The 461,373-nt window shown below is 66.9% G+C and carries 379 protein-coding genes, 4 tRNA genes, 1 other RNA gene, 3 pseudogenes, 1 CRISPR repeat array and 3 riboswitches (2 of these 391 running past the window's edge); of the genes and pseudogenes, 241 read left to right on the top strand and 146 right to left on the bottom strand.

The window, feature by feature from the left end; all coding sequences use genetic code 11:
- The 6 genes from hflK to N4261_RS18790 form a co-directional block, all read left to right on the top strand.
- On the top strand, positions 1-709 hold the 3' portion of the coding sequence (gene hflK, locus N4261_RS18815) for an FtsH protease activity modulator HflK (RefSeq protein WP_435532077.1). The gene continues 485 nt to the left of window position 1, outside the view; only the last 709 of its 1,194 coding nucleotides appear in the window; its start codon lies beyond the left edge, outside the window; the stop codon is at positions 707-709.
- A 20-nt stretch (positions 710-729) separates the two neighbouring features.
- Positions 730-1,641 carry a protease modulator HflC gene (gene hflC, locus N4261_RS18810; protein ID WP_261756800.1) on the top strand — a complete coding sequence of 304 codons (912 nt, stop codon included), beginning with the start codon at positions 730-732 and terminating at the stop codon, positions 1,639-1,641.
- A gap of 123 nt (positions 1,642-1,764) precedes the next feature.
- Complete coding sequence (locus N4261_RS18805; protein ID WP_354005374.1) at positions 1,765-1,929, top strand: DUF2065 domain-containing protein; 165 nt, start codon at positions 1,765-1,767, stop codon at positions 1,927-1,929.
- A 209-nt stretch (positions 1,930-2,138) separates the two neighbouring features.
- Positions 2,139-3,302, top strand: a complete 1,164-nt coding sequence (locus N4261_RS18800; RefSeq protein WP_261756798.1) for an ATP phosphoribosyltransferase regulatory subunit — start codon at positions 2,139-2,141, stop codon at positions 3,300-3,302.
- A 32-nt stretch (positions 3,303-3,334) separates the two neighbouring features.
- Positions 3,335-4,681 carry an adenylosuccinate synthase gene (locus tag N4261_RS18795; RefSeq protein WP_435531952.1) on the top strand — a complete coding sequence of 449 codons (1,347 nt, stop codon included), beginning with the start codon at positions 3,335-3,337 and terminating at the stop codon, positions 4,679-4,681.
- Positions 4,682-4,739: 58 nt separating this feature from the next.
- Positions 4,740-5,261: a phosphoribosyltransferase gene (locus N4261_RS18790; protein ID WP_261756796.1), complete on the top strand. Its 522-nt coding sequence runs from the start codon at positions 4,740-4,742 to the stop codon at positions 5,259-5,261.
- Between the two features lie 550 nt (positions 5,262-5,811).
- Here the strand turns inward: N4261_RS18790 and N4261_RS18785 are convergent.
- Positions 5,812-5,896 (bottom strand) — tRNA-Leu (locus tag N4261_RS18785).
- A gap of 155 nt (positions 5,897-6,051) precedes the next feature.
- On the opposite strand from N4261_RS18785, the gene rnr reads away from it, so the two are divergent.
- Complete coding sequence (rnr, locus tag N4261_RS18780; RefSeq protein ID WP_261760771.1) at positions 6,052-8,463, top strand: ribonuclease R; 2,412 nt, start codon at positions 6,052-6,054, stop codon at positions 8,461-8,463.
- A gap of 195 nt (positions 8,464-8,658) precedes the next feature.
- On the opposite strand, the gene N4261_RS18775 is transcribed toward rnr, so the two are convergent.
- From N4261_RS18775 to N4261_RS18765, 3 genes are all read right to left on the bottom strand, one after another.
- Complete coding sequence (locus N4261_RS18775) at positions 8,659-10,257, bottom strand: NAD(P)H-hydrate epimerase (protein WP_261756795.1); 1,599 nt, start codon at positions 10,255-10,257, stop codon at positions 8,659-8,661.
- Positions 10,258-10,401: 144 nt separating this feature from the next.
- A complete protein-coding gene (locus N4261_RS18770) occupies positions 10,402-11,607 on the bottom strand; it encodes an FAD-dependent oxidoreductase (protein WP_261756794.1) in 1,206 nt (401 codons plus the stop codon).
- A 1-nt stretch (position 11,608) separates the two neighbouring features.
- Positions 11,609-12,970: an amidase gene (locus N4261_RS18765; protein ID WP_261756793.1), complete on the bottom strand. Its 1,362-nt coding sequence runs from the start codon at positions 12,968-12,970 to the stop codon at positions 11,609-11,611.
- Between the two features lie 262 nt (positions 12,971-13,232).
- On the opposite strand from N4261_RS18765, the gene rpsB reads away from it, so the two are divergent.
- The 16 genes from rpsB (at position 13,233) to N4261_RS18685 (ending at position 28,661) form a co-directional block, all read left to right on the top strand.
- A complete protein-coding gene (gene rpsB, locus N4261_RS18760; protein ID WP_261756792.1) occupies positions 13,233-13,979 on the top strand; it encodes a 30S ribosomal protein S2 in 747 nt (248 codons plus the stop codon).
- Between the two features lie 113 nt (positions 13,980-14,092).
- The gene (tsf, locus tag N4261_RS18755; protein ID WP_261756791.1) at positions 14,093-14,992 is read left to right on the top strand and encodes a translation elongation factor Ts; all 900 of its coding nucleotides are present in this window, start codon (positions 14,093-14,095) and stop codon (positions 14,990-14,992) included.
- A gap of 119 nt (positions 14,993-15,111) precedes the next feature.
- Positions 15,112-15,822, top strand: a complete 711-nt coding sequence (gene pyrH, locus N4261_RS18750; protein WP_261756790.1) for a UMP kinase — start codon at positions 15,112-15,114, stop codon at positions 15,820-15,822.
- Between the two features lie 77 nt (positions 15,823-15,899).
- Entirely contained in the window at positions 15,900-16,460 is a 561-nt protein-coding gene (gene frr / locus N4261_RS18745) for a ribosome recycling factor (protein WP_261756789.1), read from the top strand.
- Positions 16,461-16,473: 13 nt separating this feature from the next.
- Complete coding sequence (gene uppS / locus N4261_RS18740) at positions 16,474-17,214, top strand: polyprenyl diphosphate synthase (protein WP_261756788.1); 741 nt, start codon at positions 16,474-16,476, stop codon at positions 17,212-17,214.
- A gap of 1 nt (position 17,215) precedes the next feature.
- Complete coding sequence (locus tag N4261_RS18735; RefSeq protein ID WP_261756787.1) at positions 17,216-18,049, top strand: phosphatidate cytidylyltransferase; 834 nt, start codon at positions 17,216-17,218, stop codon at positions 18,047-18,049.
- A gap of 257 nt (positions 18,050-18,306) precedes the next feature.
- Positions 18,307-19,497 (top strand): 1-deoxy-D-xylulose-5-phosphate reductoisomerase, encoded by a 1,191-nt coding sequence (gene ispC / locus N4261_RS18730; protein ID WP_261760770.1) that lies wholly within the window; start codon positions 18,307-18,309, stop codon positions 19,495-19,497.
- Positions 19,498-19,549: 52 nt separating this feature from the next.
- Positions 19,550-20,923 carry an RIP metalloprotease RseP gene (gene rseP / locus N4261_RS18725; RefSeq protein WP_261756786.1) on the top strand — a complete coding sequence of 458 codons (1,374 nt, stop codon included), beginning with the start codon at positions 19,550-19,552 and terminating at the stop codon, positions 20,921-20,923.
- A 33-nt stretch (positions 20,924-20,956) separates the two neighbouring features.
- Positions 20,957-23,236, top strand: a complete 2,280-nt coding sequence (gene bamA / locus N4261_RS18720; protein WP_261760769.1) for an outer membrane protein assembly factor BamA — start codon at positions 20,957-20,959, stop codon at positions 23,234-23,236.
- Complete coding sequence (locus N4261_RS18715; protein ID WP_261756785.1) at positions 23,236-23,745, top strand: OmpH/Skp family outer membrane protein; 510 nt, start codon at positions 23,236-23,238, stop codon at positions 23,743-23,745. Before bamA ends, N4261_RS18715 begins: the two co-directional genes overlap by 1 nt.
- On the top strand, positions 23,746-24,807 hold the full coding sequence (gene lpxD / locus N4261_RS18710) for a UDP-3-O-(3-hydroxymyristoyl)glucosamine N-acyltransferase (protein ID WP_261756784.1): 1,062 nt from the start codon (positions 23,746-23,748) through the stop codon (positions 24,805-24,807). It abuts the gene before it with no gap.
- Complete coding sequence (gene fabZ, locus N4261_RS18705) at positions 24,804-25,259, top strand: 3-hydroxyacyl-ACP dehydratase FabZ (protein ID WP_261756783.1); 456 nt, start codon at positions 24,804-24,806, stop codon at positions 25,257-25,259. Before lpxD ends, fabZ begins: the two co-directional genes overlap by 4 nt.
- A gap of 23 nt (positions 25,260-25,282) precedes the next feature.
- Positions 25,283-26,074, top strand: coding sequence for an acyl-ACP--UDP-N-acetylglucosamine O-acyltransferase (lpxA, locus tag N4261_RS18700; RefSeq protein WP_261756782.1), 792 nt, complete (start codon positions 25,283-25,285; stop codon positions 26,072-26,074).
- Position 26,075: 1 nt separating this feature from the next.
- Positions 26,076-27,224: a lipid-A-disaccharide synthase gene (lpxB, locus tag N4261_RS18695; protein WP_261756781.1), complete on the top strand. Its 1,149-nt coding sequence runs from the start codon at positions 26,076-26,078 to the stop codon at positions 27,222-27,224.
- A complete protein-coding gene (rnhB, locus tag N4261_RS18690; protein ID WP_261756780.1) occupies positions 27,196-27,882 on the top strand; it encodes a ribonuclease HII in 687 nt (228 codons plus the stop codon). The genes lpxB and rnhB overlap by 29 nt, the downstream gene beginning before the upstream one ends.
- Positions 27,879-28,661 carry a TrmH family RNA methyltransferase gene (locus N4261_RS18685; protein ID WP_261756779.1) on the top strand — a complete coding sequence of 261 codons (783 nt, stop codon included), beginning with the start codon at positions 27,879-27,881 and terminating at the stop codon, positions 28,659-28,661. The genes rnhB and N4261_RS18685 overlap by 4 nt, the downstream gene beginning before the upstream one ends.
- Positions 28,662-28,850: 189 nt before the next feature.
- On the opposite strand, the gene ppsR is transcribed toward N4261_RS18685, so the two are convergent.
- Positions 28,851-29,684 carry a posphoenolpyruvate synthetase regulatory kinase/phosphorylase PpsR gene (gene ppsR / locus N4261_RS18680; protein ID WP_261756778.1) on the bottom strand — a complete coding sequence of 278 codons (834 nt, stop codon included), beginning with the start codon at positions 29,682-29,684 and terminating at the stop codon, positions 28,851-28,853.
- 377 nt (positions 29,685-30,061) lie between these two features.
- On the opposite strand from ppsR, the gene ppsA reads away from it, so the two are divergent.
- The 8 genes from ppsA (at position 30,062) to N4261_RS18640 (ending at position 40,044) form a co-directional block, all read left to right on the top strand.
- On the top strand, positions 30,062-32,473 hold the full coding sequence (gene ppsA, locus N4261_RS18675; protein WP_261756777.1) for a phosphoenolpyruvate synthase: 2,412 nt from the start codon (positions 30,062-30,064) through the stop codon (positions 32,471-32,473).
- 613 nt (positions 32,474-33,086) lie between these two features.
- Entirely contained in the window at positions 33,087-35,159 is a 2,073-nt protein-coding gene (locus tag N4261_RS18670) for a sodium:solute symporter family protein (RefSeq protein WP_261756776.1), read from the top strand.
- Positions 35,160-35,445: 286 nt separating this feature from the next.
- Entirely contained in the window at positions 35,446-35,808 is a 363-nt protein-coding gene (gene rpsF / locus N4261_RS18665; RefSeq protein WP_088382416.1) for a 30S ribosomal protein S6, read from the top strand.
- 72 nt (positions 35,809-35,880) lie between these two features.
- On the top strand, positions 35,881-36,165 hold the full coding sequence (gene priB, locus N4261_RS18660) for a primosomal replication protein N (protein ID WP_261756775.1): 285 nt from the start codon (positions 35,881-35,883) through the stop codon (positions 36,163-36,165).
- A 145-nt stretch (positions 36,166-36,310) separates the two neighbouring features.
- Complete coding sequence (gene rpsR / locus N4261_RS18655; RefSeq protein ID WP_261756774.1) at positions 36,311-36,601, top strand: 30S ribosomal protein S18; 291 nt, start codon at positions 36,311-36,313, stop codon at positions 36,599-36,601.
- A 10-nt stretch (positions 36,602-36,611) separates the two neighbouring features.
- Positions 36,612-37,064 (top strand): 50S ribosomal protein L9, encoded by a 453-nt coding sequence (rplI, locus tag N4261_RS18650; RefSeq protein ID WP_261756773.1) that lies wholly within the window; start codon positions 36,612-36,614, stop codon positions 37,062-37,064.
- A 206-nt stretch (positions 37,065-37,270) separates the two neighbouring features.
- Complete coding sequence (dnaB, locus tag N4261_RS18645; RefSeq protein ID WP_261756772.1) at positions 37,271-38,698, top strand: replicative DNA helicase; 1,428 nt, start codon at positions 37,271-37,273, stop codon at positions 38,696-38,698.
- A 227-nt stretch (positions 38,699-38,925) separates the two neighbouring features.
- Positions 38,926-40,044 carry a PA0069 family radical SAM protein gene (locus N4261_RS18640; RefSeq protein ID WP_261756771.1) on the top strand — a complete coding sequence of 373 codons (1,119 nt, stop codon included), beginning with the start codon at positions 38,926-38,928 and terminating at the stop codon, positions 40,042-40,044.
- Positions 40,045-40,104: 60 nt separating this feature from the next.
- Here N4261_RS18640 and N4261_RS18635 read toward each other — a convergent pair whose 3' ends face one another.
- The 8 genes from N4261_RS18635 to N4261_RS18600 form a co-directional block, all read right to left on the bottom strand.
- A complete protein-coding gene (locus N4261_RS18635; RefSeq protein WP_261756770.1) occupies positions 40,105-41,829 on the bottom strand; it encodes a phosphoethanolamine transferase in 1,725 nt (574 codons plus the stop codon).
- 138 nt (positions 41,830-41,967) lie between these two features.
- The gene (locus tag N4261_RS18630) at positions 41,968-43,587 is read right to left on the bottom strand and encodes a response regulator (RefSeq protein WP_261756769.1); all 1,620 of its coding nucleotides are present in this window, start codon (positions 43,585-43,587) and stop codon (positions 41,968-41,970) included.
- 249 nt (positions 43,588-43,836) lie between these two features.
- Positions 43,837-44,991: a molecular chaperone DnaJ gene (gene dnaJ, locus N4261_RS18625; RefSeq protein ID WP_261756768.1), complete on the bottom strand. Its 1,155-nt coding sequence runs from the start codon at positions 44,989-44,991 to the stop codon at positions 43,837-43,839.
- Between the two features lie 106 nt (positions 44,992-45,097).
- Positions 45,098-47,065: a molecular chaperone DnaK gene (gene dnaK, locus N4261_RS18620; protein ID WP_261756767.1), complete on the bottom strand. Its 1,968-nt coding sequence runs from the start codon at positions 47,063-47,065 to the stop codon at positions 45,098-45,100.
- A 186-nt stretch (positions 47,066-47,251) separates the two neighbouring features.
- Positions 47,252-47,767, bottom strand: coding sequence for a nucleotide exchange factor GrpE (gene grpE, locus N4261_RS18615; RefSeq protein ID WP_261756766.1), 516 nt, complete (start codon positions 47,765-47,767; stop codon positions 47,252-47,254).
- Between the two features lie 255 nt (positions 47,768-48,022).
- On the bottom strand, positions 48,023-48,475 hold the full coding sequence (locus N4261_RS18610) for an RNA-binding S4 domain-containing protein (RefSeq protein ID WP_261756765.1): 453 nt from the start codon (positions 48,473-48,475) through the stop codon (positions 48,023-48,025).
- 2 nt (positions 48,476-48,477) lie between these two features.
- Complete coding sequence (locus tag N4261_RS18605; protein WP_261760768.1) at positions 48,478-49,983, bottom strand: sensor histidine kinase; 1,506 nt, start codon at positions 49,981-49,983, stop codon at positions 48,478-48,480.
- A 34-nt stretch (positions 49,984-50,017) separates the two neighbouring features.
- Positions 50,018-50,698, bottom strand: coding sequence for a response regulator transcription factor (locus N4261_RS18600; protein WP_261760767.1), 681 nt, complete (start codon positions 50,696-50,698; stop codon positions 50,018-50,020).
- A 554-nt stretch (positions 50,699-51,252) separates the two neighbouring features.
- Here N4261_RS18600 and N4261_RS18595 point away from each other — a divergent pair.
- From N4261_RS18595 to N4261_RS18585, 3 genes are all read left to right on the top strand, one after another.
- Positions 51,253-52,212: a Bug family tripartite tricarboxylate transporter substrate binding protein gene (locus N4261_RS18595; protein ID WP_261756764.1), complete on the top strand. Its 960-nt coding sequence runs from the start codon at positions 51,253-51,255 to the stop codon at positions 52,210-52,212.
- Positions 52,213-52,295: 83 nt separating this feature from the next.
- Positions 52,296-52,850, top strand: a complete 555-nt coding sequence (locus N4261_RS18590) for a tripartite tricarboxylate transporter TctB family protein (protein ID WP_435532076.1) — start codon at positions 52,296-52,298, stop codon at positions 52,848-52,850.
- 10 nt (positions 52,851-52,860) lie between these two features.
- Positions 52,861-54,375, top strand: coding sequence for a tripartite tricarboxylate transporter permease (locus N4261_RS18585; protein WP_261756762.1), 1,515 nt, complete (start codon positions 52,861-52,863; stop codon positions 54,373-54,375).
- 305 nt (positions 54,376-54,680) lie between these two features.
- Here N4261_RS18585 and hemH read toward each other — a convergent pair whose 3' ends face one another.
- The 7 genes from hemH to argA form a co-directional block, all read right to left on the bottom strand.
- On the bottom strand, positions 54,681-55,772 hold the full coding sequence (hemH, locus tag N4261_RS18580) for a ferrochelatase (RefSeq protein WP_261756761.1): 1,092 nt from the start codon (positions 55,770-55,772) through the stop codon (positions 54,681-54,683).
- 5 nt (positions 55,773-55,777) lie between these two features.
- Positions 55,778-56,719 carry an adenylate/guanylate cyclase domain-containing protein gene (locus N4261_RS18575; protein WP_261756760.1) on the bottom strand — a complete coding sequence of 314 codons (942 nt, stop codon included), beginning with the start codon at positions 56,717-56,719 and terminating at the stop codon, positions 55,778-55,780.
- A 240-nt stretch (positions 56,720-56,959) separates the two neighbouring features.
- Positions 56,960-59,176, bottom strand: a complete 2,217-nt coding sequence (gene rpoD, locus N4261_RS18570) for an RNA polymerase sigma factor RpoD (protein WP_261756759.1) — start codon at positions 59,174-59,176, stop codon at positions 56,960-56,962.
- Between the two features lie 346 nt (positions 59,177-59,522).
- Positions 59,523-61,589, bottom strand: a complete 2,067-nt coding sequence (dnaG, locus tag N4261_RS18565; protein ID WP_261756758.1) for a DNA primase — start codon at positions 61,587-61,589, stop codon at positions 59,523-59,525.
- Positions 61,590-61,937: 348 nt separating this feature from the next.
- Complete coding sequence (locus N4261_RS18560; RefSeq protein ID WP_261756757.1) at positions 61,938-62,237, bottom strand: H-NS histone family protein; 300 nt, start codon at positions 62,235-62,237, stop codon at positions 61,938-61,940.
- A gap of 166 nt (positions 62,238-62,403) precedes the next feature.
- Positions 62,404-62,676 (bottom strand): oxidative damage protection protein, encoded by a 273-nt coding sequence (locus tag N4261_RS18555; RefSeq protein WP_261756756.1) that lies wholly within the window; start codon positions 62,674-62,676, stop codon positions 62,404-62,406.
- A 175-nt stretch (positions 62,677-62,851) separates the two neighbouring features.
- Complete coding sequence (gene argA, locus N4261_RS18550; RefSeq protein WP_261760766.1) at positions 62,852-64,192, bottom strand: amino-acid N-acetyltransferase; 1,341 nt, start codon at positions 64,190-64,192, stop codon at positions 62,852-62,854.
- A 522-nt stretch (positions 64,193-64,714) separates the two neighbouring features.
- Here argA and hrpA point away from each other — a divergent pair.
- From hrpA to N4261_RS18535, 3 genes are all read left to right on the top strand, one after another.
- Positions 64,715-68,497, top strand: a complete 3,783-nt coding sequence (hrpA, locus tag N4261_RS18545) for an ATP-dependent RNA helicase HrpA (RefSeq protein ID WP_261756755.1) — start codon at positions 64,715-64,717, stop codon at positions 68,495-68,497.
- Positions 68,498-68,642: 145 nt separating this feature from the next.
- Positions 68,643-70,517: a serine/threonine protein kinase gene (locus N4261_RS18540; protein WP_261756754.1), complete on the top strand. Its 1,875-nt coding sequence runs from the start codon at positions 68,643-68,645 to the stop codon at positions 70,515-70,517.
- Positions 70,514-73,000 carry a serine/threonine protein kinase gene (locus tag N4261_RS18535; protein ID WP_261756753.1) on the top strand — a complete coding sequence of 829 codons (2,487 nt, stop codon included), beginning with the start codon at positions 70,514-70,516 and terminating at the stop codon, positions 72,998-73,000. The genes N4261_RS18540 and N4261_RS18535 overlap by 4 nt, the downstream gene beginning before the upstream one ends.
- 268 nt (positions 73,001-73,268) lie before the next feature.
- On the opposite strand, the gene N4261_RS18530 is transcribed toward N4261_RS18535, so the two are convergent.
- Positions 73,269-73,508 (bottom strand): YXWGXW repeat-containing protein, encoded by a 240-nt coding sequence (locus N4261_RS18530; protein ID WP_261756752.1) that lies wholly within the window; start codon positions 73,506-73,508, stop codon positions 73,269-73,271.
- A gap of 222 nt (positions 73,509-73,730) precedes the next feature.
- Positions 73,731-74,333, bottom strand: coding sequence for a 2-hydroxychromene-2-carboxylate isomerase (locus N4261_RS18525; protein ID WP_261756751.1), 603 nt, complete (start codon positions 74,331-74,333; stop codon positions 73,731-73,733).
- Between the two features lie 858 nt (positions 74,334-75,191).
- Here N4261_RS18525 and N4261_RS18520 point away from each other — a divergent pair.
- Entirely contained in the window at positions 75,192-77,555 is a 2,364-nt protein-coding gene (locus N4261_RS18520; protein ID WP_261756750.1) for a DUF6055 domain-containing protein, read from the top strand.
- A 230-nt stretch (positions 77,556-77,785) separates the two neighbouring features.
- Here the strand turns inward: N4261_RS18520 and N4261_RS18515 are convergent, their stop codons facing one another.
- A complete protein-coding gene (locus N4261_RS18515; protein ID WP_261756749.1) occupies positions 77,786-77,995 on the bottom strand; it encodes a DUF4287 domain-containing protein in 210 nt (69 codons plus the stop codon).
- Between the two features lie 232 nt (positions 77,996-78,227).
- Positions 78,228-78,324, bottom strand: an RNA gene (ffs, locus tag N4261_RS18510) — signal recognition particle sRNA small type.
- Positions 78,325-78,568: 244 nt separating this feature from the next.
- On the opposite strand from ffs, the gene N4261_RS18505 reads away from it, so the two are divergent.
- Positions 78,569-78,994, top strand: a complete 426-nt coding sequence (locus tag N4261_RS18505) for a hypothetical protein (RefSeq protein ID WP_261756748.1) — start codon at positions 78,569-78,571, stop codon at positions 78,992-78,994.
- Positions 78,995-79,018: 24 nt separating this feature from the next.
- Here the strand turns inward: N4261_RS18505 and N4261_RS18500 are convergent, their stop codons facing one another.
- Together N4261_RS18500 and N4261_RS18495 are read right to left on the bottom strand one after the other, a co-directional pair.
- Positions 79,019-79,396 (bottom strand): SirB2 family protein, encoded by a 378-nt coding sequence (locus N4261_RS18500; protein ID WP_261756746.1) that lies wholly within the window; start codon positions 79,394-79,396, stop codon positions 79,019-79,021.
- A 168-nt stretch (positions 79,397-79,564) separates the two neighbouring features.
- Positions 79,565-80,695 (bottom strand): AIR synthase-related protein, encoded by a 1,131-nt coding sequence (locus tag N4261_RS18495; protein ID WP_261756745.1) that lies wholly within the window; start codon positions 80,693-80,695, stop codon positions 79,565-79,567.
- Positions 80,696-80,801: 106 nt separating this feature from the next.
- Between N4261_RS18495 and dnaX the strand changes: the two genes are divergently transcribed.
- The 4 genes from dnaX to N4261_RS18475 all read left to right on the top strand — a co-directional run bounded on the left by dnaX (position 80,802) and on the right by N4261_RS18475 (position 85,009).
- Entirely contained in the window at positions 80,802-83,438 is a 2,637-nt protein-coding gene (dnaX, locus tag N4261_RS18490) for a DNA polymerase III subunit gamma/tau (RefSeq protein WP_261756744.1), read from the top strand.
- Between the two features lie 31 nt (positions 83,439-83,469).
- Positions 83,470-83,796, top strand: coding sequence for a YbaB/EbfC family nucleoid-associated protein (locus N4261_RS18485; RefSeq protein ID WP_261756743.1), 327 nt, complete (start codon positions 83,470-83,472; stop codon positions 83,794-83,796).
- A 10-nt stretch (positions 83,797-83,806) separates the two neighbouring features.
- Positions 83,807-84,394, top strand: coding sequence for a recombination mediator RecR (recR, locus tag N4261_RS18480; protein WP_261756742.1), 588 nt, complete (start codon positions 83,807-83,809; stop codon positions 84,392-84,394).
- A gap of 225 nt (positions 84,395-84,619) precedes the next feature.
- Positions 84,620-85,009: an MAPEG family protein gene (locus tag N4261_RS18475; RefSeq protein WP_261756740.1), complete on the top strand. Its 390-nt coding sequence runs from the start codon at positions 84,620-84,622 to the stop codon at positions 85,007-85,009.
- A 154-nt stretch (positions 85,010-85,163) separates the two neighbouring features.
- On the opposite strand, the gene N4261_RS18470 is transcribed toward N4261_RS18475, so the two are convergent.
- Together N4261_RS18470 and gloB are read right to left on the bottom strand one after the other, a co-directional pair.
- Positions 85,164-86,960 (bottom strand): transglycosylase SLT domain-containing protein, encoded by a 1,797-nt coding sequence (locus N4261_RS18470; protein ID WP_261756739.1) that lies wholly within the window; start codon positions 86,958-86,960, stop codon positions 85,164-85,166.
- Positions 86,957-87,742 (bottom strand): hydroxyacylglutathione hydrolase, encoded by a 786-nt coding sequence (gene gloB / locus N4261_RS18465; RefSeq protein ID WP_261756738.1) that lies wholly within the window; start codon positions 87,740-87,742, stop codon positions 86,957-86,959. The genes N4261_RS18470 and gloB overlap by 4 nt, the downstream gene beginning before the upstream one ends.
- Positions 87,743-87,754: 12 nt before the next feature.
- Between gloB and N4261_RS18460 the strand changes: the two genes are divergently transcribed.
- The 5 genes from N4261_RS18460 (at position 87,755) to N4261_RS18440 (ending at position 91,446) form a co-directional block, all read left to right on the top strand.
- A complete protein-coding gene (locus tag N4261_RS18460; RefSeq protein ID WP_261756737.1) occupies positions 87,755-88,732 on the top strand; it encodes a class I SAM-dependent methyltransferase in 978 nt (325 codons plus the stop codon).
- 196 nt (positions 88,733-88,928) lie between these two features.
- Positions 88,929-89,405, top strand: a complete 477-nt coding sequence (gene rnhA, locus N4261_RS18455; RefSeq protein WP_261756736.1) for a ribonuclease HI — start codon at positions 88,929-88,931, stop codon at positions 89,403-89,405.
- Between the two features lie 101 nt (positions 89,406-89,506).
- Complete coding sequence (locus tag N4261_RS18450) at positions 89,507-90,028, top strand: deoxycytidylate deaminase (RefSeq protein WP_261756735.1); 522 nt, start codon at positions 89,507-89,509, stop codon at positions 90,026-90,028.
- A gap of 206 nt (positions 90,029-90,234) precedes the next feature.
- The gene (locus tag N4261_RS18445) at positions 90,235-90,558 is read left to right on the top strand and encodes a hypothetical protein (RefSeq protein ID WP_261756734.1); all 324 of its coding nucleotides are present in this window, start codon (positions 90,235-90,237) and stop codon (positions 90,556-90,558) included.
- Between the two features lie 144 nt (positions 90,559-90,702).
- On the top strand, positions 90,703-91,446 hold the full coding sequence (locus N4261_RS18440; protein WP_261756733.1) for a tetratricopeptide repeat protein: 744 nt from the start codon (positions 90,703-90,705) through the stop codon (positions 91,444-91,446).
- A 59-nt stretch (positions 91,447-91,505) separates the two neighbouring features.
- Here the strand turns inward: N4261_RS18440 and N4261_RS18435 are convergent, their stop codons facing one another.
- Entirely contained in the window at positions 91,506-91,769 is a 264-nt protein-coding gene (locus N4261_RS18435) for a hypothetical protein (RefSeq protein WP_261756732.1), read from the bottom strand.
- 227 nt (positions 91,770-91,996) lie between these two features.
- On the opposite strand from N4261_RS18435, the gene N4261_RS18430 reads away from it, so the two are divergent.
- Positions 91,997-94,153 (top strand): S46 family peptidase, encoded by a 2,157-nt coding sequence (locus N4261_RS18430; protein WP_261756731.1) that lies wholly within the window; start codon positions 91,997-91,999, stop codon positions 94,151-94,153.
- A 202-nt stretch (positions 94,154-94,355) separates the two neighbouring features.
- On the opposite strand, the gene N4261_RS18425 is transcribed toward N4261_RS18430, so the two are convergent.
- Positions 94,356-95,507: an alpha-hydroxy acid oxidase gene (locus N4261_RS18425; protein ID WP_261756730.1), complete on the bottom strand. Its 1,152-nt coding sequence runs from the start codon at positions 95,505-95,507 to the stop codon at positions 94,356-94,358.
- A 366-nt stretch (positions 95,508-95,873) separates the two neighbouring features.
- On the opposite strand from N4261_RS18425, the gene N4261_RS18420 reads away from it, so the two are divergent.
- Positions 95,874-96,362 carry a YbaN family protein gene (locus tag N4261_RS18420; RefSeq protein WP_261756729.1) on the top strand — a complete coding sequence of 163 codons (489 nt, stop codon included), beginning with the start codon at positions 95,874-95,876 and terminating at the stop codon, positions 96,360-96,362.
- A 314-nt stretch (positions 96,363-96,676) separates the two neighbouring features.
- On the opposite strand, the gene N4261_RS18415 is transcribed toward N4261_RS18420, so the two are convergent.
- The 4 genes from N4261_RS18415 to argH all read right to left on the bottom strand — a co-directional run bounded on the left by N4261_RS18415 (position 96,677) and on the right by argH (position 100,486).
- Complete coding sequence (locus N4261_RS18415) at positions 96,677-96,970, bottom strand: hypothetical protein (RefSeq protein ID WP_261756728.1); 294 nt, start codon at positions 96,968-96,970, stop codon at positions 96,677-96,679.
- Between the two features lie 203 nt (positions 96,971-97,173).
- The gene (dinB, locus tag N4261_RS18410; RefSeq protein ID WP_261756727.1) at positions 97,174-98,412 is read right to left on the bottom strand and encodes a DNA polymerase IV; all 1,239 of its coding nucleotides are present in this window, start codon (positions 98,410-98,412) and stop codon (positions 97,174-97,176) included.
- Positions 98,413-98,552: 140 nt separating this feature from the next.
- Positions 98,553-99,074 carry a hemerythrin domain-containing protein gene (locus N4261_RS18405; protein ID WP_261756726.1) on the bottom strand — a complete coding sequence of 174 codons (522 nt, stop codon included), beginning with the start codon at positions 99,072-99,074 and terminating at the stop codon, positions 98,553-98,555.
- Positions 99,071-100,486 (bottom strand): argininosuccinate lyase, encoded by a 1,416-nt coding sequence (argH, locus tag N4261_RS18400; protein ID WP_261756725.1) that lies wholly within the window; start codon positions 100,484-100,486, stop codon positions 99,071-99,073. Before argH ends, N4261_RS18405 begins: the two co-directional genes overlap by 4 nt.
- Before the next feature lie 161 nt (positions 100,487-100,647).
- Here argH and N4261_RS18395 point away from each other — a divergent pair, with 161 nt between their 5' ends.
- From N4261_RS18395 to N4261_RS18385, 3 genes are all read left to right on the top strand, one after another.
- On the top strand, positions 100,648-101,727 hold the full coding sequence (locus tag N4261_RS18395) for a sensor histidine kinase (protein ID WP_261756724.1): 1,080 nt from the start codon (positions 100,648-100,650) through the stop codon (positions 101,725-101,727).
- 187 nt (positions 101,728-101,914) lie between these two features.
- The gene (locus tag N4261_RS18390) at positions 101,915-102,727 is read left to right on the top strand and encodes a LytR/AlgR family response regulator transcription factor (RefSeq protein ID WP_261756723.1); all 813 of its coding nucleotides are present in this window, start codon (positions 101,915-101,917) and stop codon (positions 102,725-102,727) included.
- A 1-nt stretch (position 102,728) separates the two neighbouring features.
- Positions 102,729-103,955, top strand: coding sequence for a hypothetical protein (locus tag N4261_RS18385; RefSeq protein WP_261756722.1), 1,227 nt, complete (start codon positions 102,729-102,731; stop codon positions 103,953-103,955).
- A 98-nt stretch (positions 103,956-104,053) separates the two neighbouring features.
- Here the strand turns inward: N4261_RS18385 and ppc are convergent, their stop codons facing one another.
- Complete coding sequence (ppc, locus tag N4261_RS18380; protein ID WP_435531951.1) at positions 104,054-107,026, bottom strand: phosphoenolpyruvate carboxylase; 2,973 nt, start codon at positions 107,024-107,026, stop codon at positions 104,054-104,056.
- Between the two features lie 168 nt (positions 107,027-107,194).
- Here ppc and hemC point away from each other — a divergent pair, with 168 nt between their 5' ends.
- The 8 genes from hemC (at position 107,195) to greB (ending at position 113,432) form a co-directional block, all read left to right on the top strand.
- The gene (hemC, locus tag N4261_RS18375; RefSeq protein ID WP_435531950.1) at positions 107,195-108,130 is read left to right on the top strand and encodes a hydroxymethylbilane synthase; all 936 of its coding nucleotides are present in this window, start codon (positions 107,195-107,197) and stop codon (positions 108,128-108,130) included.
- A gap of 8 nt (positions 108,131-108,138) precedes the next feature.
- Entirely contained in the window at positions 108,139-109,035 is an 897-nt protein-coding gene (locus tag N4261_RS18370) for a uroporphyrinogen-III synthase (RefSeq protein WP_261756720.1), read from the top strand.
- Positions 109,032-110,168: a uroporphyrinogen-III C-methyltransferase gene (locus tag N4261_RS18365; RefSeq protein ID WP_261756719.1), complete on the top strand. Its 1,137-nt coding sequence runs from the start codon at positions 109,032-109,034 to the stop codon at positions 110,166-110,168. Before N4261_RS18370 ends, N4261_RS18365 begins: the two co-directional genes overlap by 4 nt.
- A 10-nt stretch (positions 110,169-110,178) precedes the next feature.
- Positions 110,179-111,426: a heme biosynthesis HemY N-terminal domain-containing protein gene (locus N4261_RS18360; RefSeq protein WP_261756718.1), complete on the top strand. Its 1,248-nt coding sequence runs from the start codon at positions 110,179-110,181 to the stop codon at positions 111,424-111,426.
- A gap of 73 nt (positions 111,427-111,499) precedes the next feature.
- A tRNA-Arg gene (locus N4261_RS18355) sits at positions 111,500-111,576 on the top strand.
- Positions 111,577-111,696: 120 nt separating this feature from the next.
- Positions 111,697-111,773, top strand: a tRNA-Arg gene (locus N4261_RS18350).
- A 213-nt stretch (positions 111,774-111,986) separates the two neighbouring features.
- Positions 111,987-112,655 (top strand): DUF4114 domain-containing protein, encoded by a 669-nt coding sequence (locus tag N4261_RS18345; protein WP_261756717.1) that lies wholly within the window; start codon positions 111,987-111,989, stop codon positions 112,653-112,655.
- Between the two features lie 210 nt (positions 112,656-112,865).
- Positions 112,866-113,432: a transcription elongation factor GreB gene (greB, locus tag N4261_RS18340; RefSeq protein WP_261756716.1), complete on the top strand. Its 567-nt coding sequence runs from the start codon at positions 112,866-112,868 to the stop codon at positions 113,430-113,432.
- A gap of 335 nt (positions 113,433-113,767) precedes the next feature.
- Here the strand turns inward: greB and N4261_RS18335 are convergent, their stop codons facing one another.
- From N4261_RS18335 to N4261_RS18320, 4 genes are all read right to left on the bottom strand, one after another.
- Positions 113,768-116,032, bottom strand: a complete 2,265-nt coding sequence (locus N4261_RS18335; RefSeq protein WP_261756715.1) for a RelA/SpoT family protein — start codon at positions 116,030-116,032, stop codon at positions 113,768-113,770.
- Positions 116,033-116,260: 228 nt separating this feature from the next.
- A complete protein-coding gene (rpoZ, locus tag N4261_RS18330) occupies positions 116,261-116,464 on the bottom strand; it encodes a DNA-directed RNA polymerase subunit omega (protein WP_261756714.1) in 204 nt (67 codons plus the stop codon).
- A 16-nt stretch (positions 116,465-116,480) separates the two neighbouring features.
- Positions 116,481-117,104, bottom strand: coding sequence for a guanylate kinase (gene gmk / locus N4261_RS18325; protein WP_261756713.1), 624 nt, complete (start codon positions 117,102-117,104; stop codon positions 116,481-116,483).
- Between the two features lie 112 nt (positions 117,105-117,216).
- Positions 117,217-118,134: a YicC/YloC family endoribonuclease gene (locus N4261_RS18320; protein WP_261756712.1), complete on the bottom strand. Its 918-nt coding sequence runs from the start codon at positions 118,132-118,134 to the stop codon at positions 117,217-117,219.
- Between the two features lie 31 nt (positions 118,135-118,165).
- On the opposite strand from N4261_RS18320, the gene N4261_RS18315 reads away from it, so the two are divergent.
- The 5 genes from N4261_RS18315 to hemW all read left to right on the top strand — a co-directional run bounded on the left by N4261_RS18315 (position 118,166) and on the right by hemW (position 122,794).
- Positions 118,166-119,134, top strand: a complete 969-nt coding sequence (locus N4261_RS18315; protein ID WP_058936168.1) for a serine/threonine protein kinase — start codon at positions 118,166-118,168, stop codon at positions 119,132-119,134.
- On the top strand, positions 119,131-120,030 hold the full coding sequence (locus N4261_RS18310; RefSeq protein ID WP_261756711.1) for a PP2C family protein-serine/threonine phosphatase: 900 nt from the start codon (positions 119,131-119,133) through the stop codon (positions 120,028-120,030). The genes N4261_RS18315 and N4261_RS18310 overlap by 4 nt, the downstream gene beginning before the upstream one ends.
- A 13-nt stretch (positions 120,031-120,043) precedes the next feature.
- Positions 120,044-120,775 (top strand): ribonuclease PH, encoded by a 732-nt coding sequence (rph, locus tag N4261_RS18305; protein WP_261756710.1) that lies wholly within the window; start codon positions 120,044-120,046, stop codon positions 120,773-120,775.
- A 218-nt stretch (positions 120,776-120,993) separates the two neighbouring features.
- Entirely contained in the window at positions 120,994-121,599 is a 606-nt protein-coding gene (gene rdgB, locus N4261_RS18300) for an RdgB/HAM1 family non-canonical purine NTP pyrophosphatase (RefSeq protein ID WP_261756709.1), read from the top strand.
- A gap of 10 nt (positions 121,600-121,609) precedes the next feature.
- Positions 121,610-122,794, top strand: coding sequence for a radical SAM family heme chaperone HemW (gene hemW, locus N4261_RS18295; RefSeq protein ID WP_261760764.1), 1,185 nt, complete (start codon positions 121,610-121,612; stop codon positions 122,792-122,794).
- On the opposite strand, the gene N4261_RS18290 is transcribed toward hemW, so the two are convergent.
- On the bottom strand, positions 122,760-123,749 hold the full coding sequence (locus tag N4261_RS18290; RefSeq protein ID WP_261756708.1) for a LysR substrate-binding domain-containing protein: 990 nt from the start codon (positions 123,747-123,749) through the stop codon (positions 122,760-122,762). The genes hemW and N4261_RS18290 overlap by 35 nt on opposite strands.
- 15 nt (positions 123,750-123,764) lie before the next feature.
- Here N4261_RS18290 and N4261_RS18285 point away from each other — a divergent pair, with 15 nt between their 5' ends.
- The 3 genes from N4261_RS18285 to N4261_RS18275 all read left to right on the top strand — a co-directional run bounded on the left by N4261_RS18285 (position 123,765) and on the right by N4261_RS18275 (position 125,272).
- Positions 123,765-124,019, top strand: a complete 255-nt coding sequence (locus N4261_RS18285) for a hypothetical protein (protein WP_261756707.1) — start codon at positions 123,765-123,767, stop codon at positions 124,017-124,019.
- A 147-nt stretch (positions 124,020-124,166) separates the two neighbouring features.
- A complete protein-coding gene (locus N4261_RS18280) occupies positions 124,167-124,655 on the top strand; it encodes a hypothetical protein (RefSeq protein ID WP_261756706.1) in 489 nt (162 codons plus the stop codon).
- On the top strand, positions 124,652-125,272 hold the full coding sequence (locus N4261_RS18275; protein ID WP_261756705.1) for a nuclear transport factor 2 family protein: 621 nt from the start codon (positions 124,652-124,654) through the stop codon (positions 125,270-125,272). Before N4261_RS18280 ends, N4261_RS18275 begins: the two co-directional genes overlap by 4 nt.
- Positions 125,273-125,288: 16 nt before the next feature.
- On the opposite strand, the gene N4261_RS18270 is transcribed toward N4261_RS18275, so the two are convergent.
- The 3 genes from N4261_RS18270 to N4261_RS18260 are packed head-to-tail and all read right to left on the bottom strand — an operon-like array spanning position 125,289 to position 127,994.
- Positions 125,289-126,395 (bottom strand): protein-glutamate methylesterase/protein-glutamine glutaminase, encoded by a 1,107-nt coding sequence (locus tag N4261_RS18270; protein ID WP_261756704.1) that lies wholly within the window; start codon positions 126,393-126,395, stop codon positions 125,289-125,291.
- Between the two features lie 28 nt (positions 126,396-126,423).
- The gene (cheD, locus tag N4261_RS18265; RefSeq protein WP_435531949.1) at positions 126,424-127,095 is read right to left on the bottom strand and encodes a chemoreceptor glutamine deamidase CheD; all 672 of its coding nucleotides are present in this window, start codon (positions 127,093-127,095) and stop codon (positions 126,424-126,426) included.
- Positions 127,096-127,136: 41 nt separating this feature from the next.
- Positions 127,137-127,994: a CheR family methyltransferase gene (locus N4261_RS18260; protein WP_261756703.1), complete on the bottom strand. Its 858-nt coding sequence runs from the start codon at positions 127,992-127,994 to the stop codon at positions 127,137-127,139.
- A 181-nt stretch (positions 127,995-128,175) separates the two neighbouring features.
- Between N4261_RS18260 and N4261_RS18255 the strand changes: the two genes are divergently transcribed.
- The 11 genes from N4261_RS18255 (at position 128,176) to N4261_RS18205 (ending at position 139,649) form a co-directional block, all read left to right on the top strand.
- Entirely contained in the window at positions 128,176-128,892 is a 717-nt protein-coding gene (locus N4261_RS18255) for a GGDEF domain-containing protein (RefSeq protein WP_261756702.1), read from the top strand.
- Between the two features lie 2 nt (positions 128,893-128,894).
- Entirely contained in the window at positions 128,895-129,701 is an 807-nt protein-coding gene (locus N4261_RS18250) for a MinD/ParA family protein (RefSeq protein WP_435532075.1), read from the top strand.
- Positions 129,702-129,801: 100 nt separating this feature from the next.
- Positions 129,802-130,290, top strand: a complete 489-nt coding sequence (locus N4261_RS18245) for a group II truncated hemoglobin (protein ID WP_261756700.1) — start codon at positions 129,802-129,804, stop codon at positions 130,288-130,290.
- Positions 130,291-130,457: 167 nt separating this feature from the next.
- A complete protein-coding gene (locus N4261_RS18240) occupies positions 130,458-130,838 on the top strand; it encodes a DUF2946 family protein (RefSeq protein WP_261756699.1) in 381 nt (126 codons plus the stop codon).
- 69 nt (positions 130,839-130,907) lie between these two features.
- Positions 130,908-131,054 carry a hypothetical protein gene (locus tag N4261_RS18235; RefSeq protein ID WP_261756698.1) on the top strand — a complete coding sequence of 49 codons (147 nt, stop codon included), beginning with the start codon at positions 130,908-130,910 and terminating at the stop codon, positions 131,052-131,054.
- A gap of 369 nt (positions 131,055-131,423) precedes the next feature.
- Positions 131,424-133,529 (top strand): TonB-dependent siderophore receptor, encoded by a 2,106-nt coding sequence (locus N4261_RS18230; RefSeq protein WP_261756697.1) that lies wholly within the window; start codon positions 131,424-131,426, stop codon positions 133,527-133,529.
- 89 nt (positions 133,530-133,618) lie between these two features.
- The gene (locus N4261_RS18225; RefSeq protein WP_261756696.1) at positions 133,619-135,388 is read left to right on the top strand and encodes an ABC transporter substrate-binding protein; all 1,770 of its coding nucleotides are present in this window, start codon (positions 133,619-133,621) and stop codon (positions 135,386-135,388) included.
- An 8-nt stretch (positions 135,389-135,396) separates the two neighbouring features.
- Positions 135,397-136,389 carry an ABC transporter permease gene (locus tag N4261_RS18220; RefSeq protein WP_261756695.1) on the top strand — a complete coding sequence of 331 codons (993 nt, stop codon included), beginning with the start codon at positions 135,397-135,399 and terminating at the stop codon, positions 136,387-136,389.
- Positions 136,389-137,369, top strand: coding sequence for an ABC transporter permease (locus N4261_RS18215; RefSeq protein ID WP_261756694.1), 981 nt, complete (start codon positions 136,389-136,391; stop codon positions 137,367-137,369). Before N4261_RS18220 ends, N4261_RS18215 begins: the two co-directional genes overlap by 1 nt.
- On the top strand, positions 137,366-138,877 hold the full coding sequence (locus N4261_RS18210) for an ABC transporter ATP-binding protein (RefSeq protein ID WP_261756693.1): 1,512 nt from the start codon (positions 137,366-137,368) through the stop codon (positions 138,875-138,877). Before N4261_RS18215 ends, N4261_RS18210 begins: the two co-directional genes overlap by 4 nt.
- A 385-nt stretch (positions 138,878-139,262) precedes the next feature.
- Positions 139,263-139,649 carry a hypothetical protein gene (locus N4261_RS18205; protein WP_261756692.1) on the top strand — a complete coding sequence of 129 codons (387 nt, stop codon included), beginning with the start codon at positions 139,263-139,265 and terminating at the stop codon, positions 139,647-139,649.
- 171 nt (positions 139,650-139,820) lie between these two features.
- Here N4261_RS18205 and N4261_RS18200 read toward each other — a convergent pair whose 3' ends face one another.
- From N4261_RS18200 to radC, 3 genes are all read right to left on the bottom strand, one after another.
- The gene (locus N4261_RS18200) at positions 139,821-140,570 is read right to left on the bottom strand and encodes a hypothetical protein (protein WP_261756691.1); all 750 of its coding nucleotides are present in this window, start codon (positions 140,568-140,570) and stop codon (positions 139,821-139,823) included.
- 457 nt (positions 140,571-141,027) lie between these two features.
- On the bottom strand, positions 141,028-141,669 hold the full coding sequence (locus N4261_RS18195) for a Smr/MutS family protein (RefSeq protein ID WP_261756690.1): 642 nt from the start codon (positions 141,667-141,669) through the stop codon (positions 141,028-141,030).
- Positions 141,666-142,343 (bottom strand): RadC family protein, encoded by a 678-nt coding sequence (gene radC / locus N4261_RS18190; protein ID WP_261760762.1) that lies wholly within the window; start codon positions 142,341-142,343, stop codon positions 141,666-141,668. Before radC ends, N4261_RS18195 begins: the two co-directional genes overlap by 4 nt.
- 342 nt (positions 142,344-142,685) lie before the next feature.
- Between radC and N4261_RS18185 the strand changes: the two genes are divergently transcribed.
- The 8 genes from N4261_RS18185 to N4261_RS18150 all read left to right on the top strand — a co-directional run bounded on the left by N4261_RS18185 (position 142,686) and on the right by N4261_RS18150 (position 149,534).
- Positions 142,686-143,129 carry an FKBP-type peptidyl-prolyl cis-trans isomerase gene (locus N4261_RS18185; protein WP_261756689.1) on the top strand — a complete coding sequence of 148 codons (444 nt, stop codon included), beginning with the start codon at positions 142,686-142,688 and terminating at the stop codon, positions 143,127-143,129.
- Positions 143,130-143,212: 83 nt separating this feature from the next.
- The gene (ispH, locus tag N4261_RS18180) at positions 143,213-144,181 is read left to right on the top strand and encodes a 4-hydroxy-3-methylbut-2-enyl diphosphate reductase (protein WP_261756688.1); all 969 of its coding nucleotides are present in this window, start codon (positions 143,213-143,215) and stop codon (positions 144,179-144,181) included.
- A gap of 101 nt (positions 144,182-144,282) precedes the next feature.
- Positions 144,283-145,578 (top strand): serine--tRNA ligase, encoded by a 1,296-nt coding sequence (gene serS, locus N4261_RS18175; protein ID WP_261756687.1) that lies wholly within the window; start codon positions 144,283-144,285, stop codon positions 145,576-145,578.
- 119 nt (positions 145,579-145,697) lie between these two features.
- Positions 145,698-145,785: transfer RNA gene (locus N4261_RS18170), tRNA-Ser, on the top strand.
- 423 nt (positions 145,786-146,208) lie between these two features.
- Positions 146,209-146,766 (top strand): hypothetical protein, encoded by a 558-nt coding sequence (locus tag N4261_RS18165; RefSeq protein ID WP_261756686.1) that lies wholly within the window; start codon positions 146,209-146,211, stop codon positions 146,764-146,766.
- Positions 146,767-146,954: 188 nt separating this feature from the next.
- The gene (locus N4261_RS18160; protein WP_261756685.1) at positions 146,955-147,227 is read left to right on the top strand and encodes a hypothetical protein; all 273 of its coding nucleotides are present in this window, start codon (positions 146,955-146,957) and stop codon (positions 147,225-147,227) included.
- Positions 147,228-147,350: 123 nt separating this feature from the next.
- A complete protein-coding gene (locus tag N4261_RS18155; RefSeq protein WP_261756684.1) occupies positions 147,351-148,430 on the top strand; it encodes a sensor histidine kinase in 1,080 nt (359 codons plus the stop codon).
- Between the two features lie 231 nt (positions 148,431-148,661).
- Positions 148,662-149,534 carry a LytR/AlgR family response regulator transcription factor gene (locus N4261_RS18150; protein WP_261756683.1) on the top strand — a complete coding sequence of 291 codons (873 nt, stop codon included), beginning with the start codon at positions 148,662-148,664 and terminating at the stop codon, positions 149,532-149,534.
- A gap of 248 nt (positions 149,535-149,782) precedes the next feature.
- Here N4261_RS18150 and N4261_RS18145 read toward each other — a convergent pair whose 3' ends face one another.
- From N4261_RS18145 to kynB, 5 genes are all read right to left on the bottom strand, one after another.
- Entirely contained in the window at positions 149,783-150,052 is a 270-nt protein-coding gene (locus N4261_RS18145) for a hypothetical protein (protein WP_261756682.1), read from the bottom strand.
- A gap of 285 nt (positions 150,053-150,337) precedes the next feature.
- A complete protein-coding gene (locus N4261_RS18140; protein ID WP_261756681.1) occupies positions 150,338-152,155 on the bottom strand; it encodes an aminopeptidase P family protein in 1,818 nt (605 codons plus the stop codon).
- A gap of 281 nt (positions 152,156-152,436) precedes the next feature.
- Positions 152,437-153,378, bottom strand: coding sequence for a tryptophan 2,3-dioxygenase (kynA, locus tag N4261_RS18135; RefSeq protein ID WP_261756680.1), 942 nt, complete (start codon positions 153,376-153,378; stop codon positions 152,437-152,439).
- 8 nt (positions 153,379-153,386) lie between these two features.
- Positions 153,387-154,685, bottom strand: a complete 1,299-nt coding sequence (gene kynU / locus N4261_RS18130) for a kynureninase (RefSeq protein ID WP_261756679.1) — start codon at positions 154,683-154,685, stop codon at positions 153,387-153,389.
- A gap of 154 nt (positions 154,686-154,839) precedes the next feature.
- Positions 154,840-155,469 (bottom strand): arylformamidase, encoded by a 630-nt coding sequence (gene kynB / locus N4261_RS18125; RefSeq protein ID WP_261756678.1) that lies wholly within the window; start codon positions 155,467-155,469, stop codon positions 154,840-154,842.
- 216 nt (positions 155,470-155,685) lie between these two features.
- Here kynB and N4261_RS18120 point away from each other — a divergent pair, with 216 nt between their 5' ends.
- From N4261_RS18120 to N4261_RS18110, 3 genes are all read left to right on the top strand, one after another.
- Positions 155,686-156,126: an acyl-CoA thioesterase gene (locus tag N4261_RS18120; protein WP_261756677.1), complete on the top strand. Its 441-nt coding sequence runs from the start codon at positions 155,686-155,688 to the stop codon at positions 156,124-156,126.
- Positions 156,127-156,396: 270 nt separating this feature from the next.
- A complete protein-coding gene (locus tag N4261_RS18115; RefSeq protein WP_261756676.1) occupies positions 156,397-157,581 on the top strand; it encodes an acyl-CoA dehydrogenase in 1,185 nt (394 codons plus the stop codon).
- 264 nt (positions 157,582-157,845) lie between these two features.
- A complete protein-coding gene (locus N4261_RS18110) occupies positions 157,846-159,849 on the top strand; it encodes an ATP-binding protein (RefSeq protein ID WP_261756675.1) in 2,004 nt (667 codons plus the stop codon).
- Between the two features lie 64 nt (positions 159,850-159,913).
- Here the strand turns inward: N4261_RS18110 and N4261_RS18105 are convergent, their stop codons facing one another.
- From N4261_RS18105 to cysC, 5 genes are all read right to left on the bottom strand, one after another.
- Positions 159,914-160,327 carry a carboxymuconolactone decarboxylase family protein gene (locus N4261_RS18105; RefSeq protein ID WP_261756674.1) on the bottom strand — a complete coding sequence of 138 codons (414 nt, stop codon included), beginning with the start codon at positions 160,325-160,327 and terminating at the stop codon, positions 159,914-159,916.
- 56 nt (positions 160,328-160,383) lie between these two features.
- Positions 160,384-161,310 (bottom strand): DMT family transporter, encoded by a 927-nt coding sequence (locus N4261_RS18100; protein WP_261756673.1) that lies wholly within the window; start codon positions 161,308-161,310, stop codon positions 160,384-160,386.
- 142 nt (positions 161,311-161,452) lie between these two features.
- Positions 161,453-162,997: a methyl-accepting chemotaxis protein gene (locus tag N4261_RS18095; RefSeq protein ID WP_261756672.1), complete on the bottom strand. Its 1,545-nt coding sequence runs from the start codon at positions 162,995-162,997 to the stop codon at positions 161,453-161,455.
- A gap of 177 nt (positions 162,998-163,174) precedes the next feature.
- Positions 163,175-164,245 (bottom strand): sulfotransferase family protein, encoded by a 1,071-nt coding sequence (locus tag N4261_RS18090; protein WP_261756671.1) that lies wholly within the window; start codon positions 164,243-164,245, stop codon positions 163,175-163,177.
- A gap of 38 nt (positions 164,246-164,283) precedes the next feature.
- Entirely contained in the window at positions 164,284-164,991 is a 708-nt protein-coding gene (cysC, locus tag N4261_RS18085; protein WP_261756670.1) for an adenylyl-sulfate kinase, read from the bottom strand.
- 33 nt (positions 164,992-165,024) lie between these two features.
- Here cysC and N4261_RS18080 point away from each other — a divergent pair, with 33 nt between their 5' ends.
- The gene (locus N4261_RS18080; protein WP_261756669.1) at positions 165,025-165,759 is read left to right on the top strand and encodes a sulfite exporter TauE/SafE family protein; all 735 of its coding nucleotides are present in this window, start codon (positions 165,025-165,027) and stop codon (positions 165,757-165,759) included.
- 78 nt (positions 165,760-165,837) lie between these two features.
- Here N4261_RS18080 and N4261_RS18075 read toward each other — a convergent pair whose 3' ends face one another.
- Positions 165,838-166,074, bottom strand: a complete 237-nt coding sequence (locus N4261_RS18075; protein ID WP_261756668.1) for a hypothetical protein — start codon at positions 166,072-166,074, stop codon at positions 165,838-165,840.
- 269 nt (positions 166,075-166,343) lie between these two features.
- Here N4261_RS18075 and N4261_RS18070 point away from each other — a divergent pair, with 269 nt between their 5' ends.
- Positions 166,344-167,753, top strand: coding sequence for an aminotransferase-like domain-containing protein (locus N4261_RS18070; RefSeq protein ID WP_261756667.1), 1,410 nt, complete (start codon positions 166,344-166,346; stop codon positions 167,751-167,753).
- Between the two features lie 38 nt (positions 167,754-167,791).
- Here the strand turns inward: N4261_RS18070 and N4261_RS18065 are convergent, their stop codons facing one another.
- From N4261_RS18065 to N4261_RS18040, 6 genes are all read right to left on the bottom strand, one after another.
- Positions 167,792-168,013, bottom strand: a complete 222-nt coding sequence (locus N4261_RS18065) for a hypothetical protein (protein WP_261756666.1) — start codon at positions 168,011-168,013, stop codon at positions 167,792-167,794.
- A gap of 316 nt (positions 168,014-168,329) precedes the next feature.
- A complete protein-coding gene (locus N4261_RS18060; RefSeq protein WP_261756665.1) occupies positions 168,330-169,277 on the bottom strand; it encodes a CsgG/HfaB family protein in 948 nt (315 codons plus the stop codon).
- A 74-nt stretch (positions 169,278-169,351) separates the two neighbouring features.
- Positions 169,352-169,750 carry a hypothetical protein gene (locus N4261_RS18055; protein ID WP_261756664.1) on the bottom strand — a complete coding sequence of 133 codons (399 nt, stop codon included), beginning with the start codon at positions 169,748-169,750 and terminating at the stop codon, positions 169,352-169,354.
- A 301-nt stretch (positions 169,751-170,051) separates the two neighbouring features.
- Entirely contained in the window at positions 170,052-170,318 is a 267-nt protein-coding gene (locus N4261_RS18050; protein WP_261756663.1) for a hypothetical protein, read from the bottom strand.
- 156 nt (positions 170,319-170,474) lie between these two features.
- Entirely contained in the window at positions 170,475-171,449 is a 975-nt protein-coding gene (locus tag N4261_RS18045; RefSeq protein ID WP_261756662.1) for a DUF2145 domain-containing protein, read from the bottom strand.
- Positions 171,446-171,922 (bottom strand): hypothetical protein, encoded by a 477-nt coding sequence (locus tag N4261_RS18040; RefSeq protein WP_261756661.1) that lies wholly within the window; start codon positions 171,920-171,922, stop codon positions 171,446-171,448. The genes N4261_RS18045 and N4261_RS18040 overlap by 4 nt, the downstream gene beginning before the upstream one ends.
- Positions 171,923-172,256: 334 nt before the next feature.
- Between N4261_RS18040 and N4261_RS18035 the strand changes: the two genes are divergently transcribed.
- The gene (locus N4261_RS18035; RefSeq protein ID WP_290428830.1) at positions 172,257-173,858 is read left to right on the top strand and encodes a methyl-accepting chemotaxis protein; all 1,602 of its coding nucleotides are present in this window, start codon (positions 172,257-172,259) and stop codon (positions 173,856-173,858) included.
- A gap of 43 nt (positions 173,859-173,901) precedes the next feature.
- Here N4261_RS18035 and N4261_RS18030 read toward each other — a convergent pair whose 3' ends face one another.
- Positions 173,902-174,855 (bottom strand): hypothetical protein, encoded by a 954-nt coding sequence (locus N4261_RS18030; protein ID WP_261756660.1) that lies wholly within the window; start codon positions 174,853-174,855, stop codon positions 173,902-173,904.
- Positions 174,856-174,883: 28 nt separating this feature from the next.
- Between N4261_RS18030 and N4261_RS18025 the strand changes: the two genes are divergently transcribed.
- The 5 genes from N4261_RS18025 to N4261_RS18005 all read left to right on the top strand — a co-directional run bounded on the left by N4261_RS18025 (position 174,884) and on the right by N4261_RS18005 (position 178,599).
- Positions 174,884-175,051, top strand: coding sequence for a hypothetical protein (locus N4261_RS18025; RefSeq protein ID WP_261756659.1), 168 nt, complete (start codon positions 174,884-174,886; stop codon positions 175,049-175,051).
- Between the two features lie 77 nt (positions 175,052-175,128).
- A complete protein-coding gene (locus tag N4261_RS18020; RefSeq protein ID WP_261756658.1) occupies positions 175,129-176,073 on the top strand; it encodes a MipA/OmpV family protein in 945 nt (314 codons plus the stop codon).
- A 10-nt stretch (positions 176,074-176,083) separates the two neighbouring features.
- Complete coding sequence (locus N4261_RS18015; RefSeq protein ID WP_261756657.1) at positions 176,084-176,770, top strand: response regulator transcription factor; 687 nt, start codon at positions 176,084-176,086, stop codon at positions 176,768-176,770.
- A 22-nt stretch (positions 176,771-176,792) separates the two neighbouring features.
- Positions 176,793-178,268 carry a sensor histidine kinase gene (locus N4261_RS18010; RefSeq protein WP_261760760.1) on the top strand — a complete coding sequence of 492 codons (1,476 nt, stop codon included), beginning with the start codon at positions 176,793-176,795 and terminating at the stop codon, positions 178,266-178,268.
- Between the two features lie 190 nt (positions 178,269-178,458).
- Entirely contained in the window at positions 178,459-178,599 is a 141-nt protein-coding gene (locus tag N4261_RS18005) for an RES family NAD+ phosphorylase (protein WP_261756656.1), read from the top strand.
- Between the two features lie 146 nt (positions 178,600-178,745).
- Here the strand turns inward: N4261_RS18005 and N4261_RS18000 are convergent, their stop codons facing one another.
- Positions 178,746-180,662, bottom strand: a complete 1,917-nt coding sequence (locus tag N4261_RS18000; RefSeq protein ID WP_261756655.1) for a glucokinase — start codon at positions 180,660-180,662, stop codon at positions 178,746-178,748.
- A gap of 377 nt (positions 180,663-181,039) precedes the next feature.
- Here N4261_RS18000 and glk point away from each other — a divergent pair, with 377 nt between their 5' ends.
- On the top strand, positions 181,040-182,128 hold the full coding sequence (glk, locus tag N4261_RS17995) for a glucokinase (RefSeq protein WP_261756654.1): 1,089 nt from the start codon (positions 181,040-181,042) through the stop codon (positions 182,126-182,128).
- A gap of 888 nt (positions 182,129-183,016) precedes the next feature.
- Positions 183,017-185,821 (top strand): TonB-dependent receptor, encoded by a 2,805-nt coding sequence (locus tag N4261_RS17990; protein ID WP_261756653.1) that lies wholly within the window; start codon positions 183,017-183,019, stop codon positions 185,819-185,821.
- A gap of 234 nt (positions 185,822-186,055) precedes the next feature.
- Here the strand turns inward: N4261_RS17990 and N4261_RS17985 are convergent, their stop codons facing one another.
- The 7 genes from N4261_RS17985 to N4261_RS17955 are packed head-to-tail and all read right to left on the bottom strand — an operon-like array spanning position 186,056 to position 192,718.
- The gene (locus N4261_RS17985) at positions 186,056-188,152 is read right to left on the bottom strand and encodes a flagellar biosynthesis protein FlhA (RefSeq protein ID WP_261756652.1); all 2,097 of its coding nucleotides are present in this window, start codon (positions 188,150-188,152) and stop codon (positions 186,056-186,058) included.
- Positions 188,149-189,468, bottom strand: coding sequence for a flagellar type III secretion system protein FlhB (flhB, locus tag N4261_RS17980; RefSeq protein WP_261756651.1), 1,320 nt, complete (start codon positions 189,466-189,468; stop codon positions 188,149-188,151). The genes N4261_RS17985 and flhB overlap by 4 nt, the downstream gene beginning before the upstream one ends.
- The gene (locus N4261_RS17975) at positions 189,461-190,258 is read right to left on the bottom strand and encodes a flagellar biosynthetic protein FliR (RefSeq protein WP_435532074.1); all 798 of its coding nucleotides are present in this window, start codon (positions 190,256-190,258) and stop codon (positions 189,461-189,463) included. The genes flhB and N4261_RS17975 overlap by 8 nt, the downstream gene beginning before the upstream one ends.
- A 31-nt stretch (positions 190,259-190,289) precedes the next feature.
- A complete protein-coding gene (fliQ, locus tag N4261_RS17970; protein WP_261756649.1) occupies positions 190,290-190,559 on the bottom strand; it encodes a flagellar biosynthesis protein FliQ in 270 nt (89 codons plus the stop codon).
- Positions 190,560-190,581: 22 nt separating this feature from the next.
- Positions 190,582-191,403: a flagellar type III secretion system pore protein FliP gene (gene fliP, locus N4261_RS17965; protein WP_261756648.1), complete on the bottom strand. Its 822-nt coding sequence runs from the start codon at positions 191,401-191,403 to the stop codon at positions 190,582-190,584.
- Positions 191,400-191,756 (bottom strand): FliM/FliN family flagellar motor switch protein, encoded by a 357-nt coding sequence (locus N4261_RS17960; protein ID WP_261760759.1) that lies wholly within the window; start codon positions 191,754-191,756, stop codon positions 191,400-191,402. Before N4261_RS17960 ends, fliP begins: the two co-directional genes overlap by 4 nt.
- 2 nt (positions 191,757-191,758) lie before the next feature.
- Positions 191,759-192,718 carry a FliM/FliN family flagellar motor C-terminal domain-containing protein gene (locus tag N4261_RS17955; RefSeq protein ID WP_261756647.1) on the bottom strand — a complete coding sequence of 320 codons (960 nt, stop codon included), beginning with the start codon at positions 192,716-192,718 and terminating at the stop codon, positions 191,759-191,761.
- 463 nt (positions 192,719-193,181) lie between these two features.
- A riboswitch (cyclic di-GMP riboswitch) is annotated at positions 193,182-193,289 on the top strand.
- Positions 193,290-193,811: 522 nt separating this feature from the next.
- Between N4261_RS17955 and fliE the strand changes: the two genes are divergently transcribed.
- The 17 genes from fliE to N4261_RS17870 are packed head-to-tail and all read left to right on the top strand — an operon-like array spanning position 193,812 to position 208,275.
- Positions 193,812-194,165, top strand: a complete 354-nt coding sequence (gene fliE, locus N4261_RS17950) for a flagellar hook-basal body complex protein FliE (RefSeq protein ID WP_261756646.1) — start codon at positions 193,812-193,814, stop codon at positions 194,163-194,165.
- A 19-nt stretch (positions 194,166-194,184) separates the two neighbouring features.
- Positions 194,185-196,002 carry a flagellar basal-body MS-ring/collar protein FliF gene (gene fliF / locus N4261_RS17945; protein ID WP_261756645.1) on the top strand — a complete coding sequence of 606 codons (1,818 nt, stop codon included), beginning with the start codon at positions 194,185-194,187 and terminating at the stop codon, positions 196,000-196,002.
- On the top strand, positions 195,986-197,023 hold the full coding sequence (locus N4261_RS17940; RefSeq protein WP_261756644.1) for a flagellar motor switch protein FliG: 1,038 nt from the start codon (positions 195,986-195,988) through the stop codon (positions 197,021-197,023). Before fliF ends, N4261_RS17940 begins: the two co-directional genes overlap by 17 nt.
- On the top strand, positions 197,020-197,853 hold the full coding sequence (gene fliH / locus N4261_RS17935) for a flagellar assembly protein FliH (protein ID WP_261756643.1): 834 nt from the start codon (positions 197,020-197,022) through the stop codon (positions 197,851-197,853). The genes N4261_RS17940 and fliH overlap by 4 nt, the downstream gene beginning before the upstream one ends.
- Positions 197,850-199,172: a flagellar protein export ATPase FliI gene (gene fliI / locus N4261_RS17930; RefSeq protein WP_261756642.1), complete on the top strand. Its 1,323-nt coding sequence runs from the start codon at positions 197,850-197,852 to the stop codon at positions 199,170-199,172. Before fliH ends, fliI begins: the two co-directional genes overlap by 4 nt.
- The gene (locus N4261_RS17925) at positions 199,169-199,888 is read left to right on the top strand and encodes a flagellar FliJ family protein (RefSeq protein ID WP_261756641.1); all 720 of its coding nucleotides are present in this window, start codon (positions 199,169-199,171) and stop codon (positions 199,886-199,888) included. The genes fliI and N4261_RS17925 overlap by 4 nt, the downstream gene beginning before the upstream one ends.
- Positions 199,878-201,242 (top strand): flagellar filament capping protein FliD, encoded by a 1,365-nt coding sequence (fliD, locus tag N4261_RS17920; protein WP_261756640.1) that lies wholly within the window; start codon positions 199,878-199,880, stop codon positions 201,240-201,242. The genes N4261_RS17925 and fliD overlap by 11 nt, the downstream gene beginning before the upstream one ends.
- A 5-nt stretch (positions 201,243-201,247) precedes the next feature.
- Positions 201,248-201,634 (top strand): flagellar export chaperone FliS, encoded by a 387-nt coding sequence (gene fliS / locus N4261_RS17915; RefSeq protein ID WP_261756639.1) that lies wholly within the window; start codon positions 201,248-201,250, stop codon positions 201,632-201,634.
- Positions 201,635-201,644: 10 nt separating this feature from the next.
- Complete coding sequence (gene fliT, locus N4261_RS17910; RefSeq protein ID WP_261756638.1) at positions 201,645-202,013, top strand: flagellar protein FliT; 369 nt, start codon at positions 201,645-201,647, stop codon at positions 202,011-202,013.
- The gene (locus N4261_RS17905; protein ID WP_261756637.1) at positions 202,010-203,473 is read left to right on the top strand and encodes a flagellar hook-length control protein FliK; all 1,464 of its coding nucleotides are present in this window, start codon (positions 202,010-202,012) and stop codon (positions 203,471-203,473) included. The genes fliT and N4261_RS17905 overlap by 4 nt, the downstream gene beginning before the upstream one ends.
- 35 nt (positions 203,474-203,508) lie before the next feature.
- Complete coding sequence (locus N4261_RS17900; RefSeq protein WP_261756636.1) at positions 203,509-204,018, top strand: flagellar basal body protein; 510 nt, start codon at positions 203,509-203,511, stop codon at positions 204,016-204,018.
- A gap of 21 nt (positions 204,019-204,039) precedes the next feature.
- Positions 204,040-204,753 carry a FliA/WhiG family RNA polymerase sigma factor gene (locus N4261_RS17895; RefSeq protein ID WP_261756635.1) on the top strand — a complete coding sequence of 238 codons (714 nt, stop codon included), beginning with the start codon at positions 204,040-204,042 and terminating at the stop codon, positions 204,751-204,753.
- A 25-nt stretch (positions 204,754-204,778) separates the two neighbouring features.
- The gene (motA, locus tag N4261_RS17890; RefSeq protein WP_261756634.1) at positions 204,779-205,711 is read left to right on the top strand and encodes a flagellar motor stator protein MotA; all 933 of its coding nucleotides are present in this window, start codon (positions 204,779-204,781) and stop codon (positions 205,709-205,711) included.
- Positions 205,701-206,660: a flagellar motor protein MotB gene (locus N4261_RS17885; RefSeq protein WP_261756633.1), complete on the top strand. Its 960-nt coding sequence runs from the start codon at positions 205,701-205,703 to the stop codon at positions 206,658-206,660. Before motA ends, N4261_RS17885 begins: the two co-directional genes overlap by 11 nt.
- Before the next feature lie 37 nt (positions 206,661-206,697).
- Positions 206,698-207,033, top strand: a complete 336-nt coding sequence (gene flgM / locus N4261_RS17880; protein WP_261756631.1) for a flagellar biosynthesis anti-sigma factor FlgM — start codon at positions 206,698-206,700, stop codon at positions 207,031-207,033.
- A complete protein-coding gene (gene flgN / locus N4261_RS17875) occupies positions 207,030-207,494 on the top strand; it encodes a flagellar protein FlgN (RefSeq protein ID WP_261756630.1) in 465 nt (154 codons plus the stop codon). Before flgM ends, flgN begins: the two co-directional genes overlap by 4 nt.
- Positions 207,481-208,275, top strand: coding sequence for a glucosaminidase domain-containing protein (locus tag N4261_RS17870; protein ID WP_261756629.1), 795 nt, complete (start codon positions 207,481-207,483; stop codon positions 208,273-208,275). Before flgN ends, N4261_RS17870 begins: the two co-directional genes overlap by 14 nt.
- Positions 208,276-208,448: 173 nt before the next feature.
- On the opposite strand, the gene flgA is transcribed toward N4261_RS17870, so the two are convergent.
- A complete protein-coding gene (flgA, locus tag N4261_RS17865; protein ID WP_261756628.1) occupies positions 208,449-209,159 on the bottom strand; it encodes a flagellar basal body P-ring formation chaperone FlgA in 711 nt (236 codons plus the stop codon).
- Positions 209,160-209,292: 133 nt separating this feature from the next.
- Between flgA and flgB the strand changes: the two genes are divergently transcribed.
- The 12 genes from flgB (at position 209,293) to N4261_RS17805 (ending at position 219,741) form a co-directional block, all read left to right on the top strand.
- The gene (gene flgB, locus N4261_RS17860) at positions 209,293-209,667 is read left to right on the top strand and encodes a flagellar basal body rod protein FlgB (protein ID WP_261756627.1); all 375 of its coding nucleotides are present in this window, start codon (positions 209,293-209,295) and stop codon (positions 209,665-209,667) included.
- A gap of 89 nt (positions 209,668-209,756) precedes the next feature.
- Positions 209,757-210,182, top strand: coding sequence for a flagellar basal body rod protein FlgC (flgC, locus tag N4261_RS17855; RefSeq protein WP_261756626.1), 426 nt, complete (start codon positions 209,757-209,759; stop codon positions 210,180-210,182).
- Between the two features lie 85 nt (positions 210,183-210,267).
- Positions 210,268-210,927, top strand: a complete 660-nt coding sequence (locus N4261_RS17850) for a flagellar hook capping FlgD N-terminal domain-containing protein (RefSeq protein ID WP_261756625.1) — start codon at positions 210,268-210,270, stop codon at positions 210,925-210,927.
- Between the two features lie 108 nt (positions 210,928-211,035).
- A complete protein-coding gene (locus N4261_RS17845) occupies positions 211,036-212,244 on the top strand; it encodes a flagellar hook protein FlgE (RefSeq protein WP_261756624.1) in 1,209 nt (402 codons plus the stop codon).
- A gap of 94 nt (positions 212,245-212,338) precedes the next feature.
- Positions 212,339-213,073, top strand: coding sequence for a flagellar basal body rod protein FlgF (locus N4261_RS17840; protein ID WP_261756623.1), 735 nt, complete (start codon positions 212,339-212,341; stop codon positions 213,071-213,073).
- 50 nt (positions 213,074-213,123) lie between these two features.
- A complete protein-coding gene (gene flgG / locus N4261_RS17835) occupies positions 213,124-213,912 on the top strand; it encodes a flagellar basal-body rod protein FlgG (protein WP_261756622.1) in 789 nt (262 codons plus the stop codon).
- A 2-nt stretch (positions 213,913-213,914) separates the two neighbouring features.
- The gene (gene flgH / locus N4261_RS17830) at positions 213,915-214,583 is read left to right on the top strand and encodes a flagellar basal body L-ring protein FlgH (RefSeq protein ID WP_261756621.1); all 669 of its coding nucleotides are present in this window, start codon (positions 213,915-213,917) and stop codon (positions 214,581-214,583) included.
- Positions 214,584-214,636: 53 nt separating this feature from the next.
- Positions 214,637-215,698 (top strand): flagellar basal body P-ring protein FlgI, encoded by a 1,062-nt coding sequence (locus tag N4261_RS17825; RefSeq protein ID WP_290428865.1) that lies wholly within the window; start codon positions 214,637-214,639, stop codon positions 215,696-215,698.
- 16 nt (positions 215,699-215,714) lie between these two features.
- Positions 215,715-216,083: a flagellar biosynthesis protein FlgJ gene (locus N4261_RS17820; protein WP_261756620.1), complete on the top strand. Its 369-nt coding sequence runs from the start codon at positions 215,715-215,717 to the stop codon at positions 216,081-216,083.
- A 49-nt stretch (positions 216,084-216,132) separates the two neighbouring features.
- Positions 216,133-217,500, top strand: coding sequence for a flagellar hook-associated protein FlgK (flgK, locus tag N4261_RS17815; RefSeq protein ID WP_261756619.1), 1,368 nt, complete (start codon positions 216,133-216,135; stop codon positions 217,498-217,500).
- An 87-nt stretch (positions 217,501-217,587) separates the two neighbouring features.
- Positions 217,588-218,469, top strand: coding sequence for a flagellar hook-associated protein FlgL (flgL, locus tag N4261_RS17810; RefSeq protein WP_261756618.1), 882 nt, complete (start codon positions 217,588-217,590; stop codon positions 218,467-218,469).
- A gap of 42 nt (positions 218,470-218,511) precedes the next feature.
- Positions 218,512-219,741 carry a hypothetical protein gene (locus tag N4261_RS17805; RefSeq protein ID WP_261756617.1) on the top strand — a complete coding sequence of 410 codons (1,230 nt, stop codon included), beginning with the start codon at positions 218,512-218,514 and terminating at the stop codon, positions 219,739-219,741.
- Between the two features lie 124 nt (positions 219,742-219,865).
- On the opposite strand, the gene N4261_RS26090 is transcribed toward N4261_RS17805, so the two are convergent.
- Together N4261_RS26090 and N4261_RS17790 are read right to left on the bottom strand one after the other, a co-directional pair.
- Positions 219,866-220,795, bottom strand: coding sequence for a response regulator (locus N4261_RS26090; protein ID WP_435531946.1), 930 nt, complete (start codon positions 220,793-220,795; stop codon positions 219,866-219,868).
- Between the two features lies 1 nt (position 220,796).
- Entirely contained in the window at positions 220,797-222,188 is a 1,392-nt protein-coding gene (locus tag N4261_RS17790) for an ATP-binding protein (RefSeq protein WP_261756616.1), read from the bottom strand.
- 117 nt (positions 222,189-222,305) lie between these two features.
- Between N4261_RS17790 and N4261_RS17785 the strand changes: the two genes are divergently transcribed.
- From N4261_RS17785 to N4261_RS17775, 3 genes are read left to right on the top strand one after another with little or no spacing between them, the layout of a single operon-like run.
- The gene (locus tag N4261_RS17785; RefSeq protein ID WP_261756615.1) at positions 222,306-223,580 is read left to right on the top strand and encodes an efflux RND transporter periplasmic adaptor subunit; all 1,275 of its coding nucleotides are present in this window, start codon (positions 222,306-222,308) and stop codon (positions 223,578-223,580) included.
- A complete protein-coding gene (locus N4261_RS17780) occupies positions 223,580-226,744 on the top strand; it encodes an efflux RND transporter permease subunit (protein WP_261756614.1) in 3,165 nt (1,054 codons plus the stop codon). Before N4261_RS17785 ends, N4261_RS17780 begins: the two co-directional genes overlap by 1 nt.
- 29 nt (positions 226,745-226,773) lie before the next feature.
- Positions 226,774-228,459: an efflux transporter outer membrane subunit gene (locus N4261_RS17775; RefSeq protein WP_261756613.1), complete on the top strand. Its 1,686-nt coding sequence runs from the start codon at positions 226,774-226,776 to the stop codon at positions 228,457-228,459.
- 182 nt (positions 228,460-228,641) lie between these two features.
- Here N4261_RS17775 and N4261_RS17770 read toward each other — a convergent pair whose 3' ends face one another.
- Entirely contained in the window at positions 228,642-230,315 is a 1,674-nt protein-coding gene (locus tag N4261_RS17770) for a hypothetical protein (RefSeq protein WP_261756612.1), read from the bottom strand.
- Between the two features lie 306 nt (positions 230,316-230,621).
- On the opposite strand from N4261_RS17770, the gene N4261_RS17765 reads away from it, so the two are divergent.
- The 3 genes from N4261_RS17765 (at position 230,622) to upp (ending at position 232,901) form a co-directional block, all read left to right on the top strand.
- Positions 230,622-231,386 (top strand): acetyltransferase domain-containing protein, encoded by a 765-nt coding sequence (locus tag N4261_RS17765; protein ID WP_261756611.1) that lies wholly within the window; start codon positions 230,622-230,624, stop codon positions 231,384-231,386.
- Positions 231,387-231,402: 16 nt separating this feature from the next.
- Positions 231,403-232,203 (top strand): 23S rRNA (guanosine(2251)-2'-O)-methyltransferase RlmB, encoded by an 801-nt coding sequence (gene rlmB, locus N4261_RS17760; RefSeq protein ID WP_261756610.1) that lies wholly within the window; start codon positions 231,403-231,405, stop codon positions 232,201-232,203.
- 65 nt (positions 232,204-232,268) lie between these two features.
- The gene (gene upp, locus N4261_RS17755; RefSeq protein WP_261756609.1) at positions 232,269-232,901 is read left to right on the top strand and encodes a uracil phosphoribosyltransferase; all 633 of its coding nucleotides are present in this window, start codon (positions 232,269-232,271) and stop codon (positions 232,899-232,901) included.
- 221 nt (positions 232,902-233,122) lie between these two features.
- Here upp and N4261_RS17750 read toward each other — a convergent pair whose 3' ends face one another.
- Genes N4261_RS17750 through N4261_RS17740 form a run of 3 tightly spaced genes read right to left on the bottom strand, consistent with a single transcriptional unit; the run spans position 233,123 to position 235,349 of the window.
- Positions 233,123-233,683: a chromate transporter gene (locus N4261_RS17750; protein ID WP_261756608.1), complete on the bottom strand. Its 561-nt coding sequence runs from the start codon at positions 233,681-233,683 to the stop codon at positions 233,123-233,125.
- Positions 233,680-234,339 carry a chromate transporter gene (locus N4261_RS17745; RefSeq protein WP_435532073.1) on the bottom strand — a complete coding sequence of 220 codons (660 nt, stop codon included), beginning with the start codon at positions 234,337-234,339 and terminating at the stop codon, positions 233,680-233,682. The genes N4261_RS17750 and N4261_RS17745 overlap by 4 nt, the downstream gene beginning before the upstream one ends.
- Positions 234,340-234,341: 2 nt before the next feature.
- On the bottom strand, positions 234,342-235,349 hold the full coding sequence (locus N4261_RS17740; protein WP_261756607.1) for a D-2-hydroxyacid dehydrogenase family protein: 1,008 nt from the start codon (positions 235,347-235,349) through the stop codon (positions 234,342-234,344).
- A 135-nt stretch (positions 235,350-235,484) separates the two neighbouring features.
- Here N4261_RS17740 and N4261_RS17735 point away from each other — a divergent pair, with 135 nt between their 5' ends.
- On the top strand, positions 235,485-235,985 hold the full coding sequence (locus N4261_RS17735) for a DUF1993 domain-containing protein (protein WP_261756606.1): 501 nt from the start codon (positions 235,485-235,487) through the stop codon (positions 235,983-235,985).
- Positions 235,986-236,263: 278 nt separating this feature from the next.
- Here the strand turns inward: N4261_RS17735 and N4261_RS17730 are convergent, their stop codons facing one another.
- Positions 236,264-236,893, bottom strand: coding sequence for a hypothetical protein (locus N4261_RS17730; protein ID WP_261756605.1), 630 nt, complete (start codon positions 236,891-236,893; stop codon positions 236,264-236,266).
- 479 nt (positions 236,894-237,372) lie between these two features.
- Here N4261_RS17730 and N4261_RS17725 point away from each other — a divergent pair, with 479 nt between their 5' ends.
- From N4261_RS17725 to N4261_RS17685, 9 genes are all read left to right on the top strand, one after another.
- Positions 237,373-239,331 (top strand): O-linked N-acetylglucosamine transferase, SPINDLY family protein, encoded by a 1,959-nt coding sequence (locus N4261_RS17725; protein WP_261756604.1) that lies wholly within the window; start codon positions 237,373-237,375, stop codon positions 239,329-239,331.
- 19 nt (positions 239,332-239,350) lie between these two features.
- Positions 239,351-241,726, top strand: a complete 2,376-nt coding sequence (locus N4261_RS17720) for a type I secretion system permease/ATPase (RefSeq protein WP_261756603.1) — start codon at positions 239,351-239,353, stop codon at positions 241,724-241,726.
- Between the two features lie 30 nt (positions 241,727-241,756).
- Positions 241,757-242,965 (top strand): HlyD family type I secretion periplasmic adaptor subunit, encoded by a 1,209-nt coding sequence (locus N4261_RS17715; RefSeq protein ID WP_261756602.1) that lies wholly within the window; start codon positions 241,757-241,759, stop codon positions 242,963-242,965.
- 174 nt (positions 242,966-243,139) lie between these two features.
- Positions 243,140-244,537 (top strand): TolC family protein, encoded by a 1,398-nt coding sequence (locus N4261_RS17710; protein WP_261756601.1) that lies wholly within the window; start codon positions 243,140-243,142, stop codon positions 244,535-244,537.
- Positions 244,538-244,989: 452 nt separating this feature from the next.
- Positions 244,990-246,092 (top strand): IS3 family transposase gene (locus N4261_RS17705; RefSeq protein WP_261756600.1). Its coding sequence is split into 2 segments (ribosomal slippage): positions 244,990-245,248 and positions 245,248-246,092, totalling 1,104 coding nucleotides; the frame shifts between segments, so codons are not numbered across the junction.
- A gap of 6 nt (positions 246,093-246,098) precedes the next feature.
- On the top strand, positions 246,099-246,506 hold the full coding sequence (locus N4261_RS17700) for an RHS repeat-associated core domain-containing protein (protein ID WP_354005414.1): 408 nt from the start codon (positions 246,099-246,101) through the stop codon (positions 246,504-246,506).
- A 307-nt stretch (positions 246,507-246,813) separates the two neighbouring features.
- Positions 246,814-247,428 (top strand): hypothetical protein, encoded by a 615-nt coding sequence (locus tag N4261_RS17695; protein WP_261756599.1) that lies wholly within the window; start codon positions 246,814-246,816, stop codon positions 247,426-247,428.
- Positions 247,429-247,430: 2 nt separating this feature from the next.
- Positions 247,431-248,222, top strand: a complete 792-nt coding sequence (locus tag N4261_RS17690; RefSeq protein WP_261756598.1) for an RHS repeat domain-containing protein — start codon at positions 247,431-247,433, stop codon at positions 248,220-248,222.
- Positions 248,209-248,550 (top strand): hypothetical protein, encoded by a 342-nt coding sequence (locus N4261_RS17685; protein ID WP_261756597.1) that lies wholly within the window; start codon positions 248,209-248,211, stop codon positions 248,548-248,550. The genes N4261_RS17690 and N4261_RS17685 overlap by 14 nt, the downstream gene beginning before the upstream one ends.
- A 232-nt stretch (positions 248,551-248,782) precedes the next feature.
- Here the strand turns inward: N4261_RS17685 and N4261_RS26160 are convergent.
- From N4261_RS26160 to N4261_RS17670, 4 genes and pseudogenes are all read right to left on the bottom strand, one after another.
- A pseudogene (locus N4261_RS26160) lies at positions 248,783-248,920 on the bottom strand (antitoxin VbhA family protein); the annotation flags it as partial.
- Between the two features lie 6 nt (positions 248,921-248,926).
- Positions 248,927-249,776 (bottom strand): annotated as a pseudogene (gene istB / locus N4261_RS17680) (IS21-like element helper ATPase IstB).
- Positions 249,773-251,128 (bottom strand): IS21 family transposase, encoded by a 1,356-nt coding sequence (gene istA / locus N4261_RS17675; RefSeq protein ID WP_261756596.1) that lies wholly within the window; start codon positions 251,126-251,128, stop codon positions 249,773-249,775. Before istA ends, istB begins: the two are co-directional and overlap by 4 nt.
- 148 nt (positions 251,129-251,276) lie before the next feature.
- Positions 251,277-251,594, bottom strand: coding sequence for a hypothetical protein (locus N4261_RS17670; protein ID WP_261756595.1), 318 nt, complete (start codon positions 251,592-251,594; stop codon positions 251,277-251,279).
- A 321-nt stretch (positions 251,595-251,915) separates the two neighbouring features.
- Between N4261_RS17670 and N4261_RS17665 the strand changes: the two genes are divergently transcribed.
- The 10 genes from N4261_RS17665 to N4261_RS17620 all read left to right on the top strand — a co-directional run bounded on the left by N4261_RS17665 (position 251,916) and on the right by N4261_RS17620 (position 264,399).
- Positions 251,916-252,746, top strand: coding sequence for an RHS repeat-associated core domain-containing protein (locus tag N4261_RS17665; protein ID WP_261756593.1), 831 nt, complete (start codon positions 251,916-251,918; stop codon positions 252,744-252,746).
- A 412-nt stretch (positions 252,747-253,158) separates the two neighbouring features.
- Complete coding sequence (locus N4261_RS17660) at positions 253,159-253,512, top strand: RHS repeat-associated core domain-containing protein (RefSeq protein ID WP_261760754.1); 354 nt, start codon at positions 253,159-253,161, stop codon at positions 253,510-253,512.
- Between the two features lie 127 nt (positions 253,513-253,639).
- A protein-coding gene (locus N4261_RS17655) for an IS3 family transposase (RefSeq protein WP_261760753.1) occupies positions 253,640-254,900 on the top strand; the annotation gives its coding sequence in 2 pieces (ribosomal slippage) (positions 253,640-253,974 and positions 253,973-254,900; 1,263 coding nt in all).
- A 1,089-nt stretch (positions 254,901-255,989) separates the two neighbouring features.
- Positions 255,990-257,960, top strand: coding sequence for an RHS repeat domain-containing protein (locus N4261_RS17650; RefSeq protein WP_261756592.1), 1,971 nt, complete (start codon positions 255,990-255,992; stop codon positions 257,958-257,960).
- 4 nt (positions 257,961-257,964) lie between these two features.
- A complete protein-coding gene (locus tag N4261_RS17645) occupies positions 257,965-260,523 on the top strand; it encodes an RHS repeat domain-containing protein (RefSeq protein ID WP_261756591.1) in 2,559 nt (852 codons plus the stop codon).
- Between the two features lie 2 nt (positions 260,524-260,525).
- Positions 260,526-262,907, top strand: coding sequence for an RHS repeat domain-containing protein (locus N4261_RS17640; protein ID WP_261756590.1), 2,382 nt, complete (start codon positions 260,526-260,528; stop codon positions 262,905-262,907).
- The gene (locus N4261_RS17635; RefSeq protein ID WP_261756589.1) at positions 262,892-263,269 is read left to right on the top strand and encodes a hypothetical protein; all 378 of its coding nucleotides are present in this window, start codon (positions 262,892-262,894) and stop codon (positions 263,267-263,269) included. The genes N4261_RS17640 and N4261_RS17635 overlap by 16 nt, the downstream gene beginning before the upstream one ends.
- Positions 263,270-263,393: 124 nt before the next feature.
- Complete coding sequence (locus tag N4261_RS17630) at positions 263,394-263,921, top strand: RHS repeat-associated core domain-containing protein (RefSeq protein WP_261756588.1); 528 nt, start codon at positions 263,394-263,396, stop codon at positions 263,919-263,921.
- Positions 263,914-264,204 carry a hypothetical protein gene (locus N4261_RS17625; RefSeq protein WP_261756587.1) on the top strand — a complete coding sequence of 97 codons (291 nt, stop codon included), beginning with the start codon at positions 263,914-263,916 and terminating at the stop codon, positions 264,202-264,204. The genes N4261_RS17630 and N4261_RS17625 overlap by 8 nt, the downstream gene beginning before the upstream one ends.
- 63 nt (positions 264,205-264,267) lie before the next feature.
- Positions 264,268-264,399, top strand: a complete 132-nt coding sequence (locus N4261_RS17620) for a hypothetical protein (protein WP_261756586.1) — start codon at positions 264,268-264,270, stop codon at positions 264,397-264,399.
- 839 nt (positions 264,400-265,238) lie between these two features.
- Here N4261_RS17620 and N4261_RS17615 read toward each other — a convergent pair.
- Both N4261_RS17615 and N4261_RS17610 read right to left on the bottom strand, forming a co-directional pair.
- Complete coding sequence (locus N4261_RS17615; RefSeq protein ID WP_261756585.1) at positions 265,239-266,057, bottom strand: alpha/beta fold hydrolase; 819 nt, start codon at positions 266,055-266,057, stop codon at positions 265,239-265,241.
- Positions 266,054-267,427 (bottom strand): O-acetylhomoserine aminocarboxypropyltransferase, encoded by a 1,374-nt coding sequence (locus N4261_RS17610; protein WP_261756584.1) that lies wholly within the window; start codon positions 267,425-267,427, stop codon positions 266,054-266,056. Before N4261_RS17610 ends, N4261_RS17615 begins: the two co-directional genes overlap by 4 nt.
- Before the next feature lie 393 nt (positions 267,428-267,820).
- Here N4261_RS17610 and N4261_RS17605 point away from each other — a divergent pair, with 393 nt between their 5' ends.
- The 3 genes and pseudogenes from N4261_RS17605 (at position 267,821) to N4261_RS17595 (ending at position 270,887) form a co-directional block, all read left to right on the top strand.
- Positions 267,821-268,279 carry a CBS domain-containing protein gene (locus N4261_RS17605; protein ID WP_261756583.1) on the top strand — a complete coding sequence of 153 codons (459 nt, stop codon included), beginning with the start codon at positions 267,821-267,823 and terminating at the stop codon, positions 268,277-268,279.
- 198 nt (positions 268,280-268,477) lie between these two features.
- A pseudogene (aroC, locus tag N4261_RS17600) lies at positions 268,478-269,575 on the top strand (chorismate synthase); the annotation flags it as partial.
- A gap of 118 nt (positions 269,576-269,693) precedes the next feature.
- Positions 269,694-270,887, top strand: a complete 1,194-nt coding sequence (locus N4261_RS17595; protein WP_261756581.1) for an MFS transporter — start codon at positions 269,694-269,696, stop codon at positions 270,885-270,887.
- 292 nt (positions 270,888-271,179) lie between these two features.
- Here the strand turns inward: N4261_RS17595 and N4261_RS17590 are convergent, their stop codons facing one another.
- A complete protein-coding gene (locus N4261_RS17590) occupies positions 271,180-272,334 on the bottom strand; it encodes an MFS transporter (RefSeq protein ID WP_261756580.1) in 1,155 nt (384 codons plus the stop codon).
- A gap of 114 nt (positions 272,335-272,448) precedes the next feature.
- Positions 272,449-273,225, bottom strand: a complete 777-nt coding sequence (locus tag N4261_RS17585) for a DeoR/GlpR family DNA-binding transcription regulator (RefSeq protein ID WP_261756579.1) — start codon at positions 273,223-273,225, stop codon at positions 272,449-272,451.
- 508 nt (positions 273,226-273,733) lie between these two features.
- On the opposite strand from N4261_RS17585, the gene N4261_RS17580 reads away from it, so the two are divergent.
- Together N4261_RS17580 and N4261_RS17575 are read left to right on the top strand one after the other, a co-directional pair.
- The gene (locus N4261_RS17580) at positions 273,734-274,894 is read left to right on the top strand and encodes an efflux RND transporter periplasmic adaptor subunit (protein WP_261756578.1); all 1,161 of its coding nucleotides are present in this window, start codon (positions 273,734-273,736) and stop codon (positions 274,892-274,894) included.
- A 243-nt stretch (positions 274,895-275,137) separates the two neighbouring features.
- Complete coding sequence (locus N4261_RS17575; protein WP_261756577.1) at positions 275,138-278,422, top strand: efflux RND transporter permease subunit; 3,285 nt, start codon at positions 275,138-275,140, stop codon at positions 278,420-278,422.
- 1,344 nt (positions 278,423-279,766) lie between these two features.
- Here N4261_RS17575 and gntR read toward each other — a convergent pair.
- Positions 279,767-280,792: an HTH-type transcriptional regulator GntR gene (gene gntR / locus N4261_RS17570; RefSeq protein WP_261756576.1), complete on the bottom strand. Its 1,026-nt coding sequence runs from the start codon at positions 280,790-280,792 to the stop codon at positions 279,767-279,769.
- A 384-nt stretch (positions 280,793-281,176) separates the two neighbouring features.
- On the opposite strand from gntR, the gene N4261_RS17565 reads away from it, so the two are divergent.
- The 8 genes from N4261_RS17565 to N4261_RS17530 all read left to right on the top strand — a co-directional run bounded on the left by N4261_RS17565 (position 281,177) and on the right by N4261_RS17530 (position 292,730).
- On the top strand, positions 281,177-281,704 hold the full coding sequence (locus tag N4261_RS17565) for a gluconokinase (protein ID WP_261756575.1): 528 nt from the start codon (positions 281,177-281,179) through the stop codon (positions 281,702-281,704).
- A gap of 116 nt (positions 281,705-281,820) precedes the next feature.
- The gene (locus N4261_RS17560) at positions 281,821-282,270 is read left to right on the top strand and encodes a TRAP transporter small permease subunit (protein WP_261760752.1); all 450 of its coding nucleotides are present in this window, start codon (positions 281,821-281,823) and stop codon (positions 282,268-282,270) included.
- 19 nt (positions 282,271-282,289) lie between these two features.
- A complete protein-coding gene (locus N4261_RS17555; RefSeq protein WP_261756574.1) occupies positions 282,290-283,582 on the top strand; it encodes a TRAP transporter large permease in 1,293 nt (430 codons plus the stop codon).
- A 207-nt stretch (positions 283,583-283,789) separates the two neighbouring features.
- On the top strand, positions 283,790-284,836 hold the full coding sequence (locus N4261_RS17550) for a TRAP transporter substrate-binding protein (protein ID WP_261756573.1): 1,047 nt from the start codon (positions 283,790-283,792) through the stop codon (positions 284,834-284,836).
- Between the two features lie 409 nt (positions 284,837-285,245).
- Positions 285,246-286,940: a hypothetical protein gene (locus N4261_RS17545; RefSeq protein WP_261756572.1), complete on the top strand. Its 1,695-nt coding sequence runs from the start codon at positions 285,246-285,248 to the stop codon at positions 286,938-286,940.
- Between the two features lie 168 nt (positions 286,941-287,108).
- The gene (locus tag N4261_RS17540) at positions 287,109-288,335 is read left to right on the top strand and encodes a patatin-like phospholipase family protein (RefSeq protein WP_261756571.1); all 1,227 of its coding nucleotides are present in this window, start codon (positions 287,109-287,111) and stop codon (positions 288,333-288,335) included.
- Positions 288,336-288,961: 626 nt separating this feature from the next.
- A complete protein-coding gene (locus tag N4261_RS17535; RefSeq protein WP_261756570.1) occupies positions 288,962-290,560 on the top strand; it encodes a hypothetical protein in 1,599 nt (532 codons plus the stop codon).
- A gap of 364 nt (positions 290,561-290,924) precedes the next feature.
- A complete protein-coding gene (locus N4261_RS17530; protein WP_261756569.1) occupies positions 290,925-292,730 on the top strand; it encodes a hypothetical protein in 1,806 nt (601 codons plus the stop codon).
- Here N4261_RS17530 and N4261_RS17525 read toward each other — a convergent pair.
- Positions 292,631-294,595 (bottom strand): sensor domain-containing diguanylate cyclase, encoded by a 1,965-nt coding sequence (locus N4261_RS17525; RefSeq protein WP_261756568.1) that lies wholly within the window; start codon positions 294,593-294,595, stop codon positions 292,631-292,633. The two genes, N4261_RS17530 and N4261_RS17525, sit on opposite strands and share 100 nt — an antisense overlap.
- Before the next feature lie 417 nt (positions 294,596-295,012).
- Here N4261_RS17525 and N4261_RS17520 point away from each other — a divergent pair, with 417 nt between their 5' ends.
- Positions 295,013-295,600 carry a Csu type fimbrial protein gene (locus N4261_RS17520; RefSeq protein WP_261756567.1) on the top strand — a complete coding sequence of 196 codons (588 nt, stop codon included), beginning with the start codon at positions 295,013-295,015 and terminating at the stop codon, positions 295,598-295,600.
- 188 nt (positions 295,601-295,788) lie between these two features.
- Positions 295,789-297,258 (top strand): hypothetical protein, encoded by a 1,470-nt coding sequence (locus N4261_RS17515; protein WP_261756566.1) that lies wholly within the window; start codon positions 295,789-295,791, stop codon positions 297,256-297,258.
- Positions 297,259-297,264: 6 nt separating this feature from the next.
- On the opposite strand, the gene N4261_RS17510 is transcribed toward N4261_RS17515, so the two are convergent.
- From N4261_RS17510 to gcvT, 4 genes are all read right to left on the bottom strand, one after another.
- Positions 297,265-298,731, bottom strand: coding sequence for an L-serine ammonia-lyase (locus N4261_RS17510; protein WP_261756565.1), 1,467 nt, complete (start codon positions 298,729-298,731; stop codon positions 297,265-297,267).
- 198 nt (positions 298,732-298,929) lie between these two features.
- Positions 298,930-301,866 carry an aminomethyl-transferring glycine dehydrogenase gene (gene gcvP / locus N4261_RS17505; protein ID WP_261756564.1) on the bottom strand — a complete coding sequence of 979 codons (2,937 nt, stop codon included), beginning with the start codon at positions 301,864-301,866 and terminating at the stop codon, positions 298,930-298,932.
- A gap of 174 nt (positions 301,867-302,040) precedes the next feature.
- On the bottom strand, positions 302,041-302,415 hold the full coding sequence (gcvH, locus tag N4261_RS17500) for a glycine cleavage system protein GcvH (RefSeq protein WP_261756563.1): 375 nt from the start codon (positions 302,413-302,415) through the stop codon (positions 302,041-302,043).
- 118 nt (positions 302,416-302,533) lie between these two features.
- The gene (gcvT, locus tag N4261_RS17495) at positions 302,534-303,658 is read right to left on the bottom strand and encodes a glycine cleavage system aminomethyltransferase GcvT (RefSeq protein WP_261756562.1); all 1,125 of its coding nucleotides are present in this window, start codon (positions 303,656-303,658) and stop codon (positions 302,534-302,536) included.
- A 67-nt stretch (positions 303,659-303,725) separates the two neighbouring features.
- Positions 303,726-303,844, bottom strand: a riboswitch (glycine riboswitch).
- A gap of 11 nt (positions 303,845-303,855) precedes the next feature.
- Positions 303,856-303,959: riboswitch (glycine riboswitch) on the bottom strand.
- Between the two features lie 102 nt (positions 303,960-304,061).
- Here gcvT and N4261_RS17490 point away from each other — a divergent pair.
- The 7 genes from N4261_RS17490 to N4261_RS17460 all read left to right on the top strand — a co-directional run bounded on the left by N4261_RS17490 (position 304,062) and on the right by N4261_RS17460 (position 316,611).
- Positions 304,062-306,167 carry a hypothetical protein gene (locus N4261_RS17490; protein WP_261756561.1) on the top strand — a complete coding sequence of 702 codons (2,106 nt, stop codon included), beginning with the start codon at positions 304,062-304,064 and terminating at the stop codon, positions 306,165-306,167.
- Positions 306,168-306,361: 194 nt separating this feature from the next.
- Positions 306,362-308,101 (top strand): hypothetical protein, encoded by a 1,740-nt coding sequence (locus tag N4261_RS17485; protein ID WP_261756560.1) that lies wholly within the window; start codon positions 306,362-306,364, stop codon positions 308,099-308,101.
- Between the two features lie 168 nt (positions 308,102-308,269).
- Entirely contained in the window at positions 308,270-308,929 is a 660-nt protein-coding gene (locus N4261_RS17480; protein ID WP_261756559.1) for a response regulator, read from the top strand.
- 257 nt (positions 308,930-309,186) lie between these two features.
- Complete coding sequence (locus N4261_RS17475) at positions 309,187-310,500, top strand: ATP-binding protein (RefSeq protein ID WP_435531945.1); 1,314 nt, start codon at positions 309,187-309,189, stop codon at positions 310,498-310,500.
- A gap of 150 nt (positions 310,501-310,650) precedes the next feature.
- Positions 310,651-312,210, top strand: a complete 1,560-nt coding sequence (locus tag N4261_RS17470) for a Do family serine endopeptidase (protein ID WP_435532072.1) — start codon at positions 310,651-310,653, stop codon at positions 312,208-312,210.
- 233 nt (positions 312,211-312,443) lie between these two features.
- Positions 312,444-313,463, top strand: a complete 1,020-nt coding sequence (gene xerD / locus N4261_RS17465; protein WP_261756557.1) for a site-specific tyrosine recombinase XerD — start codon at positions 312,444-312,446, stop codon at positions 313,461-313,463.
- Positions 313,464-313,590: 127 nt separating this feature from the next.
- Positions 313,591-316,611: a hypothetical protein gene (locus N4261_RS17460; protein WP_261756555.1), complete on the top strand. Its 3,021-nt coding sequence runs from the start codon at positions 313,591-313,593 to the stop codon at positions 316,609-316,611.
- Positions 316,612-316,800: 189 nt separating this feature from the next.
- Here the strand turns inward: N4261_RS17460 and N4261_RS17455 are convergent, their stop codons facing one another.
- The gene (locus tag N4261_RS17455; protein ID WP_261756554.1) at positions 316,801-317,274 is read right to left on the bottom strand and encodes an Lrp/AsnC family transcriptional regulator; all 474 of its coding nucleotides are present in this window, start codon (positions 317,272-317,274) and stop codon (positions 316,801-316,803) included.
- A gap of 114 nt (positions 317,275-317,388) precedes the next feature.
- Between N4261_RS17455 and N4261_RS17450 the strand changes: the two genes are divergently transcribed.
- Positions 317,389-317,991 carry a MarC family protein gene (locus N4261_RS17450; protein WP_261756553.1) on the top strand — a complete coding sequence of 201 codons (603 nt, stop codon included), beginning with the start codon at positions 317,389-317,391 and terminating at the stop codon, positions 317,989-317,991.
- A gap of 246 nt (positions 317,992-318,237) precedes the next feature.
- Here N4261_RS17450 and N4261_RS17445 read toward each other — a convergent pair whose 3' ends face one another.
- Both N4261_RS17445 and N4261_RS17440 read right to left on the bottom strand, forming a co-directional pair.
- Positions 318,238-318,825, bottom strand: a complete 588-nt coding sequence (locus N4261_RS17445; protein ID WP_261756552.1) for a GNAT family N-acetyltransferase — start codon at positions 318,823-318,825, stop codon at positions 318,238-318,240.
- A 39-nt stretch (positions 318,826-318,864) separates the two neighbouring features.
- Positions 318,865-320,955 carry a CHASE domain-containing protein gene (locus tag N4261_RS17440; protein WP_261756551.1) on the bottom strand — a complete coding sequence of 697 codons (2,091 nt, stop codon included), beginning with the start codon at positions 320,953-320,955 and terminating at the stop codon, positions 318,865-318,867.
- Positions 320,956-321,293: 338 nt separating this feature from the next.
- Here N4261_RS17440 and N4261_RS17435 point away from each other — a divergent pair, with 338 nt between their 5' ends.
- Positions 321,294-321,797 carry a GGDEF domain-containing protein gene (locus N4261_RS17435; protein WP_261756550.1) on the top strand — a complete coding sequence of 168 codons (504 nt, stop codon included), beginning with the start codon at positions 321,294-321,296 and terminating at the stop codon, positions 321,795-321,797.
- On the opposite strand, the gene N4261_RS17430 is transcribed toward N4261_RS17435, so the two are convergent.
- From N4261_RS17430 to N4261_RS17395, 8 genes are all read right to left on the bottom strand, one after another.
- On the bottom strand, positions 321,773-322,819 hold the full coding sequence (locus N4261_RS17430; RefSeq protein ID WP_261756549.1) for a lipocalin-like domain-containing protein: 1,047 nt from the start codon (positions 322,817-322,819) through the stop codon (positions 321,773-321,775). The two genes, N4261_RS17435 and N4261_RS17430, sit on opposite strands and share 25 nt — an antisense overlap.
- A 197-nt stretch (positions 322,820-323,016) precedes the next feature.
- The gene (locus tag N4261_RS17425; RefSeq protein ID WP_261756548.1) at positions 323,017-325,803 is read right to left on the bottom strand and encodes an ABC transporter permease; all 2,787 of its coding nucleotides are present in this window, start codon (positions 325,801-325,803) and stop codon (positions 323,017-323,019) included.
- A gap of 1 nt (position 325,804) precedes the next feature.
- A complete protein-coding gene (locus tag N4261_RS17420; protein ID WP_261756547.1) occupies positions 325,805-326,464 on the bottom strand; it encodes an ABC transporter ATP-binding protein in 660 nt (219 codons plus the stop codon).
- A 345-nt stretch (positions 326,465-326,809) separates the two neighbouring features.
- The gene (gene miaA, locus N4261_RS17415) at positions 326,810-327,748 is read right to left on the bottom strand and encodes a tRNA (adenosine(37)-N6)-dimethylallyltransferase MiaA (protein ID WP_261756546.1); all 939 of its coding nucleotides are present in this window, start codon (positions 327,746-327,748) and stop codon (positions 326,810-326,812) included.
- 44 nt (positions 327,749-327,792) lie between these two features.
- On the bottom strand, positions 327,793-329,766 hold the full coding sequence (locus tag N4261_RS17410) for a pseudouridine synthase (protein WP_261756544.1): 1,974 nt from the start codon (positions 329,764-329,766) through the stop codon (positions 327,793-327,795).
- Between the two features lie 194 nt (positions 329,767-329,960).
- On the bottom strand, positions 329,961-331,982 hold the full coding sequence (mutL, locus tag N4261_RS17405; RefSeq protein ID WP_261756543.1) for a DNA mismatch repair endonuclease MutL: 2,022 nt from the start codon (positions 331,980-331,982) through the stop codon (positions 329,961-329,963).
- Positions 331,886-332,785, bottom strand: a complete 900-nt coding sequence (locus tag N4261_RS17400; protein ID WP_261756542.1) for a CPBP family intramembrane glutamic endopeptidase — start codon at positions 332,783-332,785, stop codon at positions 331,886-331,888. Before N4261_RS17400 ends, mutL begins: the two co-directional genes overlap by 97 nt.
- A gap of 174 nt (positions 332,786-332,959) precedes the next feature.
- Complete coding sequence (locus N4261_RS17395; protein WP_261756541.1) at positions 332,960-333,361, bottom strand: hypothetical protein; 402 nt, start codon at positions 333,359-333,361, stop codon at positions 332,960-332,962.
- Between the two features lie 59 nt (positions 333,362-333,420).
- On the opposite strand from N4261_RS17395, the gene N4261_RS17390 reads away from it, so the two are divergent.
- Positions 333,421-334,077, top strand: coding sequence for a DedA family protein (locus N4261_RS17390; RefSeq protein WP_261756540.1), 657 nt, complete (start codon positions 333,421-333,423; stop codon positions 334,075-334,077).
- 212 nt (positions 334,078-334,289) lie between these two features.
- Entirely contained in the window at positions 334,290-337,739 is a 3,450-nt protein-coding gene (locus N4261_RS17385; RefSeq protein WP_261756539.1) for a S41 family peptidase, read from the top strand.
- 766 nt (positions 337,740-338,505) lie between these two features.
- Here N4261_RS17385 and N4261_RS17380 read toward each other — a convergent pair.
- Both N4261_RS17380 and tsaE read right to left on the bottom strand, forming a co-directional pair.
- The gene (locus N4261_RS17380; protein ID WP_435532071.1) at positions 338,506-339,906 is read right to left on the bottom strand and encodes an N-acetylmuramoyl-L-alanine amidase; all 1,401 of its coding nucleotides are present in this window, start codon (positions 339,904-339,906) and stop codon (positions 338,506-338,508) included.
- Between the two features lie 98 nt (positions 339,907-340,004).
- Positions 340,005-340,502, bottom strand: a complete 498-nt coding sequence (tsaE, locus tag N4261_RS17375; protein ID WP_261756537.1) for a tRNA (adenosine(37)-N6)-threonylcarbamoyltransferase complex ATPase subunit type 1 TsaE — start codon at positions 340,500-340,502, stop codon at positions 340,005-340,007.
- 83 nt (positions 340,503-340,585) lie between these two features.
- On the opposite strand from tsaE, the gene queG reads away from it, so the two are divergent.
- On the top strand, positions 340,586-341,659 hold the full coding sequence (gene queG, locus N4261_RS17370; protein ID WP_261760750.1) for a tRNA epoxyqueuosine(34) reductase QueG: 1,074 nt from the start codon (positions 340,586-340,588) through the stop codon (positions 341,657-341,659).
- On the opposite strand, the gene N4261_RS17365 is transcribed toward queG, so the two are convergent.
- On the bottom strand, positions 341,656-342,546 hold the full coding sequence (locus N4261_RS17365; protein WP_261756536.1) for an AEC family transporter: 891 nt from the start codon (positions 342,544-342,546) through the stop codon (positions 341,656-341,658). The two genes, queG and N4261_RS17365, sit on opposite strands and share 4 nt — an antisense overlap.
- Before the next feature lie 156 nt (positions 342,547-342,702).
- Here N4261_RS17365 and N4261_RS17360 point away from each other — a divergent pair, with 156 nt between their 5' ends.
- Positions 342,703-343,680, top strand: coding sequence for a tripartite tricarboxylate transporter substrate binding protein BugE (locus tag N4261_RS17360; RefSeq protein WP_261756535.1), 978 nt, complete (start codon positions 342,703-342,705; stop codon positions 343,678-343,680).
- A gap of 213 nt (positions 343,681-343,893) precedes the next feature.
- On the opposite strand, the gene N4261_RS17355 is transcribed toward N4261_RS17360, so the two are convergent.
- Entirely contained in the window at positions 343,894-344,067 is a 174-nt protein-coding gene (locus N4261_RS17355) for a hypothetical protein (protein ID WP_261756534.1), read from the bottom strand.
- 504 nt (positions 344,068-344,571) lie between these two features.
- On the opposite strand from N4261_RS17355, the gene aceA reads away from it, so the two are divergent.
- The 14 genes from aceA to N4261_RS17285 all read left to right on the top strand — a co-directional run bounded on the left by aceA (position 344,572) and on the right by N4261_RS17285 (position 363,694).
- On the top strand, positions 344,572-345,879 hold the full coding sequence (gene aceA, locus N4261_RS17350) for an isocitrate lyase (RefSeq protein WP_261756533.1): 1,308 nt from the start codon (positions 344,572-344,574) through the stop codon (positions 345,877-345,879).
- A 280-nt stretch (positions 345,880-346,159) separates the two neighbouring features.
- The gene (cas3, locus tag N4261_RS17345) at positions 346,160-348,931 is read left to right on the top strand and encodes a CRISPR-associated helicase Cas3' (RefSeq protein ID WP_261756532.1); all 2,772 of its coding nucleotides are present in this window, start codon (positions 346,160-346,162) and stop codon (positions 348,929-348,931) included.
- Positions 348,928-350,496 (top strand): type I-E CRISPR-associated protein Cse1/CasA, encoded by a 1,569-nt coding sequence (casA, locus tag N4261_RS17340; protein ID WP_261756531.1) that lies wholly within the window; start codon positions 348,928-348,930, stop codon positions 350,494-350,496. The genes cas3 and casA overlap by 4 nt, the downstream gene beginning before the upstream one ends.
- Before the next feature lie 3 nt (positions 350,497-350,499).
- The gene (gene casB / locus N4261_RS17335) at positions 350,500-351,084 is read left to right on the top strand and encodes a type I-E CRISPR-associated protein Cse2/CasB (protein ID WP_261756530.1); all 585 of its coding nucleotides are present in this window, start codon (positions 350,500-350,502) and stop codon (positions 351,082-351,084) included.
- 19 nt (positions 351,085-351,103) lie between these two features.
- On the top strand, positions 351,104-352,246 hold the full coding sequence (gene cas7e / locus N4261_RS17330; RefSeq protein WP_261756529.1) for a type I-E CRISPR-associated protein Cas7/Cse4/CasC: 1,143 nt from the start codon (positions 351,104-351,106) through the stop codon (positions 352,244-352,246).
- A gap of 3 nt (positions 352,247-352,249) precedes the next feature.
- Complete coding sequence (gene cas5e, locus N4261_RS17325) at positions 352,250-352,918, top strand: type I-E CRISPR-associated protein Cas5/CasD (RefSeq protein ID WP_261756528.1); 669 nt, start codon at positions 352,250-352,252, stop codon at positions 352,916-352,918.
- The gene (gene cas6e / locus N4261_RS17320) at positions 352,893-353,513 is read left to right on the top strand and encodes a type I-E CRISPR-associated protein Cas6/Cse3/CasE (protein ID WP_261756527.1); all 621 of its coding nucleotides are present in this window, start codon (positions 352,893-352,895) and stop codon (positions 353,511-353,513) included. Before cas5e ends, cas6e begins: the two co-directional genes overlap by 26 nt.
- A 2-nt stretch (positions 353,514-353,515) precedes the next feature.
- Entirely contained in the window at positions 353,516-354,430 is a 915-nt protein-coding gene (gene cas1e / locus N4261_RS17315) for a type I-E CRISPR-associated endonuclease Cas1e (protein ID WP_354005413.1), read from the top strand.
- A 5-nt stretch (positions 354,431-354,435) separates the two neighbouring features.
- The gene (gene cas2e, locus N4261_RS17310; RefSeq protein WP_261756525.1) at positions 354,436-354,735 is read left to right on the top strand and encodes a type I-E CRISPR-associated endoribonuclease Cas2e; all 300 of its coding nucleotides are present in this window, start codon (positions 354,436-354,438) and stop codon (positions 354,733-354,735) included.
- A gap of 68 nt (positions 354,736-354,803) precedes the next feature.
- Positions 354,804-360,759: direct repeats of the CRISPR family, unit length 29 nt; unit sequence GTGTTCCCCGCGTGAGCGGGGATGGACCG.
- Positions 360,760-360,848: 89 nt separating this feature from the next.
- Positions 360,849-361,424, top strand: coding sequence for a hypothetical protein (locus tag N4261_RS17305; protein WP_261756524.1), 576 nt, complete (start codon positions 360,849-360,851; stop codon positions 361,422-361,424).
- A 222-nt stretch (positions 361,425-361,646) separates the two neighbouring features.
- Positions 361,647-362,354 (top strand): hypothetical protein, encoded by a 708-nt coding sequence (locus tag N4261_RS17300; RefSeq protein ID WP_261756523.1) that lies wholly within the window; start codon positions 361,647-361,649, stop codon positions 362,352-362,354.
- Positions 362,355-362,362: 8 nt separating this feature from the next.
- Positions 362,363-362,716, top strand: coding sequence for an immunity 8 family protein (locus N4261_RS17295; protein WP_261756522.1), 354 nt, complete (start codon positions 362,363-362,365; stop codon positions 362,714-362,716).
- Positions 362,700-363,356, top strand: coding sequence for a hypothetical protein (locus N4261_RS17290; protein WP_261756521.1), 657 nt, complete (start codon positions 362,700-362,702; stop codon positions 363,354-363,356). Before N4261_RS17295 ends, N4261_RS17290 begins: the two co-directional genes overlap by 17 nt.
- 11 nt (positions 363,357-363,367) lie before the next feature.
- The gene (locus tag N4261_RS17285; RefSeq protein ID WP_261756520.1) at positions 363,368-363,694 is read left to right on the top strand and encodes a hypothetical protein; all 327 of its coding nucleotides are present in this window, start codon (positions 363,368-363,370) and stop codon (positions 363,692-363,694) included.
- Between the two features lie 193 nt (positions 363,695-363,887).
- Here the strand turns inward: N4261_RS17285 and N4261_RS17280 are convergent, their stop codons facing one another.
- Entirely contained in the window at positions 363,888-366,947 is a 3,060-nt protein-coding gene (locus tag N4261_RS17280) for a sensor histidine kinase (RefSeq protein WP_261756518.1), read from the bottom strand.
- A 172-nt stretch (positions 366,948-367,119) separates the two neighbouring features.
- Here N4261_RS17280 and N4261_RS17275 point away from each other — a divergent pair, with 172 nt between their 5' ends.
- Complete coding sequence (locus N4261_RS17275; protein ID WP_261756517.1) at positions 367,120-367,506, top strand: hypothetical protein; 387 nt, start codon at positions 367,120-367,122, stop codon at positions 367,504-367,506.
- 1 nt (position 367,507) lies between these two features.
- Here N4261_RS17275 and N4261_RS17270 read toward each other — a convergent pair whose 3' ends face one another.
- Together N4261_RS17270 and N4261_RS17265 are read right to left on the bottom strand one after the other, a co-directional pair.
- A complete protein-coding gene (locus N4261_RS17270; protein WP_354005373.1) occupies positions 367,508-367,975 on the bottom strand; it encodes an alpha/beta fold hydrolase in 468 nt (155 codons plus the stop codon).
- Positions 367,976-368,278: 303 nt separating this feature from the next.
- Positions 368,279-368,908, bottom strand: a complete 630-nt coding sequence (locus N4261_RS17265; protein WP_261756515.1) for a response regulator — start codon at positions 368,906-368,908, stop codon at positions 368,279-368,281.
- A 266-nt stretch (positions 368,909-369,174) separates the two neighbouring features.
- On the opposite strand from N4261_RS17265, the gene N4261_RS17260 reads away from it, so the two are divergent.
- The 3 genes from N4261_RS17260 (at position 369,175) to N4261_RS17250 (ending at position 372,783) form a co-directional block, all read left to right on the top strand.
- On the top strand, positions 369,175-370,803 hold the full coding sequence (locus tag N4261_RS17260; protein ID WP_261756514.1) for an ATP-binding protein: 1,629 nt from the start codon (positions 369,175-369,177) through the stop codon (positions 370,801-370,803).
- Positions 370,804-370,854: 51 nt separating this feature from the next.
- Positions 370,855-371,463, top strand: a complete 609-nt coding sequence (locus tag N4261_RS17255; RefSeq protein WP_261756513.1) for a LuxR C-terminal-related transcriptional regulator — start codon at positions 370,855-370,857, stop codon at positions 371,461-371,463.
- Between the two features lie 237 nt (positions 371,464-371,700).
- Positions 371,701-372,783 carry an alpha/beta fold hydrolase gene (locus tag N4261_RS17250; RefSeq protein ID WP_435531943.1) on the top strand — a complete coding sequence of 361 codons (1,083 nt, stop codon included), beginning with the start codon at positions 371,701-371,703 and terminating at the stop codon, positions 372,781-372,783.
- 202 nt (positions 372,784-372,985) lie between these two features.
- Here the strand turns inward: N4261_RS17250 and N4261_RS17245 are convergent, their stop codons facing one another.
- The 13 genes from N4261_RS17245 to N4261_RS17185 form a co-directional block, all read right to left on the bottom strand.
- Positions 372,986-374,755, bottom strand: coding sequence for a PAS domain-containing sensor histidine kinase (locus N4261_RS17245; protein ID WP_261756512.1), 1,770 nt, complete (start codon positions 374,753-374,755; stop codon positions 372,986-372,988).
- A gap of 60 nt (positions 374,756-374,815) precedes the next feature.
- The gene (locus tag N4261_RS17240; RefSeq protein WP_261756511.1) at positions 374,816-375,529 is read right to left on the bottom strand and encodes a response regulator; all 714 of its coding nucleotides are present in this window, start codon (positions 375,527-375,529) and stop codon (positions 374,816-374,818) included.
- Positions 375,530-375,642: 113 nt separating this feature from the next.
- Entirely contained in the window at positions 375,643-376,968 is a 1,326-nt protein-coding gene (locus N4261_RS26080) for a methyl-accepting chemotaxis protein (RefSeq protein WP_290428827.1), read from the bottom strand.
- Between the two features lie 12 nt (positions 376,969-376,980).
- Positions 376,981-377,355, bottom strand: a complete 375-nt coding sequence (locus tag N4261_RS17230) for a response regulator (protein ID WP_261756510.1) — start codon at positions 377,353-377,355, stop codon at positions 376,981-376,983.
- A gap of 55 nt (positions 377,356-377,410) precedes the next feature.
- Positions 377,411-377,659 (bottom strand): hypothetical protein, encoded by a 249-nt coding sequence (locus tag N4261_RS17225; RefSeq protein ID WP_261756509.1) that lies wholly within the window; start codon positions 377,657-377,659, stop codon positions 377,411-377,413.
- Positions 377,656-380,049, bottom strand: a complete 2,394-nt coding sequence (locus N4261_RS17220; RefSeq protein ID WP_261756508.1) for a chemotaxis protein CheA — start codon at positions 380,047-380,049, stop codon at positions 377,656-377,658. Before N4261_RS17220 ends, N4261_RS17225 begins: the two co-directional genes overlap by 4 nt.
- Positions 380,046-380,417 carry a response regulator gene (locus N4261_RS17215; protein WP_261756507.1) on the bottom strand — a complete coding sequence of 124 codons (372 nt, stop codon included), beginning with the start codon at positions 380,415-380,417 and terminating at the stop codon, positions 380,046-380,048. Before N4261_RS17215 ends, N4261_RS17220 begins: the two co-directional genes overlap by 4 nt.
- A 4-nt stretch (positions 380,418-380,421) precedes the next feature.
- The gene (locus N4261_RS17210) at positions 380,422-381,261 is read right to left on the bottom strand and encodes a CheR family methyltransferase (RefSeq protein ID WP_261756506.1); all 840 of its coding nucleotides are present in this window, start codon (positions 381,259-381,261) and stop codon (positions 380,422-380,424) included.
- Positions 381,258-381,902 (bottom strand): HEAT repeat domain-containing protein, encoded by a 645-nt coding sequence (locus tag N4261_RS17205; RefSeq protein WP_261756505.1) that lies wholly within the window; start codon positions 381,900-381,902, stop codon positions 381,258-381,260. The genes N4261_RS17210 and N4261_RS17205 overlap by 4 nt, the downstream gene beginning before the upstream one ends.
- An 11-nt stretch (positions 381,903-381,913) precedes the next feature.
- On the bottom strand, positions 381,914-383,008 hold the full coding sequence (gene cheB / locus N4261_RS17200; RefSeq protein ID WP_261756504.1) for a chemotaxis-specific protein-glutamate methyltransferase CheB: 1,095 nt from the start codon (positions 383,006-383,008) through the stop codon (positions 381,914-381,916).
- A 116-nt stretch (positions 383,009-383,124) separates the two neighbouring features.
- Positions 383,125-384,726, bottom strand: coding sequence for a chemotaxis protein CheW (locus N4261_RS17195; RefSeq protein ID WP_261756503.1), 1,602 nt, complete (start codon positions 384,724-384,726; stop codon positions 383,125-383,127).
- Positions 384,727-384,742: 16 nt separating this feature from the next.
- Complete coding sequence (locus tag N4261_RS17190; RefSeq protein WP_261756502.1) at positions 384,743-386,674, bottom strand: methyl-accepting chemotaxis protein; 1,932 nt, start codon at positions 386,672-386,674, stop codon at positions 384,743-384,745.
- A gap of 92 nt (positions 386,675-386,766) precedes the next feature.
- A complete protein-coding gene (locus tag N4261_RS17185; protein ID WP_261756501.1) occupies positions 386,767-387,156 on the bottom strand; it encodes a response regulator in 390 nt (129 codons plus the stop codon).
- 411 nt (positions 387,157-387,567) lie between these two features.
- Here N4261_RS17185 and N4261_RS17180 point away from each other — a divergent pair, with 411 nt between their 5' ends.
- Entirely contained in the window at positions 387,568-388,365 is a 798-nt protein-coding gene (locus tag N4261_RS17180) for a hypothetical protein (RefSeq protein ID WP_261756500.1), read from the top strand.
- Between the two features lie 65 nt (positions 388,366-388,430).
- On the opposite strand, the gene N4261_RS17175 is transcribed toward N4261_RS17180, so the two are convergent.
- Positions 388,431-390,713, bottom strand: a complete 2,283-nt coding sequence (locus N4261_RS17175) for a response regulator (RefSeq protein WP_261756499.1) — start codon at positions 390,711-390,713, stop codon at positions 388,431-388,433.
- Positions 390,704-396,598, bottom strand: a complete 5,895-nt coding sequence (locus tag N4261_RS17170) for a HAMP domain-containing protein (protein ID WP_261756498.1) — start codon at positions 396,596-396,598, stop codon at positions 390,704-390,706. Before N4261_RS17170 ends, N4261_RS17175 begins: the two co-directional genes overlap by 10 nt.
- A gap of 171 nt (positions 396,599-396,769) precedes the next feature.
- Here N4261_RS17170 and N4261_RS17165 point away from each other — a divergent pair, with 171 nt between their 5' ends.
- Positions 396,770-397,237 carry a response regulator gene (locus tag N4261_RS17165; RefSeq protein WP_261756497.1) on the top strand — a complete coding sequence of 156 codons (468 nt, stop codon included), beginning with the start codon at positions 396,770-396,772 and terminating at the stop codon, positions 397,235-397,237.
- 72 nt (positions 397,238-397,309) lie between these two features.
- Here the strand turns inward: N4261_RS17165 and gbd are convergent, their stop codons facing one another.
- From gbd to N4261_RS17150, 3 genes are all read right to left on the bottom strand, one after another.
- Entirely contained in the window at positions 397,310-398,455 is a 1,146-nt protein-coding gene (gene gbd, locus N4261_RS17160; RefSeq protein WP_261756496.1) for a 4-hydroxybutyrate dehydrogenase, read from the bottom strand.
- 225 nt (positions 398,456-398,680) lie between these two features.
- Positions 398,681-399,175: a hypothetical protein gene (locus N4261_RS17155; protein WP_261756495.1), complete on the bottom strand. Its 495-nt coding sequence runs from the start codon at positions 399,173-399,175 to the stop codon at positions 398,681-398,683.
- Positions 399,176-399,263: 88 nt separating this feature from the next.
- A complete protein-coding gene (locus N4261_RS17150; RefSeq protein ID WP_261756494.1) occupies positions 399,264-399,851 on the bottom strand; it encodes a TetR/AcrR family transcriptional regulator in 588 nt (195 codons plus the stop codon).
- Positions 399,852-400,092: 241 nt separating this feature from the next.
- Here N4261_RS17150 and N4261_RS17145 point away from each other — a divergent pair, with 241 nt between their 5' ends.
- The 3 genes from N4261_RS17145 to N4261_RS17135 all read left to right on the top strand — a co-directional run bounded on the left by N4261_RS17145 (position 400,093) and on the right by N4261_RS17135 (position 405,235).
- Complete coding sequence (locus tag N4261_RS17145; RefSeq protein WP_261760747.1) at positions 400,093-401,040, top strand: alpha/beta hydrolase; 948 nt, start codon at positions 400,093-400,095, stop codon at positions 401,038-401,040.
- Positions 401,037-401,915 (top strand): YbgC/FadM family acyl-CoA thioesterase, encoded by an 879-nt coding sequence (locus N4261_RS17140; protein WP_261756492.1) that lies wholly within the window; start codon positions 401,037-401,039, stop codon positions 401,913-401,915. The genes N4261_RS17145 and N4261_RS17140 overlap by 4 nt, the downstream gene beginning before the upstream one ends.
- 122 nt (positions 401,916-402,037) lie before the next feature.
- Positions 402,038-405,235: a PAS domain S-box protein gene (locus N4261_RS17135; RefSeq protein ID WP_261756491.1), complete on the top strand. Its 3,198-nt coding sequence runs from the start codon at positions 402,038-402,040 to the stop codon at positions 405,233-405,235.
- Between the two features lie 62 nt (positions 405,236-405,297).
- On the opposite strand, the gene N4261_RS17130 is transcribed toward N4261_RS17135, so the two are convergent.
- Positions 405,298-405,987: a glutathione S-transferase gene (locus N4261_RS17130; RefSeq protein WP_261756490.1), complete on the bottom strand. Its 690-nt coding sequence runs from the start codon at positions 405,985-405,987 to the stop codon at positions 405,298-405,300.
- Positions 405,988-406,179: 192 nt separating this feature from the next.
- On the opposite strand from N4261_RS17130, the gene N4261_RS17125 reads away from it, so the two are divergent.
- Positions 406,180-406,932 (top strand): hypothetical protein, encoded by a 753-nt coding sequence (locus N4261_RS17125; RefSeq protein WP_261756489.1) that lies wholly within the window; start codon positions 406,180-406,182, stop codon positions 406,930-406,932.
- 497 nt (positions 406,933-407,429) lie between these two features.
- Positions 407,430-409,766, top strand: coding sequence for an nSTAND3 domain-containing NTPase (locus N4261_RS17120; RefSeq protein WP_261756488.1), 2,337 nt, complete (start codon positions 407,430-407,432; stop codon positions 409,764-409,766).
- 131 nt (positions 409,767-409,897) lie between these two features.
- Here N4261_RS17120 and N4261_RS17115 read toward each other — a convergent pair whose 3' ends face one another.
- Positions 409,898-410,848: an IS481 family transposase gene (locus N4261_RS17115; RefSeq protein WP_261756487.1), complete on the bottom strand. Its 951-nt coding sequence runs from the start codon at positions 410,846-410,848 to the stop codon at positions 409,898-409,900.
- Between the two features lie 364 nt (positions 410,849-411,212).
- On the opposite strand from N4261_RS17115, the gene N4261_RS17110 reads away from it, so the two are divergent.
- Both N4261_RS17110 and N4261_RS17105 read left to right on the top strand, forming a co-directional pair.
- Positions 411,213-411,728: an SLOG cluster 4 domain-containing protein gene (locus N4261_RS17110; protein ID WP_261756486.1), complete on the top strand. Its 516-nt coding sequence runs from the start codon at positions 411,213-411,215 to the stop codon at positions 411,726-411,728.
- Positions 411,729-411,795: 67 nt separating this feature from the next.
- Positions 411,796-412,269, top strand: coding sequence for an STY0301 family protein (locus N4261_RS17105; RefSeq protein ID WP_261756485.1), 474 nt, complete (start codon positions 411,796-411,798; stop codon positions 412,267-412,269).
- Positions 412,270-412,356: 87 nt separating this feature from the next.
- On the opposite strand, the gene N4261_RS17100 is transcribed toward N4261_RS17105, so the two are convergent.
- Positions 412,357-412,839, bottom strand: coding sequence for a GreA/GreB family elongation factor (locus tag N4261_RS17100; RefSeq protein WP_261756484.1), 483 nt, complete (start codon positions 412,837-412,839; stop codon positions 412,357-412,359).
- Between the two features lie 548 nt (positions 412,840-413,387).
- Between N4261_RS17100 and N4261_RS17095 the strand changes: the two genes are divergently transcribed.
- On the top strand, positions 413,388-413,780 hold the full coding sequence (locus N4261_RS17095; protein WP_261756483.1) for a hypothetical protein: 393 nt from the start codon (positions 413,388-413,390) through the stop codon (positions 413,778-413,780).
- 139 nt (positions 413,781-413,919) lie between these two features.
- Here the strand turns inward: N4261_RS17095 and N4261_RS17090 are convergent, their stop codons facing one another.
- Positions 413,920-417,243: a di-heme oxidoredictase family protein gene (locus N4261_RS17090; RefSeq protein ID WP_261756482.1), complete on the bottom strand. Its 3,324-nt coding sequence runs from the start codon at positions 417,241-417,243 to the stop codon at positions 413,920-413,922.
- 20 nt (positions 417,244-417,263) lie between these two features.
- Between N4261_RS17090 and N4261_RS17085 the strand changes: the two genes are divergently transcribed.
- The gene (locus N4261_RS17085; protein ID WP_261756481.1) at positions 417,264-418,247 is read left to right on the top strand and encodes a TetR/AcrR family transcriptional regulator; all 984 of its coding nucleotides are present in this window, start codon (positions 417,264-417,266) and stop codon (positions 418,245-418,247) included.
- Between the two features lie 156 nt (positions 418,248-418,403).
- Here the strand turns inward: N4261_RS17085 and rbp are convergent, their stop codons facing one another.
- The 3 genes from rbp to N4261_RS17070 form a co-directional block, all read right to left on the bottom strand.
- Positions 418,404-418,754 (bottom strand): RNA-binding regulator, encoded by a 351-nt coding sequence (rbp, locus tag N4261_RS17080; protein WP_261756480.1) that lies wholly within the window; start codon positions 418,752-418,754, stop codon positions 418,404-418,406.
- A gap of 111 nt (positions 418,755-418,865) precedes the next feature.
- Positions 418,866-419,078 (bottom strand): hypothetical protein, encoded by a 213-nt coding sequence (locus tag N4261_RS17075; protein ID WP_261756479.1) that lies wholly within the window; start codon positions 419,076-419,078, stop codon positions 418,866-418,868.
- A 410-nt stretch (positions 419,079-419,488) separates the two neighbouring features.
- Positions 419,489-420,853: a S41 family peptidase gene (locus N4261_RS17070; protein ID WP_261756478.1), complete on the bottom strand. Its 1,365-nt coding sequence runs from the start codon at positions 420,851-420,853 to the stop codon at positions 419,489-419,491.
- Between the two features lie 59 nt (positions 420,854-420,912).
- Here N4261_RS17070 and N4261_RS17065 point away from each other — a divergent pair, with 59 nt between their 5' ends.
- Positions 420,913-421,530 (top strand): winged helix-turn-helix domain-containing protein, encoded by a 618-nt coding sequence (locus tag N4261_RS17065; protein ID WP_261756477.1) that lies wholly within the window; start codon positions 420,913-420,915, stop codon positions 421,528-421,530.
- A 60-nt stretch (positions 421,531-421,590) separates the two neighbouring features.
- Here the strand turns inward: N4261_RS17065 and N4261_RS17060 are convergent, their stop codons facing one another.
- Positions 421,591-422,517 carry a LysR family transcriptional regulator gene (locus N4261_RS17060; protein ID WP_261756476.1) on the bottom strand — a complete coding sequence of 309 codons (927 nt, stop codon included), beginning with the start codon at positions 422,515-422,517 and terminating at the stop codon, positions 421,591-421,593.
- Positions 422,518-422,670: 153 nt separating this feature from the next.
- Here N4261_RS17060 and N4261_RS17055 point away from each other — a divergent pair, with 153 nt between their 5' ends.
- Positions 422,671-423,306 (top strand): FMN-dependent NADH-azoreductase, encoded by a 636-nt coding sequence (locus N4261_RS17055; RefSeq protein ID WP_261756475.1) that lies wholly within the window; start codon positions 422,671-422,673, stop codon positions 423,304-423,306.
- 92 nt (positions 423,307-423,398) lie between these two features.
- On the opposite strand, the gene N4261_RS17050 is transcribed toward N4261_RS17055, so the two are convergent.
- The 7 genes from N4261_RS17050 to ygfZ form a co-directional block, all read right to left on the bottom strand.
- Positions 423,399-424,130 (bottom strand): SDR family NAD(P)-dependent oxidoreductase, encoded by a 732-nt coding sequence (locus N4261_RS17050; RefSeq protein ID WP_261756474.1) that lies wholly within the window; start codon positions 424,128-424,130, stop codon positions 423,399-423,401.
- 205 nt (positions 424,131-424,335) lie between these two features.
- Entirely contained in the window at positions 424,336-424,905 is a 570-nt protein-coding gene (locus tag N4261_RS17045) for a DUF3885 domain-containing protein (protein ID WP_261756473.1), read from the bottom strand.
- Positions 424,906-425,001: 96 nt separating this feature from the next.
- Complete coding sequence (locus tag N4261_RS17040; protein WP_261756472.1) at positions 425,002-425,256, bottom strand: DUF8617 domain-containing protein; 255 nt, start codon at positions 425,254-425,256, stop codon at positions 425,002-425,004.
- Between the two features lie 193 nt (positions 425,257-425,449).
- The gene (locus tag N4261_RS17035) at positions 425,450-426,676 is read right to left on the bottom strand and encodes an alpha/beta hydrolase family protein (protein ID WP_261756471.1); all 1,227 of its coding nucleotides are present in this window, start codon (positions 426,674-426,676) and stop codon (positions 425,450-425,452) included.
- Between the two features lie 143 nt (positions 426,677-426,819).
- Positions 426,820-428,556, bottom strand: a complete 1,737-nt coding sequence (locus tag N4261_RS17030; RefSeq protein WP_261756470.1) for a cation:proton antiporter domain-containing protein — start codon at positions 428,554-428,556, stop codon at positions 426,820-426,822.
- A complete protein-coding gene (locus tag N4261_RS17025; protein ID WP_261756469.1) occupies positions 428,556-428,846 on the bottom strand; it encodes a DUF4936 family protein in 291 nt (96 codons plus the stop codon). Before N4261_RS17025 ends, N4261_RS17030 begins: the two co-directional genes overlap by 1 nt.
- Positions 428,843-429,838 (bottom strand): CAF17-like 4Fe-4S cluster assembly/insertion protein YgfZ, encoded by a 996-nt coding sequence (gene ygfZ, locus N4261_RS17020; RefSeq protein ID WP_261756468.1) that lies wholly within the window; start codon positions 429,836-429,838, stop codon positions 428,843-428,845. The genes N4261_RS17025 and ygfZ overlap by 4 nt, the downstream gene beginning before the upstream one ends.
- 117 nt (positions 429,839-429,955) lie before the next feature.
- Between ygfZ and mltG the strand changes: the two genes are divergently transcribed.
- The 9 genes from mltG to N4261_RS16975 all read left to right on the top strand — a co-directional run bounded on the left by mltG (position 429,956) and on the right by N4261_RS16975 (position 437,766).
- Positions 429,956-430,936: an endolytic transglycosylase MltG gene (mltG, locus tag N4261_RS17015; protein WP_261760746.1), complete on the top strand. Its 981-nt coding sequence runs from the start codon at positions 429,956-429,958 to the stop codon at positions 430,934-430,936.
- A gap of 28 nt (positions 430,937-430,964) precedes the next feature.
- Positions 430,965-431,576 (top strand): dTMP kinase, encoded by a 612-nt coding sequence (gene tmk / locus N4261_RS17010; protein WP_261756466.1) that lies wholly within the window; start codon positions 430,965-430,967, stop codon positions 431,574-431,576.
- On the top strand, positions 431,570-432,643 hold the full coding sequence (gene holB, locus N4261_RS17005) for a DNA polymerase III subunit delta' (protein WP_261756465.1): 1,074 nt from the start codon (positions 431,570-431,572) through the stop codon (positions 432,641-432,643). Before tmk ends, holB begins: the two co-directional genes overlap by 7 nt.
- Positions 432,644-432,712: 69 nt before the next feature.
- The gene (locus N4261_RS17000) at positions 432,713-433,108 is read left to right on the top strand and encodes a PilZ domain-containing protein (protein WP_261760745.1); all 396 of its coding nucleotides are present in this window, start codon (positions 432,713-432,715) and stop codon (positions 433,106-433,108) included.
- A gap of 408 nt (positions 433,109-433,516) precedes the next feature.
- Positions 433,517-434,299: a TatD family hydrolase gene (locus tag N4261_RS16995; protein WP_261760744.1), complete on the top strand. Its 783-nt coding sequence runs from the start codon at positions 433,517-433,519 to the stop codon at positions 434,297-434,299.
- Positions 434,300-434,503: 204 nt separating this feature from the next.
- Positions 434,504-435,271, top strand: a complete 768-nt coding sequence (locus N4261_RS16990; RefSeq protein ID WP_261756464.1) for an ankyrin repeat domain-containing protein — start codon at positions 434,504-434,506, stop codon at positions 435,269-435,271.
- A gap of 539 nt (positions 435,272-435,810) precedes the next feature.
- Complete coding sequence (locus N4261_RS16985; RefSeq protein WP_261756463.1) at positions 435,811-436,080, top strand: hypothetical protein; 270 nt, start codon at positions 435,811-435,813, stop codon at positions 436,078-436,080.
- A 167-nt stretch (positions 436,081-436,247) separates the two neighbouring features.
- Entirely contained in the window at positions 436,248-437,003 is a 756-nt protein-coding gene (locus N4261_RS16980) for a YiaD family glycine zipper/OmpA-like lipoprotein (protein WP_261756462.1), read from the top strand.
- Between the two features lie 25 nt (positions 437,004-437,028).
- A complete protein-coding gene (locus N4261_RS16975; RefSeq protein WP_261756461.1) occupies positions 437,029-437,766 on the top strand; it encodes a hypothetical protein in 738 nt (245 codons plus the stop codon).
- A gap of 361 nt (positions 437,767-438,127) precedes the next feature.
- Here N4261_RS16975 and N4261_RS16970 read toward each other — a convergent pair whose 3' ends face one another.
- Positions 438,128-439,081 carry a PEP-CTERM sorting domain-containing protein gene (locus tag N4261_RS16970; protein ID WP_261756460.1) on the bottom strand — a complete coding sequence of 318 codons (954 nt, stop codon included), beginning with the start codon at positions 439,079-439,081 and terminating at the stop codon, positions 438,128-438,130.
- Between the two features lie 344 nt (positions 439,082-439,425).
- Between N4261_RS16970 and N4261_RS16965 the strand changes: the two genes are divergently transcribed.
- From N4261_RS16965 to N4261_RS16885, 17 genes are all read left to right on the top strand, one after another.
- Entirely contained in the window at positions 439,426-440,343 is a 918-nt protein-coding gene (locus tag N4261_RS16965) for a ThiF family adenylyltransferase (protein ID WP_261756459.1), read from the top strand.
- 398 nt (positions 440,344-440,741) lie between these two features.
- Positions 440,742-441,320: an XrtA/PEP-CTERM system exopolysaccharide export protein gene (locus N4261_RS16960; RefSeq protein WP_261760743.1), complete on the top strand. Its 579-nt coding sequence runs from the start codon at positions 440,742-440,744 to the stop codon at positions 441,318-441,320.
- Between the two features lie 115 nt (positions 441,321-441,435).
- Positions 441,436-443,028, top strand: a complete 1,593-nt coding sequence (locus tag N4261_RS16955; RefSeq protein WP_261756458.1) for an XrtA system polysaccharide chain length determinant — start codon at positions 441,436-441,438, stop codon at positions 443,026-443,028.
- Positions 443,029-443,032: 4 nt separating this feature from the next.
- The gene (locus N4261_RS16950) at positions 443,033-444,082 is read left to right on the top strand and encodes an XrtA-associated tyrosine autokinase (RefSeq protein ID WP_261756457.1); all 1,050 of its coding nucleotides are present in this window, start codon (positions 443,033-443,035) and stop codon (positions 444,080-444,082) included.
- 4 nt (positions 444,083-444,086) lie between these two features.
- Complete coding sequence (locus N4261_RS16945) at positions 444,087-445,640, top strand: TIGR03016 family PEP-CTERM system-associated outer membrane protein (RefSeq protein WP_261756456.1); 1,554 nt, start codon at positions 444,087-444,089, stop codon at positions 445,638-445,640.
- Positions 445,641-445,652: 12 nt separating this feature from the next.
- Positions 445,653-446,780 (top strand): XrtA/PEP-CTERM system-associated ATPase, encoded by a 1,128-nt coding sequence (locus tag N4261_RS16940; RefSeq protein WP_261756455.1) that lies wholly within the window; start codon positions 445,653-445,655, stop codon positions 446,778-446,780.
- Between the two features lie 155 nt (positions 446,781-446,935).
- Positions 446,936-447,823 (top strand): XrtA system polysaccharide deacetylase, encoded by an 888-nt coding sequence (locus N4261_RS16935; protein WP_261756454.1) that lies wholly within the window; start codon positions 446,936-446,938, stop codon positions 447,821-447,823.
- Positions 447,820-449,016, top strand: a complete 1,197-nt coding sequence (locus tag N4261_RS16930; RefSeq protein WP_261756453.1) for a FemAB family XrtA/PEP-CTERM system-associated protein — start codon at positions 447,820-447,822, stop codon at positions 449,014-449,016. The genes N4261_RS16935 and N4261_RS16930 overlap by 4 nt, the downstream gene beginning before the upstream one ends.
- Before the next feature lie 45 nt (positions 449,017-449,061).
- Complete coding sequence (locus N4261_RS16925) at positions 449,062-450,336, top strand: TIGR03087 family PEP-CTERM/XrtA system glycosyltransferase (RefSeq protein WP_261756452.1); 1,275 nt, start codon at positions 449,062-449,064, stop codon at positions 450,334-450,336.
- 8 nt (positions 450,337-450,344) lie between these two features.
- Positions 450,345-452,102 carry an exosortase A gene (xrtA, locus tag N4261_RS16920; RefSeq protein ID WP_261756451.1) on the top strand — a complete coding sequence of 586 codons (1,758 nt, stop codon included), beginning with the start codon at positions 450,345-450,347 and terminating at the stop codon, positions 452,100-452,102.
- Complete coding sequence (locus N4261_RS16915; RefSeq protein ID WP_261756450.1) at positions 452,099-453,346, top strand: TIGR03088 family PEP-CTERM/XrtA system glycosyltransferase; 1,248 nt, start codon at positions 452,099-452,101, stop codon at positions 453,344-453,346. The genes xrtA and N4261_RS16915 overlap by 4 nt, the downstream gene beginning before the upstream one ends.
- A 48-nt stretch (positions 453,347-453,394) precedes the next feature.
- On the top strand, positions 453,395-455,311 hold the full coding sequence (locus N4261_RS16910; RefSeq protein WP_261756449.1) for an XrtA/PEP-CTERM system amidotransferase: 1,917 nt from the start codon (positions 453,395-453,397) through the stop codon (positions 455,309-455,311).
- A gap of 28 nt (positions 455,312-455,339) precedes the next feature.
- Entirely contained in the window at positions 455,340-456,536 is a 1,197-nt protein-coding gene (locus N4261_RS16905; protein ID WP_261756448.1) for a glycosyltransferase family 4 protein, read from the top strand.
- 6 nt (positions 456,537-456,542) lie between these two features.
- Entirely contained in the window at positions 456,543-457,745 is a 1,203-nt protein-coding gene (locus N4261_RS16900) for a glycosyltransferase family 4 protein (RefSeq protein ID WP_261760742.1), read from the top strand.
- On the top strand, positions 457,738-459,078 hold the full coding sequence (locus tag N4261_RS16895) for a putative O-glycosylation ligase, exosortase A system-associated (RefSeq protein WP_261756447.1): 1,341 nt from the start codon (positions 457,738-457,740) through the stop codon (positions 459,076-459,078). The genes N4261_RS16900 and N4261_RS16895 overlap by 8 nt, the downstream gene beginning before the upstream one ends.
- On the top strand, positions 459,078-460,040 hold the full coding sequence (locus N4261_RS16890) for a polysaccharide deacetylase family protein (RefSeq protein WP_261756446.1): 963 nt from the start codon (positions 459,078-459,080) through the stop codon (positions 460,038-460,040). The genes N4261_RS16895 and N4261_RS16890 overlap by 1 nt, the downstream gene beginning before the upstream one ends.
- A gap of 147 nt (positions 460,041-460,187) precedes the next feature.
- On the top strand, positions 460,188-461,373 hold the 5' portion of the coding sequence (locus N4261_RS16885) for a S9 family peptidase (protein WP_261756445.1). It continues 1,106 nt past the right edge of the window; only the first 1,186 of its 2,292 coding nucleotides appear in the window; its start codon is at positions 460,188-460,190; its stop codon lies beyond the right edge, outside the window.

Below are 461,373 nucleotides of genomic sequence, written 5' to 3'. Positions count from 1 at the left end.
GCGCGACTATCTGTTCGAGAACGTCAACACCGATGAAGCCGTCTCCCAGGCAGCGGAATCGGCGGTGCGCGAGATCGTCGGTCGCAGCAACATGGATTCGGTGCTCTATGAGCAGCGTGACGCCATCGCCGTCGATCTGGCGAAGTCGATCCAGGTCCAGCTCGACCGGTTGAAGACCGGCATCCAGGTCGTCAACGTCAACGTCGGCAGCGTGCAGGCACCGGAGCAGGTTCAGGCCGCCTTCGATGATGCCTTCCGCGCCAACGCCGACCGCGAACGCCTGAAGAACGAGGGCGAGGCCTATGCCAACGACGTCATTCCCCGTGCGCAAGGCCAGGCGGCCCGGTTGCGCGAGGAGGCCGAAGGCTACCGCGCCAAGGTCGTCGCCACCGCCGAGGGTGAGGCCGATCGCTTCCGCAGCGTGCTCACCGAGTACCAGCGTGCGCCGGCCGTGACCCGTGATCGCCTCTACATCGACACGATGCAGCAGGTCTATTCGCGCGTGTCCAAGGTGATGGTCGACAGCCGCTCCAACTCCAACCTGCTGTACCTGCCGCTGGACAAGCTGATGCAGCAAAGCACGGGCACCGTCACCACCTCGGTGCCGACGCCCGCCGTGCCGCAGGAGCCGACCACCGGTTCCAGCGTGCTGAACTCTGATGTCCGCTCTCGCGACAACCTGCGTGGTCGCGACCGCGACGGCCGCTGATCGCCAGGGAGAACACAACAATGAATCGCATCGTTTCCGTTGTCCTGGGCCTGTTGATCCTGTTCGTCCTCCTGAGCTCGACGCTGTTTGTGGTCGACCAGCGCCAGGCCGCCGTGGTCTATTCGCTGGGTGAGATCAAGGAAGTCATCACCGAGCCGGGTCTGAAGTTCAAGCTGCCCCCGCCGCTGCAGAACGTGGTGTTCGTGGACCGTCGCGTGCAGACGCTGGACAGCCCCGATTCGCGCCCGATCTTCACCGCCGAGAAGAAGAGCCTGGTGATCGACTGGCTGGTGAAGTGGCGCATCGTCGATGCCCGCCAGTTCATTCGCAACAGCGGCACCAGCATGCGCAACCTCGACACCCGGCTCAGCCCGATCGTGCAGGCCGCGCTGAACGAAGAGGTGACCCGTCGAACCGTGCGTGCCGTGCTGGCCACCGAGCGCGAAAAGGTCATGCAGGATGTGCGCCGGCGTCTGGAAGAGGAAGCCAAGCAGTTCGGCATCGAGATCGTCGATGTGCGGGTCAAGCGGGTGGACTTCTCGTCCAACATCACCGAGGCGGTCTACAACCGCATGAAGTCGGAGCGTGTGCGCGTGGCCAACGAGCTGCGTTCGACCGGCTCGGCCGAAGGCGAGAAGATCAAGGCCGATGCCGACAAGCAACGCGAGATCATCATTGCCGAAGCCTATCGTGATGCTCAGAAGGTGATGGGTGAGGGTGATGCCAAGGCCTCCGCCCTGTACGCGGAAGCCTTCAGCCGCGATCCGGCCTTCGCGCAGTTCTATCGCTCCTTGGACGCCTATCGTTCGACCTGGCGCAGCAAGAACGATGTGATTGTGGTCGATCCGTCGAGCAGTGAGTTCTTCAAGGCACTGCGCAACGGTGCGCCGAGCGGGCAGGGCGGTGGCGCCGCCCCTTCGCCGCGCAAGTAAGCGCGTGCTGCAGTCGGCGCAGGCGTTTTGACCATGAGCGGCGCGGCTTGGTCGATGAGCGGCGCTGCGTCGTCAATGAGCGGCGCTGCCTGATCAATGAGCGGCGCAGCCTGGTGGGTCGCCGTGGCGCTGATGCTGATGGCCGAAGGGCTGATGCCATTGCTGAACCCGTCAGCGCGGCGGCGGCTCTTCGGACAACTCATGGCGATGAGCGACGGCCAACTCCGTTTTCTCGGATTGGCCAGCATGCTCTGCGGCGGACTGTTGTTGTGGATCGTCATCGGCTGATCGCTTGATCCGCTGATCGCCTGGATCTGCAGATCTCCCGATCGCACGAGCGGCGAGCGTCCTGCCTCTGGCTGCGGCGTGGATCCGTGCTGAATTGCCGTGCTGGCCGTCGCCGGAATGCGCGACGGACGATCGAGTGCGTGCGCAGTACGCCGGGGTTCGCCTCGACCCCGGTACAATGCCGTTTTTAACCCCTCCCCTGAACGTCCATGGCCTCTGCTTGGCTGCTGCCCGAGCACATTGCTGACGTCCTGCCCTCCCAGGCCCGCCGCATCGAAGAACTGCGCCGTGAGTTGCTGGACATGGCGCGGACCTACGGTTGCGAGCTGGTGATGCCTCCTATGCTGGAGCATCTCGACTCGCTGCTTTCCGGAACCGGTCAGGCACTGGATCTCAAGACCTTCAAGCTGGTGGACCAACTGTCCGGCCGCAGCTTGGGCTTGCGTGCGGACACCACACCCCAGGTGGCTCGGATCGATGCCCACCTGCTCAACCGCGACGGCGTCACCCGGCTCTGCTATTGCGGCCCGGTGCTGCATACGCGCGCCGAAGGCCTCACGGCCACCCGTGAACCGTTGCAGTTCGGCGTGGAGATCTACGGTCATCAAGGCCTGGAAGCCGACCTCGAAGCGCAGGAACTCGCCCTCGATGCGATGCAGCGCGCGGGCCTGACCGGCCTGACGTTGGATCTCGGCGATGCGCGTCTCGTGCGTGGCGTGCTCGGCGACCACACGCTGGGTGAGGACCGACTTCAAGCCCTCGTGGCCGCCATGGCCGCCAAGGATGCGGCGGGTGTGGCCGCCTTCTCCGACGAGCTCCCTCCCTCGGCCATCGACGGCCTGCAGGCGCTGCTGGGCCTGTACGGCGGCGTCGAGGTGCTGGCGCAGGCGCGTGAGCGTCTGCCCGCGCATCCGTTGATCGCCGCGGCACTGGACGACCTGGACTGGCTCATCCGCCACCTGAGGGCCTCCTACCCGGAGGTGCGCATCGGGGTGGATCTCGCCGATCTGCCGGGCTTCGGCTATTACAGCGGCGCGCGCTTTGCGCTCTACGCCGATGGCTGCAATGACGCCGTGCTGCGCGGTGGACGCTACGACGAAGTGGGTGCCGTCTTCGGTCGGCGCCGTCCGGCCGTGGGCTTCAGTCTGGATCTCAAGACCGTGGTGGGCCTGATCCCCGCCACGTCGCTGCGGGCCGCCGTGCGCGCGCCGTGGGGTGAGGATCCCGATCTCCGCGCGGCGGTGCGCCGCCTGCGGGAGCAGGGTGAAACCGTGGTCTGTGTCCTCCCAGGCCATGACCAAGAGAACGACGAATTCGAATGCGACCGCGAACTGGCCCAGGCCGGCGGTCAATGGGTGGTGCGCGCGCTCTGAGCCGCGCCCCCATCAACCAACCTCTTCATTGGATGAACAACATGCAAAGCAGTGAGATCGCGCGCGGCCGCAACGTGGTGGTGGTCGGCACCCAATGGGGTGACGAAGGCAAGGGCAAGGTCGTCGACTGGCTGACCGATCATGCCGAAGGCGTGGTCCGCTTCCAAGGCGGCCACAACGCCGGCCACACGCTGGTGATCAAGGGCGTCAAGACGGCGCTGCAATTGATCCCCTCGGGCATCATGCGCGACGGCGTGGCCTGCTACATCGGCAACGGCGTGGTGCTGGACCCCACCCATCTGATGACCGAGATCGAACGCCTGGAAAAGGCGGGCGTCGAAGTCCGCTCGCGGCTGTTCATCAGCGAGTCCTGCCCGCTGATTCTCCCGTTCCACGTCGAGGTCGACCGCGCTCGCGAATTGCTGCGCGAAAGCAGCGGCAGCGGCAAGATCGGCACCACCGGCAAGGGCATCGGCCCGGCCTATGAGGACAAGGTGGCTCGCCGCGCCCTGCGTGTGCAGGACCTGAAGCATCCGGAGCGCTTCGCCAAGAAGCTCAAGGAGCTGGTCGAACTGCACAACGTCTCGCTGTCGGGCTACCTGAAGTCCAAGCCGCTTGAATTCCAGCCGATCTACGACCACGCCATGTCGCTGGCTGAGCAGATCAAGCCGATGATGGCCGACGTGGGCTACATGCTGCACAAGGCACACCTGGCCGGCCAGAACATCCTGTTCGAAGGCGCCCAGGGAACGCTGCTGGACATCGACCACGGCACCTATCCTTACGTCACCTCCAGCAATTGCGTCGCCGGCAATGCCGCGGCGGGTGCGGGCGTGGGTCCGCAGATGCTGCACTACATGCTGGGCATCACCAAGGCCTATGCCACCCGAGTGGGTTCGGGCCCGTTCCCCACCGAGCTGGACTGGGAAACCCCCGGCACCGTCGGTCACCATCTGTCGACCGTCGGCCAGGAGCGTGGCACCGTGACCGGTCGCGCGCGTCGCTGCGGCTGGCTGGATGCGGCGGCCCTGAAGCGCTCCATCATCATCAACGGCATCAGCGGCCTGTGCCTGACCAAGCTCGATGTGCTGGATGGCCTCGCTGAAATCAACATGTGCGTGGGCTACGAGCTGCACGGCAAGCGCATCGACATCCTCCCGCTGGATGCGGACGACATCGTGGCCTGCCAGCCCATCTATGAAGTGTTCCCCGGCTGGACCGAAAGCACCTTTGGCATCACCCGCTGGGATGCGCTGCCGACCAATGCGCGCGCCTACCTGAAGCGCGTGGAAGAGGTGATCGGTGCGCCGATCGCCATGGTGTCGACCGGTCCTGACCGGGATCACACCATCTTGCTGCAGCACCCGTTCCAGGCCTGAGTTGTCCACCAGGCCGAGTTTCCTGATCTGACCCATCCATCCCTGAGGAGCCCTCCCCATGTTGACCGACGACGGCAAGCACTTGTACGTGTCCTGGGACGAATACCACTTGCTGATCGAACGCCTGGCGCTGAAGGTGCATGCCTCGGGTTGGGAGTTCGACCAGATCCTGTGCCTGGCCCGCGGCGGCATGCGGCCGGGCGACGTGCTGTCGCGCGTTTTCGACAAGCCGTTGGGCATCATGTCCACCAGCTCCTACCGCGCTGAGGCGGGCACCATCCAGGGTCGCCTGGACATTGCCAAGTACATCACCATGCCCAAGGGCGAACTGGCAGGCCGCGTGCTGCTGGTGGACGACCTGGCCGACTCGGGCGTCACGCTCAAGGCGGTGGTGGAGCGGCTGCGCGGCATGCCCTCGATCCAGGAACTGCGCTCGGCAGTCATCTGGACCAAGAGCGTCTCGACCTACACGCCGGACTATTACGTCGATCTGCTGACCACCAGCCCATGGATCCATCAGCCGTTCGAGGACTACGACGCGCTGCGGCCTGATGCGCTGGCGAAGAAGTTTGCGATCTGAGGTCTGAGATCTGAGATCTTGGGCGTACTCGCTCTGATGGAGAAAAGGGCCGGCAGTGATGCTGGCCCTTTTCTTTTGCGCGACGGATTTGCGGGGGTGGCAGAGGTTTGGGGCGGTGCGTCGCCCCTTCTCCAAGCGGGGTCGCGGGTCGGTGATGGCGTCCTGCGCTCGACCGAGCAGGAAGCGGCGCAAGCTGCGGGCTCGGTCCGCTCAGACGCTGCCGCATTCGCTCCCCGAGCCCGCAGCTTGCGCCGCTTCGATCGACCGAGCCGATCGACCAAGCCGATCGACCGAGCCGAGCCGAGCGACGAATCACGAATGACGGCGAGTCTCCCGTTCGAGTTGCTGCGATCCGCTGAGGCAATGAGACGTGCCCCTGAGTCGCAGAGCCGCCGGACCGATACCCAGCGCGAAGTGTGAGGACCACACAGTCGCTCGAAGCGATGGCCCTCGTGGGGAGGGGGCGGCGTCATCCGGTACGGGTGGGGCGCGGCATCGCTGCGGGCACAAAAAAAGCAACCGGCGCGAGGCCGGTTGCTTTATTGGAATTTGGTGCCCAGGAGAGGACTCGAACCTCCACGGAGTTACCCGCTAGTACCTGAAACTAGTGCGTCTACCAATTCCGCCACCTGGGCAAGGTCCAAAAGAAGTACTAAGAAACTGTGCTCAAGAACCTCAATGGAAGTTATCCTTGAACCTTCAATCTCTAGAACCGCTTTGGCGTTTCAGGAAAGACTTGGATTCTACTAGCAAAAACTTCAAGGGCGCAAGCGCCTCATCCGGGCAACTGATGGGTGAGGTCGAAGGCACTGTTCAAGGTCATCGCGACGGGCACGGATTTCTGATGCCCGACGACGGTCAGGCGGACGTCTACCTGTCGTCGCAAGAGATGCACGCCGTGATGCACGGCGACCGTCTACGGGTGAGAGTCGTTCGACTCGATAAACGCGGTCGTCCCGAAGGGCGCGTGCTCGAAATCCTGAATCGCCGCAAAAAGCCCATCATCGGCCGGCTGCTGCTGGAGTCAGGCATCTGGCTCGTGGCGCCCGAAGACAAGCGCTACGGCCAGGACATCCTGATCCCGAAGAACGCCATCGCCAATGCCACCGCCGGCCAGATCGTCGCGGTGGAACTGACCGAACCGCCCTCGCTGTATTCGCAGCCGGTGGGCCGCGTCACGGAAGTGCTGGGCGAGATCGATGATCCCGGCATGGAGATCGAGATCGCGGTGCGCAAGTACGAGGTGCCGCACGCCTTCAGTCCCGACACGCTGGCCCAGGCCGCGAAACTGCCGGACAAGGTCCGCGCGGTGGACATGAAGAACCGCATCGACCTGCGCGATGTCGCGCTGGTCACGATCGACGGCGAAGACGCACGCGACTTCGACGACGCGGTGTATTGCGAGCCGCACAAGCAAGGTCGCGGCAAGACCGCTTTCAAGGGCTGGCGCCTGCTGGTGGCCATCGCCGACGTCAGCCATTACGTCAAGCCCGGCGAGGCGCTGGACCACGATGCCTATGAGCGCGCCACCTCGGTCTACTTCCCGCGTCGCGTCATCCCGATGCTGCCGGAGAAGCTGTCCAACGGCTTGTGCTCGCTGAATCCGGATCAGGACCGTCTCTCGATGGTCTGCGACATGCTGGTGGACGAGGCCGGCGAAGTGCAGGCCTATCAGTTCTATCCGGCGGTCATCAACTCGCATGCGCGCCTGACCTACACCGAAGTCGCTGCGATCCTGGGCAACACCCATGGTCCGGAAGCCGCGAAGCGGCGCACGCTGGTGCCGCATCTGCTGCATCTGCATGAGGTCTACCGTGCGCTGCTGTCGCAACGCGCCAAGCGGGGTGCGGTCGACTTCGAGACCACCGAGACGCAGATCATCTGCGACGACAACGGCCGTATCGAGAAGATCGTCCCACGCACCCGCAACGAAGCCCATCGCCTGATCGAAGAGGCCATGCTCGCGGCGAACGTCTGCGCGGCGGACTTCATCGCCGGTGGCAAGCATGCGTCGCTCTACCGTGTCCACGAAGGCCCGACGCCGGAAAAGCGCACCTCGCTGCAGGCCTACCTGCGCGCGCTGGGCATCGGCATGGGCATCAGCGACGATCCGACGCCGGGCGAGTTCCAGGCGATCGCGCAGTCCACCAAGGACCGCCCGGACGCCACGCAGATCCACGCCATGTTGCTGCGCTCGATGCAGCAGGCGATCTATACGCCGATGAATGCGGGCCACTTCGGCTTGGCCTACCAGGCGTATACCCACTTCACCAGCCCGATCCGTCGCTATCCCGACCTGTTGGTGCATCGCGTCATCAAGTCGCTGCTGGGGAACAAGAAGTACACCCTGGACGCGCACAAGATGGACGCGGCCAACCCGATGCCCAAGCGGCCCGGGCGCCCCACCAAGACCCTGACGCCGGCGACGGCCTCCACCGAGGTCGAACGCTGGGAAATCGTCGGCGCGCATTGCAGCGCCAATGAACGCCGTGCTGACGAGGCCTCACGCGATGTCGAGGCCTGGCTCAAGTGCCGCTTCATGCGCGACCACCTGGGTGAGGAGTTCTCCGGCACGGTCAGCGCCGTCACCAGCTTCGGTTTGTTCGTGCAGCTCGATGCGCTCTATGTCGAGGGCCTGATCCACATCACCGAGCTCGGTGGCGAGTACTTCCGTTTCGACGATGTCCGCCAGGAGCTCCGCGGCGAACGCACCGGCATCCGCTATGCCACCGGCGCGCGGGTGCAGGTGCAGGTCAGTCGCGTGGATCTGGACGGTCGCAAGATCGACTTCCGACTGGTCCGCGAGCAGGATGAAGCCCGCCAGCTGCAGCGCGCCATGCGCGATAAACACGGCGATTCCCGCCGGCACGACAAGCGCGGCGACAAGCGCGTGCGCCGCGAAGCCGCGGCCGCGCCTGCTGCCACCGTCGAGCCGATGCCGATGCCGCCCCCGGATCCGCCGACCGCTGTCGACGCCCTGGAGCGCATTGAGCAAGCGGACCGCGCCCTGAAGGTGGAGCGCCGCAAGGCGGCTCGAGCCACGAAGAGTGCGTCGACCCATCCGGTCAAGGCCGTGAAGCAGACGGCGCGCACCGCCGTCAAGTCGGTGGCGGGCAAGGCCAGCGGCGCTGTGGGTGGAGGTGGCAAGGGCGCCGGCGCGACCAAGTCCGCCACGCGACGCAAACGCGGCGGCGGGGGCTGACCCCGGGTCTGCGCTCGACGCAGGCACCGTCGAATCGCCACACTGAAAGGGCGCTCGAAACCTCGAGCGCCCTTTGTCCATCTGTTCCCGCTGACGGCCCTCTGTGGATGGGTCAACGAGCCCGGAAGGCGGTGTTCGATCGTGTGTCCACGTCGCACGTCACACGTCGGCCGGATCAGTGACGGCGTCTGGCCTTCATGGGGCGCGTTCATGGAGCCGGGCCATGGCGGCCACGAGATCCGCCGCCAGCAGCGGGCCGTGATGGGACTCGGCCGCTGCGCCGTGCCAGGCCACGGCCGCGCATGCCAATTCAAATGGCGATATGTCGAGCGCCTGAGCCCAAAGGCCGCCAATCCAGCCCGCCAGCACATCGCCGGTGCCTGCGGTGGACAGTGCGGAAGAGCCAGTGCTGTTGATGGCGAGTTGGGGGCTGCCGTCTCGCGTCTCTCCGAGTGTCATCGCGCCAGCGTGTCCGTGGGACCGGTCGCCGAGCGAGGAGGTGATGTCCAGGCCATCCGCTGCGATCACGGATCCGGAGCCCTTGACCACCACGCAACACTGGAAACGTCGCGCCAATGCCTGCGCGGCAGCGATGCGATCCGCCTGCACCTCGGCAGCACCGGGCAACCCCAGCAATCGAGCCGCTTCCAGCGGATGAGGCGTCATCACTGTGCGAAGTCCGAGTCGCGCTCGGCCCACCACGGCGGCTTGCAGCGCCGGATCGGCGGCCACCAGGTTGAGCGCGTCTGCATCCAGCACCAGTCGTGCGACGTGCGGCAGCAGTCGACTGAGCGGCGGGGCGATCGCGGTCCCGCCACCGCATCCGCAGACGGCGACCCCATCTCGCCAGGAGGTCGCCGGTTCGTCCCACCGCTTGGGATCCCAATGCATCAGTTCTGGACGAGGTGGCCAGGGTTGCCCGTCATCTTCGGGCAGCGCGGCATACACCCGGCCGGCGCCGGCGGTCAGTGCGGCGGAAGCCGCGAGCCAGGCCGCCCCGCGCATGTGAGGGGCGCCGCCCAGGACCACGACATCGCCGTGTCGTCCCTTGTGGCTGGTGGCGGCGCGTGCGTACGCCTGCTGCCAATCGAGGATCCGCGACCGTCCGATGAGCTGAGCGGATGCTGGCTCCGTCGAGCGCTCGCCGAGGTCGTCAAACCACAGTTGTCCGCAGCGATCCCGTCCTTCGCCGGTCAGCAGTCCCGGCTTGAGCGTCAGCAGCGAGAGTGTGTGGTCGGCGTGCACCGTGTCGTGGCCGAGCGGGCGACCCGTGTTGGCATGCAGTCCGCTGGGCAGGTCCACAGCCAGCACCAGCGCGCCGTCGGCACGCATGGCACGCAGCAGGCGGATCGCCGCGGCGATGTCGCCCTCCGCCGGACGGCTGGCGCCAAGCCCCAGCAGCGCATCGATGACCAGGTCGGCACGTGTCGGTGGGGCGGATGGCAAGGCTGAGCACTGAATCCCCGCACCCACTTGCAGGCGCTTGAGTGCGTGGTCTGCGTCGGATCCATCCGTGGCGGATGGCCCGACGTGAATGACGTCCACCGTCCAGCCCTGCAGGGCCAGGTGTCGTGCAGCGATCAAGCCATCGCCGCCGTTGTTCCCGGGGCCCGCAAACACCACCGCGCGCTGCGCGTGGGGCGCCAGCGCCAAGGCCAGCCGGGCCACGGCCAAGCCCGCCCGTTCGATCAGGGTGTGGGCGGGATGGCGCCCGAGCGCGGCGGCCTCTTGGCGTCGGCTGGCAGCGGCGTCGTGAAGGGGCCAATCGCGCGTGGTCGGAAGCAGCGGATGCATGCGGCTGACTCTACCTGTGAAGCCGCGCGTTGGCGGTCCGGATGGCTGCTGCCTTGCCCTTCATTGCCCGGCGTCAAGCCTCAGGGCAGGGGACTCACTGCCATCAGCGGCTCCGGGCGGCCTTTCGCGGTCACGAGGTGCGGGTCACTTCAACCGTGCGGGCTCGAGCATCGACACGTCGATCTCCGGATCCCGCTTGACGAGCCGGCCCGCCAGCAGTTGTGCCGCGCCGGCCGCCAGCGCCCAGCCCCATTCGCCATGACCGATGTTCAGCCAGACGCCCGGCAGTCCGCTGTCGCCGATCAGGGGCAGCTCATCGGGCAGCATCGGCCGTGCGGCCTTCCATCGCTGCTGTCCGCTGGCCAACAACGCGCCGGGGAACCAGTCATGCGAGGCCTGATGGAGTGCGCCCATGGACTTGCCGTCCGGCTGGTTGCCGGATCCGCCCAGTTCGTGCGCGCCGCCGACCCGCACCCGCTGTCCCAGGCGAGTCAGGGTGACCGACAGGCTCATGTCGACCACCGTCGCACGCGGTCCGAGGTCGGGATGCGCCTCCAGCAAGCGCAGCGGTGCGGTCAGACTGTGGGCGTGGACGGTGGCCCAGGGCAGGCGCAGACCGATGGGCGAGAGCAGCGAGGCTGCGCCCTTGCCGGCGCAGACGATCACGGCGTCGACACGCGGGGGCTGTCCGGTGGCCAGATGCAAGGCCGGCTGGGTGCCCGGTTCAATGCGCAGCACCTCGGCATTGAAGTGCCACTGCACGCCCAGGCGTTGGGCCTCCTGCTTCAGCGCCTGGCTGAACTGACGGGCATTGGCGGCTTCGTCCTGGGGCAGATGAAGGCCGCCTGCCAGCGGCGTGTCGGGATTGAGGCCGGGCTCGACCTCGCGGCATCCGTCGGGATCCAGCGCGCGATGGGGGACCTGTCGCTCCTGCAGGCGCGCCAGCAGTGGTGCCGCGGCCTTGTGGTCCTTGGCATGGCGCCACAGCAGCAGGATGCCGGCCTCGCGTTCGACCTCCAGCTGAAGTTCGCGGCGCCACACGGCCGTCAGCGCCTGGCCGCGCAGGGCGAGGGCATGAACGCCCGCCGCCACGGGCTGGGAGGCGCTGGCGCGACGGGCCCGCCAATGGGCCCAGCGCCAGCCCAGTTGACGAGGCGCGCCCCGCCAGCTCAATGGCCAGGCGGGGCGGGCGGCCATCAGTCCGGGGGCGATCAAACCGGGGGGCGCAAAGCTCGCGCCAGTGGCCACACTGGTGTCCCGCTCGAAGACATGGACCTCGTGGCCCTGCAATGCCAGTTCGTAGGCGCTGGTGACGCCGGCCAGGCCGGCGCCGATCACGGCAACTCGCATGTCAGTGCGCCTCCGCGATCGGGGTCAGCGCGGCTTCCACGTCGGCCGCGGTGCTGAGCAGCGTCGCGTCCTGCAGACCGGGCGCCCAGAGCATCAGCCCCATCGGCAATTCATCGGGCCGATGGCAGGGCAGTGACAGGGCGCACCCGTCCAGCAGATTCACCACCGAGGGATTGCGCAGCAAGCGGGCGTTGGTGGCGAAGAACAGGCCGTCGCTGAGCAGCAAAGGGGCGATCTCCGGGGCTTGCGTCGGCACGGTGGGACTGAGCACGGCGTCATAGCCGTTCAGGGCGAGGGTCATGTCGTGGATCCAGCGACGTCGGGCGTCGAGCAGGGCGTGATAGTGATCGGGGAGGATGGTTTCGCCGCGCCGGATGCGCAGCGCCACACGGGGGTCGTACAGGGCACCCCGCGTGGCCAAGCGGTCGCGATGCCACTGCCAGCTCTCGAAGGCTGGCAAGCCGCCACCGGCCTGCAGCTCGGCGACGCGGGTCAGCGCAGGAATCGAGCACACCTCGATCTGGGCACCCGCCGCGCGCAGCACGGACAGCGCGCGCTCGAACGCCTGCGCCACGGCGGGTTCCAGATCGTCCTGCATCAGTTCCTGGACCACTGCCAGGCGCCGCTGCGCCAGGGGCCGGCGATCGGGCTTCACGGTCTGGCCGGACAGCAGCCCATGCAGCAGCGCCGCGTCGCGCACCGAGCGCGTGATCGCGCCGGCCGTGTCCAGTGAGGGCGACAGCGGAATGCACCGATCCAGCGGAATGCAGCGCGCCGTGCTCTTGAAGCCGACCAGTCCCTGCAGCGCGGCAGGAATGCGCAGCGAGCCACCGGTGTCGGTGCCCAGTGCGGCCCAGGCGGCGCCGGTCGACACGCTGACCGCACCGCCGGAGGTGGAGCCGCCCGGGATCCGGTCGAGTCCATCGAGCAATCGGGTGACCGGGTTGACCGGCGTCCCATGGTGCGGGTTCAGTCCCACGCCCGAAAAGGCGAACTCGCTCAGGTTGGTGTGCCCGATCAGCGCCGCCCCAGCAGCGCGGAGGCGGGCCACGGCGGGTGCATCGTCGTCAGCAGGCACCGCATCGGCCAGGCTGGCGGATGCGGCGGTAGTGGGGTGGCCAGCCACATCGAACAGATCCTTCACCGAGAGCGACAGCCCGCCTAGCGCCGGCAGCGCTTCCCCGCGGGCGAGGCGGGCGTCGACATGGGCCGCCACGGCGGTGGCTTCGTCGAAGAAGGTGCGGATGAACACCCGCTCGCAGGCGGGGCTGCGGGCGCGTTCCAGGCTGTGCGAGAGAAGGGTGCGAGCGTCACAGCGGCCCTCGCGCAATTGCGTCAGGGCCTCGGTCAGATCGATCGGCATGCAGAAGTTGGTTATACTCTTCGGGTTTTTGCCGGATAAGCCAACCAAGGCGGTTGGACACCGGCATCAACGCGGGGTGCGAAGCACAGGGGTTCAGGTTCAGGTCCAGTGGGGCGTTCGCAAGAACGTTCACACGCTGATTCGGGACCGAAGTCCTTGAAACACCTCGCAAATTCGCGGATCCGGCGATCAAAGGTGTTGCAGCGGTTAATAGACGTTGCAATTCGTGCCGGATTCTAGAACCAACCTTCGGAGTGAAGATATGTCCGTCACGATGCGTGAGATGCTGGAAGCCGGCGTCCATTTTGGTCACCAAACCCGCTTCTGGAACCCCAAGATGGCCCCGTATATCTACGGCCATCGCAACAAGATCCACATCATCAACCTCGAGAAGACGCTGCCCGCGTTCGAGGAAGCCCTCAAGTTCGTGCGCCAGCTGTCTGCCAAGCGCGGCACGATCCTGATGGTCGGCACCAAGCGCCAGGCCCGCGACATCGTCGCCGCTGAAGCCGAGCGCGCTGGCGTGCCCAGCGTGAACCAGCGTTGGCTGGGCGGCACGCTGACCAACTTCAAGACGGTCAAGACCTCGCTGAAGAAGCTCAAGGACATGCAGACGCAAGTCGACGCCGGCACGCAGCCTTCCATCAAGAAGGAAGCCCTGATGTTCCAGCGTGACATTTCCAAGCTGGAAAAGAACATCGGCGGCATCCAGGACATGGCTGCCCTGCCGGACGCGCTGTTCGTGATCGACGTCGGCTATCACAAGATTGCCGTGGCCGAAGCCAAGAAGCTGGGCATTCCGGTCATCGGCGTGGTGGACACCAACCATTCGCCCATCGGCATCGACTATGTGATCCCGGGCAACGACGACTCCGCCAAGGCCGTCGCCCTGTACGCCAAGGCTGTGGCCGACGCGGTCCTGGAAGGTCGCGCCAATTCGTCGCACGAGCAAGTCCAGCCCGTGGCCGCCGAAGGCGACGAATTCGTGGAAGTCAACGAAGGCGCGTAAGCCTTCTGACTGCCCGTCAGGGTTCCACAAGGGGGCTGATTCAGCCCCTTTTTTCCAATCAGATTTCAGCAGGCCCGGCGTTGTTCGCGGGCCTGTGACCCACGGAGATTGAAATGGCTGCAATTACCGCAAGCATGGTTGCCGAGCTGCGCGCCCGCACGGACTCGCCGATGATGGAGTGCAAGAAGGCGCTGACCGAAGCCGACGGCGACATGGTTCGCGCGGAAGAGATCCTGCGCGTCAAGCTGGGCAACAAGGCCGGCAAGGCCGCGTCGCGCATCACCGCTGAAGGCGTGGTCGCCGCCGCTGTGGTCGGCAACGCCGGCGCGCTGGTCGAAGTGAACTGCGAAACCGACTTCGTGTCGAAGAACGACGCGTTCCTGGCCTTCGTCAACGCCGTCGCCGGCCTGATCGCCGAGCACAACCCGGCCGACGTCGACGCGCTGGTTGCGCTGCCGCTGTCCCAGGAAAGCTTCGGCCCGACGGTCGAAGACGTTCGCAAGGGCCTGATCGGCAAGATCGGCGAGAACATGACGATCCGCCGCTTCAAGCGCTACGCCTCGGGCGCCAAGCTGGCCTCCTACCTGCACGGCACCCGCATCGGCGTGCTGGTCGAGTTCGACGGTGACGAAGTCGCCGCCAAGGACGTCGCCATGCACGTGGCCGCCATGAAGCCGGCGGCGCTGTCGTCTGCCGAAGTGCCGGCCGAGCTGGTGGAGAAGGAACGCAAGATCGCCGCCGAGAAGGCTGCCGAATCCGGCAAGCCGGCCGAAATCGTCGCCAAGATGGTCGACGGCTCGGTGCAGAAGTTCCTGAAGGAAGTCTCGCTGCTGGACCAGGTCTTCGTGAAGGCCGCCGACGGCAAGCAGACCGTCGCCCAGATGCTGAAGGACAAGGCCACCACGGTGAAGTCCTTCACCCTGTACGTGGTCGGCGAAGGCATCGAGAAGAAGGTGGACGACTTCGCAGCGGAAGTGGCTGCGCAAGTGGCCGCCGCCAGCAAGGGGCAATAAGCTCCCTGACTCAAAAGGGCGCCTCTGGCGCCCTTTACACTTGTGCCTGCGCCTGCCCCTGAGCGCTGCCCACAAGGGCTCGTGCAGGCGCATCCCATCGCTGTAATGAAGAGGTAACAATGCCCGCGCACAAACGCATCCTGCTCAAGCTCTCTGGCGAAGCCCTGATGGGCGATGATGCCTACGGTATCAACCGCGCGACCATCGTTCGCATGGTCCAGGAGATCCAGGAAGTCACGCGTCTCGGCGTGGAAGTCGCCGTCGTGATCGGTGGCGGCAACATCTTCCGCGGCGTGGCGGGCGGTTCGGTGGGCATGGACCGCGCGACAGCGGACTACATGGGCATGCTGGCCACGGTGATGAACTCGCTGGCCCTGGCCGACACCATGCGCCAGGAAGGCATGACCGCCCGCGTGATGTCCGCCATCGCGATCGAGCAGGTGGTCGAGCCCTACGTGCGCCCCAAGGCCTTGCAGTACCTCGAAGAGGGCAAGGTCGTTGTCTTCGCTGCCGGAACCGGCAACCCCTTCTTCACCACCGATACCGCCGCTGCGCTGCGCGGCGCCGAGATCGGTGCGGAAATCGTGCTGAAGGCCACCAAGGTGGACGGCGTGTACAGCGCCGATCCGAAGAAGGATCCCAACGCCACGCGTTACTCGCGGATCAGCTTCGACGAAGCCATCAGCAAGAACCTGCAAGTCCTGGACGCCACCGCCTTCGCGCTGTGCCGCGACCAGAAACTGCCGATCAAGGTGTTCTCGATCTTCAAGGCCGGCGCGCTCAAGCGCGTGGTGATGGGTGAAGACGAAGGCACCTTGGTGCACGTCTGACCGGACTGGCGCGTTAGAGACTGTCACGGGCATCGCAGTGCCCGTGAGCGTGCCGTCCCCTGATCGAGGAAAAGAACATGACCACTGCCGACATCAAGAAGAACGCTGAAACCAAGATGGCCAAGTCCATCGAGGCGTTCAAGTCCGAACTGCAGAAGATCCGCACCGGCCGTGCCCACCCCGGCATCCTGGACCAGGTGCAGGTCGATTACTACGGCTCGCCGGTGCCGATCTCCCAGGTTGCCAACGTCAGCCTGCTCGATGCCCGCACCCTGAGCGTGCAGCCCTGGGAAAAGGGCATGGGCGCGAAGATCGAGAAGGCCATCCGCGAATCTGATCTGGGCCTGAACCCCGCGTCGCAAGGCGACCTGATCCGCGTGCCGATGCCGCCGCTGTCGGAAGAGCGTCGCCGCGATCTGATCAAGGTGGTGAAGAACACCGCCGAGGATGCCAAGGTCGCCGTGCGCAACCTGCGCCGTGACGCCAACGAGCAGGCCAAGAAGCTCGCCAAGGACAAGCAGATCACCGAAGACGACGAGCGCCGCAGCCAGGACGAAGTCCAGAAGCTGACCGACCGCGTGGTCTCCGACATCGACAAACTGGTCTCGGCAAAGGAAGCCGAGATCATGGCCGTCTGAGCGCGCGGATTTCGTGAGTGCCGACAACAAGGCGGGCGTGCCCCGCCATGTCGCCATCGTCATGGATGGCAACGGACGCTGGGCCAAGAAGCGATTTCTCCCCCGGTTCTTCGGACACAAGCAAGGCGTCGATGCGCTGGTGCGGGTGGTCCAGGCCTGCATCGACCGCGAGATCGAGTACCTGACCGTCTTCGCCTTCTCCAGCGAGAACTGGAAGCGTCCGAGCGACGAGGTCTCCGGCCTGATGGGCCTGGTGCTGGCGGCGGTCTCCCGCTACCTCGCCCGCATGGGCGCGATGGGTGTGCGCATCCGCATCGTCGGGGACCGCGAAGCGGTGTCCGACAAGCTGCGCGCTGCCTGGGCCGAGGCGGAGGGCTCCACGGCCCACAACTCGAAGCTGACGCTCAATGTGGCGTTCAACTACGGCGGCCGCTGGGACATCGTCCAGGCTTGTCGCCGTGCCATCGAGGCCGGCGTGCCCGCCGCGGACCTGACCGAAGCCAAGCTCTCCGAGTACATGGCCATGAGCTATGCGCCCGATCCCGATCTGTTCATCCGGACTGGCGGCGAACTGCGCATCAGCAACTTCATGCTCTGGCAGACGGCCTACACCGAGTTCGTGTTCTCCGACTGCCTGTGGCCGGAGTTCGGCGAAGCGCAACTGGACGAGGCCATCGCCGCGTTCCGGGCCCGCGATCGTCGCTTCGGCGGTGTGAACCTGCCCGGCCAAGCCGCGGCCACCCAGGAAGCCTGACATGCTGCTGCAACGAGTCATCACCGCCATCGTCCTGCTGGCGCTGCTGTTGCCCGCGCTGTTCGCCGCGAGCCCATGGCCCTTCGGGCTGCTGACGCTGGTGATGATCGCTGCGGCCGGCTGGGAATGGTCCCGGCTGAACGGCCTTCCCGGGGTGCCCGCACTGGCCTTTGGTGCGGCGTTGGCGGCGGCGTGCGCTGCCACGGTGTACGCCGTGGGCTTCCAGGTGCCGGCGTGGTGTTGGTGGCTGGTGGGCGGCGTGTGGGTGCTGGGCGGGGTCCATGCGCTGCGCGTCGGCGTGGCGGGCTGGCCCAAGCTGCCGGTCGGTCTGCGATTGGTGCTGGGGGCGGTGCTGCTGTGGGCCGCCTGGCTCGCGTTGGTCGTGGCGCGTGCACGCGGCATCAACTTCCTGCTGTCGGCGATGTGTCTGGTCTGGATGGCCGACATTGCCGCCTATTTCGCAGGCAAGGCCTTCGGCAAGCGTAAGCTGGCGCCGGCGATCAGCCCCGGCAAGAGCTGGGAAGGTGCCATCGGCGGTCTCTTGGGCGTGATCGTGCTGGGCTTTGTCTGGGTGCATGTGATTGATGTGCGGGTCGCGGTCGATTCGGCCAGCCTTTACAGCGTGCTGGTGGGGCGCATCGGCGTGGTGGCGATCCTGGCTCTCGTGTTCCTGTCGGCGATGAGCGTCGTCGGCGATCTGTTTGAATCGCTGGTCAAGCGGGCCGCGGGTGCCAAGGACAGCAGCCAGTTGCTGCCGGGTCACGGCGGCGTGCTGGACCGTGTGGATGCGCTGTTGCCGGTGCTGCCGCTGGCCTTGGCCTTGAGTTCGCTCTGATCGTTTCCAACGAATCGATCGAATCGATCGATTCGATCCTTCCGACTGTTCGACAGCTCTTGCCGCGAGGCGCATCCGATCGCAGTGAGGTCCAGCGACCGAACGCCTGATCGGCTTGCGGCTTGCAACGGGAGCGTCACGCAGCCGGAGGTTGTTCGTGGACGTGGCGAGGGCCTGCTGCTGACTGCGTCCTGATGTTCCTGTGCTCCTCTTCTTGATCCGACTGTGACGACCTTGTGATGACAGCTTCTTCCCGTCTGCCCCAACAGGTCTGCGTGCTGGGATCGACCGGATCGATCGGCACCAACACGCTGGATGTGATGGCCCGTCATCCGGACCGCTACCGCGTGTTCGCGCTGTCGGCGATGAGCCGCGTCGACGAACTGCTGGCGCAATGCTTGGCCCATCAGCCGCGTTATGCGGTGCTGCCGGATGCCGCGTTGGCCGCTCGGCTGCGAGACGGCCTGCGCGCCGCCGGTGTGCGCACCGAGGTGCTGGAAGGCCCGGAGGCGTTGTCGCAGGTTGCGGCCCATGAGGACGTCGATGCGGTGATGGCGGCGATCGTCGGCGCCGCCGGCCTGGCCCCCGCCATGGCCGCCGCGCGTGCGGGCAAGCGGTTGCTGCTGGCCAACAAGGAGGCCATCGTGCTGGGCGGTGCGCTCTTCATGCGCGCGGTGGAGCAGGGCGGCGCCACGCTGCTGCCGATCGATTCGGAACACTCCGCCATCTTCCAGTGCCTGCCCGAAGACCGCGACACCTGGCATCAACGCATCGATCACATCGTGTTGACCGCGTCCGGCGGGCCGTTCCGGCAACGCGATCCGGCGACCCTGGCCGACGTCACGCCCGAGCAGGCCTGCGCTCATCCGAACTGGGTGATGGGGCGCAAGATCTCGGTGGACTCGGCCACGATGATGAACAAGGCCCTGGAGGTCATCGAGGCGCGTTGGCTCTTCAACCTGCGACCCGAGCAGGTCAAGGTGGTGATCCATCCGCAGAGCATCGTGCATTCGATGGTGGTGTGCCGCGACCACTCGGTGCTGGCGCAACTCGGCACGCCCGACATGCGGGTGCCGATCGCCTACGGACTGTCCTTCCCGGAGCGGATCGAATCCGGCGCCAGCATGCTCAATTTGCTGACCACGCCCAACCTCAGCTTCGAAGAGGCCGACGCCCATCGCTTCCCTGGCTTGCACCTGTCCTGGCAGGCGCTGCGTGCGGCCGAGGGCAGCACGGCGGTGCTGAATGCGGCCAATGAAGAGGCGGTGGCCGCCTTCCTTGAGCGGCGTTTGCGTTTCGATCAGATCTGCCGCGTCAACCGCGAGACACTCGAGACCGTTGCGCCTGAGGCCGGCGAGGTCGACAGCGTCGAGGGTCTGCTGACGCTGGATGCGCGGGCCCGACGCCATGCGCAGGATTTGATTTCGTCACGCAGCGCGACCGTCTGATTTCGCGCACTCACCCTGCCCAACGGCCGCCCACCGCCACCGGACTTCCATCGTGACCCTTTCACAGATCCTTTATTTCCTCATCACGCTGGGCATCCTGATCGTGGTGCACGAGTGGGGCCACTACCGTGTTGCACGGGCCTGCGGCGTGAAGGTGCTGCGCTTTTCGGTGGGCTTCGGCCGTGTGCTGCTGCGTCGACGCAAGCACCCCGATGCGACCGAATTCACCCTCAGCGCCATTCCGCTGGGCGGCTACGTCCGGATGCTCGACGAGGGCGACGGCAATGTCCCGCCCGAACTGCGCTCGCAAGCCTTCAATCGCAAGACCCTGTGGCAGCGCGCGGCCATCGTGTCGGCCGGCCCGGCCGCGAATCTGATCCTGGCGGTGCTGCTGTTCGCGGCAGTCGGCTGGATCGGGCGCGAGGAACCGAAAGCGGTGCTCGGCACACCGGTGGCGGGTGGCCTGGCGGATCGCGCCGGTCTGCGCGCCGGCGATTGGGTGCAAGCCTGGTCCGATGACGGTCGTGAATGGGAGGATGTGCGCTCGCTGCCCGATCTGGGCTGGCAACTGGCGCAGGCGGTGGCGGACAAGCGCCCACTGTTCCTGAGCGTCACCAACGCGCAAGGTCACGGCCATCGCAATGTGAAGCTGGAGACCGACTCGCTGCCCAGCCGCGACCTGGACGACCGCACCATGCGGGCCATCGGTCTGGGGGGCGCGTATGTGGAACCGGTCGTGGGTGAAGTCCGCGCCGGCGAGCCAGCGGATACGGCCGGCCTGCATGTGGGCGACCGGCTGCTGCGCGTCAACGGCGAAGCGGTGCCGGACATGGCCTGGTTTGTCCAGCGCGTGCGTCGCGCAGTGGTGGACGGTCAGGCACAGCCGCTGCGCATCGACGTGCGGCGCGACGGGCAGGAGCTCTCGCGTGAGATCACGCCCCGCCTGGACGGCCAGGGCGAGGCCCGCGTGGCCCGCATTGGCGCGGGTTTCCAGGACAACGCCGAACGGGTGACGGTGCATTACGGGCCACTGGAATCGGTGACGCAAGGCGTGACCCGCACCTGGGAACTGAGCGCGCTGACCGTCAAGACGCTGGGCCGCATGCTGATCGGTGAAGCTTCGGTAAAGAACCTCAGCGGCCCCATCACCATTGCCAAGGCGGCGGATCAGTCGGCACACCTCGGTGTGACGGCGTTTCTGAGCTTTCTGGCGGCCATCAGCGTGAGCCTTGGCGTGCTGAACCTGCTGCCGTTGCCGATGCTCGATGGCGGACACCTGATGTATTATCTTTTCGAGGGTCTGAGCGGCCGCCCTGTCTCCGAGTGGTGGCACAAGCAGCTGCAACGTGCAGGTATCGCCGTCGTGCTGCTGATGATGAGTTTGGCCCTTTTCAACGATCTGACCCGCACGTTGGGTCTGCACTGAAGCTTCCGCATGTCCCGATTCCTGCCTGAGCCTATGCGCCCCCATGTCATTCAACTGGCGGTGCTGGCCACCGCGATGCATGCGAGCGCCGCATGGGCCGTTGATCCCTTCGTTCTCAAGGACATCCGCGTCGAAGGACTGCAGCGGACCGATCCCGGAACGGTGTTCGCCGCCCTGCCGTTCCGCATCGGCGATACCTACAACGACGAGAAGGGCGCCGCCTCCCTGCGTGCGCTATTCGCGACCGGCCTGTTCAAGGACGTCCGCATCAACATCGACACCGATGCGGTGGTGGTGGTCATCGAAGAACGGCCGATCATCGCCAACGTCGGCTTCGTCGGCCTCAAGGAGTTCGACACCGATGCGTTGACCAAGTCGCTGAAGGACGTCGGCATCGGCGAAGGCAAGCCCTTCGACAAGGCCCTGGCCGACCGCGCCGAGCAGGAACTCAAGCGTCAATACCTGACCCGTTCGCTGTACGGCGCCGAGGTCACGACCACGATCACCCCGATCGAGCGCAACCGCGTCAACGTCAGCTTCTCGGTCACCGAGGGCGAGCCCGCCAAGATCGGTGAGATCCGCATCCTGGGCTCCAAGGTGTTCAGCGAAAGCACGCTGCTGGGCCTGCTGGAGCAGACCACCACCGGCTGGCTGACCTGGTACACCAAGACCGACCGCTACTCGCGCGCCAAGCTCAATGCGGACCTGGAGACGATCCGTTCGTACTACCTGAACCGCGGCTACCTCGAGTTCAACGTCGAGTCCACGCAAGTCACGATCTCGCCGGACAAGCAGAGCATCAGCATCGCCATCACGGTGAACGAGGGCCAGCCCTACACCGTCAGCGCGGTGAAGATCGAAGGCGAGTTCCTGGGCCGCGAGGAAGAGTTCAAGCGCCTGATCGCGCTCAAAGCGGGTCAGCCGTACAACGGCGAAGCCGTCGCACAGACCACCCGCAACTTCCAGGATCTGTACGGCACCTTCGGCTATGCGTTCGCGCGGGTCGAGAGCCGTCCGGAAATCGATCGCGCCACCGGACAGGTGGTGGTGACCCTGGTCGGTGAACCGCAGCGCCGCGTCTATGTGCGCCGTGTCCTGCTCTCCGGCAACACCCGCACCCGTGACGAAGTCATCCGACGCGAGTTCCGCCAGTTCGAATCCGCCTGGTACGACGGCGCCCGGATCAAGGCCTCACGCGACCGCGTCGAGCGTCTGGGCTACTTCAAGGACGTCACCATCGATACCACCGAAGTGCCGGGCTCGCCCGACCAGGTGGATGTGACCTTGACGGTGACCGAGCGTCCCACCGGCAACATCCAGATCGGCGCGGGCTACTCCAGCGCCAGCAAGCTGTCGCTGTCGGGCTCCGTCTCGCAGGAAAACGTCTTCGGTTCCGGCAACTACCTCGGCATCCAGGTCAACACCGCCAGCACCGGCCGGTCGCTGGGCGTGTCGACGGTGGACCCGTATTTCACCGTGGACGGCATCTCCCGCGCGGTCGACGTGTTCTACCGGACCGTCAAGCCGATCAACACGCTGGGCGAAGAGTACGAACTGGCCTCGGTCGGGGGCTCGGTGAAGTTCGGCGTGCCGTTCTCCGAGGAAGACACTGTGTTCTTCGGCGTCGGCTACGAGAACACCCGCATCACCACCTCCACCGGTCTGCCGAACAGCTACTTCCTGTTCCGCAACCAGTTCGGTGCCTCGGCCAACGCGATTCCGCTGACCATCGGCTGGAAGAACGACAACCGCGACAGCGTGATCACCCCGACCGCCGGGTCGATGAAGCGGGTCAACCTGGAGTTGAGCCCGTTCGGTGATTCGCGTTATTCGATCGCGAACTTCCAGTACCAACAGTTCCTGCAACTGGGCCGCAAGTTCTCGTTGATGTTCAACGGCGAAGTGGCCTGGGGTTCGGGACTGGGCGGCCGCCCGTATCCGATCTTCAAGAACTTCTACGGCGGTGGCCTGGGTTCGGTGCGGGTGTTCGAGCCCGGCACGCTGGGTCCGGTCGACGTGACCGGCTCCTACACCGGCGGCAACCGCAAGTTCAACCTGAACACCGAGCTGTATGTGCCGGTTCCGGGTTCCGGCAACGACAAGAGCTTCCGCCTGTTCGGTTTTGTCGACATCGGCAATGTCTGGGGCACCGACGAAAAGCTGCAGTTCAAGGACACCCGGGCCTCGGCCGGTGTCGGTATCAGCTGGCTGTCTCCCATGGGTCCGCTGCGCTTGAGCTATGGCTCGCCGGTGCGCAAGAAGCCGACGGATAGAATCGAGCGATTCCAATTCCAGATCGGGACTGCATTCTGATGAAGAGCACGCTGTTGAAGACGGTTGCCGCTGTCGCCCTTGCCGCGATGGCGCCCTTGGCTGTGCAAGCCCAGGAATTCAAGATCGGCTACGTCAACAGTGAGCGGATCCTGCGCGAGACCAACCTGGCCAAGGCCTCCGAAGCGAAGCTGCAGGCGGAGTTCGGTCGCCGCGAAAAGGCGCTGCTCGAACTGGAGACCAAGCTGCGTGGCGCGGCCGAGAAGCTCGACAAGGACAGCCCCGCGCTGACCGAAGCTGAGCGTTCGCGCCGTCAGCGCGAACTGATCGAACAGGACCGGGACCTTCAGCGCAAGCGCCGCGAGTTCAATGAGGACGTGGCCCAGCGCAAGAACGAGGAACTGTCGGCCGTGGTCGAGAAGGCCAACAAGGTCATCAAGCAGATCTTCGAGCAGGAAAAGTACGACCTGATCGTTCAGGATGCGGTGCACGCCAGCCCGCGGGTCGACATCACCAAGAAGGTGATCGACGCGCTCAACGGGCAGAAGTAAGTGAAACAGGTCCAGGTTTCGGAACTGATCGCCGCCTTGGGCGGCGATCTTGTTGGTGCTCCCGACACCCTCATCAGCGCCATCGCGCCGCTGGACGAGGCCGGACCGGACGCGATCGCGTTCCTGTCCAATCCCAAGTATCAACCCCAGCTCGCCACCACCCAGGCCGCGTGCGTGATCGTCTCGCCGGCCTCGGCCGACGCGGCGTCCGCCCGCCGCGGCAACGGCCAGGTCGCCTGCTGCATCGTGGCGCGCGATCCCTATCTCTACTTTGCCGAGCTCACCCAGTGGTGGGTGAAGCACATGCGCGCGCCGCGTCCGGCGCCCACGGTGCATCCAACGGCCAGCGTCGCGGCAGATGCGCACATCGGCCGCGAGGTCGAGATCGGCCCGTTCGCAGTGATCGAATCCGGTGCCCGCATCGGTGACGGCGCCCGCATCGGCGCGCATTGCATCGTCGAGCATGATGCGGTGATCGGCGCCGGCACGCGGCTGGCCCCTCATGTCGTCTTCGGCTTCAACTGCGAGATCGGCGAGCGCGGCCTGGTGCACAGCGGCGTCGTCATCGGTGCCGACGGTTTCGGCTTTGCGCCGACCCCGGGCGAGGCGGGCGTGAAGTGGGTCAAGATCGAGCAGCTCGGTGCGGTCCGCATCGGCCATGATGTCGAGATCGGCGCGAACACCTGTATCGACCGCGGTGCCCTGGGCGACACTTGGATTGCCGACGACGTCATCATCGACAATCTGGTCCAGATCGCGCACAACGTGAAGATCGGTCGCGGCACGGCGATCGCCGGCGCGGTGGCGATCGCCGGCAGTGCCGAGATCGGCGCCAACTGCATCCTGGCGGGTGCGGCCCGGATCAACGGCCACATCAAGATCACCGACAACGTGCAGATCGGACCCACCGCGCCGATCAGCAGCAGCATCACCAAGCCGGGCGCCTACGCCGGCATGTATCCATTCGACGAAGCAGGAAACTGGGAAAAGAGCGCGGCCACGCTGCGCAAGCTTTATGACCTGCGACAGCGCGTCCGTGCGCTGGAAAAGAAGACGACATGAACGAGACCCGCATCGACATCCACGGCATCCTCGAGAAGCTGCCGCATCGCTATCCCATCCTCCTGGTCGACCGCGTCCTGGAAGTGGAGAAGGGCGTGCGCATCCGCGCTCTGAAGAACGTCAGCATCAACGAGCCCTTCTTCCAAGGGCACTTCCCGCACCGTCCGGTCATGCCGGGTGTGCTGATCCTGGAAGCGCTGGCCCAGGCCGCGACGCTGCTGGCGGTCGAGAGCTATGACTTCACGCTGGATGAAAACCATGTCGTGTATTTCGCCGGCATCGATGGTGCCCGCTTCAAGCGGCCGGTCGAGCCCGGCGATCAACTGATCCTGGACGTGACGCTGGAACGCGCCAAGGCCGGCATCTACAAGTTCGGTGCCAAGGCCTTCGTCGGCCAGGACATCGTGGCCGAAGCCGGCCTGATGTGCACCATGCGCAAGCTGGACTGCTGAACCCCGCCCGTCAACGCGCGAACATGGCCAAGATCCATCCCACCGCCCTCATCGATCCGCAGGCGCAGCTCGATGATTCTGTCGAGGTCGGCCCCTATGCGGTGATCGGCGCCGAGGTCCGCATCGGAGCGGGCACGACCATCGGCCCGCACACCGTGATCCAGGGCAAGACCACGATCGGCCGCGACAACCGCATCTTCCAGTTCGCCTCCATCGGCGCGATGCCGCAGGACATGAGCCACGGCGGCGAAGTGACCGAGCTGGTGATCGGCGACCGCAACACCATTCGCGAGTTCTGCACCTTCAACACCGGCACCTTCAAGGAGCAGGGGGTCACCCGGGTCGGCTCGGACAACTGGATCATGGCCTATGTGCATGTGGCCCATGACGTGGTGATCGGCGATCACTGCGTGCTGGCCAACAATGCCACCTTGGCCGGCCATGTGCATGTGGGCGATTGGGCCACCATCGGCGGCCTGACTGGCGTGCATCAGTTCGTGCATGTCGGTGCGCACGCGATGATCGGTTTCCAGGGTCATGTGGCCCAGGACGTCGCGCCCTACATGACGGTGGATGGCAATCCACTGTCGGTACGCGCGGTCAACCTGACCGGCCTGCGCCGGCGCGGCTTCAGCAATGAGCGCATCGGCGTGATCCGCCAGATCCACAAGCTGCTGTTCCGCGATGGGCTGACACTGGAGCAATCGGTGCAGGCCATCGACGCGCTCAAGGCCGAGCAGGACGCCGCCACGGTGGCGGACATCCAGTTGATGCTGGACTTCCTCGCGGCCGCCAAGCGCGGGCTCGTGCGCTGACATGACCTCCACCACGGATCCTCGTCTGGGCCTGGTGGCCGGCGAGGCCTCCGGGGACCTGCTGGCCAGCCTGCTGCTTCAGGGCCTGAAGGCCCGCTGGCCCGGTCTGACCTCCGCCGGCATTGGCGGCCCGCGCATGCAGACCCAGGGCTTTGACGCCTGGTGGCCCAGCCACAAGCTGTCGATCTTCGGCTACTGGGATGCCATCAAGAACATTCGCGAGCTGCTGTCGATTCGCCGTCAACTGGGCGATCGCTTGCTGCAGGAGCGCCCGTCGGTGTTTGTCGGCGTGGACGCGCCGGACTTCAATTTCGGACTGGAACAACGGCTGCGCGAGGCCGGCATCAAGACGGTCCATTTCGTCTGCCCGTCGATCTGGGCATGGCGTGCCGAGCGTGTGCACACCATCCGGCGCAGCGCTGACCATGTCTTGTGCCTGTTCCCCTTCGAGCCCGCCCTGCTGCACCAGCATGGCATTGCCGCCACCTATGTCGGCCATCCGCTGGCCGACCAGATCCCGCTGGAGCCTCCCCGTGCCGAAGCCCGGCGCGCGCTGGACCTGGGTGACGACGACACCGTGATTGCGCTGCTGCCCGGCAGTCGTCGCAGTGAACTGACCTACATCGGCCCGGCGCTTCTGGATGCGGCGCAGCGGATGCGGCGTGCGCGTCCGGGGCTGCGTTTCGTGATCCCGGTCGCCCCGGGTCTGCGTCCGATGGCCGAAGCGCTGGTGCGAGAACACGGACACGGGCTGCCGCTCACGCTGCTGGACGGCCGAGCCCAGGACGCCCTGGCCGCCTGCGACCTGACCCTGGTCGCCAGCGGCACCGCCACGCTGGAAGCGGCGCTGTACAAGCGGCCGATGGTCATCGCCTACAAGCTGCACTGGTTCAATGCCTGGCGCATGAAGGGCAAGGCGCTGATGCCGTGGGTCGGGCTGCCGAATGTGCTGGCCGGCGAGTCCCTGGTGCCGGAATGCTTGCAGGACGACTGCACTGGCGAGAAGATCGCTGCCGAGGGTCTGGCTTGGCTGGATGATGCGCCGCGTCGTGCGCGCGTTCAGCAGCGCTTTCTCGAGATTCACCACACGCTGCGCTGCAATACCGCGCAAAGGGCCGGCGATGCGATCGCGCAAATCCTTGGCGCCTGAGCAACTCGGTCTCGCCTGGGACCGCGAAGGCCTGCTGGCCGGTGTGGACGAGGCGGGCCGCGGGCCGCTGGCCGGACCCGTCGTGGCCGCTGCGGTGATCCTGGATGAACTTCAGCCCATCGTCGGGCTCAACGATTCAAAGGTGCTCAGCGAGAAGAAGCGCGACCATCTCTTCGAAGAGATCCGCGCCAAGGCGCTGTGCTTCTGCATCGCCGAAGCCACCGTCGAGGAGATCGACCGCATCAACATTCTGCAAGCCACGATGCTGGCGATGCGTCGAGCGGTCGAAGGCCTGCGGCTCAAGCCTGGCAAGGTGCAGGTGGACGGCAATCGGCTGCCGGTGCTGCGCGTGCCGGCGGAAGCCATCATCAAGGGCGATGCGCTGGTGCCGTCGATCTCGGCGGCCTCCATCCTGGCCAAAGTGCACCGCGACCGGCTGTGCGTGCAGATGCATGAGCAGCATCCGCAATACGGCTTTGCGACCCACAAGGGCTACGGCACGCGCGAGCACCTGGAAGCGCTGCGGCTGCATGGCGCCAGCGCCTGGCATCGGCAGAGCTTCGCGCCGGTGCGATCGACCCTGTCGGACCTGGTCGCGGCCACCGAGAACGCCAAGCGTGAGCGCTCGGCCGAGCGTGTGCCGGCGGAGCGTCGATGAGCTGGCTCCCTATTTCCTCGCGTGACAACCCCCATCTGCAACGGCTGCGCAAGCTGGCGCAGGACGGCAGCGCCTATCGCAAGCTGGACGGCGTCTGGCTGGAGGGCGATCACCTCGCGCGCGCGGCGGTGCAGCGGGGCCTTCGCCCGGCGCTGGCGCTGATCACCGATGTGGCGGCGCAGGATGATGCCTTGCACGCGCTCGCCGATCAGGCGCCGCGGGTGCTGGTGGTGCCGGCCGCGCTGTTCAAGACGGTGTCCGGCCTGGAGTCGCCGGCGCAGATCGGCTTTGAGCTGGGTCTGCCGTCGATGCCGACGATCGATCCGTTGGCCGACAGCGTCGTGCTGGATCGGCTTCAGGATGCGGGCAATGTCGGCACGATCCTGCGCAGTGCCGCAGCATTGGGCTTCCGCCAAGTGCTGGCCCTCAAGGGCACGGCGGCTTTGTGGTCGCCCAAGGTGCTGCGCGCCGGCATGGGGGCGCACTTCGGGCTGCGGTTGATCGAGGGTCTGCAGGAGAGCGACCTGGCCGCGCTGCGGGTGCCTTTGCTGGCGACCAGCTCGCATGCGGACGCCCTGCTGCATGAGGCGGACCTGCCGCAGCCGTGTGCCTGGGTGCTGGGCCACGAAGGGCAGGGCGTGTCCGAGGCGCTGATGCGCCGCTGTGCCCTGCGTGTCGGCATCCCGCAGCCGGGCGGCGAGGAATCGCTGAACGTGGCGAGCGCGGCATCGATCTGCCTGTACGAGTCGGCGCGACGTCGCCTGGCCGGGGCGCGCTGAGCGTCCGCCCGGCCGGCGAGGGCGCAGCCCTCGTGCCGTTCGTCATTTGCGATGAGTGCCCCGCCGCTCGCTGTGAAGCGTGGTGCGCCATGCGCCTCCCGCTTCCCGCTTCCCGCTTCCCGCCGCCCGTTGAGTGCACCATCCGCTCGCCCGACCGCCGCGACGGCTCGGGGCGGGCCATCAATACCATCAATACATCAGCCGATCCGGCCGGATGTCCCGCAGGATGGTGGTGGCGATTTCCTCGATCGACTTGTGGGTCGACGACAGCCAAGAGATGCCGGCCTTCTTCATCATCGTCTCGGCTTCCCGGACTTCGTAGTGGCAGTTCATCAGGTCGGCGTACTTGCTGCCCGGGCGGCGCTCGTTGCGCACCTGCGCCAACCGTTCGGGATCGATGGTCAGGCCGAAGCACTTCTTCTTGTGCGGCACCAGCAGCGAGGGCATGGCGCCGCGGTCGAAGTCTTCCGGAATCAGCGGATAGTTGGCGGCCTTGATTCCGTGCTGCATGGCCAGGTAGAGCGAGGTCGGCGTCTTGCCGCAGCGGCTCACGCCCACCAGGATCACATCCGCAGAGTCCAGGTTCTTGGCGGATTGACCGTCGTCATGGGCCAGCGAGTAATTGATGGCCTCGATGCGGTCGTGATATTCCTGGCTCTTGGCGATGTCGGAGAAGCGACCGACCCGGTGGTTGGACTTGATGTTGAGCTCGTCTTCCAGCGGGGCGATGAAGGTGCCGAACATGTCCAGCACCAGGCCCTGGCACTCCTGGCGCACCACATTGAGCACCTCCCGGTTCACCAGGGTCGCGAACACGATGGGCCGCAGGCCTTCGCGCTGACCGGTCTCATTGATCTCGCGCACCAGCTGCCTGGCCTTCTCGCCGTTGTCGACGAAAGGGCGCCGGACATGACGGGCCTTGACCGAGAACTGGGCCAGGATCGAGTTACCGAAGGTTTCGGCGGTGATGCCGGTACCGTCCGAGACAAAGAACACGGTGTGCTGGGCGGTGGGCTGGTTCATGGCGGGCCTTGGAAGGGTGGGGCGGCGCAGTGGGCCGGAGGCAGCGTGGCGGGTGCGGGGCTTGTTGGGGGCGGTTGGCGGGCGCCGATCAACGTCCGGGCACGTGGCGTGCCGCAGCCCTCTCGGCTCCCCGCCGGTCCCCGAATCAGGGTTTACATCATAGAGGCGTGAACCCGTAGAATCGGCCGCAGTTTGCCCCTGTCCATCATGAACGCCCCGCCGCGACGCCCACAAGAATCGACAACATCTGTCGCGCGGCCCGTCATGTCCGTTCGTCTCCGCCGTGCCGCTGGAGGCGGCCTGGCGCAGAGGCCGAACGGCGTCGCCCACGGCGTCGGACGAGGAGCCCCGGTTTTCCAACATCACGGAGTTTTCCCATGTCTGATGCACGCTTCGAGGCGACCGCCCTGGTTGTACCCTTCGAGAAACTGAGGATGACCGACGTCGAGTCGGTGGGCGGCAAGAACGCCTCCCTCGGCGAGATGATTTCCCAGCTGGCCGATGCCGGTGTGCGCGTGCCCGGCGGCTTCGCCACCACGGCCCATGCCTTCCGCAACTTCCTCAAGCATGAGGGCCTGGATGCGCGCATCCAGAAGCGCCTGGCCGATCTCAACACCGATGACGTGCGTGCGCTGGCGCAGGCCGGCGCGGAAATCCGCGGCTGGCTCGAAGCGCAACCCTTCCCGGCCGATCTGGAGGCCGCGATCCGGGCCGAGTTCGCCCGCCTGACCGAAGGCAATCCGGAGGCGTCCTTTGCGGTGCGCTCCTCCGCCACGGCGGAAGACCTGCCGGACGCGTCGTTCGCCGGTCAGCAGGAGACCTTCCTCAACGTCGTCGGCATCGAGGACGTGCTGCACAAGATGAAGGAAGTGTTCGCGTCGCTCTACAACGACCGTGCGATCAGCTACCGGGTGCACAAGGGCTTCGCCCACAGCGACGTCGCGCTCTCCGCCGGCGTGCAGCGCATGGTGCGTTCCGACCTCGGCGCGGCCGGCGTGATGTTCACCATCGACACCGAATCGGGCTTCAAGGATGTGGTGTTCATCACCTCCAGCTACGGCTTGGGCGAGACGGTGGTGCAGGGCGCGGTCAACCCGGACGAGTTCTATGTCCACAAGCCGGCGCTGCAACGCGAGAAGTTCGCGCTGATCCGCCGCAACCTGGGATCCAAGCTGATCCAGATGACCTTCGCGACCCCGGAAGAGAAGGCGGCTTCCGGCAAGCTGGTGAAGACGGTGGATGTCGAGGTCGAGCAGCGCAACCGCTACTCGCTCAACGATGACGATGTCATCCAGCTGGCGCGGTACGCCATGATCATCGAGCAGCATTACGGCCGCCCGATGGACATCGAATGGGGCAAGGACGGCAACGACGGCCTGCTCTACATCCTGCAGGCTCGCCCGGAAACGGTGAAGAGCCAGGCCGAAGGCCAGGTCGAGCAACGCTTCAAGCTGAAGGGCCAGGGCACGGTGCTGGCCGAAGGCCGTGCGATCGGTCAGAAGATCGGAACCGGTCCGGTCCGGCTGGTCGACAGCGTGGCGGAAATGGAGCGGGTGCAGCCTGGCGATGTGTTGGTCACCGACATGACCGATCCCAACTGGGAGCCAGTGATGAAGCGCGCCAGCGCCATCGTCACCAACCGTGGTGGCCGCACCTGCCACGCGGCCATCATCGCGCGTGAACTGGGCATCCCCGCGGTCGTCGGCTGCGGCGATGCGACCGACAAGCTCAAGGACGGCCAACTGGTGACGGTGGTCTGTTCCGAGGGCGACACCGGCTACATCTACGACGGCCTGCTGGAAACCGAGGTCAGCGAAGTGCATCGCGGCGAGATGCCTTACTGCCAGGTGAAGATCATGATGAACGTCGGCAATCCGCAGCTGGCCTTCAACTTCGCGCAGATGCCCAACAACGGCGTGGGCCTGGCGCGGCTCGAATTCATCATCAACAACAACATCGGCGTCCATCCGAAGGCCATCCTCGACTATCCGAATGTCGACACCGATCTGAAGAAGGCGGTCGAATCGGTGGCCCGCGGCCATGCGTCGCCGCGCGCCTTCTATGTCGACAAGCTCGCGGAAGGCATCGCCACCATCGCCGCCGCCTTCTGGCCGCAGCCGGTCATCGTTCGACTGTCCGACTTCAAGAGCAACGAGTACCGCAAGCTGATCGGCGGCTCGCGCTACGAGCCGGACGAAGAGAATCCGATGCTGGGCTTCCGCGGTGCGTCGCGCTACATCAGCGGTGAGTTCTCCGACGCTTTCGCCATGGAATGCGAGGCGCTCAAGCGCGTGCGCAATGACATGGGGCTGACCAACGTCGAGATCATGGTGCCCTTCGTGCGCACCGTGCGCCAAGCCGAGAAGGTCGTGGCCATGCTGGCCGAGCGCGGACTCAAGCGCGCGGCAGCGGGGGGACAGGACGGCCTGCGCGTCATCATGATGTGCGAGGTGCCGAGCAATGCGATCCTGGCGGAACAGTTCCTGGAACATTTCGACGGCATGTCGATCGGCTCCAACGACCTGACCCAGCTCACCCTGGGCCTGGATCGCGACTCCGGCCTGGAACTGCTGTCCGGCGACTTCGACGAACGCGACCCGGCGGTCAAGGCATTGATCTCGCGTGCCATCGCCGCCTGCCGCGCCACCGGCAAGTACGTCGGCATCTGCGGCCAAGGCCCCAGCGACCATCCCGACTTTGCCGACTGGTTGGCTGGTGAAGGCATCGTGTCCATCTCGTTGAACCCGGACTCGGTGATCGAGACTTGGCAACGTCTGGCCAAGCGCTGATCGACGCTTGCGCCTTCTGTTGCAGTCCACCGCTGCATTGCTGACAGCCTGAGCGAAGGCCGTCTGGCTTCTTGATGAGACCGCTCCATGTGTCTGCATGGAGCGGTCTTTTGCTTTGTGGGCAATGCTCGGTGAGTCGAGCCGGAGAGACCGTCGGCCATGAGGGCGAATGCGCAGCGTCTGAGCCAGCGTGGTCAACGGTCTCTGCGGCTGCCGCTCGTTGGGGGTCTTTCGAGCGGCGAGAGAGGCCGCCTACCTGCGCCGTTCAGCGCGTTGGGCCGCGAGGGCATGGGGCCTTGGCAGGGCCAAAACCCCAAGCCCTCCCGTCCTCGAACCACGGAGGACTGAGGGGTGTAGGGACCGAGGCTTTTGAGGGGCGAGGCATCGCACGTGGGGTGGCGTGGCCTGTCTGTCGAAGGGCGCCGTGCGCTTGGGGCCAACCTCGGTGGTTCGAGCCGGAGAGACCGTCGGCCACGAGGGCGAATGCGCAGCGTCTGAGCCCGCGTGGTCGACGGTCTCTGCGGCTGCGCTCGTTGGGGCGGGGGGGCTTGCGCGTACTACCGGGGAAGATCGGGATGCGCAGCCGAGCTTGGCCGGTGGATGATCAGCCGCCATGTCCCAAACCCCTGATGCAGCCTTTCGACATCGTTTGAACCGCAACTACGCGGCCTACACCGTGGGCTTCGTGCTGCTGGTCGTGGTGCTGGGCGTGCTGGAGCGCTGGGGCATGTCCAAGCAATGGCTGGGCTTCTCGTTCCTGCTGCTGACAGTGCTGGTCTATGCCTGCATCGGTGTGTTCAGTCGAACGACGGATCCGGTCGAGTACTACGTCGCGGGGCGGCGCGTGCCGGCGTTCTACAACGGCATGGCCGCCGGGGCAGACTGGATGAGCGCCGCGTCCTTCCTCGGCATGGCGGGCAGCCTCTACCTGGCCGGCTACGGCGGTCTGGCGTTCATATTGGGATGGACCGGCGGCTTCTGTCTCGTGGCCCTGTTGCTGGCGCCCTATCTGCGTCGCTTCGGTCAGTTCACCGTGCCGGACTTTCTCGGCGAGCGCTTCGACAGCCGTGGCCTGCGCGTCATGGGTGCCGCCGCCGCCGTGCTGGTGTCGTTCATCTATGTGGTCGCCCAGATCTATGCGATCGGCCTGATCACCACGCGGTTGACCGGGCTCACCTTCGAGATCGGCGTGTTCGTCGGACTCGGCGGCGTGCTGGTGTGCTCGTTCCTGGGCGGGATGCGGGCGGTCACCTGGACCCAGGTGGCGCAATACATCATCATGATCCTGGCCTACGTGCTGCCGGTGATGTGGTTGTCGATGCAGCAGACCGGCTGGCCGCTGCCGCAGTTGACGGCGGGTCGGCAACTGCATCAGATCACCGCGCGCGAGCAGGTCCTGCTGCAGGATCCCGCCGAGCGCCAGGTGATGGCCCTGCATGAACAGCGTGCGCGAGACTACGAACGCCTGGTGGCGGAGCTGCCCCAGTCACTGGATCTGGAGCGGCAACGCGCCTCCCAGCACATCGCGCAGCTCAAGTCGGAGGACGCACCGCTGGCGCAGATCCAGGCGGCGGAGAAGCAGCGGGCAAGCCTGCCGCGCACCGAGGTCGAAGCCCGTGAGCAGTGGCTACGCGCCGCCCGTCAGCAGCATCAGCGTTCCGAGCCCTTGGCCGGGATGCCGCCGCATGCCCGGCCTTTCGCCGGTGATCCGGCAGGAACGCCCCAGGAGCGCGAGGCCTTCGATCTGTCGCGGCGCAATTTTCTGGCGCTGGTGTTCGTGCTGATGGTGGGCACCGCCGGCCTGCCGCACATCCTCACCCGCTACTACACGACCCCCAGCGTGGCCGAGGCCCGCACCTCGGTGGCCTGGTCGCTGTTCTTCATTGCGCTGCTCTATCTCAGCGCGCCGGCGCTGGCGGTGCTGTTGAAGTACGAGGTGTTCAATCACCTGGTGGGCATGCCGATCGCGGAGCTGCCAAGCTGGGTGCGGCAGTGGATGCGGGTGGATCCGGGGCTGCTCAGCATCCAGGACATCAACCATGACGGCCTGTTGCAGCTCGGCGAACTTCGATTGGGCGGCGACGTGGTCATGCTGCTCACGCCCGAGCTGGCGGGCCTGCCCTATGTGCTGGCGGCGATGGTGGCTGCCGGGGCCCTGGCCGCCGCGCTGTCGACGGCGGACGGGCTGCTGTTGACCATCTCCAGCGCACTTTCCCATGACATCTACTACCGCGTCATCAACCCTCGGGCCAGCATGACGCAGCGGGTGATGGTGTCCAAGGCGCTGTTGCTGGCCACTGCGTTGACCGCTGCGGCAGTGGCGGCACAGAAGCCTGCGGACATCCTGCTGCTGGTGTCGGCGGCGTTCTCGCTCGCCGGCGCCAGCCTGGTGCCGGTGCTGGTGGGCGGCATCTTCTGGCCACGAGCCAACAAGCAGGGGGCAGGGGCCGCGATGTTGGTGGGATTGGGCGTCACGCTGTACTACATGATCACCGCGCATCCCGGGTTGCGTCAGGCGATCGGGCTGCCCGGCGAGCCGCAACTCTGGTGGGGCATCCAGCCGGTGTCCGCCGCCCTCTTCGGCGTGCCGGCCGGGGTGGTCACGCTGGTGATCGTGAGTCTCATGACGCCACCGCCGTCGGTGGCTGCACGTGCGGTGCAGGCGCAAGTGGTGCGGCCGGGTTGAACGCGGGCCCGCTGAATGACGCGGATGAACGCGTGGCTGAAGAGGGGACGGAAGGGGCGGCTGCATGAGCGGTTGCATGAGCGGCTGCATGAGCGGCTGACGGCGTGGTCGAGCGGCGATTCGGCACGTCCGTGACCGTCTTCTGCAGCTTTGCTGGACGGCAACTGCACGAATCCACTAGAATCGCGGGCTTCCCTTGCCGGACCCACGACTTGACGCTGGGGTTCGGCTTTCAGGTCGGCAGGGAACTCTTCCCGACGATCGTTGAAACCCACAAGGAGTGTGTATGCGTCACTACGAGATCGTTCTGCTGATCCATCCGGATCAAAGCGAACAAGTTCCGGCCATGCTGGAACGCTACAAGGGCCTGGTCACCAACGGTGGTGGCAAGGTGCACCGCGTGGAAGATTGGGGCCGCCGTCAACTGGCCTACATGATCCAGAAGCTGGCCAAGGCGCATTACCTGTGCCTGAACATCGAGTGCTCCAAGGAAATCCTGGTCGAGCTCGAAACCGGCTTCCGCTTCAATGACGCCGTGCTGCGTCACCTGACCGTCGCCAAGGACAAGGCTGAAACCGCCCCGTCCGTGATGATGAAGGCTGTCGAGCGCGAAGAAGCCCGCAAGGCTCCCCAAGAAGCGTCCGCCTGAGCTGGCAGGCGCGAGTCTGAAGTTCTCGTTCAACCCATTCGCTGAACAACGATTCCAGGAGCGACCGCCCGCATGAACCAACTGGTCCTGCAGGCACAGATTCTGGAACTGGCGGCGATCCGCTACACCCCCGCCGGCCTTCCCGCGCTGGACCTCATGCTCCGGCATGAATCCCAGGCCGATGAAGCCGGGACCCGCCGCAAGGTAGTCCTGGAAATCAAGGCGGTGGCGATCGGTGAGATCGTCAAGCGGCTGCAGTCGATGAGCCTGACCCAAAACGCGGTGTTCACCGGGTTTTTGTCAGCGCAACGACAAGGTCGCGGCACGGTGTTTCACATCACCGGCATCGAGCACTGACCCACCGGTCGGCGCTCCGGTCCGGAGAGAAGCACGGTGACTCACTGTGACGCAGGGTTAGAGGGTTAGAAGTGGCTGAACGGCACGCTTCGCAAGAGATTCGCGCACATCGTTTTATCTGGATAGATTCGTAAAGAGGTCAACTATGCCCCCGCCACGTGGTAAAGGTCGGTTCTCCAAGGACCGCAAGCCCAAGCGCAACCAACAATCGCTGCTGTTCCGCCGCAAGCGTTTCTGCCGCTTCACCGTCGCCGGTGTCGAGCAGATCGACTACAAGGACGTGGACACGCTGCGCGACTTCGTCAGCGAAAACGGCAAGATCGTTCCCGCACGCCTGACCGGCACGCGCGCGTTCTTCCAGCGTCAGCTGTCGGTGTGCATCAAGCGCGCCCGCTACCTGGCTCTGCTGCCGTACAGCGACCAGCACAAGGTCTGAGGAGAACACCATGCAAGTGATCCTGCTTGAAAAGGTGGCCAACCTCGGCAACCTCGGCGACGTCGTCAAGGTCAAGGACGGCTACGCCCGCAACTTCCTGATCCCCACCCGCCAAGCCCGTCGTGCGACGGAATCGGCGATCAAGGAATTCGAAGCCAAGCGCGCCGAACTGGAAAAGGTCGCCGCTGAGAAGCTGGCCACCGCCCAAGCCCTGGGCGAGAAGCTGGCCGGCAAGTCCGTCACCATCAGCCAGAAGGCCGGCGTTGACGGTCGTCTGTTCGGTTCGGTGACCAATGCCGACATCGCTGAGGCGCTGACCAAGGCTGGCCACGCCATCGCCAAGTCGCAAGTGCGTCTGCCCAACGGCCCGCTGAAGACTGTCGGTGAGTTCACCGTGTCGGTCGCCCCCCACACCGATGTGGTGGTCGACGTGACGATCCAGGTCGTCGCCGAAGCCGAGTAAGACTCGACAGCCCCGCGGGCGCTCTGCAGCGCTCCTGGGGCATACCCCCACCACGCCGTCTCGTTCGAGGCGGCAAGATGGGGCAAGATGAAGAAAGCCGACTGCTGCGAAGCGGTCGGCTTTCGGCTTTCTGGGGGGCGGAGTTGTCCACCTGATGTCCCGCCCCATCCAGAGCTTTTCCAACGCTTTCCCACAGAGTTGTCCACATGTCAGCGATCCTCTCCGCCACGCCCTCCGGTTCCGGCGCCGGTGACGATGAGGTGGCCCGCCTGCGCGTGCCGCCGCACTCGACCGAGGCCGAGCAAAGCGTGCTGGGCGGCCTGCTGATCGACAACACCGCCTGGGACAAAGCGGCCGACACCCTCAGCGACACCGACTTCTATCGTTACGAGCACAAGCAGATCTACGCCTCGATCGGCAAACTGATCAACTCCGGCAAGCCGGCGGACGTGGTGACCGTGTTCGAAGAGCTGACCTCGGTCGGCAAGGCCGAGGAGTGCGGCGGGCTGGCCTACCTGAACGCGTTGGCGCAGGGCGTGCCAAGTGCCGCCAACCTTCGCCGCTATGCGGAAATCGTTCATGAGCGCGCGATCCTGCGCAAGCTGGTCTCCACCTCCGACGAAATCGCCACTGCCGCGCTGAACCCGCAGGGTCGTGCGGTCAACGAGATCCTGGACGAAGCCGAAGGCAAGATCTTCCGGATCAACGAAGAGGGCTCGCGCGGTGGCCAGGGCTTCCAGAGCATGGACCGCCTGATGGTCGAGCTGATGGACCGGGTCAACGAACTGGCGGAGCAGGGCGCCGAGGACGTCACCGGCGTGCGCACCGGCTTCTACGACCTGGACCGCATGACCGCCGGCCTGCAGCGCGGTGACCTGATCATCCTGGCCGCCCGCCCGTCCATGGGCAAGACCGCCTTCGCGATCAACATCGGCGAAGCGGTGGCGATCAATGAAGGCCTGCCGGTCATCATCTACTCGATGGAAATGGGCGCGGCGCAGCTGGCGTTGCGGATGGTCGGCTCGATCGGTCGCATCGATCAGAGCAACCTGCGCACGGGGCGCCTCAAGGACGATGAATGGGGCCGCCTGGCCGAAGCGGTGGACAAGCTCGGCAATGCGCCGATCTACATCGACGAGAGTCCCGGCCTGTCCCCCAGCGAAGTGCGGGCGCGGGCGCGGCGGCAGGCGCGCATTTCGGGCCAGATCGGGCTGATCATCATCGACTACCTGCAGCTGATGAGCGGCAACGGCGGTGGCAGCGAAGAGAACCGCGCGACCGTCGTGGGCGAAATTTCCCGCGGATTGAAGGCGCTGGCCAAGGAGCTGCGCTGCCCGGTGATTGCGCTGTCGCAGCTCAACCGCTCGGTCGAAACCCGTCCGGACAAGCGCCCGATGATGTCCGACCTGCGCGAGTCCGGTGCCATCGAACAGGATGCGGACATCATCATGTTCATCTACCGTGACGAGTACTACACCAAGGACGAGTGCAAGGAGCCGGGTGTGGCGGAGATCATCATCGCCAAGCAGCGTAACGGCCCGGTAGGCACGGTGAAGCTGGCCTTCGCGCGGCACAACACCAAGTTCGAAAACCTCGCACCCGGCTACGTCAGCCCGGGCGGCGACGAGTACTGATCCGCGTCGGCTGCCACAGCCCGCAGCTGCAGCTGCAGCCGCATACGCATACGCATACGCAGCTGCTGCTGCAGCCGTGTGACTGCGGTTATCTGCCTCTGCGGAGGCGCCAATGAGCGGTGCTCCAGACGGCGGATCTCTGTTCCGACGTCCCGCGCACCGCACTGGCAGATCGGCGCGCGCAAAAAGCACTGGCGGTTCGATGCAATGCTGTATAAATTCACAGCATGCCTCGCGACACCCGCATTGCCACCTCCCCGCTGTACCTTCAGGCTGAGGCCCTCAAGGGGCGCGGCAGCGCATGGGCCATTCCTCACCGATTCGATACCCAGGAACGCGAGCAATACGACGACGGCTGGGGCACGCTGGACCAGCAGGCCAGCGAGCAGCATCTCCCGCCGCAGACGGAGATCATCGAGGAACAGGCCAAGCGCATCGTCAGCGGCAACCAGTCGCCCGACATCGGTTTTGACTTTTCGATCAATCCGTATCGGGGCTGCGAGCATGGCTGCATCTACTGCTTCGCCCGGCCGACCCACAGCTACCTCAACATGTCGCCCGGGCTGGATTTCGAGACCCGCATCATCGCCAAGGTGAATGCGGCCGAGCGGCTGCGCGAAACGCTGGCCTCACCGGCCTACCAACCGAGCTATCTGGTGCTGGGCACCGCCACCGACGCCTACCAGCCGATCGAGCGCAAGCTCGGCATCACCCGCGCGGTGGTGGAAGTGTTGACCGAGGCCCGGCATCCGTTCTCGCTGGTCACCAAATCCAGTGGCGTGGAGCGCGACCTGGATCTGATCGTGCCGATGGCGCAGCGCCATCAGGTCTCGGTCTATCTGTCGGTGACCTCGCTCGATCCGGAACTGTCCCGTCGGCTCGAGCCGCGGGCGGCCTCACCGCAGCGGCGTCTGCGGACCATCCGCACCCTGGCGGAGGCCGGTGTGCCGGTCGGCGTGAGCGTCTCGCCCATCATCCCGTTCCTCAACGAACCCGAGCTCGAACGCATTCTCGAAGCTGCCGCAGAAGCCGGCGCGACGCGCGCCTTCAGCATCCCGCTGCGCCTGCCGTGGGAGGTGGCTCCGCTGTTCAAGGACTGGTTGGCCCAGCATGAGCCCGCCAAAGCGGCTCGCATCATGGCCCGGCTGCACGACATGCGTGGCGGCAAGGACAACGACCCGCGTTTCGGCTCGCGCTTCACCGGTGAGGGCATCTGGGCCGAACTGCTGCAGCAGCGCATGCGCAAGGCGACCCAGCGGCTGGGCTTGGGCCGGCAGCGGCATGAGTTCGACTTCAGCGAGTTCCGCCGGCCGTCGAAGGTGGTGGGGCAGCAGTCGCTGTTCTGATCCGGTCCGCGTTGTGGAGCGCATGGCCCAATCGCCGGGCAGGGCGGTGAGGCGCGTGGCTCACTGAGGCGTTGCCGGCGCAGCGGCCTCGATGCGTGACTGCCGGCAGGCGGCCACCCAGTCCCAGTCCTTGCGATAGAGCGCGGTCTGCACACCGCTCAGGCTCAGGACCGTGTGGTACAGGCCATCGTGCGAGAGCGGCATGTCCAGGCGCTTCTTGAGGCAAGCCTCATCCAGACGCTGGGATTGGCGGGTGGCGGGCGGCAGCCACATCACCAGCGGCACATGCTTCTGGAACTTCGGCGCCAGGGCGTAGGGCATGCCGTGGAGGAACAGGTTGTTCTCACCCAGCGATTCCCCATGGTCCGACACATACAGCAAGCTGGGATCGAACTGCCCCTCCTGCCGGCCCAGCCATTGGATGGCCTGGGACAGGACATGGTCGGTGTAGGCAATGGTGTTGTCGTAGGCATTGCGGACCTGGTCGATCGGGCACTGCTGCAAGGCGCTGCTCCGGCATTCGGGCTTGAACGGCTTGCGTTCGTCGGGCGTGCGCTTGAAGTAGGCCGGCCCGTGACTGCCCATCTGGTGCATCACCAGCACCACACCGCGTGCCGCCCGTTGCGGGTCCAGGCCCGCGATGCGGGCGTCCAGGTCGTGCAGCATCGCCTCATCGAAGCATTCGCCATCGCTGCCGCACAGGCCGGCCGGCAGGGGATGGTCCGGGCGTGCCGGGTTGATCGCCTGCGCATTCGGCACGCGGTCGCACACGCCCTTGCAACCGGACTGGTTGTCCAGCCACAGCACCGCCAGGCCGGCGCGCTGCAGCACGTCAAGCAAGGTTTCCTGGTTGCCGGGATGATCGACGAAAACCTCGCGGCCCAGGTGCGAGAACATGCAGGGCAGCGAGGCCGCCGTGCTGGTGCCGCAGGACGCGACTTCGCGATAGCTGAGCACCGGCAATTGGCTCAGCTCGGGATTGGTCGGGCGGTCGTAGCCGTTGAGCGCGAAGTTGGCCGAGCGTGCGGTCTCGCCCACCACCAGCAGCACCAGCGGTGGCTTGGTGCCTGCTGCGCGCGGCGCCAGATGCGCATCCGCGCCGACGACCTGCGGCGGTCCCTTCGGGGTGCGGGTCTTCTGCACCGCCAGCGCGCCGGTGGCCCACAGCGCATTGACCGGGCTGACCATCTTGGTCAGCACCTTGTGGTTGCGCAGGGTCGAGGCCATGTCGGCGGTGCGGGTCGCCGCCAGACCCACGCCCGCCAGCAGCGCGAGCGCGACGCTCGCCAGATTCCATCCCAATCGCTTGAACCAGCGGGTGTCTCGCACCCGTTGGCGCCACAGCCACAGCAGCGGCAGCAGGGCGATCACGACCAGATGCACCACCAGCCCCCAGCCCAGCAGATCGCGGGTCTCCCGGACGTCGGTCTGCAGCGCGTTGGTGATCATGGTGCTGTCGATCACCACGCCATAGCTGCCGATGAAATAGGCCAGCGGCGCCGTCATCAGCAACAGGATGGCGATCAGCGGCTTCACCGCCACGCGCCAGGCCAGCAGGCTGAAGAGGGCGCCCAGGACCATGATCACGATGCCGGCGAACACCGCAATGAAGATCGTGCCGCGAGCGCCATCGAAATCAGGCATCCCGGCCATGCGCTGCCACAGCGGCCAATTGCCGAACAACCCAATCCACAGGGCGGCCCACCAGGTCAAGATCAGGGGAGAGCGTCCCTGGTCAGGACCGGCAACGGCTGCGGCGAGAGGGCGGGAATCGTGCAAGGACATCTTGAAGAAAGCAGGTGGGGTCAGGTCAACCAGCCTTTGTAGTTGTCCCACCTGAAGTGGCGCTGAAAAAGGGCGATCATCGCACCCACGCTGCACGGTTTTCGCGAGGGAAATCGCGCAGTTTCCAGGTGAGGTCCGCTAGCTGCGCAAGGCCATGCCGCCGGCGGCGCGTGCCGCCTTCAATCCCTGCCCACTGCTCTGCACATAGCGCTTTTGCAGCGCCTCGATCCGTGGTTCCAAGGTTTCCGGATCGGCAATCCGGTCCCGGTAGCGCTTGAGCACCAGCGCCGCCATGTCGATCAGCTTGGCGTTCAGCGAGGTGCTGCCTTGTTCCAGCAGCAGCAGCACGCCAGTGCGGGCGTCGCCGCGCATCGCATGGCGCATCGCCGTCTCCGACACGGCAAAGATGCGGGAATGCGCATCCCGAAGCAACTGCGTGGTCGGCTCATGGGCCTCCGCCATGCACACCATCACCTCGGTGGCGGACTTGGAACTGCAAAAGCGCAGGCCGATCCGGTTGGCCAGGGTCTCCATTTCGGAGAGCTGGATGTCCTGCCGCGCCATCCGCACCCACAGCGCCAGCAAGAGGCTGGCGCCCTCCAGATCGAAGTCCTCATGATCGACCATGCGGGCGAATTCGCGCGCGTTCTGCAAGGCGTCGGCCAGGCGGCGGTCCATCAGCAGGCGCAGGCCGCGCAGCAGCAGGTCAAAGCGCTGCAGGCGCGGGTCGCGTGGGGCGCGTTCCATGCCCTGCATCAAGGCGTCCTGGGCGTACTTCAGGCCCTTGTTGTCCTTGGCGTCAAAGCGCATCAGGCCGATGAGCGCCAGGCTGTGCCAGTCGAAGAGCTTGGAGCGCAGACCCTGGGCGACGCTGCGTTCCAGCATCTTGAGCGATTCCTCCCGCTCGCCGGCATAGAAGGCCAGTGCGCCAAAGTGCTGTTGGCGTGACAGGCAACCGGGGGTGAGCGTCGCGGCGGTGCGGTAGGTCGCCAGGGCGGCACCGATCTCGCCTTGCTCCATCTGCACCCGGCCCATCAGGTCGTAGGAGTCGGCCTGATCGGGCATCTCGCCGATCAGCGTTTCCAGGGTGCGGCGGGCCGCGCTCAGGTTGCCGCTGGCCACTTCGGTGCGGGCCACGCCCAGGCGGGCCCACGGCACGGTGCGCGCCGCGATGATCGCCTCATACAACTGACGCGCCTGGTCATGGCGCTCCAATCGAAGCATCAGCTCGGCGCCGATGCGCGCGGCATAGAGCCAGTAGGCACCGCGTGATTCGAAACGGGCCAGGCAGAGGTCGGCGGCCTCGGCGAACTCCTTGGCGTCGATCGCCTCGAAGATCGCCTTGAGTTCATGCTTGCGATGACGGGCACTGGCCAGCCGCTCGGCCAGCGCGGCGCTGGTGTAGGGCTTGACCAGGTAGGCATCGAGCGCGGCTTCCGCTGCCTCGGCCACCTTCGCATAGGAGGCTTCACCGGTGACCATCACGAAGACGGTGGCATAGGGCAGCAGCTGTTCGCGGCGAAGCTCGTCCAGCAAGTCCTGCCCCGACAGCTCGGAGCCGTCGAAGTAGTAGTCGCACAGGACGATGTCGTAGGGTTGCGTCTCCAGGATCACGCGAGCGTCCCGGATCCGCGTGGCCTGACGCACATGGCCGACGCCCAGTTCGCGCAACTGGGCTGTCATCAGGCTGCGCGAGTTCGCATTGCTGTCGATCACCAGCGCCTGGGTACGGGCGAAGGCGCCGCTGCCGATGTTCATGATGGACGCCCCGGCGCGGGACCGGACAGCAAAACGCCCGCGCCGCTCCCGAGGGAGCGAGGCGGGCGGTTCGGCTGCAGGGTCGACGTCCGCGTCGCGATCAGCGTGGACGTCGGGGGGCTGCCGTACTGCCGGTCGGTGCGTAGGGTGGGACTCACTCACGCATTGTCGACCTCGCCCCCGGGCTGGCTATCCCGGGTTTGCGTGGGGAGCCCCTCGATTCGATAACTGCGACGCAAACTGCGCGATTTACTTGAACAGATCCTTGACCCGATCGGTCCAGCTCTTGGCGTTGGGCGAGTGCCGGTCGCCGCCGTCGCGGAAGCTCTTGTCCAGTTCCTTGAGCAGCTTGCGCTGGTGCTCGGTCAGCTTCACCGGCGTCTCCACGCTGATGTGGCAGTACAGGTCGCCCGGATAGCTGGAGCGCACACCCTTGATGCCCTTGCCGCGCAACCGGAAGGTCTTGCCATGCTGGGTGCCTTCGGGCAGTTCGATCTCGGCCTTGCCCCCCAGGGTCGGGACTTCGATGGTGCCGCCGATGGCGGCGGTGGTCATCGACACCGGCATGGTGCAGTGCAGATCGTCGCCATCACGCTCGAAGATGTCGTGCTGCTTGATGCGGATCTCGATGTAGAGATCGCCCGACGGGCCGCCGTTCACCCCCGGCTCGCCATTGCCGGCGGACCGGATGCGCATGCCTTCGTTGATGCCGGCCGGAATCTTGACCTCCAGCGTCTTGGTCTTCTTGATCTTGCCAGCGCCGTTGCAGGTGGTGCAGGGCTCGGGAATGATCTTGCCGGTGCCGTGGCAATGCGGGCAGGTCTGCTGGATGCTGAAAAAGCCCTGGCGCATGTGGACCGTGCCGGTGCCGCCGCAGGAGCCGCAGCTCTTGGCGCTGGTGCCGGGCTTGGCGCCCGAGCCGCTGCAGGTCTCGCAGCCTTCCCAGGACGGGATGCGGATCTGGGTTTCCTTGCCGCGGGCGGCTTCCTCCAGCGTGATCTCCATCGCGTAGCTGAGGTCGCTGCCGCGGTAGACCTGCTGGCCACCGCCGCCCGCACGGCGTCCGCCCGCACCGCCGCCGCCGCCGAACAGGTCGCCGAAGATGTCGCCGAAGGCCTCGGCGAAGCCGCCGTAGCCCTCCGCGCCAGCGCCGCCGCGGAAGCCCTGGTTCGGGTCCACGCCCGCATGGCCGTACTGATCGTAGGCAGCACGCTTCTGGCCATCGGTGAGCATCTCGTAGGCCTCCTTGGCCTCCTTGAACTTCTCTTCCGCTTCCTTGGCGCCTTCCCCCTGATTGCGGTCAGGGTGGTACTTCATCGCGAGCTTGCGATAAGCCTTCTTGATCTCGTCCTCGCCGGCGTTCTTGGCGACGCCTAGGACCTCGTAATAGTCACGCTTTGCCATGGGGTTTCCTGGGCCTGCTCACAACCTTCAAACCAAAAACGCCGCGCGAGGCTTGCAGCGCTCGCGCGGCGGCTGTCGCGCCGACAGCGAGGTCGGCACGAAAGGCTTACTTCGTTTCCTTGACTTCCTTGAATTCGGCGTCGACGACGTTGTCGTCCGCCGGCTTCGCGGAAGCATGCGCCTGCTGGGCCGCTTCGGCCGCACCGGCGGCATCGCCAGCGGCGCCGCCTGCGCCTTGAGCCGCCTGGGCTTCGGCGTACATCTTCTCGCCAAGCTTCTGGCTGGACGTCATCAGCGCTTCGGTCTTGGCTTCGATGTCGGCCTGGTCGTCGCCCTTGATGGCTTCTTCCAGGTCCTTGATCGCGGCTTCGATCTTTTCCTTCTCGGCCGCATCCAGCTTGTCACCGTGCTCGGTCAGCGACTTCTGCACCGAATGCACCAGACCGTCGGCCTGGTTCTTGGCTTGCACCAGCTCGACCTTCTTCTTGTCCTCGGCGGCATTGGCCTCGGCGTCCTTCACCATCTTTTCGATCTCGGCCTCGGACAGGCCGGAGTTCGCCTTGATGGTGATCTTGTTTTCCTTGCCGGTGCCCTTGTCCTTGGCGCCGACGTGCAGGATGCCGTTGGCATCGATGTCGAAGCTCACCTCGATCTGCGGAATGCCGCGCGGTGCCGGCGGGATGCCTTCCAGGTTGAACTCGCCCAGGCTCTTGTTGCCTTGCGCCAGTTCACGCTCGCCCTGGTAGACCTTGATGGTCACGGCCGGCTGGCTGTCCTCGGCGGTCGAGAAGGTCTGGCTGAACTTGGTCGGGATGGTCGTGTTCTTCTTGATCATCTTCGTCATCACGCCGCCCAGGGTCTCGATGCCCAGGCTCAGCGGGGTGACGTCCAGCAGCAGCACGTCGGTCCGCTCGCCGCCCAGCACCTGGCCTTGAATCGCGGCGCCGACGGCCACGGCTTCATCCGGGTTGACGTCCTTGCGGGGATCCTTGCCGAAGAACTCCTTGACCTTCTCCTGCACCTTGGGCATGCGCGACATACCGCCGACCAGGATGACGTCGTCGATCTCGCCCACCGACACGCCGGCATCCTTGATCGCGGTGCGGCAAGGGGCCATGGTGCGCTCGATCAGCTCGTCCACCAGCGACTCCAGCTTGGCGCGGGTCAGCTTGATGTTCAGATGCTTCGGGCCCGAGGCGTCTGCGGTGATGTAGGGCAGGTTGATGTCGGTCTGCGAGCTGTTGGAGAGCTCGATCTTGGCCTTTTCAGCGGCTTCCTTCAGGCGCTGCAGGGCCAGCACGTCCTTGGTCAGGTCAACGCCTTGTTCCTTCTTGAACTCGGCAATGATGTAGTCAATGATGCGCTGGTCGAAGTCTTCGCCGCCCAGGAAGGTGTCGCCGTTGGTGGACAGCACCTCGAACTGCTTCTCGCCGTCGACGTCCGCGATCTCGATGATCGAGATGTCGAAGGTGCCGCCGCCCAGGTCGAACACCGCAATCTTGCGGTCGCCGGCGCCGTGCTTGTCCAGGCCGAAGGCCAGGGCCGCGGCGGTGGGCTCGTTGATGATGCGCTTGACGTCCAGGCCGGCGATGCGGCCGGCGTCCTTGGTCGCCTGACGCTGGGCGTCATTGAAGTAAGCCGGAACCGTGATCACGGCCTCGGTGACTTCTTCACCGAGGTAGTCCTCGGCGGTCTTCTTCATCTTGCGCAGCACTTCGGCCGAGACTTGCGGCGGGGCCAGCTTCTTGCCGCGCACTTCCACCCAGGCGTCGCCGTTGTCGGCGGCGGCGATGGTGTAGGGCATCAGGCTGATGTCCTTCTGGACTTCCTTTTCCTGGAACTTGCGACCGATCAGGCGCTTGACCGCATACAGCGTGTTGCGCGGATTGGTCACGGCCTGGCGCTTGGCGGAGGCGCCGACCAGCACTTCACCGTCTTCCTGGTAGGCAATGATGGACGGCGTGGTGCGCGCGCCTTCGGCGTTCTCGATGACGCGGGTGGTGTTGCCTTCCATGACCGCGACGCACGAGTTGGTCGTGCCGAGGTCAATGCCGATGATCTTCTTCTTTGCCATGGTGAGCTCCTGAATTCGTTTGGATGCGCAGTCGGATCACGCGACCCGGATGCTGTCTGATCTGTGGATAACTTGACCGGTTTCAAGGGGCCGCTGGCGTCGAAACGCGCAAGGCGCCCTGTTTTCAGCGGTTTTGACCCTGGAATCTGCCGATTTCTGCGGGTTCCGGTCGATGACGGACGCGGCTTACTTGGGAGCGGCCACGGTCACCAGCGCGGGGCGCAGCACCCGTTCGGCGATCGAGTAGCCCTTTTGCAGCACGGCCACGACGGTGTTGGCGTCCTGGTCGGCCGGGACCATCGAGATGGCCTGGTGCTGATGGGGATCGAACTTCGTGCCGGCGGCCGGATTGATTTCCAGCACCTTGTTGCGCTCCAGGGCCGCGCCGAGCTGGCGGCGGGTGGCGTGCACGCCTTCGAGCACGGTCTCGACCGAGGCGTCCGGTCGACCGATGGCCGCTTCCATGCTGTCCATCACCGGCAGCATGGCTTCGGCGAAGGCTTCCACCGCGAACTTGCGGGCCTTGGTCACCTCGTCTTCGCCGCGGCGACGGGTGTTCTCGACTTCCGCCTTGGCGCGGAGATAGGCATCCGACATTTCTGCCAGGCGTGCCTCGGTCTCGGCCAGTTTGGCTTCCAGGGCCTCGGGCGCCGGTTGGAAATCGGGTTGCTGAGAGTCAGCGTTGTGGTTGTCGGTGGTCATGGTTGGAATGCCCCAAAGCGAATGCCCGGGCTGCGACTGGAATCAATCGCGTCGGGCGACCCGCCGCATCTGGGGTGGATGTCCGGAAGTTCAAGAGGGAGATTTTCGCATCCCCGATCGGACCCGCCCGGGACCTGTTACCCGTCCACGCGTCTTTCACACGTTTGGCGAACAACGGTCGTCTGAAATCGCCGATCAGACAGCGGCGCCATGGGCGCCGCGGGGGGCATCGTGTCCCCCGCGACAGCGTTCCGATCAGTCGATGCTGGCGCTCCATCGGTCCCACTCGGCCAGGCGGCGGCGGTCCTGCTTGGTCGGACGGCCTTGTTCGATGGTGTCGGCCGGCTCCGGCGCCAGGCGCCGCGCTTCGGCCGCCCGTTCACGGGCGGTCACGCTGTCGGGGGTCTCCTCGTACAGCGTCTGCGCCACCGGTGCCGGTCCGCGGATCGCGCTCACGCCCAGAACCCGCACTTCGCGCTCCACCGGCCCCTGGCGCAGGCGCACCAGGTCGCCCGGGCGGAGGTCTCGCGAGGCCTTGGCCAACTGGCCGTTGACCGTGACCCGGCCCTTGGTGATCTCATCGACCGCCAGCGAGCGGGTCTTGTAGAAGCGCGCCGCCCAGAGCCATTTGTCCAGGCGCAGGCTGTCGAGGCTGGCACCGCGGGCGCCGGCGGGGGAAGGGCGGGAAGTGTCTTTGGAAGCGGCCATCGTCACGGATTCTCCGGCATCCGCGGCGACTCAGCGGTCGACGGCGGGGGGAACGGGGAGGAAACTGAAGAGAGAACTGGGTCGGAAACAGCTGAGGGCGCGGGTGAGGCTGCGAACAGCGGCACCGATGCTGCCGCCGGCAGCCGCACGATGGCGTCCAGTCCGTCGATGACCCCATGCGCCATGCGGTTGTCCAGGGCAAGTTCGCCTCCCAGCGACCGCACGATCTCCTGGCAGATCGCCAAGCCAAGTCCGGCACCGCCATGCCCGCCGGCGGCGGCGAAGGGCTGCATGAGCCGGGGCCGCAGGCTGTCCGGAATGCCCGGGCCGCTGTCGCGCACCCGCAGTTCGAGGCGGTCGCCCTCGCGGTGCAGCAACACATCCAGCCGTCCGCCGCGTGGGCTGTGCTTGAGGGCGTTGTGCAGCAGATTGCGCACCAGCTCGCGCAGCGCCCAGGCATGGCCGCGCACCGGGGCGGGCACGGCCTCCAGCTCGAAATCCAGCGCGGCATCGGCGATCAGCGGGGCGAGGTCCAGGGCCACATCGCGCACCGTGTCGGCCAGATCCAGCACCGGCGGATCGCCCTGCTGGCGCAACTGCTCCACCTTGGCCAGCGCCAGCATCTGATTGGCCAGCAGCGTGGCCCCGTCGACGGTCTGACCGATCTCGTCGATGGCCTGAGACAGCGGCACGTCGCCTCGCTGTGCCGACTGCACCTGCGCCTTCAGAACCGCCAGCGGCGTGCGCAACTGATGGGAGGTGTCGCGAACGAAGCGCTTCTGGTGCGCCAGCAGGCCGGCCTGACGGCCCCAGGCCTCGTTGATGGCGGCCACCAGCGGCGCGAGTTCAGCCGGCGCGCGGGCGAGTTCGAGGGGGCGGACATCCGCATCGTCGCGGGCCGCAATGATGCGGCTGAGTTCCCGCACCGGCCGCGTCGCCAACTGCACCACCAGCCAGACCACCGCTGCGATCACCGCCAGCAGCGCCGCTTGACGCCACAGCGTGGCCAGCAGCACCTGGCGGGCCAGTTTGCTGCGCAGCTCCAGCGTCTCGGCCACCTGGATCGTGGCCACGCCCAGGCCAGCCTGACCGGCCACCGGCTGGATCAGCACGGCGACCCGCACCGGCTCGCCGTGATAGGTGTCGTCATAGAAATCGACCAGCGCGGCGTAGGCGCCGCGATCGGGCAGGCGGCCGTGCCAGGCGGGCAGGTCCTCGAAGCCCGAGACCCAACGCCCGTCGAAACCCGTCACCCGATAGAACATGCGGCTGCGGTTGTCGGCCTCGAAGGCCTCCAGGGCGGCATAGGGCACATCGGCGACCAGCACCGGCGCATCCGGCGAGCCCGCCACGTCCAGTTGCTCGCCGATGGCCTTGGCCGACGCCAGCAAGGTGCGGTCATAGGCGGTGTCGATGGCGCGCAGGGCATCTTCATGCAGGCGGTAGGCGTTGATCGCGATCAGCACCGCCACCGGCAGCAGGATGCCCAACAGCAGCCGGCTGCGCATGGACGACAGCCCGCGGAGCACAAGCGTCTTCAACTCAGTCCGTCGCCTTCAGCAAATAGCCCAGGCCCCGCAAGGTGACCAGCTTGGCGCTCATCGGCGGCAGCTTCTTGCGCAGGCGGTAGGCCACGACCTCGACCGCATCGGGTTGCACCTCGGCGCTGTCGGCAAACACCAGCTCGGTCAGGCGGTCCTTGCCGACGGCCTGACCCGGGCGTGCCAGCAGGGCCCGCAGCAGCGCCGCTTCGCGCGGTGGCAGTTCGAGCGGCACACCGAGGTGATAGATCGCGCCGCTCTGCTCGTCGACCCGCAGGCCGCAGAAGGATTCGGTCTCCGGCGGCCCTTGATCGGCGGCGCGGCGGTGACGTCGTGCCAGGGCGCGCACCCGCGCCTCCAGCTCGTCCAGGTCGAAGGGCTTGGGCAGGTAGTCGTCGGCGCCGATGTTCAGCCCGAGGATGCGGTCGCCCACGGTGCCGCGGGCGGTGAGGATGATCACCGGCGTGGCCAGGCGCGCCGCGCGCGCGCTGGAGAGTACTTCCAGCCCGTCGATGTCGGGCAGGGAGAGGTCCAGCAGGACCACGTCCGGCGGCTGGGCCTGCCAGCGGGTGAGGGCGGCGCGGCCTTCGCCGCAGCCCACCACCTGGATGCCACGCCGCTCGAACGAGCGTGACACGGTGGTCTGGAGCGCCAGGTTGTCCTCGACAAACAGCAGGGTCATGGCATGCATGCCGCCAGTGTCCGGCAGGGCCGCAGGGGGCGGGAGTCGGGGTGAACCCTGAGATCGTCGACAGCGGTTTGACAGCGTCGGTGCGCAGCATCCGCACCATGGCTGCCCGCCCTGCAGGGTGAGCCATCCTCGACTGACAAGAAAACAAGAAGCGCTGGAGACAACATGACCCTCGCGATCACCTCGCGACGGCGCCTCGTGCGCCGTGCCGCCGCCCGATGCACCGGACAGCGCGCTGCCCAATGCACCGCGCAGCGCGGCGCCACAAGCGCCCCGACAGGCGCCCCCACCAGCGGCGCCCCCACCAGCGGCGCCCCCACCAGCGGCGCCCGGCCGAATGACGTCGCCCCAGCGGCTGCCCCCGCCGCGCGAGCCGCCGCCGCATCCTGGCGACCGGCGGTGCAGGTCTGTGGGCCTACGATGCGCGCGGATCGGCGATTGCCCTGGTGCGCCCATCCCGCCTAGTCCTGCCGCCGAGCGACCCTGCGCGCCGCGAGTCCGGCGACGCGCCACCCCGACACCCACAACATCAAACGGAGACTTTCATGCGACGAGACCAGTTCCTCAAATCCCTGGCGGCCCTGGCGGCCACCGGTGCACTGCCGATGTCGGCCCATGCCGCCGGCAACCTCAAGATCATGGTGCCGGCCAACCCCGGCGGCGGCTGGGACACCACCGGCCGTGCGCTGGGCAAGGCGCTGCAGGATGCCGGCGCCGCCACCTCGGTCACCTACGACAACAAGGGCGGCGCGGCCGGCGCGATCGGGCTGGCGCAGTTCGTCAATGCCAGCAAGGGCGATCCGAATGCCTTGATGGTCATGGGCGCGGTGATGCTGGGCGGACTGATCACCGGCAAGCCGCCGGTCAGCCTCAGCCAGGCCACGCCGATTGCACGCCTGACCAGCGAATACAACGTGTTCGTGCTGCCGTCGAGCTCGCCGCTCAAGACCATGAAGGATGTGGTCGAGCAACTGAAGAAGGATCCGGCCAGTGTGAAGTGGGGCGGCGGTTCGCGCGGCGCGACCGAGCACATCGCTGCGGCCATGCTGGCCCGCGAGGTGGGCGTGGATGCGGCCAAGATCAACTATGTGCCGTTCCGCGGCGGCGGTGAGGCGACGGCGGCCATCCTGGGCGGCAATGTGACCATCGGCGGCAGCGGCTACAGCGAGTTCCAGCAGTACATCGAGAGCGGCAAGATGCGCCCGATCGCGGTGACCGCGCCGCAGCGCCTCAAGGGCCTGGACATTCCGACCATGAAGGAGCTGGGCTACAACGTCGAAATCGGCAACTGGCGCGGCGTCTATGCGCCCCCCGGCATCACGCCGGCCCAGCGTCAGGCGCTGACCGACATGGTCGTCAAGGCGACCAGCTCCAAGGCCTGGGTCGAATCGCTGGAGAAGAACGGTTGGACGCCGGCGGTGTTGACCGGCAAGGCCTTCGACGAATTCGTCGACCGTGAGTTCGCCTCGCTGCGCGCGATCATGGCCAAGTCCGGAATGATCTGAGGCACCCCATGACCCAGTCCCTCCCGACCGGCGACAACGCCGCGCCCGTGTCGCCTGTGCGGCCTGTTTCGCCTGTCCCGCCCATGGCGGCGACCGGCGGCTCGCTGCCGACCGATCCGTCCCCCTCCGACGACGATGGCCCCGGCCCCCTGCATCAGACGCTCGTGGGCATCGGCGCGTTCGTCCTCGGTGCGGTGATGGCCTTTGGTGCCGCGGCGATTCCCTCCGACGCCGGTTATGCCGGCATCGGTCCGAATGCCTTGCCCTGGGGCGTGTCGATCGCGCTCATGGTCTGCGGCCTGTGGCTGGTCTGGGAGGCCCGCACTGGCGGGTTCCGGCAGATGGAGCCGCCGTCCGGCGCCCCGCGCGCGGACTGGGTGTCCGCGGCCTGGGTGGTGGCCGCGATCGTGGCCAATGCCTCGCTGATCACGGTGATCGGCTTCGTCTTCGCTTGCACGCTGTGCTTCATGCTGGCGGTGCGCGGCCTGCGCCGGGCCGAGGGCCGGGTCGGCGGCGGGGCGCGACAGGTGCTGCTGGACGGCATCACCGGCATGCTGATCGCCGCACCGGTGTTCTGGCTGTTCAACAAGCTGCTGGCGCTCAATCTGCCGGCCATCACCGCCAGCGGCTGGCTCTGAGGGGATCGAGATGACTGAACTCTGGACCCAGTTGATGGGCGGTTTTGCCACCGCCGGCACGCCGGTCAACCTGATGTGGGCCTTCGTGGGCTGCGCGCTGGGCACGGCGATCGGCGTGCTGCCGGGCCTGGGCCCGGCGGTGACGGTGGCCATGCTGTTGCCGATCACCGCGCAGGTGGATCCGACCGCATCGATGATCTTCTTCGCGGGCATCTACTACGGCGCGATGTACGGCGGATCGACCACCTCCATCCTGCTTAACACGCCGGGTGAAACCGGCACCATGGTGACCGCGCTGGAAGGCTTCAAGATGGCCAAGCACGGCCGTGCGGGTGCAGCGCTGGCCACCGCGGCCATCGGCTCCTTTGTCGCCGGCACGATCGCGACGGTGCTGGTCACGCTGTTCGCACCGGTGCTGGCGGACTTCGCCGTCACGCTGGGCCCGCCGGAATACTTCTGCCTGATGCTGCTGGCCTTCACCACGGTCAGCGCCGTGCTGGGGCAAAGCACGTTGCGCGGGCTGACGGCGCTGTTCATCGGCCTGGCGATGGGCCTGGTGGGCCTGGACCAGATCACCGGTCAGGTCCGCTACACCGCGGGCGTGCCCGAGTTCATGGACGGCATCGAGACGGTGCTGGTGGCGGTGGGCCTGTTTGCGGTGGGCGAGACGCTGTATGTGGCGCTCTACGAGGGCCGCAGCAACCAGCAGCTCAACACGATGGGCCGGGTGCACATGACCCGTCTGGAATGGCGGCGCTCGATCCCGGCCTGGCTGCGTGGCACCGGGCTCGGCTTCCCGTTCGGCATCATCCCGGCCGGTGGCACCGAGATCCCGACCTTCCTCAGCTATGCCACCGAGCGCAAGCTCTCCAAGCACAAGGCCGAGTTCGGCACCACTGGCGCCATTGAAGGCGTCGCGGGTCCGGAAGCGGCCAACAATGCGGCCGTGACCGGCACGCTGGTGCCGCTGCTGACCCTGGGCATCCCGACCTCGGTGACCGCGGCGATCCTGCTGTCGGCGCTGCAGAACTACGGCATTCAGGCCGGTCCGCAGCTGTTCCAGACTTCGTCGGCCCTGGTGTGGGCGCTGATTGCGTCGCTCTACATCGGCAACGTGATGCTGCTGGTGCTCAACCTGCCGATGGTCGGCCTGTGGGTGAAGCTGCTCAAGATCCCGAAGGCACCGCTCTATGCGGGCATCCTGATCTTCGCCACGGTCGGTGTCTACGGCATGCGCCAGAGCGCTTTCGATCTCTATGTGATGCTGGCCATCGGCGCTCTGGGAGTGGTGATGCGGCGCTTTGACTTCCCGACCGCGCCGGTGGTGGTGGGCATGATCCTCGGGCCTCTGGCCGAGGCGCATCTGCGCAATGGCGTCTCGATCGGCGGCGGCCAGTGGACGGTGTTCCTCGAGCGGCCGCTGTCGGCGGCGCTGCTGGCCATCGTGGTGCTGGTGCTGGTGTTGCCGCGCCTGTGGAAATGGTGGGGCGCCCGTCGGGAGGCGAGCGCGCTGACAGCGGCGTGACCGAACGCCGCCGCTTCGGCGATCGCGCTGCGGCGGCGTCACCAATCTGATCGATCTGATCGATCTGCGTTGCTTGCCTGTTGGAAGGATGACCGCGGTAGTTCAGCCGCCGCAGTCATCCAGCGCTGCTGCGGTTCGCGGCGCCGCGATGTCCGGGCCCTCTGGCGCCAATGACCGGGAGGTCGTGCGCCGAGCCTGCGGCGCGGGCGGACATGGAGCGAGGCGACGCCCCAACAAGCAAACCCGGCCGTCCCACCTTGGCGCCGGGACCCGCCTGAACGGGACCCGCCTTGTCGGGACGCGCTTTATCGGGACGCGCCGGTGATCAAGGCCGCTTCACGCTGGCGGGCCAGTTCGGCGGGCTGAGGCGGGGTCTGGGTCGGCCATCCCTGCAGGTGGCGCTCGGCCAGGCTGGCGAGTGCCCGCACATGGGCCGGGCTGTCGTTCAGGCAGGGGATGTAGCTGAACTGCTGTCCGCCGCTGTGCAGGAAGGCCTCACGGGCCTCCATGTCGATTTCTTCCAGGGTCTCGATGCAGTCGGCCGCGAAGCCGGGGCAGATCAGGTCGACCGACTTGAGGCCCTCGCTGGCCAGCTTGCGCAGCGTCGGCTCGGTGTAGGGTTCCAGCCAGCGGGCCTTGCCGAACCGGCTCTGGAAGGTCACCTTGTACTGCGCGGGCGACAGGCCCAGCGCCTCGGCCAGCAGGCGGCCAGTCTTGAGGCATTCGCAGTGGTAGGGGTCGCCCATGGCCAGGGTCCGCGCCGGCATGCCGTGGAAGCTCATCACCAGCATGTCGGACCGGCCTTCGCGCTGCCAGTGGGCGCGCACGCTCTCGGCCAGCGCGGCGATGTAGCCCGCGTCGTCGTGGTAGCGGTTGATGATGCGCAGCTCCGGCAGGTTGCGATGGCTCTGCATCCAGTGGGAGACGTCGTCGATCACGCTGGCCGTGGTGGCCGCGCAGTACTGTGGATACGCCGGCAGCACCAGCAGCCGGGTGGCGCCCGCCTCACGCAGCGCATCGAGCTGCGAGGCGATGGACGGATTGCCGTAGCGCATCGCATGGCGCACGATCAGCCGATGGCCGCGTTCGCCCAGATAGCCTTGCAGCATCTTGGCCTGACGCTCGGTCCAGACCGCCAGCGGCGATCCTTCCTTCATCCAGATGCTGGCGTATTTCTTGGCGGACTTCGCCGGGCGGGTGCGCAGGATGATGCCGTGCAGGATGGGCAGCCAGGCCAGCTTCGGGATCTCGATGACGCGCGGGTCGGCGAGGAACTGCGCCAGATAGCGCCGGGTGGCGGCGGGGGTGGGGGCGTCCGGTGTGCCGAGGTTGCAAAGCAGCAGGCCGGTGGTGGGGGCGCTGCCGTGGTTGTAGGTGGGTTCTGGGCGAAAGCTCATGGGGGTCAGGGGCCGCGGCGCAGCAGCGCGGGGGCTCGCTCGGCTTCGGCCACATGCAGGATCTCAAAGCGCACGGTCGGGGAGACGGTGTCGGACGGCGGGCCGCCCAGACCGATCACCCCCGCGCCGTGCAGCGTGCAGGCGCCCCGGCGCAGGCTGAGCGTCTGCCCCCCGGCGCCGAAGCGGACGAAGGTGCCGTTGTAGCTCAGATCGGTCAGGCTGAAGCTGCTGCCTTGCCAGTCGATGCGGGCATGCGAGCGCGAGACCCGCACGTCGGTGATGCAGTAGGTGGCCTGGGTGCTGCGGCCGAGCACGATCGGCATGCTGTCGAGGTCGAAGACCCGGTCCAGGTCTTGCCACACCAGCCGGATGCCTTCGGGTGCGGCGGCACGCACCACGTCCCCGAATTGAGTGGCGGCCGCGTCGCCGCGACCCTGGTCCAGCACATAGATGTGGACCGGCTCGCCACGGCCGCGCACGCTGATGTGGTCCAGGCTGCGAAACCGTGCGCGCTGGGCGTGGGTCAGGCCGTGCACGACTTCGGCGGTGACCACGGTCTCGCCATCGCCGGCATGGTCGAGCAGCCGGGCGGCCACGTTGACCGCGTCGCCGAAGCAGTCGCCGTGGATTTCCACCACCTCACCGCGTGCCAGTGCGATCTGCAGGAACATGTTGCGCATGCGGTCGGCGCGCAGCGACGACGCCAGCAGCAGTTCCTGCATCCGCATGGCCGACTTGATGCCGTCGCGCGGATTGTCGAAGGCGGCCATCAGGCCGTCGCCCAGGGTCTTGATGAGATTGCCGTGACATTCGTTCACCGCCTGACCGAGCAGGCTGACGGTCTGGGTGACCAGTCCGGATGCCTCGGCATTGCCCAGGGTCTCGAACAACCCCGTGCTGCCGCGAAGGTCGGCAAACAAGACGGTGCGTTCGCGGATCTGGGTCATCGGGATCTGGGCGTGAAGAGATGTGACGGAAGTCTCAGTGTAGCTGCCTGAAACCGACCGTCACCTTGTGAGAAGCCCTCGGCTTGGGGACGTGTTGATGCGCGCGCGACACCCGAGACCCACGCTGGTGCGATTTGCGCGCTGCAGCAATGAAAAAGGCCGGCTCGCGCGGGTGGCGCGGGCCGGCCGATGGGGCCAGTCTGGCGGCAGGTGGCGCCCGTGTGGACGGGCGCCGGCTGCTTACAGGTTGTCCAGGTAGGTGCGCAGCTTGTCCGAGCGGCTCGGGTGCTTGAGCTTGCGAATGGCCTTGGCCTCGATCTGGCGGATGCGCTCGCGGGTGACGTCGAACTGCTTGCCGACTTCTTCCAGCGTGTGGTCCGTGCTCATCTCGATGCCGAAGCGCATGCGCAGCACCTTGGCTTCGCGGGGGGTCAGGCTGTCGAGGATGTCCTTCACCACTTCGCGCAGACCGGCCTGCATGGCGGCTTCGATCGGCGCGGTGTTGTTGGTGTCCTCGATGAAGTCGCCCAGATGCGAGTCGTCGTCGTCGCCGATCGGCGTCTCCATGGAGATCGGCTCCTTGGCGATCTTCATGATCTTGCGGATCTTGTCTTCCGGCATCTCCATCTTCTCGGCCAGCGTCGGGGCATCCGGCTCGAAGCCGAATTCCTGCAGATGCTGGCGCGAGATGCGGTTCATCTTGTTGATCGTCTCGATCATGTGAACCGGGATGCGGATGGTGCGGGCCTGGTCCGCGATCGACCGCGTGATGGCCTGACGGATCCACCAGGTCGCGTAGGTCGAGAACTTGTAGCCGCGACGGTATTCGAACTTGTCGACCGCCTTCATCAGGCCGATGTTGCCTTCCTGGATCAGATCCAGGAATTGCAGACCGCGGTTGGTGTACTTCTTGGCGATCGAGATGACCAGGCGCAGGTTGGCCTCGATCATTTCCTTCTTGGCATCGCGCGAGGCCTTTTCGCCCTCGTTCATCCGCTTGTTGATGCCCTTGAGATCGTCCAGCGGCACCACGGCCTTGGCCTGGATGTCGATCAGCTTTTGCTGCAGCTCCTGGATGGCGGGCAGGTTGCGCGACATCACGTTGCTGTAGGCCTTGCCCGACGCCACTTCCTTTTCCGCCCAGCTCAGGTTGAGCACGTTGGGCGGGAAGGTCTTGATGAAGTGCTCCTGCGGCATGCCGCACTTGTCGACGACGATCTTGCGGATCTCGCGTTCGAAGCGGCGCACGTCATCGACCTGCGATCGCAGGATGTCGCACAGCTTCTCGATGGTCTTGACGGTGAAGCGGATCGTCATCAGCTCGGCGCTGATGGCCGACTGGGCCTTGTTGTAGTTGGCCGACTTGTAGCCGTCCTTCTCGAAGGCCTTGCGCATCTTGTCGAAGTTGATCGCCAGCGAGTCCAGCTTGACCAGCGCGGCGTTCTTCAGTTCTTCGAGCTTCTTGGTCAGGGCCTTGGAGCCGCCCGCGCCATCGTCGTCGTCTTCTTCGTCGAATTCGTCGAAGTCTTCTTCCGCGACATAGTCGTCGGCCTCGTCATCGGAGACGAAACCGTCCACCGCTTCGGAGATCTGCATCTCGCCGGCGCGCATCTTGGTGGCCATCGCCAGGATCTCGGCGATGGTGGTGGGCGAGGCGGAGATGGCCAGCATCATGGCCTGCAGACCGCCTTCGATGCGCTTGGCGATCTCGATTTCGCCTTCGCGGGTCAGCAGTTCGACCGTGCCCATTTCCCGCATGTACATGCGGACCGGGTCGGTGGTGCGGCCGAATTCGGAGTCGACGGTCGACAGCGCGGCTTCGGCGGCTTCTTCCGCTTCTTCCTCGGTGGCGGTCGGCGAGGTGCTGCCCTGGATCAGCAGGGTGGCGGCGTCCGGCGCCTGCTCGTAGACGGCAATGCCCATGTCGTTCAACATGGACACGATCGCCTCGAGGATTTCCTCGTTGATCAGCTTCTCGGGCAAGTGGTCGTTGATTTCCTGATGGGTCAGGAAACCACGGGTCTTGCCCATCTTGATGAGGGTCTTGAGCTCCTGGCGGCGCTTGGCGACTTCCTCTTCGGTCAGGGCGGTCTCGTCCAGGCCGAATTCGCGCATCAGCGCGCGCTCCTTGGCGCGGCTGACCTTCATGCGCAGCGGCTTGGCCTTGGGCTTGTCTTCGCCCACTTCCTCGACCTCGGCCTCGACTTCGGCTTCGACCTCGGTCTCGCCTTCGATTTCGGCTTCCACGTCGCCGAAGTCCTCTTCTTCCTCCTCGGCCTTGGCCTTGGCGGGTTTCTTGGACTCGGTCTCAGCCTTCGGCTTGCGGCCGCGCTTGGGCTTGGCGTCGTCGCTCACGGCGGCAGCGGCCTTGGTGGTCTTGGCGGCGGCCTTGGCCGGCTTCTTGGTCTCATCAGCCTCAGCGGCGGCAACCTTGGACGCGGTCTTTTTGGCGGTCATGCAGTTCCTCGGGTGGCTCGTGGAATCGAAATTCAGGGGATTCGGTACGGGCGTGCAACGCAAACGGCCACCTGGATCGTCGGCAGCCGCAAGAGGCGGTGCGGACGAGCCCAGGCGGCTCGAACTCGGGCCTTGAGATCAGTTGGGGTGATTCCCGACCTACTCAAGGCTTTGCGCGTGAAGGCTAGCGTGTACGTTTGGAATTGCAGCCCAAGCGGTTATAGGTTGGCCACTTGATATGCCCAGGGTCAGTGGGGGGCCGGGGACCGGTTGGCGCTGCCGTCACTCTTGACGCGCGAAAACCCTTGATTATCTGCCAAATTCTTGCAAGCGTCAAAACAGACGTTCATCCGGCCTTCAGTTCCCGGATTTGCTGCAGCACTGCTTGATATTTGCGCATATCCGGCGCCTTGCTCTGGGCGATGGCGGCGGCCTCCTGCTCCAGGCGCTGGACCCAAAGCCGGCGCATGACGATGCGGAATTCGTCGTCGACCTGTTCGTCGGGCGGCGGGGCGCTGAGCGGGCCGCCGCAGACCCGCTGGGCCAACTCGATCTGGTCGGCCTCCTGCAGGGCCACCTGCAGCACCGCCCAGGGACTCGGGCCGTGATCCACCATGAAGCGTTCAAGCCAGGCGATCAGTTGACCGTGTTCTCCCGGAAGTTCATGGAGCAGTTGAAGGTCCTGGTCGCCGACTGCATTCCACAGTTCTGCATGCAGCAGCAGCATGCGCACCGCATGGTCCATCGGTGCGGGCGGTGCCTTTCGGGGCATGCCCATGGTGGGGTCCTGATCGCGCTTGCGCCAGTCGCCCCATTTACCGCCTTTGCCTTTGAAATCGCCCTTGCCCTTGAAGTCGCCGCGAGGCTCCCACTTCTTGCGTGCGGGCGGCTGCTCCTGCGGGGCCTGGGCGCCAGCGCCGTAAGCCTCCTGCGGCAGATGGACATCGCCGGGCTCATAGCCGCCGTCGTCGGCATAGGCGGAGGCGGGGATGTCCTCGAAATAGGGCATGTCCGCGCCAAATGAGGCTGCATCGGCGGTGCGGACCGCACGCGCGGGCCGCTCCTGGCGCTCGGCGCGACCACGGTGCGCATTCGGCGCCATCGCGCCTTGCCAGAGCGACTGAAGCTCCTGATCCTGCAATTGCGCCCGCCGGGCGAGTTCGCCCAGCATCTGGCGCTTGAGCAGGCCGTCCGGCAGCGCCGCCCACAGCGGCTTGGCGTGGGTCAGCATGCGGGCGCGGCCCTCGGGGCTGCCCAGGTCGCAGCCTTCGGCCGCGCTTTCCATCAGTTGCCGCGACAGCGGAACCGCCTGCTCCACACAGCGCTCGAAGGCATCGGCGCCGAGTTCGCGGACATAGGAATCGGGGTCGTGCTCGGTCGGCAGGAAGAGGAACTTGATGCTGCGGGTGTCGGTGGCGTGGGGCAGGGCAGCTTCCAGGGCGCGACCGGCGGCGCGTCGACCGGCGGCATCGCCATCGAAGCTGAACACCACCGATTCGGTGAAGCGGAAGAGCTTTTGCACATGCTCCGCCGTGCAGGCCGTGCCCAGCGTGGCCACGGCATTTCCGAAGCCGCTCTGGGCCAGGGCCACCACATCCATGTAGCCCTCGACCACCAGCGCATAGCCGCGCTTGCGCATGTCGGTGCGGGCTTCGTAGAGGCCGTAGAGTTCCTTGCCCTTGCTGAAGACGGGGGTTTCCGGTGAATTCAGGTATTTGGGCTCGCCCTTGTCCAACACCCGGCCGCCGAAGCCGATCACATCGCCCTGGACATTGCGGATCGGGAACATCACCCGATCGCGGAAGCGGTCGTAGCGGCGCTGCTCGGCGTCGCTCTTGCCGGGGTCGTCCTGCAGGATGACCAGCCCGGTTTCGACCAGCATCGGATCGTCATAGGCCGGGAAGGCGCTGGCGAGCGACCGCCAGCCATCCGGTGCGAAACCAAGTCCGAAATGGGCGGCGATCTGACCGGTCAGGCCACGGCCCTTCAGGTAGTCGATGGCGCGGGGACTGGCTTTGAGTTGCTGGCGGTAGTGTTGGCCGGCGCGGGCCAGGATCTCGGTGAGTGAGGCCTGGCGCTGCTTGACGGCCTTCTCGCGCTCGCGCTCCTGGGGGCTGCGGTCGTCCTCCGGCACCTGCATCCCGGTTTGCTGGGCGAGGTCCCGGACCGCGTCCACGAAGCCGATGCCCAGGTGTTCCATCAGAAATCCGACCGCATTGCCGTGCACGCCGCAGCCGAAGCAGTGATAGGTCTGGCGCGAGGGGCTGACGATGAAGCTGGGACTCTTCTCGCCATGGAAGGGGCACAGGCCCTTGTGGTTGATGCCGGCCTTCTTCAGATCGACGTGACGGGACACGACGTCCACGATGTCAACGCGAGAAAGCAGGTCTTGAATAAAGCCGGGTGGGATCACGGCGGCAGTTTACGTGAAGGGGGTCGGCGGGCCGGTGCGCGCAGGGATGCGGCCGCCGAATACGGATGGCGGTACGGACGACGGTACGGACGACCGTGCGGGTGACGCTTGGCTGCTGCGACGCGGGGTGATCCGAGGCCTGCGAATCGCTGCGCTGGCTCGCTGCGAGGTGCTTGGATTTTCCCCCGGGATGTGAATGCGAATATCGGGGGCGTGGCGCCCAGGGGGTAGTCGGAGAGCCGGGTGCTGGGACGGGGCTCAAATGAAAAAAGCCACCTTGCGGTGGCTTTCTGGCTCTCAGCAGAACACCCGCCTGAGCGTTTGTGTTCTTGCCCTGGTTTGGGGCATTTAAATCACGAAATCATCGAGCTTGGCGCCGCCGGCAATCGCTGCCTTCAGCCATTTGGGCTGCAGACCGCGGCCGCTCCAGGTTTCGCCGGTGGCTTGGTTGCGATACTTCGCCGCCACTTTGGACGCCTTGCCGGCCACCTTGGCCGAGCGTGCCGTCAGATCAGCCACCGACAGTCCATATTCGGACATCAGCGTCTTGACCTTCGCGATGGCGTCGGAACGCTCCCGCTCCTGGGTTTCTGCGATTTGCTGTTCAAGTGCGGCCCGCTGGGCCAACAAGTCTTTGAGCGATGCCATTTATGCAATTCCTCGCTAGGTTCAACGGCCAGAGCCCGAATAGGGCATGGCGCGATTATAGGCAGGGAATTGAATTTCGCGGCAACCGGGTTTTGCCGGTAATTGTCAGCATTCACAACTCGTCACGTTCCGCTGACCCATCGAAGTCAACAGAAAGTGACTGTTATCACGCGGTGGGGGGCACATATCCCGCTGGCTGCTCGGCACCGTCGCCGAAGAAGAACTGTTCCATCTGGCGAGACAGGTATTGGCGGGCGCGCTGGTCGGCCAGATTCAACCGGTTTTCGTTCACCAGCATGGTCTGGTGCTTCATCCAGGCTGCCCAGGCTTCCTTGGAGACGTTCTCATAGATGCGTTTGCCAAGTTCCCCGGGATAGGTGGGAAAGTCCAGGCCTTCGGCTTCTTTTTTCAGATAAACGCACTGCACATTGCGGGCCATATCAAACCTCGGTGATCAACTGTTGGGGGGTGTGAAGGTCGCTGCGCGGGGTGGGCGCCTGTCGGAACCTGCGGCGCGCAGCGGCGAAAGTGGGAAGGCGTGAAGGCAGGATGGCCATTGAGAGTTGTTGATGGCCCCTGATGGCCGTTGAAGGCGGCCCCGCCTCGGACGTCGCTCAGGGCAATTTCTTGACCAGCACCTGGGAGCGGCGATCCCAGTTGTATTTGCGTTTGCGTTCTTCGGGCAACCAGTCGGGATCCACCGGTTGAAAGCCGCGTTTGATGAACCAATGCATGGTGCGGGTGGTCAGCACAAAAATGCTGGTCAGCCCCATGGCGCGGGCGCGCTGTTCGATCCGCTTCAGAATGCGTTCACCATCGCCCTGACCCTGCACCGCGCTGGACACGGTCAACGCCGCCATTTCAGCGGTGCGCGCTTCCTGATAGGGATGCAGCGCGGCGCAGCCGAAGATCACGCCGTCATGTTCGATGACGGTGTAGGCCTCGATATCGCGTTCGATTTCACTGCGGTCGCGTTTGACCAAGGTGCCGTCTCGTTCAAAGGGTTCGATCAACGCAATCAGGCTGCCGATATCGTCATGGGTGGCCTCGCGCAGGCTTTCCAGTTTTTCATCGACCACCATGGTGCCAATACCATCGTGGGTATAGACCTCCTGCAGCAGCGCACCGTCGACCGCGAAGGGCAGGATGTGTGAGCGCTCCACCCCGGCTTCGCAGGCGCGTACGCAGTACTGCAGATAAAACCCGACGTCGGTGGGCTGCGTGGGCGGCGGCAGTTTGCCCATCAAGCGCTTGGCGTCCGCCAGGGCGAGTTCGGTGTCGATGTTGCTGTCCGGATCCTCGGGGTTTTCTCGCACCCCCGGGACCTCGGTCATGAAGAGCAGCTTGTCGGCTTGCAGCGCGATGGCGGTGGCGGTGGCCACATCCTCCATCATCAGATTGAAGGCGTCGCCAGTGGGGGAGAAACCGAAGGGCGACATCAGGACGATGGCACCAATATCGATGGCCCGTTGAATCGCCGCCGCATCCACACGGCGAACAATACCGCTGTGCTTGAAATCCACGCCGTCGACGATCCCCACCGGGCGGGCGGTCAGGAAATTGCCGGACACCACCCGAACGGTGGAATTGGCCATCGGCGTGTTGGGCAGGCCCTGCGAAAACGCGGCTTCGATTTCAAATCGCAGTTGCCCGGCGGCTTCCTGGGCGCAATCCAGGGTGATGCCGTCGGTGATGCGCATGCCGTGGCTGTATTTGGGCGGGTGGCCCTTGGCAGCCAGCTGTTCATTCACCTGGGGTCGGAAACCGTGTACCAGCACGATCTTGATGCCCATCGCATGCATGATGGCCAGATCCTGGACAAAGCTGTTGAGCTTGCCGGCCTCGATCAATTCCCCGGTCATGCCGACGACGAATGTTTCGCCGCGATACGCATGGATATAGGGGGCCACCGCGCGAAACCACGGCACGAAGGTATGGGGGAAGACCAGGCTCATGGGGCCGGATTGTGCCGCACGCTGTCCGTTCCAAGGGGGCCAGGGGACACTGCCGTTGTGCGATGACCGCGTGAAGCCGCACGCTGCGGCCGGGCGCTTCTGACGAGCCCGCGCGCCTGGCCGCCCGGCGCTCAATCCCTGACCCACGACGGGCCGCGCGCGGCGCGAGATAATCCGCGCCCCGTGAGTCAGAACAACAACACCCCCGCCCAGCCGCCCGAAGACCCGCCGCGCCCTGCACGCCGCGACGCCTCTCCGGCCCGCTCCGCCCCCGCCGATTCGTCTCGTGCCCCCGGAACGCCCCGCGCGCCGGCTGTTGGTGCGTCCGCGCCGGTGTCGCCCGAGCGCCCCGCGACCGGCCACGGGGGGAATGCCGCCACCCCCCGCGCGCCACGGCCGCCCCCGGAGCGTCGTCCCGACGGTGGTCGCCGCCCGGAAGCCGGCGCCCGCACGCCGCCCACGCCGATCCCGCCGATCGAGTTCCCCGAGTCGCTGCCGGTCTCCGGCCGGCGCGAGGAAATCATGCGGGCGCTGCAGCAGCATCAGGTGGTGATCGTGTGCGGCGAGACGGGCTCGGGCAAGACCACGCAGTTGCCCAAGATCGCGCTGGCGATGGGCCGCGGTCGCGGCAATGGGGGGGGCTTGATCGGCCACACCCAGCCGCGCCGGATCGCCGCCTCCAGCGTTGCCAAGCGCATCGCCGAGGAGCTGAAATCCCCGCTGGGCGATGTGGTCGGCTACAAGGTCCGGTTCCAGGATCGCCTGTCCGCCGGTGCCTCGGTCAAGTTGATGACCGACGGCATCCTGCTGGCCGAAACCCAGACCGATCCGCTGCTCAAGGCCTACGACACCTTGATCATCGACGAGGCGCATGAACGCAGCCTCAACATCGATTTCCTGCTCGGCTACCTGCGCGAGATCCTGCCCCGGCGGCCCGATCTGAAGGTGATCGTGACCTCCGCGACGATCGATGCCGATCGCTTCGCCCAGCATTTCGCCTCGGCCCAGGGCCCCGCGCCGACCATCATGGTGTCCGGCCGGTTGTTCCCGGTCGAGCAGCGCTATCGCCCGTTCGAGGAATCCCGCGAGTACGACGTCAACAACGCGATCTGCGACGCGGTGGACGAGCTCTGGCGTGCCGGCTCCGGCGATGTGCTGGTCTTCCTGCCCGGCGAGCGCGAGATCCGCGAGGCCGCCGAGGCCCTGCGCAAGCACCATCCGCCCGGCGTCGAGGTGCTGCCGCTGTTTGCGCGGCTGTCCGAGCAGGAACAGAACCGCATCTTCCAGCCGCACGGCCAGCCGCGCATCGTGCTGGCGACCAACGTGGCCGAGACCTCACTGACGGTGCCCGGCATCCGTTATGTGATCGATCCCGGCCAGGCGCGGGTCAAGCGCTACAGCTACCGCAACAAGGTCGAGCAGCTGCAGATCGAGTCGATCAGCCAGGCCGCAGCCAACCAGCGGGCCGGTCGATGCGGCCGGGTCAGCAACGGCATCTGCATCCGGCTGTATGAGGAGAAGGACTTCCTCGCGCGCCCGCGCTTCACCGATCCGGAAATCCTGCGCAGCTCGCTCGCCGGCGTGATCCTGCGGATGAAGGCGTTGCATCTGGGCCAGGTCGAAGACTTCCCCTTCATCGAGCCGCCGCCGCGCAAGGCCGTGGCCGATGGCTATCAGCTGCTGGCCGAACTCGGCGCCGTGGATGAGCGCAACGAGCTGACGCCGATGGGCCACGAGCTGTCCAAGTTGCCGCTGGATCCCCGCGTGGGCCGCATGATCCTGGAGGCCCGCCAGCGGGATGCGCTGACCGAGGTGCTGATCATCGCCAGCGCGCTGTCCGGCCAGGATGTGCGCGATCGCCCGATGGAGCAGCAACAGCAGGCCGACGAGAAGCACAAGAAGTTCGACGACGAACGCTCCGAGTTCATGGGCTATCTGAAGCTCTGGAAGTGGATCGGCGAGAGTCGGGGCGGGGAAGGCGAGCACAAGCTCTCCAACCGCCGCCAGGAACAGCTGCTGCGCGACAATTTCGTCAGCCCGCGCCGGGTGCGGGAATGGCGCGACATCTATTCGCAGCTGCACACCGTCGTCGCCGAACATGGCTGGCGGATGAACGGCGCACCGGCGACCTATGAGCAGGTGCATCTGTCGATGCTGTCGGGCCTGCTGGGCAACATCGGCTGCAAGGCGGATGACGATGACTGGTACCTCGGCGCCCGCGGCATCAAGTTCTGGCGCCATCCCGGCGCGCACCTGAGCAAGAAGCCGGGCCGCTGGATCGTTGCGGCCGAGCTGGTGGACACCACCCGGCTGTTCGGTCGCGGCATCGCGGCCATCGAGCCGCAGTGGCTGCCGGGCATTGCCGGCCACCTGATCAAGACCCAACTGCTGGAGCCGCACTGGGAGAAGAAGGCCGCCGAGGTCATCGCCCTGGAGCGGGCCACGCTCTACGGCATCGTCATCTACAACAACCGTCGGGTGAACTTCGGCCGCGTCGATGCGGCGGCGGCGCGGGAGATCTTCATCCGCGAGGCGCTGGTCAACGGCGACTGGGACACCCGGCTGCCCTTCCTGGCGCACAACCAGAAGCAGATCGCCAAGATCGAGGAGCTGGAGCACAAGTCCCGCCGCCAGGATGTGCTGGTGGACGACGAACTGATCCATGCCTTCTACGACCAGCACCTGCCGGCGGACGTCTGTTCCGGCGCCAGCCTGGAGAAGTGGTTCCGCGAGGCCAGCAAGGCCAATCCGCGCCTGCTGCAGCTCAGCCGGGACGAGCTGATGCGGCATGAGGCGGCGGGCGTCACCAGCAATGCCTTCCCGAAGACCATCCGGTTGGGCGGCGTGGACTGCGCGGCCACCTACCTGCATGAGCCGGGTGACGTGCGAGATGGCCTGACGGTCACCGTGCCGATCTATGCGCTCAACCAGGTCAATGACGAGCGCGTCGACTGGCTGGTGCCCGGCATGCTGGAGCCCAAGGTCACCGCGCTGCTCAAGAGCCTGCACCAGCGCCCGCGCTCGCGGCTGACGCCGCTGCCGGACTTCGTGGCCGAATTCGTCGCGCTGAACCCGTTCTCGCAGGGCAGCCTGCTGGAGGTGCTGCTCAAGGCGGTCCGGGACCGCACGCAACTGGCCATCCAGCGCAATGACTTCAAGCTCGAACAGGTGCCGGCCCATCTGTTCATGAACATCCGGGTGGTCGACGAGCATGGCCGGCAGCTTGGCCAGGGGCGCAACCTCGCGACCTTGAAGGCCGAGCTCGGCGGCCAGGCCCGGTCCGCCTTCCAGGCGCTGGCCGCATTGAAGCTGCAGGGCGGCGAGGTCGCGGCGTCGCACCCGCCATCTCCGTCGCCATCGCCATCGACCGCACCCTCGGCTGCGGCGGATGGTCGCCAGGGCGCGCCACGGGTCGTCAAGGCGACGGTGGCGCCGCCGCCGGCCACCGATGCGGCCAAGACCTACACCGCCTGGACCTTCGGCGAGTTGCCCGAGCTGATGGAGATACGCCGCGGCCACCAGACGCTGATCGGCTTCCCGGCGCTGATCGACAAGGTCTCGCATGTGGAGATCGAGGTGTTCGATGAGCCGGACGTGGCCGCCGCCAAGCATCGCGCGGGCCTGCGTCGGCTGATCGCGCTTCAGCTCAAGGAGCCGCTGAAGTACCTGGAGAAGAACATCCCCGACCTGACCCAGATGGCGGTGTCCTACATGAGCCTGGGCACGGCCGAGGAACTGCGTGATCAGATCGTCGCGGTGGCGCTGGAGCGCGCCTTCCTGGCGGATCCGCTGCCGGTGGATGAATTCAGCTTCAAGGCGCGGCTCGAGGAGGGTCGGGCGCGGCTCAACCTGATCGCGCAGGAGGTCGCGCGTCTGGCTTTCAGCGTCTTGCTGGAATACCAGGGCGCGCTGCGCAAGCTCAAGGACACGCGCTCGGCCGCCAAGGAGGTGGTCGACGACATCCAGGCGCAATTGCAGCGCCTGATGCCCAAGCGATTTGTCCTGCAGACGCCGTGGGCGCAGCTCCAGCACTATCCGCGCTACCTGAAGGGCATCACCCTGCGCCTGGACAAGCTGCGCGCCGACGCCGCCCGGGACGCCAAGTTGCTGGCGGAACTGCGGCCGCTGGAGCAGCGCTGGCAGCGGCGGGTGGTGGAGCGCAAGGGGTCGCCGGATGCGCGGCTGGACGATTTCCGCTGGCAACTGGAGGAGCTTCGAGTGAGCCTTTTCGCACAAGAGTTGCGGACTCCGCAGCCGGTCAGTGTCAAGCGACTGGACAAGGTCTGGGCACAGTTACAAAACTGAGGGGAAAATCCCCCGCAGTTTGACCGGCGAGGACAACGGGTTTTCGGTCCAATCGACAAGTCTGAAAAGGTCCGTCGCTCCGATCCAGGCGGAGCGCCATGCAACTCTCGTGTCTGAAACCAACTCCAACCCCCACGCGTCGCCCATGAAGCGGTTCGGTCGTTTCGAGCTGCGCGCGCTGCTGCACAAGAGTCAGCGGAGCATGCTGTGGTTGGTGTTCGACACCCACCACCGCCAGGAGATGCTGCTGATGATGCCGCGGGAGAAGCCCGTCGGCGAAGCAGCGATGCTGCATTGGCTCAAGACGATGGACACCGCGTCCCGCATCCATCATCCCAACCTGGCGCATGTGGTGGAGACCGGCCGGGTCGATCCCTGGCCGTATGTGGCCTATGACCGCGCGTTGGGCGAGACCCTGGAAGAGCGCCTCGCCCGCACCGGCGATCCGCTGCCGCTGGATGCCGCCGGCTGGGCGGCGCAGGCGCTGGAGGGCCTGGCCTTTGCCCATGAGGCCGGCCACGCGCACCGCGATCTCCAGTTGGCGCATCTGGTCATCGACGCCGGTCACCATGTGCGGATCCTGGGCCTGGAAGTCGCCCAGGACCTGCTGCCGCCGGATGCCGATTTCAATGCCACCCGCCGCGCCGCGCGCGAGGCCGCCGAAGACGATGTGGCGAGCATCGGTCTGGTGCTGCACCGCCTGCTGACCGGCAAGCCGGTGCTGGACGAGGCCGATCTGCAGCTGGCGATGCGCCGGATGCAGCCCCAAGGCCAGGAACTGGTCCGTCTGGGCTGGGAGACGCCCTATCAGATTCCCGACCCGCTGCGGGCCATCGTCAACCGGGCAACCGACCGGCAGACCCGCCAGCGTTATCACCTGGCGCGCAGTTTCTGGCGCGCACTGGATGGCTGGCGCCTGGCGGCCGAGCAGGACGACGGCGGCCCGATCGCCTTGCTCAAGGACAAGATGCAGCGCTTCGGCCATCTGCCGAGCACGACGACCCGGCTGGTCAGCACGGCGATGTCCAGTGCCATGGCGTCTCAGCATGCCAGCGAACTGGCGGCCCTGGCGCTCAAGGACATGGCGCTGACCCTGGAGTTGCTGCGCCGCGTCAACAACGCCATGCGCCAGCAGGGCCACCCGAACAGTGGCGGCACGGTGCTGAACATGCAGCGCGCCATTGCCATGATGGGCCTGAACGGGCTGGAGGACGCGGCCCGCGCGCTCAAGCCCTGGCCGGGGCCGATGAACGAGGCCCAGGCCAATTTCATGCAGAGCCTGATGCGGCGGGTGCAGCGTGCCGGTCAGGTGGCGCAGGCACTGCGTCCGGCCGGTTACGACGCCGAAGTGGTCTACCTGATCACGCTGATGCAGAACCTCGGCCGGCTCCTGGTGCAGTACCACTTCCCGGACGATGCGCAGCAGATCCGACAACTGATGCTGGCGCCGGAGCCCACCGAAGACCAGCCCAATCCGCGCGGCATGACCGAGCAGTCCGCCGCCTATGCGGTGCTGGGCTGTGACCTGGAGAGCCTGGGCCTGGCGGTGGCCCGCTATTGGGGGCTGGGCGATGAACTGCAGCACATGATGCATCGCCCTTCGCAGGAGGCGCCGGTGCGCCATGCCGATGGGGACGCCGAGATCCTGCGGCTGACCTGCGGCCTGGCCAATGAACTGATCGAAGCGCTGGGAGCGCCCGAGCGCAAGCGCCAGACAGCGATCGAGCTGGCCACCCGGCGCTATGCGCGGGCGCTGAGTCTCGGTCTGCGGGAGATCTACGATGCGCTGGGCACTCTGCAGGCGCAGGCGGGCAGCGAGCGCGGCACGGCGGATGAGGAGAACAGCGGCAGCGAGCGCCGCCCGCCCGGACCGGGCCGTGTCAACGATCCCCGCGTGGGCGCCGCGGCGACCGCTGCGCCGCGTTCGCGGCTGCGCGAGCGTGCGGAGCAGCAGGGCGGGGCGCCTTCGGAGCCCGCGCGTCGCGGCAGTGGTACGGCGCCCGGCAAGGATTCGACATGAACGCCATGCCGCCGGCTGTCGGGCGCTTCCGGCCGCTGCGCAGTCTGGGGCAGGGCGCCCAGGCCCAGGTGTGGCTGGCCCACGATCCGAGGCTGGACCGCGAGGTGGCGCTGAAGGTCCTGACCAAGGCAGCGGACCGGGCCAGTGTCGACGCCTGGCTGCATGAGGCGAGGGCGGTCAGCCGTCTGACCCATCCCAACATCGTGCCGGTCTTCGAGGCCGACATGGAGGGCGGACAGGCCTACATGGTCTTCGAATTCGTGGCCGGCGGCACCCTGGCGGAACGCATGCGCCAGCGTGGGCGGCTGCCGGCGCGCGAAGCCGTGGGGATGATGCTGGGCATCCTGGATGGGCTGCATGCGGCGCATCAGGCCGGCGTGGTCCACCGCGACCTCAAGCCGACCAATGTGATGCTGGATGCGCAAGGCCGTCCCCGGGTGATGGACTTCGGCATCGCCGGCCGGCTGAGCGCGTCTGGATCGGGCGGGGCGGGCAGTGTGGGCGGTGTGGGCGGCGCCACCTCAGCCGGCGCGACCGCTGCGATCACCGAGGGCAGCGCCAGCCGTCCCAATCGCATCGTCGGCACGCCGGGCTACATCTCGCCGGAAGCGGCGCGCGGGGAGCCGGCCTCACCGGTGATGGATGTCTTCGCGGCGGCGGTGATGCTGACCGAGATGCTCTCCGGTCAGCGCCTGAATTACGACCCCGATCCCTGGCGGGCGGTGCGCCGGGTGTTGCAGCAGAACCTCGATCCTCCGGCGGACCTGGGCGCGGACAGCGACGATGCCCTGCGTGCGGTGCTGCTGCGCGGCCTGTCGCGGGATGCCGCGCACCGCTGGCCCGACGCGAAGGCCTTCCACGATGCGCTGGCCGCCTGGCTTCATCCGGCCGCGCAGGTGCCGGCGGTGGGCGACGGCGGCAATGCCACGCTGGAGTTCCTGTTGCGGCGCATGCGGCACCGCACCGACTTCCCGGCCATGGCGGATTCGGTGACCCGGATCCAGCGCATGACCCAATCGGAGAACGAGAGCCTGACCACGCTCTCCAATGAAATCCTCAAGGACGTGGCGCTGACCAACAAGCTGCTGCGCCTGGTCAACACGGTGCAGTTCAGCCATGCCGGGGGCGGGCACATCAGCACGGTGTCGCGCGCTGTGGCGCTGGTGGGCTTTGGCGGCATCCGCAACCTCGCCTTGTCGCTGGTGTTGCTGGAGCGGATGGAGAACAAGCAGCATGCGCAGCGGCTCAAAGAGGAGTTCCTGCGCTCGCTGATGGCGGGCTCGCTGTCCCGGGAGTTGTGCCTGGTCCCGCGTGAGAACGAGGAATCCTTCCTCGCCACCATGTTCCAGGGACTGGGCCGCCTGCTGTCGGAGTTCTATCTGCCGGAAGAAGCGCAGCAGGTGCGCCGGCTGGTGCGGCCGGAGCGCGGCATGGGCGAACAGGCCGCTCCGCCGGTCAACGAGGCGGCCGCCTCTGCCCAGGTGCTGGGCCTGAGCTATGAGGATCTGGCGCTGGGCGTGGCGCGGCAATGGGGCTTTCCGGACAGCCTGCAACGCAGCATGCGTCGGCCGGACGGCGATGCGCCCATCCGTCTGATCGAACACGCCACCGACCGCATGCGCTGGCTTGGCCGGGCGAGCAACGATGTGGCCGACCTGATCCTGCACAGCGATCCTGCCGAGGCGCATGCCAAGGTCAGGGCCATGGCGCAGCGCTATGCCCGGGCGCTGGGGGTGGAGGCCAAGGCCTTCGAGAACGCGGCCGATCAGGCCCGTCAGCGGCTCACCCAACTGGCGCAGGCCATGGACATCCAGCTGCCGAAGAATTCACCGGCCCAGCGGCTGCTGGCACCGCTTGCGCCGTCGCCGGAGGACAGCCTGGCGCCGCATCAGTTGCAGGCGACGGTCGTGGTGGCGAACGAGGGCGTGGCTGGCTTGGCCGCGAATGCCATCTCGCCGGAACAAGCAGCGGCCACGCTGGCCGCCGGCATCCAGGACATCACCAATGCGATGGTGGAGAGCTTCAAGCTCAACGAGATTCTCCGGATGATCCTGGAGACCATGTACCGCGGTCTCGGATTCCGTCGGGTCATCTTCTGCCTGCGGGATCCGAAGACCGAAATGCTGACGGGCCGCTTCGGCCTGGGTGATGGGGTGGAGGCGGTGGTGCCCTTGTTCAAGGTGCCGTTGCGGGTGATGCCGGGGGTGGCGGCCGATCTGTTCACGGCGGTCTGCACCAAGGGTGTGGACACGCTGATCGCGGATGCATCGCAGCCGCGGATTGCGGAGCGGCTGCCGCAGTGGTTTCTCAGCAGCGCGAAGGCGCACAGCTTTCTGGTGCTGCCGATGGCGCTGAGGGGCGCGCCGTTTGCAATGATCTATGCCGACAAGGCGGAGCCCGGCAGCGTGGTGCTGGATGAAAAGCAGCTGTCCCTGCTGCGCACCCTGCGCAACCAGGCCGTCATGGCATTCAAACAAATCTAGATTTGGCCCTGTGTCGCCTGGGGGCGGCCCCCCCCTACCGCCTGACGGCGGCCCCCCAGGGGGCGAGCCGTGAGCCCGGCGGAGCCGGATCTCATGGCTCCGCTTGATCTCTCGGCCTGGTGGCTTTGGCCCCCCCTACCGCCTGACGGCGGCCCCCCAGGGGGGCGAGCCGTGAGCCCGGCGGAGCCGGATCTCATGGCTCCGCTTGATCTCTCGGCCTGCTGGCCTCGCTGGGGTGGGGGCAGTGGCGCGTTGCCACGGCGCTCGCTCAGCGTCGCGGGCCCCAGTGGCCATCCACCCAGTTGCGGCGGCCGCCGCGGTTGTCCCAGTAACCCTCGATCCAGACATAGCCCGAGACCGGCGGCGGACCGTAGGACTCGCCGTAACCACGGCCGTGGCCACCACCATCACCGTGATAGTGACGCGGTGGAACGACGATGCAACCGCTCAGCGCAGACGCCAATACCGGCGCCGCCAGCGCAAGAACCGAAAATCGAAGGGCTCGCATAGGGCCTCCTTGGTGACCTGCTGCTCCAACGCGCCCCGCCACCCGCGCGATGACGTCATCGACCCCACATTACCCAGCCGACATGGAGTAACGGCCGGTAAACACCGGCCGTCAGGGAGCACATCGGTCGCCGTGTCGGTCTCGACATCGGCTGTGGCATCGAACCCTCGGCCCGCCCTCACGGCGGCCATAGGCCTGGCCATCGCCGGTCGGCCCAGAGGCTCAGTACGGGCCGCGTTCCAGCCAGCGTTCGAGTTGCGGCAGGCGGTCGTTGCCCCAGAAGCGTTCGCCCTCCACGATGAAGAACGGCGAGCCAAAGACGCCGCGGGCCTCCGCCAGATCGATCTCGGCCTTCAGTCGGGCTCGCGCGGCGCTGTCGTTCACCAGGGACTGCAGCTCCGCCGGCGGCATCTGCTGGGTCGAGCACAGGTCCTGCAGCACCTCCAACTGCGCAATGTTGCGGTCCTCGAGGAAATAGGCGCGGTAGACGCATTGCGCAAACGCACGGCCCTGCGCCGGGTCACGGTCATTGAACCAATGGAACAGCCGGGCGGCCATCTCGGTGTGCAGCCCCAGCGACGAGGGGGTCTTGAACGGCACCCCCATGAACGCCGCCAGACGCTCGACATCACGCCGGATGTAGTCGCTGCGCATGACGCTGGTCGGAATGCGGATCCGCTCCAGCGATTGGAAATTGGCATCCAGCACGATCGCATGCCAGTTCACCGTGCGGCCATGGCGCTCCGCCAGGGCATCGATGGTTTGCGCGGCGATGTAGCCGTACGGCGAAGCAAAGTCGAAATAGAAGTCGATCGGGGCGGGCATGCAGGAGCTCCTGGGTTGGGGCGCGGCCCATGGGGGAGGCGCGGGCGCGCGGATTGTAGGAGCCTGCCCGTTCAGCGACGCCCGCACATCGGCCAGAGGAGGGGGCGACGCCTGTCACCATGCCCCCTTTGGCAGCCTCTGCAATCTGGCCACGGTGCGCGCGCAGACGACCGCATGCAACGGCCCTTTGGCCACCTCACGCAGATCGCCTCCATGCCGCTGCCGCTGCCGATACCGCTGCCGATACCGCCACCTGCAAAGCCCATGCGTTCCTGACTCTGTAGGGGCTCTCCCATTCGGGGGCCATTGGTGCTGTTCGCGATTCCACCGGTCAGATCGGAACGGTCCTATTGGTTACGACAGGTAGTCGGGCACGACACATCTGCAGGAATGTCGAGCGTTGTCATCGACGTTTCTTCCCAGCAGCAACGCAGGTCTGGACCGCTTCCAAAGCAACCGGTCGGTCGGCATCGCGATTACGGATTCTCACCATCGGAATGGCAAGGCCCGACCCCGAACGGTGAACATGCGCCCGGCTCGATGGCCACGCCCCGCGTCGACGACACCTACCCAGGTGTTCCGGCGTCATGACCCCGCCCCGGCAGTAGACATCAGCAAAAAGACCAAGACGACCGAAAGAAGCGCTTCAGCGCGCTGCGACGTTCGACGGCGTTGGGCCCAGGACGCGATGGCGCGCTGGCCATTCGACGCATGGCATGAGCAGGCCGGGGCACGGTCGACCGTTTGAAAGATCCGCCGCCACCACAGCCGAAGGGCATTCAGTGGCGGCGGGCGCGGCGACCCGGGGGCTCGGGTGAAGGCGATCGACGTCATTGTGTTCAACAGTGGAGGTACAACATGCATCGATTGACATCCCTGGCTGCAGGGTTGGTGCTCGCCGGGCTTTGCGCGACGGCAGCCCAGGCCGCTCAACCAGCCGAGCTGAGCTATGTGGTCAACAACAAGTGGAGCGGTGGCTACTGCGCCACGGTGAAGGTCAAGAACCCGAACGCCACGCCCCTGGTCTGGAGCGGCACCCTGACGGTGGCCGGCAACGTGTCCAACGTCTGGAACGCGCAATGGAAGCGCGCCGGCACGTCGCTGGTGCTGTCGGGCTTCGCCTGGAATCGCACGATCCCGGCGAACGCGACCAACCAGTCCGTCGGCTTCTGCGCGACAACCACCGCGGCACCTGCGCCAGCACCTGCCCCTGCACCCGCACCTGCACCCGCACCTGCACCCGCACCTGCACCTGCACCTGCACCTGCACCTGCACCTGCACCAGCACCTGCACCAGCACCAGCACCTGCACCTGCACCTGCACCTGCACCTGCACCTGCACCAGCACCAGCACCAGCACCAGCACCAGCGCCAGCGCCAGCGCCAGCGCCTGCGCCTGCACCCGCACCCGCACCCGCACCCGCACCTGCACCCGCACCTGCACCCGCACCTGCACCCGCACCCGCGGCGGTTGACCAGGGCACCACGCTGACCCAATGGTTCACGGGGACGCCGCAGAAGCCGGCCGTCACGGCGGGCACCTGGCGCGCGGGCGGTCCCAATCCAGAGCAGGCGGCCTTCAAGCTGGTCAAGGAGACGGCGCACTTCGCCTTCTATTCGGACGAGACCCTGTCAGCGGCCGATCTGACCTTGGCGGCGGACACGCTGGAGAACACGGTCTGGAAGTACCTGTTCGATTCCAACCTCTACATGCCGGAGCCGTACTTCAACAAGGCGGACAAGATCAAGCCGGCCATCCACATTCATTCTGGATGGGGACTCACCGGCGGCGCCTGGGTGGATGCACAGCGCAACCTGCACATGGGCATGTGGATCGCACCGGCCGCGCTGCGTGACCACTGGGGCCTGACCCATGAGTTCACTCACGGCTGGCAGTCCTGGGCGACCAACAACGGCGGCATGGCCTGCAACCAGTCCAATACCTGCGGCTGGATCCATGAGAGCCATGCCAACTTCACGCCACACCAGTTGCCCGAGTACCGGAGCGATGTGCATTGCTCCGAAATGCTGCCCAATGCGCCGCATCTCTACCTGGGCTCCACCCGCGACCGCTATTGCAATTGGCAGTTCATGGAGTTCCTGAAGGACAAGTACGGTCCGGAAGCCGTGACGCAGATCTGGACCACCGCCGGTGCGGATCCGTTCACCAACATCCAGAAGTCCCGCGGCTGGACGCTGTCGCAGCTCAATGACTTCATCGGTGATTGGGCGATGCACAACGTAGTGTGGGATTACAAGGCCACGCCCGACGCCTTCCGCAGCAGCTACGGCAACATCACGCTGACCGACAAGGCCGAGCGCATGCGTCGCCTGATGCCGCTGGAAGCACTGGATGCCAACTGGGCGACCAACCGCCGCTTCACCGCGCCGTTCTACGGGGCGCCGCAGCGCTTCGGCTACAACGTCGTCCGTCTGTATCCGGTGGCGGGTGCGACCTCGGTGACGGTGAAGTTCCGCGGCATCAACCAGACCGGTTCGGACGCTGATTTCCGCTGGGGCCTGGTGGCGACCAACTCGCAGTTCACCTCCGCCCGGTACAGCGCGCTGCAAAAGGGCCTGGACGCGGACCTGACCTTCCGTGTCAGCGCCGGCGAGCCGGTGTTCCTGGTGGTGAGCGCGACGCCGTCGGTCTTCAAGACGGTGACCTGGGACCAGTCCTACGGCACGATCTGGCGCTATCCCTACATGATCGAGCTGGCCAATGCCTGGCCGCAGGGCTTCCAGAACGGTCAGCGTGACCTCTGCCCGACCGGCACCGTGCGCCACAGCAACGGCGGCGGCTGCGCGCCGTCCAGCACGCCGGCCACCGTCTACGTGGGCCCCTACGCCTCGATCTTGACCGGCGGACGAGCGACCGGCAATGCGCGCATCGAGGACCAGGCCATCGTGGCCAACGGTACGGTCTCGGACAGCGCGGTCGTCGGCGGCCTGAGCGTCATCGGCGTGACCGGCAGCCCGTGGGGCAACAACACGTTCAACGTGTCGGGTTCGGCGCAGGTCCGCACGACGTTCTACCCGCTCGGCTTCTTCGAAGCGAGCCAGGGTGCGTCAGGCACGCTGAATCTCCATGGCGACGTGGAGTACCGTGGCACCGGTCTGAACCTGTCCGCCGGCTATCGCTCGGGCTTTGTCGACGCCACCTCCACCGTGGGCTCGACCACCGACGTCAACAAGAAGACGACGCTGACCTGGCGGCCGTGAGCCGGTCGATCCGGGCGCCTGATGTCGGCGCCTGATTGAAATGAGAAGGGCCCACGTGAGAGCGTGGGCCCTTGTTGTTTGCGACGTCGCCATCGGCCGTGGCGCACCGACTGGTGCGGGTGCTGGGGGCATGGATGGCGACGCCCGCGGCGATGGCTGTGTCCGCGACTTGGCGGTCACAGCCCGCGCGGGTGACGCGCCCTCACCATCGCCAGCGCCATCGCCTCCGGTCATTGATCGGCGAGAAAGGCCGCCACCAGCGCATTCGCATGGCCGTGTCCCATCGCGTGGTCATTCTTCAGCAGATTGACCAGCGCCATGTGCTTCATCGGCCCCGCTTGCTTGAGCAGGGTCATCCAGTGGCTGATGGGTTGCCCATACTGCTTCTCGATGGACGGGAAGTAGGACGCGGGTCCTTTGACTTTGGCGTCGTTGGCCATGGTGTCGCTCCTGAGTTGTCCGTGTGGGGTGAGTCAACCCCATGACGTTCGAGGCGAGCGGAAATCGACAGCGGCGCCGGGCAGAACGCGACCCCCGCGTCCAGTCAAGCAGCGGGCGGGGTCATGAACGATTCCTGGCGCCGCACATGCATCCCCGATCGAGATCACCGAAAAAGCGACCCCACAAACACAAAGACCGCCCACAGGGGCGGTCTTGCGCAAAACGAATGAGGTTGACGAGCCTGATCTCGGCACTGGTCACAACGGTTAGGGCTGCTTGGTTCCCCATCTGACCCGGTTGGCCGCGCTTCCATGCGAGGAGGCCCGTCAGCGATGCATTCTACGCGAGGTTTCAGGCGGCTCCTGGCGAGTGCAGCCATGACATGCGTCACGAAGCGCCCGCAGCATGCTGTGGTTAAATGTCATCCGGACGTCGCGCTCACGCGCAGCGTCCACCGCCGATTTACCAACTACTTGCGGGCGGTCAACAAGTACGGCTAAAGCGTTGCGGCTCCGATGATGCCCCCGGGCCGGCAAACGCCGGTGATGTCTGTGGGCTCTCGGAGTTTTTTCATGTCTGCTTGCCTCGCTCAGTTCGATTCGCTGCTGGCCCGCCGCCGCTTCGCGCGCAACGCCGCACCGGTGGCGCGATCCTCCTCCCACCAGTTGCGCGACCCCTGGGGCGAACCGGTGGCGACCTTCTCTCGGTTCCCCTCTGACGCCGAACTGCTCAAGGCCGCTCACCGTCTTCAGTCCGACGACTGGCTGGGCGTGCTGGCCGATGAATCCCAGACCCAAGGCCTGCGCACCGCGTGGCGACTCGCCTTGCTGCGTGCCGATCGGCATGGCCGGGCGCGTGTCTCACGGGAGGTCGGCCCCCAATGGCTCAGCCCGGTCGTCACCGAACGGCCCGGCGCACGACCGTCCGAGTTGCGTCGTGCCTTGTGCGCCACCGCGGTGGCGCAACTCTGGCAGACAGGCTGGAAGCTGGTCGGCTGAGGCCGACGCGGTCGGCGCGGCGGCTCACAGCCCCAGCAAGGCCTGCCGCGTCACCGACACGCCCATCACATACGCCAGGGCGATCAAGGCGATCAGGTAGCCGATGACCTTGAACTCGCCGCGTCCGACCGCCCAGTGGCCGGTTGCGAAGTAGATGCCCAGCGCGATGAATTTCGCGGTCATCCAGGGCTCGTAGCGCGGGTCGTGGTGCATGGCGCCCCAAAGGCTGAGGCCGGACACCACGATCAGCACATGGCTGCTGAACACCAGCGTGCGCAGACGCGCATCCATGACCCAGACCGCGCCGAATTGATGGGCCAGGCCACGCACCAGGAACAACAACACGCTGCACCACGCCAGCAGGGTATGCAGTTTGACCATGGGCAGATAGAACCAGTCCATGGCCGATGAGCTTGGCGCATCGCCACCGGCAGTGTCAAGCGGCCGGCCACGCCTGCTGCGGACACGCGCCAGGCGTGGCCGGCTCTGCATTGAGTCCGCCGCTCCCGGAGATCCGGACATCCGGACATGAAAAAAGGCGCCGGAGCGCCTTGGTGAGGGAGCGGGCGATCAGCGCAGTTGCAGATCGTCGTCGCCGAAGCGGATGTTCAATGGCTCGATCAGCAGTTGCTTCTCACCCGCTTCCACCCGACCCGCGTCCCAGGCGTCGATGCCGCAGGACTTGGCGATCTCCACCACCTTCGCCGCCTGATCAGCCGGGACGAAGATCGCAAAGCCGGCGCCCATGTTGAGCGTGGAATAGGCCTCGCGGTCATCCTGCTGCGCATGCTGCTGCATGAACTTCAGCACCGGGGTGACCGGCGGCACGGTGTGGATGCGGTAGGTGAACTGCCCGGGATGACGCAGCAGCTTGCGCCAGCCGTGGCCGGTGATGTTGGCGCAGTAGTGCGGCGTGATGCCGGACTTGTAGAGCGCCTCGGTGACCGGGGAGTACAGCGTGGTCGGGGCGAGCAGGGCGTCGCCGTAGGTGAGGCCGGGCTGCACTTCGGTGAGGTAGCCGTGGGGCAGGCGCTCGGTCAGCTTGCGGGCGAGGCTCAGGCCGTTGGCATGGATGCCGCTGGAGGCCAGCAGCACGATCGCATCGCCCGCGCCGAGCTTGTCGCCGACCGACAGGCGCTCTTTCGGATTGATCAGACCGGTGCAGGAGGCGGCCAGGTCGATGCGGCCGGCCTCCACGATGCCCGCCAGCGCCGGCGTCTCGCCGCCGCCCCAGGCGACCTGGCAGACGTCGCAGGCCTTCTTCCAGCCCGCGACCAGCGCCTGGGCGCGTTGCGCATCGCCGAACCAGTCGGAACCACCCGCAGCCCAGTAGGCCTGGACCACCAGCGGCGTGGCGCCCACGGTGATCAGGTCGTTGACGGCCATGGCGATGGTGTCTTGCGCGATGCCGTCGTAATAGCTCTTGCCGGTGAGCTTGCCCATTTCATCGGCCACCAGGGCCTTGGAGCCCAGGCATTCGACGATGGAGGCGATGTAGAACGGCCCCACGTCCACGACATACGCCGACTCGCCGCGCGAGGCCTTGACCTCGGTGAAGCCGTGGGCGCTCAGGTGGCCGGCAGTGGCGGCGGCGGCGCGTTGAGCGCTGACCTTGAGCGGGTCGATCAGGTCGTAATTGACGCCGGCCTGTTCATAGCTCAGCGTGCCGGAGGAGGAATCGTGCGGGGCGTTCGTGCTCATGGGCGCGGATTATCCTTCAGCGCCGCGCTCCTCTCCTGACAAACCCCGACGCTGCCGAGCCCACCGGTCGCCGGACGGTGCAAGCGGACCCGTAGAATGCCGCGCCATGAGTTACCAGGTCCTCGCACGCAAGTACCGCTCCCGCACATTCGAGGAGCTGATGGGTCAAGAGCATGTCGTGCAGGCCCTGGCCAATGCGCTGACACAGCAGCGCCTGCACCACGCTTATCTCTTCACCGGCACCCGCGGCGTGGGCAAGACCTCGGTCTCCCGCATCCTGGCCAAGAGCCTGAACTGCCTGGGTGCGGACGGCCAGGGCGGCATCACCGCGCATCCGTGCGGCGTGTGCGACGCCTGCCGCGACATCGATGCCGGCCGCTTCGTCGACTATGTCGAGCTGGATGCGGCCTCTAACCGCGGCGTCGAAGAAATCTCCCAGTTGCTGGACCAGGCGGTCTACAAGCCGGTCGTCGGGCGCTTCAAGGTCTACATGATCGACGAAGTGCACATGCTCTCGAACACCGCCTTCAACGCCATGTTGAAGACGCTGGAGGAGCCGCCGGAGTACCTGAAGTTCGTCCTCGCCACCACCGATCCGCAGAAGGTGCCGGTCACCGTGCTGTCGCGCTGTCTGCAGTTCAATCTGCGGCCAATGGCGCCCCAGACGGTGCTGGAGCACCTGACCCGCGTGCTCGCCAACGAACACGTGCCGAATGAGGCCGGGGCCCTGCGCCTGCTGGCCCGGGCTGCGCGCGGCTCGATGCGCGATGCGCTGTCGCTGACCGACCAGGCCATCGCCTTCGGCTCCGGCGAGCTCAAGGAGGCCGGGGTCCGCCAGATGCTGGGCAGCGTGGACCGCGGCCATGTGCTGGGCATCCTGCAGGCGCTGATTGCCGGCGACGGTGCGGCGCTGGTGGCGGCGGCGGACCGGCTGCGCAACATGGGCCTGTCGGCCGGCGGAACGCTGGAGGACCTGGCCGGTGCGCTGCAGCATCTGGCGGTCGCCCAGGCGGCACCGGGCGCGCTCGACGCCAGCGATCCCGATCTGGCCGAACTGATCCCGCTGGCCCATCAGTTGCCGGCCGATGAGATCCAGCTGATGTACAGCATGGCGCTGCACGGCCGCCAGGAGCTGCCGTTGGCGCCCGATGAATATGCCGGTTTGACCATGGTGCTGCTGCGCATGCTGGCCTTCCGTCCGGACGGCCAGCCGAGTCGCCCTGCAGGCGCACCCGCCGCGGCCCCCGCAGGCGCAGGTCGCCCTGGCGGCGCGCCGGCCCCGCATGCGGCGCTTTCGGCCTCCGGCAGCGCCGCATCGGCCTCGGCCGCAACGAGGCCGGTCTCGCCGACGGCCGCTAGCTCGTCGGCCACCGCGTCCGCACCCGTGTCGGCCGCGCCCGCAGTGCCTCGGATTGCCGAGGCGGCCTCTGCGCCCGACTCCGACCCAGAGCCTGCACCTGCACCTGCACCTGCACCTGCACCTGCACCTGCACCTGCACCTGCGCCTGCGCCTGCAGCTGCAGTTGCAGTTGCACCAACGTCTACGCCACAGGCCTCTACCGTCGCTGCGCCGCCTGCGATGGAGGGGCCCATGACCCCGGCGACGTCCGCGTCTGTGCCAGCTGAACCGGCGCAGGCCATGCCCCCGGTTCACGCGCTTGAGGCCCCGTCGTCTCCGGCGGTGAAAGCTGAGTCCACCGCCGAGATCGACGCCCTCGCCGATTCCCACTCGGCGCCTGCAGCGCAGTCAGATCCTCGTCCCGAGCCCTGGTCCGATGGTCCATCGGAGCCAGAGGAGGAGGGGGCTGAGACCGCCTCGCCATCGACCGCTTCGGTCGCCAGTGAAGGGGCTGTTGACCACGACGCCAACACCAACGCCAACGCCAGCCTCGATGGGCGCGAAGCCGCTGACGACCTGCCGCCCTGGGCTGACGATCTGCCTGCAGCGACCGCTCCGTCTCCGACGAGCCCCGTCGTTGCATCAGCACCGACGCCGGTCTCTGCCGCAGCGCAGCCTCCGGCACCAGCACCAGCACCAGCGGCCGTTGCGCCCCGCCCGGCGCCAGCCGCCAGCCTGCGGGCCGCGCCTGCGGGTGCGCCGGCCACACGGTTCAGCGACCGGTTGCGCCCCCGTGCGGCGCCGCCGCCATCGGTCCAGGCCGAGGCCGATGACCTGGATGACATCTCCCCGCCGCATGACGACGACGGTCCGCCGCCCTGGCTGGACGTGCCGCCGCCGGGGGATGAGGAGATGGGTGACGGCCCCACGCTGCTGGACGATCCGTCTGCGGACGATGCCGCCACCCAGGGCATCTACCTGTCCACCGCCGTGGACGAGGTGGCCCTGGTCGCCACCCCGCTGGGTGAGCGCTGGTATGCCACCGTGCCGCAACTCGGCCTGACCGCGCTGACCCGTGAGCTGGCGCTGCAATCCGAATGCCTGGAGATCGCCGAGCAGGAGCAGCCGCAGCGCTGGCGGCTGCGGGTGGAGCGCGAGTCGCTGCGCCAGCCCGGCCTGCAGGACAAGCTGCAGGCGGCGCTGTCGAGCTGGGTCCAGGCGCCGGTGCGTCTGGAGATCGAAGCCGGCCGTGCCACCGATTCACCGGCCCTGCGCGATACCATGGCAGCCCGCGCACGGCAGCGCCGTGCCGAAACCATCATCCTCGAAGACCCCGAGGTCCAGCAGTTGCTGACGCAGTTCAAGACCGCGCGCATCCTGCCCGGGTCCATCAAACCTCTCTGAACTCTCTCCCCGAACGACAAGGATCACCATCATGATGAAGGGTCAACTCGCAGGCCTGATGAAGCAGGCCCAGGCGATGCAGGACAACCTGAAGAAGGCGCAGGACGAGCTGGGCAACATCGAGGTCGAGGGCCAGTCCGGCGCCGGCCTGGTGAAGGTCACCATGACCTGCAAGCACGACGTCAAGCGCGTGGCCATCGATCCCAGCCTGCTGGCCGATGACAAGGACATGCTGGAAGACCTGGTGGCGGCCGCGTTCAACGACGCCGTCCGCCGCGCCGAGGAAGTCAGCCAGGAGAAGATGTCCAAGCTGACCGCCGGCATGCCGATGCCCCCCGGCATGAAGTTCCCGTTCTGATCGGGCCACGGTGACCGCACTCGAACAGCTGATCGAGGCTCTGCGGCGCCTGCCCGGCGTGGGCCAGAAGTCGGCCCAGCGCATGGCCTATCACCTGCTGCAGCATGACCGCCCCGGCGCCGACGCGCTGGCGCACGCGCTGCAGCAGGCCACCCACAGCGTCCGGCATTGCGAACGCTGCTACACCTTCAGCGAATCGCCGCTGTGCCCCATCTGCCAGGACAGCCGCCGGGATGCGCGTCTGCTGTGCGTCGTCGAGACGCCAGCCGACCAGGCGGCGATGGAGCGCACCGCCTCCTACCACGGCTATTACTTCGTGCTGCAGGGCCGCATCAGCCCGCTGGACGGGGTGGGCACGCGTGAGATTGGCGTCGAGCCGCTGCTGGCGCGGGCGGCGGATGGTCAGGTGGAAGAGGTCATCCTTGCCACCAGCTTCACCGCCGAAGGCGAAGCGACCGCCCATGTGCTGGCCGAAGCGCTGCGGGTGCGCGGCCTGCGCAGTACCCGGCTGGCGCGCGGCGTGCCGGTGGGCAGCGAGCTCGAGTATGTGGATCTGGGCACCATCGCGCATGCATTGGTGGATCGACGCGCCACCTGACCGCGGCCGGTGGTGCTGCGACGCAGGGGCGTTGCCGGTTCGATCGACTGGTGCGCTGCCGGCTCAACCGCTGCCAATTCAAGCGCTGAGTCAAGCGTTGCCGAGTCAAGCGCTGCCGATGAGCGCGCTGGCGGCTGTATTGTCGACGTTGTCTGTGCCGACTCCGTTTCTGCCCGCGCCTTCGGCGCTGCCACTGCCTTTGCCTTTTTACTTGCTGGAATCACCATGACCCTGGCCAACTACTGCCTGATCATCGCGGGCGTGCTGCCCATCCTCTGTGCGGGACTGGCGAAGTCCAAGGGCTTCGGCAAGCACCGTCGCGATGGGGGCTACGACAACCACGATCCCCGCGGCTGGCTGAACCGCCAGTCCGGTTGGCAGGCGCGGGCCAATGCGGCCCAGGCGAACAGCTTCGAAGCCTTGCCGCTGTTTGTCGCCGGGGTGCTGGCGGCACAGCAGATGCAGCATGATCAGTCGCGCATCGACCTGCTGGCGGTGAGCTTCATCGTGCTGCGTCTGCTGTATGTCGCGTTTTATGTAGCGAATGTGGCGGGACTGCGAAGCGCGGCCTGGATTGCCGGCATGGGCGTGTCGATCGCGCTGTTCTTCGTCTGATCGACGGGCCGGCCGAAGCACTCGGCCACGCATGAAAAATGGGCGCTCCGGGAGCGCCCATTTTTTCGCCGGTATCGTCACCAGCAGGTCACCACCAGTAGGTCACCAGCAGGTCACCGGTACATCGCCGTCACGGCGGGCCCTGGGGCCCCGTTCAGCGGATCGACGCCTTGGTCGACACCGTGCTGCCACCGCCGCCGGTCACCCGGCTGCCGGCCACCTTGGCGCTGCGGGTTTTGCCGGAAGAGGCCTTCGTCGTGGGCTTGGCGTTGGACTTGGAGGAGGCGACGCGGGTGGCGCGGGTCGGCGTCTTGCGCGTAGCGGACGGGGTTTCGGCCGCAATGGCCTGACCCTCGCGCAGGTAGACGACGACCTGCTGACCATGCTTGAAGGTCGCCTTGGTGCTGACCTTGTTCCACTGCGCCACCTGGGTCGGGCCCAGCCGGTAGCGACGGGCCACCGTGGCCACGGTGTCGCCCTTGCCGGCCTTGAGCGTGACGCGACGCATCGGCGGCACGTCCGGTGCGAACATGATGCTGGCGTTGTCGGCCAGGTGTTCGGAGACGTCCTTGTCGCGGGCGGCGCTGCGCGGCACCAGCAGCGTCGAGCCTTGCTTGACCAGCATGCGCGCCGGAATGCGGTTGATCTCGCGCAGGCCGGTCTCGCTCATGCCGACCTGCTTGGCGGCGTCCGCCGGCTTCATCGTCTTGGGCACGACCCAGGCGGTCCAACTGGCCAGCGGGCCCTTGTAGCGCTCCAGGTTGCCGACGAAGGTGCTCGCGTTGTCGTAAGGCAGCAGGATCTGGCCGCTGCTGGCGGCCAGGATCACCGGCTTGTTCATCGACGGATTGAACTGTCGGAAGGTGTCCTCGTCCAGCTCGGCCAGCTGCGCGGCGCGGGTCACGTCGATGTCACGGTCGATGTTGACCGACAGGAAATACGGATGGTTGGCCACCGCCGGCAGTTCGAGGCCAAAGGCCTGCGGCCGCATGATGATGTTCTTCACCGCCTGCAGCTTGGGCAGGTAGTAGCGGGTTTCGTCTGGCATGCGCAGGCTGTCGTAGTCGATCGGCAGGCCGGCCTTCTGGTTGCGCAGGACCGCCTTGGACACATTGCCCTGGCCCCAGTTGTAGGCGGCCAGCGCGAGTTGCCAGTCGCCGTTGAACATCTTGTTCAGGCGCTGCAGGTAATCCAGCGCGGCACGGGTCGACGCCAGCACATCGCGACGGTCATCCCGGAAGATGTTTTGCTTCAGGTCGAAATCCCGGCCTGTGGCGGGCATGAACTGCCACATGCCCACCGCCTTGGCGCTGGACTGCGCATCGTTGCGGAATGCGCTTTCCACGAAGGGCAGCAGCGCCAGTTCAGCGGGCATGCCGCGCTTTTCCACCTCTTCCACCACATGGAAGAGGTAGAGGCTGCCGCGGCCGGTCATGCGGGCAACGTAGTCCGGGCGGCTGCTGTAGTAGTCCTCGGCCTTGCGGACGAGCTCGTTGTCCAGCTCCGGCATGGCCATGCCGGCACGGATGCGGGCCCACAGGTCGACATGGGTCTTGGGCGCATCCAGGTCCACTTTCTCGCCGGGATTGAGGTTGTCCTCCAGCAGGACGTCGAGCTTTTCTTGCGGCGCCGCACCGGCGGCCATCGGCTGGGTGTTGGCCGGCGCGACGGCCGAGGCCGCTGCTTCGACCGCCATCACCGTCTGCTGCGCCACGGCCTGGGATTCGGCGTTCGCTGCGATTGGGTTGTCTGCCGGCGCCGGACCACGGGTGGCGCAGGCGGCCAGTGCCAGCGGGATCAGCGCGGCCAGCAGCTTGAGGGCGGGGCGAGCCCGACCCGAAGGGGCGGCCGAGGGTTCCGTCACGCCGGTGGCGGAGGAGGGCGACGAAGTCGGCGACGAATGCATCGTTGAATGGCGAGAAGACGGGGACGAGGCGGTGAATCGATTCATCGGAATTCGTTCTTCCATTGGCGCAGCCCGGCAAGCACCGAGACCGGCTGATCAGTGACCCGCGGATCTTGGCGCTGCGCGGCCTGCCGGACCGATGCATGCCCGCAACGCAGGAAGGGGTTGATCTCGAGCTCCAGGGCAAGCGTGGAGGGCAAGGTGGGCTGTTGCTGGTCGCGCCGGGCCTGACACCAAGCCTCGTGGCGCGCGACCGCCTCGTTGTGGGGCTCGACTGTCCGCGCAAAACGCAGATTCGACAAGGTGTACTCGTGGGCGCAGCAGACCCGGGTCTCGCCGGGCAGGGCCGCCAGGCGCGCCAGCGACTCATGCATCTGCGCCGGCGTGCCTTCGAACAATCGGCCGCAGCCGGCGGAGAAGAGGGTGTCTCCGCAGAAGAGCAAGGGCGCGCTGCCGTCGCTCGGTTGGCGGATCACAAAGGCGATGTGGCCGGCGGTGTGGCCGGGGACATCCAGGACGTCGACCGACTGCCCCAGCAGCGCGAAGCGATCGCCACCGTTCAACGGATGCACCGGGATTGGCAGCTTTTCGTGGGCGGGCCCCCAGACCTGGGTAGGGTCGGCCAGCAGCGGCATCAACTCGGCGACGCCACCGACATGATCACCGTGATGGTGCGTCACTAGAATGCCTCGCAGACCCAGGCCATGTGCGCGCAGCGCATCGGCCACCGGCGCGGCTTCGCCTGGATCGACGACGATCGCCTCGCGGCCATCGTGCAGCATCCAGATGTAGTTGTCGGTGAAGGCGGGAAGCGCAACCAGTTCCATGCGGTCCAAGCAATGACAAGAGCGAGCCAGGACGATGACCCGGCGCCGATTGTAGAGGCGCCCCCCGCGAACGGACTCGCGTCCGCCGAGCTCTCGCGGTGGCTGGGTACGCCCCCCGGGCGCTATCTGCTGGACTGGGAGCAGCGGTTCATCGATGAGGCGGTGGTGGATCTCTTCGGCTTTCACGCCGTGCAACTGGGCCTGCCGCAACTCAACGGCCTGCGCGCCAACCGCATGCCGCAGCGCTGGCTGGCGCTGGAGCATGTGCCGCATTCGGTCGCGGCGACCGGCCTGGATGCGAGCGCCACGGCCGCCCAAGACCTCGCCGCTGGAAGGGCGGTCGATCCGTCCAGCGCCCGGGCGAGTCGGCCGCTGAACGCGCTGGATACCCAGCCCGAGCCCCGCACCGCTTTCGCCGACCCGCCGCGCGCCGCCGTCTACTGCGAGTTCGATGCCCTGCCGTTCCCCGCCAGCAGCCTGGACCTGGTGGTGCTGCCTCACACCCTGGAGCTGGCGGCCGATCCCCACCGCTGCCTGCGCGAGGTGGAGCGGGTGCTGCGTCCCGAAGGCCGGGTCGTCATCCTGGGCCTGAACCCGGCCAGCCTGTGGGCGGTGAGGCAGAATCTGGCCCGCGTCAACGGTCGGCTGATGGGGCGTGCACCCAGGTTGTATCTGCCCGAGGAGGGCGAGTACATCGGCTACTGGCGGCTGCGGGATTGGTTGCGGCTGCTGTCGTTCGAGGTGGAACGGGCGAAGTTCGGCTGCTATCGCCCACCGCTGCTGAGTGAGGTCTGGCTGGACCGCTGGCACTGGCTGGAGCGGCCCGGCAGCAAGTGGTGGACGGTGCTGGGCGCGCTGTACGGTGTGGTGGCGATCAAGCGGGTGCATGGCATGCGGCTGGTCGGGCTGGCGCGCAAGCGGGCGCGTGGCGCCAAGGCGGCGCCGGCGGTGGCGATCCATCAGCAGTCGCATCGACGCGGTCCCGACTGACCCTTCGGCAGCGCGGCGGACACGTGATCGGTCCAGGTTTTCAAGGCGAGGTGCCGCAAGCGCAGGCTTCGAGCGCGCAGGCTTGTGTAGCGTGGGCTGCGGACGCGCCTGCCACGACGGCGCCATGTTCTTCGACGTCATCGGCGTCCGCATGGGCGGCGCTGTTTTCAAGTTCTCGACAGGTATTCGGATTCTCATGAGCGACATTCCCGCGGCGGCCCCGGCCAAGATCAGCAAACCCAGCGTGGTCATCTACACCGACGGCGCCTGCAAGGGCAATCCGGGCCCCGGAGGCTGGGGCGCCTGGCTGAGCAGCGGCGGGCATGAAAAAGAGCTGTTCGGTGGCGAGTCCAACACCACCAACAACCGGATGGAGCTGACCGCGGTGATCGAGGCGCTGACCTCGCTCAAGCGCAGCTGCAACATCGTCATCTACACCGACAGCGAATATGTCCGCAAGGGCATGACCGAGTGGATCAGCGGCTGGCAGCGCCGCGGCTGGAAGACGGCCGACGGCAAGCCGGTGAAGAATGCGGATCTCTGGCAGCGGCTGGACGCGCTGCGCAAGCTGCACCAGGTCGAGTGGCGTTGGGTGAAGGGACATGCCGGCGATCCGGGCAATGAGCGTGCCGATGCCCTGGCCAACAAGGGCGTGATCGCCGGCGGACGCTGAACCTGCCACCGGGCCATGGGCCCGGTGGCCGGCCATCGTCGATGCGTCCCACTACACTGTGGGCCCTTCGCACAAAGGGCCGACCCAGGCCCGACGAAGTCATGGACAACCAACCGCTGATCGACTGGCATTCCATGTTCATGGGCGTGGCACTGCTGGCCGGTGCACGTTCCAAGGACAGTCGCAAACGCAACGGCGCCTGCATCGCCAGTGCAGACAACAAGATCGTGGGCGTCGGCTACAACGGCCTGCCGCGAGGCTGCGACGACAACGATCCGGCCTATTGGTCGGACGACGATCACGACCCGCTGAACTCCCGTCACAGCTACATCGTGCATGCCGAGGTCAATGCGATCCTCAACTGCGTGGTGTTGCCGCTGACCGGCAGCACCATCTACACCACCCAGTACCCGTGCCCGCGCTGCGTGCAGTCCATCATCCAGGTGGGCATACAGCGGGTGGTGTATCTGGAAAAGAAAAGCCATCAGATCGCGCTGAACGAGGCCTCGGCCAAGATGCTGCGCGATGCCCGCATCGATGTGCAGGCGCTGAACGACCTGGAACTGCGTGCGGCCGTCTGGTGCAATGACCTGTCAGGATTCATTGCCAAGCCTCGGGGCTGAGCGGCTTCGCGGCCGCCTTTGTTCGGGTAGCGCTCGACGTCGGGCGATCGATGGCAGCCTCGAGTGGGACGGGCGGGGCGCGGAGGCGGCGAGTCAAACCGGAGCGTCATGCCGGTGACCTCAAAGCCTGGAACAGCACCTGATTCACCGCGCTTTTCCCGCTCAAGTTTGCCGAAGACGCGGCGCATGATTCGACCCACGCCGACATGAAACGTCCCGAGGTCGCCATGCTGAACGCCATCCCACCGCATCTGATGCCCGAATCCGCTCAAGCCCCTTGGGGCGTGATGCCGGAACTCGGCCTGACGGTGGGCGGCCCGGCCGAAATGGGCGAGTTGCTCCGGTTGCAGGACCTGATGGCCGACTGCGGCCTCGCGTTGCAGCCCACCCGCATGTTGTATGACCGTCATTACGCCCTGGATCGCTTGATGCAGGCGCATGCACGGGGTGACGAGCGGCTGCAGTCGCTGGCGCAGTCTCTGTTCGACGCCTATCAGCGTCGGGGCGAATGGATCGGCCTGGTGCATTGACGGCACGGGGAACGCGGGAGGCGTTCCTGACGACGGTCTGCACGGACACCGGCCACGACAGGCTGCGTGGCAATCCCATCACCGAGAGGGCGGACGCTCGTGCAGAATCTCGCCCATTCAAAAAATGTGTGAGGGAGTCGGGCAATGCCTTTCGTCGGAATTGGCCTGCATGTGCTGTTGGCGATCTTCTGCGCCGTGCATGTGTTGCGCAACCAGCAGCAGCTCTATTGGCTGTTCATCCTGTTTTCATTCCCTTTGCTGGGCAGCATCGTCTATTTGGTGGCGATCGTGCTGCCGCATTCGCGGCTGGAGCGTGGCGCTCGGCGCGCGGTGCGGTCAGCGGCCCAGGCAATGGATCCCGGACGCGCGCTGCGTGAGGCGCGTACCGAGTTCGAGGAGACGCCCACCGCCCAGAACCAGATGCGTCTTGCCGCCGCTCTGATGGAGGCGGGCGAGGGCGCGCAGGCCGCTGAGCACTATCAGGCCTGTCTGAAGGGCCCGTTTGCGAAAGATCTGGAGATCCGGCTGGGCGCTGCCCGTGCCCTCGAGGCCTGCGGTCAGCCAGCCGCCGCGCTGGCGCATCTGGCGTCGATTCGCAAGGAGCAGCCGGCGTTTCGTCCTGAGGCGGTCTCGCTGCTGACCGCGCGCTGCCTGGCGGCGTTGGACCGTCAAGCGGATGCGAAGGCCGAGTTCGAGTCGGCGTCGGAGCGTTTTGGCAGCGTCGAGGCGTGGGCGGAGCATGCGATCTGGGCGATCGGCCGCGGCGACGAGGCCACGGCGCAACCCTTGCTCGCGCGGATCGACAAGGTCAGTGCCAAATGGAATGCCCTCACTCGCGCGCTCAATGAGCCGGTGATGCGCCGGCTTCAAGTGGCGCGAAAGCGATGAGCGTGGGCGCTTGGCGTCGCCGCTGAGAACTCGGGCGCCAAAGCGGGATCAAAGCGGCATCAAAGCGCGGTCAGCCAGTCGCAACGCAGGCGTCCGGCGCGGTGCAGTTGGCGTCGTCCACCGGCATAGGCCATCGGCAGCAGCCAGGCGATCAGGCAGAGCGGGAGCGCCATCCAGGCATGCGTGAGCAAGGCACCCGGCACACCCATGAAGCCGAGCATCCACACCGTCAGGATCAGGTTCCAGACCGCCAGTTCGACGGGATGGCGGGCGCTGTGCATCACCATCCAGCGCTTGACTTGGCTGAGCTGCTTGAGGGTCATGACGGTACTCCTGGACGAGGGCGATGCGGGCGCTGGACCGGCGCATCAGGCGGGTGGTGGCAAATGAGCGGCGATTGTAAGTTTCGCGTCAGCGCCTGGCATCCCCCCAGTTCGTGGATTCCGTCTCGCAATCCCGGGATTACCCGGGTGCCGGACAGCACGGGTCAGGGCGTCCTGACGGGTGTATGGTTCGCCCCTTCTCTTTGGATAGGACAGGAGTCCTGCGCATGAAACGTTTGATGTGGGCCGCGCTGGCCCTCGGCACGGTGGCCGCACAGGCCCACGAAGGCATGTGGATGCCGCAGCAATTGCCCCAGGTCGCGAAGGATCTGAAGGCCGCCGGCCTGGCGATGGATTCGTCCCGGCTGTCGCAGCCCATCGGCTATCCGATGGGGGCAGTGATCAGCCTGGGCAACTGCACCGCGTCGTTCGTCTCGCCGCAAGGCCTGGTGGTGACCAATCACCATTGCGCCTACGGCAGCATCCAGTACAACGCCACCCCGCAGCGCGACCTGCTGAAGAACGGTTTCCTGGCCGCCACGCTGGCTGACGAATTGCCCGCCGCGCCGGGCAGCCGCGTCTATGTGACGGTGGCGCTGACCGATGTCACCCCTCGCGTGCTGGATGCCAAGACCTCGGCGTTGAAGGGCAAGGCCCGCATCGAAGCGATCGAATCAAGCGAGAAGGCCCTGGTCGCGGAGTGCGAGAAGGACGCCGGCCACCGCTGCAACGTGGCGGCTTTCTACGGCGGCTTGCAATACCAGTTGATCAAGCAACTGGAGATTCGCGACGTCCGCCTAGTGCATGCGCCGGCCCAAGGCGTCGGTCTGTTCGGCGGTGATACCGACAACTGGATGTGGCCGCGCCACACCGGCGACTACAGCTTCTATCGTGCCTATGTCGGCCCGGATGGCAAGCCGGCGGACTTCAGTCCCAACAACAAGCCCTATCAGCCCCAGCATGTGCTGAAGCTGGCCAGCGTGCCGCTCAACGAGGGCGACTTCGTCATGGTGGCCGGCTATCCGGGCCGCACCAATCGTCACCGCCTGCCCGAGGAAGTGGGCTTCGCGTTCGGCTGGGAAATGCCGGAGCGCGTGAAGGTGATGGGCGAGCAACTCGCTGAAATCCGCGAGGCGACCGCCGGACGACGGGAGGCCGAAATCAAGTTGGCCAATCTCGTGGCCAGCGTCGGCAACTACTACAAGAACTACCAGGGCCAACTGGCGAGTTTCGCCGGCAGCGACATCCTGGCGCGCAAGCAGGCAGCGCATGCGGAACTGAAGGCCTGGGTCGAGGCCGATCCCAAGCGGCGCGAGCAGTACGGCGCCTCGCTCAGCGAGATCGACCGACTGCTGGGTGAGCGCGAAGCCATCACCCGCCGCGAACTGCTGCTGAACTATGCGACGCCGACCCTGCTGGCGCAGGCCCGCGATCTCTATCAACAGGCACTGCAACGTCGCAAGCCCGATGCCGAGCGCAAGTCCGGCTATCAGGAGCGGGATCAGCTCCGTCGTCGACAGTCGCTGGAGGCGGTCGAGCGCCGTTTCGACGAAGCCACGGACAAGCGGGTGGTGGGCCACTTCCTGACGCAATACCTGGCGCAGCCGGCGGATCAACTCAATGCCGCCTTCCTGAGTGCCCTGGGCCTTCGCCAGGGCATGGATGCCGCCGCCGTCGCCGCCCGCGTGGACCAGCTCTACGCCGGCACTCGCCTGACAGACAAGGCCGAGCGCATGGCCTGGCTGGGCCGCGACTCAACTGAGTTCGAGGCCAGCGGCGACACGCTGGTCAAGGCGGCTGTCGCTCTGCGGGCTGATGACGACGCGCGCGAGACACGCGACAAGGAGCTGGCCGGCCGCATCCAGCAGGCCTATGCCGACACGATGAAGGCGATGATCGCTTTCAAGGCCAGCCGCGGCCAGGCGGTCTATCCGGATGCCAACAACACGCTGCGCGTGGCCTTCGGTCAGGTGCGAGGGCGCCAGCCCGGCGTGGATGGCGCCGACTGGACGGCCTTCACCACGCTGCGCGGCATTGTGGCCAAGCACACCGGCACCGGCGAGTTCGATGCGCCGGCCGAGCAGTTGGCCGCGATCAAGGCACGCCAGTTCGGCAAGTACGGTGTGAAGGCGCTGGACTCGGTGCCGGTCAACTTCCTGGCGACGCTGGACACGACCGGTGGCAACAGCGGCTCGCCGGTGCTCAACAGCAAGGGTGAGCTGGTGGGCCTGCTGTTCGACGGCACCTTGGATGCGGTGATCTCGGATTGGGATTTCAATCCAAAGACCACGCGCAGCATCTGCCTGGATGCGCGCTACATGCTGTGGCAGATGACGGTCGTGGACAAGGCGGATCGTCTGTTGAAAGAGATGGGCGCGCTGTGATCGGCGCGCTGTGATGGGCGCGTGAGCCTGTCCCTGCCTTGACGCTGCGGAACCAGATTTCCGCGGCCTTTGACGCCCCGCATTGCGGGGCGTTTTGTTTGGCCATGTGCTTAGCTATCTGCCTGGCGTTCGCCGGAACGCGTGGAGGCCCGCCCGCCGGGTGGCCCCGTCAGATCCATCGGGGCGGTTCCCGCCAGACGCCTCAAAGGCGGGCGGTGTCCTTCAGCAAGATGCTTCGATCGACATCGACGAGGCGTCGATGGCCGCAAAACGCCATCGTCAAATCCAGTTCCCGGTGGATGATCTCCAGCGCTTTTGCGACGCCGGGTCGGCCCATCGCCCCCAATCCGTAGAGGAAGGCCCGGCCGATGTAGGTGCCACGCGCGCCCAGGGCCCAAGCCTTGAGCACATCCTGTCCTGAACGGATGCCGCCGTCCATGTGCACCTCGATGCGGTCTCCCACCGCCTCCACGATGCGCGGGAGTGCGCGGATGCTGGATTCCGCGCCATCCAATTGGCGCCCGCCGTGGTTGCTCACGATCAGCGCATCCGCGCCGGACGCCGCCGCGAGCTTGGCATCCTCCTCGTCGATGATGCCCTTGATGATCAGCTTGCCGCCCCAGCGCTCGCGGATCCACTGCACATCGTTCCAGCTGAGTTGCGGATCGAATTGCTTGGCCGTCCATTCAGACAGCGAGCCCATGTCGCCCACGCCCTTCACATGGCCGACGATATTGCCGAACTGGCGTCGCGGCGTCCCCAGCATGCCCAGGCACCAGCGGGGTTTGGTCGCCATGTTGATCAGGTTGGGCAGGGTGAGTTTGGGTGGAGCGGACAGCCCATTCCTGAGGTCCTTGTGCCGCTGGCCCAGGATCTGCAGATCCAGCGTCAGCACCAGCGCCTCGCATTTGGCGGCCTTTGCGCGGTCGATCAGGCTGTGGATGAAGCCCCGGTCCTTCATCACGTAGAGCTGAAACCAGAACGGTGTGGCGGTGCGCGCTGCAACATCCTCGATCGAGCAGATGCTCATGGTGGACAGCGTGAACGGCACGCCGAAGGCTTCGGCCGCCTGGGCTGCGAGGATCTCGCCGTCCGCATGCTGCATGCCCGTCAGCCCGGTCGGGGCGATCGCCACCGGCATGCGCACCGGCCGGCCGATCATCTCGGTGGCCGTGGTGCGGCCCTCGATGTCGACGGCCACCCGCTGTCGCAGCTTGATGGACTGAAAATCCGCTTCGTTCGCCCGGTAGGTGCTCTCGGTCCAGGAACCGGAGTCGGCATAGTCGTAGAACATGCGGGGCACGCGCTTTTGCGCAAGCACGCGCAGGTCTTCAATGCAGGTGATGACGCTCATGGGATGGATGCTAGGCCAGGCCAGCTTGACGTGGTGGGAAAGTTGCCCCAGGGTTTTCCGGAGGGGATTCACAGGCGTGGGGCTCGACGGGATGCGATCGAGACGGGCGTGGAGAACACAAGGGAATCGGCGCTGCAGGTCATGCGGTGCAGGTCGCTCGATGCCGGTGACTCGCTGCGAGGCCCCAGCGGTTCGCGTTCCAGCGGCTGGTCGTCCTGAGGCGTCCAGGGCGCTCAGGGAGATCAAGGCGATCGGCGATCACCGCGCTACAGTGGCGCGATGAATGCGCCGCGCCCGCCAGAGTCTCAGCCCACGCACGGGCTCCATCACGGGCTCCATCACGCGCCTCAGGCCGAGTCTTCATCGATGTCGACGCATGCGCAGCCGCAGCCGCAGCCGCAGATGGCGCCCTCCACCAGCGACGGTGAACCCGCGCTTCTGACCGCCACCCCCGAGCAGCCCGCGCCGGGCCAGGCCACCGTGCCCCAGCATCGCGCACTCTGGCGCCGACTGCCGTGGATGCTGGGCGGGGCATCATGCGTGGCGCTCGGGGTTCTGGGCATCTTCCTGCCGCTGCTGCCCACGACGCCGTTTGTGCTTCTCGCGGCGTTCTGTTTTGCGCGCGGTTCGCAGCGTTGCGAGACCTGGCTGGTGCAGCATCCCCGGTTCGGTCCGATGATCGTCCAGTGGCGCGCCAACCGCGCCGTGCCGCTCCGGGCCAAGCAGGCGGCCTGGACCATGATGGCGGTCAGCTCGCTCATCGCTGCCTGCTTGATGCCGGTCATGCCCTGGTTGCCCGCACTCTGCTGCCTGGCGGTCGGGCTCTGGCTGTGGCGCTTGCCGACGGCGGGCTAGTTTCCGATCTCTTTTCTTCACCATCGTGAGCGTGGAGAACAGGGCAAAGCACCCGGCCAGGGTGACCAAACCTCGGTTGGTCGACATCAACGCGGTCACTGACGCCGAGGAGAAGACCGCGAGGCACATCAAGAAGTTGGGGTATAGCGCCATGCCAATGCCCAGATCCTCAGGAAACTCCTGCAGCGGTGTGGCGCCATGGCGCCATCGGAGCGCGGCGGCGTAGCCCATGGCGATGACCACCGAGACCATGTCGTGGAGGTTGCCGTCGATGAGCTCGCGCATGTCCTGCCGCCGTCATCGCTGGCCCGCTGTCAGATCGAGCCGTTTCGGCGTGCAATCCACAGCATGAATGCAGCCCCGATCAGCATCGAGGGCACATCGCGGGCCACGCTCTGCGGAAAGATGAATCCGCTCAAGGCCACGCCGAGCATGGCACCGCCCGTGGCCCGAAGTCCGGCGGCGAGGAACCAGTCCATCCAGTCTTGATCGTCCAGGTCCGAGTCGGGTGGGACGGATGACGATGGGGGTTGCCGCGTTGGCTTGCCGCGCTGATTGCTGCGCTGATTGCCAGCGCGAGCGGAACGGCGGCTGATCGGAATGGACATGATGGCGAACTCCTGCGGTGGGCTGCTGGCCGAGGGCTTCACTCTGCCAGTACAGCCCTTTGGCGTGAAGGTCGCGGGAGGCGTTTCGTGTGGTGGCGTGCGCTCGTCTGGCGCTAGATCAAGGATTGCGTGTGATCACAAACGCGTTGGGTTTTCGCGCGTCACCCGAAACGTGGTGCAGGACGAACAACCCTGCTGACGACTCAACTGAACAGGCGCAGGTTCTCGGGCTTCGGACCGTTCGGAGCCGCGTTGGCGGCACTGCGGCTGCGACGGGTCGAGTCCACATCGCCGGGCCGGCTCAGCTTGCCCACACGCACGCCGAGCAAGCGCAAGCGCTGGCTCAGGTCCACGCGTTTCAGGCACAGACCCGCAGCCCTTCGGATGGCCGCGGCGTCCTGCACTGGCAGCTCGAGGGTCAGGTCTCGGGTGACGGTGCGGAAGCCCTCGAAACGCAGCTTGATGCCGATGGTGCGGCCCTGGTAGCCCTTGCGTTGCAGGTCCGATGCCAGTTGCTCGCACAGGGCGGTGAAGATGCGAGACAGCTCCGGCCGGTCCCGCTTCGCATGCAGGTCGCGCTCAAAGGTGGTTTCCCGGCTGATCGAGACCGGCTCGCTGTAGGTCACCACCGGTCGATCATCCTGGCCCAGGGCCGCCTCATGCAGCCAGAGGCTGTAGCCCGGTCCGAAGTGCTGGGCCAGCAGAGCCGGTGGGGCCGCCGCCAAGTCGCCGATGGTGTGGATGTCCAGGCTGTCCAGCTTGGCGCCCGCCTTCGGACCGATGCCGTTGATGCGGCGCACCGGTAGCGGCCAGATGCGGGTCGGCAGGTCGTCCATGGTCAGCACGGTGAGGCCGTCGGGCTTCTCCAGTTCGGAGCCGATCTTGGAGAGCAGCTTGTTCGGTGTCACGCCGATCGAGCAGGTCAGTCCGGTCGCCCGCCACACCGAGTTCTTGATCTCGCGCGCGAGGGCGCGGGCCCCGCCCAGCGGGTCATGGCCGACCGGATCCCGCGCGCCGGGCACGTCGGTCAGGTCGATGTAGATCTCGTCGATGCCGCGGTCCTCGATCACCGGCGCCAGTTCGCGAACCGCGTCCTTGAACAGCCGTGAATAGTGGCGGTAGGCATCGAAGTCGGCCGGCAGCAGGATGGCCTGCGGCGCGAGCAGAGCCGCCTTCATCAGCCCCATGGCCGAGAACACACCGAAGGCGCGCGCGGCGTAGGTGGAGGTGGTGACCACGCCGCGGCCGGTGTAGTCGGCCAACTTGAAAAACTCGCGCGTGCCGTCGGGCCGCAGTTGCGGCGCATGGGCGCGCCGACCGCCCACCACCACCGGCAGCCCCTTGAGCTCCGGATAACGCAGCAGCTCCACAGACGCGTAGAACGCGTCCATGTCCAGATGGGCGATCAGGCGATCGGGCAGCGCTGGCGTCGGCTCGGCCATGCGGCATTGTGGGGGTGAGGGCTGACAGTCGCTGTCAGCATCGCAGTGACGGGCGCCGGCGTGATGAACAAGCCATCAAGGCAAGCGGCGCTGACCGCCGCTGATCGTTCCTGATCGACGCTGATCGCCGCAGACCGAGCTCAGTGACCGCAAGCGGTCGAGCCGCAACCGGCGCCCGCCTTCTCACCCTCGGGCAGTTGCGTCGTTGGCTGCGCCTGACCGGTGGCGGGATCGAAGCCGCGTTGCTGCATCGTGTAGACCAGCGCCGCATCCATCATCTCGGCATGAGACGGGAACCATTGCACCAGCTCCTGCCGGACGATGGCCAGCGGCTCGCGGTCGCCCAGCTCATCGGCATAGCGGACCACTTCGCGCATCACATTGAGCACCATCGCATGCTGGCTGCTGTGGCAGTTCTGCGGCTCGAAGCCGGTGGCCGCCATCCAGCGCTCTTCCATCGCGAAGTGGTCCTCGGTGTGGGCGAGCAGCTCGCGGAAAGCGGGCAGGGCATCTTCGCCGCGGTCCAGCGCCTCGCCGTAGCGGTTCAGCAGTTCGACGAACTCCTGATGGGTATGGTCCAGCTCCGGCTGGTTCAGCACCAGGTTGTCGGTCCAGGCCAGGCTGGGCGTCGCGAGATCTTGCAGGTCGTGCAGGTCGCTCATCGGGCGGCTCCCAGACGTTGCTGATGACGAGCCACCTGGGCGCGCACCTGGGCGGGCGCGGTGCCGCCGAGGATGTTGCGGGCGTTCAGGGAGCCCTGCAGCGACAGGACGTCGTAGACGTCCGAGTCGATGCGGCTGTCGAATTGGCGCAGCGCTTCCAGCGACAGGGCCGACAGGTCGATGCCCTGCGCCTGCGCGGTTTTCACCGCATGGGCGACCACTTCATGGGCATCACGGAAGGCCAGGCCCTTCTTGACCAGGTAGTCCGCCAGATCGGTGGCGGTGGCATAGCCCTTGAGCGCGGCGCGCTCCATCGCGTCCGCCTTGACCGTCAGGCCGTCCATCATCTCGGCGAAGATCCGCAGCGTGTCGTTGAGCGTGTCGACGGTGTCGAACAGCGGCTCCTTGTCTTCCTGGTTGTCCTTGTTGTAGGCCAGCGGCTGGCCCTTCATCAAGGTGATCAGGCCCATCAGATTGCCCACCACCCGGCCGCTCTTGCCGCGCGCGAGTTCAGGCACGTCCGGATTCTTCTTCTGCGGCATGATGCTCGAGCCGGTGCAGAACCGGTCCGGCAGCGCGATGAAGCCGAAGGACTGGCTCATCCACAGGATCAGCTCTTCCGACAGCCGCGAGATGTGCACCATGATCAGCGCCGCCGCGGCGCTGAATTCGATGGCGAAGTCGCGGTCGCTGACCGCGTCCAGGCTGTTCTGGGCCACACCTTCCATCTCCAGCGTGCGGGCGACCCGTTCCCGGTCCAGCGGATAGCTGGTGCCGGCCAGTGCGGCGGCGCCCAGGGGCAGGCGGTTCACCCGCTTGCGGGTGTCCTGCAGCCGTTCGGCATCCCGGGCAAACATCTCGACATACGCCAGCATGTGGTGGCCGAAGCTCACCGGCTGGGCGACCTGCAGATGGGTGAACCCCGGCAGGATCACGTCGGCATGCCGCTCGGCCTGGCCGACCAGCACCCGCTGCAGCGCCTCCAGCAGACCGATCAGGGTGTCGATTTCGCCGCGCAGCCACAGGCGCACATCGGTGGCGACCTGGTCGTTGCGGCTGCGGCCGGTGTGCAGGCGCTTGCCGGCCAGGCCAACCAGCTCGGTCAGCCGGGCCTCGATGTTGAGGTGCACGTCCTCCAGGTCCAGCTTCCATTCGAAGCGGCCGGATTCGATTTCTTCGCGGATCTGCGCCATGCCGCGCTGGATCGCGGCCAGGTCGTCCGCGCCGATGATGCCTTGGGTCGCCAACATGTCCGCATGGGCCAGGGAGCCCTGGATATCGGCGGCCCACAGGCGTTTGTCGAAGTCCACGCTCGCGGTGTAGCGCTTGACCAGGTCGCTCATCGGCTCGGAGAACAGGGCGGACCAGGCCTGGGATTTGTTGGCCAGTTGGTTGTCGGCGGGATTGGACATCGCGGGGCTCGGGAGGATGGAACGAGGGCAGGAAGCGGAACGCGGCACACGACATGCTGCAGGCCACGGCGCCGACAGCCCCGGGCGTTTCCGCATGGTGCGCGGGCACTGGCCTGGGAGAGAATCGGCGATCAATTCTAAAGGGCAGGGACGGAGATCCGATGGCCGACCGGGCGCAGCACCCACACACCACGCAACAGGCCTGGGAGGAAACCCGCCTCGAGACCCGGCTGATGACCAGTGCGCCGCTGATCGATGCCCAACGGCGTTTCGATGTCTGCCATGTCGGGCTGGTGCTGCGTGCCGTCCTCGGCGTGCAACTGGTGCAGGCCCTCGGTCTGGCCATGGCGCAGGAAACCCTGTCCCAGTGGATGTGGGCGATGGGCACCGCCACCGTGGCGTCGATGTCCGGCCTGCTGAGCTGGCTGCTGCTGGTCTGCGCGGCCAAGCGACTGCTGGCGAGATTGCCGGAATGGGCGCAATGGACGCTGCCCATCGTGCTGGGTGCGACGTGCGCCCACGGCGGCGGGCGTCTGTTGGAATGGGTCGGACTCCAGCCGGTGAGCCCGCTGCAACACGGGGCGCTGGCCTGCATCGGCGCGCTGGCCGCGGCGATGCTGCTGGGCTGGCTGAAGCTGCGCGAACGCGCCCAGGCGCCGGCGGATGCGCTGGCGCGCCTGGTCGAACTGCAATCGCGGATTCGTCCGCACTTCCTCTTCAATACGCTGAACACCGCGATTGCGCTGGTGCGGGTCGATCCGGCCCGTGCGGAGGAAGTGCTGGAGGACCTGAGCGAGCTGTTCCGGGTCGCGCTGTCCGACACCGGGGCCCGCAGCGAAGGCGTGCCGCTGGCGCAGGAGGTCGAACTCGCGCGGCGCTACCTGGCGATCGAGCAACTGCGCTTCGGGGACCGGCTGCGGGTCACCTGGCAGCTCGACCCGCATTGCAGCGAGACCCGCGTGCCGCCCTTGCTGCTGCAGCCGTTGGTGGAAAACGCGGTCCGTCACGGCGTCGAGCCCAACGATCAGGGCGGCGACGTCACCATCACCACCCGCTCCCGGGGCTCTGAGGTGGAGATCCGGGTGATCAATTCCGTGGGCGCGCCGTCTCGCACACAGGGTCATGGCCTGGCCCTGCGCAACGTGCGTCAGCGTCTGCGGCTCATGCATGATGTGGCCGCGAAGCTGGAGGCGGCGCCCAGTCCCGGACGATTTGCGGTCCGGATCGTGTTGCCTCGTTGAAGCATCGGGGCGATGAGCGGCAGTTGGCTGGGGGATGACCGGTGAATGTTGCGACTGTTACGACCGCTGACGGCCAAGACGCCACGGAATACGCAGACTTCCGCTCCGGCACGCCTTCACCGAAGCCACCGCCTCTGCCCCCGGACCCGTGCGGCACCCCCGGCTTCCTTTCTCCGAGTTGATCGACATGCTGACGCATCCTCCGCTGAAGATCCTGATCGTCGATGACGAGCCCCTGGCGCGTCTGCGACTGCGCGGGCTGGTCGAGGCCAACGACGAGCCGCGGGCGGAGGTGATCGCCGAAGCCAGCAGCGGGGAACAGGCCCTGAACTGGCTGAGGGACCACGGCTGCGACCTGGTGCTGCTGGATGTCCAGATGCCCGGACTGGACGGCCTGGGACTGGCGCAACTGCTGCGCGGTCGGCCGTTTGCGCCCTCGATCGTGTTCGTGACCGCCCATGCGCAGCATGCATTGGAGGCCTTCGAGCTGGAGGCGCTGGACTACCTCACCAAGCCCGTGCGACGCGAGCGGCTGCAGGCCAGCCTGGCCCGCGCCGCGCTCCGACAGGAAGAGCGTGCTGCCGCCAAGGCCCGCGACCAACAGGCCCAGCCCGCCGGCGACGAAGGCCCGGTGATCAACATCACCGAGCGGGGCCGGCTGCTGCGGGTGCCGCTGTCGGAGGTGCTGTATTTCAAGGCGGAACTCAAGTATTTGACGCTGCGCACGGCGACCCACAGCCATGTGATGGACGGCTCGCTGAGCGACCTGGAGCAGCGCCTCGGTGAGCGCTTCCTGCGGGTGCACCGCAATGCGCTGGTGGCCAAGTCGGCGGTCCGTGAGCTCGAGCGGCATGTGCCGACCGATGGCTCCGCCGAGGGCGATGGCGACCTCGGCGGCGAAATGGGTTGGGCGGTGCGCATCGCCCATGTGAATGAATGGCTGGCGGTGTCGCGCCGCCAGGTGGCGGCTGTGCGCGAGGCGCTGGCCGGGCAGCGCTGAGATGAGGTTCCGCACTGGTGCCGCCTTGGCGGGTGTGACCGTGCTCGCCCTGGTCGGAGCGGGCGCCTGGTGGATGGTCCATCTCGCCTCGGGCGACGGTCTGGTGCCGGCGACGGACGGGGTGTCCCTGCACACGGTGGCACTCGCCGCCGAGGTGACGCCCGAGGAAGGCCAGGCACCCGATGACGCCGCCTCGCCGAACAACGCGGTGCAGTGGTTGCTGCTGGACGGTGCGCGCAACACCGCTGATGCGGCCGTGGCCGCCGCATCGGCCGCCGCCGCGCGCGACCGCTACTGCGGCGCGGATTTCCCGCATGCCTTCAGCGCCGGTGTCGGCATGGACGATCCGCGCAATGCGCAGTTGGCAGCGCATGAGAAGGCGGTGCTGGCGGAGCAGTCACGCAAGCTGGCGCTGGCCGGCGACGAGCTGGCCCGGATGACGGCGGCGGTGCTGCAGTTCGATGTCGGACGCATCGCCGACATCGCCGAACAGACGACCGATCCCTTGATCTACGGCCTGGCGCTGCGCACCTGCAGCAAGGTCGATGTGCCGGCCTGCCAGTCACTCACGCCGAGCCGTTGGCTGCAGCTCGACCCAGGCAATGCGACGGCGATGTGGCTGCTGGCGTCCAAGGCGCCCACGATCGCGGAGGCGCGCCAATGGCTGGCCCGCGCGCATGACGCGTCCTACGTCATCGTGATGAAGGGGCGCATGCTCAAGCGGGTGGTAGACAGCGGCGTCACTGATCCCAAGCTGCTGCTGCCGATTGCCAACCGGACGATGGGCGCCGACGCCTCGGAGACGGCACATTTCCTGAGCGCCGCCAGCCGCGTCTGCGGCTACTCGGCGCCTGCGGATCCCGTGCTGCGCAGTGCCTGCCAGGGCTATGCGAAGGATGCGATCCGCCTGGAGACTTCGATCGAGGAGCGCGGCTTCGCCGGGCTGTTTGCGGACCACATGAAGCTGCCCGCCGATGACCTGCCGGTCACGCCTGCGCAGTTGGTGGAGACGATGCGCCGCTATACCGTCCTGCGTGCGGGACCGGCGGCGCGCAGCGATGACGGCATGAACTGCGCCCGTACCCAGTACAGCGTGGCCTTCGATGTCGAGGCCGCGACGACCGGCGACATCGCCACCTTCCAGCGTCGCGGCGGCGAATTGCCGACGCCCGAGGCCGCCGAGGCGACGATGAAACGCAAGGGCCCGCCCGCGCCGACGGGCTCTTGAGCTGACCGGCTCCTGTCCGGTCCGGTCTGATCCGGACAGATCCGGAAAGATCCGGATAGATGGCCGCCCACCCGGCCAGCGTCATCTGCTGTGTGGCGTCAGCCCGTGTTGCGCAGCCCCGCCGCGATCCCGTTGATCGACAGATGAATGCCGCGCTGCACCCGCTCCATCCGCGGATCCTGGTCCCGCTTGTCGGCGGGAATGGCGCGGTAGCGCCGCATCAGTTCCACTTGCAGGTGGTTGAGCGGATCGATGTAGGGGAAGCGGTGCTCGATCGAACGCGCCAGGGCCGGATTGGCCGACAGGCGATGGCCATCCCCGGTGATCAATTCCAGCGCCTCTTCGGTGCGGGCGAATTCGGCCTGGATGGCCGCAAAGATCTTCTTGCCCAACCGCTTGTCTTCCACCAGATCCAGATAGCGCTGCGCGATGTCCAGATCGGCCTTGGCCAGCACCATGTCCAGGTTGGACAGCAAGGTCTTGAAGAACGGCCACTGCTTGAACATGCGCTTGAGCAGGGCCAGGTTCTGTTCGCGGCCGGCCTTGTCCTTGCCCAGGAAGGTCTGCACGCCCGAGCCGAAACCGCACCAGCCCGGCAGCGTGATGCGGGACTGGCCCCAGCTGAAGCCCCACGGAATGGCCCGCAGGTCCTCGATGGCGCGGGTGGCCTTGCGTGAGGCCGGGCGCGAGCCGATGTTGAGCTCGGCGATCTCGCGGATCGGCGTGGTGGCGAAGAAGAAGTCGGCGAAACCGGGGGTGTCGTAGACCAGGCCGCGGTAGGCGGCGAAGCTGGCATCGGACAGCACCTGGGCCGCATCCATGAAGGACTTCGGCGCGGACTTGGTCGGATGCAGCAGGGTGGCTTCCAGCGTGGCGGCCACCAGGGTTTCCAGGTTGCGCCGGCCGATCTCCGGATTGGCGTACTTGGAGTTGATCACCTCGCCTTGTTCGGTCAGCCGGATCTGGCCATTCACCGTGCCCGGTGGCTGGGCCAGGATGGCCTGGTAGCTCGGGCCGCCGCCGCGACCCACGGTGCCGCCGCGGCCATGGAACAGGCGCAGGGTGAGTGGACCTTGCTGCCGCAGCTCGTCGAACAGACGCACCAGCGCGATTTCCGCGCGGTAGAGCTCCCAGCTGCTGGTGAAGACGCCGCCATCCTTGTTGGAGTCGGAGTAGCCCAGCATGATGTCCTGCTCGCCACCGGAGCGGCGCACCAGGGCCGCCATACCTGGCAGCTCATAGAAGCCGCCCATGATCGCGGGCGCATTGCGCAGGTCGGCAATCGTCTCGAACAGCGGCACCACGATCAGGTCGCTGACGGCCTGACCGTCCAGCGTGCCGCGCAGCAGTCCCACTTCCTTCATCAGCAGTTGGACTTCCAGCAGGTCGCTGACATCCTCGGTATGGGAAATGATGTAGTGGCGCAGGGCCTCGCGCCCATAGCGACGCAGGGATTCGCGGGCGGTCTCGAAGATCGCCAGCTCGCTCTGCGTGCGCTCGCTGTAGTCCACGCCCAGCACGCGCAGCGGCCGGGTTTCGTTGAGCAGGCCGACCAGCAGGTTGCGGCGCTGCGCTTCGTCCAGCGCGCTGTAGTCGTCGCAAACCCGTGCGGTGCGCAGCAGCTCGGCCACCACCGCCTCGTGTTGGTCGGAGCTCTGGCGAAGGTCCAGCGTGGCGAGGTGAAAGCCGAAGACCTGCAACGCGCGGATCAGCGGCTTGAGTCGAGGCGCGATCAGCGCCTGCGCATGATTCGCTTCGAGCGAGGACTGGATCACCCGCAGGTCGGCCAGCAGTTCGTCGGGCGACACATACGGATCCTGGGGCGCGACCGCGTGCCGCAGGGCTTCGGTGCCGGTCAGCGCCTGCAGCGTTGCCGCGAGCCGGGCGTACATGCCGGTGAGGGCGCGCCGATAGGGCTCGTCCATGCGATGTTCATTGCGGTCCGGACTGCGCTCGGCCAGTTGCTGCATCGCCGGGGAGACACCGGTCAGCCGCAGCGAAATGGACAGCTCCGCCCCCAGCGCATGCAGCTCCGTCAGGTAGTGGCGCAGGGCGACCTCGCTCTGGCGCTTCAGGGCCTGTTGCATCGTCGCCGCGGTCACGTTCGGGTTGCCGTCCCGATCGCCTCCGATCCATTGACCCATGCGCAGGAACGACGCGATCTGCTCGCCGGGCAGCGCCTCTTCCAGCTCGGCATAGAGCTTGGGAATCTCCCGAAGGAAGGTGGCGTGGTAGTAGCTGAGCGAGTTCTCGATCTCGTCGGAGACCGTCAACTTGGAATAGCGCAGCATTCGGGTCTGCCACAGCTGCGTGACGCGGGCGCGGATCAGTTTTTCGTTGGCTGCCTTTTCCCGTTCGGTGTGCAGGCCATCGCGCTGCGTCACCAGCTCCGCCACGGCGCGCTCCGCATCCAGAATGCTCTTGCGCTGCACTTCGGTCGGGTGGGCGGTGAGGACAGGGGAGACGAAACCATTCGCCAGCGTCTTCACCACTTCGACGGGACGCACACCCGCTTCGAACAGCTTCTCCAGCGCATAGGCCAGCGAGCCCGGTTGCAGGCTGCCGTCGCGGTCATGGATTTCGCGGCGGCGCACATGGTGGCGGTCCTCCGCGATGTTGGCCAGGTGGGAGAAATAGCTGAAGGCCCGGATGACGCTCACCGTCTGTTCGCCCGAGAGGCTCTTCAACAGCTTGTCCATCTGCTTGCCGGCCTGGGCATCGCGCTTGAGCCGGAAGGCGACAGACAGCTGCCGCACCCGTTCCACCAGCTCATAGGCCTCGCGGCCTTCCTGCTCCCGAATCACCTCGCCGAGGATGCGTCCCAGCAGCCGGATGTCGTCCATCAGCGGCTGGTTCTTGTCCTTGGCCGCCCGACTGAGGGCGGGGGAGGGCCGGGAGGAAGACCCACCGGACGAAGCGCTGCTGCGCGAGGTGCCGGCCTTGGCGTTGCGCTTGGCAGCGGCCTGATCGGACGCCTTGGCGGACGTTTTTGCGGAGGTCTTGGAGGCCTTTCCGGCCGTGTCTGCAGAGCGGGCGGATCGGCTGGAACGGGAGGAGGAACTGGTGGGCATGGCGTCGTCGTCGTGGTGAGGCGGATGAACGGATGATGTAACCAAGTTACCTTCGTCTGACTTTAGCAGTTTCTTCGTGCGGCGTTCGCCCGTCCCAGGCTTTGGCATCTTTCAAGCCTTGCTTCGCGCGGCGTGGTGCTGGGCTGCGGGTCGGCTAGCATGCGGGCCATGATTCAATCCGAAGAATTCGTGATCGCCACCCGCGAGAGCCGGCTCGCGCTGTGGCAGGCCGAGCATGTGCAGTCGCTGCTGCAAGCTCGCGGCTTGGCGGTGGGGCTGCTGGGCATGACCACCCGGGGCGACCAGATCCTGGATCGCACGTTGTCCAAGGTCGGTGGCAAGGGCCTGTTCGTCAAGGAACTGGAGACCGCGCTGGAAGAGGGGCGCGCCCACCTGGCGGTTCATTCGCTCAAGGATGTGCCGATGGAGTTGCCCGAGGGCTTTTGCCTCGCAGCGGTGCTGGAGCGGGAGGACCCGCGCGACGCGCTGGTGTGTCCCCGCTATGACAGCCTGGCTTCGCTGCCGCAGGGGGCCTGCGTGGGCACGTCCAGCCTGCGCCGGGTGACGCAATTGCTCAACGCCCGGCCGGATCTGCGGATCGAGCCGCTGCGCGGCAACCTGGACACGCGGTTGCGCAAGCTCGATGAAGGCCAGTACGACGCGATCGTGCTGGCCGCTGCGGGCTTGAAGCGACTCGGGCTGGCGCCCCGGATCCGGCAGTATTTCAGCGAAGACGAGATGATCCCCTGCGCGGGCCAGGGCGCCTTGGGTTTGGAGATCCGCACGGATCACCAGGCCCTGCGACCTCATCTGGATGCGCTGGCGCACGGCGCCACGTGGCTGGCGGTGGCGGCCGAGCGGGCGGTCTCGCGTGAGCTGGGCGGCAGTTGTTCGATGCCGCTGGCCGCGCATGCGCGCTGGACCGATGCCGACACGCTGACCCTTGATGCCGCGCTGGGCCATCCGACCGATCCGGCCCGTCCGTTGCTGCGGGTGCGCCAGATCCGCGTGGCGGCCGATCTGGCGGCGGCAGAGTCTCTCGGTCGAGAGACGGCGCATGCGCTTCAGGCGCTGGGTGCGGCCGACTATCTGCACACCCCCTGAGCGCGACGATGACAGCCCCCGTCCGTCTGCTGCTCACCCGACCGGAGGCGCAGTCGGGCGACTGGGCACAGCGGATGGAAGCGCTGGGGGTGCCCACCGCCTCCCTGCCGCTGATCGAGATCGCGCCCGCCGAGGATCCCGAACCGGCTCGACAGGCCTGGGCCGGGCTGTCGCGCCAGCGGCTGGTGATGTTTGTCAGTCCGAACGCGGTGGACGCCTTCTTTGCGCAGCGGCCGCCATCGAACGGACGTCCGATGGCTTGGCCCGAAGGGACGCTGGCGGCGACCGTCGGTCCCGGAAGTGCCGCTGCCCTTGCGGCGCAAGGCGTACCCGCCGCACTGATCGTGCAGCCGCCCGCCGACGCGCCCTCCCTGGATTCGGAGCATCTGTGGCCGGAGTTGCAGCGCGTGGCCGGCACGGATTGGCATGATGCCCGTGTGCTGCTGGTGCGCGGCGACGGCGGGCGTGAATGGCTGGCCGATCGCTTGCGCGAAGGCGGCGCTCAGGTGGGGGCGATCAGCGTCTACCGTCGCCGTTGCCCCACGCTCGATGCCCGGGGGCAGTCCTTGCTGCGCAGGGCGCTCGGCCAGCCGGACCGCCATGTGTGGCTCTTCAGCAGCGCCGAGGCGATCGGTCATCTCGAAGCGCTGACCGCGGGCCTGGCATCGGCGCCCTCGGAGGCGGTGTCGCCAGAGTCCGGGACGCAACCCGAGGCGTCGCAGCCCCTCATCGACGCCGTCACGCCGCGCTGGGCCGCAGTGCGCGCCATCGCCACCCATGAGCGGATTGCCGCGCGCGCACGGTCGCTCGGGCTGTTGCATGTGGTTTTGGTGCGACCCGACGCGCCGGCTGTCGCCTCGGCATTCCGGGGGCTGTCGGGGGCGACCCTAGAATCGCCGTCGTGAGCGAGACCAACACCCCCGTGGCCGACGTTTCGTCGCCCCCACCGACCCCTGTCCCGAAATCCGGCGGCGCCACCTTGACGCAGGCGGTGATCGTCTGCGTCGGCCTTGTCGCTCTGCTGGCGCTGGGCCTGGCCTGGCAGAGTCAACAACGGTTGAGGCAGACTGAGCAGGAGCTGGTGCGCCGTCAGGAGACCAGCCAGAGCGAGGCCAACATCGCCCGAGACCAGGCCCGGCAGGCGCAGGATCAGAGCCGTGACACGGCCGCCAAGGTCGCGCTGCTGGATGCGCGCCTGGCGGAAGTGGCGCTGCAGCGGGAACAGCTCGAAGTGCTGATGCAGTCGATGACGCGTTCTCGCGATGAAAACGTGGTCGGCGACATCGAGGCCTCGCTGCGGGTGGCCATGCAGCAGAGCAGCATCACCGGCAGCGCCGAACCCTTGGTCGCGGCGCTCAGCCAGGCTGACGAGCGGCTGGCCCGCTACAAGCAACCACGACTCGAAGGGGTCCGCCGCGCCGTCTCGCGGGACCTGGACCGGGTCAAGGCGGTCGGCGTGGTCGACATCTCGTCCCTGACGATCAAGCTGGACGAGATCTCGCGTCAGATCGATGAACTGCCGCTGCTGGCGGTGGCTCAAGCCGCGCGGGATCCGAATCCACCGCAGTCGTCCACCACCCGGGCCGCCAAGCGCGGCACCGTGGCCGCCATCGGGGCGGCGCCCGCCGCATCGGCGGCGTCGGAGGCCAGCTGGTGGTCGCGCGCCTGGGACGACGCGGGCGACAAATGGGATCAACTGTCCGCCGATGTCTGGCGTGAGGCGCGCGGACTGCTGCGGGTGACCCGCATTGACCATCCCGAAGCCGCGCTGATCGCGCCGGAGCAGGGGTTCTTTCTTCGGGAGAACCTCAAGCTTCGACTGCTGAATGCCCGCTTGGCCTTGCTGAGCCGCCAGTTCGACACCGCTCAGGGCGACCTGCGGGAAGCCCAGGCCATGCTGGACCGCTACTTTGATGGACGGTCCCGCAAGCTCGCCATCACCGCGGAATTGCTGCGGCAGGTGCAGGGGCAGTCGCGCCAGGTCACGGTGCCTCGTCCGGACGACACGCTCGCCGCGCTCAGCGCGGTCGCGCGTTGAAGGGGTCGCCATGCGGATGGTGATCTGGCTGGTGCTGCTGTTCGTCGCTGCGGTGGTGGCGGCCCTCACGCTCGGCAACAACGACGGTCTGGCGAGTTTCTACTGGCGCGGCTGGCGCATGGACCTGTCGCTCAATCTGTTCCTGCTGCTGCTGTTTGCCGGCTGTTTTGCGCTGATGACGCTGATGCAGACGCTGGACGCGCTGCTGACCTTGCCGCGTCGGGCGCGCCTGTGGCGCATGGCCCAACGCGAAAGAAGCGCCCAGATCGCCCTGCGCGATGCCTTGGCCGAGTTCTTTGGTGCGCGCTACAGCCGCGCTCAGAAGGCGGCACAGCGCGCGCTCAACATCCAGGCCATGACACCGGATCTGGCGCAGGACGGCGCCTTCATGGCACTGGCGCATCTGGTGGCGGCTCAGAGTGCGCACCGGCTGCAGGATCGACGCGGTCGCGACGAGCACCTGCGGCAGGCGCTGCAACTGGCTCAAAGCAGCGCGGGAGGGCGTGCGCAGGAAGAGGGTGCCCGCCTGCTGGCTGCCGAATGGGCGTTGGATGATCGGGATGCCCAGCGCGCGCTGGCGCTGCTCGGCGAGCTGACCCCGGGTGTGGCGCGTCGTACGCAGGCGCTGCGCCTCAAGCTGCAGGGCAGCCGACTGGCGATGCAACCGCTGGAGGCCCTGCGGACCGCTCGGCTGCTGGCCAAGCATCAGGGCTTCTCCAAGGCAGCTGCCCAGGGGCTCTTGCGGTCCCTGGCCAGCGAGGCGCTGGACACGGCCCGTGACATCGATCAACTGCGCAGCACCTGGCAGCAGCTGGATGCGGCGGACCGGCGCGATGTGTTCGTCGCATCGCGTGCGGCGCATTGCGCGGCGTCGCTCGGTGCACCGGAGGATGGCCGCGGCTGGCTGCGTCCCTTCTGGGAGTCGATCGGCGAGCAGGGCGACGATGAGCGCCAGGCCCTGGCCGAAGCGCTGGTGCCTTGCGTGCCGGGCCTGGGGCCTGAATGGCTGCAGCGGCTGGAGGGTGCGGTGCAGCGCTTTCCGCGTGATGTGTCCTTGGCCTACGCGCTGGGCCATGCGCTGGCGGAGCGTCAACTGTGGGGCAAGGCTCGGTTGATGCTCGAGCAGGCAGGGGCCGACCGCGAGCTGTCGACCGCCGCACGCCGTCGCAGCTGGCTGCGACTGGCGGAAATGGCAGAGAACGACGGTGATGCCGAACGCCGCGCGCGGTGTTTCGAGGCAGCCGCGACCCTCGGATAAATGAACTTGATGATGAAAAACGCCGAGGTTCTTGCTTCACTCTAAAAATGCATGCTATAGTCGCAGTCTTTCAGCGGCTGTAGCTCAGTTGGATAGAGTACTTGGCTACGAACCAAGGGGTCGTGGGTTCGAATCCTGCCAGCCGCACCAGAAAAACGTTGAAAGGTCTGAACTTGTTCAAATCTTTCGGCAAAGTAAAAAGAAGAACCAAGAAGAATAAAAACCAGATGCCGCTTGCCACGACGGCGGTATCTGATCAGTAAAAGTCGCGCGGCTGTAGCTCAGTTGGATAGAGTACTTGGCTACGAACCAAGGGGTCGTGGGTTCGAATCCTGCCAGCCGCACCAAATCAAAAGGTCAGCATCGAAAGATGCTGACCTTTTTTCTTTTGGGTCTCTGCAATTCCTGATGAACCTGAGGTGTTGCGTCGGCATCCCGGTGAACAGGAGGCGACCTTTGATGCACTGGAGTTCGCGTACCCGCCTGCCTGAGCGGGCGGTGCGCACCAGCGACGGCCATGCCGATCGCTGCACAAGATCAACTTCAAAGGAATCGAAGGCGTGAACTTCTTCAAAATGAACAGCAACCCCTGGATGCAACCGTTTCACGGCTGCGCAATGGGTTCGATGGGTGGCGGCCATGGCTGCTTTCAGGGCGGTCGCGCGTTGGGAGGGCCACTGGCCCGCTCGATGATGGGGTACTCCGCAGGTGGCCTGTGGGGCGGCGGCTGGGGCCGCTCGCAGCACGGCTCGTCCGCCTACGGCCAGCACGGCGCGTTTGGTCACCATGGCGCATACGGTCGCCATGGGGGGCATGGCGCGTGCTCGACGCAGCGTGAGGGTGGCTGGGACAGCAGCAAGGGTGGCTATGTGGTCGGCAAGGGCGGCCAGTTGGATGTGAACATCAAGGGTTCCGAATCCAGCAACAACAACCTGATCCAGTACCGCGTCGGCAACGGTGAGTGGAAGGATGTGGGCTATTCCAAGAATGACGGTGGCGGCACATCGATCAAGGCCCAGCCGGGCTCCACGGTCCAGTTCCGCATTAACAACGGCACCGATAAACTCCGTGCCGGCACCACCAAGAACGTGGACGGCATGGACCACGGACAGGTCTCCTCCACTAAAAATGGCGCGATGCTGTCCTTCGAAGACCAGCGCGGAGGGGGCGACCGTGACTTCAACGATGCGCGCATTGAGATCGTGAATGCAAAACGGCGTCGTCATTGAGCTGAAATGATCGCCCGGGCTGCTTCTCCATTGTGCTGAGGCGAAGCAACTGCCCAAGCATTCGGTCGACCCATCGAAAGGCCAGCGTTTCAGGACGCTGGCCTTTTTGCTTGCCGTCGCGGCGGGTGGCGTCGCCCGGCCGGCGCGGGTCTGCGCACTTCATGGTCTTGCGCCGCGATGTGCGCGCGGGCTCGCGACACAATACGCGCCATGAGCAAGGCCTTCACGAAAGAATCCGACAGCGACGGCGATGACGACGACAGCCCCTCGCTGCCCGCGTTGCCGCAAGGCGCGCGCAACTACATGACGCCCGCGGGCTACGCCCGCCTGCGCGCGGAATTCATGCAGTTGCTCGATGTCGAGCGTCCCAAGATTGTGGAGATCGTGTCCTGGGCCGCCAAGAATGGGGATCGGTCGGAAAACGGCGACTACCTCTATGGCAAGAAACGGCTGCGCGAAATCGATCGCCGCCTGCGCTTTCTCACCAAACGATTGGACATCGCAGAGGTGGTCGACCCGAGTGCCCATCACGGCAGCGATCAGATCTTCTTCGGCGCGACTGTCACCTACGCCAATGCGAAGGGAGAGGAACGCACGATCACCATCAAGGGCATCGATGAGTCGGACAGCCTCGCCGGTGAGGTCAGTTGGGTCTCACCCATCGCCCGCACGCTGCTGAAAGCCCGTGAGGGGGATGAATTGCAGTTGGTCACGCCCGTGGGGGTGGAGCGGATCGAGGTGGTTGAAGTGACGTATCCAAGGCCCGCGGATGTTTGATGCGTTGGGCTGTTGTTCGGCTCGGATTGGCTTGCCTGGCGCGGCAGTTAAGACGTGCCTGGCCCTGCGTGCCTAGTCCTGCGTGCCGCCGAGCGCGAGGCAGAGGGCCGGGGGGCCATTGGCTCCATGTCCTCCTTCAACTGCCTCCCGGCAGTTGAATTCCCCCTAATACTTCCGCCAATGGCCCCCCGGCCCTCCGCCTCCGAGCCACCCAGCAACCTCGTCAATCTCGCACATCCCATCCGTTCAACTTATCCAGTCAGGCGCCATGCGTGACAGGCTGAATGTGAGGTGCGAGGTGCGAGGGGTGAGGTAAGCGCTGAGCGGGTCGGTGGTCAGGGCTTGACGCGCCAGACCCGCATCACCGCACTGGACCGCTTCAGGGTGCGCAGGGTGTCCGCCAGGTGCAGTCGGTCGCGGACCGCCAGCAGCAACGTCATCTCGGCGGTCTCGCGTTCCTGGGAGTCGTCACTCATCGCGATGTGAGTGATGTCAGCTTCGGCGCTGCTGACGGCCGTGGCAATCTGGGCCAGCACGCCCTTGCCGTTGCGCATCAGCACGCCCACCTCCGCCTCGAAGCTGCGGGAGAGTTCTTCTGCCCAGCCGACCGAGATCCAGTGCTCGCTGTCGCGCTGGAACAGGCGGCGGCCCACCGCACATTCGGTGGTGTGGACCAGCAAGCCCTCGCCGCGTCCGAGGTAGCCCTTGATGTCGTCGCCGGGAATCGGGCGGCAGCAGGTGGCCAGGCGCACCGAGGCGCCTTCGCTGCCATCCAGCAGCACCAGGCCCTGCGCGGGCGCATCGTCGGTGGCAAAGCGTCCCATGGTGAGCAGCACCGCGTCCGGACGTTGCCCTTGCTCCGACAGCGATCGCGCCAGCTTCTTCGCCACGATCCCCGCAATCTTGCGGCCCAGGCCGATCTCCACCAGCAGCTCGTCGACGTGGCGATTGCCCGCCCAGCGGGCCAGGTCTTGCCAGAGCTGTGCGGCCGTTTCGTCGTCCTCGCTGAGGCTGGGCAGCGCCAGTCCTTCGGCTCGCAGGGCCTGCGCCAGCATCTTGTGTCCGAGCTCGCGCGACTCCTCCTGCTCCAGGTTCTTCAGGAAGTGACGAATCTTCGAGCGTGCACGCCCGGTGCGCACAAAGCTCAGCCAGGCCGGATTGGGTCGCGCGCCCGCAGCGGTGACGATTTCGATCACATCGCCACTGCGCAACTCGGTGCGCAGTGGGACCGGCTCGCCGTTGACCTTCGCAGCCACGCAGTGGTCGCCCACGTCCGAGTGGATGGCATAGGCGAAATCCACCGGCGTCGCGCCCTTGGGCAGCGCCATGATCTTGGACTTCGGTGTGAAGACGTAGACCGCATCCGGGAACAGGTCGATCTTGACGTGCTCCAGGAACTCGGTCGCGTCCCGGGTCTCGTCCTGGATGTCCAGCAGCGACTGCAGCCAGCGTGATCCCAGTTGCTGCGCGCCCTTGGCGTCGCTCTTGCTCTTGTAGAGCCAGTGGGCCGCCACGCCCTTCTCGGCGACCATGTGCATTGCCTCGGTCCGCATCTGGAATTCGACCGGCGTCCCCAGCGGGCTCACCAGCGTCGTGTGCAGCGATTGATAGCCGTTGGGCTTGGGGATCGCGATGTAGTCCTTGAAGCGCCCCGGCTGCGGCTTGTACAGCTGGTGCAGCACGCCCAGCGACCAGTAGCACTGCGGCAGGTCCTGCACGATCACGCGGAAGCCGAAGATGTCGCTCACCTGGGCGAAGCTCAGGTGTTTTTCCCGCATCTTCTTGTAGATCGAGAACAGCGTTTTTTCGCGGCCTTGCACTTCCACCCGAAGGTTGGCCTCGGAGAAGGCTTTAAGCACATCACGCTCGATTCGCGCCACGAGATCGCGTCGATGGCCGCGCGCCTTGGTGACCGCCTTGGCCAACGCCCCGTGGCGCCATGGATGGATGTACTGGAACGACAACTCCTGCAGTTCGCGGTAGATCTCGTTGAGCCCGAGCCGATGGGCGATCGGCGCGTAGATGTCCAAGGTCTCGCGGGCAATGCGGCGGCGTTTGTCGAACGCCATGTGCTGCATGGTGCGCATGTTGTGCAGTCGATCCGCCAGCTTGATCAGGATCACTCGCACATCGCGGGCCATCGCCAGCAGCATCTTCCGAAAGCTCTCGGCCTGGGATTCCTCCCGCGTCGAGAACTGGAGCTTGTCCAGCTTGGTGAGCCCATCGACCAGTTCAGCCGTCGGCGCTTCGAAGCGCTCGATCAGTTCGGTCTTGGTGACGCCGCAGTCCTCCATCGCGTCATGCATCAACGCGGCCATGATGGCCTGCGCATCCAGACGCCAGTCGGCACACAGCCCGGCCACCGCGATCGGATGGGTGATGTAGGGCTCGCCACTGGCGCGGAATTGGCCGAGATGGGCCTCATCCGCGAACTTGTAGGCCTCGCGGATGCGCTTGACGTCCGCTTTCGGAAGGTAATGCAGGCGCGCGACCAGCGAATCGAAGGACGAGGCTTCGGTGGACGTCTCTGACGCGACCTTGGGCCCGGCGAGGCCCGTCAGGCCGGGAATGTGAGCAGTGGCAAAGGAGCGGAGACCCATGCGCCGAATTTACCGCATGGGCCCGGCGCTTTTCGGCATGGGGTCACTATCGGTCACGATCGGAGAGCAACTGTGCAGCGCTGCTTGACGGATGCGCAGTGGCATGCAGGCATCCCATCGGACGGTTTGGGGGTGGGCAAAGAAAAAGGCGCCCGAGGGCGCCTTGATCGTGGCGGGCCGGAGTGGCCGGCCGCTTGGGGGCGGATGGATGCGGGTCTTGCGCCGTTCTTAGACGGGCACGCGACGCAGCATTTCCAAGCCCACGTCGCCGTTGGCGACTTCGCGCAGGGCGGTCACGCCGGGCTTGTTCTTCGATTCCAGCTTGGGCGAGTGGCCCTGGCTCAGCATGCGTGCGCGGTAGGTCGCGGCGAGCACCAGCTGGAAACGATTCGGGATCTTGGTCATGCAGTCTTCGACAGTGATGCGGGCCATGCTGATGTCCTGGGTGTTAGGGAATGAGGTCGAGCGCGCGGAACACGGCGGACCGGTTGCGGCTCTGGGTCGCGTATTTTAGCCGTTGTGCTTGCACAATGGCTTTCAGGTCGAACAAGGCGGTGTCGAACAGGGCATTGATGACCACGAAATCGAAATGCCGCGCCTGCGCCACCTCGTGCCGGGCATTCTCCATGCGCTTGGCGATGACCGCCGGTTCGGTGTCGCCGCGGCGGATCAGCCGGTCTCGCAGCTCATCCCAGCTCGGCGGCAGGATGAAGATCAGCACCGCATGCGGGAACAGTTTCTTGATCTGCAGCGCGCCCTGGTAGTCGATCTCCAGCACCACATCCTCGCCATTGGAGATGCGTTGCTCGATCGCGGCCCGCGAAGTGCCGTAGAGGTTGCCATGCACCTCGGCCCATTCGAAGAAATCGCCGTGGGCGATCTTCGCGCGGAACTCATCCGGGCTGATGAACAGGTACTCACGGCCATGCTGCTCCTGGCCGCGGGGCGCGCGAGAGGTGTGGGAGATGGAGACGCTGAGCTTCGCATCCACCTCCAGCAGGGCCTTGACCAGGCTGGACTTGCCCGCCCCGCTGGGGGCGGCCACTACGAAAAGATTGCCGGGGTATTCCATCGCGTGATTTTATGGGGATGGCCGACCAGCCCCGAAGGACGGTCGGCGCATAAGTTCACACGCTCGCGGTCCGAGGCCGCCCAGGCCCCCCCCCGGGAGGGACGCGCGCGCCTCACTCGATGTTTTGGACCTGCTCGCGCAACTGCTCGATCGCCACTTTCATCTCCACCGAGATGTTGGTCAGCTCGATCGCGACCGCCTTGGAGCCCAAAGTGTTGGCTTCGCGATGTAACTCCTGCATCAAGAAGTCCAGGCGCTTGCCAATTTCGCCACCCTTTTTCAGCAGCCGATCGACCTCGTCCAGATGGGAGCGAAGCCGGGTGAGTTCTTCCGCCACGTCGATGCGCAAGGCATAGGCTGCCGCCTCGTTCACCGCCCGCTCTTGCAGCGATTGTTCGGAGATGGACTGCGACGCGCCGGTGGCCGTCAGCGCTTCCTGCCAACGCTCCAGAAACCGCTCGCGTTGGCGCTGCACCGCAGCCGGAATCAGCGGCTCGGCTTGCTGGGCCAGATCACGCAAAGTGGTGACCCGCTGCTTGAGCATCGTCACCAGTTTGGCGCCCTCCCGCGCACGCGCTTCGAGGAAGCCCTCAATGCAGCGGCGAGCAGCATCCATCACGGTTTCGTCCGCCGCGGACGCGCCGCCGGAGCCGCTCTTGCACCACTGCAGCGCCTCCTGAACGGTAAGCCCTTGGGCCTTCGGCAACCACGCCTGAACCTGCGATTCCAGTCGCGACAGCCGGTTCAGCAATTCCGGTTGCGGGTTGGGCAGCGAGCTGTCGGTGTCACGCTGCGTGTTGATCCGCAGTTCCATCTTGCCGCGCTTGACTTGGCCTGAGATGAGTTCGCGCAGCGCGGGCTCCAACGACCTCAGCTCATCCGGCATGCGGAAGCTGAGGTCGAGGAAGCGTCCGTTCACCGAACGCGCTTCGACGGTGACGCCAACGGCGCTACCCAAGTTAGGGGTTTCGCCTGTGTTCGTAGGTAGTGCCGTGGCGCTGGCATAACCTGTCATGCTGTAAACTGGCATCAGCTATCGGTAGAGAAATCGAACCGCGATTATGTCAAAGCCGAAACCGGCGCCCCTGCCCGCAGGCACGGTGGTGGGTGGATATCAGATCATCAAGAAGTTGGCTGCGGGCGGATTCGGCGTTGTGTATTTGGCCGAAGACCCCGACCATCACTTGGTGGCGCTGAAGGAATATCTCCCGTCATCACTGGCCGAAAGATCCCCTGGCGAGCTCACGCCTCGCGTGAAGCCCGAGAAACAGCCCCTCTATCGACTGGGGCTGCGCAGCTTTTTCGAAGAAGGCCGCTCTCTCGCGCAGATTTCGCATCCGAGCGTCGTCTCGGTGCTGAATTTCCTCAGGGAAAACGAGACCGTCTATATGGTCATGAATTACCTGCAAGGGGACACCTTGCAGGATTTCATCGTGACCGCACGAGACTTGAAGCGAGACAAGGTCTTCCGGGAATCGACCATCCGGTCGCTCTTCGACGAGATCCTGAAGGGCTTGCGCATCGTCCATCAGCACAAGATGCTGCACCTGGACATCAAGCCCGCCAACATCTTCATCACCAACGACAACAAGGCCGTGTTGCTGGACTTCGGTGCCGCGCGTGAAGTGCTGTCCAAGGAAGGCAATTTCATCCGCCCGATGTACACGCCGGGCTTTGCCGCGCCGGAGATGTACCGCCGCGACGGATCGCTGGGTCCGTGGACTGACATCTACGCCATCGGCGCCTGCATCTACGCCTGCATGCAGGGCTATCCGCCCAACGATGCACCGCAGCGGCTGGAAAAGGACCGCCTGGGCCTGAGTCTGTCGCGACTGCGCAATGTCTACTCCGACAACCTGCTCGAGGTGACCGAGTGGTGCATGTCGCTCGATCCGCTGACCCGTCCGCAGAGCGTGTTCGCGCTGCAGAAGGAACTCTCGCGTGAGACCGAGCGCCGCTACACGAAGCTGAGCTTCAGTGAGCGCCTGAAGCTGCAGCTGGAGAACCTGAAGACCGGAGCCAAGGCGTGAGGTTTTCCGTTTACCAGGTGAGCCGCCGTGGTGGGCGCGAGAAGAACGAAGACCGCATGGGGTATTGCTACACCCGTGAGGCCGGTCTGTTCGCGTTGGCCGACGGCATGGGCGGACACCCCGACGGCGAAGTCGCCGCCCAGATGGCGCTGCAGAACGTTGCCGCGCTGTTCCAGCGTGATGCGGAGCCGGTGCTACCGCATCCGCAGCAATTCCTTGAAACCGCGGTGCTGCTGGCGCATCAGCAGTTGCTGGCCTATGCGGCCGAGCGCGGCATGAGCGACACCCCGCGCACGACCATCGTCGTGGCGGTGATGCAGCAGGGCCAGCTGTGGTGGGCCCACTGCGGTGATTCGCGCATGTACCTGACGCGTGATACCGAGCTCATCGCCCGTACCCGCGACCATTCCTACAGCGAGCTGCAGGAGGCCCTCGGGCGCCATGCCGCCGGGGCGGAGCGCTTCAATCGCCATGTGCTGTTCACCTGCCTGGGCAGTCCCGGCAAGCCGATGATCGACGTCAACGGCCCGCTGCTGCTGCAGAACGGCGACCGGCTGCTGCTGTGCTCCGACGGCCTGTGGAGTTCGGTCAGCGACGCCGACATCGTGCGTCATCTGACCGAAAGCCGCACCGTCGGCGACGCGGTGCCGGAATTGGTGGAGCAGGCCCTGCGCCAGGCCGGCGCGCGCAGCGACAATGTCACTGCGCTGGCCGCCGAATGGGAAGGCGAGGGCGATGCTCCGGATTCCATCTCGACGCAGAACCTGGAAGACCAGGGTTTCGCCTCCACCATCCAGGGGGCCGGCCAGGAACAGCTCGACGACGCCGAGATCGACAGCGCCGTGCGCGAGATCCAGGAAGCGATTCGTCGCGCCGGCAAGAACCCTCCCCGCTGAAGGACCCTCTCTCATGACAGCCATCGCCAGCCGCCCCTCCGGGCGCGCGGCGGACGCCTTGCGTCCGGTGCGTATCACCCGCCACTACACCCGTCACGCCGAAGGTGCGGTCCTGATCGAATTCGGCGACACCAAGGTGCTGTGCACCGCGTCGGTCGAAGAGAAGGTGCCACCACACAAGAAAGGCAGCGGCGAAGGCTGGGTCACCGCCGAGTACGGCATGCTGCCCCGCGCCACCCACACCCGCAGCGACCGCGAGGCCGCCCGCGGCAAGCAGAACGGCCGCACCCAGGAAATCCAACGCCTGATCGGCCGCTCCATGCGCGCCGTCTTTGACCTGAGCAAGCTGGGCGAACGCACCATCCAGCTTGATTGCGACGTGATCCAGGCCGATGGCGGCACCCGGACCGCGGCCATCACCGGCGCCTATGTCGCCGCGCAGGACGCGGTGAACTGGCTGCTCGCCCAAGGCAAGATCGCCGAATCGCCGCTGATCGATGCGGTGGCCGCGATCTCCGTGGGCATCAAGGACGGCGTGGCCCTGCTGGATCTGGAGTATGTCGAAGACTCCGCCTGCGACACCGACATGAATGTGGTGATGACCGGCGCCGGCCACTTCGTCGAGCTGCAGGGCACGGCCGAGGGCGTGGCGTTCACCCGCGCCGAGGTTGACGTGCTGCTCAATCTCGCGGAGAAGGGCATTCGCGAGCTGCAGGTCGCGCAGCGCCAGGCGCTGGGCATCTGATCAAACCGGAGCGCCCGCTTCGGCTTGGTGTCGCCCCAGACGGCAGGTCTTTCGACCGATCCGCAGACCTCGCACTGGGAGCCACCGGAGGATGGCGGATGATGGCGGCACGGTTGCCGTGCTGATGCCGTGGGCCTGTCATGCGCCACGAGGGCTCGCTCGCACGAAGCGATCGCAGCCCCCGGCGCCATCAATCGTTCAATGGATTGGAGCAAGCGATGAAATTGGTCCTGGCCTCCAACAACGCCAAGAAACTCAAGGAACTGCAGGCGCTCTTCCAGCCAATCGGGCTGGAACTGGTGACCCAAGGCAGCCTGGGCATTCCGGAGGCGGAAGAGCCCTTCCATACGTTTGTGGAGAACGCGCTGACCAAGGCGCGTCACGCCGCACGTGAGAGCGGTCTGCCGGCGCTGGCCGACGATTCCGGCCTGGCGGTGGATGCGCTGGGCGGCGCGCCGGGCGTGCTGTCTGCGCGCTACGCCACGCTGTTCGGACGCGAGAAGAGCGACGCAGAGAACAACCGCGTGCTGCTCGAAAAACTGACCGGCGTGGCGGATCGGCGCGCGCGCTTCGTGTGTGCGCTGGTGGCCGTGCGCGCCGCCGACGATCCCGAGCCGCTGGTCGCCATGGGCCGCTGGCACGGCGAGATCCTGGGCTCGGCGAGCGGGGAGGGCGGCTTCGGCTATGACCCGCTGCTGTTCATTCCATCGCTGGAACGCAGCGTCGCCGCGCTGAGCGCCGAGGAGAAGAATCGCCTGAGTCATCGGGCGCTGGCGTCGCAGGACCTCCTGCGTCAGATGCGCGAGAGCTGGCATCTTGGCTGACATCATCCGCATGATGCGGCCCGGCACGCTGAGCCTGTCGGCGCTGCCGCCGCTGTCGCTCTATGTGCATCTGCCGTGGTGCCTGCAGAAGTGCCCGTACTGCGATTTCAATTCGCATGAGTTCCGCGCCGGCCGCGAGCTGGACCTGGACACCGGCCGTGCCTACCTCGCCGCCTTGCGCGCTGATCTGGAAGCGTCGCTGCCGCTGATCTGGGGACGTCCGATCGTCTCGGTGTTCATCGGCGGCGGCACGCCCAGCCTGTTCCCGCCAGAGCAGATCGCTGAACTCATCTCCGACCTGCGGGCGCGCCTGCCGCTGGAGCCGGGCTGCGAAATCACGATGGAAGCCAACCCCGGCACCTTCGAGCGCGAGCGCTTCGCCGGCTTTGCCCAGGCGGGCGTGACCCGGCTGTCCATCGGTGTTCAGAGCTTCGACGATGCGCAGCTGAAGCGGCTGGGCCGGGTGCACAACAGCGACCAGGCGCGCGCCGCGATCCAGGAAGCTGCGCAGGCGTTCTCCACCTTCAACATCGATCTGATGTATGCCCTGCCGGACCAGACCCTGGAGGCGCTGGCCAGCGACATCGAGCAGGCGCTGTCGTTCCAGCCGCCGCATCTGTCGGTCTATCACCTCACCATCGAGCCCAACACCCGCTTCGCCAATGATCCGCCCGAGCACCTGCCGGATCCGGACCTGGCCAGCGAGATGCTGGACCTGATCACCGAACGCACCGGTGCGCAGGGCATGTCGCGTTACGAGGTCTCCGCCTATGCGCGGGACGGTCATCGCTGTGCCCACAACCTGAACTACTGGCAGTTCGGCGACTACCTCGGCATCGGAGCCGGGGCGCACACCAAGCTCAGCTTTGCCCACCGGGTGCTGCGCCAGGTGCGTTGGCGCGATCCGGCCACCTTCATGGCCAAGGCGGCCGAAGGCCAGGCCGTGTCCAATGAGAACGAGGTCGCCCGCAGCGAGCTGCCGTTCGAGTTCATGCTCAATGCCCTGCGGCTGCGCGAAGGCGTGCCGCTGCAGAGCTTCCTCGAACGCACCGGGCTGCCGCCGTCGTCGATCGCCCAGGCGATGGAGAAGGGACGTGCGAAGGGCCTGCTGGAAGCGGATCCCGCCGTCATCCGGGCGACGCCGCTGGGCTTCGATTTCCTCAGCGACTTGCAGGCCTTGTTCCTGGCGGCGTGAGGGGCGCGAAGGGCGTGATCTGCGCGAGCGGGGCGCTCAGGCAGGTGTGAGCGCCGTCCAGCTCCGCGCGTGAGCAGGCCATTTCGTCCCGCAGCCAGGCAATGAAGTCGACCAACGCCGGCTGCTCCCGCAGCGCGGGCGGGTAGACGATCTGGTAGCGCTGCGGTTCCTGCAGCACGGCCTGGCGTGGGGCCACCCGCACCAGACGGCCATCCATCAGCGCATCGGCCGCCAGCAATTCACGGGTCAAGCCGATGCCCATGCCTTGCTCGGCCGCCTGCAGCAGCAGGCCGGCGTCGTTGAAGGTGGCCATCGGGACCACCTGGCACCGCAGGCCGGCGCCTTCGAACCAGGCCGCCCACTGCCCGGCATCGCCCAGCAGCGGATGTTGCGTCAGCGCGGCCAGCGGCTGCCCGATCAACTGATGCGCCAGCGCGGGTGCCGCGACCGGCAACATCGTGGAGTCGAACAGCGGCTCTGCAATCAAACCAGGCCAGGGCCCTTGACCTTGGCGCAAGGCCAGGTCGAAGCCCTCTCGTTCCAGATCCACCAGTCGCTGTGAGGCGTCGATCTCCAGCGCCACTTCCGGATGCAGCGCGTGCCAGCGCCCCAGTCTCGGCATCAGCCAGCGCTGTGCAAACGAGGGCAGCACGGTGATGCGCAGACTTCGTTGCTCCGAGCCGTGGGCAGCCGTCGCGGTGCGCAAGGCCTGGTCCAGTTCCACATAGGCCCGCTCGACACCCCGCAGCAACGCCTGTCCGGCTGCATTCAGCACCACGCGCCGCCCCTGTCGGGCGAACACCGGAAAGCCCAGTTGGCCCTCCAACGCGCGGATCTGCTGGCTGACCGCGCTGTGGGTCAGGTTGAGCTGCTCGGCTGCGGCGCGCAGGTTTTCGGCGACGGCCGCAGCGCGGAAAGCCGCCAGGTATTGGAGGGGCAGGCGAGGCAGGCGCATGGACACCCGTGGTGGTTGAGGTCGAGGGCGACGGACATCGACGCCGACTGTCTCGGTCGTGATCGCGATCGCGACCTCGGCATCGGCATCGGCATCGGCATCGGCATCGGCATCGGCATCGGCATCGGTATCGGTATCGGTATCGGTATCGGTGACGATGACGATGACGATGACGATGACGATGACGATGACGATGACGGTAACCGGGGCGGTACAAGCAGCTTGAATCGTGCCGCTGGAAAGATTGGCTACACGATAGAGCGAGGATAAAGCGTTTGGAGGCCGCTTGCTGGCTATCTAGTATGACCAGCATGTTGACACCTCGCACGTTTTGCCTCGCGGCTCCTTGGGGCTGTGGTGCATCCGTCCCCAAACGCCTCGGTTGCCGTTCTGCGGCGCCTCACAGGAGGATCGGCCATGAATGAGCCTGACCTTTCACCGTCGTCCTTGACCTCGCCCACCTGCCATCTGCCGCGACCGGTGTTGAGCGGCCGCGTGGTGCTGATCTTGCTGATCCTCATGGCCACACTCGCGCTGGGCAGCTCGGCATTCGCATTCAGCGACCACAACGCGGAGCAGCGTGAAGCGGCGCTCCAGCGTCGCGAGCCGCTGAGTGGGTCATCCACCGTTGCCGCCCCATCGGCACGCGCGTTCCGAAGTCCCGCCGCCGGCGCGGTGGCAGCGGCTGATCCGCCCGCCGACGCGACGACCTCGGCTGCCGCGTCTCCCATCGCCCGCAACGACCTGGCGTTGAGGGTGGCGGGCCTTGATGCCACCCGGCGTGATGCCGCGAGGCGCTACGCGGCGCTCCGGGACAGCCCAGAAGCCCGCCCGACCGAAGCCGCCGCGTTGCCGGCATCCCGCCGTATTCCGCCGTATCCCACCGAAAGAAGCACCACGCCATGACTGATGCCACGCCCCTCTCCGCCGGCCCCGTGCAAGACCAGGGGGACCGTCCACCGACCGTTTCCGAAGTCGCCCTTGCCGCTGCGAGCGCTGCGACCCGTCGAGGCGCCGTCCGCGCGACCGCACTGACCGATGCCGATGCCACCGAAGCATCGACCGGAGCGACCGGAGCGACCGGCGCCACGCCCCCGCCTCATCCGCAGATTGTTCAGGACCAGCGATCCGTCGCCGAGGTGGTCCAGGCTCAACTGGAGGCCTACAACGCCCATGACGTCGAGGGCTTGCTCGCCTGCTATGCGCCTTCGGCCGCCCAGTACGAGTACCCCGATCGCTTGCTGGCGCAGGGCCATTCGGCGTTGCGCGCGCGCATGGCGCCGCGTTTTGTCGAGCTGCGACCGCAGGCCACGCTGCTGAGCCGCATCGTCGTCGGCTCGGTCGTGATCGACCATGAGCGCATCCTGAACCAGTCGCCGGACGGCGCCAGCGTTCGCGAGTTGATCGCGATCTACGAGGTCGATCCCGCCGGCACGACGATCGACACGGCGTCCGGCTCCCCCAATGAAAACGGGCGCATTCGAAGCGCCCGTTTCGTGTTTGGCGAGTCTAGGCCCGCTTGAGATCGAGGTCTTGTGGTCAGACGCGGTTGAGCGACATGCCGGCGGTGCTGCGCAGCCGCTCGACCAGCTTTGTCGCAATCTGATGCAGCGGCAGCACTTCGTCGGCCGCTCCGGCGTTGATGGCTTCGCGCGGCATGCCGAAGACGACGCAGGTCGCCTCGTCCTGCACCAGGTTGTAGGCGCCGGCATCCTTCATGAGCTTCATCGCCTTGGCGCCGTCCGCGCCCATGCCGGTCAGCATGATGCCCAGCGCATTGGGACCGACCACCCGCGCCGCCGAGGTGAACAGCACCTCGACCGACGGCTTGTGGCGGTTGACCGGCTCGCCGTCCTGCACGCGCGCGATGTAGTTCGCGCCGGAGCGCTCCACGCTGAAATGCATGCCGCCCGGGGCGATGTAGCCGTGGCCGGGCAGGATCCGTTCGCCGTCCTGGGCTTCCTTGACGCGGATCTTGCACAAGCCGTCCAGGCGTGCGGCATAGCTCCGGGTGAAGCCCGGCGGCATGTGCTGGGTGATACAGACGGCGGGGCAGTCGGCGGGCAGATTCACCAGCACGTCCTTGGTGGCTTCGGTGCCGCCGGTGGATGCGCCGATGAAGATGATCTTTTCAGTCGAGAGCCGACCCAGGCTGGCAATCGGTGCTGCCGGCTTGTGGGCCGGAGCCGCACTGCCCGCGGCGCCGCCGGCCGGGGCGGGTGTGGCCGCATGCAGGCGGCGGATCTGCGCCTTGGAGGCGATGCGGATCTTGTCGGTGATGTCCTGCGCCAGCGCACGGATGCCGTCGGCCACGCCGATCTTGGGCTTGGCCACGAAGTCCACCGCGCCCAGCTCCAGGGCCTTGAGGGTGACCTCGGCGCCGCGCTCGGTCAGGGTGGAGACCATCACCACCGGCATCGGCCGCAGCCGCATGAGCCGCTGCAGGAAATCGAGGCCGTCCATCTTCGGCATCTCGACGTCCAGGGTGATCACGTCCGGATTCAGGTTGCGGATCATCTCGCGCGCGGCGAGCGGGTCGCTGGCCGCGCCGATGCATTGCATGTCGGGCTGGCGGTTGATGATTTCGGTCAGGATGCTGCGCACCAGTGCGGAATCATCCACCACGACGACTCTGGTCTTGGCCATGTTGTTTTCTCCTCGATACCGCAGGCGGTTAGAACAGATCGATCGATCCGCCGACGCTCGCCACCGGCTGCGCCTTCTGCGCAGCGACGCGATCCTGTTGCACCAGGGCGTCGGCGTTGGTCGGCGCCAGGCGCTTGACCATGGCCTTGCCGCTCTTGGGCAGGAAGCACACCTTGCGCGGATAGATGTCCATCACGTCCTTGGACACGATCGGGATGCGCTCGATCTTCAGGAAGTCGATCACGAAGTTGGTGTTGCGCTCGCCGACGTTGATCGTGTTCATGCCGGAGATCACCGCGCCGCCGCCGAAGATCTTCGCTTCCATGCGGCTCTTGGAGGCGCCGCGCTTCATCATCTCGTTGATCAGCAGTTCCATCGCGAACGAGCCATAGCGGCCGGAATCGCCATTGCCTTCCGGCAGCATGAAATGGTTCATGCCGCCGATCTGCGCATGGCGGTCCCACAGGCAGGCGGCAATGCAGGAGCCCAGCGTCGTCATGACCAGCAGTTCTTCGTTGTCGACGAAGTACTCGCCGGGCAACACCTTGACCGCCGGACTCTTGAAGTGCGCTTCGTAGAAGAAGAACGATGCTTCGCCCTGCTTGCGCGACATCGTCTTGAGCTGGGCCACGCGCGCCGCACCGGCGCTGGCCAACGCCGTGCTGTTGAGCAGGGCGGAAGAGGCTTGGGGCATGCTCATGAGGCGTGGAGGTTGGCTGAGATGAAGGGATGCACCGGCAATCAACCGACGCGTTCGTAGACGGTCTTGCCGCGCAACTTGAACAGGTCTCGCGACTCGGTGAAGTTTTCGGAGTGGCCGACAAACAGCAAGCCACCGGGGCGCATCACCTTGTGGATGCGCTCCAGAACCTTGCGCTGTGTCGGTGCGTCGAAATAGATCATCACGTTGCGGCAGAACACGATGTGGAAGGGCTCGCCGAGCGACCACTGCGCATTCATCAGGTTGAGCGTGCGGAACTCGATCATGCGCGCGAGTTCGGGCTTGATGCGGATACGCCCCTCGTTCGCGCCGGTCCCTTTCAGGAAAAACTGCCGAAGACGCTGAGGAGATAGCCCCCGCGACTCGGTGGAATACACACCGCGACGGGCGGTGTTGAGCACATTGGTGTCAATGTCGCTGGAAATGATCTGCACGCCGCTGCTCGCGCCCAGCGCTTCCTGGCAGGTCATCGCGATGGAGTAGGGCTCCTCGCCGGTGGAGGCGGCACAGCACCAGATGCGGATCGGCTTGCCGGTGAGGGTCTTGAGGTCGTCGGCCAGCGCGTGGAAGTGATGGTCTTCGCGGAAGAAGGAGGTCAGGTTGGTGGTCAGGCAGTTCACGAACTCCTGCCACTCCTGGTCACCCTGCGGGCCGGTGACGCTCTCCAACCACTGCAGGTAGTTGGCAAAGCTCTTGTGGCCGGTGTCGCGCAGTCGTCGCGACAGGCGGCTGTAGACCATGGCGTGTTTGCCGTCGTGCAGGCTGATGCCGGCGTGCTGGTAGATCAGCTGGCGGACTCGGTCGAAGTCAGCCTTGCTGAAGCTGAATTCATGGTCGATCGCCTCAACCGGCGCGGGGGCCTGTGGACCTGGTCGCATGGTGCGGGTGATTTCTTTGTTGTTGGATGCCGGAGCACCGATGTCCGCCATTGTCGGCATTCGGTAGTTTGAGGGCTAGTCGCCGAAAGGATGTGTGAAAGAGGTGGTAGAGACCCGTCATTTTTGGGCAGTTGTACCGAAGGCGCGCTGCTAGACTGCATTGAAATCTCGTCCGACCCCCTTGAACCACCCGACCAGCCTCATTGCCGCGCATGCCCTGCGCCTGGACCTCGCCCTGCAGCTGTTGCAGCAGGCCGGTGCAATGCTGCCAGACGCGGAGCCCTACAGCGAAGCATGGTTGCAGGGCATCCTGGATGCGCTTTGCGATTTGTCGAGCAAGGATGCGCTGACCGGACTGGTCAACCGCCGCAGCTTCGAGATGGCACTGGGCCGTGAGGTGGACCGGGTCGCGCGGTCCGGCGAGCCCGCATTGCTGCTGGTGCTGGACATCGATCATTTCAAGGCGATCAACGACAACCATGGCCATCTGGCCGGTGATCAGGTGATTCGCGAGGTGGCCCGGGCGATCGGCCAGGCGGTGCGTCCCATGGACACGGTGGCGCGGGTGGGTGGCGAGGAATTCGCCATCATCCTGCCCAACTGTCCGACCTCCGTGGGTGTGATCGTGGCCGAGCGCATTCGCGAGCGGGTGGCCGCATTGACCGTCGACGTGGGTGAGCCGGCGCCGCTCACCACCACGATCAGCATTGGAGGGGCATTCGCGCCGCAATGGGTGCGTTCGTCGTCCCTGTTGTGGACCGAACGGGCGGATCGCCAGCTCTACCGTGCCAAGGCCGAGGGCCGCAACCGGGCCTGCCTGGAAAGTCACATCGACTCGCTGGTCAGCGCCGAAGAAAAAGGCATGTTGTTCGCCGTAACGCAACAGGATAGTGAATGAGCATGACAACAGCTCCTGCTGCAACCTCGACCCGCGCAGGCGCGCGCACCTTGGCCATCACCAGTGGCAAGGGCGGCGTGGGCAAGACCTTCGTGACCGCCAATCTGGCGGCGGCCCTGGCCGCGCGCGGCGAGCGTGTGCTGGTGCTGGATGCCGACCTCGGCCTGGCCAATCTTGACGTGGTGCTGAACCTGCATCCCAAGCTGACGCTGCATGACGTCTTCACCGAGCGCGCGACGCTGGAGCAGGCCATCCTGCCCGCGCCGGGCGGCTTTCATGTGCTGCTGGCCGGATCCGGCATGGTGGAGTACTCCCGACTGACGCCGGATGTGCGCGACAAGCTGCTGCACATCCTGGAAGTGGTGAGGCCGCGCTTCGACTATGTGCTGCTGGACACCGGCGCCGGCATTTCCGACGTGGTGCTGTTCGCCGTGTCGATGGCGCATGACGTGGTGGTGGTCGCCACACCCGAGCCCACCTCGCTCACCGATGCCTACGCCACCATCAAGGTGCTGGCCACCCAGCAGGATCGCCGGCATGTCTACCTGGTGGTCAACCAGGCCAACCGGCCCGGCGAGGGCAAGCTGATCTGCGGCCAGTTGCAGCAGGTGCTGCAGCGCTTCGTCGGTCCGACGCCCGGCCACACCTTCAAACTGGAGCTGCTGGGCGAGGTCAAGAATGACCAGATGGTCCGGCAGGCGGTGCTCAAGCGGCAGCTGCTGCTGGAACACTATCCCGGCTGCGACGCGGCGCAATCCATCCGGGGCCTGGCTTCCAAGCTGCTGGAGCAGCACGCCGCGCACCACTGAGCGCCGGGTGCTTGCGCGTCCCCTTGCCCATTGATTCATGTCCCAGCCTTCTGAGTCTTCCCAGTCCTCGCGGTCTTCCGATTCCTCCACGTCCTCGTCCGTGCCCTCTGTCGACCCGTCCGCCGCCCCTGCCGCCGAGGCCGCTCAGCCGGCCGTTCAACCCGAAGGCAGCCCGACCGCGCCCGCCGCGGCGCCGGCCACGCCTTATGAATGGGTCGGTGGCGAAGCGGCGGTGCGCCGACTGGTGGACCGCTTCTATGACCTGATGGACCTGGAGGCGCGTTATGCGCAGCTCCGGTCGATCCATCCGTCCACGCTCGAGGGATCGCGCGACAAGCTGTTCTGGTTCCTCTGCGGCTGGCTGGGCGGACCGGATTACTTCGTCGAGCGCTTTGGCCATCCGCGCCTGCGTGCCCGGCATCTGCCCTATGCGGTCGGTCCGGTCGAGCGCGACCAGTGGATGGCCTGCATGGTGCAGGCGATGACCGAGTGCGAGCTGGACGAGACGCTGCGCCTGCGTCTGACCGAGTCCTTCGCCAACACGGCCGACTGGATGGTCAACCAGCCGCACACTCGCAAGCTGCCCTGACGGGTCCGCTCGGTGGTCGAGCGCCGCGGAACCGCGGGCTCCGCCGCCCTTAGCCGACAGGACGGGAGGGCATCCCGGCCGGGCGGCGCGAACTGCGCTTGGCCTGAGGGGCCACCGCCATCGTGCAGAATGTCGGCCGTCGTCGATCGACTGTCTTCCCCCGCTCCATGCACGTCTCGCGCAAACTGACTCGGTACTGGCTCATCGCCTTGGCTCTGGCCATGGCGAGCCTGCTGATCGCGCGTCCCTTGCACGAGGCGCGGCACCTGGCCGAGCCGCTGGTGGCCAGCCTGACTCAGGCAGCCGATGGACTGGCGGCGGATGGCGGGTCGGAGGCGGACGACCCGGCGGGCGACCCGGAACAGCGGCTGGGCGGCTGCGTCTGGTGCCTGATTCACGCCCAGGCTGCACACACGGCCTTCGTCGCCCCGGATCTGCCGGCGGCGCTGGACGTCACCCATGTGCCGCCGCGCCCACCGCTGACCCTGGCACCGGTGCCTCGCCGGCTGCCTGTTCCACCTTCTCGAGGACCTCCTCACTTCGCCTGAGCCGACGCTGCATGCGTCGGCACCGGATTCGCTCCCCGTTTCTGCGCCGATGCGCGGCAGAACGGCGGAATGGATCCGTCGGTGTTCGCGCCTGACGCGAACACCGGTCGGGAAGCCAAGCCATTCAGCCCAGCCAGCCCAACCCTGCAGCACCCGCCGCAGGGATTGCGGCTGCGTGCTGTCGTCACTTCGCTGCTGTTGAACCACGCGCTGTGATCGCCGCGACGCCCTGGGCGGTGTCCGCTGGCGCAGTGTGACGTTGACGGCGCGGATGACCTGCGGCTTCCTGACGGGTACGCCTGACCACGACTGCGTTCGTGCCCAGGCGCCGGTGCTCCCTGATGAGGTCCCTCCATGTTTTCCAGATTCCACTCGCGTCATCGTCTCCCCCATCGCGCGCGCCATCCTGCCCCGTCCTCGCTTTCACCTCTTCCACCTCTTTCCCCTCTTTCCCCGGCGTCCTTGAGAGGCGCTTCGCCGTCGACTGCGGCGCCTCACGTTCCGTGCATCACGGCCGCCTGCAGACCCGCCTTCAATTCGCGGCCATTGAGGATCTCCGCACCCGCGTGCCGCGCTGCATGGGCCATGCCGATGCTGGCCCTGCTCAGCCTGTCGCCGGCTCGCGCCGAGACCGCCGAGCCCGCTCAGCCCGAGGCGCTGCCCAGCGTCGAGGTGGTGGGCCGCTCGTCCTCCGGGCGCTATCACGCGGCCGACGCTGTGGGTGCCAAGACCGAGCTGCCGTTGCGGGAGCTGCCGCAGTCGGTGCGGGTGATGACGCGCCAGGCGATGGACGACCTGGGGGCGACGCGGCTCGACGACTTGCTGGACTATGTCGGCGGGGTGTCGAGGCAGAACAATTTCGGCGGGCTGTGGGACAACATCGCCATCCGCGGTCTGGCCGGCAACGAAAACACCGGCATGGCGACCCTGCTCAACGGCTTTGGCTCCAACCGCGGCTTCAATGCGCCGCGCGACCTGGCCGGTGTCGAGCGCATCGAGTTCCTCAAGGGCCCGGCCGCCGCGCTGTACGGCAGCAGTGAGCCGGGCGGCACGCTCAATGTGGTCAGCAAGGCGCCCCTGTGGTCGGCGGGACATTCACTGGAAGCCTACGGTGGCAGCCAGGGATTGCGGCGATTCGCCCTCGACAGCACCGGCCCGCTGGGTGAGCGGGTGGCTTTCCGCCTCAACCTGGCCAGCGAGGACCGGGATGGCTTTCGCGACCATGTCGGCTCACAGCGACGGGTGGTGGCGCCGGCATTGACCTGGCGGCTGAGCCCGTCGACCGAGGTCGATTACCGCGGGGAGTGGCTGCGTCATGCCACGCCGCTTGACCGCGGCGTCGTGGCCGTCGACGGTCGGCTTGGGGCGATTCCGCGCGACCGCTTCCTGGGCGAGCCTGCCGATGGCGACGTGACCGTGCGCAACAGCAATCACCAGTTGGCGCTGCAACATGAGTGGACGCCTGATTGGCGCAGCCGGGTGGCGGTGTCCTATCGCACCACCGGGATCGAAGGCTTCTCGACCGAGGCGTCTGCCTTGCGGGCCGACGGCAGCTTGACCCGTCAGCGGCGCTACCGGGACTATGACTCCGAGGACGTGGCGCTGCAGGCCGAACTGCAGGGACGGCTGCGCACCGGCGCCGTGTCCCATGAACTGTTGGCCGGCATGGAGACCTTCCGCTTCCGGATGGACAGTCGCATGCTGCGCGCCAATCCGACGGCGACCGCGCCGTACGCGATCGACATCCATCGTCCGGTTTACGGCCAACCGCAGCCTACGCCGCTTCCCAATACCGACACCCTGGAACGCCAGCGGGACACGGCCTTCTATCTGCAGGATGCCGTCAGCCTGGGCCGGCATTGGCGGGTGGTCGGCGGGCTGCGCTGGGACCGGTACGAGCAATCCCTGATGAATCGGCGGACCCGCATCGAGACGCGGCAGACCCCGTCGGAGGTGGCGCCGCGCCTGGGCGTGTCCTGGCTGCCCGCCGATGGATGGACCGTCTATGCCAGCGCCGGGCGGTCCTTCCGTCCGAACACCGGAAGCGACGCTGCCGGCCAGGCGTTCGAGCCTGAACACGGCCGAGCCCTGGAGCTGGGCGGCAAGTGGGAATCGGCGCATGGCCGGGCCGGCGCCACGGTGGCGCTGTTCGACATCCGCAAGTCCGGTGTCCTGACGGCCGATCCGATCAACAGTGGCTTCTCGATGGCCGCCGGCGAAGTGCGCAGCCGAGGTCTGGAGCTCGATGGCGCAGGCTGGGTCAGCGCCCACTGGCGGATCAATGCCAGCCTGGTGCTGAATGACGCGGAAGTGCGTCGCGACCGGACCCTGGAGGTCGGCAGCCGCCTGCTCAACGTGCCGCGGGTGAACGGGAGTCTGCTGGCGGTCTATGAAAACAGCCTGACGAACGGGCAGGGCTATGGTGTGGGCGGCGGCGTTACCCACACCGGACGCCGCCTGGGACAGGCGCGCACCCAGGCGGAGGTGGACGCCGGCACCCGGGCGTTCGACCTCCCGGCCTACACCACGGCCAAGCTGGTGGCGTTCTGGCGGGTGACGCCGAAGCTGCGCGTCAGCCTGGACGTGGACAACCTGTTCGACACCACCTATTACGCCAGCAGCTACAGCCGGGTGTGGGTGGCGCCCGGCGCATCGCGCAGCATCAGCCTCGGTCTGCAGGTCAAGCTGTGAGGACGCCCCCGATGAAAGCGCTCATCGACATCACGCGCGATCGGGTCAGGCGGCGTCGGCAGCGTCGACCGCTTGCCGCGATGGCTCAGATGCCTGCGAACCCAGCCGTCACGTCGGCCAGCGACGCCGGTCGCGCCACGGCCGACGCCCATCGCGACGCGGACGCCTTGCGCGACGCGGACGCCTTGCCATCGAGCGCAACCGTGGGCGTGTCCCGCATCTCGCGGCGTCAATGGATCGGTGCTTCGCTGAGCTCGACCGCAGCAGCGCTGGCCGCGTTGGCCTCGCTGACGACGTTCGGCGGTGCGCGGACGGCCCGGGCCCACACGCCGCCTTCGGTCCGCGCTGAGCGGCATGAGGGCGCATCCGGCCGGCTGGATCCCGGCGTCCTGGAACTGGCGGGTCCCTGGGAGATCGGCGGCCTCTCGCCTGCGCAGTCCGGACATTTCTATCTGCGGCTGCAAGTGGCGGAGACCTTGCTGGACGCGGCACCGGATGCCTCGCCTCGGCCGGGCCTGGCCTCCGCCTGGTCGGTCAGCGATGACGGTCTGACCTGGCGCTTCGACCTGCGGCCAGGCGCGCGCTTTCATGATGGCAGCGCGGTGACGGCCGATGCGGCGCTGATCAGCCTGCGTGCGGCGCAGATCGCGCCGTCGCTGCTGAGTCAGGCGCCGATCGCGTCAATCGAGGCGGCCGGCGCCCGCACGGTGGTCATTCAGCTGGCGCGACCGTTTGCGGCCCTGTCCAGCCTGCTGGCGCATGCGAGCACCGTGGTCCTGGCCCCTTCGAGCTTTGAGGCGGACGGACGCACGGTGCGACGGGTCCTCGGCAGCGGCCCGTATCGCATCTCGGACCTGCAGCCGCCGCAGCGCCTGGAGACCGTCTGGCACGACGGCCACGACGGTCCGCGGCCCGCCATCACGGCGGTGCGCTACCTCAGCGTCGGCCGTGCGGAGACCCGCGCCTTGATGGCGGCGGCGGGCCAGGCCGATCTGGTCTTCACGCTCGACCCCGCGAGCGTGGCGCGCCTGCGCCGTTCACCCGGCCGCAGCCGGCTGATGAGCGTGATGTTGCCGCGGGTCATGATGCTCAAGCTCAATGCCGGACATCCCTGGCTGCGCGACCGGCGGGTCAGGCAGGCCTTGAGTCTGTCGATCGATCGCACCGGCATCGCCCAAGCGATCCTGCGCGAGCCAGCGCTCGCGGCCACCGAACTGTTCCCGCCGACGGCCCCGGCCTGGCACATGGCCACGCGCGATCCGCTGCACCGCGACCTGGCCCTCGCCCGGCAACTGCTGTCCGACGCGGGCTGGCGCCGGCATGAGGGCCGATGGCTCGATGCGGCGGGCCAGCCGGTGTCGTTGACGGTGCGGACCTTTCCGGACCGGCCGGAGCTGCCGATCGTGGCGACGGCGCTTCAGGCGCAGTGGCGCGAGCTGGGCATCCCGGTCCGGGTCGCCGTCGGCAACTCGGGGGACATCCCGCTGGGACATCGGGACGGCAGTCTTCAACTCGGTCTGCTGGCCCGCAACTACGCCACCGCGCCCGACCCCACGCCGACGCTGGCCGCCGACTTCAGCCCCCAGGGGGCGGACTGGGGCGCGATGGGCTGGCATGACCCGCGCGCGGGCGATGCCCTGGCGGCGCTGTCCCGTGGTGGCTTGAGCGACGAGCACGCGGCCCAGGCCAGGCGTCAGGCGATGGCGGTGATCCAGACCGAGATGCCGGTCATTCCCGTGGCCTGGTACCGGCTGCACGTGGCGGTAAGTGCGCGGGTGGAGGGGGTGCAGCTCGACCCTTTCGAACGCAACTACCGCATTGACCAGATGCGCTGGGCTCGATCCAGCCCGACGCTGTGAGGACCTTCATGAGCATTGATTCCGTACAAGGCGCGCCGCTGCGCCGACGCGGCCGATGGGGACCGATGTTGCTGCGCCGTGCCGGCCAGATCCTGGCGCTCGCGCTGATGGTGGGCACCCTGAGCTTCGCCATGGCCCGTTCGCTGCCGGGCGACATGGCGACCCGCATCGCGGCGGGCCGCTACGGTTACGACCTGGTCAGTCAGGCCGCGGCCGATCAGGTGCGCGACGAACTGGCGCTCGATCGCGCCTGGCCGCTGGCCTTGCTGGATTGGTGGCGCCAGACGGCGTCGCTGGACCTGGGGGTGTCGCTGGTCTCTGGCGAGCCGGTCTGGCATGAACTCTCCTCGCACCTGGGGGCGACGCTGACCCTCACCGGGGCGGCGCTGGGCATGGGATTGATGGTCGGACTGCCGCTTGGCGTGATGAGCGCACGGCGTCCCGGCGGGTTGCTGGATCGCCTGCTGACGGCCGCCACGTTGCTGGTGCGATCGACGCCGCCTTTCCTGATCGCGGTGCTGCTGATGATGGCGATGGCCGTCCATCTGGGCATGCTGCCGGTGGCCGGCGCGCACCAGCGCGGCGGCTGGCTGCTGCCGTCGCTGACGCTGGCCTTGCCGCTGGCCGCTGGCATTGCGCGGGTCACCGCTCAGGCGTTGCGATCGGCCATGGCAATGCCCTCGCACCAGTTTGCGCGCACCAAGGGACTGAGTGACCGGCAAGCGCTGCTTCGCCATGCGGCGCGTCATGCCGGTCTGCCCCTGCTGGCCTATGTCGGCGTGCAGGCGGTGGTGCTGGCGGAAGGCGCGGTGGTCGTCGAATCGCTGTTTGCGTGGCCGGGGATCGGCCATGCCCTGGTGCATGCGGTGTTCGGCCGCGATGTGCCGATGATCCAGGGTGCGGCCCTGTGCATGGGGGTGCTGTTCATCGTGTTCAACCTGTGCGTGGACAGCCTGCAACTCATGCTCGATCCGCGTCGGACCGATGGGGAGGCTCGGTGATGTCGAAGCCTCTCAATCCGCCGTCGTCTGGCATGACCCCGGAGGTGCCCGCCTCGGTCGGTGCCTCGGCGTCGGCCGCCGCGGTGGCCGATCCCCACATCCGGGAGGAACGGGTCCCGCCCACCGTGCCGGCTGCAGATGGACCGGCCCGTCGCCGGACAGGTCCTTCCGGTCGATGGCTGCTGGGCTTGGCGCTGTTGGGCGGGCTGGCCCTGTTCGCTGTGCTGGGCCCCTGGTGGACGGGCATCGATCCGGCCGCGCAGGATCTGCGCCAAAGCCTCGCGCCGCCGTCTTGGGCGCATCCGCTGGGCACCGACCTGCTGGGGCGCAGCGTGCTCTCAAGGCTGACCCATGCCGCCCGCCTGTCGTTGCTCGTGGCGGTGATGGCGACGCTCAGTGCTGCGCTGCCCGGCGTGTTGCTGGGCCTGTGGGCGGCCTGGCGAGGCGGCACCACCGAGCGCGCGGTGGTCATGCTGGCGGACGCGATGCTGGCATTGCCGGCACTGCTGCTGGTGCTGCTGTTCGCCGCGCTCGCGCCTGGCGAGCTGTGGGCGCTGTATGCGGGGCTGTCGCTGGGCTTGTGGGTCGAGTACTTCCGTGTCTCGCGGGCGCAGGCTCGGCCGGTGCTGCACGGACCGGGCGTGGAAGCCGCGCGGCTGTTGGGGCTGTCTCGATGGACGGTGTGGCGACACCATCTTCTGCCGGCCGTATGGCCGGTGGTGGCACGGCTGCTGCCGCTGAGCGTGGGGCAGTCGGTGCTGTCGCTGTCCGCGCTGGGATTCATCGGTGTCGGCATGCCGCCGCCGACCGCCGAACTGGGACTGATGATGACCGAATATCTGCCGCATTACGAAGAGGCGCCGTGGCTGTTGCCCGCGCCGATTGCCCTGCTCCTGCTGCTGGTGCTCGGGCTGTGGCTTGTCACTTCGTCCGACGCCGCCGGCGCGGATCCATCCCATGATGCGGAGGCTCGGCCATGACGCGGGCGACGGAGGTGCGTGTGGCCTGGGACGGGCTGACCGTGACGCAAGGACAGCAGGTGCTGTTGAGGCCGATGTCGCTGAGCCTGTCGGCGGGAGATCGCCTGGTGATACTGGGTGAAAGCGGCGCCGGCAAGTCGCTGCTGCTCAAGGCCCTGATGGGGGCCTTGCCGGACGGACTGGAGGCCCGGGGCCAGGTGACGATCGGCAGCGTGGTGCATGAGGCTCGGGCAACACGGGCGCGCCGGTCCCTCTGGGGCCGGTCGCTGGCGCTGCTGCCGCAGGAGCCCAGTGTGGCGCTCGATCCGCTGCGGTCGGTCCGGGCTCAACTGGCGGAGGTGCATCGACGGGTGCTCGGACGGTCGTCGGACGAGGCCCGGCACCATTCGCAGGCCACGCTGCACCAACTGGGACTGGGGGCGTACGGCGATCTGCGTCCCTGGCAGATCTCCGGCGGCATGGCGCAGCGCGCCTGTGCCGCCATGGCGCTGGCCGGCGGGGCCCAACTGGTGCTGGCAGACGAGCCGACCAAGGGCCTGGATGCGCCTTGGCGCGACAGCGCGGTCGACGGTCTGCGTCGGGTGGCAGACGACGGCGGTGTGGTGATCCTGGTGACGCACGATCTGGCCGTTGCCCGGCGCATGGGCGGCCAGCTGCTGATCATGCGGGACGGCGAGGTGCTGGAGTCCGGCGCGTCGGAGCAGGTGCTGAGCCGACCGGCCCACGCTTTTACCCAGGCCCTGCTGGCATCGGACCCGACCCAATGGGCGACGACCCGGGGCGTACCGGCGCGGGCCGCATCGACCGCCGACGATGCCGCCGCCCTCGCGGCAGTCTCGTGCAGCCATCGCGCCACCTCCCACGGGGAGGATGCCCTGCTGCGCGCAGAAGGTGTCGGCCATCACTGGGACGGACGCTGGCTGTTTCGTGACGTGAGCCTTGCGGTGCGCCGCGGCGAGCGGGTCGCGTTGTTGGGCGGCAGCGGCAGCGGCAAGAGCACGCTGGGCAATCTGTTGCTGGGATTGCGGCCGCCGGTGCAGGGGCGCCTGGTGCGGGCGGCCGGACTGGGACCCTTGGCATTCCAGAAGCTCTATCAGGATCCGGTGTCGACCTTTGCGCCGCACCAGCCCCTGGGCGATGCGCTGGAGGATGTGCGGCAGCGCCATCGCCAGGCGCCCGCCGTGCTGCGGCACTGGTTGGATGGCTTGCGTCTGGGCCCCGAGCTGTTGCGTCGCCCGCCGAATGCGCTGTCGGGCGGGCAATTGCAGCGCATGGCCATCGCCCGCGCGCTGCTGGCGCGACCGGTGATGCTGTTCGCGGATGAGCCGACCTCGCGGCTGGATCTGGTCACGCAACGCCAGACCGCGGAGTTGCTGTCCCAGTCGGTCGAGCAGAGCGGCACCGCACTGCTGCTGGTGACGCATGACGAAGCCCTGGCCGCCGCTCTGACCGACCGCGCTTGGCGCATGGACGACTGGCGCTCGGACCCGGTGCCTCAGGGGACGTGATGCTCGATGCGCCGGCGCGGACCGGATGGCGTTTCTGCCACGAGCGCGCCGGCGACCCGGCGACCCGGCGACCCGGCGATCGTCGGCGTCGGGGCTTCGGCGCGCTGCTTCGCCGGCGACCCCGCACCGTCGCGGTCCACCGTCAGTTCGGACGCTGATTTGTGAGGGATTCCACGCCTGGTGAGGCTGTCATCGGCCGGGTCCATGGCATGTCGACGGGGGCGGGCGATGGCGGGTCGGTTCTGTGTCCGCGCCATGTCGGATTGGGGGGAGGCCTGGTGTCCGCGTGTAAAGGCATCGCATCGCGTGCATCTTTAACAACCGTTCGGCCTGTGGGGCGGGGTCGGCGAACACGACGGCGGTCGCTTCGTCTACCGTCACGGCCATGATGTTCACGCCGTATGAAGACGATGTGGTCGGCATCGAATCCAATCCCGACCTGCAGCATGTCCACATTGTGGAGGGCCGCCTCTGGTTGTCGGAGGATGCCCGCCATGACATCGAGATCTGCGCCGGTCATTGCCCCAGCACCGAAAGCCCTCGGCTGATGCTGGAGTTCCTGCGTTCCGCCTGCCTGCGGCTGCAGATGGTGGACATGGACACCGACGAGGCGGAAGGCGCCTTCATGTCGTTCTGCGTCCTCAAGGGGCTGGAGCATGCGATCGACACGCATTGGCAAGGCGCCGAGGCGGTCGGCGTGTTTCGCCCGGAACGGCTGCTGATGGACTTCACCACCGGCGTGTCGGCGATGTCGAGCATGACACTGCACTGAGGCGGCAGCACCGATTCACCGGCTGCACGCTGCGGCCTCCGAGGTACCGGGCGCGGGATGCGCGCCGGTCCCTTTCAGTTTGCGGGCAGGGTCGCCTTCGACCCGTTCGATCGACCCGCTCAATCGGGCCGCTCAATCGGTCCGCTCAATCGATCCGCTCAATCGGTCCGCTCAATCGACCCGGAAGCTGAACTCCTGCTGGAAGCGGTGATTGCCCGGGCAGAGGTAGCCTTCCTTCAGCGTGGTTTCAATGGCACCGGTGAAGGCACGCCTGGTACGGGCGTCCAACTGACCCTGCAGGGTCTGGATCTGCACCGCGACCACCCGTCCGGCCTGCACATCGGCCACGGCGCGGAACAGGGCCTCGCCCGTCCAGTTGACGGACGGCAGGGTGGGGGACGCCATGGCGGTGCACACCACGCCGGGCGACACGATCTCCGGCTTTGTCAGTGTGGTCGAACCCGTCCCCGATCCGGCGCCGGCCCCGTGGTCCACGGCGGTGGCCACGGTGGCGGTGTTGACGCTGGTCTCGGTCGGCGTGACGGCGGGGATGACGGCGGGCGATTCCGGGGTCAATGGCGAGTCGATGAGGATCGGTGGCGCGTCGATGATCCGCGGCGTCACCGTGGGCGAGGTTGGCGGCGGCTGCGGCGTGAGTGGATCGAGTTTCAGCGCTGGGGGCTTGGGCTGATCGACCACGTGCAACTGAATCGGCGGCGGTGGCGGTGTGGCGTGTCGACGCATGCCGTGCACCAGCGCGCTCACAATCAGCACATGGATCAGCGCGACGAGCAGCAGGCCCGTCGCCCGTGAGTCCGGCGCATGCATGCGGCCGTAGGCGCGGTGGAATGCGCCGGCGAAGGATGGTGAGCGGGCGGCTCTGAGGATGAAGGCGTGCGTCGAGGCGTTCGTAGAGGACATGCGTGTTCCCTCCCATCGCGAACGATGGTTCAAAGTTGCGAATACTTCTCAACGCCGGCGTGACTTCACACTAATGGAGCGCATGCTGCGACGCAACACGCTGTTCCGCAAAACAACGCGCAGCCAGGGGAGGGAAAGCCCAGCTGTGCCGGACTTGCCGAGGAACAGATAGTGAGCGGTTGGGCGGCGCTGCTTGTCAGCGAGCCAATGTGGTCGGGCGGCGGTCACGCTGGGCCGCACATCCGGCCGGTCCGCACAAGGTTTCGTCTCCGCCGAGCGGGCGGCTCCGGTCGCTTGGGAAAGGCGCGACAAGGACGTCGGGATGACGCCGCAGTTGCGCCGCGATGGCGCCGTGTTTGGGCTGCGTTTGCTCCGCATTTGCGCCGCGTTTGAGCCGCTTCTGGACGCCGATGGCGCGCCGCTCAGGGCGCCTAGCGCAGCCCGATCCGTGCGCTGCTCAGGGCGCCTGCAGCAGCACGATCAGCGCGCCGCTGCCGCCATCGCTGGCGCGGGCCTGGACGAAGGCCAGCACCTCTTGCTTCTGCACCAGCCAGCGCCTGACGCGCGCTTTGAGCACCGGCTCGCGACCGGGCGATCCGTTGCCCTTGCCGTGAACCACGCGTACACAGCGCAGGCCGCGCCGGGCGCTGTCATGGATGAACTGGCCCAGGGCCTCCCGGGCCTGGTCACGTCGCAGGCCGTGCAGGTCGATCTGCCCTTGCAGCGCCCAGTGACCGCGGCGCAGCTTGCGCACCGACTCCTGGGCAATCTCGGGGCGGCGGAAGGACAGGGTCTCATCGGTTTCCAACAGCGAATCGACGTCGAAATCATCCGACAGCGCCTGCCGCCAGGCCATCTGCTCATCCAGCTCCCGCTGGCGAGGCTCCGGCTCCGGCCGTCCGGTGTGCAGCAGCACCCGGTTGGCCGCCGGCAGCACGGTGACCGGGCCGACGGTCAATTCGAACAGCCGCGCCTCCCGGTCGCGCAGGCGAGCCAACGCCGCCTCGCGCTCGCGGCGTTCTTCCTCCGCCTGTTGGCGGAGTTTCAGTTCTCGTTGCAGCGCTTGCAGATCCTGCAGGCTGCGCAGTCGATCGGTCACAGACAACCCAGTTCGGCCATGGAAACCACACGGTCCGCGCCAACAATGAAGTGATCCAGCATCCGCACCTCCACCAGTCCGAGCGCTGCGGTCATCGTCCGGGTCAGCTCGATGTCCTGGGTCGACGGCTCCGCGTGGCCGGAGGGATGGTTGTGCGCCAGGATCGCGGCGCCGGCATTGAGCGCCAGCGCCCGCTTCACCACTTCGCGCGGGTAGGCAATGGTATGGGATAGGGTGCCATGCGAAAGCGTCTCCAGACTGATCAGACGGTGTCGGGTGTCCAGAAACATCACGGCGAAGCACTCGTTCTGAAGGCCGCCGAGCTGCAGCGCGAGGTAGTCCCGCACCGTGTCGACGGCGTCGAACACCGGCGCCTGGCTCAAGGGCTGGCGCAGGGCCCGGCGTGCGATCTCCAGCACAGCCGAGAGTGCCGCCCCCTTTGCGGGACCGAGGCCGTGCACCTGCCTCAGGGATTTCGGATCGGCCCGCAGCAGGCCGGCCAGGCCACCAAACTGATCGAGCACCTGTTGGGCGAAGGCAATGACCGAACGACCGGGCAGGCCGGTGCGCAGCAGGACGGCCAGCAATTCCGCATCCGCCAGCGCACTGGCGCCGTGAGCGATCAGCTTTTCACGTGGGCGGGCATCGGGGGGGAGACCGTGGAAGGCGGACAACGCCTGTGGCGGCGCAGCGTCGGCATGCGGCAAGTCGCCCTCCGAAGCAAGAACCTGACGTGCCGCAGCAGGTGGCGTGGTGGGGAGCCTTCCGACGGGCGCGACCGAGGGCACACCGGAGGAACGGGCCGCCGCGGTGGCGTTCTCGGCCTGCGGCGAGGGCTCGGGTGGGCGGTCGTGACGGTGGTCGGTCGGCGCGAGGAAGGTCGCAAGGAGCCCGGGCTTCGGTGCGGGGGCAGGGCGGTTGGGAAGGGCGATGGCAAGGGACATGGTGGACTCCGGCGTCAGGGTGCGGCTGGCAAGCCTAAAATCCGATTTCGTTTTCCAAAATCACTTCGACTTGTGAACCTCGTCCAACCTGGATCATTCCTGACCCTGCACTACCGCCTGACCGGGCCGGATGGCCAGGACCTGATCAACACCTTCGACGACAAGCCGGCGACCCTGTCGCTGGGCACCGGCGAACTGGCGCCCGCGATCGAGGCCCGGCTGGTTGGCCTGTCGGAGGGCACTCGCACCCGCTTCGAGCTGGCGCCCGGCGAGGCCTTTGGTGAGCGCAATCCGGAGATGCTGCAGCGGGTCAAGCTCAGCCTGATGCGTCAGCTGGGGAATCCGGATGAGCAATACCACGTGGGCGACGTGGTGCAGTTCCCCACGCCGGATGGCCAGAGCCAGTACGCCGGCGTGGTGCGGGAGCTGGGCGACGACTGGTTGCTGTTCGACTTCAATCACCCGTTGGCAGGCCAGCCGGTGAGCTTCGAAGTCCAGTTGATCGGCGTGTTGTGAAATCAGCGGCTCCAACAGCAGATCAGACAGCGGCGCAAACAGCGGCCCAAACAGCGACGAGAACAGCGACGAGAACAGCCACCATGCAGGTAGACAAAGACATCATCCTGGCTGAGCCACGCGGCTTTTGCGCAGGCGTGGACCGTGCCATCGAGATCGTCGAGCGCGCGCTGAAGAAATTCGGTGCCCCGATCTACGTGCGACATGAAATCGTCCACAACACCTACGTCGTCAACGACCTGAAGGGCAAGGGCGCCATCTTCATCGAGGACCTGGCCGATGTGCCGCCGGGCGCCACGCTGGTGTTTTCGGCCCACGGTGTGAGTCAGGCTGTCCGCCAGGAGGCGGCGGAGCGCGGGTTCCAGATCTTCGACGCCACCTGCCCGTTGGTGACCAAAGTGCATGTCGAGGTGGCCAAGCTGCATCGTGAGGGCTATGAGTTCATCATGATCGGCCACAAGGGGCATCCGGAGGTCGAGGGCACGATGGGCCAACTGACCGACGGCATCTACCTGGTCGAGGAAAGTGCGGACGTTCCGCATGTGCGGGTCAAGGATCCGTCGCGGGTGGCGGTGGTGACCCAGACCACGCTCAGCGTCGACGATGCGGCCGAGATCCTCAACGCGGTGAAGCAGCACTTTCCGCTGGTGCGCGAGCCCAAGAAGCAGGACATCTGCTACGCGACGCAGAACCGCCAGGATGCGGTCAAGGTGCTGGCGCCGCAGGTGGACGTGGTCGTCGTGGTGGGCAGCCCCACCAGCTCCAACAGCAACCGTCTGCGCGAGCTGGCCGAACGCCTGGGCACGCCGGCCTACATGGTGGACGCGGCGGAGGACCTGCAGCCGGAGTGGCTGGATGGTCGCTCCCGCGTGGGCCTGACCGCAGGCGCCTCCGCGCCGGACGTGCTGGTCCAGGCGGTGATCACCCGCTTGCGGGCCATGGGGGCCACCACGGTGCGCACGCTGCCGGGCGTCGAGGAACATGTGCGCTTCCCGTTGCCCATCGGCTTGGGTGACAAGTCCATGGCCGAGGTCACCAGCGAACGATCGTGACGCGTTGACGCCGTCCCTCGTCGCGCCCCTGTGGCGGCCCGCCAGCGCGCGGCCGCCCTGCGGCGCCAAGAACATCGAAGACCAGACATCAAAGACAAGCCATGCTAGATATCACCCTGCTGCGCAAGGACCTGGACGCCGTGATCGAGCGTCTGCAACGCCGCAAGCATCCCCAGTCGTTCCTGGATGTGGAGCGTTTCAAGACGCTCGAGACCGATCGCAAACAGGTGCAGGTTCGCACCGAGGAGCTGCAAGCCAGGCGCAATGCGCTGTCCAAGCAGGTTGGCCAGCTCAAGAGCAAGGGCGAGGATGCCAGCGCGGTGATGGCCGAAGTGGCCGGCATCGCCGACGAACTCAAGGCCGGCGCCGAGAAGCTCGATGCCATCCAGATCGAGCTCAACCACATGCTGATGAGCGTGCCCAACCTGCCGCATGACAGCGTGCCTGTCGGCGCCGACGAGGCCGGCAACGTGGAGTTGCGCCGCTGGGGCACGCCACGCACGCTGGACTTTTCGCCGCGTGACCATGTCGACCTGGGCGCGCCGCTGGGCCTGGACTTCGAGACCGGCGCCAAGCTGTCGGGTTCCCGGTTCACCTTCATGAAGGGCCCCATCGCTCGTCTGCATCGTGCACTGGCCCAGTTCATGCTGGACATGCAGACCCAGGAGCACGGCTACACCGAGTGCTACACCCCCTACATCGTCAACCGCGAAGTGCTGGAAGGCACCGGCCAACTGCCCAAGTTCAAGGAAGACATGTTCTGGGTGTTGCGCGGTGGCGATGATGACGTGCCGGAGCAGTACCTGATCTCCACCTCCGAGATCTCGTTGACCAACAGCGTGCGCGAGCAGGTGCTGGACGCTTCGGCGCTGCCGATCAAGCTGACGGCCCACAGCCCGTGCTTCCGTTCCGAGGCGGGCAGTGCCGGCCGTGACACCCGCGGCATGATTCGCCAGCACCAGTTCGACAAGGTCGAGATGGTGCAGATCGTCCATCCCGACAAGAGCTACGAAGCCCTGGACGAGATGCTCGGCCACGCCGAGGCGGTGCTGCAGAAGCTGGGCCTGCCTTACCGCGTGGTCACCCTGTGCACCGGCGACATGGGTTTCGGCTCGACCAAGACCTATGACCTGGAGGTGTGGCTGCCGGCGCAGGACACCTATCGGGAGATCAGCTCGGTGTCCAACTGCGAGGCCTTCCAGGCGCGCCGCATGCAGGCGCGCTTCAAGAATGCGCAGGGCAAGAACGAATGGGTGCACACGCTCAACGGCTCTGGCCTGGCGGTGGGGCGCACCCTGGTGGCGGTGCTGGAGAACTATCAGCAGGCGGATGGCAGCATCACCGTGCCGGAGGCGCTGCGGCCCTATCTGGGCGGGTTGGACGTCCTGAAAGGCTGAGCTGAAAAAGGGCGCTGAAAAATTTTGCGCCGGCAGGGCGTCAGGTCTTGCTGAACTACAAAAAGCACGGCTATACTCTTAGGCTTACTCGCTGACAACCACGCGAGACACCGAATTCAGGAGAGGTGGCAGAGTGGTTGAATGTACCTGACTCGAAATCAGGCGGACGGAAACGTCTCGGGGGTTCGAATCCCCCCCTCTCCTCCAGAAGAAAAGCGTTGGTGATCAACGCACTAAGCCGACCCCAGGGTCGGCTTTTTTATTTCCGAAACTCTCTCCCCCGACCCTCCACCCGTAAACGTCGGAGCCTCCAGACGTTCCGCAACCACACAGGTCCGTGTGGGTCCTCGGAGCATCACCAGTCCGTGGGACTGGCAGGCCCCTCCGCCACCGGGTGATCTGATGCCTCAGCATGTCCTGCCGACGGGCACGACCGAGGCAAATGCAACGCCTTCGCCGCACCCGCGATCCTGGCGATTCACAAAATTTCCACTTGCGTTCACAATTCGCCCTAAAGTCCCGCTGGGTTTGGCCGAAGAACCGAATATGCCCGTATGGGCCACTGGCTGGGTTGATGCCCGGTCCGGTCTCCGCTGGCCGAATCGGCGGATCCCTTGTGGAGGCATCATCATGATCTCTACCCTCGTCAACACCGCTACCAGCACGTCCTCGACGGCTGCGCCGCAGCGCAGCCGAGAGTCGGAATCCGCCTTCGCACCGCTCGGCACCTCGTCGTCGGCGTCCAACGAACCGGTGGAAGCGTCCGCCGTGGTCACGCTGTCCGCCCAAGGCACTTCGCTGGCGAGCGCCGCATCGAGCGCCACCACCTCTGCCGCGACCCAGTCCGTCAGCCCTCGCGTCGCCCCCTCCACACCGACACCGACACCGACACCGGCGCCCGCAGCTTCCAGCACCGCCTCCGCATCTGCGTCCACCGCGGCTGCCCCCGTAGCCAGCACCGCCACTCCCGCCGCCGCATCGACCCAGTCACCCGAGGTCATCACCCTGGTGCCCAATCTGGTCTATGCCGTGGCCGACACCGATCAGAACGGGGTGATCTCCGCCACCGAGCGTCGCTCCTATGAGCTGACACACCCCGAGCTGGGCAAGCGTCCCGAACCTCCGCCCAATCGCATCGTTGACGCCGAGCTGCGCGAATACACGACCATCGCGCAAGCGCGCGGCTGAATCGCTTTTGGCGCGCCTCTCCGGCGCCCATGTTGACAGCCCAAACGCTCCGGCCCCCCGAATGACCTTTAACCCCCCGAAAGGTCAGCCAGCGAACCTCCCCCATCCTGATACCCCCTTTGGAGGGCCCACCTCAGGTGGGTATGAGCGGGCGCGGGAAGCGCGCACAGTTCGTCCCATCGCGGTCAATGTCGACCGCCGAGGAGCGGACGATGCATTTCGCCGAAATCGATACCGGGGACTACCGCATTTACGCCGGTGCCATCGAACGCCCGCGGCAGTTCGGCTATGTGGCCGCCGTGGTGGTGATGAGCACCGATCAGGCCATCGCCAAGCGCGAAGCCTTTCGCGACGAAAACCTGGCCGGGGGATACGGCTGGGCCACGCCTGCTGAAGCCCTTCGTTTTGCGATCAACGCCGGCAAGGAAGCCGTGATGTGCCGGATCGGCATGCGCGCCTGATATCGGCCGGCGGCACCCGGCCGCCGCTGAAGCGCTCGTAGTTCAAGTGGCCCATTCCGTCATTCATCGCGCCGCAGTGCGTCGGCGCTTGGCCTCGAGACGAGCGGCCGCTATCGTGCGGGCATGTCCACGACGCACGCCGCCAACACCTCCAGCCAGGCTTGGCAGGGTTTTGTCTCCTATCTGACGCCCCACCGGGTGCTGCTGTCCCTGGCGCTCGCCACGGTGGCAGCGCTGGTGCTGGCCCCGATCTTCATCACTCCGTTTCCGGTCCTGCTCGGCCGCACGATGTTCGTCGGCATGCTGGCCTTGCTGGCGTTTTCCGCCGCCGGACAGTGGCCCCGCCGCCTGCCGCGCTGGTGGGCGCGCTGGTTGTTCCAGGTGGTGGTGGTGGCGGCGGCCGTCCCGATCGCGACCCTGCTGGTCTATGTGGTGGCCGTCGGCGGCGATCTGACCAGCCTGATGGAGTCCGAGGCCCGCATCATGGGCTTCATTTGGATTGCCGGCTCCGGACTGGTGGTCGGGCCGTTGCTGGCGATGGGCGCGCTGTATCGCCAACGGGATGCCGAGGCCCGCAACCAGGCCTTGAGCTTCGAGCTGGAGCGCAGTGAACTGGAGCGCCAGGCCCTCGACGCCCGACTCCGCTTGCTGCAGGCCCAGGTCGAGCCGCACTTTCTGTTCAATACCCTGGCCAATGTCCGCGCACTGGTGGAGACCGGCTCGCCGCAGGCCGCCCCGGTGTTGCGCAGCCTCATTGCCTACCTGCGCGCCGCGATGCCGCGGCTGCAAGGGGAGTCCACCAGTCTGTCCGACGAAGTCGCCTTGGTGCAGGCCTATCTGGAGCTGATGCATCTGCGCATGCCGGACCGCCTGCATTTCCATGTCGATCTGCCGCCGGAACTGAGCGGCCTGCGCTTCCCGCCGATGGCGTTGCTCACGCTGGTCGAGAACGCGGTGCGCCATGGCATTGATCCCAGCGAGGAGGGCGGCGCAATCGAGGTGGGCGGTCAACTGCTGGACGGGCAGGTCCGGCTGTGGGTGAACGACACCGGCGTCGGCATGGTGCAGGAGATGGGCGCCGGCACCGGGCTGCGCAACCTCCGTGAACGGTTGACGCTGTTCTATGGCCGCAGCGCCAGCCTCACCCTCACCGAAAATCAACCGCATGGATTGCGCGCGGAAATCGGATTCACGCCCCATTGACCGCCACCTTGGCCGCGCCTCCTTGACCGCCCCATCGACCGCCTCATCGACCGTCCCATCGACCGCCACTTCGACCGCCACTCCGACATCGCCGCGGACCGCGTCCCCAAGCTGCGCCGTGAACACCGCCTGGCGGAGACTATCGCCTGCTGCCGACGAGTCAGTCCGCTTCGTCGCCGATGGATCCGCACTTCCGCCCCCGCCAACTGACTGCTCTCCTCCTGCTCTGCCATGATTTCGCCGACCGCCCTCATTGCCGACGACGAACCGCTGCTGCGCGACAGCCTGGAACGCAGCCTGGCCCGCGCCTGGCCGCAACTGCAGATCGTGGCGCAGGCCCGCAACGGACGGGAGGCGGTCGAGATGTTCCAGGTCCACCGCCCGGACATCGTGTTCCTGGATGTCCACATGCCGGGCTTGAACGGGGTGGAGGCGGCGCGGCAGATCGCGCGCCAGGCGCAGGTGGTGTTCGTCACCGCCTACGAGGAATACGCCCTGCAGGCCTTCGAGCGCGGCGCGGTGGACTATCTGGTCAAGCCCGTGGAAGACGCCCGCCTGAGCGACACCGTGCAGCGCCTGCAGGAGCGTCTGGCCGCGCAGCAGCCGCTGCCCGGCAGCAGCGCGGCCCTGGAGGCGGTCATTGACGAACTCGCGCGGCGCATGGCACGGCCGCCGGCGGGCGCGCTCGGCGGTCATGGGGCGCAGCAGTCCGGCCTGGGCAGCAGCGCCGGATCCTCCGCCTTCAGTGCGATGGCCGGGGGGCTGGCATCGGACTCGGGACCGCTGCAATGGATTCGCGCCTCGGTCGGCTCCACGCTGAAGCTGATCCCGGTGGACGAGATCCAGTTCCTTCGCTCCGACGAAAAATACACCCTGGTCGTCACCGCCGACGGCGAAGCCCTGATCCGCACCCCCATCCGCGAATTGATCGAGCGGCTGGATCCTCAACGATTCGTCCAGGTCCACCGCTCGGTGGTGGTGAACCTGCATGCGATCAGCCATGTCACCCGCGGTCCGAATGAAACGGCGGATCTGCATCTCAAGGCGCGACCGGAGGTCCTGCCGGTCAGCCGCAGCTATCTGCATTTGTTCAGACAGATGTGATCTCCGAGCTGACCGCCGACGTGACCGCTGAGCTGACCGCTGAGCTGACCGCTGACGTGACCGTTAACCCGTGAGGGGCAACGCCTCAGCGTCTTCACCGGTCGCAATGACCCGCCGACGCACGCCCGCGCCCATTCGCGCAGGTCGAGTCCTCGCGCATGCGGGGCAGGGCGACGCGGATCATCCATCGTCCGAAAGCGGCCGACGGTGGCCAGCGGTGATGGGAGGGGGAGGGCCGTCGGTGACGCTCAGCGTTTGGTCGCGCTCGGATCGGCCGGAAGCGGCGTGGTTTGCTGCGCCTTGCCGGTGACCACCACCGGGTCCAGGCGCCACATCAGCACGCCGACGTTGAAGGCCTGCACCACCGCCAGCGCGGCGACGGCAAGCACGGCCACCATCAGCGAACTGTGGAGGGCACTGTCAGAAAAATGATGGGGAACGTGAAGCGATCTGCGCGGGGGCGAGCTGTCGTGATGAGGGCTCGATCGCTGCATGACGTGGGGAAAGCGGGTATCCATGTCCCTGTCTCCTCGGGTCTTCTGATCCTCTGGCTCACTGCGGCGTCTTCCCTCGGAACGCGCGATGTCTGGAGTTCGGCGTGCACACGCCGGTGCCCGATCCGCTCCCGCGTCGGACGATCCGAAGAAGGACTCGCTTCAAGTCTAGGCGTCGCCTCCCGGCGGTTCCAGCGCGGATGCAGACGAAAAAGCGGGGCTCAGCCCCGCTTTCGTGCAGTTCGTCGCAGGAAGTGCCGCGACGAGCTGGGTGTGGCGTGTGTGGCGCCGTCGGTGCGTCGCGGCGGTTCAGCGCGCCAGCGCTGCCGTACGCGTCTGCAGCCAGGCCAGGGCCTCCCCCTCCACCAGCGGCGACAGGCGACGCCGCACCTCCTCGTGATAGGCGTTCAGCCAGGCGAGTTCGTCATCGCTGAGCAGCTCGACCGCGATGCAGCGGGTGTCGATCGGGCACAGCGTCAAGGTTTCGAAGGCCAGCATCTCGCCGAACTGATGGTTCTCCGGCGTGTCGCGCTGCACGTTCAGCACCAGGTTTTCGATGCGCACGCCCCATTGGCCGGGGCGGTACAGACCGGGCTCGATCGAGGTGATCATGCCCGGCTCCATGGCCATGTTGGCGTCCGGTACGGCCTTGGAGATGCTCTGCGGACCCTCATGCACATTCATGAAATAGCCCACGCCGTGGCCGGTGCCGTGGCCATAGTCCAGGCCATGGGCCCACAGCGGCGCGCGGGCGATGGCATCCAGCATCGGGCTCAGCGTGCCGCGCGGGAAGACGGTGCGGGACAGCGCGATCGTGCCCTTGAGCACCAGCGTGTAGTCGCGTCGCTGCGCGTCGCTGACCTGCCCGATCGGCCAGACGCGGGTGATGTCGGTGGTGCCGCCCAGGTACTGGCCGCCGGAGTCGATCAGCAGCAGGCCATCGCCCTCGATGGCGGAGAACGAATCCGGCATGGCGCGGTAGTGCGGCTGCGCGCCGTTGGCATTGAAGCCCGCGATGGTCGAGAAGGACAGGCCCACAAAGCCCGGACGCTTGGCCCGCTCGGCGCTCAGTCGCTCATCCACGGTGAGTTCGGTCAGCGCGTCACCGCGAGCCAGGGCGGCCTCGAACCAGGCGTAGAAGGCGCACATCGCGGCGCCATCCTGCTCCATGGCCTGGCGCACGAATTGCGCTTCGGCGGCATTCTTGCGGCTCTTCAGCAGGGTGCTCGGATTGATGGCCTCGATCACCGCGGCGCCTGCGGGCAGGGCTTCGCGCAGGCCCAGGGTCACCCGGCGCGGATCGATCAGCACAGCGGCGGTCGGAGACAACGCAGCCAGCGCCGCGCGGGCCTGGTCGTAATCGGCCAGTGCGACACCGTCGGCCGCCAGGCGCTGCGCCAGTGCCGCATCCACCTTGCCACCGCGCACGAACAGGGTCACCCCCTTGGCATCCAGCAGGGCATGGGCCAGGAACACCGGGTTGTAGGTGACGTCCGATCCGCGCAGGTTCAGCAGCCAGGCCACGTCGTCCACGCTGGAGATCAGGTGATGGGTCGCGCCCTTGTCGGCCATCGCGGCGCGCACCTGGGCGAGCTTGTCGGCCCGGCTGACGGTGGCCTGCGGCGCGGCATGCTCATAGATGGGGGCGTCCGGCAGATCGGGTCGGTCTTCCCAGGCCTTGTCGATCAGGTCCAGTTGCGTGTTCATCTGGATGCGACGCGCACCCAGCACCGCGCGCAGTTGCTGCGCCAGCGCCAGGCCCAGCACCTGGCCGTCGACCGCCAGGGTCTGGCCGGGCTGGAGATGTTCGGCAATCCAGCCGATGTGATGGGTGGCGGCGCCGGTGGGGATCTTGAACAGCGCAATGCCGCTGCCTTCGAGCTCGCGCTCCGCCTGGGTCCAGTAGCGGCTGTCGGCGAAGAGCACCGCCTCGTCCCGCGTCACCACCAGCGTGGCCATCGAGCCGGTGAAGCCCGACAGCCATTCGCGACCCTGCCAGCGGCGCGGCAGGTATTCGGACAGATGGGGATCGGCCGAAGGCACGAGCACGGCGTGGGCGTCAGCCTCGCGCAGCGCGTCCCGCAGTCGGGAAATGCGCAGCTTGATCTGGGAAATGCGGGTGTCCATGGGGGAGCCTCGGAGAGTTGGCAGGCGGCGGCAGGATCGGCCGGGCCCACGGGGACGACGGTGCGCCGATTGTAGAAGCGCGCGCCCACCGGCATTCGGCCGGTCGGTCGCCGGTGTTCGCCGTCCGTCGCCTTCCGCTCTGGCCGGCTCGTCCGCCCCATCCGCCCCATCCGCCCGATCGGCCATTCGGGCGTACGGTCATCGCCCGCTCGCCCGCTCGCCCGCTCGCCCGCTCGCCCGCCGGCCTGCACGCACGCACGCACCCCTGCCGATCTCCCGGCTCAGAGCTCGGTGCGCAGCGCCCAGAGCTCGGGGAACAGCACCACGTCCAGCATCTTGCGCAGGTAGCTCACGCCGCCGGTGCCGCCGGTGCCGCGCTTGAAGCCGATCACCCGCTCCACCGTGGTCACATGCCGGAAGCGCCACAGCCGGAAGGCATCCTCCAGGTCGACCAGTTCCTCGCCCATTTGATAGAGGTCCCAATGCGCCTTGGGATCGCGGTAGACCTGCAGCCAGGCGGCGGTGACGCCGTCGTTGGCGACATAGGGCTGGGTCCAGTCGCGCTCGCGGTGGCTGGGGGGGACCTCGATGCCGCGGCGCTGCATCAAGCGCAGCACCTCGTCATACAGCGAGGGCGCTTCATACGCCGCCTGCACCGCCGCCAGCAGGGCGGGGCGGTGCGCATGGGGCTTGAGCATGGCCGCGTTCTTGTTGCCGAGCATGAACTCGATCTGCCGATACTGCGCGCTCTGGAAGCCGCTGCTGTTGGACAGGTAGGGCCGGATGGCGGAGTACTCGGGCGGCGTCATCGTCGCCAGCACATCCCAGGCATGCACCAGCTGCTCCATGATCCGCGAGACCCGCGCCAGCATCTTGAAGGCCTCCGGCAACTGATCCGCCGCGACCTGCGCCACCGCGCCATGCAGCTCATGCAGCATCAGCTTCATCCACAGCTCCGAGGTCTGGTGCTGGACGATGAACAGCATCTCGTTGTGATCCGGCGAGAGCGGATGCTGCGCACTCAGCACCTGGTCCAGGTGCAGATAGTCGCCATAGCTCATGTCCTTGGAGAAATCGAGCTGGGCGCCTTCCTCCTTGACGATGGCCTCGCCCGCGCCGCCAGAGGAAGGGCTCTGGGCCTGCGCCTGCGCCAGAGCCGTTGGCGACGGGTCGGCGGATTCGGTCTGCGCCGGGCGATCGGTGCCGCCGGTGGATCCGTGCATCGGGCAGCTCATGTCACTGCCGCCTTCTGGTTGAAGCGCGCTTGACGCCATTGCTCGGTGGAGAGCACCTGATGCAGATGCTCGACCGCATCCCACACATCGGCAAAGCCCACATACAGCGGCGTGAAGCCGAAGCGGAGAATGTGCGGCACCTGGTCCAACCGCGCGGGGTCGCCGGCTCGGAAGTCGCCGATCACGCCACGCTCGATCAGCGCCTGAATGACGGCGTAGCCGGCCTCCGTCAACGGGTCGTTCAGCGCGAGGCACACCTGGCTGCCGCGCGATGCGGCGTCCCGCGGTGAGACCACCGTCACGCCGAGCGTGCCGCAGCGTTCCTCGGCCAGCCGCGCGAACAGGTCGGTGAGCGCCAGGGACTTCTCCCGCAGCGCGGTCATGCCGCCCAGCGGTTCTGCGGCGAGCAGGGTGTCCACGCCGCATTCCAGGGCGGCGGTCGACAAGATGGCCGGCGTACCGCAGATGTAGCGCTTGATGCCGGCGGCCGGCTGGTAGCGGGCGCTGAACTGGAACGGCGCGGCATGGCCCAGCCAGCCCGACAGCGGCTGCCAGAAGCGATCCGCATGCCGCGGATGGGCCCAGACAAACGCGGGCGCGCCGGGGCCGCCGTTGAGGTACTTGTAGCCGCAGCCGATGGCGAAGTCGGCGTTGGCGCCGTTCAGGTCCACGGGGACGGCGCCGGCGGAATGGGCCAGATCCCACACGGTCAGCGCGCCGGCAGCCTGCGCGGCGGCGGTGACCGCCCGCATGTCGTGCCGGGCGCCGGTGCGGTAGTTGACCTCGGTGAGCATCAGCACCGCCAGCGAGTCATTCAGATGCGCGGGGATCTCCGCCGCGCTGTCGACCAGGGTGAGGGTCGCGCCGTACTGTTCGGCCAGGCTTTCGGCGATGTAGAGGTCGGTGGGGAAGTTGCTGCGCTCCGACACGATCACCGTGCGCCCGGGCCGATCGGCCTTGACGATCCGCAGCGCCGCGCTCAGCACCTTGAACAGGTTGAGCGAGGTCGAATCCGCCACGATCACCTCACCGGGCCGTGCGCCGATCAGCCGACCGATCTTGTCGCCGATGCGGCTGGGCAGGTCCATCCAGCCGGCGGTGTTCCAGCTCTTGATCAGGTCCTGGCCCCATTCCTGGGCGATGACCTGCTGCACCCGTGCGGCGGTCGCCTTGGGCATGGCGCCCAGGGAATTGCCATCCAGGTAGATCACGCCGTCAGGCAGGGAGAACTGGTCCTTGAGGCGGGCCAGGGGATCGGCCGCATCCAGGGCGAGGCAGTCGTTGCGTGTGGTCATGCGATGTCCAGACGGAAGAGGAGAAAGAGGAGAAAGAGGAGAAAGGAGAGGCAGAGGACGAAGAAAGGGCAGGGCGCCGGGGGCACGAGGAGGCCCCGCGCATCGAAGTCATCGGCCGCGGCGAGGCTGGGTCAAGACGCGGCGTGGCTGTCCCTCACAGCGATCGCAGCACCGCGCGCACCGGTGAGGCGCAGGCGCCGGCCAACTTGAGCGGCAGCGCAATCAACTCATAGTCGCCTTCGGGAACCTCGTCCAGCACCAGGTTCTCCAGCACGCGCAGGTTCAGGCGCAGCAACTGCTGATGGCTGTCCAGGGTCTTGCTGGTCGCGGGATCGACCGAGGGCGTATCCAGGCCGATCAGCCGGACGCCGCGCTCGGCCAGCCAGGCCACTGTCTCGGGGGCATAGGCGCTGAAGTCGGGATTCCACACCGTGTCCGCGCGCCGGTTGCAGCGCACCAGGACGCGCGGCGGCAGGTTCTTTTCCGCGTGGCGAAGATGGTCGATGCGAATCAGCGGTCCGCAGTTGATCGCATGGATGACGCGGCAGGGACCGAGGTAGGCGTCCAGATCGACCTCCGCGGCGCTGGCTACGCCGTCGGCGTAATGCAGCGGCGCATCGGCATGGGCGCCGACATGCGGCGACAGGGTGATCGCGCTCAGGTTCACCGGACAGTCCGGTGAGAGCCGGGCGGTCCAGCGCAGCGAATAGGGCTCGTCGCCTGGGAAGATGGGGGCATCGGGCGCCACGATTGGCGAGATGTCCCAAAGGGTCTTTTGGCTCATAGATTCCGTCCGGTCTGTCGCGGGATTCGGTCCAGCGCCGCGCACCTTATCGCGGCGTTCCGGGGCGTGGTGTCGGTTAATTCCAACAAGGCATGTTCGCTTTGGCAAGCCGTTCGGCGGCGGCGTGGACCCGCCATTGCGGCTGGCGATATGGTCGGTCCCTGCATCCTGGATGCGGACGTGTCGATGCTCGGAACCCCAAGCCCGGAGGTCGCGATGGAGCCTGTGTTCGAACGTGAGGTGCTGGTGCGCTTTGGTCACTGCGACCCGGGCGGGATCGTGTTCTTCCCCCGGTACTTCGAAATGCTGCAGGTGTTCGTCGAGGACTGGTTCAACGATGGCCTGGGGGTGGACTATGCGACGCTGGTCGGCACGCGGCGCATCGGGCTGCCCACCGTGCAATTGCAGACGCGCTTCGAGCGCATCAGCCGGCTGGGCGAGCGGCTCACCCAGCGCCTGTGGATCGAGCGGGTCGGCCGCAGCTCCCTGACGCTGCGCCTCAGCATCGACGGCCCGGATGGCCCTCGTGCTGCCTTCGGCCAGGTCCTGGTGTGTACGTCGCTGGATACCCATCACTCGCAGCCTTTCCCTGAGGATGTGCGTGCCGCGTTGGTGCGCGCGGTGCAGGCGCATGGCAAGCCGACCTCAACGGGCTGAGGTCGCGGCGAACGCCGCCGGCACGGCAGCGGCGGAGGTCCGAGGCCTTCACCGCAACCTGAGCGGCGTGCCGCGCCGTCATCGCGATCCGCAGGCCGGGCCGTCGTCGCCGCCTCCGGACGTGCGATGCCTGACATCGAGGTGACTGCAGCCAGGTCTCGCCGGCGTTAGCATCATCTGCCCGCGGCCATTCCGCGTCGTCATTCCACCGCACATGCCCATTGCGCCGCAGTCGCTCGCGCGACCCCGGCGCCTTACGAGAGAGACATCATGAGCAAGACCTCCAAGGCACAGTTCCACTGGGACGATCCCCTGCTGCTGGACCACCAGTTGACCGACGACGAACGCGCGGTGCGAGACGCGGCGCAGGCCTACTGCCAAGACCGGCTGGCGCCGCGGGTGCTGGACGCTTTCCGCCATGAGAAGACCGATGCGGCCATCTTCCGGGAGATGGGCGAACTGGGCCTGCTGGGCGCCACCATCCCCGAGGAATACGGCGGTGCGGGCCTGAACTACGTGTGCTACGGACTGATTGCGCGCGAGGTGGAACGGGTGGACAGCGGCTACCGCTCGATGATGAGCGTGCAGAGTTCGCTGGTGATGGTGCCCATCCATGAGTTCGGCAATGAGGCCACGCGGCGCAAGTACCTGCCCCGGCTCGCCAGTGGCGAATGGATCGGCTGCTTCGGCCTGACCGAGCCCGACCACGGTTCGGATCCGGGGTCCATGGTCACCCGTGCCCGCAAGGTCGAGGGCGGCTATGCATTGAGCGGCAGCAAGATGTGGATCACCAACAGCCCCATCGCCGATGTGTTCGTGGTGTGGGCCAAGGACGACGAGGGCCAGATCCGCGGCTTCGTGCTGGAGAAGGGCTGGAAGGGCCTGTCGGCGCCGGCGATTCATGGCAAGGTGGGATTGCGGGCCTCGATCACCGGCGAGATCGTCATGGACCAGGTCTTCTGCCCGGAGGAGAACGCCTTCCCCGAGGTGCGTGGCCTCAAGGGGCCGTTCACCTGTCTGAACAGCGCGCGCTACGGCATTGCCTGGGGGGCGCTGGGGGCGGCCGAGTCCTGCTGGCACACCGCGCGGCAGTACACGCTGGACCGTCAGCAATTCGGCAAGCCGCTGGCCGCCAATCAGTTGGTGCAGAAGAAGCTGGCGGACATGCAGACCGAGATCACGCTGGGCCTGCAAGGTTGCCTGCGTCTGGGCCGGATGAAGGACGACGGCACCGCCGCGGTGGAGATCACCTCCATCATGAAGCGCAACAGCTGCGGCAAAGCGTTGGACATCGCCCGTACCGCGCGCGACATGTTGGGCGGCAATGGCATCAGCGACGAATTCGGCATTGCCCGCCATCTGGTCAACCTGGAGGTGGTCAACACCTACGAGGGCACCCACGACATCCACGCGCTGATCCTGGGACGGGCGCAGACGGGCATCGCGGCGTTCTGACCGGGCTGACGCGCGCCGCCCTCGCAGGGCGCCCGGGCGTCGCAACGACCGCAATGAGTGGCCCGTTGATCAGCGCTGGTGGGCCCATCCCAATGTTTTGCTCCCCCTGTGGTGGGGTTGACGGGGGATGTGCCCTGAAGTGACCTCTTTCCCGCTGCCCTGACCTTCAGAATGCATTCATCGAACCCGCGGCCGCGCTCGGCGGCGGGATCTGTTGGATGGTTCATGCGGTCGGAAGATTCGCAGTGGGAAGGATGGGAAGAGATGACGCAAGGCATGAATGAGGCGGCCGATCAGACCGCCTCGCTCTTCGAAGAGCACTATCTGATCCGGACTCTGGGCCGCATTGCTCATGATCCGGAAGTCGCGCTGACGGAACTGGTGGCCAATGCGTGGGATGCGGGTGCATCACGCGTGGACCTGACCATCCCTTCATCGCCAGATCGTTCAATGATCATTGAGGACGACGGCCATGGCATGTCTTCGGCCCAGTTCAAGTCACGATGGATGAAGCTGGGTTATGACCGAACGCGTCATCAAGGTCCGGAAGTGGAGTTCCCGCTGGCGCGCCGGGCCTGGCAGCGGCGTGCTTATGGACGCAATGGCGTCGGGCGTCACGGCCTGCTGTGTTTCTCCGATCACTACTGGGTGGAGACCTGGCGAGATCAATGCGGCGCTCGTTTCGAGATTGGCACACAGAACCAGGAAGCCCCGGACGCCCAGGACGCTCCCTTTCGAATCCTGACCGAAGGCCGATTCGAGGCGCAGGGCAGCGGGACCCGCCTGTCCGTGTTGGTGAACCGCCACCTGCCCGATGCCGAACGCATCAGCCACATGCTTTCAGCAAGGTTTTTGCACGACCCGCAATTCGTGGTTCGGGTGAATGGTCGCCCCGTGGCGCTGGCCGATCGCACTGGCCTGATCGAACGGACCGAACTGGCGGTCGAGGATGCGCCGCCCGTGCAGGCGTATGTGGTGGATGCAGCCAAGGCAGTCCAGCCCGCGCTCGCTCAAGGGATTGCCTTCTGGGTCAACGGCCGGCTGGTGGGAATACCCAGTTGGCTGATCGGCGCCAATCCAGTGATCGACAGCCGCGCGCGCATCGCGCAGCGCTATGCCATCGCGGTGTACGCCAACCATGGCTGGCTGCGCGACGTCGAGTCCGACTGGTTGAAGTTCAAATCGAGTCCGCGCGTCGCCGCGTTGTTCGACGCGGTCCGCCACTACGTCCAGCGAGTCTTTGCAACGCTGGCCTCCAGCCTGATGGATGAGAGTTCGGAGGAAGCACTCATGCGTCACAGAGAGCAGTTCAAGGGGCTGTCGCTTCTCGGGCGCGCGGAGGTCGCCAGTTTTGCCAGAGATCTGGCGAAGTCTTCGCCTGCGGTTTCGCCCGACGTTCTCTCGGCAGCGGTGCAGGCCCTGATCAATCTGGAACGGGCGCGAGGCGGCGCGGCCTTGCTGGAGAAGCTCACTCAATTGGGCGAATCAGACATCGACGGTCTCGATCGGCTACTGGGGCAATGGTCTGTCAGGGATGCGCTGTCCGTGCTGGATGAGATCGATCACCGTCTGGCGGTGTTGGCGGCCATCGACAAACTGTGTGGCGACGAGGCCTCCGACGAATTGCAGACCCTCCATCCCCTGGTGACCCAGGCGCGCTGGCTGTTCGGTCCTGAATTCGACAGCAGCGAATACGCCTCCAACGTCAGTCTCAAATCGGCGGCGGAGAAGATCTTCAAGCGACGCCTGTCCGGCGACGAGTTTGCGCAGCCTCGGCAACGGCCTGACCTCCTGGTCCTTGGGGACGCCACCTGTTCCATTGTTGGAACCGAAGGGTTCGACGCGGCGGATCCGATGCTGACCCGCATTCAGAACGTCCTGATCATCGAGCTGAAGAAAGGAAAGTCGGTCATTGGCCGCGAGGCCATGAATCAGGCGGACGGGTATGTGCAGGACTTTCTCGGCAGTGGCGCCATCGACGGTACCCCGATGTTCCGGGCGTTTGTCGTGGGTCATGAGATCGCGGCCAGAACCACGCGGGAGAAAGATCTCAAGGAGGATGGTGTGCTGCGCGGCAAAGTGCACGCCGTGACCTATGGGCAACTCACGCGTTCCGCACACCAACGGCTGTTCAGACTGCGAGAGCGACTGCCCTCGCGCTACGAGGAGGTGTCGGGATCCGACCTGTCGACAAAGGTGATGCAGACCCCGTCGCCCGGCGGCATCCACTCCTCGTTGCACGCTCATGCAGGCGCAGGCCTGCAGTAGGCACAGCCGCGAGCCCTGGCGAGTTGCCGGCGCTGTGCAGCGCACGACATGCGTGCGCGCTCCTTCAGGCTGCCGACGGCTGCGGCGGTGGCGTCTCATTGATCACCTCCAGCGCCACCTTGAAACTGTCCAAGGCCGCCGGCACGCCGCAGTAGACGCCCGCCTGCAGCAGCACCTCCTGGATCTCCGCCACCGTCACGCCGTTGTTCAGCGCGCCGCGCACATGCAGGCGCACCTCGTTCGGTCGGTTCAGGGCGGTCAGCATGGCCAGCACCAGCATGCTGCGGGTCTTGCGATCCAGGCCGGGACGAGACCAGACCTCGCCCCAGGCCCATTCGGTGGTCAGCTTCTGCATCGGCTTCATGAAGTCCTCGACCTCATGGACCGATTTGTCGACATACGCCGCCCCCAGCACCTCGCGGCGGATCGCCAGCCCTTTGGCGAATTGCGGCGTATCGAACTCTTCTGGCAGTGACATGTGGCTCTCCTGGTGAAGCCAGGCATTGTGCGACCCGCCTGTGGGCAACCGTTCGCTCAGCGTTTCGGTTGCCGCGCCAGCCACACGCCGATCGCGGTCAGCCCCATGCCGATGAGCGCCACCGCGTGCAGGGTCTCGTCGAACAAGGCCCAGGCGATCAACGCGGTGGTCGGCGGTGTGAGGTAGAACAGACTGGCCACATGCACCGCGCTGCCGCGTCGGATCAGCAGGTTCAACAGGCTGACCGCACCGAGGGACAGCACCAGCACCAGCCACGACAGCGCAAACACGAAATGCCCGGTCCAGCGCACCTGCATCTGTTCGGTCAGCGCGGCAGCGACGGTGGTGAGCACCAGGCAGGGGACGAACTGGATGATGGCGCCGGTCCGCAGGTCAAAGGACGGACAGAAGCGCTTCTGGTAGAGCGTGCCCGCAGTGATGCCCAGCAGGGCGATCACCGCCGGCAGCAGCATGGTGAGCAGCGCGCCGGTTTGCACCGATGCCATCTTCTGCGCCACCACCAGCCCCACGCCGATCAGCCCCAGCGCCAGGCCCGCCCACTGCACCGGCCGGATCTGTTCGCTGAGAAAGGCCCGCGCACCGAGCGCGGTCACCAGCGGCTGCAGGCCCACCACCAACGCCGTGATGCCCGCCGGCAAGCCATGGCTGATGGCGGTGAACACACCGCCGAGGTAGACGCCGTGCACCAGCAGGCCGGACACCGCGATGTGTCCCCAGGCCTTGCGGTCGCTGGGCCAGGGTGCCCGAAGCGCAGCGACCACCGCGCCCATCAACACCAGCACGGCGGCATACCGCCATGCCAGGAAGGTCAGCGGTTCGGCATCGGGCAATCCGAACTTCGCGCCGATGAAGCCGGTGCTCCAGAGCGCCACAAACAGCAAGGGGTAGAGCGTGTCGGCCGCGCTGGACGGCGGCGCCTGCGGCACAGGGGCCGAGGGGCTTCGGAGGCTGGAAGGGCGCATGGGCAGGTCGACGGCCGGCGATCGCCGCCGCGCGATGCGGAGGCGTGCGTCGAGGGGTCAAGGGTGGGCGGCGATCGTGGGCGGGGACTGCGGACGGTGACTGCGCCCCGCAGGGCGCCCGCGATCGGTGAGGCCCCGAGTGTCACACCTTGAACGAGGCGACCGCCGTCGCCAGCAATTTCGCCTGGTTTTCCAGGCTGCCGGCCGCTGCGGCGCTTTCCTCCACCAGGGCCGCGTTCTGCTGGGTCACCTGGTCCATCTGGGCGATGGCTTGATTGATCTGCTCGATGCCGCGGCTCTGCTCGACCGAGGCCCCGGAGATCTCGGTCACCAACTCATTGACGCGGCCGATCTGCACCACGATCTCTCGCATCGTGTCGCCGGCGGCGGACACTTCCTGGCCGCCGGATTCCACCGATGCCGCCGAGGCCGCGATCAGTGCCTTGATCTCACGGGCTGCCGTGGCGCTGCGTTGCGCCAGGCTGCGCACCTCGCTGGCGACCACGGCAAAGCCTCGACCGTTCTCTCCCGCCCGGGCCGCCTCCACGGCGGCATTCAGCGCGAGGATGTTGGTCTGGAAGGCAATGCCGTCGATCGTGCCGATGATGTCGCCGATGCGGCGGCTGCTTTCGGTGATCGCACCCATCGTGCCGACCACGCGGCCAACCACCTCGCCGCCACGCCGCGCGGTCTCGGCGGCGTCCGCAGCCAGCGAGGTGGCCATGCGGGCGCTGTCGGCAGTCTGGCGCACGGTGCCGGTGATCTCCTCCATCGAACTGGCGGTCTCTTCCAGGCTGCTGGCCTGTTCCTCGGTCCGGCTGGACAGGTCCAGATTGCCCGCGGCGATCTGGGTGGAGGCGGTGGTCACCGAGTCCACCCCGGTCCGCACATTCGTCACCAACCCGCGCAGGCTGTGCACCATGCGTTGCAGGCTGCGCTGCAGATCGCCGAGTTCATCGGTGCGGTCGGCCACCACGTCCTGGCTCAGGTCGCCGGAGGCCACGGCCTCCATGGATTGAAGTACTTCGCGGAGCGGATGGGTCACGGAACGCGTGGCGAGCACGCCGAAGGCGATGCCCGCCACGGCCCCGATGACGACCGCAGCAAGCAGCAGCTTCGTCGTGCGATCCACTGCCGCGGCAGCCTCCTCGCCGGAGGTCGTCATCAACTTCTCCTGCTGCTCGACCAATTTCTGCAGCGCGTCTGTGTAGGCCAGTTGGTGGGGGCGCAGCCGATTCAGCAGGTGTGCCTTCGCGCCGTCCATGTCCTCGCCGTTGATCAGCCGCGTGAACGTGTCCAGGCTTTCGCCATACGCCTTGCGGGCTTCGAGTGCTTGCGCCAGAAGCTTCTGCGCATCGGGATCTCGAATCGTGGGAACAAGCTCGTCGTAGAGCGTGGCGGCCTTCTGGCGTGACGTGGTGATGGTCGCCAATTGCTTCTGTCGCTCGGGACCGGTGTCGACCAGCAGCGCGTTGCGTGTATTGCGAGCCTGTTGATTCAGCTCGTCGAAGATTCGGCTGATGGATCGAACCTTGACATAGCGGTCATCCAGAATGTTGCCCAGCCGGTCGTCGATGCGGGTCAGACCGCTGTGCGAGACGGCCGCCATCAGCAGCATCAGCAACACCATCAAGCCAAACGCCGCGGCCAGTCGCCCGCCGATGCGGAGTTTCAGCAAACCGTTCATGAGTTCCTCCCTGGATTTTTCCGAACCGAACGGTTTTAGCAGCGCAGGCGCATGGCTGCATGCCTTGGGTTGCGGAGGCACGGGAAAAAGTCGCAGGGCAGGTGCAGACGCGGCATGAGCGTCTCGCGGGTCAGACGGGCGTGTCCCCCGAACCGAGTTCAGATCGGGACAGACCGATCACAGCAAGCCAGCCTCCAGCGATTGCCGGGTATGAGACAGATAGTCCGCGCGGAACCGGCGCAGCACATAGTCCCGGGGGTTGGTCTCTGACAGCTTGGCCCAGGCTTGTCGCCGTCCCCGCTCGGAGGTCTCGGCGCAGCGCGCGAGCGTCTGCGCGTCGGGCGCGGGCTTGGAGGCCGGCGTCATGCATTCGTAGCCATAGAAGGCCATGAGCGCCTGGGTCAGCGACTCGATGGTCTCGATCTCCTCCATGGACAGCTGCGCCTTGAACTTGTCGGTCATCGCGGGGAGCGGCGCATAGCAATTCGATTGCCAGAGATCGGACAGTTTCGAGAGTTGGCGTGCCTCGCTGGAGGCCGCCACGTCGAGCATCTCGGGCAGGAATTCGATGTCGATGAAGCTGCACACCCGACGCAGGACCTGCTCCTGGTTGGTGATGAAGTCCTCGAAGCGGATGGTGAGCACCCGATCCGGATGCGCCTGTGCGAGTGCCCGGCCCGCCTGATGGGCATTCAGCCAGCTGAGGGCGTTCAGCGTGGTGTCGAAATCGTGAATGATGGCCCGATTCATCGAGGCCACCTGAGCCCGCGGATCTCGCACCACATTGAGAAACCGCATCTGCGGAAACAGCGCCAATTGCTCCTCGGCATAGTGGATGCTGTCCAGCGACTTGTCCATGACCACGGTCGCGCCATGCCGCTGACCCGCCCGCAGCAGCAGCTCCCAGGCAATGCGGTGCACGCTGCGGGGTTGGTCCTTCAAGGCGTCGAAGATCTCCACCGGGTCGAACGCCATGTCCGCCCACTTCACCACCCCGGCGGCCTGCAAGCCCACCACATCCACCACCATTCGGAAATAGCGTCGGTCGTCGGTCAAGTCGCCATACAACGGGACCAACGGCATGAAGTCGACGATGTGCAGCGGATACGGCGAATAGAAATGCGGGTTGAGGTTGAGCCGCAGTCTCAGGGCATGGCTGCCGCAGCGTCTCAATGGCGTCATCAGCAACGGCAAAGGCATCGCCGACGGCAGTCGGTTGGAGACACCGTCATGTGGGGTCAGCGCCATCACACACCTCCCTTGATGTGTTGAACGACTTGGCAGGGTTATTGCAGGACGCCCGAGGTCCGAAGCAATGTCATCAATTCGTCTGCGGCCTGATCCAGGGTCATTCGCCCGGTGTCGATGCGCAAGGTGGGCGCTTCCGGTTCGTCATAAGGCGAGGTGATGCCGGTGAATTGCGGAATCAGGCCTGCTCGCGCTTTCAGATAGAGCCCTTTCGGGTCGCGTGATTCGCAGACCCCCACATCCGCGCTCATGTGCACTTCCAGAAAGCGGGAGTCGCCGATGATGGCGCGCGCCATGCACCGGTCTTCGCGGCTCGGCGAGATCAGGGCACTGAAGACAATCAGCCCCGCTTCATTCATCAATGAGGCGACTTCGGCGGTGCGGCGAATGTTCTCTCGCCGCTCGTGGGCGCTGAATCCGAGGTCACTGTTGAGGTGGTGCCGCAGGTTGTCGCCATCGAGCACATAGCTCAGGTGTCTCTGCGCCAGTAGGCGGCGCTCCATTTCATAGGCCAGGGTGGATTTGCCGGCGCCGCTCAGGCCGGTGAACCAGATCGTCGAGGGGCGCTGTCCCAGGAGGTGCGCTCGGTCGGGGGCTGCGACGCAGCCTCGGTGTTTGAAGATGTCTCTGCCGAACGAGACAGACGCTTCAAGCGCTGCGCGACTTTCACTGCCGTTTGGATGACCCATGACATCTGCCCCCCAGCCGTTATGAGTAAATTGTTGCGCGATATGAGGAAAGCGCAATACCCTGCCGCAGAGGGATGGCTGTGAAACGCGATGGATTACCTCTTATTCGGCCTTTGCGCCGGCGTGGCGGCCTATGTGCAGACGCTCACCGGCTTTGCCTTTGCGCTGGTGCTGCTCGGGCTGACGGCCTCGCTGCAGCTCGGGCCTGTGGGCTGCTCAGCGGATGCGGCCAGCTTGCTGGTGCTGTTGAATGTCGCGGCCTACCTGCGGCATCACCCGGTGACGCCCGCGTGGCGCGTGGTGCTGCCGGCGCTGCCCAGCAGTGCCATCGGCGTGGCCGCCGGCCTGCTGTTGTTGCACTGGTTGAGTGCACAGGCCGGTCGTCATCTGGCGGCGGCGCTGGGGGTGACCATCATGGTGTGTGCCGGCCTGATGCTGATTCCGCGCCGAGCGAAGGAAACGCCGTCTGGTCCGTTGGGCTATGCGGTGGCCGGCGCCTGTTCGGGGCTGCTGGGCGGGCTCTTCTCGGCGGCCGGGCCGCCGCTGGTGCTGCACATGTATCGACAGCCCTTGCCCGTGCAGGTGGTTCAGCAGTGCCTGATGCTGGCCACTGCCTTCAACAGCGCGTTGAGGCTGCTGATGGTGGCGGGCACCGGGCATCTGTCCACCGAGGCACTCTGGCTGGCTCTCGCGGCGGCGCCGATGGTGCTGATCGTCCATGCGGTGCATCGGCGCTATCCGCCGCCCCTGAATGCGCAGCATATTCGTCGATTGGCCGCGCTGCTGCTCGGCGGTGCGGGCCTCTTGCTGGCGCTGCGCGCCTGATGCCGGCATCGGCGAGCGGCTCGGCGCGTCGGCGCATCGGCACATCGACGATCTGCGCGGCGCCGTGCCTTCACCGCATCAGAAATTCAAGTCCAAGCCCAGCATCCTGCCCAGGCTGAAGGTCAAGAACAGCAGGCCCGCGAGCAACAGCACGAAGACGACGACCGCGACGCCCCCGGCGCGCAGGACCGCGCGCTGCTTCGCCGCCCCCTTGTGCTTTTTGCCTTGGTCGTAGTGCCACTTGACGGCGACGAACATGCCAATGCCCAGCACCAGTACCTTGAACACAATGAAGACTGCAGGAATCCATTCCATGATTTTCGACGCCTCTTGGCGATGACTTGACACGATCCATCGGGCGGGGCGAGACCCCCAGATTCCAGGCCCAGACGATCGCGTGGTCAACGGCTCGGCGCGCTCTCTTTCAGGTCAGCACTGTGCGCTCGGGGATGGAAGAAAAACAGATTCAGATCCTGGAAAAAACACCGGATCAGATGCGGAACAGAGCGGGCATTCTCCCTCGGCAGGCGGTTGCCCGTACAGTGCGCTCGGTCCACGCAACAGGGCCGATCAGCCGCCCCCTCATGAAGCGCTACGAAGTCCTTGCCGATGATCTGGCGGCGTCCATCGCCGCCGGCCAACTGCGCCCGGGAGACCGCCTGCCCTCGGTCCGCGAAGCGAGCAAGGACCGGGGTGTGAGCGCCTCGACCGTCTTCCAGGCCTACTACCTTCTGGAAGCGCGCGGCTTGATCGAGGCGCGGCCGCGATCGGGTTACTTCGTCAGCCAGGCGGCGGTGCCGCACCCCGAGCCTCACGCGTCGCAGCCGTTGGCCGAGGAAAGAAGCGTCGAGGTGTCCGAGTTGGTGTTCCAGGTGCTCGGCCTGTCGCGCAACCGGGCCGTCGTGCCGCTGGGTTCGGCATTCCCGAGTCCGACCCTGTTCCCGCTGGACAAACTGGCATTGGCGCTGGGCAAGGCGGCGCGCGGGCTCGACCCGTGGCGCACCGTCGAGGACCTCTCGCCGGGCAGCGCCGAACTGCGCCGCCAGATCGGTCTGCGCTACCTCGGTGCGGGATGCAAGGTCGACGCGGATGAGGTCGTCGTGACCAACGGCGCGATGGAAGCCCTGAACCTGTGCCTGGAGGCGGTCACCCAACCGGGAGACCTCGTCGCCATCGAGTCACCGACCTTCTATGGCGCGTTGCAGGCTCTGGAGCGGCGCGGGCTCAGGGCGGTCGAGGTCGCGACGCACGCGCGCACCGGCGTGGATGTGGCGGCGCTGGCGTCCATCGTCGAACGCCATCCCGTCAAGGCGTGCTGGCTGATGCCGAATTTTCAGAACCCGCTGGGCAGCCTCATGCCCGATGCGGCCAAGGCGGCGTTGGTGGCGCTGCTCGCCGAGCACCAGATTCCGCTGATCGAGGACGATGTCTACGGTGAGCTGTATTTCGGTCCCCGCCCGCGGCCGGCGAAGACCTGGGACCAAGCCGGCCTGGTGCTGCACTGCAGTTCCTTCTCGAAATCGCTGGCGCCGGGATTTCGCGTCGGCTGGGCTGCTGCGGGCCGCTTCGCGAGGGACGTCAGCCGTCGCAAGCTCATGAGTTCCCTGGCGACCCCGGTGCCGATGCAGGAGGGCTTGAGCGAGTACCTCCGACGGGGCGGCTACGACCGGCATCTGCGGCAGCTTCGGCAAGCACTGGTCACGAATCGTCAACTCGTGCTGAGGACCATTGCCAAGCGCTTTCCGCCAGGCACCCGTGTCACTCAGCCAGAGGGCGGCTATTTCGTCTGGGTCGAATTGCCCGCCGAGATCGACGCGCTGGAGCTGCACCGGGTGGCCCTGTCGCATGACATCGGCATTGCGCCGGGGCATCTGTTCTCAGCCGATCAACGCTTCACCCATCACCTGCGGCTCAATTTCGGGCATCCCGACCACACCCAGGTGGTGGAGGCGCTGGCGACCTTGGGCCAGATCGCCAAGGCGCTGGTGCGATAGGCCGGTGCTGGCCTCCGGCACGCTGAGCGTCGGGTCGATCAACGCTTGCGACCGCCCACCAACAGGAGCACCACGCCCACCGCGATCGCGCCTGCGCTGGCCCAGACGGGCACCTTCACCGTCTCCTTGTCCTTGACGGTGAACTCCAACGGTCCGAGCTTCACCTCGGAGCTGTCCTTGGTGTAGCTGAAGCTGGGATAGATCAAACCCGCGACACCGGCCGCAATGATCAGGACAGCAAGGAAGCGAAGGCCGGTCATCAGGATCTCCATGGCGCAACGGCCCCGGGACAGGGCCTGAACGATCGCGATTGAATCACAGCGTCGAACCGCCTGGCATCGGTGGCGGTCCGCATGTGCAAGGCGAGGAAACAGCGGCGATCAGGTTGTGGCGTCGGCTTCACCCGCCGCTGCGCCGCGCCCATCAGGGCGTTGCGATCCTCTGGACGACGCGGCGATGCGGGCTCGGAAAGCGCCGACATCGCCGGACCCGCCTCATCCCGCTGAGGCGCATCGGGCGATGTCGGTGATCCATCATGCGAGGGCCTGCGCGTTCGCAGCGGCCCCGCCGGCGCAATTACTTCGTGCCGGTCCCGGTGGCCGGCGTCGACTTGGTGGTCGTCTTCGGCTTGGCGGCGGCGGCCGGCTTCTTGGTGGGGGTGGCGGCCGGAGCGGCTTGCTGGTCGGCTTCCTTGGACGCTGCGGTCGATCCGCCGGACACGCCCAGGCGGCCACCGGTGCCCAGGCCACCCTTGACCTGTTGCGCCTTGTAGTTGCGCAGGGCCTTCACCATCTGGTTGAAGGAGTCCGCAAACGCCGCAGTGACGACCTTGCCCGCTGGGGTCTTGGCATAGGCACCGCCCGCGACCGCGCTGTTGCCGAACAGGCTGCCACCGAAGAAGCCGAAGTCGAAGTTCTTGCCGGTGCCTTCGGCGGCAGCGATCTGCACGCCCGAACGGTTGTCCACCAGCAGCAGCGTGGTCGAGGCTTCGTTCTGGCTCATGTTGGCCGCCACCGCCGTGATCAGGCCGATGGCGCCGGTCCCGATGCCGCCGCCCGCGCCGCCGGTCTTGCCGGCGAACTGGATCTCGGGGCTCATGGTGTAGTCCGCTGCCACGATCTGGCCCTGGCCGAAGTTGCTGCCCGCGCGGGTCTCACCAGACTGCATCAGCGCGCGCTCGCGCTCCATGTTGGCGAAGGCCTTGCCGCGTTCCACGATCACGAAGCAATTGCTTTGCTGAACCATCAGGCGCAGCACGGGCAGGGTCGAGCCGAGCTGGCGTTCGCGCATCTGCGACCACCACGGGGCTTGCGGATCCTCGAACATGGCCAGCGTGCCCAGCGTCTCGTCGCAGTGCTCGAGCTTGCTGTTCTGGTTTTCCGCCTGCGCACCGCCGGCCGCGCCGGACACGGTGCCCTTGTTCTCGCCCATGGTGGGCGCGGTGGCCAGGCAGCCGGCCAGCAGCAGCGGCGACAGCACCAGGGCGGACTTCAGCACGGAACGTGCGAGGGTAGTAGCAGGCATGGATTCCTCCGAAATTGTTCTGATGAACAGGCAAAGACGGCCCGGCTGCGCCGCAGTCGAACCGGAATTCAGGGTTAGGGTGCGGGAGTGGCCGGCGCAATGCCGTAATAGCCGCCGACGACTTGGGGATAGGGATTGCCGATCCAGACGCTGGTGCCGAAGACATCGGCACAGCCACCCCAGGCGACCTCCGACGACTGCACCGGGCCATTGCCCGATTGCGCATACACGGTGACCGTGCTGTCGGACGGGCCGATGCTGTAGCAGATCCGCGCCCACACCGGGCGGGGTGCGCCATTCAGCACCGAGGCGGACGACTCCACCGCACCATCGGACACCTTGGCCATCCACTTGGTGCCGTACGAGGGCCCCGGGTTGTAGGTGAACACATAGGGCACCTGGGCCACCGCATGCATGGACACGCTCATCGCTGCCATCCACAGACCCGAAGCCAACAGCCATTTGGCCTTCATCTCGTTTCCCTCTACGCGCTGCGTTGTGTTCCCAACCTGAAGAAGATCTTAGCGACGAGATACACACGCGAATAACGGAAGATACCGATCCCTACAGCGTGATGCGCCAACAATCACACGCAGATGCTGTTCCCGAAGATCGGTCGCCCGAAGGTCGATGCCGAGGTGCCCGTCCTGTGCGCCCGCTCTTTGAATGGCGCGCGTCACAAGTCCCGAAGGCTCCTCATGCATCCCTGGACGATGCCTGACCCGCCACGACTTCCGCGAGCCGCCGGCAGTGTGGTGTCGGCGCGTGGCCCGGTCAAATGACGTAAGCCACATTGCGGGGCGAATGTCGCGCCGCCCAGCCGACGCTGTCGCCGCCATCGGCGACGTACGCCGTGCGCTGAGGACAGTGTCCGCGGCGCTGTCCAACGCCATCGGCGCAGCGCAGGAGGTGCAGTGCAGGGCAGGGCAGGGCCGTGCGATGCGACACGATGCGATGCGACACGATGCGTTGCGACACGACACGATGCGACAAGGCGCAGTCCGCGTCATCGGTGCGGCAGGTCGTCGCGGCTTTTGCCACGCTGGCTGTGCGGGTCGTCGTCCTGTTGTTGTCCCCGTGCTTGTTTGTTGCTTCGCAGGTTGCCACCGAAGCGCCGCGGGCGCGCTCCCACCAACGGGGGAGGGGCCGCATGGTGGTGCCACCCCGCGAGGTCGTGGCGTCGAAGGCGCGGCGCGATCAGTCGCGCAGGGCGATGATCTGGTCCATTGCCCCGGGCATGCAGGAGGCGTCCAGCGGCTGCCACCCGCGGCGCACCACCAGGCGGTCGGCAGTGGCGCAAAGCTCCACCCGCTCGGCCTCGGGCGCGAGACGGTGTGCGAAGGCCTCGAGCGATGCGGGCGTCGACACCCGCATGCGCAGTGCGTAGAGGTCGTCGATCGGGTGATCGTCCAGATGCACCAGCGGCACGAACTGGGCCGCGAACATCAGGCTGTGCGAGGGGATGCGCACCGCCTCGGGTTCATAGCCCAAGGCCGACAGGCGCTGCTGCGCCGCGGGCCGGTCGTCGGGGGGCTCACCGCTCCAGGCGCTGGCCATGAGTTCGGCCACCCATTGGTTGCAGTTCTGGTAGCGGGTGCTGAAGGCATACGCGTTGGCGCTGTACTGCGGCGCCAGCAGTGCGAGCGCTCGGCGGTTGTCCAACGCCAAGGTGGCCAGTCGCTGCGCGGGCTCCGGCGGGAGCAACACCATCGACAGCCGAGTCGGCTCGATCTTGCCGGCGCTCATGAGGAAGCCGGTGAGGCCCTGGTCGAACAGACGGGGCCGTGACTCGTCACAGGCGTAGTAGAGCTGGCGCACCGACCACGCGCCATTGGCACTGTCGCGCAGTGCCAGTCCGGCATGGGAGTACCGGATGTTGAAGCGATCCAGGTCGGTGCCGGAGCGGGACACCAGCGCGGCTGCCGGTCCCGCCTGCTGCAACACCCGCTTGACCTCGGCCACCAGCCGCAGCTGGCGATCCTGGTCGATGGCGTTGAGGTCGGACGGGCGGTCGCAGAAGACCGCAGCGCCGGCATTCAGGCCGCTGAGCATGAGCCCGACGCCCACGAGCAGACCCAGCGCCCGCCGGCCCTGTCGGCGCTTTCCCTCGGTCGATCGGCGACGCGGTTCGTCGATGCAGGACGCGGCAGCGGCGTCCGCTCGCAGGCTCACAAGGTCACCGGATGCGACTGCAGTTCGCGGTGCCAGTCGTCGTTCAGCACCAGGAAGAAGGGCTCGCGGTTTTCCGCGCGGGCGAACTCGAAGCCGTAGTCGCGCTGCGCGGCCATCACCTTGTCGCCGGCATGAAGCGGACGGCCACCCATCGCGCGGCTGGGCACCAGCAGATAGAACTCGGCTGCGACCATCGGGTCGGTCGACCGCAGTTGCAGCCGCGTGGTGTCCGGGCGGCCCTGGGCGGGCGCGGCAGCGATCACCTGGTATTCGCCCTGGGCGACCTTCTTGTCCTTGCTGGAGCTGTTGCTGGAGTTCTCCAACGAATCGGACACGCTCCCCGACGAGGCCGATCCGGCGCTGGAGGCTGAAGAGGCAATGCTCTCGGCACCTGCCGGCAGGCACAGTGCGGCGAGCGACGTCGCGAGGGAAGCGGAGAGCAGCAGCGAGGCGAAGCGAGGGGTGTTGCGCATGAAGGCACCAGGGCGGAGGTGATCGAAGGACATTGGTGTCGAAAGAAGTTCAGGCGGCGGGTCACCGACCGCCCCGTCAACGGGATCCCGTGGAGGGTCGATGTCGCCGGGAGCAAGCGTATATCAGCCGGATGGCGCCTGTCGGGAACAAAGTGTGAAGCGGTCGGTGGTCGAGGCCTGCCACGGGGCCGGATCGCCGCAATGCCAGGCCATGGATTCGAATTTCTGCGCACTTTGACCGGTCCGTCGCTGCATGCAGTGATGGCGCGGTTCACACCCCCGTGCCAAGATGACCGTACGCCGCCCGTTAGGGCGAACGCAAAAGGAGCATCGCATGTCGGGTCCATCCGCCTTCACCGCTTCAATGTCTGGCGCGTCGCTGTCGCCTCCCGCCGCCTCCGGGGGGCAGTCCATCGCCAGGCGACTGCTCCTGGTGCAGGCGTTGGTGCTGTTGATCGCCTTGATCGGTTCGGCGCTCGGGTACTGGGGATTGCGTCGGGTGGCGGCCGAGACCGAGGACATGTATCGCAGTTCGCTGGTGACCGAACGCACGGCCGCCGACTGGTATCGCAACGTCTTCAATGGCGCCACACGCACGACCGCCATCGCGGCGAGCAATGATCCCACCCTGGCGACCTTCTTCAGTGCGCAGGCCACCGAGGCCACCCGCATCTCCACCGAGTTGCAGCAAAGGCTCGACAAGCTGCTCACCACACCGCAGGAGCGTGCCAGCTACGACAAGGTCGTCGAGCTGCGAAAGACCTTCATCAACCTGCGCGACACCATCACGGCGCTCAAGAAGAGTGGCGAGACCGACAAGGCCAAGCAACTGTTCGAGCAGCAGTTCCAAGCCGCCTCCACGGCTTACCTGGACGGCATCCGCGACATCGTCCAGCAGCAACGCGACCAGTTGGATGCGGCCATGCTGGCGGTGGTGGAGACCAACAGCCGGGCCCGCATCGCCCTGGTGGTGTTCGGCGTGTTCTCGCTGCTGACCGGCGGGGCGCTGGCCGTGTGGCTGAGCCGGTCCATCACCCGACCGCTGCATGAAGCCGCACTGGTGGCCGATGCGATTGCGAACTTCGACCTGAGCCGTCAGATCCGGGTGGTCGGCAATGATGAGACCGGCCAACTGCTGCGCGCGCTGCAGAAGATGCAGGCCTCCTTGCAGCGCCTGATCGGCGAGGTCCGGGGCTCCACCGACAGCATCACCACCGCCAGCGCCGAGATCGCCTCGGGCAACATGGACCTCTCGGCCCGCACCGAGCAGACCGCCTCCAACCTGGAGGAAGCCGCCGCCTCGCTGACCGAGCTCACCGGCACCGTGCGGCAGACCGCAGACGCGGCCACCACCGCCAACCAGCTGGTCAGCTCGGCCGCCACCAACGCGCAGCGCGGCGGTGAGGTGATGGGTCAAGTGGTATCGACCATGGGTGACATCAGCGACAGTTCGCGCAAGATCGGCGACATCATCGGTGTGATCGACGGCATTGCCTTCCAGACCAACATCCTGGCGCTGAATGCGGCGGTGGAGGCTGCACGGGCGGGCGAGCAGGGCCGAGGGTTCGCGGTGGTGGCCAGCGAGGTGCGCTCGCTCGCGCAGCGAAGCGCCGAGGCGGCCAAGCAGATCAAGACGCTGATTGCCGCCAGCGTGGAGCGGGTGGAGTCCGGCTCCCGGCTGGTGCAGGACGCCGGCACCACGATGACCGACATCGTCACCAGTGTGCAGCGGGTCACCGACATCATTGCCGAGATCAGTGCCGCCTCCCGCGAGCAGAGCGAGGGCATCGACCAGGTGAATGCGGCCGTCGGGCACCTCGATCAGATGACGCAGCAGAACGCCGCGCTGGTGGAGGAGGCTGCTTCCGCGGCGGAGAGCCTCAAGGATCAGTCCAAGCGGCTGTCGACCGCGATCGCCATCTTCCGACTGGGATGAGCGGTCCGCGTCGACAGTGGGAGGCGGGCCTCCGCGACCTCCGTCAAGGTTCCTGCAGCGTGAACAGTGAGAACACGGTTTCAGGAAGCAGGTCGAAGTTCCATGACTCCCGCAATTGCGGATCCTCGATCACGATCACGTGGCCCTGAGCGACCTCCCGCGTTCTGGCCACGACAAAATGAGCGGGAAAGTGCACGATGGCTGTCGAGAAGCCTTCTTGGCAAGCGACGACCAGTTGGTTGCGCAAGCCCCCGTTGTCGAGTCCGTTCATGATGTTGGACATCGGGACGCCGACCTGGCTGAGGGCGACCTGCATCTTTTCGAGGTCCAGGCCGTCGGCGAGCCTGCCCGAGCTGAGACCGGCTTCGGTCAGCCATTCAAAGATCTGGTTCGCGTTGCCGAGATGCAGGACGCTCGCCAGGACGCAATAGCCGCAGTTGTTCGTGTATGCGGAAGGATTCAGATCGTCTTCGCCCTCATCCCGCATGTGGGTTTTCGCAGTCAGGGCGCGCCCTCCCTGCGTGCGTCCGTTGATCTGTTCGCGCATCGCGGCGATCTCGCTGGCCGTGACCTGGACCTGCCGGCTGAACCCGGCCACGCTGTAGCTCATGGGCACCTCCAGGGTTTCCGGCTGGTCGCCGGTGAAGGTGATGCCCTCCTGATCCACGAAATTGACGACGGCCATGGAGAACACGAGAGGGAAGTCGGTGACGGGCTGTTGCTCAGCCTCGAAATCGTTCCAACGGCTCGACGTCGAGAGCCGCATCCGCTGCACCGGCGCCGCAGATCCTGCTGATGCCTCGGCATGCTGGTCGGCCAGGTCCTGCATCCGCCGCAGCTGCCGTGCCTGGTTGCTGTGGTCCGCCAGGGCCTGTGCGACGAGTTGGGCCGGGCGGCCCGGCTGGCTGGCCGCATCCGAGCCCGGCCTGAGGGGAGAACGGGTGCCGACGTGATCTGGCTGGCGTTGGCGTGGTGCGCGCGCGCGGGGACGGGTCATGTGAGCTTGAGCCCGTTGGACGGTGGACATGAGCGTCGGCACGGACGGCGCGGCGCTGCCGCGCCTCACGTTCGGCTTCGGCCCCGCAGCGCGGTCATCCGTCCGGAGGCAGGTCGATTCGAAGCGCGCAATCTATCGACCGCCCGGCCTGCGCGCCATCCGCCCACGGCGGATTCTGGTGCTTCCAAAAATCTGAGAAGCCGGCCTGACGGGTAAGACTTCGGTAAGACCGGCGGCTCGACCATGCGGCTCCCATCCACTGCCGGAATCACCGTGACTGCGACCTCTCCTTCTTCCCTGCGGGCTTCGCCCTTGGTTTCACCCTTGGTGCCCGCCGACTGCCGTGCCGTCTCTGCGCCTTCCGGCCAAGGGGCGCTGCCGTCCCGGCGTTCAGCGCCTGCGTCTGCATCGCCGCTGGGCGCGCTGACGCCCTGGTTCGCCACGGCGGCCCTGGTGGCCGGTGCGGCGTTCTCCGGCGTGGCGCATGCGCAAGGCCAGCCGCGCGAAGCCGCCCAGGCCGCTGACGAGGGCGGATCGGGCTGGGCGCTCGGACTGGGCGTGGGCCTGCGCCAGCAGCCCTATGCCGGCGCCGAGCGCAAAACCAATGTGCTGCCGCTGGTGTATTACGAGAACCGCTGGGTGCGGGTGGCGGGCGGCACGGCCGATCTCAAGCTCTTGCGCCATGCCTTCACCCCGACGCAGCAGCTCAGCGCGGGCCTGCGCCTGAAGTACGACATGGACGGCTACGAGGCCAGCGACTCCCCGCGTCTGGCCGGCATGGACGAGCGCAAGGGCGGCTTCTGGGGTGGCGCGGGTGCGACCTGGCGCAACCCGATCGCGCAGGTCAGTGCGGACTGGATGGCCGACCTGTCGGGCAACAGCAAGGGCCAGAAGCTGCAGTTGCAGGTCGAGCGACGCTTTGCGCTGGGCGGCGTGGGCGTGACGCCGCGCGTGGCCGCGCAATGGCTGGACAAGAAGTATGTCGACTACTACTTCGGCGTGCGCGCGCATGAGGCGCTGGCCGATCGACCGGTCTACCTCGGCAAGGCCGCCACCACGCTGGAAGGCGGCCTGCGCATGGACTACGCGCTCAGCGGCCGCCATCAGGTGTTCCTGGACCTGAGCGTCACCGGCCTGCCCAACGAGATCAAGGACAGCCCCCTGGTCGATCGCAGCAGCCTCTCGCGCGTGGCGGTGGGCTATCTCTACCGCTTCTAAACTCGCGGCCATGAACCGCATCGCCCTGGTCGAGGACCATGCGCGGCTGGCCGAACTCGTTCGCCAGGCGCTGCAGGCCGCCGGCATCCCCACGGATGTCTTTCCGTCACTGGAGGCGGCCTGGCGGGCGCTGCGGGACATGGACTATGCGGCCATGGTCGTCGACCGAGGCCTGCCCGATGGCGACGGCCTGGCCCTGGTCAAGCGGCTGCGCGCCGCCGGCCTGGCCACGCCCTGCCTGATGCTGACCGCCCGCGATGCTCTGCATGACCGGGTGGAAGGCCTGGAGGCCGGCGCCGACGACTACCTCACCAAGCCCTTTCCGATGGAGGAACTGGTGGCGCGGGTGCGGGCGCTGATGCGCCGGCCCGCCGGCCTGCGGGCCGAGTCGCCCGGCTACGGCGACATTCGGCTGCATCCGGATCAGGGCCTGCTCGCCTGCCAGACCGACACCGTCACCCTGGCGCCCGCCGAACTGCAGATCCTGCTGAGCCTGGTTCGCCACGAGGGCCGCACCGTGCGCCGCGGTGCGTTGGAGGCGGCCGCCTGGGGTTTGTCGGAGGCGGTGACGCCCAATGCCCTGGATGTGGCGCTGCACCGGCTGCGGCGCAAGCTGCTGGCGGTGGGCTCGGTCCTTCAGATCGTCAACATCAGGAGCCATGGTTATGCGCTGCGTGAAGACCCGGTGGCCCTGTAGCCTGCGAGCCCGCTTGCTGACCATGTTCGTGGCCGGCATGGCGCTGAGCGTGGGCATTGTCTCGGTGGCGGTGCTGATGCTGGCCCAGAGCTTCAGCCAGCGTCTGCTGCACAGCGGCATCGAGGACTACACCGAAGCGATTGCCGAGCACCTGCGCTTCGATGCGCACGGCGTGCCGGTCGGCGTGGATGAATCGAAGATCGAGCCGTGGCTGTTCAGCAGCCTGGCCGAGGAACTCTCCATGCGCATCCTCGACGGTGCGGGCCGGGTGATCCACAGCAGCGAGCCGATGGCGCAGTCCCTTGCGCTGGCTCCTGAAGGCGAAGCCTTCGACCCCGAGCGCCGCTCCTTCGCCTTTCACCGCAACGGAATCGCCATGCATGGCGCCACTGTGCGCTTCACCCATGCGGGTCGCCCGTGGATGTTCCAGTTCGCGACCAGCGACCGACTGGTGCTGCGGATGCGCGATTCCATCGGCCTTCCCGCAGTGGGCCGCGGCATTGCGGCGACCTGCGGCGTGTTCTTGATCATCTTTTTCGTCACCATCCACCTCACGCTCAAGCGCGCGCTGCAGCCGCTGCGCGATGCCTCGGCCGACGCGCAGCGCATCACGCCGCGCACGCTGGACGAGCGCATCCAGGTCGAGGCGCAACCGGCCGAGATCCGGCCACTGGTGACCGCGTTCAACCAGGCGCTGGACCGCCTGCAGAACGGCTTCCGAACCCAGCAGGAATTTCTCGCCAGCGCGGCGCATGAGCTGAAGACGCCGCTCGCCTTGATCCGCGCGCAGGTGGAGTTGGGGCCGCAGGATGCGCATCGCCGGCTGCTGCTGGACGATGTCGACCGCATGGCGCGTCAGGTGCAGCAACTGCTGATGCTGGCGGAGGTCAGCGAGCCGCAGAACTACCGCATCGAGACGCTGGATCCGCGGGCGACGTTGCAGGAGGTGTTCGATTACATGAGCCGGGTCGGCGAGCGTCGGGAGGTGCACCTCGGCTTGCGGATCGACGACGACCTGCGGCACTGGCGCGCGGACCGCGGCGCGCTGTTCACCCTGCTCAAGAACCTGCTGGAGAACGCCATCCAGCACAGCCCGCCGGGGTCGGTGGTGTCGCTCACCGTCGGGCGGCTCGGGTTCAGCGTGGTCGACCAGGGCCCGGGCGTGACGGCTGACCAACTGCCGCGGCTCTTCGAGCGCTTCTGGCGCGGGCCGGACCGGCGGGAGGAGGGCGCGGGTCTGGGGCTGTCCATCTGCACCGAAATTGCCACCGCCCACGGCTGGCGCCTGACGCCCCATTGCGCGGCACCCGGCCAGGGCCTGACGATGCGCGCGGAGATGCCGGGATCCGCCGCCTTGAAGCTGGAGCAGGGGAGCCGCGGAAAGGCGGGGTCTCGCCCGCCGGAGCCCGCCCCCCGAGGGGCTGCGGCGCGGCCACGCGAGGGGGCCGCGTCGCTGCGGCAATCGGCGGGGCGTGCGGTGAGCGAAGCGCTGTTTTAACGCCGGCAGGTGGCTCCTGCGGCGCAGATGGTGAATTGGGTGGCGTAGGCCAACGGCCGTTGGCCGACTTCGGGCCCCACCTCGACGATCTGAAGCGCTGCTTCGACCACTGCCGCGCGTTCCCGAACGAAACGCCGCAGTGCCCGCCGTGAGCTGACAACGTCGACCGTGCGGGCCGAGGCTGCGGTCGATGGACAGCGCGCTGCTGGTCGTGCCCTCGGTGATCGTGCCGGAAGAGTGCAACGTGCTGGTCAACCCCCGGCATGCTCAGGCGCAGCAGATTTCCGCCACCAAGCTTCGCCCCTGGTTCTACGACCAACGCTTCAAGTAGGCGGCCGTTGTGGGGCCCCGTCCGCCCTCGGTGAAGTGGGTCCGGTTGGGGTCGACGGACGCGTCCCCAAAGGCCGGATGCGCTGGATGCGCTGCATCGCAGCGCAGTCGCGACTCAGCGACTCAGCGACTCAGCGACTCAGCGACTCAGCGACTGTGCGCCGTCAACTTGGACAGCGGCGAGGCCAGGCTCACGCCGGGCGCGGCGCGGCGTGCAGCAGCGCGCGCTTCCTCGGTGGTGAGCGATTCATCCAGCTCCTCCTTCACCGGTGCGCCCCGCAGGGCCTGGCCGGCCGGATCGCGCCGCATGGCCACGCCCACGGCCAGCATGTCGATCACCAGCAGATGAAGAATCCGGCTGATCATCGGCAGGTGGGTGGCCACGTCCTCGACGTGATCGACGATCAAGCTCGCATCCGCCTTCTTGGCCAGCGGTGACTGGCTGGCCGTGATCGCCAGCACATGGGCGCCGCGCTCGCGCGCCGCGTCCGCGACCGCAATCAGCTCCGGCAATTTGCCGCTGCTGCTGATGATGACCGCCACGTCGCCGCGCTTGAGCGTCTGGGCCGCCAGCAGTTGCAGCCGCGGTTCGGTGTAGGCATTGCAGGCCACCCCCAGGCGCAGGAACTTGAACTGCGCATCCTGTGCCACCACACCGTAATGGCCGATGGCAAAGAACTCGATGCGCGAGGCGCCGAGCAGCAGCTCGATGCTGCGGTCGATCATGTCCCGGTTGAGCTGGCTGCGGACCTGCAGGATGGCGGAGGCGGTGTTGCCCAGCACCTTCTCGCCCAGCTCGACCATCGAGTCGTCCTGCTTGACTTGGCTGTGACTGACCGGCACCGTGCCGGTGAGGCCGGAGGCGAGTCGGAGCTTGAAGTCGGACAGCCCCTCGCAGCCCAGAGAGCGGCAGAAGCGAATCACCGTGGGCTGGCTGACGTTGGCGGCCTTGGCGATCTCGGCGATCGGGTCGTTCAGCACCTTGCGCGAATGCGCCAGCACATGGTCGGCCACCCGTTGCTCCGCCGGCGACAAGCCGTCCCGCGCGCGCCGGATCTGGCCCACGATGGCCGACGCGCCGCCACTGTTCTGCAGGCTGCGCAACTGCGCTTCCAGAATGGCCGATGCGCCCTTGAACGTCGCGTGCTCCGCGGTGATGACGAAGGTTGGAATGCCGGCGACGTAATCGGAGAAGCGGCCCTTGTCCTCGAAGCGGGCGCGGAACCGGGAGCGGTCGAAATACTCGCCCAGTCGCGGCACGATGCCGCCGCCGATGTAGATCCCGCCCAGCGCTCCCAGCGTCACCGCCAGGTTGGCGGCGGCGGTGCCCAGCAGGGTGCAGAACAGCTCCAGCGTTTCCTCGCTGACCGGATCGGCCGCCTCCAGCGCCCGGGCGGTGATCTCCGGCGCGGTCAGCGCTTCCGCGGGGCGTTTCAGGTAGTCGGCCATCGCGCGGTACATCAGCTCCAGGCCGGGACCGGAGAGCAATCGCTCGAAGGACACATGCTCGTACTCGCCCCAGGCAAATCGCAGCAGCGCGATCTCACGCTCGTCGCGCGGGGCGAAGTTGGTGTGGCCGCCCTCGGAGCCCAGCGAGATCCAGCCGTCGCCCGCCGGAATCAGTCCCGACACGCCCAGCCCCGAGCCCGACCCCAGCAGGCCGATCACGCTGTGCGGCCGGCTCTCGCCGCCGCCGATCTGGCGGATCTCGCTGCCGCGCAGCCGCGGCAGGGCCATCGCCAGGGCGGTGAAGTCGTTGACCACCACCAGCGTCTCCAGCCCCAGCCGTTGGCGGGCTTCCTCGATCGAGAACTGCCAGTGGTAGTTGGTCATGCGCACCAGATCGCCTTCCACCGGATTGGCAATCGCGATGGCGGCATGGGCGATGTGCAGGCGTGATGGCAGGCGATCCATGTAGGACCGCACGGCAGCGTGGAAGTCCGCATGTTCCGCGCATCGCAGCAAGGCGATGTGCTCGAACTCTCCCGAGCTGGTTTCCAGGGCGAAGCGGGCAAACGTGCCGCCAATGTCGGCGATCAACCGGGGGCTGTCGAAATCACGCATGAACAAGACGTCGGACGGGAGGGCCCGAAGGTGAGACCAACTCGGGGCGGCGGCGGCTGGGAGGCCAAGCGCAAACGCCGAGGGAAGGTCGATTATGGCGCCCCGTCCTGGGGCCGCCGGAAGGGTTCGCCCTAGCTGATCCGGCGAGGGCATGATCTTGAATTTGTAGTGTGGCTACAGCACGTTTCTTGAGGAAAAATCCCCTAAAATTTCTCAATAAATCCCTCTAAAACATAGAGTTAGAGAAGATATTGAGAGTTGATTGTCACCATCACTTTTGCGTCTCTAATTTTCTGGGGTCGTCGCTATTGTGCATTCTATGTAGTTTTGCTACCTTATAGGCTTGCGCATCAAGCGAAGACCGCAGGACCACAAGCGTGCAGATCAATCAGGGTGAAAGACCGGTGACCGTTGAGAAACTCGGCCCGGCGAGCGTCGGCAAACCAGTTCAACCGCAGGCGGTGGCCGCCAATGCGGCTGCGGGCTATCCGTGGCTGGTGGCGGACATCGGCGGCAGCAATGCCCGTTTCGGATGGGTCTCCGGCCCCGGCCAGACGGTGGCGCATGTGCGCACCCTGCCGGTGGCCCGGCACGAGTCGCTGAGCGCGGCAGCCCAGTCCTATCTGAAGGACCTGGCGGAGCTGGGCATCACCGCCCAGCCGCATCGCGCCTCGCTGGCGTTGGCGACGGCGCTGGAAGGCGACCGGGTCGAGCTGACCAACAGCCACTGGACCTTCTCCCGCAGCCAATTGGCGTCGGACCTTGGGCTCGACGAACTGGTGCTGCTCAATGACTTCGAAGCCCTGGCGCTCTCGCTGCCGGGCTTGCGGGCCGATCAGGTCACGCCGATCACCGGCCCGTCGCTGGCCGCACCCAAGGGCACTCTGGCCGTTATCGGCCCTGGCACCGGCCTGGGGGTGGGCGGCGTGGTGAAGACCGGTCTGGGTTGGGTGGCCCTGCCGGGCGAGGGCGGCCATGTGACGCTGTCGCCGGCGAATGATTTCGAGGGCGAATTGCTGGCGGTCGCCCGTCGCGAATTGCCGCATGTGTCCGCCGAGCGCTTTCTCTCCGGCATCGGCCTGCCGACCCTGCATGCCGCAGTGGCCACGGTGCTGGGCCAGTCGCCGGCGCAGCGGCTCACCGCCGAGCAGATCCTGGAACGTGCCCAATCCGGCGACGAGGTCTGCGCCCGCACGCTGGACCAGTTTTGTGCCTTCCTCGGCGGCTTTGCCGGCAACGTGGCGCTCACGCTGGGTGCGCGGGGCGGCGTCTACATCGGCGGCGGCATCGTGCCTCGCTTGGGTGAGCGCTTCTTCCGCTCGGAGTTCCGGGCTCGCTTCGAGGCCAAGGGGCGGTTCGCGTCCTACCTCTCGGCCGTGCCGTGTGTGCTGATCACCGACACGCTGGTGGCGCTCGGCGGTGCCGCCTTCGCGCTGGAGCAGGGCACCCTGCAACGTCAGTCCTGACCCTCTGGCGGTCTCCGATTGGCGAGACCGCCCCGCGCGCTGAGCCGCGCGGCTGCTGACGGCGTCGACGCCTGGGAAGGCGTCACGCCCGTTTCCTGTCTCTGAGATTGCGCCCTGCTTGGGCAGCCGTCGCTGTTCATGGCGCTGGCGCGACTTCTACGCCATCGTCGGTGCTCGGTGCTCGGTGCTCGGTGCTTGCGGGCGCGCCTGACGTGTGGCTCTTCAGCTATCTATGCCGCGCCCCACGCTGGCGGGCGTGACGGGCGCGGCTTGATCCGCCTCCGTGGTACCCCGCGCTTCACTGAGCGCCTCCGCCATCGGGCGCATGCTGACTTGCGTGCCTCGTCTTGCCTTGCCGGCGGTGCCCGGTGTGCCGTCGCACGCGAGCCTTCGACGACACCCCCGTTGATGCGCGTTGCTCGCTGATCCCCCCAACGCTTCTCGCGCCGGCCTGGCGGTTGCCCGGTGCCGGCGATGCGCTGCTGCGCCATTGGCTGTAGTTGCCTCAAGCCTTGTCGCGTCGCGTCGCAGACAGCGCTGCCAGAGATCGCGCCCGTGAATGGGGTTGGCATCTGTAGTCGAGCTACATCGACGCCTTCCTGTGCTCATCCGATCGTCGGTAATCTGCCGTTAATCTATCGAAAGATCAGTATTAACCCTTGGTGATTGCCCGTAACTTCGTGGTTTTCACGCCAATCGAGAGCGATTCAAGCCTCTCAAGGGTTTGCGAGAGCTTTGTTGAGAATCTAGTTTTAGTACAGAATTCTTTCGAATGTTGGGCGCCGAGGGTCTGCGACGTGGCGGTCGGGCCGCAGCGTCAGGCGATCTGGCCCGACAAAGACGCGGACACCTCGAACCGCGAATGCACAGAGCGACAGGAGACAAACCATGAAGACTTCGCACGCCTCGCGCGAGCTGTTCCGTGTCCAGCCGGTGGCTGCCGGCTGCATGTTGCTGGCCTTGATGGCCGGCGCCGCCCAGGCCCAGGTGCAAGCGCCAGCGCCAGCGCCTTCCGCCGCTGCGGCGACGCCCGCCCCGCGCGAGGCCGAGCAGAAGGCCGCCGCCGACAAGACCCTGGACACCGTCACCGTGACCGGCATCCGTCGCGGTATCGAAGCGGCGATCTCGGTCAAGAAGAATTCCGACTCCATCGTCGAGGCTGTGTCTGCCGAGGACATCGGCAAGCTGCCGGATGTGTCGATCGCCGAATCGATCGCGCGGCTGCCGGGCGTGTCGGCGCAGCGCGCCGCGGGTCGTGCGCAGGTGATCTCGGTGCGCGGCCTGTCGCCCGACTTCGCCACCACGCTGCTCAATGGCCGCGAACTGGTCAGCACCGGCGACAACCGCAGCGTCGAGTTCGACCAATACCCCTCCGAACTGCTCAGCGGCGTCACCATCTACAAGACGCCCGACGCCGGCCTGATCGGCCAGGGCCTGTCCGGCACCATCGACATGCTGACCGTCCGCCCGCTGGACTTCGGCAGCCGGGTGGTCTCGCTCAATGCCCGCGGCCAGCGCAACTCGCTGGGCGGCGCCGGCGGCAAGAGCGGCAACGGCAACCGCGTCAGCGCCAGCTACATCGACCAGTTTGCGAACCGCACCATCGGCGTGTCGATCGGCTTTGCGCATCAGGAAACACCGGTGCAGGAGGAGCAGGTCGGCCTGTACGAGCCCTGGAAGACGCTGGGCACCAGCGGTCTGCCCGCCAACCTCTACACCAGCGAAGGCATCAAGGCCCTGCGTCGCACCGGCCGCACCGAGCGCGACGGCGTGATGGCCACGGTCGAGTTCCGTCCCAACACGATGTGGACCAGCGTGGTCGATGGCTTCTGGTCGCGGGCCAAGCAGGAAGACACCGCCAACCAGTTCGAAATGAGCATGACCTGGAACGGCAACGGCCGTCCGCCGATTGCCTGGAGCGGTGTGGGCGTCAACGGCAACAACAGCCAGACCGGCGGCAGCGTCACCAACATCTATCCGCTGATCCGCGGCATGTACAACAAGCGCGACGACAAGATCGTCGCCGCCGGCTGGAACAACAAGCTGCGCTTCGAGAGCGGCGTGCAACTGACCGCTGACGTCAACTACTCCCGCGCCACCCGCAACGAGGTCATCCTGGAGAACAACACCCAGCTGGCCACCTCGGTCCCGCTGGACACGGTCAACCTGGCATTCAAGTCGGGCGACTTCTCCCAGATCAAGGCCGGCCTGAACTACGCCGATCCCAGCCAGCTGTTCCTGCAGGACACCATCTACGGCTCGGGTTATGGCAAGACGCCCAGCGTCAAGGATGACCTCACCGGCTTCAAGCTGGTGGCCAAGCTGCCGACCAGCGGCATGGTGTCGAACTGGTTCTCTGATGTCGATGTCGGCCTGAACTACGCCGACCGCTCCAAGAAGAAGCGCCAGCCCGAAGGCAACATCAACCTCGGCCCCCAGGGGGTGACCGCGATCGGTTCGGACCTGCAATACGGTCTGGTCGACCTCGGGTTCGCGGGTCTGGGATCGATCCCGGCCTGGAATGTGCCCGCGGCCGTCGCCCGCTACATGAGCTTCCTGCCGACCGAATCGCTGAGCTACCTGATTCCCAAGGCTTGGCAGGTCAAGGAAAAGGCCACCACCGCCTTCCTGAAGGGCAACATCGATGCGACCACCTTCGGCCTGCCGATGCGCGGCAACATCGGCCTGCAGGTGATCCGCACCGACCAGTCCTCGCAGTCCAACTATTTCGACGGCACCGCCAACGGCGGCCAGGGCGCGGTCAAGCCGATCGAGGGCGGCAAGACCTACACCGACTACCTGCCGGCCATGAACCTGGCCTGGACACTGCCCGGTGACCAGACGGTGCGCTTCGCGCTGGCCAAGCAGATGGCCCGTCCGCGGGTGGAGCAGCTCAACGCCGGCATCGAGTTCGGCGTGAACAGCAGCACCGGCGAGCCGGGTGCCTCGGGCGGCAATCCGGCGCTCAAGCCCTGGCGTGCCAATGCGGTGGATCTGTCCTGGGAGAAGTACTTCGGCTCCAAGGCCTATGTCGCCGCAGCGGCCTACTACAAGGACCTGCGCAGCTACATCTACAAGCAGACCGTCGACAACTACGATTTCTCCAGCTTCGTCGCCGGCTATGTGCCTCAGCCGGGCCAGCCCGATGCCCAGCTCACCGGCAACTTCACCGCGCCCTACAACGGTGAGGGCGGAAAGCTCAAGGGCCTGGAGCTGAGCGCCTCGCTGCCGTTCAACCTGATCAGCAAGTCGCTCAACGGCTTCGGCCTGACCGCCAGCGCCAGCTTCAACAGCAGCAGCATCCGCATCGTGGATCCGGACAGCGCCAACAGCGTCGGCTCGGGTCCGATCGCGCTGCCCGGCCTGTCCAAGCGGGTCTACAACCTGACGGCCTATTACGAGATCGATGGCTTCGAGTTCCGCATCAGCCAGCGCAAGCGGTCCGACTTCATCGGCGAGATCGGCAACTTCAACGGCGCGCGCTCGCTGCGCTATGTGGTGGGCGAGAGCATCGTGGATGCGCAGATCGGCTACAACTTCACCGACGGTCCGCTGAAGGGGCTGGGCCTGCTGGCTCAGGTCAACAACCTGACCGACGAGGCGTATCGCACCTACGCCATCACCAAGGATCGCCCGCTGGAGTACGTCAAGTGGGGCCGCACCTTCCTGGTGGGCGCGAACTACAAGTTCTGATCTCGGTGACCCGGGCGATCGCATTCGGTGCGATCACCCGGCGATGTCCGTCTTCGCCATGCCGCCGCGCGTCAGCCCGGCGGCATGTTCGTTTCAAGGCTCGCGGCCTGCTGACTGCGGCTCGCGGCCTGCTGACTGCGGCCCGCGGCCTGTGGCTGAACGTGCAGCGGTCAGCTCACAGGTCATCGCCCGCAGCGGGTGATGGGCCTGCCGGATCGCGCGTCAGTCCGGGACTCAACCGAGGGTGCCCAGCACCGCGATCTCCTTGTGCTCCGGCACCTCGTTGTACGACAGCACCGACAACCCCGGCGCAAAGAGCCGCGCATAGCGGGCCAGCAGCGGCCGCACCTGCGGCATGACCAGCAGGGCCGGCGAGGCGCCCTGGGCCTTCATCTGATCGCGTGCCGACGGCATGTGCTGCTGCAGCTGCGACAGCAACTGCGGGTCCACCGGGAAGCTGTCCAGCTGCACCTTCGCACCACCGCCGCGCGCCTGGTTGAGCGCATTCAGCAGATGGTTCTCCAGATCGGCGCCCAGGTTGAACACCCGCAAGGCGCCGAGCGCGCCCTGCGGCCCGAGCAACTGCGCCACGATCTGGCGCTTCAAGGCGCAGCGGACTTCCGCGGCCAGCAGGATCGGGTCCTTGGTGGCTTCGGCGTTCTCGACCAGCGTCGAGGCGATGCTCTGGATGTCCTTCACCGCCACGCCCTCGGCCAGCAGCAGCCGCATCACCTTCAACAGCTGTGCATGGGTGAAGGCCTTGTCCAATGCCACGCCCAGCTTGGGGGCGATCGCATTCAGGCGCTCCAGCAGCGCGGCGATGTCGTCAAACCGCAGCAGCTCCGGCAACTGCTCGCGCAAGATCTTGCTGACATGGGTCGCTACCACGCTGGCCACATCCACCACCTGATAGCCCAGCCCCAGCGCATGGGCCTTGGCCTCGCTGCTGATCCAGGTGACCGGCATGCCGTAGGCCGGATCGAAGCCGGGCACGCCGTCCAGGTCGCCGTAGACCTGGCCGGAGGCGATCGCCATCAGTCGATCGGGATAGAGCTCCGCCTGTGCCACCACCGCGCCGCTGAGCGAGATCGCATACTGGTTGGGCTTGAGCGACAGGTCATCCCGCACCGACAGCGTCGGCAACAGCACGCCCAGCGATTCGCTCATCGATTGCCGCATGCCGCGCACCCGCGCCTGCAGCGGCGCGCCCTGCGCCGGGTCGATCAGGTTCACCAGCTTGTAGCCCAGGCTGACGGCCACCGGCTCCACTACCGGCAGGGCCTGCCAATCGATCTCCGGCGGCGTGCCGGCCATCAGGGCGGCCTCCACCGGCGCAGCCGGCTGCACCGCCTCGGCACTGCGCCCGGCCATGCGCCAGCCGGCATACGCCAGCGCCAGGCCGAAGGCGCTGAAAGCCATCCACGGCATGCCCGGGATCATCGCCAGCACCAGCATCACCCCTGCGGCGCTGTAGAGCACCTGCGGTGAGGCCAGCATCTGCTCGCTGACCTGCTGCTCGAACTCGCCCGAATCGCTCACCCGGGTGACGATGATCGCCGCGGCGGCGGACAGCAGCAGCGCGGGAATCTGCGCGACCAGGCCGTCACCGATCGTCAGCAGGCCGTATTGGCGCACCGCCTCCGCCAGGCTCAGTCCATGCATGAGGGCGCCGATGGCCACGCCGCCCACCAGGTTGATCAGCAGGATCAGGATGGAGGCGATCGCATCGCCCCGCACGAACTTGCTGGCGCCGTCCATCGCGCCGTAGAAATCCGCCTCGGTGCCGACGTCCTTGCGGCGCCGCTGCGCCTGTTCCTGGTTGATCAGGCCGGCATTCAGATCGGCATCGATGGCCATCTGCTTGCCGGGCAGCGCGTCCAGCGTGAAGCGCGCCGAGACTTCAGAGATCCGCTCCGCGCCCTTGGTGACGACGATGAAGTTCACCACCATCAGGATCACGAACACCACCAGACCGACGATGAAATTGCCGCCGATGACCACGTTGCCGAAGGACTCGATCACTCGGCCCGCGGCATGGGTGCCTTCATGACCGTGCAGCAGCACCACGCGGGTGGAGGCCACGTTCAGTGACAGCCGCATCAGCGTGGTCGCCAGGATCACGCTGGGGAAGATCGAGAAGTCCAGCGGCCGCTTGCTGTTCACGCTCACCAGGATCACCACCAGTGACAGCACGATGTTGAAGGTGAACAGCACATCCAGCAGCACCGGCGGCAGCGGCAGGATGACCATGCCGAGGATGGCGAGCAGGAACAGCGGTGCGGCGATGCGCAGGTCACGCAGCTGCAGGCGGAGGGTGGAGAGCAGGTTCATGCGCGGTACTCGGGGGAGGGCGGTGCGGTGGGGGCCGGGCTCACGGCCGGGTCGGCCGCCTGTCGAGCGCGAGGGGCCTCGGTGGGGCGCCCTGCGGTGGCGGTGTTGCGCCGCGGTTCATGCGAGGCGGCCGCAGCAGCAGACGCCTGGCTGTCGGCCTCGGACGGCGCCTGCGGCGCTGGATCGGACAGATGGCGCGGCACGGGCAGGTCGGGCGACAGTCGCGGCTCGGTGCGGCGCTGACCGGCGCGGAAGGCTCTGAGCTGCATCACATGGCTGAGCACCTGCGCCACCGCCTGGTAGAGCGAGGCGGGGATCTGCTGCCGCACCTGCGAGCTGTTGTAGAGCGCGCGCGCCAGCGGCGGCAGTTCCAGCAGATGCACCTGATGGTCGAGCGCCAGGCGGCGGATGTAGAGCGCCATTTCGTCCACGCCCTTGGCCACCACATAGGGGGCTTCGGCCTTGGCGCTGTCATAGCGCAGCGCGACCGCATAGTGCTCGGGATTGACGATCACCACATCCGCCTGCGGCACCTCCTTGCGCACGCTGCGTCGGGCGATCTGCTGCTGCAGCTGGCGGATGCGCTGGCGGACTTCGGGCCGTCCTTCGTTCTGCTTGTATTCGTCCTTCACTTCCTGCTTGCTCATGCGCTGACCGCGCAGGAAGAACAGGCGCTGCAGCGGCAGGTCGATCACCGCATACAAGGCCAGCACCGACGCCAGCGTCAACAGCGCATCCATCACCAGATCGGCCGCGCGCGCCAGGGCCGCCGGCAGCGGCAGGGCCTGCAGCCGCACATACTCGCCGGCCAGGCTGGTGGTCAGCCACACCAGCACGCCCAGCACGCCAGCGACCTTCATCAAGGTCGCGGCCAGATCGCTGTAATGCTTGCCGCTGAACAGCCGGCCCAGATTGCCCAGAGGATTCAAGCGCGAGAAGCGCGGCGCCCAGAGCGACGCGGAGAAGATCACGCCGCCGCTCAACTGCGCCGCCACGATCACCGCCGCCGGCAGCACGAGCAGCGGCAGCAACAGCTGCGTCATCAGCCACAGCGCTTCGTGGGCTGTCTCGCCCCACATCGTCTGCAGGCCCTGCAGGGGATCCTGTCCATCCAGCGGCGCGAGCGCCAGACGGAACAATCGGCCGAACTGGTCGAGATAGTGCGGCGCCATCCAGACCAGCAGCTTCAGGCCCAGCAGCAGTCCGACCGCGGCCGCGATGTCCTTGCTGCGGGCGACCTGGCCCTGCTCGCGGGCCTTGCGGAGCTTCTGCTCCGACGGCTTCTCGGTCTTGTCGGCGCTGGAAGACTCAGCCATGGCCGCCGCCCCCCGTGCCCAGCAGGCTGACGGCACCGCCGGTCCGCATGCCTTGCTCGATCATGCGAAGCAACTGTTCGGTCATGCGCAGGTAGTGGGCGGGCACCTGGGCGAGCATCTGCGTCAGCATGAACAGGCCGAACAGCGTGACCAGCGAATAGCCCAGCGAAAACAGGTTGAGCGCCGGGGCCACCCGGTTCAGGAAGCCCATGCCCAGCTGCACCACGAGCGTCGCGGCCACCACCGGCAGGGCCAGCAGCAAGGCCGCGGAGAACACCCAGGCCAGGTTGTAGACCAGGTTCTGCAGGGTGATCAGCGACAGTCCGGCGCCCACCGGCCAGGCCCGGAAACTCTCGCCCAGCACGGCGGTGAACAGCAGATGGCCGTCCATGCTGAAGAAGGCCAGCACGCACAGCACATTCAACAAGGCGGTGACCACGTCCGACGAGCTGCCGTTGATCGGATCATTCAACACCGCCATCGCCAGCCCCAGCTGCGACGAGAGCAGGAAGCCCAGCACGCCGATCACCGCCATCGCCAGATGGAAGCTCAGCCCGATTGCCAGCCCCAGCACCGCCTGCTCGGCCGCCGCGAGGATGCCTTGCATCGAGAAGATCGGAATGGCCACCGCCGTCGATTGCGAGACCGGCATCAGCACCACCGCCAGCACCAGCGCCAACAGCGCCCGCACCGCCATCGGGATGCCGGCGTCCCCGATCGTGGGGGCGGCCGTCAGCAACGCCATGGCGCGGCAGAACGGCCACCACAACGCGGAAAGCCAAGGCAGCAGTTGGCTGATCTCGAGTTCCACGGTGCGGCCCTCAGCTGACCAGATGCGCCGCGCGCTCGAAGATCGACACGCAGAAGTCCATCAGCAGGCTCACCATCCAGCGGCCCGCCACGCCCAGCACCAGCAGCGTCACCAGCAACCGCGGCAGGAAGGCCAGGGTCTGCTCGTTGATCTGGGTGGCGGCCTGGAACAGCGCCACCACCAGGCCGATCAACAGCCCCGGCAGGATCAGCACCAACACCAGCAGCAGGGTGAGGTTGAGGCTTTCACCGATCAGATCGATCGCGATGTCAGGCGTCATCGGCAGCTCCCGGCGCACATCGTCATCCGCCCATGCCGCGCACGCTGGCGACCAGCGTGTTGACCGTCAGCGTCCAGCCGTCGACCAGCACGAACAGCAGCAGCTTCAGCGGCAGCGAGATCACCAGCGGCGACAGCATCATCATGCCCATCGCCATCAGCACCGAGGACACCACCAGATCGATCACCAGGAACGGGATGAACAGCATGCAGCCGATCTGGAAGGCGGTCTTGAGCTCCGACAGCGTGAACGCCGCCAGCTTGACCGGGAAGCTGTGGTCCTCCGGCCGGGCCACGGCGGTCTCGCCCGAGAGCTGCGCAATCTGCGCCAGTGCGGCCTTGCTGGTCTGGGCCAGCATGAAGCGCGAGATCGGCGCCTCGGCGATGCGCAGCGCCTGGGTGAGGGTGATCTTTTCGTCGTCGTAGGGCTTGAGGGCCTGGTCGTAGACCTGCTGGCCCACCGGTCGCATGACCAGGATGGTGAGGATCAGCGCCACACCGGTCACCAGCCGATTGGGCAGCCCCTGCTGCAAACCGAGCGCCTGGCGCAGCAGCGACAGCACGATCACGAACCGGGTGAAGCAGGTCATCATCAGCACCAGCACGGGCAGCAGCCCGAGCAGCGTCATGATGACCAGGACCTGGGTCTTCAGCGTGAAGTCGCCGATCGCGCCGCCCGCGCCGGCCACTTTGAGCGTGGCTGCCGCCGCAGGATGGGAGGCCGCCCACAGCAGCGCGACGACCCCTGCGGCCCGCAGCCCCGTGGCCGCCTGCCTGAGTCGCCCGCCGGTCAGGCCTCGCCCTCCCTGGTGCGGAAGGTGGCTGAGGTCGGTGAGGCGGTTCATGCGCCGGGCGCGTCCAGGGCGTCCAGATTCAGGCCATCGATGTCCAGCACCCGCAGCGCATGGCTGTCGCCGCTGACCACCACCTCCGCATGCCCGATCGCGGTGCCGTTCACCTTGATGACCAGCGGCGCGCCGGCCAGCGTGTCCAGCTCCACGACGCTGTCGGGACGCAACTGCGCCAGGTCATGCAGCGAGAGCCGGGCCTCGCCGACTTCCAGCGTCAGCGTGACCGCGATCTTGCGCATCAGTGCGGGCAGGTCGCGGCCCGCGGGGCGCGGCTCGACCGGGGCCGGACTGGCCGACTGCGGCTGGTCCAGCAGGCCGGCGATCAGGTCGTCGTCGCTCATCATCATCATCACTCCAGATCTTCGAAAGAGGTCAGGCACAACTTGCCCTGGTGTTCCGCGACGGCGGCCCGCATCAGCGCGGCGCCTTCGACGATCACCGTGGCATCCGTCAGCCGGATCGGGATCAGCGCACCGGGCTGGAGATCCAGCACCGTGCCCAGCGCCATTTCCCGCTCCAGCAGACGCGCCTGCAGGGACAAGGTCAGCCGTCGCGCAAGCGGTGGCTTGGCGGGCGGCTTCGGTCGCGCACGGTGGGCCTCGGCGCTGAGTTGTCGCAGCAGCGGCTGCACATAGGCGCCGCTCAGCGCCAGGCGCAGCGGCATGTCGCGCGCGGGGTCGGCGGCGTCGCGGATCAGCACCCGCATTTCCCAGGCGTCGGCGCCCAGGTCCGGCAGGCTGCCCAGTTGCATCGACGGGAGGTCGTCGGTGGGGGACAGGTCTTGCAGATCGTGGGTTCCGTCCGGCTGCGCGGCCTGCGCCAGCAGCTGCAGCGAGAGGCCGCAGAACTGGCGTGCCAACGACTGCAGCAGGCGATCCTCGGTGGCCGTCGGCAGCTTGGCGGGCGCCGGGCTGGCGGGCGAGTCCGGTGCAGCGGGCGCATCGGTGCCCAATCCCAGGCGTCGCGCCAGCAGGGCCAGCACCAGACTGCGGTCGATCCGGCAGGCCAGCAGGCCGGCGGGGCCCGGGGTTCGCAGCCAGCGCAGCGCGTCGGGATCCAGGGTGTCGGCCTCGCGCGTGGCGCGATCAAGCGGCTGCAGGCTCAGCGCATGCAGGTCATAGCGGGCGTGGTAGCGGCGATTCCAGGGCAGGCACAGCTTGCGCTGCAACGCCTCCTGAAGTCGCAGGGCCACGCGGGGCAGCAGATGCACCGGGCGCCCCAGGCAACGGGGATCGAGCGCGGCTGGCCGTGGCGAAGGGGCTTGGCTGGGCATGGCAACAGGGCGTGAGCCGGTGACGGTGGAGGGCATGAGGTCAGGCTGCGTGGGCCATGGATGCCGCACCGTCATTTCCTGGCGCAGATCCGGACCGATGGCAGATGGGACGGATGATTGGAATTCCAAACAATTCGTCCCATAACCACTTCATTCTAGGAAGCGTCCTTCCAGAATGGCGAATGGACGGATATTTGATCCAAGAGGTTGTCGGCAATAAATCACGCTGCCGGATCCGGCGGATCTACGGATCCCATTCACCGATTTAAGCGATGGAAGGAATCCGTCGGCTTACCACTTTGGCCAGCACGGGCATTGTGGTTTCATATTTATCAATCGTTATCACTGTTGTTTCAGATTCGGGGTTGGAGCGGTGCGATGATCGCGCCGTGGTATGCGCTGTATGTCAAAGTTCGTGAACAAATTCACGGTTCGAAATATTGAGTGGCAGCGTTTGAAAACATTCGCTTGTTGCGTCTGGATGCCGCCACTACAGTCCGACACATCAGGGCACACCCGAGCGAAAGCCGGGGTCGCAAAGCCTCCGGTCTACCATTTGACGGGTCTCTATAGAGGGCCGCCGAATCACGATAGCGGGGTTGCCAGACCTGAGTCTGTGAGGCGCGTGACGCGTGCCTCTGGGCACTTGCCTGCCGGGCCCTCACGGGCCTGTTGTGACCTGCTTGGCGTTCGCCTGGGCGTTGCCCGTCCTGACACTTGATGTGACCTCGGACGGTTGACCCATGCAGCAGCAATTCTTCCTCTCTGACGCTCGATTGCGTTAACGCACGTCCATCGGCCCCCGGGCGGTGGCGGGTTTTGGCTTGTCTGCGCAACAGGCCATCCCCCGGTGCCGTCAACCCTCGAATCTCTGAATCACGGCATGGGTCCGGTGAGGGATTTCTTCGTCCCGAGCGAATCATCCTGAAACTTTTTGTAATACCGCTCGAAACTGTGGTGGGAAACCTGTTTCGTGATGGGTTTTGTCTTGAATCTCGTGCAGTCTTGATAATGCGGCGGGATTGAATAGGGTCGATGGCTGAATCATCGACAGGGTTCCGCCTGCAACCTCTGGAATATCTCCGGCAGCTCACCCCATGGTGGCGTGTCTTATAGACGGGAGAATGGAATGTCGGTCTCGACAATCAATGCCGCGATGGCGGTATCGGCGATGGATTCGCTGTTGCTGCAGGATGCTTCGCGCCTGCAGCAGGACGCTCAAAACCTCATTTCGCCTTCCAGCGATAACCTCGGTTCCGGTTCCGAGGCGACGTCCATGGGCTTCGAGCAGATGCTGCGCCGGGTGGACGATCGTCAGCAGGCGGCCAACGACCGCATGGAGGCGGTGGAGCGCGGCGAGAGCGACGACCTGGTCGGCGCGATGCTGTCGAGCCAGCAGGCCAGCCTGTCGTTCTCCATGCTGATGCAGGTGCGGAACAAGGTGGTCGGCGCGGTCGACGAGCTGATCAAGCTGCAGCTCTGAACCCCACAGGACCCGCCGCATGAACGACATCCAAACCTTGCCGGCCGCGCCGACGTGGCGCCAGCGGCTGACAGCCGTGCTCGGCGGCTTGTCCGGAGGCTGGGCCAAGGCCGGCCCGGCGGCGGGCGCCGGCCTGCGCGGCCTGGCACCGCTGCTGGCCCTGGCCGCCGTGGTGACCGCCTTGGTGCTCACCCTGCTCTGGCGCGATCAGGCGGGCTACAAGCCGGTCTTCGGACAACGCGAACGCGTGGCGACGGCCGATGTGCTGGCGGTGCTGGACGCGGAGCACATCGCCTACCGGCTCCATCCCGACAGCGGCCAGGTGCTGGTGCCGGAATCGGAGCTGGGCCGTGCCCGCATGCTGCTCGCCGCCAAGGGCGTCGTTGCCAAGCTGCCGGCCGGGCTGGAGCTGATGGACCGCAGCGATCCGCTGGGCGTGAGCCAGTTCGTGCAGGACATCCGCTTCCGCCGCGGCCTGGAAGGCGAGCTGGCGCAAAGCATGATGGCGCTGGATGCGGTCGAATCGGCGCGGGTCCACCTGTCCATCGCCAAGAGCAGTTCCTTTGTGCTGAACGATGGGCAGAAGAGCGCGGCCTCGGTGATGGTCACGCTCAAGGCCGGTCGCACCCTCAGCCACGAACAGATCGCCGCGGCCATCAACCTGATCGCGGGCTCGGTGGCCAATCTGGAGCCGTCGCGGGTGAGCCTGGTGGACCAGGCGGGTCATCTGCTGTCCGCGCGGGTGGACCTGAGCGAAGGCTTCGAGGGCGGCACCCAGGGCGACGAAGCCCAACGCCGCGTGCAGGACGAAGTGCGGCGCAATGTGCATGAGCTGCTGGCCCCGGTCCTGGGGGATCAGAACTACCGGCTCAGCGTCACCGCCGAGGTCAACAACGACCGGGTGCAGGAAACCCGCGAGCAGTTCGGCGATGCGCCCAAGCTCACCAATGAAGCGATGCGCGAAGAGCAGGAACGCGAACGCATCGCCTTGGGCGTGCCCGGCTCGCTGAGCAACCGGCCGCCGGCAGCGATGGCCGCGGCCGCTGCCTCGGCCGCTCAGGTGGGCCCGGACGACACCGCCGGCAACAACAACAGCAACACCGCACGCAAGAACGCGTCGACCCGCCAATACGCCTACGACCGCAGCATCACCCAGGTGAAGAAGAGCCGCGGTCGGCTGGAGCGGTTGAGCGTGGCCGTGCTGCTCAACACCGCCGCAGCGCCCGGCGGTGCAACGACCTGGTCGACGGACGACATCGCGAAGGTCGAGCGTCTGCTCAGCGGCGGCCTGGGCTTGGACACCACCCGCGGCGACAAGCTCAGCGTGTCCACGCTGGCCTTCCCGGTCGCCCCGATCGCCGAGCCCTGGTATCAGCAGCGCGACACGCTGGTGGAGTTCGGCGGTTGGGCGGCCTATGCGCTGGCCGCCTTGCTGGGCTACCTGCTGATTGCCCGGCCGCTGTTGCGCATGGGCCAGCACGCGCTCGGCATGGAGCGCCGCAGCGGCGACCGTGCCACCGCCGGCCGCGGTGACGCCGGCAACGAGCGGCGCGGCCAGGGACCGGAGCTCACACCCCTGGAGCCGATCGGTGGCGCCGCTGCCGGTCACGTCGCAGCGGGCGCGTCGCTGGACGGCGCCTCCGCGCGGCCGACCTTGGCCGGGCCGGCTGCGGGCTCGGCGGTGTCGACGCTGCTGGAGAACTTTGAACTGCCGCCGCCGGGCTCTCCGGTCGACGTGCTGGTGGACCACCTGAAGGTGCTCGCGGCCAAGGAGCCGGAGCGGGTGGCGGAAGTCGTCAAGCAATGGGTGCAAAAGAAAAATGGCCGAAGCGAGTGAGTTCATTCCGCCCGGCAGCGCCTCGTCGCTGAGCCCGGTCGAGCGTGCCGCCATCGTGCTGCTGAGCATGGGCGAAGAGCCGGCCGCGGCGGTGCTGCGCTGCCTGTCGCGCGAGGAACTGCTGGATGTCACCCAGGTGATGTCGCGGCTGTCCGGCATCAAGGTCGACTGGGTGAAGACCGCGCTGCAGACCTTCTTCGATGACTACCGCGAACAAAGCGGCGTCCACGGCGCCTCGCGCAGCTACCTGAAGCGCTCGCTGGACCTGGCGCTGGGCGGCCAGATCGCCTCCAGCGTGCTCAACAGCATCTATGGCGATGCGATCCGTCCCAAGATGCAGCGGCTGCAATGGGCTTCGCCCAAGTGGTTGGCGGAGCAGATCAGCCATGAGCATCCCCGCATGCAGGCGGTGTTCCTGGCCTTCCTGCCCAGTGCGCTGGCCAGCGAGGTGATTGCCGCCTTGCCCGAAGGCCCCGCCGGCGGCCGCGATCAGGTGCTGCTGCAGATGGCCCGCCTGTCCGAAGTGGATGCGGACCTGCTGGCCGAGCTCGACGAGTTGGTCGAGCGTTGCCTGGGCGGATTGGGTCAACAGGGCGCGACCGTCGAAGGCGTCAAGCAGGTCGCCGAGATCCTCAACCGGCTGCCCGGCCAGCGCCAGCAGATGGTCGAGCTGCTGCGGGCGCACGACCCGCAGGTGGTGGGCGAGATCGAGACCAGCCTGTACGAGTTCTTCATGCTGTCGCGTCAGAGCGAGGCCACGCTCACCCGCCTCATCGAAGAGGTGCCGCTGGAGCTGTGGGCGGTGGCGCTCAAGGGCGCCGAGCCGGCCGTGCGCGATGCCATCTTGGCCGCCATGCCGCGCCGTCAGGCCCAGAGCTTCGAGGACCTGATCCGCCGCGGCGGGCCGATGCCGATGAGCCGGGTGGAACAGGCGCGCGCCGAGATCATGACCCAGGTGAAGGCCCTGGTGGATGCGGGCGAGATCCAGGTGCAACTGTTTGCCGAGGCGGTCGTCGAATGAAGACGGTGCGGCCGCATCGCTTTCCGCCGCTGGCGCAGTTGAGCCACGGCGGACCGGACGCGCTGGTGCGCGCGGTGGCGCTCAGTGGCGCGCAGGCCGCCCAGGCCAGTGCGCAGCTGCAGGCCAGCCTGGCCCAGGGCTTTCAGGAAGGCCTGACCAAGGGCTATGAAGAAGGCTATGCGAGCGGTCTGCAGACCGGACAGTCCGATGCGCGCTCGGCCGCCCAGGCCGCCGGCCATGCGCAGGGGCTGGTCGCCGGACGAGAGGATGCGCGCGCGCTGTTGTCCAGCCCGATCGCCGCCGTCGACACCTTGTTGACCCATCTCTGCCAACTGCAGCAGGACTACCAGGTCGCGATGCGCCGCGAGGTGGTCGAGCTGGTCGAACGCGTGGCCCGTCAGGTCATCCGCGCCGAGCTGACCTTGCGTCCGGCGCAACTGATGGCCCTGGTCGACGAGACCCTGTCCGCCATGCCACCGGCCCGTGACGGGGTCGAGGTCTTCCTGAATCCGGAGGACCGCGAGCGCCTGCTGGAGCTTGCCCCTGAGCGGACCAAGGACTGGATCCTGCATGCCGACGCCTCGTTGGATGCGGGCGAATGCCGGGTCATCGCCGGCGGACGCGAGGCCGATGCCGGCTGCCGCCAGCGCCTGGCGGCCTGCATGACCCAGGTGCGCGGCCAACTGATTCCCGAAAGCGCCCGCGAGGACGGCACCGAGCCGGGTGACCTGATCGCCGACGCAGATCCCGCGTCTCACGACACGTCGTCGTTCGATTCGCTGGCGACCCTGTCGACGGGCGCGGCCGATCTGCAGGGGGAACGCCCATGATCAGCAATGCGCTGCGGCGGGTGTCCTTGGGCGATGTGCCGGTGGCCACGCCGACGGGCCGACTGGTCGGTGCGTCCGGGCTGTTGCTGGAAGCCACCGGCTGCACCTTGCGCACCGGTCAACGCTGCCTCATCGAGACCGGTGGCGGCGAGGGCGGACCGGCCGAATGGATGGCGGCCCAGGTGGTCGGCTTTCGCGATCAGATCGCCTACCTGATGCCGTTCAAGAAGCCAGACGGCCTGGCCAGCGGCGCGCGAGTGCTGCCGGCGCCGGAGCGCTCCACGCTGATGATCGGACCGCAATGGCTGGGTCGCATCGTCAACGGTCTCGGGGAGCCGATCGACGGTCTGGGCCGCCTGAGCGGCGACCTGCCGCTGCAGCTGGTGCCGCCCAAGGTCAATCCGCTGCGCAAGAAGCCGGTGCAGCAGCCCCTGGATGTGGGCGTGCGCGCGATCAACGGGCTGCTGACCCTCGGACGCGGGCAGCGCGTGGGTTTGATGGCGGGATCGGGCGTGGGCAAGAGCGTGCTGCTGGGGCTGATCACCCGCAACACGGTGGCGGATGTCGTGGTCGTCGGCCTGATCGGCGAGCGCGGCCGCGAGGTGCGTGAATTCATCGACCTGTCGCTGGGCGCCGAGGGCCTGGCCCGCGCGGTCGTGGTGGTGGCGCCGGCGGATGAATCGCCGTTGATGCGGCTGCGGGCGACCGAGTTGTGCCACAGCATTGCCGCCCACTACCGGGACCAGGGCCAGCATGTGCTGCTGCTGGTGGATTCGCTGACCCGCTATGCGATGGCGCGCCGCGAGGTGGCGCTGGCGCTCGGCGAGCCGCCGGCCACGCGCGGCTATCCGCCGTCGGTCTTCAGCCTGTTGCCCGAACTGGTGGAAAGCGCGGGCAATGGGGAAGGCGAGGGCAGCATGAGCGCCATCTACACCGTGCTGGCCGAAGGCGATGACCAGCAGGATCCGGTGGTCGACACCGCACGCGCCATCCTGGACGGGCACATCGTGCTGTCCCGCGCGCTGGCCGAGCGCGGCCACTATCCGGCGATCGACGTGGCCCAGTCCATCAGCCGCTGCATGGCCCTGGTGGCCGATCGTCCGCAGCAGGACCTGGCCCGTGCGCTCAAGCAACTGATGGCGCGTTATGAACAGGTGAGGGAATTGATGCCTTTGGGTGCCTATGTCCCGGGCGCCGACCCGGCCACCGATCGGGCCGTGGCCTTGTGGCCGCGGATCGAAGCCTTCCTGCACCAGGGGACGCATGAAGGCGCGCCGCTGGCCCAGACGCAGGCGCGGCTGAGGGAGTTGCTGGCATGAGCACGACAAAGGGGCCGAAGGACGTCCACGGATACGGCGGCTCTGGCGGCTCGGGCGGCTCGGGCGCCTCGCTGCGCCAGCCGCTGGGTCGGCTGGTGGAGCTGCAGCAGCTCCAGCTTGATCGCCGCCAGGCGCAACTGGTGGCCCAGCAGCAGTTGTGCCAACGGGTGCAGGGCACGGTCGACCGCCTGGAGGCCTTGGGCGCGCATGCCACCTTGTCGGGGACGCAACTGCCCGGGCTCGCGCAGAACAGCGCGGCCTACAAGCAGGCGATACTGGCCTGGGCGGATCAGCAGCGTCAGGAGCTGGTCCGACGTCAGGCGGAGCTGGCCCAGGCCCGTGCCGAGACCCTGGCGGCCGCACGCCGGCAGGAATCGCTTCGACTGGTGCTCGATCGGGCCGAGGCGGGTGCCCGGCGCGAGGCGCAGCGCCAGGAGCAGAAACGTCAGGACGAGATCGCCTCGCGCTGCACCGGCCTGCCGGGGCTGTGGAACGCGCGGGTCGCTTCGACATCGGTGGCCTCATCCGCTGGGGCGTCGACCTCGGGCGCCGCAGCCGCATCAGCATCAGCATCAGCCGCCGCCGGGTCTCCCGTGACCCGATCGGCCGAGGCCACGCCGGTCTCGGTGACCGGGTTTAAGCCGCAGCCGGTTTGGGTCGCCTTGGTCCAGGGAAGTCTCATCGACACCCTTGGAGGAGCCCGACATGGCGACTAGCTTCGACCCGAACACCATGGCCAGCAACCTGGCCACCGCCTACACGCAGCCCACGCAGACCCTGCTGGATGCACAGTCGCGCTCGGCCCAGGCCACGGCCACCGGCCTGACCAAGCTGCAGAGCGCGCTGTCGGCCTTCAACTCCGCCTTGACAGCCCTGTCTGGCAAGGCCGGAACCGGTCAGACCCTGGCCCAGTACAGCGCCACGCCCAGCGACAGCACGGTGCTGACCGCCACCGCGACCGGCAAGGCGCAGCCGACCAGCACGCCGCTGTTCGTCGAGCAACTGGCCACCAGCCATCAGGTCGCCTTCCAGGACCTGCCGGCGGTGCCGGCCGGCCCGGGCAGCATGTCGGTGCAACTGGCCAACGGCAGCGGTTTCAATGTGGACCTGGCCAGCGCCGACTCCGACGGCGACGGCACGCTTTCCCAGTCCGAGATCGCGCGGGCGATCAACACCGCCGCCAACGGACAGGCCACCGCCATGGTGGTGACGGTGGGGGGCGCCACCCAACTGGTGCTCAGCGCGGGCGTCAGCGGCGCGGGCGGTCAGCTCACCCTGGACACCAGCGGCCTCAGCGGCCCGCTCAAGACAGCCCTGGACGACATCACCAAGCGCAAGGAGCTGGTGCCCGCGCAGGACGCGGTGGTCTGGCTCGGCGCGCAGGGCGCCGGCGTGCGCCTGCAGCAGGCCAGCAACACGCTCACCGCGATCGAAGGTGTCACCGTGACCCTGAAGAAGGCGCAGGCCACGGGTGCCGCGCCGGTCAGCCTGACGGTGGCCCGCGACGACAGCGCCACCAGCGCCAAGCTGCAGAGCTTCATCGATGCCTACAACACGCTCGAGAAGACGCTGGACGATCTGACCGCCGTGGGCGGCGGCACTGCCACCGCCGGCGCATTCGCCAGCGATGCCGGCGTGCGTTCACTGCGTGATCGCCTCAGCACGATGCTGCGGGCCGACTACGGCGGCAGCAACCTGCGCAGCCTGGGCGTCAACATCGATCGTTACGGCCAGTTGAGCCTGGACAGCGCCAAGCTGACCAAGACCCTCAGCGCCAAGCCCACCGCCTTGGACGACGTGCTGGGATCGAGTGCCCTGTCCGCGCCCAGCGGCGTGCTGGGGGCCTTCGACAAGTTGGTGGACAGCTGGACCGACAGCGCCAGCGGCCAGATCAAGACCCGCCAGGCCACGGTGCAAGCCCAGCAGAAAAGCATCGGGGCGCGCCAGACGCGTCTGGACACCCAGTACAGCCAAGCCTACGAACGCTACCTCAAGCAGTTCACCCAATTGCAGAACCTGCAATCGCAGCTGTCCGACACCGGCAGCCTGTTCGACTCCATCGCCGCCTGAATCCGATGAGCCACGACGCCTACCAAAGCTACCAAACCGTCCATCTGCATGCGCAGACCGCGCAGGCCTCGCCGCTCCAACTGGTGCTGGTGCTGATGGACGGGCTGCTGGACGAACTCGCCCGCGCCCGCGCCCACATCGAGGCCCGGCGCTATGAGCTCAAGGCGGTGAGCCTGGACAAATGCGTCAGCATCATCAACGGCCTGTCCAGCGCGCTGGATCTGGAGAGCGGCGGCGAGGTGGTGCGCAACCTGGCGCAGCTCTACGACTACTGCGCCGAGCGTCTCTATCGCGCCGGTGTGGAGCTGGATACGGGCATCGTCGACGAAGTGCGTCGCCTGCTCGGCCAGATCCGCGGCGGTTGGCAGGGCGTGCTGTCGCGGCACGGTTGAGGACACCACGATGCCGGTCTCGTCCCCTCGGAATCCGTCGCCCACCGCCGCGAGCCGCGTGCCCGCGCCGCGCTTTCTGGTGCGGCTGCAGGCCCTGTCTGACCGCTTGCGCCATGCCGGCGCCGCGCACGACTGGTCGGCCCTGGCGCAGACGGATGCCGAGCTGGCGCAGTGGCTGGGCACGCTGGATCCGGTCACGCTGAGCGAGGCCGACCGTGCCGCGCTCCAGCCCTTGCGCCGCCTGCATGCGCAGGTCCGGACGGAATGCGAGCGCGAGCTCGATCGACTGCGCCAGACCCTGGCGCAGATGCAGCAACAACGCCATGGCTGGCTCGCCTATGCGGAGAGCCACGCCTGGGGACCGGAGTCGCCACCATGAGCATGACGGTGAACAGCAGGGCCGGGTCGCTGGCCGATGCGACGAATCCGATCGATCGCGCGAGCGCTGCAGGCCCGGCTCGGGCGGCGTCGACATCCCTGCCTGAGGCCGGCGACCGCCCACGGGCCGCACGCGGCGCCGGAACCTTCTCGCAGCACCTGCGGGACGATGCGGATCGGTCGCGCGCCGCGGACCGCGCCGATGCACGCGATGCACGCGATGCACGCGAGGCAAGTCAAGCGCGACAGGCCGACGGCGCGCAGCGCGCGTCCGACGGGCCTGACGTGACGGCCACAGAAGGCACAAATGCCAAGCCGGTGAAAGCGGAGGGCGCCGCCGCGCTGGCCGCCTCGCCTGCGAACGGCGTGCATGGCCCGGAGGCCCAGGAGGCTTCGGCGCCCCTCGTGATCGAGGCGTTGCCGATCGACGCGCTGAAGCAGGCGTTGGCCGCCGGTCAGGGGCAGGGCGCAAGCCCCGCCGCCACGGGCTCTGCCCACGAGGCGTCGCCCAGCGGTCAGGGAGAGGGCGAGCCGACCGATCCGCCGTCCGATGGGGCCCATCCATCGGCGATCGCTCAATCGCTGCTGGCGCAGTGGCTGCCGCCGCAGTTGCCGGTGGTGATGCCCGTCGCGTCGCTGGTTCAATGGATGGCCTATGGCGCCGACGCTGGGGCCCATGGCAATGGCGCCGAGTCGGAGGCGGACCTGTCCCGCAACGGCGCCCGTGGCGCGATGTCGGCGCTGAGCGGCGCGTTGGTGGTGTCCGCGGCATCCGGAACCTCGGCCTTGTCCGTTTCTGCCGTCTCTGCCGCTTCCTCGCTGTCGAGCGCCGCAGGCGCGACGGGCGCGGGCGGTGGCGCGTTGGCGATCGATGCGCGTCCTGCCGCCCCGACCGACCCTTCCGCCTGGATGGGCCTGCCGCGCTGGAGTGCCGAGTGGATGGCCGCCGCCGCATCGGCCGGCGCCGGCAGCGACGCGGCACCCACCCTGGCCCTGCCAGCGGATCGCAGCGCCTGGCAGCAGCCGCTGCTGCAGGCCCTGGGCGAGCGGCTGCAGCTGCAGTTGGTCCAGCGCAGCGATCAGGCGCGGCTGCATCTGGCGCCGCCGCAGCTCGGGCGCATCGAGATCGACATCCGCCAGCAGGGCGGCACCCTGCAGATCCAGTTTCACGCCACCCACGAGGAGGTGCGCCAGCAACTTCGCCATATCGCGGAGCCGCTGCGGCATGAGCTGGTGCAGCGCCACAGCGGCGAGGTGTCGGTGCAGGTGGCTTCCGGCGGATCGGCCTCGGCCGATGGCCGTGGCCGGGAGGGCTTTGGGGGGCAGTCGTCCGCAGGCGGTCAATCGCGCGATGCGCAGCGTCAGCCCGGCCGCGCCCTCGGCGACGACGAGACCGCCACGGGCGCCTCCGCCGCCTTCTCCCACTTCGGCGATGCGCTGGCGGGCCACGGCCCCGCCTGATGCCGGTCACGGCCACAGAACCCGAGGACACCCAGATGAAGAACAAAACCAAGCTGATCGCGCTGACGGCCGCCGTGGCCCTGTTGGCGGCCGGTGGCGCCGGTGCATCGGTGTGGTGGTGGCAGTCGGCCAAGATCAAGGCCGGCGCCCGCGCGGCGGGCCAGGACGGCAAGGCGGATGCCGCTGCTGCTGCCGCCGAGACCGAGGCGAAGACCGAGCCCGCGCCCGACTACAAGTACATCACTCTGGACAAGGTGCTGGTGATGCTGCGCGGCCCCAATGGGTCGGCGGTGTCGCACTACCTGGCGGTGGACATCGTGTTCAAGGCCCTGCCGGAGCAGGAGAAGCGCACCAAGGAGCATCTGGCGCTGCTGCGCACCATCGCCGTCAAGGCGCTGTCGGTGCACACGGTGGAGAGCGCCCAGGCGATGAGCGTCGAGGACTTCGCCCGGCTGCTCAACAAGGCCTATGCCGACAGCTATGCCGCCGATCGGCGCGATCCGCCCTTCGCCGAAGCGCTGATCGGCAAGCTGATCATCGAGTGACCGGACGTCAGGAGCGCACACGTGCAACACGCCTACGCCGAATGGGGAGCCGCCGCCACCGCGGGCCTGAGCGCCGACCTCGAGCAGCGCACGCTGCGCGAGTACGCGCCGCTGGTCAAGCGCGTGGTGCGGCAGCTCTCGGCGCAGGCCAGTGCGGTGATGGACCGCGAGGACATGGAGCAGATCGGCCTGATGGGCCTGCTGGAAGCCCTGCGTCGCTATGGCCAGCCGGATGGGGGCTTCGGTCCGTTCGCTGCGCTGCGGGTGCGCGGTGCCATCCTGGACGAACTGCGCCGCCAGGACTGGCGTCCGCGCACCGTGCGTCAAGGCAGCCACAAGTTGCGCGATGCGCTGCGGGCGCTGACCCGGCTGCTGGGCCGCGAGCCGACCGAAGCCGAGATCCTGCAGCGCCTGCAGCTCACACCCCAGGCCTACCAGGACTTCCTGCAGGCCGAGGTGGCCGAGGAACTGGCCAGCTTCGACGAGCTGGTGGAGGAACTGGCCCAACTGCCCAGCGACCACCGCAGCCCGGAGGCGCAGTTGATGGTCACCCGCTCGATCGCGCAGGCCTTGTCGGCCCTCAACGAACGCGAGCAGCGGGTCATCCAGCTCTATTACGAATTCGACGCCAGCCTCAAGGAGATCGCCGCGGTGCTGGATCTCACCGAGGCGCGGGTCTCGCAGATCAACAAGGCGGCGCTGGCCAAGATGCGCGCCTTCCTGCAACAGGGCTGAACGGCCGGGACATCAGGACCAACACATGCAACCCCTCATCGGAATTCTGATCATCCTCGGCTGTGTCTTCGGCGGCTTCATGCTGCACGGCGGCAGCTTCAAGGTCATCTGGCAGCCGGTGGAACTGCTGATCATCATGGGTGCCGGCCTGGGCGCGATCGTGCTGGGCAATCCGCGCCATGTGCTGTCGGAGATGCTGTTGCAGCTCAAGAAGCTGGTCAAGCGTGACCACCACGGCCAGGAATTCCAGCGCCAGCTGCTGCTGCTGATGTACGAGCTGCTGCAGGCCGCAGCCGGCGGCCTCAAGGCGCTGGACGCTCATGTGGAAGCACCGCAGCAGAGCGTGCTTTTTCAGCGCTATCCCTTGATCCTGAACGAGCCCAAGCTGCTGGCCTTCATCGTGGACAACTTCCGCCTGATGGCCATGGGCAAGATCAGCGCGCATGAGCTCGAAGGGGTGCTGGAGCAGGAGCTGGAGGCGATCCAGGACGAGCTGACCCAGCCTTCGCGCTCGCTGCACAAGATCGCCGAGGCGATGCCGGGATTCGGCATCCTGGCGGCGGTGCTGGGCATCGTGATGGCGATGAACCAGGTCGCCGACGGTGCCGGCACCGGCGAGATCGCCATCATGGTCGCCGCGGCGATGGTGGGCACCTTCATCGGCATCTTCTTCTGCTACGGCGTGCTGGACCCGCTGTCCAACATGATGAAGCAGTTGGTGCATGAGGAACTGGCCTCGCTGGAATCGGTCAAGGTGGTGCTGGTGACCCATGTCGCGGGCAAGCCGCCGCTGCTGGCCATCGATGCCGGCCGTCGCCTGGTGCAGCTCAACATCAAGCCCAGCTTCGCGCAGCTGGAGTCGTGGATCGAGGCGCTCAGCGGCAAGAGTGAACAGACCACGCCGCGCCGCCGCGCCACCGACCGGGTGCCGGGCGAAGGAGATCGTCGTGCAGCCTGAACTGGTCGGCGGCAAGGCGGTCCGCGGTGGGGATCACCCCACCGTGGTCAAGCGCGTGTCGCGCAAGCATGAGGACGAGGCCCATGGCGGCGCCTGGAAGGTCGCATTCGCCGACTTCTGCCTGGCCCTGCTGTGCCTGTTCCTGGTGCTGTGGCTGCTGGCCGCGCGCAATGCCGAACGCTTGCAGGTGGTGCTGCAGAACGCCGGCGCCAACCTGATCGACGACGGCCAGGGCCTGACCAATTCCATGGCGGCCGGCTCCCGCGGCAGCATGATCGAGCGCCATCCGGTGCCCGCCCGCAGCGAGGCCCTGGACCCCGGCGATCCGACCCGGGGCATCGCCGAGTCCCGCGTCGGCAAGCCCAGTCTCGATTCCCCGGAACAACTCCAGGCCTTGGCCAAGCGCATTGCCGGACTCGCCGCGGAGGAGGGCCTGGAAGGCCACCTGCGCACCGCGGTCACGCCGCAGGGCCTGCGCCTGCAGTTGCATGACACCGAGGTCAGCGGCATGTTCGAGCGCGGCAGCGCCCAGCCCAGCGCACGCCTGCGGGCCCTGTTGCGCAAGCTTGGACCGCTGCTGGCGGAGGTGCGCAACCAACTGCTGATCGTGGGCCACACCGATGCCACGGCCTATCAGGACAAGTCGCCGGGCGCGTTCTCGAACTGGGCGCTGTCCAGCCACCGCGCCATGGCCGCCCGGCATGAGCTGCTGATGGGCGGCATGCCGGAGAGCAGCGTGCTGCAGGTCAGCGGCATGGCCGAGGCCGCGCCGCTGGATGCGCAGGTGCCGACCGCGCCGATCAACCGCCGCATCGAATTGATGCTGCTCACGGCCTCGCAGTCCCGCGCCATGGCCCGCATGTACGGCGCCGGCGACTGGCGCGACCCCCAAGAACCCACCGAACAGCTGCGGGGTTTCCACCGCGCAGCCGCGTCGGCCCCGCAGTGAGGGCGGTGCGATGCGAACCCGATCCAAAGGTGAACGTATGAAGATGTCTGGCCAAGGACCGTTGACTCCGATCAATGGCAGCACTGCCGGTGCGGCAGCGCCCGTTGCCGCTGCTGCGCCCGTTTCCGGCACGGCCTCCGCCGCAGGCGCCGATGGCGTCAGCACGCCGACGACGACCGGCGGCCCGGCGTTGCAGGCGGGGCCGCTGACCACCGACTTGATGAAGCCGGCCCAGGCGGCGATGGCGGACATGCCCGAGGTGGATCCGGTGCGGGTGGCCGCCTTGCGCGAGGCGCTGGCCAACGGCGAAATCCGCTTCGATGCGAACCGCCTGGCCCAACTGATCCAGCGTTTTCACGGAGGCCACTCGTGAGCTTGGTGGGCACCGCCATGCGCCGCGGACCGGAGAGCACCGTCGCCGTGCTGCTGCAGCATCTGCGTGAAGGCCTTCGGCTCGACCTGCGTCGCTACGGCGAACTGCGTGCGCTGCTGGAGGGCCAGTTCGGTGCCGCGCTGGCCCATGACCCGGTGCGGATGGGCGAGCTGTCGGCGGCCATCCTGGCGCTGTCGGACGAATTCGAAGTCACCCGGCTGCGCCGCCACGAACTGCTGGTGGCGCTGCTGGGCCGTGGCACACCGACGCATCTGCGCGCCCTGGTCGAGCGGCTGCCCGATGCAGCGGCCGAGCCCCTGCTGACCCTGTGGCGTCAGCTGGAGACGGCCCTGAGCGAATGCAAGGCGCTCAACCTGCGCAACTGCGAACTGATCAGTGAGCAACAGGCCTTGATGCAGCAATTGCTGGGCCGCGAGGAGCATGTCTATGCGCAACCCTGACTGGCGAGCCGCCGACCTGTCCGGGCTGCCGAGCTTCGGCCCGGCCACGCAGGCCAGCGCGGTGCGCAGCAGCACCGGGGCGGCCAGCGCTGCGCCGTTCGGCGGCCTGTATCGGGAACTGAACCGGGAGGTCACCCGCTACATCGAGCAAGGCGACACCGCCTCTGCGGCGGCACCCGTGTCCGCGTCCCTCAGCCCGGAAGGTCTGTGGAGCCGGCAGCGGGCGCAGGTGGCGCTGCTGGGCGCTGCGGGGTCGACGCCCGGCGGCCTGGGGGCCGTGACTGCGGCGACGGGCCAGGAGCCCGCCGTGAGCGAAGCCCAGCGGCAAGCATTTGTGGATGAGCTCATGCCGATCGCCCGCCAGGCCGCCAGCCGGCTGGGCGTCGCGCCTGAGGTGCTGACCGCGCAGGCCGCGCTGGAGACCGGATGGGGCCAATCGCCGATTCGCAGAGCGGGTGGCGAGAGCAGCCACAACCTGTTCGGCATCAAGGCGTCCGCCCAGTGGACTGGAAGCGTCACGTCGGCCGCGACCACCGAGATCGAGCAGGGCCTGGCGGTGCGGCGCGAGCAGCGCTTTCGCGCCTACGACTCGCCGGCGCAGTCGTTCGACGACCTGGCCCAGCTGATTCAAGGCAACACCCGCTATCAGGCGGCGATCGGCACCGGTGCAGATGCACGGGCCTATGGCCAGGCGCTGCAGCGCGGCGGTTATGCGACCGATCCGGCCTATGCCGACAAACTGGCGCGGGTGGCGGCACGGATCCAGGGAGGCGCACGATGACTCCCCGCCTCGCCAGGTCGATCACGCCAGCGGCCCGCTTGCGGGTCTGCGCGACAACGGGCCGCCGGGCCGCCGCCTTGAGCGGCGTTGCCCGCCGCTCGACGACGCCTCGGAACCCGAATGCCGCGCCAGAATCGGCGCTGCCGGGTCGCGCCCGCGGGGCCGGTCTTGGCTCAGCGCAGCTCGGCGGGTTCGACCAGGCCGGCTTCCAGCACGCGCGCCTGGATCACGCGGCCGCTGGCGGCGTTGCGCACCCGGATCACGCCCTGTCGGGCGCCGTGTTCCAGCGCTTCGCCGCGGCCTTCCACGGTGATGCCGTCACGGCGGGCCTGGATGCGCACGGTGTCGCCGCGCCGCACCACGATCGCGGCGGCCAGCAGGCGCTTTTGCAGCAGCTGGCCGGGCTTGAGACCGGTGCGTGCCGCCAGTCCCGCTTCCAGGCTGGAGATCGCGTCCGGCGTCTGGCTGATGTCGCGCCGTTGCAGTTGCACCTCTGCTTCGCCGACCGGCTGGCCGCTGGCCACCGGCTGAGCCATCACCAGCACCTCGGCGCTGAGGCTGGCGCGCAGCAGGAAGTCCTGCGGCGGCACGCGGGCGGCGTCATCGGCGCAGCGGGCCACCAGGCGCAGCCGCATCAGGCTGCGGGTGTCTTGCACCGTGATGTCCCAGTCGCCGGGGCAGGTCGGGCGGCGGCGCGGCGCGGGCTGCGTCAGTTGCACCTCGGGCGCGATCAGACCGGCCTGCTGGGCCTGGTCGAGCAGCGCCTGACGGGCCACGTCCTGCACCTGCTGATCGAGGTCGGCAGCGGCCCAGGCCGCACCGGTGGCCAGCATCAGCCCGGCGAGCAGGGCGCTGCGGCGGACGCGGCCATCAATCATCTTCATCGTGCGACCGCGGCCCGGACTGCGGGCAGGCAAATGACCGGACGAGGCGAATCCGCGCGTCGCACATCGGAATGTCGACCCGCGGGTCATCCAACCACGGGTCATCGAGCAACAGGCCAACAGGGGAACAGGCATGAGCATTGATTTCAGCAAGGCGACCGGCATTCATGACGACGCCCTGCGCCTGCGCGCGGAGCGGACCAAGGTGCTGGCGTCCAACGTGGCGAATGTCAGCACGCCGGGCTACCAGGCACGGGACATCGATTTTGCAGCCTCCCTGCGCTCGGCGCTGGGCAGCGGCGATGGATTTGTCGACGACCTGCCGCTGGACACCGGTGGGCAGGACCTGATGTACCGCGTGCCCTACCACCCCGCGCAGGACGGCAACACCGTCGAGCTGGGCGTGGAGCAGGCGGCCTTTGCGCAGAACGCGATGGAGTTCCAGACCAGCCTGACCTTCGTGAACATGAAGCTCAAGGGCCTGGCCAAGGCCATCAGCGGGCAGTGACGCGGCGCTGCTGCAGCGATCCGCATCCTCACCGCTCTCCAGAACCGCCCATCCCGACCGCCCATCTAGACCGTCCACCGAGAACCGCCATGTCCTTCAAACAGATCAGCCAGATCGCCGGTTCGGCGATGTCCGCCCAGACGGTGCGTCTGAACACCATCGCCAGCAACCTGGCCAACGCGCAGTCCGCCGCCGGAACGCCGGACAGCACCTATCACGCCCGCAAGCCGGTGTTCGCCGCGCTGGCGGCGCGTGAAGGCCTGGGCGAGCAGCAACTGCCGGGCGCCCGGGTGCAGGTGCTGGATGTGGTCGAGAGCCAGGAGCCGCTGCGCAAGGCCTATGAGCCGGAGAACCCGCTGGCCAACGAGAACGGCGAGGTTTTCTATCCCAACGTCAACCCGGTGGCCGAGATGACCGACATGCTCTCCGCCTCCCGCGCCTTCGAGACCAATGTGGAGGTGCTGTCGCGGGTGAAGTCGATGCAGCAGTCGCTGCTGCGGCTGGGCGACGCCTGAGCACCGCCGTCGACATGTCCGCCAACGTCCTTTCCGTCGACCGATTTCCATCCGTCGTTCCCCCATCCGCCTCACGGAGCCCCGCATGAGCAACGCCGTCCAGACGACCAGCAGCACCGGCCACACCGCCGCCAAAGCCAGCGACAGCGTGGCCGGCAACGGCGAGCTGAGCAGCATGTTCACCACCTTGCTGGTGGCGCAGATCAAGAACCAGGATCCGCTGTCGCCGCAGGATCCGGCCCAGTTCGTGAGCCAGCTGACCCAGCTCAGCCAGGTCGAATCGATGCAGCAACTGGCGTCGCAGGGCCAGACCAACGCCGGCATGCTGGCCAGCCTGCAACTGATGACGCTGGGGGCGCAGGTTGGCTCGTCGCTGCAGGCGGCGGTGTCGTCGGTGCAGCTCTCGGGCGCGCCGGTGAACCTGCGCTTCACCCTCGATTCGTCCAGCCCCGGCAATGTGCTGGTGCTCACCGGCAGCGATGGTCGCGAGCAGCGGGTGGCGCTGGGGTCGCTGGGCATGGGCGAGCAGGCCTACACCCTGGATCCCGCCAAGCTCGGCCTGGCCAACGGCCGCTACAGCGTGCGGGTGGAGGCCGAGAACAAGCAGGCGGTCACCGTCGAAACCCTGGCCCGCCTGGACGGCGTGCGCCTTGCCGCCGACGGCAACGTGATGCTGCAGCTCGCCGGCATCGGCGAAGTCACCAGCCAGGCCATCACCCAGTTCAAGGGCCGCGCGTCGTCCTGACGCGGTTCCTGTTTGCCATCGGCGCGCCGCTGACCCTGCACGCTCCGTCTTCGAAGTTCCACGTCACACGCTTCACGGCTCACGCCACCCAGCTTTCCGGAGATCACCATGAGTTTCGAAATCGCACGCTCGGGCATCAATGCGGTCAACGCCAGCCTGGACACCATCAGCAACAACATCGCCAACTCCGGCACCTACGGCTACAAGGCCAGCCGGACCAACTTCTCGGCGATGGTGGCGGACAACAACGCCATCGGCGTGGAGGCCAGCTCCACCTCGCAGAGCATCCAGATCGGCGGCGGTCTGTTCAGCACCGGTCGCGGCATGGATGCGATGGTCCAGGGGCGCGGCTTCTTCGCGGTGCGCAATGATGCCGGGCAGACCGTCTTCAGCCGGGTGGGCATCTTCAATGTCGACAAGGACGGCTTCGTGGTGGACACGCTGGGTCGCAAGGCGCAGGGTTATGCCGCGGTGCTGGATGCCAACGGCCGTCCGGTGCCCGGTGCCGGCCTGGGCGCCTTCGGTGATCTGAAGGTCGCCACCGGCCAGATCTCGGCACAGCCCAGCTCCACCCTGGCCTTCAACGGCAACCTCAGTGCCGACTGGACCGTGCCGGCCATCGCCCCGTTCGACAAGGACGACTCCCGCAGCTACAGCAGCTCGGCGACCTCGGTCATCTACGACTCGCTGGGCACCAAGCACAGCGTGACCCAGTACTTCGTCAAGACCGGCGTCGGCACGGTGGATGCGTACTACAGCTTTGACGGCGCCGCGCCCGCCGGTGTCGGCGCGACGCTGAACTTCAATGCGCAGGGCCAGTTGACCGCCGTCCCGACGGTGACCCTCAATGCCGCACCGGCCAACGGCGCTGCGCCGCTGGTGCTGGACATCAACTACACCGGCACCACCCAGTTCGCCGGCGACACCACCACCCTGACCAACGAGACCAACGGCTATGCCGCCGGCACCCTGACCGGCACCAGCATCAGCGAGGACGGCTCGGTGGTGGCGGCCTACAGCAACGGCGAGAAGCAGGTGGTGGGCACGCTGGCGCTGGCGACCTTCGCCAACGAGGGCGGGCTCAAGCCGATCAGCGACACCAGCTGGGAGAGCAGCGTCGAGAGCGGCGTGGCGCTGTATTCGCGACCCGGTGCCGGTGCGGCGGCCAAGCTCTCGGGCGGCGCATTGGAGCAATCGAACGTGGACATCACCGGTGAGCTGGTCAGCCTGATGAGCGCCCAGCGCAACTACCAGGCCAACACCAAGGTGTTGTCCACCGAGAACGATGTGATGCAGGCCCTGATGCAGGCGATCTGAGCGCACGACCTGACCCCACGGCGCTTGGCCGTGGCGCCACCGCGTTGGCCCAGTCTCCCGCCCTTCCTTCAGTCACCCCTACAGCAAGGTAACCATGGACGCCCTGATCTACACCGTCATGAGCGGCGCCGAGCGCATCCAGCGCGCCCAGGCCGTGCATGCCAACAACCTGGCCAACCTGGAGACGGCGGGCTTTCGCGCCAACCTGGAGCAGGCCAGCGCCGCGCAGGTCAAGGGCTACGGCTACGACGGCCGGCACCTGGCCCAGGCCCGGTCCGATGTCGTCAGCGCCAGGGCCGGCGGCCAGCGCGATACCGGCCGTGACCTGGACCTGGCGATCCAGGGCGAGGGCCTCTTCGCAGTCGCCCAGGACGGACCGGACGGTCCCGAGGCCTACACCCGCTCCGGCAACTTCACCGTCGACGCTCAGGGCCAGTTGCGCCTGGGTCGTCATGCGGTGCTGGGGGAGGGCGGCCCGATCGTGCTGCCGCCGCATGACAAGCTGGAAATCCTGGCCGACGGCACGGTGGCCATCCTCACCGGCAACCAGGCGGAGCTGCAGGCGGTCGACCGGCTCAAGCGCGTGCGGCCCGACTTTGCCGAGATGACCAAGAACGAAGCCGGCCTGCTGGTGACCCGCGACGGCAGTGCCCCGGCCAGCGATCCGTCGGTGCAGGTCGCCGGCGGCAAGCTGGAGGCGAGCAATGTGTCTGCGGTGGAGGAGATGGTCTCCACGATGAACCTGGCCCGTGACTTCGAACTGCAGATGCGTCTGTTCAAGGCCGCCGACGGCATGGCCGACAGCGGCAACCGGCTGATGCGCGAGTAAGCCTCGCCCACGGCCACCCATCCCAACGACATCAAACCAAGGAGTTGCCCATGAACCCCGCCATGTGGATCAGCAAGACCGGTGTGCAGGCGCAAGACGCCAAGCTGCAGGCCATCGCCAACAACCTGGCCAATGTGAACACCGTCGGTTTCAAGCGTGACCGCGTCATGTTCGAGGACCTGTTCTATCAGGTCGAGCGCCAGCCCGGCGCGCAGGCGGAGGACGGCACCTCGGCGCCCACCGGCGTGCAGATGGGCAACGGCACCCGGCTGGTGGGCACCCAGAAGGTGTTCACCAACGGCAATCTGCAGGCCACCGGGCAGAGCCTGGATGTGGCGATCGTGGGCAACGGCTTCCTGCAGATCGAAGGGCCGAATGGTCGTCCCGCCTACACCCGTGCGGGCCAGCTTCAGATCAATGCGGAAGGACGCCTGGTGACGGTGCAGGGCCAGCGCGTGCAACCGGAGATCACCATCCCGGCCAATGCGACGGCCGTGACCATCGGCGAAAACGGCCTGATCAGTGCCACCGTCGCCGGCACCGCCACGCCCAGTGAACTGGGTCAACTGCGACTGTCCCAGTTCCTCAACCCTGCCGGTCTGCAGGCCCTGGGTGACAGCATCTTCCAGGAGACGGGCGCCAGCGGCGCGCCGACCGAGGGCGTGCCCGGCGAGAACGGCCTGGGCAAGCTCAAGCAGGGATCGCTGGAGGGCTCCAATGTGCAGGTGGTCGAAGAGATGGTGGACATGATCGCGGCCCAGCGCACCTATGAAATGAACACCAAGGTGCTGTCCGCCGCGGACAACATGCTCCAGGTTCTGGCCCAGGCGGCGCGCTGATCATGGGCCGCGCCCTTGTTGTTGCGATGGCCGTGGCCGGGTCGCTGGCGGTGACGGTGCTGTCGGGCTGCAGCGCCATCGCGCCGCCGGCGCTGCCCAGTGCCGATCCCGGTCCGCTGCCCTTGCCGCTCACCGGAAGCCCACGGCCGTCCGGCGGCGGCGTGTTCGTGGCGGGCCGCAGCGCCAGCCTGATCGCCGACACCCGCGCCTTCCGCGCCGGTGATGTGCTGACGGTGGTCCTGCAGGAATCGACCCAGGCCAGCAAGAGTGCCGGCACCCATTCCGACAAGGAGAGCCGCATCGACTTCGGACTGAACCTGAACGGCAAGTCTCGAGCCTACGGCATCGCCAGCGACCACGACTTCAGCGGCAGCGGCAGCAGCACCCAGCAGAACGCGCTGCAAGGCGCGATCACCGTGGTGGTGCAGGAAGTGATGGGCAACGGGTTGCTGCGGGTGGACGGTGAGAAGAGCCTGGTGCTCAACCAGGGTGAGGAGCTGGTGCGTCTGGCCGGCTATGTGCGGGCGGCCGATGTCGACAGCGAAAACCGTGTCTCCTCCCAGCGCATTGCCAATGCGCGGATCCGCTACAGCGGCCGCGGGCACCTGGCCGACGCCAACACGCCGGGCTGGTTGACGCGCTGGTTCAACAGTCCTTGGAGTCCGATCTGATCATGAAGAAATTGCTGCTCCTCTGGACCTTCGGGACCGTCCTGGCGCTTTCGATGTTGCCGACGGCGCAGGCCGCCCAATCGCTGCGTCAGCTGGTGGATGTGGAAGGCGTGCGCGAGAACCAGTTGCTGGGCTACGGCCTGGTGGTGGGCCTGAACGGCAGCGGCGACAGCACGCAGGTGAAGTTTGCCGGCCAGTCGGTCGGCAACCTGCTCAAGCAGTTCGGTGTGAAGCTGCCGGAGAAAACCGAGGCGAAGTCCCGCAATGTGGCGGCGGTGATGGTGAGCGCGAGTTTCCCCAGTGGTTATCGGCGCGGCCAGACCATCGATGTGACGGTGTCCTCGCTCGGTGATGCCAAGAGCCTGCGGGGCGGCACGCTGCTGCTGACCGAGCTGCATGCGGTCGATGGCGAGGTCTATGCCCTGGCCCAGGGCAACCTGGTGGTCACCGGACTGAATGCGCAAGGGCAGAGCGGCTCCAGCGTCACAGTGAACACGCCCACCACCGGCCGTGTGCCGAACGGTGCCAGCATCGAGCGCGAGATCGGCACCGATTTCGACACCCGCCCGGAGGTGGTGCTCAACCTGCGGCGCCCCAGCTTCCAGACCGCGACCGAGATCGTCGAGGCGGTGAACCGCCGCTTCGGCGTGGACACCGCCACCACCCGCGACGGCACCAGCGTGGCGGTGCGGGCGCCAGCCCAGCCGACCCAGCGCGTCGCCTTTGTCGCGCAGCTGGAGGCGCTCTCCATCGAGGCTGCACCGGCCCTGCCACGGGTGATCTTCAACTCCCGCACCGGCACGGTCGTCATCGCCGACGGCGTGAAGGTGCGCGCTGCAGCGGTCTCTCACGGCTCCTTGAAGGTGGTGATCAGCGAGAACCCGCAGGTCAGCCAGCCCAATGCCTTCAGCCAGGGCCGCACCCAGGTCGTGCCCCAATCGCAGTTGCGGGTGGACCAGGGCGACGGCCGGATGTTCCGCTGGCCGGCGGGCACCTCGCTGCAGGCCATCGTCGACATGGTCAACAGCATCGGCGCCAATCCGGACGATCTGATGGCGATCCTGCAGGCGCTGGACCAGGCCGGCGCGATCGAAGGCGAACTTCAGGTGATCTGACCCGGAAGACCCCACGATGATTGAGCTTCACACCCCCCAGCCGCTGCCGCTGGACGCCGGCACCGAGCCCGATGCCCGCATCACGGCGCGGGCCACCGAGGCGGCCGTCAAGTTCGAGGCCTTCTTCATCAAGCAGATGATCAGCCAGATGCGCGCCGGCACACGGGCGCTGGCGGATGAGGACAGCGCCGAGCAAAAGCGGGTCAACCAGGACATGCTGGATCTGGCCGACGGTCTGGTGGCGGATGCGCTGGCCCAGCAGCGGGCCTTCGGCATTGCCGACCTGATGCTTCAGCAGGTCTTGCCGTCGGTCGGTTTAAGTTCTGCGTCGGCCGGGTCGCCTTCTCCGAAGGACAGCGGTGCGGAGCGGCCCTCCGCCCGCTGAACCGGCGCCAGCCGCCCGCCTTGTTCATTTCGCACTCACCCTCCCGACCATGAGCCTCCTCCTGAACGGACTCACCGGCGCACTGGCCGCCCAGGCGGCGCTGGGCGCCACCAGCCAGAACGTCGCCAATGCGATGACGCCCGGCTACACCCGCCAGGGCGTGTTGCTGGGCTCGCTGCAGACGCCGCAGGGTGGCGCCGGCGTGCAGGTCAGCGCCTTGCTGCGCTTTTCCGACGGCTACAAGAACCTGCAGCTGTGGCAGGCCACCAGCCAGCTCGGGCAGTACAGCGCCGGACAGGCCTACCTGACGCAGCTTGAACAGGTGATGTCGGACGACACGTCCAACATCAACCAGGGCGTGGACCAGTTCTTCGCGGCGCTCAACGCGGTCAGCGTCCAGCCGGAATCGGGCCCGCTGCGCGAGGCGGTGATCACCGCCGCCGATGCGTTGGTCAAGCGCTTCGACAGCCTGCAGCAGCTGTTCGCCAACCAGCAGACCGCCATCGCCAACCAGCGCGAGGGCGTGATCGGCCAGGCGAACGCGTTGACCCAGGACATCGCACTGCTGAACAAGCAGATCACCTCCGGCCGCAGCGCCGGGGTCAGCGACGCCGGCTTGCAGGATGCGCGCGACGAGAAGATCAAGGCGCTGTCCGCGCTGGTCGGTGTGCAGGTGGTCGAGACGCCCGATGGCGCGAAGAGCGTGTCGCTGCGCGGCGGCCAGCCGCTGGTGGTGGGCGCCGACGCCGCCACCCTGGCCACCGACGGCGCCCAGTCGCTCAAGATCCAGTTTGCGAGCACCTCGTTCAAGCTGTCCGACGTGGGCCTGGGCGGGCAGCTCGGCGGCCTGGCCGACCTGCAGCAACAGATCCTGGCGCCGATACAGACCACGGTGGCGGAACTGGCGACTGGCATCGGCAATGCGGTCAACACCCAGTTGGCCGCCGGCTTCGCGCCGCCCGCCGCCACCCCGGGTCAGCCGCTGTTCGACACCACCGGCGGCCGGCTCACACTGACCAACCTGCGCGCGGCGGACCTGGCGTTCTCCAGCAGCCCGACCATCAGCGGCGACAGCGGCAACCTCACCGCGCTGGTGGCCCTGAAGAACAAACCGCTGACCCTGACCACCTTCGACACCCAGGGCCGTGTCACCGGCACCGCCAATGTGGTGATGGGCGATGCGTTCACCCAGCTGGTCGGCAAGCTGGGCGTGGCCAGCAGCCTCAACCAGGCGTCCCAGTCGACCGCCACCACGGTGCGCGATCAGGCCGAGGAAAACTGGAAGTCCAGCAGCGGCGTCAATTCGGATGAAGAGGCCATCAGCCTGATGCAGTACCAGCAGATGTACCAGGCCAACATGAAGGTGGTGGCGGTGGCCAATCAGCTGTTCGACAGCACCTTGGCCATGCTCGGCTGATCGGGCCCAACGCCATTTCCCATCGGACCTGCCGGCCGCCCCGTGCGCGACGGCCGGTCCAGTCCCTCCGCTTTCAGGACACCCGCCATGCGCATCGCCAGCAACCAATATCACACCACGATGAACAGTGCGCTGCAGGCCGCCAACGAGGGCCTGACGCATGTGATGCAGCAGATGGCCTCGGGCCAGCGGGTGCTCAAGCCGTCGGACGACAGCATCGCCTCGCTGCGTCTGGCCCGGCTTTCGCGCGACGAGGCCTCGCTGGGTCAGTACCGCGACAACATCGGCGCGCTGCAGAGCCGGCTCAAGGCCAGCGAGGTCACGCTGGACAGCATGCAGGAGGACCTGCAGGCGGTGCGCGACCTGCTGGTCTGGGCGGCCGACGCGGGCAACACCGGCGATGACCTCAATGCCATGTCCGGCTCGATGAAGACCTTGCACGACAGCCTGCTCTACCTGGCCAACAGCAAGAATGCCGAGGGCCGCTATCTGTTCTCCGGCACCGCCAGCGATCAGCCGGTGGTCGATGCGGCCTATGCCTACCAAGGCAACACCCAGACCCAGCAGGTGGCCGTGGCCGACAACATGACGGTGCCGGCCAATGTGACCCTGGAGACCATGGCGGGCTTCCTGCAGCAGTTCAACACCCTGACCGGTCAGCTCGCCGTGCCCGGCGTCACCGCCGACGGCGTGCATGCCGATGTCGAGGCGATGCTCGCCAGCCTGGACCAGACCCTGGGGGCGGTGGCCGGCAAGATCGGCCAGCTCGGCGGACGGCAGAACATCCTGCAGACGCTGGACAGCAACCAGGCCTCGGTGAGCCTGTCCAACCAGCAGAGCGCGCTGAAACTGGGCCAGATCGACTACGGCGAGGCCGCGACCCGTCTCAACAGCTACACCCTGGCGCTGCAGGCCACCCAGAAGGCCTATGCCAAGGTGAGTTCGCTGAGCCTGTTCAATGCGATCTGATCGCCACGCTGCCCGATCGATGGCCTGTCCTGCTTCGCCGCCATGCTGACCACCACCCCTTCGCTGATCACCGCGCCCACCCAGCGCGCCAGCCTCGCGGCGAGCGCCGACGCGCTGGCACCGGTGCCACGCCGCAGCGCCGGCGCGCAGGGCTTCTCGCTCGGCGCCACCGGCCACGGTGCCGCTGCGGACCCGGGATCGGCGCGCACCGTGGCGAGCCGCGCCGATGCCGCTGGGTCGACGGCGCTGCGATCGGCCACGGCGGGATCGGTGGCGCGCGAGCCCGGCGCACAGCAGCAGGTCGGCCGGCTGCAGCAGGGGCTGGACTATCTGGACCGGCTGGCGGTGTCGGTGCAGCAACTCAAGAGCGGTCTGAGCGACACCCTGGCGCGTCGGGCGACGCCGTCGGCCCTGCTGAACGATCAGGTCGCGCAGTTGCGCCAGCTCTGGTCGCAACGGGCCACCGACGCCGGAGGGCGGGTGGATGGCGACCTGCAGGCCACGGCCGATGTCGACAGCACGGCCCGACAGCGCTTCAAGCTGCGCGGCCTGGACCTGGCGGTCCTGACCCAGGGCGGTCGCGAAACCTTGCGGCTGCAAGTGCCGGGCCAGCGCAGCCAGGCCACCACAGCCGGGGCACCAGGGACCAGCACCCCGCCGATCACCGTGGCGGTGACCTTGGATGGCGAAGGCACACCGGCGCAGTTGCGAGCGCTCAGCCAGGCGCTGGCGCCCACCGGGCTGACGGTGCAGGTGCAGGGCCCGGAGGTGGTTTTCAGCGTGGTCGAATCCCAATGGCCCGCGCTGCGTGATGGCCTGACCCTGCGCGGCGAGGGCAAGCGCTTTCCCAGCGGTCAGCCGGTGCGCGCCTGGCTGGAGCCGTCACCGCAGGCGCTGCAGCCGGACCGCTGGCAGTTGCAGGACGCGGACGGCCAACGCCAGGCCTTGGGCCAATTGCTCCAGGCCCAGCCCAAGCTCGCGAAGGCGCGGGCGCAACTGAGCGGGCAACTGCAGGCTGCTGCGGAGCGGGGCCGGAGCGACGGCGCTCCGTCCTCGGACGCCATGACGGCATCGACGACCGGATCAGCGGTCAGCGTGATCGCCGACGCGGCATCGACGCCGGCCCGCGCCATGACGGGTCCAGAGGCGGCGGTGTTGGTGAGCCAGTTGGACGAGGCCATGGGCGCTGCCGACTTCACCAGCCTGGGCAGCTTGCTGCCGGCGGTGCGCGGTCTGCATCGGCAGCGGGTCCAGCAACTGCTGTCGACCTGACGCCTGCCCGTGCAGGATCGAGCGCAGCGCTCAACCTGATGGCAATGGCGATGCCGATGCCGATGCCGATGGCGCTGGCCGATGCGCCGTCACGCCTCCCGAGTGACGATCGCCGAGCAGCGCGTCAGGCGTCGAACCGATAACCCACCCCATAGATCGACCGGATGCGGTCGCTCCCCGCGCCGGCCCGTTCCAGCTTGCGGCGCAGGTTCTTGATGTGGCTGTCCACCGCGCGATCGGTGACCTCCCGGCCGTCGACATGCAGCAGATCCAGCAGTTGCATCCGTGCATAGACCCGACCCGGTTGCGAGGCCAGGATGTGCAGCAGCCGGAACTCGATCGGCGTGAGGTCCAACGGCTGACCGCGCCAGGTGGCGCTCCAGCCGGGCTCGTCGATGCGCAGGCCGTCGTCCATGGCCCCGTCGCGCGATGCAGCGGCCCCTGCCACCTGAGCGGCTGGGGGGGCGCTATTCGAGGTGGCGGCGCCGGACGACGATCCCCCGAGGGAGGAAGCCGTGGCCGTCCCCGAGGCGGCCGCGCCTGCTGCGCTGGCCGGCGCAGCGCCGGCCGCCGCAGCGGCCGCCACCGCGTCCTGGGTCGCGCGGGCACGACGCAGGGCTGCCTTGACCCGCGCCATCACTTCCCGTGGGCTGAAAGGGTTCTTCGGGATGTAGTCGTCCGCGCCGAGCTCCAGGCCGGCCAGCCGGTCCGACTCTTCGGCGCGAGCGGTGAGCATGAGGATGGGCACCGCGCTCAGCGCCCGCAGCTCGCGGCACAGCGTGAGCCCATCGACGCCGGGCAGCATCAGGTCCAGCAGGATGAGGTCGTGCTGGCGTGCGGCGAAGGCCGGCAGCACCTCACGGCCATCGGCCACCCATTCGGGCTCATGGCCGGCGGCGCGCAGGTAGTCGGCCAGCAGGGCGGCGAGCTTGGGCTCGTCCTCGACCACCAGCACCCGCGCCGGCCCGGGCTCCATCGGCAGGCGCGCCGGCAGCCCCGTGGAGGATGATGCCGAAGGCGACGGCGACGGCGATGGCGAAGGCGATGGCGACATGTCAGTCATGGATCGGCAACGCCAGCCGCAGCCACAGCCCGCCCAGCGGCGAGTGCAGCGCCTCGATGCGTCCTTCGTGCGCCTCGGCAATGCGCTGGCAGATCGACAGGCCCAGGCCGGACCCGCCACTGCGCCGGCTGCGGGAGGGCTCGACCCGATAGAACCGTTCAAACAGCCGGGGCAGGTGCTCGCCGTCCACACCGGGCGCGGTGTCCTGCACATTCACCACCGCATGTCGTCCCTGGCGGCGCGCGCTGATCTGCAGTTCGCCGCCGGCCTCGGTGTAGCGGCAGCTGTTCTCGATCAGGTTGCCCAGCAGCTGACGCAGCCGGCGTTCATCGCCAAAGACCGTCAGCGCCTCGTCCGGGAGGTCCAGCCGCAGCCGCAGGCCGCTGCTGTGGAGCCGCTCGCCGAAGGCGGCCGCGGTGATGCCGATCAGCTCGCGCAGGTCCACCGGCGCCTTGCGGTAGGCCAGGGCGCCCACATCCGCCAGCGACAGTTCATGCAGATCGTCCACCAGCTTGTGCAGGATGCCGACCTCGCCGCGCAGCGAGCGCAGCGCCTGCGCATCCAGCCGGCGCAAGCCGTCCTCCAGCGCTTCCAGCTCGCCGTTGAGCACGCCCAGCGGCGTGCGCAGCTCATGCGAGACATCGGCCATGAACTCCCGCCGCATCGCCTCGTTGCGTTGCAGCGTGAGCGCCAGCTGGTTGAAGTCGTGGGCCAGCCGGGCGATGTCGTCGTCGCCGCCGGCCTCCGGCACGCGGACCTCGAAATCGCCTGCCGCCAGCCGGTGGGTGGCCGCGGCCACGCGTCGCACCGGGCGCAGCAGCCGGCGCGTGGCCCAGAAGGCCACACCGCCGGCCAGCAACACCGCCGCGGCGCCGACGATCCAGGCCGAGCGCAGTTGCGCGTCATAAAAATGCTTTTCGGCGCCGGGACTGACCGACTCGATCGGCGTCAGCGCCAGCCAGCCGACCGTCAGCCCGTCGACGATGATGGGACGCTCCACCGCCCGTTCCGACGGGCCCGCATAGCCGGCGATCCGCTCCCGGTTCTCGTCGAAGAGGGTGAAGCGGCGTGTCGCTCCGGTCAGGTCCGCCGGGCTGCGCTTGACCGCGCCCAGCTCGGCTTCCGGCACCAGCGGGCGCAGCAGCCGGCCCCACAGCTCGGGCTTTTCGCGCAGAAAGTCCCAGCTTTTGCCGTTTTCCCGGTAGCCGGCGGTCACGCTGGTGCGGGCCAGCTCCAGCCGGCTGACGGCCTGCTCGTTGAGATAACCGATGAAGTCCCGGCTCAGATTGATGTGCGAGAACACGCCCATGGCCAGCGCGACCGCCATGGCGGTGCTGAAGACGGCGGCGAACAGCCGGGCGGTGAGATTGAACTGGAGCTTCATCGGCGTGGGGGACGGCGGCGCATCATGACCGCCCGGCGCGGCCGGGATCAAGTGAAACCCGGCACGGAGGAGAGACCTTCAAGCTCTCTCCACATTCGCAGGTCAGGATGCGCGGCCATGCTGAAGATTCTCACACCCCGCGCCGCCGTCCGGACCTCGCTCTGGACCGTCCTGCCGCTCGCCGCCGTGCTGCTGACCGCCTGTTCCGACCGCAAACCCGATCCGCAGGCCGGCAAGGGCGCGCCGCCGGAAGTCGGGGTGGTGATCGTCAGCGCCCAGGATGCGCCGCTGTCCCTGGAGCTGCCGGGCCGGTTGTCCGCCAGCCAGGTGGCCGAGATCCGGCCCCAGGTCAGCGGGATCGTGCTCAAACGGCTGTTCACCGAAGGCTCGGTGGTGCGGGCCGGCCAGCCGCTCTATCAGCTGGACGCTGCCAGCTACGAGGCGGAACGGGCGCGCACCGCCGCCGCCCTGCAAAAGGCCGAGGCCCAGGCCGGCGTGGCCCGCACCCGTGCCGAACGGGATGCCGAACTGCTGAAGGCCGATGCCCTGAGCCGCCAGAGCGCCGACGACAGCGCCAGCGCGCTGCGCCAGGCGCAGGCCGATGTGGCCGTGGCCCGCGCCGCACTGGATGCGGCCCGCGTCCAACTGGACCGCACCCGCATCACCGCGCCGATCACCGGACGCATCGAGGTATCCACCGTGACTGCCGGCGCCTTGGTGACCGCCAACCAGACCCAGGTGCTGACGACGGTGCAGCAACTCGACCCGATGCATGTGGACATCGTCCAGAGCAGCGCCGAAATGCTGCAGCTGCGCCGCCAGCTCGACGGCGGCACCGGCAGTCGCCAGATCCGCCTGCTGCTGGAAGACGGCAGCGAGCATCCGCAAGCCGGCATGCTGCAGGTCAGCGGCGTGACGGTGGACCGCGGCACCGGCGCGGTGACGCTGCGCGCCACGGTGCCCAATCCCGCCGGCGCGCTGCTGCCCGGCATGGTGGTCCGGGCCCGGCTGCTGGCCGGTGTCGACAGCGATGCCATCCTGGTCCCGCAGCAGGGCGTGAGCCGGTCGCCGACCGGGGACGCGACCGCGCTGGTGGTGGGTGAAGGCAACAAGGCGGAAACCCGCCGGCTGGTGCTCAAGCGGGCGCTTGGCAACCAATGGCTGGTGGCCAGCGGCCTGAAGGTGGGCGACAAGCTGATCGTCGAAGGCCTGCAGCGGGTGCGCGCCAACCAGGTGGTGACGCCGGTGCCGGCCGGCGCCGCCAAGGGCAAGAAGGCGGGGGCCGGCGCAGCAGGGGCGGGCAACCCGGCGGCATCGGCCACGACCACGGACGCGTCGGCCAGTGCGCCGGCCAGTGCAGCGCCGACGTCCGGCACGGGCGGGAGCCGCTGATGGCCTCGTTTTTCATTGACCGGCCCATCTTCGCCTGGGTCATCGCCATCGTCATCATGCTGGCTGGCGCCGCGGCGGTGCTGGTGCTGCCGTTGGAGCGCTATCCGGACATCGCGCCGACACGAATTTCGATCAACACCAGCTATCCCGGCGCCTCGGCCAAGGCGATCGAGGACTCGGTCACCCAGGTGATCGAGCAGAACCTCAAGGGCATCGACGGGCTGTTCTCGATCGAGTCCTCCAGCAATGCCTCCGGCGGCGCCAGCACCCAGCTGAGCTTCGTGGCCGGCACCAATCCGGACCTGGCGCAGATGCAGGTCCAGAACAAGGTGTCGCAATCGCTGTCCCGGCTGCCGCAAGCGGTGCAGGCCCAGGGCGTGCGGGTGACCAAGGCGGGCTCCGAACCGCTGATGGTGGTGATGCTGACCAGCGACGACCCGGCCGTGACCTCGGCCGACCTGGGCGACTACCTGTCCAGCACGCTGCAGGACATCATCAGCCGCATTGAAGGGGTGGGCGACATCAACGTCTTCGGCTCCGGCTATGCGATGCGCATCTGGCTGGATCCGGCCAAGCTGCAGCGTTATGCGCTGGTGCCCGGCGATATCCGCAGTGCGCTGCAAGCGCAGAACACCGAGGTGTCCGCCGGCCAGCTCGGCGCGCAGCCGTCGCCGGAAGGCCAGCGGCTCACCGCCATCATCACTGCCCGCGCCAAGCTGCAGACGCCCGAGCAGTTCCGCAACATCGTGCTGCGGGTGCAGCCGGATGGTTCTGCGCTGCGACTCAAGGACGTCGCCCGGGTCGAGCTGGGCCGCGACAGCTACACCACCAATGTCCGCAGCAGCGGTGTGACCGCCGCGGGCATGGCCATTGTGCCGGCCAGCGGCGCGAATGCGCTCAAGACGGCCGAGCTGGTCAAGGCCAAGTTCGCCGAGCTGGAGCCGTTCTTCCCGGCCGGCATGAAGATCACCATCACCTACGACACGACGCCTTTCATCAGCGTCTCGATCGAAGGCGTGGTGCACACCCTGATCGAGGCGATGGTGCTGGTGGTGGCCATCATGTACCTGTTCATGCAGAACCTGCGCGCCACGCTGGTGCCCGCCATCGCCGTGCCGGTGGTGTTGCTGGGCACCTTCGGTGTGCTGGCGGTGGCCGGTTATTCGATCAATTCGCTGACGATGTTCGGCCTGGTGCTGGCCATCGGCCTGTTGGTGGACGATGCGATCGTCGTGGTGGAGAACGTCGAGCGGCTGATGCGCGAGGAAGGCATGAGCCCGCGCGATGCCACCCGGGCCAGCATGAAGGAGATCAGCGGTGCGCTGGTCGGCATTGCGGTGGTGCTGTCGGCGGTGTTCATCCCGATGGCCTTCTTCGGCGGCTCCACCGGCATCATCTACCGGCAGTTCTCGATCACCGTGGTCAGCGCCATGGTGCTGTCGGTGCTGGTGGCGATGAGCCTGTCCCCGGCGCTGTGCGCCACGCTGCTCAAGCCGGTGCATCAAGGCGAGCATGCGGCCCACGGCGGGCCGTTCGGCAAGCAGCTGGACTGGTTCTTCGGCGGCTTCAATCGCCAGTTCGAGCGCTTCACCACCCGCTACGAGGGCCGGGTGCGCTGGCTCACGGCGCGCGGCATCCGCAGCTTCGTGGTGTATCTGCTGCTGATCGTCGGCCTGGCCTTGCTCTACCGCACGCTGCCGACCTCCTTCCTGCCCGATGAGGATCAGGGCAGCCTGCAGATCCAGGTCCGCATGGCCCCGGGCGCGACCGCCGAACGCATGGAGGCGGTGGCCCAGAGCATCGAAGGCTATCTGGCCGAGCAAAAGGAAGTGCGTTTCTACAACCTGGTGCGCGGCGCCAACGGCGACCAGGGCTCCGGCCAGGGCTTCATCCGCCTGAGCGACTGGAAGGACCGGCCCTCGAAGAACCAGGGCGCCGGCGCGCTGGCCGAGCGCTTCAGCCGCGAGCTGGGCAAGCGGGTGCGTGATGCCAATGTCTATGTGGTGCAGCCGCCGACGGTGCGCGGCCTGGGCGGCAGCGCCGGCATCCAGTTGTTCCTGCAGGATCTGGGCGGCGTGGGTTCGGAAGCGCTGATTGCCGCGCGTGATCAGCTGATCGATGCAGCGAACCGGCATCCCGAACTCAGCCGCGCCCGCACCAACAGCCTGACCGAAACGCCGCAACTGCAGATCGACATCGACGATCACAAGGCCGGCACGCTGGGCGTCTCGACCACCACGATCAACGACACCCTGTCGATCGCGCTGGGCAGCAGCTATGTGAACGACTTCATCGATCGCGGCCGCGTCAAGCGGGTGCTGGTGCAGGGCGAGGGCGCCTACCGGGCGGATCCGGATGCCTTGCGCTACTGGTATGTGCGCAATGCCAGTGGCGAGATGGTGTCGTTCAACGCCTTTGCCAAGGCGACCTGGATGAACGGGCCGCGTCAGCTGGTGCGCTACAACGGCAGCGCCGCCTATGAAATCCAGGCCGATGTGGCGCCGGGCGTGAGCTCCGGCGCGGCGATGGCGGCCATGGAGGAGATCCTGCGCGACATGCCCAAGGGCATTGGCTTCGAATGGTCGGGCCGCAGCTATCAGGAGCGGCTCTCCGGCGATCAGGCGCCGCTGCTGTATGCGGTGTCGGTGCTGTTCATCTTCCTGTGTCTGGCAGCCTTGTATGAGAGCTGGTCGGTGCCGTTCAGCGTGATGCTGGTGGTGCCGCTGGGCATCATCGGTGCGCTGGCGGCCAGCCACCTGGGCGGGCAGATGAACGACGTGTTCTTCCAGGTCGGCCTGCTGACCACGGTGGGCCTGTCAGCGAAGAACGCGATCCTGATCGTGGAATTTGCCGAGACCTTGCGAGGGCAGGGCCTGAGTCTGCTGGAGGCCACACTCAAGGCCAGCCGGCAGCGCTTGCGGCCGATCCTGATGACCTCGCTGGCCTTCATGATGGGCGTGCTGCCCCTGGCGTTTGCCAGCGGCGCGGGCTCGGGGTCGCAGCGCGCCATCGGCGTGGGCGTGCTGGGCGGCATGGCCAGCGCCACGCTGCTGGGCATCTTCTTCGTGCCGCTGTTCTATCTGTGGGTCAAGCAGCGCTTCACCCGCCAAGCGAAACCGCCGCAAGACCCGGCACCGGAAGCGAAGGCGGAGGTGCAGGCATGAGCGTCGATCGCATGAAGAAGGAGACGTGCATGGCCTCCTCGGCTTTGCGCACGAGCGTGGCGCCGGAAGCGCTGCCCGACCGCGATGGCAGGTTGTATGGCAGGTTGAATTGCACCTTGAATGACACGGTGAATGGCACGGTGAATGGCACGGTGAATGGGGCGACGCGTCGCGCGACGCCCACGATCGCTCCCCCTGCGATGCGAGCGCGTCTGGCTGCAGCCACCACCCTGCTGGGGGCGGCGCTGTTGTCGGCTTGCGGCAGTCTGGTGCCGGCCACTGAGACGCCTCGTCCGCCGCTTCGGCAGGACTTCCGTGTGGGCGACCTGGCGCCGGCGGCATCGGCGGCATCGGCCACGGTGACGGGCGCGGCTTCGGCGCCTTCCGCATCTGCACCTTCACCTTTGCCTGCACCTGCACCTGCACCTGCAGGCACCAACGCCGGAACGGCCGCCGCACATGAATGGCGCGGCTTCTTTGCCGACGGGCGGCTGGATCAAGTGGTCGCCATGGCCCTGAGCCAGAACCGCAGCCTGCAGGCGAGCGCGGCAGCGGTTGAGCGGGTGCGGGCGCAATACCGGATTGCGGCGGCGGATCGGCTGCCGGAGCTGAGCGTGGGCGCCTCCGCCACCCGCCAGCGCACGATCAACGGCGAGGGCGCGACGACGACCTACGGCGTCAACCTCGGGCTGGCCAGCTATGAGATCGATCTGTTCAACCGGCTGGGCAGCCTGGAAGGCGCGGCGCTTGCGCGCTTCCTCGCCGAGCAGGAAACCCAGCGCAGTGCGCGGCTGAGCCTGGTGGCCGAAGTGGCCAATGCCTGGCTGTCGCTGGCGGCGGAGCGGCAGCGCTTGACGCTGTCGCAGTCGTTGCTGGAGAGCCAGCAGCGCACCTTGTCGCTGGCGGAGCGGCAGTATCAGCTGGGCGCGGCCTCCGGTCTGGAGCGAGCCCGGGCGCGTACCGCGTTCGAAGCCGCCCGGGGCGATGCAGCCCGCAGCGCCAGTGCGGTGGCCCAGGCGCGGCTGCAGTTGGAACTGCTGACCGGCCAACCGGTGCCCGAGGACTGGTTGCCCAGCGCGCAGGACACCCAGGACGTCACCGCACTGCCGGCGATCCCGGCGGGCTTGCCGGCGGATGTGCTGCTGCAGCGGCCCGATCTGCGTGCGGCCGAGCAGCGGCTGCAGGCGGCGGCCTTCGACGTCGGCGCCGCTCGTGCGGCGCGGTTCCCGCGCCTGTCCCTGACGGCCAGCGCCGGCACCCGCAGTCCGGATTTGGACGGTCTGTTCAAGAGCGGCAGCGGCGTCTGGAGCCTGGTGCCCCAGATCGACCTGCCGCTGTTTGACGGCGGCGCACGCCGCGCGCAGGTGGAGGTCAGCGAGGCGACGCGTCGCGAGGTGCTGGCCAACTATGAGTCCACGCTGCAATCGGCCTTCCGCGAAGTGGCAGATGCGCTGGCCGTGCGCGACCGCCTGGCCGAACGGCTCGACGCGCAGCAGGCGCAGGTAGAGGCCGCGCGGGAATCGCTGCGGATGGCGGAGAGCAGCTATCGCCTGGGCGGCAGCAGCCAGCTGGAGCTGCTGGATGCGCAGCGCGCGCTGGCCACGGCCCAGCAGGGGCTGGTGACGCTGCGCCAGACGGAGCAGGCCAACCGTGTCGCGTTGCTGCGGGCGCTGGGGGGGCGCTGGGCGGCGCAAGGTGCAGCGCCAGAACGCTGAGCCAGAACGCTGAGCCAGAACGCTGAGTTCGGAGGGCCGCCCCAGCGGCACTCGGCGTCCCTCGGTGTGCGGTGAGGGGCGGGTGCGGGATCCTAGATGCGTCTGACGGCGGCGCTGTCCGTCGGCCACGAGTCGGCGAATCGGGCCTGTCGCGTTGCACGCAGGCCCGATTCGTCCGAGGGTTACAGATCGGCGACGAAGTCGTCGATCTGGTAGGGCACGCAGACCGTGTGTGTCTTGAGCTTGCTTGAGCTCAACGACATGACGAGTGTCGTCAGCACCGAATCCTGCCGGCAGTTCCCGCGCTCCAGACTCCCCAGTCGGTTCGGTGGGAGGTTCAACCGCGCCACCATGTCCACCGTGTTCTGCGAGGGGACCAGCGCGTCGGTGGTGAAGTGGTAGAGCGAGACGCGGGCGTTGGGCAGGTCGTAGCGCTGAGTGCCGCTCGCCAGGCTGTTCAGCCCGAACTGGGCCATCAGGTCGGGGTGCTTGCCGTCCTTGTAGTCCTGCAGGAAGCTCGGCAGCAGGCTGCCGTCCGCCGCAAAGACCTTGGCAGGATCGAATTTGAAGTTCTGATAGGCGCTCACGCTTTCCATTGCCGAGCGGGTACGGCTGGCGACGAGGCTCAGGTCCTCGTCCCGCGAGTAGCCATCCCGTGCGGCGCCGCCTACCGCGAGGATGTTCGAGTCAAACGTGTGGAACACATCGTAGGGCCCCTCCGCGGCGGACACCAGGCGCACATTGCTGTCTAGCGACAGGTGCGGCAAGGCCGCCACCGTGGTGAAACCACCCTCCGAGGCACCGAGGATGCGCAGGTCCCGACCCAGCTCGGCCTTGAGTTGCTGCCGGAAGTACTCGCGGGCCGCGCGCAGCATGTTCTGCGTGTGCTCCGCCGCCTGCGAGGCGACGAGATAGGCCTGCGGCAGGGATTTTGTGTCGCCCATGCCGATCAGGTCCGGCGCGATGAAGACATGGCCCTTGCCTGCCGCCAGCAAGCCGAGCACGGTCAGGATGTGCGCACCCGATGACGGCGCGTCGCCGTCGTTGTCACTGGCGCCGCGCTGCCCGATGACCATCGGCAGGCCGTTGTAATCGACCGCCGGTCCGGTGCCGTCCTGTGCCGGATACACCAACAGGCCGCTGAGGGTGACCGGTGCCCCGATGGCGTTGCTGCTGCGATAGGTCAGCTTGCTCACTCGCGCACCGAAGCGGGCATTCGGGCTGGCGAGATGCTTGAGCTCCACCTTCAACAGCGTTTCGAGCACCGCCCGTTCGATGGCCTGGCCCTTGGTCAGGTCATCGGCGACGACATCCAGTATCCCGTTGATATCGCCCGAGCCGACGCGTGCGGAGGCGGGCAGGCGCGGGAGGCGCAGGGGTTGGTCCTCGACGGCCACCAGGTTGCCCCGTCGCTCCGTACCGGTCTTGAAGAACGAGATGGTCTGGCCGGCCAGCAGCAGGCCGTACTGCGCGTTGGGGGCCAGGTCGGCGACAGGCTCCAGGGTCAATCTGCCGGCGACGCCGCCTCGGGGATGTGCCCACTCATTGGCGGCGACGACGCGTGTCGGCAAGGTGGCGTGGGTGGCATCCTGCAACGTCATCCGGTTGCAGACATCGAGGTTGGGCGCCGAGTAGTTCACCGTGAGCAGGGGATTGATGAAGGCGTTGGTCACCGACACCGTGGGCGTGACCGAGATCACCTTGCAGTCGGTGCCCTCCGAAGGGACCACCACGAACGGCGGCGTCGGCGCGGGATCGGGCTTGTCGTTGCCCCAGAAGCACGCGGTGAGCAGGAAAGGCAGGCCCAACAGCAGTGGCACAGCGCGTGGCAGGCGAAACGTGGCGGTCGTGAACATGACGATGCGTGGTGTAGCGGAAAGCCAGCATCTTCAGTGGCGACCAGCGCTGTACGCCATTGCTGCGGCTTGCTTCGCAAGCCTGGCGCCTGACTGAAACTGATTGGGATACTGCGTTCAATTGCCTCCCGGCCGTGCCACGTCGTTTCTCGCAAGACAACCTCCCCCCTCAATCAGGTGTTCCGCGCCAGGTTGGCATCGCTTGCGGGACGAGCCGTCATGGTTCGGGGAGGGCGCCTTCTGTAGACTGCGTTCCCGATGACTCTGCCGGCCCGTCCACCTCATTCGCCCCGTTCCGCGGTTGCCTTGCCCGACGTCGCCGATCCTCCGGTGGACGATCCGGTCCCGACGCCCCGCTATGACCGCCTCGACGCCTTGCGTGGCTTCGCCATGGTGTGGATGACGGTCTTCCATTTCTGCTTCGACCTGTCTTATTTCAGGCTGATCCACCAGGATTTCTACCGCGACCCGACCTGGACCTGGCAGCGCAGTGCGATCGTCAGCCTGTTCCTGCTGTGCGCGGGGATGGGCCAGGCGGTGGCCTTGGCACAGGGCCAGAGCGCGGAGCGCTTCTGGCGCCGCTGGGGTCAGATCATGGGTTGCGCGCTGCTGGTGTCGCTGGGCTCGTGGTTCATGTTCCCGCGCTCCTTCATCAGCTTCGGCGTGCTGCACGGCATGGCGATGATGCTGATCCTGGTGCGCTTCGGCCTGGGCCGGCTGCCCCGGCCGTGGCTGTGGCTGCTGGGGCTGATCGCCATCCTGCTGCCGTTGGTGATCGCCAATCCGTTCTTCGACACCCGCACCACCAACTGGGTGGGCCTGGTGACCCGCAAGCCGCTGACCGAAGACTATGTCCCGCTGCTGCCCTGGCTGGGTCCGATGCTCTTCGGATGCGCGCTGGCGCAGACCGATGTAGTGCGCGCCTGGCTGCGGCGCCCGCTGCCGGCCGGCCTGCGTCCGGTGCTGCGTCCGCTGGCGCTGCTGGGGCAGTGGTCGCTGTCGTATTACATGGTGCATCAGCCGATCTTGATCGGGGCACTGATGGGCGCGCAGTGGCTGGGCTGGTTCTGAGGCGACAATCCGGCGCATGAGCGCTCCCTCCAAGAAATCCAGTCCCGCCGTCGATGCCGGCGGCCCGTCGACCGGCAAGACCCAGATCCTGTTCGGTTTCCATGCCGTCACCGTGCGGCTCAAGACCGCGCCGTCGTCGGTGCAGGAAATCCTGTTCGACGCCACCCGACGAGACCAGCGCATGAAGGGTTTCCTCGAAAAGGCCGAGGCCGCCGGGGCCAAGCTGGTCGAGAGCGACGACGACCGCCTGCTCAAGCTCTGCGGCACCCATCGCCACCAGGGCGTGGTGGCCCGGGTGCGGCCGGTGGCGCAGCATCACTCGCTGGACGATGTGCTGGATGCGGTGGAAGGCCCGCCGCTGGTGCTGGTGCTGGACGGCGTGACCGATCCGCACAACCTCGGCGCCTGCCTGCGGGTGGCCGACGGTGCTGGCGCCCACGCGGTGGTGGCGCCCAAGGACCATGCGGTCGGCCTGAATGCCACCGTGGCCAAGGTGGCCAGCGGTGCGGCCGAGACCGTGCCCTACCTGATGGTCACCAACCTCGCGCGCACCCTCAATGAGCTCAAGGAGCGCGACATCTGGGTGATCGGCACCTCGGACCAGGCGGAGAAGACACTGTATGACCTGGACCTGACCGGCCCGGTCGCGCTGGTGCTGGGCGCCGAAGGCGACGGCATGCGTCAGCTCACCGCCAAGACCTGCGACGAACTGGTGCGCATCCCGATGCAGGGCGCGGTCGAGAGCCTGAATGTCTCGGTGGCCGCAGGCGTCTGCCTGTATGAGGCGCTGCGGCAGCGCAAGCCGGCCGCTGGCTGATAATCCGCGCGCGGCGGCCCGACGCCGCGCCCCCTCTCTTTTTCGCGTTCCCTCCGCCACCCGCCATGCCTGTCATCGAAGTCAAACATCCCCTGGTCAAGCACAAGATCGGCTTGATGCGGGAGGGCGACATGTCCACCAAGAAGTTCCGCGAGCTGACCGGCGAAGTCGCCCGGCTGCTGGCCTATGAGGCCACCGCCGACTTCCCGCTGGAAAAGACCACCATCGAAGGCTGGTGCGGTCCGGTGGAGATCGACCAGATCGCCGGCCGCAAGGTCACCGTGGTGCCGATCCTGCGGGCCGGTTTGGGCATGCTGGACGGCGTGCTGGACATGATGCCCAACGCCAAGGTGAGCGTGGTGGGCCTGGCGCGTGACCATGAGACCCTGCAGCCGGTGAACTACTTCGAGAAGTTCGTCGGCCAACTGGACCAGCGCACCGCACTGATCGTGGATCCGATGCTGGCGACCGCCGGTTCGATGATCGCGACCATCGAGTTGCTGAAGAAACGCGGCTGCAAGGACATCCGTGCGCTGGTGCTGGTGGCGGCGCCCGAAGGTGTGGCGGCGCTGACCAAGGCGCATCCGGAGGTCCGCTGCTGGACCGCCGCGATCGACTCCCACCTGAACGAGCACGGCTACATCATCCCGGGCCTGGGTGATGCCGGCGACAAGATCTTCGGCACCAAGGACGCGTGAGATCCACGAGGCCACGTTCGCGCTGAAACGCAAAACGGGACGCCCAGGCGTCCCGTTTTTTCGTGCGGCGGCGGTCTGGTGTGCGTCCGCCACACAGGCTGCGTTGCGTGGGTACCCTCCGCTTTCCGGCCGCTTTCCGGCCGCTTTCCGACCGTTCTCCCACCGTGCGCTGGCCGCTCTAGTGCCGCTCTACCGCCGCTCTCTCCCGCTGTTTGCCGGCGTCAGACGATACCGAGCGCCCCCAGCACGCCGCCGCCCAGCACCATCCAGACGATGCCCAGCCGGGTCCGCAGGGTGAGGAACAGCGTAGCGGCGATCAGCGCGAGCGTGGCCCAGCGGTGGTCCGGCTCTGCCACATAGGGCGCGGCCAGCAGCCATCCGGTGGCCACCATCAGGCCCAGGGTCAGCGGCGTCATGCCCACGGTGAAGGCCCGCACGCCGATGTGCTGGCGGTTCTTGCGCGCCCAGCGGGTGGCGGCCAGCACCAGGGTGGTGGAGGGCAGCATCATGCCGAACATCGCCGCCGCTGCGCCGATCAGGCCGGACACATTGAAGCCCAGCACCGCCACGAACAGGATGTTGGGCCCCGGCGCCGCCTGGGCCAGCGCGATCGAGTTGGTGAAGCTGTGGTCGGTCAGCCAGTGGCGTTCGTCGACCAGGTAGCGGTGCATGTCCGGCGCGGTGGTGATGCCGCCGCCGATCGACAGCAGCGACAGCGTCACGAAATGCAGCGTCAACGCGCCCAGCTCCGGCCAGGTGAGGCTGCCCATCAGCAGGTTCATGGGGCGCGGCTCCGCTTCAGCGCGATCAAGGCCAGGGTCATGCCCAGGCCGCCCACGCTCAGCACGATCCAGAACAGCGGCAGCTTCAGCCAGACCGTGGCCCCGAAGACCAGAGCGGCCAGGACGGCGCCCGGCCAGAAGCCGACCGGGTTCTGGCGCAGTGAGGGCAGCAGCTTCAGCCCGGTCGCGAGGATCAGTCCTGCAGAGACCGCCCCCATGCCGCGCAGCGCGCCGCTCATCTGCGGCGAGGCCAGCCAGGTGGTGGACAGGGCGGCCAGCACCAGGACCACCACCGACGGAAACGCCAGCATGCCCGCCAGCGCCACCATGGCGCCGCGCAGGCCGAAGAAGCGGTCGCCGATCATCAGCGACAGGTTCACGATGTTGGGACCCGGCAGCACCTGGGCCACGGCCAGGGTCTCGACGAATTCCTCGCGGCTCATCCAGCCCAGCCGTTCCACCAGTTCACGTTGGGCAACGGCCAGCACGCCGCCGAAGCCCTGCAACGCCAGCCAGGTGAAGGCCCAGAAGAGGACGGAGAGGCTCTCCGGCCGGGGCGGCGCGGGCGGTCCGTCGTCAGGGGCGGTCGGGGGTGGTGCGGGTGAGGCCAGTGCGGGGGGCGGGACATCCGGCGCCGTGGAGGGCGACGGTGCCAGGTTCACCGCAGCACCTTGAGGGCGTCCGGGTTGACGATGTTGGAGGGTTTGCCGGCGATGTAGTTCAGCACGTTGTCGAACGCGGCGTCGAAGTACATCTGGTAGCTGTCCTGCTCCACATAACCAATGTGCGGTGTGCAGACCGCGTTTTCCAGCCGCAGCAGCGGATGGCCCTGCAGGATGGGTTCGCTTTCGAAGACATCGACTGCTGCCATGCCGGGTCGGCCGCGGTTGAGGCCGGAGACCAGGGCGCCATCGGCCACCAGCTCGGCGCGCGAGGTGTTGACGAACAGCGAGGTCGGCTTCATGCGGGCCAGGTCCTCGGCGGTGACGATGCCCAGGGTCTCTTCGGCCAGACGCAGGTGCAGCGACAGCACATCCGCCTGCTCGAAGAAGGCCTCCCGGCTCTCGGCAGCGGCATGGCCGTCCGCCTGGGCGCGCAGCCGGGCCGATTCGCTGCCCCAGACCAGCACCGACATGCCGAAGGCCTTGCCGTAGCCGGCCACCAGCGCACCGATCTTGCCGTAGCCCCAGATGCCCAGCGTCTTGCCGCGCAGCACCATGCCCAGGCCGAAGTTCGGTGGCATCGACGCCGACTTCAGGCCCGACTGCTGCCACACGCCGTGCTTGAGCGTGGAGATGTATTGCGGCAGCCGGCGCATGGCGGCCAGCACCAGCGCCCAGGTCAGCTCCGCCGGCGCATAAGGGGAGCCGCCGCCTTCGGCCACGGCAATCCCGAGTCGGGTGCAGGCGTCGAGGTCGATGTGCTTGCCGACCCGCCCGGTCTGGGCGATGAGCTTGAGTTTGGGGAGTTTTTCCAGCAGTTGACGCGGGAAGTGGGTGCGTTCGCGGATCGTGACCAGCACCTCGGCGTCCCGCAGCCGGATCGACAGCTGCCCGATGCCCTTGACGGTGTTGGTGAAGACCTTGGCGTTCAGCGCGTCCAGTTTGGCGGCGCAAGGGAGCTTGCGGACGGCGTCCTGGTAGTCGTCGAGGATGATGATGTTCATAGGCGTGCTGCTTCCATCCTAACCGCGTCGGCAGGCGCTCCCAAGGCCATCCCTGTCGCGCGATGCAACAGATGCGAACAACCGATAGCATCGCGGCCGCCCCAAGACCCCAAGTCCCTCGAAGGAGACCTCCCCATGGACCTGTACAACGCCACCGTTCCCGTCTTTGATCGCGTGCTTGCCAACATGCAGACCTGGATCGCCACCGCCCGCGACCACGCCAAGACCAAGGGTTTCGACGAATCCGTCTACCTGACGTTGCGTCTGGCGCCCGACATGCTGCCGCTGCCGCGTCAGATCCAGATCGCCAGTGATTCGGCCAAGGGCGCGATCGCCCGGCTGTCCGGTCAGGAGGTGCCGAGCTGGGCCGATACCGAGACCACGCTGGACGAACTGCTCGCCCGTCTGCAGAAGACCCGCGACTTCGTCACCGCGGCCAAGCCCGATCAGATCAACGGCAGCGAGACCCGTGAGGTCAGCGTGCCGCGTCGCGACAAGGAGCCGTTGACCTTCAAGGGCGAGGATTTCCTGCGCTTCTTCGCCACGCCCAATCTCTACTTCCACGCCACCACGCTGTATGCGCTGCTGCGCCATGCGGGCGTGCCGCTGGGCAAGATGGACTTCCTGGGACGCTGAGCCCACAGGCGCTGCATCGATGCAGCGTTACCGGCCGCCTCGCACGGGCCTCGGCCGGTCCAAGGCGACGATGCTGCGGTGCGGCGGTGCGGCGGTTCCGCGCCTTGGCGCGTCCGCGGTGCAGGGGCGCCATCGCACGACGACACGCCGGGCCGGCCCATCGCGGGCGGGCCCGAGGCCCGAGGCGGGACCGGCCGTGGGGCGGCTGACCGCGCGTCCCGGCGCCCGGCACCCGGGAAGGGCGGCCGCGCGGGAGCGGCAGGGTCGATCCGCGCTGATCAGCCCAGCAGGCGCAGCAGCCGCCCGCGTCGGCGGTCGAGCCGCGCATTGAGGTCAGCCAGCCGGCGGTCCGCTTCGCGCTGGTCATGCACCCGGGCGATCTCGGTGTAGATGCCGGTCCGCAAATGCCACAGGTCCTGCGGATGACGGGCATGGACGATGTGCTGGAGCAGTTGCTGCAGCCGCAGTCCGCTGACCACGTCGTCCGCCTCCTGGGCCGCCTCCACCAGATCCATCAGGCTGCCGCGGAAGGCCGAGCGCAGATCCGCCATCGCCCGTGCGCTGGCGCGGGGCCGATGACCTTCCCCCGGCCACAGCCGGATCAGGTTCTGCAGGATGGAATCGCCGCTTCGTCGTCGCGGCGGACGGCTGCCGTCGCGCCGGGCGGTCAGGCTAGACATCAGCCGTGAAGCCAGTCCGGTGGACGGCGCGGTGGACGAATTCGCCGCCCCGGGTGACAAGGCCGATTCCGGCGCTTGAGACGACAGGGACGCCGATCCCGCCGTGCCGGGATGCAGGGAGGTGGGGGCAGCGCCGGAAGCGATGGACGTCGGCGATGCCTGCGCCCATTCCAGCGAACTCGCCGGATGTGTTTCCTGCTCTTCCCAACGAGGCAGACTCGCGTTCATGGATGTCTTGCGTGTCATGGTTCGCGCGACCTCAACGGGTTCCTCGAACTTCTCTCTCGCGCGGTGTCCCGACTCGGTCGGTCAGGATCACGAGCTGATTCTGCGTAAGTAAGTGTTACGCAGATGCGGCAAAAAGGGGAGCCGTTGATCATTCTTTTTCTGCTCAAGTTGCTCGCGCATCTGCCGATAAAGGGCTGAATGAGGAGCGACCCGGCCTGGTCCGGCAGCGATGTCGTCGCGCCACAGTCGCTGGCCGGGGTGGCAGCGGCAGCGGCAGCGGCGATGTATGTACGGGTTAACCCTTGAATTGATTCATGACCGCTCCCTTCACAAAAGGACTGCAAACGTGGAAATGGCCGGTCCGCCACGGCCATTTGCCCCGATCCGGCCGAGGGTGAGCCGTTCACAATCTCGATAGGCGGTCGAATGGCGCGTGCTGACGGGGTCGGCGGCGTCTGACTGCAGTTCCGTCCTGCGCGGTGCGCTCGCATCCCGCCGCCGACGGCCTGATCCGACTTGCGCAACGCCCGGTCAACATGGACATCACCCAGCCCAGCATGCAGAACTTGAGCGTTCCCGCCCCGCTGGCTCCGGAATGGGAGCAGCTGTTGAGCCGCGCCCGTGACGGCAGCCTGCCGCTGCCCGAGCTGATGGACCGTGGCAATTTCTTCCAGGGCCAGAACCTGGGCGAAGCGGCGGCTCTTCTGTATGAGGTGTGGCTGGAGGCCGTCGGTCAGACTGGCCAGCAGCCAGCGGCGGCCCAACTGGTGGCCCTCTACAACTGGGGCACGGTGCTCGGCAACATCCAGCAGCATCAGCGGGCCGAGCAGGCCTACCTGCGGGCGCTGGCCATCAGCCCCAGCTTTGCCCAGGCGCGTCTGAACCTCGGCCATCAGCTGGAGCACCAGTCCCGGATCGAGGACGCGCTGGCCGCCTGGCGCGCGGTCTACGACAACGACCAGCCCATGGAAGCCCTGGGCGCCGATCTGCTGGGCCTGCGCACCCATGCCTTGAACAATGCGGCCCGCGTGCTGGAGCTGCAGCGGAGCTATGAGGAATCGGAAGCGCTGATGGTGCGCAGCCTGACCCTCAAGTCGGACCAGACCGACGTGATGCAGCATTACGTGCACATCCGTCAGAAGCAATGCAAGTGGCCGGTGTACCAGCCCTTCGGCGAGGTCACCCACAACCAGTTGCTGCTGGCCACCTCGCTGCTGGCCACGCTGAGCGCGACCGACGATCCGGCGCTGCAGATGGGCGCGGCCCAGCGCTTCGTCTATGAAAAGGTCAGCAAGCCGAAGGACGGGCCGCTGTGGCGCCATCCGGTGTCGGTGGCCGCGCGCCAGCAGGGCGACAAGATCAAGATCGGTTATTTGTCCGGCGACCTCTGCATGCATGCGGTCGGCCTGCTGACCGCCGAGCTGTATGAGCTGCATGACCGCAGCCGGTTCGAAATCCACGCCTTTTGCTGGAGCCGGGAGGACGGCACCTCGCTGCGCCGCCGCCTGCTGCAATCGATGGACAAGGTCTGGCGCATCAACGCGATGGACGATGCCACCGCCGCCAAGGTGATCGCGCAGACCGGGATCGATGTGCTGGTGGACCTGCAGGGCCTGACCAGCGGCGCCCGGCCCAACATCCTGGCGCATCGGCCGGCACCGGTGCAGGTGAGCTACCTCGGCCTGCCGGCGACCGCGCTGCTGCCGGGCGTGGACTGGATGCTGGCGGACCGCTTCGTCATGCCGCCCGAGTACCTGCCGTACTGCAGCGAGAAGCCGATCTACCTGCCGCATTGCTACCAGGTGAGCGATCGCCAGCGCGAGGTGGGCGCCACGCCTACCCGGGCCCAATACGGCCTGCCGGACGATGGTTTCGTCTTCTGCTCCTTCAACAACAACCACAAGATGAATGCCGAGATGTTCTCGGCCTGGATGCGCATCCTCTCGCGTGTGCCCAACAGCGTGTTGTGGCTGCTGGCGGACAACGAATGGGCCAAGGCCAACCTGCAGCGCGAAGCGCAGGCGGGTGGCGTGGATCCGGCCCGGCTGATCTTTGCGCCGCGGGTGGCGCCGCCGGACTATCTGGCACGCTTCCAGTTGCCCGACCTGGTGCTGGACACCTTCCCCTACAACGCCGGCACCACCGCCAGCGACTGCCTGTGGATGGGCACCCCGATCCTGACCCGCTCCGGCCGCAGCTACATCTCCCGCATGTGCGGCAGCCTGCTGACGGCGGTGGGCCTGCCGGACCTGATCACCTTCTCGCTGGAGGAATACGTCGAGCGGGCGGTGCAGATCGGCCTGAACCCCGGCCGCGCCCGGTCCTACAAGCGCTATCTGCGCGACGAGGGCCGCCACAGCCCACTTTTCGACGTCCCGCAGATGGTTCGTGACATTGAGCGCGAATTCGAGCAATTGGCACTCGCCCATCGGCAGTGATTGAGTCACGATTCCCCCAATGACCCGGCCGCACGATCCTTTCTTCGACGGAGACCCGCACGCACGCCGCCCCGGCCTGCGTCTGGCCGCCGAGGACGGCCAGCGCGCGCCCGGCATGCCGGACGAACCGCATGATCCGCTGGCGGACCTGGCCCAGCAGCCGGCGGTCGATCCGCTGCTGCAATGCCTGGCCTGGCTGACCCAGCATCACGGCCGGCCGCGCTCGATCGAATCCCTGCGCGCGGGCGCGCCGATCGAAGGCGCGCTGAGCCCTGACCAGGGCATTCGCCTGATGCGCGAGGCCGGCTACAACGCCGGGCTGCTGCGCAAGGGCATCGAGGAAATCCACCAGCTGCTGCTGCCTGCGGTGCTGCTGCTCAACGGCGGCGACGCCTGCGTGCTGGTCCGCCGCCTGGACGATGCGCCGGAGGGCGGGGCCCGCTACGAAGTCGTTTTCCCCGGCCCGGAGGCGGCCAGCTGCGTGGCGCCGGCGTCCGAGCTGGATCAGGAATACAGCGGTTTCATCCTGGCGGTGACGCCGCAGGAGCAATCGCAGGCCAAGCCGCTGTCCAAGGAAGATCAGCCGCTGCTGCAGCCCGAGAATCACTGGCTGTGGGGCACCCTGCGTCGCTTCGTGCCCTATTACCGCTCGGCGATGCTGGCCGCGCTGCTGAGCAATGTGCTGATGCTGGTGTCGGGCCTGGTGACCTCGGTCATCTACGACAAGGTCATTCCGCACCAGGCGCTCGTCACGCTGTGGACACTGGCGGTCGGTGCCGGGCTGGCGCTGCTGTTCGACATGTTTGCGCGCCAGTTGCGCAGCCACCTGATCGACCTGGCCGGCCGCAAGACCGACCTGATCATCGGCGCCAAGCTGTTCCGCCAGACGCTGGGCGTGCGGATGGAACACAAGCCGGCGTCGGCTGGCTCCTATGCCCACTATCTGGCGCAGGTCGAGGTGGTGCGGGACTTCTTCACCTCCGCGACCATGTCGGTGCTGACCGACCTGCCGTTCATCGTCGTGTTCGTCGCGATGACCTTCGTGATCGGTGGTCCGCTGGGCTGGGTGCTGATGGGCGCGATCCCGCTGATGCTGCTGATGAGCCTGGCCATCCAGGGTTATCTGCGCCGGGCGATGCGCACCAACATGACCGAGGCGGCCGATCTGCACGGCACCCTGGTCGAGGCGCTGGAAGGCCTGGAAGACCTGAAGACCTCCGGCGCCGAGGGCCGCTTCCTGCGTCGCTACGAGCAAAGCACCGCGATCGTGGCCGAGTCCGCGCTGCGGGCCCGGACGATGTCGAGCTGGAGCATGAACATCTCGATGACCATGCAGCAGCTGATCAACCTGATCATGCTGGTGTGGGGCGTCTACCTGATCAACGACGGCGTGATCAGCGCCGGCTCGCTGATCGGCGCGGTGATGTTTGCCGGCCGCGCCACCATGCCGCTGAACAGCCTGGTCAGCCTCGCGACCCGTTACCAGGGCGCGCGCGCGGCGATGCAGTCGCTCAACAGCGTGATGAATGCGCCGACCGAGCGGGAGTCCAACCGCAACTATGTGCCGCTGAACCAGATCACCGGCCGCATCGGCCTGAACGATGTCGGCTTCTCCTATCCGCCGCAAGGTGACGGTCAGTCGCCGAAGGTGCTGCGCAATGTGACCTTGCGCATCCAGCCGGGTGAGCGGTTGGCGATCCTCGGACGCATCGGCAGCGGCAAGTCGACGGTGCTGCGCATGCTCGCGGGCTTGTACCAGCCCACCGAGGGCATGGTGGAAGTGGACGGCATCGACCTTCGGCAGGTGGATCCGGCCGAGTTCCGCAGCAAGGTGGGCTTTGTGTCGCAAGAGCCGCGGCTCTTTCACGGCACCTTGCGTGACAACGTCCTGATGGGACGGCATGTCGATGCGCAACGGCTGGTCGAAGTGGCGAAGCTGACGGGCCTGGACCGCGTGGTGGCCGGGCATCCGATGGGCTGGGACCTGCCAGTCGGCGAAATGGGCAGCCTGTTGTCTGGCGGCCAGCGGCAACTGGTGGCGCTGGCGCGCAGCCTGGTCACCCGTCCGCAGATCCTGCTGATGGACGAGCCCACCAGCTCGATGGATGCGCAAAGCGAGATCGCTTTCCTGCGCCAGCTGCGCGATGCCGCCGGCCAGTGCACGCTGGTGATGGTCACCCATCGGCCGGCGGTGCTGGAGCTGGTGTCGCGCATCCTGGTGGTGGACAGTGGCCGGCTGGTGATGGACGGCCCGCGCGATCAGGTGCTGGCGGCGCTCTCGGGCGTCCGCCCGGCCGCGCCCGCCGGGCAGGCGCCGGCGCAGAGCGCGCCGGAGGCCGGCAATCTGCACATGCATCCGGCGGCACAGCCGGTGCAGCGCTCGGCCTCGGTCTGACCGACGTCGCACGCGACTCTCTGACTTCCCATGGCACAAGAACGCACCCTCACTCGCGAAGAAGGCCTGTTCGTCGGCAGCGTGAACGCGGCGCTGATCGACGAGCCCTTGCCGCGCGCGGTCTGGGTGCTGTATCTGCTGGCGGCGGTGCTGCTGGTGGGCGTGGCCTGGTCGTCGATCGCCACGGTGGATGAGGTCACCCGCAGCGACGGCCGCATCGTGCCGGACGGCAAGGAGCAGATCATCACCAGCCTCGAATCCGGCATGCTGAGCAAGCTGCTGGTGCGCGAGGGTGAGGAAGTGGAAGCTGGCCAACCGCTGGCGGAGCTCGATCCCACGCGGGCCGAGGCGGCGCAGAACGAAAGCCAGGTCAAACGGCTGGGCGTGATGGCGCAGGTGGCGCGGCTGCGGGCCGAGGCCTTGGGTCAGGCGCTGAAGTTCCCGCCGGAAGTGCAGCAGGTGCAGCGGCTGGTGGACAGCGAGACGGAAGTCTTCGAAACCCGGCGTCGGGTGTTGGAGGAGGCGGTCTCCAGCATCAACCGCAGCGTGGGGCTGCTCGCGACCGAGCAGAAGATGGCGCAGGACATGGCGTCCAAGGGGCTGATGTCGAACGTCGAGGTCATGCGGCTGACGCGCCAGGTCAACGAATTGCAACAGCAACGAAACGAACGTATCAGCCGCTTCCGGCAGGAGGCGAGCACCGATCTGTCGCGGGTGCAGACCGAGCTGGCGCAGATCGACGAGCAGATGGTGGTGCGCCGCGATGCGTTGCAGCACACGGTGCTGAAGTCGCCGGTCAAGGGGCTGGTCAAGAACATCAAGATGAACACGGTGGGCGGGGTGGTGTCCTCGGGCGCGCCGATCATGGAAATCGTGCCGCTGGGGCCGCGGGTGCTGGTCGAGGCGCGGGTCAAGCCGCGGGACATCGGCTTCGTGCAGGTGGGGCAGAGCGCCATCGTCAAGCTGTCCGGCTATGACTACAACGTCAATGGCGGCCTGCACGGCAAGATCGAATACATCAGCCCCGATGCCCTGGGCGAAACGGAAAAGAACGGCGAGGGCACCTACTACCGGGCCATCGTGGCGGCGGACCGCAGCACCTTGCAGATGAAGGGCGAGCCGCTGCCGGTGATCCCGGGAATGACCGCGTCGGTGGAGATCCGCACCGGTGAGCGCTCGGTGCTGAGTTATCTGTTGCGTCCGATGCTGAAGTCCCGCGAGGCGCTGCGGGAGCGTTGATCCCGCGCCTGTCACAGGTGGGCGCAGGTCTGGGTGCGACAGGGTAACTGTTGGTTACCGCAAGTTGCCGGACATCTGTTGAACTGTCGTCTTCATTCCTCCTTATCGAGGTTTCGCCGTGGTCCAGAACTGGTCCAGTACAGGCATGGGAAATTGCTTGCAGTACGCGTGACCATGACCGACACCACTCCGCGCCGGAACCATCGGCGCCATCCCTTCGTCGCTTCCTGTCTTGCCCTGGCCGTGGGGGCGCTGGTGCTGCCTGCGTGGGCGCAGAACCCGCCGCCCAGCCGCTGCAGTGACGATGCGGCCTTGCCGGCGACGCAGACGGCCGCCAAGGATGCGGCACTGCTGGAATCCGGCACGGCTGATCCGCGGACGCAGTTGCAGGAACTGGTCGAGCGCGCGCTCAATCGCAGCAAGGCGGTCGGCGCGGTGCGCCTGCTGGCGCAAGCGGCCGAAGCCGATCTGGCGGAAGCGAAGGCGCAGCGCATGCCTACCGTCACGCTGGGGGTGACGGGCTCGCATGTAGGCACGATCTTGCCGGGCAACGGACCCGACACACGCCAGAGCGGCCTGCAAGGCCGCGGCACGCTGAGCGTGACCGCGCCGATCTATGACTCCGGCCGCATCACCAAGCTCACCGAATGGCGCGCGCAGTTGGCGGAGGCGGCACGCTTCGGCACCAGCAATGCGGAAGAACAACTGGCGCTGCAGACGGTGTCGCTGGCGCTGGACCGAGGCCGCTACCAACTGCAGGCGCAGGTCTACACCCAGTACGTGCGCAAGATGGCCTGCCTGGTTGAGGCGCTGGACATCATCACCAAGGCGGACCGCGGCCGCGCCAGCGAACTGGTGCAGGCGCAGAAGAGCCTGCAGCAGGCCGACCTGTCCTATGAACAGACGGTGTCGGCACTGCGGCAGACCGAGGTGCGGCTCAAGCGTTTCGTGGGTGACGATCTGCCGCGCAGTGCCACGATGAGCACGGTGCTGGCGCGTCTGCCGGATCTGAATGAAATGCTGTCGGACGTGATGCTGGCGCCGGACGTGGCGCAGGCGGCGGCCAATGCGCAGGCGCAGCGCAGTTATGCGGAATCGGTCCGCGCGGGCCAGCAGCCGAGCGTGAGCTTGCTGGTCACGGGCGCGGCGACGGTCGGTCAGGCGCGTCAGCAGGACTGGGTGGGCGGCGTGCAGGTCAACATTCCGATCGTCCAGCCGGGCGCGGATTCGGCACTGACATCGGCCCGTCGACGCGCCCAGGCGGCATCGCTGCAGCGCGACGACACCATCGAGGCCAAGCGCTACCGCGTGCAGGAGATGTACGAGGCGGCGCAATCGTCCATGGACCGGTCGCGTCGCATCGTCGACATCCTGCGCAACAGCGACCGTGTGCGCGGCTTCACACTGCAGCAGTGGCAGCAACTGGGCAAACGCTCGCTGTTCGACGTCATGGCGGCGGAGGGCGATTACTACTCGATGCGCATCGCGCATGTGAATGCGCTGTATGACGCGCAGCAGGTGGTGGCGATCATCTGGTCGCAAGGGCGAGGGGTGGTGACGCCGTTGCGGTGAGGGGCCGGGCCGGCAATGGCCGGCGGATGATTGAATGAATGAAGCGCCTGTGTATCAGGCGCTTTGTTTTTTTGGGGCCGAATCGATGACTTGCGCGATGAGCGCGCGGGGGGGCGGTTTCAAAACAACGCGCACTGGCTCTGTTGCAGTTCCGGGGTGGCTGCATTGCAGGCAATTTGCCAGAATCGCGCCGGGTTGAGTGAGGTCGTCGAAGACGCGCGGACCCTCATTGACACGTTTCATTTCGCCGCGCCATGAAATTCTTGTCTATCATTTCTTCCCTTCTGGCATTAGGGGCGCTGTTCGGTTGCTCAAAGGCCGATAAAAATAGTGCTTCGTTTACGTATGCCTCTGGCGTCCGACTGGTTGAATTTTCTGAGTGCCATGTGACCTGCCCGGTTTCTCCGAGACGTTGATTTCCAGAGAAGATGGCTCTATCCCAAGAGGAGCCCATGAGAAAGAGTCGATTCACGGAAGAACAGATGGTGGCGATCCTGCGCGAGGCGGACCGCACCACGGTGGCGGAAGCGGCCAAGAAGCACAAGGTCAGCGAGCCCACGATCTACGCTTGGCGCAAGCACTTCGGCCAGCTTGAAGTGGCTGACGTCAAGCGCCTGAAGGCCCTGGAGCTGGAGAACAGCCGGCTCAAGAAGCTGCTGGCTGAGCGTGATCTGGACATCGAGGTCCTGAAGGAGATCAACGCAAAAAAATGGTGAGCCCGCCGGCTCGACGCGCCCAGGTCGCCTTCGCTCGCGAGCGCGGCCTGAGTCTGCGTCGGGCTTGCGGGCTCGTCGGCATGTCCCGGGCCACGCCCAGCTACAAGCCGCGCATGCTGGCCAAGGATGCGCCAGTGATCGAGGCGATGAAGGAGTTGTCGGCCCAGTACCCACGCTACGGTTACCGGCGCATCCGCATCTTCCTGCGCCGACGCGGATTCGAACTGAGCTGGTCGCGCACGCATCGGCTGTGGCGCCAGGCGGGCCTGCTGGTGCCCAGGAAGCGTTCGCGCAAACGCATTGCGTCCCAGCGGCCGCGCGTGCACACGCCCTTCAAGGCCAACATGGTCTGGGCCTACGACTTCGTCTTTGACACGACGGCCACGGGCCAGCAGCTCAAGTGCCTGACCGTCATCGACGAGTACACCCGCGAGTGCCTGGCCATCGACGTGGCCGGCTCCATCCGATCCAAGCGCGTGATCGAGGTGCTATCACGGCTGGTGAGCGTGCACGGAGCGCCGCTGTTCATGCGTTCGGACAACGGGCCGGAGTTCGTTAGCCTGGCCATCCTGGAATGGATCGCCGGCGCCGGAATCGCGACCGTGCTCAACGACCCGGGCAAGCCCTGGCAGAACGGTACCGACGAGAGCTTCAACGGCAAGCTCCGCGACGAATGTCTGTCCGTTGAATGGTTCCGCTCGCGCCGCGAGGCCAAGGTCGTCATCGAGTCCTGGCGTCAGCACTACAACGAGGTCAGGCCGCACAGCAGCCTGCAATACTTGACCCCGACGGAGTTCAAGCAGCAACTCCATCAAGTCCTGCAACCCGCCGTCTTCTAGGAACTACTGTCTCGAAATTCCCGAGCAGGTCAGCGCTGGCGCTGGCTGAGCGAGCCGTTTGGGACCACGCCGGCGGAGGCGATTCCGAGCTCGATCGAGACGCTGGCAGTGAATCTGCGGTTCCCCGGGCCGTACTTCGACAAGGAGTCGGGGCTGAATTACAACTACTTCCGGGACTATGACGCGACGACTGGGAGGTATGTTCAAAGTGACCCCATCGGGTTGGACGGGGGCATCAACACGTACGCTTATGTGGGTGGGAATCCGCTGGGCTTTAGTGACCCAATGGGTTTACAGGCTGTTCCTACACCCTGGGGGCCAATGCCACTGCCGCCGCCAGTGCCAAGTGCGAGTCCGAGTGGCGGACGCTGGGGTTATGACCCAAGGTCAGATACTTACACGCTTCAGGGGTGAATTCGAATAACGATAACTGCTGTACTTCATACACAGACGTCTACGAGGCAAATGACGAAAAGCATGGAAGTACGCCGCGCGGGAAAATTTCTGCTGAACCATCATTCCCAGACCTCGCAATGCAGAATTCCGTTGCTGTGGGAAGATCAAAGATTGGTTATGATGGTTTGTCCGGCCAAGTTTTGATGTTTCGTTCGCACTGGGCTGACGAACAGAAGTGCATTAAATATTTGCATGGGTATGTGGTTTATCAGCGAGATCTCACTCCGGAACAATGGAAGGCTGGGCGTGACGCTGGTTTTCCAAATTGGCCGAGAAAACCAAAATGACAAATGAGAATGTCGTGTCTTATTCTTTGAGCTTCGCCGGTTTCTCAATCGAAGTCCGCGTTGATGAGCAATCATCGATAAATTTCACAAATCGGTTTGATCAGTATGGCCCAGACTTCGTGTTTGCTGTTGCAGAGATATGGCTGAACCACGAAGGCTCAACGCACCTCATCGTTCCGGCTACTCACCCAGAAAATTTTCTGGAATGCCTGCGGGATTTGAGCACATGTGTGTCCAGCCCACCGGTAGTGCTTGGTATAGAAGAGGTAATTCCCTGCGGTGGATGGTGTTCGTGGATGGCCGGATACTGGGATCGAGTTGACCGAGAAAGTGATATGGTCAGTGACGAAGAAATATATGAACTTCTGATTCCGGCATCCTTTGTGGCAAGTAAGGTTGGTTATATCGCCGTCTACGTGTACGGTGACAAGAAAATATTTGAAGTTGCCGTCCGCCCCGATGAAGGACGCAAGGCGATAGGCGTTTGGGCACAATTCAATTCAGACGCGCTAGGTACTGAGGTTAAACATCTGGCGAAGGTTATCGCTGAGAATATTTGTGGTGCGGAAAAGAAGCCCGGTAAGCTGGGCTGAGCTTGCAAACCCAAGGGGCACTCGCTGAAACCCTTCGCGTAGACATATTGGTGGCGGTGATCACGCCGTCCAGCACGACCGAGCCGCGGGTGTCTCACGCGTACTCGGACCACCTGAACGCGCCGCGCCTGCTGATCGACATGGCTGGAGCGCAGCGCTGGCGCTGGCTGAGCGAGCCGTTTGGGACCACGCCGGCGGAGGCGGTTCCGAGCTCGATCGAAACGCTGGCAGTGAATCTGCGGTTCCCTGGGCAATACTTCGACAAGGAGTCGGGGCTGAATTACAACTACTTCCGGGACTATGACGCGACGACGGGGAGGTATGTCCAAAGTGATCCCATCGGGCTCAACGGGGGCATCAACACGTACGCATACGTGGGTGGGAACCCAATTTCAGCGGTTGATCCGGACGGGCGCATCGCACAGACGCTGCCTATCCTCGTGCCGGTTGTGATCGTTGGCTGTGCGCTTTCGCCAGGCTGTAGAGATTGGGTCAAAGATCAAATGCAGCCTGACCGCCAGGATCCCCTGAAATATGACCCTGGGTATAAGCCCGGCAACTGGCCCCCGCCGCCCATCGACCCTCCGAAGGACAAGCCGGATTCATGGCCCAAGGACGACAAGAACTTTTGCATTCGCACCTACGCTTTGTGCCAGGACTATGACTGGACCGGCAATTGCCAGGCTTGCCTTGACAGGTGCTTGGGGTCGGCCTCAGGGAACTGGCCGTTCACAGGGCCTCAATCGTGTCGCCCGAGAAATAAGAAGAGAGGAGACATGTGTGAAGCTAAGTGATCTTGAAGCAGCAATCGAGCTGATTGATGCGTACAGAGAAGGCGCCTTCGGTGTAGACGAGGCTGTCTCAGATCAGCAGTTAGAACTGCTGAGGCTGCTGCGCGCGGATCTGTTGCCCCGGAATCCAGAGCTTGACGATGACATGGCCTCACTGGCTCCTAGGTTGGCCGACGAGGACACCCGCTGGAATCGTGCAGCCATGGAGGCGTTCGATGCCATCTATTCGTTGAGATCAGAGGGGCGCGAGCAGGAGGCAAACATGAGGCAACAGAGTTTCCTTCGTGCGTGTCCATCGGCGTGGTACCGAGACGTGGTGGAGGCCGCATAGGTCCACGGAGCCCGGTAGGTTGGGGTCGTTGACCCCAACGCTGTTGCCACATCCTGAAGACCTCGCCGGGTGACGACGGCACGCAACGGGCCGACCGGGTCAGCTTGCCGGACCGGACCCGCTGCTTTGCCATCGCCGCCAGCCCGGTAGGCTGGGGTAAGCCTTGCGCACCCCAGCACTCAGCGCCGGCTGGCCTCGCCCTTCGATCTGCGGGCTTGGCCCGGTCAATGATCCGCCGCTTGACTTCCTCGGCGTCGAGCTGCCCGTCGACCATGGCCTGCATGTCGGCCAGGAACTCCGGGCTGGGCTGATGCCCCTCGATACGTGTATTGGCCAGGGTGTCAACGGTCGCCCAATTTTCCCCACCCATGGTCGTCTAAACTTCCCCACCCGGTTGGGTAGCTGTGTCGTCGTGTGATCGGACGAGCCCGGCCTTGAGCTTGTCCTTCAAGCGGTAGGAGTTGCCGCGAATGTTCATCGTCACGGCGTGGTGCAGGAGCCGGTCAAGGATGGCTGTTGCGATGACGCGGTCACCGAAGACCTCGCCCCAGGCGCCGAAGCTCTGGTTGCTTGTGAGCACCATCGGGCCGCGCTCGTAGCGGCGACTGATGAGCTGGAAGAATAGGTTGGCCCCGATCCGGTCGATGGGCAGGTAGCCGATCTCATCGATGATGAGCAGCCGCGGCGCGGTGTAGAGCTTGAGCTTCTCTTCGAGCCGACCTTCGGCGTGCGCCTTGGTCAACTTTTCGATCAACGTGGCCGCCGTCGTGAAACAGCACCCGGTAGCCCGCCTCGATAGCCTTCATGCCAAGGCTGACAGCCAGGTGGGTCTTGCCCACGCCTGGCGGCCCCAGCACGATGACGTTGTCGCCGTGCTCGATGAAGTGGCAGCTCGCCAGGGTCTGGACCTGCTTGCGGTCGATCGACGGTTGGTAGTCGAAGTCGAAGGTCTGCAGCGGCTTGACGAAGGGGAAGCGTGCCATCGCCGTACGCATCGCAATGTTCTTGCTGGTCTTGGCCGCCACCTCTTCACTGAGCACCTGCTCCAGGAATTCCGCGTAGGGAAGCTCTTGCTCGGCAGCATGCTGCAGGAGTGCCTCCAGTCGTTCGCCGCTCTTGAGCAACCGCAGCTTGCGCAGTTGCTCGCCCAGGCGTTCGAGTTGCGCTGGTGTCGTCACAGCTACGGTCGTCACCGCGGCGGCAGCTTCCTTGGTGGTTCTGCTCATGCTGAGATCTCCACGTTCGCGCTGCTGAGGAGTTGCTCGTAGACCGCCAGGTCGCGCACCTCGACGTCGCGAGTTGGCACGCCAGCCGCATGTGCACTCGGGGCTGCATAGCGCTGCCGGGCATTGCGTGACGAGGCGCCGGGCCCATGTTCGGGTTGCACGCTCAACTGGCTTCTTCCGGCTAGCACCGGATGCTCGGCCACCACTGCGCCACGGTGGCGGATCACCCACGTACCGCCCTCTCGCACCACCTGCACTGTCCGGCCGATCAGCATGAACGGCACCGAGTAGCGGTTGCCGTCGATGGCCACCAGCCAGTCGTCGGCGACGACCCTATCGCGAACCATCGCCTGTAGGAAGCTCGCGTGATCTGCCGTCGGCACCAGGGCCTGCGCTTCCTCGGCAAAGCGATCAATGGGGCGCTGATGCGTCGTGCCATGGTCGCGCACGTCGGCGATCTCGATCTGCCAGGCGGCCAACTGCTCGTTGAAGTCCTCCAGGCTGCTGAAGGTACGCCCAGGTACGAAGTTGCGCTTGACGTACTTCACCCCAGATTCGACCTTGCCCTTGGTCTGCGCCCGATACGGCTGGCACAGCCGCGGCGTAAAGCCCCAGTGTTCCGCGAATGCTGCGAATGTGGCGTTCAGTCGCGTGCGCCCCTCGGCCGAGCCCAACACCACCGTGCGCATGCGGTCATACAGCAATGTCTCGCAGCGTCCGCCGAAGTGGGCGAATGCGGCCTCGTGGGCGGCCAGCAGATCAGGCATGCGCTGGCGCAGGAACCCGAGTGCGAACCCTCGGCGGCTGTAGCCAAGCGTCATCACGAAGACCTGTACCTTGGTCCGAACACCTCCGAGCGAGACCGTCACCTGACCCCAGTCGCACTGCGCCTGCTCGCCCGGGCCAGTCTCAAACCGGCGCTGCGTCAACGCGGCCACCGTCGCTTCCACTCGCAACGGCACAACCGCTCGGCGAACGATGACGTAGCTGCCCGTGAAGGCACGCTGCGACCGAAGCTCCTGCCAGAGGATTCGGGCGGAGTAGTCGACCTCGGGCGCGCGCTGGGCCAGCCACTGACGGTGCGGGTCTAGCAGGCTGCTCGCCTCGACTCGGCGGTACGGCGCCCAGGCTGCTTGTTGCAGACAGCTGCGCACTGTCTTGCGATCCAGGTCAAGCTCCCGAGCAATGCCCGAGATGCTCAGGCCTCTCGACCGCCGCTCATGAATTGCTTCCCACTGCTGCTGACCAAGCACAGGCGCCTCCGTGTTCTCCTGGAACACGGGCACCGTAACGCCCTTGCCGGCGTCACCCTCGATCTGCGGTACATCGGCCAATTGAACTTCCACTTCCATCGCTCGCTCCTTGGCGTTGATGGGTGGGGAATATTGGACGATCACAGGTGGGGATTATTCGGCGACCACTGACACAGGGCCTGCTCCAGGCGCAAGCGCCGCTCGGCCACGGAGCGTTGGGGTGGGGCGTCTTCGAGCGTTGTGGGCGTCACTTCAGATCCTCGATGTTGTAGTGGGTCGGGTCCCAGGTGAACTTCGGCAGCAGTCCTGGCGCTGGCGCCTTCACAGGCGCAGCCGCTTGGACAGCCGGGGCCGTGGCAGCCGTGGCGGGCGGCTTCTGCGGGGCCGCCTTTGGCGCCGCCGGAGGCTTCGCCTTGAGGCTGGTCGCCAAGGCCGCCGGCACTGCACCTTGCGCCAAACGCCCCTGCACCTGGGCCAGCAAAGGCGCCCGCTTCTTGGCATGCACAAAGCGATGCAGCGCGCTCACATCCACGGCGGTGCCGCGCTCCGCCAAGAACGTCTGCACCTGCCGATACGACACCCCCAGCGCCCGACGTTGCCGGCGGAATTGATGATGGAAATTGGCAGCTACGGCATACCTCTGTCTATTGACAATTACTTCTCTGAAGACTGACTCGACGGTGCTTCAAATGTCAGAAGCCAGCCCAGTCTGGCCAACGGCCAACCGAAGGGCTTGGCCTTGACGCGCAGGCGTGCTATTCGGCGTTCGCCGTGGGAGGTGCATGCGGACGAAGTGGCATGCACCGCTGACGGCAGCGGGCAACTCGCTCCCTTCCCTGAGAAGGGCGGGTCGGATGGGTTGGAGCCGCTACCGCAGGAAAGCGGCGTGACGCTCAACGGCCCCAGCCGGGCGTACACGACCTCGGCCACCAGCAACCGGCTGAACGAGATCAGCGCTCCGGTGCGCAGCTTCAGCTACGACGCGGCGGGCAACACCACTGCGGACACCTCGGGCTACACCAGCACCTACGGGCTGGACGGGCGCATGGCGGGGCTGGTGAAGGCGGGGGTGACCTCAGCCTATGCATACAACGCGGCGGGTCAGCGGGTCCGCAAGATCTCAGGGGCGCAGAAGTACCACTTCGCGTATGACCTGGACGGTCATCTTCAGGGGGAGTACAACAGCGGCGGAGGGGCGCTGCAGGAGTTCATCTGGCTGGGCGACATGTTGGTGGCGGTGATCACGCCGTCCAGCACGACCGAGCCGCGGGTGTATCACGCTTACTCGGACCACCTGAACGCACCGCGCCTGCTGATCGACCCGGCTGGGGCGCAGCGCTGGCGCTGGCTGAGCGAGCCGTTTGGGACCACGCCGGCGGAGGCGGGTCCGAGTTCGATCGAGACGCTGGCAGTGAATCTGCGGTTCCCCGGGCAGTACTTCGACAAAGAGTCGGGGCTGAGTTACAACTACTTCCGGGACTATGACGCGACGACGGGGAGGTATGTGCAATCTGACCCCATCGGGTTGGTGTGTGGCATCAATACCTACAGCTATGTTGGCGGGAATCCAATCAACGCCACCGACAGACTCGGCTTGCTTGAGGATTTCAAGTTTGACATCCAGTTCGGCCGTCTTTCGTCAAACACATGCAGCTGTACGGGCGAAGGTGAACATGCTTTTTCCGGAGATGAGCCGTACATGAATGGGGATGCGTGACCGTAAAAGACAAAAAGCAATGGTGGGAAATTGACAAATCTCTTCTCGCAACGAAAATGGCCACTATTCGGCGGATCGACATTGTTTACTATGGAACGGTGACTGGGAAATGAGTCCGCCGCGCACTCGTCTTCTGCGGTTGCTAGGCCTATTTCTAGTTGCCTTCCTTTTGTCTTCATATGCAATGCAGCTAGGCATAGAAACAGCTTTTGAGAAACAGCCGGGACTTGCATCAAGACTACTGGGTCTGGTCAATGAGGAATTGCTTCCATTTCTTCGAATCGAGAGCATCTCAACTTATGAAGCGTTCTTGGACTTGATGTTTGCGATAAGTTGTTTGATGTCGGTAATAGTCGCCTTAATTTTGTGCTGGGCATATGCCAAGTTACTCGGCGCAAGGAACTAAACGCGCATCCCGCTCTACGACCATCAAAGTGGAAGCTACGTGCAGAGTGACCCCATCGGGATCGAAGGCGGCATCAACGCCTATGCTTACGTCGAAGGCAACCCACTGAGCTTCATTGACCCTGACGGGTTGGTGCCGATTCATCGGGGTGAAGGCGTCGTGACGCAGTCCTACCCTGGTCCGCAAGCCGGTGGCGCCGAGCATGCACGCTGGGGTCCTGGGGAAAACTACAATGCCCACTTGTTCGACAGAGAGGGGCGCGAGGCGCGGATATCCACGGAAGCGTGGAAGCCGCTGACACCTGAGGACGCCAAGATCTACAACCAGAGCAAGCAGATGCAGCGCGCTTGCGCGGACTGACCGAAGGCGAGAAGAAGTTCCTGGACCGTGTGAATCGGAATGTCTTCCACCGTGGCGGTGAGCTAGCCCCCTGATTCACCGGACATGGTCTATCGCTTATCTTTCGGATAGGAGTAAGACTGTGAATATGACTAGGCGAACGGAGTCTGTAGAGGTCCTGGTGACCGATCAACGCAGGCGGCGGTGGACACCGCAGGAGAAGGCTGCGCTCGTGCGACGCACGTACGAGCCGGGCATGTCGGTGTCGCTGGTGTCACGCCAGGAAGGCATCTCGGCCAGCCAGCTGTTCCAGTGGCGCAAGCTGGAGAAGGAAGGCGCGTTGATCGCCGTGTCTGCTGGCGAGTCGGTGGTGCCGGCATCCGAGCTGGCCGCTGCTCGCGCCGAGATCGCCAAGCTGCAGCGCGTGCTGGGCAAGAAGACGATGGAGAACGAGATCCTCAAGGAGGCGGTGGATTACGCCGCCAAAAAAACTGGATTGCGCGCTCGCCCTTGTTGCCCAAGGACGAGCCGTGAAGGCGGTCTGCGACGCACTTGGCCTGGCGCGCTCGCACCTTCACACACGCGTTCATCGCCCGCTGGACTGGCGTGACGGGCGCAAGAACCGCATGCCAGCGCCCGACGCGCAGTTGCTCGACGAACTGCGGCGACACATTGCCGACCTGCCGAGCTACGGCTATCGCCGGGCCTGCGCGCTGGTGAACCGCCAGCGCGTTGTGCAGGGCCGCGCAGTTGTGAACCCGAAGCGCGCCTACCGCGTGATGGCCGAGGCCAAGTTGCTGCTACCCAAGGCGCCTCGCAGGCCGCAGTCCAGCCGCAAGCACGAGGGCAAGGTGGCAGTGACCACGAGCGACACGCGCTGGTGCTCAGACGGCTTCGAGATCAAGTGCGACTCAGGCGAGACCGTGACCGCGACCTTCGCCAAGGACTGCTGCGACCGCGAGGTCATGGCGTGGCGCGCTTGGCCTGGCAAGGGCCTGCCAGGCGAGCCTGTGCGCGAGATGCTCATCGAGGCCGTCGAGAAGCGCTTCGGCGCCGTGGAGGCCATCCCAGAGGACCACCAGCTGGAGTTCCTCACAGACAACGGCGGCGCGTACATCGCCACGCACACGCGCGCCATTGCGCGCTCGCTAGGGCTCAAGCCTGTCACGACGCCGGTGTGCAGCCCGCAGAGCAACGGGATGGCCGAGAGCTTCGTCAACACCTTCAAGCGCGACTACGTCAGCCGCATGAACCTGGCCGATGCCCAGACCGTGATGGCGCAGCTCCCCAATGCCTTCGAGCACTTCAACAGCGTGCATCCGCACTCGAGCCTGAGAATGCGGTCGCCCAGAGAATTCAGGCAACACCAACTCGCGAGCCAAACCAGGCTCGCTTCAACCAGCGCATAGACCCTGTCCGGTTGTGCGGGGGCAAGACCACTGTGCATCAGGCGCTTTGTTATTTGGCGCCAGGCCATTCGCTTGGTTGGATATGCGGTATAGCGCACAGATGCAACTTTGCAGCGATCCGATCAGGCCGGACCGACGCTAGAAGGGGCCGTTACACAACCGCCATCGTCATCGAGCGAAGCGTCTGCCAGAATCGCGCCCGTTCCAGGGGAGGGGCACCGATAGTGCACGTTAGATGCGCGCGGGCCATGTGAAAGCGACTTGATGGACGACGCAATCCCAGCAACCGTCTGAAGTCAGCGACTGATCTTGCTCGGTCCGTGTAGCTATATCGTCTCCCCTCACGCACTTGGCGCCTGGCGCTGGGTGACCCGCGTTGACCAGAGGGAGAGTGCATTGAGATTTAGCAACGGCGCAAGCATCCAACGGTCTGAGTGCCACGGAATTCGTGAGTTCGTCGCAGTTTTGGCATGGCTCCTTTTGGCCGCGCTTCCTACAGTTGCGCACGCATACAGTCGAGTCATTCCCAAAGACTGGCTAAGCCCTGCCTATTCCGCAAGTTTCGAGGGCGCCGCGTATGTGGGTGATCCTCCCAGTCTCCCCGATTTCCCGCGCGTTTACGGCCCGTACTACAACGTGGTCGTTAGAGGCGGCGCCTATGGGGTACCGGAAGATGCAAGGGAACGGGCAGTCGCTTTTGGCAATCAGTATTACTCGGCGCCGAGCCATTGCCGCTCGCCGATGACCTTCTCCGCAGTGGGCGCCTGTTCGGTGAGGGCAGGCGCGACGGACGGCGCGGTCGATTGCCCCATGGTTGGCATTGCCAAGGACCGCGGGCGTTGGCTTGGTGGCGATATCGGAGCTGCGGTGTGCGAAGGTGACCAAACTGGGACCATTACTACCGTCATAACCCCGTCCACTCTGACGTCCTACAAGGACTGTTCCACGGTGAGAGGTCTTTTCGATATCGCCTCTCGACAGTGCGTATGCTCGCCTGGAGAGGTCTTCATTCCTGAACGTCACGCCTGCGCGCCTGTACGCGATCGTTACGTCGTCCTTCCTTGCGACACGTGTCATGGCAATCCAGTAATGGCACCTATTGGCGCGAAGACGCAGTCGGTAGAGGCGGGGTGGCAGCCCTGGCTGCCTATCCGTCTGACCTTCAATTCGATTCGGCGCGTCCCCTACACCGACGGGCTGGCACCGACGCTCCATTCTGATCCGCAGAGCTTCGGTGAATGGACTGCAACTTTCGACAGAGCGTTGTTCATCTTTCCCCAGAGCAATGGTGTGACCTTGGTCAACGCTGCTAGAGGCGATGGGCTCTGGACGACTTTTACGAGTCTTCCAGGTGGAGGGTTCGTTCCAGCTGGCGGCCTCATCGGCGATCGCCTGACGGCCTCTGGCCAAGGTTATGTCTATCGCGACGCCAAGGGAAAGTGGCTGGAACAGTACGATGCTCGCGGCCGTCTTTTGAAGGTCTGGCGAAGCGACGGTGCAACGCTGCAAATCGAGCGAAGCACAGGCGCCGACTATCCATTGATACAGGAAGAGGGGCGGCCAACGAGGCTGGTGGACCAATTCGGGCGTGTGTGGCGGATGGAGTACTCAGCACAGGACCCATCGGCACGAGTGGCGGCGGTAGTGGATCCTGGAAATGGGCGGACCGCCGTCGAATACAAGGGTGGCACGATCAGCAGACTTGTCTGGAATGACGGCTACTCGCGAGACTTTCTTTATGAACATGCGCTGGGTTGGCCGCTCACGGGCTACCTCGATGAAAACGGTGTGCGAGCCGGCACTTATACCTACGATGAGTCTGGGCGCGCCATCGGCACTCGACGCGCCTTGGGTTTGGACGCCTATTCGGTGACATGGCGGGAGCCTAGCGTCTGGTCCACCAGAGAAAGTTATGACCCATTGGCCAACGTCATTTGGCTTGATCACACGCTTAGTCCCGGCATTGATGTCACCGTCAAGTGGCCGAATGGTCATGATGAGAAGCTCGCGGCGACCTCTATCTTTGGCTCGGCGAAGTGGACCTCCAGAACCCAGGCCGCCGGCGCAGGCAGCGCCCCAGCGACCGCTCGCCGAGTGCTGGACGCCAATCAAAACGTGACCCAGTCGGATGACTACAACGGTCATCGCAGCTGCATGCGTTTCGACACCGACCGCAATACCGAGACCGCGCGCATCGATGGTTTGACCACCGCCATGGAATGCGCTGCCGCCTGGTCGGCGCTGCCTGCGCAGGCCCGTCAGACAACTACGCAATGGCATCCTGTTTGGAATCTGGTGACGCGCACCGCGCAGCCGAGCGTGATCACCACCTGGGTATATAACGGACAGCCCGATCCCACCCAAGGCAATGTGGTGCGCCACTGCGTGACCGGCGGGGCGACGGTATTGCCCGATGGCAGTCCGCAGTCGGTGTTGTGCAAGCGCATTGAACAGCCCACCACCGATGCAACCGGCGCTTTGGGCTTTGCCGCTGTGCCCCAGAGCGGTTTGGCTGCTCGGACCTGGCGCTGGACCTACAACGGTTTCGGCCAAGTGCTCACGGAAGTCGACCCGCGGGGAAAGACCACGGTGACCAACGAGTACTACGCCGACACCACAGCGGACCACACGCTGGGGGACCTGAAGAGCACCACCAACGCGGTCGGTCACGTGACGAGCTTTCCTCGCTACAACGCCTACGGACAGCCGCTGGAAGTGGTCGACCCGAACGGTATCAGCAGCACCTACACCTACGACGCACGCCAGCGCGTCAGCTCGGTGACGCAGAACGGGTCCACCACCAGCTACGCCTATTGGCCCACCGGGCTGCTCAAGCAGACCACGCAGGCCGACGGCAGTTCGGTGTCCTACGACTACGACGATGCGCATCGGCTGGTGGGTATCTCAGACCAACTCGGCAATCGGATTGATTACACGCTGGACAGTAGCGGCAATCGGACGCGGGAAGCGGTGAAGGATCCGAGTGGGGAGCTCAGGAGGTCTGTGTCGCGAGCTTTTGATGCGTTGGGGCGAACCAAGCAGGCGACTGGGAGGGAGTAATTAAATGAAAGCTAGCTCAATTAATTTTCACGCGTATTTTTGCGGCCTGAAATCTTGTTTTCCACGTTGTAATATCTTCGTGAAGCTGCTGATTGCAGTGTCAGCATGGTGCAGTACATCCTTTGTATATGCAGAGAGTATTCAGGCCGGTGAACGTTGGTGTGTGTATAACTCGTTTGATTGGATACCGAAATCAGGTGAATGCGCAGGGTCGGCGGAAGAGATGGCGGGTAAGTTCTTTGCTTATGCTTCTCAGCATTTTCAGCCATTTGGTGATGGTGAATTTACGGTATACCGTTCATTCCAAGACATTAAACCTTGCGAAGAGGCAGATATCTACGGGCTCATTGGGGTGGCCTGTCCCTTTGAATTTCGAATGAGGTATGTTTATTCCTATACTGGTGACCCGGGCTCTGATACTATTTATAACCTCGACTTACAGCTTTTTTTGGCCTGCGGACGAGCATTGGGAACGGCCTGGGATCCCAATAGTAATAGATGTGTGCAGACAAACGATATCTCTAAAGAGGAAGTCAAACAATGCCCTACGGTCGGCAACCCGGTGGGGCCGCTCAATGGTGTGAAATATCAACGGCAGCCGCTTCTGTCCTGGGGGCGTGGACACAATCTAAACGCTGACTACAACTTCATGCGCAAGGGCGTCTCTGATACCTTGCATTTACAGGGTCAAATGTCTTTCGGTGATGGTTGGTTTAGTAACGTCCATAAGCGCGGAATTTGGCAGAATAACTATCGTGACTTTGGTGTGCTTTTCCAGCGTGGCGGTGGGGTGTGGAAGTCGTTTTTTCAATATTATCGATCTGATCGCAATGTGCTTGATGTCGATCCATACCCGCCGATCGACTCAAACCTTGGCCGTTATTACTACGATGCTGAATCTGAAGCCGTGGAGACATACCAGCAGATCAGTCGGGACCCGCGAATTGCATCCATCCTGACGCAGACCTATGCGGATGGTCGAAGGCTCTCATACGCCTACGGAGCATTCACAATCAGCAAGAGGGCCACGATTCAGGTCATTGATTCGATAACGGACGAGTCAGGCCGGATGGTCCGATTTCAGTATGAAAAAGTCCCGTTTCGATTTTTCAGGGTCAGAGTGAAAGCGGTAACCGATCCCGCTGGGCAGGTGTATAGCTTTGGTTATTCAGAGGCCGGGATGTTGACTACCATCGATTTCCCGGACGGTACGCGACGCACGTACAACTATGACTCACCCGGCAAACCTTGGCTCATTTCTTCGTTGATTGATGAGAATGGGTCGGTCTACGGCAGTTATGAATACGATGGCCAGGGTCGTGCTATATCCACGCAAACCGGAGGCGCAACCGGTCCGAAATGGACGCTCGAATGGTCGGCCCCACCGCAATGGCAGTTTATTGAGCAGTACGACGAAAGCCGCGGCGCTTTGGTTCGCACCTTGCGGCGAGGAGATCCGACGTCGGTCGTGGTTCACGGCCCCGACGGTCAAGTCAGCGAGATGACCAGCGCCATCATCGACGGTGCGACGGTGCTCCAAAGTCGCGGCCAGCCCGCAGGCGCGGGATGCGATGCGGCGACGTCCAGTGCTGAGTACGACGCCTTTGGCAATCAGACTCGTAAAGTCGACTTCAACGGTACGCAGTCCTGTCACGCCTACGACGCCGGTCGGCATTTGGAAACACGGCGCGTTGAGGGCGTTGGCGCGGGCGCATCATGTGCACCGCTGTTGGCTGCAAGTCCGACCCTCCCGGTCGGAGCCCGCATGGTGAGCTCTCAGTGGATCCCCGTGTGGCGCAAGCAGAGCCAAGTCGCCGAGCCCGGCCGAGTGACGACCTACGTCTACAACGGCCAACCCGACCCGCTCAACGCCAACGCCGTGGCGTCCTGCGCTCCGGCAGACGCTCTGCTGCCGGATGGCAAGCCCATCGTCGTGCTTTGCAAGCGTGTCGAGCAAGCCACCACGGACGTCAACGGCGCAGCGGGTTTCAACGCCGCAGCGCAGCCCGGCGTGGCTGCCCGTACCTGGAGCTGGACCTACGACGCGCAGGGCCGCGTCCTCACTGAGGTCGACCCGCGTGGCAAGACCGTGCTCACCAACGAGTACTACACCGACCGCACCGCAGACCATTACCCCGGCGACCTCAAGTCCGCCACCAACGTCGCGGGCCACGTCACCAGCTTCCCGCGCTACAACGCCTTCGGCCAGGCGCTGGAGGTCATCGACGCCAATGGCATCAGCACCAGCTACACCTACGACGCGCGTCAGCGGCTGACCTCGGTCACTCAGAACGGAGCGACCACCGGCTACGCCTACTGGCCGACCGGCCTGCTCAAGCAGGTCACGCAACCGGACGGGAGCTTCGCGGCGTACGACTACGACGACGCCCATCGCCTGGTGGCCGTCTCCGACAACCAAGGCAACCGCATCCGCTACACGCTGGACCAGCGCGGCAACCGGACCAAGGAAGAGGCGACGGACCCGAGTGGGGCGCTGCGCCGCAGCATGGCCCGGGTCTATGACGCGCTGAGCCGCACACAACAATCGACAGGCAGGGAGTGAAGATGAAGAACCACCTGGGGCGCCTGAGGCGCCGGATGACGCTCGTGGCGATGGCCGCGGCGCTCATCAGCCCCCTCGCACACGCCGCCACGCTGCCGCCGCCGCCCGTCTCGCCCGCGCCGGTGACCGACTACGAATACGACGCCAAGGGCAATCCCACCAAGGTCATCAAGGCCAAAGGGGTGAGCGGCTTCGGCTTCACCACGCAAAACGGCTACGACCCGCTGGACCGGCTGCGCACCAACACCGACGCCAAGAACGGCACCACCACGCTGGGCTACGACGGGCAGGACCAGGTCAAGCAGGTCACCGACCCCCGCAACCTCGTCACCACCTACCAGCGCAACGGACTGGGGGACCTGACCCAACTCAGCAGTCCCGACACCGGCACCGCCAACAGCACCTACGACGCCGCGGGCAACCTGCTCACGCGCACCGACAGCCGAGGCGTGCTGGCCACCTATGCGTATGACGACCTCAACCGGCTCAAGTCGATCGTCTACACGCAGAGCGGCCAGACCAGCCAGACGTACGGGTGGACCTATGACCAGACGGGAACGGCCTTCGGCTACGGGGTGGGTCGGCTCACCACCGCCACCTTCCCCACGGGCAGCACCCAGTTCGGCTACGACGCGCAGGGCCGGGTGATCAGCCAGGTGCAGAACGTCGGCGGCATCGTGCTGAGCACGCGATATGCCTACGACGCCACCGGGCACCTCATCAGCATCACCTATCCCTCGGGCCGGGTGCTGACCATCGTCTACGCGGGCGGACTGCCTGCCGCGCTCTACTTGGCCGCAGACGGGACCGCCACGCCCAAGCCCTTGATCAGCGGCTTGCAGTGGGAGCCATTTGGCGGCTTGCGCAGCTGGTTGATGCACCTCAACAGCGGGACCAAGGCGCAGGAGCGGGTCTATGACGTCTATGGCCGACTGGTCCGCTACCCGCTGGGTGACGTCGTGCGCGACCTCACCTACGACGCGGCCGACCGCATCGTCAGCTACACCCATCTGGACGCCACCACCGGCGCGGCCACAGCGGCCACCCAGGCGCTGGAGCAGACCTTCGGCTACGACGAACTGGGGCGCCTGACCACGGTGACGCTGCCGACGTCGGTCTGGTCCATCGGCTACGACGCCAACGGCAACCGGACCAGCGTGACGCTCAACGGCGCCAGCCGGGCGTACACGACCTCGGCCACCAGCAACCGGCTCAATGAGATCAGCGCGCCGGTGCGCAGCTTCAGCTACGACGCGGCGGGCAACACCACTGCGGACACCTCGGGCTACACCAGCACCTACGGGCTGGACGGGCGCATGGCGGGGCTGGTCAAGGCGGGCGTGACCTCGGCCTATGCATACAACGCGGCGGGTCAGCGGGCCCGCAAGATCTCAGGGGCGCAGAAGTACCACTTCGCCTATGACCTGGACGGTCATCTGCAGGGGGAGTACAACAGCGGCGGAGGGGCGCTGCAGGAGTTCATCTGGCTGGGCGACATGTTGGTGGCGGTGATCACGCCGTCCAGCACGACCGAGCCGCGGGTGTATCACGCGTACTCGGACCACCTGAACGCGCCGCGCCTGCTGATCGACATGGCTGGTGCGCAGCGCTGGCGCTGGCTGAGCGAGCCGTTTGGAACCACGCCGGCGGAGGCGATTCCGAGCTCGATCGAGACGCTGGCAGTGAATCTGCGGTTCCCCGGGCAGTACTTCGACAAGGAGTCGGGGCTGAATTACAACTACTTCCGGGACTATGACGCGACGACGGGGAGGTATGTCCAAAGTGACCCCATCGGGTTAGCTGGGGGCATCAATACTTTCGCATACGTCAACGGTAACCCGGTTGGCGATGTGGATCCGACCGGCGAGTTTGGTCTGCTTGGTGGGCTCGTCGGCGGGCTCGGCGACCTGGGCTATCAGCTCTACAGGAACGGCGGCAATCTCAAGTGCGTCAATTGGTGGGAGGTCGGCTCATGGGCGTTGACTGGCTCCGGGGCCGGCATCGTCGGGCGAGCAGGTTTGACTGGCGTTGCCAATTTCTTTTCGAACGCCAATAAGTTCAAGAACATTAGCCGTGCGTATTGGGGTGCCCGTGGGGGTGCCAATGGCATGAGCCTGGACCATTGGATGATTTCTCAGGCTGCCGGTCGGAGCGGTGCTGTTTCGGAGAGCGTTGTAAACGGCGGCTGGAATCTACTGGAAATGCCAGCTTCTTGGAACACATGGTTGGGCTTTGCGCCGAACTGGGGAGGTACTCAAGCTGCGCTGGCGAATGCTGCCCGATTGGGCGTCCAGGTGGGCGTTCCCGGTGTTGCGGCGGCATCCGGCTACGCGGGGTACCAAATCGGGACCAACGCGCAGCAAGAGCAATGTGGTTGCCAGTGATGTTGGCCGTCTGCATCCGTTGCGGCAACATCAAGCGGGGCCCCGCTGCCAAGTGCGCCGTGTGTCACTTCCAGCCTCAGGACGTCGAGGACAAAGCGAGGTCGCTCATCCTCTCCACGGCCTATGAGATTGATGGCGAGTACCGAGGCAAGACGAAAGAGGAACTGCAAGCCATCGCTGCTGCAATCGCAAAGGGCCAGCCGTACCCCTTCGACGATGCAGAGGTTCGGTCGGTGGTCGAGTACTCCGAGCGCGTACTGGCCGTGCCCGCCAAGCGGCTGGCAATCGACGGACTGCGCTGGTTGTTGCCGCCCATCTTGGTTCTGGCAGTTGTGTGCTTCGTGCTGTTCTGGAAGAAATAGCCGCCGCAGGACAGCGGGCAGCACCGGCCGGCGCAAGGAAACCACGCCAAGGGAGGCCGTCTTCTACTTCGCTCCGCAACCCCGCGCCACGCCTCAACAAAACGCCGTCAACTACGGCGGATGGGTGCCTGGGCGGAGCTACGTCCAATCCGACCCCATCGGCTTGGAAGGCGGCGTCAACACGTATTCCTACGTGGAGAACCAGCCGACGAAGTTCACGGACCCCAGTGGGCTAATCAAGTGGTCTGGGGAGGTGTACTCGGCTGCACTCGTTCCCGGTGTCGGAGGTGCCGCCTACTGGTTCGACTTGAAGTCCCAGTGCGTCAACGGGCGGTACGCATACATCCGAGTGAAGGCTTGGGGTGTCGGCGCCGGCTTCGGCGCGAGGCTTACTGGGGGAGCCAGCGGATTGACCTTCGAGGATGGCGAAACCGACATCTACCCGAATGGCTTTGAGGGAACGTTCCGAGCAATGGGCGCGAACGCTGGTGCCATTCTGGTCGGGGGCTGGACGTGGTACCAGCTGGGGTCGAACTTCTCGGACATAGGCGCAGCGCCTAGTCCCGGGCTCGGATTCGACCTGTCAGTCGCGGCGGTTCGTGGCAAGTCCAGAGTGGCCAACGTCGAATGGAAGAAGTGCGGCTGTGACTGAATACCTTGTTCTAGCCTTCTTGCTGGTTCACTTCGTGTCGTACGGGCTTGTCGCATGGCGAGTCAATGCCCGCATCAAGGACAAGCGCTCGTCGGAGCGAATTGCAGTGTTCTTTGTAGGCCCGCGGTCACTCGCAAATCTTTGGAAGCTGCTGTTTGGAATGAGCTTCCTTCGTTCACGCGACGGAGTTCTCATTGCTGCCGGAGTGGTCCACGTCGTCACCACAACTGTGGTTGTCGTGGTGCTCGCAGGTTGGCTTGCTCATGATGTGTTCGCGTCTTGAAAGGCGGTAGGTATCCGACGCCTTCGAGTCGCTGCGGTCATCAGTGTCATTGCGCTGTTCCTGATGGCCATCATCGACATGTTCCTCGGCATGGACTGGGCAGGGGGCTTGATGTCCCCGCTGGTGGTTTTGCCGGTGTTCGTCATCGCCTACTTGGCCGCCCCGCGGGTCTCGAAGCGCTTCGACGATAAGTGAGAGCCCTCGCCAGGTCGCGCAGGCGCACATCGCTACATGGAGCGAACCAATCGATCCATGCCATGCACCTGCAACCCTCGCCCACCTGGTACCTCTACGACAACGGCAGCGCTGAGCCGCTACGCCTGCTCGATGACGACGGCCACGCCGACCCGGCGCTGAGCGGCAAGCCGCACAGCGTGCTCGCCTCGCTGGCCGAGGCTATCCACGCGAAGGTCCGGCCACCTCACCGAAACCCAGCTCCGTCACCTGGAGCTGTTCATCGCGCTGCAACGCTGGCGCCGCTGAGTTCGAGGCGTGCGGCCGGGTCCAGGCTGGCCGCCAGGCCACCCGTCAGGGCTCGGCCTTGATGCGGACTCATGCCGTTCGACGCTCGCCGTGGGCGGTGCTTGCCGGGGTTCCTGGCATGCACCGCTGACGGCAGAGGGCGACTCGTCCCCTTCCGTGGAAGGGCGGAGGGATGGGCTGGCTTGGAGCCGCCGCCGAAGGACGGCGGGCAGCACCGGCCGGCGCCTGGCCTGACGCAAAGGCGCACCCGCCCCCAGGCGGGTTGCCGCAGCGCTGCGGGGGCCGACCTTGTTCAGGCGCGGTCCAAGCGCCGGTTCGCGCCCACGCGAAGAACGAGGTTGGGGTGCAGGAAGCGCCCAGCGACCGAAGCCCGCCGCTGACGAAGCGCAGCGCAGGAAGCCACCCTGGATGGCGGCGAAGCGTCCAGCGCAGAGGCTGAGCAACGGCCACGTTGAACAGGCGCTCGACAGCCGAGGTGGCTTGGTGCGCGACGCGCCGACGAAGGCGGGTGTGGCGTACAGCGGGGGCTCCTGAGCCGCTGACCGACGCCCCTACCGCGCAGCCCCCACCGCCAACGCCCCTTTCAACACCCCCAGCACCGCCTCCGGCGCTTCCCCCATCAACGCGTGCCCGGCCGGCACCCAATGCACCTTGGCCTTGAGCATTTCCGCGAGGGCCTGCGCCGCTTTCGGCGGCGTCATCGCATCCTTGCTGCCCAGCACCAGATGCACCGGCGCCGCCACGCGGGCCGCCGCCTCCGGCGCGCGCTGATAGCGGTCGCACACCAGGAAATCGTGTTCGAAAAGATTTCCATGTTCCGCATAGCCCTGCTGCATCCGCTCCATCAGCGCCAGCGCGCCGCCATGCAGCCACGCACCCGGTCCCGGGTAGGACGGCTTGGCCGCCGTCGTGGAATGCGAAAACGCGTTGACCATACGCATCGCCGCCTCAGGCTGCTCACGCGCCGTCGCCAGCAACGCGTCGGAGACCTTCATCGGCCAGGCCGTGCCGACCATCACCAGCCGCTCGCATCGCGCCGGCTCGCGTGAGGCCGCTTCCAGCGCGATCAGCGATCCCATCGAATGGCCCACGAAGGCCGCCGCACGCACCTGCGCCGCGTCGAGCAGCGCCTGGATCCACGCCCCCAGCGATTCGACATCCGCCAGCGCCGGCCCCTCGCTGCGACCGTGCCCCGGCAGATCCACCGCCAGCACCGATCGACCGTGATGAGCGAAGTACCGCGCCAGCAAGGTCCACACGCTGTGGTCATTCATCGCACCATGAATGAAGACCACGCAGGGCAGGGCCGCATCGAACGGCTTGCCGCCGGTGTAGGCATAGGCCTCGCGGCCTTCAACCGTCAGCTTCATGCGTCCGCTCCCTTGGCATGGCCGGCCGGCGCCGACTTTGGCGCCGCACCTGACGTCGCCTTCTGCGAGGCTTTCAACCCAGTCTTCAGATCCGCGATCAGGTCGTCCACATCTTCGAGTCCGATGGAAAGCCGGATCGTCCCCGCACCGATGCCGGATGCGGCCAGCGCGGCATCGTCCATGCGGAAGTGCGTCGTGGACGCCGGATGGATGACCAGCGACCGGGCATCCCCCACGTTCGCCAGATGCGAGAACAGCCGCAGCGATTCGATGAAGCGCTGGCCTGCCTCGCGCCCGCCCTTGAGATCGAAGCTGAACACCGCGCCGCTGCCCTTGGGCAGTAGGCGTTGCGCCAGCGCATGGTCCGGGTGCGACGCCAGGCCCGGATAGGCCACCCGCTCGACCAGATCGTGCGAGGCCAGGAACTCGGCTACCCGCTGCGCATTGCTCACATGCCGCTGCATTCGCAGCGGCAGCGTCTCGATGCCCTGCAGCATCAGCCAGGCGGTGTGCGGGCTCATGCAGGCGCCGAAGTCGCGCAGACCCTCGCGGCGCGCGCGCAGCAGGAAGGCGCCCACGGTGCTCTCCTCGCTGAAGACCATCCCGTGAAAGCCGTCGTAGGGTTCGCAGAGTTCGGCGAACCGCCGCGCCGTGCCGCTGGCGGCGTGGGCCTGTTCCCAATCGAAGCGGCCGCCGTCCACCAGCAGGCCGCCGATCACCGTGCCGTGACCGCACAGGAACTTCGTCGCCGAGTGATAGACCAGATCGGCCCCCAGCGCGATCGGCTGCTGCAGGTACGGCGTGGTGAAGGTGGCATCGACCAGCAGCGGCAGGTGCGCGGCGTGGGCGATCTCGGCCACGGCGGGAATGTCCAGCACGTCCAGGCCCGGATTGCCCAGGCTCTCGCCCAGCAGCAATCGGGTCTCGGGGCGGATGGCGGCGCGCCAGGCGTCCAGGCCGCCGGGGCGGACGAAGGTGGTCGTGATGCCGAAGCGCTTGAGGGTGTAGTGCAGCAGGTTGTGCGAACCACCGTAGAGCGCGCTGGAGGCCACGATGTGGTGACCCGCACCCGCCAGCGTGACGATGGCCAGGTGCAGCGCCGCCTGGCCGCTGGCCGTGGCGATGGCGCCGATGCCGCCGTCCAGCGCCGCAATCCGCTCCTCCAGCACCGCGGTGGTCGGATTCGACAGCCGCGAATACACATGCCCGCTGCGTTCCATGTTGAACAGGCCCGCCGCATGCTCCGCGCTCTCGAAGACGAACGAGGTGGTGAGATGCAGTGGCACCGCGCGCGCGCCGGTGGTCGGGTCCGGCGACGCGCCAGCATGCAGGGCCAAGGTGTCAAAACCGGGGTCAGCGGGACCAGCCATCCGTGTCTCCTGTGGGGATGTCGTTCTGTTGTTCTGTGGTTGTGCCGTCGTCGTCGTCGGCACCCTCTGCGGGACGTCCGCCTGCGATGCGCACCTCAGTCCGGGCGGCACGGTGGCCACGATTTGCAACGTCGACCGGCGCCGGAACCCGGGAAGAAGCGGCAGACGGGCCTCTCGCAGCGGTTTGCAAGCGATTGTGTGCTATGTTGGTAACCATCCCTGCCGGCCGCCTGATTCCCCGTGCCGCGCTGTTGGATCGCCGATGCTGAATCGACGATCACGCCGCGCAGTCCGTCGGATTCAACGCGTCGCCGGCCTCGCTGTTTCACGGCGGTCTTGCGTCTGCACCCGACCGATCGCCTTCACCGTCTTCACCGATCGCACCCGACGGCCATGAAAGTTTCCGACATCCTGCGCGTCAAGGGCAACACGCTCTTCACCGTTTCTCCCGACCAAACCCTGGCCCTGGCCGTCGACACCATGGCCGAGCGCGACATCGGCTCGCTGGTCGTCATGGAGTTCGGCGATCTGGTGGGCATGCTGACCTTCCGCGAGGTCATCCAGGCGATCACCCGCAATGGCGGCAGCGTCGGCACCTCGCTGGTTCGCAGCGTGATGGACGACGCCCCGCTGACCTGCACCCCCGAAACCGAGATCGACGAGGTCCGCCGCATGATGCTGGGCCGTCATGCCCGCTACATGCCGGTGCTCAACGGCCGTCAGCTGATGGGCGTGATCTCGTTCTATGACGTGGCCAAGACGGTCGTCGATTCGCAGGACTTCGAGAACCGCATGCTGAAGGCCTACATTCGCGACTGGCCGTCGGAAGAGGGCGGTCCGGCCGCCGCCTGACGACCTGCCCGCCGGGGCGATGCCCCCGAAGCCGCGCCGCTGATGCCCTTTGCACCGCTTCGCGAAGGCAGAGTTGCCCAGCTACCATGGATGACGCACCAGCGGCCCTGCGGGGCCGCTTCGCATGGGCGCTTCGTGCACACGGTGCGCTCGTAGAATCGACGGCTTCCGTTCCCATCGCCTCGGCAGGTTCTCCAGATGTCCGGCAGCACTTTCGGCAGCTTGTTTCGCGTCACCAACTTCGGCGAGAGCCATGGACCGGCCATCGGCTGCGTCATCGATGGCTGCCCGCCCGGGCTGGCGCTGTCGGTCGAGGACATCCAGCCCGAGCTGGACCGCCGCCGCCCCGGCACCTCCCGCCATGTGACTCAGCGCCAGGAGCCGGACCAGGTGGAGATCCTGTCCGGCGTCTATGAAGGCCTGACCACCGGCACGCCGATCTGCCTGCTGATCCGCAACGTCGATCAGCGCAGCAAGGATTACGGGAACATCCTCGACACCTTCCGCCCCGGCCACGCCGACTACACCTACTGGCGCAAGTACGGCCTGCGCGATCCGCGCGGCGGCGGCCGTTCGTCGGCCCGCCTGACCGCGCCCATGGTGGCTGCCGGTGCGGTGGCCCGCAAATGGCTGAAGCAGGAACTCGGTGTGCAGTTCCGCGGCTGCATGACCGCGCTCGGCGAGATCGACTTGGCCTTCGAGGGCTGGGAGCATGTCGGACAAAACCCGTTCTTTGCCGCCAATGTCAGCCAGATCCAGGCCCTTGAGGACTACATGGATGCGCTGCGCAAGGACGGTGATTCCGTCGGCGCGCGGCTGATGGTGGAAGCCTCGGGCATGCCGGCCGGCCTGGGCCAGCCCCTGTTCGACAAGCTCGATGCCGACATCGCCTACGCGATGATGGGCATCAATGCGGTCAAGGGCGTGGAGATCGGTGCGGGCTTCGAGAGCGTGCGCCAGCGCGGCAGCCAGCACGGTGACGAACTGACGCCCGACGGCTTCGCCAGCAACAACGCTGGCGGCGTGCTGGGCGGGATTTCCAGCGGCCAGGATCTGCGGGTGTCCATCGCCATCAAGCCGACCAGCTCGATCCGCAGCCCCAAGGCGTCGATCAATCGCGCGGGCGAGCCCACCACGGTCGAGACCTTCGGCCGCCACGATCCCTGCGTCGGCATCCGCGCCACGCCGATCGCCGAAGCGATGCTCGCCCTGGTCGTCATGGACCACGTGCTGCTGGACCGCGCTCAATGCGCCGATGTCGAGTTGCCCATCGCTGCGATCGCCGCGCAACGCCCCAGCGAAGCGCCGGTGCGCAGCCTGAGCGCCGGCACCGACACGGCGGCCGCGTCAGACGCCGCGGCCGCCGCCAGGTTGGCCTCGCACGCCGACGCCGCCCACCGCCCGGACTGACACCATGGCCGACAGCGCCCGCGTGCTGCGCGCCAGCGCGCTGTTGGGTTGCGCCTATTACGGCAGCATCGGGTTGTTCAATCCGTTCGTGCCGCTGTGGTACCAATCGCTGGGCGTGCCGGTGGTGAGCATCGGCCTGTTGGTGTCGATGCAGAGCTGGACGCGGCTGTTCGCCCCGTACCTGTGGGGCATGGTGGCCGACCGCAGCGGCCGTCGGGTGGAGTTGATCCGCGCCGCCGCGCTGGCCTGCTGGCTCTGCTCCTGGGGACTGCTGCTGCCGCCAACGGTGATGGGGCTGACGGCGGCGGTCTTCCTGATGTACTTCTTCAACGCCTGCGTGACGCCGTTGAATGAATCGCTGATCACGGCGGAACTGGCGGCCAGCGGCGGGATGGATCCTAAGCGCTACGGCCGGGTGCGGCTGTGGGGCTCGGTCGGCTTCCTGGCGACGGTGGTCGGCGGCGGCTGGTGGTTCGAATGGGCCGGGCTGTCGGTCTTCCCGCTGACGATCGTGATCGGCCTGTCGACGCTGGTGTTCGCGGCCTGGCGTTTGCCGCGTCGGCCGCCCGTCCAGCATGCCCATGGACCCTCGGCGTCCATGGCCGATACCTTGCGCCGGCCCGAGGTGGGCTGGTTCTTCCTCGGCATGTTCTTCACCGTGCTGGGTCATACCGCGGTGTATGCCTTCTACAGCCTCTACCTGGATCAGCTGGGCTACAGCCGAGGACAGGTGGGCGCGCTGTGGGCGGTGTCGGTGGCGGCGGAAATCACCTGGTTCGCGCTGCAGGGGCGTTGGCTGCTGCACCACCATCTGCATCACTGGCTGATGTTGGCGGCCGTGCTGGCGTCAGTGCGCTTCGCCGGGACGGCGGCGCTCGGTCACAGCGTCATCGCCATGGTGCTGCTGCAGTGCCTGCATGCGGTGACTTTCGCGGCCCAGCACACCGCCTGCATCGGGCTGATCGGCCGTTACTTCCCGGGTCGCCTGCAGGGGCGTGGCCAGGCGCTGTATGCGGTGCTGGGTTACGGCGTCTCCGGCGTGCTCGGCAGCCTGGCCGGCGCCTGGCTTGCGGCGGGGCGAGGCTATCAGGCCTGCTTCTGGGCGGCCGCCGTCTTTGCCTTGCTGGGCGCGTTCTGCCATTGGCGGGGTGCTCGACGGGATCCGCTGACGCCCCCGGCGGCGGTGCCCGTCACCTGAGGGCGGTTGGGCCCACGGGTTGGGCCCACGGATGCTCCGCTCGTTCGCTCAGCCACTCCGTCGTCGCAGCGATCAGTTGCACGGCGATCACCCGCTCAGGTGACCATCGGAGCAACCGGAGCAACCGGAGCAACCGGAGCAACCGGAGCAACCGGAGCAACCGGAGCAACCGGAGCAACCGGCACACCGGGTACACACGGCTCAATCTTCACGACCGGATCAATCGGAGCATTCGGATCGTTGCTTCGATCCAGTCGCTCGGCCGGCGCGAGGCTGCGGTCGCTGCGAACCCTCAAGGCCGTTTCGGCGCCACCCAGCGTGCACAGATGGGCACGATGCACAGCAGGCCGGCCAGCATCCAGAATGCAGTGGGCAGTCCGACCTGCTCCGCCACCAGTCCGATCAATCCGGGGCCGACCAAAATACCGGCATAGCCCGCCGTGGTCACCGCCGCGACGGCCAATGACGTGGGCATCACCCCTTGCGCACCCGCCCGGCGGAACAGCACCGGCACCAGGTTGGAAGCGCCCAGTCCGATCAGCACGAAGCCGCCCAGCGCCACAGCCGGCAGATGCACCAGCAGCAGCAAGGCAAAACCCAGCACGGCCAGCACGCCGCCCCACAGCAAGGTGGCGTGATCGCCCAGGCGCGCGGTCACTGCATCGCCGCCCAGGCGGCCGAGGGTCATGGCGATCGCGAACAGCAGATAGCCCAGCCCGCCCTGGGCCGCCGGCAGCCAGCCGGACTCAGTGACCAGCAGCGCGCTCCAGTCCAGCAGTGCGCCTTCGGCCAGGAAGGTGATCGAGGCCAGCATTGCCAGCAACAGCACGATGCCGCGAGGCCAGGCGAACAGCGGTCCGCCTTGCGCGGCGCTAGAGCGCGGCAGCAAGGGCCAGGCCACGCCCAGCGCCAGCACCATCAGCGTGGCGGCCAGCACGGCGCAGATGGCCGGGGTGACATGCAGCGACATCATCACCGTCATGAAGGCCACGCCGCCGAAACCCCCGACGCTGAACAGCGCATGAAAGCCGGACATCAACGGTCGGCCGCTGGCGCGTTCCAGGTCCGAGGCGGCGACGTTCATCGCCACTTCCAGCGACCCCAGTGCCGCGCCGAACACGAACAGCGCCGCGCCCAGTGAGCCGGGGGTGTCGGCCACGGTCAGCACGGGCAGCGTCAGCGCAAACACGAAGCCGCTGACCAGGGTGACGACCTTGGTGCCGAACCGCGCGCTCAAGGCGCCGGCCAATGACATCGCGATCACCGACCCGATTCCCAGGCACAGCAGCAGCAGGCCCAGGGTGCCGTCGTCCACGCCCAGCCGCTGCTTGGCGAAGGGCACCAGCGGCGCCCAGCCCGCCAGGCCGAAGCCGGCGACAAGAAAGGCCAGGCGCACGGCCAGCCGGTCTTCGGATCGAAGCGCGATGGGAAGGTGAGAGGAGCTCATGGGCATCAGAGGGCGCTCAAGAAATCAGGAGGGGAGGGCGAGCCGGGAGATCGGGTCGCCGGGGGGCTGCCTTTGCCTGGTCCACCCAGGGGGCATCCGCCATCGGACGACGACTCAGGCCGGCGCGGGCGCCTTGGAGACCAGGGCGCCGCCCTGGGTCAGTGCCTGGATGGCATGCGCCGGTGCGTCATGCTCGACGATGGCCTGCGCCAGATCCGTCGCTGCGGCCACCCGAAAGGGCGCGCCGGTGCCGATCTTGTCGGTCGTGATCAGGCCGACGCTGATGCGGCTGGCCGCGATCAGCGAGCGCTTGAACACCGCATCGGCGTAGTTCGGCGTACTCAGCTCGCCCTCCGGCGACAGGGCACAGACGCCGACGAAGCAGCGATCGATCCGCAGGGGCGCCAACTGCTGCACCGCCGCCGCATCCACGCAGCCGCCCACCACCGGGTCCACCAAGCCGCCCAGCATGATGAGCTGGATGTCCGCGCGGCGCAGCACGGCGGCGGCGATGTCAACCGCATTGGTCGCCACGGTCAGGCCCATGTCTTCCGGCAGCGCATGGGCCAGCGCAAGGTTGGTGCTGCCGCAGTCCAGGAACAGCAGCTCGCCGCGCTGCACCGTGGCCGCCGCTGCGGCGGCCAGCGCGGTCTTCTGGGCCTGACCCTGCTTCATGCGGGCGCTCATCGGCAGGTGTCCGGGTGTGAGCGGCAGCGCACCGCCGTAAACACGCCGGCACAGGCCGTCCGCCGCCAGGGCCCGCAGGTCTCGGCGGATCGCATCTTCCGAAACACCGAATTCCGCCGCCAGCGCCACGGCCGCGACCGGCTGGCCTTGAGCGAGGCGATCGGCAATGGCGTCGCGGCGAGTCATGGGCAGTTCAGCGGTCATGGGTGCGGTCCTGAGCCAGGTAAGTTGCTGGAGGCAAAACGAGTCGATTCTGCCTGCATCTGCATGGTCATGCACGATCAATCTTGTTTATGCCCGTTTGATGAGTTGCATCAGCACGGACTGCGATAAACCACGCCGAATCAGGCCACCCAAGACGAAGCAGACTGACCAGGAGGAAACCCGACCCACCGCGAGGCACCCGACCCACCGCGAGGCACCCGACCCACCGCGACGAATCACGCGCCCCGAATCGCGCTGAACCGCGGTCGCACCGGGAGGAATTTGTCGGACATCGTCATCGGGCGAAGCAGGCCCATGGACGGCAGCCTGTCCGGCGGATCGGCCGTTCGTCGCCATGTCGCCAGATTTGGTCGCTGTGAAATGCAAGCCATGACGCGCAAACTGCAATTCGTCGCAGTTCGGGCGCGGCGTGTGAACCGGCTTCCTACACTCCGCCGCATTCAGAGACCTTTGTACACAGGGTCTTCTTAAACGGATGGGGGAGCACATGCGGAAAAAATGGTTGATCGGTGGCCTCGCTGCCGCCGCGCTGGTCGTGCTGGCCGGCGGTGCGGCGGTCTTCGCCACGAGCAAGGCCGAGGCGCCGGCCGTGAAGAAGGCGCCGGAGAAGCCCGCACTGCAGTTCCAGGCCAGCGAGGTGGTCAAGCCCACGCCGGCCAGCATGCCGGCGCTGATCGAGTTCTCCGGCCCACTGGTGGCCCCCAACACGGTGATCGTGCGGGCCAAGGCCAGCGGCAGCCTGGTGCATTTGGCGGTGGCCGAAGGCAGCCGCGTACGCGCCGGCGAGACGCTGGGCCAGCTCGATCTTGAAGAACTGCGCCACCGGGTGGCCGAGCGCAACGCCGGGCTGGAATCGGCGCGGGCCATGTACGAGCAATCCGAGCGCCAGTTCAAGGCCAACCAAGGCCTGGCTTCGCAGAACTTCATCGCACCGACTGCGCTGGACAACTCACGCGCGGCGCTCGAATCGGCCCGCGGCCAGATGCTGTCGGCCCAGGCGCAGCTCGGCACCAGCGAAGTGCTGCTGCGTCAGGCCGGGTTGGTCACGCCGATCAGCGGCATCGTGTCCAAGCGTCATGCGCTGCCGGGTGAGAAGGTGGCGGCCGAGCAGCAGGTGCTGACCATCGTCGACCTGTCCCGGCTGGAACTGGCCGGTCAGGTCGGCACTCATGAGGTGGGACGGCTCAAGCCCGGCATGAGCGTGCTGGTCCGGGTGGAGGGCTTTGACGAGCCGGTGACCGCGCGCATCGCCCGCATCGCGCCGGCGGCCGAGCCCGGCACCCGATCGATCGGCGTGACGCTGGCCCTGGACAACCCCGGCGAACGCTTCCGCGCCGGTCAGTACGCCGTCGCCCGGGTGGAACTGCCGGACGACAAGCAGCGCCTGACGGTGCCGGCGACCGCGCTGGGCAGCATCTCCGGCCAGGAGCATGTCTGGGTGATCGACAACGGCGCCTTGCTGCGTCGCATCGTCACCACCGGCCGTCGCGATCCGCGGGAAAGGCGGGTGGAGATCGTCGCCGGCCTGACGCCGCAGACGCAGGTGCTGGGGGCCCGGTTCGACAACCTCAAAGAGGGCGACAAGGCCGCCATCCTGCCCGGCAAGGCGACGGTGGCCAGTGCGGTGGCCAGCGGCACGGCGCAGTAGACCGGCGATCAGCACGCCGACCGACGACCGACGACCGTCCTCTGTCGGCTGATTTCCGCGAGGGGTGCCATCGGCCGCTCGCCCCGCTGACACCTGCGTCAAGCGCAGCAGCGGTTCTCCGGACAGCGCCATGCGCGGACGACGTTGCTCGCGCCGGTGTCCGGACCCACGGATCGGTGGCCGCCGCAGAGGGCGACGGCCACGGTCCTTCGACGACCTCACGACTACAAGAAGGGGGCCACCATGTGGATGACCCGCGTCTCGATCCAGAACCCCGTGTTCGCCACCATGGTGATGGTGGCCCTGTGTGTGCTGGGCCTGTTCTCCTATTCCAAGCTGGGCGTCGAGCAGATGCCCGACATCACGCTGCCCGGCGCATGGATCGATGTGCGCTATCCCGGCGCCTCGCCCGAGGCGGTCGAGCGCGAAGTGGCCAAGCCGCTGGAGGAGGCGCTCAACACCGTGGCCGGCGTGGAGAAGATCCAGTCGCGCAGCTTTGAGGGCCGGGTGCAGACCAGTGTCGAATTCAGCCTGAATGCCGACATGAACCGCGGCATGCAGGAAATCCGCGACCGCATTGCGCTGGTCCAGGCCAACTTCCCGAAGGATGTGAAGCCGGCCATGGTCTCGCGCTTCCAGGGCGACAACGCCCAGCCGGTCGTCGTGGCCGCGCTGCTGAGCCCCACCCGCACCGCCCGCGAGATTTCGATGATGGCCGATCTGGTCGTCTCCAAGCGGCTGTCCCGGGTGGAGGGCGTGGCCAAGGTGGACATCGGCGGACTGGCACTGCGGGAAGTGCGCATCGACCTGGATCCGCAGCGCCTGCGGGCCTACAACATCACCCCGGCGCAGATCGCTGCGGCCTTGAACGAGGCCAACAGCGACCAGCCGGTGGGCGTGCTGTCGGATGCGTATTCGGACGCCATGCTGCGGGTGGAGGGCAAGGTCAAGGATCCCAAGCAGTTCGTCAATGTGGTGGTCGGCCGGCGCGGCGACATGCCGCTGATGCTGGGCGATCTGGGCACCCTCACCGAACGAGAGCGCGAGCTGGACTCGGTCGCCCGCATCAACGGCCAGCCGGCGGTCAGCTTCAACATCTTCAAGCAGCAGGATGCCAACATCGTCGCCACCGGCGAGGCGATCCAATCCGCCATGGACGAGCTGCGCAAGACCCTGCCCAAGGACATGGAGCTGCGGCTGATCTATGCCAACAGCGACTTCGTGAAGCACTCGCTGGACGGCCTGCGCCACACCCTGATCGAAGGCGCGTTGCTGACCGTGGCCATCGTCTTCCTGTTCCTGCACAGCTGGCGCTCCACCATCATCACCGGCCTGACGCTGCCGATCTCGGTGATCTCCAGCTTCATTGCGGTCTATGCCTTCGGCTTCACCCTGAACTTCATGACGATGATGGCGCTGAGCCTGTGCATCGGCCTGTTGATCGACGATGCGATCGTGGTGCGGGAGAACATCGTGCGCCACGTCGGCATGGGCAAGGACCATCACACCGCGGCGGCCGACGGCACCAACGAGATCGGCCTGGCGGTGATGGCCACCACCTTTGCGATCTGCGCGGTGTTCGTGCCGGTCGCCTTCATGGGCGGCGTGATCGGCAAGTTCTTCTATCCCTTCGGCATCACCGTGGCGGTGGCGGTGATGGTGTCGCTGTTCGTCAGCTTCACGCTCGATCCGATGATGTCGTCGATCTGGCCGGACCCGCCCAGCACCTATCTGAAGAAGGTGCCGGTGATCGGCCATCTGATCCGCGGCACCGATGCCGGCATGGACCTGCTGCACCGTGCCTATGAACGCACCATCCGCTGGGCGTTCTCGGGTCGTCGCTACCGGCTGTTCGTGCCCCCGATCCCGGTCTATGGCCGCCCGTTCGGGCCGGCGGGTGAACGGCTCAAGCAGTCGCCCCGCCGTCTGCGTCTGGCGACGATCACGCCGCGCGGCCTGGTGACGCTGGGCGGTGTGGCCAGCTTCGTGGTGGCGGTGATGCTGGCGCCGCTGGTCGGCAGTGAATTCGTGCCGCAGACCGATCAGGGCTTCACCCAACTGACGCTGCGCATGCCGGTGGCCACCAGCCTGGACCGCGGCGACGCGAAGGTGCGCCAGGTCGAGGAGATCCTGTCGAAGATGCCGGAGATCAAGACCGTGTCCACCGTGGTGGGCAGCAGCGGCGAGGGCTTGTCGACCGGCCGCAACCAGGCCTCGCTCAACATCTCGCTGGTGGATCGCAAGTCCCGCCAGCGCACCCAGACCCAGGTGGAGGACGCGATCCGCGCCGAGATCGCGCACATCCCCGGCGTGGAGGTGAGCGTGGGCTTCAACAAGCCGGTGTGGGTGACCATCCTGGGCAGCGATCCCGAGGTGCTGACGCAGGTGGCCAAGGACTTCGCCGAGAAGCTGAAGACGATCAAGGGCGCGGTCGATGTGGACACCACCGTCAAGCCCGGCCTGCCGGCCTTTGCGGTCAAGCTCAAGCCGTCGGCGGTGCGGGAACTGGGGCTGAACGCGCCGCAGGTGGCGGCGTCGCTGCGGGCCTATGTGAATGGCGAGGTCGCCACCTACTGGACCACGCCGGACGGCAATCAGGTCGAGGTGCTGCTGCGCCTGCCCAAGGCGCAGCGCCAGAACATCGAGCAGATGCGCGGCCTGCCGGTGGCCTTTGCCCGGGACGGGACGCCGATCTCGCTGGACCAGGTGGCCACCATCGAGCCGGTCTTCAATCCGGAGGTGATCCGCCGCCAGAACCTGCAGCGACGCGAAGCGGTGTATGCCGGCGTGCAGGGTCGGCCCAGCGGCGACGTCAACGCCGATGTGCAGAAGCTGATCAAGGAAACCCAGCTGCCGACCGGCATCAGCTTCATGGTCGATGGTGACGGCAAGCAGCAGGCGGAAGCCTTCAACGGGCTGCTGATCGCGATGGGCCTGGCGCTGATCTTCATCTACATCGTGCTGGCCAGCCAGTTCGGCAGCTTCGTCCAGCCGATCGCGATCATGGCCTCGCTGCCCCTGGCGCTCATCGGGGTCATGTTGGCCCTGCTGCTGTGGAAGACCACGTTGAACGTCTTCTCGATGATCGGCCTGGTGATGCTGATGGGCCTGGTCACCAAGAACGCGATCCTGTTGGTGGACTTCGCCAACCATGCCCGCAAGGACCAGGGCCTGTCGATCCCCGACGCGCTGCTGCAGGCCGGCCTGATCCGGATGCGGCCGATCATCATGACCACCGCGGCGATGGTGTTCGGCATGCTGCCGATGGCGATTGCGCTGAACGAAGGCGGTGAAATCCAGGCGCCAATGGGCCGGGCGATCATCGGTGGCGTGATCACCTCGACCCTGCTCACCCTGGTGGTGGTGCCGGTGATCTATTCCTACCTGGTGCGGGGCCGCAAGACCTTCGGCGCGACGGACCCGTCCCCAGCGGGCAAGGGCGTTGACCGCAGCGGGCACGGCAGCGCGTCGGGCGCTGAACTCGGCGGTGTGGCATCCATCACGCCGACGCCCGGTATCGCGGACTGAGCGCCTTGTTCTCGTTAGGGATTGCAGGTCGGATGCACCTTTGAGTCATGGTGCGCGAGGGAAGGGGGCGGGCACATTGATCGGCAGTTGATTGCCACCTCAGATCATGTCCAGCTCCTTCCACGCCCCTGACGCCTCGCCCCGTCCGATCTCCGAGCCGCCGAACTTGCGCCTGGCGGCCAGCCACCGATCGGACGCGTCGTCGGCCGGTGCGGCATCGCGGGCATCGGCATCGACGTCTTCAATGCCCCGCCCGACGATCTCCGCTTCCTCGCGGTGCCGCGGGCGGGACCTGGTGTCGGCGATGTCTGCAATGTCGGCGATGTCAACGATGTCGGCGACGCGCGGCCAGGACAGCGTGCGGGCCTGCTTCGGCGATGGCGGGAGCGAGTGCCGCCATACGATCAGCGGAGACGACTTGCGCTTGCGCCCGACTCGCCTTTGCGGTGTCGCGCTGGGGCTGGCCGGTGTGCTGGCGGTGACGGACCAGAGCCTGGGCAGCGACGGGCACGGCGCATGGCGGTGGGCGGCGATCGCGCTGCTGGTGTTGGTGCTGGTGGGCGCGCTGCGGGCTTGGCAGGCCTTGGATGGCCTGACGATGCGACTGGTGACGCCGGCATCGACTTTTGCGGGCGACAACGCGATGGTGGAGTTTCGACTGGACAACCCCACCCGCCGCGCGCGCTGGGACCTTGCGGTGGTCCGGGAAGGGCTGAACAGCCCGAGCGCCTGGATGGATGTCCCGCCCCGTTCTCACGATCTGACCCTGGTCGCCTGTCCGACGACCTCGCGCGGACTGCAGGCCATGCCGGCGCTGATCGTGCAGACCGCCCACCCGTTGAGCCTGTTCCACGCCTCTGCCTGCTGGCGGCATGGGGTGCAGCTGCTGGTGTATCCGCGGCCATTGCAGCCGGCCCCATCACCGGCAGTTGCCGTGGGGTCTGCACCGGTGTCCGGACCCACACGCAGCTCGCCGGGACGGCCCGCACGGCCGACGTCGGCGATTGACCAGCCCCTCTGGCTGGATCTGGCCGATGTGGACGCGGAACGCCTGGCGATGGTGTCCAAGCGGACTGCGGACGATCAGGGCGATGCCGGCGAGGGATGTCTGCCCCCTGACGCACCAGCGGTCGCAGCGACGCCGGCCCTGGCGCTGGCGCCTTTGCAGGGCCATGACCCGGCGGCCGATGATGACTGGCGACTCTCCCGCCTCGCCGGCGCCGTGCTGCAGGCCGAGCGCCAGGAGCGCCGCTACGGACTGCGGCTGGGGGCGGTGATCGTGCCGCCGAGCCGCGGCCTGCGGCATCGCCGCCACTGTTTGGCCCTGCTGGCGCAGATCGATCTTCAACAGCTGTCGCGCAGCACCAGCTCGAACCCCAGGTCCAGGCAGGGCTCCGGCACCGTGTCGCCGCGCATCAGCGAGACCAGCATCTCGCCCGCCCTCAGCCCGATCTCGCCGCGCGGGGTGCGCACCGTCGACAACGGCGGCAGCATCTGATCGCCGCCGGTCAGGTCGTTGAATCCGACGATCGCGACCTGCTCCGGCACACGCCAACCGCGCCGCAGCGCCTGCAGCAAGGCGCCTTGGGCCAGGTCGTCGTTGTTGAAGAAGACCGCGTCGACATCCGGCGCCTCCCGCATCACCCGCTCCAGCAGCTCGGCGCCCAGCGCGAAGGAGGAGGGCGCCGCATCCATGAACTCCAGCGCCGGATCATGCAGCTCGCCCATCGCGGCGCGATAGCCGGCGGCGCGCTGCAAGGTGCGCGGGTCCAACTGGGCGGCGGCAAAGGCAATGCGGGAATATCCCCGGCGTCTCAGCTCCGCCGTCATCGCATGACCGGCCGACTGCTGTGAGAAGCCGACCGAATACAGCCCCTCGTCGCGGCGGTTCTCCATCACATGCACGCAGGGAATGCCGCTGCCCTGGATCAGGGCCCGGGCCTCGTCGGTGCGGTCGAAGCCAGTCACCAGCAGGCCGGCGGGACGGTTCATGAGGTAGCTGCGCAGCAGCGCTTCCTCTTCCTCCGGCTGGTAGTGGGTGATGCCGATCAGGCTCTGGTAGCCCGCCGCCAGCAGGGTGCGCTGGGCCTCGTCAAGCAGATCCACAAACAGCGCGTTGGACAGCAGCGGAATCAGCACCGCCACCTGGTTGCTGCGTGAGGAGGCCAGCGCGCGCGCGGCCGGGTCGGGCACATAGCCCAGTCGCGCCACGGCTTCGCGCACCCGCTCCACCAACTCCACCGCCACGCCTCGTTCGCCGCGCAACGCGCGTGAGGCGGTGATGGGGCTGACCTCGGCCGCCAGGGCCACATCCTGCAGCGTGACTCGTCCGGTGGCGCGGCGCCGTTTCGGTGCGGGAAATGAGGACATCGACAAGGCATGCACTGGAAGAGGGAGAGGCAGGATAGCGCTGTCCTCCCCCGGCCCGATAGCGGACTGACCCTGATCCGGGCCTGTCGCCGTGCGGCTTCGGCCCGCCCGCCCGCCGCTGTCGAACCCACCCGCCGGCTCGAATCCGGAACGGCATGGCTCGCTCGCACCGGTTCGTAACCTGCGTGTAATCCCTGATTTGGTGCTGCGGTCGTCGGCCTAAGATAGCGCTATCCCGTCGCTTGAAGCGGCGGTCAAAACAGGCGCGAGGGCACTTGACCAGGACGACATGTCGCCCGGCCACAGCCCTCGCGAAGCACAACACGGAGACAGGACGGCGACCCCATCGCCGTCTCTTTTTCAGAATCGGGACAGCGCTATCCAATGTCGAATGCCCCCACGATTTCCCCGCGCGCCCTGGTGGTGATGGGCGTGGCCGGATGCGGCAAGACCAGCGTCGGCCAGACCCTGGCGAGCACGCTGGGCTGGGCCTTCATCGAGGGCGACGCGCACCATGCGCCGGCCTCGATCGTGAAGATGCAGGCCGGCCAGCCATTGACCGACGAGGACCGCTGGGGCTGGCTGGACCGCCTGGGCGGCATGCTGGCCAGCCAGGCGCCGGTGGTGCTGAGCTGCTCCGCCCTCAAGCGGGTCTACCGCGATCGCCTGCGCGCCGCTTGCCCGAGCTTGGGCTTCGTCTTCCTCGAGATCGACAAAGCGCTCGCGCTGGAGCGCGTCTCTGCCCGCGCGGCGGGCCACATCTTCCCCGCCAGCCTGGTCGACAGCCAGTTCCAGACGCTGGAGCCACCGATCGGCGAGCCGGGCGTGGTGACCGTGTCCGCGGCGCTGTCCCCGGGCGAACAACTGACGCAGGTGCTGCACCTGCTGGCGCAACAGGAGATCGCCCGATGAGCGCATCCGATCCGCAATCCCCCGTGCCGGGCACATCGGGCACACCGGGCACACCGGGCACACCGGGCCCGGCGACCGCACCGAAAAGCCTGTGGCAGACCGCCAGCGAAAGCGCGATGGCGCTGTGCCTGGCGGTGATGGCCGTGGCGGTGTTCGTCAATGTGGTGCTGCGTTATGGCTTCGGCAGCGGCGTGGCGGCGAGCGAGGAGCTCTCCCGGTTGCTGTTCGTGTGGATGGTCTTCATCGGCGCGACCGCCGCCTATCCGCTGGGCCAGCACATGGCCTTCACCAGTCTGCTGCTGCCGCTGCGCAAGAAGCCGACGGTGCTGAAGCTGGTGGCCGCGCTCATCCGCATCGCGGTGATCGTGGCAGCCGTGCTGGTGGCCTGGGGCGCCTGGCAGCAGGTGAGGGTGGGCCTGGACAGCCAATCGGTGGTGCTGGGTTATTCGAATGCCTTGCTGCCGCTGCCGGCCTTGCTGTCCAGCGTGGCCATCGCGCTGATGGCGGGTTGGGAACTGCTGCGCCAGCGGCCGCTGGATCTGGACCACGAGAGCGACGTCGAATGAACGGGCGAGCGATCACATCATGAGCAACGAAGCCCTTTCCTTCATCGTTTTCGTCGTCGGCATGCTGCTGCTGATGGGCCTGGGCATTCCCATGGCCTTTGCGCTGGTGCTGACCGGCGCCGGCATGGCCTGGGCGCTGGATTTCTGGGACACCCAGCTGCTGGCGCAGAACCTGGTGGCCGGCATCGACAGCTTCCCGCTGCTGGCCGTGCCCTTCTTCATCCTGGCCGGTGAGCTGATGAATGCCGGCGGCATCAGCCGACGCATCATCCTGATGGCGCAGGCCTGGGTCGGCCACATCCGCGGCGGGCTGGGCTTCGTGGCGATTGGCGCTTCGGTGCTGATGGCCAGCATGAGCGGCTCGGCCCTGGCCGACACCGCCGCGCTGGCCACCATCCTGCTGCCGATGATGCGCCGCCACGGCTATCCGATGGGCACCTCGGCGGGGCTCATCGCCTCAGGCGGCATCATTGCGCCGATCATTCCGCCGTCGATGCCGTTCGTGATCTACGGCGTCACCACCAACACCTCGATCTCGGCGCTGTTCCTCGCGGGCATCTTCCCGGGGTTGGTGATGGGCCTGGGCCTGCTCATTGCCTGGAAGCTGCAGTTGCGCAAGATCGACCTGCCGCAAGGCGAGCCGATGCCGATGGCCGCGCGCCTGCAGGCCACCGCCAAGGCCTTCTGGGCCCTGCTGATGCCGTTGATCATCATCGGCGGCATGAAGTCGGGGGTGTTCACACCGACCGAGGCCGCTGTCGTGGCTGCCTTCTATGCGCTGGTGGTGAGCTTTGCAGTGCATCGCGAGATGAACCTGCGCGACCTGCACGGCGTGCTGGTCCGCGCCGCCAAGACAACGGCGATCGTGATGTTCCTGTGTGCCGGTGCGCAGGTCGCCAGCTACATGATCACCCTGGCCGACCTGCCGGGTGTGCTCAGCGGCTGGCTCGGCGGGCTGATCGAGTCGCCGCGGCTGCTGATGGCGCTGATGATGGTGCTGCTGGTGCTGATCGGCACCGCGCTGGACCTCACGCCCACCATCCTGATCTTCGCGCCGGTGATGCTGCCGATCGCGGTGAAGGCCGGCATCGATCCGGTCTACTTCGGTCTGATGTTCGTGCTGAACGGCGCCATCGGCCTGATCACACCGCCGGTGGGCACGGTGCTGAACGTGGTGGCCGGCGTGGGCCGGTTGTCGATGCACCAGGTGATCAAGGGCGTGAACCCGTTCCTGCTGACCTACGCCGTCATCCTGGTGCTGTTCACCTGCTTCCCGCAGTTGGTGATTGCGCCGATGCACTGGCTGCGGTGACGGGCGGGACGCACACCAGAGCGACCCCCTACCAAAAGCCGACCAAAAGCCGACCCAAAGCCGACCCAAAGCCGACCGACCGACAGCCGACCGACAGCCGACCCGCCCCCGCACGGCACCTGAAGCAAAACCCTTCACGCCTGGCCGCGGCGGTCCCACGATTCCCCTCACGACCTCGACAACAACACCCCCACAGGAGACCTCCCCATGACGACCTCCCCGACGCAAGGCCTGACCCGTACCGCCCGCCGACTGACCCTGGCCGCCGGTGCCGCGCTGGCGCTGGCCGCGGTGCTGCCCGTCCAGGCCCAGGACATCAAGCCCCGACTGATCCGCTTCGGCTACGGCCTGGCCGAGAACAGCAACCAGGGCCGTGCGGTGAAGATGTTTGCCGACGAGGTGCAGAAGCTGTCCGGCGGCAAGATGCGCATCCGCGCGATCGGCGGTGCGGCGCTGGGCCCGGACACCCAGATGCAGCAGGCGCTGATCGGCGGTGCCCAGGAGATGATGGTGGGCTCGACCGCGACGCTGGTCGGCATCGCCAAGGAAATGGCGCTCTGGGACACGCCTTTCCTGGTCAACAACACCCGCGAAGCCGATGCGCTGCTGGACGGCCCGGTCGGCGACAAGGTGCGCGCCAAGCTCGAAGACAAGGGCATGGTGGGCCTGGTCTATTGGGAGAACGGTTTCCGCAACCTCACCAACAGCAAGCGCCCGGTCACCAAGCTGGAAGACCTGAACGGCATCAAGCTGCGGGTGATGCAGAACAACGTGTTCCTGGACAGCTTCAAGCAGCTCGGCGCGAATGCGGTGCCGCTGCCGTATTCCGAGCTGTTCACCGCGCTGGAGACGAATGCGGTCGACGGCCAGGAGAACCCCTACAACACCATCCTCTCGGCCAAGTTCTATGAGGTCCAGAAGTACCTGACCATCACCAACCATGTCTACAGCCCGTGGATCGTGACGGTGAGCAAGAAGTTCTGGGACGGCCTGTCCAAGGACGAGAAGGCCGTGCTGCAGAAGGCCGCCGTGGCCAGCCGCGACTTCGAGCGCAAGGACACCCGCGCCGAGGCCGCCAAGGCGCTGGCCGATCTGAAGTCGCGCGGCATGCAGGTCAATGAACTCAGCCCGACCGAAGCCGCCCGCATGCGTGACAAGCTCACCCATGTGAATGCCGGTGTGGCGACGCAGGTCGGCATGGACCTGTGGAACGAAACCCAGGCCCAACTGGCCAAGCTGCGCGGCGGGAAGTAACGCGGGCGCCCGCCATCAGGTGGGCGTGGGCCGGACCGCTCGGCCAAATGAGATTGAAACGGGCGCCGGATCGCAACGATCCGGCGCCCGTTTCGCATGTCGGCGCCAGTTCTTGACGGCATTTGTCGTTCGTTGTTCGTTGTTCGTTGTTCGTCGTCAGGGGGCGGGTTTGAGCCGCCTGAGCCGCATCGCATCGCCACGAGTGCGTCAAAGAACCGCTGATCGCCGGTTGCCGTGCGTGTCGGATGACCGGCCGAGGCCGCTTCGGCACAAGGCCATCCATCGACGTCGCGCGTGTCGAGGTCGAAAAACGTGAATTAGTACCGGTTTCTCTTGAAAACCGTTGTCGGATGAAATCCGGAACCCATCGGCTCCGCACTGGTGTCGCTTGCAAACTCTGCGAGCGACCATGCCGATCTCACTTCCTGGTCTTCCTCCTTCGCTGCCGGGCGATGGGCGGATGCAGGCAACTTCCGCCACACCGGACACAACCGCCGCCGTCGAATCGGTTTCCAGCGCTGCCGATCTGATGTCAGGCAAGGTCGCGTGGCACGACGGTGCGGCTCATGTGTTGGCTGACGCGCTGGTCCAAAGCGGGGGTTGGCCGCAGCGTTATGCGCTGGGCGTGGACAGCGGTGACGGATGCATCCGCGATGCCGTGCCTGAAGGCGGCGGTGCGCGGCGCGTGGTGGTGGCGCGGCAAGGGGAGGGATGGACGTCGGCGTCGGGCCCGGTGCGATCCACCGGGGCGCCGGCAGAGGATTTCGCCCAGGCGGCGCTGGATGGGCTGGAGCAGATGGCCGCCCAGGACGGCGTGTCGGCGTATGCCCAGCACCCGCCTGCTGCACCGCCGCCGCCGCCGAAGTTGCAGGGGGCGCTGGCATCGTTCCAACTTGCCGCGCCGCCGATGCATCGACCGCGAGTCTTCGGTCGCGCTGAGGTTCTGACCCCACCGCAGTCCTTCACGCTGGCGGATCCGACGATGCCGAAGGCCGTACCGTCACGACCGGGAGGTCGCGTCGAGGGGCTCAAGGCCGACGTGGCCGCCACGCTCGGGCGCTTGCTGAATGAGCGGTATCAGTGGGCGCGGCCGGTGGCGCTGGACGGTCGGGCGTTTGATCGTCTCGCAGCGAAGGCGGCGTCGCACACGGGTGGGAATCTGTCGTGGCAACTGCGCGTGGACAAGCAAGGACGCCATGTGGAACTGGCGCTTCATCAGGGAACACGCGCGCTGGCTGCCGCGCCGGTGCTGGACCTGCGACGCATCGCGTCCGGTGCGACGCTGATGCGGATGAACGTCGATGACGACCTGGGCCGCGAGAACGACGTGCTGGATGATCGCTTCAATGCCGTCAGCACGCGCCTCGGCGCGGTTCGAGCGCCGATGCGACAAGGGCTCGAACTCGATCAGGACCGCACGCTCAAACGGCTGCCCGCGCGGCAACCGCTGGTCTTGATCGGACATGGCGATCGGCTGGAGGATGCGCCGAAGGGCCAGCCCTACCGCATTGATCGGCTGGGAGATCGTTCCGCAGAAGACATCGCCGAGCTGCTGGCGGCCCAGGGGTTGGACAAGCGCTATCAAGGCACGATCTATCTGGTGGGTTGCGGCACGGCGTCTGGCTTCGGCTCGCCCCATGCGTTTGCCGATCGCTTGCGCACGCTGCTGGCGGACAAGGGGTATGAGCGACTCTCGGTGGCGGGTACGCCGGGGGCGGCGCGCATCGACGAAGGCGGCCAGGTCTTCTCGAGTGTGGACGCGGTGGTGACCGACACCCGCGCCACCCTTGATCGCACCCGCCAGTTGGTGGAGCGCTTGAAAGCCGCCCGCGCGCAGGCGTCCGAGGAGGCGAAGGCGCAGGGCGGTGGTGCGGGAGCAGGCAAGCCGCAGAACGAGGAAACGCGGGTGCTCACTCGTGTCATCCGCAGCGAGCTGGATTACCTGCAGCAGATCAAGGACATCAAGGCTGATCGGCGCGCCGTGGCCCGCGGCACCCTGGCCCATGACAACACCTCCGTCAAACAACTGCGCGGCCACGGTGTGCGCGAGTGGTGGGGCGTGTTCGGTCCGCGCAAGACCCACAAGCCCACCGACGGCGGCTGACACCGGCCGCACGGCAGCGTCGCGCGGCAACGGATCCGCCGCCCGTCGGCCTGTCACGCGGCTGCCGCTATATTGGTCTGTTCTCGCTGGTTCCTTGCCTGTTCCCGGGGGCCTGCGCCACGGCGACGCCGTTGGCGCGGCGCCCATGACCCTTGAAGGCCGAGTCCCATGACTGCTCACGATCCGCTGTCACGCCCCCCTCGCGCTCGCGCCTCCCTGGCGACCCCGCGGGGGAAGGGCACGCGTTCCACCCGTTCGGCGGCAGCGACATCCCGCGCTGACGCAGCCGCCGAGGCGAAGCGCGTTGCGACCGAAGGTCCCTCGCTGGATGTGGCGCTGCAGGGCGGCGGCTCTCACGGCGCATTCACCTGGGGCGTGCTGGACGCGCTGTTGGAAGACGGCCGGTTCCGCCTGGACGGTGTGTCCGGCACCAGCGCAGGCGCCATGAATGCCGCGGTGCTGGCCACGGGCTTTGCGCGGGGCGGCGCCTTGGGCGCACGACAGGCCTTGTCGGCGTTCTGGCAGGCGGTGTCGGGCGTGCCCGCCTGCTTTGGCCGGGTGGGGCAGGCCACCGCCAACGCCAACGCCGACAGCGGCCCGCCCCCGCTGGATCTGCCGTCGTGGATCTACAACCGCAGCAGTTGGCCCGGCATGGCCGCCTGGAATGCCTGGCTGCGGCTGTGGAGTCCGTATCAGCTCAATCCCTTCAATCTGGATCCGCTGAGGGACATCGTCCAGGCCCATGTCGACGTGGCGGCACTGCGGGAGGGGCCGATCAAGGTGTTCGTCACGGCGACCTCGGTGCGCACCGGTCAGCCGCGGGTCTTCAGCGGGCAGGACCTGAGCGTCGAGGCGCTGATGGCGTCGGCCTGTCTGCCGCAGAGCGCGCAGACGGTGGTGATCGACGGCGAGCCTTTCTGGGATGGCGGTTTCTCGGGCAATCCGGCGCTCTGGCCGCTGGTGTACGGCACCCACACCGATGACGTCTTGCTGGTGCAGATCAATCCGCGCGAGCATGCCGGGATTCCGAGGACGGCCACCGAGATCGATGACCGCATCAACGAGATCACCTTCAATGCCAGCCTGGTGGCCGAGTTGCGGGCCATCTCCTTCGTGCAGCGGCTGCTGCGCGATCGCCGGATTGATCCGACCCGCTACAAGCAGATGCGCCTGCACCGGGTGGCCGATGAGGACGGCCTCGCGCCCTTCGGTGCGTCGAGCAAGCTCAACACCGATCCGCGGCTGCTGACGACCTTGTTCGGCCTGGGCCGCCATGCCGCGCAGCGCTGGCTGGCCACCTGCGGGCCCTCGGTCGGCACGGCCAGCACCTTGGACATCGACGAGGTGTTCCTGGCCAACCGGGTCACCCAGGCCAAGCCGCCGTCCACGGCGTGAGCGGATCCGGTGGCGCCCGGATGGGGGAACCGTCCGGTTAGCGCGTGTGCCGCAGTCTCGGCGGGTGTGTGCCCGGTGGCGCAGCGGGTGGGGCGGCGCGGGTCGTCTGCGAACAGGTCGGTGGGTGTGTGTGACCAAGCCGTGTCGCCGCCAGCCCGTCCGCCCACGCCACCATGTTGCCAGTTTCGAACTTTGGAGTTCACCTCCCGCCGCTCCAGCCGGCCTCGGATTCACTTCACGACCCGCTGGGGGCCAATGACGCCAAGCGGCTGTTGAAAGAGGGACTGTCGCTTGGCGGTCGGTGGCAGCCGATGTTGAACGACTGGGTCGGTTGTCTGGCCGTGCAGAGTGTGTGGTGGCCCCGGGGTGTGGGTCTGCACATTGAACAGGGCGGCGTGCGTCGGTCGTTTGTTCCGTCAGAACGGGTGAAAAGCTGGATCTGTCTCACGCAAGTGGGTGAGGGCTCGTGCGGGATATGGCGATCGGGCGCCCGGGACCAGGGTGGAGGCGACTCCAGCGCCTCCAGCGCCAAGTGCCAGGCTGGAGGCGCCTCCAGCGCCTCGTGCGCGTCAGGTCGAGACAGCTTTCTAAGGATGATGCTGTCAGGCCTGAAAGACGCGGTCTCTGTGCTGGATCCCGCCGCTGTATCACGCTTGCCGGACGGTGTGGACGATCTGAGAGTCTCGCTGCTCGGGTCGCTCGACGAGCGTGGGCTCTGCACCGACCGCATGCTGATGAATGTGCAGGATGTCGGCGGTGGATTCATGGCGTCGGAGACCTTGTTTCCGCGCACCCAACGCCGTTGGACCACCTGTGGTGCAAGGACGGCGCAGCAACTCATCCACAACCTGAAGGGCGAGGTCGCGGCCGCATTGGGCCAGGTCTTGCTGGAACGCTGCCAGTGGACCCGGCCGGTCGCGCTGGAGCGCGAAGGCTTCGACCGCCTGGCGGGCTGGCTCACCGACGCTGAGGCCCACGCGCTGGCGTGGTCGCTTCGCCTCGATCCCCAGGCGTCCCGGGTGAACCTGATGGTGATACGGAAACGACGGCTGGCTTGCCAAGGCGCTGTGCTTCGGATTGAGCCCTACCTGAAAGGCGCGGTGATCCTGCCGGTCTTCCCGGCAAAGGGGCCGAATGACGGCCCCCATCTGATGATCGACAACATGGTGAACCGGTACAACAGCGGCAGAGAGATTCAGGTGGGATCGTTGAGAGTGCCGGAGCGAATGAAGGCGTCCGTCGATGGGCACGCGCCCCTGGCTCACATCGGTTCGCGCACACGCCTGGTGATCGTTGGTCATGGAGGCCGTCTGGCGCCGTTCGAACCGACCAGCGATGCCTACACGGCCGATCATCTGGAAGACCAGACCCCGGAGGCGCTGGCGGATCTGCTGGCCCGGCAAGGCTTGCGCAAGGACTTCTCCGGCACGGTGTTCGTGGAGTCCTGCTTCAGCGCTTCGGGCCTGGGGCGGACAGACACCTACGTCCATCGGCTGCGCGACGAGCTGGCTCGGCGTGGCTATCGACAGCTCTCAGTCGCGGGACGGCCCGGCGAGTCCTATGTCGGGCCGCAGTCCACACTCACGCTGCCGAATGAGCATCACTTCAATATCGTGCAGACGCAGCAGCGCAGCCTGGCGTTCTCGGCGCAACTCAGGGCCAGGCTCGACGAGCTGGCCGAACGGACCGGTGGCCTCGAACAGGCTCAAGACGCCGAGATCCTCCAGCAATTGATGGCGCGCGAGTCGATGTACCAGGTCCGGTTGAGTCGAATGCGGGAGAAGGGGCCCTACAGTCAACGCCATATCGACGCCTTGAACGCCGCGCTGCAGGCATGCGGGCCTGATGAATCGGTGCCTTGGACGCTGCATCCGATTGCCTATGAGGATCTCGAGCACGACATGGTCGCGGACATGTGGAGCCACATCGGCCCGGGACCCGCGCCGCAGGTCGACGGCGAGGCGCTGAGGCGTGTGATCGACCGCCTCGGGATCACGCTCGACGAGCGCCAATCTCAACGGGTCCAGGCGTGGGCCAGCCAGATCGCAGCGGGACGGCCTCTGCCGGTCGACGGGGCCCAACTGAAGCGGCTCATGGATGGCTTTGGCATCCCGTTCGACCCGCTCGCGGCGCAGCAGATCATGAACGCGTTGTGGGGCGACACAGGATCAGGTTCTGGGTCTGCGGCCCTTCCGAGCGATCGTCACGCCACGGGGCCGATGTGAACAGACGTTGAGGTTGTCACCAGGGCAGGACACGATGAGACTTTCAGGATCCACGCTTGACCATCTGGGCCCGAACCACCAACTGGATTCGGACGCCTCTCACCACGCACCTCAGGCCAATGACGCCGTGCGCCTCTTGAAAATGGGGCTTTCACAGTCCGGTTGCTGGACGCCGGCGCTGAACGATCGCGTCGGCTGCCTGGCCGTGCAGAGCGCGTGGTGGCCCAGGGGCCTGGGGCTGCACATCGAACAGGGCGGCGTCCGGCGGTCGTTCGTTCCGTTGGAGGAGGTGCGAAGCTGGATCTGCATTTCCCACGAGAGCGGGAACGCCGAGGAGCGATGGGAGACTCACGACGGCAAAAAGGTGACCGACCCGTCAGGGGCGGTCGGCGGAGCCGGGCCGGACAGAGAGCTGTTTCTCACCGCGTTGTTGGCATCGGTGCATGAGTACGTCGTCCGTATTCATCCCGCCGATGTGTCCCGTGTGCCGAACTGTTCGGCGACCCTGCGGGAGTCGCTGCTGAAGTCGCTGGAAGACCGTGGGCTGTGCGTGGGACGCATGTTGCCGGAGGCACAGCCCGCCGGCGGCGCGTTCATGGCCTCGGAGACGCTGCTTCCCCTGGTCAAGGGGGGATGGGAAACCAGTCGGGCCCACACGGCCAGGACGCTGATCCATCAACTGAAAGGTCAGGTGGCGTCGGTGCTCGGTCGAGTCTTGCTCGATCGCTGTCAATGGAGTCGTCCGGTGGCCCTGCAGCGTGAGGGCTTTGATCATCTCTCGAGCTGGCTCACGAACGACGATGCCCAGGCGTTGAAGTGGTCGCTGCGCGTCAACGACGAGGCGTCCGAGGTGGCGCTGATGGTCATGCGCCACCGTCAACTGGAATCGCAGGGCGCCGTTCTTCGCCTGGAACCGTATCTGAAGGGTGCGGTCATCCTGAAGGTGGACGGCACGGACCGGCCCATCGACCTGGCCGCCGAGTTGGTTGATCGTCGTCTCAATCACGACAGCAGTGTTCAGGTGGGCGCCTGGAAGCTGCCCCAGCGGATGGCGCGCTCAGTCAACCCGCAAGCGCCGCTGGCCGACATCGACCCGCGAACGCGCTTGTTCATCGTGGGCCATGGGGGGCGGGAGGCCCGCTTCGATCCGGCCAAGGATGTGTGCACCTTCGACCTTGTGGGAGACCAATCCCCCGCAGCGCTGGCCGACCTGTTGGTCCGGCAAGGACTGTCCAAGGAGTTCAGCGGCACGGTGTTCCTCGATGCCTGTAGCAGCGCTTCGGGGGCCGGCCGGACCGATACCTATGCCCATCGCCTGCGCGACGAGCTCGACCGGCGAGGCTATCGGCATCTGTCGGTGGCCGGTCGGCCAGGCCTGTCCTTCGCCAACTTGCGCGTCGCGCGCACACTTCCCAATGAACTTCACTACAACATCGACCAGACGCTGCGGCGAACCAAGGCACTGACTCGAGGTCTGCGAGGCCGACTCAATGACCTGCGGACCGATCCAGCTGCCGCGCCCGAAGAACACGCGGTGCTGAAGCGACTGATCAAGCAGGAGTCCGGCTACCGACGTGTGCTGGAACAACTTCGGGAACTGGGGCCTTTTGCTCGACATCGCCCCGAGCTCGACATGCCGGTGCAGGCATCCAGGTCCGATGCTCCGCCAGCTCATGAACCTCCGCGGCTCAACCTGAAAGAGATTGAATTCGCCACGGTCCGCGACATGTGGGGCCATGTCGGTCCGCGATCGACGCCGCAGACCGATCGGGCGGGCATGAAGCCGCTCATGGAACGGCTGGGCGTGTCGCTCGGTGTTCAGTTCGACGATGTCCAAGCGCAGAGCATCCAGGACTGGCTGATCCAGGTCGAAGCGGGACGGCCGCTGCCGGTCGACGAGGTCGAGTGGAAGCAGTGGTTCGACAGCTTGGGGATTAAGCTCGACAAGCGCTTGGATCAGCAGATCAGGGATGCGTTCGGCGTTACCGGCGCGGGACCGGCGCAGTCGATCGATCCGGAGGCGGTGAGGCGACTGATCGACCGCCTCGGCATCGGGCAGGACGGCGAGGCTCAGCCGACCAGACTGAGCGGCGATGGGGAGGATGTTGAGGACGTCGCCGCCGGGCCCGCAGCGGCTCCGATCGACCGTCTCGCCACCGGCCCCATGTGAATGCGGCCCTTGCCCGCCCGCTTGGCGGTGTACATCGCTTCATCGGCATGACGCATCAGGTCCTCGGCGGATGAAGCGCCGCGTCCGATCACCGCGCCCAGGCTGGCGCTGACGGTCACGCTGCGCTCGTCGTCCAGCTCGATCGGCTGCTCGATCAAGGCCAGCGAGCGTCGCAGCACCGGCAGGACATCCTCCACGCTGGACACGCCGCTGAGCACCAGCGCGAATTCATCCCCGCCAATCCGCGCCACCACATCATTGGCGCGCAGCGATCCCAGCAGTCGGCGGCTGACTTCCTGCAGCACCCGGTCGCCGGCCTCGTGGCCGAATGCGTCATTCACCGGCTTGAAGCCATCCAGGTCCAGGTAGCAGACCGCCACCGCCTTGTTGCCGCGCACGGAATGGGCCAGGGCATCGTGGAGCTTTTCCTGGAACAGCCGGCGATTGGGCAGGCCGGTGAGCGCGTCGCGGAAAGCCAGGCTGTGGGCATGTTCCTCGCTGCGCTTGAGTGCATCGATGTCCACCAGCATCCAGACGCTTTCGTCCTTGCTCACCGAGGTGCCGCTGAGGTCGATCCAGATCGACTCACCATCCTTGCGGCGCATCTGCAGTTGAATCCGGAACTGGCGACCCTCACGCTGTGCCGTGTCGCCGCTCTGCGCCGCCCATTGGAACGACGCCTCGTCGAGATAGAGCTGACGGATGGCCATGCCGCGCAGTTCATCGGGCCGGTAGCCGAAGATGCGCGCCATCGCGCCGTTCTCCCAGATCGCCACCCGATCGCGCAGCCTGACCATGCCGATCAGATCGTTCTCCAGCATCAGGCTTTGTTCGCGCGCCAGACGGGCCATGTCCAGCCGGCCGAGGTGGGCCTGGCGCTGTTGCCGGAAGAGATGCACCGAAAAGCCGGCAATGGTCAGGATCACCAAGGCGATCACGACCACCTCCAGCAGCATCTCGCGACGCCAGGCGGCGAGGTAGTCGCGGGTGGCGATGCCCGTCAGCACCCGCAGCGGGTAGTGGCCGACTTGCCGATAGGCGGTGACCCGCTCGACCCGGTCGATCGGGTTCAGGGTGACGAACCAACCCTGCGAGCGGTCACGGGCCATGCTGGCCCGCAGCGCCTCCGACACGTTGTTGGCGCCCAGACCGGCCGTGGCGCCTGGTTCCGAGGCGGAGTAACGGGCCACCAGGCGTAGTTCGTCGGTGCGCAGGGAGATGGCGCCGGCCTCACCCATGGTGGCCTTGGCGAAGTGCTGCGCGAAGTGATCGGTGGTCATCGAGGCATAGACCACGCCGGCGAACTCTCCCGACGGGGTCTGCAAGCGCCGCGCCACGATCAGCACCCAGCGGCTGTTGACCCGGCTGCGCAGCGGCTCGGACATCACCATCGAATCGGTGCCCTTGGCCCGCTGGAAGTAGACCCGGTCGGCCACCGAGATGGCCTGTTCCCCGGGGTCCAGGCCCAGCGCCACCGCGCCGTAGGCATCGGACACACGCAGGGCGTTCACATGCTTGAGCAAGCTGCGTTGCTCCGCCAGGGTGTCCTGCACGGACTGTCGCCGTTCCTCGGCATTGCGGGCATGTTGGAACCGCAGGGCCACCGTGGCCAGGGCGTTGTCGATCTCGCGCAGTTCCGAGGCGATCTCGCCGCTCAACTGGCTGGAGACCCGTTCGACGGTCTCGCGTGCGGCCTGCTCATCGGCCTCACGGCTGCTCATCAGGTTCTTCGCGGTGACCGCGATCAGCAGGACCGCAATCAACAGGTTGCCAAGCACCAACCACAGGGCGAGGTGACGTGGCATTGAGGGCGGATGGCTCAGCGGGCGATCCATGGCGGGCAGCTCCAGTCGGTCACGGGGCATGGCGACAGGGGCTCGGGTGGGAGTCATCCATCGCTCGATTCGGCATGTCCGAGGTTCTACGCCCGCCTTGGCGTACGGGGTAGATCGACATCTCGCAACCCGTTGTCAGGCGAATGCCTACACGGGCGATGGTGGTTCTGAAAGCGTGACGGACTTCACGGCTGCCCAGTGGGCGGCTCGCCCGGCTCGGCCCGGCAGCGGGGGGCAGACGCGGCGATTGGCTGGCAGCTGTGGGTTGATCGCCTACAACGCCTGTCTGCATCCCTGCACCGGTGCTTGCGGCTTGGACGTCTGTTGTCGATCCGGCAGGGGCGGGAAGATGCGATCCATCGAACGAAGTCCGGTGCCCGCATCGGCCAGTCGATCCCCCGCGCCCAGCCGACCACGCCGATCCACTTGATCCCCGCAGGAGCCACCATGCACACCACGCGCCAAGCCACCGTGATCCGTCAGCCGCAAGCCGTGGCAGCCCAGCGCGCACAGCGCCTGCAGCGGGCGCTGCTGCTGTCCGGACTGGCGCTGGCGGGCGGGCTGCTGGTGGGGTTGTCGGATCCGGCCCGCGCGGCGACCCCGGTGTCCAACACCTTTCAGGTGCAGGCCACGATCACCAGTTCCTGCACCGTGTCGGGGTCCTCGCTGAACTTCGGCAGCGCGATCGATCCGCTGGCGGCCGCCACGCCGCTGGACGCCACCTCGACGCTCACTGTCACCTGCTCCAACACCACGCCCTACACCGTCGCCCTGAATGCCGGTACGAATGCCGGCGGCGCCACCAACTTCGCCAGCCGCACGATGAAGAGCGGCTCGGACACGCTGGCCTATCAGCTCTATCTTGACTCAGGCCGCTCCACGGTGTGGGGCGACGGCAGCTCGTCCAGCAGCAACAAGAGCGGCACCGGCATCGGCACTGCCCAGACGCTGTCGGTCTATGGCCGGATTCCGTCGCTCGCCAATGTGGTGCCCGGCAGCTATACCGACACGGTGACGGTGACGATCAGTTATTGAGCGCCTGCCCACCGGGCCGCAGGCGCGGCCCAGGGGCGCTCATCCGGTGTGCGGACGTCATGGCTTTCTGGGCCGGATGGAAGGTGGTCCGATCCGCAGGTGCGCAGCAATTTCCGTAGAACCATGATCTGCGGCTGGGGGACTAGCGGTCGGTCCGTCATTCAAGCCTCTCAGCAGGCTCCACTGCCGTGCTTCGATCCTCTCTTCATCGCCCATCGCCGCCCGCGGACACGTTGGGTTCGACTGACGCTCACTCCCTCCATGCCTCGATCGCCGATCAATCGACGGAAGCCGCGCGCGGCATCTTCCACACCGGGGTGGAGTTCCCGCCGTTGATTCCGGAGGACGGCCGGGGGCCGGACGCGCTCACGTTGGATGCGCTGCCCACCGTGGACTTGCGATCCACGGCATTCGCAACGGGGCCGTTGGTGCGCGAGGTGATCAAGCGGAACGGCCATCTGACGATGCCCAGTTCGTACCCTGCCGAACCGTTTTTTCCGGGTCAGATGCTAGGGACAGTGGTCAGCATTCCAGCGGGGGGAATCGATCAGCCCGAAGCCTTTCGTGGATGGATGGCCAGGCAGGTCGGCGCGGTGTTGAAGGACCGTTGCAAGCTGCAATCGCCGGTACCGCTGGATTTCGCAGACCTCAACCATCAACTCCGGCTTCTCCAGCAATCGGGACGCACCGACGGCCTGTCTTGCTTCCTCAAGACGGATGCCGGCAATCAGCATCTCTGCCTTGCGTTCATGCGCGAGGGCGCGGAGATTGCAGAGAGTCGCTTGCTGAATCTATCGAGAATTCCGCATGGGGTGGTCGCGATCGAGCTCGAACCCATGGAGGGGAGTTATCGAGATTCCGTCGACCGCCTCGCCAGTCATCACAACGGTTCAGCAAGCGTGCACGCAGATCGCTTGCACTGTCCATCGCATCTGAAAGACAAGCTGTCGCCAGCGAAACCGCTGGCCAACCTTCCACCCACGCAACGATTGATGGTCATCGGACACGGGGGCTGGAACGAGCGTGACTCGCTGAGCGTGCCCGGCATGGCAGAGACGGTGGGAGGTCTCACGCCTCGCGAACTGTGCAGGAAGCTCAGGTCGATGGGTTTATCACCCAACCACCAAGGGGAGCTCACCGTGTTTGGCTGCTATGCCGCGTCGGAAGTTGACGGGCGGCCTAGTTATCTCGAGCGGCTTCGCGACGAACTCGCGAAAAGCGGCTATCGACACCTTGTGCTCGCCGGGCCGCTGGGGCGCACCTGGGTGTCCAATCCTGGGGCTCCGTTGCATAGCGTCCATCTTCCCCAGCAAGAGTGGGAGTATCTGCCCCAGACCTTGCAGAAAAGCGAGCAGTGGCAAGCCCAAATGGAGCAGCGCCTGCAGATGTATCGAAGCATGGCGACTGCAAAAAACGACGAAGGCCAGGACTTGTTGAATGACGATGAGCGTCAGCTTGTCATGGACGACATGGCGGCGGCCACCATCGCGCTGCAGCGAGAACGGACTTACCACGCGGGCCTCAAGACGCAGTTGCTTCCCTTGCGTGACGGCTCTGCGCAGGTCTTGCTCGACCGTGTTGGGTCGCCATTGCAATTCGCGTTCGGTTTGAGGCGGTACCAGGATCTCCATGTTCGCATGGGCCCCAAGCCGAAATGACCCGTCTCAGCACTCGACGATGTTCACCGCCAGACCGCCCCGTGCGGTCTCCTTGTACTTGGTCATCATGTCCGCGCCGGTCTCGCGCATGGTCTTGATGACCTTGTCCAGGCTCACATGGTGGGTGCCGTCGCCGCGCAGGGCCATGCGGGCCGCATTGATGGCCTTCACCGAGGCGATCGCATTGCGCTCGATGCACGGAATCTGCACCAGTCCGCCGACCGGATCACAGGTCAGGCCCAGATGGTGCTCCATGCCGATCTCGGCGGCGTTTTCCACCTGCTCCGGCGTGCCGCCCATGACCGCGCACAAGGCCGCCGCCGCCATCGAACACGCCACACCGACCTCGCCCTGGCAGCCGACCTCGGCGCCGGAGATGGACGCGTTCTCCTTGTAGAGAATGCCGATCGCGGCAGCGGTCAACAGGAAATCGATGATGCCGTCCTCATGCGCGCCCGGGCCGGCGCCAGGCCGTCCCAGGCCGTGGGCGCCACCTTCGGGCATGCCGACGCGCAGCGCCGCCGGCGGCGGGTTCACGAAGCGCGCGTAGTAGTGCAGCACCGCCGGCACGATGCCCGCCGCGCCGTTGGTCGGCGCCGTCACCACCCGGCCCCCGGCCGCGTTCTCCTCATTCACCGCCAGCGCATACAGATTGACCCAGTCCATCACCTGCAGCGGGTCACGCAAGGCCGCTTCCGGGTTGCTGGTCAGCTCCCGGTAGAGCTGCGCGGAACGGCGCCGCACCTTGAAGCCGCCCGGCAGCACGCCCTCAGCTCGGCAGCCGCGCGAGACGCATTCCTGCATCACCCGCCAGATGTTGAGCAGGCCAGCGCGGGTCTCTTCATCGGTGCGCCAGTGGCGCTCGTTGCGCCGCATGATGTCAGCGATCGAGCAGTTCTCCTGCTTCGTCAGCGCCAGCAGCTCCGCACCGCTCTTGAACGGGTAGGGCAGCACCGTGGTATCGGGCGCGATCTGCTTTTGCTTGGTGCCGTCCGCCAGCACCTCCTCGCTGACGACGAAACCGCCGCCGACCGAGTAATACACCCGGTTCTGCAACTCGGTGCCGTCGGCGTCATAGGCGATCAGGCGCATGCCGTTGGCATGCAGGGGCAGGCTTTGACGGCGGTACAGCACCAGATCCCTCGCCTCGTCGAACGCGATCTCATGCTCGCCGCCCAGCGCCACCCGCTTGAGCGTGCGGATGCCCTCGAGGATGGCGGGAATCCGTTCGATGTCGACCGTGTCCGGCTCATGCCCCGCCAAGCCGAGCAGCACCGCCTTGTCACTGCCATGGCCCTTGCCGGTGGCGCCCAGCGAGCCGTAGAGGGCGGTGGCCACGCGCACCGTCGCCTCCAGCTGGCCTTCATGCCGAAGACGTTGCACGAACATGCGGGCGGCGCGCATCGGCCCCACGGTGTGGGAGCTGGACGGGCCGATGCCGATCTTGAAGAGGTCGAATACCGAGACAGCCATGAGAACACCTCGCGGGTTCACCGGTGATCACGGCGGATCGGCCGGCGGGGTGCCACCTCGACGCAGACCGAAGGCGGTGCGGGCCGGGCGACGAAAGGCCGGGTCGTTGGCGCTCGTGGCGCCAAGGCCCGCCGGTCAAGTCAAAACAACACAGGGCAAAAAAGAGGCCGCATCAGCGGCCTCCGTGCAAGCTGCCGATCACGCGTCGGCGTGGTCCTCGTAGGCCGACAGCGGCGGGCAGCTGCACACCAGGTTGCGGTCACCATAAACGTTGTCCACGCGGCCCACCGGCGACCAGTACTTCACCTGGCGCAGCGCCGGCACCGGATAGGCGGCCTCGTCGCGGCTGTAGCCGTGCGCCCATTCGGCCTTGAGCAGGCTCTCGGCGGTGTGCGGCGCATTGACCAGCGGGTTGTCCTCGCGCGGCCAGGCGCCGGACTCCACCCGGGCGATCTCGCCGCGGATCTGGATCATGGCGCCGATGAAGCGGTCCAGCTCGAACTTGGATTCGCTCTCGGTCGGCTCCACCATCAGGGTGCCGGCGACCGGGAAGGACAGGGTCGGGGCATGGAACCCGTAGTCGATCAGGCGCTTGGCCACGTCCTCGGCGGAAATGCCGGAGCTGTCCTTCAGCGGGCGCAGGTCCAGGATGCACTCATGGGCCACGCCGCCGCCCTTGATGCCGTCGAGGTTGCTGCTGAAGTGGATGTCGTAGTGGTCCGACAGCCGGGCCGCCACATAGTTGGCCGACAGGATGGCGGTCTCGGTGGCCGCGGTCAGGCCGTCCTCACCCATCATGCGGATGTACATCCAGGAGATCGGCAGCACCGCGGCATTGCCCAGCGGCGCAGCGCTGACCGCGCCCACGCTGTGGGCCTGCACGGCGCCGGCGCCATAACCCGGATAGCTGCCCATGCCCTGCGCCGCACGGTGAGCCGGCAGGAAGGGCACCAGGTCCTCGACCACGCACACCGGACCGACGCCCGGGCCGCCACCGCCGTGCGGGATGCAGAAGGTCTTGTGCAGGTTCAGGTGGGAGACGTCGCCGCCGAACTGGCCCGGCGCGGCCACGCCGACCAGCGCATTCATGTTGGCGCCGTCCACATACACCCGGCCGCCGTGCTCATGCACCAGGGCGCAGATTTCCTTCACATGGGTGTCGAACACGCCATAGGTGGACGGGTAGGTGATCATGATCGCGGCCAGGTTGGCGCTGTGCTGTTCGCACTTGGCCTTCAGGTCCGCCAGATCGATGTTGCCTTCCTTGTCGCACTTGGTCACCACGACCTGCATGCCCACCATCTGGGCCGAGGCGGGATTGGTGCCGTGCGCCGATTCCGGAATCAGGCAGATCTTGCGATGGGCGTCGCCGCGCGACTCATGCCAGGCCTTGATGACCAGCAGGCCGGCGTACTCACCCTGCGAGCCGGCATTGGGCTGCAGCGAGACGCCCGCATAACCGGTGGCCTGGCACAGCCAGGCGGTCAGCTGCTCGTTCAACTGGGCATAGCCCTGCAACTGGTCCTGCGGTGCGAACGGGTGGACCTGCGCAAACTCGGGCCAGGTGATGGGGATCATCTCGCTGGTCGCGTTCAGCTTCATCGTGCACGAGCCCAGCGGGATCATGCTGCGGTCCAGTGCCAGGTCCTTGTCCGAGAGCTGGCGGATGTAGCGCAGCATCTCGGTTTCGGAGTGGTGGATGTTGAAGATCGGATGCGTCAGATAGGCGCTGGTGCGCACCAGCGCGGCTGGGATCAGCGCGCTGACGGCGTTCGAGGCCGCAAAGGCGTCCGCCACCGGTTTGCCGTCGGCAAAGACGCTCAGCAGCGCCTGCACGTCGGCGCGCGAGGTGGCTTCGTCCAGGGTGATGCCGACGCTGTTGGAGCTGGCCTGGCGCAGGTTCATGCCTGCGGCCACGGCGGCGGCGAGGATCGCGCCGGTGCGGGCACCGGTCTGCACCTGCAGCGTGTCGAACGAGGTCTCATGGGCCAACGTCAGTCCCAGCGCCTTCAGACCCTGGGCCAGCACCGCGGTGTAGCCGGCCACCCGTTGGGCGATGCGCTTCAGGCCCTGCGGGCCGTGATAGACCACATACATGCTGGCCACGACGGCCGGCAGCACCTGGGCGGTACAGATGTTGGAGGTCGCCTTCTCGCGACGGATGTGCTGTTCGCGGGTCTGCAGCGACAACCGATACGCCGGCTTGCCGTGCGAATCGATCGACACACCGACCAGGCGGCCCGGCAGGCTGCGCTTGAATTCGTCGCGGCAGGCCATGTAGGCGGCGTGCGGGCCGCCGGCGCCCATCGGCATGCCGAAGCGCTGGGTCGTGCCGACGGCGATGTCCACCCCTTGCTCGCCCGGGGCCTGGATCAGCGTCAGGGCCAGCAGGTCGGCCGCAGCCACCAGCAGACCGCCGTGGGCATGGACCGCGTCCGCGATGGCCTGCAGCGGACGGATCACGCCGGTCACGCCGGGGTACTGCACCAGGGCGCCGAAGCATTCGGTCTTGCCCGCGTCCTCGGCGCGGCCCACCTGCACGGTGATGCCCAGCGGCTCGGCACGGGTGCGCACCACTTCCAGCGTCTGCGGCAGCACGTCGTCGGCCACGAAGAACACCTGGCTCTTGCTCTTGCCCACGCGGGCGGCCAGGGTCATCGCCTCGGCGGCGGCGGTGGCTTCATCCAGCATCGAGGCATTGGCGATCGCCAGACCGGTCAGGTCGCAGACCATGGTCTGGAAGTTCACCAGCGCTTCCATGCGGCCTTGGGAAATCTCGGCCTGGTAGGGCGTGTAGGCGGTGTACCAGGCAGGGTTCTCCAGGATGTTGCGCAGGATGACGCCCGGCGTCAGCGTGCCGTGGTAACCCTGGCCGATGAAGCTCTTCAGGATCTGGTTGCGTCCGGCAATCGCCTTGAGCTCGGCCAGCGCCTGCGCCTCGGTGACCGCGGCCGGCAGGTCCATCTTCGCGCCGAGCTTGATCGCGGCGGGGACGATGGCGCTGATCAGCGCAGAGCGAGAAGCGGCGCCGATGGCCGACAGCATCAGCGCTTCGTCGGCGGCATCCGGGCCGATGTGGCGGGCGTGGAACTCGCCGGCGTTCTCGAGTTCGGCGAAGGAGGGCAGGGCGGACATGGCGGGATCCTGAAGAGAAGAAGTCATGGGCCGAGGTCGAGGCCTCGGCGCCTGCGGGCGGCGCAGCCCGATTCAACCGGTCACCCCGTCCCGCTCACCGCCAGGCCAAACCTGGGCGGTACGGGACGCGGCGTGGGGCAACTGCGGGCCGGCGCCGACCCGCAGGGGGGAGGCTCAGCTGTTCTTGACGAGGTCGTCGTAGGCGGTGCTGTCCATCAGGGCGTCGAGTTCCGACGGCTGCGACAGCTTGACCTTGAAGAACCAGCCGGTCTTCAGCGGATCGGTGTTGGCCAGCGACGGATCGTCGCGCAGCGCTTCGTTCACTTCGACGATCTCGCCCGACACCGGGGCATAGACATCGGCGGCGGCCTTCACCGACTCGACCACACCGGCCACTTCCTTGGCGGCGTAGGACTTGCCGACTTCGGGCAGGTCGACGAACACCACATCGCCCAGCGCGTCCTGCGCATGGACCGTGATGCCGACCGTGGCGGTGCCGTCACCGGCGATCTCGACCCATTCGTGGTCGGGGGTGTATTTGATGGTCATGGGAAGACTCCGTCGGTTCCGGAAATGAAGGGGGTGAAAGAAGAAGAGGGGACATCGTGGACTGACCCCGGTCTCCCGGCCCGACGGCGGCATGCCGCCCGGGCCGCGGAGGCGGGCCTCAGCCGCGGAAGTATCCGTTGGGCGTGAACGGTGTGGAAGAGACCGTCATCGGGGTGCGCTTGTCGCGCACCAGTGCGAACAGCTCGGTCCCGATCGCGGCGTACGGCGTCTGGACATAGGCCAGCGCCACCGGCTTGCCCACCGTGGGGCCGAGCGTGCCGCTGGTGACCACGCCGACGTCCTGGCCGTCCGCATTGACCAGCCGGGCGCCTTCGCGCACCGGCATGCGTTCGCTGCTGACCAGGCCGACACGCTTGCGCGCCGCGCCGTCGGCGAATTGCCGGTCGATGACGGCCGCACCCGGATAACCGCCGGCGCGGGCACCACCGGCGCGACGCACCTTCTGGATGGCCCAGATCAGTGAGGCTTCCACCGGGGTGGTGGTGGTGTCGATGTCATGGCCGTACAGGCACAGGCCGGCTTCCAGGCGCAGCGAATCGCGCGCGCCCAGGCCGATCGGCTTGACTTCCGGCTGGTCCAGCAGCTTGCGGGCCAGTTCCACCGACCGGTCCGCCGCAACCGAGATCTCGTAACCGTCTTCGCCGGTGTAGCCCGAGCGGGTCACGAAGGTGGGGATGCCGTCCAGCTCGAAGAAGCCACCGGTCATGAACACCAGTTGGGCCACGCCGGGGTTCAGGCGCGACAGCGCGGTCACCGCCTGCGGGCCTTGCAGCGCCAGCAGCGCCTGATCGGGCAGGGGACGGACTTCGCAGCGGCCCGACAGATGCTGCTGCATGTGGGCGATGTCCTGGTCGCGGCAGCCGGCGTTGACCACCACGAACAGGCCGTCGGTGCGGCGGGCGACCATCAGATCGTCCAGGATGGTGCCCTGGTCGTTGGTGAACAGGGCATAGCGCTGCTTGAACAGGCCCAGGTCGAGGATGTCGACCGGCACCAGGGTTTCCAGCGCCGCGGCGGCGTCATCGCCGACCAGCAGCACCTGGCCCATGTGGGAGACATCGAACAGACCAGCAGCCGCACGGGTGTGCTTGTGTTCCGCCATCACGCCTGCGGGGTACTGCACGGGCATGTCGTAGCCGGCGAACGGCACCATCTTGGCGCCAAGTTCGAGGTGCAGGGCGTGCAGGGGGGTCTTGAGCAGGGCGGTGGATTCAGCGGACATGGAACTCGCTCCGAGGGCATTCGTCATGACCACCCCGACAGTGAACCGATCACGCCCGGGGTGGGGATATGCCCTCGCTGTCCGCTTTACCTGAGAGATTGGCCGTCGGTGGTTGACCGGCGGCTTGCCCCTTCGGTGGACGGGCTCGACCGATGGTCCGCCCCGCCTCTCTCCAGTGAGGAACGCCCGACATGTCGGACGTTTTGTCAGTCCTTTTGCCTGAGCGTTCGCAGCTTGGGATCTCCGGTGCCACTGCGCCTTCGGCGGCCCCCGCGAGGGGGCTCTCTCCTGACGGGGCGCATTGTAGTCATGGAATCGATCCGCGCGCGCCACGAACCCGCGCCCCGGGCAGGGCCACACAGCCGCGTCTGCATTTTCCGCTCCGGCGCCGGCGCGAAGTTCCATGCTCAGAGCCTCTTCAGTCCCCTTCAATCCCCACCTCGCCACCGTTCCCGAACGACATGAGCTTCCGGCCGAATACGAGGAGGCGTCGACAGACTTCTCATGGAAACCCTGGCTGGGCGACGGAGCCTTGCGGAATGAGCGGATCAACCATAGTCCGGACATCCGGTTCAATCCGCACCACTTCCTGGAGTTGCCTGCGTCCTGCGCGATTTCACCGTCTCAGGAGTGCGCGGCACTGCTCCCGCCCGGCGCCTCAGCCGTGGTGGCCAATGCCACCCTGCTGCCCGTCGGACTTGGCCTGGGACGCAGCCCGCCGGGCAGCCCGGACGTGCCCGGATCCACCGCGACTGCAGGGAAGACGCTGTTCGGCCATCCCAAGCTGCTGCAACTGCAGGCACCGACCCCTGGCAAGCCGGCCAGCAATGCCGCCTTTGCGGCCGCGCTGCTCGCCCATCGACCCACCGATCTCTTCGTTGTCACCGGGCTGCTTCCCCCACCGGCGTCAGAAGCGGGATCGGCGCGGCTCGGGCTCGATCGCAAGGACAGCGTCACCAACCTCCTTGACAGCGCCTCGGTGCCGTACATCGGCACCGACGACCATCACCGGACGGTGAACCTGAGCTCGCAGTCACCCGACGCGGAGAACCTGACCGGTGCCTTGGCGGTGACTCTCCAAGGCGGAGCGTCCGCGCCGGCGCCCCACGCTCTGCGGACCCACCTGGTGAACATGAACGATCCCGACTGGATCTATCAACTGGGCCGCAGCTTGAAGGTGCTTCAGGTCAAAGGCGAATCCATCGCGCCGGCCGTGGTCTGCCATGACGGCGCCCGCGCCTCCGGCGTGGTCGCCACGGCCATGTATGCGATGCAGTGCCTGAACGACGTCGACGGCGGCCGTCTGCACCTTCGGGACATGGACGAGCTGGTGCAGCACACCGAGGCCTACCTCACCTTGTGCCGTGATCGCCGCAGCCCGGATTTCGGCGCGTCCGAGCATTACCCCAACATGCGCGAACTGGTCCGGGACGTGGGCAAAGTCTGGTCTTCGATGCACGATCCGGCCTCGAGCGCGGTCGATCTGATCCGCAAGCGCGGCCTTGAGCCGCCGGCCCCCGAAGCATCCAATGCGGCCGGCGCACGGTCGGCCGCCCGCTCGTTGCGGCTGAACGTTCGCCCCCCTATGCCCATGCGCAGCCTGTCCGGAACGAGCGCCGGCCAAGTCAGCGTGGATTCGGGTCGCATGTCGTTGACCGAGTCGTCCGCCCTCTCACCCCTCTCGCCGCTCTCACCGCTCTCACCCACCTCGCCCATCTCGCCTATCTCGCGCACTTCGCGCACCTCGCCATTCACGTTCGCACCGACCGCTCGCCTGACCGCGCAGGCCGAGGCCGCCTCCGCCGAGCGCTCTGCCGACCGCGCGGCCGAACGCAAGGCCAACAAGCTGGATCTTGTCCAACAGGAGTTGCAGGCATGGACCGACATCGACGGGAGCCACCACACCCAGGTGCCGCCGCAGATCCGACCGGAGACGCTGATCAGCTGGCTGCCCGGTGGCGGGAAGGACGCCTCTTTGGGCGCCTCTCTCGACAATGTCATTGCGCTGATGACGCAACGCACCGGTGTCGGCGGCGCCGTGCGACGGCGCTTCGACGGTCACCGCGATGTCTCCCTGATGCCGAAGCTCGCGGGCCTGGGCCAGGCTGTCGGGCAGGCGTTCCGGGACGACGTCAAGCTGGAAGGGGGCCCGGACGTCCGTAAACCGGAGGTCTGGAATCGCGGGCTCCACCATGTGGTGTACCAGCATATCCGTGAGAAGTTCGCCCAACTGAGCCCGGCCGAGCAACAGCGATGGTGCGCGCGGGTCGACAAACCCAATGGGCGATTCGCCAGAGCCATGGCCCAGAGCGAGGCGAAGGTGGAGGCCCTGCCGCGCCGGTTCAAGGCGGCGGACGCGGGCAGGCCCAAGAGCAGGGACAGCGCCAGAGGCCATTTCGTGGCGCCGCAGCGAATGAGCGAGCCCGCCATCCGGAGCCAGATCGATGCCACCTGGGTGCCGCATCTGGTGTTGAAGGCGATGCGTCAGGTGGCCCTTGAGCGGGCGTGAGGCGCCCGCCTTGATGCCGGGGCCAATCACCGGACCTGCCGCACGGCAGCACGATCCTTGTCTCACTTCCCTGGGGGATACGCATGTATATCAATAAGGCCTTAGTCTGGCCGTCGGATGTCACGATGACCTCCCAAGACTTGGCGCGTGTGCCCAAACGGACGAGGACGGAACCCTTCGTGGCACCTGAGTCCATGGCCCTCGCTACCGGCCCGATGGTGGTGAACGACCCGGCCCTCAATGCGTCGCCCGAAGTGCTGTTCGATCCCACCCGGTTCCTCACCCTGGATCCCTGGTTCGGCATCGCACCATCGCCGCAGAGCGCCGGGTGGGAAGCGCGTGGCGGGCGGGCCGGCGAGACCGCGCCGGGCCGCGTCCATGCCAGCCACGTCACCCTGGACGGCACCGTCGCCGGGGCTGACGTCCGGTCCTCCCGCACGTCGCTGGCCCCTGGCCTCAACGTGCTGCAGATGCAGGCGCCATCGCCTGACGTGCCGACAGCCCTGGGGGCCTTTGCGGCCGCACTGCTGCAGGAGCAAGTCACCGATCTGTTCGTCTGCACCCAGCCCCAGCCCGACGTACCGCCCCCGCCGGCCGACCAGTCCGACGCCTCGCCTTCTCCGGACGTCGCGCACACCCGCTTGGACGGCATGCGCCATGACCGCTCCCAGCGATCGACGCGGCTGCTGGAGCCGCGCAGGTCGGTCACCGAGTTCATCGGCGCCGATGGTCTCGCGCGCTGTCTGACGATGACCACGTCCCCGCCCACCCGGCAGCGTGAAGTGCCCTGGGATTGGGGCCAGCCCAAGCCCTTCGTCCCGCCGGTCAATCGCATCCGCGCCGGTGAGCTGCAACTGAGCTATCTCCACAAGGAGAATGACGAACGTGTGGATCGGAGCGTGCGCCTGTGGGAGCTGCGGGTGAATGCGCCCCATGCCTGGATGGGCCTGATGCTGAGCAAGATCATCGGACGTGAGGTCGGACCTGGGGTGGGGCTGGAGGCGGGCGCCGAGTGGGGTCGCGTGTGGCACCCCGAGGGCGGCTCGTCCACGGAGACACGCACCGACCGCGGTCGGCGGTGCGCAGCCATCGTCTGCCATGACGGTGCGAGTGATTCGGGCTTGGCCATCGCTGCCCTTCAGGTGCTGCTGAAACTGAAGGCGCTGGATGCGGCGCCGCCGGTGCCCGACGTCGCCCGGGAGGGTACCGATCGGGCCTCACTGCTGGAGGCGCTCCATGCGTTTGTCGCGTCCCAGCGACTGCAGCGCAGTCCTCAGTTCGCGGCGGCCGAAGGGTTGACCTCGCCCGAAGCCCTGGTCGATCGAGCGGCCGAGGTCTGGGCCAGCCTGCAGGGCAGTCCGGAGCGACGCAGCATCCAGATGCTCCAGAGCACATCGCCGCTCATCGAGCCGATCCGCACGGCGGCACCGGAGATTCGGTCGCATGCCCGCACCGCTGAGGCGGGCGACGCCGTCGCGGCCAGCGTCATCGCTTCGGCGAAGCCTCCCGGGACCGGACCTGCGCTGCAGGCCAGGACTGCGGCCCTGCCGTGGCCGGCCACTCGGCGGCCGGCGTCGACGTTGGAGTCCGAGGCCAAGTCTGAGTCCGAGTCTGAGTCCGAGGGCGCGCCCGCCTCGCGCAAGGTGAGGGTGACGGTGGCCGAGGTGCACCAGACGCATGAGGGGTATGAGGCGGTCCGGACCAGCGGCGAGAAGGCGCCTCGGGAGGAGCTTCGACCGATGCTGCGACCGATGTCCATCGACTCCGGCAACGACTCGAGCCAGGCCACGCCGGTGACCTCGCCCCAGCCGCAGGGCCTCGCTCCCACCTTTGCCCTGACGCCGTTTCAGCAGGCGGCGTCCACAGCGTCCCCGGCCATCACCACGGAGCGGCGATCCACCGTCGCCAAGCCAGCGACGCCCGTGGCGGAATGAGTGGTGAGGGCGGCGGCCGGTCTGGAAGTGCAGGGCGGCCTGTCGGTCGGCGCGGGCCTCGCACGGCGATCGGCGCCGGCCGTCGGTCGGCGAGCCTGCGGTGCGATGCCTCGTCCAGACGGCGCCCGGGCCTGAGCGCCGTCGCAGGCAGCAGGCACAATCCGGCGCATGCGACTCCTGCTGGTGGAAGACGACCTGATGATCGGCGAGCAGCTGCTCGAGCTGCTGCGTTCGGAAGGCTATGCGGTGGACTGGGTGCGTGACGGCGAGATGGCCGACACGGCGCTCCAGTCCCAGACCTACGACCTGTTGCTGCTGGACCTGGGCCTGCCCAAGCGTGACGGCATGAGCGTGCTGCAGGCGCTGCGAGCGCGCAAGCAGACCCTGCCGGTGCTGATCGCCACCGCGCGGGACGCCACCGCGCAGCGGGTGGCTGGCCTGGATGCGGGCGCCGACGACTACGTGCTCAAACCCTTCGAGCTCGACGAGCTGCTGGCCCGCATCCGGGCGCTGCTGCGCCGTGCGGCGGGTCGGGCCGAGCCGGTCTATGAGCACATGGGCGTCAGCATCAATCCGGCCACTCGCGAGGTCACCGCCCACGGGCATGCGGTCACCCTGTCCGCGCGGGAATGGGCGGTGCTGGAGCCGCTGATCGCCCGGCCCGGCATGGTGCTGTCGCGCCAGCAACTGGAGGAAAAGCTCTACGGCTGGAAGGACGAGATCAGCAGCAATGCGGTGGAGGTCTACATCCATGGCCTGCGCAAGAAACTGGGCGCCGAGCTGATCCAGAACGTGCGTGGTGTCGGTTATCGGGTGCCCAAGGAATGACGGATTCGCCGCACGCCGAGCCCACCGGGCCCGACCGATCCGCAACATCCACCCCGGCCCCGACTGGCCCTGCGGCGTCGGGACCCGCGCTAGCGCCCGAGCCCGGGCCCGCACCGGCACCGGCACCCGGACCGGCACCCGGACCTGGACCCGGACCTGGACCTGGACCTGGACCTGGACCTGCTGCGGCGACCGCGCCCGCGCCTGCGACCGCGACGTCGACGCTGCCATCGGCGGGCGGGCGCCTCGGCTTCTCGGTGCTGCCCCGTTCCCTGCGCTATCGGCTGCTGATGTTCCTGCTGGGCGCGATGTTGTTGAGCGCGCTGATCCAGGGCATGAGCGCCTATCGCAATGCGCTGATGGAGGCCGACGAGATCTTCGATTACCAGATGCAGCAGGTCGCGCTCTCGCTGCGCGCGGGCATGGGCACCGGGCTGCCGCTGCCGCTCGGAGAGGAGCAGAGCATCGACCTCATCGTGCAGGTCTGGAGCCTGGACGGCACTCCGCTGTACCGCTCCGCCGGGCCGGACTGGCTGCCGCAGCGCGCGGTGCTGGGCTTTTCCACGGTGAACCTGCGCGGCAAGCACTATCGCGTGCTGGCCATCCAGGGCCGATTCCAGGTGGTGCAGGTCGCGCAGGACCTCGCGGTGCGCCAGCGCATGGCCGGCCAGCTCGCTTGGCGCACCGTGCTGCCCACCGCGCTGATGCTGCCGCTGCTGGCGCTGGTGGTGTGGTGGGTGGTGAGCCATGCGCTGGGTCCGCTGGAGCGCGTGCGCCAGCAGTTGGCGCGCCGCGTCGCACAGGACCTGGCGCCGGTCGATGATGCGGATCTGCCCACCGAGGTGCGGCCGTTGGTCGATGAACTGAACGCCTTGCTGGAACGGGTGCGTCAGGCCTTCGAGACGCAGCAGCATTTCGTCGCCGACGCCGCCCATGAGCTGCGCTCCCCGTTGGCGGCGCTGAAGCTGCAGCTGCAATCCCTCAAGCGGGCCCCGGACGAGGAGGGCCGCGCCCAGGCGCTGGATCGGCTGGGGCAGGGCATTGATCGCGCCGGTCGTCTGGTGGAGCAACTGCTGGCGTTGGCCCGCCAGGACAGCGCCAAGGTGCAGGCACCGGCGCAGCCGGTGGCGCTGGATGCGCTGTGCCGGGATGCGGTGGTCGATGCCAGCGCCCTGGCCCAGGCCCGCGGTCGGGACCTGGGGCTGGCCCGCTGTGATCCGGTATCGGTGATGGGCCGGCCGGAGGCCCTGGCGATGCTGATCCGCAACCTGGTGGACAACGGCATCAAGTACGGCCGCAGCCGGGTGGACCTGAGCCTGGAGCAGAGCGGCGGCCAGGCGCTGCTGGTGGTGGAGGACGACGGCCCCGGCATCCCGGACACCGAACGCACCCGCGTGTTCGACCGCTTCTATCGTGCCGAATCCCAGGCCCAGCAGGCCGCCGGCAGCGGCCTGGGCTTGGCGATCGTGCGCAGCATCGCCCAGGACCACGGCGGCAGCCTGCGGCTGGGCCACAGCACCGCGCTCGGCGGCTTGCGTGTGGAGTTGGCGCTCCCCTTAAGAAAGGTCTAAGCCGAGCCGCTCACACTGATGCCATCGATGTTTCGTGACCTCCTGGAGGGAATACAGATGGCTCAAGTGGAAAAGATGATCTCGGCCAAGAAGCTGGTCTGGGCGCTGGCCGCTGCCGGTGTCCTCGGTGTCACTGGCGGCGCACTGGCGATGCGCAATGTGAAGACGTCCGCGGTGGACACGTCGTCCGGCGTGCAGGTCGGCGCCGATGCCGCCACCGGCTCAAGCGCCGCAACGACCGCCGCAACGACCTCCGCAACGACCTTGAATGGCACGAGCGACACGCAGGTCGCCGCCCTCGGCACGACGCAGGCGGCCGCGCAGACGATCCCGCTGTCGACCGCCACCCCCACACCGCCGCCCGCCGGCCTGCCGGACTTCGCGCAGATCGCCGCCACCCAGGGACCGGCGGTGGTCAACATCAGCGTGTCGGGCACGGTCAAGACGCGTGCGTCGCGCATGCCGCAGATCGACCCGGACGACCCGTTCTATGACTTCTTCCGCCGCTTCGGCATTCCCAACGGCCCCGGCGGCCCCGGCGGCAATGGCGACGGGGGCCAGGGTGGCAACCGCCAGGTCCGCGGCCAGGGCTCCGGCTTCATCGTCAGCAACGACGGCATCATCCTGACCAATGCCCATGTGGTGCAGGATGCGCAGGAGGTCGTGGTCAAGCTGACCGACCGCCGCGAGTTCCGGGCCAAGGTGCTGGGCAGCGACAAGTCCACCGATGTCGCGGTGCTCAAGATCGAGGCCAAGAACCTGCCGATGGTGCGGCTGGGCGCGACCAAGGACCTGCGCGTCGGCGAATGGGTGCTGGCCATCGGCTCGCCCTTCGGTTTCGAGAACAGCGTCAGTGCCGGCGTGATCAGCGCCAAGGGCCGCTCCCTGGGCCCGGAAGAAAGCCGCGTCCCCTTCCTGCAGACCGACGTGGCCATCAACCCCGGCAACTCCGGCGGGCCGCTGTTCAATGCGCGCGGCGAGGTGGTGGGCATCAACTCGCAGATCTACAGCGCCTCGGGCGGCTACCAGGGTCTGTCCTTCGCCATTCCGGTGGAGGTGGCCAACAAGGTGCGCGAGCAGATCCAGCGCGGCGGCCAGGTTCAGCATGCCCGGCTGGGCGTGGCGGTGCAGGAGGTCAACCAGGGCTTTGCCGACTCCTTCAAGCTCGACAAGCCCGAAGGCGCACTGGTGTCCAACGTCGAAGAGGGCGGGCCGGCGGCCAAGGCCGGGCTGCGTCCGGGCGACGTGATCCTCAGCTTCAAGGGCCAGGCCATCGTGGGCAGCGGCGACCTGCCGGCCCTGGTGGACCAGTCCAGCCCGGGCGACAAGGTGCCGATGGAGATCTGGCGCAACGGCAAGCGTGAGCAGTTGAGCGCGGTGCTGGGCAATGCCAATGACAAGGCGCGCAAGACCGCCCAGGACGACGACAACCCGGCCGCCTCGCAAGGCAAGCTCGGCCTGGCGCTGCGGCCGCTGCAGCCTGAGGAGCGTCGCCAGCTGGGCGTGCGCGAGGGCCTGCTGATCGAGCAGGTCGGCGGTCCGGCGGCGAAGGCCCAGGTGCGGCCGGGCGATGTTTTGCTGGCGGTCAACGGCACACCGGTGCAGACTATCGATCAGGTTCGTCAGCTGGTGCAGGGCGCCGACAAGTCGGTGGCGCTGCTGGTGCAACGCGGCGGGGACAAGATCTTCGTGCCGGTGCGCATCGGCTGAGATCCCGGTTGCAGGACGATCCGGCGAAGCAGAGACGGGTCGTTGCTCCGAGGGTCCGCGCGTGGTGGCGCGGACCCTTTTTTTTCGTCCGGAAGTTCCTCTGAATCAGCCTCTGAGCGTCCTAGGGTGCTGCCTTCCCGAGCGGTCTTCCGAGTGGTCCTCCGAGTGGTCCTCCGAGCGATCCTCAGAGCATGCGGCCGCATGTCGGCGATGGCGCTGGCATGATGACCGCCATGTCGTCGACCGTTGACTCTTCTTCACCCGTAGTGCCCGTAGCGCCCGTGGTGGCCGCTCCTGCGGATCCCACGGCCCCGGCGGCCAAGACCGCGCCCGTGCCGCCGGCGGACTCCCCGTGGCGTCGAGCCAGCCAGCAAGCCATCGATGCCTTCATCGAGGCGCTGTGGTTGGAAGAAGGACTCTCCAAGAACACGCAGCTCGCCTATCGGCGCGATCTGCAACTGCTGGCCGACTGGCTGGCCGGCACCGACGAGCCGCGCGGCCTGGAAAACACCCGCGAGTCCGATCTCATGGGCTATGCCGGTTCGCGGCATGACGGCAGCAAGGCGACCTCATCCAACCGACGGTTGTCGGTGTTCAAGCGCTTCTTTCGCTGGGCCTTGCGGGAGCGTCGGATCGCTGTGGACCCGACGCTCAAGATGATCGCGGCCAGGAAGCCGATGCGGGTGCCCAAGACGCTGACCCAGGGCCAGGTCGAGGCCTTGCTCGATGCGCCCGATGTCGGCACCGCGCAGGGCCTGCGTGACCGCGCGATGCTGGAGTTGATGTATGCCAGCGGCCTGCGGGTGACGGAGCTGGTGACGCTCAAGAGCGTCCATGTCGGTCTGCGTGAGGCGGTGCTGCGGATCACCGGCAAGGGCGACAAGGAGCGGCTGGTGCCGTTCGGCGAGGAAGCCCATGCCTGGCTGATGCGCTATTTGCAGGAGGCGCGGCCGCAGTTGCTGCGGGCGCAGGGCACCGATGAACTGTTCCTCACCAAACTGGGCCGCGGCATGGCGCGCGAGAGTTTCTGGCGCCTGGTGAAGAAGTACGCGCTCATTGCCGGCATCACCAGCCCGATCTCGCCGCACACGCTGCGTCATGCGTTTGCCACCCATCTGCTCAACCACGGGGCGGACCTGCGGGCGGTTCAGTTGCTGCTCGGTCACGCCGACCTGTCGACCACCCAGATCTACACCCATGTGGCCCGCGAGCGGCTGCGGGCGCTGCATGCGGCGCATCATCCGCGGGGCTGAAAGCGGCAGAGCGGCAGAGCGGCAGAGCGGCACGGCGTCGGCCTGAGCGGGACGGACTGGGGCGTTGGCGAACTGCCCTCGACGGGGCGGGCACCAAGGCGCCAATCCTCCACGTCGGCGCTGCACCATGTCCTACCCCACCCACGCCACGGCCCCTTCGTATTCCACCTTCGGGCCGGCGTTTCCTGATCCCACCCGCTTCGGTTCGCCCGGCCTGTTCCCCGGCCATGGCGTCGCCGACATGCCGCGATCCGTGCTGGGCTTTGAGGGCATTGCACCGCAGCTGATGCAGCACATGCTGCCGCTGGATGATCGATACGGATTCGGCCGGCCCGGCCTCACGACGCTGGCCAACGCCATGACCTATCAGGGAGGCTGGGGAGGCGCGGCGGGCTTGCCATCACCCCTGATGGCCGCGTTGCCTCCAGCAGGGCGCTCGCCTGCGGCGCAGGCCCAGGCCATGGGTTTCTTTGCGGCGTTGCACCAGGAACAGCGCAGCGACATCTCCATCGTCCGTGACACCAGGCTGGGCCCTCCGAACGACCTGATCAGCCAGCTCCATCCGAACGGGGATCCGATCGAATTCCATGCCGGCAACAGCTATGCGGTGGCCTGGCTGGACACCGAGAATCATCAGCGCCACCTGTGCTTCGACATGCAGGGCCCCAACGGGTTCTCTGCCACCCACCGGGTCAAGCTTCACGAAGGTGATGCCAGCAGCGCCCCGGATCAATTCTTGGCCATGCTCGCCCGCGCAAGCCGCAGCGTGCAACAGCAGGCCTGCCATCAACTGCCTGCTGGCCTGGCGGTGGCGGGGCCGGGCGGTGGCGGTCTTGGCTTTGCCGCCTTGGGGCTGATGCGGGAGCTGGGGCATTACAACGCCGGCAGGCGTTACCTTGAGGGGCCTTCCGACTTTGCTCAGTTGCCTGCCTATCGCCGGCAGGTGCATGCGATGTTGGACCGCGGCGCCATGTCGGGCCGTATGTCGGAGTTCCTGGCCACCGCGCCGCAGCACGGCGAGGCCTACGCGCGTGGCCAGCGCGACATGCTGGAGAAATGCCTGGATGTTCTGAATCAGCGCCTTCACCGCTTTGCGGCCGCGGGGAGCCCGGCGCATGGCATGAGCCCTGGGATGGGCACGGGCCCTGGGGCCGGAAGGTGGACGGTCCCTGGAACTCGGCCCGGTCCTGATGCGGGACCGGGACATGAGACTGGCTTTCACCCTGGTGGTGGTGGCGGTGGCGGCGGCGGCGGTTTGGGCTTCCCCATGTCGCCGGCGCCGTCTCAGTTGCCGCGCCGGGACGCTGGGCCTGAGATGTTCCCAGCCGCATTCCGAGCGCCCACACGCGGCGGCCCGGAGATCGTGGAACTGAACCCGGGTGACGAGGCGTCCGCTGGACCTGCCCGGACCGACACCGCGCCGACCGATGGGCCGCCCCCGTTGCCGCCGCGGTCCGCACGTGTGGGCGAGGGCACGACGTCACCCCCTCAGCCCTCGTCCGCCCCCGTGTCGGCGCAGACCCAGCCGCCTGCAGACAAGGCGGCCCGAGCGCACGGCACGCCGGAGCCGGCCCGGGAGCCTGCCAAGCCCAAGAAGACGCCACCGCCGCCGCCCGAGCGCAGAACGCCACCGCGCTCGGCGGCGACGTCGACCCACCCCACCCACGCCACGCCATCGCCCCCCAGCAAGGCGACCGCCGACGCCAAGCCGACTGCCGTCAAGCCGGATCCAGCCGCCCTCAACGCACCGCAGGACCCGCCGCCTGCGAGCACGCCCGCTCGGCCAGGTTCGTCCCCCCGCACTTCAGCGCAGGGGGGCGATGACACCCGGCCCGCCCGGCTGGTGCCCAGGCGCCCCGCGCCGCCTCCGCCTGCCGACACGCCACCGAAGCGGCCCCCGCCCCCCGGCACCCAGGACCACACCGACGGCCTGCCGTTTGGCGCTCGGCCGCCGCAGGCGAAAGGCACCCGACCCGCCCCCTCGTCGCCAACGGGGCGCAGGGCGGGGTCGTCCACCCCGCCACCGGGGCTCCAATCGGGAAAGCCGTCGACGAACGGGCCGATCCACCGTCCGGGCAGCGCGCCAGCCCATGGTCCGGTCGATGCCCGTGCCGCCGGCGCCCATCAGCCTGCACCGGTGTTGATCACGGATGCCGAGAAGCGGACGATGGAGGCGGAACTCTCGATCCTGGACGCCGCGCCCCTCCCCACCGTCGGAGACGACCGGGCCAACCGCACCGACGGCGCCGACAAACCTGGCAGCCACGCATTCGCCACTCAACCTGATGGGTCGACCGTGCCGCCCAAGACGCCGTCGGCACCGCCGCACGCTGCGCAGGACTGGGCCGCTGCGCCTGCCGCCCCACCGGCGGGCTTCGCTGGCTCGGGCCGCTTGGATCCGTCGGAAAAGCCGTCAGAAAAGCCGTCAGAAAACTCGTCAGTGCAGCCGTCAGTGCAGCCCGCCATCAGCAAGGCCGAAAGCGGTGGGGTTCTCCCACCGCTCCCCGGCACCATCGAGGACGCCGCCCCGCCGTCCTCCGGCGAGCCCACCGCGCCGCCGCCCTATGCCGAGGTCGTCTCTCAGCCGGCCCCGCCGGCGTCGCGCTCCGAGTCGTCTGTGGCGTCCATCTGGGCGCCGGGGTCGGCCCGGGGCGCCGTGCTGGCGCAATCACTGAACGAGGTGCTGAGTCAGATGTCGGAGCCCGGAGGACTGCGCAAGGCCTTCGCCACCCGGGTGCTGGGTCGCAAGCCGCAAGCGTTCAACGATGTGCTGAACGCGCAGTTGCTGCCGCATGTGGCGCAGATGCGCGCTGAGCATGCCCGGCGCGCGCCGGATGAGGAAAAGTCCACCCACGGCGAGCGTGCCATCCGCAGCGTGGTGCGCACCCATCTCGCGGCCGGTCTGACCCAGTTGACGCCCGCCCAGTTGGACCGCCTGGATGCGCGCCTGACCTCGAACACTGGCCGCATGGCCACGCTGCGGGACGAGAGCCACCTCATGACCCGCAACAGCCCATCGATCGAGCGCTTCGCGCCCAAGCTTCGCAACATCGCCACCGATGTGATGCTCACCGAGCGAACCTTCCTGGAGGTGCTGGGCGAGCTGCGCGGCCTCACCCCGGTGGACGACGTCGCGAAAGCCGGCTGACGCAAGGCCGAGGACGGCAGGGGCGGGCGGCGGAGCGCCGGGGAGAACCGCGCATCGACCGAGAGGTCGATCTGCGAGGCCCGGGGCGGGCGTCAGGCCTGGGGCCGCGTTGACCGTTGGCGGAGGCGTTGGCGGTGGCGGTGGCGGTGGCAGTGGCGAAGGAATGGGTTCCGTTCGCTTAGGCCCGGTTCAGCCGACCGGCAGCCCCGCGGGCGGCTTGATCTCTTCCAGGCAAATCATCGAGCGCACATCCGCCACGCCGTCCAGTTGCATCAGCTTGTCCGTGAGGAAAGTGGAAAGCGCCTTGAGGTCTCGGGCGACCACCTTCAGCAGGTAGTCACAGTCGCCGGACACGGTGTGGCATTCCAGGATCTCCGGAAAGTCACGGATCAGGGATTCGATCTCACGCACCCGCACAAAGGCCGGCGCGGTGATGTTGAGGCTGACATAGGCGGTGACGCCCAGCCCCAGCGCCTGCGGCGCCACATCCGCCCGATAGCCGCGCAGCACGCCGCGCTCTTCCAGGGCCCGCACCCGACGGAAGCACTGCGGGGCGGACAGATGGACCTGGCCGGCCAGGTCCACATTCGAGATCCGTCCGTCGTGCTGAAGGATGTGGAGAATCTTGCGGTCGATGGCGTCCAGCCCGTGCTTGTCGTTCATGGATGGCGTGTTGGCGAGGATCTTTGACGCATTCTATGAACGGTGGCGCACAAAGCGTGCGTCCGAGAACGACCGCACGCGGTGGCGGCGCTCGCTTCGCGGACAATCGCGGCCATGGATCACAGTTTTCTCTCCGCGCTCATTCTGTTGCTGCTGGTGCTGGACCCGCTGGGCAGCCTGCCGATCTTCATTCCGATCATGCGCAACGTGCCGCGTGAGCGCCGCCTGCGGGTGGCCTTGCGCGAGGTCACCATCGCCTTCAGCGTGTTGCTGGCCTTCATGTTCCTGGGCGAAGGCTTTCTGCGGCTGATGCACCTGTCCGAGCGCTCGCTGGAGGTGGCCGGCGGGGTGATCCTGATCATCATCGCGATCCGCATGATCTTCAGCCATGCCGGCGAGTCCGCCTACGGCGTGGACACCGGCCGCGAGCCCTTCATCTTCCCGCTCGCGGTGCCGCTGCTGGCCGGGCCGTCGGCCATGGCCACGGTGCTGCTGCTGGCCTCGCGCCAGCCCGACCGCATTGCGGAATGGATCGGTGCGTTGTTCACCGCGATGCTGATCTCGTTCCTGGCGCTGATCCTGGCCGACCGCATCCGCAAGCTGCTGGGCGATTCGGTGGTGTCGGCGCTGGAGAAGCTGATGGGCCTGGTGCTGACCGCGATCGCGGTGGAGATGATCCTGGCGGGCCTGAAACGCTACTTCGTCGGCGGCCTCTGACGCCAGGCGCCCGCGGCCAGGCCCGGAGCCCGCACCGCCGACGCTTCAGTCAGGCGCGTGCATGACCGATGAGCCGGACCGGGCGAGCGGCGGGTCCGTGGGCCCAGGGGTCCTGGGGTCGGCCAGTCGTTCACCTCGGTGTTCGTTCAGGCAGGCGCCCAGTCATCGGCCTAGTCTTCGGCCCGGTCATCGGGCCGAACGTCCGCTCGCTCGTCCGCTCGTCCGCTCGCCCTCAACCGCTCGCCCTCAACCGCCCGAGCCGTCCACGCCGCCTGTGGCTTCCGTGCTGCCGGGCGTGCCGGGTTGAGCGGCCTGCGCAGCGCGCCATTCATCGGCCGTCATGCCATAGACCGCACAGTCGTAGTCATACCAGCGTTCAATGCCCCGATAGCGCATGCCCAGGCGCTGCATGACCTTGGCCGAATCCAGGTTCTCGGGATCGCACACCGCCACCAACTGCGGGGCGGCCAGGTCGTCGAAGGCAAAGCTGGCCATCCGGCGCGCCGCTTCCGAGCCGTAGCCGCGACCCCAACGGTCCTGCCGCAGCCGCCAACCGATTTCATGCGGCAGCGCACGGTCCCGGCCCAGGTGCTGGATGCAGCCCGCGCCCACCAGCTCGCCGGTCTCGCGCTCGAAGAAGGCCCACCATGAATAGCCCCATTCCGCCCACCGCGCCTTGACGCGATCGATGAAGTCCTGCGTCTGGTCCAGCGTCTCCGGCTGGCCGGTGAGGTAGCGCATGACCGCAGGATCGCTGTTCATGGCGTTCAGGCCTTGCAGATGAGCATCCTGGAACGGTTCCAGGCGCAGGCGGGGCGTCAGAAGGGTGGTCATGTGAGCACTGTAGACGAGGTGTCGCATCCCTGTCGGCCGTCATGCCCGGGTGCTGCTGCCGGCACGTTGGACATGAGGGGCGTCGCCCGGGGACTCGTCCGCCCGGTCCCTCAGGTCGACGATGACCGGCGGCGCCCCTCCGTTCAGCAGCCGGATGCGACAGCGGCCGCCGCGCTTGCTTTCGTACATGGCCTGATCAGCCAGGCTCATCAACGGGTCCGCCTGGCTGGCGTCGGCCGGGTAGTGGGCCACGCCGATGCTGCTGCCGACCTGCACCACCGTCCCGCTGGAGAGCGTGATGGGCTGCATCAAGCGCCGCAGCACCCGCTCCAGAATCGCCTGGCTTTCCACCCGTCCGCTGACCGGCGACAGCACCAGCACGAACTCGTCCCCGCCCAACCGTGCGGCGGTGTCCGAGGCGCGGATGCCCTCGGTCAGTTGCTGGGCCACCGTCTTGAGCACCTCGTCGCCGGCCTCATGGCCGTGGGTGTCGTTGATCTTCTTGAAGCCGTCCAGATCCAGATAGGCCACCGCCACGCCGTGGTCCTGCCGCTGGGCTGCGGCGAGGGCGTGCTGCAGCCGGTCGCCCAGCAGGATGCGATTGGGCAGGCCGGTGAGCGGGTCATGGAAGGCAGCCTGCTCGACCGATTGCTCATAGGCCTTGCTCTGGGTGATGTCCACCATCAGCCACAGCGACAGGTCCTCATTCACTCCCCCGGGCAGGGCGACGCCGTTGAGGTCGATCCACACCTGGCTGCCGTCCTTGCGCCGCATCTGCAACTGACAGCGGTAATGGCCGCCGGCGCTCAGCGTCGGATAGGCCGTGTGGCCAATCTGCGTGTAGGCCTCGTCATCCAGGTAGAACAGCCGCGCCGGCTGACCGAGCAATTCATCGGCGCCGTAGCCGAAGATCCGGTCCAGCGCCCGGTTCTTCCAGACGATGTGCCGGTGGCGCAGCTTGGCAATGCCGACCAGGTCGTTGTCCAGCATGGCCTCCTGGTCCATCGCCAGCCGCTGCAGGTCGATCGTCATCGCATCCGCCAGCGCCTGCGCCCGTTCCCGGCCGGCCAGCAGCAGCCAGGCGGTGAAGGCGAGCAGGACGGTGAGTGCGCTGCCGGTCAGGCCCAGGCCCCAACCGGCGGCATCGATCACCGTGTGTTCGTACACCAGGGACTGGGCCGCCTCCAGCCGGAAAGCGCGCCCCCCGATCTGCAGCCGTCGCTCGCCGGCGACCATCCGCTCGGCGAAGCCCGGCCGCGCCTGTGGGCGGGCATTCAGGGCCTGGATGCCGGTGGCGCTGTCCAGCAGCAGGTCCTCGGTGCCGTCGCCGTCATCGACGACCAGTCGGAAGTCCACCGGTTCGGCCAGTGACTCGGTGAGTCCGGAGAGAATTTCCTCGGCCACCAGCGGCGCATACAACAGCCCCAGCAGTGCCTGGCGGCGCTGGGCGATGTTGACCGGATCGCTTCCCGCGCGAAACACCGGCACCAGGGTCAGAAAGCCCGGTCCATGGTGGCGGTCCTGCACCAGCGGCACCGGCGCGGACAAGGTCGCATCGCCGGTGTCGATCGCCTGCTCGATGGCGCGGCGCCGGATGGCCTCCGAACCCAGATCGAACCCCCACGCCGGATAGTTCTGCGACAGCGGCTCCACATGGGCGATCACGTACAGATCCGGTGCCTGGCCGCTGGTGCGAACGTTGAACTGTGGCGCCCCGTCGGCGCGTTGGGCGGCAATGAAGGCCTCCAGTTGATCGCGCTTGACCATGGGCGCGAAGCCGAAGCCCCGCACGCCCGGAAATTCGTTGGGCAGGTCGCGGGATTCGACATAGGACCGAAAGGCGGCGCGGTCCACATTGCCATGCAGGGCGGCGATCGTGCCGCGCGCGCCCTTGAGCCCGTAGACCGGCTGGATGAAGCGTTGGGCAATGTCGCGCTGCAGCCGCTCCATCTGGGCGTCCAGCCGCAGATGGGCGGCGGCGATGACGCGGTTGCGGTTCCACAGCATGCCGCACAGCGTGACCGACAAGCCCACCACCAGCACCAGCGCCGCGCCAATGAAGGCCGTCAGCGAGGTGTCGAGGCGGACCTGGGCGGCGCGCGGGGACACGGTCTCGGGGGTCGCGGGCACGGCGGTCGGGACCGCACCGGGCGGCCGGAAGGGGATCAGCCATCCACTGTAGAGCCTGGCTTCGGCGCTGGGCGGCTTGTCCCCCCTCCGGGGCGGGGTTCGTTGCGCGCGCGCCGCGTGGGCTCAGGGGAAGTCCCAGGGGCCCTTGCTCAAGGGGGCAGCGCGGCGCAGTCACCTGTGCTGCAATCGACCTTCAAACGATGAAGGCGGGCATCAGCATGGCTCAAGAGACGGACAAGGGCCCCGGCCTCCGGGCTCGGTGGAACGCCCTGAGGCAACGGTGGCGGCGAGCGGCGCCCGCACCGGTGCGCGGCGCCGCAGCAGACGAAGGCCAACTGATGGACTGGCTCAAACGGGAAGCGGCCCGGGCCCAGCGCCACAGCCATGACGGGGTGCTGCTGTTGCTGGAACTCGACCCCTGGGTGCGCCTGCAACAGCAATACGGCGACGACTGCATCCAGGCGCTGGACGACCGCCTCAGCCAGCTGGCGCGACAGCAACTGCGCGGTGGCGACTGGGTGCTGGCCCAGCCGCGCGGCATGTGGGCGGTCTATCTGCCGAGCACCGATCCCCTGGGCGCGCTGGATGCGGCCGACCGATTGCGCGGCCGGGTCGCCACCCTGGATTACCGCTGGCAGGGCCAATCGCTGCCGCTGAGCGCCAGCCTCGGCCTGGCCCATTGGCAGGACTGGAAACGCGAGCCGCAGCAAGGAGCCGAACAGTTGCTGCAGCAGGCCCGCCAGGCACTGGCCATGGCGCGCGGGGCCGGCTGCAACTGCGTGCGTGCCTATGCACCGGCGCCGTCGGGCCGCAGCCGCTACAGCGGCACCCGGCCCGCGTAGCCGGTCATTTCCAGATAACCCCAGCCGAGCAGCCGGCCGGCGTCATCGCTCAATCGCGCGACGCCTTCCCAGTACAGGAAGCCGGTGCTGCGTTGGGCATCGATCTCCTGGGCGTTGAAGGCCGCGTCCACCCGCAGCACGCCGCGAGGGGTGCGGATGCGCCAGCGCACCGGATACTGGGCCAGGCTGGCCGGGCTCTCCCAGTGCGCCACGGGCTCGAAACTCACCCGCTGCTGGAGGTCGATCTGACGACCGTCCGCATCGCGCCAGCTGCCGCCGGTCCAGAGCGTCTTGCCGTCTCGCCGACGCATCTGGAACAGCGTGAGCGCGCTGCCGTCGTTGAGGTTCATGCCCATCCAGTCCCAGCCCACCGCCCGATCCGGGGCCGTCTCCGCCTTGGCGCCGAGGTACTGGTTGCTCCATTCATGGTCCAGCCAGCAGCGCGCCTCGAGTTCGCGCACGAGCTCGTTGGTGCGGGTCAGCCGGCCACGACCGGCGAGCTGCGGTTCGCTGACATAACGACTGGCCTGCTCCGCGCCCGGCCCCTTGCGTGACCAGCCCTGATCGCCCTGCAGCAGCGGCGCCTGCGGGGCTTGCAGATCCAGCCGCAGGCCGAAGCCGGCATGCTCGCTGCGCAGCGACAGCGTGTAGCGGCTCAGACCGCGCTCGCCGTCCTGGCGCACCAGCGACCAGTCGCCCAGGCGCACGCGGGTGTCCGCCTCATCGCTGCGCGCATTGGCAAAGCCGCGACGCAGCAAGCGTTGATCGTGCACCAGCCGACGCTGGCCGAGGTCGGACAGCGCCGCATGCCCCAGCATCAATTGATCCGGCACGAAGGCGCTGTCCAGCGGCCGTGTCAGCTCGCGCCGCACCCGGAAGAAGGTGAGCTGGAAGCCGTAGGCCGGTGGCGTGTCCAGCGTCGCGCCAGGTGTCCGGAGCACGCCGGTGACGTACCACCATTCGATCCGCGTCTCGGGATGGGCGCCGTGGTCGCGCGGAAAGCGCAGGGCGGCGCGCGACAAGGGCGGCTCGGACGGTTCCGCCGGTGCCAAGGTTGACTTGGGATCTGCTGCCGCCTTCCGTGTCGAAACAGGCGTTTGGCGCGGCGTCTCTCCCGCGTCCCGCGGGTTCGATTGCACCGGGGGCGTGGTCGGCGACGCAGCCTGGGCGCCGACGCCCAGGCCCATCAATCCAACCATCCAGGGACGTCGACCGATCATCACCAATCCTCTCTCACTGCGCGCAGCGCTTCACCTTGCCGGGCCCGCAGCGCCCGCGCGCCGGCCCAGGCGGCCGTGGCGGCGGTGGCCAACAGGCTGGCCGCGACCAGCCCGGCCACCCGCAGCCAGGGCACTTGCCAATCCATGCTCCAGTGGAAGCTCTGCGGATTCAACCGGAACACCAGCACCGCACTGATGGCCAGGCCGACGGCCAACCCCATCACCGCGCCGGCCACCGCCTGCAGCAGGCTCTCGCCCAGCACCAGTCGTTGCAGCATGCCGCGCGTCAGCCCCAGGTGCAGCAGCAGGCCGAACTCGCGGCGGCGTGCCAGCAGTTGGGCCGACAGGCTGGCCGCCACGCCGAACAAGCCCAGCCCCAGTCCGACCGCCTGCAGCCAGTAGGTGATGGCAAAGCTGCGGTCGAACAGCGCCAGCGAGAAGCGCCGCAGCTCGCCGGCCGAGGCCATGTCCAGCGACGCGGGCGAGGGCCCGAGCCGACGCAGCGCTTCCTGCACCGTCACCAGGTCCGCCCCCGGCTTGAGCCACAGTGCCAGTTCGGTGACGCTGCCGTCACCGGTCACCCGTCGCCAGTCGTCCCTCGATACCAGCAGGCCCGAGGTCTGCCGGCTGTAATCGCGCCAGACCGCCTTCACCGCGGCCGGCCACTGCCGGCCCTCGACTTGCAGCATCAGCCGGTCGCCCGGGGCCAGGCGCATCGCATCGCGCATGGCTTCGTTGATGTAGACGGGCAGGAGGTCGACCGGCAGCTGCGCCGACTCGCCCTGCAGTGGCAGCCGATGGTCCAGCGGGCGAGCCATCAGGGTGGCGCTGTCCCGCACGCCGCGCACATTGACGCCGACGGTGCGGGTGAGCTGCTCCGACACCCGCTCCACGCCCGCGAGCTGGCGGGCCTGGTCGGCCAAGGCCGGCGGCATCGGCTGGCTCTGTTGGCCGCTGTCGCGCGCGGTCTGGCGCAGATAGAGATCGGCCGGCAGCATCTGCGTCAGCCACTGGTCCAGCGACAGGCGGAAGCTGGCGATCATCACCAGCATCGCCACCGCCAGGGCCAGCGCGACCAGCACACCGGCGATCAGCCGACCCGCTTCGCCGGCCTGGTCCCGTGCCCGTTCCACCGCCAGCAAGGGCAGGGCGCGTCGTGCCGCCCAGCGGCGCAGCCAGCGGGTGATCAGCCTCAGCATCAGGGGCACGCTGCCCAGGGCGCCCAGCAGCAGCGCCAGCATGGCGGCATAGGCGCCGGCCGGAAAGCCGCCGATCGGCGACATCGAGGCCAGCAGCGGCGCCAGCGCCAGCAGCGCGGGGCCGATCAGCCACCAGCGCGGATCGTCGGTGCCGCCGCCCAGCCCCTTCAGCACCTGGGCGGCCGGCAGCCGCCGCAGCCGCATCAGCGGCAGGGCGGCGGCGCCCAGGCTCACGATCGGGCCGAGCAACAGCAGGCCGAGGAGGGACGCGGGCGTGGTGTGCAGCGTGGGCCGTGCACCGGGCAGGCCGATCAGGCCGCTGCCGAGGTCGCCCCCGAGCTGGCGCAGGCCGAGCTCCGCCAGTCCCAAGGCCAGCAGCAGCCCCAGCACCGCGCCGGCCAGGCCCAGCATCACCGCCTCGACCATCAGCATCCGGATCCGCTGGCCCTCGCTCATGCCCAGCACGCCCAGCAGCGCCAGTTGCGGCAGCCGTTGCGCCACCGACAGGCTGTGGACCGCAAACACCATGAACGCGCCGACGAACAAGGCCATCAACGACAGCACGCCCAGGTTGAGGCGGTAGGCGCGGGTCAGCCGTCGGGCTTCGTCGGCTTGCTGGCGGGCCTGGTCCTGCGGCGCGCCGGCGAGGATGCCGGTCGGCCAGACCGCCGGCACCGCGCGACCCGGCACCATGCGCAGCAGGATGGCGTCCAGTTGCCCCGGCCGCTGCAGCACTTGCTGGGCCCAGGCGATGTCCATGATCATCAGCGCCTGTCCGTCGTCGGCGATGAGGCCGGCGATGGGCAGCGGGTCGGTGGCGCCGGGCAGATCCAGTCGCAGCGTGGTCGGCTCAATGTTCGATGAGGCGGCGGCGGACGTGGAGGTGGACGTCGACGTGGAGGCAGACGTCGAGGTGGATGCGGCTGTGGCTGTAGCTGTGGCTGTCGAGCCCGATGCCGTCGACGCGAGCGCGCCTTCGGACGATGAGGACGACGGTGTGGCTTCGGATGCCGGCGTTCCCGGCGTTCCCGGTGATCCCGCTGTTTCCGCTGCTCCCGCTGTTCCCGTGCTCGCGGGGGCACCGGTTGTCTCCACGGCGCCCCATCCCAATCGACGCAGTGCGGCATCGCTCACCAACACGGCGGGTTGCTGGAGCGCATCGGCCCATCCGCCGCTGTCCGCATGCGGACGCCATTGCGGATGGAAGGCGGCGATCTGCAGCAGGTCCAGGCCCACCAGTTGGAGGCGCTGCCACTGACCGTCGCGGCCCTGCACCCGCAGGCTGGCGTCCAGCCGGGGCGCGAGTTCCGCGATGTCGTCGCGGGCCGCCAGTTCGGCGAACAGGCGATCGGACAGCGGCGCGGCGCCCGGCGCGGCGCGCAGTTCCAGATCGGCCTGGGCGCTGCTCTGGCGGGCGGCCGCCTCGAACTGTGCCAAGGCGGAGGCATTGATCCAATGCACCGCACCGGCCAGCGCCAGACCGAGCGCGATGGTGAGCAAGGCGGCCAGTTGCCGACCCCACTGCAGGCGCAGTGCCGGCCAGGACAACTGCCACCACCACACCCAGGCGCGGCTCAGCGGATTCATCTCAGGCATCGACCAACTGGCCGCCTTCGAGCCGCAGGCGGCGGTCGGCCAGCGACGCGGCATGGGCCGAGTGGGTCACCAGCAGGCAGGCCGCCTGCTGCTCACGCAGTTGGCGTCGCAGCAGCTGCATCACTTGGTCGGCATGACGGGGATCGAGGTTGCCGGTGGGTTCGTCGGCCAGCACCAGCACCGGTCGATGCACCAGCGCCCGGGCGATCGCCACGCGCTGCAGTTGCCCGCCGGAGAGCTGGCGCGGCAGATGCCGCGACTGCGCCTCCAGGCCGACGGCGGCCAGCATCTCGGCCACCCGCGTCGCATCGGGTCGTCCCTGCAGCAGCAGCGGCAGGCCGACGTTGTCCTGCACCGTCAGATGCGGCAGCACATGGAAGGCCTGGAAGACGAAGCCGAGCTGCTCGCGGCGCAAGGCGGCCTGGCCGGACTCGTCCAGCGCGAGGATGTCGCGGCCCTGCAGCAACACCTGGCCCCGGTCCAGCGGTTCCAAGGCCGCCAGGCCGTTGAGCAAGGTGGACTTGCCGCTGCCGGATTCGCCCAGCAGGGCCAGCATCTCGCCATGCTGCAGCGTGAGCGACAGATGCTCGAACAGGGTTTGGCTGCCGTAGCGCTTGGTCAGGCCGGTGGCCGTCAGGAGGGGGACATCCATCGGTCGGTCGGAAGAGGCTGAAGGCCGATCGGCTGCGGGAGGTGGGCAACCCATCGGGGCGGTAGGAACAGGGCGGTGCCGCATCGAGGGATCAGGCAGGGCCTCGGGCCATTGTGCGGCTTGCGGTGCGTGGATGTGCCGGCATCGTCGTCACCCGTGCTCACGGAACGCCCAGCCGTGAGCACCGAACGATGCTCCGTCGGGCTGCCGGTGGGGTCAGTTCCAAGGCCGATCCCAAGCCGATTCCCAAGCCGATTTCCAAGCCGATTCCCAGCCCCATCCCAAGCCGATGCCAGGCTGCTCGCCAGGCCGATTACCGGGCCGATCCGCTCGGGCGGAGACGGCTCAGCCCGCGACCATCGCCAGCAACTGCGCCAAGGCATCGGGCGCCTGCGCCGCTACGATGCGGCGCGAGGGCATGCTGCGCAGCCAGGTGATCTGCCGCTTCGCGAGCTGTCGGGTGGCCGCGGTGCCACGTTCCTGCAATGCGGCGAGATCGGGTGCTGCTTCGTTTTCATCGAGCAGTTCCCAGGCTTGTCGGTAGCCGACACAGCGCATGGACGGCAAGCCCGGATGCAGATCGCCGCGGGCGCGCAGGCGGCGCACTTCGTCGACCAGGCCGTGCGCGATCATCAACGCGAAGCGCTGCGCCAGACGCTCATGCAGCCAGGCGCGGGCCTCGTCCGACGGCTCGAGCGACAGCAGTGGCCAGTCCACGCCCTGGCTGCGCTGGCGGCGATAGAGCGCCGACATCGGCTCGCCGCTCAGCAGGCAGACTTCCAACGCCCGCTGGATGCGTTGCGAGTCCAGCGGCGGTAGGCGGGCGGCGGTCTCCGGGTCCAGCACCGCCAGGCGGGCGTGCAGGGCGGGCCAGCCGTCGCGGGCCGCGTCGGCATCGAGCTGGGCGCGCAGGGCCGGATCGGCCTGCGGCAGCTCGGAGAGACCGTCGAACAGCGCCTTGAAGTAGAGCATCGTCCCGCCGACCAGCACCGGTCGCGCACCACGGGCCTGGATCTGCGGCACCAGGGCGGTGGCGTCCCGCACGAACTGCGCCGCCGAGTAGCTCTCGGTGGGCGAGAGGATGTCGATCAGGTGATGCGGCACCTCCGCCAATTCCTGCGGCGAGGGTTTGGCGGTGCCGATGTCCATCTCGCGATACACCAGCGCGGAGTCCACGCTGATGATCTCCACCCGCTGCCGGCGCGCCAGCGCCAGCGCGGCGGCGGTCTTGCCGCAGCCGGTGGGGCCGGCGATGCACAGGGGACTCAGGTCCGTGTCGGTCATCGTGAAGGGGGCGGGCAGCGCACTGGCGCGCGACGCGGCAGCGCTCAGAAGCGCTCCCACGGGGCCAGATAGCGCCATTGACCGGCGGGCAGGTTGCCCAGCGGAATGCGGCCGATGCGGACCCGCTTGAGCGCCAGCACGTTCAGGCCGACCAGCTCGCACATCCGGCGGATCTGGCGCTTGCGGCCCTCACGCAGCACGAAGCGAAGCTGGTCTTCATTGGCCCAACTGACCTTGGCTTCCTTCAGTTGCACGCCGTCCAGCTCCAGGCCATGGTTGAGCATGCGGATGGCCCGCTCATCCAACTGTTCCATGGGATGGCGCTCCGGATCGCCGTTGATCACGGCGACGCGGACCAGGTATTCCTTCTCCACCGTCGAGTCCTCACCGATCAGATGGCGCGCGATGCGGCCATCCTGGGTCAGCACCAGCAGGCCGGTGGAGTCGATGTCCAGCCGGCCGGCCGGCGCCAGACCGCGACCATGGCCAGGCGCCCAATGCACACCGGACGGATCCTCGCCCCAGTGCGCTTCGGCCTTGACCAGCACCGAGGCGGGTTCATAGCCGTCTTCGGCCTGGCCGGAGACATAGCCGATCGGCTTGTTCAGCAGGATGGTGACCCGCTGCGCCTGCTGGTCGCGGGCGGCGGGATCGACCTCGATCTTCACATCCGGGCCGACACGCAGACCCAGCTCGGCGATCTGGCCGTCCACCGTCACCCAGCCGGCCTGGATCCATTCGTCGGCCTCGCGACGCGAGGCCAGACCGAGTTCGCTCATGCGCTTGGACAGCCGCTCGCCAGCGCCGGCGTCGGCCAGGCGGGTGGGTGCGGGCTGGCGAGGCGCCTCGGCACGAGGCGGGCGATCGGTGCGGGCCTCGTGATCGCCTCGGGCTTCGAAATGCGGCGGCTGGGCGCGGTCACCTCGATCGCCCCAGTTGCCCCGCTCGCCCCTGTCGGCTGCAGGGCGGTCGCCGTAGCGATCGTCTCCACGCGGCCGATCCGCATAGGGACGGTCGCCCTGAGGACGGTCCCCATACGGGCGATCGCCGGCAGGACGGCGGTCATCGGGCCCGCGACGTGGACGATCACCACCGCCGGCACTGCTGCCATAGCGGTCATCCGGGCGACGGGGACGGTCGCCCTCGAAGCGCGGACGATCGCCGCCTTGCGGCCCGCGGTCGTTGAATCGCGGGCGGTCGTTGCCGCCGAAGCCACCCTGGCCGCCTTGGCCACCGTGGCCGCTGCCGTAGCGGTCATCGGGACGGCGCGGGCGGTCGCTGTCGAAACGCGGCCGATCGCCACCCTGCGGGCCGCGATCATTGAAGCGGGGGCGGTCGCCGCCACCGGCGCCGCTGCCGTAGCGGTCGTCCGGACGACGGGGCCGATCGCCGTCGAAGCGCGGCCGATCACCGCCTTGCTGCGGACGATCGTTGAAACGGGGGCGGTCTTGGCCGCCGAACCCACCCGGGCCGCCCTGGCCGCTGCCATAGCGGTCATCGGGACGGCGTGGACGATCTCCCTCAAAGCGGGCGCGATCCTGAGACCGATCCTGATAAGCCGGCCGGTCGCTGTCGTGGCGGGGGCGGTCGCCGAAGGGGCGACGTTCACCGGCGCCCTCGGCACGGGGGCCGCGATCGGGGCGATAGCCGCCGCGGTCACCGCCGCGGTCGCCACCACGCTCGCCACCACGGTCACCGGGGCCACGCGGGCCCTGGGCGCCGTAGCCGCCTTCACGCGGACCCTGGCGGGCATCGCCGCGCGGGCCGCGATCGTCGCGGCCGGGGCCGCTGCGGCGGTCGTCATGGCCAGGGGGGCCGCGGCGGCCTTGCGGGCCTTCTTCGGCGCGGCGCTGTTCATAACTGGCCTGGCGTTCGGCGCGATCGGTCTGGGCCTGGGCCAGGGTCGGGCGGGGCTTGCCCACGCCGGGGCCGCGCAGCGGGCCGCGGCGTCCGCTGCCGGTGTTGGAGGAGCCGCCGTCGGCGGCGGGCTTGTTCTTGTTGAGCTTGAGGGTGGCCATGTCGGTACTGCGCCGGCGCGTCGCGGCGTGTGAGGAAAGAATCGGGCGCGACGAACCATTCGCTGGCGCCAAGGGTGAAGTGTCGGTGGAAATGGGGCCGATCAGGTCATCGACCTGCGCCGTCCGACCGGCGGAATGGGGTCAATTGGGCAAAAAGTCGGGCGATCGGGCCGCGGGCGACCGGCGGACCGGGGTCAACGTCCCCGCAGGAACAGCGCGTCCAGGTCGCGCAGCGTCAGTTGGCGCCAGGTGGGGCGACCATGGTTGCACTGGTCGGCGCGCTCGGTGCGTTCCATGTCGCGCAGCAGGGCATTCATCTCGTCCAGGTTGAGCTGGCGGTTGGCGCGCACTGCGCCGTGGCAGGCCATGGTGGCGAGGATCTCATGCTGCGCGCGTTCCACCGCATGGCTGGCATCGAACTGCGACAGTTCCGCCAGCACGCCGCGCGCCAGTTCCACCACATCGCCACCGGCCAGCAGGGCGGGGCGCTCGCGCACGGCCAGCACCTTGGCCGACAGCGGCGAGATGTCCAGTCCCAGCCGCTGCAGCGTCTCCGCTTGAGCCTCGGCGGTGGCGATCTCCGCCGGCGTGGCGGCAAAGGTGACCGGGATCAGCAGCGGTTGGGCCTCGATGCGGGCTTCGCCCAGCGAGGCCTTTAGTCGTTCGTAGACCACGCGCTCATGGGCCGCATGCATGTCGACGATCACCAGCCCCTGGGCGTTCTCCGCCAGGATGTAGATGCCCTGGATCTGCGCAATGGCGCGGCCCAGCGGCCATTCGCCCGCCTGGCTGGCCGGCAGTGCCGCGGGCGCGCCAGACGCGGTGGAGAAAGCGGCGAGCGGCGAGGGCGCCGACATTCCGCCACCGGCGGCCGTCGGCAAGGGGCCAGCGGCGGGCGCATACAGTGCTTCGGCCTGCTCCAGGGCCAGCGCGGTCTGCGCGCGGGTGGGGATGGGCGAGCGCCAGGCGTCTTGTCCCGTGCTGAAGCGCGAGCCGATCTGGGGCGCGTGGCCGGGGGCAGCGCCTTCGCCGGCACCAGGTGCGGCCGGCTCGTTCAGTTGGGGGCGATCCCAGGCGGCCGTACCGCTCCAGCGGGTGGGTACGGTGGACGATCCCCCGCCTGGCGCGGCGGTGGTCGCGGCGTCCGTGCCGTCCGTGCCGGCGGCGTCATCGGTGCGGGACAGGGCCAGGGCGGCGACGACGGCGCGGCGCACCTGCTGGTGGATCTCGCGGCCGTCGCGGAAGCGGACCTCGATCTTGGTCGGATGCACATTCACATCGACCAGCTCGGGGGCGATGTCGATGAACAGCACATAACTGGGCTGGCGATTGCCGTGCAGCACATCGTCGAAGGCGGAGCGGATGGCGTGGGCGATCAGCTTGTCGCGGACATAGCGGCCGTTGACATAGACGTACTGCATGTCCGCACGGCTGCGCGCGGCCTCGGGCAGGCCGACGCGGCCATGGATGCGCATCGGGCCGGCGCCGCCGTTGACCTCGCGGCTTTGCCCGATGAAGTCTTCATTCAGTACTTCGCTGATGCGCTGGGCCAGCGATGCGGCGCGCCATTGGTCCACCAGCTTGCCCTCATGCCAGACCGCGAAGCCGACGTCGGGACGTGCCAGCGCATGGCGGCGCAGCGCTTCCAGGCAATGGCCCAGCTCGGTGCCTTCGGTCTTGAGGAACTTGCGGCGGGCGGGCGTGTTGAAGAACAGCTCGCGCACTTCCACGCTGGTGCCACGGGCGCGGGCGGCGGGGCTCAGTTCGCCGCTGCGGGCATCCAGGCGCCACGCGTGTGCGGCGCCCTCGAAGCGCGAGACCAGCGACAGTTCCGCCACCGAGGACACGGCGGCGAGCGCTTCGCCCCGAAAGCCCATGGTGGCCACGGCTTCCAGGTCGTCCAGGCTGCCGATCTTGCTGGTGGCGTGGCGCTTGATGGCGAGCGGGAGTTCGCTGTCGGGAATGCCGCAGCCGTCGTCTTCCACGATCAGGCTGCGGATGCCGCCGGCCAGCAGCTTGAGCTGGATCTGAGCGGCGCCGGCATCCAGCGCGTTGTCCACCAACTCGCGCACCACGGAGGCGGGACGCTCCACCACCTCGCCGGCGGCGATCTGGGAGATCAGTTCATCGGGAAGTTCGCGGATCGCGCGTCGGGCGGTCGAGCCCAGCGCATCGGCGGCGGTGGCGGTCGCCGCGGGGGCGAAAGAGGCATCCATAAGGGGGGATTGTAGGAGGGGGCGGGGTTCACCCCTGAGCCGCCGGGGGATGTGGGGGTGGCCCTTTGCCGGCGCAGGATCCCCAGCACGCAGGCGATATTCACGACCATCAGAATGCTTGCGGTGACGGAGGTCCAATCGAAGCGCAGGCTGTCGACCAGTCGATGGGTCATCCAATAGCTGACCGGTCCGGTCTGTGCGACGAGCAGATCGATGCAGAAATGAAAGGCAATGGGCACCCAGATCGATCGAGTCAGCCAGTACAGCAGGCCGAGGGTGACCGAAAGATTGAAGTACCAAGCGATGGCATGAGGGCCGACCATGGCCGACTTGCCATGTGCCAGCATGAAGAGACCTGCTTGCAGCAGGAGCGCGGCGACCGGATGGCATCCCACCTTCAGCAGTCGGCCCATCAACACATAGCGGTAGAGCACTTCCTCCACCAGCGCGATGTTGATTACCGCCAGCAGCGAGGCGATCCATGCCGTGGCGGAGATCAGTGAACGCGTCTGGCCGTTGGCCGTGACGTCAATGGCCGTCACGAAGACAAGCAACGGCGTGATCAGCAGGCCGACGGTCGCCACCTGCGGCCAGCGTCGGTGCCAGGGCCCGGGTTGGAGTCTCGACGCCGGGGCAGGGTCAAGCGCATACCGACGTCGGCCCCACACCAGCAGCAGGCAGCCCAGGGCGGTGATGATCGCCGTAGGCAGGGCACGGGCCAGGACGGCGTCGTTGATCCACGAGCGCCAGGGAAGGTGGAAGACTTCTCCGGCGATCACCAGGAACAGGGCATAGACCAGCACGGCTTCGCAGACAGCGACCAGCGATCGACATGTGGTCGTTAAGAGGTTTGACATGAACGCTCCTCGCCGACGGATCCTGGGGCAGTCCGCAGGCCTGGGTGGATGAGCGCAGGCCGAGATCAACCAGCGCCCGGTGTTGCGTCGAGCGGCGAACCGCCCGACCTCCATCGAGGTTCAGTTCAGGCAGGTGAACAACGAACCAAAGAAGCCTTCTGGCGCGCCGCTTCGGCCGGTGGCCTCAGCGATCATGCAATCGCCCAACGGCTCATTGCCCGTGTAGTGGTAGTCATCTCCCATGCCTGTCGCACCGACCTCGCCGCCGCACACGGCCAGCAGGCGCGGATCGTCCAGGCTCAGTTCCTGGATGCCATTGATCTTGTCCATTTCAAGAATCCTCTCGGGTTGTTCAACACGGTGAGCGCCCGTCGGCGCTCGTTGAAAACCCCCGGGGGCGAAGCCATTCTTCGGGCCCCGCTGTGGCGCGTCGATAGGCAGTTTCTCCATCGCACCGATGAGGGAGCGCCCCACCTGAAAGGGCAGGTCACGCACGACAACGGTCCGGCCTTCGCCGTTCATCGGGAAACCCCGCGCCTCGGGGTGAGGGGCGTCATGCTGCACCGCCATAATTGGCGCCCATGGAATTCATCACCTACCTGCTCGATTTCATCCTCCACGTCGACGTCCACCTGGCCGAATTTGTCGCCCAGTACGGCGTCTGGGTGTATGCGCTGCTGTTCCTCATCGTGTTCGTGGAAACCGGCCTGGTCGTGATGCCGTTCCTGCCGGGCGACTCGCTGCTGTTCGTCGTCGGCGCCCTGTGCGGCGCGGGGCTGATGAACCTGCCGCTGGCCATGGCGGTGCTGTTGGTGGCCGCCATCCTGGGGGACCAGTGCAACTACACCATCGGCCGCTATTTCGGGCCCAAGGTGTTCCAGTGGGAGGACTCCCGCTTCTTCAACAAGCGGGCCTTCAATGCCGCGCATGAGTTCTACGAGAAGCATGGCGGCATCACCATCGTGCTGGCGCGCTTCATGCCCTTCATCCGGACCTTCGCGCCCTTCGTGGCGGGCGTGGCAGAGATGACTCGCAGCCGCTTCACCGCCTACAACGTGGGCGGCGCGGTGCTGTGGGTCTGCGGGCTGACACTGGCGGGCTTCCTGTTCGGCAACCTGCCGTTCGTGCAGACCCATCTGAGCAAGATCATCTGGGCGATGATCCTGATCCCGGGCGTGATTGCGCTGTACGGCGGCTGGCGGGCCTCCCGCCAGGAGAAGGCCCGCGCGGCCGCCTGATTCGGGCGCTTGATCCGGCCGCTTGATTCGACCGCCTGATTCGACCGCCTGATTCGGTCACCTGATTCGGTCGCGCGATCCGGCCGCCTGATCCGGCCGCCTGATCCGGGAAATCACCGAGCCGATCTGCGCGCAACGCGTCGGTGTGAGCTTCGTCATGGGGGACGCTGGCGGCTATGCTGCTCCGCTGCTCCCTACCGGACCAAGCACCCATGCAACTGAGTTCCGTGAGCCAGGCCGTCGCCCTGGCCCTGACCCTGACGGCCGCTACCGCGGCCAGCCCCACCCTGGCGCGATCGACTGACGCCGCCGCTGCCCCCACGGCCAGCGCCACGCTGCTGCTGCGCGAGCCGGCCGTCTCGGCCAGCCAACTCGCCTTCGTCTACGGCGGCGAGCTGTGGGCCGCCCAACGTGACGGCAGCCAGCCGCGCCGCCTGGCTGGGAATGTGTCCTCGGAGTTCTCGCCGCGCTTTTCGCCGGACGGCCGTTGGATCGCCTATTCCGCCAGCCATGACGGCAACACCGACGTCTATGTGATCGCCGCCGCCGGCGGTCAGCCGCGCCGCTTGACCTGGCACTCCGCGGTCGATCAGGCCACCGGCTGGAGCCCGGACGGCAAGCGGGTGCTGTTCTCCTCGCCCCGCGAGGTGTTGAACAACCGCAGCAACCAGCTCTACGAAGTCCCGGTGGACGGCGGCTTCGAGCAGAAGGTGATGGACGCCGTGGCCTACGAAGGCCGCTGGTCGCCGGACGGCAAGCGCCTGGCCTATCGCCCCTACCGCCAGGCCTACAACGGCACCAGCGGTTGGCGTCAAAGCCGCGGTGGCACCACGCCGCCGATCTGGATCATCGATCCCAAGGCCGGCACCTGGGAGCAGATCCCGCATGTCAACGCGACCGACAGCAACCCGATCTGGCTGGGCGATGAAGTCGTCTTCATCTCCGACCGCAACGACGGCGCCGCCAACCTTTTCGCCTACCACACCAAGACCAAGGCCCTGCGTCAGCTGACGAAGGAAACCGTCTGGGACGTCCGCAATGTCGACGGTGTGGACGGCCGCATCGTCTACGAGGCCGGCGGTCAGCTCAAGGAAGTGGCATTGAGCGGCGGCGAGCCGCGGGTGATCCCGGTCGCCCTGACCGAGCCCAGCACCCAGGCGCGGGTGCAGTGGAAGGATGCGTCCAAGACCATCTCCAGCGTCGCGCTGTCGGCCACCGGCAAGCGGGCCCTGATCAGCGCCCGCGGCGAGGTCTTCACCGTGCCGGTCAAGGACGGCGTGGTGCGCAACCTGACCCAATCCTCCGGGGTGCGTGAGAAAGATGCGCTGTGGAGCCCGGACGGTCAGCAGGTGGCCTATGTCTCGGACGAGCCCGGCACCCGCCATCAGATCGTCATCCGCGACCAGCTTGGCGACGAGGCCGCCGGCAAGCCGATCCGCCGCCTGCTGCTGCCCGAGACCGGCTACTACACCCTGCTGGACTGGTCGCCCGATGGCGCCCGCCTGGTGCTGCAGGACAACCACCTGAACCTCTATCACCTGCCGCTGTCGGGCGCCCAGGCCGGCAAGCTGCAGAAGATCGACACCAGCCTGCGTCGCCAGGGCTTCGATGTGGGCTTCTCGCCCGACAGCCGCTGGCTGGCCTACACCGTCACCGGTCGCAATCACTTCACCCAGATCCGCATCCACGACTTCCAGACCGGCCAGCAGCACACGGTGACCGATGGCATGAGCCATGCGGAACTGCCGGTGTTCTCGGGCAAGGGTGACGTGCTGTACTTCGCGGCGTCGATCAACTCCGGTCCGACCCAGGTGGGCCTGGACATGTCCACCCAGGAGCGCTCGCTGCGCCTGGGCCTGTTCGGCGCGGTGCTGCGCGCGGACGGCAAGTCGCCGCTGCTGCCCAAGGCCGGGGATGAAGAGGGCAAGGGCAAGAAGGGGGATGAGGACAAGTCCGACGCCAAGAACGAGAAGGGCGACAAGGATGAGAAGGACGGCGACAAGAAGCCGGTCGACAAGTCCGAATCGAAAGACTCGAAGGACGCCAAGGGCAAGGACAGCAAAGACGATAAGGACGGCAAGAAGGTCAAGCCCGTCCGCATCGACTTCGCCGGCCTGCAGGACCGCATCATCGGCTTGCCGGTGGCCCAGGCCCGCTACGACCATCTCTCGGTCGCCGCCGACGGCGCCCTGTTCTACCTTGAGCGCCGTCAGCCCGGCGTGAGCGCCGAGGCACCGTCCGCCGGCGAAGGCGCCCCCCGCAGCGACCTCTACCGCTTCGACTTCGACGAGAAGTCCACCAAGATGGTCAAGCCCGCCGTCAACGATTACTCGTTGAGCGCAGATGGCAAGAAGATCCTCCTGGTGCTCGGCGGCGGTCGGCTCGAAGTGGCCGACGCGGCCGCGAAGATCGACACCAAGGGCATCGACCTCTCCGGCCTGCGGGTGCGGATCGATCCGCGCGCGGAATGGAAGCAGATCTTCGACGAGACCTGGTGGATGCAGAAGGAGTTCTTCTACGACCCCAAACTGCATGGCATCGACTGGAAGGGCGTCTATCAACGCTACCTGCCCCTGCTGGCGCATGTGCAGCGGCGTGAAGACCTCAACCAGGTGCTGGTCGAAATGATCGGCGAGCTGCAGGTCGGCCACAACCGCGTCGGCGGTGGCGACGTGGCGCAGGAACCGCGCGTGCCGGTGGGGCTGCTGGGAGCCGACTTCAGCTTCGAGGGCGGCCACTACCGCATCAAGAAAATCTTCCAGGGCGACCGCTGGAATCCGTTCCTCAAGGCGCCGCTCGCCGCGCCCGGCCTGGGGGTGAAGGAAGGCGACTTCCTGATGGCCGTCAACGGCCAGCCGGTCGACGCCGGACACAACCTCTACCAGCAGCTGGAAAACACCGTCGGCAAACCGGTCCAACTGACCGTGGCCAGCGATGCGCAAGGCCGCGGTGCACGGCAGGTGCAGGTCGAGCCCATCGCCAATGAGTCGGCATTGCGCCAATGGGCCTGGATCGACCACAACCGCCAGGAAGTGGATCGGCTCAGCGGCGGCAAAATCGCCTACGTCTATATGCCCGACACGGCCGCCCAAGGCTTCCAACACTTCAACCGCATGTTCTTCGCGCAGGTCGATAAACCCGGCCTGATCGTCGACGACCGCCGCAACGGCGGCGGTCAAGCCGCCAACTACGTCACCGAAGTGCTGGGGCGCCAGTACCTCGGCAGTTGGAAAGACCGCGATGCATTGGTGTTCGATACGCCAGGGGGCGCCATCTATGGGCCCAAAGCCATGCTGGTCGATCAGGACGCCGGGTCGGGCGGGGACTTCATGCCCTACGCGTTCAAGCGGACCGGGTTGGGGCCGTTGATCGGCAAACGCACCTGGGGTGGGCTCATCGGGATCGCGATCAACCCCTCACTCATCGACGGCGGCCAGTTGGTGGTGCCGTACTTCCGGTTCTTCACGCCCGAAGGTGAGTGGCGCATCGAGAACGAAGGCGTCGCGCCCGATATCGAGGTCGACCTCGATCCCGTGGCGGTCAACGCCGGGCGCGATGTGCAGCTTGAAGCCGCCGTCGCCAATGTGCTCGAGCGGCTCAAGTCCTGGAAACCCATTCAACGGACTGAACCGCCAGCCATGCCCACGCAGTTGGGGAAATGACCTGGCTTTGATGTGAGTGCACCGGGGCTTCTTGCCCCGGTTTTTCATTGGGGGTTGAGATTGGGGTTGGTCTTGGGCTTGGGCTTGGGGCGAGCCGGTCGTTTGGCTTTGCCCATTGCCGTCGGGCGGCTCCCATTCGCCACACCCCGCCGGGTCTCGCCCCGGCAGGCGAGTCCCTTTGTCAGCCGACAAAGGAACCAAAACGGCTCGGGTTCGACCCTTTTGCACTCGCTACCCATCGGTCGTCCCTCTCTCGCTATCCGCTCGCGAGACTCCTCCGACGATGCCCTGCCACCCCCACCACCGCCTTACTCGCACCACCTCTCTCTAAACGCTTGCCCGCTGCTCGCGGGACGCGCCAACCGTTCAACGCATTCCTTCACCCATCTCCGACACTCGCCCTCGGCGGGCTCGTCCATGTGAGACTCAATCGCCACACCATGCAGCGTCGCCAATCGCTTCATGCCCGCCCTGTGCCTCCTTGAGGGCGCACGCGCCAGCGCGTAGGGGGGAGCCATTCCCTCGGCGCGCATCACCTCGCAGTGCGCTACCCCCAACCAAGCGAAGCCCGCAGAACCGGCTCTGCCGGGCCGAAGGGCTTGCCCCTTGAGGGCGCGCGCGGCAGCGCGTAGGGGGAGCCCTTCCCTCGGCGCGCATTACCCCGCAGTGCGCTACCCCCAACCAAGCGAAGCCCGCGGAACCGGCTCCGCCGGGCCGCTGGGCTTGCCCCCTTGAGGGGGCGCGCGCAAGCGCGTAGGGGGGAGCCCTACAAGGCTCGATGGCGGGAGGCGAGGGGCGGGTTTTTGGAGAAGTAGCGGGCAATGCCCGTCGCCAGGGCGCGCACCAGGTCGTTCTGGTAGTCCGGGTCGCGCAGCTTGGCCTCTTCTTCCGGGTTGGAGATGAACGCGGTCTCCACCAGAATCGACGGCACGTCCGGCGCCTTCAGCACCGCAAAACCCGCCTGCTCAACGTTGCGCTTGTGCAGCTTGCCCACTTTGCCAATCTGGCTCAGCACCTCGCTGCCCAGCTTCAGGCTGTCCTTGACCTGCGCCGAGGTGCTCATGTCCAGCATCGCCCGCAGCACGCCGTCATCCTTGACCGCCTTGCTGTTGACACCCCCAATGACGTCCGCCGCGTTCTCCTTGTTGGCCATCCACCGCGCCGCCGTGGAACTGGCCGCACCGGTCGACAACGCAAACACCGACGCACCCTTGGCCTTGGGCGTGATGAAGGCATCCGCATGGATGGACACAAACAGATCCGCCTGCACCCGACGCGCCTTGCGCACCCGGTCCGGCAGCGGGACAAAGAAGTCCGCGTCGCGGGTCATCATCACCCGGATCTTCGGATTGCTGTTGAGCCGGTCCCGCAGCTTCAGGCCGATCGCCAGCACCACGTCCTTCTCCTTGAGCCCGCTCGGACCAATGGCGCCCGGATCCTCGCCACCATGGCCCGGATCGATCGCAATGACGATCAGCCGATCCAGCTTGGCCTGACTCATCTCCGGCGCCGTTTCCTTCAGCGGCGTGGTCGGCGGCGGCGGCGCATGCTGCGCCACCACCGGGGCGCTGGGGCGCGGCGCCGGGGGCAGGGCGGCACTGGCGGCCTTGTCAGCCGCCGCCGCAGCCGTGCTGGCCGCAGACTGCGGTCGGTCGATACGGCCGATCATCTCGCCCAGCGCATCCTGCACCGACTGCGCCGCCGCACGCTCCGCCGCTTCCTTTTCCAGCACCAGCTCCAGCAGCGGGTCACGCTCCTGCGCCGGATGCAGATCCAGCACCAACCGGTTCTTGTAGGCCGCCACCGGCTCGATGGTGAACACCTGCGGCGCCACCGCCTGCTTCAGGTCGAGCACGATGCGCACCACCCGCGGCTGGTTCTGGCCCACCCGCACTGCCGCAATGTAGGGATCGTCCGGCTTCACCTTGCCCAGCAGCTCGCGCAGCCCCTGGCTCAGTTCCAGACCGTCGATGTCAATCACCAAACGGTCCGGATGGGTGGCCAGAAAACTCTTGGCCGCCAGCGGACGATCGGATTCGAGCGTCACCCGGGTGTAGTCGTCCGCCGGCCAGACCCGCACCGCCACGATGGTCGCCGAACTCGCCGCCCAGGCCGAGCTGACCGGCAGAAGCGGCACCACCGGCACGCTCAGCACCAGGGCGCCCATGCGGCCCAGCGCGCGTCGGCGGCCGCGGGTGGTCGCCGCGGAACGGGCGTCATCGGTCGGGCCGAAGGGGAATCGCTTGGAATCTCCGCTCATGCGTGTCAGGCTTGCAGGATGTGGGCCAGGTCCAGCAGCAGCGCCTGGCCGCGCGCGGTGTGCGCCTCGGCGCGGACCTCGCGGCTGTCGTCGGGCTGGACATCCAGGGTGAGCCGCAGATCAGGCGGCGGCAGCATGCCGGCGGCCTTGGCCGGCCACTCGCTGAGCTTCAGGCCCGGTGCGGCGAACAGGTCGCGAAAGCCCGCGTCCTCCCACTCGCGCGGATCATTGAAGCGGTAGAAATCGAAATGATGGGCCGGCAGCCCGTTCAGCGACGGCGGCAGGTAGTCCTCCACCACCGCGTAGCTGGGACTCTTGATGCGACCGGTCACGCCCAGCGCACGCAGCAGGTGGCGCACCAGGCTGGTCTTGCCGGCACCGAGCCCGCCTTCGAGCTCGATGCTCAAGTCCGCGATCTGCGGACAGCCGGCCAGCGCCTGCGCAAAACGTTCACAGGCGGGCTCGTCGGGCCAGCGGAACTGGCGGGTTTCTAGAATGCTCAAAACCTATGGAATCCTTGCTGAACGACAACCACCCCGATGCCGCATCGGTCACCCCCCGCGACCCCGCCGCGCTCGCAGCGTTGATGGTCGAGGTTCGCGCCTGGGCACTCGAGCTCGGATTCTCACAGATTGGGGTGGCACACGTCGATTTGAGTGGTGCGGAAGCCGGACTGCAAGCGTGGCTGCAGGCCGGCTTTCATGGCGAGATGCACTACATGGCCGCCCACGGCCTCAAGCGCGCCCGGCCGTCCGAGCTGGTGCCCGGCACCCTCAGCGTGTTGACCGCCCGCATGGACTACCTGCCGGCCACGCTGGGCGAGGACTGGCAGCAGCGCGAATGGGCCACCATGGCCGATCCCACCCATGCCCAGGTCTCGCTCTACGCCCGGGGCCGGGACTATCACAAGGTGCTGCGCCAGCGGCTGCAGCAACTGGCGGATCGGCTGCAGCAGGCCGTCGGCCCGCTGGGTCACCGGGTGTTCACCGATTCGGCGCCGGTGCTGGAGGTCGAACTGGCGAGTCGATCGGGCATCGGCTGGCGCGGCAAGCACACCCTGACGCTGCACCGCGACAGCGGCTCCATGTTCTTCCTCGGCGAGATCTATCTGGACCTCGCCCTGCCGCCCAGCGAGCCGGTGACCGCCCATTGCGGCCAATGCCGCGCCTGCCTGGACGCCTGTCCCACTGGCGCGATCGTGGCGCCGTACCGGCTTGATGCACGGCGCTGCATCAGCTATCTGACGATCGAGCAGGACGGCCCGATTCCCGTCGAGCTGCGGCCCGCCCTCGGCAATCGGATCTACGGCTGCGACGATTGCCAACTGGTGTGCCCGTGGAACAAATTCGCGCGGCGCAATGCGCTGCCGGACTTCGACTGGCGTGAGCCGCTCGGCCATGCCGGCCTGCTGGACCTGTGGGCCTGGGACGAAGCGACCTTCCTCAAGCGCACCGAAGGGTCGGCCATCCGCCGCATCGGCCATGCCCGCTGGCGGCGCAACCTCGCGGTGGCCCTGGGCAATGCGCTGCGACAAGACCTGGCACCGGCGCTGCGGGAGCGGATGCGGGCGGCGCTGGTGGCGAAGCGCCTAGAGGCAACGCCGTTGGTCGCCGAGCACATCGATTGGGCGCTGGCGCAGACGCCGGAGGCGGCGCGCTAATTCAGCGGCGTCGCCTGCAACCACAGGGGCAACACCACCATGCCCAGCAAGGTGGAGACGGTGACCAACCCCGCCACGAACGGACCGTTGCCGCCCATCCGGACCGCCAGCACATAGGCGCTGGAGGCGGTGGGCATGGCCGCGAAGGCCAGCAGGATCTGTGCTTGCGGCAGCGGCAAGGCCAGCAGCCGCGCCAGCAGCAAGGCCCACAGCGGCAGGATCAGGTGCCGGATCGACAGCAGCGCCACCGCCAGCCGCGGAGCGTCCTTCAGCGCGCCCAGCCGCAAGCCGGCCCCCACGGCCATCAAGCCCAGGGGCAGGGCGGCCAGGCCGATCCGCTGCAACGTGATGGCCGCAGGCTCCGGCAGGCGCAGGCCGCTGAGATTGGCGGCCAGGCCGCCCAAGGTCGCAATGATCAGCGGATTGCGCGCCAGCTCCTTCAGATAGCCATGTCCCCCGTGCCGCGCCAGCGGCCACACCGCCGCCACATTGGCCACCGGCACGCAGATCGCCGCGATCATCGCGATCCAGGCCACGCCTTGCGGGCCTTGCAGCCGTTCAGCCAGCGCGAGCGCCACGAAGGAATTGAACCGGAAGGCCACCTGCACGCCGGAGGCATGGGCCCGGGCATCCACGCCCGGCGCCAGCCCCAGTGCATAGGCCAGCGCGATGCCGCCGATCATCACCGCCAATCCGCCGACCAGCAGCAACACCGTGTCCGCCGGCTGCAGCGTGCTGCGGGAGATGGAATTGAACAGCAGCACCGGGAAGAGCAGGAAATACACCAGCTTTTCAGCGGCCTCCCAGAGGGGGCGGTCCAGTGCGGTGTAGCGACACAGCAGAAACCCGGCAACAATCAACAGGAAATCGGGCAGAAGCAGCAACATTGGAAGCTCGGAACAGGTTTTGCCGAGTGTGCCAGCCGGAGGTCGCCCGACTGGACAGGTTTTGCGGCCTTCTACGTAGTTCCGCTAGCGCGTGCGACACGTGACCCTACGTAAGCTGTTCCGATTGACAGTCCCACTTCGAAAGACGAGGAGTCCATGAACCGTCGCAACATCGTCCAACGCAGTCTGATCCTGGGTACGCTGAGTGTGTGCAGCACGCTGGCCCTGGCGCAGTCCTATCCCAACAAGCCGGTGAAGCTGGTGGTGCCCTTCGCGCCGGGCGGCACGACCGACATCATCGCCCGCGTGGTGGCCCAGAACATCAGCGGTCCGCTGGGCCAGACGATGATCGTCGAGAACAAGGCCGGTGGCGGCGGCATCATCGGTGCCAACGACACCGCCAAGTCCGCGCCGGACGGCTATTCGCTGGGCGTGGCCACGGTTTCCACCACCGCCACCAATCCGGCGATCAATCCGAAGACGCCGTACAACCCGCTCACCGACTTCACGCCCATCATCAACCTGGCTGCCACGCCCAACGTGCTGGCGGTGCATCCGTCGTTCCCGGCCAAGGACTACAAGGGCTTCATCGCCGAGATGAAGAAGAGCCCGGGCAAGTACAGCTACTCGACCTCCGGCACCGGCGGCATCGGCCATCTGCAGATGGAGCTCTACAAGAGCCTGACCGGTGTGTTCGTCACCCACATCCCGTACCGCGGTGCGGGCCCGGCGCTCAACGACACCGTCGCCGGCCAGGTGCCGATGATCTTCGACAACCTGCCCTCGGCACTGCCCTTCATCAAGGACGGTCGACTGGTGGCCATCGCCGTGGCCGCGCCGCAGCGCCTGACGGTGCTGCCGAATGTGCCGACCTTCAAGGAACTGGGTCTGGAGCCGGTGAACCGCATGGCCTACTACGGCATCCTCGGGCCGAAGAACCTGCCCAAGGAAGTGATTGCCAAGATCCATGATGCGGCGCGCAAGACGGTCGAAATGCCGGAGGTGAAGAAGCGCATCGAGGAAACTGGCTCCATCATCGTGGCCAACACCCCGGAGCAGTTCACCGAGCAGATCAAGGCCGAATACGCGGTCTACAAGAAGGTCGTCGAAGTCCAGAAGCTCAAGCTGGACTGAGACCTCGCCGCCGCGCGGCGGGCCCGAAGCAGGCCTGATCCGCCGGATGTCGCGCCGCGGTCGTCGAGTTCGTCCGTCGCCCGCGAGGCTGGATTCGATCCGCTGACAACCCACGAAAAAACGCCGCGAACCCGTGAGGGGCCGCGGCGTTTTCCACTTTTCGCGTTGATCGCTGGCTCAGGCCGACCAGCGGCCCGGACGAGCGAAGGGCGATCAGCCGCCGAACAGGCCGCCCAGGCCGCCGGTTGCGGTGCCGATCAGGCCAGAGGCCAGACCGCCGGCCATGCCTTGGGGCTGGCCACCCTGGCCGGTGGCAGCGCCGACTGCGCTGTTGGCTGCGGCGCCGACGGCCGATTGGGCGAGACCGCCGATGAGTGCTGGGATCATTCGAAACTCCTTGTCAGGATCGCTGCAGGGGCCGGGCGGGTCCATCCGGCATATCGCGGAAGCAGCCTCGGGAACCCGAGGTTGGATGGTCTAACCCGGCCATGAGGCGATCAGAAATCCGCAACATGCCGACCACCGTAGTCGGACGTCTTCCGAAAACCGCTCCTACTCTTCCAAGGAGCGCTGAGGGACTTCGACCACCTGTTCCTGTCATCTACTCCCCTTCAAAAGCAGGCCACCGCCGCGACGGACGGCCCAAATTTCAAATCATGAAATTAGGGGGTCGAAATATAAAAAAGCCGGCTGCTGCACCGCCGCAATTTTTCTCATCATGGAAGAGGTGATTTCACCATCCGGATTAATTTCCATAAGTTATTGATTTTTAATGGAAAGATTTTCGGTCTTATATAAGACACCCATGTTCCACGGTGAAGGGGCGTCACCTAGTCTTGAGGCCATCAAGTTTGTTTTTTAAGCGTCAACCGCAAGACCAAGGAGCCTGACATGAGCACCCCCACCCGTGAACAGCAGATCGCCGCCCTCGAGAAGGACTGGGCCGAGAACCCGCGTTGGAATGGCATCCAGCGGGGCTACAGCGCCGCGGACGTGGTCCGGCTGCGCGGCTCGCTGCCGATCGAGCACACGCTGGCCAAGCGCGGCGCGGAGAAGCTGTGGAACCTGGTGAACACCGAGCCGTTCGTCAACTCGCTGGGCGCGCTGACCGGCAACCAGGCGATGCAGCAGGTCAAGGCCGGCCTGAAGGCCATCTATCTGTCGGGCTGGCAGGTGGCGGGCGATGCCAACAGCAACGGCGAGATGTATCCCGACCAATCGTTGTACTCGGTGGATTCGGTGCCGAAGGTGGTGCGCAAGATCAACGCCACCTTCAAGCGTGCGGACGAGATCCAGTGGAGCGAGGGCAAGAATGACATCGACTACTTCGCGCCGATCGTGGCGGATGCGGAGGCCGGCTTCGGCGGCGTGCTCAATGCCTTCGAGCTGATGAAGGCGATGATCGAGGCGGGCGCGTCGGGCGTTCACTTCGAGGACCAGCTGGCGGCGGCCAAGAAGTGTGGCCACATGGGTGGCAAGGTGCTGGTGCCCACGCGTGAAGCGGTGGCCAAGCTGGTGGCGGCGCGTCTGGCGGCCGACACCATGGGCGTGCCGACGGTGCTGCTGGCGCGCACCGATGCGGAAGCCGGCGACCTGGTCACCAGCGACATCGACGACAACGACAAGGCGTTCTGCACCGGCGAGCGCACGGTCGAAGGCTTCTTCCGCACCCGCAACGGCCTGGAGCAGGCCATCAGCCGCGGCCTGGCCTATGCGCCGTATGCGGACATGATCTGGTGCGAGACCGGCAAGCCGGACCTGGCCTTTGCGAAGGCCTTTGCCGAGGCCATTCATGCCAAGTTCCCGGGCAAGCTGCTGGCCTACAACTGCTCGCCCAGCTTCAACTGGAAGAAGAATCTGGACGACGCGACGATTGCCAAGTTCCAGCGCGAGCTGGGCGCGATGGGCTACAAGTTCCAGTTCATCACGCTGGCCGGCTTCCACAGCCTGAACTACTCGATGTTCAACCTGGCCTACGGCTATGCGCGCAACAACATGAGCGCGTTCGTGGAACTGCAGGAGGCCGAATTCGCCGCGGCGGAAAAGGGCTTCACCGCGGTGAAGCATCAGCGCGAGGTGGGCACCGGCTACTTCGATGCGGTCACGACCACGATCGAAGCGCAGGCGTCGACCGCTGCGCTGAAGGGGTCGACGGAGGATGAGCAGTTCTTCGATGCAAAGCGTGCGGTTGGAACTTAACGAATGGCGCGGTCCCTAAGCGGGGCGCGGTGTTGAGAGAGGGGCGCTGAGGCGCCCCTCCTTCTTTTAGCGTGCCGGCATGGGCTGGTGCGCGCACCGCGTGTCGAAAGAAGGGAATCGAACATGCGCAGTGGCATGGGATCGCGCGTTCATGCAACGCGTCGGCATGACAGGGTTGTGCCCGGCCCCCACCTAAGGGGGAAGTGGATGCCGCTCGGGCCGAAGCATCGCATGATGACGGGGTGGGTACGTGAACATCACTAGAACCGCCCGGTCACCAATGGACCTCAAAGAAGGTCCGACCGAGGCGATCTGTCAGGGAGGGCTGACGATGGAACAGGGAGCGCCTGGCCGATTCACATCCTTGCCGCCTGCGGCAAGGATTGTTTGGGCCAAGAGCGATGACGGGGCTGGCCATGGGCTGCTGGCTCACTTGCTGGATGTGGCTGCCGTGGCCGAGGTGTTGCTGGCGCATGAGCCGGCGGCCACGCGAGACATGGCGGCGCAAGCGCTGGGATTGGCCACTGAAGCTACAGGCCGGTGGCTTGCCGCATTGGTGGGACTGCACGACTTTGGGAAGGCCATTCCTGGATTCCAGGCAAAGTGGCAGGCGGGCTATGAGCGGGACCTCGCTGCAGGACTGCCCTTCGTCACCAAGTCGCTGGCCTGCGATCAGCATTCGCTGGCCACCGCCGCACTCTTGACGCCTTCGCTGCAACGACTGAGCGGCGCGGAACGGCAATGGTGTTGCCATGTCGTGCAGGCTGTCAGTGCGCATCATGGCTATCACTTTTCGCGTTCCGAACTCAAGCGGGGAACGCCGCTGCGAGAAGGGCCGGGCTGGCAGGAGGCCAGGCAGTCGCTGATTCATGTCTATTGGTCGGTGCTTGCGCCGCCAGGTCGACCCAACGCTTCTGCATTGGATCTGCCCATGGTGAACTGGCTCGCCGGTCTCACGAGTGTGGCGGACTGGATCGCCTCCAACCCCGAGTGGTTCCCACTGGGCGAACGCTGCGACGACTTGGCTGCCTATTACGCCGATGCGCAGACGCTGGCGCAGAACGCGCTGCAGCAAATCGGCTGGCGACCTCATCGCCCACTCCTGACGTCGTCAGACGAGGTCCATGCCTTGTTGGCCCGGATCGTGGACCGCCCCGGCATTCAGCCCAGGCCGTTGCAACAGGTCGGGGACGAATTGCTGAAGGAGGCGCAGGGGCCGGCGCTGCTGCTCGTGGAGGCGCCGATGGGGGAAGGCAAGACTGAACTGGCCTTCCTGGCGCATTTGCGTCTGCAGGCGCTCAATCACCATCGGGGGCTCTATGTGGCGCTGCCAACGCAGGCCACCGGAAATGCACTGTTCAAGCGTGCCGAGACCTTCTTGCGCGCTTTTGCGCCAGGTGCGCTGGATGTTCAGCTCGTCCACGGCGGTGCGGCCATGAACGAAGACCTGGCCGCCTTGCGGGACATCGATCATTCGCGAAACGAAACGCTCTCCGCAAGCGTCTGGTTTGGCCAGAGACGACGACCGTTGCTGTCACCGTATGGCGTGGGCACGGTGGATCAGACGCTGTATGCGGTGCTCAATGTGAAGCATCACTTCGTGCGGATGTGGGGGTTGAGCAATCGGGTCGTGGTGCTGGATGAGATTCATGCGTACGACACCTACACCCTGAACCTGATCATCACCCTGCTGCGCTGGCTCAAAGCCTTGCGTTGCTCGGTGGTGCTGATGAGTGCGACCCTGCCCCGTGCGCGCTGCCAGGAGCTGCTCAAGGCGTGGGGCTTGACGACGCCAGCACCTCAACTGGCCTACCCGCGACTGATGTTGGCAGACGATGCCGGCGTTCAGGGGCGCCACGTAGCAGCGCGGCCATTGGCGCCGATTGCGCTGCATGGCTTGGACAGTGGCATCGAGGCTTTGGCCGAAGTGGCATTGGCGCAGCTTGAAGCGGGCGGCTGTGGGGCGCTCATCGTCAATACCGTGGCGAGGGCGCAGGCGTTGTATCTGATGCTGAAGGCCCGGCTCTCCGAATCCGATCGATCGACCGACACCCAGCTGCTGTTGTTCCACGCCCGCTTTCCTGCCGACGAACGAGGTGATCTGGAAAAGAGTGTCCTGTCGTTGTTTGGCGCTGGAGGCGTGCGACCTGCACGTGCTCTCCTGGTGGCGACACAGGTGGCCGAGCAATCGCTGGACATTGATTTCGACTTCTTGCTCAGTGATCTGGCGCCCGTCGACCTCTTGTTGCAACGCGCCGGGCGGCTTCATCGACATGAACGCCCGCAAAGACCGGCCGCCCACCGTGACGCGCGCCTCTGGGTGGCGGGACTACTACCCGGTCGCTTGCCGGAAATGAAGCAGACCGCCTGGGGCTATGTCTATGACCCCTACATCCTGGGCCGCACCTGGGCGCTGCTCACCCGTGAATCGGTTCTGCACTTGCCTCAGGACATTGATCGCCTGGTTCAAGCCGTGTACGACATCAATCACGAGTTGCCCGACGACCTGGATACCGAGGCGAGGAAGTTTGTCGAGATTGATGCCTATGGCGAGTACCGCGCCGAGGTGAAGTCCCAACTGCAGCGGGCTTTCGACATTGCACTGGATCCGTCTGCAGAAGCGCAATTGGCATATGACGGCAAGCCGCACGGTCATGAGGAAGATGAAGCCGGGTTGGGGTTGACCAATACCACGCGGCTGGGTCCGGAATCCATCACCTTGATCCCGGTGGTGGTCGATGACCAGGGGCGGTGGCATGTCCGTGAGGGCGATGCGGGATTCGATCCTGAGCAGCCTTTGGATGGATTGACGGCGCGAGCGCTCTACAACCGTCAACTCAAAGTGAGTCGCAAGGGCGTGGTGCAACGATGCAAAGCAATGAGACTGCCAGTCGCATTCGAGAGCCATCCGCTGTTGAGGCAGGCATTTGCGCTGCGGATCCAAGCGGGGCGGACCATTGATCCTGGATTGACGATGAGTCTGAGCCCTGAACTGGGATTGCAATTCGGTGATGGACGAGAGGCTGACAAAACACAGGAAGGAGCGGCATGACATCTCACTACAACCTGCTCGATGAACCTTGGTTGCCCGTCCGGTTTGCCGACGCCACGGTGCGGTCCGTGGGCTTGATCGGTGCGATCCGCCACAGCAAGGACATCACGGCGCTGGCCGAAACCGCACCGCCGAGCTTGATCGCGCAATACCGGCTGCTGCTTGCGATCGTGCACCGCGCGCTGGTTCGGTCGCGGGCCAACTGGAAAGATGCGGATCGTGTGACATGGTTCCAGCATGGCCTTCCCATCGAGGAGATAAGCGCCTATCTGGAGTCTTTGCGCGATCGCTTCTGGCTCTTCGACGAATCACATCCCTTCATGCAGGTGGCCGCTTTGGCTGTCGCCGACGAGACGCGTGAGAAGCGAAAGCCCTGGACGCAGATCTCGTTGGCCAGCGCCAATGGCAATGCACCGGTCGTGTTCGATCATGCAGTTGACGCCATGCCGGTGGCAATTGACCGAGCCCAGGCCATCACCCACCTGCTGGGCTACCTCCAGTTCACACCAGGGGGCTTGGTCAAGACACTGAGGGATGCGGACAAGGCGGGTGCACTCGTCAACACGGCGGCGGTACTGCCTGTTGGCGAGACCCTGGCGAAAACGTTGTGCCTCGCATTGCATCCAGCGCCGCTGCCCGGCCAGCCCACCGAGGACCTGCCCGCCTGGGAGCGCCCACCGCTGACCTTGGCCGAACTTCGCGGCGAACCGGTGCTGGCGACAGGCCCCAACGATCGCTACACCCGACAAAGCCGAGCTGTACTGCTGGAGGCGGAGCCAGATGGCAGCGTCCGTTGGCTGCGATTCGCCGCGGGCTGGGCGCTTGGGGAGGACCCCCAGAAGCCCGATCCGATGGCCTGTTATCGCGCAGGCAGCCTTGGCCTGGTTCGCGTTGGATTCAACGAGGGGCGGGCCGTCTGGCGGGATCTCCCGGCCCTGGTACCGATGCCACAAGGTGAGGCAACGAAAGGCTACCAGGCCGCAGCGGTGGTCGATTGGGCCGCCGGTCTGCGCCGAATGATCGCCGATGACCGCGTGCATCAACCGCTGTTGGTGGCAGGTCTTGCGAGTGACCAGGCCAAGTTGCTTCGTTGGCGACTGGAGCAGGTGGTCTTGCCTCAGGAACTGTTGGTGTTGCCGGATCGGGCGCAAGAGCTGCAGGTCGGTGTGGCGCTGGCGGAGGAACTGCATCGGCAGCTTCGCTATCTGGCAAGTGACCTGGTCGCCGCCACCCTTCCGGATCCGTCGAGCAAGGACACCCGAAATCGGGCGCGATCCATGGTGGACGTGGGTCCCTTGTCGACCACCTTCTTCGCAGCCGCTGAGCGAGATCTGCCTGCGCTCATGGCATTGATTGCCAAGGACGATTCTGACGGGGCCGATGCCCTGTGGCAGGGCGCTCTGCGTGATGCTGCACGGCTGGCATGGGATCGCGTGATCGCCGTTTTAGGCAACTCCGTCGTCGCCTTGCGCGCTGAAGCCCGGATTGGATACCGGCTTTCCGCTTTGCTGCGACAGCAACTGCCCGCCGCGTTTCCTGTTTCGACCCGAACTCAAGGGGCTTGATCAATGAGTCACGACCACCACCACGCCGCCGCATTTGTTAAGCACTTGCAGCAATTGAAGGAACGCGATCGCGGTGCGCTCGCCACCCTGCGCCACAGCCTGACGTTTTCCCCGGGCGACTACCCCAAGGCGTATCCACTTGTGGAGCGTTTTGTCGGCAGGGAGTGGCATGCGAATGACGCCCGCCGTTTGGCGCGTTACGCCGTGGCGGGCCTGTTCGCGTCTCACCCCGTCCACCAGTCCTGCACGCTCGCGGCGGCCTGGGGGCAATTGATGAGAGAAAAGGATCGTCCCAGCCTTGAACAGCGATTCATCGCGTTGCTGGAGGCTGATGCCGAAGGTGTGATGAGCCATCTGCGACAAGGCGTCAGCCTGCTGGCCGCGGCCGGGCAGGGCTTCAACTACGAGGTACTGCTCGAGGATTTGGGCACCGCATTGAACGAGCGCGCCGATCCTGAATTCCGCGATCGCCTCAAGCGTCGATGGGCCCGTGATTTCTACCGGGCACAGCAGGCGGAAGACGAAGAGGGCGCCACCACCACGGATAGCGCGTCGATTTCCAACATCTCTGTCACCAACCACAACTGATCCATCCGGGAGACCCACGATGAGCCTGTTCCTCGAATTCCATCTGATCCAGAACTTCGCCCCATCCAATCTGAACCGTGATGACACCGGTGCCCCCAAGGATGCGGTGTTTGGTGGTCAACGGCGCGCGCGCGTCAGCAGCCAGTGCTTCAAGCGCGCCGTCCGTTTGGCGGCCTCCGAGCATGAGCTGCTGCCGGCCGCCAACCGTGGCGTGCGCACCAAGAAGCTCAAGCAGCTGCTGATCGAGCGACTGTCGGGACGTGATGCGCAGGAGGCGGCCGCCAAGATCGAAGTCGCATTGGCCGGAGCGGGGTTGAAGCTCAAGGATGATGGAAAGACCGAGTACCTGCTGTTCCTGGGCGAGGGTGAGATTGCCGCGTTGGCCGATCTCATCGATCAGCACTGGGATGAGTTGGTGGTGAGCACCGAGAAGAAGAGCAAAAAGGACGCCAAGTCGGACGTGACCCCTGCGATCGGCAAGAAGGTGAAGGCGCTGATGGACGGTGGCAAGGCGGTGGATGTGGCGCTTTTCGGTCGCATGCTGGCGGACATGCCTTCGGTGAATCAGGACGCGGCGTGTCAGGTGGCGCACGCCATCAGCACCCATCGGGTGGAGCGTGAGTTCGATTACTTCACTGCGGTGGACGACAAGGGCGACGAGGATGAGACCGGCGCCGGCATGATCGGTCAGGTGGAGTTCAATTCGGCGACGTTCTACCGGTATGCGGTGCTCGATCTGCACAAGCTGCAAGCCAATCTGCAGGCGGACCGTGAATTGGCCTTGTCTGCGGTGCAGGCGTTCACGTTGGCCATGGCGCGGGCCGTCCCAAGCGGCAAGCAGAACAGCTTCGCCGCGCACAATCCGCCGGAGTTTGTGGGGGTGTGTCTACGTCATGCCGCGCCGATGAACCTGGCTAATGCCTTCGAAAGGCCAGTGGCGGCACGGCGTGACGACTCGCTGAGTGCCCAATCGGTGCGGGAGCTGGCGGGCTATGAGGCCAAGTTGGGTGCGGTGTATGGCACGGCGGAGGACCAATGGCTGACGCTGGATCTATCGGGTCAATGGCCAGCCGCCCGCGGCACAGCGCAGCCCACGCTCCAGGCACTGGCTCAAAGCGTTCAGGCGCTGGCTGCGCAGGCGCTGTCGGTGCAAGGGAGTTGAGGCATGGGCACGCTGCTCTTGCGTTTGCGGGGCCCGATGCAATCCTGGGGGACGACCAGCCGTTTTGACGAGCGTGAGACGCAGTTGGAGCCCTCCAAGTCCGGCGTCATCGGCTTGTTGTGCGCGGCTTTGGGGCGTGACCGCGCGGAACCCGTGGACGATCTCGCCGCCTTGCGAATGGGCGTCCGGGTGGACCGTGAAGGCATTCCCATGCGGGACTATCAGACGGCCACAGGTGTGTTGATCGCTGCCAGCGCCAAGGCGGACCGCGAACGCACGGTGGTCAGCCCGCGGTTTTATCTGAGCGATGCGGCATTCCTCGTCGGCTTGGAGGGCGACGACCTGTCACTGCTGAGGCACCTGCACGAGGCGCTTCGGCGCCCCGTGTGGCCCTTGGCCCTGGGTCGGAAGAGCTTTGTGCCGGGCTGCCCCGTCTTTCTGCCGGACGGCTTGCTGGAAACGTCGCTGCGGGCTTCGCTGGTTGATTACGACTCTGCGCATCATCCGCGCCCGACGGGGTCCATGCGTCTGCTTCTGGAGCACGCGAGCCACGGCGCTATACGCCTGGACCAGCCGATGGCGCCGTATGCGCAACGGCGTTTTGGCCCGCGCTTCGTTCATACCGAATTCTTCACCGGAGCCTCGCATGTACCTGACCCAGCTGCGGCTTGATCCGCGCAGCCCGCAGGCCCGACGGGACCTGGCCAATGCCTATGACATGCACCGCACCTTGGTGCGCGGTTTCGTTCGGGAGGAACAGTCGCCCGTGCCACGTTTCCTCTGGCGTCTGGAAACCAATCGGGCTGGCGACGCTCCAGTCGTTCTCGTTCAATCCAGTGCGGCGTCGGATTGGTCGTTCATGTCCGAATTCAGTGGCTACCTACGCGACACTGAAACGCCTGTCACCAAGTCATTCGACCCGTCGTCCCTCTTGCAGTCGGAGAAGCGCTATCGATTTCGGTTGGTGGCTAATCCCACGGTGACTCGGCAGGGACAGCGTCATGGCCTGGTGGGCGAGGACATGCAACTGGCGTGGTTGCATCGACAGGGCGAACGCCATGGATTCACCGTGGAAGCCGCAATGGTGAGCCACAGCGACACGCTGCGCGGCCGCAAGGCGGAGACGCGGGTGAGCCTGCTTCAGGTGCAGTTCGACGGTGTGCTTCGTGTGGGCGATCCGGCCGCCGTGGTGAGCGCGGTGGCATCGGGAATCGGACATGGCAAGGCCTTTGGCTGTGGCTTGCTGAGCCTCGCGCGGTGTCCGTGAACCTGCTGCCGCCATTGAAGCCGCTGCCGATCAAGGACAGGGTGTCGATGGTGTTCGTCCAGTACGGGCAGATCGATGTGCTGGATGGTGCGTTTGTCCTCATCGATAAGACCGGCGTGCGGACGCACATCCCGGTCGGGTCGGTGGCCTGCATCATGCTGGAGCCGGGGACGCGGGTGTCCCATGCGGCGGTGCGACTGGCTTCGCTGGTGGGCACGCTGCTCGTCTGGGTGGGGGAGTCTGGCGTGCGTTTGTATGCCAGCGGGCAACCCGGAGGTGCTCGCGCCGATCGATTGCTGTACCAAGCGAAGCTGGCGCTGGATGATGACTTGCGGCTGAAGGTCGTGCGCAAGATGTATGAGTTGCGCTTCGGAGAGCCTGCGCCAGCGCGCCGAAGTGTCGATCAGCTGCGCGGCATCGAGGGCGCCCGCGTGCGGGCCACCTACAAACGGCTCGCAGAAGAACACCGGGTGAAGTGGCGTGCGCGGAACTACGACCAGCAGGCTTGGGACGCGGCCGATGTGCCGAATCGATGCTTGTCCGCGGCGACCGCGTGTCTCTACGGCATCACCGAGGCGGCGGTGCTGGCGGCGGGCTACGCGCCGGCGATTGGCTTCATCCATACGGGTAAGCCGCTGTCGTTTGTCTATGACGTGGCCGATGTCTACAAGTTCGAGACCGTGGTGCCGTTGGCATTTGCCATCGCGGCGAAGGAGCCAGAGGAGCCGGAGCGCGCGGTTCGCATCGCCTGTCGCGACCGCTTCAGGCAGAGCAAATTGCTCGAGCGACTCATTCCCGGCATGGAGGAGATGCTGGGAGCGGGCGGCATTCAACCACCGGAGGCTCCGCCGGAGTCGGTCGCTCCGGCCATTCCCGTGCCTGCCGGCATTGGGGATGCGGGTCATCGGAGTCAGTAGCTGTCATGGGCATGTTGGTCGTGGTGACGGAGGCCGTTCCGCCGCGGCTGCGAGGGCGTTTGGCGATCTGGTTGCTGGAGGTGCGCGCTGGGGTCTACATCGGTGATGTGAGTCGTCGGACGAGGGAAATGATCTGGCACCAGTTGGTTGAAGGCCACGAGGGCGGCAACGTCGTCATGGCCTGGGCCAGTCGCAGCGAGACCGGATTCGAGTTTCAGACCTTGGGCGCGAATCGTCGCGAGCCGGTGGACTACGACGGGCTTCGGCTGGTGTCGTTCAGGCCGCAGGATCCGGATGCTCTTTAACAAGTCGAAAATTCGGTAGACCGGCGGGGGTGGAAATTTGTCTTTGGGGACAATGGGTTAGGTTTGGAGTGTTCCCCGCGTGAGCGGGGATGGACCGGCGGCCTACCGCCAGAAGCAGGCGTGTGACGCGTGTTCCCCGCGTGAGCGGGGATGGACCGGTCTGCCATTCCTTCGTCGTCGACGGCCAGATGTGTTCCCCGCGTGAGCGGGGATGGACCGGACATGACGTATTCATCTGAGGGCTTGCTTTCGTGTTCCCCGCGTGAGCGGGGATGGACCGCCTGCTGGCCTGCGGATCGCTGCGGAAATCGAGTGTTCCCCGCGTGAGCGGGGATGGACCGCCGCGCTCGATCGAGCGGCCAAGCTGCCCGCAGTGTTCCCCGCGTGAGCGGGGATGGACCGCTCTGCGCCCGTGGGAGGAATCTCGATAGGGTGTGTTCCCCGCGTGAGCGGGGATGGACCGGCCCTTATGGTTGTCGTTCGATGCGACTTTTTGTGTTCCCCGCGTGAGCGAGGATGGACCTACCCGCGTCGTGGCGCTGGCGGCGCGGATCCGCGTGTTCCCCGCGTGAGCGGGGATGGACCGATGGCTGCGGTGCAGGGATACATCCACGGTAAGTGTTCCCCGCGTGAGCGGGGATGGACCGTTGGGACATCGCCTGGAACGTTCACGAGCGGCGTGTTCCCCGCGTGAGCGGGGATGGACCGCCCAGGCTTACATGCGAGAACTGGGCGAAGAGGTGTTCCCCGCGTGAGCGGGGATGGACCGCGCTGGAACTGATTGTGGAAGAGACGAGTGACGTGTTCCCCGCGTGAGCGGGGATGGACCGACCATGGAGAAGAAGGGCCGGGTGCGGATCATGTGTTCCCCGCGTGAGCGGGGATGGACCGCGTCTTGAAGATCCCCCTGAACATCGGGGCCAGTGTTCCCCGCGTGAGCGGGGATGGACCGATCGCTGACCTGACCCCCTAATCTCACCTAAGGTGTTCCCCGCGTGAGCGGGGATGGACCGCCGCATCAGATCCTGACTATCCGCCAGTACGGGTGTTCCCCGCGTGAGCGGGGATGGACCGGCCCCGTGCTTTTTCAAAGGAGCCTTCTCGATGTGTTCCCCGCGTGAGCGGGGATGGACCGGCCAAACAGAGTCTGTTCGAAGCTGCTCCGACGTGTTCCCCGCGTGAGCGGGGATGTACCGGACTGAGACATGAGCGACATGGACGACATTGATGTGTTCCCCGCGTGAGCGGGGATGGACCGACCGTGGCGCAATTGTCGGCGTCTATGTGGTGGTGTTCCCCGCGTGAGCGGGGATGGACCGTGCTCAGTGGAATGTGGATGGAACCATTGCGCGTGTTCCCCGCGTGAGCGGGGATGGACCGGTCGTCCAGCCCAGCGGCTTGTGTGGTGTCGGGTGTTCCCCGCGTGAGCGGGGATGGACCGCCCGCACCACGTTGTTCGATTACCGCGTTGTGGTGTTCCCCGCGTGAGCGGGGATGGACCGCGCTTCATCGTCCAGGCGCTGGCCTGCTACGACGTGTTCCCCGCGTGAGCGGGGATGGACCGGCGTTCGAGGACGGTGACGACTGGTCGAATCGGTGTTCCCCGCGTGAGCGGGGATGGACCGAACACGCAACTATCGGCATCGAAAATGGGCTCGTGTTCCCCGCGTGAGCGGGGATGGACCGCCAGCGTGTTTTCATGCTTCCATTTTCTCCTGGTGTTCCCCGCGTGAGCGGGGATGGACCGCTCTACACCGCCGCCCCTGCGCTCACGGAAGAGTGTTCCCCGCGTGAGCGGGGATGGACCGCACGTGATCGAGAGGACGGCATGAGCAAGCATGTGTTCCCCGCGTGAGCGGGGATGGACCGACCTGGGCGCGCGCCAGAGCCAAGATTCACCGGTGTTCCCCGCGTGAGCGGGGATGGACCGTTGACGGTCTGCGGCGTCACGCGGCTGGGCTAGTGTTCCCCGCGTGAGCGGGGATGGACCGACGCCGCGGGATCGAGTGGCATCTACCGCTGTGTGTTCCCCGCGTGAGCGGGGATGGACCGTACAGCGGGGTGTCGATCAGCATCTCCACGAAGTGTTCCCCGCGTGAGCGGGGATGGACCGTGCCGTTTGAAAAGACATGAAGGGAGAAAAGGGTGTTCCCCGCGTGAGCGGGGATGGACCGTAGTCCGAGCCGCCAGAGCCGCCACCGATCCCGTGTTCCCCGCGTGAGCGGGGATGGACCGATTGAGGCGGTTCTCACTGGCCTCACGCCCATGTGTTCCCCGCGTGAGCGGGGATGGACCGGCGCGGTCCGCCAGGACGAGCAGAAGGTCGTGGTGTTCCCCGCGTGAGCGGGGATGGACCGGCCATCCTGCAGGTCGCCGAGATCGTTACGTGGTGTTCCCCGCGTGAGCGGGGATGGACCGGCGAAAAAGAACTTTAACCTTGACCTGTACGCGTGTTCCCCGCGTGAGCGGGGATGGACCAGGTTGACGAATGTTGCGTTGGCGTTATTCCAAACGTGTTCCCCGCGTGAGCGGGGATGGACCGACCTGGGCCCAACCATCGATCGCGTGTTCGGCGTGTTCCCCGCGTGAGCGGGGATGGACCGGTCGCGTCGGACCTGAACAGCGTTCCCGCCGGGTGTTCCCCGCGTGAGCGGGGATGGACCGACCTACGCCCCGATCGGCGTGCTGGGCGACGTGTGTTCCCCGCGTGAGCGGGGATGGACCGGTCTGGACCACCCCCGACGTGGGCGAACAGGTGTGTTCCCCGCGTGAGCGGGGATGGACCGCAAGAGGCCACCGCCGCCACGGTGCAGAAAATGTGTTCCCCGCGTGAGCGGGGATGGACCGAGGCCTCTTCCCCCGGGCCGCCGCCGCCCATCGTGTTCCCCGCGTGAGCGGGGATGGACCGAACGACTCTTGCATGAAGTCGCCCGTGAAGCCGTGTTCCCCGCGTGAGCGGGGATGGACCGTGTGCCGGCCGTAGAGTGCCCTCGGCCACCATGTGTTCCCCGCGTGAGCGGGGATGGACCGGCCCTGGCCGGCTGATAGCCGGTCGACCAATCGTGTTCCCCGCGTGAGCGGGGATGGACCGGACAGCGAGCGCTCGGCCTCACTGCCCGAGCCCGTGTTCCCCGCGTGAGCGGGGATGGACCGCGTTCGGGCTCGCGCCGCACCACATGGCATGCGTGTTCCCCGCGTGAGCGGGGATGGACCGACTGCCCGCGTTTGGGCGGCGAGGGCCACTTGGTGTTCCCCGCGTGAGCGGGGATGGACCGGCGAGCAGACCGAAGCGCCGAAAGGCGCCCCAGGTGTTCCCCGCGTGAGCGGGGATGGACCGCCCCACACGTTGTCGGGCCGACCGAAACGGGAGTGTTCCCCGCGTGAGCGGGGATGGACCGAATTTGGGCGGGGCTGAATCCTACGCATGGGGGTGCTCCCCGCGTGAGCGGGGATGGACCGCCACGGAAGACCTTGCACCGGATGATCCGGCAGTGTTCCCCGCGTGAGCGGGGATGGACCGACCCGCGACCTGCGACAGACGCCGCTGGTCGGGTGTTCCCCGCGTGAGCGGGGATGGACCGCGCAGGCAGTGCCTGCCATCGATGTTGAAAAGGTGTTCCCCGCGTGAGCGGGGATGGACCGAACGGAGATGGTTTCCTGGGGGGGCTTATCCCGTGTTCCCCGCGTGAGCGGGGATGGACCGATCATCACGCAGGGGCGGCATCAGGGCCTGTGGTGTTCCCCGCGTGAGCGGGGATGGACCGCGCACCGGTGTCCCACTGGCGTCGCCTGACATGTGTTCCCCGCGTGAGCGGGGATGGACCGTTGCCACTGGCGGTTGCTGCGCCGGAGTAGCCGTGTTCCCCGCGTGAGCGGGGATGGACCGGGTCGCCCAGAGTCGTGGCCGTCGAGACTGCAGGTGTTCCCCGCGTGAGCGGGGATGGACCGAGTTTTCCCATGGGTTCGCTGACGATGCCAGCGTGTTCCCCGCGTGAGCGGGGATGGACCGGTCGGCGTCGGCTGGCTCGACGACGGCATCCGCGTGTTTCCCGCGTGAGCGGGGATGGACCGGCAGGCGAGGAGCTTGTGGGGACGCTGCAGCGGTGTTCCCCGCGTGAGCGGGGATGGACCGCTGAAGGGTTACCGCTACAGTGCACGCGCGGTGTGTTCCCCGCGTGAGCGGGGATGGACCGAACACATGGCTCTACATCGTTGGATGCGAGCCGTGTTCCCAGCGTGAGCGGGGATGGACCGAACGCAACTGCAGCCAGACCGATCAGCAGCAGGTGTTCCCCGCGTGAGCGGGGATGGACCGGCCTGCAGCACCTCCCCATTTGGGCGTACCAGGTGTTCCCCGCGTGAGCGGGGATGGACCGGACGGCAGCTTCGCGTTCACCTGGCCGGACGAGTGTTCCCCGCGTGAGCGGGGATGGACCGTCTCTGCCGACATCTATCCGATGGGTGCGTGGGTGTTCCCCGCGTGAGCGGGGATGGACCGACCGTGTTGGCAGTGCCATTGGTTCGGCTATCGTGTTCCCCGCGTGAGCGGGGATGGACCGAAGACCGGGCCGGGGAATGCCGGCATCCCCTTGTGTTCCCCGCGTGAGCGGGGATGGACCGTTATTGCCCGCCAGTCCATTGAGGCTGACGCTGTGTTCCCCGCGTGAGCGGGGATGGACCGCCGCCGAAAAACCGTTTCACAACTCTGAGGGCGTGTTCCACGCGTGAGCGGGGATGGACCGGCCGGGGCCTTGATCCTGGCCGAGATCGAGCGGTGTTCCCCGCGTGAGCGGGGATGGACCGAACGTCCCCGCGAGTGGCCCGGGATCCTACGTGTGTTCCCCGCGTGAGCGGGGATGGACCGGTGATGGCCCTGGAAATCGACCGCGTGGCCATGTGTTCCCCGCGTGAGCGGGGATGGACCGCGCAGGTAGTGCCTGAAGATCAACGAGGGGGAGTGTTCCCCGCGTGAGCGGGGATGGACCGTCCACCAGCGGCGTGGGCAGGATCGGCGACGCGTGTTCCCCGCGTGAGCGGGGATGGACCGGTGTTCTTCACGCCCGAGGAGGTGATGCGCTTGTGTTCCCCGCGTGAGCGGGGATGGACCGGAGCGCCAGGCGCAACTGGTCGCCGAGGGCAAGGTGTTCCCCGCGTGAGCGGGGATGGACCGTCGTCCGGCATCGAGGACGCAGAGCTTGACTTGTGTTCCACGCGTGAGCGGGGACGGACCGTCGAGTATCGACGCAGAGCGGCAACTCGAGATCGTGTTCCCCGCGTGAGCGGGGATGGACCGGACCAACACGACCATGAACGAACAAATTCTGCGTGTTCCCCGCGTGAGCGGGGATGGACCGGCTTTGCCGCCGTCAGTTGGCTGACCATGGACGTGTTCCCCGCGTGAGCGGGGAGGGACCGACGAACGGGCACCCCTCCTGCCGCACCTCCTCGTGTTCCCCGCGTGAGCGGGGATGGACCGGTGGTGCAGAAGCGCGACCAGTCCGACATTCAGTGTTCCCAGCGTGAGCGGGGATGGACCGGCCGCGATCCGCTCGGTGATGGACTCGATCGCGTGTTCCCCGCGTGAGCGGGGATGGACCGCTGGGGCGCGGCGACTTGCGCCCGCTGAGCGCGTGTTCCCCGCGTGAGCGGGGATGGACCGCTGCGCCGGCTGGGCCGCGAGTGGCTCGAATCTTGTTCCCCACGTGAGCGAGGATGGACCGTCGTTCGACCTCGCCAGCGCGCGCAGCACCGAGTGTTCCTCGCGTGAGCGGGGATGGACCGACTGGACCGAGAGCGCCGTAGAGGCCTACCAGGTGTTCCCCGCGTGAGTGGGGATGGCCCGGCGAAAGAGGGCGGCGCCAGTGACCTGGACGCGTGTTCCCCGCGTGAGCGGGGATGGACCGGCGCGAACAGGACAGTGCGGCGGGAAGACCCCGTGTTCCCTACGTGAGCCGGGATGTACCGGACATCGGGCATCAAAGATCACTGTTCCGGCGTGTTCCCCGCGTGAGCGGGGATGGACCGCACGGACAGCGCCTGTACCCACCCAGACAGGTATTGCTCATCGTCCAGCCGCCTTCAACAATGGGGCTTTAACGGTAAGGAGGATGAAGATGGCGAAGCAGCATCAAGTTCGATTGATGGCGGCGGTGCTGGCCAACCCGAGTCGTGTGGGATTAATAGCTGCCGTGCTGTCGACTGCCGCAGCACTGAGCGGGTGCACTACCATGCGTCAGCCTGCGGCCGAAGTGCCCTTCTACATCCACGCCAATTTTGACGAGGCTGCCGCCCAGGCAATGCTTGCTCCTGGCAATAACGCCATCAAGGGAAACGCGTTCATGCGGCAGAAGGGTGGCGGCGTCGTCACCTGTGCCGGCTCCAGCGTCTACTTGACTCCAGCAACGGCGTACGCAATCGAGCGGATGAAGCTCGTGTATGGACCGGTTGATTCAGGCTACGCGAGACGAATTCCGCCTCTGACACCCGAACCGCCCGCCTACTTCTCCACTGGCCGTTCGGAAAAGTGCGACGCCCAGGGAAACTTCGTTTTCGCCGACCTGGCTGACGGCGATTTCTTCATCACGACTGTGGTCAGCTGGCAAGTCGCCTCGGCCCAGCAAGGCGGCGCGCTAATGCAGCGCGTGCGGCTATCCGGGGGCAGGATCGTGAGCATAGTGATGTCGTCCTGACGTCGGAGGCGGGTCTCAATTCCATCATGCACAGCAATGAGCATCTGTTGATGTGTTCCCCGCGTGAGCGGGAATAGACCGAACACAACCCTGGAAGGCACCTGACCGCTCTCCGCATTCCCGCCTTCCCATCTCCGCATCCCTCCGATACCCGCACCGGCCCCGCGGCCCGACATTGAGATGCTTCAGATCGACGATCTGTCTCATCCCAGGGACGCTGCCATGAAGAGCCACAGGACCGACGCCGACAGGGCGCAGCCTCAGCCGGTCGCGGTGTCAGGCCACCGGCAGGCCGGACCCCTGGCCCAAGCCATCGCGCCCGCATGGCAGACCTCCTTGCAAGCCGCCGTCGACCACTCGCCACGCATGCTGGCGCAACGGCAGGCCCTGCGCGGTGCCTTCGGTGGAACGCTCACGCTGCAGGCCGCCGGCCTGGCTGCCACCACGCTGCAGTCCCCCGCGGGCGCCGTGGTGCAGCGGGCCATCTCGCTGGATGCGCTGACCAACAAGCTGGCCGAGGTGCAGCAGGCGCATGGCACCTACCATGGCACGCTGGATGCCGACACCACCGTGGACCAGGCCAATGCGGTGGGGGATGAGTGGGTCGGCGACGGCCCCACCTCGATCTATTACGGCGCATCGGCCTGGGATTCCAAGGTGGCCGCGGACGGGCAGCGCCAGTACCGGCCTCCGATGATGAAGATGTCTGGCCAGGCGCAGGGCACCGCACAGGCCAACTACGAGGCGAAGGTGGGCCAGGAGGGCGGCTACGACTTTAATGCGCACGTCACCATCACCGGACTCGCCGACCACGAGGACTGGAAAAACAAGGCCAACTACAAGCCGCCCGTGAAGCCGCCGCCTGAAAAGAAAACCGACGACGGCAGCGACGACGAGGGCGGCGGCTTCGGACTCGACCTGTTTGCTTAGGAGACGCTATGACCTTGAAAGGCGACTTGAAGCGGTTGCACAGCCCCGATCTGCCCGATCTGGCGCACGACCACCCCCAGGATCCCGCCAATTTCCGGATCCTGGTTCAGGCACTGGTCGGCGTGGTGGGCCAGGAGGCCGCAGACACCTTCAATTTCATGGTCTGCACACCGGCATGGCTCGCGGCCCATGTGGACGACCCGCTGCCCGCGCGCGGCTACCTGATCGTGCCGCGCTACGACTACGCGCCGATCCACGCCGCCATCGCCCGCCTGTGCGCCAGCACCACCGGCCCGGACTGGCAGACCATCGCGGCGCGACTCAATCTCGAGGCGCGGTGGGAATATGACCAAGACCAGTGAGCCTCGCGAATCAGCGTCGCGGGCGGAGTCGTCCCGTGCCGCGCCTCAGGGCGAGTCCTTCGGTCCGCTGCAACGCTGGGTGGACGACAGTCCGCGCCTGAGCGCCCAGCGCCGACAGATCGCCGCCGCCTTCGGTCCTGAGTCCCGCTCCGCCGCCGTCGCCCAACTGAAGCCGCCCAGCGATCCGCATGTCTTCACCTATGAAGACGCCGAGGGCCTGGTCTGGTCGCGGGACAGCGACGACCGCTGGTACCGCCCCGGCGACAAACAGGGCGAGAAGATCTATTGGGTGGAGCCGACGGTGATCCCCACCGCACCCCGCGAGGTCTCCGGTGCCGGCGATGGCTACCGACAGATCTGGGAGGTGGGCACGATCTCGTTCATCTTCTCCTCTGGTCACGGCTACCGTCCCAATCACCACAAGGCCAATCAGCCGCCCAGCAAGGACATCACCCAATTGGGCACGATGAACGAGGTGGAACTGGCCATCCTGCGCCACATCCACGGCGCCGGCGGCATTCCCGACGAAGGCGCCAGTGGCACGCGTGAAATCACGGTGTCCGGCGAGAAGGTGGAATATCGGTTCGCCCGCTTCACTGCTGACAAGATGGGCATCGGCACCTATTACCGACCAGATTAGGATCCCACCAGATGACGACCAATGATTCGATTCTTGAGCTGGGCCGACGCCTGATGGCCTCGCGCGATGCAGACGATTCCGCGCACTGGATCCAGGCGCTGGGCCGCACGCAGGCGGGCGATGTGGCGGCCATCGTCGCGGTGCTCGATGAGGACGCGACCGACGACCTGCCGATCGCCGACAAGACCGCCGCCTTCGAGCGGCTGCTCGAACTCGATGCCGCCACGCCGACGCTCCTGCGCCGCTTCGCGCAGCACCTGTGGTTGCACGGGCCGGCGGATGACGACCGCGTCGACGCGCTGCGCGCTCAGGCCGATGCGATGGATGCAGGGCATTGAGACGACAGCCCCGCCACGCCCATCCTGCGCCGATGCGCGGCCCGAGTGCAGGGCCGACCCTCCCATCAGCGGGCCCTGTGCCCAATCGCTCTCAATGCCGGGAGAAAAGCGCCACCACGCTGTGCGGCGCATCGTCGCCAAATAAGCGTTGGTGATGGCTCGCGGTGAGCGCCGGCAACGCCAAGCAGGGCCGTCAGCGCGACACGGACCGCCGACGGGCCCACCACCGGCGCGGCGGTGCTGATGCATAAGCCAGCGACGCCGCCATGCACAGCTCGATCTCGGTGCCGGCCGCAGGACGGCTCCAGAAGTCGAGTCGCGCGCCGATGCGTGCAGCCCGCTCGCGCATCCCGCGCACGCCCCAATGGTCCGGGCGCTCCACGGCGGCCAGCGTGGGCGCATCCACGCCGATGCCGTCATCGCGCACCCGCATGCAGAACCGATCCGCCGCGTAGATCAGCTGCAGCTCGATGGCGCGGGCCTTCGAATGGCGCAGCGCATTGAGCAGCGCTTCTCGACCGATGAGGTAGATCTCCTCCTGCGTGACGGGCCGCAGGGGACAGGCCGTGCCTTCCACCAGCATCCGGAAGGTCATGTCACGGCCCTGCACGAGCGCTTTCCCCGTGGCGGCGAAGGCCTCCGGCAGATCGTCCTGCGGCGGCGAGGACAGTCGAAGATCCAGCACCCGATCGCGGCCCTCGGTGAGCACCGCTTCGCTGCGGTCCAGCGCCTCGTTGAGTGCGGCCCGCGCCGGATCATTCGCGGCCATGCGGTCGGTGGCGGCCTGGAACTGGATGATCAGTCCCTGGGTGCTCTGCAGCAGGGTGTCGTGCAGTTCCCGCGCAATGCGCTCACGCTCGGCCATGCGTTCTTCGTACCGCGCGCGCAGGCGGCCGGCCATCTGCCGTACCCGAAGACGAACGACCAGCCAGCCCAGCAGCGTCGCCGCCAGCACACACATCGCCAGGAACCACCGCGTCTGAACGAAGGTCGGCGCCAGGGTGATGTCCAGCGTCGCGGGGCGGTCGGTCCAGACCCCATCGGCATTGCTCGCCATGACCTGGAAGCGATAACGCCCGGGCCTGAGGTCGGTGTAGAGCGCTTCCTGCCGGTTGCCGGCGTCTTGCCAGTCGGTATCGACGCCGTCCATTCGATAGCGGTAGCTGACCTTCTCCGGCAGCGTCAGGCTGAGACCCACATAACCGATCCGGAACGCGGTGGTTCCTCCGGGCAGGGTGATGTCGCGCCCGGGCTGCAAGCGCTGGTCGCCGAGGGTCAGCGAGTCGATGTGCAGACGCGGCGGCACCGTATTGCGTGGCAGGCGCGGCGGGTCGATGACATACAGACCGGCGCTGGTGAGGAACCACAACCGCCCGTCCGTGCCCTCCACAGCGGTGGGCAAGGGCCTGAGGCGAGCCGCGCCGCCTTCCACGCCGTCCAGGGTGTCGAAGGTCTCGCCGCGTGGCCGGTAGTCGGGATCCTGGGCCACACGCCGGACCTCGGCGGCGGAGAAATGGGTGATGCCCCGGCTGCTGTTCACCCATACCTCCCCCGCAGCGGTCTCGATGATGCCGGTGACGCTGTTGAAGGAGGCGCCGCTGTGCAAGGTCACCGTGCGGAATGCCGACCCATCCAGCACCGCCAGGCCGAATTCGCCGCCGGCCCAGACATGCCCGCGCCGGCCGTACAGGGCCGTCACGTTGCCGATGGGCAGGCGGTTGCCGTCCTCGAACACGGTCGCCCGATCACCGTCCAGCACGGCAACGCGGCCCTCCATGTACCCCAGCCAGAGCCGATCGGAGGCATCGGTCGCCAAGGTGATGGCGGGCATCCGGGGCAAGGCCGCCACGCCCCCGTTGGCCGTCCATTCGCCCGACCTGCGGCGAAACACGCCGGTGCGCATCAGGGAGACCCAGAGATCGCCGCCGCGGCGTTGCGCCAGGGCTTGGACCTCGGTCGATGTGCCCGCCGGCAGATCGATGCGTTCGGTGCGGCCGCCGGCCAGGCGCGTCAGATGGAAGTAGCCGGCGAACCAGATCGCCCCGTCGTCGCTGCGAAGCGCGGTGGAGTGACCGCCCAGCGTGGGGTGGGCGGTCACCGTGCCGTCCGCAATTTCAATCGGGGCGCTGAAGCGCTGTGCCAGCCACACGGTGCCCTGGTCGCCCGCCACCAACGCGGCCGTGTGGGTGTTGAGCGCCGCCGTGGTGCCGTCCAGCCGTCGCCGAACCCGGGGCTCGGAGAACCGATGCAGACCGGTGATGGAGGCCAGCCACAGGTTCCCTTCGTCGTCCTCGGTGATGCCGGCATTCTGGAAGGCGCCGAATCGGGTGTCCTCGGTGTACGACGGCACTGACGCCGCCTGGTCCCAGCGGAGTTGCGTCATCCCCGCGGGGCGCCCGACCCGGCGCAAGGCGCCGGTGCGGTCGTTGCACCACAGCCCGCCATCTCGATCCACGGTGAGGTTCATCCCGTTGGTGTGGGCTGCGGGTCGAGGGGACGGGGCGTTCCTTTGCAGCCGCTGCAGCCCCTTCATCGTGCACAGCCACACCTCGCCCGAGGGCGACTCGGCAATGCCGGTGTTGTCATCGACGGCAAGCGCGGGTTGCACCGGCTGGAACGAGACCGACCCTCGTGGACGGACCCACAGCTGCTCGGTGGAGACCAACCACAGCGCGCCGGCACTGTCGGCCAGCAGGCCGGTGACATGCACCGCGGGATGGCCGGGCACCTTGTCCACCATCTGCCACTGTGAATCAGCGAATCGGGCCAGACCTCGGGTGGTGCCCAGCCAGACCGTGCCGTCCTGCTCAATGGCCATGGCCTTCACCGTGCCGGCCGGCAGGCCGTCCTGGGGGGTGAAGGCGGTCAGCCGGCCGTCCTGGAGAAGGGCCGCGCCGCCCATGGTGAAGCCGATCCAGAGTCCGCCAGTGGGGGAGGCCATCAGCTTGGACACCTGTGCGGACGAGACCCGGTCGTCCCGCGGCAGGTCCTCGCGCCGGAAGCGCAGCCCGTCGAAGCGGTACAGCCCGCTGGCATTGCCCAGCCAGAGTGTTCCGTCCCGGGTCTGGGCAATGGCGGTGACGGCGTGGGGATAGCCGTCCTTGGCCGTCCAGCTCGTGCGCGTGAACGCGCTCAGACCCAGATCGGCGTGCAGCGCGAAGGCCTCGCCACACATCAGCAGCGCCAGTCCCAGCGCCCACATCCTTGCGCCCATCGGCCGCAGCGCAGCAGCCAGCGCGGCCCTTGCATTCATCGAAGCCATCGCGGCCAGTGCAGCCAGTGCCCCCGCGTCAGCCTCTGCAGCCACTGCACCATTTGCGCCATTCGTCATCGCCAGGATCCCCGCAGGACTCGCTCGCAATGGATAGCCCGAGCCTCTCTCCCGGGCCTGTCGATGCCGTCGCGGCCTGCCTAGCATCCCTCGCATGCAAACACTCTTTTCCTGCTTTCCCACCGGCCTGCCGGGGATTGCGCTGCTGTTGATGCGTGTGGCGTTGTGCATGCTGGTGGCTGAGGTCACAGGCTGGCCGTCCGATCCGCTGAACCGGGGCGCCATGGCGGTGATCGCCTGGGCAGCGTCCGCGGCACTGGTCATCGGATTCCTGACGCCGGTCATCGCGATCCTGTGCGTCCTGGTGGTGGGGCGGGCCTGGCTGCTGATGCCGCCGGCGGTCGATCTGATGCAGATCTGCCTGGTCCTGGAAGCCGTCGCGCTGGCGCTGCTCGGCCCCGGCGCCTACTCCCTGGATGCGCGATGCTTCGGCCGACGCCGGATCGTGTTTGCGCGGGACGACGAGACCGATGCCCCTTGACTCACCGCCGTCCGAGAGCCGCCCGTTCGATCAGCGCCGCCACGGCCGCCGGATCGGACTCATAGATCGCATGGCTGCCGGCGCATTGGCTCACCGAGACACCGACCCGCAGCGCCATGGCGCGCTGTGCCGCCGGAGGAATCATTCGGTCGTCGGTGGCCACCAGGTACCAACTGGGCTTGCTGCGCCATGAGGCCGTGGCGATCGTCCCATCGAAGGCCGCCATGCCCCACGGCACCTGGGCATCGGCGAGGAAGCGGGCCCGGGCCGGCGGCAGGTCCGCGCCAAAGGCCGCGGCGAATTGGTCGCGGTCCATGCGCAGGAAGCCGTCGGTCGAGGGCAGGATGGGCGGGCCAATGACCCCTTCCGGCGGATGGGCGACCAGAGTCTGCACCGACTCCGCCTTGTCCGGCGACACCATGCGGCGCACCGAGTGCCAAAAGGATCGGGGGGCGTGGTTGCGGCTCATGTCAGTCCTCGTCGGTGGGGGCGGCCCGAGGCCAACCGGCTCGCGCTCGGCGGACATGGTCGATCCGGGCGCTGCATTCCTCGTCTCTCCTGCGGTCTATCCCGAAAGAGAGAGCGGGTGTCTCGATCGCGTGATGCGGCCGCCCCCGGGCGATGGAGACGACAGGGGGACGGGGCGGCGGTGGGCGGTGGTGCGCAACGCAAGGCGCAGACTGCCTCAACGAAGACTGACAGCTCCAACCGGTCCGACAGGTCCCACCGGTCAGGCAGAGCGGACCGCGACCACCAGGGCCCACGCAGGCCCTCAGAGCACCTCGTTGAGAATGCCTCGGCGCATGGCGATGACCACCGCCTGCACCCGATCGCTGGCGCCGAGCTTGCCGAGGATGCTCTTCATGTGGCTCTTGACGGTTTCCTCCGACACGCCGAGCCGATCGGCCACCTGCTTGTTGGAACCGCCGGCGGCCACTTCGCCGATCACCTCCACCTCCCGGTTGGACAGGGATTCGTCGGTCAAGCGCAGGGAGAGCTCGCGCGCCATTTCCGGCGCGATGTAGCGCCGTCCAGCATGGACCTCGCGCACGGCCGCGACCAGCTCCTTGCGTACCGTGTTCTTCAGCAGATAGCCGCAGGCGCCGGTCTTGAGCGCCTGCATGGCCTGGACATCGCCGCGGTAGGTGGTCAGCACGACGATGCGGGCAGATGGCGACTGCTTCAGGATCCGTTCCATGGCCGCGATGCCGCTCATGCGCGGCATCTGCAGGTCCATCAGCGTCACATCCGGCTGGTGCCGGGTGAAGAGCTCTACCGCTTCCAGGCCGTCTTCGGCCTCCGCCACCACGGTCATGTCCGGTTGCGCCGACGTGATGGCACTGATGCCGGTGCGGACCATCGGGTGGTCATCCACGACCATCAGGCGAATCGGGCGTTCCATGGGCTGTGACATTCGAAAGGCGGCAGGCGGGCAGGGCGCCCGAGCGGGCGGTTCGGCACGTTAACGGCAATCCCGCGAAGGCGTCAACAACCCCCGCGCGCGACTCACTCGATCGAGTGAGTCGACGCTCCCTGCATCGCGGCTGGTGACCCGGCGGCTTCCTCCCTAGAGTGCGCCTCATCGGTCGGACGGGCGCCGGACGTCAAGGCGTCGCTCCGGTCCCGCGACCCAGGCGAGGACCCGTTCCTCCGACGAAGGAGAGGCCGATGAGCCCGCACAGCACCGCATCCCTGCCGAGGTCGTTCACCTTCGGTCCGTTCGTTCTTGTCCCCGAGTGTCAGGCCCTGATGTGCGCCGGCACCCCGGTGCGCCTGGGCGGCCGGGCACTGGACCTGCTGACGGTGCTGGCGAGCCGGGCCGGGGAGCTCGTGACCAAGCGCGAGCTGCTGGCCCAGGTGTGGCCCAGCTCGGTGGTGGAAGAGGGCAATCTGAAGGTGCACATGGCCGCGCTGCGGCGGGCGCTGGGCGATGCGCCCGGGTCGGCGCGTTTCATCGCGACGGTGAACGGGCGCGGCTATCGCTTCGTGGCCCCGGTCGAGACGGCCACCTTCCGGGGGCCGCAGGCCGCCGCCGCGCCCTCCCGCCACTGGACCCACAACCTGCCGGCATGCGTGGCGCATGTGGTCGGACGGTGTGAGGAGATCGCCCTGTTCAAGGACGTACTGCAGGGCGGCCGTCTGCTGTCCATCGTCGGTGCGGGCGGCGTGGGCAAGTCCGCCGTCGCGCTGGCGGTCGCAGCGGCCGTGGTCGACGATTTCAGGGATGGCGTGTGGCGGATCGATCTGGCGGCGCAGGCGCCCACGGCGCCGCTGTGCGCGACCGTGGCGGCCGCCGTGGGCGCGGCGCTGCGGGGCGGTGATCCGGCGTCCGACCTGTGCGCCCAGTTGCGGCCATTGGAGCTGCTGCTGGTGCTGGACAACTGCGAGCAGCAGGTTGACGCCGTGGCCCAACTGGCCGAGACGCTGCTGGCCAAGGCCGCCGGCGTGAAGATCCTGGTCACCAGCCGGGAGCCGCTGAACACCGCCGGTGAGCGCGTGCGCCGCCTGGCGGGGCTGCGGGTGCCCCCCGCGACGGTGCGGCTGGGCGCGGAAGACGCGCTGCGCTATCCCGCCATTCGGCTCTTCGTGGAACGGGCGTCGGCCCGGTGCGAGCGCTTCGAATTCGGCGATGCCGAGGTGAAGGCCGTGGCAGCGATCTGCCGCCGGCTCGACGGACTGCCGCTGGCCATCGAACTGGCGGCGGCGGTGGTCGGTGACGTGGGCGTGGGCGGACTGCTCCGCCAGATCGATGACGGTTTCCATCGGCGGGTCGAACGCCGGGCGACTGATCCCCGCCATCGCTGCCTGGCAGCGATGCTCGACTGGAGCCTGGGGGCGCTGTCGCCGGACGAGGGCGCCTTCATGCGCGCCGCCTGCGTGTTTCCGGACGGGTTTGCCCTGGAGGACGTGGCCAGTGTGGCCGGGATCGATCTGGCCTCGGCGGCCGAGCTGGTTCGGCGGCTGGTCTCGACCTCGCTGGTCATGGCGGACAAGGCGGACAAGGCGGACAAGGCGGACAAGGCGGACAAGGCGGACATGGCGGACAAGGCGGACATGGCGGGCGATGCCCTCCGTTATCGCCTGCTGCACACCACCCGGCGCTGCCTGCTCGATCGGCAGGCGGCCCAGCACGGGCCGCCGCTGCGGTGTCGGCCGCATGACCTGCACCCCGGTCGGCCGGTCCCATGGACGGATGGCCCCGTGGCAGGCGAGCCCTTCGGGCCCTGCTCGACGGACGACGGGCTGGGCAGCGCCTGTCCGGTCGGCAAGCTGCAAACCACCCTGTCGGCGGTGTGAATGACAGTGGACAAAGACACATGCGGGCCAGCGCCGCGGGAGAACTTCATGATGGACTTCGGCCTTGACCCCATCCGCGTCCGGGTGCGACACAGCGAGCCGCTGCTGTCGATCGGGCTGCACGCGGTGCTTCAGACCATCCGCGCGATCCAGCTGATGGACGAGGACCCCGCCGGCCATGAGGAGGCGCCGCATGTGCTCATCACCGACTGGAGCACCGGCCTTCAGCTGGTGGAATCGGGTGACCCGGCGACGGCCGTGTCCATCCGGCTGTTGGTGATCTCGTCGCAGGTGAGGGAGCAACCGGTGAGGGCCGCCTTGCGGCAAGGGGTGCACGGCCTGCTGCTGTCCGCCTGCTCGACCCGCGAGCTGCTGTCCGCGATCTTCGCGTTGGCGTCCGGTCGGTCCTACGTCTGTGCCGAAGTGGCCCAGCGCATGGCAACCAGCTATTCCAGGGAGCCGCTCACGGCCCGCGAAGAGGACGTGCTGGCGCTGCTGTGTCGCGGCCAGTGCAACAAGTCGATCGCCTTTCGGCTGGGCATTGCGCCGGGAACGGTCAAGTGCCATGTCAAAGCCATCCTGGGCAAGCTGGCGGCGAGTTCCCGGACCGAGGCGGCCATCATCGCCACCGAATTGGGCATGGTGGAGTTCGCCGCCTGACGGCGACTCCGCGCCGTCCCCTGCGGCGCATCCCTCCGCGCCTTGACCACGATTAACCAGCCTTATCCCCGCGATCGGCGTCGAACGAATACCTTTTCAATGTCGGCGCCAGACGCGCAGACGACCGGGGCGGGCCGTTCATCTCGCCGCGGCATTCATTGATTGATTGATTCATCGGTTCATCGGTTCATTGATTCAGTCATTCATTCATTCATCGATCCATTCACGGAGCATTTCATGATCAATCCGAATGAGCCAATTTCCCAGGGGCCTGGCACCCCGAGATCGTCGGCCTCATGGCCGCTGACGGCGGGCCCACGGACGCGCGGCTCGGCCCCGACGTCGGTGCTTCGGCGCATCGGCCAATGCGTGGCCGCGATGGTGGTGGCGCTGTCTGCGCCGATGGTGGCCAGCGCGGCGCCCTCGGCCCCGGAGGCCACGAATGTCGTCAGTTCCGCGGCGGTTCGCTATCGCACGGTGAAGGTGGACGGGGTGAACGTGTTCTACCGGGAAGCCGGCTCCAAGAACGCGCCGGCCATCCTGCTGCTGCATGGCTTTCCGACGTCCTCCCAGATGTTCCGCAACCTGATTCCGCGACTGGCGGATCGCTATCACGTGATCGCGCCGGACTATCCCGGCTATGGCCAGAGCGACATGCCGCCGATGGACAAGTTCGAATACAGCTTCGACAACCTGTCCCGGGTGGTCGACAAGTTCACCACCGCCATCGGGCTCACCCGGTTCGCGATGTATGTGCAGGATTACGGCGCGCCGATTGGATATCGGATTGCGGCCGCCCATCCGGAGCGCATCAGCGCGATCGTGGTGCAGAACGGCAATGCCTACGACGAGGGGATCGACAACGAGTTCTGGGTGGCGGCCAAGGCCTACTGGGCCGACAAGTCGGTGGCCAACGGCGCGAAGCTGCGACCGCTGTTCGAGCTGCCCGCCACCAAATGGCAGTACACGGAAGGCATTCGCGACACCCAGCGCATCAGTCCCGATGCCTGGACGGTGGACCAGGCCTACATGGACCGTCCCGGCAATAAGGACATCCAACTGGAGATGTTCTACAGCTACGGCAGCAATCCGCCGCTGTATCCGTCGTGGCAGGCCTACTTCCGCAAGCATCAGCCGCCGATGCTGATCGTCTGGGGCAAGAACGACAAGATCTTCCCGCCGCCCGGTGCGCATCCCTATCTGCGCGACCTGCCGAAGGCGGAGCTGCACCTCCTCGACACCGGCCACTTCGCGCTGGAAGAGGAGGGCGAAAAGATCAGCCAACTGATGCGCGCCTTCCTTCAACGCCACCTCAAGTGACCGATTGATCGATTGACCGAGTGACTGAGTGACTGAGTGACCGGCGCGTGGAGCAGGCGGAGCCCGCTTCGCTCGTGCGCGCCAGGTCGCCGAGCCCCGGGGCCGGCGGTGCGAGGGTCAGGCGATGACGCCGTCAGCGCGAGGCGGCATGCAGCCTTGCCGAGGGCGCCGGGAAGTGACGTCGGCGAGGGGCGCCAACACCTCAGGCGGCGAGCGCCGAGGCCGTCGGCACCGCCGGCAGCCAGACGGTGAACACCGAGCCTTTGCCCGGTTCGCTCTCGATGTCGATCTGCCCTTGCATCCGCTCCACCAGCTCATGCACGATGCACAGGCCCAGGCCGGTCCCGCCGACCTCGCCGTTGGGATGGACCCGGAAGAAGCGGGTGAAGAGGTGGCCGATGGCCTCGGGCGTCATGCCGATGCCGCGGTCGCGCACCGACAGGCCGATGCGGCCCCGCTCGATGTCACGGGTCAGGCCGACCTCGATGTCGCCCCCTTGCGGCGAATACTTGCGCGCATTGCTGAGCAGATTGACCAGGACCTGCTCCAGCTTGACCTCGTCCGCATAGACCAGCCAGTCACACAGGTCGGCCTGGATGACGAAGCGATGCCGCTCGCTGAGCACCGATTGATCGTCCACCGCGCACTGCGCCACGCCCAGCAGGTCCACCTCGCCGATGTCCATCTGACCCGGCAGCTGGGCTTCGATGCGGGTCAGGTCCAGCAGGTCATTGAGCAGGTCGGTCATGCGCCTGGATTGGCGCACGATGGTCTCCATCATGCTGAGCTGCGCCGGGCTGAGATGTCCCCGCATCTGCATCAGTTCGGCAAAGCCCTGGATGCTGGCCAGCGGCGCACGCAGCTCGTGGGCGGCACTGCTGAGGAATTCGGTCTTCATCTGCGAGACGGTGTGCTCCGCCGTCACGTCGCGAATCACCAGGATGTCGAAGGTGCCGCTCTTGCCGTGGGTGCCGGTGGACAGCTCCAGAATCCGCGGTCGGACGCCCGGCACCCGGATGTGGCAGACACCGGCAGCCGCGCCGGTGAAGATCGTGTTGTCCTCTTCCTTCAGCCGCCAGGGCGCCAGCGAGGCCAGCACCGTCGCGCGGTCCATGCCCTCCAGCGTCAGGGAGGTGAGATCCGCGCAGGCGGGATTGACCAGATTGGCCAGGCCCTGTGGGTCGAAGGAGACCAGACCCACCGGCGTGTCCTGGAACAGGCTCTTCAACTCCTGCGACAGCTGCGACAGCGCCTCCATGCGCTCCCGCTTCAGGGTCACGTCCGTCTGCACGCTCCAGAAGTGCGTGATCCAACCGGTCGCCGGATCACGGATCGCGGCAATCCGGAGGTGATTCCAGAATGCGGTGCCGTCCTTGCGGTAGTTGTGCAGCACGCCTTCATAAGGCAGGCCGGCGCGCAGGGCCTCGCGCAACCCGGGCAACACCGGCTGATCACGTTCCTCGCCTTGCAGCAGGGTGCAGGATTGCCCGCACATCTCGTGCTTCGCATAGCCGGTCAGCACCTCGAAGGCCGGATTGGCATAGACCACCCGATGCGGACTGTGGGCCTCCGTGATGACTGACGCGCTGGGCAACAGCTCCAGCGCCGGCCAGTACAACTGATCGAAGCGTTCCGCCAGCACGCGGGACGTCGCGTCCTGGCATTCGCCAAGCAGACGGCCGGTCGGCCCCGAGGGCGCCAGCTCAGGCTGCAGCGTCAGGTCCACCCAGGCCATGCGGGCCGGGTCGACATTCAAGGGCAGGCCGCGCAGCTCGGGGGCCGCCGTGCCGGCGCGGCGCTGCGCCAGCCAGTCGGACAGCGTCGCGCGTGCGCTGGGGTGGATGCAGTCGGCCAGCGGGCCTGGAACGTCCTCGGTGGCCAACGGTCCCTCGGCCGACACCAGCCTGTCCTGGTCATCGATCAGCACCTGGCCGACGGGCCGGGCGGGCAAGGCGAAGACGACGTGGGTCATGGGCGAATGGGAGCGGCCTCAAGGGGCATGCAGGGGCGCCCCCGCCGGGCGGGACCACGCTCAGGGCGTGCCCGGTCCGCGCAAGGTACGACCCTGAAGCGCATCGATGTAGCCTAGCAGACGCTCGATCCCAACGGGCTTCTGATAGATCGTCACCCAGTCGGGCAGGCGACGGCTGGCCCGAATTTCGGCCACATTTAACGAGGTGGTCACCAGCACGTCGATGCTTCGGTAGGCCGGGTCGTTGTCCAGCATCTTGACCAGGTGGAAGCCGTCGAAGGGCTGCATCACCAGATCGGTGATCACCAGGTCGGGCCGTTGCCGCTCGATCAGCACCAGCGCCTGCGACGCATCGTGGGCTACGACCAGCTCGATCGGCAGCCGGGTACCCTGCAGCAGTTCGCTCATGTAGGCGACCTGGTCGGGATCGTCCTCCGCCAGCAGCGCCCGCAAGGTGCGACCGGCCGAGGGCACCGCCGTCGCAATTGCCGTCGCCGTCGCCGGGCCGCTGACACCGCCAAAGCCGCCGCCGATCGCACCGGCGACGCTGGGGGCGCTGTTGCCGAGGGTGGCGCTGCTGTTGGCCGGATTGCTGGCGCCGGGCCGCTGCTGCGCCAGCGCCTCCACCGAGGCGCGATAGATGCGGCGATGACCGCCCGGCGTCGTCCAGGCCTCCAGCTCGCCGTTGATGACCATTTTCTGTACCGAGGTGATGGACAGCCTGAGCAGGTCTGCCGCCTCCTTGGTGGTCAAAACATCTTTCTCGAGCGACATGACGACAAAACCTTGTTGGGGTGGAAGGCTGAAGATGACCGATGCGGCAATGAACGAGGATTCTGCCCTCAGTTTCTACCGCCCCATCGGCATCGCGGTCGTACGGTTGGCGTTCAGAACAATTCGATCGGGGGACGCTGTTGGGACTCGGTCAGCACCTCGCCGGTGACCTGCTCATGGCTGCGCCGCTGGCTGTGCATGACATAACCGGCCACCTGGGCGTCCAGGCGCTGTTTGACGCTGAGCAGCCGGCTCGGATCCCAGGGCTGATCGGACAGCTGGCCCGCCATCGCCTGCAGATGCTCGTCCAGGCCGCGCATGGCCGATTGCACCTGTTCGACCTGCTGGCGCATCACGTCGTGGAACTGCATCTGGCCCAGCGCGCCGGACAGTTGCCGGACCACTTCGTCATGGCCGTCCTTGACTGCATCGATGAAGCTCAGCAGGCGACTGGAAGCCTCCACCAGGCGATCCTGCATCTCCCGCACATCCTGCAGGCCCTTGCGCATGTTGCCGCTGGAGGAGTAGCGGTCGGCGGCGTTCTGGGCGGCATGCAGCTCGGAGTCGATGCCGTCGGTGGCAGCGTTGATCATCCGGCCGATGTCGACCGCCGCTTCCGCCGTGCGGTTGGACAACTGCCGGATCTCGCCGGCCACCACCGCGAAGCCGCGGCCGGCCTCGCCGGCGCGGGCGGCCTCGATCGCGGCATTGATCGCCAGGAAGTTGGTCTGCCGGGCCACGGTGGCGATGACCTCCACCAGGGGCGCCAGTGCCTTGACCTCCTGCAGCCGCTTGATCCGGCCCAGGTTCGCATCCACGTCGCGCTGCTGTTCAGCGACGAACATCTCCAGCACCGCGCTGAGCTGCCGATCGATCAGCAGCTTCTCCTTCATCACCTCCGACAGTTCCGCGCCGTTGCTCTCCGACGCCCGGATGCGCGCCATCTGCTGGTCGGAGACCCGATGCACCGAGTTGATGACGCCGATGACCTGCACGACGCCTTGCTCGGTTTCCTTGAGGGCATCGTCCAGGTGACGGGCCATGGTTTCCAGATAGGGACTGACCTGCTGCAGCTCCTGGGCCGCCGCCTTGCGGGGCATCGGTCCGTGGTGGGCTGCGGCAGGGTGTGTGCCGGAGGGGCCACGCCGATGCAGGGCGCGGGCGGTCCAGGGCGTCAACAGGCGGCGCAGCATCGGCTGAAGCAGCAACGCCACGGCCACCAGCGCCGCGCCGGTCCATGGGCCGGCGCTGCCGGTGACCGGCGTCAGCCAGTGCGACGCCGCGCCGGCCGCCAGCGTCAGCAGCAGGCCGGCGCAGCGGCCGGCCCAGCGCAGCGCGACGTCGGTGTCGACGGCCATGCCAATCCCGGTGCCGGTGCCGGTGCCCGGTGCGGGCGGCGGCGAATGGCCGCCATCCAGGTGCAAGGTGCCTTGGTCCATGATCGTGCCCTGTCAGGCGCCCGGCAGGACTTGCTTGACCACCTTGATCAAGTCCTCCCCGGTCACCGGCTTGACCAGCCATCCCGTGGCACCGAGCTTCTTGCCTTCATCGCGCTTGGCGGAGTCGCTCTCGGTGGTCAGGGTGAGGATGGGCGTGAAGCGGAACGCCGCCTGCGCCTTGACGGCCTTGATCAGGTCCAGGCCGCCCATGTTGGGCATGTTGATGTCGGTGATGATCAGGTCCGGCTTGACGCTGCCCTTGAGCACGTTCAGTGCGAGCAGCCCATCGGCCGCGGTCAGCACCTTGAAGCCGTTCATCTCCAGGTTGGCGCGCAGGCTCATGGTCATGGTGGCCGAGTCGTCCACCACCAGAATTGTCTTGGCCATCGTCGTTCCCTTTCAGTTCAAAAGTCAGGTCGTGGATCGACCCGTGGTTGTCGGGTCAGCGTGTGGGGTGGCAGAGCACCGGCTCCAGCCACGCCCGCAGCGCCGCGTCCTCCGGCCAGTCCTGCACCGGCACGCGCGCGGCCATCAGCACCTGCAGCACGGCCGGGTGCAGATGCCGGCAAAGCGCCAGGCTCAGCTGGGCGTCCTCGCGGTCCTGCAGCCAGCCCAGCAAGGATTCGGTCTCGTCGATGCCGACGCTCTCGCCGAAGCGGGCCAGCGACCCGGTGAATTCGATCGATGTCACAGCAGCTCCTGAAGGTTGAGCACCATCAGCACCGAGCCGTCGCCTCTCAGCGCCGATCCGGCAAAGGCACGCAGTGACGCGAGCACACCGGTCAAGGGCTTGAGGATGATGGCCTGGGTGCCTTCAAAGTCGTCGATCAGCAGGCCCAGCAGTTCCTGCCCGACCCGCACCACCAGCACCGCGTGTTCCTGCGCGTCGTTGCACAGCGCGGGCGCGGGCAGCCCCAGCAGATCGTTGAGCGAGCGCAGCGGCACCACCCGGTCGCGCAGCACCGTGACCTGGTGCTGGCGCAGCGGCCGCAGCGCATCGCGATGCACCCGCACTGTTTCCACCACCAGATCCATCGGCACCCCGAAACACTGGCCGCCGCTGAGGATGGTCATCACCTGCGACACCGCCATCGACAGCGGCAGCGAGATCCGCACGCGGGTGCCCTGGCCCTTGACGCTGTCCAGGCTCAGGCTGCCCTTGACCTGGGCGACGGCGCTGCGCACCACGTCCATGCCCACGCCGCGGCCGGACAGGTCGGAGATGGCGTCGGCGGTGGAGAAGCCCGGCGCGAACACCAGCTGGATGGCCTCGGTGTCCGTCATCCGTTCCAGGCTGGCCGCATCGACCAGGCCGCGCTCCAGCGCCTTGCGCTTGACCCGCTCGGGGTCGATGCCGGCGCCGTCGTCGCTGATGTCGATCAGCACGCGGTCGTTGTCCTGCCGTGCATCGATGCGCAGGGTGCCGCTGCGCGGCTTGCCGGCGGCGAGTCGCTGCTCGGGCGTCTCCAGCCCGTGATCCAGGCTGTTGCGGATCAGGTGCACCAGCGGGTCGCCCAGGGCCTCGATGATGTTCTTGTCGGCCGCCGTGTCCTGCCCGCTCATCTGCAGCTGAACCTCCTTGCCCAGTCGATGCGAGATGTCGCGCACCAGCCGCGGGAAGCGCTGGAACACGAAGGACACCGGCAGCATGCGGACCTGCATGATGGCGTCCTGCATCTCGTCGCAGATGCGGCTGATGACGGCATGCTGCGCGCGGATCTCCCGGGAGAGTTCCCGCACGCCGTAGACCGTCTCCGCGCGCTGCGCCAGATAGGGCACGCCGTTCTTGGCGACCACCATTTCGCCGATCAGATTCATCAGCCGGTCGATCTTCACCTGGTCCACGCGCAGGGTCTTGGCCGGGCCGCTGTCGTCCTGGCGGGTGCTGGCGGCCGGGAGGTCGCTGCCCGGCTCTGACGGCCCAGTCGATGTCAGGGCCTCCGAGGCTGCTGCGCCTGCTGTGCCTTCGGCGGGGAGGACGCTCGGGAAGGCCCGATCCATCCAGTCCAGCAGGGGCTGCGCCCGCCGCTGCGCTTGTGCCTGTTGAAGCGCCTGCTGCAGCGCCTGGTGCAGCGCGGCGTGCAGATCGTCCTTCCGCGCCTCATCAGCGGGACCGGCTTCGGTGGCCGTCAGGGCCTGCGCGCCCAGGCAGGCGGCCAGCGCCTCGGCGACCGAGGCCACGCGGGCGTCCGACCAGGCGGTCTCGGCGCTCAGCGCCAGCACGGCGCGCTGGGCGGCCAGCATCCGAGCCAGGACACTGACGTCCTCGGCCCTCGTGACGCGCCCGTCCGCGGACAGATGCAGCGGCGAGGGCAGCGCATGCACCTCGATCTGTTCGGCCACATAGCGGAAGTGCGCCTCGATTTCCTCGCGCGAGGCGGCCAGCAGCAGCTCGAAATCCAGCATGCATTGAAAGGCGTCCAGCGCGCTCAACGGCGGCCACGGCGCCCGCGCCAGCACGCCTCCCCAGACCAGGCCCGGGCATTGGCGGGCCTGGTGCATCGGGTCTTCGCCCTGGTAGAAGCATTCCGGCGAAGGGCGGTAGATCACCCAGTGCAGGGCATGGCCGCCGTCGGCCTGCAGACGGGCCTGTTCCAGCGCGCTGGCCGGCACGCGGTGCAGGTCCGGGCCCGCGGCGGGCGTGTCGGCCCGGGGGGGGGACGGGGCGGTGTCCGCCGCTGGCGGACCGGCCGTCTCGGCCACCAGCAAGGCGCGCAGGGCCTGTGCATGGTGCAACGAATCGGCGGCCAGGCTGTTGCCGTGGGCGTCACCGGCCTCGATGGCACGGCACATCCGGCCCACCAGGTCCATGGCCGCCAGCAGGCGGTCGGCCAGCGCGCTGGAGTAGCCCACGCGGCCCGAGCGCACCGCATCCATCAGGTCTTCACCCGCATGCAGCACCCGGGTCATCTCGGGAAAATCGAACAGGCCGCTGTTGCCCTTCAGGGTGTGCACCAGGCGGAAGAGCCGGCTCATCAGCTCGGTGTCATCGGGCTGGGCCTCGAGGGAGAGCAGCAGCTCGCCGATGCCCTCCAGCGCCTCGGTGGATTCGGCCAGGAACTGGTCCAGCAGGGCGCTCATGGCTGGGCCTCGCCCAACAGCAGGCGGATCGGTTCGAGCAACTGCTCCGGCCGGGTCGGCTTGAGCAGGAACAGGTTGGCGCCGGCCAGGTAGGCCTGGCGTTTGTGATGCTCGGAGTCTTCGGTGGACACGACGATGGCCGGTGCCAGCGAGATCTGCTGGCCGCGCAGCTCGTTCAGGAAGCCGTAGCCATCCAGCCGCGGCATGTTGATGTCGACCAGGTAGAGATCGAACTGCTGCTGCAGCGCCTTCTCCAGGGCCTCCAGACCGTTGCAGGCCTCATCCACGCCGTAGCCTGCGCGTTCGAGCAGGTCGCGACAGTACAGGCGCACCGTCGGTGCGTCGTCGATGACCAGGATCTGTTTCATGCCACTACTCCGTGGGCTTTTGGTAGACGATGGCTTCCGGGAACTTGCGCGCCCGGAACAACGGGGAGATGCGGCTCATCGATTCGGAATGGCCCAGGCAGATGTAGCCGCCGGGCTTCATTGCATCGAAGAAGGTTTCCGCAGCGGCCTTGCGCGACTGGTCGTCAAAGTAGATGAGCAGGTTGCGGCAGAACACCACATCGAAATTGCGGTAGGGCCGGGTGTCGAGCCGGCTCGACAGGTTGACCCGGGTGAACTCGATCGACTGGCGCAGCTCGTCGCTGATCTGGAACTCATTGCCGATGCGCTTGAAGTAGCGGCCCAGATAGGCCGCCGGCAACTGCGCCACCGAGCGGCTGCTGTAGCGGCCGCGACGGGCCTGCTCCAGGATGCGGGTGTCGATGTCGGAGGCGACGATCTCGACGTCCACATGATGGATGTCGGCCCACAGTTCCAGCAGGCAGATCGCAATCGAATAGGCCTCCTCGCCGGAGGACGACGGCATCACCCAGATCCGGATCGGCGCGCTGCCGCTGCGGCGACGCATCAGCTCCGGCAGGATCGAACGCACCAGGCAATGGAACTGGTATTCCTCGCGGAAGAAGTAGGTCTCGTTGACCGTCATCAGGTTGGTCAGCGCCTGCAGCTCGCTGTCGCCGTGATCGAACCGCAGCGTGCTCAGGTAGCTGCGGAAGCTGGTGTGATCGGTGGCGGCCATCCGCTCGATCAGCCGCTTGTCCACGAAATAGCGCTTGCCCGCATCGAACTGGATGCCGGTGCGGCAATAGAAGAGGTCGCGAAACCGCTGGAAGTCGTCGTCGCTGATGACCGGAACGGCGCTCATGGCGTGGTCACCGAGGTGCAGCGCTGCAGTGCCGCGCGGGCGGCGAAGTCGATATAGGGCTGGTCATCGAAGCGACGTCGGGCGGCTTCGATGGCCTCCACCGCCTGCGCATCCCCGATCTGGCTCAAGGACTCGAGCAGACTGGCGCAGACATTCACATGGGTCTCCGACACCAGCGCCCGGGCCAGCAGGCCGGCCACTTCAGGCAGGCCCAGGCCCTCCAGCACGCGCACCGCATGGATGCGCAGGTGCGCATCGTCGTCGGCCAGCAGCTGGCGCATCAGGGGCAGGGCTTCGTCCGGCCATTGCCTCAGGGCCTCGATCGCCTGGTTGCGCAGGGCGGTGTCGCCTTGCCGGAGGCAGTCCACCAGACCGGCCGCGGCCTCCGGGGCCTTGAGCTGGACCAGCGCGTGAAGCAGGGCCTCGCGCACATCCATGCGGGGCTCGTGCGCCAGCCGCTGGAGCAAGGCGGGCGCTGCGGCCGGGCAGTCGCCCCGCTCGCCGAGATCGCGGGCGGCCAGCCGCCGCACCTCGGGACGCTCATCGTCGAGCTGCAGTTGCAGGCCCTCGCAATCGCGGCACTTCGTTCGGGTGTTGAGACCGTCGCGGGCGGGTGCCGCCGTGGATTTGATCAATCCCATGGCCAGGTTCCTCAGCGTGTGGCCCACAGCTTGAGCTGCGAGGCAATCTTTTCCAGGGGAAGGATCAGGCCGGCACCGCCGCGCGCAATCAGCTCGGCGGGCATGCCGAAGACCACGGCGGTGTCGCTGGACTCGGCGATCGTGCGACCGCCGCCTCGCTTGATGGCGGTGAAGGCGTCGGCGCCGTCATAGCCCATGCCGGTGAGCATCACCGCATTGATCCGGTCGGCCGGCAGATGCTCCAGCGCGCTGCGGCCCATGAGTTCGACCGAGGGATGCCACAGCATCTCGGCGTTCTCCGGCCGCGGCATCACATGCAGCACGCCGCCGCGGCGCGCGAACACCACATCCGCACCGCCCTTGCCGATGTAGACCTTGCCAGCCTCCAGCGGCATGGGGCGGCTGGCTTCCAGCACCTCCAGCGCACACAGGCCGTTCATGCGAGCCGCGAACGGCGCGGTGAAACTCGCCGGCATGTGCTGGGCCACGACCACCGGCCAGGGATAGTCGGCCGGCAGCAGCGGCAGCACCTCCTCCAGCGCACGGGGGCCGCCGGTGGAGACGCCGATCAGCAGCAGGCCTTCGCTGCGGGGAGCGCGGGAGGCGGTGGCGCCAGAGGACGCCGATGACGCCGATGAAGCCGATGCCGCCGATGCCGCTGGCGCCGCTGCGGGCCGCACCGCGTCGCTGCGCCGACGCAGGCGAGGCCGCAGTCGTGCCCGAGCGGCGGACCGGACCTTGTCGATCAACTCGGCCTTGACCTGCTCCAGCGACAGCGAGATGGTGCCGCCCGGCTTGGCGATGTAGTCGATCGCGCCGAGGTTGAGCGCCTCGAAGGTCGCCAGCGCGCCCTTTTCGGTGAGCGAGGACACCATCACCACCGGCACCGGCCGATCCGCCATGATCAGCGAGAGGGCGGTGATGCCATCCATGTCCGGCATGTTGATGTCCAGCGTCACGACATCGGGCTCGAAGGCCAGGTTCTCCGCCACGGCTTCGATTCCGTTGCGGGCCTGGCGCACCTCGAAGTCGCCTTCGGCTTGGAACAGCAGGGTCAACTGGCGCCGCATCAGCGCCGAGTCATCGACCACCAGAATCTTGATCACCACAGCCTCCCTGGTTTCAATGCAATGCACGGCAAGGCAACGCGACGCCGTTCACGGCAATGCCACGCCATTCGACGCAATACAACGCCACGCCACGCCACGCCAGCGGACCGAACTCAGTCCGCCATGGCCGCGACGGCCGCCATCTCGGTGTCCGCCAACAGATGCTGCGGATCGAGCAGTTGCAGCATGCGTTTCTGCTTCTCGAGATTGGCCATGCGCGCCAGCAGGGTGGATTGCTCGCTGGACAGCTGCGGCGCGGGTTCGATGGCGATGCGCGGCACCTTGAGCACTTCGGCGACCGCATCCACGATGAAGCCGGTGCGCACGCCGCCGATGACGAACACCATGATGCGTTGCCCGTCATTGCGCTCCACCGCCGGCAGACCGAGCCGTCGGCGCAGGTCCAGCACCGGCAGCACCGCGCCGCGCAGATTGATCACGCCCTCCACGGCCGCCGGGGCCCGCGGCACATGGGTGAGCAGCTCGGGCACGCGCACGATCTCCTGCACGCTCTCGATCGGCACGCCGAACTCTTCCCGCGCCAGGCGGAACACCACCACCTGTTCGTCCTCGTGCAGACCGGAGTCCGCGCCTCGGCTGACGGCCGCTTGCTGGGATGAGGTGTCCATGTGGTTCAGCGCCTCCTGCACGGCGGAATGACGGAACAGTTGATCGGTCGACACCACGGCGACCAGGCGCTCGCCGCGACCCAGCCGGCAGATGTCGGTGATCTCGGCCAGGCCGCCGTCGCGGGCCAGCAGGCGCGGCAGGGCTTCCACCTCCTGCCGGGCCACCCGAAGGACTTCATTGACGCCATCGACGACGATGCCCACCGAGGCCGCGCCGGTCGTCACGACCAGGATGCGGCTCTGCTCGCTGGCATCGAGCTCGGGCAGCGCGAACATGCGGCGCAGCACCACCAGCGGCAGCAGCCGGTTGCGCAAGGTCATCAGGCCCAGCACATGCGGCTGGGCGCGGGGCACCTGGACGATCTGCTCCGGCACCTGCACGATCTCCTGCACATCCTTGATGTCGATCGCGTATTCCTGACCGGCCACGCTGAAGCTGACCAGGTGCAGCTCGTCGTCGTTGTCGTCGCCCGCCTGCTGCGACGCCTGCGACGCCTGCGATGTGGGCCCGGCGGAGGCCACTTCGAGCACCCGTGTGGCCGAGGCCTGACGATCGGCTTCCAGCGCGCTCAGGTGGGCGAACTGCTGGTCGATCAGCTTGGCGAAGTCCAGCACCATGACCATCGCATGGCCGCCGATGTCCTTGATCAGGCCGGACAGCAGCTCGGTGTTGACCGCGCTGGCGATGTGGGCGACGCCCTCGATCTTGCTGGCGTCGACACCGACCACGCTGGACACCCGATCGACCACGAAGCCCATGGGCTGGCCGATGTCGATGACCACTGCGCGGGAGTTGTCGTCGCTCGGTCGGTCGGCAAATCCGAGCGCCCGGCGCAGCGACACGATGGGCAGCACCTTGCCGCGCAGATTGGCCAGCCCTTCGAGAATGGGCGGCGACAACGGCACCTGCACCACCGCAGGCGCACGGATGATTTCCTGCACCGGTGCCATTTCGACGGCGAACACCTCATCGCCGCAGATGAAGGTGACGTATTGACGATGGTCCTGCGGGCTGACGGTCTCTGTCACGGCGGCGGCCGCGTCGGGCGGTGCCGGCTGGGGGGAGGCGGGGTGAGGCGAATTCATGGTCGCGGCTCCTGGCTCAGGCGCTTTGAAGTTCGTCGGCCAGCGAGGAGACTTCCTCGATCGCGGCGGCCAGTTCCTCGGCGCCTTGCGACTGCTGCTTGGCGGCGGTGGCGGCTTCCTCGGAGGCCTTGGCGGCCTCCTGCGCGGCCGAGGCGATCTGCTCCACGCCCGACTTCACCTGCACCACGGCAGCGCCGATCTCGGTCGACGCGTTGAGGATCTCGGCCATGCCGCGTTCCACGACCTCGATGTCGGTTTCGATGGTGATCAGGTTGGCGGTGGTGGCGCGGGCCTTGGCCACTTCGGCGGTGGCCGAGCTGACGATCTCTTCCAGGTCGCGGCCGACCAGGCCGATCTGGTCCTGCACGCCTTTGACCAGCTCCTTGATGCGGTCGGCGTTTTCCGCCGAGTCCTGCGCCAGGTTGCGGATGTCGGTGGCCACCACGACAAAGCCCTTGCCGAATTCACCGGCGCGAGCGGCTTCGATCGAGCCGTTCACCGCCAGCATGTTGGTCTGGATGGAGACGGTGGTGATGGCGTCGACGATCTTGTCGATGCGCCGCGACACCAGCTCCAGCTCCTTGACCTGGCGGATGCTCACCCGGCTGGCCTCGGCGGAGGTCGACACGGTGGTGATCAGCGCATCCACCGAGGTCTTGTTGGTGGCCAGCAGCGACCGGATGCCCTGCACCTTCTCGGAGTTGTTCTGGGCCCGCTGCAGGGCCAGGTCGGCGCCGCGCTCGATCTGGTTGACCGCCGCTGCGGATTCCTCGGTGCCCGCCGACTGCACTTCGGCGCCGCGGCGGATCTGCTCGATGGCCGCCATGATCTGCGCGCCGGAGCGGCTGATTTCCTGGACCGCCGACGACAGCTCCTCGGCGGCCGAGGCCACCTCTTCGGCGCTCTTGGCCACATCGGTGGAATTCTTCAGGTCCTCGGACAGCTCGGACAGGCTCTGCGCCGTCTGCTCGCTGGCACCGAGCGCCTGCGCCTGCTCGGCCACCGTCTTGGCGGCCTCCACCGCGGCGGCGGCTTGTTCCTCAGCCGCGGCGGCAATGTCTTCGGAGCCCTTGAGCGCCTGGCGCGTGGCGGTGACCGATTGCTGGGCACCCACCGCGACTTCGCCCAGGCCCTTGACGATCTCCGCCGCATCGATGCGGATCTGTTCAAGCTGGTCGGTGATGATGCGGCCGTTGGCCACTTCGCCCTCGACGGTGCGGGCGGAATCACCGATGCCATCGGCAATCTGCTTGACCTCATGCTGGATCTGAGCGACCAGATCCTGGATCTGCTTGGCGCTCTTTTCCGAGGTCTCGGCCAGGGTGCGCACCTCGTCGGCCACCACGGCGAAGCCCTTGCCATGCTGACCGGCCCGCGCGGCCTCGATGGCGGCATTCAGCGCCAGCAGATTGGTCTGATCGGCAATCCGCGCCACCGCCTTGACGATGTCGCCGATGTTGGCGGCCTGCTTCTCCAGCTCCGCCACCATGGTCACCGAGGCGGCCTGACGCTGTGCCGAGACGCCGACGTTGGTCACCAGCGCAGCGATTTCGGCGCTGGTCCGGGCGACCAGCCCTTGGGTCGCTTCCGAGCGGTCGCGGCCTTGCTCGGCGTTCTGAAGCTGGCGGGTCACCGCCGCTTCCACCTGCTTGAAAGCGGCCAGCGATTCCTGGGCGGCGCCGGAGGCCTGATCGGCCCCGGTGGCGATCTGGTCGGCCGCGCGCTTGAGCTCTTCCGCGGCCGAGGCGGCCTCGGCAATGCCTGACGACATCTGTCCCGTCGCCGCAGCGATGCGTTCGGCGGCTTGCTGCTGCTTGGCCAGGGTGCGCGCACGCTTGCGCTGCACCTCGGCATCGCGGGCGGCGCTGCCGGCCAGGCGGGCGGAGGCGGTCGTCGCGCTGGCGGTGGCCGTGGCGGCTGAGGGGATGGATTTCTTGATCAGGGCCATGGGGAACCTTTCAATTCGTCAGCGGGTGGAACAGGGGTCGTGGGACGGCATCGCCCGCAGCAAGGCAGGCGCGGCCTTGGGGAAGGGGCCGATCAGGCGGCGTCCGAGGGCGGCGCTTCCTGCGACAGGCGGCCGACCAGCTGGATCAGCGCCATCGGGCTGAAGGGCTTGGTCAGGTAGGCCCGGGCACCGGTGTGCAGGCCGGCTTCGACGTCCTTGGGACGGTCCAGCGCGGTGAGCATGACCACCGGAATGCGGCGAAGCTCAGGATCAGCCGCCAGGGTGTTGCTGACTGCGAAGCCGTCCAGGCCGGGCATCATCACGTCGAGCAGGATCAGGTCGGGCCGGTGCTGGCGCACCAGCGCCAGTCCGGCCTCGCCGCTGTCGGCTTCGATCACCTGGAAGTCCTTGAACTCCAGCGTCATGCGAATGAGCTTGCGGATGTCCGGCTGGTCATCGATTGCGATAATCGTTTTATTCATTTCAATCACCTGAATCGGTGAAAGTAGTTTTATTGTTATTTGATGCGATGTCCAGCGCTGGGCGGTCGGAAGTGCCCTCCGGCGCGCAACTGACGGCGATTGCGGCAATTCCGCACACGAGGGAGGTGAGCCCTCCGCGGTGTGCAATGCGCCCCTTTTCAGGTCCAAAAAATCGGCGTATTTGATTTATTTGATTTGAGGATGAGGCATTCCAGCGTCCCGCTTCGGGCGCGGTGCCGGCGCAAGCGCCTCACGGCGTCGCCACTGAATCTGCGGCTAGCATCTCGGCCCGGAACGATTGCTCGGCGCGCCAGGTCTTGCCTGCGCCGTGTTGGGCCCCATCGATTCAATGACCGCCAGGCCCGCGCCCGACCGATGGGCCGGTGGTGAACAACCGCCTTGTCCTCGACCATGTCCGCACGACGATTCAATGCCATTGCCGACCTCGACACCGCGCTGGCTGAGGTGGATGCGGTACTGCTGCCGCTCGGTTTTGAGCGCATCGAACATGTCTATCACCGACGCTCCGACGACGACCTGCTGCCGCGTCTGCAGGCGGTGACGCTGGGCTTTGCCTATGGCTTTCGCACCTGCTGGCTGCAGGTGACCGTCAAGGTGCCTACGCTGGTCGAGCTGCTGTCCCAGGTGCGGCCGTTCGCCTACGCCAAGGCCCACGCCTGGCGGGTGCCGGACTACGCCAGCCACTTGGCCTGCATGCTGCGTCTGTCCGATCTGCCAGGCGCGGTGGGTTCCCCGTTGCCGCCGGGCCTGCAATGGCGTGAGGACGGTCGCTTGCAGCGTGCGCGCTGGGTCACCGCACAGACGCTGGGCGCGACGCTCGCTGGCTTGATCCAGCAGCAGGCGCTGCCGGCACTGGCGCAGCGGCTGACGCTGCACGGTCTGGCCGCCGCCGCCGATGCGCCGGGGTTCGAGCGCAGCGGCATCGCCGGGGCGTGGGCGCTGGCGGCGCGTCTGGCGTTGGGGGATCTGGAGGGCGCGGCGCGCGCGTTTCGGGCCCATCCGTGCGCGCTGGGCGCAGACCGGGCGCGCTTTGCGGCAGCGACGCGCTGGCTGCGCGGATGCGGGGTCGATGTCGACGACCTGGCCTGGCCCCAGCCGATCGCCGCCACGCAAGATCCGTGGGACTCGCAGCCGTGGCTCAGCGGTGATCTGGTGGGCCTGGGCGCGCAGACGAACCCGCCGACCTGACGGCCTGTCGAACGCCCGCGCTGGCGCCCATCACGCGACCGTCACGCGCCCGTTAGGGGCCGGTCCTAGCGCCCCGATCCCATGGTCGTCGAGGCCATCACCGGCTCGCGGCGCCGCCATTCCTCGATCAGCTCCACCACCGCATCCGGATCCGCCGGCTTGACCAGGTGAACATCGAAGCCCGCCTCATGGGCGCGACGTCGGTCGTCCTGCTGTCCATAGCCGGTCAGCGCGATCAGCAGGCAGTGCTGCATCTCGGGCAGGGCGCGCAGGCGCCGCGCCACCTCATAACCGTCCAGCCCCGGCAGACCGATGTCCAGCAGCACCACCTGCGGCCCATGCCGGCCGCAGAACTGAATCGCCTGCGGGCCATCCAGCGCCACCTCGGTGAGGAAGCCGGCCAGCTCCAGGAACACCGCCATCGAGTCCGCCGCGTCCCGGTTGTCGTCCACGACCAGCACGCGGAAAGCGGTGCTCGGTGCGGCATGGTCCGCCGGCCCACCGGTGGCTTCTGCCGGCTGCGCATGGGACGCGGCATGGGACGCGGCACCAGGTCGCGCCCCGGAGAGCTCGCGAGGCGTCGCCGCGCCTGGCACGCCGGCAACGTCCACCTCGGCCGGCGGCAGTTGCACCCGGAACTCCGACCCTTGCCCCAGTCCATCGCTGAAGGCCTGTACCGAGCCATGGTGCAGTTGCACCAGACGCTGTACCAGCGTCAGCCCCACGCCCAGACCGCCTTGATTGCGGTCCAGGCCGCGCGGGCCCTGCTCGAAGAGATCGAACACATGGGGCAGCAGGCCGGGCTCGATGCCGCGGCCGTTGTCCGCCACGGCCAGTGCAATGCCGGAAGGACCGGACTCCAGGGTCAGCGCAATGCGGCCGCCGGGCTCGGTGTATTTGGCCGCGTTGTGCAGCAGATTGGTCACCACCTGGATCAGACGGGCCGAATCGCCGCGGATCCACACCGGCCGGTCCGGCAACGACATCCGCAACTGCTGATGCTGCTGATCGATCAGCGGCTGCACCGGCTCGGCGCCCTGGTGCACGATCTGGCGCAGGTCCACGGTGTCGGTCTTCAGCACGATCTTGCCCTGGCTGATGCGGGCCACATCCAGCAGTTCGTCGACCAGCCGGGTGAGGTGCTTGACTTGGCGTTCGGTCACGGAGACCGCCTGCGCCATGCGGCTGTCGTTGTCCGCCGCGAGCTGGCGCATCACCTCGACCGCATTGCGGATCGGGGCGAGGGGATTGCGCAGCTCGTGTGAGAGCATGGCCAGGAACTCGTCCTTGCGTTGGCTGGCTTCCAGCAGGCTGGCCTCCGCCTGACGCCGCTCCACGATCTCCGACTGCAGCGCGCCGTACAGCCGTGCGTTTTCGAAGGCAATCGCGGCGCGGCCGGTCAGCTCTTCCAGCGTCGGCCAATCCGGCGGCTGGTGAGGCTCGCACAGCAGCAGGCCGCCCAGCACCCGTTCGCCGGTCAGCAGCGGCAGCACCACGCCGTGGTGGTTCTCGCGGCGGCGCAGCGCCAGCGGGGCGTGGGCGTCGTCGCGGTGGCTCAGGGCCGCGCCGGTGAGCGCGTCCAGCGTGTCGCGGGTGGCGTTGTAGAGGACTTCGGAGCGCAGGTCCTCACGGCCGTCGGTGTAGATCGGCGCCTCGATCTCGGTGGTCGGGGCATCGCAGCGCAGCACCCGCTCGTGGCCGCGTCCGGCATCCCGCAGCCAGAGCAGCGCCTGCGGCGCAAAGCGTGGCACCAGCAGGGCCAGCAAGCGTCGCATGCCGACTTCCGCGTCCAGCGAATCCGCCAGCTCGCGGCCGGCCTGCGCCAGGAAGATCGACCGGCGCGTGCTTTCCTCGGCCGCGCGTTGTGCCGCTTCGGCGCGAGCAATCGCGATGCGCTCCAGGGCCTGCTGCCGCAGCCGTTGCTGCATGACATACAGGTCCACGAAGACCCGCACCTTGCTGCGCAGCACATCCGGAATCACCGGCGAGAGGATGTAGTCCACCGCGCCCAGCGAATAGCCCTGCGAGGTCTGCAATTCGTCCGCATAGGCGGTGACGAAGATGATGGGCGTGTGCGCCGAGCGCCGATAGCCGCGGATCAGCCGGGCGGTTTCCAGCCCGTCGATGCCGGGCATGTTCACATCCATCAGGATCACCGCGAACTCGCGGCGCAGCACCTCGCGCAGGGCTTCGCTGCCGGAGCGCACGATCACCAGATGCTGTCCCAGGTCGGCCAGGATGGTCTCGAAGACCAGCAGCTTCTCCGGCAGGTCGTCCACGATGAGGATGCTGGCCCGGTCGTCGCCGGGCGGCGGCAGCTCGCCGTCCAGGATGGCGTTCAGCGGCATAGCCAGCCTCGCAGCACCGTGAGCAGATGGGCCGGATCGACCGGCTTGGAGAGATAGTCCCAGGCGCCGGCCTCGATGCATTTCTGGCGGTCGCCCTTCATCGCCTTGGCGGTCACCGCCACCATCGGCAGGTCGCGGCCGCGCGGCAGGCGGCGGATCTGCTGCATCGTCTCCATGCCGTCCATCTCCGGCATCATGATGTCCATCAGCACGATGTCGATCGTGGGGTCCTCTTGCACCAGACGGATCGCCTCGCGGCCGTTGTCGGCGGAGACGATGTGCATGCCGTGGCTGTCCAACACCGTGGCCAGTGCAAAGATGTTGCGCATGTCGTCGTCCACGATCAGCGCTTTGCGACCGGCCAGGGTGCCGTCCACCTCCTCGGCCTGCAGCGCCTGACGTTCCCCGTCGCTGAGCGAGGCCGGCGCGCGGTGCAGCACCTGCGCCAACTGGATCAGCGCACCGTCGATGGCCTCGGCCTGCCGCACCAGCAGCCCGCTGTGCGGTCGGGTCCATCGGCCCTCGCGCGCGGGGTCGTCCGATGGGCCGTCGGCCTGCAGGACCACGATGGGCAGCGGCAGCACGCTGCGGCGTTGGTCCAGTGCGTCCAGCACGTCCTCCGGGCCGAAGGGGCTGTGCTGCGCATCGATCAGGACCGCGTCGACACCCGGCAGCGCAGCGCGTGCGTCCTCCAGCGAATGCACCAGCACCGCCTGCACCTCATGCGTCAGATGGTCGAGCAGGGCGTGGCGGGCGGGGCCCTCGGGCAGCGCGACCAGCAACTGCCGCGTGGGCTGCTCGAGGTAGTGGGTCAGGTCCCGCAGGGCGGTGTCGACGGCATCACGCGATTGCAGCGGCTTGGCCAGGAAGGCCAGGGCGCCCGCCTGGAGCGCGCGCTCGCGGGACTCGTCGGTGGAGACCACGCAGACCGGGATGTGGCGGGTGTCCGGGTCCGACTTGAGCCGGTCCAGGATGCGCCAGCCCTGCATGTCAGGCAGGAAGATGTCCAGGGTGATCAGGCTGGGTCGGAACTCCTGCGTCATCGTCAGCGCGCCCGCGCCGGTGGTGCTGACCAATCCCTTCAAGCCGGCTTGTCGTGCGGATTCCAGCATCACGCCCGCAAACGCCAGGTCGTTTTCGACAATGAGCATCACCCGGTCGCCGGCGGCGATGTCGTCGCGATCGTCCTTGGCGACGTTGGCGAAGATGCCGCTGTCGGGCGTGCTTTCCAGCGCCGCGCGGCGGCGGTCGACCAGCAGCCCGGGCGCGGCCTCCGACGTGGGGACGTCCGCCTCGGTGGCGGCATCCTGCCCGGCTCCTTGCGATTGAGTCGATTGAGTCGATTGGGTCGTCGATTGGAGCGATCGGGGCGACGGGGGCGGCAGGCCCGCCTGTCCTTGCAGCGACGCCTGGGCCACGGCTTGGGCGGCCTCCACCACGCCGGCGGGTAGGGTGCTCGGTCGTGCGTGACGGGTGAGGCGCGCGGGGGTGTAGCTCTGCGGCAGATAGAGGGTGAAGGTCGACCCGCGACCCGGGGCGCTCACCAGCTTGATCTCGCCGCCGAGCAAACGCGCCAGCTCCCGGCTGATCGCCAGGCCCAGGCCGGTGCCGCCGTATTTGCGGGAGGTGGAGCCATCGGCTTGCTGGAAGGCTTCGAAGATGATCTGCTGCTTGTCTGGCGAGATGCCGATGCCGGTGTCGGAGACCGAGAAGGCGATCACCGGGCCGGCCTGGTTCAGGGCCTCGTTGTCGGTGGACCAGCCGCGGTCGGCCGCCGCGATGGTGACGCTGACCTGGCCGTGGTGGGTGAACTTGAAGGCGTTGGAGAGCAGGTTCTTGATGATCTGCTGCAGCCGCTTGACGTCGGTGACCAGTGCCTTGGGCAGCGGCGGCTGCACCTCGACGCTGAAGCCCACATGCTTGGAATCGGCGAAGTGGCGGAAGCTGCGCTCCACCGACCGCTGCAGCTCGTCCAGCCGCAGCTCGCTGACATCGACCGCCACCGTGCCCGACTCGATCTTGGACAGGTCCAGGATGTCGTTGATCAGCATCAGCAGGTCGTTGCCGGACGCGTGGATGGTCTTGGAGAACTCCACCTGCTTGGTCGTCAGATTGCCTTCGCTGTTCTTGCAGAGCTGGTCGGACAGGATCAGCAGCGAGTTCAGCGGCGTGCGCAGCTCATGCGACATGTTGGCCAGGAATTCCGACTTGTACTTGGAGGTCAGCGCCAACTGCTCGGCCTTTTCCTCCAGCGCCTGGCGGGCCTGTTCCACCTCGGTGTTCTTGCGCTCGACTTCCTGGTTCTGGTGGGCCAGCAGGCGGGCCTTTTCCTGCAGCTCCTGGTTGGTCTGCTGCAGTTCCTGCTGACGGCGCTGCAGCTCTTCGGCGAGCGACTGAGACTGGATCAGCAGGTCCTCGGTGCGGGTGCTGGCCTCGATGGTGTTGATCACGATGCCGATGGATTCGGTCAACTGGTCCAGGAAGGCTTCGTGGGTGGAGTTGAAGCGCTCCAGCGAGGCCAGTTCCAGCACGCCGCGCACCTTGCCTTCGAAGACCACCGGCAGCACCAGCACATCCATCGCCGCCGATTCGCTCAGGCCCGAGGCCACCCGGAAGGCGGACGAGGGCACATTGGTCAGCAGGATTTTTTCCTGATTGAGCGCGCATTGGCCGACCAGGCCCTGGCCCAGGTCCAGCTCCTTGCCGTGGGTGGCCTGGCCGCCGGAGGCATAGCTGGCGAAGAGCTTCAGGCGCGGCGTCTCACCGCTCATGCGCAGCACATAGAACTCGGCCTGCTGCACGCCGACCACCGGCGCGAGTTCGCTCAGGATCAACTGGCCGACGGTCACCAGGTCCTTCTGGCCCTGCAGCATCCGGCTGAACTTGGCCAGGTTGGTCTTGAGCCAGTCCTGCTCGGTGTTCTTCTGGGTGGTGTCCTTGAGGTTGCGGATCATCTCGTTGATGGTGTCCTTGAGCGAGGCCACCTCGCCCTGGGTCTCCACCGTGATCGATCGCGTCAGGTCGCCCTGGGTGACCGCGGTTGCCACCTCGGCAATGGCGCGCACCTGCGTGGTCAGGTTGGCCGCGAGTTCATTGACGTTCTCGGTCAGTCCCTTCCAAGTGCCGGAAGCGCCGGGCACCTTGGCCTGGCCGCCCAGCTTGCCTTCCACGCCCACCTCGCGCGCCACGGTGGTGACCTGGTCGGCAAAGATGGCCAGGGTGTCGGTCATCGAGTTGATGGTGTCGGCCAGCGCGGCGATCTCGCCCTTGGCCTCCACAGTGAGCTTCTGGGCCAGATCGCCGTTGGCCACCGCGGTCACCACCTTGGCAATGCCGCGCACCTGGCCGGTCAGGTTGCCGGCCATGAAGTTGACGTTGTCGGTCAGGTCCTTCCAGGTGCCGCTCACGCCCCGCACCGTGGCCTGACCGCCCAGCCGGCCTTCGGTACCGACCTCGCGCGCCACCCGGGTCACTTCGGCGGCGAAGGAGGAGAGCTGGTCCACCATGGTGTTGATGGTGGTCTTGAGCTCCAGGATCTCGCCCTTCACATCCACCGTGATCTTCTTGGAGAGGTCACCCGCAGCCACCGCCTTGGTCACGTCGGCGATGTTGCGCACCTGGCTGGTGAGGTTGGAGGCCATGGAGTTGACCGAGTCGGTCAGGTCCTTCCAGGTGCCGGCCACGCCCTGCACATCGGCCTGGCCGCCCAGCTTGCCTTCGGTGCCCACCTCGCGGGCGACGCGGGTCACTTCCGCGGCGAAGGAGCGCAGCTGATCCACCATGGTGTTGATGGTGTTCTTCAGCTCCGAGATCTCACCCTTCACATCCACGGTGATCTTCTTGGAGAGGTCACCGGCGGCGACCGCGGTGGTCACTTCCGCGATGTTGCGCACCTGGCTGGTCAGGTTGCCGGCCATGAAGTTCACCGATTCGGTCAGGTCCTTCCAGGTGCCAGCCACGCCCTGCACATCGGCCTGTCCGCCCAGCTTGCCTTCGGTGCCGACCTCGCGCGCCACGCGGGTCACCTCCGCCGCGAAGGACCGCAGCTGGTCGACCATCACGTTGATGGTGTTCTTCAGCTCCAGGATCTCGCCCTTCACGTCCACCGTGATCTTCTTGGAGAGATCGCCCGCGGCCACCGCCTTGGTCACGTCGGCGATGTTGCGCACCTGACTGGTCAGGTTGCCGGCCATCGAGTTGACCGATTCGGTCAGGTCCTTCCAGGTGCCGGCCACGCCTTGCACATCGGCCTGGCCGCCCAGTTCGCCCTCGGTGCCGACCTCCCGCGCCACGCGCGTCACTTCCGCCGCGAAGGAGGAGAGCTGGTCCACCATGGTGTTGATGGTCGCCTTGAGCTCCAGGATCTCGCCCTTCACGTCCACCGTGATCTTTTTGGACAGGTCGCCCGCGGCCACCGCCTTGGTCACGTCGGCGATGTTGCGGACCTGGCTGGTGAGGTTGGAGGCCATGGAGTTGACCGAGTCGGTCAGGTCCTTCCAGGTGCCGGCCACGCCCTGCACATCGGCCTGGCCGCCGAGCTTGCCTTCGGTGCCCACTTCGCGGGCCACCCGGGTCACTTCCGCCGCAAAGGACCGCAGCTGATCCACCATCGTGTTGATGGTGTTCTTCAGCTCCAGGATCTCGCCCTTCACATCCACCGTGATTTTCTTGGAGAGGTCACCGGCGGCGACCGCGGTGGTCACTTCCGCGATGTTGCGCACCTGGCTGGTCAGGTTGCCGGCCATGAAGTTCACCGACTCGGTCAGGTCCTTCCAGGTGCCGGCCACGCCCTGCACATCGGCCTGTCCGCCGAGCTTGCCTTCGGTGCCCACTTCGCGGGCCACCCGGGTCACTTCCGCGGCAAAGGACCGCAGCTGATCCACCATGGTGTTGACGGTGTTCTTCAGCTCCAGGATCTCGCCCTTCACATCCACGGTGATCTTCTTGGAGAGGTCGCCCAGCGCCACCGCCTTGGTCACGTCGGCGATGTTGCGCACCTGGCTGGTCAGGTTGCCGGCCATGGAGTTGACCGAATCGGTCAGGTCCTTCCAGGTGCCGGACACGCCTTCCACCCGCGCCTGGCCGCCCAGGATGCCCTCGGTGCCGACCTCGCGGGCGACGCGGGTCACCTCCGAGGCGAACGAGCGCAACTGGTCCACCATGGTGTTGATGGTGTTCTTGAGCGTCAGGAACTCGCCCTTGACGTCCACCTCGATCTTCTTGGAGAGGTCGCCCTGGGCGACGGCGGTGGTCACGTCGGCGATGTTGCGCACCTGGTCGGTCAGGTTGCCGGCCATGGAGTTGACCGAGTCGGTCAGGTCCTTCCAGGTGCCGGCCACGCCCTTGACCTTGGCCTGGCCGCCGAGCTTGCCCTCGGTGCCGACTTCCCGGGCCACCCGGGTCACTTCGGCGGAGAAATCCCCCAGCTGTTCCACCATCCGGTTGATGGTCTTGGCGGTGTGCAGGAACTCGCCCTGCAGCGGGCGGTTGTCCACCTCCAGCGCCATGCTCTTGGTGAGGTCGCCCTCGGCCACCGCGCCGATCACGCGGGCGGCTTCGCTGGTGGGATGCACCAGATCGTCGATCAGGGCATTGATGCAGTCGATGGACTGGCCCCAGAAGCCGCGCATCTCCGGCAGCGAGGCCCGCTGCTTGAGCCGGCCCTCACGCCCGACGACCTGCCGCAGCCGCGACAGCTCCGCGGCCATGCTGGCGTTCTGCTCGACCACTTCGTTGAAGGCATCTGCGAGCTTGCCCGGCACACCGGTCCAATGGAACGGGAGGCGGACATCCGGATCGCCCCGGCGCAGCGCATGCAGCGCCAGCAACATCGCTTGAAGGTGCTCTGCGGGCACCTCGGTCACACCTTCCTCCAGCACACTCATGTCTCTCTCCCGCCGTTCCGACGGCAGCTGAACCTGCGCAATGTATCGCCGTACGTCGCGCCGGGCAGGGTGGGTTTTGGAGGGGGAAATTGGGCACGCGGATTGCCAGATCGGTAGATTGATCAACCCGTCCGCGCCCGCGTGGATGCCGTCTGTCCGGAGCCCCGTCCCATGTCCCAGACCCCCAACGCCCTGCGGGTGCTCGTCATCGACGACGACCCCGAAGGCGCCCGCACGCTCAGCGAGCTGTTCCGCTGCTATGGCTGTGCGACGGCGGTGGCCTACAGCGGGCGGCTGGGATTGCGGTTGGCCAAGCTGTTCAAGCCGGAGCTGGTGTTCGTGGACTTCGACATGCCCGACATGAACGGCCTGCAGGTGGTCAACGAGGCCAAGGCGGGCGATGCGGAGGAGGGCCGCCAGGTGACTTATGTCTGCCTTACCGGCGGCGGGCCGGAGATCACCCAGGAGAAGTCGGACGCTGCCGGATTCGCCCGTCTGCTCTACAAGCCGCTGAAGGTCACCGACCTGCTGGCGGTGTTGCTGACCGCGCGACCCGGCAATTTCGTCTCCGGAAATCCGACCTCGGCCCTCCGTCCGGCCCGTGCGCCGGAATACGGGAATCGCACACGTCGACATTGACCGCGCGCCGCCGGCCGCGGAACGTTGTGTGGCCGCTGCACGGCCGGTCTGTCATCGGGCGGTCATCGCCGCTCACATCGATTCATCCAGCAACTGGCGATAGTCGCTGGCCGAGGCCTCGCGCGGATTGGTCTTGTGGCAGTGGTCGTGCTGGGCGCGCTCGATGATCGCGTCATAAAGCGCGGTGGTGACACCCATCTGGCCGAGCCCGCTGGGCAGGCCCAGGCGGGCATTCATCGCCTTCACCGCGCCGGCCAGCTCGTCCATCGGCGTGCCTTGCTGCAGACCCATGGCATGGGCCATGCGGGCGATCTTGTCGTCGCGCCGCATGCTGTCGTGATGGCCATTGAAGCGGATCACCGCAGGCAGGAACACCGCATTCAAGGTGCCGTGATGCAGCTTGGGCATCAAGCCGCCGAGCGCATGGCTCAACGAGTGAACACAGCCCAGACCCTTCTGGAAGGCCAGGGCGCCCAGGGTGCTGGCGGCCATCATGTCCAGGCGGGCGGCCATGTCGTGGCCGTGGGTGGTGGCGCGTTCGATCTGGCCCCATCCACGACGCAGGCCTTCCAGCGCAATGCCGTCGGCCGGTGGATTGAAGGCGGCGGACATGAAGGTCTCCATGCAATGCGCAATCGCATCCATGCCGGTGGCGGCCGTCAGCGCGGGCGGCAGGCCGCGGGTGAGCTCCGGATCGCAGAGGGCGGACTTGGGCATCAGCACGCCGTTGTGGAAGCCCAGCTTGCGGCCGTCGTCCACGATGATGATGGCGCCGCGGGCCACTTCGGAGCCGGTGCCGGCGGTGGTGGGCACGGCGATCAGCGGCACGGCGCGGTCGGTGATGTCACCGGCGCCGCCCAGGATGGTCGCGTAGCGGGTCAGCGGTCCCTCATGGGTCGCGGCAATGGCCACGCCCTTGGCCAGGTCGATGCTGGAGCCCCCGCCCACGGCGATCAGCCCGTCGCAACCGGCCTGCCGGAAGACCTCGACCGCCTCCCGCACAGCGGACTCGGTGGGGTTGGGCGGGGTGCCGTCGTAGACGGGGAGCGGCTCGCCGGGCCAGGCTTCCTGGACCATGGCCAGCACGCCGGCGGCCTTCACGCCGGCATCGGTCACCAGCAACGGGCGACGGATGCCGATCCGAACGCATTCCGAGGCCAGTTGGCGCCGCGCACCAGCCTCCAGATGCACATGGGTCAGGTACTGGATCAGGGCCATGTCTTGCTCCTTGTCGGGTCCACCGCCGCCGTGAGGGCGGGGACGGGTTCACCATCTCACGTCACGGCGCAGCGTAAGCCTTGGCGCCGGGCTTGAGTAGCACCTTGATGACATGAGACGCGCCCCACGCACGCCATCGAATCCACACCACCGAACGTGGACCGAGAGGGCGCTGGCCGGTCCGGGCCAGTGGACCGCGCCCGGCTCCTGATCCTCAGCGGGAGATCACGCCCGGCGCTGGGTCCTCAGGGACCAGCACTGCAGGGTGACCCCGACGAGGAACACCACCACCCACGCCAGCAGGGCGGTCTTGACCACCGGATCCTCCGGACCCGTGGCCAACGGATGCGCGGCCGGCAGGCGACTGAGGGTTTCGTTGATGCCCGGCACCATCAGCAGGAAGAAGCTGAACGAGAGCCCGAAGGTCTGAAGGTAGGGACGCAGTCCGCCGAGGAACCCGAGTCGAGGCGCGACCCATGCCCCGCCGAAGGCGGCCAGCAAGGCCAGCACCCCCAGCACATGGCCCGGGTTCACCCCTCCGGTGCTGGACAGCCCGAACGAGGTGAACACCGAGACGGTCAGACCGATCAGATAGGCCTGACCCGATCGGGTGCCGGGCTCGATGCGCCGCCAGCGCGCGAAGCCGTAAAGGCCGACCACCAGGGGCACCAGACTGATGAGGGTATGGACGACGCCGAGCGTCGACAAGGGATGGGGCATGATCAAGCTCGATGGTGATGCGATCTACTAGTTGGTAGGTTTCGCGGTCGAAAAGAAAGGCGGCATAGGCCGCCTCTGTGCGGGGGAATCAGGAAGCTCGGGTCAATCGGAGGATGGCCGGTTGCACGATGGTGGCGAAGGCGGCGGGATCGCCCAATGCGCGCGCCACCAGCATGGCACCGTGCACCACCGCCATGAAGCCGCGTGCGGAGATGGTGGCGCTGTTGGGCAGGTGGAACTGGCCCGCCGCGGCGCCGCGGGTGAACACCGAGGCGAGCCAGGTGGTGAGGTCCTCGAAATGGCCGCGCACTTCCGCGGCGACTTCGTCCGGCACCGTGGGCAGTTCGGTGACCAGCATGGCGCAGATGCAGAACGGATGCTCGCCGCTTTGGATGCAGGCCGACCAGTAGCCGGCATAGGCGTTGAGCTCCGACAGCGGATCGTCGAGCTGCTGCACCAGGCCAGCCAAGCCGTTGCGCGCGTCCTCGCGGTACTGGGCGACCACGGTCTGCACCAGCACCGCCTTGCTTGGAAAGTGGTGATGGATGCTGGGCTTGGTGATTCCGACGCGCTCAGCCAGGTCCGCATAACTGAAGCTGTTGTAGCCGCCGGCCACCAGCAAGGCGCGGGTGTGCGCCACGATCTCTGCGGCTTTGGGGGAGAGGGGGGCGGTCATGGGCTCACAGCGTTGGAATGAGGACGCACTCTACTAGTTGGTAGGCTGACTGTCAAAGGTCATGCGGCCCCGGAGCGATCGGGCGGTCCGGCGAGGCCTGGGCTTGCCGGGCCTGCCGTGCCGTGCCGTGCCGTGCGGACGCGGCGCGGCGTTGTCTGGGAAAATCCCGTGCTGGGGCTTGGCAGACGGTCGGGCCCACGCCCTGGAGTTCCTGTTGAGTAGCACCTTGTTGACACCGCGCATGGCCGCCGTGCTGGAGCGGATCCACCGCGCCAATCGTCCCTCGTTCGCCAGCCTGTCGCCCAAGCAGGCCCGCATCGCCTACCTGATGGGGGCGGAGATCCTGGACCTGCCGCGCGCGCCGCTGGCCCGCATCGAGAACCTGCGCATTCCGGGGCCCGCTCAGGAACTGCCCGCACGCCTGTATGCGCCGACGCTGCGCGACGACGGCGCACCGCTGCCGGTGCTGCTCTATTTCCACGGGGGCGGTTTCGTCATCGGCAGCCTGGAGACGCACGACAGCCTGTGCCGCCAGCTCGCCCTGCGCAGCGGTGCGGCGGTGATCGCGGTGGACTACCGGCTCGCGCCCGAGCATCCGTTTCCGGCCGCAGTGGACGACGCCTGGGCCGCCTTGCGCTGGGTGGCGGCCGAGGCCGCGTCGCTGGGCCTGGACGGCCGTCGGCTGGCGGTGGGTGGCGACAGCGCCGGCGGCACGCTGGCCGCGGTCACGGCGCTGCATGCGCGGGACATCCGGTCCGAGCTGGGCCTCGATCTGGCGCTGCAACTGCTCATCACGCCCGGTGCGACCGCGCATGCGGACACCGATTCGCATCGCCGCTTCGCGCAGGGCCATCTGCTCGATGCCGACACCATTGCGTGGTTCTTCAACCAATACATTCCGACCGAGCGCCGTGACGACTGGCGCTTCGCCCCGTTGCTGGCGCAGGACCATGGCGATCTGGCGCCGGCCTGCCTGATCCTGGCGGAGGCGGATCCGCTGATCGACGAAGGCCTGGCCTACGCCGATCTGCTGCGTGCCAACGGCAACGCCGTGCAGCTGGAGCTGTATCGCGGCGTGACCCATGACTTCATCAAGATGGGGCGTAGCATCCCGGAAGCGGAACTGGCGCTGGATGCCTGTGCTGCTGCCCTTCAACGCGCCTTCCAACCGGACACGACCGCCGCATGAGCTCCGACCGCCAACCGCCGACGCGCGACCGTTTCCGCTTCTTCGAACGGCTGCGCGTGCGCTGGTCGGAGATCGACGCGCAGCAGATCGTGTTCAACGGGCACTACCTGACCTACTTCGACACGGCCGTGGGCGGCTACTGGCGCGCGCTGGCGCTGCCGTATGCGCCGACGATGCAGTCGCTGCAGGGCGACCTGTTCGTGCGCAAGTCCACGCTGGAGTACCTCAACGCCGCCCGCTATGACGAGCTGATCGACATCGGCGTGCGCACCGATCGGGTGGGCACCACCTCGATGACCATGGCCTGCGGCGTCTTCCGGGGCGATGAATGCCTGGTGCATGGCGAGCTGGTCTATGTCTTTGCGGATGCGGTCACCCGCGTGCCGAAGCCGGTACCGGAGCCGCTGCGCGATCTGCTGCTGAGCTTCGAGCGCGGCGAGCTGATGACCGATGCACGCCTCGGGAGCTGGAGCGAATTGGGCGCGGATGCGCAGCGCATCCGGCAGACGGTGTTTGTCGAGGAACAGAAGATCCCGGCCGAGATGGAGTGGGACGCCGCGGACGAAAGCTGCACCCATGCGGTGGCCTACAACCGGCTGGGCCGCCCGCTGGCGACCGGCCGCCTGCTGGAGCATGTGCCGGGCGTGGCCAAGATCGGCCGCATGGCGGTGCTGTCGCCAATGCGCGGCAGCCGGGTCGGGCGTCAGGTGCTGGATGCGCTGATGCAGGCCGGGCGGGCGCAGGGCTACCGCGAGGTGCTGCTGCATGCGCAGCTCAGCGCCGAGGGCTTTTACACCCGCTCGGGCTTTCAGCGGCGCGGGCCGGTGTTTGAAGAGGCCGGCATCGCCCATGTGGAGATGGTGCGGACCTTGTGATCGTCGGCAGGGGGGGCTGAGCCTGGCGTGAAGGGGCAAGACGTGACGCTTTCTGGACGCGTCGCCGCCTTGGGTCCTATAAGATCGATCGGTCTTGGCACGCTCCCACGCTTCTGCCGACCATGGACGCCACCACACTGCTGACCACCAACGCGCTGCTGTCGTCGGCCGCGGCTGTGGTCATGGCGGTGGTGCTGCGAACGCGCAAGACCTATCCTGGATTCGGCTTCTGGACGGCCGGGATCGCCTGCCTGGCCTTGGGCGCCGCGTTGCTGATCCCGGGCCTGCTGCCTGCGAGCTGGGCGGCTCGCGTAGGCCGAAACGGTGTGCTGCTGACCGGCCACCTGCTGCTGTTTCGCGGCATGCTGAAGTTTCGGGGGGCTCGCGTGGGGGCGCAGCTGGAAGTCGGCGTCAGCCTGTTGTTCCTGCTGCCGTTCGCCTACCTCAGCATCGACCCCGGCATGCTGTCCGCGCGCATCGTCGCCTACTGCCTGCTGACGGGCAGCCTCAGTCTGGCGACGATCGTGATCGTGCTGCGCCGGCGCCCGCCGCATTTCGGCTCCAACGACATGCTGCTGGCGTTGTGGCTGCTGCTGTTTGCATTCATCACCTTTGCGCGCGCCGCCCAGGAACTGGCCAACGTCAGCACGGCGTACGAGACGATCAAGAGCTTCGGCAACGTCTATGCACTGGCGCAGATCCTGTCGGTGCAGTTGATCACCCTGACGCTGGTCAGCATGAACTCCCAGCGGATCGAGTGGGAGCACCGCACCAGCGCGGACCGCTTGAACGCCAGCGAGCAGCAACTCCGCTCCATGGGCGACAACCTGCCGGCCGGGTTCATCTACCGCTACCAGGTGTTGGACGGCCAGGGCCGCTTTGACTATGTGAGCGGCGGCATCGAAAGCACGCTCGGACTTCAGCCCGCCGAGGTGATCGCCGACGCCCAGCCGCTGTTCGAGCTGCTGTCCCCCGAATCTCGCGAGCGCTATGTCGCCGACGAGGCACGCAGCGCAGCCGACCTGAGTGACTTCCGCGCGACCTTGCGCTTCGACCTGCGCGACGGACGCACCAGTTGGCTCGAACTGCGCGCTCGCCCGCAGCGCCAAGGCGACGGCGCCACGGTCTGGGATGGCGTCGCGCTGGACGTAACCGAAAGACGCCGGGCCGAGGAGGACTTGAGCCGATACAAGTCGCTCGTCGATTCGTCCGAGGACGCGATCATCAGCAGAACGCTTCAGGGCATCGTCACCAGTTGGAACCACGGCGCGCAGCGCCTGTTCGGGTACTCGGCCGACGAAGCCGTGGGACGGGTGATGGACGTGCTGGTCCCTGCTGCGCGGGCGGGTGAGGAACGCGACCTCCTGCAGAGCCTCGCCCGAGGGGAGCAGGTCCCCCATTTCCAGACCGAACGACTGCACCGCGACGGGCATCGGCTCGTCGTGTCGGTGGCCGTGTCACCGATCCTCGACCACGAAGGTCGCATCGTCGGCGCCTCGATGATCGCGCGCGACATCACCGAGCGCATTGCAGCGCGCGAACGCGCCGTGCGGCAGGCCCGCATCTACCTTTGTCTGTCCCAGTGCAACGCGGCGGTGGCACGCTGCGAGACGCAGGGCGCCTTGTTCGATGCCATCTGCAGCGCCATCGTCGAAGCCGCCGGCATGCGGCAGGCCTGGGTGGGCCTGCTCGACGAGGCCGGTGGTTTGGCGATGCAGGCGCAGGCCGGCATCCCGATGGATGCCACGCATGGCACGGGCCTGAATGTCGCGGAGGCACTCGATCAGTCGCCGGCCCGGATGGCCATGCGCAGCGGCCAGCCGGTGTGGTGCGACGATCCTGACGTGGACCTGCGGTTGGGGCGTCATCATGAACCGGCGTCCGAACGCGGCCGCGATGGGTGGGCCGCACTGCCCGTGCGGCGAGCGGGAGAAGTGGTGGGCGCGTTGATGATCTGCGCCAACGGCGCGTCGGACTTCGACGACGAGACGAAGCGGCTGCTGGTCGACCTGGCGGCCAACATCAGCTTCGCGCTCGACAATTTCGATCGCGAGGCCGCGCGCCGACAAGCGCAGCAGGCGCTGATCGCGCACCGGCAGCAATTGGAAGAGACCATCGAGCGACGCACCCGTCAACTGGCCGAGGCCAGTGAGCAGGCCCAGGCTGCCAACGTCGCGAAGACGGCGTTCCTCGCGAACATGAGCCATGAGATCCGCACGCCGCTGAACGCGATGATTGGCATGACGCATCTGATCCGTGGCGAATCGCTGAGCACCCGACAGGCCGACCGCTTGGTCAAGTTGGAGTCGGCCGCCAAGCACCTGCTGGAGATCCTGAACGACGTCCTCGACCTGTCCAAGATCGAGGCTGGCAAGATGATGCTGGAGGCGGTGCCGGTGAACGTCGAGTCCATGGTGGCCAATGGCTTGTCCATGATGGCGGGGCGCGCGGAGGAGAAGTCGCTGCGCCTGCGGAGCGAGGTGGACCCGATGCCGCACGACCTGGTCGGTGACCCCACCCGTCTGCAGCAGGCGCTGCTCAACTACGTCAGCAATGCGGTCAAGTTCACCGAGCAGGGTGAGGTGGTTGTGAGGGCCCGGGTGGTCGAACAGAACGATGCCACCGCCCTGCTGCGTTTCGAGGTCCAGGACACCGGCATCGGCATCGACGCCGCGGTGATGCCGCGACTGTTTGCCGCCTTCGAGCAGGCCGACCCGTCCACCACCCGGCGTGTGGGCGGCACCGGACTCGGCCTTGCCATCACACGCCGGCTGGCGCTGTTGATGGGGGGCGAGGTGGGGGCCACCAGTCGCCCCGGCACCGGCAGCACCTTCTGGTTCACCGCCCGCATGCAGCGGGTCATGGGGTCCCCGCGCGCGACGTCGCCGTTTCCGGTGCTCGATGCCAAGGCGGCCCTTCGGAAGCACCATCGGGGCGCCCGCGTCCTGCTGGCCGAAGACAACGACGTCAACGCCGAGGTGGCGCAAGCGCTTCTGGAGGATGCGGGGCTGGTGGTCGACCACGCGCGGGATGGCGAGGCGGCGGTGGAGATGGTGCTGCAGGGCGGGTACGAGCTGGTGATGATGGACATGCAGATGCCCCGACTGGACGGCCTTGCTGCCAGCCGGACCATCCGCCAACACGTCGACTCGGCGGCGCTGCCGATCATTGCCATGACCGCCAATGCGTTCGACGAGGACAAGGCCCAATGCCGAATCGCTGGCATGGACGATTTCGTGAGCAAGCCGGTCGACCCGGCGGCGCTTTATGAATTGCTGCTGCGATGGCTCGAGCGTGAGCGCGAGGACGCGTCGGTTTGACTGTGAGCGTTCAATGGAGCGACGAGCGTGTCGCCAACGCGGATGGCCTCGTTGCTGAGTTGCTAGAGCGACGGAAAGCGATGTGTTCCTTGCTCGGGCAACTTGTGCATGCAGGCCTCGAACAGGGGGTTCGCGAGCCATTCGTTCAGCCACGACCGGACCGATGGCAAGTCCAGCGTCGCAAACCAGGCTGGCTCGATGGCGGCGAACTGGCGGACGAAAGGCAACACGGCGAGGTCGGTGGCGCATGGCGTGGCGCCGCCGAGGTGGGGCGCCACGCTTAAGCGCGCCTCCAGCGGTCTGAGGAGCACATTGACCGCGCCGTCGCGATGGGCCTCGGGCGTGAGGGCCTGGTTAGGGTAGCGCTGGGGGTACTTCCAGCGATCCAGGTGATGCTTGAAATCCCCGTCGTTTCGCTTGAGCAGATCGAGGTTCTCAGGCGATTGCGCGCGGGCCCAGTCGCCGTCCGCATCGGGCTCAGCCAGCGCCCAGCGCATGATGTCCCAGCTCTCATCGATCACGCGGCCATCGGGCAAGTGCAGCACGGGGACGGTCGCCTTGGGCGACAGCGCCACCAAGCTGGCCGGCTTGTCGCGCAAGCTGACCTCCACCGCTTCGAAGGTCTGCCCGGCCATCAGCAGCGCCATGCGTGCGCGCATGGCGTAGGGGCAGCGGCGGAAGGTGTAGAGCCGCGGCAGCTGTGGCGCTGAGGCGGCGAGGGGTGAGTGCTCTGGGTGGGTCGATGCGTGCATGGCAGGAACTACTGGGGACGAATGGAAGTCGCCTTCGGACCTCGCCGACTGGCGCAGCGAATGGGCGGGTGGCTCGCAAGCGTGTTCCAGGTCGTACTCATTTGCTGGACGAAATGAGTTGAAGGACCTCACGCATTGCATCCTCGGTATGGTCGGACGCGCTGGCACGGTGGCGCGTCACAATTAACCTCCATGAATTCCAAACGCTCCCGACCCTCCAAGCGCGCACGGCAATCCGAAGCGCAGGATTGGACGCTGGCAGGCATCGGACTGGACCCGTCTCGTTACGCAGAAGCGTTGGCCTACCTTTTCGATCGGCCTCTGCCCAAGGGTCAGCAGCAGGCATGGTACTGGGATGATGAGCGCACCGAATTCGACGCCAGCGCGCTGGAATGGACGCGATTGCAGACGGCCATCTTTGCCAATGCCGGGACCGACCTGGCGGGCTTCGATGACGCGCAGGTGGGCATGGGTTTGAACTATCTCATGAACAATGGATTGAGCGACGTGCCGTACGCGGCCGTCGATCCGTCTGTTCCGCTCGACGAATCGATGCGGATGATGCGTGCGATGCCGCGGCTCTGGCGTGATTGCATCGGCATTCGGCTTCGGGAGGCATCGCCCGCAGGCTCGCCGATTGGTTCCGCCAATGGCGGGCCTCTCGGGCACGTGTGCTACATGTGGTTCGATGTCTGGCCGACGTTTCGACTTGCGAGCGAGCTGGCGCCCTGGCGTGAGGCGTGCTGGGACGTGCTGGTTGCGATGCTGGAGGTGCCGTGTCGCGCGGTGCAGATCGCAGCGCTGCATGGCATTGGACATAGCGTGGACCGCTTGAATAGGGATGCGGAAGTGGACCAGGTCGTCGGCGCGTTCGTGCGGGGGCTGACGGGTGATGAGGCGCTTCGGGTGTATGCGGAAGCGGCGCGGCGGGGGGATGTGCAGTAGGAGGCAGGGCGGGGGCGGCAACTATGCTTTGATACTGGTCGAGGGTAGACAACGCCGCAGAGGACAGTCACCGCCGTGGAGCCGTCTATCGTCAGCGTAGGTCGGATCAAGACTGGTCGAAGACATTCGTCATTGGGCATTGAATGTCGGCGTCCGCACTAAGCCGGCCATAGGATTACCTGCCCGTGCTGGCCGACAAGGCCCGAAACCCGTCTTCCAAAGACAGCGAGATATTGGGAGCGGAGTATGCTGGGTGCCGCACTTCAACCTTGAGCGGGCCAAGCGACAGCGGCCTTCGCAGCTCCGACCATCGCCATCCGACGTGAACGCTTCGGGATCCCAGTCGGTACGATAATTGCGAGCGGTCGAATCGCACCGCGTTGCGCTGGAAGTTCAGGTCAAAGCTTCGGCAACCGAAAATTGCTCCTATAAGCTTCTGGGCCACCCGTGACGGTGCGGCACATGGGCAGACCGAAACCTCTACTGCAATTGATGCAATGGCCTACGACTTCATGACGCTGTCCCCCGAGGACTTCGAGGCTCTATCGGCTGATTTGCTGTCCATGGCGCTGAAGGTTCCCCTACAGCGATATAAGGCAGGCGCCGATCGGGGGATCGACCTGCGCTTCGCCCTCACCAATCGAGGTACGGGCGATCTTGTAGTTCAATGCAAGCGCTATTCGCCGAAGGCGCTTGCGCAGCTGCTTAGGAGTCTGCGGGCCGAAGTCCCGAAGCTTGAGAACATTAAGCCGGCCCGGTACGTCGTCTCCACCAGTGTTGAACTTAGTCCCGACAACAAGCAACAAATCCTCGAGCTGCTTCGGCCCTGGTTGCTATCGACAAACGACATTTTTGGTGCGAGCGAACTCAATGGCATCCTTCGCACCAATCCGGCAATCGAGCGAGCACATTTCAAGCTATGGATATCCAGCACGACTGTGATGGAGCAGGTTATCCACGCCCAGATATTCGCTCAGACTGACTCCCATATCGATGAAATCTTGCGCAAGGCCAGCCGCATGGTGATCCATGCGGGAGTCAACCGAGCGCTCGACTTCCTAAACGACCGTCATCACGTCATGATCGTCGGCAACCCAGGCGTCGGAAAAACGACACTGGCGAGACTGCTGCTCATTCGCTATCTCCAGGAAGGCTACGAACCAGTATGGGTGACGAGCGGGATCGAAGAGGCCTGGTCCGTCATCCGCGCCATGAAGCAAGGATCGCGTAGAGGCATCATCGTCTACGACGATTTCCTCGGGCGCGCAAAGTTCGGTGATAACCGGTTGTCGAAGAATGAGGATGTCTCCATCCTACGGCTCGTAGATGAGGTTGCTCATAGCGCCCACCTAAGGCTGATATTTACCACACGCGAGTACATCCTCGAAGATGCGAAGCAGCAGCACGGCGTGCTGGATGAGCGCGCTAGAGAACTTTTGAAGTGCACGCTCTCGCTCGACGACTACACGCGGCCGCAGCGCGCTCGGATCCTCTTCAATCACTTGTACTTTTCGGATTTGCCAAGCACGCGAATGGAGAAGCTGGTTTTGTCGAAGGCCTACAACCAGGTTCTCTACAGCTCCCACTTTAATCCGCGAATCGTCGAGACCGTGTGCTTGCACGCCAATAGTAAGTCGCTTGATGACGAGGCATTCCTGAAGTACTTTAAGGACGAGTTCAAGAATCCGATTGCTTTGTGGCGGCATCCTTTCGAGCGAGAGATCAGTGATGTCGCGCGCTCGATCTTGCGGGCCCTTTGGTCATTCAATGGGCAGGCAGAGTATGACTCCGTTCGAGAACTTTCGAGACAAATGCACGCAACGATGCCGTTGCTGGAGTTTGAACAGGCATTCATTGATGCGCTACGACAGATAGATGGGAGCTTCGTTCTGACGCGACGTGTGCGCGCGTGGCTTCGACAGGGCATGGTTGAGACGATCGCATTCCAGAACCCCTCTGTCGAGGAGTTTGTTCAGCAACGAGTATGCGATGTTGTTTACCTGGCGACTCTCATTCCGTGCTTTACGCACATTGAGCAAGTTCGGAGGGTGTTCGACACAGTTTCGAATGTCGAGAAGTTTCAATGCCTTTTGCCGGAACTGCGTGCAGCGGCGCATCGGTGCGAAGCCAGGAAGTCGGGCCGGATCATCAGCGTCATAGATTGGAACGAGACGCACAGCAGTCCGCGCTGGGACGCGTCTGGCATGCGAGACGTCGACATCGTCCATCTGCAGGCTCGAATTGAAGAGATGTCGACGCACGGAGATGCAATACGTCTAGCTCTCGAGGAGAAGCTGGTTAGCGAAGCGTTTTGGGCGACGGCGTGTCTGCAGTCATTCGACAATGACGATCAGAGCAGCAGCGTAGGCCGGCTAGCTGAGTGGCTGGTATGCAGCAAACTGGATTTCGGGGAGGCTGCATTCCAGGTTTACCGCGAGACGCTTTTTGCGCTGATGGAAACCAGGGAGCCCAGTGAGATGCGTCCGCGCGGTTTGGTGCCTTTGATTACGGCAGCTGACAACGTTGTAACTCTCAGTACAACGGAGACCGCCGTATTCTTGCAGGCAATGAAGCACTCCGTTCGCCACGTCATAAATGAAGACGAGGATGACCGTTCGCTGGACGAGGAGATATTCGCCTTACAACGCCTTGTTGGGGAGGAGAGGTTTGCCGATCTAGCTACATCAATCAGCAACATCGCGGCTCGGGTTGAGACCTTGGAGGAGCTGCGAAGGGAGCGCGAGCACGACGAAGATGGCGATATCGCGCATTCCGACGTCCGAGAAGAAGCTTTGGACGTCGATGCTCTCTTTGCGACGCTGGTCGATCGATAGGCGTGCAAAACAAACTTAGGGCTTGTGATTCGTTGCGAGGCTGCCGCATTGAGATGCTCAACTTCGAGCATGGTCCTCTTCCCTGGCGTTAGCAGTGCAAGTTTGAACTGGCCGGTGAGATTCGGCTGGGACTAGATGTGAAGCGTCAAGACGTTATGTCCTGAAGCATTGAGCCTGGTCATTGGTGCGACACCGCCGATACCGCTGTGCGGACGATGCCAGTTGTAGTGGTGCATCCAGCTGGCCAAGGCGGCGGTGCGGTGGCTGGAGTTCTGGTAGGTCCAGCCATAGGCCCACTCCCTCAGCGCCGATTGGATGAAGCGTTCGGCCTTGCCGTTGGTCTGCGGTCGATAGGCCCGGGTGAAGCGATGCTGGATCCCCAGATCCTTGCACGCGGTCGCGAAGTCGCGAGATCTGAAGGCTGCGCCGTTGTCGGTTAGAAGCCGCTTGAGCCGCACGCCCAACGACGCGTAGTACGCCGCGGCATTGCGCAGGAACTGCACGGCCTGCGGTGTCTTCTCATCTGGCTGCATCTGCGTGAAGGCGATGCGCGCGTGGTCGTCGACGGCAACGAACAAGGTCTCCCATCCGGCACCGTTGACACGGTCGCGTCGATCACCCGTGACCCGATGGCTGGGCCTGACGATGCAGCCGAGCTTCTTCGTGTCGATGTGCAGCAGATCTCCCGGCGCCTCGTGCTCGTAGCGCTGCACCGGTTCGACCGGCTTGAGGTCGCTGAGCTTGGAGAGTCCGGCGCGTGCCAGCACACGGCTGACGGTCGACTCGGAGACACCTACCGAGCGCGCGATGCGCGCCTGCAGCAGGTGCCGACGCCGCAGTTCGACGATCAGCAAGGCCTTGGCTGGCGAGATCGAGCGCGGTGATCTCGAGGGCCTCGAGGACGCGTCTTCCAGCCCGGACTCGCCGCCCGCGAGATAGCGGGCCAGCCATTTGCGGGCCGTCGCCGGGGTCACGCCGTGCTCGGCTGCGGCCTGGGCGAACGAGAACCCTTCGAAGGTGAGTTGCTGGACCATCTGGAGTCGACGCGCGAAGGTGAGTCGGGCATGCTTGTGGGTGTTCATCCGGCTGCTCTCCTGAGTGACTGGGGGTTTGGCGATTTCCAGTCTCTCAAATTCAGCCCGGGTGAACACCCGATACAACCTATTGAAGCTTCACACCTAGATGTGTGGTTTGTAAAGGAACTTCGCAGGCTATTCCGTGTCAAGCAAAGACACCTTCAATTCGTATCGCCGACATTCGCTCATGTCGTGGCAGCCGGGGGCTGCGATAGGCCCTGATGCTGCTACAAGAGCGCGAGCGTGCCTTCCTTGCGTAGGGCGCGATAGGTGGATCTGGTGGAGCGGTACGATGGCGGTCGCGCTCGTCTTCCTCGGTACTCTTGTATCGCTATGGCTGCAATGATGATTAGGCAACCAGGACGCCACCATGACAACACTCCGTCGACCTCAAGTTGCCGTCCTCGGTAGCGCTGAACCTGGGTCGCGGGCCTATGTGCTTGCAGAAGAAGCCGGTGCGTTATTGGCCAAGCACCGAGTCACCCTTGTCAGCGGATGCGGCAGTCCAGCCACGCGTGTGGCCGCTGAGTCAGCGCTTGCGGCGGGAGGCACCGTGCTGAGCATCGTCCCGCCCAGTGAGATGCCCGCGCTCGACTGGCCAGCCACTGTTGTCGTGCCTTGCGGCATGGGCGACGCCAGAAACCTCCTGATGGCCTTGGCTGGCGACGCATGTCTGGTGATTGGTGGTCGCGCCGGCACGATCTCAGAGGTTTGCCTGGCTTGGTTGCACAAGAAGCCGCTTTTGCCATTGATAGGCCACGGCGGCTGGTCGGATCAACTGCCCAACAATCCACCCGACGAACGCGGGAACTCGCGCATCCTGCCTTGGAGCAACGGCGAGGAGCTGGAATCACAGTTGCAGTTCCTGGGGCTGATTCGCCCATAGGGGATCGACGGAGTGGCTTGCGTGACACCTATTTCTACCGCGGTACCGACTACCCGACGATCCAATGGTGAATCGATCCAAACAGCTCAGCCGCTTCGCGGCAATTGCTCTGTCCAGCCTCACCGCACTCGGGACACCGGCGCTGTCCTCAGCCGCCCCCGAGCCTTTCACTTGCCCGACGATGCTCGGTCAGACCGATCAGAAGGCGCTGGTCGAAAATCCAGGTTGGCAGGCGCTGGTGATCCAGCCCGATGTCACCAAGCACGAACTGACCGCCTTCCAGATCAATTGGGGTTCGGTGGAAACGCCAGACGGTGCCATCTACGACCAGCAGGTCGAAAAGCCGGACGGGCGCAAGGGCAGCACGTTGACGCTGAGCTGGGATGTGCACGATATCCAGAAGGGTTACGCCATCTGCGGATACGCCTTCACCAATGTGCGACTGGTGCGACCCTTGAAGGGCTACACCCGTTGCACTGCGGTCAATCGCCGGTCGTCCAAAGACGCCGCGTATCGTTTCGAGTCGGCGGGCTGCCGCTGACCGATGATCCAGTGACGGTGGAACCGCCGCGCGCCGCGCGGGCTGTCTATACGCAAGCGGCGCTGTCAGCCATGAGCCGCACTCGGTTCAATCGACCCGCAACACCTCAAACTGCTGGCGAATCGAACCGACCTGCACCAACACCTCATCCCCTTCGCCTTTGCCCAGCATCGCTTGAGCCAACGGGGCGTCGCTGCTGATGACCTGGACCAATTGAGCGCCGCTCTGCAGCTTCATGCTGCCGCCATTCGGGCCGAGAAAGAGGTGTTGCTGCCGGTCGTCCGCATCAACCAGGCACACCAGCGCGCCGATCTGGATGCCGAGCCCGGGGTCATAGGCGCGCGGGCGGAACTGGCGCCAATCGGCCATGGCCTCGCGGATGGCCTCGGCGCGTCGCGCCTGGCCGGTGGCCAGGTAGGACGCTTCGAGTCCCAAGGTGTCGTACTTGTTCTCGGCGATGTTCTCTTCGTGAGTCGCCGTTTCATGCGCCACGCGCGCGGCCTGATCGGCTTGCAGCAGGTCGTCGGCGAGCCGTTCCAGCACCTGCTGCTGCAGCAAGAATTTATCCATGATGAAAGTGGGCATCTCGATCGAGCGGATGCATCTTGATTGTGAGGGCCTCTGTCGGCATTCAGCGCTTCGCTTGGCTGCAGCCAAACTTCAACATTAGGCACCATGACAGCACCGCCATCCATTCACAGGCCTGTGTCGTCTGCTTCAGTTGCTGACCCAGAAACGCCACGATGACGCACTGAACATAGGGTTCTCCCGGGGTGCGCGACGACTTGGGTGCAATGGCAACATCACGGCAAGCCGTCTTCCTCTGAGGGTGGCGCGTACCCGCCAGGGCAGATGTCAGAACCCTGGCCTGTGCCGTCCGAAGCCATGCTGTTCATGCAAGGCGTCAGCACGGAGAAGAATCAGAGGCCGAGGCAACCAACGCCTCGGCGCGTTTCGCTGCCGCCATAGGCTCGCAGCCTCCGGTGTCATTCAACACGTCCTGTCGAAAAATATCCGAGCGGGTCCTGCGCACCATGCTTCTCCGACGCACATCCTTCCTTCGAACAGCGGCCGCACTCTGCACGGCCGTCAGTGTCAACCTTTCAGCCGAGACGACCATGTTCAACGAATCCAGCTTCTCTCAGATCAAGTTCCTTGAAGGTCGCTGGAAGGGCGTCGGCCCTGATGGAAAGGATTTCTTTGAAGAGTATGTGTTGGCTGAGCCGACCGTCTTTCGCTCCATCCGCCATGCCGACGCGACCTTCAGCAAGGCCACGGATGGAAGTACCGTGGCCCTCAAGGACGGCGTGATCACCTCGACCTGGGGCCAGTTCACCTGGAAGGCGACATCGCTGTCTGACTCAAAGGCTTGCTTCGAGCCTGTCGCTGCCCCGAGTTCATTCTGTTGGGAGCGGGTGGCGCCGGACACGATCACCGTGACCCAGCGATGGGTGGGGTCAGACGGAAAGGAGCAATCCTTCGTTCTCACGCTGAATCGAGTGAAGCGCTGAAAGGCGGCACGACCGGCGGCCCAGCTCCGACCGAGTCCGCCCTGCGCCGCAGCCGCGGCGTCAGAACGAAAAAAGGCCGTGGCATTGCGCCACGGCCTTTGACATTGGGCGGGCGCGCGAGGCGCCCGCATTCAGTCCATCACAGCGTCCTGAGCCACGCCAGCAGCGCCTCGCGGTCCGCCTTCGACAGCTGCTCGAAGCGCTGACGCGACTTCTCGCCTTCGCCGCCGTGCCACAGGATGGCTTCGGTCAGGGTGCGGGCGCGGCCGTCATGCAGGTAACCGACCGGTTGACCCTGGGCCACCTTCTCGGTGTAGCCGATGCCCCACAGGGCCGGCGTACGCCACATCGCGCCAGTCGCCTGGCCTTCCGGCAGGTTGTCCGCCAGGGCCGAGCCCATGTCGTGCAGCAGCAGGTCGGTGAAGGGACGGATCGTCTGGTCGCGCAGTTCCGCGAACGGATGGTTCTTGCCCGTCTTCATCTCGGCCGTGTGGCAGGCCGCGCAACGCAGCGCATCGAACACCTTGCGGCCGTTGGCGACCTGAGCCGCATCCACGCGGTGCTCGTCCAGCGGCGCGACACCCTTCGGGAATCCGCTCGGGATGCTCCGTTGAGCCGGCACCGCCAGCAGCTGCATGTACTGCGTCAGCGAGGTCAGGTCCGCTTCCTGGATGCCCCTCTGCGCCGGCGCCGTGCGGCAACCCTGCGGGTCGGTCGCGCAGCTGCGGTTCGGGTACACCGGCGAGGTCACCGACATGTCGTTCAGCAGCGCGTTGGCCACCTGGTGACGGATGCTGACCTTGCTCGCCTTGGCACCGAATCGGCCCAGGCGCGTCGCGCCGGTTTCCGGATCGAAGCCGAAGTTGGCCTTGCCCAGCACGCCGTCCTGGTCCGGGGTGGTGCGCACGCGGGCCAGGATGTCCGCTTCAGGCACCGCTTCCAGCAGACCGACACCCAGCAGCGGCATGGCGGCGCGAGCCGACCACAGCTGCGGGGTCGGGCCGTCGAAGGCGAACTTCGGCTTGCGCAGTTCGACCTTGGTGCCGTCGCCCAGCGTGACGCTGCTGGTCTCGAAGCCCGCGACCTTCACCGCATTGCCCCAATCCTGAGGTGCGCCCGACGAGGACGTCGAGTTCATCTGGATCGTCGAGCCGTAGCGCGGGTCCGGACGGATCGAGCCATCGGCCGCCTTCACCGCGACATGGAAGGCCATCTTGTCCAGGCGCTGATCCACCGTGAACGGCGCGGGACTGCGACCGTTGTTGGTGTGGCACTGGATACAGGCCGTCGCGTTGAAGCGCGAACCCGCCAGGCCCTGGATCGAGGTCATCGGATCGTTGCCCTGCTCGGCATGGGCACCCGTCACGAAGCTGCTGTGCACCGCGCGGCGACCTTCCACAAAGCGCTGCAGGTTCTGCATGCCGGTGTTGCTGAAGGGCTGCTGGAACATGCGCCAGCCTTCGTCCGTGTAGTTGTACGACACGGAGCCAAGGCCGCCCGACAGGACGGAATCCGGCAGCGGCACGCTGTTCAGGCGCGGCTGCACGCCATACCACGGACGCAGGCCCGTGCCCATGACGTAGATGACTTCGGAGGTGTAGTAGCGGGCGGCACCCTTGTCACCGATCGCATCCATCGCGGCGCGGGTGGAGAAGAACGAGCCGGTGAACTCGATCGCCTCACCCAGCTGCAGCGGACGCGACGGAATGTTGACGCCGTTGGGCACCAGCACGCCGTTGGCGTTGGGCGACAGATCCTGGTGACCGGGCATGTTGTCCAGCACCACGGAGCAGCCGTCGTTCGCGCCGATCACGTTGTTGTAGCCGGAGTTCGGCCTGGCCAGCGCGTTCTGCGGCGGCTTGGGCACGACCGGGCAAGAGGTCTTGTCGACGAAGCCGTCCGTGTAGGTGGTCGGATCCAGCAACTGGCCCGGCGACATCCAGCCGAAGCCGGTGACGCCCGGATCGTCGATGCGGCGGAAGAAGGAATGGCCGCCACCCTTCTGAGCCTGCGGGAAGTACTGGTTCACCACCAGGCGCGGCTTGGTCACGCCCGCGACGCGGCTGTTGTCGATGAACTCGACGCCCCAGACGCGGTTCTTGAAGTAGTTCTCGACAAAGTTCAGATAGTTGCCCGGGCCCTTGTCACGCGGATTGCCATTGGCATCCACGGTGTCATTGGGACCGAAGCCGATCTCGTTCCAATCCTCGCCGCGCTCGCGGCCGTGGCGGCCGACGCCGCGCTGGCCGAAGCGGGTGACCAGCGTGCCGTCGGGCAGCGTGAACTGGATCTGCTCGATCGGCGATTGCGGCTGGTACAGCGGGCCCAGGGCCGCACCGTTGAGCGGGAAGGCGAACGGCGTGGTCGTCGTGGTCGGGATGCTGTTGTCGCTGCCGACGGTCTTGAACTCGACTTCGAAGAGCGAGTAGCCGTAGTTCGTCGCGCGGGTCACGCCCTGGATGCGGACGAAGCGGGTTTTCACGCCGAGGTTGAAGTACTCCTCGGTGCCGCCCTTGCCGGCCGGCTGGTTGCGCAGGCGCTTCCAGTCCTTGCCGTCGTCCGAGATCTGGATCTCGTAGGCCTTGCCATAGGCGTTCTCCCAGACGAGCTTCATGTAGCCCAGCGGCTGCGCCGTGCCGAAGTCGTACTGGATCCAGGCGCCGTCTTCGGGCTTGGAGGCCCAGCGGGTGGACAGGTTGCCGTCGATCGAGTTCTTCGCGGACAGACCGTCGTTCTCAGGCGTCGACGAGATCGTGACTGCCGGCTTGATCAGCACGCCCGGCTTGCTCGTGTCGCCGACGGGGTCCTGCGGCTGGGTGGGCGTCGTCGGATTCGTCGGATTTGTCGGGGTGGTCGGCTCCGTCGGCGTGACCGGCGGAACGGCCGCGCCGGTGAACGCCTGGATCTCGAAGATCGAATAGCCGTAGCCGGTGGAGCGGGTGACGCCCTGCACACGCAGGTAGCGGCCCTGGCCGCTCAGACCTGTCAGGTCCTCGATGCCGCCGGCGCTGTTCTCGATCGTCTTGATCGTGGTCCAGGTGTTGTTGTCCTCGGACGTCTGCAGCAGGTACTTCTTCGCGTGGGCGTTTTCCCAGTTGATGCGCACCCGCGTGATGCTGACGCTGCTGCCGTAGTCCAGCGTCAGCCATTCGTTGTCGGTGAACGCGGAGCCCCAGCGGCTGTTGTCGTCCTTGTCGATGGTCTTGGCGCCGTTCAGGTCGCCGCGTTCCATCGAGCTGCCGGTGGCGGAGACGGGCGTGAGCGCCGTTTCAGTGCCGCTGTCGCCGGCCATGCGCTTGGCGCGGGCGGCGCTGTCGGCGCTGCCGTCGCCATCGGCCGAGGCGATCTGAACGCCGGCTTGCTGGCCGGTGCTGCCGCCGCCGCAAGCGGCGAGCAGCGCACTGCCCAGCAGGGCAGGGACAAATGCCCTGCCCATCAAGATCCCGAGTTGCTTCAACTCCATGGTGCTTCCCTCCCGTGCCTGTGGGTGCGATCGGCGGCGCGCGGGATGCTGCCCGCGACCGTTTCCTGTGGACCTGGTTCGGTCCGGCGCACGTGCCGCCCATCGGCACGCGTCGCCCATTGCTTGTCCCTCATGAGAGGGGCACCCGGCAGTGTCAGTGTTTGTTTTGCCGGGCGGCAAGTTTTAATGTGTGTCCAATTGATGCCCCTTTTGATGCTGATGAAACGGTAGCGATACCAGCGCACCAAGATGGGAAACACGGGCGATACGTAATTGAAATTCAAGCTCAAAAAGCCGCTTTCGGCGAAGCTGTCACGCTATGTGACAAAGGCATGATGTTGTTCATGAGCACTTCGGACACTTCCACGCCTCGCCGCCGCGAGCAGCAACGCTCGGCGGAAACGAAGCAGACAATTCTGAAGACCGCGTTGAAGGAATTCGCCGACCGCGGCTTCGAGGCCGCGAGCATGCGGGCGATCGCGGAGCAGAGCGGCCTGACGCATCAGCTGATCACCTACCACTTCCAATCGAAGGAGGTACTGTGGCAGGCGGTGGCGACGCTCGTCTACGAGGAGCTGGCCCGGGCACGCGAAGGCATGATCGGGCAAGCGAAGCCGGCGACGGCGATCGGGCAACTGAGGCAGGAGTTCATGGCGTACCTCCAGTTCACGCTGGCGCAGCCGCAGTTGCACCGCTTCATGATGCAGCGGCGCGAAGGCGCACACAGCGAGGACCGCCAGGAGTGGCTGGCCCAGCACTTCCTGCGGCCGCACTTCGACCTGGCCAAGCCGCTGATCAAGGCGGCGCAGAAGGACGGCGACCTGCCGAAGGGGGAGCCGGTGCTGCTGTACTACGCCATGGTGTCGCTGGCGAATGCGTTGTCGGTGATGGGACCGGACATCGAGGCCACGACCGGCGTGCAGTCCACCGATGAGAAGACTGCGAAGGCGTACATGAAGGTGATGGACGCGATGCTGTTCAGCCGGGCGGGCGGGGCGGGCTGATCTCTACCGGGTGACGCGGGATCGGCGCTGGCGCGCCCGGGCGACGTTGCTCCGTGCAATCAGGGCCCGTCACCTTGGTCGGCGTCGTCAACCTGTCCGGCCCGGGCGAAAAAAAACCGACTCAAGAGAGTCGGTCATTGAGGCAGAGCCGCTGGTTCAGTAGCGACCACCGCCGAAGCCACCCGTGCCGTAACCGACATCGGAGCGCTTGGCTGCGGTGTACCCACCCGCGCTGTAGCCGTTCGAATCTGCCTTTGCTTCGCGGGGGCGGGCCAGCGTGACGACGATCGAACGTCCATCCACGGACATGCCGTGCAGGGCCGAGATCGCAGCCTGGGCAACTTCGGCAGAAGCCATCTCGACAAACCCGAAGCCCTTGGACCGGCCGGTGTCGCGGTCCATCATGACCTTGGCCGAAGACACGCCGCCGAACTCGGCAAAGTTGCTCTTCAGGCTGGCATCGGTCACAGAGTAGGGCAGGTTACCCACGTAGATTTTGCTGCTCATGGTCGAGCCTTTCTTGGTACTGGTGCACCGTCAGGATGCGGATCTCGGATCTGCGAATGGGGCATCCGCAGCGAGTAGGACGTTGGGACAGGATCTGGCGGGACCAGATCGTCAGCACACAGGTGGGGGATGCTGCAGGCTTGTCTGCAGCCAGCCCTGAGTGACGGCGAACAACCGAGCCGCGTCGTGGGAGGCAAAGGTTGTTTCGAAGCGGAACACGCGGCGGTGACGGCCGGGGTCCTGAGCACGGCGAACCGAAAACGAGGCGCGGAAGCGGCCACAGTCGGTCGGGTGTGTCGCGGGCGAGACGACGTACTTGCCCATGGGAATGGCGTTTTTTGGAATATGGGTCAATCAGGATTGCCGGCTTGAATGGCCTGGCGGGCGCATTCTTGAACTCGGTCAGCGGTCGCCGTGCCGGCCAAAAATGCAGTGGTCGCCATCTGCGTCCTATTGGCGTCAATAGCCAATGCAAGGAAACAGATCGCGGTTGACCGGATTATACGGCCCCATGCCTAATGAATGGATTCAATATTTCTTCAGGTATTGAGGCCGCCGCCGCGCCGCGTCCTGACGCCGTTCGCAACACTCGCTCTGCATCAGCATGCTGACGAGCGGCTTCAAGGGGGCGCGATCTGAGAGGCGGCTGTCTTTTCCGGGCTGAAAGCGCCATTCGATGAAGCCTGGCGCGACGTCGCATGGCGAGGCCCCGCGCCGGGCGCAACGCAGCGTTGTCAGCGCCCGTTGGCGCCACCGGGGTCCTGTGCGAGCAAGGCTCTTACCGCGGCCTTCGAATCGAGTGGGTCGTCTGCGACGAGGACATCCGGCGTCAACCAGACCGGCGACCTCGAACCGGAGGGCCGCTCCAGGATGAAGCGAGGCGACCAGACCACCAAGCCGGTGTTGGGCAGTTCGATCTTCTGAATCCCGCCCGTCTGGGTGCTTCTCACGCTGGCCCCTTCTCCCGCCACTGTTCCGAAGCGGAAGTCCTGCACGGTGTTGGCGAAGAGCACCGCCGACGAATACGTCCCCGCGCCGACCAGCACCACAAGCTTGCCCGCAAAGTGAAGGCGGTCGTCGGCCAGCGGGGATGTCCAGGTGGCGATGTCCCCGCTGAGCACCTCGCCGGCTTTCTCCTGTTGCGCGGGGTTGTCCTTGAGCACCCGTTTCGTATAGCGTGAGGCCCAGCGGTAGGGGCGATCCGCGAGGTACGGCAGCAGCCCTTTCAGCCACAGGGCGTCGTCGCCACCCCCGTTGCGCCGCACGTCGATCACGAGCAAACGGGTGCGGGCCTCATTCAGCTGCCGAAACGCACCGCGCGTGAAGGCGAAGAACGCCTCCGGATCGTGCCAGGCAAAGGTGTGGACGGTCATGACCGCGACCCGGTCAGGCAGAAACTCCAAGGCGAATTGCCGGCCGAAGTCCTCTTCGCCGGTCATGGTGGCCGGACGCGTGTGGCTGCCCACCTTGTGCACCGTGTTCGGCGATGGGCCCGCCAACACGACGTCGAACGCATCGGGTGCGCCGTAGACCTTCCAGAAATAGAACCACCAGCGGCGGGACAGCAGGTCCGCGCGGAAGGCCGGGCTGTCGCCATGCACCCGCGCCAGCAAGGACTGCGTGACCTCACTTGCCGGATGACCGTTGATGGACTGCAGGTACGCGCCGGCATGCGCCGAGCGCGATCCGCCCAGTTCGGAGACGATCTGCACGCGACCGTCGACGCCGACGGCCACCTCGAACGGAAACAAGGCGCCGCCCGAGGCGAGGTGGCGCAGGGTGTCGCCCCGCCAATCGGCGTAGCCGACGAAGAGGTGACCGTCCGCCAGCAGCGGATTCAGCGTCGCAAGTTCGCGCCAGACGGCGTCGCGGTCGAGTCCGTCGCGGGCCTTCTGGCGCAACGCCTCCACGGCCTGCGCGAAGACCGCGGGGTCCACGGAGTGGCTGATGTCCGGATGGATGGCGGCGATGCGTGTTTCCAGCCTGTCGACATCCGCCCGCATTTGTCCGGCGGTGAGACGCTCGGCAGCCCAGCCGGCGGTGGCGCTGCACAGGGCCGCAAGGACCGTCCCGACGAAAACGCAGCGTAGTCGCACCATGAGGCGACACCTTTCCTTGGACAAGTTGTTGTTGAAAATGTAGCATCCATTTTCAACAGATGACCCAAGCACACACCCCCCAATTCAACGCCCGGGCGATTCGGGATCCGGCTCACATCCGGTTGTTGTCGTCGCCGGTCCGTCACGAGCTCGCAGACACACTCGCGTCCATGGGCGGCGAGGCCACCGTGGCCACGCTGGCCGAGCAGATGGGGCGACCGGCAGACGGCCTCTACTACCACCTGCAGTTGCTGGTCGACGGCGGGCTCGTGCATGAACGCCAGGGCGACCATGGCGAGCGGATCTTCACGCTGGCCGGGGACGGTCAGGCGCCGCTGCGCCTGAGCTACGACCTGGCGAGCGACGAGGCCCGCCAGGCGCTGGCGTCCTACGCGAAGGGGCTGCTGCAAGTGGCGGAAAGCGACTTTCTCGCCGGCCTGAAGCTCGGAGCGATCGACGTCGAGGGTCCCCGCCGACGCCTGTGGGCGGCGCGAAACCGGGGATGGGTCAGCCCCGCGGAGCTCGAGGAGGCCAACGCACTGCTGGAGCGACTCTGTGAACTGCTGAGCCATCCACGTGATGCGTCTCGCGACGTGCCGATGTCGCTCGCCTTCGTGCTGGCACCGACCGTCATTCGTCAGCGTCGTCGCTCATCGGGGAAGACTGACGCCGACTGAAGCAAGCGGCAGCCGCAGGCGATGGTGCGGTTTGACGGCAGACGGCGAGAAGGGCGCGGATCAGCAATCGCTTGATGTTGGCATCGTCAGTGACGAGTCCACACGTCGACGCAGCGTGTCCAGTAGCCAACTGCCCGCGACACCGAGTGCGCGCTCCTTTCGATGAGCCGCGTAGATCGTCACGCCCTCTGGCGGTGTTGAATCATCTTCAATCTCGATGGCCGCGAGCGCGCCGGAGGCGATCAGGCTGGTCACCAGGTGTTCCGGCATGCGACACCAGCCGAAGCCCGCCAAGAGAAAGTCGAACCGGCGCCCTAGGTCGACGAATCGCCAGAGCCGTGTCCCGGCGACCCCGTAATTGGCGCCGTCCGGCTCGACGGGATCCGACAGAACGAGTTGAATATGCGGAGCCAGATCGCTGGAGGTCGCAGGACGCCCCAGCGAAGCGAGCGGATGGCTTGGCGAGACGACTGCGCACATGCGCGTGCGCAGCAGGGGATAGGCCGCGATGTCCTCGGGTACCGCCGGCAGCAGCAGACATAACGCCAGTGACGCGGAGCCACTCCGCAGCCGTCGCAACGAACCGCCCAAACCCTCGGTCGAGAAATGCACCGCCAGGTCGGGATGCCTTGCGCTGAGCGCTTGAAGGCTGTCGATCAATGGGGCCGTCGGCACCAGCGGATCGATGGCGATCGTCAACTGCGGCTCAAGCCCCGCACGCGTACCGGCTGCCATCGCCTCGAAGCGGGTCGCGCTGGCGAGGACCAGGCGCGCCTGCTCGACCAAGGTGCGCCCCACGTCGGTCAATTGAGGGCGGTGGCTGCGCCGGTCGAAGAGCTCAATCCCTTGGGTCTGCTCGAGGTTGGCGATGGCGTTGCTGATTGCCGATTGCGCGCGCCGGAGCTCGCGGCCCGCGGCTGAAAAACTGCCGACGTCGGCAATGGTAACCAGAACGCGCAACTGGTCGAGGGTGAGGCTGCCGATCAACGAGGTATCTCCAAAGCGGATGGAAAGTATCTACTTTTTATCTCTTCCGGAGAAGTTGGTGCCGATCTAGATTGGCGTCCATCGCCGGGAGCCTTCCAGACACCCGGTGGATCCGACAGACCGCTCATTCACCCAGACTCACAGAGCCATCGCATGACCCAGCTACTCGTTGTTGAAACCAGCCCACGCGGCGACCATTCCGTCTCGCGTCAGATGACTCGGCGATTTATTTCGGCTTGGCGGGCACAGCATCCTCAAGGCTCGATCGTGCACCGCGACCTTGCCGAGACGGTGTTGCCCTTCGTCACGGCGTCCTGGCTGCAGGCCTACTTCACACCGCCGGCCCACCAATCGCAGGCCATGAAAGACGAGCTCGAACTGTCCGACGAGTTGACGGCCGAGTTGCTGGCTGCGGATCATCTGGTCATTGCAACGCCGGTCTACAACTACAACGTGCCGGCCGCGCTCAAGGCCTGGGTGGACCACATCGTGCGCAAGGGCGTGACGCTGGGCTTCGACGGCCAAGGCCTGGTCACCGGCAAGAAGGCCACCGTGCTGCTGGCGTCAGGCGGTGTGTATACCGAGGGGTCGCCGATTCAGAATCGCGACATTGCCGGACAGTACCTGCGCCTGATTCTCGGCGTGCTCGGCTTCAAAGATGTCACTGTCGTGGCCGGCGGTGGGGCCAAGGCGGTGGACCTGGGGGAGCAGACCATGGATCGATTCCTCGACGTGCTGCAGCCGCAGTTGCAATTTGCGGCGGGCGTATCGGGTGTCCCTCGGGGGTGAGCAGACTGTCGCGGATGGCTGTTCGCGACGGCGGATTCATGGCGGGTGCACGCTTCAGGCTGAGAGCAATCGTTGGAAGCCGGCTCCGACGGCTAGAACTGCACGTGGTTCGATGAGCCGCCGTCCACATACCAGTTGGCGCCGGAGACGAAGCTCGCAGCGGGGCTTGAAATGAATGCCACGACTTTGGCGACCTCATCCGGCGAGGCAAGTCGGCCCATCGGATTGCGTGCGACGACCTTCTCATAGCCTTCCGGATCACGCTCGCGAACTCGCCCCCAATGTCCATCTTCGATCAGTGTGTCTCCCGGGGATACGGTATTCGCGCGTATCCCTGGCAGCAGCCGGGACGACAGCGACTTGATGTGATGCGCCATCGCGGCCTTCGCGGCGCCATAGGCTGCCGATTGTGGCGCCGGCATTGAACTGGCTTTCGAGCCGATGTAAGTGATAGCGGCCCATCGAGACTTCTCGAGATATGGGATCGCCAGTTCAGTGACCTCCACGGTGCTTCGCACGTCGGTCTCCATCGCTTCTCCCCAATCGGAAGATAGGGCGCTGACATTGGCGACGAGGACATCAAAAGCCGCAAGTTCGCGAAACCATGCGGCCACCGCGTCCCGGTCTCTGACGTCAAGGACTTGACCGCGCACCCTCCCAGGCAACCCTTCGGTCGAGTGCAACTGGGACAGGACTTTGGCTTCGTTCCGGCCGCAGAAGGCGACGTTGCATCCCTCGGTAGCCAGCGTCCGCACGATCGCGGCGCCAATCCCGGACGAGCCGCCAGTGACAACCGCTGCGAGCCCCGATAGCTGAAGGTTCATCAATTGCTCCTTGAAATGAATTGGCCCATGCTGCGATCTTCCGGTCGAAGTGCCGTGGCTCGTCCGTCTTCGGAGCGAAGCAATCTTTCAAGGTGAGTGGCCGCTCAAGGCTGGTCGCTGCCGTTCGCGAAAGAGTTGGCCGCTGACGGCTATCGACCCGGACCGGACATCGCTTTGAGCAAACTCGTCGGCCAAGAGCGGACGTTCACATGCCGTCTGGCCGGGTTGATTGCCAAGCCGCAAAGCGAGTGCAAAGCTCTTCCGGAGCGATGGAGAATGTGAAGATGTCCATTCCGCCGTCGTACGGGCAGAAGATGTTTCTTGTGGACGGCGAGACGAACGAAATGCCCACCTCCTGCCAGTCTGCTAGCAAACGGATGGCTTCTTCGAAGAAATCAGGCTTCCACTTAGAAACGAGAGCTCGGACATAGAACCGATCTTCGTCGTCCGTCTGAGTAGCAGTCGGCATAACAGCGACGGCCTCCCTGAATTGCCGTCCTGCCAGCTGATGGCGCACTTTCCCATGCGGTCTGGCTTCGGATTCACTCGCACGAAAGACGTATAACGGTTCATCGGCGTTGAACAGCGTCGACGCAACGGTGAGGTGCCGCTGTTGGATCTCGCGGTATTCCTCTTCCGACTCGGCATATCGCTTCGCACCGGGAAGCGAATGAAGCCGAACCCATCGCTCGGGAAGAGCGCGTCGCAGGATGTGCCCGCGAGGCGCAATTCCACCGAAATGGGACTGCCACCAAGCAAGAGGATGAGGATGCATGCCAAGCACTCTACCTGAGCGAACTCAGCGATTGGATCGGTCGGAAGCGGTCGTCCCTCGAGGCCCGCTCCTGCCCGTGTCCTGCCATCGCTTGACTCACGATGCCGGCGCGGGTTCGTACAACTTGATGTTGTGGTCGTTATCGATGATGGCGAGGCGTGCGCACTTGCAACACACGGCGACCACGCTGGACTCTCGCGTTATTCTGTCCAGCAAAGGGTCGACGCCCTCGGCGATCTGACTGTCGGAGAGTTCAAGCAGCCGCTCGGCAACCAATAGGTGCAGGCCATGGCCCTCGGTCAAGTTGGTCCGCACGATCTCACCGCAGCGACACGCGTATTTGCTAGCCATTTGGTCCTCAAATTGTCGAGCCCAGCCTACCCCAAAGCCGACCTTCGCGACCGGCCGCTAGTGGCCGGCTGCCGACTTTCCCACCCATTGCACTGACCGTCAGCAACCGCGACATTCGCTACCAGGAACGACACGGCGACTGCCCTGAACCAACCAGGCTCGAAGCGCAAAGCCGCGCTCGCTCACACCGCGCCTACCGCAGCGCCGCCGCCGACAGCCGCCCCGACTGCCCCATCCACACATTTGCCGGCCCGGCCAACCAATCCCGCGCCTGCGCCGACTGCTTCAACTGCAGATCCAGAAACGCCACGCTGACCTGCCGTGCGGCGATCAGCGCCAGCTGTTGCTGATGGAGGCCTCGGTAATCGGGCACGTCCGGCACCGGCGCCATCCGTCCGGGCACGCCTTGTGGGCCCCCGCCCATGCCACCCATCCCACCCCCACCGCCCCGTCGGCGACCACCACCACCACCGCCGCTCTCGCCGGACGATCGACGCTGCTGCCCCTCCGTCTTCTCCGGCGTCGGCGGCCCCTCGGTGCCGCTGAGCGGGGCATGGCGCACCGCGTCCACCCGCAATAGCCAGCTCCGGTCCGCCGGCACGGCGTCGAACGGCGCGCTGCGCCAGCGGGTCTGCGGCACCAGACCGAGCAGGTCGTCGTCGTGATCGCCGGTGATGCCGAGCACCGGCATGGCGATCGACTGGTAGTGCGCCGGCTGTGGCGCGCTCATGACCTGTGGACTGATGACGATCACCGCACGCGGCGTCCATGACGTCAAGCTCAGCCGGGTGCCGTCCGACAAGGATTCGCCGGCGATGGTCATCGCCGTCTGGGCCCCAAGATCGAAGCCGGCCAGCGCCGCGCGTGACCAGTCCAGCGAGCGCCACGGCGCCTCTCCCGCGCGACCCAGTCGCTGCACTTCCCCCAGCAATTCATCCAGCCGGGCCACGCGGCGGCGCAGCTCGGCCTCGGCGAAGTGTCGGCGTCCCAATTGAGTGAACTCGGCGGCGCGGGCCAGCTCCGAGCCCCAGGCGGTGGCGTCGTCCTCCAACGGCTGGACGGCGAGCACCGCATAGCCCGCTGCCGCCCACGCATTGCGCCAGGCATGGCCGGCATGCTCCGATTCGCCGAGCCCGGGCAGGTAGAGCACCACCGGGCGAGCCGCGCTGCCGCCGCCCGAGGTCAGGCTGAGGCGGTAGAAATCATTGCGAAGCCGCAGTGGCAGCGTCTGGACCGCGACCGACTCCGCCGCGCCGACATAGCCGCGGGAGGCGAAGTCGCGCTGTTGCTGCTGGTCCTCGACACGCGCCTTCGGCGGTCCGCCGCCGCAGGCCGACATCAGCAGGCTGGTGCCGATCGCCGCCGCCAGCCAGCGCGCGTGGATCGGCGCCGCGTGGGCCGCCGAGGAGACGGCATGCACGAGCGCAGAGGGAAGGGCGCGAGGAAGCAGACGAGAAAGCAGGCGGATCGGCATCATGGCCCGGGACGCTACGGCGGGCATGTAAACCGTGGATGAACGAGGCGGGTCGGACACGCTGGATGCACGCCCGGCCCGCCTCAGGGTCAATGCGCCACCGTGGTGATCAGCGGGGCGATGTCCTCGGTCATCGGCGCATTGAAGCGCTGCAGCACATGCCGGCTCATGCCCTTGGCGAGCTCCTCCTCGCCATAGAACACGGTGCCCAGCTTCTCGCGGCGCAGCAGTTCGGATTCCTCTTCGCCATGGGTGCGCAGCACGATCTCGATCTGCGGATTCAGCTGCCGGGCGATCTCGGCCATCTGCCGGGCCTTCATCGAATCCGGCACCGCCACCACCAGCATCGCGGCATTGGCGATGTGGGCCTGTACCAGCACCATCGGGTCGCTGGCCTCGCCGCTGACTGCCGCCATGCCGCGCTTGCGCAGCGCCTCGACCGTCTCACGGCTCTGGTCGGCGACCACGAACGGGATCTCCCGCTCGGTCAGCGCATCGGCGATCCGGCGGCCCACGCGCCCGTAGCCCACCAGCACCACCTGACCCTCCAGGAACTGACGGTCGGTGGTCTGCGGCAGTTCCGCGTAGGGGTCGTCCCGCGCCTCCAGCTTGCGCGCGAAGGCCGATCGGGCCAGCACCCAGCGCTGCACCGGCTGGATCATGGCGAACATCAGCGGATTGATCGCGATCGAGATCAGCGCGCCCGCCAGCACCAGGTTCATGCCGTCCTTGGGCAGCAGTTGCAGCTGCAGGCCCAGGCCCGCCAGGATGAAGCTGAATTCGCCGATCTGCGCCAGGCTGGCGGAGACCGTCATCGCCGTGTTGAGCGGATAGCGGAAGGCCAGCACCAGCACCGCCGAGGCCAGCGCCTTGCCCACCACGATGATCGCGACCACCGCCAGCAGGTGCAGCGGCTGGTCGACCAGCGTCATCGGATCGAACAACATGCCGACCGAGACGAAGAACAGCACCGAGAACGAGTCCCGCAACGGCAGCGATTCCTGCGCCGCACGGTGGCTGTATTCCGATTCCCGCATCACCATGCCGGCGAAGAATGCGCCCAGCGCAAACGAGACATGGAACAGCTCCGACGCGCCGAAGGCAATGCCGATCGCCACGGCCACCACCGACAGCGTGAACAGCTCCCGCGACCCGGTGCGCGCCACCTGCCACAGCAGCCAGGGCAGGAGGCGCCGTCCCACCACCAGCATCAGAATCACGAAGGCCGCCATCTGCGCCAGCGTCTGGGCAATCGCCTGCCACAGCGGGGCGTCCGAGGCCGGGCCCACGCTGGCACCGCCCAGCACCGGGGCCAGCGGTGGCAGCAGCACCAGGATCAGCACCGTGGCCAGATCCTCCACCACCAACCAGCCGATGGCGATCCGGCCGTTGACCGATTCAATCGCGCCGCGCGCCTCCAGTGCCTTCAGCAGCACCACCGTGCTCGCGCACGACAGCGACAGGCCGAAGATCAACGCCGCCCCGGTGCTCCAGCCCCACCACATCGCCAGGCCCATGCCCAGCAGCGTGGCCACCGACATCTGCACCAACGCACCCGGCAGCGCAATGCGCTTGACCGCCATCAGGTCCTTGAACGAGAAATGCAGGCCCACTCCGAACATCAGCAGCATCACGCCGATTTCCGACAGCTGCGAGGCGATGTTCATGTCCGCCACAAAGCCCGGCGTGGCCGGTCCGATGGCGATACCGGCCAGCAAATAGCCGACCAGCGCGGGCAGTTTCAACCGTTCGGCGACAAAGCCGAGGATGAGCGCCAGGCCGAAGCCGACGGCAAGGGTGCTGATGAGCGAGACGTTGTGTTCCATCAGGGGCCTTTCCCCGGTCCTGCGACGGCGACAAAGGCCTCGCGGTGGCGGGGACCCTGGGCAAACGGACCCAAGGTGGCAGCAATGCGGCGTTCCGTCCCGACCGGATCGGTCAAGGCGGTGTCATAGATTTCCATCCAGGTCTGGAAGACCGGGTCGTGGTCGCGTCGCTGCAGCAGCCGCACCGGCTCGCCGGCGCGCGTCTGCTCGAACACGGCCAGCGCTTCGGGCACCTGGTCGGCATGGACGCGGTAGTAGACGTACAGCTCGATCGGTTCCTGTGACGTCATTGCGGCTCTCCGATCGTGTAGGGCAGCGCGCGCGGCGTCAGCACCGGGCCGGCGGCGCTGCCCAGATGCAGGCTGCCCGCCTCCAGTGCGGCCAGTTTGACCTCCGCCAGCACCAGCGGATGCCCGGCTTGCTCACCCAAGGCGGCCACCATGCCGGCCGGTTGTTCCGGGTCCTCGCTGTGAAAGATCTCCTGGCCGAGCTGCGCGACGGTGCCGTCCGCCAGCGCAAAGGCCTGGGTGCGGCGCTTGATCGTGCCTCGGTACTGGCTGCGGGCGACGATCTCCTGGCCCGGATAGCATCCTTTCTGGAAATTCACGCCGCCGATCAATTCCAGGTTCAGCATCTGGGGCACGAACTGTTCCACCGTCGCCTGCCGCACCCAGGCCAGGCCGGCGCGGACATCCAGACCCTGCCATTCGGCCTCGGCCAACGCGGGCAGCGTCGGTGCCGGGGCGACGGCGGGCTGCAGCATCAGGAAGCGCGGGCCGGTGCCGTCGTCGGGCAGGCGGGTGACCAGCACCTGGGCGCCGTCGACCTCTGCGCGTCCGACGGTCCACACCGCGGCGGGCGGCGCTTCGCCCAGACGGGCTTGCAGCCATTGCGCGGCCGGCTCACCGGCCAGGCCCCAGACCGCCCAGTCGGCGCTGGCATCGGTCAGCTTGCACTTGGCGCGCATCACGAACATCGACAGGCGCTTCAGCGTGGCGGGCAGCACATCGGCGGGCAGGGCCATCAGCACGGTCTGGTCGTCCGGCTTGACGGCCACCATCGTGGCCAGCAGCCGGCCCTTGGGCGAGCAATAGCCGGCCAGCCGGGCTTGGCTGGTGGTCTGCAGCGCCAGGTCCTGGGTGAGCTGGCTGTGCAGGAACTTCGCGGCCTCTTCGCCCTGGGCGCGCATCACGCCCCAGTCGGACAGCCGCACCGCGCCCACCGACGGGGCAGCAGACGGATGAGAGGACGGTTGGGAATCTTGGCGGGAGATCTCGGTCATGGGGCCGATTATCATCACCCCGCATTTCATTGAGGGCGTCAGGTCTTGGCTCGGGTTAAAAACAGATCGAAGAAGCGCACCGCCGTGCGCAGCGGTGGCGGTTGGGGTCGGTGGCTGATGCGGCTGTGCCTGGCCGTGTTGCTGCTGGTCGGCGGCGCCGTCGGCGCCGGCTGGTGGTGGCTGCAGCAGCCGCTGATGCTGGACAAGGACAGTCTCGAGCTGTCGATCGAGCCGGGCACGCCGCCGCTGCAGGTCGCCCAGGCCTGGGTCAGCGCCGGGGTGCAGACCGATCCGCGCTGGCTATACGAATGGTTCCGCTGGTCGGGCCAGGCCAAGAAGATCCGCGCCGGCAGCTATGAGGTGCATACCGGCATCACGCCGCGTGAGCTGCTCGACAAGATGGTCCGCGGCGACCAGACGCTGGAGCAGTTGCGCCTGATCGAGGGCTGGAACTTCCGCCAACTGCGCGCCGCCATCGCCGCCGCCCCCGCGCTGAAGCAGACCACCGCCACCATGACCGAGGCCGAGATCATGGCCGCCCTGGGCGAGCCCGGCGTGGCCGCGGAAGGCCGCTTCTTCCCGGACACCTATGCCTACAGCCGCGGCGTCAGCGATCTGACGGTGCTCAAGCGTGCCCATGCCCTGATGCGCAAGCGGCTGGAAAGCGCCTGGTCCGGTCGCGGCGACGGCCTGCCGCTGCGCACGCCGGAAGAGGCGCTGATCCTGGCTTCCATCGTCGAGAAGGAAACCGGCGCGCCGGCCGATCGGGGGCTGGTGGCGGCGGTCTTCATCAACCGGCTCAAGGCCGGCATGCCGCTGCAGACCGATCCGACGGTGATCTACGGCCTGGGCGAGAGCTTCGACGGCAACCTGCGCAAGATCCATCTGCAGACCGATACCGCCTTCAACACCTACACCCGCGGCGGCCTGCCGCCCACGCCGATCGCCATGCCGGGCCTGGCCTCGCTGCAGGCGGCCTTGCATCCGACACCGTCCAAGGCCTTGTATTTCGTTGCACGCGGTGACGGAACCAGCCAGTTCAGTGACGACCTCGCCGCGCATAATCGCGCGGTCAACAAATACCAGCGTGGGCACTGATCCGTCAGTGCGAACCAGAGAGCAGGCCGTGAGCGGCAGATTCATCACTTTCGAGGGCATCGACGGGGCTGGCAAGTCCACCCACATCGACAGCGTGGCCCGTCATCTGCGAGACCGCGGCGCGGACCTGGTGCAGACCCGCGAGCCCGGCGGCACGCCGCTGGCCGAGTCCCTGCGCGAGCTGTTCCTGCACCGCAACATGGACGGCCTGACCGAGGCGCTGCTCGTCTTCGCCGCCCGGCGCGACCATGTGCGGGCGGTCATTGCCCCCGCCCTGGCCCAGGGCCGCACCGTGCTGTGCGACCGCTTCACCGATGCCAGCTTCGCCTACCAGGGCGGCGGCCGCGGCATGGACGAGGCGGTGCTCACCACCCTGGAAGGCTGGGTGCAGGAGGGGCGTGAGCCGGACCTGACCTTCTGGTTCGATGTCGATCCCGCCATCGCCGCCGCCCGCCGGGCGCAGGCCCGCGAGGCCGACCGGCTTGAACAACTGGACCTGGATTTCTTTGCCCGGGTGCGCGGCGCCTATGCCCGGCGCGCGGCGCAGGCGCCGCAGCGCATCGTGCGCATCGATGCGGCCCGGACGATCGACGGCGTGGCCGATCAGATCCGCGCCGAACTGGAGCGCCGAGGATGGTGACCGCCGCCCAGGTTCATGCGTCGGCCCACACCGACGAGGCCACCGCCCTGGCGCAAGACGGCACCTTGCCCTTGCCCTGGCTGCGCGATCCGCTGCAGCAGGCGCTGACGCAAGGCCGCAGCCATGCGCTGCTGCTGCAGGGCCCGGCGGGCGTCGGGCAGTTCGACCTGGCGATCCTGCTGGCCCAGGCCTGGCTTTGCGAGGCGCGCACCGGCACCGATCAACCCGGTTGCGGCCATTGCCCGAGCTGCCACTTGCTGCGCTCGCGCTCCCATCCTGACTTCCAGATCCTGCTGCCCGATGCGCTCAAGGAGTCGCTTGGCTATGGCGCGGCCGACAGCGAGGGCGGCGAGGGCACGACCAAGGCCAGCAAGACCAAGCCCAGTCGCGAGATCAAGATCGAAGCGGTGCGGCAGATGCTGTCCTTCGCTCAGATCAGCGCGGCCCGCGGCAAGGCCAAGGTGGTGGTGGTCTACCCGGCCGAGGCCTTGAACACCGTCGCCGCCAATGCCTTGCTCAAGACGTTGGAGGAGCCCGCCGAGCTGCTGCGCTTCGTCCTGGCCAGTGCGGCACCGCAGCAACTGCTGCCGACCATTCGCAGCCGTTGCCAGCCGCTGCAGATGGCGCTGCCGGCGCGCGACGCCGCGCTGCAATGGCTGCAGGGGCAGGGCGTGGCCTCACCGGAGGTGCTGCTCGATGCCACCGGGGGGCGGCCGCAAGAGGCGCTGCTCTGGAGCGAGGAGGGCATTGCCGCCAAGACCTGGCTGGAACTGCCGCGCCGCATTGCCCGGGGCGAGGCCCAGGCGTTGACCGACTGGCCGGTGCCTCGGGCGATTGCCGCGATGCAGCGGCTGGTCCATGACCTGATGCGCATCGCCCATGGCGCCCCGCCCAGCTTCTTCCCCCGTGATGCATTGCCGAAACTGCCCGCGGTCCGTGCGACGCTGGACCAATGGGCGCGTACGCTTGCGCAAGCGGCGCGTCATGCCGAACATCCGTTGAACGCCGGCTTGCTGATGGAATCCCTGGTTGCGCAGGGACAGCAAGCCATGCGGCCCGCCCGCTGACCCCGCCGACCGCACGCTGCCGGCGGCCCGCTAGACTCGTCACCCATGAGCGAACTCACCCTCAAGCCGATGAACCCGACCTCGCCAACCGGCGCCGCGCCTGCCGCTCCTGCGGCCGCTGGCGGCACGCGCCCCAGCGTGATCCAGCTGGTGTTCAAGGAAAAGGGCGCGCTCTACGCGGCCTACATCCCGATCTTCTCGGAAGGCGGCATCTTTGTGCCGACCACCCGCGACTACAAGCTGGGCGAAGACATCTACCTGCTGATGAGCTTGCCCGAGGATCCGCAGCGCTACCCGGTGGCCGGCAAGGTGGCTTGGCTGACGCCGCCCAATGCCTCGGGTGGCCGCACCCAGGGCGTGGGTGTGCGCTTCCCCGGCGACGAGAAAACCCGGGTCATCAAGCTCAAGATCGAAGAACTGCTGGGCACGGCGATCTCCTCGGCCAAGCCGACTCAGACCATCTGACGCCGGCCGCCGGGTCGGCCTCGCCGATTCAGGTGGGCGCGCTGGCTGGCTGTCTTGCAGACAGGCTGGCTGGCCAGTTGGCCCTTGGGTCTTTTCGTCGTTTGACCGTTTGCCGTTTGCCCTTTTGGCCGTTCGGCGGTTCGCCCGGCTGACGCGCCCCGTCCCGCGACCTTGGCGCTTCCGATGTCCAGGCGAGTTGCCCTGCCGATGAGCGGGCGCTCTGTCGTCCGTTCGCTCCAACATACCGACCCGCCTCCCGGGCGCATGATCGCCAGTGCGCAAGGCACTGCCTTTGCCGGCCTGCGACACTAGGGGCCGTTGCCCGGGGCGCTCAGATCGCCTCGGGCCTGCCCTCTGACTTTCCATTTCCTCTCGGTGCGCGACCTCGCCGCGCGCATGGGCTTGCAGATGTACATCGATTCCCACTGCCACCTCAGTTTCCCCGAGCTCAAGGCTCAGTTGCCCGACCTGCTGGCCGCCATGGCCGCCGCGCAGGTCACCGAGGCGATCTGCATCAGCACCACGATGGAGGAGTTCCCCGAGGTGCGGGCGCTGGCGGACGACCATGCCCAGCTGTGGGCGACGGTGGGCGTGCATCCCGACAACGAGGACGTGCATGAGCCGACGCTGGAGGAACTGGTGGCCGGCGCGGCCCATCCCAAGGTGGTGGCCATCGGCGAGACGGGTCTGGACTACTACCGGCTCAATGGCCGCAGCGTGGCCGACATGGAATGGCAACGCGAGCGCTTCCGCACCCATATCCGGGCCGCCCGCCAGACGGCCAAACCGCTGGTGATCCACACCCGCTCCAGTGCCGAGGACACGCTGCGCCTGATGCGCGAAGAGGGCGCCGACCAGCCCGGCGGCGTGCTGCACTGCTTCACCGAGACGATGGACGTGGCCCGCGCGGCGCTGGACCTGGGCTTCTACATCTCGTTCTCCGGCATCGTGACCTTCAAGAATGCGGCCGACCTGCGCGAGGTCGCCAAGATGGTGCCCGCCGACCGCATGCTGATCGAGACCGACAGCCCCTACCTGGCGCCGGTGCCCTACCGCGGCAAGCTCAACCAGCCGGCCTATGTGCCGCATGTGGCGGCGTTGATCGCCGATGTGCGCGGTGACTCCGTGGCGCGGGTGGCTGAGCAATGCACCGCCAACACCCGTCGACTCTTCAAGCTGCCGGCCGCCTGAGCCGGTGAGGACCTGTCCATGCGCCTGCCTGATCGGATCTTGCTGATGGGAATGTCTGGATGGTCCGGAGCGTCCGTGAGGTCCGGAACCTCCGGAACCTCCGGAAAGCCTGGAATTGTCGGAATGCCTGGACTGAGGACTGGACGCGCGGCGTCGACCGCCGCGCCCGCGACATCTCTGGCATCCATGGCGTCAAGCTTGGGAATGACCGCCGTCCTGGCCGCTGTCCTGGCCGCTGCGGGCTGGCCGGTCGACGTGCGGGCCCAATCTTCGGGCGCTGAGACGCCCTCTGCGGCAGGGCCGGCCGGTCCGGCGGGTGCCGGGAATCCGTCAGCGGCGACGCGCCCGCCCCAAACGGGGCCGCTGCCCGAGCTCCTGGTGGCGGCGCGCAACGACTACGGCGGCAAGGTGATGAGCCTGCTGCTGGCGGGCGCGGACCCCAATGCCTCGGATGGGCAGCGCAACACCGCGCTGCATGTGGCGGTCCGTGAGGAATCGCCCAGCGCGCTGGCGGCGCTGCTGAAAAGCCCGGCGGTGGACGTCAATGCCATCAACCAAGCCGGCGAAACGCCGCTGATGCTGGCGGCCCTCAAGGGGCAACTGGACTGGTGCCAGGCACTGGTGGCCCGCGGCGCGCTGGTCAACGATGCCGGCTGGTCAGCGCTGCACTATGCCGCTGCCGGCCCCAACGAGGCGGTGGTGCGCTGGCTGATCGGGCAGGGCGCCGCCCTGGATGCCCGCTCGCCCAACGGCACCACGGCGCTGATGATGGCCGCTGGCTACGGCGGCCTGACCAGCGCCGAGATCCTGATGGCAGCCGGCGCGGATGCCGCCCTGCGCAACGACCAGCAGATGACCGCGGCCGATTTCGCCCGTCGCGCCGGTCAGGACGAGCTGGCCGCCCAGTTGGACCAGCACGCCAAGGCTCCCCGGCCGTCGGCATCCACGCCCAAGACCCAGAAGTCACCCTGATCCTGCACGGCGCCCGGATCGGCACCAGCGCCGGGCGAGGCCGCAACGCGGCCGCAGTCGACTCGATCGGCAAGGAGGTGGGGTAGGGGATGTACGGCATGGGATGCCGTTCCCAATCCTGCTGGCGATCCGGATGGCGAGTCAAATGGCGGTTCCAATGGCGATCGCTCAGGCGATTGCTCTGGCGATTTCGCTGGCGCGCGATGCCAACTCCTGCCGGTTCTCCCCCCCCGCGCATCGCCCGCCCTGGGCCTTCCTGCCTGGCCTGCCGCATCCGGCGCCCTGACGCCGTTTTCCACCTGCTCCCGACGTCGCGCTCCTGGCGTAGACCGCAGCCAGCCCGTCGGCGCGGGCTCTGCGTCCGTACGCCGTGATGGGGCAATCGCCTTCAAGAACCTAGGAGTTCGTCTGACAAGGCGTTTGGCTCCCGACCCACTGTTGCGCCCCAGGTGCCAAACCTACAGTTCCCTCCACGCTGACCCTGCTGTCCGAGGTTCAGCGACCTGGAACCTCTCTGGCCCCCTCTTCTGGAGCGCAACATGCAGACCGAAGCCCAAGTTTTCGCCGCCAACCCGTTCGCGATGCTGCTGGACCCTGCACGGGTCGTGCAGGAAATGGGCGCCTCCGAACGTCTGCAGCGCCTGCGCAGCCGCATCTACCGCCCGCTGGACAAGCCGCTGATCGCGCATGTCGACGGTGACGACCAAGCCAGCTTCGATGAAGAAATCGATGCGATCGAGCTGACCGATGCCGAGCTGGCGCCGCTGGACCTGGACGCCGCCGGCTCCGACGCTGCGCTGTCCGTCTGACGCATCGGGGAGGAGATCCGGCGGGTTTTGTCGGCGCTGTCTGACTCACGCTTCCGACAGCCGACTACACCCGCCGACCTCGACACTCCCTAGCATGGAACTAACGAAGCCCTTCATGCCAATGCCGCGAAAAACGCCGCACGCATGCAACGACTCGGGAGACCTCCATGCCACATGCCCCCGCCACCAGCCAGACGCCGCTGACCTTGCGGCACCCAGGATCGACGCGTCGAGCGACGTTCTGCCCTGAGACCCATCGCCCCCTGCATACCGGCTTCGCTCCGCGCGCCGGTTGGGTATTGACGCCGCTGCTGGCATTGGCGCTGGTCGCCACCGGATGCTCCTCGATGAGCGAACGTGAGCGCGGCACCGCCCAGGGCGCGGCGGTAGGCGCGGCTGCGGGCGCCGTCATCGGCGGCGTGACGGGCGGCAAGGTGGGGACGGGCGCCGCTGTCGGTGGCGCGATCGGCGCGATCGCCGGCAACCTCTGGTCCAAGCGCATGGAAGACAAGCGCGCGGCGCTGGCGCAGGCCAGCCAAGGCACCGGCATCGAGGTGGCGCGCACCCAGGACAACCAGATCAAGATGAATGTGCCGGCGGACTTCTCGTTTGATGTCGGCCGCGCCGACATCAAGCCCTCCATGCGTCCGGTGCTCGATGAAGTCAGCCGCAACCTCGATCCCGAAGTGCGAGTGACCATCGTGGGCCATACCGACGGCACCGGCCCGGCAACGATCAACGATCCACTGTCCCTGGACCGCGCCGAGTCGGTCCGGGAATACCTGGTGAACCACGGCGTGCAGCGCGGTCGACTGGTCGTCGAAGGCCGAGGCGCCAGGGAACCCCTTGCCAGCAATGCCACCGAAACCGGCCGAGCGGCGAATCGTCGGGTGGAAATCTACTTGTCTCAACCGGCCACTTGAGCCACCATCGATCTGGGAGTGAGTCATGTCTACTTTCTTCCTTTCCCTGTCGTCGGTCGGATCCCGGTCCGGCCGTCATGGCGCCTGCACCCTGTCAGGCGCTGTATTGGCGGCGATGCTGTTGCCCGCCGGGTTGGCCTGTGCGCAGGCCACCTCGTCGTCCGAGACCAGCTCGCTGGATGACCATGTGGCGCTCAATGGCCACAGCCTGAACGAGCGCGTTCAGGTGCGGCCGTCGGCCCGCCTCTCGGTCACCCAAAGCGCGGCCCAACCGCTGGCCACGGCCGGACAGTCCGGTGCCGTCGGCAACTGGTACGGTCGCGACGCCCTTGCCCGGCAGACGATGGTGTGGGGCCAGCCCTTCGCAGCGCGTGGTTTGCGGGTCGGGCTCGGCGTCGAGCAGCGCGGTGCAGCGATCGGCGGCGGTCTGTATCAGACGCCCTACCAGGGCTGGCGCGCGGGCGCGTCAGGTGACACCGGTCTGCTGGTCGGGCTGGCCATGCCGACCGGGCCGCGGTCGCACGTCTTCCTGCAGACGCCGCTGGTGGAGGGGCAGCCCACCGGCTATGACGACTTCAACCTCTCCGGACGCGATCCCGCGGCCTCCGCCCGCCAGGTGCGGGTGGGCATGGTGTTCAACTCCAAGAAGGCCTATGCGGACATCCGCAAAGGGCTGCGGATGGAGCTGAGCGGCCAGTCGTCGCTGACGTTCCGGCCACGCGGCGGTGGACGGGTGGGGGTGACTTTTCAGAAGATCTGGTGAAACGACAGGCCGGGCACGGGCCCGCGTCGGCACCGTGGACACGCAAATGCCGCTTGAAGAAGCGGCATTTTGCTGGGCGGTCGTCGGGCCCTGCACGTGGCCGTCGACAGCCAACACCGTATGCCGTTCGACGCGCTTGAACAGGCCTCGACGCAGAGGTGGCAGTCTGGACGAGAGAGACATCGCGCTGCACGTGGGCCGTACCTCGGCCACCGGAGGTGCCTGGCATTGCATTCAAGCGCAACTCGTCATGACGCCTGGCTTGCCAGCCACGCCGGTGGCGCACCCAACGAAAAAAGCCGCTCCGAAGAGCGGCTTTCATTCGAATCCGAGCGCCCTGCGGCGCCCGGAGTCCGGCCAATCAGGCTTGCTTCTTGGCGCGGCGACGTTGCGCCACACCCAGGCCAGCCAGGGCCAGGCCGACCAGGGCCAGGCTGCCCGGTTCCGGCACATTGATCACCAGCGAACCGTCCAGCGTGGATTGACGGATCAGCGAAGAGCCGGTGTTCCACAGTTGGTCAGGCGTCGGGATCGGGGGATCCACGTTGGTGTCCAGCACCCAGCTCACCGAGATCGGGCTGGCCATCCAGTTGCTGTACAGCGAGCCCTTGCCTTCGCCGGAGTTGAAGAAGTTCTGAACGAAGGAGTCGCCACCAGCGTAGCTGTAGTCGACATAGCCCTTCACGCTCAGGTTGGCCAGCGCGATGTCGGAATCGTCGACGATCAGACGCAGCACTTCCTTGCCGTTGTTCGGGTCGGTCGCAGCGCTTTGATAGAACACGCTGAACACACCGGTGGTGTAGTCCACGTAGTCCGACAGGCCGTCACCGTTGCTGTCGATCGTCGTGCCGACGATCTGGTAGCTGTAGGTCAGACCCCAGGCACCGCCCACGCCGCCGATCGCACCCGTCCCGTACTGCGGGAAGGCCACGCCGCCGGTGAAGCCGTTCAGATCAGGCGCCGACGGGTTGTTCAACGCGTCGATGTTGTTCTGAGACGGCGCGTTCGCATAGTTGAACGACTCGGTACCGCCCGACAGGGTCGGGTGGTTGCCGGCGCTGAAGCCGTAGAAGTTCATGATCGACGGAATGTTCGTGTCGATCACGGTGGTGCCCGGCAGCGTCGGGTCGCCCAGGTAGATGGACGTCGCCAGCGTGCCGCTGTAACCCAGCTGGGTGAAGTTGGCGGTGCGGGTCGAACCGTTGGGGTCCAGATTGAAATCGTGACCGGTGTCGATGTACAGCGGGGCTGCCATCGCCGGCACCGCTGCCACCACCGCCAGTGCGGCCAGTGCGAGCTTTGCTTGCTTGAACATGTGTTGCTCCTTAAATCCGTCTTGCCAGATGCGCGTCCGAAGCGGGCGTGCCCGGCTTCTGCCCAGTCATTAAAGCGACAAGCGTGCCAAGTACTCATCCACCTTTGAAATCAATGACTTGACATTTACTAACGTGAATTCTTCGGGGGTGTTGTCAAGTTTCTCGACAAGGCCCATCCCCCTAGTTGTAGGGGGTTCGGCCCTCGCGGGCCAAGGCAACAAGGTTGCCACCAGGCGGCGCGCTTGCGGCGCCGCACGGCCGGTTCAACTCCGGGCGCGACGCCACGGCCGCCGGGCATACTGCGTGAATTCATCAAAGCCGCCCGAGCGGCCAGGGAGACGTCATGAGCACCGTCAGCCGATCCGGCGAGGGGCCCGCATCCGCAGCGGCTGCCACTCCCGGCTTCACCTTCGACTACGACCGCGCCTTCTCTCGCAACATCGGTTGGGTGACGAAGGACGAGCAGCAACGCCTGCGTCGCGCGCGCGTCGCGGTGGCGGGACTGGGCGGTGTGGGCGGTGCCCACGTGCTCGCGCTGTCGCGTCTGGGCATCGCGAATTTCCACATCGCGGACTTCGATGAGTTCGACGTCCACAACATGAACCGCCAGGTGGCTGCCTTCATGTCCACCATGGGGCGGCCGAAAATCGACGTCGTCGCCGAGATGGCCCGCGACATCAACCCCGAAAGCCAGATCCGTCTGTTTCCGCAAGGGGTCAACGACGACAACCTCGACGAGTTTCTGAAGGGCGTCGATGTGTATGTCGACAGCCTGGATTTCTTCGTGCTGGAAACCCGTCGCAAGGTATTCAAGCGCTGTCGCGAACTCGGGATTCCGGCCATGACCGCCGCCCCGCTGGGCATGGGCGCCGCCTTCCTGTATTTCAGCCCCACCGGCATGAGCTTCGAGGAATATTTCAAGGTCGATGGCCGGCCCAGCGAGGACCAGTACGCGCGATTCATTGCCGGCCTGTCGCCGGCGATGCTCAATCGGCGCTATCTGGTGGTGCCGGAGGCGGTGAACTTCAAGGAACGCCGCGGCCCCTCGACTGGCATGGCCTGCGAGTTGTGCGCCGGGGTGATGGGCACGAATGTCCTGAAACTGCTGCTCCAGCGTGGCCCGTTGCGCGCGGCGCCGTGGGGACTGCATTTCGATGCCTATCGCGGAATACTCAAGCAGACGTGGCGCCCGGGTGGGAATGCCCACCCTTTGCAGCGGTTGCTGGTGAGTTTGATCAAACCCGTGCTTCGGGGCCGCTGATGGGGCTGAAGACCGTAGGGAAGCCGCCCGTTCATGAACGGCGTTGGGACCACGCTCGCACGCGCCGGATCACAGATTGACGACGATCTGTAAAAGGTCCGTCAAAACGTAGGGCGGCGGGGCTGAAAACCACAGCCGTCGGCGGCCTGGAGATACTGAATTCACCGCTAGCACGGAAACGCTTCACGCCCGGAATGAGGCGCCCTCAGTCCAGGGGGTTCCATACCCGGCGGCGCTGAGGTGCAATCCGGCTAGCTTCCTGAGGGGTGGACATGAAGAAGATCGGATCGATTCGTCAAGCTGTTCAGCACGGCGTGGAGGGTGTGGCGCACGGCGTGACGCTGGCTGTGGCGCGTCTGAAGGCCCGCGGCGGCGCCGTCGGCCTTGTGGCTGCGGCCATGGCGACCAGCCTGGCATTGGGCGGCTGCTCGACCGGCAAGTTCCCGCCGGCGCCGGTGGCGGCCGGGCAGGCGGACTACAGCTATGTGGTCGGTGCCGGAGACAACCTGAACATCATCGTCTGGCGCAATCCCGAACTGTCCACCACCGTGCCGGTGCGTCCGGACGGCAAGATCGCTGCGCCGCTGATCGATGAGCTGCCGGTGCAGGGCAAGAACTCGGTCCAGATCGCCCGCGACATCGAGAAGACACTCGGCAAGTACGTCCGCGACCCGGTGGTGACGGTCATCGTCACCAGCTTCGTCGGTCCGTACAGCGAGCAGATCCGCGTGGTCGGCGAGGCCGCCAAGCCGCAATTCCTGCCCTACAAGCAGAAGATGTCGCTGCTGGACGTGATGATCGCCGTCGGCGGTCTGACCGATTTCGCCGACGGCAATGCCGCCACCATCCTGCGCACTGCCGAGGGCAACAAGCAGTACTCGGTGCGGCTGAAGGACCTGATCCGCCGTGGCGATGTGTCGGCCAACGTCGAGATGCGTCCCGGCGACATCGTGATCATTCCGCAGAGCTTCTTCTGATGCAGCCCGTCGCCGGGGCGGATCTCCGGCGTCGATCGGCCGGTCTCGCCTTGGCGACCGCGCCGTTCCGGTCATTGGACCGGTTGAACCCGAACGGTTGAAGAGAGACCGCCGCATGGATTCCCTGATCGCGCAACTGATGGCCGTCTTCAAGCGGATGTGGCGCTACCGCTGGCCAGGCCTGATCACGTCGTGGATCGTCGCGTTGGTCGCGGCCGTGGTGGTGTTCGTCGTGCCGGACCGCTACGAGGCCAGCGCCCGGGTCTATGTGGACACCCAATCCATCCTCAAGCCGCTGATGTCCGGCGTGGCGGTGCTCTCCAACACCGAGCAGCAGGTCAACATGCTCAGCCGCACGCTGATCAGCCGGCCCAATGTCGAGAAGCTGGTCCGCATGGCCGACCTGGACCTGCGCGCCACCTCCAAGTCCGACCAGGAAGCGCTGATCGAGCGAGTCACCCGCAACCTGTCCATCCAGACCGCCGGCGGCAGCACCAACAACCTCTACATCCTGTCCTACCGCGATTCCTCGCCGGACGTCTCGAAGAAGGTGGTGGCCTCGCTGCTGTCGATCTTCATGGAGTCCAGCCTGGGCGCCACCCGCAAGGACAGCACCACCGCTGCGACCTTCCTCAACGAGCAGATCAAGAACTACGAGACCAAGCTCGAAGAGGCCGAGACCCGCCGCAAGGAATTCCGACTGCGCAACCTGCAGCTCACCGCCTCCGATGGCAAGGACTCCGCCTCCCGCCTGGCGGACGCCAATGCCCAGCTCGAGGCCGCCCGGCTGTCCCTGCGCGAAGCGGTCAGTGCCCGCGACGCGGCCAAGCAGCAACTGGACCTGGACCTGAAGCGCAACAGCAGCGGCAGCAGCTTGCAGAGCCTGATGCAGGAGAGCTCGCAGAAGCTGGCCACGCCCGAGATCGACGGCCGCATCGACGGCCTCAAGCGCAACCTCGACCAACTGCAGCAGCGCTACACCGACCAGCATCCTGACGTGATCAACACCCAGCGCCTGATCAAGGATCTGGAAGCCCAGCGTCGCAAGGAAGTGGCCGATCTGCAGAAGGCCGCTCTGAACAATCCGACCGCTGGCGGCGGCCGTGCCGACAGCCTGACCTACCAGAACATGGCCCAGGTGCTGGCAAACAAGGAAATCGAGGTGGCCCAGTTGCGGGGTCGCGTCGACGAACTGCAGGGCCGCTATGTGCAGGCGCAGGCGGCGATCAAGCTGGCCCCGCAGCTGGAGGCCGAGTTCGCCCAGCTCAACCGCGACTATGAGGTCATCAAGAAGAACTACGAGGAGATGGTCTCCCGGCGTGAATCGGCGTCACTGTCGACCGACCTGGACAACACCTCCGGCGTGGCCGACTTCCGCATCATCGACCCGCCGCGCGCCTCGACCAAGCCGGTCGCACCAAACCGGCTGGTACTGATGGCGGCGGGCCTGGTGGTGGCCTTGCTGGCCGGCCTGGTGGCGGCCTTCGCCGCGAGCCAGCTGCGCCCGGTGTTCCATGATCTGAATGAACTGCGCCAGCGACTGGAGCTGCCCATCCTGGGCGCGGTCTCCCGCCAGGAAACGCCGGAAGACCGGCGCCGGGCCAAGGTGGACCTGCTGCGCTTCGGCGTGGCCTCGGGCAGCCTGGTCAGCCTGTATGCGCTGGGATTGATCGGCATGGCGATCTGGCTGAGCCGGCAGGTGGGGTGATCGAATGACAAGCCTGATCGAACAAGCCGCCGAGCGGCTGGAACAACTGAAGCGGGCCGGCGTGGACGTCGGCCTGCCGTCGGTGCCGGCCGCTCACAGCGCCGCTCCCGCCACGGTACCTGCTGCTGTGCCTGCTGCTGCACCCGCCACCGCCACGGCCCACGCCGTCCCGGTCTCCGAGGCGGCCACGATGCCGGCCGCGCCGGTGTTGCCGCCCGCCCAGCCGCTGCCCCAGGCGCCGATGATTGCGCGCAGCGCGCCGGATGTCGGCTCCAAGCGGGTCGAGCTGGATCTGGAGGCGCTGGCTGCGCAGGGGTTCCTGACCCCGAACGCGCCGCGCAGCTTCCTGGCCGACCAATACCGCAACATCAAGCGTCCGCTGATCAAGAACGCCATGGGCAAGGGCGCGTCCACGCTCAACCATGCCAACCTGATCATGGTCACCAGCGCCTTGCCGGGCGAGGGCAAGAGCTTCACCTCTTTGAACCTGGCGATGAGCATCGCCGCCGAGTTCGACAACACGGTGATGCTGGTGGATGCCGACGTCGCCCGTCCCTCGATGCTGCGCATGCTGGGCCTGCCACCCGGCCCCGGCCTGCTGGACGTGCTGGAGAAGGAAGCGGACATGTCCAGCGTCCTGATCAAGACCAATGTCGACAAGCTGACCCTGCTGCCCAGCGGCCGCCCGCATGCCCGCGCCACCGAGCTGCTGGCCAGCGATGCGATGAGCGCGTTGCTCGACCACATGGCCAAGCGCTATCCGGACCGGATCATCATCTTTGATTCGCCGCCGCTGCTGCTCACCACCGAATCGCGGGTGCTGGCCTCCCACATGGGCCAGATCGTGGTGGTGGTGCAGGCCGAGCGCACCCCGCAAAGCGCGGTGCAGCAGGCGGTGGCCACCATCGAAAACTGTCCGCTCAAGATGCTGCTGCTCAACCAGGCCAGCAGCAAGAGCGGTGCCGGTTATGGCTACGGCTATGAGAACGGCTACGGCTACGGCTATGGCTACGGTGACCACCGGGGCCAGGCCGGCGCGTCGGACAAGGCCTGACACGATGCCGCGGTTCGTCGCCCTCGCTCATCCCTACCGTGGCCTGGCCGCGGCCTGCCTGTTGATGGTGGCCACGCTGGGCGTGCAGGCGCAGTCGGAGGAGGGCGATGCCACCCGCCGCCTGGGCACCACGGTGACGCCCCGCATCGGCCTGTCCGAAACCTGGACCGACAACCTGACCCTGGCGCCGGATGGCCAGCGCGACCGCGCGCTGATCACCACCGTCTCGCCCGGGCTGACCGTCACCAGCCAGACCGGCATGGTGCGCGGCGTGCTGGACTACACGCTGGACGGCCTCATCTACCTCAAGAGCGAGCAGAAGAACCGCCTGCAGAACCAGCTCAACCTGCGCGGCAATGCCGAGCTGGTGCCGCGGGCGCTGTTTGTCGATGTGCAGGGCAACATCAGCCAGCAAAGCATCTCAGCCTTCGGTCAGCAGTCGGTCAGCAACCAGCTCGACAGCCCCAACCGCACCGAGGTGCGGACCTGGTCGGTGACGCCCTACTGGCGTGGGGCACTGGCCGGCGTGGCGACCTTCGAGTTGCGCGCCAACGGCCAAATTCGCACGTCCACAGAAAGCGGCGGCGCCGGCGCCAATGCCGGCGACAGCAAGGAAGGCTCGGTCAACTTCAGCCTGGCCGGACCGCAAGGCCGTCTGCTGAACTGGGGCCTGCAGGCCAACACCCGCCGCATCCATTACGACCAGACGGGCCTGGACAACCGCAGCTCCAGCGCCGTGGCCTCGCTGACCCTGGTCCCCGACATCGATTGGGCCGCCGGCCTGAACGCCGGCCGCGAGCGCAGCGATTTCCTGGGCAAGGACACCAGCACCATCTACGGCGCCAGCCTGAAGTGGACGCCGTCTCCGCGCACCACCTTCAATGCCGACTGGCAGCACCACAGCTACGGCAACAGCCACAACCTGCTGGCGGAACACCGCATGACGCAGTTCGTGCTGCGCGTGACCAGCTCCGAGAGCGTGAGCAGCGGCGGCTCGCCCACCGGGCAGATGAACAACTACCAACTGCTGGACCTGCAGTTCACCAGCATCGAGCCCGATCCGGTCCGTCGCGACACCATCGTGCGGGCGACGCTGGCGGCGCTGGGCCTGAGCGCGGATGCGATCACCAGCAACGGCTTTGTCGCCAACACCGCCATGCTGCAGCGACGCACCGATGTCTCGCTGGCCTGGACCGGTCCACGCCTGACGCTGACCCTCTCGGCCAACGACAACACCAGCCGCCGCCTGGGCGTGGCGCCGACCGGCAGCGGCGGCGACCTGGCGTTGACCGACAACGTGCGCCAGCGCGGCGCCACGCTGAGCGTCTCCTACCGGTTCACCCCGTTGGCCACCGGCACGATGAGCTACACCCGGCAGCACAGCTCCGGCGACGGCGTGACCGTGGGCAGCGGACTGCGATCGCTGTTTGCCACCACCACGATCCGGCTGGGTCCGCGGACCGATGCCACCGTCGGCCTGCGCCAGACCCGGTCCGAGGATCAGTTCCTCGCCTACCGCGAGAACGCGGTGTATGCGCAGCTCTCGCAGCGCTTTTGAGCAGTCAACTTCATGTATGAGGCCTTCTACGGGCTGAGCAGCAAGCCTTTCCAGCTCAGCCCCGATCCCAGTTTCTATTTCGGCAGCAAGCAGCATCGCCGCGCGAAGGCGTATCTGGATTACGGCGTGCTGCGCAGCGACGGCTTCATCGTCATCACCGGCGAGATCGGCGCGGGCAAGACCACCCTGGTGCGCGGCCTGCTCGACAGCCTGAACCGCAGCAACGTGGTCATCGGCAATGTGGTGACCACCCAGCTCGATGCCGAGGACACGCTGCGCCTGGTGGGCGCCGCCTTCGGTGTGCGGGTCAAGGACCTGCCCAAGAGCGAACTGCTGATGGCGCTGGAGGCCTTCTTCGTCAGCGAGGCCAGCCGCGGCAAGCGCTGCCTGCTGATCGTCGACGAGGCCCAGAACCTCACCGCGCGCGCGGTGGAGGAACTGCGCATGCTGTCCAACTTCCAGTTCGGCAACCAGTCGCTGCTGCAGACCTTCCTGGTCGGCCAGCCGGAGTTCCGCGCCATCTTGCAGCGGCCCGAGATGGAGCAGTTCCGCCAGCGCATCGCGGCGAGCTGCCACATCGGTCCGCTCGACGAGGAAGACACCCGCCGCTACATCGAGCACCGGTTGCGCTGCGCCGGCGCCGACGGCAAACCGACCTTCGACGACGAGGCCTTCTCCACGCTGCACATCGCCAGCCAGGGCATTCCGCGCCGGATCAACACCTTGTGCGATCGCCTGCTGCTGCTGGGCTTCATGGCCGAGCGCACCCATCTGACGGTGGCCGATGTGGAAGAGGTGGTGGCTGACCTGTCGCGTGAATCGGCCTTTGCGCCGCCGCCAGCGACCGAGCCGGTGACCGCCGGTGTGAGCGCCTCGGGCGCCGCCGCCGGGAGTGGAGCGCGCCAAGGCCGCTCCGCTGAAGGCGAGGTGGGCGTGGATTTGGATGTCGGTCTGCTGCGCCGACAACTTGGGGCGGCGGGCCTGGATGCGGGAGCGCTGTCTGAGGAGCTCGCCGGCCTGGGCCTGGACGGCCAGGACGCCCGGCTGCAACGCATCGAAGACAGCCTGCTGCGACTCGAACGCATCAACCAGCAGACCTTGGCGCTGCTGCAGAAACTCGTGGGAGCGGTGCGGTCCTGAGGGCCGATCGCAGCGAACAGGAAGGCCACGACATGACACACCCAGCCACCGGTCCGGCGCGGACCTCGGGGTCCCCCTCGGCTCCGCCATCGCCATCAGTTCCGCCATCGACATCGCCATCCGGTGCGGCCACGCATGCCCGCATCCGCAATGCGATGAGCATCGATGTGGAGGACTATTTCCAGGTCTCCGCCTTCGCGCCCTACATCGACCGCGCCGACTGGGCGTCGCGTGAGTGCCGGGTGCAGCGCAACATGGCGCGCATCCTGGACCTGCTGGATGCCGGCGGCGTGAAGGCCACCTTCTTCACCCTGGGCTGGATCGCGCAGCGTTATCCGCAACTGGTGAAGGACATCGTGGCCCGTGGTCATGAGCTGGCCAGCCACGGCTTCGGCCATGAGCGTGCCAGCGACCTCAGCCCGGCTGCCTTCCGCGAAGACATCCTCAGTGCCAAGCTGCTGCTCGAGGACCTGGGCGGCGTGGCGGTGCAGGGCTACCGGGCGCCGAGTTTCTCGATTGGCAAGGACAACCTCTGGGCCTTCGATGTGCTGGCGGACTGCGGCTATCGCTACAGCTCCAGCGTCTATCCGATCCAGCATGACCACTACGGCATGCCCGACTCGCCGCGCTTTCCGTATGAGGTGCGGCCCGGCCTGACCGAGGTGCCGGTGACGACGCTGCGCTTTCGCGGCAAGAACTATCCCAGCAGCGGCGGCGGCTGGTTCCGGCTGCTGCCCTACGGCATGACCCGCTGGATGATCGAACGCTTCAATCGCATCGAAGGCCGCAGTGCGGTGTTCTATTTCCACCCGTGGGAGATCGACACCGAGCAGCCGCGCATCGCCGGCATCGATGCCAAGACCCGCTTCCGTCACTACGTCAACATCGGCCGCACCGAGGCGCGCATTGCGCAGTTGCTGGCCGATTTCGACTGGGGTCGCATGGACGAGCTGTTCCTGCCGGCGCCGTCCGCGTCCTCCACCGAGGCCGCCAGCACCGCCGCAGCGACCGCGGCCCCGACGCCCCAGCCGAGGGTGGCATGAGCAGTTCAGGTTTGACCGCCGTGCCATCGGGATCGATCGCCACGGCGGCGGTGGCGTCCGCCGCGGTTCCCGCCGCTGCGCCGGTGGCGGTTTCCGCTGCCGTGCCTGCTGCTGCGCCGGCTTCCGGCTCTGAGGCTATCGGTCACACCGACGCGCCGCTGCAGGTGCATCAACTGGCCATCGATGACGTCGACACCGCGCGCCGCTGGGACGCGTTCGTGCAGGCTTGCCCATCGGCCACCTTCTTTCATCTGTCGGCCTGGCAGCGCATCCTCAAGACGCAGTTCAGGCATCGCGGCTTCTTCTTCTATGCCGAGCGCAACGGGCGCATCGAAGGCGTGTTGCCGCTGGCGGAGAACAAGAGCCGCCTGTTCGGGCATGCGCTGGTGGGCCTGCCGTTCGCGGTGTACGGCGGCGTGGCGGCGGAGACCGATGCCGCGGCTCAGGCGCTGGAGGAAGCGGCCCAGGCGCAGGCCCGCGCGCTGCGGGTGCAGCATCTGGAGCTGCGCAATGTGCAGCGCCGCCATGAGGACTGGCCGCATCAGGACCTGTATGTGACCTTCCGCAAGGAGATCCTGCCGGAGGAAGAGGCCAACCTGCTGGCCATCCCGCGCAAGCAGCGCGCCATGGTGCGCAAGGGCATCAAGAACGAGCTGAAGGCCGAGATCGATCGCGGCGTGGACCGCTTCTTCGCGCTGTATGCGGACAACGTCCACCGCCACGGCACACCGGCGATGTCCAAGCGCTATTTCCAGTCGCTGCTGGACACCTTCGGCGAGGCGGCCGAGGTGTTGATCGTCACCGATGCGCAGGGCACGCCGCTGTCCGGCGTGTTGAGCTTCTACTTCCGGGACGAGGTGCTGCCGTACTACGCCGGCGATGCGGTCGCGGCGCGCGACCTCGCGGCCAATGACTTCAAGTACTGGGAGCTGATGCGCCGGGCCTGCGCCCGCGGTCTCAAGGTCTTCGACTACGGCCGCAGCAAGCACGACACCGGCTCCTTCGCCTTCAAGAAGAACTGGGGTTTCGAGCCCACACCGCTGCATTACGAGTACTGTCTCTATGAGCGCGATGCGGTGCCGCAGAACAATCCCAGCAATGCCAAATACCAGCTGATGATCAAGGCCTGGCGCAAGCTGCCGATCAGCGTCGCCAACTGGCTGGGGCCGCACATCGTGCGCAGCCTGGGCTGAGCGGCGTCCGCGCCGCCGCCCCCACGCCACGCCACAAGGACGTTCATGGCCCGCATCCTCTACCTGGTTCACCGCCTGCCTTATCCGCCCAACAAGGGCGACAAGCTGCGCTCGTACCACCTGCTCAAGCACCTGGTGGCCAGCCATGAGGTGGTGCTGGGCAGCTTCATCGACGACCCTGAGGACTGGGCCCATCTGCCCGCCGTGCGCGCGCTGTGTGCCGACAGCTTCGTGGCCGGACTGAATCCGCTGCGCACCCGGCTCGCGAGTCTGCGGGGCCTGTTGTCCGGCGAGGCGTTGAGCCTGCCGTACTACCGCCATCGCGCCATGCGCGCCTGGATCGCCCGCATCGCCCGCGAGCAGCGCTTCGATGCGATCGTGGTGTTCTCTTCCACCATGGCGCAGTACGCGCTGCAACTGCGCGAGGTGGCGGGACCGGTCCCGATGCTGGTGGATTTCGTCGACGTCGATTCGGCCAAGTGGAGCGACTATGCCAAGGCGCGTCGCTGGCCGATGTCCTGGCTCTATCGCCGCGAGGGCCAGGCCTTGCTCGCCTATGAGCGGCAGGTGGCCGATCAGGCGCGCTGCTCGTTCTTCGTGACCGAAAGCGAGAAGGCGCTGTTCCAGCAACTGTCCGGCACCACGGCCAAGGTCGAGGCGCTGTGCAACGGCGTGGACAGCGGCTACTTCGCGCCGCTGCCGCTGCAGCCCAGTCCCTTCGATGCCGATGAGTTGCCGCTGGTCTTCACTGGCGCGATGGACTATTGGCCCAATGTCGATGCGGTGCAGTGGTTCGTGGCCCAGGTGCTGCCGGAGTTGCGTCGGCGCTGGCCCAAGCTGCGCTTCACCATCGTCGGCCGTGCGCCGACGCCGGCTGTCCTGGCGCTGGCCGGCGATGCAGTGCGGGTGACCGGCACGGTGCCGGATGTGCGGCCCTACCTGCAGCATGCGGTGGCGGTGGTGGCACCGCTGCGCCTGGCGCGCGGGGTGCAGAACAAGATCCTGGAAGCGATGGCGGTCGGCCGCCCGGTGGTGGCGGCCCGCAGCTGCGTGGAAGCGTTGGACGCCAACGGTGTGCAGCCGGGCCAGGACCTGCTTTCGGCCGATGACGCCGAGGACTATGTCGATCTGGTGCATGCGCTGCTGTGCGCGCCAGCGCGGGCCCAGGCCATCGGCCAGCAGGCTCGCGAGCGGGTGCTGCGCCAGTTCAGCTGGCAGGCCCATCTCTCGCAGCTGGATGCCTACCTGCCGCCCGCGGCCGTGACGGTGCCGACGCCGCTGGCCAGTGTCGCGCCCGCCATGCAGGGGCTGGGGGCGTGACCGTGGCCATGCCTGAGCAGCTGCGTTCCGGCGGTTTGCCGGTCGCCTGGCGACGGCCGTTGCTGGTGCTGTTGCTGTTGACGCTGGCCGTGCTGCTGTTCTATCGCCAGACGGCGGCAGGCATGGTGACGATCTGGTGGCGTTCGGGGACCTTCACCCATGCCTTCCTGGTGCCGCCGATCGCGTTGTGGCTGGCCTGGCGCCGCCGCGTCATGGTGGCGCCGCTGGTGCCGCGGCCGCAGCCCTGGGTGGCCTTGCCGATCGCGCTGCTGGGCCTGGTCTGGCTGTTTGCGGATTTCGCGGCGGTGAACGCGGCCACCCAACTCGCGCTGGTGGCCATGCTGGTGCTGCTGGTGCCGGCGGTGCTGGGATGGCGGGTGGCCCGGGAGATGGCGTTCCCGCTGGCCTTCCTGTTCTTCTGCGTGCCCATCGGCGAATTCCTGCTGCCGCAGCTGATGGACTGGACCGCCCACTTCACCGTGCTGGCGCTGCGGCTCAGCGGCATCCCGGTCTATCAGGAAGGGTTGCAGTTCATCATTCCCAGCGGCCAATGGTCGGTGGTGGAGGCCTGTTCCGGCGTGCGTTACCTGATCGCTTCGCTGATGGTGGGCACGCTCTACGCCTACCTCAGCTATCACTCGCTGCGCCGTCGGCTGGCCTTCATCGCCTTCGCACTGGCGCTGCCGCTGGTCGCGAACTGGGCGCGGGCCTATCTGATCGTGCTCATCGGCCATCTGTCCGGCAACACGCTGGCAGTGGGCGTGGACCACCTGATCTATGGCTGGGTGTTCTTCGGCCTGGTGATGATGGCGATGTTCCTGATCGGCGCGCGCTGGTCGCAGCCTGATCCGGTGCTGGTGCCGCCACCGGCGGAACGGTCGCTGTCGGGTGCCCCGTCGGGCGCGTCGTTGCAGATGCCGCTGGCGGTGCTCGCGCTGACGGTGGTCATCGTGCTGCCGCAAGCGCTGGGGCTGTGGTTGCGGCAGGCGGTCGGCCAGCCGGTCGACGCGCTGCCCGTGATCGCCGCCGCACCCGGCTGGGAAGCGGTCCCGCTGCCCGAGCCCGCCTGGTCGCCGGGCTTCGACGGCGCGAACGCCCGCCTGCATCAGCAGTTCCGGCATGGCGACGACCCGACGGTCGGACTGCATCTGCAGTACTTCCGTGACCAGGACTACGAACGCAAGCTGGTCAGTTCCAGCAATGCGGTGGTTGCGCCGGAGGACAAGCATTGGGCGGTCGTCTCCCGTGCCACTGCCGCCGTGCTGCTGCCGCAAGGGCAGATGCCGTTGATCAGCACCCAGGTGCGGGCCGCGTCGCTGGATGCGATGACCGCGCCCCGGATGCTGGTCTGGCATGTCTACTGGCTGAACGGCCAGACCCAGGTCAGCGGCTGGCGGGCCCGCCTGCTCGGCGCCTGGCAGCGGCTGCGCGGTCAAGGCGACGATGCGGCCCTGATCCTGATCTACACCGCGCAGGACGAGGCCGCACCGCAGCGCCTGCAGGCCTTCCTGCAACAGCACTGGCGGATGATCGACAGCGACTTGCATCGGGTGCGCGACGCATCGCGCGGCGAGCCGGCCCAGCGTGACCGCCAGGGAATGACCGAAGTCGGAACCGGTGAGGCTGCCGGCGCCGCCGAGGGCGCCAGTGCGCCCGCCGTGTTCACCGCCACCTCATCCGCCGCCTCATCCGCCGCCTCATCCGCCGCCTTGCCTGCCGGCACCGGTGCCTCCGACAGTCCCCAGGCCTCCGGAGTGACGCCATGACCGCCGACCTGAGCATGGCGCAGGCCCAGACCGGTCGCGGTGATCGGCGGCCGCTGGTGCTGCATGTGATGTACCGCTTCGACACCGGCGGGCTGGAGAACGGCGTCGTCAACCTGATCAACCACATGCCGGCGGACCGCTATCGGCATGCGATCCTGGCCCTGACCGAGATCACCGACTTCCGCCAGCGCCTGCAGCGCGACGATGTGAGCTTCCATGCGCTGCACAAACCGCCCGGGCAGGGCTTCTGGCTGTATCCGACGCTCTATCGGCTGTTTCGCGAACTCAGGCCGGCGGTGGTGCACAGCCGCAATCTTGCGGCGCTGGAAGTGCAATTGCCCGCCTGGCTGGCCCGGGTGCCGGTGCGGATTCACGGCGAGCATGGCCGCGATGTGGGCGACCTGGACGGTCGCAATCGGGCCTATCAACGGGTGCGTCGGTTCTACAAGCCCTTCGTGTCGCATTACATTGCGCTGTCGCGCGATCTGGGCGAGTACCTCACCGGTCCGGTGGGCGTGGCGCCGGCGCGGGTCAGCCAGTTCGTCAACGGGGTGGACACCCAGCGCTTCCAGCGTGAGGCCGGCGACGCGTCGGCGCGGCAGATTCCGGGATGTCCGTTCGATCCGCAGCAGCATTGGCTGATCGGCACCGTGGGCCGCATGGCGCCGGTGAAGGATCAGTTGATGCTCACCCAGGCGTTCGTGGCGATGCTGTCGGCCGCGCCGGAGCTGCGGGCCCGGGCGCGGCTGGTGATGATCGGGGAGGGGCCGCTGCGGGCGCAGTGCCAGGCGCTGCTGGATCAGGCCGGCCTGAGCGAACTCGCGTGGCTACCGGGCGAGCGAAGCGATGTGCCGGCGGTGATGCGCGGGCTGCATGTGTTTGCGCTGCCGTCGATGGCCGAAGGCATTTCCAACACCATCCTGGAAGCGATGGCCAGCGGCCTGCCGGTGGTGGCCACCGAGGTTGGCGGCAATGCGGACCTGGTGTCGGCCCAGATCAGCGGACTGCTGGTGCCGGCCGGCGAGCCGGGACCGATGGCCACCGCGCTGCTGCGACTCACCCGTGAGCCCGCCCTGGCGGCCAGCATGGGCGAGGCCGGTCGTCAGCGGGTGGAGCGAGACTTCAGCATGCGGGCCATGGTGGCCCGCTACCAGGGGCTGTATGACCGGTTGCTGGGGCGCGAGGGCGGAGCGGGCCGAACCGGCGGAACTGCCGGAACCGGCCAAAGCAGCCAACCAGGCTGAGCGGCCCCGACAGGCCGAGCGAACAGAACAGACGGAACGGGAACGACCATGTGCGGAATCAGCGGCATCTTCGACATCCGGGGCCGGCGCGACTTCGACGCCGCCCTGATGCATCGCATCAACGACACGCTGCATCACCGTGGCCCGGACGAGGGTTCGGTGCATCTGCAGCCCGGCGTGGCCTTCGGCCATCGGCGGCTGTCGATCATCGACATCGCCACCGGCCAGCAACCGCTGTTCAATGACGCGGGCACGGTGGGCATCGTCTTCAATGGCGAGATCTACAACTACCAGGCGCTGATGGACGAACTGCAGGGCCTGGGCTTTCGCTTCCGCACCAAGAGCGACACCGAGGTCATCGTGCATGCGTGGTCGGCCTGGGGGCCGGACTGCGTGCAGCGCCTGCGCGGCATGTTCGCCTTCGCGCTGTGGGACCGCGCCAGCGATTCGCTGTTCATGGCGCGCGACCGGCTGGGCGTGAAGCCGATGTTCTATGCGCCGCTCGATGACGGCCAGGTGGTCTTCGGCTCCGAGCTGAAGGCGCTGCTGGCGCATCCGCTGCTGCGCCGCGACATCGATCCGCAGGCGGTCGAAGAGTATTTCGCGCTCGGTTATGTGGCCGAGCCGCGCACCGTGTTCCGCCAGGCGCTGAAGCTGCCGCCGGGGCACACCCTGTGGATCCGCCGCGGTGAGCCGGTCGGCCAGCCGCAGCGCTACTGGGATGTGCATTTCACCCTGGATGCCCGCATCGACGAGCAGCAGGCGCAGGAAGAGCTGCTGCGCCGCCTGCGGGAGTCGGTCAAGCTGCGCATGATCGCGGAAGTGCCGCTGGGGGCCTTCCTGTCCGGCGGGGTCGATTCCAGCGCGGTGGTCGCGATGATGGCCGGCGAAAGCAGCGGGCCGGTCAAGACCTGCTCGATCGCCTTCGACGATCCGCAGTACAACGAATCCGAATTCGCCCAGCAGGTCGCGGACCGCTATCACACCGACCATCACGTCGAGATGGTGCAGAGCGACGACTTCGACCTCATCGACACCCTGGCCCGTCTGTACGACGAGCCCTATGCGGACAGCTCCGCCATCCCCACCTACCGCGTCTGCCAACTGGCCCGCAAGCATGTGACGGTGGCGCTGTCGGGCGACGGCGGTGATGAGAGCTTCGGCGGCTATCGGCGCTACAAGCTGCACATGATGGAAGAGCGCATGCGCGCCAGCCTGCCGCTGGGCCTGCGCAAGCCGCTGTTCGGTACGCTGGGTCGGCTCTATCCGAAAGCCGACTGGGCGCCGCGCGTGTTCCGTGCCAAGACCACCTTCCAGGCCCTGGCCCGCAATTCGGTGGAGGCTTACTTCCACACCATGTCGGTGATCCGGGATGCCGAGCGCATGCCGCTGTACAGCGCGCGCTTTAAGTCGGAGCTGGGCGGCTACAACGCCCGCGAGCTGTTCCTGCGGCATGCGCAGCGCGCCAACACCGACGATCCGCTGGCGATGATCCAGTACCTGGACACCCACACCTACCTGGTGGGCGACATCAACACCAAGGTGGACCGCGCCTCGATGGCCCATTCGCTGGAGGTGCGCGAGCCGCTGATGGACCATGAGCTGGTGGAATGGCTGGCCACGCTGCCGTCCCACCTGAAGCTGCGCGGCGGCGAAGGCAAATACCTGTTCAAGAAATCGCTGGAGCCGCATCTGCCGCGCGATGTGCTGTATCGGCCCAAGATGGGCTTTGCGGTGCCGCTGTCGCGCTGGTTCCGCGGGCCGCTGCGCCAGCGGGTGCGGGGCTCGCTGCTCGGCGGTCCGTTGGCCGACACCGGCTGGTTCGATCTCAAGGCGGTCGGCCAGTTGGTCGAACAGCATGAGAACGGCAGCCGCGACCACAGCACGCCGCTGTGGACGCTGCTGATGTATGACGCGTTCCTGCGCAATGTGATGGGCGCCGCACCGATGCGCCAGGCGGCATGACCGGCTCGGCCGGAACGACAGCTCACGCATGAAGATCCTCTATCACCACCGCACCGCGTCCAAGGACGGTCAGGCGGTCCACATCGAAGAGATGATCGGCTCGCTGCGGGCCCTGGGCCATGAGGTCCTGGTCGTGGCGCCGGGCGGGGAATCCGCGCCCGAGGAGAAGTCCCGCATGGGCGACGACGTCGGCTGGGTGCAGCGCCTGCGTGCGCGGCTGCCCAAATGGGTCTACGAGCTGCTGGAGCTGGGCTACTCGCTGCATGCCTATCGGCGTCTGGCGGCGGCGGCCAAGGGCTTCCAGCCCGATGTGATCTATGAGCGCTACAACCTCTACCTGCTGGCCGGCCTGATGCTCAAGCGCCGGCTGGGCGTGCCGCTGCTGCTGGAAGTCAACGCGCCGCTGGCCGATGAACGTGAGCGCTTCGGCGGCTTGGCGCTGCCGCGGCTGGCGCGCTGGGCGGAACGGCGTGTCTGGCGCGGCGCCGATGCGGTGCTGCCGGTGACGCAGGTGCTGGGTCGGATGATCGAAGCGCAAGGCGTGCCGGCCCAGCGGCTGGTGGTGATTCCGAACGGCATCAACGAGGCCCACTTTGCCGCCGCGCCCACGCCCGACGCCGCCAAGCGCGCGCTGGGCTGGGAGGAGGCGCTGGTGCTGGGCTTCACCGGCTTCGTGCGAGACTGGCACGGCATGGACCGGGTCATCCGCTGGATGGCCAGTCCCGCCGCGCCCGCCAATGCGCGGCTGCTGCTGGTGGGCGACGGCCCGGCTCGGGCGGAGCTCGAAGCGCTGGCGCGCGAGCTGGCGCTGGGCGAGCGGGTGCGCTTCACCGGGGTGATCTCGCGTGACGAGGTGCCGCGCCATGTCGCGGCCTTTGACATCGCGCTGCAGCCGGCGGTGGTGGCTTATGCCTCACCGCTCAAGCTGTTCGAGTACCTGGCCCTGGCCAAGGCGATCGTTGCCCCGCGCCAACCCAACATCGAAGAGGTGCTGGACGACGACCGCAATGCGCTGCTGTTCGATCCCGAGCAGCCGGGCGCACTGGAAGCGCTGCTGGCCCGCCTGGCCGGTGATGAGGCGCTGCGCCTTCGCCTGGGCGAGGGCGCCCATGCCACCATCGCCCGGCAGCACCTGACCTGGCTGGGCAATGCGGAGCGGGTGGTGACCCTTGCGCAGTCGCTGCGTGCGGCACCGCGCGCGGCCCTGGGTGATGCGAAGGCCTGACCCATGCTGAAACTGCTCACCTTCTCGACGCTCTATCCCAGCGCGGTGATGCCCAGCCACGGCATCTTCGTCGAGACCCGATTGCGGCATCTGGTGGCCTCGGGCCAGGTGCAATCCCGCGTGGTCGCGCCGGTGCCGTGGTTCCCGTTCAAGGGCGATCGCTTCGGCGAGTACGGCAAGTTCGCCGCCACGCCCGCGCGCGAGCATCGGCATGGGCTGGAGATCACCCATCCGCGATTCCTGCGACTGCCCAAGGTCGGCATGAGCAGCGCGCCCTACACGCTGGCCTGGACCTTCCTGCGCGAGGCCCGGCGGTTGCAGCGCGAAGGCGGCGACTTCGACCTGATCGATGCCCACTACTTCTACCCCGACGGCGTGGCCGCAGTGATGGTGGCGCGCGCCCTGAACAAGCCGGTGGTGATCACCGCGCGCGGCACCGACATCAACCTCATCCCGCAATACGACTTTCCGCGCAAGCTGATCCTGCAGGCCGCCCAGCGGGCCAATGCCCAGATCACCGTGTGCGCCGCGCTCAAGGACGAGCTGGTGGCGCTGGGCGCCGATGCGTCCAAGGTGCAGGTCTTGCGCAATGGCGTGGATCTGACGCTGTTCCATCCCGGCGGACGGGAGGAGGCTCGCCAGTCCCTGGGCCTGGCCGCGGGACGCTTCACCCTGGCCTCGGTGGGCCATCTGATCGAGCGCAAGGGCCATGAGCTGGTGATCGGCGCCCTGGCGGAATTGCCGGAGGTGGACCTGCTGATCGCCGGCGCAGGACCGGAGGAGGGCGCGCTGCGCCGCCTGGCGGCCACGCTGGGCGTGCAGGCGCGGGTGCGCTTCCTGGGCGCGGTGCCGCAGGCGCGGCTGCGGGAGGTTTATGTGGGCTGTGATGCGCTGGTGCTGGCCTCCAGCCGCGAAGGCTGGGCCAATGTGCTGCTGGAGGCGATGGCCTGCGGCACGCCGGTCGCGGCCTCCAATGTCTGGGGCACGCCGGAGGTGGTGGCCACGCATGACGCCGGCGAACTGATGCCCGCCCGCACCGCGACCGGTGTGGCCGAAGCGGTGCGCCGACTGCGTGCCGCGCCGCGCGACCGGGCGGCCACGCGCCGCTATGCGGAGCAGTTCAGCTGGGACGCCACCACGCAGGGTCAGCTCGATCTCTTCCACCGCGTGCTGGCCGCGCGCGGCAAGCCGGAGCTTCGCCATGCGTGACCTGCTGATGCTGGCGCTGTTTTCGGGCCTCATCTGGAAGACCTTCAAGGATCCGATGTGGGGCGTGCTGGGCTGGGTGTGGATGGGGGTGATGAACCCGCACCGCCTGGCCTATGGCTGGGCGCATGACGCGCCCTGGTCGATGGTGATTGCGCTGGCGCTGTTCGTCAGCCTGCTGGTGCACCGCGACAAGCTGGTGAAGCTGCCGGTCAACGGCGTGGTGGTGCTGCTGGTGATGTGGATCCTCTGGATCGGCGTCTCGCCGCTGTTGTTCTCGTTCTATCCCGAGAAGGAATTCAACTACTGGTCGCGCGCCTTCAAAGTGCTGCTGATGGTGCTGGTATCGATGCTGGTGGTGGAACGCCGTCAGCACCTGGACTGGCTGGTGATGGTGCTGGTGGTGTCCATCGGCTATTACGGTCTGAAGGGCGGCGTGTTCACCATTGCCACCGGCGGCGCGGCGCGGGTCTGGGGGCCGGAGGGCTCCTTCATCGAGGACAACAACTCGCTGGCGCTGGCCACCATCATGACGGTGCCGCTGATCCGCTATCTGCAGCTGCAGGCGACCAGGAAATGGCAGCGATACCTGGCCTCGGTGGCGATGGTGCTGTGCATGGCCTCGGCGGTGGGCTCGCAATCGCGCGGGGCCTTCCTGGCGATCATTGCGATGTCCTTCTTCATGTGGCTGAAGAGCCGCAACAAGTTGCCGCTGGCGATCGTGGTGATGGTCGCCTTGCCGCTGATGTTCATGTTCATGCCCGACAGCTGGTCGGACCGCATGAGCACCATCCGCACCTACAACCAGGACGACTCGGCGCTGGGCCGCATCAATGCCTGGCACACCGCCTGGCGGTTGGCAGTGGACCTGTTCCCGTTCGGCGGCGGCTTCACCGTGGCCGGTCCGGCGGCGTTTGCAAAGTACGCGCCGGATCCGTCGATTCCGTTGACGGCCCATTCGATCTATTTCCAGGCCTTGGGCGAGCACGGCTTCTTCGGGCTGTTCCTGTTCGTGGGCATTTTCTGGCTCACCTGGCGGCGCGCGAGTGTGCTGATGCGCCGCAGCAAGTCGGCGCCCGACCTGCAATGGGCCCGCGACCTGGCCGGCATGTGCCAAGTGGGGCTGATTGGTTATGCGACCGGCGGTGCCTTCCTCAGCCTGGTCTATTTCGACCTGCCTTACTACCTGCTGCTGATCGTGGTGTCGCTGGACCGGATCGTCGCGCGCGAGATGGACAGCCGCGCCAAGGCCGTGCCCGCTGCGGGCCCGCCGACGGTCGCCGGGGCGGCATCGCCGTCATCGTCATCACCGTCGCCTTATTGGGGAGGCACTTGATGCTGGCGCCCTTGAGTCTGCTGGGCTGGCCGCGCGGCGCGCCGGCGCTGAGCATCCTGATCTATCACCGGGTGCTGCCGCGGCCGGATCCGCTGCGTCCGGGCGAGATCGATGCGGCGCTCTTCGACGCCCAGGTGCATTTCCTGTCCCAGCATTTCGAGCTGATGACGGTGTCCGATGCGGCGGCCGCGCTGCGCGAGGGGCGTCTGCCCCGTCGAGCGGCCTGCATCACCTTCGACGATGGTTATGCGGACAACTGGACGGTGGCCCATCCGATCCTGGCGGCCCACGGGGCGCGGGCGACGGTGTTCATCGCGACCGGTTTCCTCAATGGCGGCCGGATGTTCAGCGACACGGTGATCGAATTCGTTCGCCGGTGTTCCGGGTCGCTGCTGGATCTGGACGCCGTCGGCATGGGCCGTCATGCGATCGGCAGCGACGAGGACCGGCTGAAGGCGATCAGCGCGCTGCAGGTCCAGCTGAAATACCTGCCGCCCGAGGAGCGGGATGCACAGGTCCGTCGCATGCTGGACGCGCATCCGGTGAGCGGCTTGCCGGACGACCTCATGCTGAGCGACGCGCAATTGCGCCAACTCGCCGACGCCGGCCACGAGATCGGCGGCCACACGGTCAACCACACGGTGCTGACCACGCTGGCGCCTGAGGGCGCCCGCGAACAGGTGCAGGCGGGGCGGGCCCATCTGGAATCGCTGATCGGCCGGCCGGTGCGCAGCTTCGCCTATCCCAATGGTCGGCCGCAGCGGGACTACGACGCCGGCCACGCCGCGATGCTGCGCGAGCTGGGATTCGAGGCGGCGGTGTCGACCTCCGCTGGCGTGGCGCTGCCAGGTGCGGACCCGTTCCAGTTGCCGCGCTACACGCCCTGGGGCCGATCGATGACGATGTTTGCGATGCGCATGATGCGCAACGCGCGGATGGGTGGGCCAGCGGCGGTGGTGTAGGGCGGTGAGGGCGCGAGGTCGATGTCGCCGCAGCGGTGGTGATCGGGTTCCGCCACCGAGGTTTTGCCGGGTCGACAGCCAGGCAAGACCCGGCACAATCCCTCGCGAGTCGGGCCTTACCGAGGGCCCGCGAACCAGGGACGCCGAATGAAGAGGAATGCATCCGGACGCGCTGTCGTGGCGCGCGGCTTGGTGGGGCTTGCCATGCTGGTGGGCGGTGGCATGTGGTTGGCGCAGTCCGTGATGGCGCAAGCCGTCATCGCGTTACCCGTAGCGCCCGCATCAACCGCATCAACCGCATCAACCGCGGCCCCCGTCCTTTTGTCGGGCGAGGCTCCGAAGGCAGCGCGTATTCCCAAGGATGTCACCCTCCACGGCGACACCCGCATCGACGACTACTTCTGGCTCCGCGAGCGCGACAACCCCGAGGTGATGGCCTATCTCCAGGCCGAGGCGAATTACGCGGCCCGCTGGTTCCAGCCACTTCAAGGGCTGCGCGACCGGCTCTACGGCGAAATGGTCGGCCGCATCCAGCAAGCCGATGAGAGCGTGCCGGCCCGCGATGGCCCCTGGTGGTTCAGCACCCGCACCCTGGCCGGCGCGCAGTATCCGCAGTACATCCGCCGGAAGGCACAAGGTCCGCAGCGCGGCTATGACGCCCAGGCCCTGGCGCAGGTGATGCTCGACCTCAATGAGCTGGCCAAGGGCCGCCAGTTCCTGTCGGTGAACCAGGTCACGCCCAGCCCGGACGGTCGGCTGCTGGTCTATTCGCTGGACGACAGCGGCTACCGTGATTTCCAGCTGCGGGTGCGGGACCTGGCCACCGGGCAGGACCGACCGTGGACCGGTCTGCGCACCGATGGCGCGATCTGGGCGGCGGATTCGCGCACGCTGTTCTACATCACGTCCAACGAGGCACGGCGGCGCAATCAGCTCTGGCGGCATCGGGTGGATGCGCCGGGGCCGGATGAACTGATCCTGGATGAGCCGGACGAGCTCTACAACCTGCGTCTGGCGAAGTCGGCCGACGGGCGCTATCTGATGGTGGTCAGTCATGCGAAGGACACCAGCGAGACCCGGGTGCTGCGCGCCGACCAGCCGATGGGCGCCTGGCAGGTGCTGCTGCCGCGCAAGACCGGCATCGACTACAGCGCCGAGCATCGCGCCGGGCAGTGGCTGTTGCTGATCAACGACCGCGGGCCCAACCATCGATTCGTCAGCCTGCCGCTGCCCAGGCAGTTGCCCATCGGCCCGGCCGACTGGGCCCGGGCGCGCGAACTGCTGCCGCAGCGCGAGGACGTGGCCCTGGAGCGCATCGCCGTGTTCAAGCGCC

Source organism: Roseateles amylovorans (genome assembly GCF_025398155.2).
GTDB lineage: Bacteria > Pseudomonadota > Gammaproteobacteria > Burkholderiales > Burkholderiaceae_C > Roseateles > Roseateles amylovorans.
The sequence above is the reverse complement of the archived record's forward strand: the minus strand, read 5'-3'. Positions and strand labels throughout refer to the sequence as shown.

Excerpts from the sequence above, each read along its gene's own strand:
- N4261_RS18120 (WP_261756677.1), top strand. The coding sequence starts at position 155,686 with ATGGAGCCTGTGTTCGAACGTGAGGTGCTGGTGCGCTTTGGTCACTGC.
- flgK (WP_261756619.1), top strand. The coding sequence starts at position 216,133 with ATGAGCCTCCTCCTGAACGGACTCACCGGCGCACTGGCCGCCCAGGCG.
- fliI (WP_261756642.1), top strand. The coding sequence starts at position 197,850 with ATGATCAGCAATGCGCTGCGGCGGGTGTCCTTGGGCGATGTGCCGGTG.
- N4261_RS16930 (WP_261756453.1), top strand. The coding sequence starts at position 447,820 with ATGAGCAGTTCAGGTTTGACCGCCGTGCCATCGGGATCGATCGCCACG.
- ppsR (WP_261756778.1), bottom strand. The coding sequence starts at position 29,684 with ATGAACCAGCCCACCGCCCAGCACACCGTGTTCTTTGTCTCGGACGGT.
- motA (WP_261756634.1), top strand. The coding sequence starts at position 204,779 with ATGCAACCCCTCATCGGAATTCTGATCATCCTCGGCTGTGTCTTCGGC.
- N4261_RS17100 (WP_261756484.1), bottom strand. The coding sequence starts at position 412,839 with ATGGATAAATTCTTGCTGCAGCAGCAGGTGCTGGAACGGCTCGCCGAC.
- N4261_RS18405 (WP_261756726.1), bottom strand. The coding sequence starts at position 99,074 with ATGAGCGACCTGCACGACCTGCAAGATCTCGCGACGCCCAGCCTGGCC.
- gcvT (WP_261756562.1), bottom strand. The coding sequence starts at position 303,658 with ATGTCCGCTGAATCCACCGCCCTGCTCAAGACCCCCCTGCACGCCCTG.
- priB (WP_261756775.1), top strand. The coding sequence starts at position 35,881 with ATGAACCAACTGGTCCTGCAGGCACAGATTCTGGAACTGGCGGCGATC.
- N4261_RS17240 (WP_261756511.1), bottom strand. The coding sequence starts at position 375,529 with ATGTCGCTCGAGAAAGATGTTTTGACCACCAAGGAGGCGGCAGACCTG.
- N4261_RS17480 (WP_261756559.1), top strand. The coding sequence starts at position 308,270 with ATGCGACTCCTGCTGGTGGAAGACGACCTGATGATCGGCGAGCAGCTG.
- N4261_RS18095 (WP_261756672.1), bottom strand. The coding sequence starts at position 162,997 with ATGAACGGTTTGCTGAAACTCCGCATCGGCGGGCGACTGGCCGCGGCG.
- N4261_RS18460 (WP_261756737.1), top strand. The coding sequence starts at position 87,755 with ATGACAAGAGCGAGCCAGGACGATGACCCGGCGCCGATTGTAGAGGCG.
- N4261_RS17490 (WP_261756561.1), top strand. The coding sequence starts at position 304,062 with ATGCTCAGAGCCTCTTCAGTCCCCTTCAATCCCCACCTCGCCACCGTT.
- fliQ (WP_261756649.1), bottom strand. The coding sequence starts at position 190,559 with ATGACGCCTGACATCGCGATCGATCTGATCGGTGAAAGCCTCAACCTC.
- N4261_RS18635 (WP_261756770.1), bottom strand. The coding sequence starts at position 41,829 with ATGTCCTTGCACGATTCCCGCCCTCTCGCCGCAGCCGTTGCCGGTCCT.
- N4261_RS18240 (WP_261756699.1), top strand. The coding sequence starts at position 130,458 with ATGCACGTCTCGCGCAAACTGACTCGGTACTGGCTCATCGCCTTGGCT.
- N4261_RS17205 (WP_261756505.1), bottom strand. The coding sequence starts at position 381,902 with ATGGGATTGATCAAATCCACGGCGGCACCCGCCCGCGACGGTCTCAAC.
- N4261_RS18275 (WP_261756705.1), top strand. The coding sequence starts at position 124,652 with ATGACTGATGCCACGCCCCTCTCCGCCGGCCCCGTGCAAGACCAGGGG.
- N4261_RS17185 (WP_261756501.1), bottom strand. The coding sequence starts at position 387,156 with ATGAATAAAACGATTATCGCAATCGATGACCAGCCGGACATCCGCAAG.
- N4261_RS17355 (WP_261756534.1), bottom strand. The coding sequence starts at position 344,067 with ATGATCCCAGCACTCATCGGCGGTCTCGCCCAATCGGCCGTCGGCGCC.
- N4261_RS17300 (WP_261756523.1), top strand. The coding sequence starts at position 361,647 with ATGAAGAGCCACAGGACCGACGCCGACAGGGCGCAGCCTCAGCCGGTC.
- N4261_RS17485 (WP_261756560.1), top strand. The coding sequence starts at position 306,362 with ATGGCCCTCGCTACCGGCCCGATGGTGGTGAACGACCCGGCCCTCAAT.
- argH (WP_261756725.1), bottom strand. The coding sequence starts at position 100,486 with ATGTCCAATCCCGCCGACAACCAACTGGCCAACAAATCCCAGGCCTGG.
- N4261_RS17385 (WP_261756539.1), top strand. The coding sequence starts at position 334,290 with ATGCAACTGAGTTCCGTGAGCCAGGCCGTCGCCCTGGCCCTGACCCTG.
- N4261_RS17520 (WP_261756567.1), top strand. The coding sequence starts at position 295,013 with ATGCACACCACGCGCCAAGCCACCGTGATCCGTCAGCCGCAAGCCGTG.
- N4261_RS17395 (WP_261756541.1), bottom strand. The coding sequence starts at position 333,361 with ATGAACGGCGAAGGCCGGACCGTTGTCGTGCGTGACCTGCCCTTTCAG.
- N4261_RS17710 (WP_261756601.1), top strand. The coding sequence starts at position 243,140 with ATGACCGACACCACTCCGCGCCGGAACCATCGGCGCCATCCCTTCGTC.
- N4261_RS16915 (WP_261756450.1), top strand. The coding sequence starts at position 452,099 with ATGACCGCCGACCTGAGCATGGCGCAGGCCCAGACCGGTCGCGGTGAT.
- fliE (WP_261756646.1), top strand. The coding sequence starts at position 193,812 with ATGTCGGTCTCGACAATCAATGCCGCGATGGCGGTATCGGCGATGGAT.
- rbp (WP_261756480.1), bottom strand. The coding sequence starts at position 418,754 with ATGAGCAGCAAAATCTACGTGGGTAACCTGCCCTACTCTGTGACCGAT.
- N4261_RS16890 (WP_261756446.1), top strand. The coding sequence starts at position 459,078 with ATGCTGGCGCCCTTGAGTCTGCTGGGCTGGCCGCGCGGCGCGCCGGCG.
- rlmB (WP_261756610.1), top strand. The coding sequence starts at position 231,403 with ATGAGCGCTCCCTCCAAGAAATCCAGTCCCGCCGTCGATGCCGGCGGC.
- N4261_RS18150 (WP_261756683.1), top strand. The coding sequence starts at position 148,662 with ATGATTTCGCCGACCGCCCTCATTGCCGACGACGAACCGCTGCTGCGC.
- N4261_RS18575 (WP_261756760.1), bottom strand. The coding sequence starts at position 56,719 with ATGACCCAGATCCGCGAACGCACCGTCTTGTTTGCCGACCTTCGCGGC.
- N4261_RS17870 (WP_261756629.1), top strand. The coding sequence starts at position 207,481 with ATGCGCAACCCTGACTGGCGAGCCGCCGACCTGTCCGGGCTGCCGAGC.
- N4261_RS18420 (WP_261756729.1), top strand. The coding sequence starts at position 95,874 with ATGTCGACGCATGCGCAGCCGCAGCCGCAGCCGCAGATGGCGCCCTCC.
- N4261_RS17565 (WP_261756575.1), top strand. The coding sequence starts at position 281,177 with ATGTCGAATGCCCCCACGATTTCCCCGCGCGCCCTGGTGGTGATGGGC.
- N4261_RS18040 (WP_261756661.1), bottom strand. The coding sequence starts at position 171,922 with ATGCGCAACACCCCTCGCTTCGCCTCGCTGCTGCTCTCCGCTTCCCTC.
- N4261_RS17095 (WP_261756483.1), top strand. The coding sequence starts at position 413,388 with ATGTTCAACGAATCCAGCTTCTCTCAGATCAAGTTCCTTGAAGGTCGC.
- holB (WP_261756465.1), top strand. The coding sequence starts at position 431,570 with ATGGTGACCGCCGCCCAGGTTCATGCGTCGGCCCACACCGACGAGGCC.
- N4261_RS18335 (WP_261756715.1), bottom strand. The coding sequence starts at position 116,032 with ATGGGTCTCCGCTCCTTTGCCACTGCTCACATTCCCGGCCTGACGGGC.
- N4261_RS17000 (WP_261760745.1), top strand. The coding sequence starts at position 432,713 with ATGAACCCGACCTCGCCAACCGGCGCCGCGCCTGCCGCTCCTGCGGCC.
- N4261_RS18535 (WP_261756753.1), top strand. The coding sequence starts at position 70,514 with ATGAACGCCATGCCGCCGGCTGTCGGGCGCTTCCGGCCGCTGCGCAGT.
- dnaJ (WP_261756768.1), bottom strand. The coding sequence starts at position 44,991 with ATGGCAAAGCGTGACTATTACGAGGTCCTAGGCGTCGCCAAGAACGCC.
- N4261_RS17150 (WP_261756494.1), bottom strand. The coding sequence starts at position 399,851 with ATGACCGCCCCCCTCTCCCCCAAAGCCGCAGAGATCGTGGCGCACACC.
- ygfZ (WP_261756468.1), bottom strand. The coding sequence starts at position 429,838 with ATGACCGAGATCTCCCGCCAAGATTCCCAACCGTCCTCTCATCCGTCT.
- hrpA (WP_261756755.1), top strand. The coding sequence starts at position 64,715 with ATGCGGGCGCTGCAGCAGCATCAGGTGGTGATCGTGTGCGGCGAGACG.
- grpE (WP_261756766.1), bottom strand. The coding sequence starts at position 47,767 with ATGACCACCGACAACCACAACGCTGACTCTCAGCAACCCGATTTCCAA.
- N4261_RS17575 (WP_261756577.1), top strand. The coding sequence starts at position 275,138 with ATGTGGATGACCCGCGTCTCGATCCAGAACCCCGTGTTCGCCACCATG.
- N4261_RS17250 (WP_435531943.1), top strand. The coding sequence starts at position 371,701 with ATGATCAATCCGAATGAGCCAATTTCCCAGGGGCCTGGCACCCCGAGA.
- N4261_RS16905 (WP_261756448.1), top strand. The coding sequence starts at position 455,340 with ATGAAGATCCTCTATCACCACCGCACCGCGTCCAAGGACGGTCAGGCG.
- N4261_RS17055 (WP_261756475.1), top strand. The coding sequence starts at position 422,671 with ATGACCCAGCTACTCGTTGTTGAAACCAGCCCACGCGGCGACCATTCC.
- N4261_RS18605 (WP_261760768.1), bottom strand. The coding sequence starts at position 49,983 with ATGCGCAGCCGGCTGCTGTTGGGCATCCTGCTGCCGGTGGCGGTGCTG.
- N4261_RS18765 (WP_261756793.1), bottom strand. The coding sequence starts at position 12,970 with ATGCCGATCGATCTGACCGAGGCCCTGACGCAATTGCGCGAGGGCCGC.
- N4261_RS17195 (WP_261756503.1), bottom strand. The coding sequence starts at position 384,726 with ATGAATTCGCCTCACCCCGCCTCCCCCCAGCCGGCACCGCCCGACGCG.
- fliS (WP_261756639.1), top strand. The coding sequence starts at position 201,248 with ATGAGCCACGACGCCTACCAAAGCTACCAAACCGTCCATCTGCATGCG.
- N4261_RS18530 (WP_261756752.1), bottom strand. The coding sequence starts at position 73,508 with ATGCGAGCCCTTCGATTTTCGGTTCTTGCGCTGGCGGCGCCGGTATTG.
- N4261_RS17715 (WP_261756602.1), top strand. The coding sequence starts at position 241,757 with ATGGCACAAGAACGCACCCTCACTCGCGAAGAAGGCCTGTTCGTCGGC.
- kynA (WP_261756680.1), bottom strand. The coding sequence starts at position 153,378 with ATGCACGGATCCACCGGCGGCACCGATCGCCCGGCGCAGACCGAATCC.
- N4261_RS18000 (WP_261756655.1), bottom strand. The coding sequence starts at position 180,662 with ATGCGTGATTTCGACAGCCCCCGGTTGATCGCCGACATTGGCGGCACG.
- N4261_RS17610 (WP_261756584.1), bottom strand. The coding sequence starts at position 267,427 with ATGGCTGGTCCCGCTGACCCCGGTTTTGACACCTTGGCCCTGCATGCT.
- N4261_RS17450 (WP_261756553.1), top strand. The coding sequence starts at position 317,389 with ATGGATCACAGTTTTCTCTCCGCGCTCATTCTGTTGCTGCTGGTGCTG.
- N4261_RS18200 (WP_261756691.1), bottom strand. The coding sequence starts at position 140,570 with ATGTCCTCTACGAACGCCTCGACGCACGCCTTCATCCTCAGAGCCGCC.
- cas2e (WP_261756525.1), top strand. The coding sequence starts at position 354,436 with ATGGGCATGTTGGTCGTGGTGACGGAGGCCGTTCCGCCGCGGCTGCGA.
- N4261_RS17285 (WP_261756520.1), top strand. The coding sequence starts at position 363,368 with ATGACGACCAATGATTCGATTCTTGAGCTGGGCCGACGCCTGATGGCC.
- argA (WP_261760766.1), bottom strand. The coding sequence starts at position 64,192 with ATGAGCCTGGTCTTCCCCCATACCTTCGTGCCGTGGTTTCGCGCGGTG.
- N4261_RS17940 (WP_261756644.1), top strand. The coding sequence starts at position 195,986 with ATGGCCGAAGCGAGTGAGTTCATTCCGCCCGGCAGCGCCTCGTCGCTG.
- N4261_RS18790 (WP_261756796.1), top strand. The coding sequence starts at position 4,740 with ATGTTGACCGACGACGGCAAGCACTTGTACGTGTCCTGGGACGAATAC.
- N4261_RS18250 (WP_435532075.1), top strand. The coding sequence starts at position 128,895 with ATGACAACAGCTCCTGCTGCAACCTCGACCCGCGCAGGCGCGCGCACC.
- N4261_RS17510 (WP_261756565.1), bottom strand. The coding sequence starts at position 298,731 with ATGGCTGTCTCGGTATTCGACCTCTTCAAGATCGGCATCGGCCCGTCC.
- N4261_RS17075 (WP_261756479.1), bottom strand. The coding sequence starts at position 419,078 with ATGGGCAAGTACGTCGTCTCGCCCGCGACACACCCGACCGACTGTGGC.
- gcvP (WP_261756564.1), bottom strand. The coding sequence starts at position 301,866 with ATGTCCGCCCTGCCCTCCTTCGCCGAACTCGAGAACGCCGGCGAGTTC.
- N4261_RS18210 (WP_261756693.1), top strand. The coding sequence starts at position 137,366 with ATGACGCGGGCGACGGAGGTGCGTGTGGCCTGGGACGGGCTGACCGTG.
- lpxA (WP_261756782.1), top strand. The coding sequence starts at position 25,283 with ATGGCCAAGATCCATCCCACCGCCCTCATCGATCCGCAGGCGCAGCTC.
- hemW (WP_261760764.1), top strand. The coding sequence starts at position 121,610 with ATGATGCGGCCCGGCACGCTGAGCCTGTCGGCGCTGCCGCCGCTGTCG.
- hemC (WP_435531950.1), top strand. The coding sequence starts at position 107,195 with ATGATTCAATCCGAAGAATTCGTGATCGCCACCCGCGAGAGCCGGCTC.
- greB (WP_261756716.1), top strand. The coding sequence starts at position 112,866 with ATGAGCAAGGCCTTCACGAAAGAATCCGACAGCGACGGCGATGACGAC.
- N4261_RS18270 (WP_261756704.1), bottom strand. The coding sequence starts at position 126,395 with ATGGCCAAGACCAGAGTCGTCGTGGTGGATGATTCCGCACTGGTGCGC.
- N4261_RS18685 (WP_261756779.1), top strand. The coding sequence starts at position 27,879 with ATGAGCTGGCTCCCTATTTCCTCGCGTGACAACCCCCATCTGCAACGG.
- N4261_RS18220 (WP_261756695.1), top strand. The coding sequence starts at position 135,397 with ATGAGCATTGATTCCGTACAAGGCGCGCCGCTGCGCCGACGCGGCCGA.
- N4261_RS18505 (WP_261756748.1), top strand. The coding sequence starts at position 78,569 with ATGTCTGCTTGCCTCGCTCAGTTCGATTCGCTGCTGGCCCGCCGCCGC.
- xrtA (WP_261756451.1), top strand. The coding sequence starts at position 450,345 with ATGCCTGAGCAGCTGCGTTCCGGCGGTTTGCCGGTCGCCTGGCGACGG.
- N4261_RS17585 (WP_261756579.1), bottom strand. The coding sequence starts at position 273,225 with ATGACCGCTGAACTGCCCATGACTCGCCGCGACGCCATTGCCGATCGC.
- N4261_RS17615 (WP_261756585.1), bottom strand. The coding sequence starts at position 266,057 with ATGAAGCTGACGGTTGAAGGCCGCGAGGCCTATGCCTACACCGGCGGC.
- N4261_RS18485 (WP_261756743.1), top strand. The coding sequence starts at position 83,470 with ATGATGAAGGGTCAACTCGCAGGCCTGATGAAGCAGGCCCAGGCGATG.
- N4261_RS18600 (WP_261760767.1), bottom strand. The coding sequence starts at position 50,698 with ATGACCCTGCTGTTTGTCGAGGACAACCTGGCGCTCCAGACCACCGTG.
- N4261_RS16965 (WP_261756459.1), top strand. The coding sequence starts at position 439,426 with ATGAGCACCGTCAGCCGATCCGGCGAGGGGCCCGCATCCGCAGCGGCT.
- N4261_RS17425 (WP_261756548.1), bottom strand. The coding sequence starts at position 325,803 with ATGAATCCGCTGAGCCGCGCCTGGGTGTGGTGGTGGCAGTTGTCCTGG.
- dnaK (WP_261756767.1), bottom strand. The coding sequence starts at position 47,065 with ATGGCAAAGAAGAAGATCATCGGCATTGACCTCGGCACGACCAACTCG.
- N4261_RS18735 (WP_261756787.1), top strand. The coding sequence starts at position 17,216 with ATGCTGCTGCAACGAGTCATCACCGCCATCGTCCTGCTGGCGCTGCTG.
- N4261_RS17845 (WP_261756624.1), top strand. The coding sequence starts at position 211,036 with ATGAGTTTCGAAATCGCACGCTCGGGCATCAATGCGGTCAACGCCAGC.
- N4261_RS17045 (WP_261756473.1), bottom strand. The coding sequence starts at position 424,905 with ATGCATCCTCATCCTCTTGCTTGGTGGCAGTCCCATTTCGGTGGAATT.
- N4261_RS18155 (WP_261756684.1), top strand. The coding sequence starts at position 147,351 with ATGTCCACGACGCACGCCGCCAACACCTCCAGCCAGGCTTGGCAGGGT.
- N4261_RS17380 (WP_435532071.1), bottom strand. The coding sequence starts at position 339,906 with ATGGGCGCCCTGGTGCTGAGCGTGCCGGTGGTGCCGCTTCTGCCGGTC.
- N4261_RS18080 (WP_261756669.1), top strand. The coding sequence starts at position 165,025 with ATGGATTACCTCTTATTCGGCCTTTGCGCCGGCGTGGCGGCCTATGTG.
- N4261_RS17990 (WP_261756653.1), top strand. The coding sequence starts at position 183,017 with ATGAAGACTTCGCACGCCTCGCGCGAGCTGTTCCGTGTCCAGCCGGTG.
- flgL (WP_261756618.1), top strand. The coding sequence starts at position 217,588 with ATGCGCATCGCCAGCAACCAATATCACACCACGATGAACAGTGCGCTG.
- N4261_RS18525 (WP_261756751.1), bottom strand. The coding sequence starts at position 74,333 with ATGCCCGCCCCGATCGACTTCTATTTCGACTTTGCTTCGCCGTACGGC.
- N4261_RS18435 (WP_261756732.1), bottom strand. The coding sequence starts at position 91,769 with ATGACCCTCAAGCAGCTCAGCCAAGTCAAGCGCTGGATGGTGATGCAC.
- N4261_RS17070 (WP_261756478.1), bottom strand. The coding sequence starts at position 420,853 with ATGGTGCGACTACGCTGCGTTTTCGTCGGGACGGTCCTTGCGGCCCTG.
- N4261_RS18110 (WP_261756675.1), top strand. The coding sequence starts at position 157,846 with ATGACGCAAGGCATGAATGAGGCGGCCGATCAGACCGCCTCGCTCTTC.
- mutL (WP_261756543.1), bottom strand. The coding sequence starts at position 331,982 with ATGGATGCCTCTTTCGCCCCCGCGGCGACCGCCACCGCCGCCGATGCG.
- fliT (WP_261756638.1), top strand. The coding sequence starts at position 201,645 with ATGCCGGTCTCGTCCCCTCGGAATCCGTCGCCCACCGCCGCGAGCCGC.
- N4261_RS18005 (WP_261756656.1), top strand. The coding sequence starts at position 178,459 with ATGGACAGCGCGCTGCTGGTCGTGCCCTCGGTGATCGTGCCGGAAGAG.
- N4261_RS18065 (WP_261756666.1), bottom strand. The coding sequence starts at position 168,013 with ATGACCGGCCTTCGCTTCCTTGCTGTCCTGATCATTGCGGCCGGTGTC.
- N4261_RS17790 (WP_261756616.1), bottom strand. The coding sequence starts at position 222,188 with ATGAAGCTCCAGTTCAATCTCACCGCCCGGCTGTTCGCCGCCGTCTTC.
- kynU (WP_261756679.1), bottom strand. The coding sequence starts at position 154,685 with ATGACCACACGCAACGACTGCCTCGCCCTGGATGCGGCCGATCCCCTG.
- N4261_RS18035 (WP_290428830.1), top strand. The coding sequence starts at position 172,257 with ATGTCGGGTCCATCCGCCTTCACCGCTTCAATGTCTGGCGCGTCGCTG.
- N4261_RS18230 (WP_261756697.1), top strand. The coding sequence starts at position 131,424 with ATGCCGATGCTGGCCCTGCTCAGCCTGTCGCCGGCTCGCGCCGAGACC.
- flgH (WP_261756621.1), top strand. The coding sequence starts at position 213,915 with ATGGGCCGCGCCCTTGTTGTTGCGATGGCCGTGGCCGGGTCGCTGGCG.
- N4261_RS18520 (WP_261756750.1), top strand. The coding sequence starts at position 75,192 with ATGCATCGATTGACATCCCTGGCTGCAGGGTTGGTGCTCGCCGGGCTT.
- N4261_RS17280 (WP_261756518.1), bottom strand. The coding sequence starts at position 366,947 with ATGAATGCAAGGGCCGCGCTGGCTGCTGCGCTGCGGCCGATGGGCGCA.
- N4261_RS18315 (WP_058936168.1), top strand. The coding sequence starts at position 118,166 with ATGTCAAAGCCGAAACCGGCGCCCCTGCCCGCAGGCACGGTGGTGGGT.
- N4261_RS17620 (WP_261756586.1), top strand. The coding sequence starts at position 264,268 with ATGGCCATCATCGACATGTTCCTCGGCATGGACTGGGCAGGGGGCTTG.
- kynB (WP_261756678.1), bottom strand. The coding sequence starts at position 155,469 with ATGAGCCAAAAGACCCTTTGGGACATCTCGCCAATCGTGGCGCCCGAT.
- N4261_RS18015 (WP_261756657.1), top strand. The coding sequence starts at position 176,084 with ATGAACCGCATCGCCCTGGTCGAGGACCATGCGCGGCTGGCCGAACTC.
- cas7e (WP_261756529.1), top strand. The coding sequence starts at position 351,104 with ATGAGCCTGTTCCTCGAATTCCATCTGATCCAGAACTTCGCCCCATCC.
- N4261_RS16955 (WP_261756458.1), top strand. The coding sequence starts at position 441,436 with ATGGATTCCCTGATCGCGCAACTGATGGCCGTCTTCAAGCGGATGTGG.
- N4261_RS17390 (WP_261756540.1), top strand. The coding sequence starts at position 333,421 with ATGGAATTCATCACCTACCTGCTCGATTTCATCCTCCACGTCGACGTC.
- gntR (WP_261756576.1), bottom strand. The coding sequence starts at position 280,792 with ATGTCCTCATTTCCCGCACCGAAACGGCGCCGCGCCACCGGACGAGTC.
- N4261_RS17635 (WP_261756589.1), top strand. The coding sequence starts at position 262,892 with ATGTGGTTGCCAGTGATGTTGGCCGTCTGCATCCGTTGCGGCAACATC.
- N4261_RS18515 (WP_261756749.1), bottom strand. The coding sequence starts at position 77,995 with ATGGCCAACGACGCCAAAGTCAAAGGACCCGCGTCCTACTTCCCGTCC.
- N4261_RS17135 (WP_261756491.1), top strand. The coding sequence starts at position 402,038 with ATGGACGCCACCACACTGCTGACCACCAACGCGCTGCTGTCGTCGGCC.
- N4261_RS16960 (WP_261760743.1), top strand. The coding sequence starts at position 440,742 with ATGGCGACCAGCCTGGCATTGGGCGGCTGCTCGACCGGCAAGTTCCCG.
- N4261_RS17460 (WP_261756555.1), top strand. The coding sequence starts at position 313,591 with ATGTCCTACCCCACCCACGCCACGGCCCCTTCGTATTCCACCTTCGGG.
- rpoZ (WP_261756714.1), bottom strand. The coding sequence starts at position 116,464 with ATGGCCCGCATCACTGTCGAAGACTGCATGACCAAGATCCCGAATCGT.
- N4261_RS18290 (WP_261756708.1), bottom strand. The coding sequence starts at position 123,749 with ATGCGCCTGCCTCGCCTGCCCCTCCAATACCTGGCGGCTTTCCGCGCT.
- N4261_RS17840 (WP_261756623.1), top strand. The coding sequence starts at position 212,339 with ATGGACGCCCTGATCTACACCGTCATGAGCGGCGCCGAGCGCATCCAG.
- gbd (WP_261756496.1), bottom strand. The coding sequence starts at position 398,455 with ATGGCCCTGATCCAGTACCTGACCCATGTGCATCTGGAGGCTGGTGCG.
- N4261_RS17435 (WP_261756550.1), top strand. The coding sequence starts at position 321,294 with ATGGACTGGCTCAAACGGGAAGCGGCCCGGGCCCAGCGCCACAGCCAT.
- N4261_RS17905 (WP_261756637.1), top strand. The coding sequence starts at position 202,010 with ATGAGCATGACGGTGAACAGCAGGGCCGGGTCGCTGGCCGATGCGACG.
- N4261_RS17825 (WP_290428865.1), top strand. The coding sequence starts at position 214,637 with ATGTTGCCGACGGCGCAGGCCGCCCAATCGCTGCGTCAGCTGGTGGAT.
- N4261_RS17545 (WP_261756572.1), top strand. The coding sequence starts at position 285,246 with ATGCCGATCTCACTTCCTGGTCTTCCTCCTTCGCTGCCGGGCGATGGG.
- N4261_RS17215 (WP_261756507.1), bottom strand. The coding sequence starts at position 380,417 with ATGAAACAGATCCTGGTCATCGACGACGCACCGACGGTGCGCCTGTAC.
- N4261_RS17030 (WP_261756470.1), bottom strand. The coding sequence starts at position 428,556 with ATGGAACACAACGTCTCGCTCATCAGCACCCTTGCCGTCGGCTTCGGC.
- N4261_RS17040 (WP_261756472.1), bottom strand. The coding sequence starts at position 425,256 with ATGGCTAGCAAATACGCGTGTCGCTGCGGTGAGATCGTGCGGACCAAC.
- N4261_RS26080 (WP_290428827.1), bottom strand. The coding sequence starts at position 376,968 with ATGGACCAAGGCACCTTGCACCTGGATGGCGGCCATTCGCCGCCGCCC.
- N4261_RS17750 (WP_261756608.1), bottom strand. The coding sequence starts at position 233,683 with ATGAACCTGCTGATGGGCAGCCTCACCTGGCCGGAGCTGGGCGCGTTG.
- casA (WP_261756531.1), top strand. The coding sequence starts at position 348,928 with ATGACATCTCACTACAACCTGCTCGATGAACCTTGGTTGCCCGTCCGG.
- N4261_RS17985 (WP_261756652.1), bottom strand. The coding sequence starts at position 188,152 with ATGAACCTGCTCTCCACCCTCCGCCTGCAGCTGCGTGACCTGCGCATC.
- hflC (WP_261756800.1), top strand. The coding sequence starts at position 730 with ATGAATCGCATCGTTTCCGTTGTCCTGGGCCTGTTGATCCTGTTCGTC.
- N4261_RS17730 (WP_261756605.1), bottom strand. The coding sequence starts at position 236,893 with ATGAACGCGAGTCTGCCTCGTTGGGAAGAGCAGGAAACACATCCGGCG.
- flgA (WP_261756628.1), bottom strand. The coding sequence starts at position 209,159 with ATGAAGATGATTGATGGCCGCGTCCGCCGCAGCGCCCTGCTCGCCGGG.
- N4261_RS17775 (WP_261756613.1), top strand. The coding sequence starts at position 226,774 with ATGGCCTCCTCGGCTTTGCGCACGAGCGTGGCGCCGGAAGCGCTGCCC.
- N4261_RS17265 (WP_261756515.1), bottom strand. The coding sequence starts at position 368,908 with ATGGAACGCCCGATTCGCCTGATGGTCGTGGATGACCACCCGATGGTC.
- N4261_RS18385 (WP_261756722.1), top strand. The coding sequence starts at position 102,729 with ATGAGGTTCCGCACTGGTGCCGCCTTGGCGGGTGTGACCGTGCTCGCC.
- N4261_RS17645 (WP_261756591.1), top strand. The coding sequence starts at position 257,965 with ATGAAAGCTAGCTCAATTAATTTTCACGCGTATTTTTGCGGCCTGAAA.
- N4261_RS18630 (WP_261756769.1), bottom strand. The coding sequence starts at position 43,587 with ATGAACATCGGCAGCGGCGCCTTCGCCCGTACCCAGGCGCTGGTGATC.
- N4261_RS18800 (WP_261756798.1), top strand. The coding sequence starts at position 2,139 with ATGGCCTCTGCTTGGCTGCTGCCCGAGCACATTGCTGACGTCCTGCCC.
- rnr (WP_261760771.1), top strand. The coding sequence starts at position 6,052 with ATGGGTGAGGTCGAAGGCACTGTTCAAGGTCATCGCGACGGGCACGGA.
- N4261_RS18140 (WP_261756681.1), bottom strand. The coding sequence starts at position 152,155 with ATGGACACCCGCATTTCCCAGATCAAGCTGCGCATTTCCCGACTGCGG.
- istA (WP_261756596.1), bottom strand. The coding sequence starts at position 251,128 with ATGGAAGTGGAAGTTCAATTGGCCGATGTACCGCAGATCGAGGGTGAC.
- N4261_RS16940 (WP_261756455.1), top strand. The coding sequence starts at position 445,653 with ATGTATGAGGCCTTCTACGGGCTGAGCAGCAAGCCTTTCCAGCTCAGC.
- N4261_RS18360 (WP_261756718.1), top strand. The coding sequence starts at position 110,179 with ATGCGGATGGTGATCTGGCTGGTGCTGCTGTTCGTCGCTGCGGTGGTG.
- N4261_RS18055 (WP_261756664.1), bottom strand. The coding sequence starts at position 169,750 with ATGAAGGCCAAATGGCTGTTGGCTTCGGGTCTGTGGATGGCAGCGATG.
- xerD (WP_261756557.1), top strand. The coding sequence starts at position 312,444 with ATGTCGTCGACCGTTGACTCTTCTTCACCCGTAGTGCCCGTAGCGCCC.
- N4261_RS17305 (WP_261756524.1), top strand. The coding sequence starts at position 360,849 with ATGGCGAAGCAGCATCAAGTTCGATTGATGGCGGCGGTGCTGGCCAAC.
- N4261_RS17590 (WP_261756580.1), bottom strand. The coding sequence starts at position 272,334 with ATGAGCTCCTCTCACCTTCCCATCGCGCTTCGATCCGAAGACCGGCTG.
- N4261_RS17785 (WP_261756615.1), top strand. The coding sequence starts at position 222,306 with ATGCTGAAGATTCTCACACCCCGCGCCGCCGTCCGGACCTCGCTCTGG.
- N4261_RS17120 (WP_261756488.1), top strand. The coding sequence starts at position 407,430 with ATGGCCTACGACTTCATGACGCTGTCCCCCGAGGACTTCGAGGCTCTA.
- N4261_RS16985 (WP_261756463.1), top strand. The coding sequence starts at position 435,811 with ATGCAGACCGAAGCCCAAGTTTTCGCCGCCAACCCGTTCGCGATGCTG.
- N4261_RS17360 (WP_261756535.1), top strand. The coding sequence starts at position 342,703 with ATGAACCGTCGCAACATCGTCCAACGCAGTCTGATCCTGGGTACGCTG.
- N4261_RS18595 (WP_261756764.1), top strand. The coding sequence starts at position 51,253 with ATGCGACGAGACCAGTTCCTCAAATCCCTGGCGGCCCTGGCGGCCACC.
- dinB (WP_261756727.1), bottom strand. The coding sequence starts at position 98,412 with ATGGCCGAGCCGACGCCAGCGCTGCCCGATCGCCTGATCGCCCATCTG.
- N4261_RS18415 (WP_261756728.1), bottom strand. The coding sequence starts at position 96,970 with ATGTCCATTCCGATCAGCCGCCGTTCCGCTCGCGCTGGCAATCAGCGC.
- N4261_RS17960 (WP_261760759.1), bottom strand. The coding sequence starts at position 191,756 with ATGATGATGAGCGACGACGACCTGATCGCCGGCCTGCTGGACCAGCCG.
- N4261_RS17650 (WP_261756592.1), top strand. The coding sequence starts at position 255,990 with ATGGCACCTATTGGCGCGAAGACGCAGTCGGTAGAGGCGGGGTGGCAG.
- upp (WP_261756609.1), top strand. The coding sequence starts at position 232,269 with ATGCCTGTCATCGAAGTCAAACATCCCCTGGTCAAGCACAAGATCGGC.
- rplI (WP_261756773.1), top strand. The coding sequence starts at position 36,612 with ATGCAAGTGATCCTGCTTGAAAAGGTGGCCAACCTCGGCAACCTCGGC.
- N4261_RS18060 (WP_261756665.1), bottom strand. The coding sequence starts at position 169,277 with ATGCCTGCTACTACCCTCGCACGTTCCGTGCTGAAGTCCGCCCTGGTG.
- rpsB (WP_261756792.1), top strand. The coding sequence starts at position 13,233 with ATGTCCGTCACGATGCGTGAGATGCTGGAAGCCGGCGTCCATTTTGGT.
- N4261_RS17110 (WP_261756486.1), top strand. The coding sequence starts at position 411,213 with ATGACAACACTCCGTCGACCTCAAGTTGCCGTCCTCGGTAGCGCTGAA.
- rpoD (WP_261756759.1), bottom strand. The coding sequence starts at position 59,176 with ATGACCGCCAAAAAGACCGCGTCCAAGGTTGCCGCCGCTGAGGCTGAT.
- N4261_RS17170 (WP_261756498.1), bottom strand. The coding sequence starts at position 396,598 with ATGAGTGTGCTGGAGGAAGGTGTGACCGAGGTGCCCGCAGAGCACCTT.
- N4261_RS17165 (WP_261756497.1), top strand. The coding sequence starts at position 396,770 with ATGTCCCAGACCCCCAACGCCCTGCGGGTGCTCGTCATCGACGACGAC.
- N4261_RS16995 (WP_261760744.1), top strand. The coding sequence starts at position 433,517 with ATGTACATCGATTCCCACTGCCACCTCAGTTTCCCCGAGCTCAAGGCT.
- N4261_RS18100 (WP_261756673.1), bottom strand. The coding sequence starts at position 161,310 with ATGCGCCCTTCCAGCCTCCGAAGCCCCTCGGCCCCTGTGCCGCAGGCG.
- N4261_RS16975 (WP_261756461.1), top strand. The coding sequence starts at position 437,029 with ATGTCTACTTTCTTCCTTTCCCTGTCGTCGGTCGGATCCCGGTCCGGC.
- N4261_RS17175 (WP_261756499.1), bottom strand. The coding sequence starts at position 390,713 with ATGCCGCTGAACGCCATCCTGGACGGCGAGCTGCCGCCGCCCGGCGAC.
- fliH (WP_261756643.1), top strand. The coding sequence starts at position 197,020 with ATGAAGACGGTGCGGCCGCATCGCTTTCCGCCGCTGGCGCAGTTGAGC.
- N4261_RS18770 (WP_261756794.1), bottom strand. The coding sequence starts at position 11,607 with ATGCGAGTTGCCGTGATCGGCGCCGGCCTGGCCGGCGTCACCAGCGCC.
- N4261_RS18475 (WP_261756740.1), top strand. The coding sequence starts at position 84,620 with ATGACCCTGGCCAACTACTGCCTGATCATCGCGGGCGTGCTGCCCATC.
- cas6e (WP_261756527.1), top strand. The coding sequence starts at position 352,893 with ATGTACCTGACCCAGCTGCGGCTTGATCCGCGCAGCCCGCAGGCCCGA.
- fabZ (WP_261756783.1), top strand. The coding sequence starts at position 24,804 with ATGAACGAGACCCGCATCGACATCCACGGCATCCTCGAGAAGCTGCCG.
- N4261_RS18105 (WP_261756674.1), bottom strand. The coding sequence starts at position 160,327 with ATGTCACTGCCAGAAGAGTTCGATACGCCGCAATTCGCCAAAGGGCTG.
- cas5e (WP_261756528.1), top strand. The coding sequence starts at position 352,250 with ATGGGCACGCTGCTCTTGCGTTTGCGGGGCCCGATGCAATCCTGGGGG.
- N4261_RS18260 (WP_261756703.1), bottom strand. The coding sequence starts at position 127,994 with ATGCGACCAGGTCCACAGGCCCCCGCGCCGGTTGAGGCGATCGACCAT.
- N4261_RS17125 (WP_261756489.1), top strand. The coding sequence starts at position 406,180 with ATGAATTCCAAACGCTCCCGACCCTCCAAGCGCGCACGGCAATCCGAA.
- frr (WP_261756789.1), top strand. The coding sequence starts at position 15,900 with ATGACCACTGCCGACATCAAGAAGAACGCTGAAACCAAGATGGCCAAG.
- lpxB (WP_261756781.1), top strand. The coding sequence starts at position 26,076 with ATGACCTCCACCACGGATCCTCGTCTGGGCCTGGTGGCCGGCGAGGCC.
- N4261_RS17090 (WP_261756482.1), bottom strand. The coding sequence starts at position 417,243 with ATGGAGTTGAAGCAACTCGGGATCTTGATGGGCAGGGCATTTGTCCCT.
- casB (WP_261756530.1), top strand. The coding sequence starts at position 350,500 with ATGAGTCACGACCACCACCACGCCGCCGCATTTGTTAAGCACTTGCAG.
- N4261_RS17155 (WP_261756495.1), bottom strand. The coding sequence starts at position 399,175 with ATGCCCCATCCCTTGTCGACGCTCGGCGTCGTCCATACCCTCATCAGT.
- N4261_RS18010 (WP_261760760.1), top strand. The coding sequence starts at position 176,793 with ATGTTCGTGGCCGGCATGGCGCTGAGCGTGGGCATTGTCTCGGTGGCG.
- gcvH (WP_261756563.1), bottom strand. The coding sequence starts at position 302,415 with ATGACCATCAAATACACCCCCGACCACGAATGGGTCGAGATCGCCGGT.
- flgM (WP_261756631.1), top strand. The coding sequence starts at position 206,698 with ATGAAGATGTCTGGCCAAGGACCGTTGACTCCGATCAATGGCAGCACT.
- N4261_RS17180 (WP_261756500.1), top strand. The coding sequence starts at position 387,568 with ATGTCCGCACGACGATTCAATGCCATTGCCGACCTCGACACCGCGCTG.
- flgB (WP_261756627.1), top strand. The coding sequence starts at position 209,293 with ATGAGCATTGATTTCAGCAAGGCGACCGGCATTCATGACGACGCCCTG.
- N4261_RS17605 (WP_261756583.1), top strand. The coding sequence starts at position 267,821 with ATGAAAGTTTCCGACATCCTGCGCGTCAAGGGCAACACGCTCTTCACC.
- tsf (WP_261756791.1), top strand. The coding sequence starts at position 14,093 with ATGGCTGCAATTACCGCAAGCATGGTTGCCGAGCTGCGCGCCCGCACG.
- N4261_RS17720 (WP_261756603.1), top strand. The coding sequence starts at position 239,351 with ATGACCCGGCCGCACGATCCTTTCTTCGACGGAGACCCGCACGCACGC.
- N4261_RS18425 (WP_261756730.1), bottom strand. The coding sequence starts at position 95,507 with ATGAGCGTCATCACCTGCATTGAAGACCTGCGCGTGCTTGCGCAAAAG.
- cas3 (WP_261756532.1), top strand. The coding sequence starts at position 346,160 with ATGGACCTCAAAGAAGGTCCGACCGAGGCGATCTGTCAGGGAGGGCTG.
- N4261_RS18640 (WP_261756771.1), top strand. The coding sequence starts at position 38,926 with ATGCCTCGCGACACCCGCATTGCCACCTCCCCGCTGTACCTTCAGGCT.
- N4261_RS16910 (WP_261756449.1), top strand. The coding sequence starts at position 453,395 with ATGTGCGGAATCAGCGGCATCTTCGACATCCGGGGCCGGCGCGACTTC.
- N4261_RS17780 (WP_261756614.1), top strand. The coding sequence starts at position 223,580 with ATGGCCTCGTTTTTCATTGACCGGCCCATCTTCGCCTGGGTCATCGCC.
- N4261_RS17445 (WP_261756552.1), bottom strand. The coding sequence starts at position 318,825 with ATGACCACCCTTCTGACGCCCCGCCTGCGCCTGGAACCGTTCCAGGAT.
- ppsA (WP_261756777.1), top strand. The coding sequence starts at position 30,062 with ATGTCTGATGCACGCTTCGAGGCGACCGCCCTGGTTGTACCCTTCGAG.
- N4261_RS18445 (WP_261756734.1), top strand. The coding sequence starts at position 90,235 with ATGAAACGTCCCGAGGTCGCCATGCTGAACGCCATCCCACCGCATCTG.
- N4261_RS16945 (WP_261756456.1), top strand. The coding sequence starts at position 444,087 with ATGCCGCGGTTCGTCGCCCTCGCTCATCCCTACCGTGGCCTGGCCGCG.
- N4261_RS18370 (WP_261756720.1), top strand. The coding sequence starts at position 108,139 with ATGACAGCCCCCGTCCGTCTGCTGCTCACCCGACCGGAGGCGCAGTCG.
- N4261_RS18215 (WP_261756694.1), top strand. The coding sequence starts at position 136,389 with ATGTCGAAGCCTCTCAATCCGCCGTCGTCTGGCATGACCCCGGAGGTG.
- N4261_RS17580 (WP_261756578.1), top strand. The coding sequence starts at position 273,734 with ATGCGGAAAAAATGGTTGATCGGTGGCCTCGCTGCCGCCGCGCTGGTC.
- rpsF (WP_088382416.1), top strand. The coding sequence starts at position 35,446 with ATGCGTCACTACGAGATCGTTCTGCTGATCCATCCGGATCAAAGCGAA.
- N4261_RS17115 (WP_261756487.1), bottom strand. The coding sequence starts at position 410,848 with ATGAACACCCACAAGCATGCCCGACTCACCTTCGCGCGTCGACTCCAG.
- cheD (WP_435531949.1), bottom strand. The coding sequence starts at position 127,095 with ATGAGCATGCCCCAAGCCTCTTCCGCCCTGCTCAACAGCACGGCGTTG.
- N4261_RS18470 (WP_261756739.1), bottom strand. The coding sequence starts at position 86,960 with ATGAATCGATTCACCGCCTCGTCCCCGTCTTCTCGCCATTCAACGATG.
- serS (WP_261756687.1), top strand. The coding sequence starts at position 144,283 with ATGCTAGATATCACCCTGCTGCGCAAGGACCTGGACGCCGTGATCGAG.
- N4261_RS18145 (WP_261756682.1), bottom strand. The coding sequence starts at position 150,052 with ATGGATACCCGCTTTCCCCACGTCATGCAGCGATCGAGCCCTCATCAC.
- fliF (WP_261756645.1), top strand. The coding sequence starts at position 194,185 with ATGAACGACATCCAAACCTTGCCGGCCGCGCCGACGTGGCGCCAGCGG.
- N4261_RS18555 (WP_261756756.1), bottom strand. The coding sequence starts at position 62,676 with ATGGCCCGCAATGTGCAGTGCGTTTATCTGAAAAAAGAAGCCGAAGGC.
- N4261_RS18450 (WP_261756735.1), top strand. The coding sequence starts at position 89,507 with ATGGACAACCAACCGCTGATCGACTGGCATTCCATGTTCATGGGCGTG.
- N4261_RS18775 (WP_261756795.1), bottom strand. The coding sequence starts at position 10,257 with ATGCATCCGCTGCTTCCGACCACGCGCGATTGGCCCCTTCACGACGCC.
- N4261_RS17190 (WP_261756502.1), bottom strand. The coding sequence starts at position 386,674 with ATGGCCCTGATCAAGAAATCCATCCCCTCAGCCGCCACGGCCACCGCC.
- N4261_RS16925 (WP_261756452.1), top strand. The coding sequence starts at position 449,062 with ATGGCCCGCATCCTCTACCTGGTTCACCGCCTGCCTTATCCGCCCAAC.
- pyrH (WP_261756790.1), top strand. The coding sequence starts at position 15,112 with ATGCCCGCGCACAAACGCATCCTGCTCAAGCTCTCTGGCGAAGCCCTG.
- N4261_RS18495 (WP_261756745.1), bottom strand. The coding sequence starts at position 80,695 with ATGAGCACGAACGCCCCGCACGATTCCTCCTCCGGCACGCTGAGCTAT.
- N4261_RS16990 (WP_261756464.1), top strand. The coding sequence starts at position 434,504 with ATGACCGCCGTCCTGGCCGCTGTCCTGGCCGCTGCGGGCTGGCCGGTC.
- N4261_RS18390 (WP_261756723.1), top strand. The coding sequence starts at position 101,915 with ATGCTGACGCATCCTCCGCTGAAGATCCTGATCGTCGATGACGAGCCC.
- N4261_RS17640 (WP_261756590.1), top strand. The coding sequence starts at position 260,526 with ATGAAGAACCACCTGGGGCGCCTGAGGCGCCGGATGACGCTCGTGGCG.
- N4261_RS18235 (WP_261756698.1), top strand. The coding sequence starts at position 130,908 with ATGGATCCGTCGGTGTTCGCGCCTGACGCGAACACCGGTCGGGAAGCC.
- N4261_RS17735 (WP_261756606.1), top strand. The coding sequence starts at position 235,485 with ATGGACCTGTACAACGCCACCGTTCCCGTCTTTGATCGCGTGCTTGCC.
- dnaB (WP_261756772.1), top strand. The coding sequence starts at position 37,271 with ATGTCAGCGATCCTCTCCGCCACGCCCTCCGGTTCCGGCGCCGGTGAC.
- N4261_RS18540 (WP_261756754.1), top strand. The coding sequence starts at position 68,643 with ATGAAGCGGTTCGGTCGTTTCGAGCTGCGCGCGCTGCTGCACAAGAGT.
- N4261_RS16980 (WP_261756462.1), top strand. The coding sequence starts at position 436,248 with ATGCCACATGCCCCCGCCACCAGCCAGACGCCGCTGACCTTGCGGCAC.
- N4261_RS17770 (WP_261756612.1), bottom strand. The coding sequence starts at position 230,315 with ATGTTCACGACCGCCACGTTTCGCCTGCCACGCGCTGTGCCACTGCTG.
- N4261_RS17260 (WP_261756514.1), top strand. The coding sequence starts at position 369,175 with ATGAGCCCGCACAGCACCGCATCCCTGCCGAGGTCGTTCACCTTCGGT.
- N4261_RS16895 (WP_261756447.1), top strand. The coding sequence starts at position 457,738 with ATGCGTGACCTGCTGATGCTGGCGCTGTTTTCGGGCCTCATCTGGAAG.
- dnaX (WP_261756744.1), top strand. The coding sequence starts at position 80,802 with ATGAGTTACCAGGTCCTCGCACGCAAGTACCGCTCCCGCACATTCGAG.
- N4261_RS17850 (WP_261756625.1), top strand. The coding sequence starts at position 210,268 with ATGAGCAACGCCGTCCAGACGACCAGCAGCACCGGCCACACCGCCGCC.
- bamA (WP_261760769.1), top strand. The coding sequence starts at position 20,957 with ATGCGCCCCCATGTCATTCAACTGGCGGTGCTGGCCACCGCGATGCAT.
- fliP (WP_261756648.1), bottom strand. The coding sequence starts at position 191,403 with ATGAACCGCCTCACCGACCTCAGCCACCTTCCGCACCAGGGAGGGCGA.
- queG (WP_261760750.1), top strand. The coding sequence starts at position 340,586 with ATGGTCGAGGTTCGCGCCTGGGCACTCGAGCTCGGATTCTCACAGATT.
- N4261_RS16970 (WP_261756460.1), bottom strand. The coding sequence starts at position 439,081 with ATGTTCAAGCAAGCAAAGCTCGCACTGGCCGCACTGGCGGTGGTGGCA.
- N4261_RS18430 (WP_261756731.1), top strand. The coding sequence starts at position 91,997 with ATGAAACGTTTGATGTGGGCCGCGCTGGCCCTCGGCACGGTGGCCGCA.
- N4261_RS17955 (WP_261756647.1), bottom strand. The coding sequence starts at position 192,718 with ATGCCCTCCACCGTCACCGGCTCACGCCCTGTTGCCATGCCCAGCCAA.
- N4261_RS18795 (WP_435531952.1), top strand. The coding sequence starts at position 3,335 with ATGAACAACATGCAAAGCAGTGAGATCGCGCGCGGCCGCAACGTGGTG.
- rnhB (WP_261756780.1), top strand. The coding sequence starts at position 27,196 with ATGCGATCGCGCAAATCCTTGGCGCCTGAGCAACTCGGTCTCGCCTGG.
- N4261_RS18025 (WP_261756659.1), top strand. The coding sequence starts at position 174,884 with ATGAGCGTCGGCACGGACGGCGCGGCGCTGCCGCGCCTCACGTTCGGC.
- N4261_RS18440 (WP_261756733.1), top strand. The coding sequence starts at position 90,703 with ATGCCTTTCGTCGGAATTGGCCTGCATGTGCTGTTGGCGATCTTCTGC.
- N4261_RS18160 (WP_261756685.1), top strand. The coding sequence starts at position 146,955 with ATGTCGACCGCCGAGGAGCGGACGATGCATTTCGCCGAAATCGATACC.
- N4261_RS17740 (WP_261756607.1), bottom strand. The coding sequence starts at position 235,349 with ATGAACATCATCATCCTCGACGACTACCAGGACGCCGTCCGCAAGCTC.
- N4261_RS18715 (WP_261756785.1), top strand. The coding sequence starts at position 23,236 with ATGAAGAGCACGCTGTTGAAGACGGTTGCCGCTGTCGCCCTTGCCGCG.
- N4261_RS17210 (WP_261756506.1), bottom strand. The coding sequence starts at position 381,261 with ATGAGCGCCGTTCCGGTCATCAGCGACGACGACTTCCAGCGGTTTCGC.
- N4261_RS17820 (WP_261756620.1), top strand. The coding sequence starts at position 215,715 with ATGATTGAGCTTCACACCCCCCAGCCGCTGCCGCTGGACGCCGGCACC.
- N4261_RS18115 (WP_261756676.1), top strand. The coding sequence starts at position 156,397 with ATGAGCAAGACCTCCAAGGCACAGTTCCACTGGGACGATCCCCTGCTG.
- N4261_RS17295 (WP_261756522.1), top strand. The coding sequence starts at position 362,363 with ATGACCTTGAAAGGCGACTTGAAGCGGTTGCACAGCCCCGATCTGCCC.
- N4261_RS18395 (WP_261756724.1), top strand. The coding sequence starts at position 100,648 with ATGGCCGACCGGGCGCAGCACCCACACACCACGCAACAGGCCTGGGAG.
- N4261_RS17025 (WP_261756469.1), bottom strand. The coding sequence starts at position 428,846 with ATGACGTCACAGGAACCGATCGAGCTGTACGTCTACTACCGCGTCCAT.
- N4261_RS17050 (WP_261756474.1), bottom strand. The coding sequence starts at position 424,130 with ATGAACCTTCAGCTATCGGGGCTCGCAGCGGTTGTCACTGGCGGCTCG.
- fliD (WP_261756640.1), top strand. The coding sequence starts at position 199,878 with ATGGCGACTAGCTTCGACCCGAACACCATGGCCAGCAACCTGGCCACC.
- N4261_RS17540 (WP_261756571.1), top strand. The coding sequence starts at position 287,109 with ATGACTGCTCACGATCCGCTGTCACGCCCCCCTCGCGCTCGCGCCTCC.
- rpsR (WP_261756774.1), top strand. The coding sequence starts at position 36,311 with ATGCCCCCGCCACGTGGTAAAGGTCGGTTCTCCAAGGACCGCAAGCCC.
- N4261_RS18165 (WP_261756686.1), top strand. The coding sequence starts at position 146,209 with ATGATCTCTACCCTCGTCAACACCGCTACCAGCACGTCCTCGACGGCT.
- N4261_RS18030 (WP_261756660.1), bottom strand. The coding sequence starts at position 174,855 with ATGACCCGTCCCCGCGCGCGCGCACCACGCCAACGCCAGCCAGATCAC.
- gloB (WP_261756738.1), bottom strand. The coding sequence starts at position 87,742 with ATGGAACTGGTTGCGCTTCCCGCCTTCACCGACAACTACATCTGGATG.
- N4261_RS17420 (WP_261756547.1), bottom strand. The coding sequence starts at position 326,464 with ATGGATGTCCCCCTCCTGACGGCCACCGGCCTGACCAAGCGCTACGGC.
- N4261_RS18560 (WP_261756757.1), bottom strand. The coding sequence starts at position 62,237 with ATGGCATCGCTCAAAGACTTGTTGGCCCAGCGGGCCGCACTTGAACAG.
- N4261_RS17255 (WP_261756513.1), top strand. The coding sequence starts at position 370,855 with ATGGACTTCGGCCTTGACCCCATCCGCGTCCGGGTGCGACACAGCGAG.
- N4261_RS17230 (WP_261756510.1), bottom strand. The coding sequence starts at position 377,355 with ATGGCCAAGACAATTCTGGTGGTGGACGACTCGGCCACCATGACCATG.
- N4261_RS18320 (WP_261756712.1), bottom strand. The coding sequence starts at position 118,134 with ATGCCAGTTTACAGCATGACAGGTTATGCCAGCGCCACGGCACTACCT.
- N4261_RS18205 (WP_261756692.1), top strand. The coding sequence starts at position 139,263 with ATGATGTTCACGCCGTATGAAGACGATGTGGTCGGCATCGAATCCAAT.
- rnhA (WP_261756736.1), top strand. The coding sequence starts at position 88,929 with ATGAGCGACATTCCCGCGGCGGCCCCGGCCAAGATCAGCAAACCCAGC.
- N4261_RS17595 (WP_261756581.1), top strand. The coding sequence starts at position 269,694 with ATGGCCGACAGCGCCCGCGTGCTGCGCGCCAGCGCGCTGTTGGGTTGC.
- N4261_RS17925 (WP_261756641.1), top strand. The coding sequence starts at position 199,169 with ATGAGCACGACAAAGGGGCCGAAGGACGTCCACGGATACGGCGGCTCT.
- N4261_RS18225 (WP_261756696.1), top strand. The coding sequence starts at position 133,619 with ATGCCTGCGAACCCAGCCGTCACGTCGGCCAGCGACGCCGGTCGCGCC.
- N4261_RS18070 (WP_261756667.1), top strand. The coding sequence starts at position 166,344 with ATGAAGCGCTACGAAGTCCTTGCCGATGATCTGGCGGCGTCCATCGCC.
- miaA (WP_261756546.1), bottom strand. The coding sequence starts at position 327,748 with ATGACCGACACGGACCTGAGTCCCCTGTGCATCGCCGGCCCCACCGGC.
- N4261_RS18500 (WP_261756746.1), bottom strand. The coding sequence starts at position 79,396 with ATGGACTGGTTCTATCTGCCCATGGTCAAACTGCATACCCTGCTGGCG.
- gmk (WP_261756713.1), bottom strand. The coding sequence starts at position 117,104 with ATGGAATACCCCGGCAATCTTTTCGTAGTGGCCGCCCCCAGCGGGGCG.
- N4261_RS17560 (WP_261760752.1), top strand. The coding sequence starts at position 281,821 with ATGGCGCTGTGCCTGGCGGTGATGGCCGTGGCGGTGTTCGTCAATGTG.
- ispH (WP_261756688.1), top strand. The coding sequence starts at position 143,213 with ATGCAGGTAGACAAAGACATCATCCTGGCTGAGCCACGCGGCTTTTGC.
- N4261_RS18075 (WP_261756668.1), bottom strand. The coding sequence starts at position 166,074 with ATGGAATGGATTCCTGCAGTCTTCATTGTGTTCAAGGTACTGGTGCTG.
- rph (WP_261756710.1), top strand. The coding sequence starts at position 120,044 with ATGACAGCCATCGCCAGCCGCCCCTCCGGGCGCGCGGCGGACGCCTTG.
- N4261_RS17140 (WP_261756492.1), top strand. The coding sequence starts at position 401,037 with ATGAGCTCCGACCGCCAACCGCCGACGCGCGACCGTTTCCGCTTCTTC.
- N4261_RS26090 (WP_435531946.1), bottom strand. The coding sequence starts at position 220,795 with ATGTCGCCATCGCCTTCGCCATCGCCGTCGCCGTCGCCTTCGGCATCA.
- flhB (WP_261756651.1), bottom strand. The coding sequence starts at position 189,468 with ATGGCTGAGTCTTCCAGCGCCGACAAGACCGAGAAGCCGTCGGAGCAG.
- N4261_RS17555 (WP_261756574.1), top strand. The coding sequence starts at position 282,290 with ATGAGCAACGAAGCCCTTTCCTTCATCGTTTTCGTCGTCGGCATGCTG.
- N4261_RS18585 (WP_261756762.1), top strand. The coding sequence starts at position 52,861 with ATGACTGAACTCTGGACCCAGTTGATGGGCGGTTTTGCCACCGCCGGC.
- N4261_RS18610 (WP_261756765.1), bottom strand. The coding sequence starts at position 48,475 with ATGGCCGCTTCCAAAGACACTTCCCGCCCTTCCCCCGCCGGCGCCCGC.
- aceA (WP_261756533.1), top strand. The coding sequence starts at position 344,572 with ATGAGCACCCCCACCCGTGAACAGCAGATCGCCGCCCTCGAGAAGGAC.
- N4261_RS18280 (WP_261756706.1), top strand. The coding sequence starts at position 124,167 with ATGAATGAGCCTGACCTTTCACCGTCGTCCTTGACCTCGCCCACCTGC.
- N4261_RS17900 (WP_261756636.1), top strand. The coding sequence starts at position 203,509 with ATGAAGAACAAAACCAAGCTGATCGCGCTGACGGCCGCCGTGGCCCTG.
- N4261_RS17365 (WP_261756536.1), bottom strand. The coding sequence starts at position 342,546 with ATGTTGCTGCTTCTGCCCGATTTCCTGTTGATTGTTGCCGGGTTTCTG.
- N4261_RS17525 (WP_261756568.1), bottom strand. The coding sequence starts at position 294,595 with ATGCCCCGTGACCGACTGGAGCTGCCCGCCATGGATCGCCCGCTGAGC.
- N4261_RS17470 (WP_435532072.1), top strand. The coding sequence starts at position 310,651 with ATGCGCAATGTGAAGACGTCCGCGGTGGACACGTCGTCCGGCGTGCAG.
- mltG (WP_261760746.1), top strand. The coding sequence starts at position 429,956 with ATGCGGCTGTGCCTGGCCGTGTTGCTGCTGGTCGGCGGCGCCGTCGGC.
- N4261_RS17550 (WP_261756573.1), top strand. The coding sequence starts at position 283,790 with ATGACGACCTCCCCGACGCAAGGCCTGACCCGTACCGCCCGCCGACTG.
- N4261_RS17410 (WP_261756544.1), bottom strand. The coding sequence starts at position 329,766 with ATGGCCACCCTCAAGCTCAACAAGAACAAGCCCGCCGCCGACGGCGGC.
- hemH (WP_261756761.1), bottom strand. The coding sequence starts at position 55,772 with ATGAGCTTTCGCCCAGAACCCACCTACAACCACGGCAGCGCCCCCACC.
- N4261_RS17065 (WP_261756477.1), top strand. The coding sequence starts at position 420,913 with ATGACCCAAGCACACACCCCCCAATTCAACGCCCGGGCGATTCGGGAT.
- N4261_RS17290 (WP_261756521.1), top strand. The coding sequence starts at position 362,700 with ATGACCAAGACCAGTGAGCCTCGCGAATCAGCGTCGCGGGCGGAGTCG.
- flgG (WP_261756622.1), top strand. The coding sequence starts at position 213,124 with ATGAACCCCGCCATGTGGATCAGCAAGACCGGTGTGCAGGCGCAAGAC.
- N4261_RS17145 (WP_261760747.1), top strand. The coding sequence starts at position 400,093 with ATGGCCGCCGTGCTGGAGCGGATCCACCGCGCCAATCGTCCCTCGTTC.
- N4261_RS17245 (WP_261756512.1), bottom strand. The coding sequence starts at position 374,755 with ATGACCCACGTCGTCTTCGCCTTGCCCGCCCGGCCCGTCGGCCAGGTG.
- N4261_RS18590 (WP_435532076.1), top strand. The coding sequence starts at position 52,296 with ATGGCGGCGACCGGCGGCTCGCTGCCGACCGATCCGTCCCCCTCCGAC.
- rdgB (WP_261756709.1), top strand. The coding sequence starts at position 120,994 with ATGAAATTGGTCCTGGCCTCCAACAACGCCAAGAAACTCAAGGAACTG.
- ppc (WP_435531951.1), bottom strand. The coding sequence starts at position 107,026 with ATGCCCACCAGTTCCTCCTCCCGTTCCAGCCGATCCGCCCGCTCTGCA.
- N4261_RS17270 (WP_354005373.1), bottom strand. The coding sequence starts at position 367,975 with ATGAGCCGCAACCACGCCCCCCGATCCTTTTGGCACTCGGTGCGCCGC.
- N4261_RS17220 (WP_261756508.1), bottom strand. The coding sequence starts at position 380,049 with ATGAGCGCCCTGCTGGACCAGTTCCTGGCCGAATCCACCGAGGCGCTG.
- N4261_RS18090 (WP_261756671.1), bottom strand. The coding sequence starts at position 164,245 with ATGGCGCTGACCCCACATGACGGTGTCTCCAACCGACTGCCGTCGGCG.
- N4261_RS16935 (WP_261756454.1), top strand. The coding sequence starts at position 446,936 with ATGAGCATCGATGTGGAGGACTATTTCCAGGTCTCCGCCTTCGCGCCC.
- flgC (WP_261756626.1), top strand. The coding sequence starts at position 209,757 with ATGTCCTTCAAACAGATCAGCCAGATCGCCGGTTCGGCGATGTCCGCC.
- N4261_RS18670 (WP_261756776.1), top strand. The coding sequence starts at position 33,087 with ATGTCCCAAACCCCTGATGCAGCCTTTCGACATCGTTTGAACCGCAAC.
- N4261_RS17130 (WP_261756490.1), bottom strand. The coding sequence starts at position 405,987 with ATGCACGCATCGACCCACCCAGAGCACTCACCCCTCGCCGCCTCAGCG.
- N4261_RS17455 (WP_261756554.1), bottom strand. The coding sequence starts at position 317,274 with ATGAACGACAAGCACGGGCTGGACGCCATCGACCGCAAGATTCTCCAC.
- N4261_RS17275 (WP_261756517.1), top strand. The coding sequence starts at position 367,120 with ATGCAAACACTCTTTTCCTGCTTTCCCACCGGCCTGCCGGGGATTGCG.
- N4261_RS17805 (WP_261756617.1), top strand. The coding sequence starts at position 218,512 with ATGCTGACCACCACCCCTTCGCTGATCACCGCGCCCACCCAGCGCGCC.
- N4261_RS16950 (WP_261756457.1), top strand. The coding sequence starts at position 443,033 with ATGACAAGCCTGATCGAACAAGCCGCCGAGCGGCTGGAACAACTGAAG.